The sequence below is a fragment of the Nocardioides sp. Soil777 genome (genome assembly GCF_001428425.1).
Taxonomy (GTDB): Bacteria; Actinomycetota; Actinomycetes; order Propionibacteriales; family Nocardioidaceae; genus Nocardioides; species Nocardioides terrigena.
Genome location: NZ_LMSN01000001.1, coordinates 168673 through 622614 on the forward strand (window position 1 = coordinate 168673; position 453942 = coordinate 622614).

The 453942-nt window shown below is 72.4% G+C and carries 443 protein-coding genes, 8 tRNA genes, 1 other RNA gene, 2 pseudogenes and 2 riboswitches (2 of these 456 cut by a window edge); of the genes and pseudogenes, 152 read left to right on the forward strand and 302 right to left on the reverse strand.

The genetic code is table 11. The features are described from left to right. The 3 genes in view from ASG88_RS00830 to ASG88_RS00840 are tightly spaced (at most 19 nt apart) and all read left to right on the forward strand, a layout consistent with a single transcriptional unit that may run on beyond the window. A protein-coding gene (locus ASG88_RS00830) for a ubiquinol-cytochrome c reductase iron-sulfur subunit (protein ID WP_056885513.1) crosses the window boundary here: on the forward strand, positions 1-165 show its 3' portion. 909 nt of this gene lie to the left of the window's left edge; only the last 165 of its 1074 coding nucleotides appear in the window; its start codon lies beyond the left edge, outside the window; it ends in the stop codon at positions 163-165. Further along, on the forward strand, positions 162-1916 hold the full coding sequence (locus tag ASG88_RS00835; protein WP_056885514.1) for a cytochrome b: 1755 nt from the start codon (positions 162-164) through the stop codon (positions 1914-1916). The genes ASG88_RS00830 and ASG88_RS00835 overlap by 4 nt, the downstream gene beginning before the upstream one ends. A 19-nt stretch (positions 1917-1935) precedes the next feature. After that, complete coding sequence (locus ASG88_RS00840) at positions 1936-2811, forward strand: ceramidase domain-containing protein (protein ID WP_235534666.1); 876 nt, start codon at positions 1936-1938, stop codon at positions 2809-2811. Here ASG88_RS00840 and ASG88_RS00845 read toward each other — a convergent pair. The 4 genes from ASG88_RS00845 to coxB form a co-directional block, all read right to left on the reverse strand. After that, positions 2784-4010, reverse strand: a complete 1227-nt coding sequence (locus tag ASG88_RS00845) for a L,D-transpeptidase (RefSeq protein WP_082599764.1) — start codon at positions 4008-4010, stop codon at positions 2784-2786. The genes ASG88_RS00840 and ASG88_RS00845 overlap by 28 nt on opposite strands. A gap of 72 nt (positions 4011-4082) precedes the next feature. Further along, positions 4083-4481, reverse strand: coding sequence for a cytochrome c oxidase subunit 4 (locus ASG88_RS00850; RefSeq protein WP_056885515.1), 399 nt, complete (start codon positions 4479-4481; stop codon positions 4083-4085). Continuing rightward, positions 4478-6247 carry a cytochrome c oxidase subunit I gene (ctaD, locus tag ASG88_RS00855; RefSeq protein WP_056885516.1) on the reverse strand — a complete coding sequence of 590 codons (1770 nt, stop codon included), beginning with the start codon at positions 6245-6247 and terminating at the stop codon, positions 4478-4480. The genes ASG88_RS00850 and ctaD overlap by 4 nt, the downstream gene beginning before the upstream one ends. Then, positions 6244-7095 carry a cytochrome c oxidase subunit II gene (gene coxB, locus ASG88_RS00860; protein ID WP_235534667.1) on the reverse strand — a complete coding sequence of 284 codons (852 nt, stop codon included), beginning with the start codon at positions 7093-7095 and terminating at the stop codon, positions 6244-6246. Before coxB ends, ctaD begins: the two co-directional genes overlap by 4 nt. A gap of 169 nt (positions 7096-7264) precedes the next feature. Between coxB and ASG88_RS00865 the strand changes: the two genes are divergently transcribed. Together ASG88_RS00865 and ASG88_RS00870 are read left to right on the forward strand one after the other, a co-directional pair. After that, positions 7265-8416, forward strand: a complete 1152-nt coding sequence (locus ASG88_RS00865; RefSeq protein WP_235534668.1) for a cysteine desulfurase family protein — start codon at positions 7265-7267, stop codon at positions 8414-8416. Next, positions 8413-8649: a sulfurtransferase TusA family protein gene (locus ASG88_RS00870; RefSeq protein ID WP_056885518.1), complete on the forward strand. Its 237-nt coding sequence runs from the start codon at positions 8413-8415 to the stop codon at positions 8647-8649. The genes ASG88_RS00865 and ASG88_RS00870 overlap by 4 nt, the downstream gene beginning before the upstream one ends. A gap of 1 nt (position 8650) precedes the next feature. On the opposite strand, the gene ASG88_RS00875 is transcribed toward ASG88_RS00870, so the two are convergent. Then, a complete protein-coding gene (locus ASG88_RS00875) occupies positions 8651-9637 on the reverse strand; it encodes a carbohydrate kinase family protein (RefSeq protein WP_056885519.1) in 987 nt (328 codons plus the stop codon). 62 nt (positions 9638-9699) lie between these two features. Between ASG88_RS00875 and ASG88_RS00880 the strand changes: the two genes are divergently transcribed. After that, entirely contained in the window at positions 9700-9936 is a 237-nt protein-coding gene (locus ASG88_RS00880; RefSeq protein WP_056885520.1) for a hypothetical protein, read from the forward strand. Positions 9937-9994: 58 nt separating this feature from the next. Here ASG88_RS00880 and erpA read toward each other — a convergent pair whose 3' ends face one another. From erpA to ASG88_RS00895, 3 genes are all read right to left on the reverse strand, one after another. Further along, positions 9995-10357 carry an iron-sulfur cluster insertion protein ErpA gene (erpA, locus tag ASG88_RS00885; RefSeq protein ID WP_056885521.1) on the reverse strand — a complete coding sequence of 121 codons (363 nt, stop codon included), beginning with the start codon at positions 10355-10357 and terminating at the stop codon, positions 9995-9997. 90 nt (positions 10358-10447) lie between these two features. Further along, complete coding sequence (locus tag ASG88_RS00890) at positions 10448-11677, reverse strand: sensor histidine kinase (protein WP_157559497.1); 1230 nt, start codon at positions 11675-11677, stop codon at positions 10448-10450. Then, positions 11670-12347: a response regulator transcription factor gene (locus ASG88_RS00895; protein WP_056885523.1), complete on the reverse strand. Its 678-nt coding sequence runs from the start codon at positions 12345-12347 to the stop codon at positions 11670-11672. The genes ASG88_RS00890 and ASG88_RS00895 overlap by 8 nt, the downstream gene beginning before the upstream one ends. Before the next feature lie 123 nt (positions 12348-12470). Here ASG88_RS00895 and ASG88_RS00900 point away from each other — a divergent pair, with 123 nt between their 5' ends. Beyond that, entirely contained in the window at positions 12471-12803 is a 333-nt protein-coding gene (locus ASG88_RS00900) for a PepSY domain-containing protein (RefSeq protein ID WP_056886000.1), read from the forward strand. A gap of 12 nt (positions 12804-12815) precedes the next feature. On the opposite strand, the gene ASG88_RS00905 is transcribed toward ASG88_RS00900, so the two are convergent. The 12 genes from ASG88_RS00905 to ASG88_RS00960 all read right to left on the reverse strand — a co-directional run bounded on the left by ASG88_RS00905 (position 12816) and on the right by ASG88_RS00960 (position 28710). Continuing rightward, positions 12816-13898 (reverse strand): glycerate kinase, encoded by a 1083-nt coding sequence (locus ASG88_RS00905; protein WP_056885524.1) that lies wholly within the window; start codon positions 13896-13898, stop codon positions 12816-12818. A 63-nt stretch (positions 13899-13961) separates the two neighbouring features. Continuing rightward, positions 13962-15056: a ring-opening amidohydrolase gene (locus tag ASG88_RS00910; protein ID WP_056885525.1), complete on the reverse strand. Its 1095-nt coding sequence runs from the start codon at positions 15054-15056 to the stop codon at positions 13962-13964. 26 nt (positions 15057-15082) lie between these two features. Next, positions 15083-16030, reverse strand: coding sequence for a carbamate kinase (locus ASG88_RS00915; protein ID WP_056885526.1), 948 nt, complete (start codon positions 16028-16030; stop codon positions 15083-15085). Further along, positions 16027-17937: a hydantoinase B/oxoprolinase family protein gene (locus ASG88_RS00920; RefSeq protein ID WP_056885527.1), complete on the reverse strand. Its 1911-nt coding sequence runs from the start codon at positions 17935-17937 to the stop codon at positions 16027-16029. Before ASG88_RS00920 ends, ASG88_RS00915 begins: the two co-directional genes overlap by 4 nt. Then, on the reverse strand, positions 17937-20036 hold the full coding sequence (locus ASG88_RS00925) for a hydantoinase/oxoprolinase family protein (protein ID WP_056886001.1): 2100 nt from the start codon (positions 20034-20036) through the stop codon (positions 17937-17939). The genes ASG88_RS00920 and ASG88_RS00925 overlap by 1 nt, the downstream gene beginning before the upstream one ends. A gap of 104 nt (positions 20037-20140) precedes the next feature. After that, positions 20141-21535, reverse strand: coding sequence for an amidase (locus ASG88_RS00930; RefSeq protein WP_056885528.1), 1395 nt, complete (start codon positions 21533-21535; stop codon positions 20141-20143). After that, entirely contained in the window at positions 21532-22164 is a 633-nt protein-coding gene (locus ASG88_RS00935; protein ID WP_056885529.1) for an SRPBCC family protein, read from the reverse strand. Before ASG88_RS00935 ends, ASG88_RS00930 begins: the two co-directional genes overlap by 4 nt. Next, positions 22161-24542 carry an aerobic carbon-monoxide dehydrogenase large subunit gene (gene cutA, locus ASG88_RS00940; RefSeq protein ID WP_056885530.1) on the reverse strand — a complete coding sequence of 794 codons (2382 nt, stop codon included), beginning with the start codon at positions 24540-24542 and terminating at the stop codon, positions 22161-22163. The genes ASG88_RS00935 and cutA overlap by 4 nt, the downstream gene beginning before the upstream one ends. Beyond that, positions 24539-25084, reverse strand: a complete 546-nt coding sequence (locus tag ASG88_RS00945) for a (2Fe-2S)-binding protein (protein WP_235534669.1) — start codon at positions 25082-25084, stop codon at positions 24539-24541. Before ASG88_RS00945 ends, cutA begins: the two co-directional genes overlap by 4 nt. After that, complete coding sequence (locus ASG88_RS00950; protein ID WP_056885532.1) at positions 25081-25935, reverse strand: FAD binding domain-containing protein; 855 nt, start codon at positions 25933-25935, stop codon at positions 25081-25083. Before ASG88_RS00950 ends, ASG88_RS00945 begins: the two co-directional genes overlap by 4 nt. A gap of 7 nt (positions 25936-25942) precedes the next feature. Then, positions 25943-27313: a uracil-xanthine permease family protein gene (locus ASG88_RS00955; protein WP_200956305.1), complete on the reverse strand. Its 1371-nt coding sequence runs from the start codon at positions 27311-27313 to the stop codon at positions 25943-25945. Positions 27314-27456: 143 nt separating this feature from the next. After that, positions 27457-28710, reverse strand: a complete 1254-nt coding sequence (locus tag ASG88_RS00960) for a PucR family transcriptional regulator (RefSeq protein ID WP_157559498.1) — start codon at positions 28708-28710, stop codon at positions 27457-27459. A gap of 79 nt (positions 28711-28789) precedes the next feature. On the opposite strand from ASG88_RS00960, the gene ASG88_RS00965 reads away from it, so the two are divergent. Genes ASG88_RS00965 through ASG88_RS00985 form a run of 5 tightly spaced genes read left to right on the forward strand, consistent with a single transcriptional unit; the run spans position 28790 to position 33726 of the window. Next, a complete protein-coding gene (locus ASG88_RS00965) occupies positions 28790-29524 on the forward strand; it encodes a DUF2877 domain-containing protein (protein WP_056885534.1) in 735 nt (244 codons plus the stop codon). Then, complete coding sequence (locus ASG88_RS00970; RefSeq protein WP_056885535.1) at positions 29521-30999, forward strand: FdrA family protein; 1479 nt, start codon at positions 29521-29523, stop codon at positions 30997-30999. Before ASG88_RS00965 ends, ASG88_RS00970 begins: the two co-directional genes overlap by 4 nt. Further along, positions 30996-32384 carry a DUF1116 domain-containing protein gene (locus ASG88_RS00975; protein ID WP_056885536.1) on the forward strand — a complete coding sequence of 463 codons (1389 nt, stop codon included), beginning with the start codon at positions 30996-30998 and terminating at the stop codon, positions 32382-32384. Before ASG88_RS00970 ends, ASG88_RS00975 begins: the two co-directional genes overlap by 4 nt. A gap of 35 nt (positions 32385-32419) precedes the next feature. Next, positions 32420-32839 (forward strand): SRPBCC domain-containing protein, encoded by a 420-nt coding sequence (locus ASG88_RS00980; protein WP_056885537.1) that lies wholly within the window; start codon positions 32420-32422, stop codon positions 32837-32839. After that, a complete protein-coding gene (locus ASG88_RS00985; RefSeq protein WP_200956306.1) occupies positions 32836-33726 on the forward strand; it encodes a GNAT family N-acetyltransferase in 891 nt (296 codons plus the stop codon). The genes ASG88_RS00980 and ASG88_RS00985 overlap by 4 nt, the downstream gene beginning before the upstream one ends. Here ASG88_RS00985 and ASG88_RS00990 read toward each other — a convergent pair. Beyond that, positions 33723-34952 (reverse strand): glucose-1-phosphate adenylyltransferase family protein, encoded by a 1230-nt coding sequence (locus tag ASG88_RS00990; RefSeq protein WP_157559499.1) that lies wholly within the window; start codon positions 34950-34952, stop codon positions 33723-33725. The two genes, ASG88_RS00985 and ASG88_RS00990, sit on opposite strands and share 4 nt — an antisense overlap. 105 nt (positions 34953-35057) lie before the next feature. On the opposite strand from ASG88_RS00990, the gene nadA reads away from it, so the two are divergent. Further along, positions 35058-36242 carry a quinolinate synthase NadA gene (gene nadA, locus ASG88_RS00995; RefSeq protein WP_056885539.1) on the forward strand — a complete coding sequence of 395 codons (1185 nt, stop codon included), beginning with the start codon at positions 35058-35060 and terminating at the stop codon, positions 36240-36242. A gap of 35 nt (positions 36243-36277) precedes the next feature. On the opposite strand, the gene ASG88_RS01000 is transcribed toward nadA, so the two are convergent. From ASG88_RS01000 to ASG88_RS01020, 5 genes are read right to left on the reverse strand one after another with little or no spacing between them, the layout of a single operon-like run. Next, positions 36278-36505 carry a histidine kinase dimerization/phospho-acceptor domain-containing protein gene (locus ASG88_RS01000; protein ID WP_056885540.1) on the reverse strand — a complete coding sequence of 76 codons (228 nt, stop codon included), beginning with the start codon at positions 36503-36505 and terminating at the stop codon, positions 36278-36280. Next, the gene (gene pspAB / locus ASG88_RS01005) at positions 36502-37071 is read right to left on the reverse strand and encodes a PspA-associated protein PspAB (protein ID WP_056885541.1); all 570 of its coding nucleotides are present in this window, start codon (positions 37069-37071) and stop codon (positions 36502-36504) included. The genes ASG88_RS01000 and pspAB overlap by 4 nt, the downstream gene beginning before the upstream one ends. Then, positions 37071-37982 carry a zinc metalloprotease HtpX gene (htpX, locus tag ASG88_RS01010; RefSeq protein WP_056885542.1) on the reverse strand — a complete coding sequence of 304 codons (912 nt, stop codon included), beginning with the start codon at positions 37980-37982 and terminating at the stop codon, positions 37071-37073. Before htpX ends, pspAB begins: the two co-directional genes overlap by 1 nt. Positions 37983-38002: 20 nt before the next feature. Then, positions 38003-38281, reverse strand: coding sequence for a PspA-associated protein PspAA (pspAA, locus tag ASG88_RS01015; protein ID WP_056885543.1), 279 nt, complete (start codon positions 38279-38281; stop codon positions 38003-38005). Next, positions 38278-39069: a PspA/IM30 family protein gene (locus ASG88_RS01020; protein ID WP_056885544.1), complete on the reverse strand. Its 792-nt coding sequence runs from the start codon at positions 39067-39069 to the stop codon at positions 38278-38280. The genes pspAA and ASG88_RS01020 overlap by 4 nt, the downstream gene beginning before the upstream one ends. 144 nt (positions 39070-39213) lie before the next feature. Between ASG88_RS01020 and ASG88_RS01025 the strand changes: the two genes are divergently transcribed. From ASG88_RS01025 to ASG88_RS01035, 3 genes are all read left to right on the forward strand, one after another. Beyond that, on the forward strand, positions 39214-39807 hold the full coding sequence (locus ASG88_RS01025) for a DUF3043 domain-containing protein (protein WP_056885545.1): 594 nt from the start codon (positions 39214-39216) through the stop codon (positions 39805-39807). A gap of 67 nt (positions 39808-39874) precedes the next feature. Beyond that, complete coding sequence (locus ASG88_RS01030) at positions 39875-40639, forward strand: hypothetical protein (protein WP_162259798.1); 765 nt, start codon at positions 39875-39877, stop codon at positions 40637-40639. Between the two features lie 46 nt (positions 40640-40685). Next, positions 40686-41342, forward strand: a complete 657-nt coding sequence (locus tag ASG88_RS01035; RefSeq protein WP_056885547.1) for an alpha/beta fold hydrolase — start codon at positions 40686-40688, stop codon at positions 41340-41342. Here the strand turns inward: ASG88_RS01035 and paaE are convergent. The 5 genes from paaE to paaA are packed head-to-tail and all read right to left on the reverse strand — an operon-like array spanning position 41330 to position 44955. After that, positions 41330-42385 (reverse strand): 1,2-phenylacetyl-CoA epoxidase subunit PaaE, encoded by a 1056-nt coding sequence (paaE, locus tag ASG88_RS01040; RefSeq protein WP_056885548.1) that lies wholly within the window; start codon positions 42383-42385, stop codon positions 41330-41332. The genes ASG88_RS01035 and paaE overlap by 13 nt on opposite strands. Beyond that, on the reverse strand, positions 42385-42897 hold the full coding sequence (gene paaD, locus ASG88_RS01045; protein ID WP_056885549.1) for a 1,2-phenylacetyl-CoA epoxidase subunit PaaD: 513 nt from the start codon (positions 42895-42897) through the stop codon (positions 42385-42387). Before paaD ends, paaE begins: the two co-directional genes overlap by 1 nt. Next, the gene (paaC, locus tag ASG88_RS01050) at positions 42897-43676 is read right to left on the reverse strand and encodes a 1,2-phenylacetyl-CoA epoxidase subunit PaaC (RefSeq protein WP_235534670.1); all 780 of its coding nucleotides are present in this window, start codon (positions 43674-43676) and stop codon (positions 42897-42899) included. Before paaC ends, paaD begins: the two co-directional genes overlap by 1 nt. Then, positions 43673-43960 (reverse strand): 1,2-phenylacetyl-CoA epoxidase subunit PaaB, encoded by a 288-nt coding sequence (gene paaB, locus ASG88_RS01055; RefSeq protein WP_056885550.1) that lies wholly within the window; start codon positions 43958-43960, stop codon positions 43673-43675. The genes paaC and paaB overlap by 4 nt, the downstream gene beginning before the upstream one ends. Then, complete coding sequence (gene paaA / locus ASG88_RS01060; protein WP_056885551.1) at positions 43957-44955, reverse strand: 1,2-phenylacetyl-CoA epoxidase subunit PaaA; 999 nt, start codon at positions 44953-44955, stop codon at positions 43957-43959. The genes paaB and paaA overlap by 4 nt, the downstream gene beginning before the upstream one ends. Positions 44956-45123: 168 nt before the next feature. On the opposite strand from paaA, the gene ASG88_RS01065 reads away from it, so the two are divergent. The 4 genes from ASG88_RS01065 (at position 45124) to ASG88_RS01080 (ending at position 47009) form a co-directional block, all read left to right on the forward strand. Further along, positions 45124-45672: a GNAT family N-acetyltransferase gene (locus ASG88_RS01065; protein WP_056885552.1), complete on the forward strand. Its 549-nt coding sequence runs from the start codon at positions 45124-45126 to the stop codon at positions 45670-45672. Positions 45673-45782: 110 nt separating this feature from the next. After that, on the forward strand, positions 45783-45995 hold the full coding sequence (locus ASG88_RS01070) for a hypothetical protein (RefSeq protein WP_056885553.1): 213 nt from the start codon (positions 45783-45785) through the stop codon (positions 45993-45995). A gap of 22 nt (positions 45996-46017) precedes the next feature. Further along, positions 46018-46710 carry an AzlC family ABC transporter permease gene (locus ASG88_RS01075; protein WP_056885554.1) on the forward strand — a complete coding sequence of 231 codons (693 nt, stop codon included), beginning with the start codon at positions 46018-46020 and terminating at the stop codon, positions 46708-46710. Further along, a complete protein-coding gene (locus ASG88_RS01080; RefSeq protein WP_056885555.1) occupies positions 46710-47009 on the forward strand; it encodes an AzlD domain-containing protein in 300 nt (99 codons plus the stop codon). Before ASG88_RS01075 ends, ASG88_RS01080 begins: the two co-directional genes overlap by 1 nt. Positions 47010-47027: 18 nt before the next feature. Here ASG88_RS01080 and ASG88_RS01085 read toward each other — a convergent pair whose 3' ends face one another. Beyond that, complete coding sequence (locus ASG88_RS01085; protein WP_056885556.1) at positions 47028-47795, reverse strand: IclR family transcriptional regulator; 768 nt, start codon at positions 47793-47795, stop codon at positions 47028-47030. A 160-nt stretch (positions 47796-47955) separates the two neighbouring features. On the opposite strand from ASG88_RS01085, the gene ASG88_RS01090 reads away from it, so the two are divergent. From ASG88_RS01090 to ASG88_RS01115, 6 genes are read left to right on the forward strand one after another with little or no spacing between them, the layout of a single operon-like run. Further along, positions 47956-50133, forward strand: coding sequence for a malate synthase G (locus tag ASG88_RS01090; RefSeq protein ID WP_056885557.1), 2178 nt, complete (start codon positions 47956-47958; stop codon positions 50131-50133). Continuing rightward, positions 50130-50561, forward strand: coding sequence for a GlcG/HbpS family heme-binding protein (locus ASG88_RS01095; RefSeq protein ID WP_056885558.1), 432 nt, complete (start codon positions 50130-50132; stop codon positions 50559-50561). Before ASG88_RS01090 ends, ASG88_RS01095 begins: the two co-directional genes overlap by 4 nt. Positions 50562-50573: 12 nt before the next feature. After that, positions 50574-52091: an FAD-linked oxidase C-terminal domain-containing protein gene (locus ASG88_RS01100; protein WP_082599767.1), complete on the forward strand. Its 1518-nt coding sequence runs from the start codon at positions 50574-50576 to the stop codon at positions 52089-52091. Next, entirely contained in the window at positions 52091-53347 is a 1257-nt protein-coding gene (locus ASG88_RS01105) for an FAD-binding oxidoreductase (RefSeq protein WP_056885559.1), read from the forward strand. Before ASG88_RS01100 ends, ASG88_RS01105 begins: the two co-directional genes overlap by 1 nt. Further along, positions 53347-54747 carry a glycolate oxidase subunit GlcF gene (gene glcF, locus ASG88_RS01110; RefSeq protein ID WP_082599768.1) on the forward strand — a complete coding sequence of 467 codons (1401 nt, stop codon included), beginning with the start codon at positions 53347-53349 and terminating at the stop codon, positions 54745-54747. The genes ASG88_RS01105 and glcF overlap by 1 nt, the downstream gene beginning before the upstream one ends. 30 nt (positions 54748-54777) lie before the next feature. Beyond that, complete coding sequence (locus tag ASG88_RS01115; protein ID WP_056885560.1) at positions 54778-56532, forward strand: L-lactate permease; 1755 nt, start codon at positions 54778-54780, stop codon at positions 56530-56532. 89 nt (positions 56533-56621) lie between these two features. Here ASG88_RS01115 and dapB read toward each other — a convergent pair whose 3' ends face one another. Further along, positions 56622-57377: a 4-hydroxy-tetrahydrodipicolinate reductase gene (gene dapB, locus ASG88_RS01120; protein ID WP_056885561.1), complete on the reverse strand. Its 756-nt coding sequence runs from the start codon at positions 57375-57377 to the stop codon at positions 56622-56624. 78 nt (positions 57378-57455) lie between these two features. On the opposite strand from dapB, the gene ASG88_RS01125 reads away from it, so the two are divergent. Continuing rightward, complete coding sequence (locus ASG88_RS01125; protein ID WP_056885562.1) at positions 57456-57971, forward strand: class I SAM-dependent methyltransferase; 516 nt, start codon at positions 57456-57458, stop codon at positions 57969-57971. Between the two features lie 209 nt (positions 57972-58180). Here ASG88_RS01125 and ASG88_RS22850 read toward each other — a convergent pair whose 3' ends face one another. The 4 genes from ASG88_RS22850 to rpsO form a co-directional block, all read right to left on the reverse strand. After that, on the reverse strand, positions 58181-59164 hold the full coding sequence (locus tag ASG88_RS22850) for a hypothetical protein (RefSeq protein ID WP_056885563.1): 984 nt from the start codon (positions 59162-59164) through the stop codon (positions 58181-58183). Positions 59165-59424: 260 nt separating this feature from the next. After that, a complete protein-coding gene (locus ASG88_RS01135; protein WP_235534671.1) occupies positions 59425-60729 on the reverse strand; it encodes a M16 family metallopeptidase in 1305 nt (434 codons plus the stop codon). A gap of 79 nt (positions 60730-60808) precedes the next feature. Further along, positions 60809-63040: a polyribonucleotide nucleotidyltransferase gene (locus ASG88_RS01140; protein ID WP_082599771.1), complete on the reverse strand. Its 2232-nt coding sequence runs from the start codon at positions 63038-63040 to the stop codon at positions 60809-60811. A 287-nt stretch (positions 63041-63327) separates the two neighbouring features. Next, a complete protein-coding gene (rpsO, locus tag ASG88_RS01145) occupies positions 63328-63603 on the reverse strand; it encodes a 30S ribosomal protein S15 (protein WP_056885564.1) in 276 nt (91 codons plus the stop codon). Between the two features lie 166 nt (positions 63604-63769). Between rpsO and ASG88_RS01150 the strand changes: the two genes are divergently transcribed. After that, entirely contained in the window at positions 63770-64894 is a 1125-nt protein-coding gene (locus ASG88_RS01150; RefSeq protein WP_157559501.1) for a class I SAM-dependent methyltransferase, read from the forward strand. 57 nt (positions 64895-64951) lie between these two features. Here the strand turns inward: ASG88_RS01150 and ASG88_RS01155 are convergent, their stop codons facing one another. Further along, complete coding sequence (locus ASG88_RS01155) at positions 64952-65215, reverse strand: DUF6458 family protein (protein WP_056885565.1); 264 nt, start codon at positions 65213-65215, stop codon at positions 64952-64954. Between the two features lie 170 nt (positions 65216-65385). Between ASG88_RS01155 and ASG88_RS01160 the strand changes: the two genes are divergently transcribed. After that, positions 65386-67530 carry a molybdopterin-dependent oxidoreductase gene (locus ASG88_RS01160; protein WP_235534672.1) on the forward strand — a complete coding sequence of 715 codons (2145 nt, stop codon included), beginning with the start codon at positions 65386-65388 and terminating at the stop codon, positions 67528-67530. A gap of 152 nt (positions 67531-67682) precedes the next feature. Here the strand turns inward: ASG88_RS01160 and ASG88_RS01165 are convergent, their stop codons facing one another. Further along, entirely contained in the window at positions 67683-69671 is a 1989-nt protein-coding gene (locus tag ASG88_RS01165; RefSeq protein WP_056885567.1) for a PTS mannitol transporter subunit IICBA, read from the reverse strand. A gap of 208 nt (positions 69672-69879) precedes the next feature. Between ASG88_RS01165 and ASG88_RS01170 the strand changes: the two genes are divergently transcribed. Further along, complete coding sequence (locus ASG88_RS01170) at positions 69880-70926, forward strand: zinc-dependent dehydrogenase (RefSeq protein ID WP_056885568.1); 1047 nt, start codon at positions 69880-69882, stop codon at positions 70924-70926. A 189-nt stretch (positions 70927-71115) separates the two neighbouring features. Here the strand turns inward: ASG88_RS01170 and ptsP are convergent, their stop codons facing one another. Next, positions 71116-72795: a phosphoenolpyruvate--protein phosphotransferase gene (gene ptsP, locus ASG88_RS01175; protein ID WP_056885569.1), complete on the reverse strand. Its 1680-nt coding sequence runs from the start codon at positions 72793-72795 to the stop codon at positions 71116-71118. Between the two features lie 67 nt (positions 72796-72862). On the opposite strand from ptsP, the gene ASG88_RS01180 reads away from it, so the two are divergent. Genes ASG88_RS01180 through ASG88_RS01195 form a run of 4 tightly spaced genes read left to right on the forward strand, consistent with a single transcriptional unit; the run spans position 72863 to position 77005 of the window. Next, positions 72863-73699, forward strand: coding sequence for a DeoR/GlpR family DNA-binding transcription regulator (locus ASG88_RS01180; RefSeq protein WP_235534673.1), 837 nt, complete (start codon positions 72863-72865; stop codon positions 73697-73699). Next, positions 73696-74649: a 1-phosphofructokinase family hexose kinase gene (locus ASG88_RS01185; protein ID WP_056885571.1), complete on the forward strand. Its 954-nt coding sequence runs from the start codon at positions 73696-73698 to the stop codon at positions 74647-74649. Before ASG88_RS01180 ends, ASG88_RS01185 begins: the two co-directional genes overlap by 4 nt. After that, entirely contained in the window at positions 74646-76718 is a 2073-nt protein-coding gene (locus ASG88_RS01190; RefSeq protein WP_056885572.1) for a fructose-specific PTS transporter subunit EIIC, read from the forward strand. The genes ASG88_RS01185 and ASG88_RS01190 overlap by 4 nt, the downstream gene beginning before the upstream one ends. A 44-nt stretch (positions 76719-76762) precedes the next feature. After that, entirely contained in the window at positions 76763-77005 is a 243-nt protein-coding gene (locus ASG88_RS01195) for an HPr family phosphocarrier protein (RefSeq protein WP_056885573.1), read from the forward strand. 74 nt (positions 77006-77079) lie between these two features. Here ASG88_RS01195 and ASG88_RS01200 read toward each other — a convergent pair whose 3' ends face one another. The 8 genes from ASG88_RS01200 to rimP form a co-directional block, all read right to left on the reverse strand. Then, complete coding sequence (locus ASG88_RS01200) at positions 77080-78093, reverse strand: hypothetical protein (RefSeq protein WP_056885574.1); 1014 nt, start codon at positions 78091-78093, stop codon at positions 77080-77082. After that, positions 78090-79034: a bifunctional riboflavin kinase/FAD synthetase gene (locus tag ASG88_RS01205; protein WP_056885575.1), complete on the reverse strand. Its 945-nt coding sequence runs from the start codon at positions 79032-79034 to the stop codon at positions 78090-78092. Before ASG88_RS01205 ends, ASG88_RS01200 begins: the two co-directional genes overlap by 4 nt. A gap of 22 nt (positions 79035-79056) precedes the next feature. Next, positions 79057-79926 carry a tRNA pseudouridine(55) synthase TruB gene (truB, locus tag ASG88_RS01210; protein ID WP_082599773.1) on the reverse strand — a complete coding sequence of 290 codons (870 nt, stop codon included), beginning with the start codon at positions 79924-79926 and terminating at the stop codon, positions 79057-79059. After that, entirely contained in the window at positions 79923-80408 is a 486-nt protein-coding gene (gene rbfA / locus ASG88_RS01215) for a 30S ribosome-binding factor RbfA (protein WP_056885576.1), read from the reverse strand. Before rbfA ends, truB begins: the two co-directional genes overlap by 4 nt. A gap of 77 nt (positions 80409-80485) precedes the next feature. Next, positions 80486-83326, reverse strand: coding sequence for a translation initiation factor IF-2 (gene infB / locus ASG88_RS01220; RefSeq protein ID WP_056885577.1), 2841 nt, complete (start codon positions 83324-83326; stop codon positions 80486-80488). A gap of 168 nt (positions 83327-83494) precedes the next feature. Further along, the gene (locus tag ASG88_RS01225; RefSeq protein WP_056886011.1) at positions 83495-83791 is read right to left on the reverse strand and encodes a YlxR family protein; all 297 of its coding nucleotides are present in this window, start codon (positions 83789-83791) and stop codon (positions 83495-83497) included. Positions 83792-83869: 78 nt separating this feature from the next. Then, on the reverse strand, positions 83870-84850 hold the full coding sequence (gene nusA, locus ASG88_RS01230) for a transcription termination factor NusA (RefSeq protein ID WP_056885578.1): 981 nt from the start codon (positions 84848-84850) through the stop codon (positions 83870-83872). Beyond that, on the reverse strand, positions 84850-85341 hold the full coding sequence (gene rimP, locus ASG88_RS01235) for a ribosome maturation factor RimP (protein WP_056885579.1): 492 nt from the start codon (positions 85339-85341) through the stop codon (positions 84850-84852). The genes nusA and rimP overlap by 1 nt, the downstream gene beginning before the upstream one ends. A gap of 90 nt (positions 85342-85431) precedes the next feature. On the opposite strand from rimP, the gene ASG88_RS01240 reads away from it, so the two are divergent. Then, on the forward strand, positions 85432-85956 hold the full coding sequence (locus tag ASG88_RS01240) for a hypothetical protein (RefSeq protein WP_056885580.1): 525 nt from the start codon (positions 85432-85434) through the stop codon (positions 85954-85956). Further along, positions 85953-86381, forward strand: a complete 429-nt coding sequence (locus tag ASG88_RS01245) for a ferritin-like domain-containing protein (protein ID WP_056885581.1) — start codon at positions 85953-85955, stop codon at positions 86379-86381. Before ASG88_RS01240 ends, ASG88_RS01245 begins: the two co-directional genes overlap by 4 nt. Positions 86382-86630: 249 nt before the next feature. Here ASG88_RS01245 and ASG88_RS01250 read toward each other — a convergent pair whose 3' ends face one another. Both ASG88_RS01250 and ASG88_RS01255 read right to left on the reverse strand, forming a co-directional pair. Continuing rightward, the gene (locus ASG88_RS01250) at positions 86631-87347 is read right to left on the reverse strand and encodes an HAD family hydrolase (RefSeq protein WP_056885582.1); all 717 of its coding nucleotides are present in this window, start codon (positions 87345-87347) and stop codon (positions 86631-86633) included. Between the two features lie 8 nt (positions 87348-87355). Beyond that, entirely contained in the window at positions 87356-89125 is a 1770-nt protein-coding gene (locus tag ASG88_RS01255; protein WP_056885583.1) for a proline--tRNA ligase, read from the reverse strand. 124 nt (positions 89126-89249) lie between these two features. On the opposite strand from ASG88_RS01255, the gene ASG88_RS01260 reads away from it, so the two are divergent. Then, positions 89250-90227 (forward strand): hypothetical protein, encoded by a 978-nt coding sequence (locus ASG88_RS01260; RefSeq protein WP_056885584.1) that lies wholly within the window; start codon positions 89250-89252, stop codon positions 90225-90227. Positions 90228-90257: 30 nt separating this feature from the next. On the opposite strand, the gene ASG88_RS01265 is transcribed toward ASG88_RS01260, so the two are convergent. Both ASG88_RS01265 and ASG88_RS01270 read right to left on the reverse strand, forming a co-directional pair. After that, on the reverse strand, positions 90258-90629 hold the full coding sequence (locus ASG88_RS01265) for a hypothetical protein (protein WP_056885585.1): 372 nt from the start codon (positions 90627-90629) through the stop codon (positions 90258-90260). 44 nt (positions 90630-90673) lie between these two features. Continuing rightward, a complete protein-coding gene (locus ASG88_RS01270) occupies positions 90674-91546 on the reverse strand; it encodes a DUF4081 domain-containing GNAT family N-acetyltransferase (RefSeq protein ID WP_235534674.1) in 873 nt (290 codons plus the stop codon). A gap of 58 nt (positions 91547-91604) precedes the next feature. On the opposite strand from ASG88_RS01270, the gene ASG88_RS01275 reads away from it, so the two are divergent. Both ASG88_RS01275 and ASG88_RS01280 read left to right on the forward strand, forming a co-directional pair. Further along, the gene (locus ASG88_RS01275) at positions 91605-94124 is read left to right on the forward strand and encodes a circularly permuted type 2 ATP-grasp protein (protein WP_056885586.1); all 2520 of its coding nucleotides are present in this window, start codon (positions 91605-91607) and stop codon (positions 94122-94124) included. Next, positions 94124-95053, forward strand: coding sequence for a transglutaminase family protein (locus ASG88_RS01280; protein WP_082599831.1), 930 nt, complete (start codon positions 94124-94126; stop codon positions 95051-95053). Before ASG88_RS01275 ends, ASG88_RS01280 begins: the two co-directional genes overlap by 1 nt. Positions 95054-95214: 161 nt before the next feature. Here the strand turns inward: ASG88_RS01280 and ASG88_RS01285 are convergent, their stop codons facing one another. The 6 genes from ASG88_RS01285 to ASG88_RS01310 form a co-directional block, all read right to left on the reverse strand. Beyond that, entirely contained in the window at positions 95215-96012 is a 798-nt protein-coding gene (locus ASG88_RS01285) for a transglutaminase-like domain-containing protein (RefSeq protein WP_056885588.1), read from the reverse strand. After that, positions 96012-97163, reverse strand: a complete 1152-nt coding sequence (gene ispG, locus ASG88_RS01290; RefSeq protein ID WP_056885589.1) for a flavodoxin-dependent (E)-4-hydroxy-3-methylbut-2-enyl-diphosphate synthase — start codon at positions 97161-97163, stop codon at positions 96012-96014. Before ispG ends, ASG88_RS01285 begins: the two co-directional genes overlap by 1 nt. A 30-nt stretch (positions 97164-97193) precedes the next feature. Next, the gene (locus ASG88_RS01295; protein WP_056885590.1) at positions 97194-98543 is read right to left on the reverse strand and encodes a M50 family metallopeptidase; all 1350 of its coding nucleotides are present in this window, start codon (positions 98541-98543) and stop codon (positions 97194-97196) included. Further along, the gene (gene dxr, locus ASG88_RS01300; RefSeq protein WP_056885591.1) at positions 98540-99649 is read right to left on the reverse strand and encodes a 1-deoxy-D-xylulose-5-phosphate reductoisomerase; all 1110 of its coding nucleotides are present in this window, start codon (positions 99647-99649) and stop codon (positions 98540-98542) included. The genes ASG88_RS01295 and dxr overlap by 4 nt, the downstream gene beginning before the upstream one ends. Then, the gene (locus tag ASG88_RS01305) at positions 99646-100281 is read right to left on the reverse strand and encodes an AMP-binding protein (RefSeq protein WP_056885592.1); all 636 of its coding nucleotides are present in this window, start codon (positions 100279-100281) and stop codon (positions 99646-99648) included. The genes dxr and ASG88_RS01305 overlap by 4 nt, the downstream gene beginning before the upstream one ends. A 61-nt stretch (positions 100282-100342) precedes the next feature. Continuing rightward, complete coding sequence (locus tag ASG88_RS01310) at positions 100343-101767, reverse strand: M1 family metallopeptidase (protein ID WP_056885593.1); 1425 nt, start codon at positions 101765-101767, stop codon at positions 100343-100345. Between the two features lie 180 nt (positions 101768-101947). Here ASG88_RS01310 and ASG88_RS01315 point away from each other — a divergent pair, with 180 nt between their 5' ends. Both ASG88_RS01315 and ASG88_RS01320 read left to right on the forward strand, forming a co-directional pair. Continuing rightward, entirely contained in the window at positions 101948-102829 is an 882-nt protein-coding gene (locus ASG88_RS01315) for a serine protein kinase RIO (protein ID WP_056885594.1), read from the forward strand. 30 nt (positions 102830-102859) lie between these two features. Continuing rightward, entirely contained in the window at positions 102860-103948 is a 1089-nt protein-coding gene (locus ASG88_RS01320) for an LOG family protein (protein WP_056885595.1), read from the forward strand. Between the two features lie 7 nt (positions 103949-103955). Here ASG88_RS01320 and ASG88_RS01325 read toward each other — a convergent pair whose 3' ends face one another. The 10 genes and pseudogenes from ASG88_RS01325 to rpsB form a co-directional block, all read right to left on the reverse strand. After that, positions 103956-105188 carry a glycosyltransferase family 4 protein gene (locus ASG88_RS01325; protein WP_082599775.1) on the reverse strand — a complete coding sequence of 411 codons (1233 nt, stop codon included), beginning with the start codon at positions 105186-105188 and terminating at the stop codon, positions 103956-103958. Positions 105189-105381: 193 nt separating this feature from the next. Then, positions 105382-106518, reverse strand: a complete 1137-nt coding sequence (gene rlmN, locus ASG88_RS01330; RefSeq protein ID WP_056885596.1) for a 23S rRNA (adenine(2503)-C(2))-methyltransferase RlmN — start codon at positions 106516-106518, stop codon at positions 105382-105384. 55 nt (positions 106519-106573) lie between these two features. Continuing rightward, positions 106574-106936: a hypothetical protein gene (locus ASG88_RS01335; protein WP_056885597.1), complete on the reverse strand. Its 363-nt coding sequence runs from the start codon at positions 106934-106936 to the stop codon at positions 106574-106576. 4 nt (positions 106937-106940) lie between these two features. Further along, positions 106941-107462 (reverse strand): histidine phosphatase family protein, encoded by a 522-nt coding sequence (locus ASG88_RS01340; RefSeq protein WP_056885598.1) that lies wholly within the window; start codon positions 107460-107462, stop codon positions 106941-106943. A gap of 13 nt (positions 107463-107475) precedes the next feature. After that, a complete protein-coding gene (locus ASG88_RS01345) occupies positions 107476-108270 on the reverse strand; it encodes an SDR family oxidoreductase (protein WP_056885599.1) in 795 nt (264 codons plus the stop codon). Then, entirely contained in the window at positions 108270-109151 is an 882-nt protein-coding gene (locus ASG88_RS01350; RefSeq protein WP_056885600.1) for a phosphatidate cytidylyltransferase, read from the reverse strand. The genes ASG88_RS01345 and ASG88_RS01350 overlap by 1 nt, the downstream gene beginning before the upstream one ends. Next, a complete protein-coding gene (gene frr, locus ASG88_RS01355) occupies positions 109151-109705 on the reverse strand; it encodes a ribosome recycling factor (RefSeq protein ID WP_199907678.1) in 555 nt (184 codons plus the stop codon). The genes ASG88_RS01350 and frr overlap by 1 nt, the downstream gene beginning before the upstream one ends. 80 nt (positions 109706-109785) lie before the next feature. Beyond that, positions 109786-110502, reverse strand: coding sequence for a UMP kinase (gene pyrH, locus ASG88_RS01360; RefSeq protein WP_056885602.1), 717 nt, complete (start codon positions 110500-110502; stop codon positions 109786-109788). A 174-nt stretch (positions 110503-110676) separates the two neighbouring features. Beyond that, positions 110677-111489: a translation elongation factor Ts gene (gene tsf, locus ASG88_RS01365; protein ID WP_056885603.1), complete on the reverse strand. Its 813-nt coding sequence runs from the start codon at positions 111487-111489 to the stop codon at positions 110677-110679. Between the two features lie 323 nt (positions 111490-111812). Continuing rightward, positions 111813-112691 (reverse strand): annotated as a pseudogene (gene rpsB / locus ASG88_RS01370) (30S ribosomal protein S2); the annotation flags it as partial. A 418-nt stretch (positions 112692-113109) separates the two neighbouring features. Between rpsB and ASG88_RS01375 the strand changes: the two are divergent. Further along, on the forward strand, positions 113110-113820 hold the full coding sequence (locus ASG88_RS01375; protein ID WP_082599777.1) for a M23 family metallopeptidase: 711 nt from the start codon (positions 113110-113112) through the stop codon (positions 113818-113820). 28 nt (positions 113821-113848) lie between these two features. On the opposite strand, the gene ASG88_RS01380 is transcribed toward ASG88_RS01375, so the two are convergent. The 14 genes and pseudogenes from ASG88_RS01380 to ASG88_RS01440 form a co-directional block, all read right to left on the reverse strand. Next, entirely contained in the window at positions 113849-114796 is a 948-nt protein-coding gene (locus tag ASG88_RS01380) for a tyrosine recombinase XerC (RefSeq protein ID WP_056885604.1), read from the reverse strand. Beyond that, positions 114789-115964 carry a DNA-processing protein DprA gene (gene dprA / locus ASG88_RS01385; protein WP_056885605.1) on the reverse strand — a complete coding sequence of 392 codons (1176 nt, stop codon included), beginning with the start codon at positions 115962-115964 and terminating at the stop codon, positions 114789-114791. The genes ASG88_RS01380 and dprA overlap by 8 nt, the downstream gene beginning before the upstream one ends. Beyond that, positions 115961-117553, reverse strand: coding sequence for a YifB family Mg chelatase-like AAA ATPase (locus tag ASG88_RS01390; protein ID WP_056885606.1), 1593 nt, complete (start codon positions 117551-117553; stop codon positions 115961-115963). The genes dprA and ASG88_RS01390 overlap by 4 nt, the downstream gene beginning before the upstream one ends. Further along, positions 117553-117939 carry a YraN family protein gene (locus ASG88_RS01395; protein ID WP_056885607.1) on the reverse strand — a complete coding sequence of 129 codons (387 nt, stop codon included), beginning with the start codon at positions 117937-117939 and terminating at the stop codon, positions 117553-117555. Before ASG88_RS01395 ends, ASG88_RS01390 begins: the two co-directional genes overlap by 1 nt. Positions 117940-118078: 139 nt before the next feature. Beyond that, positions 118079-118387 carry a DUF2469 domain-containing protein gene (locus ASG88_RS01400; RefSeq protein WP_056885608.1) on the reverse strand — a complete coding sequence of 103 codons (309 nt, stop codon included), beginning with the start codon at positions 118385-118387 and terminating at the stop codon, positions 118079-118081. Then, a complete protein-coding gene (locus ASG88_RS01405; RefSeq protein ID WP_056886014.1) occupies positions 118384-119121 on the reverse strand; it encodes a ribonuclease HII in 738 nt (245 codons plus the stop codon). The genes ASG88_RS01400 and ASG88_RS01405 overlap by 4 nt, the downstream gene beginning before the upstream one ends. A 29-nt stretch (positions 119122-119150) precedes the next feature. Next, on the reverse strand, positions 119151-119969 hold the full coding sequence (gene lepB, locus ASG88_RS01410) for a signal peptidase I (RefSeq protein ID WP_056885609.1): 819 nt from the start codon (positions 119967-119969) through the stop codon (positions 119151-119153). Positions 119970-120028: 59 nt separating this feature from the next. Further along, positions 120029-120379, reverse strand: a complete 351-nt coding sequence (gene rplS / locus ASG88_RS01415; protein ID WP_056885610.1) for a 50S ribosomal protein L19 — start codon at positions 120377-120379, stop codon at positions 120029-120031. Between the two features lie 226 nt (positions 120380-120605). Continuing rightward, a complete protein-coding gene (locus ASG88_RS23700) occupies positions 120606-121088 on the reverse strand; it encodes a GNAT family N-acetyltransferase (protein ID WP_235534709.1) in 483 nt (160 codons plus the stop codon). Further along, a pseudogene (gene trmD / locus ASG88_RS23705) lies at positions 121065-121757 on the reverse strand (tRNA (guanosine(37)-N1)-methyltransferase TrmD); the annotation flags it as partial. The gene ASG88_RS23700 and the pseudogene trmD, both read right to left, overlap by 24 nt. Further along, positions 121754-122314: a ribosome maturation factor RimM gene (gene rimM, locus ASG88_RS01425; protein WP_200956308.1), complete on the reverse strand. Its 561-nt coding sequence runs from the start codon at positions 122312-122314 to the stop codon at positions 121754-121756. The pseudogene trmD and the gene rimM, both read right to left, overlap by 4 nt. A gap of 112 nt (positions 122315-122426) precedes the next feature. Continuing rightward, on the reverse strand, positions 122427-122669 hold the full coding sequence (locus tag ASG88_RS01430; protein WP_056885612.1) for an RNA-binding protein: 243 nt from the start codon (positions 122667-122669) through the stop codon (positions 122427-122429). A 5-nt stretch (positions 122670-122674) separates the two neighbouring features. Continuing rightward, on the reverse strand, positions 122675-123208 hold the full coding sequence (rpsP, locus tag ASG88_RS01435; protein ID WP_056885613.1) for a 30S ribosomal protein S16: 534 nt from the start codon (positions 123206-123208) through the stop codon (positions 122675-122677). 185 nt (positions 123209-123393) lie between these two features. Then, a complete protein-coding gene (locus tag ASG88_RS01440; RefSeq protein WP_056885614.1) occupies positions 123394-124050 on the reverse strand; it encodes a GNAT family N-acetyltransferase in 657 nt (218 codons plus the stop codon). A 133-nt stretch (positions 124051-124183) separates the two neighbouring features. On the opposite strand from ASG88_RS01440, the gene ASG88_RS01445 reads away from it, so the two are divergent. Next, positions 124184-124789, forward strand: a complete 606-nt coding sequence (locus ASG88_RS01445) for a hypothetical protein (RefSeq protein ID WP_056885615.1) — start codon at positions 124184-124186, stop codon at positions 124787-124789. Here ASG88_RS01445 and ASG88_RS01450 read toward each other — a convergent pair. Then, positions 124782-125864 (reverse strand): amidohydrolase family protein, encoded by a 1083-nt coding sequence (locus ASG88_RS01450; protein ID WP_056885616.1) that lies wholly within the window; start codon positions 125862-125864, stop codon positions 124782-124784. The two genes, ASG88_RS01445 and ASG88_RS01450, sit on opposite strands and share 8 nt — an antisense overlap. A gap of 121 nt (positions 125865-125985) precedes the next feature. Here ASG88_RS01450 and ASG88_RS01455 point away from each other — a divergent pair, with 121 nt between their 5' ends. Next, positions 125986-127134 (forward strand): ScyD/ScyE family protein, encoded by a 1149-nt coding sequence (locus ASG88_RS01455; RefSeq protein WP_056885617.1) that lies wholly within the window; start codon positions 125986-125988, stop codon positions 127132-127134. A gap of 172 nt (positions 127135-127306) precedes the next feature. Here the strand turns inward: ASG88_RS01455 and ASG88_RS01460 are convergent, their stop codons facing one another. From ASG88_RS01460 to ffh, 3 genes are all read right to left on the reverse strand, one after another. Next, positions 127307-128323: a phosphatase PAP2 family protein gene (locus ASG88_RS01460; protein ID WP_082599778.1), complete on the reverse strand. Its 1017-nt coding sequence runs from the start codon at positions 128321-128323 to the stop codon at positions 127307-127309. Positions 128324-128481: 158 nt separating this feature from the next. Beyond that, entirely contained in the window at positions 128482-128850 is a 369-nt protein-coding gene (locus ASG88_RS01465) for a hypothetical protein (protein ID WP_056885619.1), read from the reverse strand. 11 nt (positions 128851-128861) lie between these two features. After that, a complete protein-coding gene (gene ffh / locus ASG88_RS01470) occupies positions 128862-130421 on the reverse strand; it encodes a signal recognition particle protein (RefSeq protein ID WP_056885620.1) in 1560 nt (519 codons plus the stop codon). Positions 130422-130559: 138 nt separating this feature from the next. On the opposite strand from ffh, the gene ASG88_RS01475 reads away from it, so the two are divergent. The 3 genes from ASG88_RS01475 (at position 130560) to ASG88_RS01485 (ending at position 134688) form a co-directional block, all read left to right on the forward strand. Next, positions 130560-132386 carry a helix-turn-helix domain-containing protein gene (locus ASG88_RS01475; protein WP_235534675.1) on the forward strand — a complete coding sequence of 609 codons (1827 nt, stop codon included), beginning with the start codon at positions 130560-130562 and terminating at the stop codon, positions 132384-132386. A 97-nt stretch (positions 132387-132483) separates the two neighbouring features. Further along, entirely contained in the window at positions 132484-133275 is a 792-nt protein-coding gene (locus ASG88_RS01480) for a 3-hydroxybutyrate dehydrogenase (protein ID WP_056885622.1), read from the forward strand. Between the two features lie 42 nt (positions 133276-133317). Further along, positions 133318-134688, forward strand: a complete 1371-nt coding sequence (locus tag ASG88_RS01485; RefSeq protein WP_056885623.1) for an MFS transporter — start codon at positions 133318-133320, stop codon at positions 134686-134688. Positions 134689-134772: 84 nt separating this feature from the next. On the opposite strand, the gene ASG88_RS01490 is transcribed toward ASG88_RS01485, so the two are convergent. The 3 genes from ASG88_RS01490 to ASG88_RS01500 form a co-directional block, all read right to left on the reverse strand. Continuing rightward, the gene (locus ASG88_RS01490; RefSeq protein WP_056885624.1) at positions 134773-137025 is read right to left on the reverse strand and encodes a [protein-PII] uridylyltransferase; all 2253 of its coding nucleotides are present in this window, start codon (positions 137023-137025) and stop codon (positions 134773-134775) included. Between the two features lie 85 nt (positions 137026-137110). Beyond that, positions 137111-137449 (reverse strand): P-II family nitrogen regulator, encoded by a 339-nt coding sequence (locus ASG88_RS01495; RefSeq protein ID WP_056885625.1) that lies wholly within the window; start codon positions 137447-137449, stop codon positions 137111-137113. Continuing rightward, positions 137446-138768 (reverse strand): ammonium transporter, encoded by a 1323-nt coding sequence (locus ASG88_RS01500; RefSeq protein WP_056885626.1) that lies wholly within the window; start codon positions 138766-138768, stop codon positions 137446-137448. Before ASG88_RS01500 ends, ASG88_RS01495 begins: the two co-directional genes overlap by 4 nt. A gap of 214 nt (positions 138769-138982) precedes the next feature. Between ASG88_RS01500 and ASG88_RS01505 the strand changes: the two genes are divergently transcribed. Genes ASG88_RS01505 through ASG88_RS01520 form a run of 4 tightly spaced genes read left to right on the forward strand, consistent with a single transcriptional unit; the run spans position 138983 to position 145851 of the window. Next, positions 138983-139984, forward strand: coding sequence for a glycosyltransferase family 2 protein (locus ASG88_RS01505; protein ID WP_082599779.1), 1002 nt, complete (start codon positions 138983-138985; stop codon positions 139982-139984). Further along, positions 139981-140811, forward strand: a complete 831-nt coding sequence (locus ASG88_RS01510) for a hypothetical protein (RefSeq protein WP_056885628.1) — start codon at positions 139981-139983, stop codon at positions 140809-140811. The genes ASG88_RS01505 and ASG88_RS01510 overlap by 4 nt, the downstream gene beginning before the upstream one ends. Next, positions 140808-142925: a glycosyltransferase family protein gene (locus tag ASG88_RS01515; RefSeq protein ID WP_056885629.1), complete on the forward strand. Its 2118-nt coding sequence runs from the start codon at positions 140808-140810 to the stop codon at positions 142923-142925. Before ASG88_RS01510 ends, ASG88_RS01515 begins: the two co-directional genes overlap by 4 nt. Before the next feature lie 22 nt (positions 142926-142947). After that, a complete protein-coding gene (locus ASG88_RS01520; protein WP_056885630.1) occupies positions 142948-145851 on the forward strand; it encodes a glycosyltransferase in 2904 nt (967 codons plus the stop codon). A 24-nt stretch (positions 145852-145875) separates the two neighbouring features. Here ASG88_RS01520 and ftsY read toward each other — a convergent pair whose 3' ends face one another. The 4 genes from ftsY to smc all read right to left on the reverse strand — a co-directional run bounded on the left by ftsY (position 145876) and on the right by smc (position 151456). Continuing rightward, positions 145876-147033 carry a signal recognition particle-docking protein FtsY gene (gene ftsY / locus ASG88_RS01525; RefSeq protein WP_056885631.1) on the reverse strand — a complete coding sequence of 386 codons (1158 nt, stop codon included), beginning with the start codon at positions 147031-147033 and terminating at the stop codon, positions 145876-145878. A gap of 31 nt (positions 147034-147064) precedes the next feature. Further along, complete coding sequence (locus ASG88_RS01530) at positions 147065-147253, reverse strand: hypothetical protein (protein ID WP_235534676.1); 189 nt, start codon at positions 147251-147253, stop codon at positions 147065-147067. Between the two features lie 105 nt (positions 147254-147358). Beyond that, positions 147359-147811 carry an acyl-CoA thioesterase gene (locus ASG88_RS01535; RefSeq protein ID WP_056886016.1) on the reverse strand — a complete coding sequence of 151 codons (453 nt, stop codon included), beginning with the start codon at positions 147809-147811 and terminating at the stop codon, positions 147359-147361. A gap of 93 nt (positions 147812-147904) precedes the next feature. Then, on the reverse strand, positions 147905-151456 hold the full coding sequence (gene smc, locus ASG88_RS01540) for a chromosome segregation protein SMC (RefSeq protein ID WP_056885633.1): 3552 nt from the start codon (positions 151454-151456) through the stop codon (positions 147905-147907). 159 nt (positions 151457-151615) lie between these two features. On the opposite strand from smc, the gene ASG88_RS01545 reads away from it, so the two are divergent. After that, complete coding sequence (locus tag ASG88_RS01545) at positions 151616-152443, forward strand: class I SAM-dependent methyltransferase (protein ID WP_056885634.1); 828 nt, start codon at positions 151616-151618, stop codon at positions 152441-152443. 31 nt (positions 152444-152474) lie between these two features. Here ASG88_RS01545 and ASG88_RS01550 read toward each other — a convergent pair whose 3' ends face one another. The 12 genes from ASG88_RS01550 to ASG88_RS01605 all read right to left on the reverse strand — a co-directional run bounded on the left by ASG88_RS01550 (position 152475) and on the right by ASG88_RS01605 (position 164754). Further along, positions 152475-154097, reverse strand: coding sequence for a hypothetical protein (locus tag ASG88_RS01550; protein WP_157559505.1), 1623 nt, complete (start codon positions 154095-154097; stop codon positions 152475-152477). A 149-nt stretch (positions 154098-154246) separates the two neighbouring features. Continuing rightward, positions 154247-155653, reverse strand: a complete 1407-nt coding sequence (locus ASG88_RS01555) for an FAD-binding oxidoreductase (RefSeq protein ID WP_056885636.1) — start codon at positions 155651-155653, stop codon at positions 154247-154249. Between the two features lie 33 nt (positions 155654-155686). Next, positions 155687-156943 (reverse strand): MFS transporter, encoded by a 1257-nt coding sequence (locus tag ASG88_RS01560; protein ID WP_056885637.1) that lies wholly within the window; start codon positions 156941-156943, stop codon positions 155687-155689. Between the two features lie 52 nt (positions 156944-156995). Further along, positions 156996-157199 (reverse strand): hypothetical protein, encoded by a 204-nt coding sequence (locus ASG88_RS01565; RefSeq protein WP_056885638.1) that lies wholly within the window; start codon positions 157197-157199, stop codon positions 156996-156998. 70 nt (positions 157200-157269) lie between these two features. Beyond that, entirely contained in the window at positions 157270-158175 is a 906-nt protein-coding gene (mutM, locus tag ASG88_RS01570) for a bifunctional DNA-formamidopyrimidine glycosylase/DNA-(apurinic or apyrimidinic site) lyase (protein ID WP_056885639.1), read from the reverse strand. Positions 158176-158184: 9 nt separating this feature from the next. Further along, the gene (rnc, locus tag ASG88_RS01575) at positions 158185-158997 is read right to left on the reverse strand and encodes a ribonuclease III (protein ID WP_082599780.1); all 813 of its coding nucleotides are present in this window, start codon (positions 158995-158997) and stop codon (positions 158185-158187) included. Further along, a complete protein-coding gene (gene rpmF / locus ASG88_RS01580) occupies positions 158918-159103 on the reverse strand; it encodes a 50S ribosomal protein L32 (protein ID WP_056885640.1) in 186 nt (61 codons plus the stop codon). Before rpmF ends, rnc begins: the two co-directional genes overlap by 80 nt. A gap of 43 nt (positions 159104-159146) precedes the next feature. Next, positions 159147-159722, reverse strand: coding sequence for a YceD family protein (locus ASG88_RS01585; RefSeq protein WP_056885641.1), 576 nt, complete (start codon positions 159720-159722; stop codon positions 159147-159149). 94 nt (positions 159723-159816) lie between these two features. Further along, the gene (gene coaD, locus ASG88_RS01590; protein WP_056886018.1) at positions 159817-160305 is read right to left on the reverse strand and encodes a pantetheine-phosphate adenylyltransferase; all 489 of its coding nucleotides are present in this window, start codon (positions 160303-160305) and stop codon (positions 159817-159819) included. A 7-nt stretch (positions 160306-160312) separates the two neighbouring features. Beyond that, positions 160313-160912 carry a 16S rRNA (guanine(966)-N(2))-methyltransferase RsmD gene (rsmD, locus tag ASG88_RS01595; RefSeq protein ID WP_056885642.1) on the reverse strand — a complete coding sequence of 200 codons (600 nt, stop codon included), beginning with the start codon at positions 160910-160912 and terminating at the stop codon, positions 160313-160315. Further along, complete coding sequence (locus ASG88_RS01600) at positions 160909-163116, reverse strand: ATP-dependent DNA helicase RecG (protein WP_056885643.1); 2208 nt, start codon at positions 163114-163116, stop codon at positions 160909-160911. The genes rsmD and ASG88_RS01600 overlap by 4 nt, the downstream gene beginning before the upstream one ends. 3 nt (positions 163117-163119) lie before the next feature. Continuing rightward, the gene (locus tag ASG88_RS01605; protein WP_056885644.1) at positions 163120-164754 is read right to left on the reverse strand and encodes a DAK2 domain-containing protein; all 1635 of its coding nucleotides are present in this window, start codon (positions 164752-164754) and stop codon (positions 163120-163122) included. A 173-nt stretch (positions 164755-164927) separates the two neighbouring features. On the opposite strand from ASG88_RS01605, the gene rpmB reads away from it, so the two are divergent. Next, positions 164928-165113 carry a 50S ribosomal protein L28 gene (gene rpmB / locus ASG88_RS01610; RefSeq protein WP_056885645.1) on the forward strand — a complete coding sequence of 62 codons (186 nt, stop codon included), beginning with the start codon at positions 164928-164930 and terminating at the stop codon, positions 165111-165113. Between the two features lie 79 nt (positions 165114-165192). Here the strand turns inward: rpmB and ASG88_RS01615 are convergent, their stop codons facing one another. Next, a complete protein-coding gene (locus ASG88_RS01615; protein WP_056886019.1) occupies positions 165193-166155 on the reverse strand; it encodes a thiamine-phosphate kinase in 963 nt (320 codons plus the stop codon). A 66-nt stretch (positions 166156-166221) separates the two neighbouring features. Between ASG88_RS01615 and ASG88_RS01620 the strand changes: the two genes are divergently transcribed. Further along, positions 166222-166458 (forward strand): Lrp/AsnC ligand binding domain-containing protein, encoded by a 237-nt coding sequence (locus tag ASG88_RS01620; RefSeq protein ID WP_056885646.1) that lies wholly within the window; start codon positions 166222-166224, stop codon positions 166456-166458. Positions 166459-166505: 47 nt separating this feature from the next. Next, on the forward strand, positions 166506-166955 hold the full coding sequence (locus ASG88_RS01625; protein WP_056885647.1) for a DUF3515 family protein: 450 nt from the start codon (positions 166506-166508) through the stop codon (positions 166953-166955). A gap of 21 nt (positions 166956-166976) precedes the next feature. Here the strand turns inward: ASG88_RS01625 and ASG88_RS01630 are convergent, their stop codons facing one another. Beyond that, positions 166977-168092: a D-alanine--D-alanine ligase family protein gene (locus ASG88_RS01630; RefSeq protein ID WP_056885648.1), complete on the reverse strand. Its 1116-nt coding sequence runs from the start codon at positions 168090-168092 to the stop codon at positions 166977-166979. 32 nt (positions 168093-168124) lie between these two features. Between ASG88_RS01630 and ASG88_RS01635 the strand changes: the two genes are divergently transcribed. Beyond that, complete coding sequence (locus ASG88_RS01635; RefSeq protein ID WP_056885649.1) at positions 168125-169222, forward strand: trans-sulfuration enzyme family protein; 1098 nt, start codon at positions 168125-168127, stop codon at positions 169220-169222. On the opposite strand, the gene ASG88_RS01640 is transcribed toward ASG88_RS01635, so the two are convergent. Next, a complete protein-coding gene (locus tag ASG88_RS01640; RefSeq protein WP_056885650.1) occupies positions 169223-170224 on the reverse strand; it encodes an NAD(P)H-dependent glycerol-3-phosphate dehydrogenase in 1002 nt (333 codons plus the stop codon). Then, complete coding sequence (locus tag ASG88_RS01645) at positions 170221-170898, reverse strand: lysophospholipid acyltransferase family protein (protein ID WP_082599835.1); 678 nt, start codon at positions 170896-170898, stop codon at positions 170221-170223. The genes ASG88_RS01640 and ASG88_RS01645 overlap by 4 nt, the downstream gene beginning before the upstream one ends. 140 nt (positions 170899-171038) lie before the next feature. Here ASG88_RS01645 and cofC point away from each other — a divergent pair, with 140 nt between their 5' ends. Then, positions 171039-171710: a 2-phospho-L-lactate guanylyltransferase gene (cofC, locus tag ASG88_RS01650; protein WP_082599782.1), complete on the forward strand. Its 672-nt coding sequence runs from the start codon at positions 171039-171041 to the stop codon at positions 171708-171710. 22 nt (positions 171711-171732) lie between these two features. Here the strand turns inward: cofC and ASG88_RS01655 are convergent, their stop codons facing one another. The 3 genes from ASG88_RS01655 to leuC form a co-directional block, all read right to left on the reverse strand. Beyond that, on the reverse strand, positions 171733-172488 hold the full coding sequence (locus ASG88_RS01655; protein WP_056885652.1) for an HU family DNA-binding protein: 756 nt from the start codon (positions 172486-172488) through the stop codon (positions 171733-171735). Between the two features lie 154 nt (positions 172489-172642). Beyond that, positions 172643-173248, reverse strand: coding sequence for a 3-isopropylmalate dehydratase small subunit (gene leuD, locus ASG88_RS01660; protein ID WP_056885653.1), 606 nt, complete (start codon positions 173246-173248; stop codon positions 172643-172645). Between the two features lie 3 nt (positions 173249-173251). Continuing rightward, positions 173252-174724 carry a 3-isopropylmalate dehydratase large subunit gene (leuC, locus tag ASG88_RS01665; protein WP_056885654.1) on the reverse strand — a complete coding sequence of 491 codons (1473 nt, stop codon included), beginning with the start codon at positions 174722-174724 and terminating at the stop codon, positions 173252-173254. Positions 174725-174846: 122 nt separating this feature from the next. Between leuC and ASG88_RS01670 the strand changes: the two genes are divergently transcribed. Further along, positions 174847-175569 (forward strand): IclR family transcriptional regulator, encoded by a 723-nt coding sequence (locus ASG88_RS01670; RefSeq protein ID WP_056885655.1) that lies wholly within the window; start codon positions 174847-174849, stop codon positions 175567-175569. A gap of 183 nt (positions 175570-175752) precedes the next feature. Here ASG88_RS01670 and ASG88_RS01675 read toward each other — a convergent pair whose 3' ends face one another. The 8 genes from ASG88_RS01675 to ASG88_RS01710 form a co-directional block, all read right to left on the reverse strand. Further along, complete coding sequence (locus tag ASG88_RS01675; RefSeq protein ID WP_056885656.1) at positions 175753-176235, reverse strand: methylated-DNA--[protein]-cysteine S-methyltransferase; 483 nt, start codon at positions 176233-176235, stop codon at positions 175753-175755. Position 176236: 1 nt separating this feature from the next. Then, entirely contained in the window at positions 176237-177742 is a 1506-nt protein-coding gene (locus tag ASG88_RS01680; protein WP_321163818.1) for a DNA-3-methyladenine glycosylase 2 family protein, read from the reverse strand. 126 nt (positions 177743-177868) lie between these two features. Next, positions 177869-177941, reverse strand: a tRNA-Glu gene (locus ASG88_RS01685). 84 nt (positions 177942-178025) lie between these two features. Continuing rightward, positions 178026-178097: transfer RNA gene (locus ASG88_RS01690), tRNA-Gln, on the reverse strand. Positions 178098-178151: 54 nt separating this feature from the next. After that, on the reverse strand, positions 178152-179102 hold the full coding sequence (locus tag ASG88_RS01695) for a CPBP family intramembrane glutamic endopeptidase (protein WP_056885657.1): 951 nt from the start codon (positions 179100-179102) through the stop codon (positions 178152-178154). A 9-nt stretch (positions 179103-179111) separates the two neighbouring features. Continuing rightward, the gene (gene gltX / locus ASG88_RS01700; protein WP_056885658.1) at positions 179112-180563 is read right to left on the reverse strand and encodes a glutamate--tRNA ligase; all 1452 of its coding nucleotides are present in this window, start codon (positions 180561-180563) and stop codon (positions 179112-179114) included. After that, positions 180560-181369, reverse strand: coding sequence for a fumarylacetoacetate hydrolase family protein (locus ASG88_RS01705; RefSeq protein ID WP_056885659.1), 810 nt, complete (start codon positions 181367-181369; stop codon positions 180560-180562). The genes gltX and ASG88_RS01705 overlap by 4 nt, the downstream gene beginning before the upstream one ends. A gap of 9 nt (positions 181370-181378) precedes the next feature. After that, on the reverse strand, positions 181379-182749 hold the full coding sequence (locus ASG88_RS01710; protein ID WP_056885660.1) for a pyridoxal phosphate-dependent decarboxylase family protein: 1371 nt from the start codon (positions 182747-182749) through the stop codon (positions 181379-181381). A 56-nt stretch (positions 182750-182805) separates the two neighbouring features. On the opposite strand from ASG88_RS01710, the gene ASG88_RS01715 reads away from it, so the two are divergent. Further along, positions 182806-183675: a 3-methyladenine DNA glycosylase gene (locus ASG88_RS01715; RefSeq protein ID WP_235534678.1), complete on the forward strand. Its 870-nt coding sequence runs from the start codon at positions 182806-182808 to the stop codon at positions 183673-183675. Here ASG88_RS01715 and ASG88_RS01720 read toward each other — a convergent pair. Then, positions 183665-185173 carry a CYTH and CHAD domain-containing protein gene (locus ASG88_RS01720; RefSeq protein ID WP_056885661.1) on the reverse strand — a complete coding sequence of 503 codons (1509 nt, stop codon included), beginning with the start codon at positions 185171-185173 and terminating at the stop codon, positions 183665-183667. The two genes, ASG88_RS01715 and ASG88_RS01720, sit on opposite strands and share 11 nt — an antisense overlap. An 11-nt stretch (positions 185174-185184) precedes the next feature. Next, positions 185185-185826 (reverse strand): sulfotransferase family 2 domain-containing protein, encoded by a 642-nt coding sequence (locus ASG88_RS23270; RefSeq protein WP_056885662.1) that lies wholly within the window; start codon positions 185824-185826, stop codon positions 185185-185187. A gap of 83 nt (positions 185827-185909) precedes the next feature. On the opposite strand from ASG88_RS23270, the gene ASG88_RS01730 reads away from it, so the two are divergent. Further along, on the forward strand, positions 185910-186518 hold the full coding sequence (locus ASG88_RS01730) for a pentapeptide repeat-containing protein (protein ID WP_056885663.1): 609 nt from the start codon (positions 185910-185912) through the stop codon (positions 186516-186518). On the opposite strand, the gene ASG88_RS01735 is transcribed toward ASG88_RS01730, so the two are convergent. Further along, positions 186508-187086: a TetR/AcrR family transcriptional regulator C-terminal domain-containing protein gene (locus ASG88_RS01735; protein ID WP_056885664.1), complete on the reverse strand. Its 579-nt coding sequence runs from the start codon at positions 187084-187086 to the stop codon at positions 186508-186510. The two genes, ASG88_RS01730 and ASG88_RS01735, sit on opposite strands and share 11 nt — an antisense overlap. A gap of 109 nt (positions 187087-187195) precedes the next feature. Between ASG88_RS01735 and ASG88_RS01740 the strand changes: the two genes are divergently transcribed. From ASG88_RS01740 to ASG88_RS01750, 3 genes are read left to right on the forward strand one after another with little or no spacing between them, the layout of a single operon-like run. After that, positions 187196-187807 (forward strand): biotin transporter BioY, encoded by a 612-nt coding sequence (locus ASG88_RS01740; protein WP_056885665.1) that lies wholly within the window; start codon positions 187196-187198, stop codon positions 187805-187807. Then, on the forward strand, positions 187804-188493 hold the full coding sequence (locus ASG88_RS01745) for an energy-coupling factor ABC transporter ATP-binding protein (protein ID WP_056885666.1): 690 nt from the start codon (positions 187804-187806) through the stop codon (positions 188491-188493). The genes ASG88_RS01740 and ASG88_RS01745 overlap by 4 nt, the downstream gene beginning before the upstream one ends. After that, the gene (locus tag ASG88_RS01750; protein WP_235534679.1) at positions 188490-189104 is read left to right on the forward strand and encodes an energy-coupling factor transporter transmembrane component T family protein; all 615 of its coding nucleotides are present in this window, start codon (positions 188490-188492) and stop codon (positions 189102-189104) included. The genes ASG88_RS01745 and ASG88_RS01750 overlap by 4 nt, the downstream gene beginning before the upstream one ends. A 54-nt stretch (positions 189105-189158) precedes the next feature. On the opposite strand, the gene ASG88_RS01755 is transcribed toward ASG88_RS01750, so the two are convergent. Genes ASG88_RS01755 through ASG88_RS01765 form a run of 3 tightly spaced genes read right to left on the reverse strand, consistent with a single transcriptional unit; the run spans position 189159 to position 191552 of the window. Then, the gene (locus ASG88_RS01755; protein WP_056885667.1) at positions 189159-189545 is read right to left on the reverse strand and encodes a VOC family protein; all 387 of its coding nucleotides are present in this window, start codon (positions 189543-189545) and stop codon (positions 189159-189161) included. Between the two features lie 43 nt (positions 189546-189588). Further along, positions 189589-190980: an amidase gene (locus ASG88_RS01760; RefSeq protein ID WP_056885668.1), complete on the reverse strand. Its 1392-nt coding sequence runs from the start codon at positions 190978-190980 to the stop codon at positions 189589-189591. Between the two features lie 26 nt (positions 190981-191006). Further along, positions 191007-191552, reverse strand: coding sequence for an NAD(P)H-dependent oxidoreductase (locus ASG88_RS01765; protein ID WP_056885669.1), 546 nt, complete (start codon positions 191550-191552; stop codon positions 191007-191009). Positions 191553-191643: 91 nt separating this feature from the next. Between ASG88_RS01765 and ASG88_RS01770 the strand changes: the two genes are divergently transcribed. Next, positions 191644-192234 carry a TetR/AcrR family transcriptional regulator gene (locus ASG88_RS01770; protein WP_235534680.1) on the forward strand — a complete coding sequence of 197 codons (591 nt, stop codon included), beginning with the start codon at positions 191644-191646 and terminating at the stop codon, positions 192232-192234. Between the two features lie 18 nt (positions 192235-192252). Here the strand turns inward: ASG88_RS01770 and ASG88_RS01775 are convergent, their stop codons facing one another. From ASG88_RS01775 to ASG88_RS22855, 7 genes are all read right to left on the reverse strand, one after another. Continuing rightward, a complete protein-coding gene (locus tag ASG88_RS01775; RefSeq protein WP_056885670.1) occupies positions 192253-192615 on the reverse strand; it encodes a hypothetical protein in 363 nt (120 codons plus the stop codon). 9 nt (positions 192616-192624) lie between these two features. Further along, a complete protein-coding gene (gene cimA, locus ASG88_RS01780) occupies positions 192625-194205 on the reverse strand; it encodes a citramalate synthase (RefSeq protein ID WP_056885671.1) in 1581 nt (526 codons plus the stop codon). A 191-nt stretch (positions 194206-194396) separates the two neighbouring features. Further along, positions 194397-196115 (reverse strand): serine/threonine-protein kinase, encoded by a 1719-nt coding sequence (locus ASG88_RS01785; protein ID WP_056885672.1) that lies wholly within the window; start codon positions 196113-196115, stop codon positions 194397-194399. 62 nt (positions 196116-196177) lie between these two features. Then, positions 196178-196972: an AMP-binding protein gene (locus tag ASG88_RS01790; RefSeq protein WP_056885673.1), complete on the reverse strand. Its 795-nt coding sequence runs from the start codon at positions 196970-196972 to the stop codon at positions 196178-196180. Between the two features lie 45 nt (positions 196973-197017). Then, entirely contained in the window at positions 197018-198097 is a 1080-nt protein-coding gene (locus tag ASG88_RS01795; RefSeq protein ID WP_056885674.1) for a branched-chain amino acid aminotransferase, read from the reverse strand. A 22-nt stretch (positions 198098-198119) separates the two neighbouring features. Continuing rightward, on the reverse strand, positions 198120-199190 hold the full coding sequence (locus tag ASG88_RS01800) for a 3-isopropylmalate dehydrogenase (protein WP_056885675.1): 1071 nt from the start codon (positions 199188-199190) through the stop codon (positions 198120-198122). A 10-nt stretch (positions 199191-199200) separates the two neighbouring features. Then, on the reverse strand, positions 199201-199338 hold the full coding sequence (locus ASG88_RS22855; RefSeq protein ID WP_157559506.1) for a hypothetical protein: 138 nt from the start codon (positions 199336-199338) through the stop codon (positions 199201-199203). A gap of 370 nt (positions 199339-199708) precedes the next feature. Between ASG88_RS22855 and ASG88_RS01805 the strand changes: the two genes are divergently transcribed. Continuing rightward, on the forward strand, positions 199709-200275 hold the full coding sequence (locus tag ASG88_RS01805) for an O-methyltransferase (protein ID WP_056885676.1): 567 nt from the start codon (positions 199709-199711) through the stop codon (positions 200273-200275). On the opposite strand, the gene ASG88_RS01810 is transcribed toward ASG88_RS01805, so the two are convergent. After that, positions 200249-200926, reverse strand: coding sequence for a YczE/YyaS/YitT family protein (locus tag ASG88_RS01810; RefSeq protein ID WP_056885677.1), 678 nt, complete (start codon positions 200924-200926; stop codon positions 200249-200251). The two genes, ASG88_RS01805 and ASG88_RS01810, sit on opposite strands and share 27 nt — an antisense overlap. 62 nt (positions 200927-200988) lie before the next feature. Between ASG88_RS01810 and ASG88_RS01815 the strand changes: the two genes are divergently transcribed. Continuing rightward, a complete protein-coding gene (locus ASG88_RS01815) occupies positions 200989-202431 on the forward strand; it encodes a PLP-dependent aminotransferase family protein (protein ID WP_056885678.1) in 1443 nt (480 codons plus the stop codon). Between the two features lie 80 nt (positions 202432-202511). Here the strand turns inward: ASG88_RS01815 and serA are convergent, their stop codons facing one another. Both serA and ASG88_RS01825 read right to left on the reverse strand, forming a co-directional pair. Next, complete coding sequence (serA, locus tag ASG88_RS01820; RefSeq protein WP_056885679.1) at positions 202512-204101, reverse strand: phosphoglycerate dehydrogenase; 1590 nt, start codon at positions 204099-204101, stop codon at positions 202512-202514. A 130-nt stretch (positions 204102-204231) separates the two neighbouring features. Further along, positions 204232-204780, reverse strand: coding sequence for a CGNR zinc finger domain-containing protein (locus tag ASG88_RS01825; protein WP_235534681.1), 549 nt, complete (start codon positions 204778-204780; stop codon positions 204232-204234). A gap of 53 nt (positions 204781-204833) precedes the next feature. Between ASG88_RS01825 and ASG88_RS01830 the strand changes: the two genes are divergently transcribed. Next, entirely contained in the window at positions 204834-206078 is a 1245-nt protein-coding gene (locus tag ASG88_RS01830) for an MFS transporter (RefSeq protein ID WP_235534682.1), read from the forward strand. Here the strand turns inward: ASG88_RS01830 and ASG88_RS01835 are convergent. Further along, positions 205995-206654, reverse strand: a complete 660-nt coding sequence (locus ASG88_RS01835) for an SDR family oxidoreductase (RefSeq protein WP_056886024.1) — start codon at positions 206652-206654, stop codon at positions 205995-205997. The two genes, ASG88_RS01830 and ASG88_RS01835, sit on opposite strands and share 84 nt — an antisense overlap. Before the next feature lie 22 nt (positions 206655-206676). Further along, positions 206677-208170 carry a purine-cytosine permease family protein gene (locus tag ASG88_RS01840; protein ID WP_056885681.1) on the reverse strand — a complete coding sequence of 498 codons (1494 nt, stop codon included), beginning with the start codon at positions 208168-208170 and terminating at the stop codon, positions 206677-206679. A 71-nt stretch (positions 208171-208241) separates the two neighbouring features. Between ASG88_RS01840 and ASG88_RS01845 the strand changes: the two genes are divergently transcribed. After that, complete coding sequence (locus ASG88_RS01845; RefSeq protein WP_056885682.1) at positions 208242-208817, forward strand: YdeI/OmpD-associated family protein; 576 nt, start codon at positions 208242-208244, stop codon at positions 208815-208817. A gap of 18 nt (positions 208818-208835) precedes the next feature. Here ASG88_RS01845 and ASG88_RS01850 read toward each other — a convergent pair whose 3' ends face one another. The 7 genes from ASG88_RS01850 to ASG88_RS01880 all read right to left on the reverse strand — a co-directional run bounded on the left by ASG88_RS01850 (position 208836) and on the right by ASG88_RS01880 (position 215048). Continuing rightward, the gene (locus ASG88_RS01850) at positions 208836-209564 is read right to left on the reverse strand and encodes a DsbA family oxidoreductase (RefSeq protein WP_056885683.1); all 729 of its coding nucleotides are present in this window, start codon (positions 209562-209564) and stop codon (positions 208836-208838) included. A gap of 116 nt (positions 209565-209680) precedes the next feature. After that, entirely contained in the window at positions 209681-210709 is a 1029-nt protein-coding gene (ilvC, locus tag ASG88_RS01855) for a ketol-acid reductoisomerase (protein ID WP_056885684.1), read from the reverse strand. Between the two features lie 50 nt (positions 210710-210759). After that, positions 210760-211311, reverse strand: a complete 552-nt coding sequence (gene ilvN / locus ASG88_RS01860) for an acetolactate synthase small subunit (protein ID WP_056885685.1) — start codon at positions 211309-211311, stop codon at positions 210760-210762. Between the two features lie 79 nt (positions 211312-211390). After that, positions 211391-213181, reverse strand: a complete 1791-nt coding sequence (locus tag ASG88_RS01865) for an acetolactate synthase large subunit (protein WP_056885686.1) — start codon at positions 213179-213181, stop codon at positions 211391-211393. Between the two features lie 278 nt (positions 213182-213459). Next, positions 213460-214116 (reverse strand): 4a-hydroxytetrahydrobiopterin dehydratase, encoded by a 657-nt coding sequence (locus ASG88_RS01870; RefSeq protein ID WP_235534683.1) that lies wholly within the window; start codon positions 214114-214116, stop codon positions 213460-213462. Beyond that, the gene (locus tag ASG88_RS01875) at positions 214113-214526 is read right to left on the reverse strand and encodes a VOC family protein (RefSeq protein WP_056885687.1); all 414 of its coding nucleotides are present in this window, start codon (positions 214524-214526) and stop codon (positions 214113-214115) included. The genes ASG88_RS01870 and ASG88_RS01875 overlap by 4 nt, the downstream gene beginning before the upstream one ends. Positions 214527-214571: 45 nt before the next feature. After that, on the reverse strand, positions 214572-215048 hold the full coding sequence (locus ASG88_RS01880) for a CAP domain-containing protein (protein ID WP_056885688.1): 477 nt from the start codon (positions 215046-215048) through the stop codon (positions 214572-214574). A 48-nt stretch (positions 215049-215096) separates the two neighbouring features. Here ASG88_RS01880 and ASG88_RS01885 point away from each other — a divergent pair, with 48 nt between their 5' ends. Further along, positions 215097-215549, forward strand: a complete 453-nt coding sequence (locus ASG88_RS01885; RefSeq protein WP_056885689.1) for a DUF6973 domain-containing protein — start codon at positions 215097-215099, stop codon at positions 215547-215549. Here ASG88_RS01885 and ASG88_RS01890 read toward each other — a convergent pair. Continuing rightward, complete coding sequence (locus tag ASG88_RS01890) at positions 215536-216831, reverse strand: kynureninase (RefSeq protein ID WP_056885690.1); 1296 nt, start codon at positions 216829-216831, stop codon at positions 215536-215538. The two genes, ASG88_RS01885 and ASG88_RS01890, sit on opposite strands and share 14 nt — an antisense overlap. A 165-nt stretch (positions 216832-216996) precedes the next feature. Between ASG88_RS01890 and ASG88_RS01895 the strand changes: the two genes are divergently transcribed. Next, the gene (locus tag ASG88_RS01895; RefSeq protein ID WP_056885691.1) at positions 216997-217602 is read left to right on the forward strand and encodes a hypothetical protein; all 606 of its coding nucleotides are present in this window, start codon (positions 216997-216999) and stop codon (positions 217600-217602) included. A gap of 139 nt (positions 217603-217741) precedes the next feature. Here the strand turns inward: ASG88_RS01895 and ilvD are convergent, their stop codons facing one another. From ilvD to ASG88_RS01920, 5 genes are all read right to left on the reverse strand, one after another. After that, a complete protein-coding gene (gene ilvD / locus ASG88_RS01900) occupies positions 217742-219442 on the reverse strand; it encodes a dihydroxy-acid dehydratase (RefSeq protein WP_056885692.1) in 1701 nt (566 codons plus the stop codon). A gap of 43 nt (positions 219443-219485) precedes the next feature. Further along, complete coding sequence (locus ASG88_RS01905) at positions 219486-220076, reverse strand: helix-turn-helix domain-containing protein (protein ID WP_056885693.1); 591 nt, start codon at positions 220074-220076, stop codon at positions 219486-219488. A gap of 442 nt (positions 220077-220518) precedes the next feature. Beyond that, positions 220519-221451, reverse strand: coding sequence for an NADP-dependent oxidoreductase (locus ASG88_RS01910; protein ID WP_056885694.1), 933 nt, complete (start codon positions 221449-221451; stop codon positions 220519-220521). 105 nt (positions 221452-221556) lie between these two features. After that, positions 221557-222015 (reverse strand): SRPBCC family protein, encoded by a 459-nt coding sequence (locus ASG88_RS01915; protein ID WP_056885695.1) that lies wholly within the window; start codon positions 222013-222015, stop codon positions 221557-221559. Next, a complete protein-coding gene (locus ASG88_RS01920; RefSeq protein WP_056885696.1) occupies positions 222015-223124 on the reverse strand; it encodes a WD40/YVTN/BNR-like repeat-containing protein in 1110 nt (369 codons plus the stop codon). The genes ASG88_RS01915 and ASG88_RS01920 overlap by 1 nt, the downstream gene beginning before the upstream one ends. A gap of 51 nt (positions 223125-223175) precedes the next feature. Here ASG88_RS01920 and ASG88_RS01925 point away from each other — a divergent pair, with 51 nt between their 5' ends. Both ASG88_RS01925 and ASG88_RS01930 read left to right on the forward strand, forming a co-directional pair. Continuing rightward, positions 223176-223796, forward strand: a complete 621-nt coding sequence (locus tag ASG88_RS01925) for a PadR family transcriptional regulator (protein ID WP_056885697.1) — start codon at positions 223176-223178, stop codon at positions 223794-223796. Continuing rightward, on the forward strand, positions 223793-224638 hold the full coding sequence (locus ASG88_RS01930) for an EamA family transporter (protein ID WP_235534684.1): 846 nt from the start codon (positions 223793-223795) through the stop codon (positions 224636-224638). Before ASG88_RS01925 ends, ASG88_RS01930 begins: the two co-directional genes overlap by 4 nt. Before the next feature lie 6 nt (positions 224639-224644). Here ASG88_RS01930 and ASG88_RS01935 read toward each other — a convergent pair whose 3' ends face one another. After that, positions 224645-226318: an alkaline phosphatase D family protein gene (locus tag ASG88_RS01935; RefSeq protein ID WP_056885698.1), complete on the reverse strand. Its 1674-nt coding sequence runs from the start codon at positions 226316-226318 to the stop codon at positions 224645-224647. A gap of 114 nt (positions 226319-226432) precedes the next feature. On the opposite strand from ASG88_RS01935, the gene ASG88_RS01940 reads away from it, so the two are divergent. Continuing rightward, on the forward strand, positions 226433-227359 hold the full coding sequence (locus ASG88_RS01940; protein WP_056885699.1) for an alpha/beta fold hydrolase: 927 nt from the start codon (positions 226433-226435) through the stop codon (positions 227357-227359). Further along, positions 227359-228495, forward strand: coding sequence for a PQQ-dependent sugar dehydrogenase (locus ASG88_RS01945; protein ID WP_056885700.1), 1137 nt, complete (start codon positions 227359-227361; stop codon positions 228493-228495). Before ASG88_RS01940 ends, ASG88_RS01945 begins: the two co-directional genes overlap by 1 nt. On the opposite strand, the gene ASG88_RS01950 is transcribed toward ASG88_RS01945, so the two are convergent. From ASG88_RS01950 to gatC, 8 genes are all read right to left on the reverse strand, one after another. Beyond that, on the reverse strand, positions 228479-229345 hold the full coding sequence (locus ASG88_RS01950) for an ECF transporter S component (protein ID WP_082599785.1): 867 nt from the start codon (positions 229343-229345) through the stop codon (positions 228479-228481). The genes ASG88_RS01945 and ASG88_RS01950 overlap by 17 nt on opposite strands. Then, complete coding sequence (locus ASG88_RS01955) at positions 229342-230937, reverse strand: ABC transporter ATP-binding protein (protein ID WP_056885701.1); 1596 nt, start codon at positions 230935-230937, stop codon at positions 229342-229344. The genes ASG88_RS01950 and ASG88_RS01955 overlap by 4 nt, the downstream gene beginning before the upstream one ends. Then, positions 230934-232031 (reverse strand): energy-coupling factor transporter transmembrane component T, encoded by a 1098-nt coding sequence (locus tag ASG88_RS01960; RefSeq protein ID WP_056885702.1) that lies wholly within the window; start codon positions 232029-232031, stop codon positions 230934-230936. The genes ASG88_RS01955 and ASG88_RS01960 overlap by 4 nt, the downstream gene beginning before the upstream one ends. Beyond that, positions 232028-232987: a hypothetical protein gene (locus ASG88_RS01965; RefSeq protein WP_056885703.1), complete on the reverse strand. Its 960-nt coding sequence runs from the start codon at positions 232985-232987 to the stop codon at positions 232028-232030. The genes ASG88_RS01960 and ASG88_RS01965 overlap by 4 nt, the downstream gene beginning before the upstream one ends. A gap of 11 nt (positions 232988-232998) precedes the next feature. Then, entirely contained in the window at positions 232999-234354 is a 1356-nt protein-coding gene (locus ASG88_RS01970) for a prenyltransferase/squalene oxidase repeat-containing protein (RefSeq protein ID WP_056885704.1), read from the reverse strand. A gap of 71 nt (positions 234355-234425) precedes the next feature. Beyond that, positions 234426-234544: riboswitch (cobalamin riboswitch) on the reverse strand. 41 nt (positions 234545-234585) lie between these two features. Beyond that, on the reverse strand, positions 234586-236079 hold the full coding sequence (gene gatB, locus ASG88_RS01975; protein WP_056885705.1) for an Asp-tRNA(Asn)/Glu-tRNA(Gln) amidotransferase subunit GatB: 1494 nt from the start codon (positions 236077-236079) through the stop codon (positions 234586-234588). Next, positions 236076-237584: an Asp-tRNA(Asn)/Glu-tRNA(Gln) amidotransferase subunit GatA gene (gene gatA, locus ASG88_RS01980; RefSeq protein ID WP_414858624.1), complete on the reverse strand. Its 1509-nt coding sequence runs from the start codon at positions 237582-237584 to the stop codon at positions 236076-236078. Before gatA ends, gatB begins: the two co-directional genes overlap by 4 nt. Before the next feature lie 29 nt (positions 237585-237613). Then, positions 237614-237913: an Asp-tRNA(Asn)/Glu-tRNA(Gln) amidotransferase subunit GatC gene (gene gatC / locus ASG88_RS01985; protein ID WP_056885707.1), complete on the reverse strand. Its 300-nt coding sequence runs from the start codon at positions 237911-237913 to the stop codon at positions 237614-237616. A gap of 170 nt (positions 237914-238083) precedes the next feature. Between gatC and ASG88_RS01990 the strand changes: the two genes are divergently transcribed. From ASG88_RS01990 to ASG88_RS02000, 3 genes are read left to right on the forward strand one after another with little or no spacing between them, the layout of a single operon-like run. Beyond that, positions 238084-239664, forward strand: coding sequence for a N,N-dimethylformamidase beta subunit family domain-containing protein (locus ASG88_RS01990; RefSeq protein WP_157559507.1), 1581 nt, complete (start codon positions 238084-238086; stop codon positions 239662-239664). Between the two features lie 35 nt (positions 239665-239699). Further along, positions 239700-240290: a hypothetical protein gene (locus ASG88_RS01995; RefSeq protein WP_056885709.1), complete on the forward strand. Its 591-nt coding sequence runs from the start codon at positions 239700-239702 to the stop codon at positions 240288-240290. Next, a complete protein-coding gene (locus ASG88_RS02000; RefSeq protein WP_056885710.1) occupies positions 240287-241180 on the forward strand; it encodes an LCP family protein in 894 nt (297 codons plus the stop codon). Before ASG88_RS01995 ends, ASG88_RS02000 begins: the two co-directional genes overlap by 4 nt. Here ASG88_RS02000 and ASG88_RS02005 read toward each other — a convergent pair. Both ASG88_RS02005 and ASG88_RS02010 read right to left on the reverse strand, forming a co-directional pair. Continuing rightward, on the reverse strand, positions 241177-241836 hold the full coding sequence (locus tag ASG88_RS02005) for a response regulator (protein ID WP_235534685.1): 660 nt from the start codon (positions 241834-241836) through the stop codon (positions 241177-241179). The two genes, ASG88_RS02000 and ASG88_RS02005, sit on opposite strands and share 4 nt — an antisense overlap. Continuing rightward, entirely contained in the window at positions 241826-244090 is a 2265-nt protein-coding gene (locus ASG88_RS02010) for a histidine kinase (protein WP_056885712.1), read from the reverse strand. The genes ASG88_RS02005 and ASG88_RS02010 overlap by 11 nt, the downstream gene beginning before the upstream one ends. Before the next feature lie 134 nt (positions 244091-244224). Between ASG88_RS02010 and ASG88_RS02015 the strand changes: the two genes are divergently transcribed. Both ASG88_RS02015 and ASG88_RS02020 read left to right on the forward strand, forming a co-directional pair. Further along, a complete protein-coding gene (locus tag ASG88_RS02015; RefSeq protein ID WP_056885713.1) occupies positions 244225-244755 on the forward strand; it encodes a SigE family RNA polymerase sigma factor in 531 nt (176 codons plus the stop codon). Then, positions 244748-245905: a hypothetical protein gene (locus ASG88_RS02020; protein WP_056885714.1), complete on the forward strand. Its 1158-nt coding sequence runs from the start codon at positions 244748-244750 to the stop codon at positions 245903-245905. Before ASG88_RS02015 ends, ASG88_RS02020 begins: the two co-directional genes overlap by 8 nt. A 71-nt stretch (positions 245906-245976) precedes the next feature. On the opposite strand, the gene ASG88_RS02025 is transcribed toward ASG88_RS02020, so the two are convergent. Further along, complete coding sequence (locus ASG88_RS02025; protein ID WP_056885715.1) at positions 245977-247227, reverse strand: calcium-binding protein; 1251 nt, start codon at positions 247225-247227, stop codon at positions 245977-245979. A gap of 71 nt (positions 247228-247298) precedes the next feature. Beyond that, complete coding sequence (gene ligA, locus ASG88_RS02030) at positions 247299-249452, reverse strand: NAD-dependent DNA ligase LigA (protein ID WP_056885716.1); 2154 nt, start codon at positions 249450-249452, stop codon at positions 247299-247301. A 125-nt stretch (positions 249453-249577) separates the two neighbouring features. Here ligA and ASG88_RS02035 point away from each other — a divergent pair, with 125 nt between their 5' ends. The 3 genes from ASG88_RS02035 (at position 249578) to ASG88_RS02045 (ending at position 252544) form a co-directional block, all read left to right on the forward strand. Beyond that, complete coding sequence (locus ASG88_RS02035) at positions 249578-250168, forward strand: TetR/AcrR family transcriptional regulator (RefSeq protein ID WP_056885717.1); 591 nt, start codon at positions 249578-249580, stop codon at positions 250166-250168. Between the two features lie 26 nt (positions 250169-250194). Further along, positions 250195-251820 (forward strand): MFS transporter, encoded by a 1626-nt coding sequence (locus ASG88_RS02040; protein WP_056885718.1) that lies wholly within the window; start codon positions 250195-250197, stop codon positions 251818-251820. A gap of 103 nt (positions 251821-251923) precedes the next feature. Beyond that, a complete protein-coding gene (locus tag ASG88_RS02045; RefSeq protein WP_056885719.1) occupies positions 251924-252544 on the forward strand; it encodes an alpha/beta hydrolase in 621 nt (206 codons plus the stop codon). Positions 252545-252642: 98 nt separating this feature from the next. Here ASG88_RS02045 and ASG88_RS02050 read toward each other — a convergent pair whose 3' ends face one another. Genes ASG88_RS02050 through ASG88_RS02060 form a run of 3 tightly spaced genes read right to left on the reverse strand, consistent with a single transcriptional unit; the run spans position 252643 to position 255963 of the window. Then, the gene (locus tag ASG88_RS02050; protein ID WP_235534686.1) at positions 252643-253632 is read right to left on the reverse strand and encodes a methionine synthase; all 990 of its coding nucleotides are present in this window, start codon (positions 253630-253632) and stop codon (positions 252643-252645) included. Beyond that, the gene (mnmA, locus tag ASG88_RS02055) at positions 253629-254747 is read right to left on the reverse strand and encodes a tRNA 2-thiouridine(34) synthase MnmA (protein WP_056885720.1); all 1119 of its coding nucleotides are present in this window, start codon (positions 254745-254747) and stop codon (positions 253629-253631) included. Before mnmA ends, ASG88_RS02050 begins: the two co-directional genes overlap by 4 nt. A 7-nt stretch (positions 254748-254754) precedes the next feature. Next, positions 254755-255963 (reverse strand): cysteine desulfurase family protein, encoded by a 1209-nt coding sequence (locus ASG88_RS02060; protein ID WP_056885721.1) that lies wholly within the window; start codon positions 255961-255963, stop codon positions 254755-254757. Positions 255964-256049: 86 nt separating this feature from the next. On the opposite strand from ASG88_RS02060, the gene ASG88_RS02065 reads away from it, so the two are divergent. Then, positions 256050-257306 carry a hypothetical protein gene (locus ASG88_RS02065; RefSeq protein WP_056885722.1) on the forward strand — a complete coding sequence of 419 codons (1257 nt, stop codon included), beginning with the start codon at positions 256050-256052 and terminating at the stop codon, positions 257304-257306. A gap of 7 nt (positions 257307-257313) precedes the next feature. Here ASG88_RS02065 and ASG88_RS02070 read toward each other — a convergent pair whose 3' ends face one another. The 8 genes from ASG88_RS02070 to ASG88_RS02105 all read right to left on the reverse strand — a co-directional run bounded on the left by ASG88_RS02070 (position 257314) and on the right by ASG88_RS02105 (position 267736). Continuing rightward, a complete protein-coding gene (locus ASG88_RS02070; RefSeq protein WP_056885723.1) occupies positions 257314-257964 on the reverse strand; it encodes a hypothetical protein in 651 nt (216 codons plus the stop codon). Between the two features lie 10 nt (positions 257965-257974). After that, positions 257975-259111 carry a glutamate 5-kinase gene (proB, locus tag ASG88_RS02075; RefSeq protein ID WP_235534687.1) on the reverse strand — a complete coding sequence of 379 codons (1137 nt, stop codon included), beginning with the start codon at positions 259109-259111 and terminating at the stop codon, positions 257975-257977. After that, positions 259098-260657 (reverse strand): GTPase ObgE, encoded by a 1560-nt coding sequence (gene obgE, locus ASG88_RS02080; protein ID WP_056885724.1) that lies wholly within the window; start codon positions 260655-260657, stop codon positions 259098-259100. Before obgE ends, proB begins: the two co-directional genes overlap by 14 nt. 87 nt (positions 260658-260744) lie before the next feature. Next, positions 260745-260999, reverse strand: coding sequence for a 50S ribosomal protein L27 (rpmA, locus tag ASG88_RS02085; RefSeq protein ID WP_056885725.1), 255 nt, complete (start codon positions 260997-260999; stop codon positions 260745-260747). Positions 261000-261133: 134 nt separating this feature from the next. Next, positions 261134-261451, reverse strand: coding sequence for a 50S ribosomal protein L21 (gene rplU / locus ASG88_RS02090; RefSeq protein ID WP_056885726.1), 318 nt, complete (start codon positions 261449-261451; stop codon positions 261134-261136). Between the two features lie 153 nt (positions 261452-261604). Next, positions 261605-265210 (reverse strand): Rne/Rng family ribonuclease, encoded by a 3606-nt coding sequence (locus ASG88_RS02095; RefSeq protein ID WP_056885727.1) that lies wholly within the window; start codon positions 265208-265210, stop codon positions 261605-261607. Positions 265211-265777: 567 nt separating this feature from the next. Beyond that, positions 265778-266494, reverse strand: a complete 717-nt coding sequence (locus ASG88_RS02100; RefSeq protein ID WP_056886030.1) for a TIGR03936 family radical SAM-associated protein — start codon at positions 266492-266494, stop codon at positions 265778-265780. A gap of 57 nt (positions 266495-266551) precedes the next feature. Then, on the reverse strand, positions 266552-267736 hold the full coding sequence (locus ASG88_RS02105; RefSeq protein ID WP_235534688.1) for a winged helix DNA-binding domain-containing protein: 1185 nt from the start codon (positions 267734-267736) through the stop codon (positions 266552-266554). A 163-nt stretch (positions 267737-267899) separates the two neighbouring features. Here ASG88_RS02105 and ASG88_RS02110 point away from each other — a divergent pair, with 163 nt between their 5' ends. The 3 genes from ASG88_RS02110 to ASG88_RS02120 are packed head-to-tail and all read left to right on the forward strand — an operon-like array spanning position 267900 to position 269880. Continuing rightward, positions 267900-268577 carry a glycosyltransferase family 2 protein gene (locus ASG88_RS02110; protein ID WP_235534689.1) on the forward strand — a complete coding sequence of 226 codons (678 nt, stop codon included), beginning with the start codon at positions 267900-267902 and terminating at the stop codon, positions 268575-268577. Continuing rightward, positions 268577-268993 (forward strand): DUF2304 domain-containing protein, encoded by a 417-nt coding sequence (locus ASG88_RS02115; protein ID WP_056885729.1) that lies wholly within the window; start codon positions 268577-268579, stop codon positions 268991-268993. The genes ASG88_RS02110 and ASG88_RS02115 overlap by 1 nt, the downstream gene beginning before the upstream one ends. Continuing rightward, the gene (locus tag ASG88_RS02120; RefSeq protein ID WP_056885730.1) at positions 268990-269880 is read left to right on the forward strand and encodes a glycosyltransferase family 2 protein; all 891 of its coding nucleotides are present in this window, start codon (positions 268990-268992) and stop codon (positions 269878-269880) included. Before ASG88_RS02115 ends, ASG88_RS02120 begins: the two co-directional genes overlap by 4 nt. 23 nt (positions 269881-269903) lie before the next feature. Here ASG88_RS02120 and ASG88_RS02125 read toward each other — a convergent pair whose 3' ends face one another. Together ASG88_RS02125 and ASG88_RS02130 are read right to left on the reverse strand one after the other, a co-directional pair. Beyond that, positions 269904-270998, reverse strand: a complete 1095-nt coding sequence (locus ASG88_RS02125; RefSeq protein ID WP_056885731.1) for a glycosyltransferase family 4 protein — start codon at positions 270996-270998, stop codon at positions 269904-269906. A gap of 13 nt (positions 270999-271011) precedes the next feature. After that, positions 271012-272259, reverse strand: coding sequence for a hypothetical protein (locus tag ASG88_RS02130; RefSeq protein WP_056885732.1), 1248 nt, complete (start codon positions 272257-272259; stop codon positions 271012-271014). Positions 272260-272323: 64 nt separating this feature from the next. Here ASG88_RS02130 and ASG88_RS02135 point away from each other — a divergent pair, with 64 nt between their 5' ends. Continuing rightward, on the forward strand, positions 272324-273418 hold the full coding sequence (locus ASG88_RS02135) for an acyltransferase family protein (RefSeq protein ID WP_162259799.1): 1095 nt from the start codon (positions 272324-272326) through the stop codon (positions 273416-273418). A gap of 17 nt (positions 273419-273435) precedes the next feature. Here the strand turns inward: ASG88_RS02135 and ASG88_RS02140 are convergent, their stop codons facing one another. Further along, positions 273436-274248 carry a class I SAM-dependent methyltransferase gene (locus ASG88_RS02140; protein WP_056885734.1) on the reverse strand — a complete coding sequence of 271 codons (813 nt, stop codon included), beginning with the start codon at positions 274246-274248 and terminating at the stop codon, positions 273436-273438. Positions 274249-274377: 129 nt separating this feature from the next. Here ASG88_RS02140 and ASG88_RS02145 point away from each other — a divergent pair, with 129 nt between their 5' ends. Continuing rightward, complete coding sequence (locus ASG88_RS02145) at positions 274378-276228, forward strand: hypothetical protein (RefSeq protein ID WP_056885735.1); 1851 nt, start codon at positions 274378-274380, stop codon at positions 276226-276228. Positions 276229-276259: 31 nt separating this feature from the next. On the opposite strand, the gene ASG88_RS02150 is transcribed toward ASG88_RS02145, so the two are convergent. Both ASG88_RS02150 and ASG88_RS22860 read right to left on the reverse strand, forming a co-directional pair. Continuing rightward, a complete protein-coding gene (locus ASG88_RS02150) occupies positions 276260-278059 on the reverse strand; it encodes a methyltransferase domain-containing protein (RefSeq protein WP_056885736.1) in 1800 nt (599 codons plus the stop codon). Beyond that, positions 278056-278976 carry a glycosyltransferase gene (locus tag ASG88_RS22860; protein WP_157559510.1) on the reverse strand — a complete coding sequence of 307 codons (921 nt, stop codon included), beginning with the start codon at positions 278974-278976 and terminating at the stop codon, positions 278056-278058. Before ASG88_RS22860 ends, ASG88_RS02150 begins: the two co-directional genes overlap by 4 nt. A gap of 190 nt (positions 278977-279166) precedes the next feature. Here ASG88_RS22860 and ASG88_RS02160 point away from each other — a divergent pair, with 190 nt between their 5' ends. Further along, positions 279167-280324, forward strand: coding sequence for an alpha/beta hydrolase family protein (locus tag ASG88_RS02160; RefSeq protein ID WP_235534690.1), 1158 nt, complete (start codon positions 279167-279169; stop codon positions 280322-280324). A 99-nt stretch (positions 280325-280423) separates the two neighbouring features. On the opposite strand, the gene ASG88_RS02165 is transcribed toward ASG88_RS02160, so the two are convergent. Genes ASG88_RS02165 through ASG88_RS02175 form a run of 3 tightly spaced genes read right to left on the reverse strand, consistent with a single transcriptional unit; the run spans position 280424 to position 283963 of the window. Continuing rightward, positions 280424-281128, reverse strand: a complete 705-nt coding sequence (locus ASG88_RS02165) for a hypothetical protein (RefSeq protein WP_056885738.1) — start codon at positions 281126-281128, stop codon at positions 280424-280426. After that, positions 281125-281964: a hypothetical protein gene (locus ASG88_RS02170; protein WP_056885739.1), complete on the reverse strand. Its 840-nt coding sequence runs from the start codon at positions 281962-281964 to the stop codon at positions 281125-281127. Before ASG88_RS02170 ends, ASG88_RS02165 begins: the two co-directional genes overlap by 4 nt. Before the next feature lie 28 nt (positions 281965-281992). Then, a complete protein-coding gene (locus ASG88_RS02175; RefSeq protein WP_200956311.1) occupies positions 281993-283963 on the reverse strand; it encodes a TIGR03960 family B12-binding radical SAM protein in 1971 nt (656 codons plus the stop codon). Positions 283964-284084: 121 nt separating this feature from the next. Between ASG88_RS02175 and ASG88_RS02180 the strand changes: the two genes are divergently transcribed. Further along, entirely contained in the window at positions 284085-285083 is a 999-nt protein-coding gene (locus tag ASG88_RS02180; protein ID WP_162259800.1) for an endonuclease/exonuclease/phosphatase family protein, read from the forward strand. A gap of 3 nt (positions 285084-285086) precedes the next feature. Here the strand turns inward: ASG88_RS02180 and rodA are convergent, their stop codons facing one another. The 8 genes from rodA to ASG88_RS02220 all read right to left on the reverse strand — a co-directional run bounded on the left by rodA (position 285087) and on the right by ASG88_RS02220 (position 293155). After that, complete coding sequence (gene rodA, locus ASG88_RS02185; protein ID WP_056885741.1) at positions 285087-286289, reverse strand: rod shape-determining protein RodA; 1203 nt, start codon at positions 286287-286289, stop codon at positions 285087-285089. 5 nt (positions 286290-286294) lie between these two features. Continuing rightward, a complete protein-coding gene (gene mrdA / locus ASG88_RS02190) occupies positions 286295-288430 on the reverse strand; it encodes a penicillin-binding protein 2 (RefSeq protein WP_056885742.1) in 2136 nt (711 codons plus the stop codon). After that, a complete protein-coding gene (gene mreD, locus ASG88_RS02195; RefSeq protein ID WP_056885743.1) occupies positions 288430-288939 on the reverse strand; it encodes a rod shape-determining protein MreD in 510 nt (169 codons plus the stop codon). The genes mrdA and mreD overlap by 1 nt, the downstream gene beginning before the upstream one ends. 13 nt (positions 288940-288952) lie before the next feature. Then, entirely contained in the window at positions 288953-289876 is a 924-nt protein-coding gene (mreC, locus tag ASG88_RS02200; protein ID WP_056885744.1) for a rod shape-determining protein MreC, read from the reverse strand. Continuing rightward, on the reverse strand, positions 289876-290904 hold the full coding sequence (locus ASG88_RS02205) for a rod shape-determining protein (protein WP_056885745.1): 1029 nt from the start codon (positions 290902-290904) through the stop codon (positions 289876-289878). The genes mreC and ASG88_RS02205 overlap by 1 nt, the downstream gene beginning before the upstream one ends. 152 nt (positions 290905-291056) lie before the next feature. Then, positions 291057-292043 carry a hypothetical protein gene (locus ASG88_RS02210; protein ID WP_056885746.1) on the reverse strand — a complete coding sequence of 329 codons (987 nt, stop codon included), beginning with the start codon at positions 292041-292043 and terminating at the stop codon, positions 291057-291059. Positions 292044-292047: 4 nt separating this feature from the next. Next, positions 292048-292467 carry a nucleoside-diphosphate kinase gene (gene ndk / locus ASG88_RS02215; RefSeq protein ID WP_056885747.1) on the reverse strand — a complete coding sequence of 140 codons (420 nt, stop codon included), beginning with the start codon at positions 292465-292467 and terminating at the stop codon, positions 292048-292050. A gap of 10 nt (positions 292468-292477) precedes the next feature. Next, on the reverse strand, positions 292478-293155 hold the full coding sequence (locus tag ASG88_RS02220; RefSeq protein ID WP_056885748.1) for a pyridoxamine 5'-phosphate oxidase family protein: 678 nt from the start codon (positions 293153-293155) through the stop codon (positions 292478-292480). A 72-nt stretch (positions 293156-293227) separates the two neighbouring features. Here ASG88_RS02220 and ASG88_RS02225 point away from each other — a divergent pair, with 72 nt between their 5' ends. Then, positions 293228-294556 carry a PLP-dependent aminotransferase family protein gene (locus ASG88_RS02225; RefSeq protein WP_056885749.1) on the forward strand — a complete coding sequence of 443 codons (1329 nt, stop codon included), beginning with the start codon at positions 293228-293230 and terminating at the stop codon, positions 294554-294556. Positions 294557-294574: 18 nt separating this feature from the next. Here ASG88_RS02225 and ASG88_RS02230 read toward each other — a convergent pair whose 3' ends face one another. The 3 genes from ASG88_RS02230 to ASG88_RS02240 are packed head-to-tail and all read right to left on the reverse strand — an operon-like array spanning position 294575 to position 297280. Next, positions 294575-294985: a DUF4233 domain-containing protein gene (locus ASG88_RS02230; RefSeq protein ID WP_235534691.1), complete on the reverse strand. Its 411-nt coding sequence runs from the start codon at positions 294983-294985 to the stop codon at positions 294575-294577. Further along, entirely contained in the window at positions 294982-296364 is a 1383-nt protein-coding gene (gene folC / locus ASG88_RS02235) for a bifunctional tetrahydrofolate synthase/dihydrofolate synthase (protein WP_056885750.1), read from the reverse strand. Before folC ends, ASG88_RS02230 begins: the two co-directional genes overlap by 4 nt. Before the next feature lie 37 nt (positions 296365-296401). Beyond that, complete coding sequence (locus tag ASG88_RS02240) at positions 296402-297280, reverse strand: GNAT family N-acetyltransferase (protein WP_200956312.1); 879 nt, start codon at positions 297278-297280, stop codon at positions 296402-296404. 79 nt (positions 297281-297359) lie between these two features. Here ASG88_RS02240 and valS point away from each other — a divergent pair, with 79 nt between their 5' ends. Continuing rightward, positions 297360-299978 (forward strand): valine--tRNA ligase, encoded by a 2619-nt coding sequence (valS, locus tag ASG88_RS02245; protein WP_056885751.1) that lies wholly within the window; start codon positions 297360-297362, stop codon positions 299976-299978. 27 nt (positions 299979-300005) lie between these two features. On the opposite strand, the gene ASG88_RS02250 is transcribed toward valS, so the two are convergent. The 14 genes from ASG88_RS02250 to ASG88_RS02315 form a co-directional block, all read right to left on the reverse strand. Beyond that, on the reverse strand, positions 300006-300800 hold the full coding sequence (locus ASG88_RS02250) for a hypothetical protein (protein WP_056885752.1): 795 nt from the start codon (positions 300798-300800) through the stop codon (positions 300006-300008). Between the two features lie 140 nt (positions 300801-300940). Beyond that, positions 300941-301993 carry a hypothetical protein gene (locus ASG88_RS02255; RefSeq protein ID WP_056885753.1) on the reverse strand — a complete coding sequence of 351 codons (1053 nt, stop codon included), beginning with the start codon at positions 301991-301993 and terminating at the stop codon, positions 300941-300943. 121 nt (positions 301994-302114) lie between these two features. Continuing rightward, the gene (gene clpX, locus ASG88_RS02260) at positions 302115-303398 is read right to left on the reverse strand and encodes an ATP-dependent Clp protease ATP-binding subunit ClpX (protein ID WP_056885754.1); all 1284 of its coding nucleotides are present in this window, start codon (positions 303396-303398) and stop codon (positions 302115-302117) included. Positions 303399-303515: 117 nt separating this feature from the next. Beyond that, entirely contained in the window at positions 303516-304127 is a 612-nt protein-coding gene (locus tag ASG88_RS02265; RefSeq protein ID WP_056885755.1) for an ATP-dependent Clp protease proteolytic subunit, read from the reverse strand. Between the two features lie 5 nt (positions 304128-304132). Then, positions 304133-304720 carry an ATP-dependent Clp protease proteolytic subunit gene (locus ASG88_RS02270; protein ID WP_321163821.1) on the reverse strand — a complete coding sequence of 196 codons (588 nt, stop codon included), beginning with the start codon at positions 304718-304720 and terminating at the stop codon, positions 304133-304135. A 148-nt stretch (positions 304721-304868) separates the two neighbouring features. Beyond that, entirely contained in the window at positions 304869-306056 is a 1188-nt protein-coding gene (locus tag ASG88_RS02275; protein ID WP_056885757.1) for an alpha/beta hydrolase, read from the reverse strand. A gap of 121 nt (positions 306057-306177) precedes the next feature. Continuing rightward, positions 306178-307593: a trigger factor gene (tig, locus tag ASG88_RS02280; RefSeq protein WP_056885758.1), complete on the reverse strand. Its 1416-nt coding sequence runs from the start codon at positions 307591-307593 to the stop codon at positions 306178-306180. Between the two features lie 195 nt (positions 307594-307788). After that, positions 307789-307861, reverse strand: a tRNA-Pro gene (locus ASG88_RS02285). Between the two features lie 35 nt (positions 307862-307896). Further along, a tRNA-Gly gene (locus tag ASG88_RS02290) sits at positions 307897-307970 on the reverse strand. 111 nt (positions 307971-308081) lie between these two features. Further along, entirely contained in the window at positions 308082-309164 is a 1083-nt protein-coding gene (locus ASG88_RS02295; RefSeq protein WP_056885759.1) for a PP2C family protein-serine/threonine phosphatase, read from the reverse strand. Continuing rightward, entirely contained in the window at positions 309161-310057 is an 897-nt protein-coding gene (locus tag ASG88_RS02300; protein ID WP_056885760.1) for an Fpg/Nei family DNA glycosylase, read from the reverse strand. Before ASG88_RS02300 ends, ASG88_RS02295 begins: the two co-directional genes overlap by 4 nt. Then, positions 310050-310559, reverse strand: coding sequence for a ribose-5-phosphate isomerase (locus ASG88_RS02305; protein ID WP_056885761.1), 510 nt, complete (start codon positions 310557-310559; stop codon positions 310050-310052). Before ASG88_RS02305 ends, ASG88_RS02300 begins: the two co-directional genes overlap by 8 nt. Before the next feature lie 67 nt (positions 310560-310626). Beyond that, positions 310627-311514, reverse strand: a complete 888-nt coding sequence (locus tag ASG88_RS02310; RefSeq protein WP_056885762.1) for an alpha/beta hydrolase — start codon at positions 311512-311514, stop codon at positions 310627-310629. A gap of 30 nt (positions 311515-311544) precedes the next feature. Then, a complete protein-coding gene (locus ASG88_RS02315) occupies positions 311545-312210 on the reverse strand; it encodes an NADPH-dependent F420 reductase (protein WP_056885763.1) in 666 nt (221 codons plus the stop codon). Between the two features lie 102 nt (positions 312211-312312). Here ASG88_RS02315 and ASG88_RS02320 point away from each other — a divergent pair, with 102 nt between their 5' ends. After that, entirely contained in the window at positions 312313-312891 is a 579-nt protein-coding gene (locus ASG88_RS02320) for a TetR/AcrR family transcriptional regulator (RefSeq protein WP_056885764.1), read from the forward strand. A 4-nt stretch (positions 312892-312895) separates the two neighbouring features. Here ASG88_RS02320 and ASG88_RS02325 read toward each other — a convergent pair whose 3' ends face one another. Further along, positions 312896-313372, reverse strand: a complete 477-nt coding sequence (locus ASG88_RS02325; protein ID WP_056885765.1) for a GNAT family N-acetyltransferase — start codon at positions 313370-313372, stop codon at positions 312896-312898. After that, a complete protein-coding gene (gene metG, locus ASG88_RS02330) occupies positions 313362-315164 on the reverse strand; it encodes a methionine--tRNA ligase (RefSeq protein WP_056885766.1) in 1803 nt (600 codons plus the stop codon). The genes ASG88_RS02325 and metG overlap by 11 nt, the downstream gene beginning before the upstream one ends. A 59-nt stretch (positions 315165-315223) precedes the next feature. Between metG and ASG88_RS02335 the strand changes: the two genes are divergently transcribed. Beyond that, positions 315224-315904 carry a GOLPH3/VPS74 family protein gene (locus ASG88_RS02335; RefSeq protein ID WP_056886036.1) on the forward strand — a complete coding sequence of 227 codons (681 nt, stop codon included), beginning with the start codon at positions 315224-315226 and terminating at the stop codon, positions 315902-315904. Here the strand turns inward: ASG88_RS02335 and ASG88_RS02340 are convergent, their stop codons facing one another. Then, a complete protein-coding gene (locus tag ASG88_RS02340) occupies positions 315905-316504 on the reverse strand; it encodes a DsbA family protein (RefSeq protein WP_056885767.1) in 600 nt (199 codons plus the stop codon). 65 nt (positions 316505-316569) lie between these two features. Here ASG88_RS02340 and pepN point away from each other — a divergent pair, with 65 nt between their 5' ends. Next, on the forward strand, positions 316570-319113 hold the full coding sequence (gene pepN / locus ASG88_RS02345; RefSeq protein WP_056886037.1) for an aminopeptidase N: 2544 nt from the start codon (positions 316570-316572) through the stop codon (positions 319111-319113). A gap of 59 nt (positions 319114-319172) precedes the next feature. Here pepN and ASG88_RS02350 read toward each other — a convergent pair whose 3' ends face one another. Next, positions 319173-319580 carry a DUF5130 family protein gene (locus tag ASG88_RS02350; RefSeq protein WP_056885768.1) on the reverse strand — a complete coding sequence of 136 codons (408 nt, stop codon included), beginning with the start codon at positions 319578-319580 and terminating at the stop codon, positions 319173-319175. Further along, a complete protein-coding gene (locus ASG88_RS23275) occupies positions 319558-319929 on the reverse strand; it encodes a hypothetical protein (RefSeq protein WP_056885769.1) in 372 nt (123 codons plus the stop codon). Before ASG88_RS23275 ends, ASG88_RS02350 begins: the two co-directional genes overlap by 23 nt. Positions 319930-320040: 111 nt before the next feature. Between ASG88_RS23275 and ASG88_RS02360 the strand changes: the two genes are divergently transcribed. Beyond that, positions 320041-321096, forward strand: a complete 1056-nt coding sequence (locus ASG88_RS02360; protein WP_082599793.1) for a mechanosensitive ion channel family protein — start codon at positions 320041-320043, stop codon at positions 321094-321096. A gap of 78 nt (positions 321097-321174) precedes the next feature. On the opposite strand, the gene ASG88_RS02365 is transcribed toward ASG88_RS02360, so the two are convergent. Beyond that, positions 321175-321597 (reverse strand): OsmC family peroxiredoxin, encoded by a 423-nt coding sequence (locus ASG88_RS02365; RefSeq protein WP_056885770.1) that lies wholly within the window; start codon positions 321595-321597, stop codon positions 321175-321177. Positions 321598-321693: 96 nt separating this feature from the next. Between ASG88_RS02365 and ASG88_RS02370 the strand changes: the two genes are divergently transcribed. Beyond that, positions 321694-322086: a globin gene (locus ASG88_RS02370; RefSeq protein WP_056885771.1), complete on the forward strand. Its 393-nt coding sequence runs from the start codon at positions 321694-321696 to the stop codon at positions 322084-322086. A gap of 11 nt (positions 322087-322097) precedes the next feature. Here the strand turns inward: ASG88_RS02370 and ASG88_RS22375 are convergent, their stop codons facing one another. Then, positions 322098-322958, reverse strand: a complete 861-nt coding sequence (locus ASG88_RS22375; protein ID WP_200956313.1) for an acyl-CoA thioesterase — start codon at positions 322956-322958, stop codon at positions 322098-322100. 67 nt (positions 322959-323025) lie between these two features. Further along, positions 323026-323208 (reverse strand): hypothetical protein, encoded by a 183-nt coding sequence (locus tag ASG88_RS02380; RefSeq protein ID WP_056885772.1) that lies wholly within the window; start codon positions 323206-323208, stop codon positions 323026-323028. 108 nt (positions 323209-323316) lie between these two features. Between ASG88_RS02380 and ASG88_RS02385 the strand changes: the two genes are divergently transcribed. From ASG88_RS02385 to ASG88_RS02395, 3 genes are all read left to right on the forward strand, one after another. After that, positions 323317-323907: a TetR/AcrR family transcriptional regulator gene (locus ASG88_RS02385; protein WP_056885773.1), complete on the forward strand. Its 591-nt coding sequence runs from the start codon at positions 323317-323319 to the stop codon at positions 323905-323907. A 92-nt stretch (positions 323908-323999) separates the two neighbouring features. Continuing rightward, on the forward strand, positions 324000-325217 hold the full coding sequence (locus tag ASG88_RS02390; protein ID WP_056885774.1) for an acetyl-CoA C-acetyltransferase: 1218 nt from the start codon (positions 324000-324002) through the stop codon (positions 325215-325217). A gap of 161 nt (positions 325218-325378) precedes the next feature. Further along, entirely contained in the window at positions 325379-325885 is a 507-nt protein-coding gene (locus ASG88_RS02395) for a MarR family winged helix-turn-helix transcriptional regulator (RefSeq protein WP_056885775.1), read from the forward strand. A gap of 87 nt (positions 325886-325972) precedes the next feature. Here ASG88_RS02395 and ettA read toward each other — a convergent pair whose 3' ends face one another. From ettA to ASG88_RS02420, 5 genes are all read right to left on the reverse strand, one after another. Further along, a complete protein-coding gene (gene ettA, locus ASG88_RS02400) occupies positions 325973-327655 on the reverse strand; it encodes an energy-dependent translational throttle protein EttA (RefSeq protein ID WP_056885776.1) in 1683 nt (560 codons plus the stop codon). 102 nt (positions 327656-327757) lie between these two features. Further along, a complete protein-coding gene (locus tag ASG88_RS02405) occupies positions 327758-328252 on the reverse strand; it encodes a single-stranded DNA-binding protein (protein ID WP_056885777.1) in 495 nt (164 codons plus the stop codon). A 147-nt stretch (positions 328253-328399) separates the two neighbouring features. Next, complete coding sequence (locus ASG88_RS02410) at positions 328400-330055, reverse strand: GTPase (protein ID WP_056885778.1); 1656 nt, start codon at positions 330053-330055, stop codon at positions 328400-328402. A 40-nt stretch (positions 330056-330095) separates the two neighbouring features. Next, positions 330096-331889 (reverse strand): dynamin family protein, encoded by a 1794-nt coding sequence (locus ASG88_RS02415; RefSeq protein ID WP_235534692.1) that lies wholly within the window; start codon positions 331887-331889, stop codon positions 330096-330098. Further along, the gene (locus ASG88_RS02420; protein WP_056885779.1) at positions 331886-333004 is read right to left on the reverse strand and encodes a PrsW family intramembrane metalloprotease; all 1119 of its coding nucleotides are present in this window, start codon (positions 333002-333004) and stop codon (positions 331886-331888) included. The genes ASG88_RS02415 and ASG88_RS02420 overlap by 4 nt, the downstream gene beginning before the upstream one ends. A 50-nt stretch (positions 333005-333054) precedes the next feature. Here ASG88_RS02420 and ASG88_RS02425 point away from each other — a divergent pair, with 50 nt between their 5' ends. Both ASG88_RS02425 and rlmC read left to right on the forward strand, forming a co-directional pair. Further along, complete coding sequence (locus ASG88_RS02425; RefSeq protein WP_056885780.1) at positions 333055-334452, forward strand: aminopeptidase P family protein; 1398 nt, start codon at positions 333055-333057, stop codon at positions 334450-334452. A gap of 14 nt (positions 334453-334466) precedes the next feature. After that, entirely contained in the window at positions 334467-335570 is a 1104-nt protein-coding gene (gene rlmC / locus ASG88_RS02430) for a 23S rRNA (uracil(747)-C(5))-methyltransferase RlmC (protein ID WP_056886039.1), read from the forward strand. Positions 335571-335574: 4 nt separating this feature from the next. Here rlmC and ASG88_RS02435 read toward each other — a convergent pair whose 3' ends face one another. Continuing rightward, positions 335575-336195, reverse strand: coding sequence for a hypothetical protein (locus ASG88_RS02435; protein WP_056885781.1), 621 nt, complete (start codon positions 336193-336195; stop codon positions 335575-335577). Positions 336196-336306: 111 nt separating this feature from the next. Between ASG88_RS02435 and ASG88_RS24165 the strand changes: the two genes are divergently transcribed. Beyond that, positions 336307-336393: a putative leader peptide gene (locus ASG88_RS24165; protein WP_407669413.1), complete on the forward strand. Its 87-nt coding sequence runs from the start codon at positions 336307-336309 to the stop codon at positions 336391-336393. Between the two features lie 63 nt (positions 336394-336456). Continuing rightward, positions 336457-337839 (forward strand): dicarboxylate/amino acid:cation symporter, encoded by a 1383-nt coding sequence (locus ASG88_RS02440; RefSeq protein ID WP_056885782.1) that lies wholly within the window; start codon positions 336457-336459, stop codon positions 337837-337839. A 64-nt stretch (positions 337840-337903) separates the two neighbouring features. Here the strand turns inward: ASG88_RS02440 and ASG88_RS02445 are convergent, their stop codons facing one another. From ASG88_RS02445 to ASG88_RS02460, 4 genes are all read right to left on the reverse strand, one after another. Next, on the reverse strand, positions 337904-338809 hold the full coding sequence (locus ASG88_RS02445) for a hypothetical protein (RefSeq protein ID WP_056885783.1): 906 nt from the start codon (positions 338807-338809) through the stop codon (positions 337904-337906). Between the two features lie 48 nt (positions 338810-338857). Next, positions 338858-339160, reverse strand: coding sequence for a hypothetical protein (locus ASG88_RS02450; protein WP_056885784.1), 303 nt, complete (start codon positions 339158-339160; stop codon positions 338858-338860). Between the two features lie 46 nt (positions 339161-339206). After that, a complete protein-coding gene (locus ASG88_RS02455) occupies positions 339207-339773 on the reverse strand; it encodes a manganese efflux pump MntP family protein (protein WP_056885785.1) in 567 nt (188 codons plus the stop codon). A gap of 255 nt (positions 339774-340028) precedes the next feature. Beyond that, positions 340029-341405 carry an HNH endonuclease signature motif containing protein gene (locus ASG88_RS02460; protein ID WP_056885786.1) on the reverse strand — a complete coding sequence of 459 codons (1377 nt, stop codon included), beginning with the start codon at positions 341403-341405 and terminating at the stop codon, positions 340029-340031. Positions 341406-341874: 469 nt separating this feature from the next. On the opposite strand from ASG88_RS02460, the gene ASG88_RS02465 reads away from it, so the two are divergent. The 3 genes from ASG88_RS02465 (at position 341875) to ASG88_RS02475 (ending at position 344530) form a co-directional block, all read left to right on the forward strand. Beyond that, a tRNA-Arg gene (locus tag ASG88_RS02465) sits at positions 341875-341951 on the forward strand. Positions 341952-342152: 201 nt separating this feature from the next. Next, positions 342153-343865 carry a choice-of-anchor I family protein gene (locus ASG88_RS02470; RefSeq protein WP_235534694.1) on the forward strand — a complete coding sequence of 571 codons (1713 nt, stop codon included), beginning with the start codon at positions 342153-342155 and terminating at the stop codon, positions 343863-343865. A 59-nt stretch (positions 343866-343924) separates the two neighbouring features. Then, entirely contained in the window at positions 343925-344530 is a 606-nt protein-coding gene (locus tag ASG88_RS02475) for a 4'-phosphopantetheinyl transferase family protein (RefSeq protein WP_056885787.1), read from the forward strand. Here ASG88_RS02475 and ASG88_RS02480 read toward each other — a convergent pair. Together ASG88_RS02480 and ASG88_RS02485 are read right to left on the reverse strand one after the other, a co-directional pair. Beyond that, complete coding sequence (locus ASG88_RS02480; protein WP_056885788.1) at positions 344490-345797, reverse strand: M1 family metallopeptidase; 1308 nt, start codon at positions 345795-345797, stop codon at positions 344490-344492. The genes ASG88_RS02475 and ASG88_RS02480 overlap by 41 nt on opposite strands. Positions 345798-345807: 10 nt before the next feature. After that, positions 345808-349710: a Pls/PosA family non-ribosomal peptide synthetase gene (locus ASG88_RS02485; RefSeq protein WP_056885789.1), complete on the reverse strand. Its 3903-nt coding sequence runs from the start codon at positions 349708-349710 to the stop codon at positions 345808-345810. 195 nt (positions 349711-349905) lie between these two features. Here ASG88_RS02485 and ASG88_RS02490 point away from each other — a divergent pair, with 195 nt between their 5' ends. Further along, positions 349906-350784, forward strand: a complete 879-nt coding sequence (locus tag ASG88_RS02490; protein ID WP_056885790.1) for a CHAD domain-containing protein — start codon at positions 349906-349908, stop codon at positions 350782-350784. Here the strand turns inward: ASG88_RS02490 and mptB are convergent. Next, positions 350761-352239 (reverse strand): polyprenol phosphomannose-dependent alpha 1,6 mannosyltransferase MptB, encoded by a 1479-nt coding sequence (gene mptB, locus ASG88_RS02495; protein WP_056885791.1) that lies wholly within the window; start codon positions 352237-352239, stop codon positions 350761-350763. The two genes, ASG88_RS02490 and mptB, sit on opposite strands and share 24 nt — an antisense overlap. Positions 352240-352355: 116 nt before the next feature. Continuing rightward, entirely contained in the window at positions 352356-353234 is an 879-nt protein-coding gene (locus tag ASG88_RS02500) for a glycerophosphodiester phosphodiesterase (RefSeq protein ID WP_056885792.1), read from the reverse strand. Between the two features lie 204 nt (positions 353235-353438). Between ASG88_RS02500 and ASG88_RS24000 the strand changes: the two genes are divergently transcribed. Next, the gene (locus tag ASG88_RS24000) at positions 353439-353564 is read left to right on the forward strand and encodes a hypothetical protein (protein WP_268790229.1); all 126 of its coding nucleotides are present in this window, start codon (positions 353439-353441) and stop codon (positions 353562-353564) included. A gap of 52 nt (positions 353565-353616) precedes the next feature. Next, complete coding sequence (locus ASG88_RS02505) at positions 353617-354699, forward strand: glycosyltransferase (protein WP_235534695.1); 1083 nt, start codon at positions 353617-353619, stop codon at positions 354697-354699. A gap of 54 nt (positions 354700-354753) precedes the next feature. Here ASG88_RS02505 and ASG88_RS02510 read toward each other — a convergent pair whose 3' ends face one another. Beyond that, on the reverse strand, positions 354754-355152 hold the full coding sequence (locus ASG88_RS02510) for a hypothetical protein (protein ID WP_056885794.1): 399 nt from the start codon (positions 355150-355152) through the stop codon (positions 354754-354756). Here ASG88_RS02510 and ASG88_RS22865 point away from each other — a divergent pair. Beyond that, entirely contained in the window at positions 355151-355330 is a 180-nt protein-coding gene (locus tag ASG88_RS22865; RefSeq protein ID WP_157559512.1) for a hypothetical protein, read from the forward strand. The two genes, ASG88_RS02510 and ASG88_RS22865, sit on opposite strands and share 2 nt — an antisense overlap. Positions 355331-355385: 55 nt before the next feature. Here the strand turns inward: ASG88_RS22865 and ASG88_RS02515 are convergent, their stop codons facing one another. Next, positions 355386-356705, reverse strand: coding sequence for an alkaline phosphatase family protein (locus tag ASG88_RS02515; protein WP_082599797.1), 1320 nt, complete (start codon positions 356703-356705; stop codon positions 355386-355388). 12 nt (positions 356706-356717) lie between these two features. Further along, positions 356718-358340 (reverse strand): alkaline phosphatase D family protein, encoded by a 1623-nt coding sequence (locus tag ASG88_RS02520; protein ID WP_235534696.1) that lies wholly within the window; start codon positions 358338-358340, stop codon positions 356718-356720. Between the two features lie 248 nt (positions 358341-358588). Here ASG88_RS02520 and ASG88_RS02525 point away from each other — a divergent pair, with 248 nt between their 5' ends. Both ASG88_RS02525 and ASG88_RS02530 read left to right on the forward strand, forming a co-directional pair. Beyond that, positions 358589-359521: an ATP-binding protein gene (locus tag ASG88_RS02525; protein WP_235534710.1), complete on the forward strand. Its 933-nt coding sequence runs from the start codon at positions 358589-358591 to the stop codon at positions 359519-359521. A 71-nt stretch (positions 359522-359592) separates the two neighbouring features. Beyond that, positions 359593-359931 carry a hypothetical protein gene (locus tag ASG88_RS02530; protein ID WP_056885797.1) on the forward strand — a complete coding sequence of 113 codons (339 nt, stop codon included), beginning with the start codon at positions 359593-359595 and terminating at the stop codon, positions 359929-359931. Between the two features lie 9 nt (positions 359932-359940). On the opposite strand, the gene ASG88_RS02535 is transcribed toward ASG88_RS02530, so the two are convergent. From ASG88_RS02535 to ASG88_RS02570, 8 genes are all read right to left on the reverse strand, one after another. Further along, positions 359941-360414 carry a heme-degrading domain-containing protein gene (locus ASG88_RS02535; protein ID WP_056885798.1) on the reverse strand — a complete coding sequence of 158 codons (474 nt, stop codon included), beginning with the start codon at positions 360412-360414 and terminating at the stop codon, positions 359941-359943. Further along, positions 360411-360794 carry a hypothetical protein gene (locus tag ASG88_RS02540; protein WP_157559514.1) on the reverse strand — a complete coding sequence of 128 codons (384 nt, stop codon included), beginning with the start codon at positions 360792-360794 and terminating at the stop codon, positions 360411-360413. The genes ASG88_RS02535 and ASG88_RS02540 overlap by 4 nt, the downstream gene beginning before the upstream one ends. Positions 360795-360910: 116 nt before the next feature. Continuing rightward, positions 360911-361258: an STAS domain-containing protein gene (locus ASG88_RS02545; protein WP_200956314.1), complete on the reverse strand. Its 348-nt coding sequence runs from the start codon at positions 361256-361258 to the stop codon at positions 360911-360913. Between the two features lie 144 nt (positions 361259-361402). Next, positions 361403-361945, reverse strand: coding sequence for a hypothetical protein (locus ASG88_RS22380; protein WP_082599798.1), 543 nt, complete (start codon positions 361943-361945; stop codon positions 361403-361405). Between the two features lie 73 nt (positions 361946-362018). Then, on the reverse strand, positions 362019-363104 hold the full coding sequence (locus tag ASG88_RS02555; protein WP_056885801.1) for an ABC transporter ATP-binding protein: 1086 nt from the start codon (positions 363102-363104) through the stop codon (positions 362019-362021). 25 nt (positions 363105-363129) lie between these two features. Further along, positions 363130-363981 (reverse strand): carbohydrate ABC transporter permease, encoded by an 852-nt coding sequence (locus ASG88_RS02560; protein ID WP_056886043.1) that lies wholly within the window; start codon positions 363979-363981, stop codon positions 363130-363132. A 59-nt stretch (positions 363982-364040) separates the two neighbouring features. Further along, positions 364041-364979 (reverse strand): carbohydrate ABC transporter permease, encoded by a 939-nt coding sequence (locus tag ASG88_RS02565; RefSeq protein ID WP_056885802.1) that lies wholly within the window; start codon positions 364977-364979, stop codon positions 364041-364043. A gap of 4 nt (positions 364980-364983) precedes the next feature. Next, a complete protein-coding gene (locus ASG88_RS02570) occupies positions 364984-366288 on the reverse strand; it encodes an ABC transporter substrate-binding protein (RefSeq protein WP_200956315.1) in 1305 nt (434 codons plus the stop codon). 210 nt (positions 366289-366498) lie between these two features. Here ASG88_RS02570 and ASG88_RS02575 point away from each other — a divergent pair, with 210 nt between their 5' ends. Genes ASG88_RS02575 through ASG88_RS02585 form a run of 3 tightly spaced genes read left to right on the forward strand, consistent with a single transcriptional unit; the run spans position 366499 to position 371489 of the window. Then, on the forward strand, positions 366499-368502 hold the full coding sequence (locus ASG88_RS02575; protein WP_056885804.1) for a beta-galactosidase: 2004 nt from the start codon (positions 366499-366501) through the stop codon (positions 368500-368502). Further along, positions 368502-369320, forward strand: coding sequence for a DeoR/GlpR family DNA-binding transcription regulator (locus tag ASG88_RS02580; protein WP_056885805.1), 819 nt, complete (start codon positions 368502-368504; stop codon positions 369318-369320). The genes ASG88_RS02575 and ASG88_RS02580 overlap by 1 nt, the downstream gene beginning before the upstream one ends. 21 nt (positions 369321-369341) lie before the next feature. Continuing rightward, complete coding sequence (locus tag ASG88_RS02585; protein WP_056886044.1) at positions 369342-371489, forward strand: alpha-galactosidase; 2148 nt, start codon at positions 369342-369344, stop codon at positions 371487-371489. 16 nt (positions 371490-371505) lie between these two features. On the opposite strand, the gene ASG88_RS02590 is transcribed toward ASG88_RS02585, so the two are convergent. Further along, on the reverse strand, positions 371506-372204 hold the full coding sequence (locus ASG88_RS02590) for a class F sortase (protein WP_056885806.1): 699 nt from the start codon (positions 372202-372204) through the stop codon (positions 371506-371508). A gap of 26 nt (positions 372205-372230) precedes the next feature. Further along, the gene (locus ASG88_RS02595) at positions 372231-373055 is read right to left on the reverse strand and encodes a DUF4397 domain-containing protein (RefSeq protein ID WP_056885807.1); all 825 of its coding nucleotides are present in this window, start codon (positions 373053-373055) and stop codon (positions 372231-372233) included. A 367-nt stretch (positions 373056-373422) separates the two neighbouring features. Here ASG88_RS02595 and ASG88_RS02600 point away from each other — a divergent pair, with 367 nt between their 5' ends. After that, entirely contained in the window at positions 373423-374355 is a 933-nt protein-coding gene (locus ASG88_RS02600) for an aldo/keto reductase (RefSeq protein WP_235534697.1), read from the forward strand. On the opposite strand, the gene ASG88_RS02605 is transcribed toward ASG88_RS02600, so the two are convergent. The 3 genes from ASG88_RS02605 to ASG88_RS02615 form a co-directional block, all read right to left on the reverse strand. After that, positions 374343-375347 (reverse strand): adenosine deaminase, encoded by a 1005-nt coding sequence (locus ASG88_RS02605; protein ID WP_056886046.1) that lies wholly within the window; start codon positions 375345-375347, stop codon positions 374343-374345. The two genes, ASG88_RS02600 and ASG88_RS02605, sit on opposite strands and share 13 nt — an antisense overlap. Before the next feature lie 95 nt (positions 375348-375442). Continuing rightward, positions 375443-376180, reverse strand: coding sequence for a DsbA family protein (locus tag ASG88_RS02610; protein ID WP_056885808.1), 738 nt, complete (start codon positions 376178-376180; stop codon positions 375443-375445). Further along, positions 376155-376676, reverse strand: coding sequence for a MauE/DoxX family redox-associated membrane protein (locus ASG88_RS02615; protein ID WP_235534698.1), 522 nt, complete (start codon positions 376674-376676; stop codon positions 376155-376157). The genes ASG88_RS02610 and ASG88_RS02615 overlap by 26 nt, the downstream gene beginning before the upstream one ends. A gap of 78 nt (positions 376677-376754) precedes the next feature. Here ASG88_RS02615 and orn point away from each other — a divergent pair, with 78 nt between their 5' ends. Together orn and ASG88_RS02625 are read left to right on the forward strand one after the other, a co-directional pair. Next, entirely contained in the window at positions 376755-377396 is a 642-nt protein-coding gene (gene orn, locus ASG88_RS02620) for an oligoribonuclease (RefSeq protein WP_056885809.1), read from the forward strand. Between the two features lie 53 nt (positions 377397-377449). Further along, positions 377450-377525 (forward strand) — tRNA-His (locus ASG88_RS02625). A gap of 118 nt (positions 377526-377643) precedes the next feature. Here the strand turns inward: ASG88_RS02625 and arcD are convergent. Continuing rightward, positions 377644-379116 (reverse strand): arginine-ornithine antiporter, encoded by a 1473-nt coding sequence (gene arcD / locus ASG88_RS02630; RefSeq protein WP_082599799.1) that lies wholly within the window; start codon positions 379114-379116, stop codon positions 377644-377646. A gap of 217 nt (positions 379117-379333) precedes the next feature. Here arcD and ASG88_RS02635 point away from each other — a divergent pair, with 217 nt between their 5' ends. Genes ASG88_RS02635 through arcC form a run of 3 tightly spaced genes read left to right on the forward strand, consistent with a single transcriptional unit; the run spans position 379334 to position 382512 of the window. Continuing rightward, entirely contained in the window at positions 379334-380557 is a 1224-nt protein-coding gene (locus tag ASG88_RS02635) for an arginine deiminase (RefSeq protein WP_056885810.1), read from the forward strand. 4 nt (positions 380558-380561) lie between these two features. Further along, the gene (gene argF, locus ASG88_RS02640; RefSeq protein ID WP_056885811.1) at positions 380562-381563 is read left to right on the forward strand and encodes an ornithine carbamoyltransferase; all 1002 of its coding nucleotides are present in this window, start codon (positions 380562-380564) and stop codon (positions 381561-381563) included. 1 nt (position 381564) lies between these two features. Then, the gene (gene arcC, locus ASG88_RS02645; protein ID WP_056885812.1) at positions 381565-382512 is read left to right on the forward strand and encodes a carbamate kinase; all 948 of its coding nucleotides are present in this window, start codon (positions 381565-381567) and stop codon (positions 382510-382512) included. 51 nt (positions 382513-382563) lie between these two features. Here arcC and ASG88_RS02650 read toward each other — a convergent pair whose 3' ends face one another. Continuing rightward, positions 382564-384585, reverse strand: coding sequence for an ATP-binding protein (locus ASG88_RS02650; protein WP_157559516.1), 2022 nt, complete (start codon positions 384583-384585; stop codon positions 382564-382566). Between the two features lie 61 nt (positions 384586-384646). Between ASG88_RS02650 and ASG88_RS02655 the strand changes: the two genes are divergently transcribed. From ASG88_RS02655 to ASG88_RS02665, 3 genes are all read left to right on the forward strand, one after another. Beyond that, positions 384647-386224 (forward strand): phytoene desaturase family protein, encoded by a 1578-nt coding sequence (locus ASG88_RS02655; RefSeq protein ID WP_056885814.1) that lies wholly within the window; start codon positions 384647-384649, stop codon positions 386222-386224. An 82-nt stretch (positions 386225-386306) separates the two neighbouring features. After that, a tRNA-Lys gene (locus ASG88_RS02660) sits at positions 386307-386379 on the forward strand. A 200-nt stretch (positions 386380-386579) separates the two neighbouring features. Continuing rightward, on the forward strand, positions 386580-386774 hold the full coding sequence (locus ASG88_RS02665; protein WP_056885815.1) for a hypothetical protein: 195 nt from the start codon (positions 386580-386582) through the stop codon (positions 386772-386774). A gap of 7 nt (positions 386775-386781) precedes the next feature. Here ASG88_RS02665 and ASG88_RS02670 read toward each other — a convergent pair whose 3' ends face one another. The 7 genes from ASG88_RS02670 to ASG88_RS02700 are packed head-to-tail and all read right to left on the reverse strand — an operon-like array spanning position 386782 to position 390344. Next, on the reverse strand, positions 386782-387288 hold the full coding sequence (locus ASG88_RS02670; protein ID WP_235534699.1) for a pyridoxamine 5'-phosphate oxidase family protein: 507 nt from the start codon (positions 387286-387288) through the stop codon (positions 386782-386784). Positions 387289-387301: 13 nt separating this feature from the next. Then, positions 387302-387625: a GroES family chaperonin gene (locus tag ASG88_RS02675; protein ID WP_056885816.1), complete on the reverse strand. Its 324-nt coding sequence runs from the start codon at positions 387623-387625 to the stop codon at positions 387302-387304. 11 nt (positions 387626-387636) lie between these two features. Further along, on the reverse strand, positions 387637-387885 hold the full coding sequence (locus tag ASG88_RS02680) for a DUF3618 domain-containing protein (RefSeq protein WP_056885817.1): 249 nt from the start codon (positions 387883-387885) through the stop codon (positions 387637-387639). Next, positions 387882-388637 carry an energy-coupling factor ABC transporter ATP-binding protein gene (locus ASG88_RS02685; protein WP_056885818.1) on the reverse strand — a complete coding sequence of 252 codons (756 nt, stop codon included), beginning with the start codon at positions 388635-388637 and terminating at the stop codon, positions 387882-387884. Before ASG88_RS02685 ends, ASG88_RS02680 begins: the two co-directional genes overlap by 4 nt. Continuing rightward, entirely contained in the window at positions 388634-389314 is a 681-nt protein-coding gene (cbiQ, locus tag ASG88_RS02690; protein WP_056885819.1) for a cobalt ECF transporter T component CbiQ, read from the reverse strand. Before cbiQ ends, ASG88_RS02685 begins: the two co-directional genes overlap by 4 nt. Beyond that, positions 389314-389661 (reverse strand): PDGLE domain-containing protein, encoded by a 348-nt coding sequence (locus ASG88_RS23420; protein WP_056885820.1) that lies wholly within the window; start codon positions 389659-389661, stop codon positions 389314-389316. Before ASG88_RS23420 ends, cbiQ begins: the two co-directional genes overlap by 1 nt. Next, positions 389658-390344, reverse strand: a complete 687-nt coding sequence (locus tag ASG88_RS02700; protein ID WP_056885821.1) for an energy-coupling factor ABC transporter permease — start codon at positions 390342-390344, stop codon at positions 389658-389660. The genes ASG88_RS23420 and ASG88_RS02700 overlap by 4 nt, the downstream gene beginning before the upstream one ends. A 128-nt stretch (positions 390345-390472) precedes the next feature. Between ASG88_RS02700 and bcp the strand changes: the two genes are divergently transcribed. Continuing rightward, the gene (gene bcp, locus ASG88_RS02705; protein ID WP_056885822.1) at positions 390473-390943 is read left to right on the forward strand and encodes a thioredoxin-dependent thiol peroxidase; all 471 of its coding nucleotides are present in this window, start codon (positions 390473-390475) and stop codon (positions 390941-390943) included. Positions 390944-390959: 16 nt separating this feature from the next. Continuing rightward, positions 390960-391033, forward strand: a tRNA-Leu gene (locus tag ASG88_RS02710). A 7-nt stretch (positions 391034-391040) separates the two neighbouring features. On the opposite strand, the gene ASG88_RS22385 is transcribed toward ASG88_RS02710, so the two are convergent. Continuing rightward, the gene (locus tag ASG88_RS22385) at positions 391041-391508 is read right to left on the reverse strand and encodes an HNH endonuclease signature motif containing protein (protein WP_082599800.1); all 468 of its coding nucleotides are present in this window, start codon (positions 391506-391508) and stop codon (positions 391041-391043) included. A 134-nt stretch (positions 391509-391642) separates the two neighbouring features. Between ASG88_RS22385 and ASG88_RS02715 the strand changes: the two genes are divergently transcribed. Further along, positions 391643-392521 (forward strand): bile acid:sodium symporter family protein, encoded by an 879-nt coding sequence (locus ASG88_RS02715; RefSeq protein WP_056885823.1) that lies wholly within the window; start codon positions 391643-391645, stop codon positions 392519-392521. Positions 392522-392527: 6 nt separating this feature from the next. Here ASG88_RS02715 and rdgB read toward each other — a convergent pair whose 3' ends face one another. The 4 genes from rdgB to ASG88_RS02735 form a co-directional block, all read right to left on the reverse strand. Further along, a complete protein-coding gene (gene rdgB, locus ASG88_RS02720; protein ID WP_056885824.1) occupies positions 392528-393154 on the reverse strand; it encodes an RdgB/HAM1 family non-canonical purine NTP pyrophosphatase in 627 nt (208 codons plus the stop codon). Then, a complete protein-coding gene (gene rph, locus ASG88_RS02725) occupies positions 393151-393888 on the reverse strand; it encodes a ribonuclease PH (protein WP_056885825.1) in 738 nt (245 codons plus the stop codon). Before rph ends, rdgB begins: the two co-directional genes overlap by 4 nt. A gap of 131 nt (positions 393889-394019) precedes the next feature. Beyond that, positions 394020-394829: an ABC transporter permease subunit gene (locus ASG88_RS02730; RefSeq protein WP_056885826.1), complete on the reverse strand. Its 810-nt coding sequence runs from the start codon at positions 394827-394829 to the stop codon at positions 394020-394022. Then, positions 394826-395737: an ABC transporter ATP-binding protein gene (locus ASG88_RS02735; protein WP_056886049.1), complete on the reverse strand. Its 912-nt coding sequence runs from the start codon at positions 395735-395737 to the stop codon at positions 394826-394828. The genes ASG88_RS02730 and ASG88_RS02735 overlap by 4 nt, the downstream gene beginning before the upstream one ends. Positions 395738-395841: 104 nt before the next feature. On the opposite strand from ASG88_RS02735, the gene ASG88_RS02740 reads away from it, so the two are divergent. Beyond that, positions 395842-397005 (forward strand): sensor histidine kinase, encoded by a 1164-nt coding sequence (locus tag ASG88_RS02740; protein WP_056885827.1) that lies wholly within the window; start codon positions 395842-395844, stop codon positions 397003-397005. Next, complete coding sequence (locus tag ASG88_RS02745; protein WP_056886050.1) at positions 397002-397673, forward strand: response regulator; 672 nt, start codon at positions 397002-397004, stop codon at positions 397671-397673. The genes ASG88_RS02740 and ASG88_RS02745 overlap by 4 nt, the downstream gene beginning before the upstream one ends. Positions 397674-397677: 4 nt before the next feature. Here ASG88_RS02745 and ASG88_RS02750 read toward each other — a convergent pair whose 3' ends face one another. The 3 genes from ASG88_RS02750 to ASG88_RS02760 all read right to left on the reverse strand — a co-directional run bounded on the left by ASG88_RS02750 (position 397678) and on the right by ASG88_RS02760 (position 399704). After that, positions 397678-398448 (reverse strand): MBL fold metallo-hydrolase, encoded by a 771-nt coding sequence (locus ASG88_RS02750; protein ID WP_056885828.1) that lies wholly within the window; start codon positions 398446-398448, stop codon positions 397678-397680. A gap of 10 nt (positions 398449-398458) precedes the next feature. Next, positions 398459-399271 carry a glutamate racemase gene (gene murI, locus ASG88_RS02755; RefSeq protein ID WP_056885829.1) on the reverse strand — a complete coding sequence of 271 codons (813 nt, stop codon included), beginning with the start codon at positions 399269-399271 and terminating at the stop codon, positions 398459-398461. A gap of 67 nt (positions 399272-399338) precedes the next feature. Next, a complete protein-coding gene (locus ASG88_RS02760; RefSeq protein WP_056885830.1) occupies positions 399339-399704 on the reverse strand; it encodes a winged helix-turn-helix transcriptional regulator in 366 nt (121 codons plus the stop codon). Between the two features lie 106 nt (positions 399705-399810). Here ASG88_RS02760 and ASG88_RS02765 point away from each other — a divergent pair, with 106 nt between their 5' ends. Both ASG88_RS02765 and ASG88_RS02770 read left to right on the forward strand, forming a co-directional pair. Beyond that, a complete protein-coding gene (locus ASG88_RS02765) occupies positions 399811-400671 on the forward strand; it encodes an NAD(P)H-binding protein (RefSeq protein ID WP_056885831.1) in 861 nt (286 codons plus the stop codon). A gap of 43 nt (positions 400672-400714) precedes the next feature. Next, entirely contained in the window at positions 400715-401755 is a 1041-nt protein-coding gene (locus ASG88_RS02770) for an alkaline phosphatase family protein (protein ID WP_056885832.1), read from the forward strand. 35 nt (positions 401756-401790) lie between these two features. Here ASG88_RS02770 and ASG88_RS02775 read toward each other — a convergent pair whose 3' ends face one another. Genes ASG88_RS02775 through ASG88_RS02790 form a run of 4 tightly spaced genes read right to left on the reverse strand, consistent with a single transcriptional unit; the run spans position 401791 to position 404383 of the window. Continuing rightward, positions 401791-402663 (reverse strand): DUF3152 domain-containing protein, encoded by an 873-nt coding sequence (locus ASG88_RS02775; RefSeq protein ID WP_162259801.1) that lies wholly within the window; start codon positions 402661-402663, stop codon positions 401791-401793. A gap of 7 nt (positions 402664-402670) precedes the next feature. Further along, positions 402671-403621, reverse strand: coding sequence for a PLP-dependent cysteine synthase family protein (locus ASG88_RS02780; protein ID WP_056885834.1), 951 nt, complete (start codon positions 403619-403621; stop codon positions 402671-402673). Positions 403622-403625: 4 nt separating this feature from the next. Continuing rightward, a complete protein-coding gene (locus tag ASG88_RS02785; protein WP_056885835.1) occupies positions 403626-403928 on the reverse strand; it encodes a MoaD/ThiS family protein in 303 nt (100 codons plus the stop codon). Beyond that, the gene (locus ASG88_RS02790) at positions 403928-404383 is read right to left on the reverse strand and encodes a Mov34/MPN/PAD-1 family protein (protein ID WP_056885836.1); all 456 of its coding nucleotides are present in this window, start codon (positions 404381-404383) and stop codon (positions 403928-403930) included. Before ASG88_RS02790 ends, ASG88_RS02785 begins: the two co-directional genes overlap by 1 nt. A 91-nt stretch (positions 404384-404474) precedes the next feature. On the opposite strand from ASG88_RS02790, the gene ASG88_RS02795 reads away from it, so the two are divergent. Beyond that, on the forward strand, positions 404475-405725 hold the full coding sequence (locus tag ASG88_RS02795) for an MFS transporter (protein WP_056885837.1): 1251 nt from the start codon (positions 404475-404477) through the stop codon (positions 405723-405725). Here the strand turns inward: ASG88_RS02795 and ASG88_RS02800 are convergent. Genes ASG88_RS02800 through clpS form a run of 3 tightly spaced genes read right to left on the reverse strand, consistent with a single transcriptional unit; the run spans position 405722 to position 407092 of the window. Beyond that, positions 405722-406192, reverse strand: a complete 471-nt coding sequence (locus tag ASG88_RS02800; RefSeq protein ID WP_056885838.1) for an NUDIX hydrolase — start codon at positions 406190-406192, stop codon at positions 405722-405724. The two genes, ASG88_RS02795 and ASG88_RS02800, sit on opposite strands and share 4 nt — an antisense overlap. Beyond that, complete coding sequence (locus ASG88_RS02805; protein ID WP_235534700.1) at positions 406189-406782, reverse strand: DUF2017 domain-containing protein; 594 nt, start codon at positions 406780-406782, stop codon at positions 406189-406191. The genes ASG88_RS02800 and ASG88_RS02805 overlap by 4 nt, the downstream gene beginning before the upstream one ends. Before the next feature lie 13 nt (positions 406783-406795). Beyond that, positions 406796-407092, reverse strand: a complete 297-nt coding sequence (gene clpS / locus ASG88_RS02810) for an ATP-dependent Clp protease adapter ClpS (protein ID WP_056885839.1) — start codon at positions 407090-407092, stop codon at positions 406796-406798. Positions 407093-407146: 54 nt separating this feature from the next. Here clpS and ASG88_RS02815 point away from each other — a divergent pair, with 54 nt between their 5' ends. The 3 genes from ASG88_RS02815 to ASG88_RS02825 all read left to right on the forward strand — a co-directional run bounded on the left by ASG88_RS02815 (position 407147) and on the right by ASG88_RS02825 (position 411244). Beyond that, positions 407147-408454 carry a nicotinate phosphoribosyltransferase gene (locus ASG88_RS02815; RefSeq protein ID WP_056885840.1) on the forward strand — a complete coding sequence of 436 codons (1308 nt, stop codon included), beginning with the start codon at positions 407147-407149 and terminating at the stop codon, positions 408452-408454. 275 nt (positions 408455-408729) lie between these two features. Continuing rightward, entirely contained in the window at positions 408730-409542 is an 813-nt protein-coding gene (locus ASG88_RS02820; RefSeq protein WP_056885841.1) for a class I SAM-dependent methyltransferase, read from the forward strand. A gap of 154 nt (positions 409543-409696) precedes the next feature. Beyond that, complete coding sequence (locus ASG88_RS02825; RefSeq protein WP_082599802.1) at positions 409697-411244, forward strand: CotH kinase family protein; 1548 nt, start codon at positions 409697-409699, stop codon at positions 411242-411244. 28 nt (positions 411245-411272) lie between these two features. Here the strand turns inward: ASG88_RS02825 and ASG88_RS02830 are convergent, their stop codons facing one another. Continuing rightward, entirely contained in the window at positions 411273-411815 is a 543-nt protein-coding gene (locus ASG88_RS02830) for a DUF1697 domain-containing protein (protein ID WP_056885843.1), read from the reverse strand. Between the two features lie 70 nt (positions 411816-411885). On the opposite strand from ASG88_RS02830, the gene ASG88_RS02835 reads away from it, so the two are divergent. From ASG88_RS02835 to ASG88_RS02845, 3 genes are read left to right on the forward strand one after another with little or no spacing between them, the layout of a single operon-like run. Further along, a complete protein-coding gene (locus tag ASG88_RS02835) occupies positions 411886-412674 on the forward strand; it encodes a transporter substrate-binding domain-containing protein (protein ID WP_056885844.1) in 789 nt (262 codons plus the stop codon). A gap of 38 nt (positions 412675-412712) precedes the next feature. Next, positions 412713-413504, forward strand: coding sequence for an amino acid ABC transporter permease (locus ASG88_RS02840; protein WP_056885845.1), 792 nt, complete (start codon positions 412713-412715; stop codon positions 413502-413504). Beyond that, a complete protein-coding gene (locus tag ASG88_RS02845) occupies positions 413504-414271 on the forward strand; it encodes an amino acid ABC transporter ATP-binding protein (RefSeq protein WP_056885846.1) in 768 nt (255 codons plus the stop codon). Before ASG88_RS02840 ends, ASG88_RS02845 begins: the two co-directional genes overlap by 1 nt. A 6-nt stretch (positions 414272-414277) precedes the next feature. Here the strand turns inward: ASG88_RS02845 and ASG88_RS02850 are convergent, their stop codons facing one another. Then, on the reverse strand, positions 414278-415189 hold the full coding sequence (locus ASG88_RS02850; protein ID WP_056885847.1) for a LysR family transcriptional regulator ArgP: 912 nt from the start codon (positions 415187-415189) through the stop codon (positions 414278-414280). A 72-nt stretch (positions 415190-415261) separates the two neighbouring features. Here ASG88_RS02850 and ASG88_RS02855 point away from each other — a divergent pair, with 72 nt between their 5' ends. Then, positions 415262-415861 carry a LysE/ArgO family amino acid transporter gene (locus ASG88_RS02855; RefSeq protein ID WP_056885848.1) on the forward strand — a complete coding sequence of 200 codons (600 nt, stop codon included), beginning with the start codon at positions 415262-415264 and terminating at the stop codon, positions 415859-415861. A gap of 37 nt (positions 415862-415898) precedes the next feature. Here ASG88_RS02855 and ASG88_RS23710 read toward each other — a convergent pair whose 3' ends face one another. Beyond that, positions 415899-416687, reverse strand: a complete 789-nt coding sequence (locus ASG88_RS23710) for a hypothetical protein (RefSeq protein ID WP_056885849.1) — start codon at positions 416685-416687, stop codon at positions 415899-415901. A gap of 180 nt (positions 416688-416867) precedes the next feature. Between ASG88_RS23710 and ASG88_RS02865 the strand changes: the two genes are divergently transcribed. Then, entirely contained in the window at positions 416868-417758 is an 891-nt protein-coding gene (locus tag ASG88_RS02865) for an oxygenase MpaB family protein (protein ID WP_056885850.1), read from the forward strand. Positions 417759-417776: 18 nt separating this feature from the next. On the opposite strand, the gene ASG88_RS02870 is transcribed toward ASG88_RS02865, so the two are convergent. Together ASG88_RS02870 and hppD are read right to left on the reverse strand one after the other, a co-directional pair. Beyond that, positions 417777-418277 (reverse strand): GNAT family N-acetyltransferase, encoded by a 501-nt coding sequence (locus tag ASG88_RS02870; RefSeq protein WP_157559519.1) that lies wholly within the window; start codon positions 418275-418277, stop codon positions 417777-417779. 4 nt (positions 418278-418281) lie between these two features. Next, positions 418282-419508 (reverse strand): 4-hydroxyphenylpyruvate dioxygenase, encoded by a 1227-nt coding sequence (gene hppD, locus ASG88_RS02875; RefSeq protein ID WP_056886052.1) that lies wholly within the window; start codon positions 419506-419508, stop codon positions 418282-418284. An 81-nt stretch (positions 419509-419589) separates the two neighbouring features. Here hppD and ASG88_RS02880 point away from each other — a divergent pair, with 81 nt between their 5' ends. Further along, the gene (locus ASG88_RS02880; RefSeq protein WP_082599803.1) at positions 419590-420051 is read left to right on the forward strand and encodes an Lrp/AsnC family transcriptional regulator; all 462 of its coding nucleotides are present in this window, start codon (positions 419590-419592) and stop codon (positions 420049-420051) included. Between the two features lie 82 nt (positions 420052-420133). Here ASG88_RS02880 and ASG88_RS02885 read toward each other — a convergent pair whose 3' ends face one another. Then, positions 420134-420670, reverse strand: coding sequence for a PaaI family thioesterase (locus ASG88_RS02885; RefSeq protein ID WP_056885853.1), 537 nt, complete (start codon positions 420668-420670; stop codon positions 420134-420136). Between the two features lie 55 nt (positions 420671-420725). Here ASG88_RS02885 and ASG88_RS02890 point away from each other — a divergent pair, with 55 nt between their 5' ends. After that, positions 420726-421208, forward strand: coding sequence for a winged helix-turn-helix transcriptional regulator (locus ASG88_RS02890; protein ID WP_056885854.1), 483 nt, complete (start codon positions 420726-420728; stop codon positions 421206-421208). Here ASG88_RS02890 and ASG88_RS02895 read toward each other — a convergent pair. Next, on the reverse strand, positions 421198-421848 hold the full coding sequence (locus ASG88_RS02895) for an IclR family transcriptional regulator (RefSeq protein WP_056885855.1): 651 nt from the start codon (positions 421846-421848) through the stop codon (positions 421198-421200). The two genes, ASG88_RS02890 and ASG88_RS02895, sit on opposite strands and share 11 nt — an antisense overlap. Positions 421849-421960: 112 nt before the next feature. On the opposite strand from ASG88_RS02895, the gene ASG88_RS02900 reads away from it, so the two are divergent. Beyond that, on the forward strand, positions 421961-423478 hold the full coding sequence (locus ASG88_RS02900) for a calcium-binding protein (protein WP_056885856.1): 1518 nt from the start codon (positions 421961-421963) through the stop codon (positions 423476-423478). Positions 423479-423563: 85 nt separating this feature from the next. Here ASG88_RS02900 and ASG88_RS02905 read toward each other — a convergent pair whose 3' ends face one another. The 3 genes from ASG88_RS02905 to ASG88_RS02915 form a co-directional block, all read right to left on the reverse strand. Further along, positions 423564-425237, reverse strand: coding sequence for a DEAD/DEAH box helicase (locus tag ASG88_RS02905; protein WP_235534712.1), 1674 nt, complete (start codon positions 425235-425237; stop codon positions 423564-423566). Between the two features lie 107 nt (positions 425238-425344). Continuing rightward, positions 425345-425629 (reverse strand): DUF3039 domain-containing protein, encoded by a 285-nt coding sequence (locus tag ASG88_RS02910; protein WP_056885858.1) that lies wholly within the window; start codon positions 425627-425629, stop codon positions 425345-425347. Between the two features lie 59 nt (positions 425630-425688). Then, positions 425689-426252, reverse strand: a complete 564-nt coding sequence (locus ASG88_RS02915; RefSeq protein WP_056885859.1) for a YqgE/AlgH family protein — start codon at positions 426250-426252, stop codon at positions 425689-425691. 70 nt (positions 426253-426322) lie between these two features. Here ASG88_RS02915 and ASG88_RS02920 point away from each other — a divergent pair, with 70 nt between their 5' ends. Continuing rightward, positions 426323-427030 (forward strand): TetR/AcrR family transcriptional regulator, encoded by a 708-nt coding sequence (locus tag ASG88_RS02920; RefSeq protein WP_056885860.1) that lies wholly within the window; start codon positions 426323-426325, stop codon positions 427028-427030. A 202-nt stretch (positions 427031-427232) separates the two neighbouring features. Here the strand turns inward: ASG88_RS02920 and ASG88_RS02925 are convergent, their stop codons facing one another. The 15 genes from ASG88_RS02925 to ftsE all read right to left on the reverse strand — a co-directional run bounded on the left by ASG88_RS02925 (position 427233) and on the right by ftsE (position 442264). Next, the gene (locus tag ASG88_RS02925; RefSeq protein ID WP_056885861.1) at positions 427233-428255 is read right to left on the reverse strand and encodes a DUF3048 domain-containing protein; all 1023 of its coding nucleotides are present in this window, start codon (positions 428253-428255) and stop codon (positions 427233-427235) included. A gap of 146 nt (positions 428256-428401) precedes the next feature. Then, the gene (locus tag ASG88_RS02930; protein ID WP_056885862.1) at positions 428402-428971 is read right to left on the reverse strand and encodes a C40 family peptidase; all 570 of its coding nucleotides are present in this window, start codon (positions 428969-428971) and stop codon (positions 428402-428404) included. A gap of 2 nt (positions 428972-428973) precedes the next feature. Continuing rightward, positions 428974-429167: riboswitch (cyclic di-AMP (ydaO/yuaA leader) on the reverse strand. A gap of 202 nt (positions 429168-429369) precedes the next feature. Next, positions 429370-430137, reverse strand: a complete 768-nt coding sequence (locus ASG88_RS02935; protein WP_056885863.1) for an SDR family NAD(P)-dependent oxidoreductase — start codon at positions 430135-430137, stop codon at positions 429370-429372. Between the two features lie 94 nt (positions 430138-430231). After that, complete coding sequence (locus ASG88_RS02940) at positions 430232-431194, reverse strand: helix-turn-helix domain-containing protein (protein ID WP_056885864.1); 963 nt, start codon at positions 431192-431194, stop codon at positions 430232-430234. 330 nt (positions 431195-431524) lie between these two features. Next, entirely contained in the window at positions 431525-431938 is a 414-nt protein-coding gene (locus tag ASG88_RS02945; RefSeq protein WP_056885865.1) for an HIT family protein, read from the reverse strand. Between the two features lie 24 nt (positions 431939-431962). Continuing rightward, positions 431963-434311, reverse strand: a complete 2349-nt coding sequence (locus ASG88_RS23430; RefSeq protein ID WP_056885866.1) for a hypothetical protein — start codon at positions 434309-434311, stop codon at positions 431963-431965. A 98-nt stretch (positions 434312-434409) separates the two neighbouring features. Next, entirely contained in the window at positions 434410-434694 is a 285-nt protein-coding gene (locus ASG88_RS02955; RefSeq protein ID WP_235534701.1) for a GyrI-like domain-containing protein, read from the reverse strand. A 302-nt stretch (positions 434695-434996) separates the two neighbouring features. Continuing rightward, the gene (locus ASG88_RS02960) at positions 434997-435695 is read right to left on the reverse strand and encodes a type 1 glutamine amidotransferase domain-containing protein (protein WP_056885867.1); all 699 of its coding nucleotides are present in this window, start codon (positions 435693-435695) and stop codon (positions 434997-434999) included. A gap of 173 nt (positions 435696-435868) precedes the next feature. Continuing rightward, positions 435869-436239: a transfer-messenger RNA gene (gene ssrA, locus ASG88_RS22395) on the reverse strand. A gap of 80 nt (positions 436240-436319) precedes the next feature. Further along, entirely contained in the window at positions 436320-437708 is a 1389-nt protein-coding gene (locus tag ASG88_RS02965) for a M15 family metallopeptidase (RefSeq protein WP_056885868.1), read from the reverse strand. A gap of 45 nt (positions 437709-437753) precedes the next feature. After that, positions 437754-438650 carry an amidohydrolase family protein gene (locus tag ASG88_RS02970; protein WP_056885869.1) on the reverse strand — a complete coding sequence of 299 codons (897 nt, stop codon included), beginning with the start codon at positions 438648-438650 and terminating at the stop codon, positions 437754-437756. Beyond that, positions 438650-439141: an SsrA-binding protein SmpB gene (smpB, locus tag ASG88_RS02975; RefSeq protein ID WP_056885870.1), complete on the reverse strand. Its 492-nt coding sequence runs from the start codon at positions 439139-439141 to the stop codon at positions 438650-438652. Before smpB ends, ASG88_RS02970 begins: the two co-directional genes overlap by 1 nt. Before the next feature lie 155 nt (positions 439142-439296). Further along, positions 439297-440547: a M23 family metallopeptidase gene (locus ASG88_RS02980; RefSeq protein WP_056885871.1), complete on the reverse strand. Its 1251-nt coding sequence runs from the start codon at positions 440545-440547 to the stop codon at positions 439297-439299. A gap of 89 nt (positions 440548-440636) precedes the next feature. Beyond that, entirely contained in the window at positions 440637-441548 is a 912-nt protein-coding gene (gene ftsX, locus ASG88_RS02985) for a permease-like cell division protein FtsX (protein ID WP_056885872.1), read from the reverse strand. A 26-nt stretch (positions 441549-441574) separates the two neighbouring features. Next, the gene (ftsE, locus tag ASG88_RS02990) at positions 441575-442264 is read right to left on the reverse strand and encodes a cell division ATP-binding protein FtsE (RefSeq protein WP_056885873.1); all 690 of its coding nucleotides are present in this window, start codon (positions 442262-442264) and stop codon (positions 441575-441577) included. 109 nt (positions 442265-442373) lie between these two features. Between ftsE and ASG88_RS02995 the strand changes: the two genes are divergently transcribed. The 6 genes from ASG88_RS02995 to ASG88_RS03020 all read left to right on the forward strand — a co-directional run bounded on the left by ASG88_RS02995 (position 442374) and on the right by ASG88_RS03020 (position 448236). Continuing rightward, positions 442374-443030, forward strand: coding sequence for a hypothetical protein (locus tag ASG88_RS02995; RefSeq protein WP_157559520.1), 657 nt, complete (start codon positions 442374-442376; stop codon positions 443028-443030). Between the two features lie 119 nt (positions 443031-443149). Continuing rightward, positions 443150-444220 carry an ABC transporter substrate-binding protein gene (locus ASG88_RS03000; RefSeq protein ID WP_056885875.1) on the forward strand — a complete coding sequence of 357 codons (1071 nt, stop codon included), beginning with the start codon at positions 443150-443152 and terminating at the stop codon, positions 444218-444220. Beyond that, a complete protein-coding gene (locus ASG88_RS03005; RefSeq protein WP_056885876.1) occupies positions 444217-445050 on the forward strand; it encodes an ABC transporter permease in 834 nt (277 codons plus the stop codon). Before ASG88_RS03000 ends, ASG88_RS03005 begins: the two co-directional genes overlap by 4 nt. Further along, a complete protein-coding gene (locus ASG88_RS03010) occupies positions 445026-445844 on the forward strand; it encodes an ABC transporter ATP-binding protein (protein WP_056885877.1) in 819 nt (272 codons plus the stop codon). Before ASG88_RS03005 ends, ASG88_RS03010 begins: the two co-directional genes overlap by 25 nt. Continuing rightward, complete coding sequence (locus ASG88_RS03015) at positions 445841-447208, forward strand: LLM class flavin-dependent oxidoreductase (protein ID WP_056885878.1); 1368 nt, start codon at positions 445841-445843, stop codon at positions 447206-447208. The genes ASG88_RS03010 and ASG88_RS03015 overlap by 4 nt, the downstream gene beginning before the upstream one ends. Then, a complete protein-coding gene (locus ASG88_RS03020; RefSeq protein WP_056885879.1) occupies positions 447205-448236 on the forward strand; it encodes an aldo/keto reductase in 1032 nt (343 codons plus the stop codon). The genes ASG88_RS03015 and ASG88_RS03020 overlap by 4 nt, the downstream gene beginning before the upstream one ends. A gap of 179 nt (positions 448237-448415) precedes the next feature. Here ASG88_RS03020 and prfB read toward each other — a convergent pair whose 3' ends face one another. The 3 genes from prfB to ASG88_RS03035 form a co-directional block, all read right to left on the reverse strand. Further along, positions 448416-449531, reverse strand: coding sequence for a peptide chain release factor 2 (gene prfB, locus ASG88_RS03025; RefSeq protein WP_056885880.1), 1116 nt, complete (start codon positions 449529-449531; stop codon positions 448416-448418). 100 nt (positions 449532-449631) lie between these two features. Further along, on the reverse strand, positions 449632-450423 hold the full coding sequence (locus tag ASG88_RS03030) for a hypothetical protein (protein WP_056885881.1): 792 nt from the start codon (positions 450421-450423) through the stop codon (positions 449632-449634). A gap of 77 nt (positions 450424-450500) precedes the next feature. After that, on the reverse strand, positions 450501-451307 hold the full coding sequence (locus tag ASG88_RS03035) for a hypothetical protein (protein WP_056885882.1): 807 nt from the start codon (positions 451305-451307) through the stop codon (positions 450501-450503). Positions 451308-451478: 171 nt separating this feature from the next. Here ASG88_RS03035 and ASG88_RS03040 point away from each other — a divergent pair, with 171 nt between their 5' ends. Continuing rightward, entirely contained in the window at positions 451479-452111 is a 633-nt protein-coding gene (locus tag ASG88_RS03040) for a 2'-5' RNA ligase family protein (protein ID WP_056885883.1), read from the forward strand. A gap of 337 nt (positions 452112-452448) precedes the next feature. Here ASG88_RS03040 and ASG88_RS03045 read toward each other — a convergent pair whose 3' ends face one another. The 4 genes in view from ASG88_RS03045 to ASG88_RS03060 are tightly spaced (at most 37 nt apart) and all read right to left on the reverse strand, a layout consistent with a single transcriptional unit that may run on beyond the window. Next, entirely contained in the window at positions 452449-452889 is a 441-nt protein-coding gene (locus tag ASG88_RS03045; protein ID WP_056885884.1) for a pilus assembly protein TadG-related protein, read from the reverse strand. A gap of 37 nt (positions 452890-452926) precedes the next feature. Then, positions 452927-453391 (reverse strand): hypothetical protein, encoded by a 465-nt coding sequence (locus ASG88_RS03050; protein WP_056885885.1) that lies wholly within the window; start codon positions 453389-453391, stop codon positions 452927-452929. Further along, complete coding sequence (locus ASG88_RS03055) at positions 453388-453780, reverse strand: TadE/TadG family type IV pilus assembly protein (protein WP_235534703.1); 393 nt, start codon at positions 453778-453780, stop codon at positions 453388-453390. The genes ASG88_RS03050 and ASG88_RS03055 overlap by 4 nt, the downstream gene beginning before the upstream one ends. Positions 453781-453785: 5 nt before the next feature. Then, positions 453786-453942: the 3' portion of a hypothetical protein gene (locus ASG88_RS03060; RefSeq protein ID WP_056885886.1), read on the reverse strand. Its footprint extends 38 nt past the window's final position; the window shows 157 of its 195 coding nt (coding positions 39-195); its start codon lies off the right edge, out of view; it ends in the stop codon at positions 453786-453788.

The following is a 453942-nucleotide window of genomic DNA, read 5'->3' on the forward strand; positions in this document are numbered from 1 at the left end:
CAGTCCACGTTCGACCTGGCCGACTCGGCCAAGGTCGTCTTCGGACCCGCTCACCGTCCCCTCCCCCAGCTGCCCCTGGCAGTCGACGACGAGGGCTACCTGATCGCACAGAGCGACTTCACTGAGCCCATCGGGGCCAGCTACTGGGAGCGTGAGAAGCAATGAGTCTCGACACGAGCAAGGTCGCGAGCACCAACGGCTCGACCGCGGCGACCGCGTCCAAGCCGTCGAAGATCGGCGGCGTGGCCACGTGGGCCGACGACCGCCTCGGCCTGGCCACGGCGATGCGCAAGAACCTGCGCAAGGTCTTCCCGGACCACTGGTCCTTCATGCTGGGCGAGATCGCCCTGTGGAGCTTCGTGGTCCTGCTGCTCTCGGGCGTCTTCCTGACGCTGTGGTTCAACCCCAGCATGGGTGAGATCCACTACGAGGGCTCCTACGACCAGCTCCGCGGCATCGCGATGTCGGAAGCGATGGCCTCGACGCTCAACATCTCGTTCGACGTGCGCGGCGGCCTCCTGATGCGCCAGATGCACCACTGGGCGGCGATGCTCTTCATCGCCTCGATGATGGTGCACCTGCTCCGCGTGGCCTTCACGGGCGCCTTCCGCAAGCCGCGTGAGCTCAACTGGGTGATCGGCTGCCTGCTGCTGCTCCTCGGCACCCTCGAGGGCTTCACCGGCTACTCGCTCCCCGACGACCTGCTCTCCGGCACCGGCGTCCGCGCCGCGGACGGCTTCCTCAAGGCCACCCCGGTCCTGGGCAGCTACATGTCGTTCTTCCTCTTCGGCGGCGAGTTCCCGGGCGACGCGATCATCCCGCGGCTCTACATCATCCACGTGCTGCTCATCCCGGGCCTGCTGCTCGGCCTCATCGCCGCGCACATGCTGCTGCTCGTCTACCACAAGCACACGCAGTGGCCCGGACCCGGACGCACCAACGACAACGTCGTGGGCTTCCCGATGCTGCCCGTGTACGCCGCGAAGGCCGGTGGCTTCTTCTTCATCGTCTTCGGCGTCACCGCCCTCATGGGTGGCCTGATGACGATCAACCCGGTGTGGAAGTTCGGCCCCTACGACCCGACCAAGGTCACCGCCGGATCGCAGCCCGACTGGTACATGGGCTGGCCCGACGGGCTGCTGCGCATCATGCCCGGCTGGGAGTCGGTGATCTTCGGCTACACGATCTCGTGGAACGTCATGATCCCGATCCTCATCGTGCCGCCGCTGATGCTCGTCATCCTGATGCTGCTGCCCTTCCTCGAGGGCTGGATCACCGGTGACAAGCGCGACCACCACCTGCTCCAGCGCCCGCGCAACGCACCGACCCGCACCGCGGTGATGGTGTCCCTGATGACCTTCTACGGTCTGGCCTGGGCCGCCGGCGGCAACGACATCATCGCCATCAGGCTCGACCTGAGCATCAACCAGATCACCTACTTCATGCGGGTGGCGGTCTTCCTCGGTCCCCTGATCGCCTTCATCGTCACGCGCCGCTGGTGCATCTCGCTGCAGCGTCACGACAACGAGAAGCTGCTGCACGGCTACGAGACCGGCATCATCATGCGGTCCCCCGACGGCGGCTACGCCGAGCGTCACCTGCCGATCAGCGACACGGCGGCCTACACCCTCACGGCGCGTGAGCGCGACGAGATCTACACCGTCGAGGGCGACACCGACAGCAACGGCGTCGTGGCCCCGGGCTCCCGGGTCCAGGCGCTGCGGGCCAAGCTGTCGGACGGGATGTTCCGCCACAACGTGCAGAAGCCCACCGCGGCCGAGATCGAGGAGGCGCACCACCACGCCGCCCACGAGCACGAGCTCGAGGCCGGTCTCGACCACCCGGCGGACGGCCACCAGTTCGACGGCCACAGCGACCACACGGTCGAGGACGCTCCGCTCCGCGGCGGCCACTGACCACCGCACACGGCACGAGGTGAGTGCCCCGGACCCGCCCAGGGTCCGGGGCGCTTCCCGTCTCCAGGAGTCCACGATCACCCGTCCCGACCGCCGCAGCCTGCGTCCCGTGCTCGTCGCCTCGACCACGGCGCTGGTGTCCCTCGCCCTCCTCGTCGTGGCCGTCCGTCTCGGGTGGCTGGGCGCCGACGTCGGCCGGGGTGCGGAGTTCTGCGAGGTCGAGCCCGTCGGCCCGGTCCGTCAGCCGGCCAACACGCTCAGCAACCTCGGCTTCGTGCTCGCCGGCCTGGCCATCGGCTGGCACGCCGGGCTCCCCCACGGTCGCCTGGCCCGGCGCGGTCTCGCCACGTCGTACGCCGTCGTCGTGGTCCTGCTGGGACCGGGCAGCATGGCCATGCACGCCACCCAGAGCGAGCTGGGCGGCCGGCTCGACCAGCTCTCGATGTACGTCCTGGCCGGCTTCGCCGCGGCGTACGCCGGGATCCGGCTCTCCGGGCACGGTGTCGGCACCTTCGTGGCCGCCCTCGTCGCGCTCGTGGCGCTCGGCGACCTCATCGGCCGGGCCGGGACCCTCCCGGTGGTCAACAACGCCGGCAACGCCGCGTTCACGGTCGTGCTGGTGGTGGCCGTGGTCCTCGAGGTCCGGCTCCGCCGCCGCGCCGACAGCCCGGCGGGAGTGGCGTGGATCGTCGCGGCCCTGACCACCATGGCGGTCGCCTTCGCCGTCTGGACCCTGTCTCGGTCCGGTGCTCCCTTGTGCGACCCGCACTCGTGGGTCCAGGGCCACGCCGTGTGGCACCTGCTGTGCGCCGTCGCGGCGTGCTGCCTCTACCGCTACTGGACGACGGAGCCCGAGCCGGCCGGAGCTCAGGAGAGGGCGGAGCCGGCCTTGTAGTCGGCGTAGGAGGCGTTCCAGTCGCCGTAGCCGTTGGTGAGCGTCATCCAGCGGTCGGTGCCGGTGTACTCCACGACGTCGCCGCGGCGGCTCATGGCGTAGAGCCAGCCGGCGTCGGCGGTGGAGAGGCCGGTGCAGCCGTGCGAGACGTTGGCGCTGCCCTGGGAGCCGACGGACCACGGGGCGGCGTGGATGAACTCGCCGGAGTAGGTGAGCCGCATCGCCCACTGCACGTCGTCGATGTCGTAGGCCTCCGGGTCGTCGGCGCTGATGCCGACGGTCTCGGAGTTCATCCGGCGCTCGTCGAACATCTCCATGATGACCTTGGTCCCCGAGCGGGTGGTGAAGCCCGGCTTGCCGGTGGTGATCGGGAGCGTCCGCAGCAGCGTGCCGTTGCTGAAGACCTGCATCTGGTGGGTCTGTGCGTTGACCTTGTAGACGTGTGCGTCGCCGACCTGAAAGTCGACGGTGCGGCTCTTTTGGCCGTAGATGCCGTTGCCGGCCGGGACCGAGTTGACGTCGATGTCGACCGACACGTCGGTGCCGGCCTGCCAGTACGTCCGCGGGCGGTAGTGGGCCTCGTTGTCGCTCATCCAGTGCCAGGTGCCCGGCTGGGCCGGGGTGCTGGTCACCGTCATGTGGCGCTCGAAGGCGGCCTTGTCCGACACGGGCACGTCGAAGGTGACGACCACGGGCATGCCGACGCCGACGGTCTCGCCGGCGAGCGGCGCCACGGACGGGTAGGTCTGCTGGTCCAGGGTCAGCTCCTGGGTGCGGAATCGCACCGGGCGGGTCACCTCCTGGCCGTCGCTGCGCACGGCGCTGCTGCGCGCGACGTAGTCGGTGCCGGGCTCCAGGCGTCCCGTGGACAGCCAGGTGCCCCCGTCGACCTCGCCCGCGAGCCGGGTGCCGTCGCCGGCCGTGACCACGACCTTGGTCAGCTCGCCACCCTCGGCGGTCAGCTCGACCGGCTGCCCGATCGGCATGGCATTCGGGTTGCGTACGCCGAGCGCGAACCGCACCGGGTCGGCCTTCTCCGCCGCCTGCGTGGCGTCGCCTCCGCGGGGTGCCGAGGAGGCGTCCGGGTCGCTGGAGGTGGACGACTGGCACGCCGCCAGCGCGGCGCAGAGCAGCACTCCGGAGAGGGCTGCGCCGACGCGGCGTACGGACGGCGTGCTGGTGCGGTCGTGAGCGTGCATGCGCGAGCGATCCCCCAGAAGGCGTGGAGCCAGGTCGCTTCTAGGGTAACCGCGTGCCCTGACGGGGCAGAATCAGTGCGCGTGCTCGCCGCGGTAGTACTCGTAGATCCAGCCGGAGAGCGTGATCGCGCCGATCGCGCCACCGATGATCAGGAGCCACCAGGCGCCCATGGCCGTGCCGAACACCATGGTGCCCAGCGCCATGGCGCACCACAGCGGCCACCACGAGTACGGCGGGAAGAAGCCGAGCTCGCCCGCTCCGTCGGCGATCTCGCCGTCCTTGCGGTCCTCGGGACGCGGGTCCATCTTGGCCGCGTGGAAGCCGAGGTAGAGCGAGATCATCAGCGTCAGCAGGGCCGTCATCGTCAGGGCGGACGTGCCCGTCCAGTCACCGGTGATGAACCAGTAGGCCGGCGTCACCAGCACGAAGAAGATCGTGGTGATGATGAAGATCCAGGACTCAGCCTTCATCGGGCGTCCCCTCCGGTGGTGTCGTTGCCGTCGACGCGTCCGCGCAGCATCTCCTCGCGTCCGTCCACGTCGGGTGCGTCGGCCGGCTCACCACGACGCTCGGCGTCGTTCTCGGCGAGCTCGAGCATCGCGATCTCCGGGTGGTGGAGGTCGAAGGCCGGCGACTCGGAGCGGATGCGAGGCAGGGTGTGGAAGTTGTGGCGCGGCGGCGGGCTGCTGGTGGCCCACTCGAGCGAACGGCCCCAGCCCCACGGGTCGTCGACGCCGACCATCGGGGACTTCATCGAGGCGTAGACGTTGTAGAGGAACGGCAGCGTCGAGGCCCCGAGCAGGAAGGCACCGATGGTGGACACCTGGTTGAGGGTGGTGAAGCCGTCCTCGGGGAGGTAGTCGGCGTAGCGGCGCGGCATGCCCTCGACACCCAGCCAGTGCTGGACGAGGAAGGTGGTGTGGAAGCCGACGAACAACAGCCAGAAGTGCAGCTTGCCGAGGCGCTCGTCGAGCATCCGGCCGGTCATCTTGGGCCACCAGAAGTAGAAGCCCGCGAACATCGCGAACACCACCGTGCCGAAGACCACGTAGTGGAAGTGCGCCACCACGAAGTAGGAGTCGGACACGTGGAAGTCGAGCGGCGGGCTGGCCAGGATGACGCCCGTCAGGCCACCGAAGAGGAAGGTCGTGAGGAAGCCGATCGACCACAGCATGGGGGTGTCGAAGGACAGGGATCCCCCCCACATCGTGCCGATCCAGTTGAAGAACTTCACTCCGGTGGGCACCGCGATGAGGAACGTCATGCCGGAGAAGAACGGTAGGTCGACGGCACCGGTGACGAACATGTGGTGCGCCCACACGGCGACCGAGAGGATCGCGATGCCGAGCGTGGCGCCGACGAGGCCGACGTAGCCGAAGAGGGGCTTGCGGCTGAAGACCGGGAGGATCTCGGACACGATGCCGAAGAACGGCAGCGCGATGATGTAGACCTCCGGGTGGCCGAAGAACCAGAACAGGTGCTGCCACAGGATCGGGCCACCGTGTGCCGGGTCGAACACGTGCGCACCCAGCAGGCGGTCCGCCTCGAGCGAGAGCAGCGCGCCGGCGAGGATCGGGAAGGCGATCAGCACGAGCAGCGAGGTGACCAGCGCGTTCCAGACGAAGATCGGCATCCGGAACATGGTCATGCCGGGGGCGCGCATGCAGATGATCGTGGTGATGAAGTTGACGGCACCGAGGATGGTGCCGAGGCCGGCCATCCACAGGCCCATGATCCACAGGTCGCCACCGACGCCCGGCGAGCGGACGCCGTCGGAGAGCGGCGTGTAGGCGAACCAGCCGAAGCTCGCGGCACCCGACGGGGTCAGGAAGCCGGAGGCGGCGATGAGCCCGCCGAAGAGGAACAGCCAGTAGCTGAACATGTTGAGGCGCGGGAACGCCACGTCGGGCGCGCCGATCTGGAGCGGCATGATGACGTTGGCGAAGCCGAAGAACAGCGGCGTCGCGAAGAGCAGCAGCATGATCGTGCCGTGCATCGTGAAGAGCTGGTTGTAGAGCTCGTCGTTGACGACCTGCTGGCCCGGGAACGCGAGCTCCGAGCGGATCAGCATGGCCATCAGGCCGCCGACCATGAACCACCCGAACGACGTGATGAGGTACATCTTGCCGATCAGCTTGTGATCGGTCGTGGTCATGATGCGGACCAGCTGCTGGCCCAGCGTCTTGCCGGTGTCCGGCGTGGTGCTGGTGGTGCCCGGGGTCGCGGTGGCGGTCACTCCGTGCTCCCTTCGGTGTCTTCGTCGTCCAGGCCGGCCTGGGTGATGGCGTCGGAGCCACCGAGGAGCGGCTCGTCGGCGATCCAGCCCTGGTCGGCGAGGTCGAGGAGGTAGGCGTCGTAGTCGGCCTGGCTGACGACCTTGACGTTGAAGAGCATCCGCGAGTGGTAGGTGCCGCAGAGCTCGAAGCACTTGCCGGCGTAGTCACCCTCGACGGTCGGCGTGACCTGGAACTTGTTGACCCGGCCCGGGATGACGTCCATCTTCATGAGGAAGGACGGCACGCCGAAGTTGTGGATCACGTCGGGTGAGTTCAGGTTGAACTGGACGGTCTGGTCGACCGGCAGCCACAGGGTCGGGATCTGCGAGGCGGTGCCCGACGTGTAGGGCGTCCGGCCGCCGTCGCCCTGCTCGGTGTAGTTGAACGTCCAGGACCACTGCTGGCCGACGACGTCGACGACTAGGTCGGGCTCGGGCTCGAGGGCGATGGCCTCGTCCTGCACCTTGACGGTCCAGTAGAAGAAGACGATCACCATCATGATCGGAGCGATCGTGTAGAAGATCTCCAGCGGCAGGTTGTAGCGCGTCTGCACCGGGATCTCGTCGTCGCTGCGGCGGCGGAAGCGGAAGACGACCCAGAAGATGAGGCCCCAGACGATGACGCCGGTCACCATGGCGGCCAGCCACGCGTAGCGCCACAGGTCGTAGGTCGCCGGACCCGTCTCGGTCATCGGCTCCGGCATCGCCAGCCGGGCGATCTGGTCGCTGTCAGCCGCGTCGCCGCAGGCGCTCAGGAGCAGCAGCAGGGCGCCCACGAGCACACCGGCCGCGACCCGACGTACGGGCACGGCTGCACGCTTGGGAAGTTGCAGACCCACGAACGAGCCTCTCTTTCGGTCAGTCTCGACTGTGCGAACACTATCTCCAATCAGGTCGTGTGGGTGGGGCGGGTGGGGTGTCGGCGCGCACATCCGCCGCAGGACGGGGACCGTCGGGGCGATGGTCTAGGTTCGGCGCGTGAGCAACCCGTCCGGTGCCGGCCCGAGCGGGCCGGACGACGGCCGGTCCATCGACCTGGACGCGGCCTCGTCCACGTCCCTGCACCCGGCCGCGCGGGAAGTCCTGCTGGCGGCACTCGACCGGGGGTACGCCGACCCGCGACGCCTCCACGGCCGGGCCCGCGACGCCCGGCTGCTGCTCGACAACGCCCGGGAGGCGACGGCCGACGCGCTCGGCGTACGGGCGGACGAGGTGACCTTCACCGGCAGCGGCACCGACGCCGTCCACCGGGGCCTGCTCGGCCTCGTGAAGGGGTCGCGGCGCGGGGACGTCGTCGTCCACTCCGCGGTGGAGCACTCCGCGGTCCTGCACGCGGTGGCGTGGGGCGCCCGGGGCGTGTCCGTCGGGTGTGACCGCCTCGGCCGGGTCCGCGGGGACGAGCTCCTGGGCGCCATCGCGCCGGAGGTCGGCGTCGTGGCCCTCCAGACCGCCAACCACGAGGTCGGCACCGCCCAGCCCGTCGGCGAGCTCGAGCTCCCCCACGACGTCCCCCTCTTCACCGACGCCTGCGCCTCGATGGGCCGCCTGCCCCTGCCCGGCGGATGGGCGGCGGCCGCAGGCTCCGCCCACAAGTGGGGCGGCCCGGCCGGGGTGGGCGTGCTCCTGGTCCGCAAGGGCACGCGCTGGCGCAGCCCCTTCCCCGGCGACGACCGGGTGGACGAGCGGTCCTCCGGCTTCGAGAACGTCCCCGCCGCACTGGCCGCCGCCGCGGCTCTCCAGGCGGTGGTGGCCGAGCGCGACGAGGTCAACGCCCGCCACCACGCGCTCGTGGACGGCGTACGCCGCCGGGTCGCCGCCGAGGTGCCGGACGTGGAGGTGGTCGGGGACCCCGTCGCCCGACTCCCCCACCTGGTGACCTTCTCCTGCCTGTACGTCGACGGCGAGGCCCTCGTCCACGAGCTCGACCGTCGCGGCTTCGGCATCGCCAGCGGCTCGGCGTGCACGTCGTCGACACTGGCACCGAGCCACGTGCTCGAGGCGATGGGCGTGCTCACCCACGGCAACGTCCGCCTCTCGTTGCAGCGGGACGCCACCCGCGCGCAGGTCGACGCCTTCTGCGACGTGCTGCCCGGCGTGGTCCGCGACATCCGTGCGAGGGTCGGCCTGTGAGCGTCCCGGACCTCGAGCTCGACTGCCGCGACCTGCGCTGCCCGATGCCGATCATCGAGCTGGCCCGCCACCTCGACGACGTCGCACCGGGGCAGGTGCTCGCCGTCGTGGCCCACGACCCCGCCGCGCGCGTCGACGTCCCGGCGTGGTGCCGGATGCGGGAGCAGGAGTACGTCGGCGAGGACGTCGCCGACGACGGCGCGCCGCGCTACCTCGTGCGGCGGGTGGTCTGAGTCACGGGTGCAGCGTGCGCAGGTGCGGCTCGACGTCGCTGACGGCGTCCGCGCCGTACGTCGCCTCCAGCCGCCGCAGGAAGGCGGCCCGCGAGAGCGTGTACTCCTGGGTGCCGACCTGCTCGACGACGTGGACGGCCAGCAGGCAGCCCAGCTGCGCGGCGCGCTCGAGGCCGAGGCCCCAGCCGAGGGCGGCGAGGAAGCCGGCCCGGAAGGCGTCGCCGACGCCGGTCGGCTCGACCTTCTCGATCTCGGGGACCGCGCCGACCGTGATGGACTCCTCGCCCTTGCGGTCGATGCGGACGCCCGCGGCGCCGAGGGTGACGACCCAGGTGCCGACGCGGTCGAGGACCTCCTCGGCCGACCAGCCGGTCTTCTGGATGATCAGGCTGGCTTCGTACTCGTTGGAGAAGAGGATCTCGGCGCCGTCGATGAGCGGGCGGATGAGGTCGCCGTCACCGAACGCGAGCTGCTGGGACGGGTCGGCGACGAAGCGGTAGCCGCGCTGGCGGCACTCGTCGGTGTGGCGCAGCATGCCCTGCGGGTCGTCCGGGCCGATGAGCACGAAGTCGGGGGTCCCGACGCGGTCGACGATCGGCTTGAGCTCGATCTCGCGGGCCTCGCTCATGGCGCCGGCGTAGAACGACGCGATCTGGGCGTGCGCCGAGTCGTTGGTGCACACGAAGCGGGCCGTGTGCCGGGTCTGCGAGATGTGGACGGCGGTGCAGTCGACGTTGTGCCGCTCCAGCCAGGCGCGGTACTCCGCGAAGTCCTCGCCGACCGCGCCGATGAGCACGGGCCGGAGGCCGAGGTTGCCCAGTCCGAAGCAGATGTTGGCGGCGCACCCGCCGCGGCGCACCTCCAGCTCCTCGACCAGGAAGGAGACCGACAGCTTGTCGAGCTGGTCGACGACCAGGCTGTCGGAGAACTTCCCCGGGAAGGACATCAGATGGTCGGTCGCGATGGATCCGGCAATCAGCAGAGGCACGCGCGAACACTACCCCCGGGTACGGCTGGGGATACCCTTCGGTAGCCCCTAGCGTCGGCCGCATGACGTCTCCCGACAGCGCCGCACGCCTGACCCACGCCGACCTCGCGAGCACGAGCGAGATGGCCGCCGACTGCCGCGCGACCAGCCGCAACCTGCGCCTCGAGCACGCCGCGCGGGCCGCGGTCTCCGCCGCGCCGAGCATCCGCTACGAGGACTACCCGCGCGAGGTCGCCAAGCGCGACATCCGGGTCAGCGAGGCGGCCGCCCGCCTTGCCGAGGCGCTCTACGGGCGCTGACCGGCACGTACGACGAAGGGCCCCCGCCATCGGCGGGGGCCCTTCGTCGTGCTCGAGGTCAGTGGAAGGAGTCTCCACAGGCGCAGGAGCCGGTCGCGTTGGGGTTGTCGATCGTGAAGCCCTGCTTCTCGATCGAGTCGACGAAGTCGATCATGGCGCCGTTGAGGTAGGGGACGCTCATCCGGTCGACGACGACGGTCACGCCGTCAAAGTCGGTGGTGACGTCGCCGTCGAGGGTGCGCTCGTCGAAGAAGAGCTGGTAGCGCAGGCCCGAGCAGCCACCGGGCTGCACGGAGATGCGCAGGGCCAGGTCATCGCGGCCCTCCTGCTCGAGGAGGCTCTTGACCTTGCCTGCGGCGACATCGCTCAGGTTGATCTGGTCGGTGCGGCGGTCAGTGGCGGTCTCGACCTGCTCGGTCATGCGGTGCTCCTCAGAAGTCGAATCAAAGCGGGTTACCAGCACCAATGGTCGCACACGTCGGGTTATTCCCCCTGACCGGTGAGCACGGGGTCAGGCGCTGGGGAGCTCGACCACGAACACGGCTCCCGGACCTCCGGCCTCGAGGGTGGCGGTGCCCGCGTGCTGCTCGGCCACCGACCGCACGATCGCGAGGCCGAGACCCGTGCTGCCGTCGTCGTGCGCGCGGGCCTCGTCGCCGCGGAAGAACCGGTCGAAGACCCGGTCCCGCTGGTCGGGCGGCACGCCCGGGCCGTCGTCGGCCACCACGAGCCGGACCGTCCCCGCGTCGGCGTCCGCGCCCAGGCTCACCGTGACCCGGGTGGTCGCGTGCCGGTCGGCGTTGGCCAGCAGGTTGCGGACCAGACGACCCAGATCACCAGAGGAACCGTGGACCGGCGCGGCGCTCACCCCCGACGTGTCGATCTCCACGCGGGCACTCGACCGCAACCGACGGGCCTCCTCGAGCACCACGTCGTCGAGGTCGACCAGGCGGTGCAGCGCGGGCCCCTCGTCCTGACGGGCCAGGTAGAGGAGGTCCCGCACCAGCTGCTCCATCCGCGTGCCGTCCGCGAGGAGCAATCGTGCGGTGTCCGGCCAGTCGGTGGATCCTCCACCCTCGAGACCGACCTCGAGCGTGGTGCGGTACGCCGCCAGTGGGCTCTGCAGCTCGTGGGCCGCGTCGGCCACGAACGCCCGCTGCCGTGCGTGCGCCTCCTCGACCGGGCGCAGGGTCCGGCCGATCAGCATCCACAGCAGGCCGGTCGCGGCGAGGAGGACCAGGGGCAGGCCCAGGGCGAGGGCGCCCACCAGGCTCGCCACCGTCTCGCCGGTCGCCTCCGTGCTGTGCCCGACGTAGACGACGGCCGGACCGGCCGGACCGCGGGCGGTGACCGCCCAGACCCGGAAGTCCTCCGTCTCGTCGTCGTCGCGCACGTCCTCGAGGTCGTACGCCTCGGGTCCGCCGCCCTCCGGGGCGAGGCCGGTGATCGGGCCTGAGTCCCCGAGGTTGGCCGACGCGGCCAGCACGCGGTCGCCGGATCCCACGACCTGGGCGACGGAGTCGTCCCCGACGTCGGTCAGCACCGGGGTGAGGGACCCCGCCTCCAGCGCGGCCGCGACGTCCAGCGCCCGGGTCCGGGACAGGTCGTCGGCGGCGGCGCCGACCGAGCGCTGGAAGACCAGCACGATGAGCACGGAGGCCAGCACGAGGATGACGGCGAGCACCAGGGCGGCGACCCCGGTCAACCGCCGCCGCAGTCGTCCGGACCCGCGCTCAGCCACCCTGGGCGTCCAACCGGTACCCGGCGAGGCGCACCGTCTGGAGCGACGTCCGGCCGAAGGGGATGTCGATCCGCTGCCGCAGCTGACGCACGTAGACCTCGACGATGTTGGGGTCCCCCTCGAACGCGAAGTCCCACACGTGCTCGAGGATCTCGGACTTGGGCAGCACCTCCCCCGGGCGCCGCATGAAGAACTCGAGCAGCGAGAACTGCCGCGGGGTGAGCGGCACCTCGGTGCCGCCGCGCCAGACCTGGTGGGCCGCGGGGTCGAGCCGCAGGTCCCCCGCGACCAGCTCGGTCGGGCGCGAGCCACCACCGCGGCGCAGGAGCGCACGCAACCGCGCGACCAGGACGGCGTACGAGAAAGGCTTGCTGAGGAAGTCGTCGGCTCCCCCGTCGAGGGCCCGCGCCTCGTCGTCGGGGGCGTCCTGCGCGGTCAGCATCAGCACAGGCGTCCAGTTGCCGGCGTCACGGAGGGTGGCGCAGAGCTCCAGTCCGCTCAGGCCCGGGAGCATCACGTCGAGCACGAGCGCGTCGTACGGGTTCTCCCCGGCCAGCCAGCGGCCGTCCTCACCCGTCGACGCCACGTCCACGGCGAACCCCTCGCCCTCCAGCCCCCGCTTGAGTGCGCGCGCGACCCGCGTGTCGTCCTCGACCACCAGGATGCGCATGCCAACACCGTGGCACGGCCGGGCTGAACGTGCGCTGAAGGCGGGCTGACGAAGGGTTCAGCGTGGCTTCAACATCGGCGGGGCACGATGGTCGGAGCACGCCACCACACCGAGGAGACCGACATGAACCGCAAGAAGATCGCCCTCGCCGGGGCCACGGCAGCCGCCCTCGTCCTCGCCGGCGGAGGTGTCGCGATCGCGGGCGGGGTCGGCGACGACGACGCCTCCGAGAGGCCGATCCCCGGACCGGAGCTCCAGCAGGCCGAGGACGCGGCGCTGGCCGAGACCGGCGGCGGCGAGGTGACCGGGACCGAGGTGGAGGACGAGGAGAGCTGGTACGAGGTGGAGGTCACCCTGGACGACGGGACGCAGGTGGACGTCCAGCTCGACGAGGACTTCACCGTCGTCGGCACCGAGTCCGAGCGCGGTGACGAGGAGTCCGGCACCGACGACTGACGTCGGTCCCCGTCAGCGCGACCAGGTGCGGGCGACCCGCTCGGCGAGGTCGCTCAGCGCTCCGGAGGGGTCCGCGAACGCGCGCTCCTCCCCCACCAGGTCGACCAGGGAGTAGGCCGACTCGATCCCCAGCGCCCGCATCTCGCGGGACCCGACCAGCACCTGGCCGGCCAGCGCAACGCACGGCCGCAGGGCCTCCGCGGCGATCTCGGCGACGCCGTACGGGACCTTGCCGGAGCGGCTGGAGAAGTCGAACGCGCCCTCGCCGGTGATCACCAGGTCGGCCCGGCGGGCCCGCTCGAGGAGCCGGACGTGCTCGGCGACCAGCGCGATGCCGGGCTCGCGGCGGGCACCGAGGACCAGGAGGGCGTAGCCGATGCCGCCGGCGGCGCCGGCGCCCTTCTCCAGCGACGTACGCCGGTCGGTGACGGCCGCGAACGCCTCCAGCCACCCGTCGATCCGGGCGACCTCCTCCTCGGGGATGCCCTTCTGGGGGCCGAACGACTTGGTGGTGCCGAAGAGACCGGTGAGGGGGTTGTCGACGTCGGTGGCGGCCACCAGGGTGACGCCGGCGAGCCGCTCGCGGGCCGGGGCGAGGTCGACGGTCGTGACGGTGTCGAGGGCGATGGCCCCGCTGTCGAGGATGCCGTCGGAGAGGGCACCCAGCGCCGCCAGCACGCCGGCACCGCCGTCGTTGGTGCCGGAGCCGCCCAGCCCGACCACGACCGTCGACGCCCCGCTCTCGACCGCGGCGATCAGCAGCTCACCGACGCCGTTGCTGCTGGCGAACTCCACTCCCCCGTCGATGAGGTGCAGCCCGACCGCCTGCGCGGTCTCGACGTAGGCGACGTCCTCGACGAACAGGACCGTCGCGGGCACCTGCTCGCCGTGGGGCGCCTCGACGGTGACGGCGAGCAGCTCGCCGCCGAGGGCCGCGTGCAGGACGTCCACGAAGCCGGGACCGCCGTCGGCCATCGGCGCCAGGTCGAGGACGTCGTCGGGCGCGTGCCTGGCCCACCCGGTCGCGATCGCCTCGGCGGCCTCGACCGCGGTCAGGGTGCCGGAGAACTTGTCCGGCGCGATGAGCACGCGCATGCGGCCATCCTGTCGCATGCCACCGCTGCCCGCGCACGGCGGCGTCGCGCCGAGTCGCCGGGACTACCCCAGGTCGACGATCGCCGCGACCGGGCCGCCGCCGTCGGGGCCCTGGTGGGCCGCGGACACCGACACGAAGACCGCCGGGTCGCCCGTGACCGCAGCCGTCACGCCGCCCACGCACGACTTGATCTGTCGGTGCCAGTGCACGTCCGAGTCGTCGAGCATGGCGTTGCGCCGGCCGCGGACCTGGCCGTCCTGGGAGACCTCGCACTTGAGGAAGACGTTGACCAGCCGACCGTCGAGATCGGTGTGGTGCGGTCGCTCGGGCAGCTCGAGACCGGCGGAGCGGATCGCGTCCCAGATGCCGTCGGCGTCGAGGGCGTCCTTCATCACCGAGTGGCCGACGCGGTAGCGCCCGCCGACGCCGGTGGCGTTGCCGACGACCACCACCTGGGCCTGGTCGAGCTCGACGCCCGACGAGCACGACGCGACCGCCGAGAACAGCGACCGGTCGTGCATGACGTCCTCGTCGGTCGGCATCTCGATCTCGCCGAGCGCCACCGCGATGCCCAGAGCCGTACAACCGTTGGAGAGGTCCATCGACTCGTGGGTGTGCTCGGTCCAGACCGTCTTGCCGCGCGACTTGGCGTCGCGGATCGTGTGCACGGTCAGCAGCGGGGTCTTGGTCTGGACGTAGTGGACGTCGGCGACGTCGGTGATGCCGGCCTTCTCCATGGCGACCCGCACCGCGTCGGCCACCTTGGTGACCATCGCGACCCGGCCGATGTCCTCGGGCATCAGCACCTCGCTCATCGCGAACCCGACTGTCAGCCTCGACTCCTCGGTGGGCTCGGCGTCGGTGGTCGCGAAGATCGTGGCGTGCGGGCTGATGACCCCGTCGGTGCCGCCGGACCACACGATCGGCACCTGCGCGACCTGCTCCGCGGCCGCCCCCTTCGCGACCAGGACTTCGCGGAAGGCCCGGTCGGCGATGATGCGCGTGTAGTCGTTGACCCCACCGTTGCCCTCGGTCTTGCCGATGATGGCGATCACGCGGTCGGCCGCCATCACGCCGTCGTCGATCAGCTGGGCGAGCTCGCTGGCGTCGGCGACGGAGTGGATCGGGACCTTGCGGACTTCGATGGCACTGGGCATGGATCGGTTCCTTTCGGGTGGGAGCTTCAGTTCGGTACGACGACGGTCCCGGCGCCGCCGGTCGGGTCGCCGGTCACCGCCTCGACGATGTGGGCCAGGCTGGTGATGGCGGCGCGCCCACCGCCCTGCTCGACGAAGCGGCAGGCGGCGTCGACCTTGGGGCCCATCGACCCGCTCGCGAAGTGGCCCTCGGCGGCCAGCGCGCGCATCTCCCCCACCGTGACGCGGCCGACGGGTGTCGCCTCGGGGGTGCCGAAGCGCAGCACGGCGTGGGACACGTCCGTCGCGATGACGAGCACGTCGACGGTGATCGACCGCGCCAGCAGGGCGGCCCCGAGGTCCTTGTCGATGACGGCCTCGACGCCGGTGAGCGTGCCGTCGTCGCGGCGTACGACGGGGATGCCGCCGCCCCCGTTGGCGATCACGACGAAGCCGGCCACGACGAGGGCGTGCACCGCCGGGGCGTCGACGACCTCCAGCGGCTCGGGCGAGGCCACCACGCGGCGCCAGCCCTTGGCACCCCGGTCCTGCCACGTCTCCCCGTGGTCGACCAGGAGCCGCGCCTCCTCGGCGGGCAGGTAGCGACCGATGGGCTTGGTCGGCGTCCGGAAGCCCGCGTCGTCCGCGTCCACGAGGGTCCGGGTGACCACGGCGGCGCTGCGCCGCGCGACCCCGCGGCGCGCCAGCGCCGCGTCGAGCGCGTCCATGAGCACGAAGCCGAGGGTCGCCTGCGTCTGCGCGCCGCACCAGTCCAGGGGCACCGGGGGCACCACGGCCGCGGCGAGCTCGTTCTTGACCAGCAGGTTGCCCACCTGCGGGCCGTTGCCGTGGGTCACCACGACGTCGACCCCGGCGGCGACGAGGTCGGCCACCGCCTCCATCGCCGTCTCGGCCGCGGCGATCTGGTCCTCCGGGCGCGCCCGGCCGTCGGGGCTGGTCATGGCGTTGCCGCCGAGCGCGAGCAGCGCCCTCACAGGTGGTCCACCTCCGCGGAGGCGGCGCCGCCCGAGAGCCGCTCGTAGCCCGGACCACGGTCGAAGAAGGCCTCGTCCCCCCGGGTGCGGCCGGCCCGCTCGGCGGCCGTCGCCCCGGCGTCGTGGCCCAGCGAGTCGTCGTCGAGGGTCCCGGTGAGCACCACCCCGTAGTCGGCCAGCGCCGCCTCCGGCGACACCTTGCGCCAGACGACGTCGCGGACCACCAGGGCCGGGTCGCGGACCAGCGGGTCGCCCCAGCCGCCACCACCCGTCGTACGGATCCGGATGACCTCGCCGGCGCGCACCGGCTCGTCGTCGGCGAGGGCGTCGACCTGGCGCTCGTGCGGCCCACCGGGGTCGATGGTGACCTCGAACGGCCTGCCCGCCCGGCCGCCCCGGACGCCCCAGCACGCCAGGATCGAGCGGTCGGCGATCGACATGAAGTGACCGTCCTTGAGCATCCGGATGTGCTTCTCGTAGCCGAGGCCGCCGCGGTGCTCGCCGGCGCCGCCGGAGTCCATGGCCAGCCCGAGCGACTCCACGAGGAAGGGGAAGCGCGCCTCGGTGAACTCGGTCGGCAGGTTGCGGGAGTCGGGGACGACGTGGATGGTGTCCTCGCCGTCGGCGTAGTAGCGGCCCCCGGAGCCGCCGCCCAGCACCTCGCGCATGAGGTAGGGGCGCCCGTCGCGGTCCTCGCCGTAGACCCCGGTGTAGCGGATCGTCTCCTGGTCGGCCGGCATCCTGCCGTCGACCGCCTTGGCGACCACGCCTGCGAGCACGCCGAGCAACCGGAGGATGACGAAGGTGCGGGCGTTGGTCGGCGCCGGGAAGACCGGCGTCAGCAGCGTCCCGGGCTCGGGGAAGCGCATCTCGATGAGCGGCACGACGCCCTCGTTGACGTCGAGCTCGGCCATCCGCTCGGGAGATTCGGCCAGGTTGCGCAGGATCGGCGCCAGCCACTTCTTGAGGAACACGCCGTCGCTGTAGTCGCCGCAGTGGTTGATCGGGCCCTTCGCCTGCGGGCCGGTGCCGTCGAAGTCCAGGACCAGCCGCTCGCCGTCGGGATCGTCGGCCGCGGTGCGGGTGAGCGTGATGCGCTGCGTGTGCAGCCGCGGCTCGTCGACCCCGTCGTGCTCGGCGTAGTCCTCCCAGGTCCACGAGCCCACGGGGACCTGGCTGAGGATCTCGCGACGGTACGTCGTGGTGGTGCGGTCGAGGATCGCGTCGAAGCACGACTCGACGGCGTCGACGCCGTACCGCTCGAAGAGCTCCCCGAGCCGGCGCGCGCCCATCAGGCACGCCGAGCACTCGGCGTCGAGGTCGGCCGCGAGCGACTCGGGCATCCGGGAGTTGCGGGTCATGATCGCCAGCGCCGCGCGATTGGGCACGCCGGCGTCCCACAGCCGGATGGGCGGCACCATCAGCCCCTCCTCGAAGACGCTGGTGGCGTGGCTGGGCATCGAGCCCGGCACGGCGCCGCCGATGTCGTCGTGGTGGCCGAAGGCCTGGACGAACGCGACGACGCGGCCGCCCGAGAAGACCGGGACGGTGACGCACAGGTCGGGGAGGTGGCCGATGCCGCCCTCGGAGCGGTAGACGTCGTTGTGGAAGAACACGTCCCCCTCGCGCATCTCCTCGATCGGGAAGTCGCGGGCCACCGGGTGCACGAGCGCGGAGTAGGACCGGCCGGTGAGCTTGCGGAGCAGCCGGTCGTGGATGCCGGCGCGGAAGTCGTGCGCGTCGCGGATCATCGGGCTGCGGCTCGTCCGGCCGATGGCGGTCTCGACCTCCAGCTCCACGCTGGCCAGCGACCCCTGGACGATCTCCACCAGGACCGGGTCGGCGCTCGCGCCGGCGTCGTCGGTGAGCATCCCGTAGGGGAACCGGGTGGGCACGCGGCGGCTCATCACGCCTCCTTGGTGACGATGATGTTGAGGTGGTCGTCGACCCGGGCGGTGAAGCCGGGGTGGACGGGGACCGTCGAGCCGAACTCCTCGATGATCACCGGCCCCCGGACGACGTGTCCCGGACGCAGGTCGGGTCGCCACAGCACGGGCGTGGTGACGTAGCCGTCCGCCGCCTCGAAGCAGACCGGTCTCGACGCCGCTTCCCCGGCAGTCGCGTCGAGCGGGGTCGGGGCCTCCTCCGCCGTGCGGATCTCCGGGCGGGTGATCGGCCCGATCCCCGAGACCCTGAGGTTGACCCACTCGACCTGCTGCGAGCCGTCGCCGGAGAAGTCGTAGCCGTAGAGGGCACGGTGCTCGGCGTGGAACCGCCGGGCGACCTCGGCGAGCGCGTCCGCGTCGAGCGGGCCGTCGGGCACTCCGACGCGCACCTCGAACGCCTGCCCGAAGTAGCGGACGTCGGCCGTCCGGACGAACCGGTGCACCTCGGGGGCGAAGCCCTCCTTGACCAGTGCCGTGCGCGCCCGCGTCGTGAGGGCGTCGTACGCCGCCTGCACGGTCGTGACGTCGAGCGCCTGGTGGAGGGTGACGTGGGTCTGCACGTAGTCGTTCTTGACGTCGACGGTGAGCAGCCCGAACGCCGACACGTTGCCGGGGTTGGGCGGCACCAGGACGGTGGGGATCCCGAGGACGTCCATGAGCCGGCACAGCAGCAGCGACCCGGAGCCGCCGAACGTGGTCAGGGTGAAGTCGCGGACGTCGAGTCCTCGCTTGACCGTGACCTGGCGCAGCGCGTTGGCCTGGTTCCAGGCGGAGATCTCGAGCACCCCGGTGGCGCAGGCCTCGGGCGACATGCCGAGCTCGGTGGCCAGCGCCTCGACCCCCGCCCGGGCCGCGGCGGCGTCGAGCGGGATCTCGCCCCCCAGCAGGTGCGGTGGGATGCGGCCCAGCATGACGTGCGCGTCGGTGATGGTGACCTCGCGACCGCCCCGGGCGTAGCAGATCGGGCCGGGGTCGGCCCCGGCCGACCGGGGGCCGACCTTGAGCGTGCCCTCGGGCGAGAGCCAGGCGATGGAGCCGCCGCCGGCGCCGACGGTGACGACGTCGATCATGGGGATCTTGGACGGGAAGGCGCCGACGGAGCCCTCGGTGGTGAGCGTGGGCTCGCCGTCGATGACGACCGAGACGTCGGTCGAGGTGCCGCCGCCGTCGCTGGTCAGGACCCGGTCGAAGCCCGCCACCTGGGCGATCAGCGCGGCACCGAGCGCTCCGGCGGCGGGGCCGGACAGCACGGTGGTGATGGGCTGGTGCACCACCTCGTCGGCGGAGAGCACGCCGCCGTTGGACTTCATCACGTAGAACGGCACCTTGCGGCCGCCGTACTGCTCGAGGCGCCGGCTGATGTTGGCGACGTAGCGGCTCAGGCGGGGTTTCACGGCCGCGTCGACGAGGGTCGTCATCGCCCGCTCGTACTCGCGGTACTCGCGCAGCACCTCGCTGGACAGCGAGACGACCGCCTCGGGGTGCTCCTCGCGCAGGATCGCGCGCATCCGCTCCTCGTGGTCGGGGTTGGCGTAGGAGTGCAGGAAGCAGACCCCGAGGGTGTCGATGCCGCGCGCCCGGAACCAGCGCGCCACCCGGCGGGCGTCCTCCTCGTCGAAGGGGCGCACCTCCGCGCCGGTGAAGTCGAGGCGCCCGCCGACACCCTTCACGAGGTCGCGCGGGACGATGCGGGGCGGCTTGACCCAGAAGTAGGAGTTGCCGTAGCCGTCGGGCACGGACTGCCGCGCGATCTCGAGCATCGCGTCGTAGCCCTCGCTGGTGATGAACCCCAGCGCCTCGACCTTGCCCTCGAGCAGCTGGTTGGTGGCGACCGTGGTGCCGTGGCTGACCGCCGTGACCGCGTCGCCGCTGCCCCGCGGCAGGTCGAGGAGGTCCAGGACCTTGTCGATCCCGGCCATGAACCCGTCGGCCGGGTCGGCGGGCGTCGAGGGGGTCTTGGTCGTGACCATCTCCCCGCTGTCCTCGTCGAGGGCGACCACGTCGGTGAAGGTGCCGCCGGTGTCGATGCCGATCCGGATGCGCCGGGGTGCTGGGGGCATGCGGACCATTCAAACGACCGCGTACGCCGCCGGGCGAGGTCACATGTTGCCGACGGATCGGCTCCGGGCTGTCAGGTCATGCCAGCGCAATGCCGGGCACGGGCTCAGGTGGCGCGGCGTGCCGCCTCGAACGCCGAGGCGATCTCCAGCAGCCGGCGGTCGGCGCCGTGCGGTGCCACCACCTGGATCCCCACCGGCAACCCCTCGGGCGTGTGCCCGGCCGGCAGCGAGATGGCCGGGCAGCCGGTGACGCTGATGAAGTACGCCGAGCGCATCCAGTCGAGGTAGGTCTCCATCGGCCGGCCGTTGATCTCGGTGGGGAACTCCTGGTCCGCGGGGAACGGCGGCACCTGCGAGACAGGCAGCACCAGCACGTCGTACTGCTGGAAGAAGAGGCGCATCGTCTCGGCGAGCGCCGTGCGCTGCGTGTAGGCGCGGGCGACGTCGGCGCCGGTCAGGCCCGCCCCGAGGCGGATGTTGTCGGCGAGGGACTGCTTGAAGCCGTCCGGGTGGTCGGCGAGCAGGGGCCCGAGCTTGGCCTGCAGGTGCCACGCGCGCAGCGTGCGGAAGGTGTCGTCGGCCAGGGACAGGTCGGGGTGGGCACCCGAGACCTGCGCCCCCTGGTGGGCGATGGTCCGACCGGCCTCCTCCACGACGGCGGCGACGCGGTCGTCGACCTCGAAGGCGCCGCCGAGGTCGACGCTCAGGGCGACCTGGAGACCCAGCAGGTGTCCGGTCACGGGCGGGGCGAAGGCCGAGCCCCGGTCCCCGAGGGCGAGCGGGGCGCGCGGGTCCGGACCCGCGAGCACCGAGAGCAGCAGGGCGAGATCGCCGACGTCGCGCGCCATCGGCCCGGCGACCGACGTCGTCTCCCACTGGTTGTAGTGCGGCCACTCCGGCACCCTGCCGAGCGAGGGCCGCAGGCCCACGACCCCGCAGAACGACGCCGGGTTGCGCAGCGAGCCGCCCATGTCGGACCCCTCGGCCAGGGGCACCATCCCCGAGGCCAGGGCGCACGCCGCTCCCCCGCTGGACCCGCCCGCGGAGAACCGCGGGTCGACCGGGTTGAGCGTCGTCCCGAAGACCCGGTTGAAGGTGTGGGAGCCGGCGGCGAACTCAGGCACGTTGGTCCTGCCGATCACCACGACGCCCGCGCGGCGCACGCGCTCGACCACCAGCTCGTCCCGCTCGGGGACGTGGTCGGCACGCAGCGGGGAGCCGTAGGTCGTGCGCCAACCGGCCACGGCGTGGGTGTCCTTGAAGGCGAACGGGAGGCCGTGCAGCGGACCCACGTCGGCACCCGCGGCCAGGGCCTCGTCGGCCGCGGCCGCCCCGGCACGGGCGCGCTCCTCGTCGAGGGAGACGATCGCGGTGAGCTCGCCGTTGCGCTCGGCGATGCGCGTCAGGTGCAGGTCGAGGAGCTCGCGTGCGGAGATCTCGCGGTCCGCGACCGCGGCCGCCATGGCGCGCGCCGTCGACGCGACCGTGAGGTCGGTCATCGGCGGCGACCGAGGAGGGCGCCGGCCAGGACGCCGGCGAGGACGAGCCCGGCCCCCACCGCCACACCACGGAGGAAGTCGTCCTGCGACGAGGCGGGAGCAGCGGGCGCCGTGAAGACGGCGCCGACGACCGGCTCGGCCCCTCCCGCGGCCGGCGCCGGCGACACGGGCGCGGCGACGGACGGGGCGGCTCCGCCGAGGACCGCGTCGACGTTGCCGAAGAACTCCACCGCCATCCGGCGCGACACCGACGTCAGCATCCGCTGCCCCACTCCCCCGACCATGCCGCCGACGACCGCGTCGGCGTCGTAGGTGACCGTGGTGGTGCCGTTGCCCGCGTCGGCGAAGGACACCGCGATGTCGGCGCCGATCGTGCCCGGCGCCCCGGCACCCTGGAGCACCATCCGCAGGGACCGGTGCTCCTGGAGGTCGTGGAGCCGGCAGGTGCCGGCGTAGGTGCCCTTGATCGCGGCGACGCCCGCCGTGACGGTCAGGTCGTAGGAGTGCTCGCCGGTGGCCTGGAGGCGGGAGCAGCCCGGGATGGTCCTCACCAGCACGGCTGGGTCGAGCAGGGCGTCCCAGACCCGCTCGACGGGGGCGTCCAGGACGTTCTCACCGGCGAACTTCATGGGGTCTCCTTCGACTGGCGCAGGGCGTGCAGCTCGGACGGCGAGATCGGCATCGCCGTGATGGGGAAGCCCTCGGCGTCCTCGATCGCGGCGGCGATCGCGGCCGAGCCCGGGATGACCCCCGCCTCGCCGGCACCCTTGATGCCGAGGCGGTTGAGGGGCGACGGCGTCTCGAGGTGGTCGATCTCGATCGTGTCGGGGACCTCGGTGACGTAGGGCATCAGGAAGTCCATGAACGACGCGTTGAGCAGCTGCCCGGAGTCGTCGTACTCCATCCGCTCGTAGAGGGCTCCGCCGACGCCCTGCGCCACCCCGCCGTGGATCTGCCCCTCGACGATCATCGGGTTGATGATGCGGCCGCAGTCGTGGACCACGGCGTAGCGCAGGATCCTGATCTCGGCGGTGTCGGGGTCCGTCTCGACGATCACGGCGTGCATGCCGGAGGCGAAGGTCGCCCGTTGCGGCGAGTAGAAGTCGCGTGCCTCAAGCCCGGGCTCGTCGTCCTCGGCGACCGGCGGCCTGCCCGGGTCGCCCACGGCGAACTGGGTCGCCGCCTTGGACGCCTCGTCGAAGGCGTAGCGCAGCGGGTTGGACAGCACCGCCACCGTGCCCAGCGCGAGGGACGCGTCCGTGCCGCGCACCTGCACGAGGCCGTCGACGATCTCGAGGTCGGCGGCGTCCGCCTCGAGCGCCTCGGCCGCGATCCGCAGCGCCTTCTCCCGGACCGCCTGCGCGGCGAGCTGGACCGCGGAGCCGCTCATCACCGCGGCCCGCGAGGCGAAGGTGCCCACGGCGTACGGCATCTTGCGGGTGTCGCCGGAGACGACCTCGACGTCCTCGAGCGGGACACCGAGCTCGTCGGCGACGATCTGCGCGAAGACGGTCGCGTGGCCCTGCCCCTGGGTGGTGAGTCCGATGGCGACCTTGACCTTGCCGGAGGTCTCCACGTGCACGTGGGCGCCCTCGTAGGGGCCGACGCCGGTGCCCTCGACGTAGCAGGCGAGGCCGATGCCGATGCGGCGACCCTGGGCCGCCGCCTCGGCCTGCAGCGCCGGGAAGCCGTCCCAGTCGATCAGCGCCTTGAGCTTGTCCAGCGACGCCGGGTAGTCGCCCGAGTCGTACTCGAGCTCGCGACCGTCCTGGAAGACCAGCCCGTGGTCGTAGGGGAACTCGTCGGGCTGGATGAAGTTGGCGGCCCGCACCGCGGCCCGGTCGAGGCCGAGGTCGGCGGCGATCGCGTCCATGGTCCGCTCCATGACGAAGCAGCCCTGCGGCCGGCCCGCGCCGCGGTAGGGGGTCACCATCACGGTGTTGGTGAACAACGACTCGAACCGCACGCGGTAGGCGCCCGGCTTGTAGGGGCCGAGCAGCTGGGTCGCGGTGATGATCGGCACGATCAGGCCGTACGGCGAGTAGGCGCCGTGGTCGTGCCAGAACGTCACGTCGAGGCCCAGCACCCGACCGTCGCCGTCGAAGCCGACCTCGACGTGGTGCACCTGGCCGCGCTCGTGGGCGGAGGAGATGAAGTGCTCGCGCCGGTCCTCGGTGAACTTCACCGGCCGGCCCAGCGCCCGCGCCGCCATCGGCACGAGCAGCTCCTCGGGCCACGGGTGGTTGATCTTGACGCCGAACCCGCCACCCACGTCGGGGGTGATGACGTCGACCTGCGCGAGGTCCAGGCCCAGTCGGGCGGCGACGCACCCGCGCACCCCGGTCGAGGTCTGGGTGGAGCTCCACACCGTCAGCCGGCTGGTGTCGGGGTCCCAGCGGGCGACGACGCCGCGGCCCTCCATCGGCTGGCACGAGCTGCGCTCGATCGTCAGGTCGAGGGAGAGCCGGCGTGGCGCGGTGGCGATGGCCGCCGGGGCGTCGCCGTGGTGCTGCTCCATCCGGGCCCCGACGTTGCCCGGCACGTCGTCGTGCACGAGGTGCGTCGCGGCCCGGGCGGCCTCGATGCCGACCACCGCCGGCAGGAAGTCGTAGGTCACCCGGATCCGGTCGACGGCGTCCTCCGCGACGTAGCGGTCGTCGGCGACGACGAAGGCGATCGCCTCGCCGACGTGGTTGACCTCGTCCTTCGCGAGCGCGAACTGGGTGCGGCCGTGGGTCAGCGCCGGGTGCGGGATGAGCAGCGGCAACGGGTCGGCCATCACGCCGTCGAGGTCGTCGTGGGTCCACACCGCGTGCACGCCCTCGAGGTCGAGGACCGCCGAGACGTCGATGTCGAGGATCCGCGCGTGCGCGTGCGGCGACCGGAGCACGGCCGCGTGCAGCGTGCCCGGCCCGACGAGCACGTCGTCGACGTACCGTCCGCGACCGCGCAGGAAGCGCTGGTCCTCGACCCGGGGGACCCTCTCCCCGAAGAGCTTGGTGGTCACGACCCACCGCCCTGGATCTCGGCGGCGCGCAGGACCGCGGCGACGATGTTCTGGTAGCCGGTGCAGCGGCACAGGTTGCCCGCGACCATCTCGCGGGCCTCGTCGCGGGTGGGCGTGGGGTTGTCCCGCAGCCCGGCCGTGATCGTGGTGAGGAAGCCGGGGGTGCAGAAGCCGCACTGGAGGCCGTGGCAGTCGGCGAAGGCCTGCTGGACCGGGCCCAGCGAGTCGTCGGCCCCGGTGAGGCCCTCCACGGTGGTGATCTCCACGTCCTCCGAGGCCACCGCGAGCATCAGGCAGGAGCGCACGGGCGCCCCGTCGACCAGCACCGTGCAGGCACCACACACGCCGTGCTCGCAGCCCACGTGGGTGCCGGTGAGGCCGCAGTCGTGTCGCAGCGCGTCGGAGAGCAGGCGGCGGGGCTCGACCGAGATCGCGTGCGCGGCGCCGTTGACGCGCAGGGTGACGTCGCGGCGCTGCGTGCCCGCGGTGTCGGACGTCGGCGTGTCGGTCGTCGGGCGTTCTGTCATCGGGCGTTCTGTCATCGGGTCAGGCTCCTGGACGACGCGTCGGCGATGGCCGCGGACACGACGCGTCGGGTCAGCACCGCGACGAGGTGGGCGCGGTAGTCGGCGGTGGCGTGGATGTCGGCCGCGGGCTCGAGGGACGCCAGCGCGGCCTCGCCCGGGTCACCGCCGCCGGTGACGACGTCGGTGAGGTCGACGACGACCGGGGTGTCGCTCACCGACACGAAGCCTGCCCGCACGTCCACGACCTGCTCGCCCTCGCGGCGTACGACGACCGCGAGGCCCGCCATGGCGTAGTCACCGTGGCGACGGGCGATCTCCTCGAACGCGACTCCCCCACCGGCCGGGAGCGCCGGGAAGAACGCCGACGTGGCGACCTCGTCGTGGCCCAGCGACGTCTCCAGCGGTCCGACGAAGAGGTCGGCCGCCTCGACCGTGCGACGCCCGGCGGGACCCTCCGCCGCCACGGACCCCCCGAGGAGGCGCAGCACCACCGGCATCTCGGCCGCCGGGTCCGCGTGCACGATCGAGCCGACCGTCGTCCCGCGGTTGCGGATCGTGGGGTGCGCGACGTGCTGCAGGGCCAGGCGGAGCAGCGGCTGGCAGTCGGCGGCCTCGTCGGAGGCGAGCACGGCGGCGTGCCGCGCGAGCGCCCCGATCGTGACGCCGGCGGCATCGACACGGATCGAGTCCAGGTCGGGGATGCCGCCGAGGTCGACGAGGGCGGTCGGCGCCGCCAGCCGCATCGAGAGCAGCGGGACGAGCGACTGCCCACCGGCCAGCACCTTCGCGTCCGGGTCGGCCGCGAGGAGCCTCACGGCCTCCGCGGTCGATCCCGGCCGGTGGTAGGCGAACGGCGCCGGCTTCACGGGACGTCTACTCCTTCGTGGACGGGGCCTGGCTGACGCGCCCAGTGTCGTCGCCGGAGCGCAGGTTGGCCATGTGGTAGAAGACGATGACCAGGATGGTGCCGAGCGCGATGCCACCCAGCTCGAAGTCGTCGGTGATCTGCAGCGTGACGTTGCCGATGCCCGCGATCAGTCCCGCCGCGAGGCCGACCAGGTTGAGCGGGTCGCCGAAGTCGACGCGGTTCTCGACCCAGATCTTGGCGCCGACGAGGCCGATCATCCCGTAGAGGACGACGGTGATCCCGCCGAGCACCCCGCCCGGGGTCGCGTTGATGACGGCACCGAACTTCGGGCACAGGCCGAGCAGGATGGCCACCACCGCGGCGACGTAGTAGGCGGCGGTCGAGTAGACGCGCGTGGCCCCCATGACCCCGATGTTCTCGGCGTAGGTCGTCGTCGGCGAGCCGCCGAAGGCGCTGGCGAACGCGGTCGCGAGGCCGTCGGCGCCGATCGCGCGGCCCATGTAGGGGTCGAGGTCCTCCCCCGTCATCTCGGCGACCGCCTTGACGTGGCCGGTGTTCTCGGCGATCAATGCGATCACACCGGGCAGGACGAGCAGGACGAAGGTCAGCGAGAAGCTCGGACCGTGGACGACCGACACCCCGTCGGCGAGGTCGCCGCTGGGCAGGCCGATCCAGTCCGCCGCCCGGACCCCGGCGAACGAGACCCGGTCGTGCTCCGTGGCCTCGGTGGCCCCGCCCAGCACCGAGGTGATGGGGCCGAGGACCACGTCGGCGAGCCACGAGATCACGAAGCCGAAGATCAGGGCCAAGAAGACGGCGATGCGGGACCAGAAGCCCGGCAGCATCACAGCCGCGGCGACCATGAAGGCCGCCGTGAGGAGGGCCACCCACTGGTCCTGCGGCCAGTAGATCCCGGCCACGACGGGAGCGAGGTTGAAGCCGATCAGCATGACCACCGCGCCGGTCACCGCCGGCGGCAGGATGCGGTGGATCCACCGGGCACCCGCGACGTGGACGAGCACGCCCACCAGGGCGAGCACGAGACCGCCCACCAGGATCGCGCCGGTGACGTCGGAGGAGTCGCCGCCCTGGCCGCGGATCGCGGCGACGCTGGCGACGAACGACGCGCTGGTGCCGAGATAGCTGGGGACCTTGTTGGCGCAGATCAGCAGGAACATGATCGTGCAGATGCCCGAGAACATGATCGCGAGGTTGGGGTCCAGCCCCATCACCAGCGGGAAGACGAAGGTCGCCCCGAACATCGCGACCACGTGCTGGGCGCCGAGCCCCACGGTCTTGCCCCACGGCAGCCTCTGGTGCGGTGCGACCGCCTCTCCCGGCGCCGGGTCCACCACGTCCCACTTGAACATCGACATCGGGGTTCCCTCCCTGGCACGTGACCGGCGGCCCGGGAGGACCGCGCGTGTGGCTCCACAAGGTAGTGGCGCCCATCAGACACCCTCACGGGCGAGAACTGCCGAAGGAACGCCGACCGCGGTGGCAGAGGTTGGCGCGATTCCTAGGGCACGAGGTCGAGGACCCGCAGCGCGACGGCGGCGTCGAGACGCAGGTGCGGATCGCTGGAGAGGGGGCCGAGCAGTCGCTCCAGCTTGCCCACGCGGTATCTCATGGTGTTGTAGTGGAAGAACTGCAGCCGCGCCGCCTCGGCGACGTTGAAGTTGGTGTCGAGCAGCACCTGCAGCGTCTCGCGCAGGTCGGTCGCCTCGGTCGTCGTCCCGGCCAGGGGGCCCAGCACGTCGCTCGCGAACGCCTGCAGCTCGGCGTGGTCCGGCACCAGCGCGATCAGCCGGTGCACACCGAGTTCGTCGAAGTACGTCGTCGAGCCGGGGCCCCGCAGCCGGCGACCGATCTCCACCGACCGACGTGCCTGCGCGTAGGCGCCCGGCAGGTCCGCCCACGACGTCGACGTGCGGCTGACGCCGACCGTGAACGAGCGCCTCCCGCCGCCCTTGTCGCCGGCGACGGCCTCGACCACGCGGCGTACGACCTGCCGGCCGAGCGGGTCGCTGTCGTCGACCGACAGCAGGCACACCACCTCCGAGGAGAAGTCGGCCAGCGGGCTGCCGGCCGCGACCTCGCGGACCACCTGCCGCCAGGCCTGGGCGAAGCGCTGCTGCCACTGGCGGTGCTGCTGGTTGGAGACCGGCTCCTCGTCGGGTGCGGTCGGCTCCATCTCGGCGCAGACCACCACCGCGGGGCGGGTCAGGTCCCACCCGTAGGCGGCGAGGTGCTCCTCGACGTACGCCTCGTGGGCAGGCCGCCCGAGGAGCAGGTCGCGCAGGAAGTCGGCCTGGTACTTGTTCTCGACCCCCGTCACCGCGTGCTCGCGGGTGATCAGCAGGGCGGCGATGGCCGCCGCGAGCTCGAGGTCGGCGACCTCGGGCTCGGTGAACGGTGCCGAGGTCCGGCAGGCCACCAGGCGGGCCAGGTCCGTGCCCTCGGCGACGACCCGGACCAGCCGGACCTCCCCCGCCCCCAGCGGCGCCGGCGACGAGGCCGCACGCTCGACGCGGAACCGGCCGCTCGGGTCGGTCCAGTCGCCGTCGGCCAGCGCCGCCTCGACGGACCCGCCGGTGGCTCCGGCCCGGACCCGGCCGTCGGTCGAAGTGACCAGGATCCCGGCGCCGGTGACCCGGCCGACCTCGGCGGCCACGCTGTCGAGGTCACCGCCGTCGACCACGACACGGGTGAGGGCCTCGTGGAGGGAGCGGGCCGGATGGCGGCCTGGGCCCGGCGGGTCAGTGACTATCAAGACTTGCACCTGTTCGTGGGGATCGTTGGCAACACCTCACATCGGCAAACCGTAGTGCCCCCGCCTAGCGTGGACCAGCATGACGGTCGAGCTCCCCGTGAGCGCCTCGCCGCGGCTCCGGGACCGGCTCGCCGCCCTGCCCGACTCGACACCGACCGTCCTGCACCGCGGGGACCACGCGATCTACCTCGACGTGGAGGGGGCCGGCTGCATCGGCGTCCTCGGCGTCCGCGCGGCCCTCGTCCCGTGCGGGCTGCGGCTCGCCGGCCCCACGGTGGCGCCCCTGCGGGGCGACCAGGTGACCCTCCGCGACGGGGTGCTGCTGGTCGACGGGACGGCCCTGCCCGTACGCCGCGCGGTCGACGTCGCGGTCCCGCGCCTCACCGCGACCGCCCGGGTCGCTCCCACCACCCCGGTCCGGCTGGACGAGCTCGAGACCGTGCTCCTGCACCCGCCCCTGCAGCCGGCGCTGCTCGTCGGGCGCGGTAGCGGCCTCACGCCCCTCGGCGACGACGTGATCTGCGGCTGGGTCGCGATGCACCGTGCTGCCGGCGTCGACACACCCGACCACGACGCGCAGGTCCGGGCCCTCCTGCCGCGCACGACACCGCTCTCCGCGGCGCTGCTGGAGTGCGCGCTCCGGGGCGAGGTGCTCCCCCAGTTCGCGGCGTACGTCTCCGCCCTCGGCACCCCCGGCGAGGAGGCCGCGACCGCCGCCCTCGCCAGCGTCGGCCACACCTCGGGCCTCGGGCTGCTGGCCGGCGCCGTCGCCGCGCGGGAGCACCTCGCCACCACCGGAAGGACGGCCGCATGACCACGACGACGAGCCGCGACCACGTCGAGGTGCGCAAGGGTGCCTACGCCGACTCGGTGGCCCTTCTGCAGCTGAGCCGCACGATCCAGGGCATCCCCGGCATCGTGACCGCCCAGGTGGCGATGGCGACCCCGCTCAACCTCGAGGTGCTCGCCCAGATGGGCTTCGCCGTCCCGGCCGACGCCACGCCCCAGGAGATGGTCGTCGCCCTCCGGCTGGCGGACGACGCCCCCGACGCGGTGGTCGCGACGGCCGAGGACGCCATCACGACGGCGCTGACCACCCGAGCCCCCTCGACCGCCGCCGGCGTCGCACCGCCCCGGACGACCGCGAGTGCCCTCCGCGGCACCGTCGACGGCGTGGTGCTGGTCTCCGTCCCCGGCGCCAGCGCGCTCGTGGAGGCGATGGACGCCGTCGACGCCGGACGCGACGTGATGGTCTTCAGCGACAACGTGCCCGTCGAGCAGGAGGTCGCGCTCAAGCAGGCGGCCGCCGAGATCGGCGTGCTCGTGATGGGGCCCGACTGCGGCACCGCGGTCGTCGGGGGTGTCGGCCTCGGCTTCGCCAACGCGACGTCCCCCGGGCCGGTGGGCGTCGTGGCCGCGTCCGGCACGGGTTGCCAGCAGCTGCTCTGCCTGCTCGACCGCGCCGGTGTCGGGGTGAGCCACGCCCTGGGCGTCGGTGGTCGCGACCTCTCGGCGCCGGTGGGTGGGCTCTCCACCCGGGCCGCCCTGGCCCGGCTCGACGCGGACCCGTCCGTCGAGCTGATCGTGCTCGTCTCCAAGCCGCCCGCGGCCGGGGTCGCGGCCGAGATCGAGGCGTACGCCGCGGGGCTCGACACCCCGGTGGAGCTCGCGTTCCTGGGGCCCGGGCGACCCGACCTGACCACGGCGGCCGAGTCGGTGCTGCGCCGCCTGGGTGCGGACGTGCCCGCGTGGCCCGTGCACCTCCCGGTGCATCCCCGCTCCTCCGACGGGGGTCACCTCCGTGGACTCTTCGTCGGCGGCACCCTGTGCGACGAGGCCATGCTGGTGGCCGGCGCCACGCTCGGCCCGATCCGGAGCAACATCCCGCTCTCCCGCGACCTCGTGCTCGGCCCCGACCTGACCGCCGACGCGCACACGATGGTCGACTTCGGGGACGACGCCCTCACGGCCGGCCGGGCCCACCCGATGATCGACCCGACGCTGCGGCTCGAGGAGCTCGCCAGGACCGCGGCCGACCCGTCGACGGGGGTGCTCCTCCTCGACGTGGTCCTCGGCCACGGGGCCGAGCCGGACCCGGCGGCCCGGCTCGCGCCGGCGCTGGCGCAGGTCGCCCAGCCCGTGGTGGTCGCCGTCGTCGGCACCGCCCACGACACCCAGGACCTCGACCGGCAGGTGCGAGCCCTCGTGGACGCCGGCGCCGAGGTGCACCTCTCCAACGCCGCGGCCACCCGGCGCGCGGTCGCCCTGACGATCGGGGACCCCGCATGACGACCACTCCCTCCCACGTGGTCGGCGTGGGCGCCGACCTGCTCGCCGACGCGGTCGAGGGACAGGCCGTCCCGGTCACCCGCGTCGACTGGCGCCCGCCGATGACGGGCACCGAGGCGGACCTCGTCACCGTTGCCACCGACCCACGGCGCCGGGAGGCCAACGACCGCGCGCTCGCCGCGATGCTCGCCGTGTCGGCCACCCTCGTCGACGTCGGTCCGGCGTCCGAGGTGCTCGGGCTCGAGCGCGGCCAGTTCCTGCACGCCGGACCACCGATCGGGTGGGACCGCACCTCCGGCCCGCTCCGCGGTGCGCTGATGGCCGGGGCGGCGCTCGAGGGCCTGGTGGACGATCCCGAGGACGCCGTCGCGCTCTTCGAGCACGACGACGGGGTCAGCCTCGAGCCCTGCCACCACCGGGCGACGGTGGGGCCGATGGCCGGCGTGGTCACCCCGTCGATGTGGATGTTCGTGCTCGAGGACCCGGCCACGGGCCGACGCACTCACTGCTCGCTCAACGAGGGCCTCGGCAAGGTGCTGCGGTACGGCGCCTACGGCCCGGACGTCCTCGAGCGGCTGCGCTGGATGTCCGCGGTGCTCGGTCCGCTGCTGCGGAGCGCCGTCCGTGCCGGCGACCCCGTCGACGTGACGGGGATCCTCACCCAGATGCTCCAGATGGGCGACGAGGCCCACAACCGCAACCGCGCCGGCACCCTGATGCTGCTGCGCGACCTCGCGCCCGCGATGGCGACCAGCGGTGCCGACCCCGCCGACATCGCCGCGTCGTTGCGCTTCATCGGCGGCAACGACCACTTCTTCCTCAACCTGGCGATGCCCGCCTGCAAGCTCGCCCTCGACGCCGCCCGCGACATCGACGGCTCGACGATGGTCGTCGCCATGGCCCGCAACGGCACCGACTTCGGCATCCAGGTCTCCGGCACCGGTGACGAGTGGTTCACGGGACCCGCCCAGGTGGCCGACGGACTCTTCCTCGGCGACTACGGCCCCGACGACGCCAACCCCGACATCGGCGACTCCGCGATCACGGAGACGGCGGGCATCGGCGGCTTCGCGATGGCGACCGCGCCGGCCATCGTGCGCCTCGTCGGCGGGACCGTCCCCGACGCCCTCGCGACGACGCGGCGCATGCACGAGATCACCCTGGGCGAGAACCCCCGCTGGACCGTGCCCGTGCTGGACTTCCAGGGAGTCCCGAGCGGCATCGACGTGACCCGCGTCTGCCGGACCGGCATCCTGCCCCAGATCAACACCGGGATGGCCGGCCGTCGGGCCGGCGTCGGCCAGGTCGGGGCCGGACTGGTCACGCCTCCGGCGGAGATCTTCCCGGCGGCGCTGGCGGCCCTCGCGGCGCGCGTGCCGCGCTGACGTCGTACGCCCCACCGATGGGCGAGGATGGGCGCATGCCCCTCGACCCGATCGTCACCGAGACCGTCGTCCCGGTGACGCCCACCCAGGCCTTCGTCGGCTTCACCGCCCAGATGGGCGAGTGGTGGGACCCGATGCTGAGCCCGGACCCCGCGACGTACTCCAGCATCGAGATCGACCCGCAGGGCGACGTCGCGACCGTGCACGACGACGGCGAGCGCTACGTCTGGGGCCGGGTGACGACGTGGGAGCCGCTCGGCCACTACGGCCAGGAGTTCTGGCTGGGCCACGAGCAGGCGCAGCCCACCCAGCTCGACGTCACCTTCACCGAGGAGGGCGCCGGCACCCGGGTCCGCCTCGAGCACGGCGGGTGGGTGGACGGCGCGGACGAGGTCCGCGAGCGCTACGTCCACTGGGACGCCATGCTCACCCGCTTCGCCGCCCACGTGTCGTGACCACCGGGCTCGTCGTCCGTCCGGCGCGCGAGGCCGACCTGGCGGCGATGGCCGAGCTGACCGGTCTCGCCTACACCGAGGTCGACCGGCGCACCTTCCAACGCGACTGGCCGGACCCGCAGCCGCGTACGCCGGAGCGCGACGCCGCGTGGGAGCGGCGGACGGCCCACGCGCTGCGCACCGACCCGGAGGGCTGCTGGGTGGCCGAGCTCGACGGGCGCGTCGTCGGGTGCGCCATCTCCCGGGTCCGCGAGCTGATGTGGATCCTGTCGTCCTTCGCCGTCGCGCCGGACGTGCAGGGGCGTGGCGTGGGCACCCAGCTGCTGGCGGCCGCCCTGCACCACGGCCGCGGGTGCCTGCGCGGGATGTTCGCCGCGAGCGCCGACCCGGCCGCCGTCCGTCGCTACCGGCTGGCGGGCTTCACGCTGCACCCGCAGATGTTCCTCACCGGCACCGTCGACCGCGACGCCCTGCCGGTCGTCGAGCGGGTGCGGGAGGGCAGCGCCGGTGACATCGACCTGATGAACTCGGTCGACCGCCAGACCCGCGGTGCGGCCCACCTGTCCGACCACGAGGCCCTCCTCGAGCAGTTCCGCCTGCTCGTCTGCGAGACGTCGTCGAGCCAGGGCTACGCGTACGTCGGCGCCGGCGGCTCGCCGGTCCTGGCTGCCGCGACCACGCGGCGTACGGCCTCGGACCTGGTGTGGGAGGCCTTCGCGTCGTCGTCACCCGGGTCGACGGTCTCGCTGCACCACGTCACGGCCGCCAACCAGTGGGCGATCGACGTCGGGCTCGCGGCACGCCTGTCGGTGCACACCAGCGGCTACCTGTGCCTGCGCGGGATGAAGCCGCCGGCGCCGTACGTGCACCACGGCTCGCTGCTCTAACGCATGTCGGTGCCCGGCTCGAGCCGGGCTCCGGCCGGGACCTCCCCGGCGACGCGGCAGTCGCGGCCGGCGAGCACGAGGTGCTCGTCGCGGACCAGCCGGGCCGTGGTGTCGGCACCGACCCGCGCCCCGCGGAGGACCTCGCAGCGCTCGTCCAGGACCGCCGTGCGGACCTCGGCGCCCGCGCGCACCACGCAGTCCTCCATGAGGACGCTGTCGCGCACGACGGCGCCCTTCTCGACGACCACACCGGGGCCGAGCACGCTGCCGACGACCTCGCCCGACACGTCGCAGCCGGGCGAGAGCAGCGAGTCGGAGACCACGCCGGTGCCGCGCACCCGCGCGGCGGGACGGTCCGGCCAGTGCGAGATGACCGGCCGGCCGGGGTGCTCGAAGACGTCGACCTTGCCGGCGAGCAGGTCACGGTGCGACTGCAGGTAGAGCCCGGGCTGGCCCACGTCGCGCCAGTAGCCGGTCATCGGCACGGCGACCGCCTTGCCGGTCTCGACGAGGCGCGGCAGCACGTGCTCGCCGAAGTCGCCGAGGCCGCTGTCGTCGCCCTCCTGGTCACCCGACAGCTCGGCCCGCAGCTCGCGCAGGGTCCTCAGGAGCACCGCGGTGTCGTAGATGAACACCTCCGTCGCGACCGTGCCGGTCGACGGGCGGGACGGCTTGTGCTCGATCGCGGTGATGGTGCCGTCCGCCTTCGCCACGACCACGACGTTGTCCGAGGCGTCCTTCTTGGTCACCTCGGTGGTCAGCACGGTGGCCACCCGGCCGGCGGCGACGTGCTCGTCGATGACGGGCCCGAGGTCCATGTTGAAGACGTGGTCGGCGCTGCAGACCACCAGGGTCGACGCGCCGAAGGCCTCGAGGTCGGCGGACATCCGCAGCAGCAGGTCACCGTTGCCGTGCGCGAAGCCGCTCTCGGTCGCCGGACCGGTGCCGGTCTGCGGGACCATCCGGCGGAACCCGCCCCGGTTGCGGTCCAGGCTCCACGGGCGGCCCCCGGAGAGGTAGTCGTCGATGGAGGTCACCTGGTACTCGAGGGAGACCCACACGTCGACCAGGTCGGCGTGCACGAGCGCCGACAGGGCGAAGTCGACCAGCCGGTGCACGCCGCCGTACGGCAGTGCGGGCTTGGCGCGCTCGCGGGTGAGGACGTCCATGCGCCCGCCCTGTCCCCCGGCCTGCACCAGGGCCAGGACCTCGCCTCGTCGTGCCATCGTGCTCTCCTCTGCCCCGGGCCGCGGGCGGTCGCCGCGGGTGTCCTCGAGCACACCTTCGCACGCACGTCGAGACGGCTGTCACAGCGGACCTAGGATGGGGACATGAGCCTCGTCGACCTCCCGCTCCTCCCCCTCGGCAAGGGCCGTGACCTCGGCGCCGAGCGGGGCGTGGAGTGTCCTGGTGACCTGCCGGCCGCGTCCGACCCCGACCTGGTCGAGCGGGCGCGAGCGGCGAAGGCCGCGCTGGGCGAGCGCGTCTTCGTCCTGGGCCACCACTACCAGCGCGACGAGGTCATCGAGTTCGCCGACGTCACCGGCGACTCCTTCAAGCTCGCCCGCGACGCCGCCGCGCGTCCCGACGCGGAGTTCATCGTCTTCTGCGGCGTGCACTTCATGGCAGAGTCGGCCGACATCCTCACCGGCCCGGACCAGAAGGTCGTGCTGCCGGACCTCGCGGCGGGCTGCTCGATGGCCGACATGGCCCGGCTCGCCCAGGTCGAGGACGCCTGGGACGCGATGGCCGACGCCGGCATCCAGGACCAGGTCGTCCCCGTGACGTACATGAACTCCAGCGCCGACATCAAGGCGTTCTGCGGCCGCAACGGCGGCGTGGTCTGCACGTCGTCGAACGCCGACGTGGCGCTCGAGTGGGCGCTGGCGCAGAAGGCGCACCTCGACGACGGCGCCAAGATCCTCTTCCTCCCCGACCAGCACCTCGGACGCAACACCGCCGTGCTGCAGATGGGCATGTCCCTGGAGGACTGCGTCGTGTGGGACCCGCTGCGGCCGGGCGGCGGCCTCACCGCCGAGGAGCTGCAGAACGCGCGGATGATCCTGTGGAAGGGCCACTGCTCGGTGCACGGCCGCTTCTCCGAGGACGTCGTCGACGAGCTGCGGGTCAAGCACCCGGGGATCAACATCCTGGTCCACCCGGAGTGCAAGCACGAGGTGGTCCTCAAGGCCGATCTGGTGGGCTCGACCGAGTTCATCATCAAGACGATCGAGGCCGCGGAGCCCGGCACCACGTGGGCCATCGGCACCGAGCTCAACCTGGTCAAGCGGCTGGCGGACGCCCACCCCGACAAGACGATCGTCTTCCTGGACCGCAACGTCTGCTACTGCTCGACGATGAACCGCATCGACCTGCCGCACCTCGTGTGGGCGATGGAGTCGCTCGTCGCCGGTCACCTTGTCAACCAGATCACCGTCGACCCCGACACCGAGCGCGACGCCCTGGTGGCGCTCCAGCGGATGCTCGACCTGCCGGGCAAGTCGCACCGCGACTGACCCGACACTCCCGCGGACGGGTCAGGACCGGCGGCTCAGTCCGCGGGCGGCCAGTCCGCCGCGCGGGCGGGCAGCGCGTCCAGCGCCTCGCTGAGCCGCTCGGCGCTGCGTAGCGCCCGGCTGACCAGGTCCTCCACCTCGTCGCCGCCGCTCGCGATCTCGTCCTGCGCCAGCTCGAGCGCGAGGGTCACCGCCGCCACGGGGTTCTGCAGGTCGTGGCGGGCCTTCCGGGCGAAGGCGACCAGCTCGTCGTGGGGGGTCACAGTCCGGGAGCATTCCACAACGCGAGCCAGCGCTGCATGTCCCGCTCCATCGGGAGCTCGGCCGCCAGATGGTCGCGTACGGCGATCTCCGTCAGGTTGTCGCGCTGGTGCGGGCCGGTGGGGGCGAAGGCGTAGAAGGTGCCCTGCTTGTAGAGGTAGACGAGGCCGAACGTGCGGTCGTGGCCGGCGAAGGTCACCATCGAGCACAGCAGTCCGGACGCGAAGCCCTGCTCCTCGAGCAGGGTGTTGACGGTGTGCAGGTCGGTGCAGAGACCGGCCGTGTCGGTCGCGTCGCCCCGCACGACCAGCCAGGTGAAGCCGAACTCGTCCGCGCTGATGGTGACGTCGGGGGCCTCGGGGTCGTCGTCGAGGAGGCTCTTGATCTCCTCCTGCGTCCGGTCGAAGGCCGCGCCGGGGGCGGACCGGTAGCAGACCGACCCCACGCCGGTCGGCGAGTAGCCGGCGGCCGTCTCCAGGGTGATGGCGGCGCTGGGGACGAGGAACAGCGCGTCGAGGTTGTTGGCCGCCTGGCGGCGGCGGCCGGTGACGGCGTCGAGCCAGCGCATCAGGCGGTGGGCCGGCCGAGCTCGGCCTGGATGCGGGCGAGCTGCTCGAGGCGCTGCTCGAGCGAGGGGTGGGTGGCCGTGAGGGTCTGCATCGTCATGCCGCGCACCGCGGGGACGATGAAGAGCGAGTTGACCGCGCTCCCCGAGCGCAGGTCCTTCTGCGGGATGGCGTTGACACCCCCGGAGATCTTGGTCAGCGCCGAGGCGAGCGCCTGCGGCTTCATGGTGAGGTAGGCGCCCGACCGGTCGGCGCACAGCTCGCGGTAGCGCGAGAGCAGGCGCAGCAGGACGAAGCTGACGGCATAGACGACCAAGCTGATGGCGATCGCGATGAGCACCCCGGCGCCGCCCCCGTTGTTGCCGCGGCCGCGGCTCAGGCCGCCGAACTGGGCACCGCGCGTCAGCATGCCGGCGGCGATGCCGGCGGACGAGGCGATCGTCATCACGAGGACGTCGCGGTGGGCGACGTGGCTGAGCTCGTGGGCCAGCACGGCCTCGAGCTCCTCGGCGTCCAGGGTGCGGAGGATGCCGGTCGTCACGCACACCACCGCGCGGTCGGGCGAGCGACCGGTCGCGAAGGCATTGGGCAGGTCCATGTCGGAGATGCCGACCCGCGGCTTGGGCATGTCGGCCAGGGCGCAGAGCCGGTCGATCATGCCGTGCAGCTCGGGCGCCTCCTCCGGGGTCACCTCACGGGCCCGCATCGCCCGCATGGCCATCTTGTCGGAGGACCACCACTGGTAGAAGGCCACGCCGATCCCGCCCACCCCGATGAGGAGGGCGAGACCGGGACTGTTGACGGCGTACATCATCCCCACGACGAGGGCCACGAAGAGCGCGCCGAGCAGGAACATGACCAGGGTCATCCGGGCGGTGAGACCGGAGTCCTTGATGAAGCGGTTGGTCGCCATGAGGGGTCGGTGGACGCCCGTCAGCCGGGGATGAGGCCGTCGTCGGCGAGGAGCTCGCGCACCTCGTCGATGGTGGCGTCGCCGGGCGGCAGGATCAGGTCGGACTCGTCGAGCGAGTCGTCGGGGTGGTGCGTGCCGTGGTCCCGCACGCCGGCGAGCAGGGCCTCGAGGGCGCTGCGGAACGTCGCCTCGTCGCCGGACTCGACGGCCGCCTCGACCGACTCGTCCAGAGTGTTGAGCGCCGCCACCGAGTCGTCGGAGACGTCGTACTGGCCCTCACCGAGGATGCGGACGATCACGTCGTGCCGCCCTCGTTGACGGGGCGCTGCACGGGCTGCTCGTCGGCGGGCTCGAGGATGTCCCCGTCGCCGGACTCGATCGCCTGGGGCTGCGAGCTGCCCTTGAGCCGGGCCAGCTCGGCCTCGACGTCGGACTGGCTGCTCAAGGCATCGAGCTCGCGAGCGATGTCGTCGCCGGAGTTGGTCGCGGTGACGTCGTCGAGGGCGCCGGAGGCGATCAGCTCGTCGATGGCCCCGGCCCGGGCCTGCATCGAGGCGGTCTTGTCCTCGGCCCGCTGGATGGCCATGCCGACGTCGCCCATCTCCTCGCCGATGCCGGAGACGGCCTCGCCGATGCGGGTCTGGGCCTCCGCGGCGGTGTAGTTGGCCTTGATCGTCTCCTTGCGGGTGCGGAAGGCCTCGACCTTGGCCTGCAGCCGCTGCTGGGCCAGGACGAGCTTCTCCTCCTCGCCCTGGAGGTTGGCGTGCTGGGTCCGGAGGTCGGTGATCTGCGAGGTCAGGCCCGACTTGCGGGTGAGGGCCTCGCGGGCGAGGTCCTCACGGTCGGCGGCGATCGCCTTCTCGGCCTGGCCCTGGAGCTTGGCCGACTGCTGCTCGAGCTGGTTGATCTGGAGCTCGACGCGCTTGCGGCTGGTCGCGACGTCCGCGACGCCGCGGCGTACCTTGCTCAGCAGCTCGAGCTGGCGCTGGTAGCTGTAGTCCAGCGTCTGGCGCGGGTCCTCGGCCTTGTCGAGCGCCTGGTTGGCCTTGGACCTGAAGATCAGGCTCATCCGCTTCATGAGACTCATGGGGGTGGGGCCCCTCTCGTGTGTTGACACCCTCGTGTGTGATGTCTTCACCCTAGGACCAAACCCAAGTCGCAGGTAGCAGTTGGGTGGGCCAGACGCCGGTAGGCTGGGTCCCACCAGCACACACACTCCAAAGGGCCCCCGTTGTTCCGTCGCAGCAAGTCAGAGACCACCACCCCCGTCGAGACCGACGCCACCGACGCCCGGGCGGGCGGCAAGGGACGGCCCACGCCGTCGCGCAAGGAGGCCGAGGCCGCGGCCAAGGCCCGCGCCAAGACGCCGCGCACCCGCAAGGAGCAGATGGCCGCCCAGCGCGCCGCGCGCGGCGACTCGAGCTCCAAGGTCCGCCAGGCCATGAAGACCGGCGAGGAGCGCTACCTGCCGCCGCGGGACAAGGGCCCCGTGCGCCGCTTCATCCGCGACTTCGTGGACTCCCGCTTCTCGTTCATCGAGCTGATGGTGCCGCTGCTGGTCGTGACGATGGTCCTGGGCTACTCCGGCAACGACTACCTGGCCAACGTGGGCAACACGATCCTGCTGGGCACCCTGCTGCTGGTCCTGGTCGACATGACCATGCTCCGCTTCCGCCTGCGCCGCGAGCTGACCCGCCGCTTCCCGGACGAGCCCGTCAAGGGCACGACCTACTACGCCGTCATGCGGGCCCTGCAGATGAAGTTCATGCGGCTGCCCAAGGCGCAGGTCAAGATCGGCCAGCAGCTCCCTGAGCACTATCGCTGACCCGACGCCGCTGCTCGGGCTGGCGGCCGGCGTCGCCTCCGCCGTCCTCTTCGGTGTGGCGGCCGTGGTGCAGGCGAGCGCCGTCCGTGGCCTGACGGCACCCACCGGCACCCTGGGCGGGTTCGTGGCGGCCGGGGTGCGCAGCCCGCTGCTGATGCTCGTGGTGGCGATGTACCTCGGGGGCTTCGTCCTGCACGCCGTCGCGATCTGGTTCCTCCCGCTCTACCTCGCGCAGGCCAGCATCTCGCTGTCCCTGCCGGTGACGGTGCTGGTGTCGCGCCGCCTCTCGGAGTGGCTCACCCCCGCGCACTGGCTGGGTGTCGGCGCCATCGTCGTCGGGCTCGCCCTCGTCGCCGCGGGAGCGGGCGCGGCCGGGTCCGCGAGGTCCGACGCCGCCTTCGCCGCCACGGCGGTGGGCGGCGTGGTGATGCTGGTGGGACTGGCCCGGTCCGGCCTGGTGTCGCGCGCGGTCACCCTGGGGCTGCTGTCGGGGGTCGGCTACGCCGGCTCCGCCCTGGCGGTCCGGGGCGTGGTCCTCCCCCTCGATCCGGCGGTGGTGGTCACCGCCTTCACCGTGCCGGCCTTCGGGCTCGTCGCCTTCTGGCTCTACTCGCTGGGCCTGGAGCGGGGACAGGTCCGGGTCTCGACCGCTCCCCTGGTGACGGCGCAGACCGGCGTCCCCGCCCTGGTCGGGGTCGTCCTCCTGGGCGACCAGGTGCGTCCCGGCTGGGGCGCCGCGGTCGTCGTGGGCCTCGTGCTGTCCGTCGCCGGCACGATCCTCCTCTCCGGCGAGCAGCAGACCGCCGGGGAGCGGCCGGTCCCGAGCGCGTGACCCGCTGCGGACAGGACCTGTCCGCCAGTGGCGGCAGGCTGGGCGCATGGCTTCCGACCCCTTCCTGATCCTGTCCGGCGCGGGACTGCCCGCCACCGCGTGGGACGACGTCCGCTCCCGGCTCGACGCCGAGTCGCGCGTCGTCCCCTCGCCCGGCCCGCCCGGCACCCTCGCGTCGTACGCCGACGCGGCGCTCGCCACGGCCGGGGACTGGTCGCGGTTCCACCTCGTGGCGCACTCGCTCGGCGGTGCGGTGGCGTCCGCGGTGGTGGCGGCCGCGCCCGAGCGGGTGGGGCGGGTGACCGCGGTCGCCGCCATCGTCCCGCCAGCGGGGACATCGTTCACCGGCGCGCTCCCGATGCCGGGACGGCTGGTGATGGGGGCCGTCGTGCGCGTGCTCGGCACCCGGCCGCCGGACTCGGCGCTGCGGGCGACGTGCCGCGGGCTGTCGGAGGAGGACACCGCGCTCGTCGTCGGCGGCTTCGCGCCGGAGGGGCGCCGGGTCTACCTCGACCGCACTCCCCCGCGCACCTGGCCGGAAGCGTCGTACGTCGTCACGACCGTCGACGACCAGTTCGCCACCGCCCAGCAGGAGCGGTACGCCGCGGAGCTGGGCGCCACGACCGTGTCCCTGGCCACGGGCCACCTGCCGATGCTCGAACGTCCCGCCGAGCTGGCCGCGCTGCTCGCTCAGGCGTCGTAGTCGACGACCAGCCGCGCGCTGGTGGGGTGCGACTGACAGGTGAGCACGTAGCCCCGCTCGATCTCCTCGGGCTCGAGGGCGTAGTTGACGTCCATCGCGACGCTGCCCTCGACGACGAGCGCCCGGCAGGTGCCGCACACCCCGCCCTTGCAGGCGAACGGCACGTCGGAGCGGACGGCCTGGGCGGCCTCGAGGACCGACGGCCCGTCGGGGCGGAGCGGGAAGTCGGAGGCGCGGCCGTCGAGGCGGACCGTCACGGCCGCCGCTCCGTCGGGGGTGTCGGCCAGCTCGGCGACGGGCGCCCGCTCGACGGGCTCGGCGTGGAAGAGCTCGGTGTGCACGGCGGAGCGCTCGACGCCGGCGTCGAGCAGCACCCCGCCGAGCTCGTCGACCATCTGCTGCGGGCCGCACAGGAACCACGCGTCGACGTCCCCGACCGGCACCAGCGCATCGAGGATGGCGGTGAGCCGCGGGCCGTCGAGACGCCCCGAGAGCAGGTCCACCTCCGTGGCCTCCCGCGAGAGCACGTGCAGGAGCTGGAGCCGGGGACCGTGGGTGTCCTTGAGGTCGGCCACCTCGTCGAGGAACATCACCGACCGGTGGGTGCGGTTGGCGTAGACGAGGGTGACGAACGAGCCCGGCTCGCCCTCGAGCAGGGCAGACACGATGGAGAGGACCGGCGTGATGCCCGACCCGGCGGCCACGGCGACGTAGGTGCGCTCCGCGGCGGGGTCGGGGACGTGCGTGAAGCGGCCCGCGGGGGTCATCACGTCGAGCTCGTCCCCGGGTGCGAGCTTGGCGACGACGACGTCGCTGAACGCCCCTCCCGGGAGCTTCTTGACGCCGATGCGCAGCGTGCCGGCGCTGGGCGGCACGCAGATCGAGTAGCTGCGGCGCTCGCCGTCGTCGCCCCGGATCGTGAGGTGCTGGCCCGGGGTGAAGGCGTAGGCCTCGCGCAGGTCGTCGGGGACGTCGAAGGTGATCGCGACGGCGTCGTCGGTGAGCGGGTCGACTCGCGCGACCCGCAGGGAGTGGAAGTCCATCAGAGGGCCTTGAAGTGGTCGAAGGGCTCGCGGCAGTGGCGGCACACCCACAGCGACTTGCACGCGGTGGAGCCGAAGCGGCTGGACTCGCGGGTGTCCGGGGAGCCGCACTGCGGGCAGCGGACGGACAGCGTCAGGCCCACCGGCCCCTGCCGGCGCTCGGCCTCCGTGGGGGGCGGCGCGACGCCGTACTCCTCCAGTCGGGCCCGGCCCTGCGCGGTGATCTGGTCGGTCGACCAGGCCGGCGAGAGGACGAACTCGACCGTGACCTGGAGGTAGCCCTCCTCGCTGAGCCGGTCGATGAGGTCGGTGCGGATGGTCTCCATGGCGGGGCAGCCGGAGTACGTCGGCGTGACCTGCACGTGGACGCGCCCCTGGTCGTCCTCGGTGACGTCGCGCAGGATCCCGAGGTCCTCGATCGTGACGACCGGGAGCTCGGGGTCGAGCACCCGGCTCGCGACCCGCCAGGCGCGGGTGTCTCGGCCGGCGCCGACGTCGTGGGTGCCGGTCATCACCAGGTCGCTCCCGGGTGCGAGCGGGTGAGGTGCTGCATCTCGGCGAGCAGCCGGCCGAGGTGCTCGGTGTGCAGGCCGGCCCGACCACCGGGCACGCGGGGTGCGACCTCGGGGACCTCCAGCGTCGCCTCGCGCACGACGTCGCCGAGACGTCGCAGCACGGGCTCGCGCAGGCTCTCCGGAGCAACCGCGACGCCCTCGGTCACCAGGGACGGGTCGAGGTGGGACTCGTCGAAGAGCTCCGTGATCCACGGCCACTCGGCGTCGAGTGCCGCCTGCATGCGGGCGTGCGACTCGTCGGTCCCGTCGCCGAGGCGCAGCACCCACTGGCGGGCGTGGTCGTGGTGGTAGGCGACCTCCTTGGACGCCTTGGCCGCGACGGCGGCCAGGACCGGGTCGCTGCTGCGCTGGAGCGCGGCGTACAGCTCGGACTGCCAGGTGGACAGCACGAGCAGCCGGGCCATCGCGACGCCGAAGTCTTCCTGCGGGCGCTCGACGAGCTTGACGTTGCGGAAGTCGCGCTCGTCGCGCCAGTAGGCGAGGTCGTCCTCGTCACGACCCTCACCCTCGAGCCGGCCGGCGTGGGACAGCAGCGAGCGGGCCTGGCCGAGCAGGTCGAGGCCGATGTTGGCCAGCGCCAGGTCCTCCTCGAGCTGGGGGGCTCGGCTGATCCACCAGCCCATCCGCTGGGCGGAGACGAGGGCGTCGTCGGCGAGGCCGAGGACGTAGTCGACGTGGGTGGAGGTCGTCCGTGGGGTGATCCGTGGGGCGGTCACAGGTGCTCGACCCCCTCCGGCACGTCGTAGAACGTCGGGTGGCGGTAGATCTTGTCGGCGGCCGGGTCGAAGAACGCGTCGCGCTCCTCGGGGCTGGAGGCGGTGATCGCGGAGGCCGGCACGACCCACAGGGACACGCCTTCCTGCCGGCGGGTGTAGACGTCGCGCGCGTTGCGCAGCGCCATCTCGGCGTCGGGTGCGTGCAGCGACCCGACGTGGACGTGGTTGAGGCCCCGGCGCGAGCGCACGAAGACCTCCCACAGGGGTTCCCGGGGGGTGCTCATGCCACTGCCTCCTGCTCGCGCTTGGCGGCGTACGCCGCGGCGGCATCGCGCACCCAGGCGCCGTCCTCGTGGGCGCCGACCCGGTGGGCCATCCGCTCCTGGTTGCACGGGCCGTTGCCCTTGATGACGTCGAAGAGCTCGGTGAAGTCGATCGGGCCGTGGTCGTAGTGGCCGCGCTCGTCGTTCCAGCGCAGCTCGGGGTCGGGCAGCGTGAGGCCGAGGGCCTCGGCCTGCGGCACGGTCATGTCGATGAAGCGCTGGCGCAGCTCGTCGTTGGAGAACCGCTTGATCCCCCAGGCCATCGACTGGGCGGTGTGCCCGGTCGCGGCGTCGGGCCCCGTGTCCGACGGGCCGAACATCATCAGGCTCGGCCACCAGTAGCGGTCGACGGCGTCCTGCGCCATCGCGCGCTGGGCCGGGGTGCCGTGCGACAGGGTGTGCAGGATCTCGAACCCCTGGCGCTGGTGGAACGACTCCTCCTTGCACACCCTCACCATGGCCCGGGCGTAGGGGCCGAAGGAGCAGCGGCACAGGGGGACCTGGTTGACGATCGCGGCGCCGTCGACGAGCCAGCCGATGGCGCCCATGTCGGCCCACGTGAGCGTGGGGTAGTTGAAGATGGAGGAGTACTTCTGCCGGCCGTCGTGGAGCTGGTCGAGCAGGTCGGCGCGATCGACGCCCAGCGTCTCCGCGGCGGCGTACAGGTAGAGGCCGTGGCCGGCCTCGTCCTGCACCTTGGCCATCAGGATGCCCTTGCGGCGCAGGCTGGGCGCGCGGGCGATCCAGTTGCCCTCGGGCTGCATGCCGATGATCTCGGAGTGCGCGTGCTGGGCGATCTGCCGCACGAGCGACCTGCGGTAGGCCTCCGGCATCTCGTCGCGGGGCTCGATGCGGCCGCCGTCGGCCAGCACGGCCAGGAAGGACGCGGGCTCGGCGCCTCCTGCCTCGGGGGCGGGACGGGGGCCGTCGGGGGCGGTGAAGTCGTTGCCGTACACCCCCCGAATCTACCACCCCTGTGACACGTCTGCGCGTTCGTGACACATCCGTGTCACACCGATAGTCCGTGACGATCCAGGTGGAAGTAGTCGCGGTAGCGCTGCTCCCCCTCGGACCCCCACACCCCTCGACCGGGGGTCCGTCCGTCACGGACTACCGTGCGCAGGGTGAGCCACTCCCCCTCTGCCGACGTCTCCGTCCGCATCGCCTGGGCCGACGACGCCGACGCGATCGCCGCGGTGCAGGTGCGCGCGTGGCAGGAGATGTACGCCGACGTGGTCCCGGCCGACGCACTCCCCACCGACCCCGCGGCGCTGGCACCGGCCTGGCGGCAGTCGCTCGGACGGCCGGCCGACGCCCGCCACCGTGTCCTCGTCGCCCTCGAGCGCAACCGGGTCGTCGGCTTCGCGCTCACCGGCCCCGCCGAGGACCCCGACTGCGACCCGGTCGCCGACGGCGCGCTGGCCGAGATGACCCTCGACCCCGCCGAGCGGGGCAAGGGCCACGGGTCGCGGCTGCTCCAGGCGGCGGTCGACACCCTCGTCGCCGACCGCTTCACCCGCGCGGTGACCTGGCTCCTCGCCAGCGACGACGACCAGCGCCGCTTCCTCACCGAGGCGGGCTGGGACGCCGACGGCGCCCACCGCGAGCTCGACCTCGACGGGTCGGGCGAGACCACCGTCAAGCAGGTCCGGCTGCACACGGCCATCGGCTGAACCACCCCTCCGAGTGACTTGATTTCCGGCGACGTCGGAGCATCATGGATCTCAGGCGGCCGCTCCGCTGCCGCAGGCCCTGGGGGTGCCCGTTGTTCGGTCCGTTGCCCGTGCTGCACAGAGTCGTCCTCGTGGTCGGCGCCCTCTCGGTCTGGATCGGCCTCGGAGTCTGGTCGGGCCTCATGCCCCACGTCCCCATGTCGGTCGGACCGGGGATCGTGCTGGGCGCGGTCGCCGGCGTGGCGTCGGCGTACGTCCTGCTCCACGACTTCCACCGCCCGCGGCCGGTGTCCACGCAGCGCGGTCGTCGCCGGGCCCACTGACCCACCTCCCTACGCTGGCGGCATGCCCGATGCGCCCCTGCCTGCCGAGCAGCGGCGCACGATCGTCGGTGAGAGCCTGGCCGTCGGCATCGCCACCGGTGCCTACGGCATCAGCTTCGGCGCCGTCGGCGTCGCTGCGGGGCTGAGCGTCCTCCAGACCTGCGCCCTGTCGCTCCTCGTCTTCACCGGCGCGTCCCAGTTCGCCCTGGTCGGCGTCGTCGCCGCGGGCGGTGCCCCGATCAGCGGGGCGATGGCCGCGATCCTGCTGGGCACCCGCAACACGCTGTACGGCCTTCGAATGGCCCCGCTGCTGGCCTTCCACGGGTGGCGGCGGGCGGCCGCGGCGCACGTCCTCCTCGACGAGTCCACGGCGATGGCGGTCAACCGGGACACCAGGACCGCCGCCCGGCTGGGCTTCCTGACCACCGGGATCGCGGTCTTCGTCCTGTGGAACCTCGCCACCCTCGGCGGCGCACTGGCCGGTACGACGATCGGGGACCCGCGCACCTACGGCCTCGACGCCGCCGTGGGCGCGGCCTTCCTGGCCCTCCTCTGGCCCCGGTTGTCCGACCGGCGGAGCCGGGTCGTCGCCGTGGTCGCTGCGGGCGTGGCGCTCGGACTGGTCCCGCTGACGGCCGCAGGCGTGCCCGTGCTCGCCGCCGGCGGCGTCGCCCTGCTGGCCGGGGTCCTGTCCCGCACGAAGGCCGCCGCCTGATGTGGGTCGCGATCCTGGTGGCGGCGGCCGGCTGCTACGCCCTCAAGTGGGCCGGGCTGTCCCTGCCGGCGCGGGTGCTCGCCCGCCCGGTCGTCGCGCGGGTGGCCGACCTGATGCCGGTGGCGCTGCTCGCGGCCCTGGTGGCGGTGCAGGTGTGGTCGGCCGGGACGTCGCTGACGGTGGACGCCCGGACCGCGGGACTCGCCTTCGCCGTCGCGGCGCTGCTGCTGCGGGCGCCGTTCCTCGTCGTGGTGGTCGGTGCCGCGGCGACCGCGGCCCTGCTGCGCCTCGTGGCCTGAGGCCCGGGGGGCGCCGGGTCACCCGATGGCGGCGGCCAGGTCCTGGGCGGCCGCCCGCAGGACCGGGACGGCCTCGGCCAGCAGGTCGTCGGTCATCCGCGGCGCCGGCCCGGAGATGGAGAGCCCCATCCGCACGGCGCTGCCGGGCAGCCGCACCGCGAGGCAGCGGACGCCGACCTCCTGCTCGCCCTCGTCGAGCGCATAGCCGCGCTCGCGGACCTCGTCGAGCTGGGCGAGGAACACGTCGATGTCGGTGATCGTGGTCGCGGTGTGCCGTGGCAACCCGGTGCGGGCGAGCAGCGCCCGGACGTCGGCCTCGGGGGCCGCGGAGAGGACGGCCTTGCCGACCGCCGTGCAGTGCGGGTGCACGCGCCGTCCGACCTCGGTGAACATCCGCATCGCGTGCCGCCCGGGCACCTGGGCGACGTAGGCCACCCGGTCGCCGTCGAGCATGGCCAGGTTGGCGGTCTCGCCGAGGGCCTCGACGACCCGCCCGAGCACGCGCTCGGTCCCGACCCCCACCATCGCACCGGCGGACGCGCCGAGCGGGACGAGCCGGAAGCCCAGGGCGTAGCGGCGATCGGGAGCCTGGCGCATGTAGCCGCGATCGACGAGCGTGCGCAGCAACCGGTGCGCAGTCGGCAACGGGATCCCGGTCAACGCAGAGATCTCGCCGATGGTGAGGGTCCCACCCCGGGCGGCCACGACCTCGAGCAGGTCCAGCGCGCGGTGCACGGACTGCACGCCGCCAGGGGTGTGCCCGGACGGCTCCGACGGTGGTGCCATGGATCCCTCCTCATGTCGTGCTGACGAGTGTCGCTCGACCGGCGTGACGCTTGACACAGCAGTGGCCTAGTCCATAGTTTCCATTATTGACTACCAATGTTTCCACAATGCGGAAATCCGGGCAAGGGTTGTCCTCGGGTTCCCCGAGCAAGGGAGTGGCATGACCGACCGCGTTCAGACGGGCGGCCTCGACGTGGCCGCCAGCCTCCACCGATTCGTGGAGGACGAGGCGCTACCGGGCTCGGGTCTCGACCCGCAGGCCTTCTGGGACGGAGCCGCCGCGATCGTGCACGACCTCGCGCCGCGCAACCGCGAGCTCCTCGCACGCCGCGACGAGCTGCAGGCACGCATCGACGAGTGGCACCGCGAGCACCCCGGCACGCCGGACCCGGACGCCTACACCGCCTTCCTCCGCGAGATCGGCTACCTGCTGGACGAGCCGGCGGACGTGGTCGTCACGACCACCGGTGTCGACGACGAGGTGGCCACCATCGCCGGACCGCAGCTGGTGGTCCCCCTGCTCAACGCCCGCTTCGCGACCAACGCCGTCAACGCCCGCTGGGGCTCGCTGTACGACGCCCTCTACGGCACCGACGTCATCGCGACCGACGGCGAGCTGGCGCCCGGCGACTCGTACAACAAGGCGCGCGGTGACGAGGTCATCGCCCGGGGCCGGGCCTTCCTCGACGAGCACTTCCCGCTCGCCTCCGGCTCGCACGCGGACGCCACGTCGTACGCCGTGGACGACCAGGGCCTCGCCGTGACCGTCAAGGACGACGCCGTGCGGCTGGCCGACCCCGCGCAGCTCGTCGGCTTCCGCGGTGACGCGGCCTCCCCCGACGCCGTCCTGCTGGTGCACCACCACCTGCACGTCGAGATCCAGGTCGACCCCGACGACGCGATCGGGTCGACCGACGCGGCCGGGGTCAAGGACCTCCTGCTCGAGTCGGCCGTCTCCACGATCATGGACCTCGAGGACTCGGTCGCGGCCGTCGACGCCGACGACAAGGTGCTCGGCTACCGCAACTGGCTGCGCCTCAACGAGGGCTCCCTCGCCGAGGAGGTGACCAAGGGCGGCACGACCTTCACCCGGTCGATGAACCCCGACCGCACCTACTCCACCACGTCCGGCGCCGACGTCACGCTGCGCGGCCGCGCGCTGCTCTTCATCCGCCAGGTGGGGCACCTGATGACCACCGACGCGGTCCTCGACCGCGACGGCAACGAGGTGCCCGAGGGCATCCTCGACGCGATCATGACCGCGCTCGGCAGCCTCCGCGACGTGCGCGGCGACTCGACGCTGGCCAACTCCCGCACCGGCTCGATGTACGTCGTGAAGCCCAAGATGCACGGCCCCGAGGAGGTGGCCTTCGCGGTCGAGCTCTTCGGCCGCGTCGAGCAGCTGCTCGGGCTGCCCCCGCTGACCATCAAGGTCGGCATCATGGACGAGGAGCGGCGTACGTCGCTCAACCTCAAGGCGTGCATCCACGAGGCCCGCGAGCGGGTCGTCTTCATCAACACCGGCTTCCTCGACCGCACCGGCGACGAGATCCACACCTCGATGCTGGCCGGCCCCGTCGTGCGCAAGAACGACATGAAGGGCGAGACCTGGATCAAGGCCTACGAGGACCTCAACGTCGACATCGGTCTCGAGTGCGGCCTGCTGGGCCGGGCCCAGATCGGCAAGGGCATGTGGGCGGCCCCCGACAGCCTCGCCGACATGTACGACGCCAAGATCGGTCACCCGCAGGCCGGCGCCAGCTGCGCCTGGGTGCCCTCCCCCACCGCCGCGACCGTGCACGCGCTGCACTACCACCAGGTCGACGTGCGCACCCGCCAGGAGGAGCTGCGCGACGGGGGCCGTCGGCGCGATCGTGCCGAGCTGCTCCGGGTGCCGCTCGGCGACCCGTCCTCGTGGTCCGACGCGGACCGCGCGGCCGAGATCGAGAACAACCTGCAGAGCCTGCTGGGCTACGTCGTCCGCTGGGTCGACGCCGGGGTCGGGTGCTCCAAGGTCCCCGACATCACCGGCGAGGCGCTCATGGAGGACCGGGCCACCTGCCGGATCTCCGCGCAGCACGTCGCCAACTGGTTGCACCACGGCGTGGTGACCCGCGAGCAGGTCGACGAGACGCTGCGGCGGATGGCCGCGGTGGTCGACGAGCAGAACGCCGGCGACGCGTCGTACGCCCCCATGGCCCCGGACTTCGACGGCGACGCCTTCGCCGCCGCCCGGGCCCTCGTGCTCGAGGGGCTGGAGCAGCCCAGCGGCTACACGGAGCCGATCCTGCACGCCCGCCGCGCCCACCGGAAGACCGCCGAGAGGACCTCGTCATGACCAGCCTCGACCTGGAGACCGCCCGCACCGTCATCGCCGGGGCGCGGGCCCACGCGAGCTCGGCGGGACTCAAGCCGCTGACGATCGTCGTCCTCGACGCGGGCGGTCACGTGGTCGCCGTGGAGCGGGAGGACGGCTCGTCGATGAAGCGCTTCGAGATCGGCTTCGGCAAGGCGTACGGCGCGTTGTCGCTGGGGATGGGGTCCCGCTCGATCATGGGCCGCGCCGAGCAGCAGCCCTACTTCATCGCCGCGGTCACCTCCGCCGTCGGCGGGACCCTCGTGCCCGTGCCGGGTGGCGTGCTCATCCGTGACGAGGGCGGCGACCTCGTCGGCGCCGTGGGCGTCACCGGTGACACCTCCGACAACGACGAGGCGGCCGCGGTGGCCGGCATCACTGGCGCCGGCCTGACGCCGCAGGTCGACTGAGGGGTGCCGGGCATGGGTGACGCGACACAGGACACGAGCACCACGAGCGGGGGCAGCGGCATCGACAGCTCCGGACGGATCGCGGCCGTCGCCGAGGTCGCACGCAGGCTGCTCCCCGAGGCGGGCGTCATCACCGACCGCGCCCGGCTGCGGACCTACGAGTGCGACGGGCTGGCGCACTACCGCGTCACCCCCGCCCTCGTCGTCATCCCCCAGGACGCGGAGCAGCTGGCCGCGCTCGTGCGGGCGTGCGCCGAGCACGCGGTGCCCTTCGTGGCCCGCGGCTCGGGCACCGGGCTCTCCGGCGGGGCCCTGCCCCACGCCGAGGGGGTCCTCGTCGTGACCTCGCAGATGCGGACCATCCGCGAGGTCCGCCGCGAGGACCAGCGCGCGGTCGTGGAGCCCGGGGTGATCAACCTCGACGTCACCAAGGCCGCGACCCCCGTCGGCTACTACTACGCGCCCGACCCGTCGAGCCAGCAGATCTGCTCGATCGGCGGCAACGTCGCGGAGAACTCCGGCGGCGCCCACTGCCTCAAGTACGGCTTCACCACCAACCACGTCCTCGGCGCCGACTTCGTGACCCCCGACGGCGACACCGTGACGCTCGGTGGCGCGGCACCCGACTCCCCCGGCTACGACCTGCTCGGTGCGGTGGTCGGCTCCGAGGGCACGCTCGGCATCGTCACGTCCGCCACCGTCCGGCTGGTGCGGCTGCCCGAGGAGGTGCGCACGATCCTGGTCGGCTTCTCCTCGACCGACCAGGCCGGCGCGGCCACCTCCGCGATCATCGCCGCGGGGATCGTGCCCGCCGCGATCGAGATGATGGACGCCCTCGCGATCGAGGCCGCCGAGGCGGCCGTGCACTGCAACTACCCCGACGGCGCGGGAGCGGTGCTGGTCATCGAGCTCGACGGCGCGGCGATCGAGGTCGAGCAGGAGTACGCCGAGGTCCAGCGGTTGTGCGACGACCACGGCGCCTTCGAGCAGCGGCTCGCGACCGACCCCGCCGAGCGCGCGCTCATCTGGAAGGGCCGCAAGTCCGCCTTCGCCGCCGTCGGCCGGATCAGCCCCGACTACATCGTCCAGGACGGCGTCATCCCCCGCACCGCGCTGCCGGAGGTGCTCACGGCCATCGCCGAGCTCTCCGGCTCGTCGGGCGTCCGGGTGGCCAACGTGTTCCACGCGGGCGACGGCAACCTGCACCCCCTGGTGCTGTTCGACGACGAGATCGAGGGTGCCGGCGAGGCCGCCGAGCGCGTCAGCGGCGCGATCCTGGACCTGTGCATCGAGCACGGCGGCTCGATCACCGGTGAGCACGGCGTCGGCATGGACAAGTCGAAGTACATGCCCCGCATGTACACCGACGAGGACCTGGACACCATGCAGCTGGTGCGCTGCGCCTTCGATCCCCAGAACATCTCCAACCCCGGCAAGGTGTTCCCCACCCCCCGGCTCTGCGGGGAGGTGCCCGGGCGACACAAGGGCGCCCACCCCCTGCAGGAGGCCGGCCTCGCGGAGGTCTTCTGATGACGACGGACACGCTCGACACCGCCGCACGCGAGGCGCTCTCCTCCGCCTGTGCGCAGGTGGACGACCCCCAGGAGCACGACGCCGTCGACGGCGTGCGTCCCGGACTGGTCGTCCGACCCTCCGACACCGACCAGGTGGCCGAGGTGATGCGGGCCAGCGCGGCCCACGGCCTCACGGTCGTGCCCCGCGGGCGCGGCACCAAGCTCTCGTGGGGCACGGCCCCCTCCAGCGCCGACGTGCTGCTCGACCTCTCGGCGCTCGACCGGGTGCTCGACCACGCCGCCGGTGACCTCATCGTCGCGACCCAGGCGGGCGCACTGCTCGCCGACGTGCAGCGCACGGTCGGCGAGGGCGGCCAGCGGCTGGCGCTCGACGAGACCGTGCCCGGCTCCACCGTCGGTGGCGTGCTCGGCGCCAACACCAGCGGCCCCCGTCGTACAGCCACCGGCACGGCCCGCGACCTGCTCATCGGCATCACCATGGTCCGCGCAGACGGGGTCGTGGCCAAGGCCGGCGGGCGGGTGGTCAAGAACGTCGCGGGCTACGACATCGGCAAGCTCCTGATCGGCTCCGGGGGCACCCTCGCGGTCATCACCGACGCCACCTTCCGGCTGCACCCGCTCCCCGCCGACCACCGCTGGCTGTCCGTGCCCGTCGACTCCCCCACGCGGGCCCTCGAGGTCGCGCAGTCGGTCGTGCACTCCCAGGTCGTCCCGGCCGCCGTCGAGGTCGACTGGGCGGCCGGATCCGGTTCCGTCAGCGTCCTCGTGGAGGGCCGCGCCGACGGCGTCGCGGGCCGCGCCGAGGCGGTGCGTGGCCTGCTCGGGTCCGACGCGACCGAGTCCACCGACGAGCCGGCGGACGGGGCGGCGTACCCCTGGGACGTGGCGGCCACCGGTGACCGCCGCAGCATCGCGCTCAAGCTCACCTGCGTGCTCTCGGGGCTAGACGCCGTGCTGGCGGCGGCCGACGACACCGGCGTCACCGTGCGCGGCTCCGCCGGGTCCGGCGTCCTCTACGCCGCCCTCGGGCCCGACACCCCCCTCGACGACGTGCGGACGGCGCTCGACCGGCTGCGGCGCGTGTGCGGCGACCACGGCGGCACCGCCGTCGTGGTGGATGCGCCCGCCGCGGTGAAGGCGGCCGTCGACGTGTGGGGACCGATCCCGGCCATCGACCTGATGCGCCGCGTCAAGGACCAGTTCGACCCTGACCACCGGCTCTCGCCGGGCCGCTTCGTGGGAGGCATCTGATGAGCACGACCGAGCACGACACCGACGGCACGCTGGGCGAGATGGGCGGCGTCGTCGATCCCGTCGATCTCGGCATGCCGGCCCCCGGTGGCGCCTTCGACGACCACAACCCGCCCGACGCCGCCCTCATCGGGGACTGCGTGCACTGCGGGTTCTGCCTGCCGACCTGCCCGACGTACGTCCTGTGGGGCGAGGAGATGGACTCCCCCCGCGGCCGGATCTACCTGATGAAGGAGGGCCTCGAGGGCGAGCCGATGACCGACTCGATGGTCGGGCACTTCGACGCCTGCCTGGGGTGCATGGCCTGCGTGACGGCGTGCCCCTCGGGCGTCCAGTACGACACCCTCATCGAGCAGACCCGGGCCCAGGTGGAGCGCCACCACGAGCGCCCGGCGCAGGAGAAGGCGCTGCGCGGCCTCGTCTTCGCCCTCTTCCCGCACCCGCGCCGGCTACGGCTGCTGAGGGGTCCCCTGCGGGCCATGCAGGCGACCGGCCTCGACCGCGCGCTGCGGCGTACCGGCCTGCTCGACCGCATCTCCCCGCACCTGGCGGCGATGGAGAGCCTCGCCCCCCGCCTCGGCCGCCCCGAGCCGTTGCCCGAGCACATCGCGGCGACCGGTACCCGGCGGATGACCGTCGGGCTGCTCACGGGGTGCGTGCAGGGCGCGTTCTTCCCCGGCGTCAACTCCGCCACCGCGCGGGTGCTGCGCGCCGAGGGGTGCGACGTCGTGGTCCCCCGGTCGCAGGGCTGCTGCGGCGCACTGTCGGTGCACAACGGCCGTGAGGAGGAGGCCCGGGGCTACGCCCGGGCCCTCGTCGACTCCTTCGAGTCCAGCGGCGTCGAGCGGGTCGTCGTCAACGCGGCGGGCTGCGGCTCCTCGATGAAGGAGTACGCCGCGCTGCTGGCCGACGACCCGGCGTACGCCGCGCGTGCGCAGGAGTTCGCCGACAAGGTCCGCGACATCTCCGAGATCCTCGACGAGCTCGGCCCGGTCGCCCCGCGCCACCCGCTCGAGATGACCATCGCCTACCACGACGCCTGCCACCTCGCCCACGCCCAGGGCGTGCGCGCCGAGCCACGCCGGCTGCTCGAGGCCATCCCCGGCCTGGAGCTGCGGGAGATCCCCGAGGGCGACCTGTGCTGCGGGTCGGCCGGCATCTACAACATCACCAACCCGGAGCCCGCGCGCGAGCTCGGCGACCGCAAGGCCCACAACATCGTGTCGACCGGGGCCGAGGTGCTCGTCACCGCCAACCCCGGGTGCCTCATGCAGGTGACCTCCGCCATCCAACGCCTGACCGCCGCCGACGGCGGCCGGCCGATGGGCATGGCCCACACGATCGAGGTCCTCGACGCGTCCATCCGGGGGGCTCCGACCAGCACGTTCACGACCGCCTGACCCACCCATCCACCTCTCTCGGGAGACACCGTGTTCCAGCAGAACCTCTCACCGGTCGGCGACTCGCTGGCCCTGTCCGCCCTGTGCGCCACCATCCCCCTCATCACCCTGTTCGTCCTCCTCGGAGGCCTGCGCCTGCGCGCCTGGGTCGCCGGCCTCATCTCGCTCGGCGTGTCCCTGGTGGTCGCCATCGTCCTGTTCGCCATGCCCGTCGGGCAGGCGCTGCTCGCGGCCACCGAGGGAGCGGCGTTCGGCTTCTTCCCGATCCTGTGGATCGTCATCAACGCCATCTGGGTCTACAACCTGACCGTGGCGTCCGGGCACTTCGACGTGCTGCGGCGGTCCTTCGAGAAGGTCAGCCCCGACCAGCGGATCCAGGCGATGATCATCGCCTTCTGCTTCGGTGCCCTGCTCGAGGCGCTGGCCGGCTTCGGCACCCCGGTGGCCATCACCGTGGTGATGCTCATGGCGCTCGGCTTCCGGCCGATCAAGGCCGCGGCGGTCGCGCTCATCGCCAACACCGCCCCGGTCGCCTTCGGCGCCCTGGCCACCCCCATCGTCACCCTGGCCGCCGTCTCCTCCGGCGCCAGCGACGACCCCCGGCTCAACGTCGAGACCCTCGGCGCCATGGTCGGTCGCCAGACCCCGATCCTCGCCGTCATCGTCCCGCTCGTCCTGGTCTTCGTCGTCGACGGCCGTCGCGGCGTCCGCCAGACGTGGCTGCCCGCCCTGGTGTGTGGTGCGGCCTTCGGTTTCGCCCAGTTCGTGGCCGCCAACTACATCTCGGTGCCGCTGGCCGACATCGTCGCCGCACTCGTCGCGGCCGCGGCCGTCGTGCTGCTGCTGCGGGTCTGGACGCCGTCCGAGGTGCTCACCGCCGACCGCGTCCTCGCCGAGGAGGAGGAGCTGGAGCACGCCGCGGCCTCGCCCGCCTCGGGTCGTCGCCAGCCGCACGGCGTGTCCACGTCCGTGACGTCGTCGACTGGTCGCGCGGCGACGTCCGGTTCCGGGTCCGGCGACGGCGCCCCCGTGCACGACTCCCGCGGCGAGGTCGTCAAGGCCTACGCGCCGTACGGCGTCATCATCGCGATCTTCTCGATCGTCAACATCCCGGCGATCAAGGAGTACTTCGCCGAGGAGCCGTTCACCTTCGCGTTCGCGTGGCCGGGCCTCGAGGTCCTCAACACGGCCGGCGAGCCGGTCGCGACGACGACGTTCGGCTTCAACTGGCTCCCCGCTGCCGGCACGCTGATGATCCTCGCCGGCCTCATCACCATGCTGATCCTCAAGGTGAGCCCGGGCGAGGCCCTTCGCACCTACGGCCGCACGTACGTCGAGCTCAAGTCCGCCATCATCACCGTGATGGCGGTGCTGGCGCTGGCCTACGTGATGAACCTGTCCGGCCAGACTGCCTCGCTCGGCGCCTGGCTCGCCGGCACGGGCGCGGCCTTCGCGCTGCTCTCCCCGATCCTGGGCTGGCTCGGCGTCGCGGTGACCGGCTCGGACACCTCCGCCAACGCGCTCTTCGGGGCGCTCCAGGTGCAGACCGCGGCCCAGGCCGGGCTCGACCCGGTGCTGATGGCCGCGGCCAACACCTCCGGCGGCGTGCTCGGCAAGATGGTCAGCCCGCAGAACCTCGCCATCGCCGCCGCTGCCGTCGGCATGGCCGGCCGGGAGGGCGACATCTTCCGCAAGGTCATCGGCTGGAGCCTCGGCCTGCTGGTGCTCATGTGCATCCTGGTCGGCCTGCAGTCCACGGCCGTCCTGAGCTGGATGGTCCCCTGACCGACCCGCACGGCAGGAGGGCCCGCACCCCGTCCGGGGTGCGGGCCCTCCTGCATGTCCTGCCGCGGTCGCGTCCGCGCGTCGCGCGCTCAGTCGAGGTCGAGCACGTGCTCGAGCCCGACGGTGAGCCCGGGGCGGTCGCCGATGGCGCGGAGCCCGGTGAGGACCCCCGGCGTGAACGACGCCCGGTGCAGGGAGTCGTGGCGGATGGTCAGGGTCTCCCCCAGCCCGCCGAGCACGACCTCCTGGTGGGCGACCAGCCCCCGGATGCGCAGCGAGTGCACGGGGACGCCGTCGACGTCGGCGCCGCGCGCCCCTTCCAGGCCGGTCGAGGTCGCGTCGGGCATCGGCCCGCTGCCCGCCTCGCGGCGGGCGGCGGCGATGAGCTCCGCCGTACGCCGCGCGGTGCCGGACGGCGCGTCGGCCTTGTCGGGGTGGTGCAGCTCGACCACCTCGACGGACTCGAAGAACGGGGCCGCCTGCGCGGCGAACCGCATCATCAGGATCGCGCCGATGGAGAAGTTGGGGGCGATCAGGACCCCGGAGCGCGGGGTGTCGCCGAGCCACTCACGCAGCTGGTCCAGGCGGGCGTCGTCGAAGCCCGTGGTGCCGACGACCGCGTGGATGCCGTGCTCGATGCAGAAGGCGAGGTTGTCCATCACCACGTCGGGGTGCGTGAAGTCGACGACCGCCTGCGCACCGGACCCGACCAGGGAGCCGATGTCATCACCGGCGTCGACCTGCGCCACCAGCTCCATGTCCGCGGCCTCCTCGACCGCAGTGCAGACCTCCGCGCCGACCTTGCCGCGCGCTCCCAGGACACCGACCAACAGCTGCTCACTCACGGGTCCAACCTAGCGTCGAAGGCGTCCGGTGAGTGGCGGTGGCTGACTCGTGAACCGGCTAGTGGCAGGCTGTGACCCATGCCGATCCAGACGATCCCGCCCCGCATCCGTTGGGCCGTCGAGCTGATGGACGTCCAACCCAACGACCAGGTGCTCGAGATCGGGTGTGGTCCGGGCGCCGGGGCCGAGCTGATCTGCAGCAAGCTCGAGTCGGGCAAGCTCTTCGCCATCGACCGCTCCGAGTCCGGAGTGGACCGCACCAAGCGCCGCAACCAGAAGTACGTCGACGCCGGCCGGCTGGTCGTGCGGCAGATCGACCTCGCCACCCTGCGGGTCCCGGTCAAGCGGCTCACCAAGGTCTTCGCCTTCAACGTCAACCTCTTCTGGGTGCGCAACTGCGACGACGAGGTGGCCCTGCTCCACGAGCGCGTCGTGCCCGGTGGCGCCGTCTACCTGTTCTACGAGGCCAACCGCTCCGAGCTGGTCCCCAACATCGTCAAGAAGACCTCCGACGCGCTCGCCCGCGCCGGCTTCCGCGTCTCGGTGGTGGAGCAGAAGGCCCCGGCCGTGGTCGGGATCATCGGCAGGCGCTGAGCCCGCATCTCGTCCCGGCTGTCCTCGGCTCCGCTGAGGTGCGAGGCCGCGCGCGTGTCGAGACCCGGCGAGCCGGCCCCACCGCCGCAACTGGCGGCGTACGACGGATCTCTCTCACCGCCCGAGCGCGACTGGCGGCGTACGACGGATCTCTCTCACCGCCCGAGCGCGACTGGCGGCGTACGACGGATGTGTCCTCAATAGTGGTGTCACTTCCCGCCAGTCACTGACGTGGTCCCGACGCGCCGCAGGAAGGCCGCCCGGCCGGACGGGGTGTACAGCGACTCCCGCAGCATGACGATCCACGGGCGGATCCGCCCCGGGTCGTGCGCCCGCCCCAGCGCGAGGTCGACGTCGCGGAGCACGCCGATCGGTCGCCGGACGACGTCGGAGGCGGTGTAGCCCCGGCGCACGCGTCCCAGCGAACTGAGCCGTCGCTCCCTCCTCAGGTCGTCGCGATGCTCGTCGGGCTCACGGTGGTGACCGCCGTCGTACTCGTGGTCGGACGTGGTGCCGACTAGATGGAGGTCCACCCGGGCGACGAGGTCCCCACCCTCGTCCCGGACTTCGAACTGAGGTGCGACCTCGGCGCCCACGACGACGTGCAGCAGCCGCAGGAGCGTCTCCCAGGTGGACTCCGCCCGTCCGTCCGCCCAGCCCAGCGCGGCGAGCAGGGCCGTCCGCCCGCGTCTCCTCGGCCGGCACACCCGTCGGAGCTCCTCGAGGGTCACGTCCTCGGCTTGGAGCGCGCTGTCCACCACCACGACCAGGTCGACCAGCGACAGCCACCGGGCGCAGGCTAGGATCGTCTCGGCCGCGGTCGCGCACCTGAGACCCCCGATGACCTGGTGCGGAACCGGTTCGGGGTGTCGACTCGTGCGGATGCCGTCGCGCATGGGCCGTGGGTCATCGAGCTGCATGGCGACGAAGACGGGCATGGCCTCCGGCACGGGAGGCAGTCCCCAGCCGCGGACGCGCGCCGCCGTCAGGCCGGTGAAGCAACCGTGCTGGGTCAGGAGCAGCTGCCACCCGGCGAGGTCAGCGAGCCACGAAGCTCCCGAGTCTCCCCCGTCGAGCCTGCGCCGATGGATGCCTCGCGTGACCGATTGGTAGGCCACTCGACGCGGGCAGCCACGGATCGCGACTGCGGTGGTGACGACGGGCGCATCGGAGACTGGATCGGGGTCGGCCATCGCCTGAGCGTCGTCGACGCCTCGCTGTGCTCGCGGCTCACCAGTGCAACCCTGTGGACACGGCCCGGGCGCGTGACGTCGGTGGACGCCTCGTGGCTCGAGTTCGAGGCAACTGGCGAACGACGACATGGTCGGCCCACACCACCACCGTCGGGCGCCRCCAGTTGCGCCGACWCTCCTCGGCCAGCCGCGGACACTGGCGGGCGCCGACATCGAGCAGTGCGSCGTACCTGTCGGCCGCCGCCAGTCACGGCAGAGGGTCAGCGCGGGCCGACGACCGCGAGCACCTCGGGCTGGGAGAAGAGCTCGGCGGCGACGGCGCGCACCTCATCGAGCGTGACGGCGTCGATCCGGGCGATGACCTGGTCGATCGACAGCAGCTCGTCGCGCATGAGCTCGACCTTGCCGATCCGCGACATCCGCGAGCCGGAGTCCTCGAGGCCGAGCACCAGTCCCCCGCGCAGCTGACCCTTGCCGCGCTCCAGCTCCTCGGCGGTGATGCCGTCGGCCGCCACCTTGGCGAGCTCGCCGCGCACGGTGGCCAGCACGTCCTCGACCTTGCCGGGCAGGCAGCCCACCGAGACACCGACCAGGCCGGCGTCGGCGTGGTGGCTGGCGAACGAGTAGACCGAGTAGGCCAGCCCGCGGTGCTCGCGGACCTCCTGGAAGAGACGCGACGACGTGCCTCCACCGAGGGCGGTGTTGAGGACCCCGAGGGCGTAGCGGCGCTCGTCGGTGCGGGTGATGCCCTTGGCGCCGAGCACGATGTTGACCTGCTCGAAGGGGCGGGTCGTGCGGGCCTCGCCCGAGGCGACAGCACGTGCCTTGTCGGTGATCCGGGCGGCGGCCGGGGCGCCCTCACCGTCGAGGAAGCCCTGGCGTCCGAACGCCTTGCGCACCTGGCGTACGACGGTCGCGTGGTCGACGCTGCCGGCCGCGGCGACGACCATGGTCCCGGGCCGGTAGTGACGGCGGTAGAAGCGATGGATCTGGTCGCGGCTCATCGCGGTGATGGAGTCGTGGGTGCCGGCGATCGGCCGTCCGAGGGGGGTGTCACCCCAGGCCTGGTGGGCGAACAGGTTGTGCACCACGTCGTCCGGGTCGTCGTCGTGCATGGCGATCTCGTCGAGGATCACGTCCCGCTCGGCCTCGACGTCGGCCGCGGTCAGCAACGAGTTGGTGACCATGTCGCCGAGGACGTCGATCGCCATCGGCAGGTCGTCGTCGAGGACCCGCGCGTGGAAGCAGGTGTACTCCTTGGCGGTGAAGGCGTTGAACTCGCCGCCGACCGCGTCGAGGGCCACCGAGATGTCGAGGGCGCTGCGCTCCCGGGTGCCCTTGAAGAGCAGGTGCTCGAGGAAGTGCGAGCAGCCGTGCAGGGCCGGGGTCTCGTCCCGCGAGCCCACGCCGACCCACACCCCGATGCTCGCCGAGCGGGCGCCGGCCATCTGCTCGGTGACGATGCGGAGCCCACTGGGCAGGACCGTGCGGCGGACGCGCGAGGTCACCTGGCCGTCGGAGTCCTTGACCGTCTGGAGGGTGCGGGTGGTGCCGGAGTTCTGCACGGGAGCGATGCCTTTCGGGGGAGAAATGCCACGACCGGCCGGCAGGTGGTCTGCCGGCCGGTCGCGGATGGAGCTCAGGTCACTCGGAGTCGGTGGCCTCGGCCTCGTCGTCCGACGCGGAGGAGGAGTCCTCCACGACCGGCACGAGCGAGAGCTTGCCGCGGTCGTCGATCTCGCCGATCTCGACCTGGACCTTCTGACCCACCGCGAGGACGTCCTCGACGGCCTCGACGCGCTTGCCGCCGGCGAGGGCACGCAGCTTGCTGATGTGCAGCAGGCCGTCCTTGCCGGGCATCAGCGAGACGAACGCACCGAAGTTGGTCGTCTTGACGACCGTGCCGAGGTAGCGCTCGCCGACCTCGGGCATCGTCGGGTTGGCGATCGCGTTGACGGCGTTCTTGGCCGCCTCTGCCGCCTCGCCGTTGGTCGCACCGATGTAGACCGTGCCGTCGTCCTCGATCGACAGGGTCGCGCCCGTGTCGTCCTGGATCTGGTTGATGATCTTGCCCTTCGGGCCGATGACCTCGCCGATCTTGTCGACGGGCACCCGGATCGTGATGATCCGCGGGGCGTGCAGCGACATCTCCTCGGGGGCGTCGATGGCCTCGGCCATGACGTCGAGGATCGCCAGACGGGCGTCGCGGGCCTGGGTCAGCGCCGCAGCGAGGACCTCGGCCGGGATGCCGTCGAGCTTGGTGTCGAGCTGGAGCGCGGTCACGAACTCGCGGGTACCGGCGACCTTGAAGTCCATGTCGCCGAACGCGTCCTCGGCGCCGAGGATGTCGGTCAGCGCGACGTACTCCGTCTTGCCGTCGACCTCGCCGGAGATGAGGCCCATCGCGATGCCCGCGACGGACGCCTTCAGCGGCACGCCGGCCTGGAGGAGCGACAGCGTGGAGGCGCAGACCGAGCCCATCGAGGTGGAGCCGTTGGAGCCCATGGCCTCGGAGAGCTGGCGGATCGCGTAGGGGAACTCCTCGCGGCTCGGGAGCACCGGCAGCAGGGCACGGCGCGCGAGCGCACCGTGGCCGACCTCGCGACGCTTGGGCGAGCCCACGCGGCCGGTCTCGCCCGTCGAGAACGGCGGGAAGACGTACTTGTGCATGTAGCGGCGGTGCTTCTCCGGGGAGAGCGTGTCGAGCTGCTGCTCGAGCTTGAGCATGTTGAGCGTGGTGACGCCCAGGATCTGGGTCTCGCCACGCTCGAACAGCGCCGAGCCGTGCACGCGCGGGATCACGCCGACCTCGGCGTGCAGCGGACGGATGTCGGCGAGGCCGCGACCGTCCATGCGGACCTTGTCGCGCAGGACACGCTCGCGGACGAGCGACTTGGTCAGCGAGCGGAACGCCGCGCCGACCTCCTTCTCGCGACCCTCGAACTGGCCGGCGAGCTTCTCGAGCAGCGCGCTCTTGATCTCGTCGGTGCGCGACTCGCGCTCCTGCTTGTCGGCGATGCGCATCGCGGCGTCGGCGTCGTCCTTGGCCGCGGCCTCGACGGCGTCGTAGACGTCGTCCTCGTAGTCGAGGAAGACCGGGAAGTCCTGGACGGGCTTGGCGGCCTCGCGGGCCAGCTCGGCCTGGGCCTCGACGAGCTGCTTGATGAAGGGCTTTGCGGCGTCGAGGCCACCGGCCACGACCTCCTCGGTCGGCGCCTGGGCGCCGCCCTGCACGAGCGCGATGGTCTCCTCGGTGGCCTCGGCCTCGACCATCATGATCGCGACGTCACCGGTGTCGGTGACCCGACCGGCGACGACCATGTCGAACACGGCGGTCTCGAGCTGCGAGTGCGTCGGGAATGCGACCCACTGGCCCTCGATGAGCGCCACGCGGACGCCACCGACGGGGCCGGAGAACGGCAGGCCGGAGAGCTGGGTCGACAGCGACGCGGCGTTGATGGCCAGCACGTCGTAGGGGACGTTGGGGTCGAGCGCCATGACGGTGATGACGACCTGGACCTCGTTGCGCAGGCCCTTCTTGAAGGTCGGGCGCAGCGGGCGGTCGATGAGCCGGCAGGTGAGGATCGCGTCCTCGCCCGGGCGACCCTCGGAGCGGAAGAAGGAGCCGGGGATCTGGCCCACGGCGTACATCCGCTCCTCGACGTCGATCGTCAGCGGGAAGAAGTCGAAGTGGTCCTTCGGCGTCTTGCCGGCGGTCGTCGCCGAGAGCAGCATGGTCTCGTCGTCGAGGTAGGCAGTGACCGAGCCGGCCGCCTGGCGGGCCAGCAGGCCGGTCTCGAACTTGACGGTGCGCTGTCCGAACTTGCCGTTGTCCAGCACGGTCTCGACAGCAGAAATGATGGGTCCCTCGTTCAAAGGGTTTCCCTTTCTCTTCGCGGAGCTAGCCGCGGAACGCCCGAACAGCTCGTCGATCGAGCATGTTGCCGGTCTTCGATCGAGGCCCACGGGCCGCGGTTGACGCGGCGATCCGGAGGCCACTACCGAGGACCGAGCCGACGTTCCGGGCCACTCCTGGTGGTGTGAATGTGAAGTTGTGCGTGATGCGTGAGCGGGTGGCCTCAAGGGCCGGGGTCGAGCCTAACGGAGTAGGCCGCAAACCAGCAGGAGCGGCTCCCCGTGATCAGGGAACCGCTCCAGGCGTGTCAGCGACGCAGGCCGAGGCGCTCGACGATGGAGCGGTAGCGCTCGATCTCGGTCTTCTGCAAGTAGTTGAGCAGACGACGGCGCTGGCCGACGAGCAGCAGGAGACCACGACGGCTGTGGTGGTCGTGCTTGTGCTGCTTGAGGTGCTCGGTGAGGTGGCTGATGCGGTAGCTCAGGAGAGCGACCTGGACCTCGGGCGAACCGGTGTCGCCCTCAGCCGTGGCGTACTCAGCGATGATCTTCTTCTTGGTCTCCGCGTCGGTACCAATCGACATGAAGGCTCCTTCTCAGCTCGTTGCGCGGCGCGCCGGGGCCTGTTCACCCGGGCACTGTGGATCCGCGGCCGTTTCACGGCAACCTGTGAAAACTATCAGCGCAGCGCCGTAGTTCCCAAAACCGTGTCGCGGGGGCCGGTAGGGTCCCACGCAGGACAGGGGGGTCATGGAGCGACGGATCGAGCGATGGAGCGCACGCATCCTCCCCGGTCGCCGGGCCGCGCGCGAGCGTGACCATGCTCGAGCCCAGCTGGCACGGACGCGGGAACGGCTCGACGCAGTGCGCGGTCGCCTGGATCGCACGCGCGCCAAGCTGGAGATCGCCCGTGCGTCCGGACGAGAGGCCCACGCCACCGCCGACATGCTGAGAGCCGAGCTTCGTTCGGCGTACGCGCGGCTCGCCGAGGTCGACAGCGACCTGCGACGCACCCACGAGACGCTCGACCACTACATGGCCCTGCAGCATGCACACGAGGATCGGGTCGCGAAGGGCATGGCCGCGTCGTTCGACTATCCGTACCGCCCGGAGCCGCGCGTCTTCGGGCGTCCGGGCAAGACGTTCTTCGACGACCTCGTCTCCGCTCGTGACACGGAGTACGCCGACCTGCTGGGCAGGATCGGCCGACACCTCGACCCCCTGCACGCCGTCCCCCACGCCGAGACGGACCCCCTGCTGCCCTACTGGTCCAACCCGTGGCTGCCGCCCCTCGACGGGGTTGTCCTCTACGGCCTGATCGCCGAGCACCGTCCTGCCATCTACATGGAGGTCGGGTCGGGGTTCTCCACCAAGTTCGCCCGGCTCGCGATCCGCGACCATGCCCTCGACACGCGGATCATCTCCATCGACCCGCAACCGCGCGCGGAGGTCGACGCGCTCTGCGACGACGTGGTCCGCGCCCCGTTCGAGGAGGTCGACCTCGACCTCCTCGACCAGCTCGGCGCCGGCGACATGCTGTTCGTGGACAACAGCCACCGCAGCTTCACCAGCAGCGACGTGACGGTCTTCTTCACCGAGGCCCTGCCCTACCTGGCGGCCGGGGTCGTCTACGGGCTGCACGACATCTTCGTCCCGGACGACTACCCGGAGGCGTGGAACGACCGCTTCTACGCCGAGCAGTACCTCCTCATGAGCTATCTGCTGGGTGGCGCCGCCGGCGACCTCATCGAGCTGCCGGTTCACCACGTCGCCACCACGCCCGACCTCGCAGCCGCCCTGGCGCCGGCCTGGCCGGCCGCCTCGGTCGATCGGAGCACCCTCGTGGGTGGCGGGTTCTGGATGCGTCGGGCCTGATCCCGGTACGACCAAGGCCCCTCCCCCGGTCGGGGAGGGGCCTTCGGCACGCGAGCCTCAGACGGCCGGCGGGGCCGGCGGGTCCGTCTCGGTACGACGCTCGGTGGTCGCCGAGCGACCCTCGTGGTCGGTGGTCGTGGCGACCGTCGTGTGGCGACGGCGCGTGTTGGTCTGGATGGCGGTGATCGCGATGACCAGGACGCCGGCCAGGCAGAGGATGTAGCCGACCATCGTGAGGTCGACGGCGCTGATCATGTCCTGCACGGCGAAGGCCAGGATGAGGCCGAGCGCCAGCAGGAAGACGCCGAGTCCGTAACCCATGGTGTTGTCTCCAGGTGGTGGTGGGGAATGAGTGCTCGTGGAACCTAACGCCCCACGACGCCGACCATGACGCGCGACGCGGCCGCCCCACCCACAGGGGTGACAGGCGGCGGTCGGCAGGACCAGCACGACCAGCGCCACGGGTCGTGTCGTCGTGCGAGGATCCGCAGGTGCCTCCCCCGATGAACGCCCCGTCCAGCGCCCCGGTGAAGAAGCTCGGTGTCTGCAACCTCTGCGAGGCGATCTGCGGCCTCGAGATCACGCTCGAGGCGGGGGCCGTCACCGGCGTCCGGGGCAACCCGGACGATCCGCTCTCCCGCGGCCACGTCTGTCCCAAGGGGGTGGCGATCGCCGACGTGTACGCCGACCCGGAGCGGTTGCGCCGCCCCGTGCGGCGCGACCGCAGCACCGGCGAGTGGACCGAGATCGGTTGGGACGAGGCCTTCGACCTGGTGGCCGACGGCCTCGCCTCGACGATCAACGCCCACGGCCGGGACGCCGTGGGGATCTACCTCGGCAACCCCAACGTCCACAGCCTCGGCTCGATGACCCACGGGATCGGCCTGGTCAAGGCCCTGCGGACCCGCAACACCTACAGCGCCACGTCGGTGGACCAGCTCCCCCACCAGCTGCTCGCGCACCTGATGTTCGGCCACCAGCTGCTCCTGCCCATCCCCGACATCGACCGGACCGACCACTTCCTCGTCGTGGGCGCCAACCCGATGGCCTCCAACGGGTCGCTGATGACCGTGCCGGACTTCCCGCAAAGGGCGCGCGACCTCAAGCGCCGCGGCGGCCGGCTGGTCGTGCTGGATCCGCGGCGTACCGAGACGGCGAGGATCGCCACCGAGCACCACTTCGTACGCCCCGGCAGCGACGCCTGGGTCCTGCTCGCCATGCTCCAGGTGCTCTTCGCCGACGGCATCGCGACCGCGCCCGCCCACGCCCACGGGCTGGAGGCGGTCGAGGCGGCCGTCGCCGACTTCACCCCCGAGCGGGCGGCCGCGATGAGCGGCGTGCCCGCCGAGGAGGTCCGGAGGCTCGCTCGCGAGCTCGCTGCCGCCGAGAGCGCGGTCGTCTACGGGCGCGTCGGAGTCTCGACCCACGAGTTCGGGTCGGTGTGCCAGTGGGCCGTCAACGTCCTCAACATCGTCACCGGCAACCTGGACCGCGAGGGCGGGGCCATGTTCACCAGCCCGGCCATCGACGTCGTGGGCCGCGGCATCATCGGACGGGGCCACCACGGCGCCTGGCGATCGCGGGTGCGCGGACTGCCCGAGACCGCGAGCGAGCTGCCGGTGTCGGCCCTGCGCGAGGAGATCGAGACGCCCGGCGAGGGCCAGGTGCGCGCGATGCTGACGCTCTCGGGCAACCCGGTGCTGTCCACGCCCGACGGCGCTCGTCTCGACGAGGCGTTGGCCGGCCTCGACTTCATGGCGGCCGTCGACATCTACCTCAACGAGACCACCCGGCACGCCGACGTCATCCTGCCGCCGACCACCGCGCTGGAGCGCGACCACTACGACCTGGTCTTCCAGACGCTCGCCGTGCGCAACACCGCCCGCTTCACGCCGGCCGTGCTCCCGCCGGGTCCGGGGACGCGGCACGACTGGCAGATCTACCGGGAGCTGGCCCTCCGCACAGTGGCGCGCCTGGACCGCCAGCCCTCGCGCCGCAAGCGGCTGGCGCTGCGCGCCCGGATGACCGCCAGCCCGACGCGGCTCGTCCAGCTGCTGCTGCTGAGCGGGCGCACCGGGGTCACCCTGCGCAAGCTCCGCGCCAGCCCGGCGGGCATCGACCTGGGACCCCTGCGCGCCGGGTTGCTGCCCGAGCGACTCCAGACGCGCGACCACCGCATCGACCTGGCCCCGGCGCTCGTGCTCGACGACCTGGCGCGGCTGGCGGCCGTCCCGGCCCCCGTCGAGGGCGAGCTGCTGCTCATCGGCCGCCGCCACCAGAAGGACTGCAACGCGTGGATGCACAACGTCGAGCGGCTCACCCGGGGACGACCGCGACACCACCTGCTCATGCACCCCGACGACCTCGCGGCCCGCGCCCTGGCGGACGGGGCCACGGTCCGGGTCACCTCACGCGTCGGGACCGTCGACGTGGAGGTGTCCGCGACCGAGGACGTGATGCGCGGCGTCGTCAGCCTCCCCCACGGCTACGGGCACGCCCGCAACCCCGGGATGAGTGCCGCAGCACGGGTTCCCGGCGTCTCGATCAACGACCTCACCGACCCCGAGCGCCTCGACGTGTCCGGCAACGCCGCGCTGAGCGGCGTACCTGTGACCGTCTCCTCCGTCCCGGGGTAGGTCGGGGTAGTCCGTGACGAACGGACCCCCGGATCGTCCGGACCGGGGTCCGTCCGTCACGGACTACCCCGGGCGCGATCCCCCGGACGCACACGACAGGACGCCCGGACGGACCTGCAGCGGTCCGTCCGGGCGTCCTGGTCATCGGTGGGTCAGACGCGCACGCCCTCGAGGACCTCGCGCACCTCGGCAGCCGTGCCGGCCTGACGCAGGCGCTCGACCTGCGCCGGGTCGGTGAAGACGCCGGCGATCTTCTGCAGGAGTGCCAGGTGGTCGTCGCCCGCGCCGGCGATGCCGATCACGAACTCGGCCGGCTTGCCGTTCCAGTCGACGCCGTCGGGATAGCGGATGAACGAGATCGCCGATCGGTTGATCGCCGACTTGGCCTCGTTGGTGCCGTGCGGGATGGCGAGCAGGTTGCCCATGTGGGTCGAGACCGAGGTCTCCCGCTCGTGCATCGCCTCGACGTACGACGCCTCGACGGCGCCGCTGGCGACGAGCAGCTCGCCCGCCTCCGTGATGGCGTCGTCACGCGAGGTGGCGTTGCCCCGCAGGACGATCGAGCTGTCGTCGAGCACCCCGCTCGGAGTCTCCGCGGCCGCCTCCTCGACGGGGGCACCGCCGGGGGTGTTGGTGCGGTCGAGCAGCTCGACGATCTCGTCGTAACGCGGCGAGGCCATGAAGTTGTCCACCGCGACGTGCATGGCCGACGGGGTCTTCTGACGGGCACGGTCGGTGAGGTCCTGGTGGCTCACCACCAGGTCGTAGGTGTCGTCGAGGTTGGAGATCGCCTTGTTGACGACGGTGACGTCGCCGTGGCCGGCGGCCTGGATCTTCTTGCGGAGCACCGACGCGCCCATGGCGGAGGAGCCCATGCCGGCGTCGCAGGCGAACACGATCGACTTGATCGCACCGGCGGCGGCACCGGTGCCACCCGACAGCATCCCGGCGACCGACGACTTCTTGCCCTTGTTGGCCTCCATCTGCGCGGTCGCGGCCGCGAGGTCGCCCTCGTCGTCGGACCGATCGGTCTTGAGCAGCAGCGAGGCCACGAGGAACGTCACCGCCGCGGACCCGAACACCGCGAGCGTCACTCCGACGAAGGATCCCGAGGCCGTCTGCGCGTAGACCGCGAAGATCGAACCGGGCGCCGCAGGGGCGCGCAGGCCCACGTCGAAGGCGACGTTGATGGCCACACCGGTCATGCCGCCGGCGATCATGGCCAGGATCAGCTTGGGCTTCATCAGGACGTACGGGAAGTAGATCTCGTGGATGCCGCCGAAGAACTGGATGATCGCCGCACCGGGAGCCGTGGCCTTAGCCACGCCCTTGCCGAAGATGGAGATCGCGATGAGCAGGCCCAGGCCCGGGCCGGGGTTGGCCTCGAGCAGGAACAGCACGGACTTGCCCGTCTCGGCCGCCTCGGTCAGGCCGAGCGGGGTCAGCACGCCGTGGTTGATGGCGTTGTTGAGGAAGAAGACCTTGGCCGGCTCGATGACCACCGAGGTGAGCGGCAGCAGGTTGTTGTCGACCAGCGTCTCCACCCCGTTGCCCAGGATCTCCATGACCTTGTTGACGATCGGCGCGATCGCCCAGAAGCCCACGAGCGCCATCACGAACGCGACGATGCCGGCCGAGAACATGTTGACGAGCATCTCGAAGCCGGCCCGCACCTTGCCCTCCCAGACGGCGTCGAGCTTCTTCATGACCCAGGCCGCGAGCGGTCCCATGATCATGGCGCCGATGAACATGTGCACCTGCCCCAGCGCCGAGAAGTCCTCCGCGGCGTTGCCGGCGGCGAGCCACTTGGCCAGCTCGGCCGTGTTGAACTCGGCGATGAGGAAGTCGGACCCGGCGATGGCACCCATCACGGCGAAGGCGCCCACGACGGCGCCGCGGTCGCCGTACACCATGCGACCACCGGTCGCGGCGATCAGGATCGGCAGCAGGTAGTGGATCGCGGGACCGACCATGGTGGCCAGGTCTGCGTTGGGCCACCAGCCGACATCGATGAACAGGGCCGTGAGCAGGCCCCAGGCGATCAGGGCCGGGATGTTCGGCATGATCATGTTGGACAGGAACGTTCCGAACTTCTGCACGTGGACCCGCGCGCCGGGGCGCGGTGTCGTCTGTGTGGACATGGATTCCTCCGGATGTGGTGACGGGTGCTGGAGCGCGGGGTGACCCCGATCACAGGCAGGGCACCAGTACACCTCAATACGGGCACGTTGCCAAGCATTCGGGCCAAAGTGGGGGTCATTTGGTGTGGATTTCGCCCCGTTATGCCCGCTACGGTGAGTGACACACCACACCAGCGACCGACAATGCACCCGTGGAGGGATTCCGACCATGAAGGCACTGCGCTTCTACGCCCCCGAGGACGTCCGGCTCGAGGACGTGCCCGAGCCCGAGTGCGGGCCCGACGAGATCAAGATCAAGGTCAAGAACTGCTCGACCTGCGGCACCGACGTGAAGATCAAGAAGAACGGCCACGTCAACATCACGGGGACCACGACGATGGGCCACGAGGTGGCCGGCGAGATCGTGGAGGTCGGCGCCGACGCGCTCGGCGGCTTCTCCGTGGGTGACCGCGTGCAGTGCATCGCGGCCGTCCCCTGCGGCGACTGCCACGAGTGCAAGAAGGGCTGGATGGAGGTCTGCCAGAACCAGACGTCGGTCGGCTACCAGTACGACGGCGGCTTCGCGGAGTACATGATCGTCCCGGCCCAGGTGCTCAAGGTCGACGGCCTCAACCGCATCCCCGACAACGTGGGCTACGACGAGGCCTCGGCCGCCGAGCCCTTCGCCTGCGCCATCAACGCGCAGGAGCAGCTGGGCATCGAGGAGGGTGACTTCACCGTCGTCTTCGGCGCCGGCCCGATCGGCTGCATGCACATCCGCATCGCCCGCGGCGTGCACAAGGTCGGCACCGTCGTGCTCGTCGACGTCAACGCCGAGCGGCTCCAGATGTCGGCCGACGCCGTCCAGCCCGACCACGTCATCGACGCGTCGAAGGTCGACGTCGTCGAGGAGGTCATGAAGCTCACCGGCGGCCGCGGCGCCGACGTGATCATCACCGCGACCCCCGCCAACGTCACCCAGGAGCAGGCCATCGCGATGGCTGCCCGCCAGGGACGGATCTCGTTCTTCGGCGGCCTCCCCAAGACCGACCCGACGATCACCTGTGACTCCAACGTCGTGCACTACCGCCAGCTGCACATCCACGGCGCCAACGGCTCCTCGCCGGACCACAACAAGCGGGCACTGCAGTACATCTCCACCGGTCAGGTGCCGGTCAAGGACCTGATCACCAAGCACATCCCCCTCGACGACGTGCTGTCGGCCTTCGACATCGTCGCCAAGGGCGAGGCCATCAAGGTCACTGTCGAGCCCTGACAGCGAGGAACGAGCTGACAGGGCTCGCGACGGGAGGTTGAGGAGGGTCGGCTCGCACGCCGCGACAGCGGCGGACGAGCGACCCGTCTCGAAACCCACCGTCGAGCCCTGACAGCAGCACCACGGACGGCCCGCCACCTCGACACGAGGGGCGGGCCGTCCGTCGTACCGACCCCGTGGGGCCTGCGGTCAGTGCACGAGCGCGCGTACGGCGTCGCGCCCGGCCATCGGGTCGCTCGCGCCGAGCGCGGCCTCGGCGGCGGCCTCGCAGGTGTCCATGGACACGCGGGAGAGCTGGGCGCCCACCGGACGCACGGCCCGGGCCGCCATCGACAGCGAGGTGACCCCCATGCCCACCAGCGCGCAGGCCAGCAGCGGGTCGGCGGCCGCCTCGCCGCAGACCCCGACCGACTTGCCGGCCTGCTTGCCCGCCTCCGCGGTGATCGCGATGAGCTGCAGCACGGCCGGCTGCCACGGGTCGGTGAGGTGGGCGAGGTCCGTGGCCATCCGGTCGGCGGCCATGGCGTACTGCGTGAGGTCGTTGGTGCCGATGGAGAGGAAGTCCACGACCTCGAGCATCCGGTGCGCCAAGAGGGCGGCACTGGGGATCTCGACCATGATGCCGGGCTTGAGCCCGCGGGCGCGGACCTTGTCCGCGAAGTCGGAGGCCTCCGCCACCGTCGCGACCATCGGCGCCATCACCCAGGTCTCGGTGCCGGTCCGCTCGGCGGCGATCTGGATGCCGTCGAGCTGGCGGTCCATCAGGCCGGGGTTGCCGAAGGACAGCCGGAGGCCGCGGACGCCGAGGGCGGGGTTCTCCTCGCCCGGCAGGGTCGCGAAGGCGATCGGCTTGTCGGAGCCGGCGTCGAGGGTGCGGATCACGACGTGCTGGCCCTCGCCGAACGCGCCCAGCACCTGCGCGTAGATGTCGGCCTGCTCCTCGGCCGACGGCTCGTCGGTGGCGTTGAGGAAGCACAGCTCGGTGCGGAAGAGCCCGACCCCCTCGACCGGCTCGGCGCTGGCCTGCACCGCGCTCGGGCCGTCGGCCACGTTGGCGAGCAGCTTGACCGCGATCCCGTCGGACGTCGCGGCCGGACCCGACCAGTCGGCCAGCGCGGCGCGCGCCGCCTTGCTGGCGGCCACCCGCTCCTGGGCCTCGGCGGGGTCTCCCCCGACCTCGACCTCCCCGGACTCGCCGTCGACGACCAGGAACGCGCCGTGGTCGAGGTCGGTGATGCCGGCGGTGCCGACCACGCAGGGGATGCCCAGCTGCCGGGCGATGATGGCGGTGTGGCTGGTGGCGCCACCGCGCTCGGTGACCAGGGCGACGATGAGCTCGGGGTCCAGCCCGGAGGTGTCGCTCGGGGCGAGGTCCTCGGCGACCAGCACGGACGGCTCGGAGGGCGTGGGCACGCCCGGCTCGGGCTCGCCGACGAGGTGGGCGACGACCCGCCGCTCGATGTCCTCGAGGTCGGTGACCCGCTCGGCCATCAGGCCGCCCATGTTGGTGAAGATGGTGACGAACTGCTCGACGGCCGCGTCGACGGCGGAGACCAGGCCCTGGCCGGCGGCGACGTTCTTGGCCACCGCGCTGCGCAGGCCCTTGTCGCGGGCCAGACCGGCACTCGCGGTCAGCACCTCAGCGGCCGGGCCGGTGGCCTTGTCGGCCTTGCGGGCGAAGCTGTCGGCGACCGCGCCGACCGCGTCGTCGTACGCCGACATGGCGGCCTCGGCATCGGCGAAGTCGCCGTCGCCGAAGCGGGCGATCGCCTCGGGCGAGACCTCGCCACGCACGAGCAGGGCAGGTCCGGCGGCGACTCCCGGCACGACAGGCGTCCCGCGGAGCACGGTGTGAGCAACTGTGGTCATGGACACACCGTAGTTCAGTGCGTGCTTGACAATCAACAGATACGGGGATAAAACAACACAGACACAGATGAGTGACGGCGACCACGTCGCCCGCCCTCCTCACCAGGCCCGACCCACGATGACCGAAGGAGTCCCGGTGTACGCCGAGGAACGCCAGCAGGCCATGGCCCAGGCCATCACCCAGCAGGGTCGCGTCTCCGTCGCCGAGCTCGCCGAGGAGTTCTCGGTGACCACCGAGACCGTGCGCCGGGACCTGTCGGCCCTGGAGCGCATCGGCCTCATCCGCCGGGTGCACGGGGGCGCCGTGCCCGCCAGCTCGCTGGCCGTCATCGAGTCGGGGCTCACCGAGCGCGACCTGGCCAACACCACCGCCAAGGACCTGATCGCCGCCGCGGCCGTCGCCCTGCTGCCGCCCCCCGGCTCGATCGTGGTCATCGACGCCGGCTCCACCACCGCCCGGCTCGCTGCCCTCCTCCCCCGCGACCACCGGCTGACCGTCGTCACCCACGCCGTGCCGGTCGCCGCGCGACTCGCCGGGCTCCCGCAGATCGACCTCTTCCTCCTGCCGGGCAAGGTCCGGCCGACCACCCAGGCCGCCGTCGGTGCCGACACGGTCGCCGCGCTGGGCGACCTGCGGGCCGACGTCTCCTTCGTGGCGACCAACGGACTGAGCATCGGCCACGGGCTCACCACGCCCGACCGCGAGGAGGCGGCCACCAAGCGCGCCATCGTGGCCGCCGGACGGCGTACCGTCGTGCTTGCCGACTCCACCAAGATCGGCGTCGAGTCCTCGCTGCGGTTCGCCGCCATCAGCGACATCGACGTCCTGGTCACCGACTCAGCCATCAAGCCCGACGACCAGAAGGCCCTCGACGCGGCCGGCGTGGAAGTGGTGATCGCATGATCCTGACCCTGACCCCCAACCCCAGCATCGACCGCACGGTGTCCCTGGCCGGCGAGCTGATGCGCGGCCAGGTGCAGCGCGTCGACTCGGTGACGTCGCAGGGCGGTGGCAAGGGCGTCAACATCTCCCGGGCCTCGGTCAGCGCCGGGCAGCCGACGCTGGCGGTGCTCCCCGCCGCCAAGGACGACCCGTTCGTCATCGAGCTGCTGGCCGCGGGCATCGACTGCCGACCCGTCCGGCCCGCCGGCGACGTCCGGGTCAACATCACCATCACCGAGCCGGACGGCACCACCACCAAGCTCAACTCCCCCGGCGCCACCGTCGAGCAGGTGCACCTCGACGCGATGTCCGACGCGCTGATGGCGCGGGCCGGGACGGCCGACTGGGCCGTGCTCGCGGGGTCGCTGCCGCCCGGTGCACCGCCGGAGTTCTACGCCGACGTCGTACGCCGCCTGCGCGGCACCGTGGCGAAGGTCGCCGTGGACACCAGCGAGGCGCCGTTGCGCGCCCTCGTCGACGCGCTTCCCGCGTCGGCGCCCCACCTGATGAAGCCCAACGGCGAGGAGCTCGCCTCCTTCACCGGCGGCGACGCCGAGGAGCTGGAGGGCGACCCACGGCTCSCCGCGGCCGCCGCGCGGACGCTCGTCGACCGCGGCGTCGAGGCCGTCCTGGCGACCCTCGGCGGCAACGGCGCCGTGCTCGTCACCCGGGAGGGCGCCTGGCACGCCACTCCCCCACCGACCACCGTCGTGAGCACGGTAGGAGCAGGCGACTCGAGCCTGTTCGGCTATGTCCTGGGCGACATCCGCGGGCTCACGCCGCCGAAGCGCCTCGCCCTCGCCGTGGCCTACGGCAGCGCTGCCGCTGCCCTGCCCGGCACCACGATCCCCGAGCCGTCGCACCTCCGCACCGAGCTCGTCACTGTCACCGCCTTGGGAGGCACCGCATGACCGATCTGATCACCAGGGAACTGGTGCGCCTCGACACGACGTGGGGCGACGACAAGCTCGACGTGATCCGGGGGCTGGCCGCCGTCGTCGGCGACGCCGGACGCGCCGCCGACACCGAGCAGCTCATCGCCGACGCCTTCGCCCGTGAGAAGACCTCCTCGACCGGCCTACCGGGTGGCATCGCCATCCCCCACTGCCGGACCACCGGTGTCGAGGAGCCCACGCTGGCCTTCGCCCGCCTACGCCCACGGGTGGACTTCGGCGCCAAGGACGGCCCCGCCGACCTGGCGTTCCTGATCGCTGCCCCGGCCGGGGGCGACGCCACCCACCTCCAGCTGCTCACCAAGCTGGCCCGCTCGCTCGTGAAGCCGTCCTTCACCAACGCGCTGCGCGAGGCCGAGGACGCCGACGAGGTCGTCGCGCTCATCCAGGCGGCTCTCGACGTGCCCGACCCGGCCCGGTCGACGCCGGCCGCCGCCTCCGTGGCCGCGGCGACCCCCGCGGCCGCGACGGCGGTGACGCTGGCGACCGGCGGACCCAAGTCGATCGTGGCCGTCACCGCGTGCCCGACCGGCATCGCGCACACCTACATGGCCGCCGAGGCCCTTGAGGCCGCCGCCGGGCGGGCCGGGGTCCCGATCCAGGTCGAGACCCAGGGGTCGGCCGGCAGCACGCCGCTCTCCCCCGAGACGATCGCCAACGCCTCCGCGGTGATCTTCGCCGTCGACGTCGGGGTGCGCGACCGCAGCCGCTTCGCCGGCAAGCCGATGGTCAGCTCGGGCGTCAAGCGGCCGATCGACGACGCCGACACGATGATCGCCGAGGCGCTCCGCTACGCCGACGACCCGTCGGCGCCGCGCGTCGAGGGCACCGCGGCCCAGGCCGGCGAGGGCGCGACCGGGAAGCAGTCGTTCGGCGCCACCGCGCGCCGGGTGCTGATGACCGGTGTCTCGTACATGATCCCGTTCGTCGCCGCGGGCGGTCTGCTCATCGCCCTGTCGTTCCTGCTCGGCGGCTACGAGATCGCCCTCCAGACCGAGGACGGGGCCGGTGTGTCCGGCCTGATCGTCGCCGACTCGTCCCTCCTCAACCTCCCCGACACCAGCTCCTACGACCTCGCCGGTGACGCGACGCTGCCCAACGGGCCACTGCTGACCTACCTCGGCGCCCTTCTGCTCACCCTGGGTGGCGCCGCCTTCGGCTTCCTGGTGCCCGCCCTGGCCGGCTACATCGCCTACGCGATCGCCGACCGCCCGGGCATCGCGCCCGGCTTCGTCATGGGAGCGATCGCCGGCACGCTCAACTCCGGCTTCCTCGGTGGCATCATCGGCGGCGTGCTCGCCGGCATGGTGGCCCACTGGATCGCCGGCTGGAAGGTCCCCACCTGGATGCGCGGCCTGATGCCCGTGCTGGTGATCCCGCTGCTCGCCACCCTCATCGTGGGCTTCGTGATGGTGGTCGTGCTCGGCAAGCCGTTGGCGAGCCTGATGGCCAACCTGTCGGACGGCCTCAACAGCCTGCAGGGCGGCTCCGCGATCATCCTCGGCATCATCCTCGGCCTGATGATGGCCTTCGACATGGGCGGCCCGCTCAACAAGACCGCCTACGCGTTCGCCGTCACCGGCCTCGGTGCCGCCGCCACCGCGACGGACGCTCCGGAGCTCCGGGTCATGGCTGCGGTCATGCTCGCCGGCATGGTCCCCCCGCTGGCGCTGGCCCTGGCCACCGTCCTCCGCCCCGGGCTCTTCACCGTCCCCGAGCGCGAGAACGGCAAGGCCGCGTGGGCGATGGGCGCCTCGTTCATCACCGAGGGGGCCATCCCGTTCGCCGCGGCCGACCCGCTGCGCGTGATCCCCTCGATCATGGCGGGCAGCGCCGTCACCGGTGCACTGGCGATGAGCTTCGACGTCTCGCTGCGCGCCCCGCACGGCGGCATCTTCGTGCTCTTCGCCGTGGACGGGGTGTGGGGCTTCCTCATCGCCCTCGTCGCTGGCACGCTCGTCGCCGCCGCGCTGGTGATCACCCTCAAGAGCATCGGTGATCGCGACACCGACCTCGCTACTGTCTGACCCAGTCGCACCGACCACTCCCCACCGAACCTGTAGGAGCACCCATGCCCAGCAAGTCCGTCGTCGTCGGCTCGGCCGTCGGCCTGCACGCCCGTCCCGCCGCGATCATCGCGGAGGCCGCCGAGGGCCTGGACGCCTCGGTCACCATCAACGGGGTCGACGCCAGCTCGTCGCTGATGATCATGACCCTCGGTGCCGGCAACGGCGACACGGTCGAGGTGGAGAGCGACGACCAGTCGGCGCTCGACGCGATCGCCGCGCTCGTCGAGCAGGACCTCGACGCCTGAGCACAGGCGCATGACCCGAGCAACGGGCCGGTGTCCCCCACGGGGGCACCGGCCCGTTGTCGTACGACGCGGGGTCAGGGAGTCCGGTGACCCTCGCGCTCGCGCAGCGCGAGGTAGACCGCACGCACCCCGACCGCCTTCTCGAGGTGCACCATCACCGCGGCGAAGAACTGGCCGCGGTAGGTCTCGTCGGTGATCGCCGAGACGGTGAAGTAGAGGCCGGAGAAGGACGCGAGGAAGAGCGACACCTTGACCAGCTCGGCCGAGACGTTGGGCAGGAAGGTCACGTGCGTCGTGTACTCCAGGCCCGTCCAGGAGAGCTGGACGTCCTCGTTGACGATGAGGGACCCGAAGACCAGCAGGAAGCCGAAGACCGCCGCGACCAGGATGAGCACCTGCACGGCCTGGATGACCAGCAGCACGACGATGAGGTTCCACCGGTCGTAGCCACTGATGTCCGCGTGCGCCGCCGGATCGGCGTCGGGGTCGTCGACCATCTCGCGGCACACCCCCTCGAGCGGCGTCCCCCGGCAGGCTCGCAGGAGGAAGGCGTCGTCGACCGCGTCGTCGGCCTGGTCGACCTCCTCCGGCAGCCGGACCAGCAGGAAGACCGTGCCCAGTCCCAGGAGGAGCAGCGCGGTGAGCCACAGGGTGCCGAAGCCGAGGCTGGAGGCCATCTGCCACGCCTCGGCGTTGATGAAGAGGAAGGCGATGAAGACCAGCAGCAGCGGGAGCGCCCGTGACGCGGTGGACACCACCGAGCCGAGGCTGGACAGCGTCCGTTTGAGGGCCCACCCCACGATGGGTCGCGCGTGCAGGGCGGTGAGCGCGTAGACCACGACCGCCACCCCGACGACGGTCAGCAGCACGGCCGGAGCCGCCGCCGCCTGGCTCGACAACCAGCCAAGCAGACCGGCCAGGACCGCGGCCACGAGGACCACCACCCCCAGCGCGGGGAGGAGGCGGCGACGGGTCAGCGCCTCGCGCGCGGCCGCGCGCTCGGAGGGCACGAAGTAGGAGAGCCCGTGCGCGAGGAACCACGCCTCGGTGTCGAGCACCGGGTCGCCCGTCGGGCGGCGCTGGGTCACGCCGACTGTCCCAGGATCTCCCGCGCGCGGCGTACGTCGTCGTGCATGGTCTCGATGAGCGCCTCGACGCCCTCGAACTTCACCATCCCGCGCAGCCGGTCGACGAACTCCACCTCCACCTCCACGCCGTACAGCTCGAGGTCGTCGCGGTCGAGCACGTAGGACTCGACGCGGCGCTTGCGCTCGCCGTCGAAGGTCGGGTTGGTGCCGACGCTGATCGCGGCGGGGAAGCGCTCACCGGTGTCGCGGCGGGTGAGCCAGCCGGCGTACACCCCGTCTGCCGGGGCGGCACCGTCGACCGGGGTGGGGACGTTGGCGGTCGGGTAGCCCAGCTCACGGCCGCGCTGGTCGCCCCGGACGACGACGCCGCGCACGGAGAAGGACCGGCCGAGGGCCTCGGCGGCCCCGGCGACGTCACCGGTGGCGAGGCACTGGCGGACGTACGTCGAGCTCCACACCTGGGGGCCTCCGTCGAGGGCGATCCCCTCCACGGCGAAGCCACGCTCCGCGCCGACCTCGCGCAGCAGCGCCACGTCGCCGGCGGCCCGGTTGCCGAAGCGGAAGTTGGCGCCGACGACGACCGCTCGGGCGTGCAGCGTGCCGACCAGGACCCGGTCGATGAACTCCACGGGGGTCCAACCGGCGATGTCGCGGTCGAAGGGGACGACCAGCACCGCGCGGATACCGGCCTCCTCCACCAGGCGCGCCCGGGTCTCCACCGAGGTGAGGATGGGAGGTGCGTGCTCGGGGCGCAGCACCGCCATCGGGTGGGGGTCGAACGTCACCACGACGACGGTGTCGACCCCGAGGTCGGCGGCCGTCGCGCGGGCCTGCGCCAGCACGTGGCGGTGGCCGAGGTGCACGCCGTCGAAGTTGCCGATCGTGACGACCGTGCGGCCGAGGTCGGCCGGCACGTCGTCGAAGGCACGCCAGATCTGCACGGGCCGAAGCCTACGACGCCGCTCAGCCGACGAAGACGGCGACGGGCCGGGCTCCGTCCGCGGTGGGCTCGTAGAGCGCCAGGAAGGTGCCATCGGGTGCGAACAGCGCGTGCTCGCCGGCGCCGGGCAGCACCAGGTCGAGGGGCCGGCCCACGCGCACCGCGGCGGCCGTCGGCTCGTCCAGGTCCACGGCCGGGAAGGTCGCCCGGGCGGCGTCCGCGATGGGCAGCACCGACGGGGCGCCGGCGAGGTCCTCGAGGCTGCGGGCCCGGGACAGGTCGAAGGACCCGACGGCCGTACGCCGCAGCGCGACCAGGTGTCCTCCCACCCCGAGCGCAGCGCCGAGGTCGCGGGCGATGGCCCGGATGTAGGTGCCGCTGGAGCAGCGCACCGAGATGTCGACGTCGCTCCCCCGCACGCCGGTCACCTCGAGCGCATGGATCGTGACCCTGCGGGCGGGCAGGTCGACGTCCTCGCCGTCCCGCACGCGCTGGTAGGCGCGCTTGCCGTCCACCTTGATCGCGGACACGGCGGTGGGCTTCTGGTCGATCTCGCCGACGAAGACGGCGAGCGCCTCGCGGATGCCCGCCTCGGTGAGGTGGTCGGTCGACGCGGTGGCCACCACCTCACCCTCGGCGTCGTCGGTGGTCGTGGAGGCGCCGAGGCGGATCGTCGCGTCGTACGCCTTCTCCGTGAGCATCAGGTGCCCGAGCAGCCGGGTGGCGCGGTTGACGCCCAGGACGAGCACGCCGGTCGCCATCGGGTCCAGCGTGCCGGCGTGGCCGACCTTGCGGGTGCCCAGGGCGCGACGCACCCGGGCGACGACGTCGTGGGACGTCATCCCGCCGGGCTTGTCGACGACGACGAGCCCGTCCGCGACGGGTGAGGTCACGCGTCCCTGCCGTCGGCGGCCCCGTCGTCGGACCAGACGTCCTCGGCGTCGTCGTCGAGGTCGCCCTCCTCGCGCGGCTTCTTGTACGGGTCCTCCTCGCCGGCGTACGCCGAGCCGCGGCGGGCCGCGACCTCCTCGTCGAGGGCCTTGGCCCGGGCCAGGACCTCGTCGAGAGCGCGGGCGCTCTCGGGGAGCGCGTCGGGGATGAATGTGAGCGTCGGCACGATGCGCATGCCGAGCTGCTTGGCGACCTCGGAGCGGATCACGCCCTTGGCCGACTCGAGGGCGGCGGCCGAGCTCTCGCGCTCCTCCTCGGCGCCGAGCACCGTGTAGAAGATGGAGGCCTGCTGGCTGTCACCGGTGACGCGGACGTCGGTGATGGTCACGAAGCCGAGGCGCGGGTCCTTGATACGACGCTCGAGCATCTCGGCGACGATGACCTTGATGCGGTCGGCGATCTTGCGGACGCGGGGGTTGCTCATGGTTCCACTCTCTCAAACAGCGACCGGGCACGTCCGCCCTCGGTGGAGGACGGACGTGCCCGGTCAGCCGGGTTCGGTCAGCTGCGCGGGATCTCGCGCATCTCGAAGGACTCGACGATGTCGCCGATCTGGATGTTCTGGTAGTTCTTCAGCACCAGACCACACTCGAAGCCCTCGCGGACCTCGGACGCGTCGTCCTTCTCGCGGCGCAGCGAGGACAGGTCGAGGTTGTCCGCCACCACGGCGCTGTCCCGGAGGATGCGCACCTTGGCGTTGCGGCGGATGACACCCGAGGTGACCATGCAGCCCGCGATGTTGCCGGCCTTGGACGAGCGGAAGATCTCGCGGATCTCCGCCTGGCCGAGGGCCGACTCCTCGTACTCGGGCTTGAGCATGCCCTTGAGCGCCGCCTCGATCTCCTCGATGGCCTGGTATATCACCGAGTAGTAGCGGATCTCGACGCCCTCGCGGTCGGCCATCTCGGTCGCCTTGCCCTGCGGGCGGACGTTGAAGCCGATGATGATCGCGTCGGAGGCGGCCGCCAGGTCGACGTTGGTCTCGGTGATGGCACCGACACCGCGGTCGATGACCCGGATGCCGACCTCGTCGCCGACGTCGATCTTGGCCAGCGCGTCCTCGAGCGCCTCGACCGAGCCGGACACGTCGCCCTTGAGGATGAGGTTGAGCTCCTGGCTCTCGCCCTTCTCCATGGAGGCCATGAAGTCCTCGAGGCTGCGGCGCACGCGACGCTTGGCCTGCATGGCCGCCCGCTCGCGCGCCTCACGCTTCTCGGCGATCTGGCGGGCCATGCGGTCGTCCTCGACCACGATGAAGTTCTGGCCCGCACCCGGGACCGCGCTGAGGCCGAGCACCATCGCGGGACGCGACGGGTCTGCCTCGACGATCTCGTTGCCGTGCTCGTCGAGCATGGCCCGCACACGACCGTGCGCCGGACCGGCCACGATCGAGTCGCCGACCCGCAGCGTGCCGCGCTGGACCAGCACGGTGGCGACGGGACCGCGGCCACGGTCGAGGTGCGCCTCGACCACGAGGCCCTGGGCGTCCTGCCCGGGGTTGGCACGCAGGTCGAGCGACGCGTCGGCGGTGAGCACGACGGCCTCGAGCAGCTTGTCGAGGTTGAGCCCCGCCTTGGCCGAGACGTCGACGAACATCGCGTCGCCGCCGTACTCCTCGGGGATCAGGCCGTACTCGGTGAGCTGGCCACGGACCTTGGTCGGGTCGGAGTCGGGCTTGTCGATCTTGTTGACCGCGACCACGACCGGTACGCCGGCCGCCTTGGCGTGGTTGAGCGCCTCCACCGTCTGCGGCATGACGCCGTCGTCGGCCGCGACCACGAGGATCGCGATGTCGGTCGCCTGGGCGCCACGGGCACGCATGGCGGTGAACGCCTCGTGACCGGGGGTGTCGATGAGGGTGATGCGACGGTCGTTGCCGTCAACCTCGGTGTGGACCTGGTAGGCACCGATGTGCTGGGTGATGCCACCGGCCTCCTTGTCGACGACGTTGGCGTTGCGCAGCGCGTCGAGGAGCTTGGTCTTTCCGTGGTCGACGTGACCCATGACGGTCACGACGGGCGGACGGATGACCAGGTCGGCCTCGTCGCCCTCGTCGGCACCGAACTCGAGGTCGAACGTCTCGAGCAGCTCGCGGTCCTCGTCCTCGGGGGAGACGACCTGCACGACGTAGTTGAGCTCGTCACCGAGCAGCTCGAACGTCTCGTCGCCCACCGACTGCGTGGCGGTCACCATCTCGCCGAGCGAGAACAGCATCTGCACCAGCGCTGCCGCGTCGACGTTGATGCGCTCCGCGAAGTCGGTCAAGGACGCGCCGCGGGGCAGCCGGACGGTCTCGCCGTTGCCCTTGCGGACGCGCACGCCACCCAGGGTCGGGGCGTCCATGGCCTCGAACTCCTGGCGACGGGCGCGCTTGCTCTTGCGACCTCGACGCGAGGGGCCACCGGGGCGACCGAAGGCACCCTGGGTCTGGCCACGCTGGCCGGGACGACCGCCACCGGGACGACCGCCACCGCTGGGGCCGAAGCCGCCGGGGGCGCCGCCGGGGCCACCACGACCGGGAGCACCGGCACCGGCGCCACCGCGACCGGGCGCACCGCCACGGGCGGGAGCACCGGGACGACCCGGTGCGCCACCGCGACCGCCGGGACCACCGGGGCCGGGACGACCGCCGGGGCCTGAGCCGAAGGCGGCCGGGGACTTGGGCATCATCGCCGGGTTGGGGCGGGGCATGCCCGGACGGCCGGGAGCGCCACCGTCACGCGCGGCGGGGGGCCGCGGCGGACGCTGCTGCTCGGCCGGGGCCGCGTCGCCACCGGGTGCGGGCGCCGGACGGCGGCCCATGCCCTGGCTGGAGGCGAACGGGTTGTTGCCCGGACGCGGGGCGCCGGGACGTGCCGAGGGCCGGGGGGCCGGCGTCGCGGGCTTGGGTGCAGCCGGCGCGGACTCCGCCGCGGCCGGAGCCTCGACGGCGGGCGCCGGGGCCTCGGCGGCGGGCGCCTCGGGCTCGGCTGCGGGGGCCGGCTTGGGGCCGGGCTTGGGGCCCGGTCGCGGACCGGGGCTGGACACCGGCGCGGCCGGGGTCTCGGCAGGGGCGGCAGCGGCGGCGGGCGCCTCGGGCGCAGCGGCCGGGGCAGACGCCTCGGCAGCCTTCGGGGCCGGCGCCTTGGGGGCCGGCTTGGCCTCCGGCTCGGCAGCCGGGGCGGAGGCGGCGGCGGACTTCAGCTCGTCGCCGTACTGCTTCTTGAACCGCATCTCGACGGGGGGCTCGACAGTCGACGAAGCCGACTTGACGAACTCACCCATCTCCTTGAGCTTCTCGAGAACGAACTTGCTCTCGACGCCGAACTCCTTGGCGAGTTCGTGGACTCGGGTCTTGGCCACAATTCTCCTTCTGGCCCGAGACCCGTCGTCGCAGGAGTGCGGCGGGGTGGTTCGGACCGTTAGCGGGTGTGCAAACTCATCGGGAAGTACTCATCGAGTGCTCATGAGCTGCTGCTCCAGTCTCTGATCGGTACTGATCTGGTCGGTGCTGCTTCGGTCTGTCGTGCGTCAGTGCTGTGCGAGGTGCTGCTGGGCCGCGAGGTGCTCTGCCACGGGCGTGCTGGAGAGTGCCTCCCCTGCCCTGAGGGCCCGGGAGAACGCCCGCCGGCGTACCGCGAGGTCGTAGCAACCGGTCGTGGGGTGCAGGTGCGCCCCTCGGCCCGGAGCCGCGCCGCGTGGATCGGGGCGGACGACCGACTGGCCGCTCGCGTCCGAGCCGATGACGACACGCAACAACTCGCTCCTGGTGGCCCGCTCCCGACAGCCGATGCACGTGCGGATGGGCACGTGCGAGCTCTCGGTCATGGTCACCACCCGGAACTCTATCGCTTACGCCACAGAATCCCGAATGGCCCCACGGGGCCGCCCACCCGTACGGGCCGGTCAGGCCTCGGGGGTCGGCGCCTCGTCCGAGCGGATGTCGATGCGCCAGCCGGTCAGGCGCGCAGCGAGGCGGGCGTTCTGGCCCTCCTTGCCGATGGCGAGGGACAGCTGGTAGTCGGGGACGACCACGCGGCACGAGCGGGCCGCCGCGTCGACGATCTCCACCGAGCTGACGCGCGCGGGCGACAGGGCCTGCGCGACGAACTCGGCGGGGTCCTCCGAGAAGTCGACGATGTCGACCTTCTCCCCGTGCAGCTCGGCCGTGACGTTGCGGGCCCGCTGGCCCATCGGGCCGATGCAGGCGCCCTTGGCGTTGACGCCGGGGACGTCGGAGTAGACGGCGATCTTGGTGCGGTGGCCGGCCTCGCGGGCGATGGCGGCGATCTTGACCGTGCCGTCCGCGATCTCGGGGACCTCGAGCGCGAAGAGCTTCTTGACGAGGTTGGGGTGGCTGCGCGACAGCGTGATCTGCGGCCCGCGCATGCCCTTGCGCACGGAGACGACGAGGGTCTTGATGCGCTCGCCGTGCTTGTACTCCTCGCCCGGCACCCGCTCCCCCGTCGGCAGCAGCGCCTCGAGCTTGCCCAGGTCGACCATCACGTCGTCGGGGTTGCGGCCCTGCTGGATGATGCCCGAGATGATGTCGCCCTCCTTGCCGGAGAACTCACCGAAGCGGATGTCGTCCTCGGCGTCGCGCAGTCGCTGGAGCATGATCTGCTTGGCCGTCGTGGCGGCGATCCGTCCGAAGCCGGCGGGCGTGTCGTCGTACTCCTCGGAGGCGTTGCCCTCCTCGTCGACCTCGCGGACGAGCACGTTGACGTGGCCCGTCTTGCGGTCGAGCGTGACGCGCGCGGTCTCCTGCGCGCCGGGGGTCTTGTGGTACGCGGTGAGCAGTGCCTGCTCGATCGCCTCGACGAGCACGTCGAAGGAGATCTCCTTCTCGCGTTCCAGCATCCTCAGGATGCTCAGGTCGATGTCCATCAGGCGTCCTCGCTCTTGTCGCTCTTGCGGTTGAACTCGATCTGCACGAGTGCCTTGGCGACGTCGGCGTAGGGCACCTCGCGGGGAGTGCCGTCGACGTCGAGCGTCGCCGCGGTCTCGTCGCAGGTGGTGATGCGGCCGCTCAGCGTCTCACCCTCGACGAGGGTGACCTTCACCAGGCGGTCGGCGTTGCGGCGCCAGTGGCGCGGCAGGGTCAGCGGCCGGTCGACGCCGCGCGAGGTCACCTCGAGGGTGTACGGCATCTCGCCCATCACGTCGGACTCGTCGAGCACCTCGGAGATCGCACGCGTCGCGTCGGCGACGTCGTCGAGGGTCACCCCGCCGTCCTTGTCGACGGCGACCCGCAGCACGCGTCGCTTGCCGGCCGGTGTCACCTCCACCGCCTCCACGTCGAGGCCCCGGTCTGCCAGGGGTCCGGTGAGGGTCTCCTCGATCCGGTCCCGGGTGGCGTCCTGCTTGGCGCTGCTCACGAGTGTGCGACCTCCTTGTGCTGTTGTCCTTCGGGGCCACGATAGCGGCTGTTCCCGGACGTCCCACCAGCGGCGGATAGGGTTCCGGGCGTGCCAGCGACCGCCCGCCCCGTCTCCCGCCGTACGGCGGTCGGCATCACGCTGGTGGGCACGCTGGCGGGCTCCGGGTTGCTGGCCGGGTGCACCCTCGACCCGCCCGCCCCGGACCCGGCCGACGGCGCCCCGGTCGAGCCGGAGCCGGATGCCGACGTCGTCCTGCTCGGCACGGTCCTCGACGCGCTCGACGCGACCGCCGCACTGGTCGCGGCGACGACGGAGCAGCACCCGGGACTCGCCACCGGTCTGGACCCGCTGCTCGCGCTGCACGCCGCACACCGCGCCGTCCTCGACGGGGCCGCCGAGGTCGAGCAGGACCCCGCCGGGACCCCGACCGTGCCGGGTCGGCCACGGGTGGCCCTCGACGGCGTACGACGCGCCGAGACGCGCCTCGTGGCGACCCTGCGGGAGACGACCGGGGTCGCCCAGAGCGGTGACTTCGCCCGCGCGCTGGCCAGCATGGCCGCGTCCCTGACCCAGCACCTCACCGTGCTGGGCAGCGAGGGTGCCGCCGCATGACCGCCCTCGACGCACTGCAGGCCACCCTGTCGGCCGAGCACGCTGCCCTCCACCTCTACGGCCTCTACGGCGGGCGCACCTCGCAGTCCGCCGACCCGGCGCTCTTCGAGGCCCTGCAGGACGGCTACCGCGTGCACCGCGCGCGACGCGACCAGCTGCGCCTGATGGTCTCCGACCTGGGCGCCGAGCCGGTGGCCGCGGGTGCGGCGTACGACGAGCCCGCCGGTCTGCGCGGTCCGGCGCGCGTGGCCCGCGAGGCGCTGGGCACCGAGCAGGCCTGCGCGGAGACGTACGCCGCCCTGGTCGCTCAGACGTCCGGCCGGGACCGCCGCTGGGGTGCCACTGCGCTCACCGAGGCGGCGGTGCTGCAGCTGCGGCTCGGCGGTCGACCCGAGGACTTCCCCGGGGCACCCGAGCTCGGCTGACCCGCAGCGACGCGGATCCGGGGAAACGCCTGCGGAAACGGGAATGGTCCGCGCCCTCACCGAGTGGGGAAGTCCCGAGATCTCCCCCAGCCGGTGAGGACGCGGACCAGGGGGTTGGTCAGCATCACCCGTGTGACTCGCCATGTGGGGTGGCGGCACATGCAGAACTATGCAGCACGGTGGATGCCGCGCCTACCTTCTTAGGGTTGCATCTTCCTGCGATGCGTAAACCTGCAAAAGTACGTCCGCTCAGCCCAGCCGTCGTACGGCGTCGGGCACCTGCGACAGGGCGTGCACCACGGCGTGCGGCTCGCCCTCGGTGTGCCCGACCTGCGCGGCCGGGATGGTGCTGAGCGGCACGTGGATCGCACCGAGCCCGGCCTGACGGGCGCCCCAGATGTCGTCGAAGAGCCGGTCACCGACGTAGACGCACGCCGCGGGGTCGTCCACCCCGACCGCCTCCATCGCCGCGGCGAAGGCCTGCGCGGAGGGCTTCGTCCACGGGATCTCGCTGGTGTAGACGTCACCGTCGACGAGGTCGTAGACCCCGTCGCGCTCGAAGAAGCCCACGTGCCACTCGCGCGGCCAGATCGTGTTGGAGAGCACGCCGACGCGCAGTCCCATCGCGCGCAGCTCCTCGAACATCGGGCGGCACTCGGGGTCGGTGGCGGTGTGCGGCTCCCAGAACGCGTAGTAGGCGTCCAGCAGCTCGGGGTCGTGCTCGAGCCCCGCCTCGGTGAAGAGGTCGGCGATGGTGGCGCTCTGCTGGTGGTCGCGGCTCCTCCCCCACACGACGTCGCCCGCCGCGTGGAGCCGGGTCGTGATCTCGGCGGCGGAGTGGTGCTCGGCATCGACGACCGCCTGGGCGAGCGCGTGCGACTCGGCGTGGAAGTCCACGTCGTGCCAGCGCGTCAGGGTGCCGCCCCAGTCGAAGATGACCGCCTGGAGGGGTTTCGAGGAGCCCATCGCGCCGGTCAGCCGCGCACGACCGCGGCGATGTGCGCCGCGGCCTCCGCCACCGGCACGTCCTGGCGGTCGTCGCTCGCCCGGTCGCGCACCTCCACGACGCCGTCGGCCAGGCCCCGACCGACGGTGACGATGGTGGGCACCCCGATGAGCTCGGCGTCCTTGAACTTCACCCCGGGGCTCACCTTGCCGGCGCGGTCGTCGTACAGGACGGTGATGCCCTGGGAGGACAGCGCGGAGGCGAGCTCCTCGGCGGCCGTGAAGATCGCCGGGTCCTTGCCGGCGGCCACCACGTGGACGTCGGCGGGCGAGACGTCGCGCGGCCAGCAGAGCCCGCTGTCGTCGAGGGTGCCCTCGGCGATCGCCGCCACGGCCCGGGAGGGGCCGATCCCGTAGGAGCCCATGGTGACCGTGACCAGCTTGCCGTTCTCGTCCAGCACCTTGAGGTCGAGCGCCTCGGCGTACTTGCGGCCGAGCTGGAAGATGTGGCCCATCTCGACCCCGCGCGCCGACTCCAGCGTGCCCTCGGTGCAGTTGGGGCAGGTGTCGCCGTCGCGCACGTCGGCGGCCTCGATGGTGCCGTCGGGGGTGAAGTCCCGGCCGACGACGAGGTCGAGGACGTGCGAGCCGGGCGTGTTGGCGCCGGTGACCCAGCGGGTGCCCTCGACGACGCGGGGGTCGACGAGGTAGCGGATGCCGGACGCGGACTCCTCACCCAGCGCCTCCGGACCGATGTAGCCCTTGACCAGCGCGGGGTGCCGGGCGAGCTCGGCCTCGTCCATCGCCTCGACCTCGATGGGCTCGAGCTGGCCCTCGAGGCGCTTCTGGTCGACCTCGCGGTCGCCGGGCACGCCGATGGCGAGCGGCTCGCGCGTGCCGTCGGGGTGCTTGAGGACGACGAGCACGTTCTTGAGGGTGTCGCCGGCCGCCCAGGGACGGTCGTCGCGGGGGTACGCCGCGTTGAGGTGGTCCACGAGCGTGTCGATGGTCGGGGTGTCGGGGGTCTCCTCCGCGTGCGCGGCGGGCGCGTCGTCGTACGACACGGCGTCCGGGGGCCGGACGGCGACGGCCTCGACGTTGGCGGCGTAGTCGCAGTGCGTGCAGCGGACGTAGGTGTCCTCGCCGACCGCGGCCTTGGCCAGGAACTCCTCGCTGGCCGAGCCGCCCATCGCACCCGAGGTCGCCTTGACGATGACGTACTCGAAGCCGAGGCGGTCGAAGATCCGGACGTAGGCCTCGCGGTGCTTCTGGTACGACGCCTCGAGGCCGGCGTCGTCGACGTCGAACGAGTAGGAGTCCTTCATGACGAACTCACGACCGCGCAGGAGGCCGGCGCGGGGACGCGCCTCGTCGCGGTACTTGGTCTGGATCTGGTAGATCGAGAGCGGCAGGTCCTTGTAGGAGCCGTAGAGGTCCTTGACGACGAGGGTGAACATCTCCTCGTGCGTGGGCCCGAGCAGGTAGTCGGCGCCCTTGCGGTCCTGGAGACGGAAGATGCTGTCGCCGTAGTCGGTCCAGCGGCCGCTCGCCTCGTAGGGCTCCTTGGGCAGCAGCGCGGGGAACAACAGCTCCTGGGCGCCGATGGCGTCCATCTCGTCGCGGATGATGTTCTCGATGCGGCGCAGCACCCGCAGGCCCAGCGGCAACCACGTGTAGATGCCGGGGGCGGCGCGGCGGATGTAGCCCGCGCGGACCAGGAGCCGGTGGCTCGGGACCTCCGCGTCGTTGGGGTCGTCTCGGAGAGTGCGGACGAACAGGCTCGACATGCGGAGGATCATGGGGCGAAGGCTACTGGCGGCCCGCCGGGCACCGCGAACCAGATTGCTGCAACCGGAGACCGTCGTGCCACGTCTCCCTGTCGAGACACCCACCCAAGGCACCACCCAGGCACCGGGAGAGACCATGACGCGCAGGCTCCGAGCCCTCACCCTCACCCTCGCCGTCGGTACGGCGGGCGCCCTGCTGGCCGCCACGCCTGCCGGCGCCGCCCCCACCGACCTGGACCCCGCGGACCTGCCCCGGGGCGCGGACATCGCGATCCCGCACATGGACGGGACGACCTTCGTCGACGGGGACCGCCGGGTGGCGATCGACGCCGAGCGGGCCACCCTGCTCGGCCGCTCCGGTCGGGCCTTCATCATCGGCACGTCGGGCGAGGACGGCCTCCGGCCCTACCGCGTCGTCCGGCTCCGCCCCGACGACACGGTCAAGCCGCTGCTGCGGTCCAGCCCGTGGAGCATCACCGTCTCCGAGGACGGCAGGAGGCTGGTGCGGCTGCGCAACGGCAGCCGCCGGAGCTCTCCGGTGAGCATTCACTCGGCCCGCAGCGGCACGCTCCTCCGGGAGCGGGGCTTCCGGGACTACCCGAGCGTGCTGGGCATGCAGGGCCGGCGGGTGCTCCTGACGACCTGGGAGCGCGGCGTCTTCTGGTGGGACGTCCGGAGCGGGCGGACCACCACGGTGACCAGCCGGCCGGCGGGCCACGCCGACCTGGAGCAGGACCTCCTCGCGACCTACACCGACGACCCCTACCTCGACGGCTGCACGGTGCTGAGCCGGCTCTCGCGCCCGGCCCGGACGCTGTGGAGGTCGTGCTCCGAGCGGGTCGAGAGCGTCAACACCGACGGCACCGGCATCGCCACCGTGCACATCCTCAGCGACGGCATCGGCCCGAGCCGGGTCACGCTCCGCACCGTGCGTGGGACCAAGGTCGCCCGCTACGACGCCGAGCGGTGGTTCGGGTCGATCCGCTGGGAGGACGCCGACACGGTGCTGCTCGACACCAACGGAACGGAGTTCGCCACCGTCCGCTGCGTGCTCACCGCCTGCGAGAACGCCAGCGACCCCGAGCCGCCGATCGTGCTGCGTACGACGCGCTGAGACGGGAGCGGTCCCGCTGCGGTCCGCAGGTCAGCCGCGGGCCGCGCGGAGCGCCGTACGGATCATCGGCAGCTGGAGCGGGAGCCGGGCGAAGGCGGCGGTCTTGAGCCCCGTCTTCCGGCTGTCCTTGACGTCGTTGGCCATCTTGATGTTGGCCGGGTAGACGGCGAGGAGCAGCGCGGCGCTCGCCCAGCCGGCGACCCGGCGGGTGCGCGGGTGCAGCAGGCCACCCGCGCACAGCAGCTCGGCCACCCCGCTGGCCAGCACGACCTCGCGGTGGGCGGGCACGAGCGACGGCACGATCGGCTCGTAGACCTCGGGCTTGGCCAGGTGCAGTGCCCCGGAGATCACGAAGATGCCGGACAGGGCCTTGATGTCGCGCGTCAGCGGCGAGGTCGTCATGGCGGTGACCCTAGACGGACACCGGTGCCGAGCGGCGTCGGGACTCAGAACATCAGCGTCGAGAACCGCGCCGACTCCGTGAACCCCACCCGGGCGTAGGCGGCCCGGGCCGGGGAGTTCCACTCGTTGACGTAGAGCGAGACGGCCGGCGCGATCCGCTGGCGGACCATCTGCACGACGGCGGCCATGCCCCCGACCGCCAGGCCCTCCCCACGGCGCTCGGGGTCGACGTACACGCCCTGGACCTGTGCGGCGTACGGCGTCGCGCACGCGACCTCGGCCTTGAACACCACCCGGCCGTGCTCGTCGAAGCGGGCGAAGGACCAGCCGCGGGAGATGAGCTGCTGGACGCGGGTGCGGTAGTAGTCCTTGCCGCCACCGGCCTCGGGCGAGACGCCGACCTCCTCGGTGTACATCGCCACGCAGGCCGGGTAGAGCGCCGGAAGGTCGTCGCGGGTGGTGAGCCGGACGTGCGGGTCGGGCCGCACGGCGGGGTCGTCGTCGATCTGGAGGTGGGGCTGGCGCCAGCGGGCCTCGCGCGGGGTGCCCCACCGGTCTCCCACGACGTCCCAGAAGGCGGCGACCGGCTCGTGCGGCCCGACGATGGTGGCGGTGGAACGCACCCGGGTCAGCGCCCGGTCGGCGAACGCGGCCATGTCGTCGCCCGTGCACTCGACCGGCACGAGGTTGGCCCCCATGTGGCAGCCGGCGACCAGGGTGGACCCCTCGAAGCGACCCCACACCTCGCCGCCGAGCCAGCGCGGCTCGAGGTTGGTGATCCGGGCGCGGTAGTCCGCGAAGACGTTGACGACCGGGTTGCGCGCCGTCAGCGCCAGGAACTGGTCGCGGTCGTCCGGCCCGAGCAGCCGCACCTGCGCGCTCCCGGCCCGGTTGCCCGTCTCCTGCTCGGTCACCACGGCCGCGAGCCTGCCACAGATGGGGTGCCGCGCGCTGCGCTCTCGCTAGGGTGCACGGGTGACCGCCGCCGCCTCCTCCCCGACGGAGGGGCCGCTCGAGGCCTACCGCGCACTGGTCCAGGGGCTCGACGGTGTCGACGAGTGGTACGACGACCACCGGGTGCGGCCCGGGCAGGACCTCGTCACCTCGGCGGTCGGCTCGATCGGCCTCCCCGGGCTGCTCGAGGCCCGCGCCGAGTCGCGGCGCCTCGTCGAGGACGACGGCATCCGCTACGGCGGCCTGACCGACGAGGTCGACCGGGGCCGCAGCTGGGTGATCGACCCGCTCCCCGTCGTCATCGGCACCGAGGAGTGGGCCGCGCTCGAGCGGGGGCTGCACCAGCGTGCCGAGCTGCTCCAGCTGGTCCTCGACGACCTGTACGGGGCCCGACTGCTGCTGCGCGACCGAGTCATCCCGGCCCCGGTCGTGCTCGGCCACCCCGACTTCGTGCGGGCGGCCGACGGGATCGCCGGCCAGCGGCTGGTCGTCGGGGCCACCGACCTCGCCCGCGACGCCGGCGGGCGCTGGACGGTGATGGCCGACAAGACCGCCGCGCCGTCGGGTGCCGGCTACGCGATGGCCAACCGGCGGGTCACCAGCCGGGTGCTCGCCGACGTCCACCGGGACGCCTCGCTGGCCAGGTTGCGCGGCTGGTTCCACACGATGGCGGCCGCGCTGGGCAGCGCGGCCCGGGTCGACGTGGACATGCCGCGGGTGGTGCTCCTCTCCCCCGGCGCGGGCTCGGAGACGGCGTACGACCAGGGCTTCCTGGCCACCCTGCTGGGCTTCCCGCTCGTGGAGGCCGACGACCTCAGCGTCCGGGGTGGCCGGTTATGGATCCGGAGCAGCACGCGGCGCGAGGAGGTCGACGTGGTGCTGCGCCGCGTCGACGCCGACTACTGCGACCCGCTCGAGCTGCGGTCCGACTCCCAGCTGGGCATCGCCGGGCTGGTCGAGGCGACGCGTCGCGGGGCAGTCCGGATGGCCAACCCGCTCGGTGCCGGCGTGCTCGAGAACGCCGGACTCGTGGCCTTCCTGCCCGAGGTGGCCCACCGGGTCCTCGGGGAGGACCTGCTCCTCCCCTCAGCCACGACGTGGTGGTGCGGTGACTCGCCGGCCCGCTCGCACGTGCTGGCCAACCTGGACCGGCTCGTGGTGAAGCCGGTCGCCCGCGGCCCGGTGCTGTCGGCCCGCTTCGGCTGGGAGCTCGACGCCGCGGGTCGCGACGACCTGCGCCGGGAGGTGGAGGCGCGTCCGTGGGCCTGGGTCGGCCAGGAGCCGGTCCCGATGTCGACGGCCCCCGTCGTGACCCCCGGCGGGCTGGCCCCCGGCCGGCTGGTGCTGCGTACGTTCGGCGTCACCGACTCCGAGCAGCACCACGTCATGCCCGGAGGCCTGGCCCGGGTCAACACCGACGCGTCGTCATCGCTCGTCTCCAGCATGAGCGGGGCCATCGCCAAGGACGTCTGGGTGCTGTCCGACGACACCGCCGGCGTCGGCGGCGGGTGGCGCGGGGCGACCCCCGAGGCGCAGCCCACGCTGGTCCGCCTCCAGCGTCGGGTGGCGGTCGCCCCCCGTGTCGCCGACAACCTCTACTGGGTGGGCCGGTACGCCGAGCGCGCCGAGGGCACCGCCCGGCTGCTGCGGGTCGCCGACGACCTCGCCGCGGACCACGCGCAGCGCCCCGGGACGCCCGGCGCCGCCACCATGGAGGTGATGGTGCAGGCCGCGGCGGCCGTCACGGGCGTGCAGCCCGTCGAGGGCCAGGGACCGGCGGACCACCTGCGCGCGATGGTGGGCGACGCGGGACGGACCGGCACGGTGGCGCACGCCTGCCACCGCCTCGTCCTGGCCGCCGAGAGCGTGCGGGACCAGCTGTCCCAGGACATCTGGCACATCCTCAGCAGGCTCGACCGCACCCTCGGGCGGGCCCCGTCCCCCCGAGCCCCGCTGCGCCCCCAGCTCGACAACGTGCTCGAGTCGCTGCTGGCCGTCGCCGGCGTCGTCCACGAGAGCATGGTCCGCGACCAGACGTGGGGCTTCCTGGACGGGGGCATCCGCGTCGAGCGGGCCCAGCACACCCTGGCGCTGCTGCGGGCGACGCTCACCTCCGAACGTCCGCCGGTCATCGACGGGCAGGTCACCGAGGCGGTGCTGGAGGCCAGCGAGAGCATCATCACCCACCGCCGGCGCACGACGTCGGGCGAGGGACCCGCGTGGCCGTTGCACTCGGCCACCTCGCTGCTCCTGCTCGACGGCGGCAACCCGCGATCGGTCGCCTTCCAGGTGGCCCGCCTCGGCGAGGCCCTGCGCCTGGCCGGCGACGCCGCCCTCGTGGACCGCTGCGACGCGCTGGCCGCCCTGCTCGACACCCTCGACCTCGACGAGCTGTGCGCGGGCGACCGGGCCGCGCTCGGGGATGCGCTGGACACCGTCGGGCGCGCGCTGCGCGACCTGTCCGGCGAGCTGGGTGCGCGCTACTTCGGCCGCAAGCCTCCCTCGCGGGTGCTGCTCGGCCAGTGGGGCGGGGGGCGCTGATGAGCCGCCAGGGGCCCGACGACTTCACCCCCCGCCGCTACGAGGTGCGGCACCGGACGACGTACACCTACGAGGGTGCCGACGTCACCGCCTGCTACGAGCGCGGCTTCCTGGGCCCGCGCCCGACGCCGACCCAGCGGGTGCTCAGCAACGAGGTCCACGTCTCCCCGGAGCCCGACCTGGTCAGCGAGCACACCGACCACTTCGGCAACCGGTCGTCGTACGTCGAGGTGCGGACCCCGCACCGGGTGCTGGAGGTGACCAAGACAAGCGTGCTGGACGTCGAGTGGCCCGAGGTCGACCTCGACGCGCTGGACGCGTGGACCGTGGACGCGGCCGTTGCCGCACTGGCCGAGGACGCCGACCCGGTGGTGCACGCGTCGTACCTCCTGCCGTCGCCGCTCGTCGCGGTCGACGACGCGGTGCGCGACTACGCACTGCGCGTCCTCGACCCCGCGGCCCCGCTCGGGCAGGCGGTCGTCGGGCTGACCCACGCGATCTTCGAGGACTTCACCTACGCCTCCGGGGTCACCAACGTGCGGACCACCCTCCCGGAGCTGCTCGAGCTGCGGCAGGGCGTCTGCCAGGACTTCACCCACCTGGCGCTGGGGTGCCTGCGGGCGGTCGGGCTGCCGGCACGCTATGTCAGCGGCTACCTCGAGACCGCTCCCCCGCCGGGGCAGCCCCGGCTCGAGGGCTCGGACGCCTCCCACGCGTGGGCGTCGGTGATGGTGCCGGGCGGCACCTGGGTCGACCTGGACCCGACCAACGACCACCTCGCCGACTCGCGCTACGTCGTGACCGCGTGGGGCCGCGACTTCCGCGACGTGTCCCCGCTCAAGGGCGTGGTCTTCACCGAGGCCAGCGGCTCGTCCCTGGACGTCGGGGTCGACGTGGTGCGGCTGCCGTCGCCGGACACCCTCGGCTGAGCTCGCCGACCCTCCGCCGCCCCTGGCGGGGTAGTACCGGACGTTCGTGCGGCGACACGCCGAGGCGAGCCACGCAAAGGTCCGGTACTACCCCGGCAGTGGTCGGGCGCCCCCCGTGGGGGACCCCGGCAGTGGTCGGGCTCCGCCGGGGGAATCCACAGTCAGCGCAGGCGGGTGAGCGCCAGCCCGTCGTCGGTCGGCAACCCGGGGTCCGCGGTGGCGGTGACGGTCATCGGGCCCATCGAGGCGCGACCGGCGTTGACGGTGAGGAACGCCGTGTCGGCGGCGTCGCGGCCGGTGGCGATGCGCACCAGCGAGGAGCGGGGCGCGAGGCCGGTGCCGTCAACGACGTACCAGCGCCCGTCGAGCGCGACCTCGGTGACCGCGTGGAAGTCCATCGGCACCAGGCCGGGGGCGTAGACGCTGACGAGCCGGGCGGGCACGCCGAGCGCCCGCAGGAACGTGATCACCAGCTGCGAGGTGTCCCGGCACACGCCGAGGCGGCTGAGGTAGGTCTCGAGCGCACCGTCGACCGGCCCGCTGGCCCCCGGGGCGTAGGTGATGTGGGTGAGCGCCCACGACACGACGGCCTGCAACAACTCCTCGCCGGCGAGGTCGCCGAAGTGCGCGTGGGCCACGGCCGAGAGCCGGTCGGAGTCGCAGTAGCGGCTCGGCCGGGTGAAGACGATCGCCTCGAGGTCGGTGACGGGACCGGTCGGCTCCCCCTGCGGCACGACGGCGTCGTACGCGAGCGTGAGCCGCCCGACGGGGGCGGACGGGATGCGGTGCAGGCGGGTGGTGCCGTCGACGATCTCGGTGGTCCCGACGGGCTCGCCGTCGACCGTCACCGCGAGCGTCTCCTCGGTCGGGTCGAGGTCGGCGGCGACCGCGACGGAGAACACCAGGTCGGCCGGCTCCGTGACGGTGAGGTCGAGCCGGCTGCTGACGGTACGCCGCATCAGCTGACGCTGACGCTGGCCTCGGCGCCCTCCACGGGCTCCATGCCCTCGGCGATCCGCATGGCCTCCTCGATGAGGGTCTCCACGATCTGCGACTCGGGGACGGTCTTGATGACCTCGCCCTTGACGAAGATCTGGCCCTTGCCGTTGCCGGAGGCGACACCGAGGTCGGCCTCGCGGGCCTCGCCGGGTCCGTTGACGACGCAGCCCATGACCGCCACGCGCAGCGGCACCTCCATGCCCTCGAGCCCGGCGGTGACCTCCTCGGCCAGCTTGTAGACGTCGACCTGGGCCCGGCCGCAGCTGGGGCAGGAGACGATCTCGAGGCGACGCGGCTTGAGGTTGAGCGACTCCAGGATCTGGAGGCCGACCTTGACCTCCTCGACCGGCGGGGCGCTCAGCGAGACCCGGATGGTGTCGCCGATGCCCTGGCTGAGCAGGTGCCCGAACGCCACACTGGACTTGATGGTGCCCTGGAAGGCGGGGCCGGCCTCGGTCACGCCGAGGTGGAGCGGCCAGTCGCCGGCCTCGGCGAGCAACTCGTAGGCACGCACCATGACGACGGGGTCGTTGTGCTTGACCGAGATCTTGAAGTCGCGGAAGCCGTGCTCCTCGAAGAGCGACGCCTCCCACACGGCCGACTCGACGAGCGCCTCGGGCGTCGCCTTGCCGTACTTGTCCATGATCCGCTTGTCGAGGGAACCGGCGTTGACGCCGATCCGGATCGAGGTGCCGCGGTCCTGGGCGGCCTTCGCGATCTCCTTGACCTGGTCGTCGAACTTGCGGATGTTGCCCGGGTTGACGCGTACGGCGGCACAGCCGGCGTCGATGGCCGCGAAGACGTACTTGGGCTGGAAGTGGATGTCGGCGATCACCGGGATCTGCGAGTGCTGGGCGATCTCGGCGAGCGCGTCGGCGTCGTCCTGGCTGGGGCAGGCCACCCGCACGATGTCGCAGCCGGTCGCCGTGAGCTCGGCGATCTGCTGGAGCGTGCTGTTGACGTCGGAGGTGAGCGTCGTGGTCATCGACTGCACCGAGATCGGGCTGTCGCTGCCGACGCCGACCGAGCCGACCTTGATCTGGCGGGTGGGGCGCCTCGGGCTCAGGACCGGAGGAGGAAGAGCGGGCATGCCGAGGCCGACGGAGGTCATGGGCCCAGCCTACGTGGGGAGCGGTGCCGCTCAGACAAGGTGGAGGGGCACCACGAGGTCGCCGACGATGAGCACGACGCCCATGACCAGCATGGCCGCGCCCACGACGTACGCGACCGGCAGCAACCGGGCCACGTCGACGTAGCCGGGGTCGGGCCGACCGCGCAGCCGCGCGAACCCGCGCCGCAGCGCCTCCCACATCGCGCCGGCGATGTGGCCGCCGTCGAGCGGGAGAAGCGGCAGGAAGTTGAACATGCCGATGAAGAAGTTGAAGCCGGCGATGAGCATCACCAGGGAGACGATCTTGTCCTGCATCGGGAAGGTCTCGTGCGAGGCGACCTCCCCGGCGAGGCGGCCGCCACCGACCACGCTGACGGGGCCGTTGGGGTCGCGGGGCTCGAGGCCGACGATCGCCTGCGCGACGTCCCACACCTTGGCCGGCAGCTGGGCGAGGGCCTGGAAGGTGTCGACGGCCATGCCGCCCATCTGCTGGATCGTGTAGACCGGGCCGCCGGTCTCGTAGATCGGCGTCGCCACCGGCATCACGCCGAGGAAGCCGACCGGGGTGAGCTCCTCGGGCGAGGCGGCATCGATCGGGCGGGGCTCCACCTGCGTGGTGGCCTGGAGCTCGAGCTGCTCGCCGTCGCGCTCGACCACGATGGTGGCCGTGCCGTCGCCGTTGTCGCGGATCGCCTGCTGGACCTGCTCCCACCCGGTGACCGGGGTGCCGTTGAAGCTGATGAACTCGTCGCCGGGCTCGAGCCCGGCCGCGGCGGCAGGGCTGGGGTTGTCACGCAGCTCCTCCGCGGTGCAGGCACGACCGTCCTGGTCCGCCGGGACGATGCACGGGACCACCTCGGCGACGACCGGCTCGACCTTCGCGTCGACGACCTGGCCGACAGTGGCGAAGACGCCCCAGAAGAGGAAGAAGGCGATCGCGATGTTGACCATCGGGCCGCCGGCCATCACGACGACCTTCTGCCACGACTTGAACTTGTAGAACAGCCGGTCGGAGTCCTCGGGCTTGACGTGCTCCCACTCCGCCGCGCGGGCGTCGGAGATGAGCTGGGTGAACATGCCGGTGTTGGACTGCCGGACGCGGGTCTCGCCGTTCTCGTCGACCACGGTCTCCTCGCCCTTGCCGGGCGGGAGCATGCCGACGATCTTGACGTAGCCGCCGAGCGGGATCGCCTTGACGCCGTACTCGGTCTCGCCGATCCGGCGGCTGAAGACCGTCGGGCCGAAGCCCACGAACCACTGGGTGACCTTGCCGCCGAACTTCTTGGCGGGGATCAGGTGGCCGAACTCGTGGAGGCCGATCGACGCGAGGATCGCCACCACGAAGATCAGCACGCCGAGGGTGTAGAAGAGCGCGGTCACAGTTCTCCGTTGCGGTTCGAGATGGTGCGGGCAGCCTCCTCGCGGGCCCAGGCATCGGCCGCGAGGACGTCGTCGACGACGAGGTGCTCCTTCGAGGGTACGTCGTGGTGGGCAACCACGCGGGCAACTGTGTCGACGATGTCGGTGAACCCGATCCGGCCGGCATGGAACGCCTCGACGCACACCTCGTTGGCCGCGTTGTAGACGGCCGGCGCGGTGGACCCACGGTCCCCCGCCTCGCGGGCAAGGCGGACCGCGGGGAAGACGTCGTCGTCCAGGGGCTCGAAGCGCCAGTCGGCGGCCTTGGTCCAGTCGATCGGCGTCTCGGCGTCGGGCACCCGGTCGGGCCAGCCCATTCCCATGGCGATCGGGACCAGCATGGTGGGCAGGCCGAGCTGGGCGACCACGGCGCCGTCGACGAACTCCACCATCGAGTGGATCAGCTGCTGCGGGTGCACCACCACGTCGATCCGCTCGAAGGGCACGTCGAAGAGCAGGTGCGCCTCGATCACCTCGAGCCCCTTGTTGACCAGGGTCGCTGAGTTGGTGGTGATCACCTTGCCCATCGCGAAGTTGGGGTGGGCCAGCGCCTGCTCGGGCGTCACGGCGGCGAGCTGCTCGCGCGACCGGCCGCGGAAGGGGCCGCCGCTGGCGGTCAGGACCAGGCGGCGTACCTCCTCGGCGGAGCCGGCCCGCAGGCTCTGGGCGATCGCACTGTGCTCGGAGTCGACCGGCACGATCTGGCCCGGACGGGCCCGGTCGCGCACCAGCGGGCCGCCGACGATCAGCGACTCCTTGTTGGCCAGCGCCAGCGTGGTGCCGGCGTCGAGCGCGGCGAGTGTGGGGCGCAGCCCGACGGCGCCGGTGATGCCGTTGAGGACGACGTCGCAGGGCATCGCGGCGGCCTCGGTGGAGGCCTGCTCGCCGAGCCCGGAGTACGCCGGGGCGAACTCGGCGACCTGCTGCTCGAAGAGGTCGGGCTGGGACCCGCCGGCGGTGAGGCCAACCACGCGGAAGCGGTCGGGGTGGGCCCTGACCAGGTCCAGGGCCTGGGTGCCGACCGAGCCGGTGGACCCGAGGACGACGACGTCGCGGCGGCCGGTCATCGCGCTCCCCCGGTGGCGTCGTACGACCAGAGCGAGAGGCCGCCGACGACCAGCACGGACGTGCCTGCCGGAGCGGGTGCCTCCTCGGCACCGAGCGCGGCGAGGACGGTCAGCTCCGCGTCGCCCACCCGGGCGAGCACGGCGTCGCCGGGCACGTCGGCGCAGCCCGCCGGGTCCGTGCGCCCGGCACGCATCACCATCGCCCAGGACAGCTCCGTGCTGTCGTCCACGGTCACGACCGGGACGTCACCGGTGTCCAGCGACGGATCGGTCCCGGCGACGAGGACCCGGGCGGTGCCGACGTGCGGGGCGAGGTCGTCGGTGTGCTCGACGACCGCACCCAGCCGGGCGACGGCCATGGTGACCACGGCCGCCTCGAAGGTCGGCACCGGGCCCAGGGCGACCGTGTCGCCCACCCCGGTGCCGAAGGCGCGCAGCACCCCGGCGAACGCTCCGACGTGCGTGAGCAGCTCGGCGTACGTCCAGGAGCGCGCGTCGAGCGTCAGCGCCACGTCCTCGGCGCGCCCGCGGATCACGTGCCGGTCGAGGGCGTTGTAGCAGGCGTTGAGGGTGCCGTCGGACGGTGAGTCGACCGGCTTGCGGAACCAGTCGATCGTGGTGCTGGTGGTCATGCGGGGTCCCCGCGGCGTTGTTCGGGGGAGCAGAGCGGAGGAGAAGAACGTCGTGGGGTGCTCATGCGAGCCCGTTGTCGGCCGTCCGGGCCGGCTTGCCCGGGGTGCGCAGCCAGGCGGTGAAGAAGGGCGTGAGGTCCTGCCCGCTGACCGAGGCGGCCAGCGCCTCGAAGTCCTGCGTGGTCGCGTTGCCGCCGGCCTCCTGCTGCAACCACGTGCGCAGGAGCAGCCAGAAGGCGTCCTCCCCGATGCGCTGGCGCAGCGCCTGCAGGGTCATCGCACCCCGCTCGTAGACCGCGTTGTCGAAGATTCGGTCCTTGCCCGGGTCACCGATGGTGAGGTCCCAGAACGGGTCGTCGGCCGCGATGTTGTCGTAGGAGCCGCGCAGGATGTCGGCCGCGGACCGGCTGCCCTTGCGCTCGACCCAGCGCCACTCCATGAACGTCGCGGCGCCCTCGTTGAGCCAGATGTCGCTCCAGCGGGCGATCGCCACGTCGTCGCCGAACCACTGGTGGGCCAGCTCGTGCACGATCAGGCTCTCGGCCGGCCCGCCGAGCGTGGGGTAGGTCGGCCGGGTCTGGTTCTCCAGCGCGAAGCCGACCGGGAGGCCGGTGCTGATGCCGCCGGTGACCTCGAAGGGATACGGCCCGAGGTCCTTCTCGAGCCCCTTCACCACGGACGCGCTGGTCCGCAGGGCACGCATCGAGCCGGCGCGGGTCCGGTCGTCCTGGAGGCGGGAGACGGCGTTGACCCACGGGAGCCCGCCGGTCGTGCCGCGCTCGATCTCGAAGTCGCCGGCGGCGAAGAACGCGAGGTACGTCGCCATCGGGTCCTCGGCGCGCCAGCGCCACGTAATGGTGCGCTTCGTCCTCGTCTTGCTGACCAGCGTGCCGTTGGCGACCACCTCGCGGCCGCGGTCGACGGTGGTGGAGATGTCGAAGGTCGCCTTGTCGATGGGGTGGTCGTTGCCCGGGAACCACCACGGCGCCATGTGCGGCTGGTTCATCGCGACGACCTCGCGGTCGTTGGCCAGCCAGTTGCGCTCCCCGGCATAGCGCTTGTCGTCGGGGTTGCCGGCGTAGTGGACGACGACCCGGTGCGTGGACCCCACCGCCAGCGGCGAGGCGGGGGTGATCCGCAGCTCGTGCTTGTCGGGTCGGGAGTGCCGGGCCCGCCGGCCGTCGACGGTCACCTTCGTCGTCGGCAGCAGGAAGTCGAGGTTGAAGCTGCCGAGCTCGCTGGTCGCGGTCAGCTCGAGGACGGTCCGGCCCTCGAGGCGCTGGGAGGCGAGGTCATAACGGTTCTTGATGCGGTACGACGCGACGTCGATGCCCCCGTTGCCGTCCAGCGGCCAGTAGGCGTCGCCGATGCCGGAGCTGCCGGCCGGTGCGGACTCCTCGCCGGAGGCGGCCTGGGTGAGGAGGACGGGCGCGACCACGACGGCGGCGAGCAGCGCGGCCGACGTACGACGAAGGGAGCGGTTCACCCGTGCAAGGTACCGCCCGACCCGGAAAACCCGTTGCGCCCCGTGCCCGCGTCCGTCACCGTTGACCCCGAGGCGTCGCCCGACGCCGCCTGCTGCGCAGGGAGCCCGAGAGGAGCCGTGACATGACGATGACTGTCCTCGGCCTGTCCCCAGACCGACCCTCTCTCCCACGGAGCACAGATGACGCACGACTTTCCCGAGGGGTTCCTCACCCCTAGCACCACCGACCGCCTCGTCGACGTCGACGAGCGGTTCGTCTTCGACTACAACAGCTACGCCGACGACCTCGGTCCCGGCCAGAGCTGGTCCCCCTGGGACGACCTCGAGGCCCTGATGAAGGGTCCGGAGCCACGCCCCGACTGGGTCGTCACCTCCAGCGGTGCGATCGACACCGAGCTCGGCATCCTCAAGACGGGCAAGGAGGCCGACGTCTTCCTCGTCGAGCGCGCCGACCCGCACCGCCCCGACGAGGCGGTGGTGATGGCCGCCAAGCGCTACCGCGACACCGACCACCGCACCTTCCACCGCGCCGCGGCCTACACCGAGGGGCGCTCCATGAAGCGGTCCCGCGACAACCGCGCCCTCAAGCGCAAGTCGTCGTGGGGCCGGATCGTGGCGGCCGGCGAGTGGGCCGTCTCCGAGTGGGGGGCGCTGCGCCGCCTCTGGGAGCTCGGGGTGGCGGTCCCCTACCCGGTCCAGATCGACGAGACCGAGATCATGATGGAGTGGATCACCCACGACGGTGAGACGGCTCCGCGTCTCGCCCAGGTCCGTCCCGACAGGGACCTGCTCGGGTCCTACTACGAGCAGCTGCGCGACGCACTGGGCACGATGGCCCAGGCCGGGATCGTGCACGGCGACCTCTCGCCGTACAACACGCTCGCCGCCGGTGACCGCCTCGTCATCATCGACCTCCCCCAGATCGTCGACCTGGTGGGCAACCCGCAGGGCATGGACTTCCTGCTCCGCGACTGCGCCAACATGTGCCAGTGGTTCCGGGCGCGCGGGTTCGAGGTGGACGAGCAGGAGCTCTTCGGGGACCTGATGGCGCACGCGTTCTGAGCCGAGGGTGCCTCTGGTTGGCTGTGGCCCGTGAGGCACACCCACGGACGCATCGTCGACATCACCACCCTCCGCGACCTCGACGCCCGCCTCGCCGCGGGCGCGAGGTCGCTGGCGGGCTGGCGGGTCGTGGGGCTGGACCTCACCGAGCGTGGCAGCGTGCTGCTGTCGCGCTCGGTGGCGTCCACGCTCTTCCTCGGCTGCACGTTCGCCGAGGGGGACGAGGACGAGGTACGCCGCCGGGGAGCGGTGGTCCTGCCCGACCTGCCCGGCAGCCCGGTCGACACCTACCGGACCGAGCTCTACTCCCCGCGCGACCTCTACGACACCCCCCGGTACGCCGCCTCGCTCGACGCCCGGGCCTACGCCTGGTCCCAGCACCGTCCCGACCAGGACGCGGCGCTCGCCCAGGCCCTGCACGACCACGCGATCGACCAGGCCCTCACCGCATGGATCGCCGGTCGGCGGACGCTCGGCGTCATGGGCGGCCACGCACTCGCCCGCGGGTCCGGCGGCTACGCCGACGCCGCCCGGCTCGGGCACGCGGTCGGTGGCTCGGTCACCGTCGCCACCGGCGGCGGGCCCGGCGCCATGGAGGCCGCCAACCTGGGGGCCCTGCTCTCCGCTGCTCCGGAGCCGGCCCTGGACGAGGCGCTGGCCGCGCTGGCCGTGGTGCCGTCCTTCACGCCCGACATCGGCGCGTGGGCGGACGCCGCCTTCGCCGTGGTGTCCTCCGTCGCGGACCCCGTCGAGTCCCTCGGGATCCCGACCTGGCACTACGGGCACGAGCCGCCCAACGCGTTCGCGACCGCGATCGCCAAGTACTTCCGCAACGCGACCCGGGAGGCGGTGCTGCTCGAGGTGTGCACCGCCGGGATCGTCTTCCTCCCCGGCGCCGGCGGGACCGTGCAGGAGGTCTTCCAGGACGCCTGCGAGAACTACTACGCCGACGAGACCTCGATCGCGCCGATGGTGCTCGTGGGGCGGGAGCACTGGACGGAGACGCTGCCGGCCTGGCCGCTGCTCGAGTCCCTCGCCCGGGGTCGGGCGATGGAGGACCACGTGCACCTCGTCGACACGGTCGCCGAGGCGGCCGCGCTGGTCGCGTCGTACGAGTGACGCGTCCTCAGCCGGCGCGCCGGGCCGCCGTGCGGATGCCGATCACGTCTCGGTAGTGCTCGAGCAGCCGCTCGTTGACCGCCTCCCAGGAGCGGTCCTGCACGCTCCGCGCGGCGGCACGGGAGACGCGGGCGCGCAGGTCGTCGTCCTCGACGAGCCTGCGCACGTACGACGCCAGCTCGCTGCCGTCGCCCGGCCGGTAGAGGAAGCCCGCGGAGCCGTCGTCCACGACGTCGATCGGACCGCCGGCGCGCGGCGCCACGACCGGGACTCCCGATGCGAGGGCCTCCTGGGCTGCCTGGCAGTAGGTCTCGTGGCGCCCGGTGTGCACGAAGACGTCGAGCGTGGCGTGGGCGCGGCCCAGCTCGTCGCCGTGGAGCACGCCGAGGAAGGCCGCGTCGGGCAGCAACGCCCGCAGCCGCTGCTCGTCCGGACCGCCGCCGACGACGACCACCCGCACGCCGGGGAGGCGGTCGACGTGGGCCAGCAGCTCGAGCTCCTTCTCCGGAGCGAGGCGGCCGACGTACCCCACGAGCAGCTGCCCGTCCGGGGCCAGCTCGCTGTGGAGCGCCTCGTCGCGGAAGGACGGCGAGAACATCTCGAGGTCGACGCCGCGCGGCCAGCGGGCGAGGCCGGGCAGCTGCATCTCCTCGAGCTGGGCCAGCGAGGCGGTCGACGGGGCGAGCGTGCGGTCGACCGCGAGGTGGATGCGGCGGGTGAGGGCGGTCATCGCCGCCATTCCTCCGGCGATGGCGTAGCGCTCGGCGAAGCCGACCAGGTCGGTCTGGTAGATCGCCACCGTCGGGATGCCGAGCTCACGCGCGGCGCGGGCGGCCTGGTAGCCCAGCGTGGCGGGTGAGGCGATGTGGACGACGTCGGGCTGGAAGCGGAGCATCACCGCGCGCAGTCGACGCCGCGTCTCCAGGCCGATGCGGAAGTCCCGGTAGAACGGCAGGCTCGCGCCCCGGGCGATCGTGACGGGGAAGCCGGCGTAGGTCTCCGGCCCGGTGGGTGCCACGAGCTCGGCGACGTGGCCCTGCGCGGCGAGGTGCTCGAGCACGCGGCGTACGGAGTTGGTGACCCCGTTGACCTGCGGCAGGAACGACTCGCTCACGACCAGCACCCGGAGGCGGTCGGAGTCGGCCCGCAGCCGCTGGATCGGGGTGACGTTGGAGCGACCGAACGTCGCGTTGGAGGTGGCGGAGGCACGGGGACGTCGGCGCAGCTGCACGGTGGCCATGCCCCGGACGATGCGCCGGGTCGCGCAACGGATCGGGGGGCCGACGCGGACGCCACATGAACACTGGCCGACCGGACTCCCGGCCCGTCCACCCGCCGGTCACGCAGGGTTCAGCGCGCGCTCAGGCTTCGGCGCCGGCGCCGGCGCCGACTGCCACCTCGCGCCTCGCCCGCTCCGCTGGCGCTCCGCGCGCTCAGGCTTCGGCGGCGAGCTGCCCGCAGGCTCCGTCGATCTCGCGGCCGCGGGTGTCGCGGACCGTCGTCGGGATCCCCTTGGCCTCGAGCCGCCGGACGAACTCGCGCTCGTCCTTGGGGTCGCTCGCCGTCCACTTCGAGCCCGGCGTCGGGTTGAGCGGGATCAGGTTGACGTGCACCCAGCCCCAGTCGCCGTAGGAGTTGAGGACGTCGCCGAGCAGGTCGGCACGCTCGGCCTGGTCGTTGATGCCGCGCATCATGGCGTACTCGATGGAGACCCGACGCTTGGTGACGCGGGCGTAGTCCCAGGCCGCCTGCACGGTCTCGGCGACCGAGAAGCGGGTGTTGATCGGCACCAGCTCGTTGCGCAGCTCGTCGTCGGGGGCGTGCAGGCTCAGCGCGAGGGTGACCGGGATGCCCTCCTCGGTGAGCTGCTTGATGCGGGGCACCAGGCCGACGGTGGAGACGGTGACGCCACGGGCGCTCATGCCCAGCCCGGCCGGCGAGGGGTCGGTGAGGCGGCGCACGGCGCCGATGACGGCCTTGTAGTTGGCCAGCGGCTCCCCCATCCCCATGAAGACGACGTTGGAGACGCGACCCGGACCGCCCGGCACCTCGCCGCGGGCCATCGACCGGGCACCGGCGACGACCTGCTCGACGATCTCGGCGGTGGACATGTTGCGCTGGAGGCCGCCCTGGCCGGTGGCGCAGAACGGGCAGGCCATCCCGCAGCCGGCCTGGCTGGAGACGCAGACCGTGGCCCGGTCGGGGTAGCGCATCAGCACCGACTCGACGAGCGCACCGTCGAAGAGCTTCCACAGCGTCTTGCGGGTGGTGCCCTTGTCGGCCTCCTGGGTGCGCAGCGGCGTCATCAGGTGCGGCAGCAGCGCAGACACGAGCTCGTCACGCTGGCCGGCCGGGAGGTCGGTCATCTCGGCGGGGTCGTCGACGAGGCGGCCGAAGTAGTGCGTCGACAGCTGCTTGGCCCGGAAGCCGGGGAGGCCCATCTCGGTGAGCAGGTCCTTGCGGCCCGCCTCGTCGAGGTCGGCGAGGTGGCGCGGCGGCTTCTTGCGGCCCTTGGGCTCGTTGAAGACGAGGGGCAGGGTCTTGATGGGTTCGGTCTCGGGAGCAGACATCAGACCTCGATCCTCCCACCGCTCCCCCGCTCGGGGCGAACCGGCGGGACGAGAGTCAGTTCACGTCGTACTGGACCATGAAGTAGAGGACCAGGGAGGCCACCCCGAGCACCACCAGCGCGGTGACGACCATCCCGATCACCATGAAGACCCCGAAGCGTCGGGTCTTGCGCTTGGCGAGCAGCACGATGGGGAGCACGAGGGCGATCAGGACCAGCGGGAACAGGTCCTGGGCACGCTCGTAGGGGAAGAACAGCCGCAGCACAGCGGCGAAGCCTCCCGGCAGCGCGGTCACGAAGAGCATGCCGGCGAAGAAGCCCGTGATCCCCGCGAAGGTGGGGTGGCTCTGGTGCCACCAGCTGGGCTCGGCGGTCGGCTCGACCCGTTGCTGCGTCTCGGTCGTCTCCGGCGTGCTCATGGCCTCATCGTAGGGCGGCGGGGACCTCGATCACGTCGGGCATGCCGAGTGACGCCCACCTCACCAGGTCCGGCTCGCGGCCGGTCAGCGCGGCGACGAGCAGGGTCCACGCGGTGCCGTGGCCCACCATCACGACGTCGTCGTCACCGTGCACGTCGAGGATCCGGCGTACGGCGGGGAGGAGCCGCTCGCGGGTGGCGTCCAGGGGCTCCCAGCCGGGTGCGGCGGGCTCCGCCGGCTCGGCGAAGGCGGCCCGTACGCGGTCGGGGAAGTCGTCGAGCAGGCCGGCCGCGCGCTCGTGCTCGCGGAGCTCGTCGACGATGCCGACGTCGCCGTCGGTGAGCAGCTGGGCGGTCTGCTGGGCCTTGGGCTCGGGCGAGCAGAACCATGCCGCCCGGGCCGGCAGGCGGCCGGACCCGCGCAGCTCCCAGACGGCGTCGAAGCCCGCCGGGTCGAGATCCCACTCGCTGGCCGGCCGCTCCGGGTCGATGAGGGAGCGGCCGTGCCGGACGAGGAACAGGGTCATGGACGCAACCGTGTCACAGGCCCACGGCGAGGAACTCGCGGGCGCCGCGCAGCCGGGTCCGGAGCAGGTCGGCGGCCAGCGACGAGTCGAGGCGTACGTCGATCGGTCCCGGCACGCCCATGGCCGCACGGTTGCCGGATCGCAGGACCCCGGCATCGAGCCCGTCCCGGCGCGCGACGAGCCGACCCAGCTCCAGCCGGCTCAGGGCGTCGGCGCCGCCCACGTGGAGGACACCGGTGAGGTCGTCGCCCGCCACCTCGACCAGGGCGGCGGCCAGGTCGGCGACGTGCACGGGGCAACGCATCTCGTCGGCGAAGAGGGCCCCGTCCGCTCCGCCGGCCATCGCGTGCACGAGCTGCTCGTGCGGGGACCGACCGTCGCCCAGGATGAGCGAGGTGCGCGCCACCACCGCGCCCGGGCAGACGGCACGCACGACGGTCTCCGCGGCGGCCTTGGCAGCGCCGTACGCCGTGATCGGGTCGGGCGGCGCGGACTCGGCGTACACGCCGTCGGCGCCGGAGAAGACGACGTCGCTCGAGACGAGCACCATCCGTGCGCCGTTCCGCGCCGCGGCGACAGCGAGGTGCGCACTGCCGGTGGCCGTGACCTGCCAGTCGGCCTGGACGTAGGCCGTGTGCACGACCGCGTCCGGGCGCACGCTCGCGAGGACCGCGTCGACCGCGGCGGCGTCGCGCAGGTCCGCGTCCGCCGACCCGACGGGCACGACGTCGTGCCCAGCTGCCCGGGCGGCACCGACGACGTGGCTGCCGAGGTAGCCGTGGCGGCCGCCGGTGACCAGCAGCCGCATCAGGTGAAGACGAGGTAGTGCAGGAGCAGCCAGATCGGCGCGATGGTGGCCAGCAGCGAGTCGAGCCGGTCCATCAGGCCGCCGTGGCCGGGGATGACCTGGCTCATGTCCTTGATGCCGAGGTCGCGCTTGATCACCGACTCGCACAGGTCACCCAGGGTCGCCATCCCCACGGCGATCAGGCCGAGGACCACGCCCACCCACCAATCGCCCTCGAGGAGGTAGACCACCAGTCCGACGCCGGCCGCCACGCAGAAGACCAGCGAGCCGACGAAGCCCTCCCACGACTTCTTGGGCGAGATGACCGGGGCCATCGGGTGCTTGCCGAACAGCACGCCGGCGATGTAGCCCCCGATGTCGGAGGCGATGGTGACCACGATGAAGGTGATGATCCCCTTGACGCCCTCGTCGAAGCGCTCGAAGCCGGTGGCCCCGCCCTCGGCCAGCATCAGCGCCACGAAGGATCCCAGGAACGGCACGTAGACCAGGGTGAAGATCGACGCCGTGGCGTTCTTGACGTAGCCGTCGATACCGCGCCGCAGGAGCCACAGCATGATCACCAGGCCGGTGACCGCGGTCGCCGTCACCAGCGCCGGCGCGCCCCAGAAGTAGGCGACGACGACCATGACCACGCCGCCCACCATCAGCGGCTGCTCGGGCAGGTCGATGTCCTTGGCGAGCATCCCCTTGCGGAGCTCCCACACGGCCACCACGACCGCCGCCGCGACGATCACCATGAAGGCGGTCTTCCACACCGCGAGGGACGCGGCGATGGCTCCGAGGAGCACCACGGCGGAGCCGATCGCGGCCGGGAGGTTGCGACCGGCGCGGCCGTGGTCCTTCTGGGGTGCCGTCGGGGCGGGCATGGTCGGGGACGCCATCAGACCTCGAGAAGCTCGGCTTCCTTGTTCTTGAGCATCTCGTCGATCGCGTCGGTGTGCTTCTTGGTGGTGACGTCGAGCTTCTTCTCGCCGCCGGTGACGTCGTCCTTGCCGACCTCGCCGTCCTTCTCGAGCCGCTCCATGCCCTGCTTGGCCGTGCGGCGCAGGTTGCGGACCGCGACCCGACCGTCCTCGGCCTTGGCGCGCGCGAGCTTGATGTACTCCTTGCGGCGCTCCTCGGTCAGCTCGGGGAAGCCGCAGCGCAGCACCTTGCCGTCGTTGGCCGGGTTGACGCCCAGGTCGGAGTCGCGGATGGCCCGCTCCAGGTTGCCCATCACACCGATGTCGTAGGGGGAGATCAGGATCGTCCGGGCGTCCTGGGAGGTGAAGGACGCGAGCTGCTGGATGGGCGTCGGCGTGCCGTAGTAGTCGACCACGATCTTGTTGAACATGCTCGGGTGGGCGCGGCCGGCACGGATCGCGGCGAACTCCTCGCGGGTCGCCTCGACCGACTTGGCCATCTTCTGGTCGGCCTCGTTGAGGACGTCGTTGATCACGTGCTTGCTCCTACCGGGTTGTCTCGTGCGTCGGCGTGCTGCTGGGACTGGGATCGTGTGGGGGGTCTCGTGCCCGCTCAGCCGTCGCGGCTCACGAGCGTGCCAATCTTCTCACCCTGGACGGACCGGGCGATCGTGCCGGGGGTCGAGAGGTTGAAGAACACCATCGACATGTTGTTGTCGCGGGCGAGGCTGATGGCTGTCGCGTCGGCGACCTTGAGGTTGCGGGCGAGGTACTCGTCGTAGCTGAGGTCGTCGAACTTGACGGCGTCCGGGTTGGTCTTGGGGTCCGAGTCGTAGACCCCGTCGACACCCTGCTTGCCCATCAGGATGACCTCGCAGCGGGTCTCGAGCGCACGCTGCGCGGCGACCGTGTCGGTGGAGAAGAACGGCATGCCGGCACCAGCGCCGAAGATGACGACCCGGCCCTTCTCCATGTGCCGGATGGCGCGCCGCGGGATGTAGGGCTCCGCGACCTGACCCATCGCGATGGCGGTCTGCACGCGCGTCTCCACGCCCTGCTGCTCGATCAGGTCCTGCAGCGCCAGGCAGTTCATCACCGTGCCGAGCATGCCCATGTAGTCGGCACGCGCCCGCTCCATCCCGCGCTGCTGCAGCTCGGCACCCCGGAAGAAGTTGCCACCACCGACCACGATCGCGACCTGGACACCGTCGCGGGCCACGTCGGCGATCTCCTTGGCGATGGCGCTGATCACGTCGAGGTCGAGCCCGACCTGGCCTCCGCCGAACACCTCTCCCGACAGCTTGAGCAGGACTCGGTTGTAGGCGGTCACAGGTGTTCCCTTCGACGACTGGTGGGTCGGGGCAAACCTACCGGTGGGTCACCCCTCCCGGCGAACGCGGTGGTCCCCTGCGGGTGTACGACGACGGGGCCGGCACGACTCTCGTCGTACCGGCCCCGTCGGGGTGCCGCGGCGATGTCGCCGTGGCGGTGCTGTGTCAGCGGGTCAGGCGCCGACCTCGAAGCGCACGAAGCGCTTCACGGTGGTGCCGGCCGCGTCGAGGACGGCCTTGACCGACTTCTTGTTCTCGGTCACCGACGGCTGGTCGAGGAGTGCGACCTCCTTGTAGAAGCCGTTGAGGCGACCCTCGGTGATCTTGGCGATGGCAGCCTCGGGCTTGCCCTCCTCGCGGGAGGTGGCCTCGGCGATCTCGCGCTCCTTGGCGACGACGTCCGCGGGGACCTCGTCCCGGGAGAGGTACGTCGGGCGCATCGCGGCGATCTGCTTGGCGGCACCGTCGGCGCCGGCCTCGTTGCCGTCGTACTCCACCAGCACGCCGATGGCGGGCGGCAGGTCGGCGGACCGCTTGTGCATGTAGGCGACGGTCTCGCCCTCGAAGTAGGCGACGCGACCGAGCTCGATCTTCTCGCCGATCGTCATGGCCAGGCCGTCGACGACCTCGCCGACGGTCTTGTCACCGAGGGTGACGGCCTTGAGGGCCTCGACGTCGCCGGCCTTGGCCTCGGCGGCCGCGTCGGCGATCTGCTGGGCGGCGGACACGAAGTCGTCACCCTTGGCCACGAAGTCGGTCTCGCACTTGAGCTCGACCAGGGCGCCGCCGGAGCGGGCGACCAGGCCGGCCGAGGCCTCGCGCTCGGCACCGCGCTCGGCCATCTTCTTGCCCAGCTTGATGCGGATGAGCTCGGAGGCCTTGTCGAAGTCGCCGTCGGCCTCCGTGAGGGCCTTCTTGCAGTCCATCATGCCGGCGCCGGTGAGCTCGCGGAGCTTCTTGACGTCAGCGGCGGAGATGTTCGCCATGTTCCTTCTTCCTCGAAGTAGAAAGGTGGGTGGGAGCCGGGAGGAGGTCAGTCCTTGGTCTCGGCGTTGACGAAGCCCGCGGCCTCGGCGGCGTCGGCGGTGCGGAACCACACGTCGGCGTTGGTGCGGTCGAACCAGGGGCTGGTCGGGGCGTGGAACTTCTTGGAGTTCTCGTTGCCCTTGATCTCGAAGCCCTCGGGGGCCGAGCCGTCCTCGAGCGCGGCGGCGGAGTCGTCGCCGTAGGGGGCGTCGGCCTTCTCGTCGGCCTTCTCGTCGGCCTTGGCCTCGGTCTCGACCTTCTCGTCGGCCTTGACCTCGGTCGCAGCCGCGGCGGCGGCGTCGGCGGCGGGGGCCTCGGACGCGGCACCGGTGGCCTCGGCGGCCGGGGTGTCGTCGGTCTTGGCGTCGCCACCGGTGGCCTCGACGGCCGCCTTCTCGGCGTCACCGGCGAGAAGCTCGCGCTCCCACTCGGCCAGCGGCTCGGCGGCCGTGGCGTCGGCGGTCTTGGCGCCCGAGCGGGACATCAGGCCCTCGGCCACGGCGTCGGCGACCACGCGGGTCAGCAGGCCGACGGCGCGGATGGCGTCGTCGTTGCCCGGGATCGGGAAGTCGACGAGGTCGGGGTCGCAGTTGGAGTCCAGGATGCCGATGATCGGGATGTGCAGCTTGCGGGCCTCCTCGACGGCGAGGTGCTCCTTGTTGGTGTCGACGATCCACACCGCGGAGGGGACCTTCGACATGTCGCGGATGCCGCCGAGGGTCCTGTCGAGCTTGTCACGCTCGCGCTTCATCTGAAGCAGTTCCTTCTTGGTGCGGTTGGAGCCCGCCACGTCGTCGAAGTCGATCTCGTCGAGCTCCTTGAGGCGGTTGATCCGCTGGTGCACCGTCTGGAAGTTGGTGAGCATGCCACCGAGCCAGCGCTGGTTGACGTAGGGCATCCCGACGCGCGTCGCCTGCTCGGCGATGGCCTCCTGGGCCTGCTTCTTGGTGCCCACGAACATCACGACACCGCCCTTGGCGACGGTCTCCTTGACGAAGGCGTAGGACCGGTCGATGTAGGCCAGCGACTGCTGCAGGTCGATGATGTAGATGCCGTTGCGCTCGGTCATGATGAAGCGCTTCATCTTGGGGTTCCAACGACGGGTCTGGTGACCGAAGTGGACGCCGCTCTCGAGCAGCTGGCGCATGGTGACGACTGCCATGTGTATCTCCTGTGTGATGGAGGCGCTCGCGTTGTGCCCGGCCTTCTGGCAGGCCGGACCGGGAGCGTTCTCCGGTTGGTTTCAGTTGCTGCACCCGACGGGTGTCGGTTGCCCTGACGCTCGCGCGCGATCCCATCCGCCCTCGTGGTGCAGGTGCGGAACTCAGGGACTCGCGCCCACGGGTGGTCGGCCTCCACGGAGAGAGCCCGTCGCGGTCTGTGAGCGTGCGAAGTCAGCCCATGGTCGATCTGGTGGTGCCGGGCTGCTCTGCGAATCGTAGGCCACCGCCCCGGCGGCGGGCCAATCGAAGGGCGGACGCGGTCCCGGGGTGGTCCACAGGGTGTCGGCGGCCGGTGCTCCTCCACAGTACGACGCCTCTCCGTCCGCACCCGGCGTGCCGGCCGCGGACGCTGTCCGGATGACCTCCCTCGTCCCACGTCCGGACGCGCGCCGCTTGGTGCTGACCGTGCTCTCGGCGCTGGCCGTGCTCGTGGTGATGGCCTGGCCGGCCTCCTCGACCGGTGCCGAGGACCCCGACCCGGTGGGGGTCTGGCCGCTCGATCCGCAACCCGACGTGGTGGCGACGTTCGACCCGCCGGACGACCCGTGGGGAACCGGGCACCGCGGCGTCGACCTGGCCGGACGGATCGGCCAACCGGTGCGGTCGGCGCTCGCCGGGGAGGTGGCCTTCGCCGGAAGCATCGCGGGCAAGCCGGTGGTGACCGTGTCGCACGGCGACACCCGGACGACGTACGAACCCGTCGTCGCCTCGGTCACCGTCGGCACCCGGGTGGCGGCCGGGGACGTCATCGGGGTCCTCGACCTGGCGGCCAGCCACTGCCTCCCCCGAGCCTGCCTGCACTGGGGGTGGCGGCGCGGAGAGACCTACCTCGACCCGCTCGACCTCGTCGGGGGCGGCCCGGTGCGGCTGCTGCCGCTGTGGCGCCACGAGCCGGCCGCCGGTGGGGCCTGGCGTCCTCCCCTGCACCCGTACGCCGCGTGGTCGCCGCTCATGGGAAACGCATCCGACCCCGCCGTCCCTGTCTCCGTCCCGATCGCCCGGGGGCCCGCCGGCCGCGGTCGGGACGGCCCTCCGCCGGGCGGTCGCCCGCTCGAGCCCCTCCCCTGAGTCGCCGGCCCCACGTCCCGCGTCGGGGTCAGGCGCGCGGGTGCGCCTGCCGGTACGCCGCGCGCAGCCGGTCGGTGGTCACGTGCGTGTAGAGCTGGGTGGTGGCCAGCGAGGCGTGGCCCAAGAGCTCCTGGACGGAGCGGAGGTCGGCGCCGCCCTCGAGCAGGTGGGTCGCGGCGGTGTGGCGGAGCCCGTGGGGTCCGATGTCGGGGGCCCCGGGCACGTCGGCGATGCGGCGGTGCACGAGGTCACGGACCGCGCGCTGGTCGATCCGTCGCCCCCGGGCGCCGAGGAAGACCGCCGCGCCGGCGCCCTCTGCCCGCAGCGCCGGTCGGCCCAGCTCGAGCCAGAACTTCAGGGCCCGTGCGGCCGGCCGGCCGTAGGGGACCGAGCGCTCCTTGCGACCCTTGCCGAACACCCTCACCACCTGGCGGTCGTCGTCGAGGTCGTCGATGTCGAGCCCGACCAGCTCCCCCACCCGGATCCCGGTGGCGTAGAGGAGCTCGAGCATGGCGACGTCGCGCAGCCCGACCGGGCTGCCGTCGTCGGCGATCGCGGCGGCGGAGCGGATCAGGTCGGCCGCCTCGTCCGCGCGCAGCACCGGCGGGAGGCTCTTGTGCTGCTTGGGCGAGCCGAGCGAGGCACCCGCGTCGGTCGGGGCCCGTCCGGTGCGCTGGAGCCACGCGGTGAAGACGCGCGCCGCCGTCGCCCGACGGGCCAGGGTCGTGCGCGACAGGCCCAGGGACTGCTGCTTGGCCAGCCAGGAGCGCAGGGACCGAAGGTCGAGCTCGGCGACGTCCGCGAAGCCGAGCCGGTGGGCGTGGTCGAGCAGGGAGGAGATGTCCCCGAGGTAGGCGCGCACCGTGTGGGCGGTGAGGTCCCGCTCGGACACGAGGTGGCGCTCGTACTCCCCCAGCAACCGCACCAACCCCTCGGGGAGCCCGTCGGGCTCGGAGACCTCCGGCTGCTCACTCACCTGCCGATCGTAGGTCGAGAGGGGCGGCCTGCTCGACAGGCTCGTCGCGGGCCAGCCGCCACCCGCCCTCGGCGCGCCGGACCCAGCCGGCGGACGCCAGCCGCTCGAGCGCTCCCTGCACGTGCTGGAGGGCCACCCCGGCCGCAACGGCGATGCTGTCGGCCCCGGCCGGCCGGCCCACCGGGACGGCGTCGAGCACCCGCTGGTCGCGCCGGTCGAGACGGTCCCGCGGACGGGTGGGGGCCCGTGGCACCTCGACGAGGTGGTCCCCCGCCGCTCCCACCAGCTCGAGCACCTCGGCCCCGGAGGTGACCAGGTGCATCGAGCCCTTGCGGATCTGCTCGTGCACTCCTTGCGAGGTGATGCTGGTGACCGGTCCCGGGACCCCCATCACCACGCGGTTGAGGACCTCGGCCCAGCGCGACGAGCTCAACGCCCCGCTGCGGACGGCGGCCTCGACGACGACCGTGCCGACCGACAAGGCGGCGATGAGCCGGTTGCGGCCGAGGAAGCGCGACCGCAGGGGTGCACTGCCCGGCGGCACCTCCGACACGATGAGCCCGGTCGCGCCGATGTGGTCGATGAGCGGGCGGTGGGCCGTCGGGTAGGCCCGCTCGGGGCCGCAGGCCAGCACCGCCACGGTGGTCCCCCCGGCCGCGAGTGCGCCCCGGTGGGCGGCCTGGTCGATCCCGGTCGCGGCTCCGGAGATCACCACCATCCCGGCCCGCGCGGCGCCCGCGGAGACGTCTGCGGCGACCCGCTCGCCGTACGTCGTGGCGGAGCGCGACCCGACCACGGCGACCATCGGCGGCAGGCCGTCGAGCCGGCACGGCCCGCGCAGCCAGAGCCCGACCGGGACGCCGCCGAGGCCCGAGTGGTGGGCCCCGGGACGGGCCAGGTCGTCGAGGCGGGCCGGCCACTCGGTGTCGCCCGGGACGACGAACCGGATGCCCAGCCGTTCGGCCTGCTCCAGCTCGCGCACCGGGTCGACCGATCCCAGGCGTGCGGCGAGGTCACGCTGTGCCTCGTCCAGGCTGGCCTGGGCCAGCAGGCTGTCGAGCACGGCCCCGGCCCCGAGGTCGCGGACCAGACCGCACAGCCGCGGGTCGCCGGGCTCGCCGATGCGGCTGAGCACCACTCGGGACAGCCGGTCCGGGAGGCGGCTCATCCGGCCATCCTCAGGTCGTCGCTGGAGAGCGGCTCGGCCGTGCGGAGCCGGAGTGCGAGGCCCACCTCGGAGGGGCCGGGACGTGTCACGCCCCGCAGGTCCGCCACGGTCCAGGCGAGGCGCTGCACGCGGGTCACCCCGCGGCGGGTGAGGGACCCGTCGCGCAGGCGGTCGTCGAGCAGGCGCTGCCCGTCCAGCTCGAGCGGCCACTCACGTGCCAGCACCGGTCCCGGGACGACGCCGTTGAGCAGCCAGGACCGTCCGGCGTAGCGCTCGGCCTGGGCCGCCCTGGCCCGCTCGACCCGGGACCGGACCGTGGCCGAGTCGACCCGCGGCGCGAACCTGTCGTGGGCCGCCTCGGCGCTGACCGGCTCCACGTCGCGCCAGATGTCGATGCGATCGACGATCGGTCCCACCAGCTTGCGGCGGTAGGCGTGACGGGCCGGCTCGAGGCAGGTGCAGGCCGTGGTGACCGATGCGCTGAAGTTGCCGCACGGGCACGGGTTGGCCGCCAGCACCACCATCGAGCGGGCCGGGAAGGTCGCCGACTCCTCCCCCCGGGCCAGGGTGATCTCCCCGCTCTCGAGGGGCTGGCGCAGGGCGTCGACCACGTCGGCGCGGAACAGTGGGAACTCGTCGAGGAAGAGGACCCCGTGGTGGGCGCGACTGATGCCACCGGGCCGCACCCGACCGGTGCCGCCGCCCACCACGCTCGCCTTGCTCGCGTCGTGGTGGGGAGCGAAGTAGGGCGGCCGGTGCACCAGTCCGTCGCCGTCACGCAGGAGCCCGGCCAGCGAGTGCAGCGCGGTCACCTCCAGGGCCTGCTCGGTGGTGAGGTCGGGCAGGATCGTCGGCAACCGCTCGGCGAGGCTGGTCTTGCCGGCCCCGCGGGGGCCGTTGAGCATGAGGTGGTGCCCGCCCGCGGCGGCGACCTCGAGGGCGTACTTGGCGTCCTCCATGCCGTCGAGGTCGTCGAGGTCGAGCGGCTCCACGGCCCCTCGCCCGGGAGGCAGCAGCGAGGTGCGGACCGGCCCGGCGACCGGGGCCGCGTCGGGCACCTCCTCGCCGTTGAGCTCGGCCACGACCTGGGCGAGGGACCGCATGCCGAGCACCTCCATCCCGGGGACCATCGCGGCCTCCGCGGCCTGGGACTCCGGCACGAAGACCCGACGGATCCCGCGGGCGGCCGCGGCGATGACCATGGGGAGCACCCCGGCCACGGGACGCAGGCTGCCGGAGAGCGACAGCTCACCGATGAAGACGGTGGCGTGCAGGGACGCGGGCGGCACGGCACCGCACGCCGCCCGGACCCCGACGGCGATGGCCAGGTCGAAGTGGGTGCCGCTCTTGGGGAGGTCGGCCGGGGCCAGCAGGATGGTCACCCGGAACGTCGCAGGCCAGGTGTCGTCGGGCGTCGGCGCCGAGTTGTTGATCGCCATCCGGACCCGGTCACGTGCCTCGTGCAGCGAGGCGTCGGGCCGGCCCACCACGAAGGTGCCGACCACCCCCTTGGAGACGGCCACCTGCACGTCGATCAGGTGCCCCTCGGCGCCGACCAGCGCGATCGAGCAGGCGGTCGCGACCCGCATCAGCCCAGACCCGGGACGTGGTCGATCTCGACCGGTCCCCGGCGCGGGGAGATCACGCAGACCATGTCGAGACGGATGTCCATGGGCCGGACCTCGTGGACGCGCAGCCACCGGGCCGCGAGGGCGCGCATGCGGGCCAGCTTGCGCTCGGTCACCGCCTCGTGGGGCGTGCCGAACGCCGTGCTGGAGCGGGTCTTGACCTCGCAGATCACCAGGGTGGCGCCGTCCCTCAGCACCAGGTCGATCTCGCCGAGGTCGCAGCGCCAGTTGCGGTCGAGCACGGTCATCCCCTGCCGGGACAGGTGCCGGGCGGCGAGCTCCTCGCCGTACGCTCCGAGCCGCTGCTTGGCGGTCGGCCGCGGGGCGGGTGGGGGAAATGTGGTCATGCGGGCCTCCTTCGTGGAGACCAGCACAGCGGCGCGCGCGGCCAACCGGAAGGATCGGCCGCGGCCCTGTGGAGGAAGCCTGCCCACGCGGGGGCTGGGGACGACAGGTGGCCCGTGATCGGGCCAGCCGGGAGCCGGGTCAGCCCTTGGGCGGGTCGATCTCCTGCGGAGCGAGCTCCTCGACGTTGACGTCCTTGAACGTCAGCACCTTGACGTTCTTTGCGAACCGGGCCGGGCGGTACATGTCCCACACCCACGCATCGGCCATCGACACCTCGAAGAACACGTCGCCGTTCTCCGTGCGCGCCTTCACGTCGACCTGGTTGCAGAGGTAGAAGCGGCGGTCGGTCTCCACGACGTACTTGAAGATCGAGACGACGTCGCGGTACTCCCGGTAGAGGGTGAGCTCCATCTCGGTCTCGTACTTCTCGAGGTCCTCCGCGCTCATCCGTCCTCCTCCGTGTCTGCCCTGCTCCCGGCCTGCAGGTCGACACTAGTGGCAGGCTCCAGCGCCGGCTCGAGGCCCGCCGCGCGGCGTACGTTGACGAACCGCATCCGGTGGACGGGAGCCGGCCCGTGCGCGGTCAGGGCCGCCGTGTGGACGTCGGTGATGTAGCCCTTGTGGGTCTTGAAGTCGTACGCCGGGTAGTCGGCGTCCATCGCCACCATGAGGCGGTCCCGGGTCACCTTCGCGAGCACCGAGGCGGCGGAGATGCATGCCGCCACCCGGTCGCCCTTCCAGACCGCCAGCCCCGGCACCTCGAGCCCGTCGACCGGGAAGCCGTCGGTGAGGACGTAGGCCGGTCGGGTCTCGAGCAGCGCCACGGCCCGGCGCAGGGCCTCGACGTTGGCGACGTGCATGCCCAGCCGGTCGCACTCCTCGTTGTCGATCACGACCACCGACCAGGCGACGGCACGTCGCACGACCTGGGCGTAGACCCGCTCGCGGGCGGCCTCGGTCAGCAGCTTGGAGTCGGCCAGCCCGGGCACGATCCCGGCCTTGCCGGGCGGCAGGATGCAGGCGCCCGCGACGAGGGGGCCGGCGCAGGCTCCCCGCCCCGCCTCGTCGACGCCGGCGATCGGGTCGATGCCGGCGCGGCGCAGGGCGCGCTCGTAGCCGTAGAGCCCGGCGTCACGGCGTACGGCCGCTCCGCTGGGCAGGTGTGGGACGGGCTCGACCATCGCGCTCGCCTGCCCGCTCGCCTGCCCGCTCACGCGGCGTCGGGCACGTCCTCGAACGTGCCCGGGCGGGTGACCCACTCGAAGCGGTCACGCGGCCAGAGCAGCACGAAGACCTTGCCGACGACGAGGTCGACGGGGACGAACTCGGGGCCGGGGACGCAGTCGGTCTCCTTCTCGAGGTTGCACATGCGCAGGCTCGAGTCGGCCGAGTGGGCGCGGTTGTCGCCCATCACGAAGACGTGCCCGTCGGGCACCGGCTCGGACGTCCAGTCCTTCGAGCACTGGTTGACCATCGGGCCGGCGCACTCGACGGCCTTGTCCTGCTGGACGTAGTCGCCCTCGTCGAGCGGCTGGCCGTTGACCATCAGTCGGCCCTGCTCGTCGCAGCAGCTGATGACGTCGCCCTCGACGCCGATCACCCGCTTCACCAGGTGTCCGCCGGTCGGGTACAGGCCGACCTTGGCCATGACCTTCGGGATCGCGCCGGTGGGCCCGGCCGCCTCGGACGCCGGGAGCCAGCCACCGGGGTCCTTGAAGACGACGACGTCGCCGCGCTGGGGGGTGCCGCCGCCCCAGTAGGAGACCTTCTGCACGAGGATCCGGTCGTTGCGGACGAGGCCGGGCTCCATCGACTCCGAGGGGATGTAGAACGCCTGGAGGAAGAGCGCCTTGATGACGATCGCGAGCACCAGCGCGACGCCGAGGAGCAGGATCGTCTCCTGCCACAACGGGAGCTGGCGCCGGGCCGGCTTGCCCGCCCCGGACCCCGACGCGGTCCGGGCAGACGACGACCGCGGCCCCTCCTCGTCCATGTCGGTCGGGGTGGAGCCGCGGTCGGGTGAAGTCACTCGCAGAGACTAACCAGAGGTTGGCTGATCTCCGCGTTCGCGTCGCGGAGCGGAATCGCTCAGAACTCGCGGCGCTCCTTGATCTTCGCCTTCTTGCCGCGCAGGTTGCGCAGGTAGTAGAGCTTGGCGCGGCGCACGTCACCTCGGGTGACGACCTCGATCGTCTCGAAGATCGGGGAGTGGATCGGGAAGGTGCGCTCGACGCCGACACCGAACGAGATCTTGCGCACGGTGAAGGTGCGGCCGACGCCCGAGCCGTGGATGCGGATGACGACGCCCTGGAAGACCTGGACGCGCGAGCGGCTGCCCTCGACGACCTTCACGTGGACCTTGATCGTGTCGCCGGCGCGGAAGGCCGGGACGTCGCTGCGCAGCTTGTCGCTGACGAGCTCATTGAGAACGTTGGTCATGCTTGCTCCTCACGAGTGCCACAGGCCAACCGCGGAATCGGATGGTTGATCGGGTGGCCCCGCCGTGCTGGCCGGCGGCGTCGCGCACCCCCTGTGGCAGGTGTTCGTCGCGGATCCCCCGGGTGCGTGCATCGGGGCGATCGTTTGGCCGGCGTGACCAAGGGTCGAGTTTGCCAGATCGCCGCGTGCGCCGCGAAATCGGGCGTCCACGCGGCTGGGTCCGGGCTCAGCCGCGGCGCTTGGTGAGCACGACCGCGCCCGGTGGCGCCTCGAGGTCGGGCCGCAACCGGTAGCCCGCCTTCTTGTACATCCGCAGGTTGCCGGCGCTCCGGGCGCCGGTGAAGAGGAGGTACGACGACGCGTCCGGCGGCGCCGCCGCCTCGGCGTGCTCGAGGAGGAACCGGCCGATCCCCTGGCCCTGGAGGTCGGGGGCCACCATCAGCCGGCCGATGTCCCACCCGGCACGGCTGGTGAGGCGGGCCCGCACCGAGCCGACCAGCCGGCCGGCGCGGCGTACGACCCAGGTGTGGTGGGCCTCGAGGCCGGCGCGCACGTCGTCCAGGGACTCGGTGAGCGCGGGGATGACGACGCCCGGGTTGGCCTCGAGCTCCTGGAGCCAGCAGGCCCGCTGCAGCGTGTAGAGCTCCCCCGCGTCCGCCGGCACGGCCGGACGGACGTCCTCGTCGCCGGGAACGGACGAGGGCGACACGAGGTCGGGGCGACGCTCGGCCGTGCGACGGACGGCCTGCTCGCGGCGCCACGTGGCGATCCGGCCGTGGTCGCCCGAGACCAGCACGTCGGGGACGTCGAGGCCGCGCCAGCTGGCGGGCTTGGTGTAGACGGGGTACTCGAGCAGACCGTCCTCGTGCGACTCCTCGACGAGCGACTCGGCGTTGCCCATGAAGCCCGGGAGCAGTCGCACGACGGCCTCGGTGATCGCCAGCGCGGCCACCTCTCCCCCATTGAGGACGTAGTCGCCCAGGGAGACCTCACGGACCTCGCCGAGGGTCGCCGCGTGGTCGATGACGCGCTGGTCGATCCCCTCGTAGCGCCCGCACGCGAAGACCAGGTGGTCGCGCGTCGAGAGCTCGCGGGCCAGCGCCTGGCTGAACGGCTCGCCGCTGGGGGTGGTGAAGACGATGGTCGGCCGGTCCGTGGCGACGTCGTCGAGGGCCGCGCCCCACGGCTCGGGCTTCATCACCATGCCGGCGCCGCCGCCGTACGGCGTGTCGTCGACCGTGTGGTGCCGGTCGGTCGTCCAGGACCGGAGGTCGTGGACGTGGAGGTCGAGCAGCCCCTTGTCCCGGGCCTTGCCGGGCAGGCTCAGCGAGAGCGGCGCCAAGTAGTCGGGGAAGATCGACAGGACGTCGATCCTCACTGCGTGGCCTCGTCCTCGTCCGGGTAGGGCGCCACCAGCCCGGGACGGTCGGCGATGACGACCCGGCGGGCGGCCAGGTCGACCTCGGGGACCAGCGCGACCACGAACGGGACCAGGGTGTTGCGCCCGTCGGGGGTGCGGATGGCGAGCAGGTCCTGCGCGGACCCGTGCTGCAGGCCGGTGACCTCGCCGAGGTGGGTGCCGTCGAGGTCCTGGGCCGCGAGCCCGATGAGCTGGTGGTCGTAGTACTCGTCAGGGTCCTCGGGGGCCTCGTCAGGGGCGATGGTGGTGTGCAGGACGATGCCGCGGGCGGCCTCGGCGGCGCTGCGGTCGCCGATCTCCGCGAAGGTGGCGAGCAGGACGTTGGTGTGCCACTTGGACCGCACCACGGTGAGCGTCCGCAGCGGGCTGTGGGACCCCTGCGGCGGCTGCGCCCGCAGCGTCGTACCGGGCGCGAAACGACGCTCCGGCTCGTCGGTGCGCACGTCGATCGTCACGTCGCCGCGGATGCCGTGCGGCTTGCCGATGCGACCCACGACGACCTCGATGTCTTCCACGGCGTCAGGGTATCGGGGGCTGTCGGGATCCCCGCCCCTCCCCAGGACATGCAGGAAGGCGCCCCTCCCCGAGCGGGGAGGGGCGCCTTCCGGTGGTGCAGGTGAGTGCTGCTCAGCGTCGGCGGTCGACGTCCACGAAGTCCACGCGCGCGCCGGCCCGACCCGCGAGGGCCGAGACGACGGTGCGGAACGCCGTGGCGGTGCGGCCGTTGCGGCCGATCACCTTGCCGAGGTCGTCGGGGTGCACCCGGACCTCGAGGATCGACCCGCGACGCAGCTGCTTGTCGCGCACCGAGACGTCGTCGGGGTTGTCGACGACGCCGCGGACCAGGTGCTCGAGCGCCTCGGCGAGCATGCTGCTCAGGCCTCGCTCTTGCCGGCGTCCTCGGCCGTGACGGTCTCGGCCGTCTCAGCCTCCTCCGCGGCACCCGCAGGCGTCTCGGAGGCGGGGACCTCGGCGGGAGCGGCCGCGGCCGGGGTCTCCTCGACCTTGGGCTCCTCGGCCTTCTCGGCCTTCTTCTTGGAGGTCGTCGCGGCGCCCTTGGGCTCCTTGGCGGCCTCCTTGAGGGCCTCGTTGAAGATCTCGAGCTTGTCGCGCTTGGGCTCCTTGACCTTCAGGGTGCCCTCGGCGCCGGGCTCGCCCCGGAACTTCTGCAGGTCACCGGTCACCTTGAGGATGGCGGCGACGGCCTCGCTGGGCTGCGCGCCCACGCCGAGCCAGTACTGCGCCCGCTCGGAGACGACCTCGATGTACGAGGGGTCCTCCTTCGGGTGGTACTTGCCGATCTCCTCGATGACGCGACCATCGCGCTTCTTGCGCGAGTCGACGACGACGATGCGGTACTGCGGCACCCGGATCTTGCCCAGGCGCTTCAAACGGATCTTGACGGCCACGTCTGTGGTGTCTCCTTGCGAGTGGAAGGTGGTGAGGGGCCCGCAGACCAGGTGGGGACCGGGTCGGACTTCCTCGGGGGGCGCACCGACGACCGGGATAGAGGGTCCGTCCGCTGGCGCGACTCAGCGAGACATTGTGCCAGAGCAGGTGTACGGCGCCCAATCCGGCGCGAGAGGCCCGGCGCTCACCCCGCGACGTCGAGCCCGATGGAGCGCCGGAAGGCCTCGACGCCCTCCACCTCGAGGCGCTGCGGTCCGCGGCGGAAGGCCTCCGGGGTCAGCAGCAGCTGGGTCATGTCGGCCTGCTCGTCGCGCCGGCGGTAGCGGACGGTGCCGTTCGCGACGTACCCGACCTTGGCACTCACGGTCAGCGACGCCGGGTTGTCGGTGAAGGCCCCCGAGGTGATCTCGGTGAAGCCGAGGTGGTCGAAGAGGAACGCGCACATCACCTGGCGCATCGCCGTGCCGAGCCCGCGGCCCTGGTGCGCCCGCCCGAGCCACGAGCCGGTCTCCCCGGTGCGGGTGACGAGGAAGTCCGAGGTGTTGACGCCCTGGACACCGACGACCTCGCCGCGGTGCAGCACGGCGAGGTTGAGCGCCCAGGAGGCCGGCGAGAAGTCTGCACGGCAGCGCCAGTGGTACTGCGCGAAGCTGCTCAGGAAGTCCTCGGGGGCGGTGTCGGTCCAGGGGAACGAGAACGGCATCCGGGCCGGGTCGTGGACACCGCGGGCGGCGAGGTCCCCCAGCTCGACGACGAGGTCGTCGGTGACGCCCCGCAGCTCGAGGTCTCCCGCGACCACCCGCAGGCCGAGGGCGGGCAGGGCGTCGGCGACGGTCGTCATGGCGTCATCCTCACGAGTCGCCCCGAGCGGGCACAAATCGATTTCGACGATCCCCGCCACGGACGCGCTGCGCAGCGCCACAATGGCGGGGCCGCCCCCGCGGCACTCCCCCCACCACGCACCAGGAGTTCCCATGACCCGCACGTCCCGAGCCCGCCGCCACGCCGCTGCACTCGTCGGCACCGTCGCCCTCGTCGCCGGCCCCCTCGCCACCGCGGCCACGGCCGCCGAGGCGCCCCGCCCCGACAAGCCCGCCAAGGCCGGCACCCACGCCCACGGCGGCGGCACGACGCACCTGCTGCGCACCGTCGCGGGCAAGGACCGGCGCCTCGCCCGGCTCGGCACGAGCACGGCGGTCACCCGCCTCGACGACGCCTACGAGGTCGAGGTCGTCGCCGGGATCGAGGAGAGCCGCGCGGCGCTGGCCGCCATCAGGGCCGCCCTCGAGGCCGCGGACTCGACGCTCGACGTCCGCGCCGCAGCCAAGGACCTGCGCTCCTTCCGCGTCGAGAACCACCGGCTCGTGGTGACGGTCGTCGCCAAGGCGGACCGTCTTCTCGACGCTGCCACGCTCGCCGCCGACACGGTCGGCTCGACGGCGGCCACCACCGCGATCGAGGCGGCGCTCGCCGTCACCGCCACGTCCCCGAAGAGCGACATCCGGGCGGCCCGCGCCGCCCTGCGCGCGGCCGAGGATGCGGAGACCGAGGAGACCGAGGAGACCGCCCCCGTCAGCTGAGTCCCGCCACGACGCGCCCGCGCAGGACGACGTACGACGGCTCCCGCAGCACGGTCAGGTCGGCGAGCGGGTCGCGGGGATAGACCACGAAGTCGGCCGGCGCGCCCTCGGACAGGTGGGGGTTCCACCCCAGCCACTCCCGTGCCCGCCAGGACGCGGCACCGAGGGCGTAGTCGGCCGGCAGGCCGAGCCCGGCCATCGCGACCACCTCGCCGGCGATGTTGCCGTGCCGGCTCACTCCCCCGCCGTCGGACCCGGCGTAGAGCGCCACCCCCAGCTCGTACGCCGCCATGATGGTGTCGCGCTGCCGGGCGTGGAGGTCGGTCATGTGGTCGGCGTAGCGGGGGAACTTGTCGCGACCCGCGTCGGCGTACTGGGGGAACTTGTCGATCTGCATCACGGTCGGCACCAGCGCGATGCCCCGCTCGGCCATGGCCTGCGCGAGCTCGGTCGACAGCCCGGTGCCGTGCTCGATGCAGTCGATCCCCGCCTCGACCAGCCCGGGCAGCACACGCTCGCCGAAGCAGTGGGCGGTCACCTTGGCTCCGTGCTCGTGCGCGACGGCGATCGCGGCCGCGAAGTCCTCGGCCGGGAAGCTCGGGGCGAGGTCGCCCTCGTCGCGGGAGATCCAGTCCCCGACGAGCTTGACCCAGCCGTCCCCGGCCCGCGCCTCGCGGGCGACCGTCTCCACCAGCGACTCGGGCTCGACCTCGTGGGCGTAGTTGCGGATGTAGCGCCGCGAGCGCGCGATGTGGCGCCCGGCGCGGATCAACCGCGGCAGGTCGTCGCGGTCGTGGACCCACGACGTGTCGGCCGCCGACCCGCAGTCGCGGATCAACAGCGCCCCGGCGTCGCGGTCCTCGACCGCCTGCGCCTCGGTCGCGGCCTCGTCGACGGCGCCGTGGTCGTCGAGCCCGATGTGGCAGTGCGCGTCGACGAGGCCCGGCACGATCCAGCCCCGTGCCTCGGTCGTGGCGCCGGGCTGGGGCTCGTAGGTGATGGTGTCGCCCACGACGTACACGTCGCGCACCTCCCCGTCGGGGAGGACCGGTCCCGAGAAGCGCAGTGCAGTCATGGGGGCGACCGTAGCGGTTGGGACCGGACCCGGGTGTCCCCGAAGTTCCCATTTGGGCGATGACAGGCCACAGGTCGAGGACCACAGTCGGAGAGGTCCTTACTTCCCGGAGGTGTCATCCATGCTCAGAACCCGCGCTCCGCTCGCCGCGGCACTGGCCGCCGTCGCGTCGACCGCCATGGCCACCACGATGCTCGCCGTACCCGTCCAGGCCGACGACTCGGGCGGACCGGCCGGCGCCCCGCCCTGGAAGACGGTGGCGACGGGCCTCGACAACCCCCGTCTCCTCTCCTTCTCCGGCCGCGCGCTCTACGTCGCCGAGGCCGGGGTCGGTGGCGCCGGCCCCTGTGTCGAGGGCCCCGAGGGCGAGTCCTGCTTCGGCCTCTCCGGCGCGATCACGCGCATCACCCACCACGGCTCGCACCGCGTCGTGACCGGGCTGCCGTCCCTGGCCTCTCCCGAGGGCGGCGGGGCGATCGGCCCCTCGGACGTCGTCGTCCCCGCGCACCGACGGGGCTCGAAGCACCACTTCGCGGCCACCATCGGGCTCGGCAACGCCCCCGAGGTGCGCGACACGTTCGGCGCCGCGGGTCGTGCGCTGGGCACCGTGGTCGCGGGCAGCCTGAAGGGAGGACCCGTCCACATCGTCGGCGACCTCGCGGCCCACGAGCAGAAGCGCGACCCCGACGGCAACGGTCCCGACTCGAACCCGACCGGGCTGATGCGCGACGGCGGGTCCGTGGTGGTCACGGACTCCGGTGGCAACTCCCTGCTGCGCGTGCGCCACCACCGGAGCACCAGGACGCTCGCGGTGTTCCCGAACACCGACGTGCCCGACCCGTTCGCGCCGGGGACCACGGTCCCGATGCAGGCCGTGCCCACCTCGGTGGTCCGGGGTCCCGACGGCGCCTACTACGTCAGCCAGCTGACCGGCTTCCCGTTCCCGACCGGGGGGTCGAGCATCTGGCGGTTCGTCCGCGGCGAGGAGCCGACCGTCTACGCGACCGGGCTGACCAACGTCACCGACCTGGCGTGGCACAAGGGTTCGCTCTACGCGGTGCAGCTCTCGTCGGCCGGCCTCCTCAACGAGCCGCCCGGGGCGCTGCCGACCGGCTCGCTCGTGAAGGTGGCGGCGGGCGCGGCACCCACCCCCGTCGCCGAGGGACTGCCCGCGCCGTACGGCGTGGCCCTGCGTGGCGGCAAGGCCTTCGTGACGACGTGCGCGGTCTGCCCCGACGGCGGGTCGGTGGTGAGCATCGACCTGGACTGAGGACCGCTCCTGGGTGTGTCCCTCTGCTCGCGTGAAAGCCGGTCGTCACCGTGCAGGTCACTGGCGAACGCCAGTGACCTGCACGACGAGCCGTGGACCTCCTGGAGCCGGCGTCCCATCGTCCGGGAAGGCGCCGCACGGTCTGGCTGCGGGCCCGAGCAGTCGGGCGGGTTCAGGGCGTCGAAGACCCGGTCGTGCCGTCACCGACCCTCGTGGGGCGCACCGCAACGGCCTCCTCGTGCCCGGTCGGGGGCACCGCCCGTCGGCTGCGCTCCCACGCCGAGGCGCCCGCCAGCACCAGCCAGGCGAGCAGCACCCCGGCGAGGATGTCGACCACGTAGTGCTCGGCGTAGTAGACGAGCGCCGTCGACATCGACACGGGATAGACGACGAGCAGCCACCGCCACACCGACCGCAACCGGTGGACGCCGTAGGCGGCGATCATGACCGACATGCCGGCGTGAAGGGACGGCATCGCCGCCACCGGGTTGCCCACACCCTGCAGGACGAGATCGACCCGCTCCAGCCCGATCTCGGACCATCCCCGTCCGGTGATCCGGGCTGCAGGCCCGAGGTCGCCCATCTGCGACGCCATCCACGGTGGCGCCACCGGATAGGCGATGTAGACCGCCAGAGCGGCGAAGTTGATGCTCAGGAGGCGACGCATCCAGCCCTGCCACTCCGACCTGCTCCGTACCCACAGGACGGCCGCGATCGTCAGGCCGGCGACGAAGTGCGTCGCGTAGACCGTGGTGAAGTACAGATCGAACAGACGCGGCGGGCTGTCCTGGACGCACGGGTCGCCGCACCACGCCGCCTGCAATCGCTCCGTGGGCGTGACGCCGGCGCCCAGCCACCTGTCGAGCGCGATCGGCTCGTGGACGTGCACGCCCAGCCCGAGCTCGTCGGTCAGGCCCCGGCTGAAGAAGTACACCACCAGGCCGGCGACCGGCAGCCACCAGTCGCGCAGGAACCCCACGTGGGAGCGCCACGGCGCTCGGATGTTCCAGGCCACGGTGCCCAGCCACAGCCACGCGAAGACCTGGAGGGTGTCGTTGGGGACGCCGACGACGCCGATCCAGGCCCCCAGGAGAGCGCCGTACGCCGTCAGGGCGCCGACACGCGCCGACCGTGGAGTGGCGGCCACCGGCCCCGGCGCGCGCGGGACGGGATCCCACGAGCCTGCCATGACACCATTCAGCCCGCCGCTCGCGCCACGGGTTGGCGCGAACACCGAAATACCTCAGCGACGGTAACGTCAGGTGCCGCCGCTGGGTCCAGGTTCGCGCGTCGAGCAGTGCGGCTCGAAGCCGATCAGGTGTCTCCCACCAGCTACGCCACACCCAGTCAGACCTGGTCGAGCAGCCACGAGGGGCTCATCGCCCGTGCGCCGAGCCCCTCGCACCGGCCGCGCAGCACGTGGTCGGCGCTGATCAGCACGACCTGGTCACCCCGCTCCCGACGGGCGGCGACCTCCGCGATGATGGCGGAGTCGCCGTCCTTCGGGGCGTGCACGGTGACGACGTGCTGGTCGCGCCCGGGGCGCACACCGGCCTTGGCGCCGCCCTCCAGCACCAGCACGATGACGTCGTACGCCGTGTCGCCGACGAGCAGCCGCTCGTGCAGCCTCCGGGCCGCCCCGGCGCGGTCCTTCCACCAGCCGTCGGGCACCGACCCGACGACGTTGGCGGCGTCGACCACCAGCACGGACCTCACCGGACGGACCCTCACTTGAGGAACTTGGAGAAGTCCTTCGGCAGGTCGAGGGCCGCGGCGGCCTTCTCGTAGTCGACCTCGTCGTTGTTGCCGAAGGGGGTGGCGGGGCGCTCGGCGGCTGCGGCCTTCGCGGCCGCGGCCTCCTGTGCCGCCTTGGCCGGGTTGCCGGAGGTGCGCTTGCCCTTGCCCTTCTTGGGCTGGGCCTTGGTCTTGCCACGCTTGCCCGCGCCGGGCATCGCGGGCATGCCCGGCATCCCGGGCATGCCGCCCCCGCGGGCCATCTGCTCCATCATCTTGCGCGCCTCGAAGAAGCGGTCGACGAGCTGGTTGACGTCGGAGACCTGGCGACCGGAGCCGCGGGCGATGCGCGCCCGGCGCGACCCGTCGATGATCTTGGGGTTGTCGCGCTCGGCCGGCGTCATCGACTGGATGATCGCCTGGATGCGGTCGATCTCCCGCTCGTCGAAGTTGTCGAGCTGGTCGCGGAACTGCCCCATCCCGGGCAGCATCCCCATGATCTTGGACATCGAGCCGAGCTTGCGGATCTGCTGCATCTGCTGGAGGAAGTCCTCCAGCGTGAAGCCGCCCTTGGTGCCGAGCTTCTCGGCCGCCTTGAGGGCCTCGTCCTGGTCGAAGGCCTTCTCGGCCTGCTCGATCAGGGTGAGCATGTCGCCCATGTCGAGGATGCGCGAGGCCATCCGGTCGGGGTGGAAGAGGTCGAAGTCGGTCATCTTCTCGCCGTTGGAGGCGAACATGACCGGCTTGCCGGTGATCGAGGCGATCGACAGGGCGGCACCACCGCGCGCGTCACCGTCGAGCTTGGTGAGCACCACACCGTCGTAGCCGACGCCGTCGAGGAACATCTGGGCCGTGGTGACGGCGTCCTGGCCGATCATGGCGTCGACGACGAAGAGCACCTCGTCGGGCTGCACGGCGTCGCGGATGTCCGCGGCCTGGCGCATCAGCTCGGCGTCGACACCGAGACGCCCGGCGGTGTCGATGATGACGACGTCGTGGACCTTGCGCTTGGCCTCCTCGACCGAGGCGCGGGCCACGGCGACCGGGTCACCGACGCCGTTGCCGGCCTCGGGTGCGAAGACGGGCACGCCGACGCGCTCACCGTTGACCTGGAGCTGCTGGACGGCGTTGGGGCGCTGCAGGTCGGCGGCGACCAGCATCGGCGTCTTGCCCTGGTCCTTGAGCCACAGCGCCAGCTTGGCGGCCAGCGTCGTCTTGCCCGCGCCCTGGAGGCCGGCGAGCATGATGACGGTCGGGCCGGTCTTGGCGTAGCGCAACCGGCGGGTCTCGCCGCCGAGGATCGCGACGAGCTCGTCGTTGACGATCTTGACGACCTGCTGGGCCGGGTTGAGGGCCCCGCTGACCTCCTCGCCGCGGGCGCGGTCCTTGACCGCCGCGACGAACTCCTTCACCACGGGCAGCGCCACGTCGGCCTCGAGGAGCGCGATGCGGATCTCGCGGGCGGTGGCGTCGATGTCGGCCTCGGACAGCTTGCCCTTGCCGCGGAGGTTCTTGAAGGTGTCGGCGAGCCGGTCGGAGAGAGTGGCGAACACGGTGGGAGATCCCCTGGGATTCGGAAGCGGTGACGATGGGTGTCGAACGAGGGCCCAGCCTAACGGTCACCCCCCGCGCTCGGGTCGTCGGCGAGGACGCCCCGGCGCGGCCCCGCCGTGCTGGGCCATGATGTCGCCGTGTCCCGCTCCTTCCTCGACCTCCTGTACGACGAGGCGGCCCGCTCGCACTTCGACGAGCTGCTCGCCTCGGCGACCGCGGCGGCGACCGACGAGGAGGAGCGCGCCCGGCTGCGGGCGGACTACGACGTCGCCCTGCGGCTGCGCGAGCTGATCTCGCGCCAGCGCTCCCGCGAGGCCGAGCTGTCCGCGCTCTACGAGACCGCCAGCGACCTCACCGCGATCCGCGACGTCGACGCCATCCTGGCCGCGATCGTGCGCCGGGCCCGCCAGCTCCTCAACGCCGACATGACCTACCTCTCGCTCAACGACGAGCTCGACGGGGCGTCGTACATGAAGGTCACCGACGGCGCCCTCACCCCGGAGTTCAGGCAGCTGCGGCTCCCGCTCGGCACCGGGCTGCTCGGCCTGGTGGCGCAGACCGGAGCGCCGTACTTCACCGAGGACTACCAGACTGACGCCCGCTTCGTGCACCGCACCTACATCGACGAGGCGGTCGACGGCGAGCGCATCCGGGCCATCCTCGGCGTCCCGCTCGTGCTCGACGGGCGGGTCATCGGCGCCCTGCTCGCGGTGCACCGCACGGTGCGCAAGTTCCCCCCGGCCGAGGTCTCGCTGCTCACGTCCTTCGCCGCCCACGCCTCGGTGGCCCTGGAGAACGCCCGCCTCTTCGCCGAGCTCGACACCGCCAACCGCAACCTCACCGAGCACACGTCGGCGGTCGAGTCGGCGGCGACGGCGCACGACCGGCTCACCGACCTGCTGCTGCACGGCGGCGGCACCGACGAGATCGCCCTGGCGCTCGGGGACCTGCTCCGCGGCCGGGTGGCGGTGCTCGACCCCTCGGGCGAGCGGGTGGCCGGCGACGCCGACCTGGACACCTGGCGCGAGGCGGTCGCCGAGTCCGTGGCGTCCGGGCACTGCGTCCCCACCCCTCGCGGCTACGTCGCGGCCGCCCTGGCAGGCAGCGAGCACGTCTCGACGGTGGTCATCGAGGGCCCGCCGCTGTCCAGCGCGGAGCAGCGCACCCTGGAGCGCGGCGCGCTGGTGACCGCGCTGGTGGTGCTGCTCGCGCGCACGGTCGCCGAGGCGGAGGAGCGCATCGGCGGCGAGCTGCTGCGCGACCTCCTCTCCCCCACGCCGTACGACGCGGTGCTGGTGCGCGAGCGTGCCCGCCGGCACGGCGCCCAGCTCGACGGTCCGCTGGTCGTCGCCGTGGCCGGCCCCGCCGAGGGCGACCGCCCGGCGACCGCACGGGCGGCGGCCCGGCTCGCCGACACCCTGCACGGCGTGGCCGGTGAGCACGAGGGCGCCGTGGTCCTCGTCGTGCCGGAGGGGGACGCCCGGGGCATCGGCGAGCAGCTGGCCGCCGCGGTGACGCGCACCGGGGCGGCGGCCACCGTCGGGGTGGCGGGTCCGGCGCCCGCCTGCGACGTCGCCGCGACCTACGCCGAGGCCCGTGGGTGCCTGGAGACGCTGCTGACCCTGGGCCGGGCCGGGGAGGTGACCGACCCCGCCGGGCTGGGGGTGGCACGGCTGCTCCTCGGGGCCAACGGTCCCGGCCAGCTCGCCGAGTTCGTCGACCGGGAGCTGGGTCCGGTCGCGGCCTACGACGCCCAGCGCGGCACCAGCCTCGTGGCGACCCTCGACGCGTGGTTCGCCAGCGGCGGGAGCCTCAAGGACACCGCCGCAGCCCTCCACGTGCACCCCAACACGGTGACCCAGCGCCTCGAGCGGGTCACCGGCCTGCTCGGCGAGACCTGGCGGGCACCCGAGCGCGCACTGGACCTCCAGCTGGCCCTCCGGGTGGCGCGGCTCCAGGCGTGACAACCGTGTGACATGGCTTGTGGCCACACCTGCATGTCGCTCTTGTGTGGACGTGGACCATGTGCCGATGGTCACAGGCGGGCCTAACGTCAGGGCCATGTCCCCGAACTCCCCCGCGCCCGGCGCTGTCCTCAGCCCCGGGCCCACCCCCCTGGAGGGACGCCGCGCACTGGTGACCGGCGGTGCGAGCGGCATCGGCGCCGCCGTCGCCGGCCACCTCGCCGCCCTCGGAGCGCACGTCACCGTCCTGGACCTCGACGAGACCGCCGCCAAGGAGGTCGCCTCCGCCCTCGGTGGAGACGCGCTCGGCGTCGACCTCACCGACCCCGACGCGATCGACGCCGCCTCCCTCGACGCCGACATCCTCGTCAACAACGCCGGCATCCAGCACGTCGCGCCCGTCGAGGACTTCGACCCCGAGCGGTTCCGGCTCATCCAGCGCCTCATGCTCGAGGCACCGTTCCTGCTGGCCCGCAAGCTGCTGCCCGGCATGTACGACCGCGGCTGGGGTCGCATCGTCCACGTCTCCAGCGTCCACGGGCACCGCGCCTCGCCGTACAAGGCGGCGTACGTCAGCGCCAAGCACGGCCTCGAAGGGCTCTCCAAGGTCATTGCGCTCGAGGCGGCCGGCAAGGGCGTCACGAGCAACACGGTGTGCCCGGGCTACGTCCGGACGCCGCTGGTCGAGGGCCAGGTCACCGACCAGGCCCGGGCCCACGGCATCGACGAGTCGGAGGTCCTCGACACCGTCCTGCTCGCCCGCACCCCCGTACGCCGCCTCGTCGAGCCCGACGAGGTCGCGCGCGCCGTCGCCGGCTTCTGCCTCCCCGGGAGCGACTCGATGACCGGGTCCTCCCTCCTCATCGACGGCGGCTGGACCGCCGCCTGACCACGCACCCCGCGTGATCCGCCTGAAAGGAACACCCAGCACATGACATCCCCCGTCACCCACCCCACCCAAGCGGAGCAGGGGCCCGGCGAGACCAACATCGTCAAGGTCGTCTTCGCGTCCCTGATCGGCACCGCTGTCGAGTGGTACGACTTCTTCCTCTACGGGTCGGCCGCGGCCCTCGTCTTCGGCACCCTGTTCTTCCCGGAGAGCGAGCCGGCCGCCGCCACCATGCTGGCGTTCGGCACCTACGCGCTCGGCTTCGTGGCGCGCCCCCTCGGCGGCATCGTCTTCGGCCACTTCGGTGACCGGGTCGGCCGCAAGAAGATGCTGGTGACCTCGCTGCTCCTCATGGGCGTCGCGACCTTCGCGATCGGTCTCCTCCCGACGTACGCGACCATCGGCCTCGGCGCCCCGATCCTGCTGCTGGTGTGCCGCCTGGTCCAGGGCTTCGCCGTCGGCGGCGAGTGGGGCGGCGCGGTGCTGATGGCCGCCGAGCACGGCGAGGACTCGCGTCGCGGGTTCTGGTCGTCGTGGCCGCAGGCCGGCGTGGCGCTGGGCAACCTGTTCGCCACCGGCGTGCTGTGGCTCCTCGCGGCCTTCCAGTCCGACGACGCGTTCCTCGCGTGGGGCTGGCGCATCCCCTTCCTGCTGAGCGCCGTGCTCGTCATCATCGGCCTGTGGGTCCGCCTCTCGATCGAGGAGTCGCCGGTCTTCAAGGAGGCCCACTCCGAGCTGTCGACCTCCGAGAAGCAGCACGTCCCGCTCTTCGAGGTCGTCAAGAAGTACCCCCGCGAGGTCCTCGTCGCCATGGGCATGCGGATGGCCGAGAACATCTCCTACTACCTGTTCACCGTCATCTCGATCACCTTCCTGACGACGTACGTCGGCACCACCGGCGACAAGGGCATCATCCTCAAGGCGCTGCTCATCGGTGCCGTCGTGCACTTCGTGACCATCCCGCTCATCGGGGCGCTCAGCGACAAGGTCGGCCGCCGGCCGCTCTACGTCGCCGGAGCCGTCGGCGTCGCGGCGTGGTCGTGGATCTTCTTCGACCTCATCGCCAGCAAGTCCGAGACCAAGATCCTGCTCGCCGTGGTCGTCGGCCTGGTCCTGCACGCCCTGATGTACGCCCCGCAGGCGGCGTTCTTCTCCGAGCTGTTCGGCACCTCGGTGCGCTACACCGGCGCCTCGGTGGGCTACCAGCTGGCCTCGATCTTCGCCGGCGCACTGGCCCCGATCATCGCCATCAAGCTGCTCGGCCCGGCCACCAACGGCGCGATGAACGTCGACAGCGTCGCGATCTACATGACGATCGCCTCGGTCATCACGCTGGTCGCGGTGTTCTTCGCCAAGGAGACCGCGCGCTCCTCGCTGCGTCACGACCGGGTGCTCGACAACGCCCACAAGTAACCAGCGTCGTCCCCGGACGCCCTGCTCGGCCCTCGGCCGGGCAGGGCGTCCGTGCGTCCGGGGGGAGGCGTCGGCGGCGCGGGGTCAGGCCGGGTCGGCCACCGTGCCGAGCAGGGCGTCGCGCACGGCGTGCGCGGCCTCGGCGGCCCGCTCGTCGGACAACCGGCCGGCCCCCTGCTCCTGCAGGTAGAACACGTCGACGGCCTGCGGCCCCACCGTGGACACGTGCGCCGAGCGCACCGAGATGTCGCGCGAGGCCAGGGCCGCGCACACGAGGTGCACCACACCGGGGCGGTCGTCCATCCGCACCTCGAGCACCGTGGCCCGGCGCGACTCGCCGTACCGCACGGCGACGACGGGCTCGAGGCGGCTCGGCGCCGGTCGCGACAGGCGGCTCGTTGCGTCGAGCCGCCCCTCGCTGATCGCCACCAGCCGCTCGCGGAGCACCGCGGGGTCGAGGTCGGGCTCGGCCACCTCCCACACCGAGACGCCCACGGGGCCGGTGTCCTGCCTGTCGACGGCGTCCTGCGCCCACGCCCGGGCCGAGCGCACGGAGACCCGCTGCAGGGCGAGCACCGCGGCCGCGTCGGCCAGCAGCCCGATCCGGTCTGGCGCCACGACGGTCACCCGGGCGCCACCGTCGTCCGGCTCGACGCCCACCCAGGCGCCGCCGCGGCGTACGACGTCGGGCACGGGCACCGCCTGGTCGACCTCGTCCGGCGGCTCCCCTCCCCCCGCCCGGGCCAGCGCGTGCGTGGCGAGCCGGGTGATGAGGCTGGCCCGCCACGACGACCACGCCTTGGGCGAGGCCGCGCGGCCGTCCGCCTCGGTGAGCGCCAGGAGCAGCGTCAGCGCCTCGGCGGTGGGCACCTTGTCGAGCAGCGCGTCGATGGTGGCGGGGTCGTCGGGGTCGCGGGACGTGGCGGTCTCGGAGAGCAGCAGGTGCCACCGGACGAGCAGCGCGACGAGGTCCACGGCGTCGTCGTCGAAGCCCATCCGCCGGGCGATCTCCCGGGCGACCGGCTCGCCGGCCACCGAGTGCTCGGTGAGCCCGCCCTTGCCGATGTCGTGCAGGAGCGCGGCGACCAGCAGCACGTCGGGGCGCGCGACCGTGCGGATGAGGCGGGACGCCTCGAGGCACGTCTCGATGACGTGCCGGTCGACGGTGAAGCGGTGGATGGCCGACGCGTGCGGCAGCAACCGGATCCGCTCCCACTCGGGCAGGAAGCCGGTGAGCGCTCCGGTCTCCTCGAGGGTCTCCCACACCGGCAGCAGCCCGTCACCCGAGGCGAGCAGGCTGACCAGCGCGTCGCGGGCCTCCGCCGGCCACGGCGTCGGGAGGGGCGCACACTCCCGCACCAGGCGGGCCGCGGTCGCCGGGGCCAGGACGACGTCGCGCTCGGCCGCCTCGGCCGCCGCGCGCAGCAGCAGGACCGGGTCGTGCTCGGGCCGGGCCCGGGCGTCGAGCACCACCTCGCCGCGGGACAGCGCGACGCCCGGTGCGATGGGCTCCAGGGCCGGACGACGCGCGTCGCGGAGCGAGCCCGGCGGGGCCAGCACCGACGCCACCCGGCGCCAGGTGAGGCGGGAGAGGTGGGTGACGCGGCGGCCGATCTCGCGCACGTGCCGCTGGGCCGCGGCGGCGTCGTCGAGGCCCAGGTGGGTCGCCAGGACCTCCCAGAGCTCGGGGGCGACCCGGTCGGTGGGTCGCCGCGTCTCGGCGTGGAGGAGGTCGCGGAAGTCGAGCAGCGACTGGCGGGAGCGCTCCAGCTCCGGGCTCGACACGTCGACCAGCCAGGTCGCCTCGAGCGCCTTGAGGACCGTCGCGTCGCGCAGGCCGCCCTCGGCCTCCTTGATGTCGGGCACCGAGACGTGGGCGAGCTCCCCGACGACCTCGTGGCGCTTGTGCACCAGGTCGCGCAGCGCGGGGAGCCGGTCGCGCGCCTCGCGCCGCCACGAGGCGAGCATGGTGGTGCGCAGCCGCAGGGTGAGGTTGGGGTCGCCCGCCAGGTGCCGGACGTCCAGCAGACCCAGAGCCACCTTGAGGTCGTCCTCCGCCGCCGCGACCATCTGCGGCAGCGAGCGCACCGAGTGGTCCAGGCGGGAGCCGGAGTCCCACAGCGGGTACCAGACCTTCTCGGCCAGGGCCCCCGGGTCGGTGCCCGCGTCGTGCACGAGGACGACGTCCAGGTCGGAGTGCGGCGCGAGCTCGCTGCGGCCGTAGCCGCCGACCGCGACCAGCGCCACACCGACGTCCGGGCCGTCGCAGGCGTCGTACGCCGCACGGCACAGCTCGTCGGCGGCCTCGGTCCGGGCGGCTCTCTCGGGGGCAGTCATCGTGGGTCGGATCCTCCTCGGGGGTCGTCCGGGTACGCCACTGGCCCGCCGGGACGAGTCCCGACGGGCCAGTGGACGGGTCAGCTCAGAGGGCAGCTTCGTCGGTGTCCCCGGTGCGGACCCGGACGACGGTCTCGACCGGGCTGACCCAGACCTTCCCGTCGCCGATCCGGCCGGTCTGCGCCGTCTTGACGATGATGCCGACCACGTCCTCGGCGTCCGCGCTGTCGACGACGATCTCGATCCGGATCTTGGGCACGAGGGCGATGTCGTACTCGGCACCGCGGTAGACCTCGGTGTGGCCCTTCTGGCGGCCGTAGCCGCTGACCTCCGAGACGGTCATGCCGGTGACACCGAAGGTCTCCAGCGCCTCGCGGACGTCCTCCCACTTGTGGGGCTTGATGACTGCGGTCACGAGCTTCATGCGTTGGCTCCTTCGGTGCTCGAGGTGCTGGTGGTGCTCGCGGCCAGGATGCCGGTGCCGCCACCGCTGGTGCCGCTGTGCAGGTCGTAGGCGGACTCGCCGTGGGCGGCGAGGTCGATGCCGTTGACCTCGTCCTCCTCGTCGAGACGGAGCCCGATCGTGTACTTGATGGCCAGCGCGATGATCGCGGTCAGCACACCGGAGTAGGCGACGGCCACCAGGACACCGAGGGTCTGGTCACCCAGCGACCCCGCACCCCCACCGTAGAACAGGCCGTCGATGCCGCCGGCTCCGTCGGAGGTGGAGAAGAACCCGATGAGCACAGTGCCGATGATGCCGCCGACCAGGTGCACGCCGACCACGTCGAGCGAGTCGTCGTACCCGAGCTTGTACTTCAGGCTGACGGCCCAGGCGCAGACGCCGCCCGCGATGAGGCCGATGGCCACGGCGCCCTCGATGTCGACGGCACCGGCCGCCGGGGTGATGGCGACGAGGCCCGCCACGATGCCGGACGCGGCACCCAGCGAGGTGGCCTTGCCGTGCAGCAGCCGCTCGATGAGCAGCCAGCCGAGGATGGCGGCGAAGGTCGCCAGCGTGGTGTTGGCGAAGGTGCGACCGGTCTCGGAGTAGAACTGCGCGAGGAACGCGTCGGGGTCCTCGTCGAAGGTGGTGCCGAAGACGATGGAGCCGACGTTGAAGCCGTACCAGCCGAGCCACAGCATGCCCGCGCCGAGCATGGTCAGCGTCAGGTTGTGCGGACGCATCTGGTCCTTGGGCCAGCCGATGCGCTTGCCGAGCAGCAGCACGAGCACCAGGGCGGCGACACCGGCGTTGATGTGGACCGCCGTGCCGCCGGCGTAGTCCTGCGCGCCGATGCGGCCGCAGATGAGCGAGTCGTCGGTGCAGCTGAACACCATGTGCGCCATCGGGAAGTAGACGATGATCGCCCACAGGGGCAGGAAAACGACCCAGGCCGAGAACTTCAGCCGGTCGGCGACCGCACCGCTGATCAGCGCGGCGGTGATGATCGCGAAGGTCATCTGGAACATCACGTAGATGTAGTTGTCGGTGGTGACGCCGTCGAGCCAGAGCAGCTCGAACGGGTTGGCGAAGAAGGTCCCCTCACCGCCGAAGCCCATCGACCAGCCGACTGCGACGTACAGGATGCCGACGATCGCCGCCGCGATGAACGACATCATCATCATGTTGAGCACGGATTTGGATCGCGACATGCCGCCGTAGAACAGGGCCAGCGCGGGCACCGTCATCATCAGGACGAAGGCAGTCGCCACCAGCATGAAGGCGTAGTAGCCGTCCACAGAACCTCCAGGGAACGTTCGAGGGGGTGGTCCGCGTCGGCCTGACGACGGTGTCACGCAGCGGACCACCTGTTGGCCAGAACCCTGCTCGGGGGAGGTTTCCTCGTACGCCGCCTCGTGTTGCGGCGAGGCAACAGATCCGCCCGTCGTGTTACGTCCGTGTGAACGCGGGTGAGCGCGAGAGGGCGGGTCGCCGCCGTCTACACTGCGCCGCATGACCGGGAGCCCACGGGACGCTCCGGCTGCGCCCGCGCACCAGCCCGGCCGCACCGGAGTCGTGCTCGTCAACCACGACAGCGCGGACGACACCGTCGCCTGCGTCGAGTCGCTGGAGGCCTCGCGCGACCTCGACCTCGACATCGTCGTGGTCGACAACTCCGACTCCCCCGAGTCCGCCGACGAGCTGCGCACCCTCCTGGGTCGTCGCGCCGAGGTGATCAGCAGCGGCGGCAACCTCGGCTACGCGGGTGGCAGCAACGTCGGCATCGCCCGCTGCCTGGATCGCGGCAACGAGTACGTCTGGCTGCTGAACCCGGACACCCGGGTCGAGCCCGAGACCCTCCCCCGGCTGCTGCAGGTCTTCGACGACGTGCCCGACTGCGGCGTGGTCGGCCCCCGGATCGTGCACCCCGGCGAGCCCGCCACCATCTGGTTCGACGGCGGCGTGGTCGACGTGGACAAGCACGGCGAGACCCGGCACGTGCACCAGGGCCGGGCCGTCGACGACGCGCCCGCCCCGCGCCGGATCGAGGTCGACTACGTCACCGGGGCCTCGCTGCTGGCCCGCCGGACCACGCTCGAGACGGTGGGTCCGCTGCCGGAGGACTACTTCCTCTACTTCGAGGAGACCGACTGGTGCCGACGTGCCCACCGGGCCGGGTGGCGGGTGATGGTCGACCAGCGGGCCCGGATGGTGCACCACAAGCGGTCGAGCGGGGCCCTGCCCTCGCCCTACCATCTGTACTACATGACACGGAACCGCTACCTCTTCGTCGAGCGCGCCCTCGGTGGGGATCCCGAGGCGGCGCTGGCGCACCTGCGCGGCAAGTGGGTGCGCAACTGGCGCCGCACGGTGCGCAAGGCGGCGCCGGAGTGGCTCGGCGAGTTCGACGCCCTGGTGGAACGGGCGGCCCAGGACGCCCGCGCCGGTCGGGACGGACGCAACGACGAGGTCTCGCACGTGCCGTGGCCCGACGACCAGGGAGACGCTCGATGAGGGCCAGGGACGACACGACGGCGGTCATCGACAGCACGCTGGCCGGCGGGCCGCGCGTGCTGCACATCGGCGTGGAGCCCTCCACCGTGCCACGCCGCCTCGCCCAGGAGCACGACCGCGAGGTCGAGTGCCTGCGGTGGCCGCTCGACGCCGGCGCCGACGAGCAGTGGGGGCCCGAGGTCGACCTGGCCGAGCGCGCCGACGGGTGGGTCCAGCCGTTCCTGGTGGCACCCGTGGACGTCGTCGTGGTCGAGGGCGTCCTCGACGAGGGACCCTCCCCCGACGCCTTCCTGCGCACGCTGGGCTCCGGCGCCCTGGTCCCGGGAGGGTTGGTGGTCGTCTCGGGGGCGCGTGACCTGACGACGCCGCTGCAGTCCGCGGGCTTCACCCTCGAGAGCGAGGCGGCGACCGAGGACGGTCGCCACGTCACCGTGGCCCGCTTCCCCTCCTTCACCACCGCCCGCCCCCTGTCCCCCGAGGCCGACGAGGCGAGCGCGGCCGAGAACCGTCGCCTCGCCCACGAGCTCGAGCGCACCCGCGAGCTGCTGGGTCGCGAGCGCGCCACCATCGCCCGGGAGATGCAGCTGGGCAAGGACGAGCTGCTCGCCATGGACCGCCAGGTCGCCGAGCTCCAGGACCGTCTCCAGCGGCTGCGCCACAAGAACGTCCTGCTCCGGGCGCGGGTCGCCCAGGTGGCGCGCGAGCGCGACCTCGCCGAGGCCCGCGCCGCGGAGCTCGCGGACGAGCTCTTCCTGACCCACGACTCCCGCGCCGTCCGCACGGTGGCGTCGATGGTCGAGCGGGCGCGCCGCAGGCGGTCCCCGTGACGACGGTCGACGCCGACGAGCTGAGCGCCCTCGACCGCCGGCGCGCCGGCTACCGCCAACTGGTGGACGGCGAGCTCGCGTCCGGGGACGGTGACCGCTACACGTTCCTGGTGCGCTCGGTGGACCTGCGCAACCCCGGTGCCGACCTGGTCGCCGCCGCCGGCCTGGGACTCGCGCTCGTCGAGCGCGGGCACGGCGTACGCCTCGTCCCGCAGCACCGCTGGCACCTCGGTGGCTCGACCGACGTCTGGGTGGCGGCCACCCCCGAGGTGGACCCGTCGCTGGCGCCGGCCGACGCCTGGAAGGTCGCGTGGGCCCACGACAGCATCGACGAGTGGGCCACCCTGGACCACCTCGTGGCCTTCGACCGCGTCCTGTGCGGGTCCGAGATCGGCCGGGTGACGCTGCTGCGCCGGACGCCGCGGGCGACCGAGGTGCTGCGCACCGGGGTCGACGCGGAGCTGTTCGTCCCCGCCGCCGGTCCGCGCAAGGAGGTCGTCAGCATCGGCGTGCACGTCGACCGCGGACGCAGCATCCAGCCGCTGATCACCGACCTGGCGCTCGAGGTGCCGCTCGCGGTCCACGCCGAGCCGGCGCGCAACATGCGTGGCGGGCTCCTGGGCCGGCTCGAGGCGCCGGTCGCCTGGCTGCGTGCTCCCGAGGTGCTCGGCACCGCCCTGCTCAGCGTCAGCGAGATGCCGGAGTCGGCGGTGGGACACGGCACGCTGTCCGCACTGGTCTACGAGGGACTCGCCTCCGGCGCCCTGCCCGTGCTCAACTCCCGGCTCGGTGCGGTCGAGGTCGGCCTGGAGCTCCCGACGTACACCACGTCCGAGGAGCTCGGCGAGGTCATCACCGCGTTGACGGCGGACCCGGAGGGCACCGCCGCACGGGCCGCCGCGCTCCGCGAGGGCGTGCTCGACGCCCACACGTGGGACCACCGGGCCGCGCAGCTCGACGGCCTCGTGCGGGCGCGGCTGCGCTCCGAGCAGGTGCCGCCGCCGGCCAGGGCGCTGCACTACTTCCCCGACTACAACCGGGCCAACCCCTACCAGGGCATGCTCTTCGCCGGCCTCGACTCCGTCGACGCCTACCCCGTGGCGGTCACCGACGTGATCAGCCACCTCGAGAACCGCGCGGTCTCGGCGGTGCCCGGCACCATCAACATCCACTGGACCACGCCGATCCTCCAGTACGCCGCAGGCCCCTACCGCGCGGCGATCGAGCTCGACCGCTTCAGCGCGGCGCTCCACAAGTTCCGCGCCGCCGGTGGTCGCCTGGTCTGGACGCTGCACAACGTGCTGCCCCACGAGGCCAAGCACGTGTGGGCGGAGACCCAGCTCGCCCAGCTGCTCGCCGACCGGGCCGACACGATCCACGCGCTGGCCGAGATCACCGCCCGCCAGGCCTCCGAGGTGCTGCGCCTCGACCCCCGCAAGGTGGTCGTCATCGAGCACTCGAGCTACCTCGGCCGCTACCCGCAGTGGATCAGCCGCGAGGCCGCCCGCGCACAGCTCGGGTTCGGCCCCGACGACAAGGTGCTGGTCGCGCTCGGCGGCATCCGGCCCTACAAGGGGCTCGGACGGCTGCTCGACGTCTTCCACGAGCTCGCCGACGACGACCCCACGCTCCAGCTGCTGGTCGCCGGCAAGCCGGCGCAGACGCAGGAGACGGCCGGGCTCAAGCGACGCTGCGAGCAGTCTCCGCGAGTGATCTCGGAGTTCTCCCACGTGCCCGACGACCAGCTCCAGGTCTGGTTCGGCGCCGCCGACCTGGCCGTGCTGCCCTACTCCCGCATCCTCAACTCCGGGGTCTTCTGGCTGGCCCAGACCTTCGGGCTGCCGATCGTCGGCCCGCGCACCGGAGCCCTGCTCGACCTGGCCGACGAGCCGCACGTGCGCCTCTTCAACCCGCGCGACGACCGCTCGCTCAAGGAGACCCTGCGGGCCGCCGTCCACGACCTCGTCGAGGACGCGGACAACGCGGCGACGGCCCGCGCGGCCTCGCTCGCCACCGCCCGGTCCCGCCCGCCACAGCAGATGGCCGACGACTTCGCGACCTTCATCGAGCCGCTGCTCGGCAGCGAGCGGGCTCCCCGACGGGCGACGGGGTGACCGGGCCGTGATCGAACCCCCCATGAGCTCCGCGGCCCGGCACTCGGCACGCGACCTGGTCGCCTCCGGCCTGCTGGACCTCGACTGGATCGCCGCCCAGCTCGGCACCGAGCCCGGCTCCGCCGAGGACGCCGCCCGGGCGGTGATCAACACCCCCGACATCTCCCCGCACCCGCTCTTCGAGGCCACCTGGCTCCCCGGCAAGGGCGTCTGGCAGGCCGGCGAGCTGCCGCCGTCGCTCTGGTACGTCACCGAGGGGCCACGGCGCAACCGGCTGGCCCCGCACCCGCTCATCAACACCGAGCGGATCCACGAGGAGAACGCCGCCGCCCGCGACCACGAGTTCGGGCCGCTCGCCTGGTGGGCCGCGCACGCCACCCGCGACACCCCGCTCCCGGTGCGCCGCGGCTACCCGCACATCTCGTGGGGCGAGTTCCGTGACAACGCGCTGCGGGCCGCTCGCGAGTGGCAGGTGCTGTCCTACCTCGACGCCAACCCCGGCGCCCACCAGCACTCCCCCGAGACCACCGGCCCGGTGGTCACCGTCCTGATGAGCGCCCAGGACGTCGGGCCCCTGCTCGGGCCGACGATCGCCGCCCTGCAGGCCCAGACCCTCGACCAGTGGGAGCTGCTGGTCCTCGACCGCGGGTCGATCGACGCGACCGGGTCCATCGCCTCCGACATGGCCGCCCGGGACTCCCGCGTGCGAGTCATCATGGGCTCCCGCACGCAGCTGGGCCGGACCTTCAACCGCGGCCTCCAGCGGGCACGGGGCGAGTTCGTCGCCTTCCTCGAGCCGGGGCACCTGTGGCACCCCGAGTACCTCGCCCGCGGCGTGGGGGTGCTCCGGGCCGGCGACAGCTCGGCCGTGCACGCCTTCCCCGGGCGCGAGACCCGTCTTTCCGGCGAGCTGGTGACCACGTCCCAGTTCGACCTCGGGACGACGCTGCTGCGGCGCTCGGTGATCACCGGGCTCGGTGGCTTCGACGAGGGCGAGTCCGAGGAGGCGGTCGCCGACCTCGTACGCCGCCTGCGCTCTGGTGACCTGGAGTGGGCCAACCCCCTGGTGCTGCTGCGCGGGGTCACCGAGCAGGCCCCTGAGACGGTCAACTGGGAGGCCGCGCAGGCGACCGCCCGGGTCGTGGGCCAGACGAGCGTCGTGCTGCCCATGGGCGCCGGCAGCCGCGGCACCATCGACTGGCTGCTCGCCGGAGGTGCCGACGTCGACGTCGTCGTGGTGACCGCGCGCGACCGTCGCGGCCCCCACCTGCTCACCTCAGCGCTCGCCGGCCTGCTGCCGGGGGTCACGAGCGTCTCGGTCCCGGCCGGTACGTCCATCTCCTCCGCCATGAACATCGGCATCGCCCACAGCTCCGGCGACACGGTGGTGCTCGTCCGGCCCGAGGCCCAGCCCGCGCCCGGGATCATCGGTCCGCTGGCCGCCGCCGTGCACCACGAGGGCGTCGCCCTCGTCCAGCCGCTGGTCCTCGACCGCCGCGGGCTCGTCCTGTCGGCCGGGGCCGGCTTCCCCCGGGCCGACGACCGTCTCGGCCTGCTCTTCTCGGGTCACCCCACGTCCGATGCACGGCGTCTCGGGCGTACCGAGATCCCGGCGCCTGCGTCCCCCGTCGTCGCCCTCGAGGCGGGCCGGCTGACGGCCCTGCGCGGCCTGGACCCGCTCTTCGAGGACGTGCTCGCCGAGACCGATCTCGGGCTCCGCGCGCTCGCCACGGGCGCCGGCCACAGCCTGCTGGTGCCGGACGTGACCGTGACCTCGCGCACGGCGTACGCCGATCCGGCCGACCTCAAGGTCGCCATGTCGGCGCTGCGCTCGCGCCGCCACCAGATCCCCGAGGACCGCACCACCCGCCTCTGGCGCGCGGCCGGATTCGAGGTCACCGGGGTCAGGACCCAGCGGGTGTCGGCCGACCCGGACGACCCGGAGTCCGACTCGGTGCTCCTCCACCAGCACGTCGTGCGCCCGGTGCTCGGCATCGACGAGAGCCCGCCGCGACTGCGCTGGACCATCGACACGGCGGCCCCGGCCGGTCCCCGGGGCGAGCGCTGGGGTGACACGCACTTCGCCCGCTCCCTCGCCGCCGCGCTCGAGCGCTGTGGCCAGGACGTCTCGGTCGACTCCCGCGACGCCCGGCACCGCACCTCGCGCGAGCACGACGACGTCGTGCTGGTGCTGCGCGGTCTCGATCTGGTGGCACCCCACCCCGACGCCCTCAACATGGAGTGGATCATCAGCCACCCCGACCTGGTGACGGCCGAGGAGATCAAGGGCTTCGACCTCGTCTACGCGGCCAGCGTCAGCTGGCCCACCCAGGTCCGTCGCGACTGGGGCCTCCGGGTGAGTCCGCTGCTGCAGTGCACGGACCCGCGCTACTTCCACCCCGACCGGGGCGTTCCGGACACCGGTCCGGCAGTGCTGTTCGTGGGCAACTCCCGCGGGGTCTTCCGGCACGCCGTCCGCACCGCGCTGGCCGCCGAGGCCGACCTCACCGTGCACGGCGTCGACTGGGACGAGTACCTCGACCCGCAGATGGTGGCCTCCAGCGGTGTCCCCAACGACGAGGTCGGCGTGCTCTACGCCTCGGCCGGCGTGGTGCTCAACGACCACCACGCCGACATGCGGCGCGACTCGTTCCTGTCCAACCGGCTCTTCGACGCGGCCGCCTGCGGCGCCCGGATCGCGACCGACGAGGTGTCCGGGCTCGACGAGACCTTCGGGGCCCTGGTGCAGCCGTTCGCGGACGAGCACGACCTCGCCCGGCTGGTGCGACCGCCGTACACCGCGTTCCCGGACCACGAGACCCGCCGCGAGCTGGCCAGGCGCATCGTCGCCGAGCACACCTTCGACCAGCGCGCCGCGACGCTCGTCGAGGACGCCGTCACGGCGCTGCGCGCGCGCCAGCGCTGACCCCGGGCAGGCCCGGGCCTGCTGTCAGCCCAGGAGGGCGTCGACGAAGGCGGCGGCGTCGAAGGGGGCGAGGTCGTCGGCACCCTCGCCGAGCCCGACGAGCTTGACCGGGACGCCGAGCTCGCGCTGGACGGCGACGACGATGCCGCCCTTGGCCGAGCCGTCGAGCTTGGTGAGCACGATGCCCGTGACGTCGACGATCTCGCTGAAGACGCGGGCCTGGACCATGCCGTTCTGTCCGGTGGTGGCATCGAGGACGAGCAGCACCTCGGTGACCGGGGCCTGCTTCTCGATGACGCGCTTGACCTTGCCGAGCTCGTCCATGAGGCCGGCCTTGTTCTGGAGGCGACCGGCGGTGTCGACCAGCACGGTGTCGATGCCCTGCTCGACGCCCTGCTTGACGGCCTCGAAGGCCACGCTGGCGGGGTCGGACCCCTCGGGGCCACGGACGACCTCGACGCCCACCCGCTCGCCCCACGTGGCGAGCTGGTCGACGGCGGCCGCGCGGAACGTGTCGGCGGCACCCAGTGTCACGGTGCGGTCCTCAGCGACCAGGATGCGGGCGATCTTGCCAACCGTCGTGGTCTTGCCGGCGCCGTTGACGCCGACGACCAGGACGACGCCGGGCTTGCCGTCCTCGCCGCTGACCTGCAGGCGACGGTCCATGTCGGGGTCGACGAGGGCGATGAGCTCCTCGCGGAGCACCTCACGGGCGTCGCTGGCGGTGTTGCCCTCGACGCGCAGGCGGGTGCGCAGACGGTCGACGAGCTGTTGGGTCGGGGCCACCCCGATGTCGGCGGTGAGCAGGGTGTCCTCGATGGACTCCCAGGTGTCCTCGTCGAGCCGGTCCCGGCTGAGCAGGGCCAGGAGGCCGCGCCCCAGGGTCCCCTGCGAGCGCGAGAGGCGCTGTCGCAGCCGGACGAGCCGGCTGGCGGTGCTCTCCGGCTGGTCGAGGACCGGCGCCTCGGGAGCTGCCTCCGGCGGCGCGGCGGTCTCGACGTCCGCCCCGGCCGGCGGGGCCTCGGTCGGCGGCGCGGTGGGCGCCTCGGTCGGCGGCGCGATGACGTCGGTGCCTCCGGCCGGAGGCACGCCCTTGCGTCGGCGACCCGACGTGACGAGCCCGACGAGCGTGAGCACGCCGACGACGGCGATGCCGATGATCAGATACAGCCAGTCACCCATGGGGCAATCCAACCAGACGGTGCGGATGCGCTCAGGCGCGGATGTCCTCGAACTCGCCGATGGTGGGCAGGGCGTCGACGCCCTTGCGCATCGCGTCACCCAGCTGCGGCACGACCGGCACGTCCTCGCCGCGGTGCGGGTAGGCGACGTACACGACGACGGCAGCGGCTGCGACGAGCACGAAGACCATCACCAGGGTGATCACGAGCATGGATTTCATCTCCCGAGTACGGCGGACCTGACCTCCAGCGTGGCACAGCCGGCAGGAGATCCCCATTCCGGATGGATCCTCCACGTGTCGCACCGTGACCACCGTCACCGGAGGTCAGGCACGCAGCAGGGGTTCCACCGCGGCGCGGATGGCGTCCGGCATGGGTACGACGGGCCGGTTGCCGGCGCCGTGCTCGTTGTCGACGTACACGTGCACGAAGCGCCCCTCGGCGGCCGCCTCGTCGGAGTCCCCCTGGAAGAGGCCGATCCGGTAGACGATGGAGGACGTCCCCACCTTGTCGACGACGAGCCCCATCTCGATGGGCTCCGGGAAGCCGATCTCGCGGAAGTAGCGGCACGACGTCTCGGCCACCACGCCGATCTGCGGCAGGTGGCGCACGTTGGTGCCGGTCGCCTCGAAGAGGTGCGCGTTGACGGCGGTGTCGAAGAGCTCGTAGTACGTCGCGTTGTTGAGGTGGCCGTAGGCGTCGTCGTCGCGCCAGCGGGTGGTCACGGTGCGCCAGGCGACGTAGTCGGCTCGGGTCGGCAGGGGGGCTCGCTCGCTCACGGCGGCCACCCTAGGTCGTGACTGCCCGGCGGTCGGCACCGAGTGTGCGCAGGTGCACCGCTCGGCTGCCCGTGGAGGTGCCCTCACGCACGCTCAGGCGCTGGCGGCGCGCTCCAGGCGCTGGGAGATGACCGCCGACACCCCGTCGCCGCGCATGGTCACGCCGTACAGCGCGTCCCCGACCTCCATGGTGCGCTTCTGGTGGGTGATGACGAGCAGCTGGGAGTTCTCCCGGAGCTCCTCGTAGATCTGGAGCAGCCGACCGAGGTTGGTGTCGTCCAGCGCCGCCTCCACCTCGTCGAGGATGTAGAACGGCGAGGGCCGCGCCTTGAAGAGCGCGACCAGGAAGGCCACGGCCACGAGCGACCGCTCACCTCCGGAGAGCAACGAGAGCCGCTTGACCTTCTTGCCCGGCGGTCGCGCCTCGACCTCGACGCCGGTCGAGAGCATGTCGGAGGGGTCGGTGAGCACCAGTCGCCCCTCACCACCCGGGAACAGCCGCTCGAAGGTCGCGTCGAAGGCCTTGGACACGTCGGCGTACGCCTCGGTGAAGACCTGCTCGACCCGCTGGTCGACCTCGCGCACGATGTCGAGGAGGTCCTTGCGGGTCCGGCGCAGGTCCTCCAGCTGCTCGGTGAGGAACTTGTGCCGCTCCTCCATCGCGGTGAACTCCTCGAGCGCGAGCGGGTTGACCCGGCCGAGCATCGCCAGCTGCCGCTCGGCGGACTTGAGGCGCTTCTGCTGCTCCTCGCGCACGAACGGCACCGGCTCGGGCGCCTCCTCGCCCTCGGCGACCTCACCGCTGAAGGGCACGAGGTTGTCCGGCCCGTAGTCGGACACCAGGCCGTCGACGTCCATGCCCAGCTCGTCGAGCGCGCGCTCCTCGAGCTGCTCGATCCGCATCCGCTGCTGGGTGCGGGCCATCTCGTCGCGGTGGACCGAGTTGACCAGCTCGTCGTGCTCGCGCCCCAGGTCGCGCAGCGTGGCGCGGGCGGCGAGCAGCTGCTGCTCGCGCTCCTGCCGGGACTGCTCGACCTCGGCGCGCTTGTCGGCGGCAAGCATCACCGAGCGCTCGAGCGCGTGCAGCACGACACCCACGGCGGTCCCGACGGCCTCGGCCGCCCGTCCTTCGCGGATGAGGCGCTGGCGGCGCTCGGCGGCGCGGGCGCGGGAGTCGCGCTCGGCCTGAGCGGCGCGCAGCAGCGAGTCGGCGCGACCGTGCAGGGCACGGGCCCGCTCCTCGGCAGTGCGCAGGGCGAGTCGGGCGTCCATCTCGCCCTGGCGTGCGGTGCGGGCGGCCTCGACGAGGCGCTCGCGCTCGCTGGCGTCCGGCTCCTCGTCCGGGGCGTCCTCGGCCGTGGCCAGTCGGGTCTCCAGCTCGCCGAGCCCGGCCAGGTCCTTGTCGCGGGCCTCGATGGCGGAGGCGATGGCGCGCTCGAGACGGTCGGCCTCGCCGCGGGCGGACCGGGCCGTCGAGCCGTACTGGCCGAGCTCCTCCGCCACCGCGGCCAGCGTCGCGTCCGACTCGTGCAGCTTGGCCAGGGCGACGTCCGCCCGCTTGAGCGCGTCGTGGCGCTCGGCCTCGAGCCCGGAGATGACGAACCCGAGCCGCTCGGTGCGGGCCGTGGCCTCCCCCAGCGCCAGCGTCGCCTCGTCGACGGCCGCCTGGATCTCGAGCAGGCTCGGCTGGCTCGACGAGCCGCCCGCCGCGTAGTGGGCCCCCATCAGGTCGCCGTCGAGCGTGACGGCGGTGACGTCCGGCAGGTCCGTGACGAGGGCGCGTGCGGCGTCGAGGTCGTCGACCACGACGACCTTGTGCAGCAGCCGCGCGAGCGCGCCGGAGAGCTCGTCCGGGGCCTCGACCACGTCGAGGGCGTACGTCGCGCCGGCCGGGAGCCCGGGCCAGTCGCGGGTCTGCGCGGGGGCACCCCCCAGGAGCAGTCCGGCGCGGCCCAGGTCGTCGGCCTTGAGGTGGGTGATGGCGTCGACGGCGGCGTCGGCGCCGGTGACCACCACCGCGTCGGCGGCCGAGCCGAGCGCCGCGGCCACGGCGGCCTCGTGGCCCGCACGCACCGACAGCACCGCGGCCACCGAGCCGAGGAGCCCGGAGACCCGGTCGGTCGCCGCCAGCAGCGCGCCCGCACCGTCCTTGCGGTTGAGGCCGATCTCGAGTGCGTCGCGCCGGGCGACGAGCCCGGCCCGGTCGCGATCGGCCTGCTGGGCCTCGTCGCGGGCCGTGGCGAGCCGCTCGTCGATGTCGTCGAGGGCCGCCACCGCGGCCTCGTGCTCGGCGTCGAGTCCCTCCTCACCGGCGTCGAGCCCGGCGACCTTGGTCTCGAGCGCGGTGAAGTCACGCTGGGCGCGGTCGGCGCGCGCGACCGCCTCCTCCCGTGCCGCCTGCAGGCGGCCGATCTCCTCGTCGGCCGCCGCCGACCGCGACCGGAGGGCGTTGACCTGGCCGTGCAGGCGGGCGAGGCCCTCACGACGGTCGGCCGCGGCACGCTGGAGTCCGGCGATGCGGCGGTCCTCCTCGGCTGCCGCGTCCTCGGCCGTACGACGCGTGGTCACCGCGGCCTCGAGCGCCGCACGCTGCTCCTCCACCTCCGCCCCGATCTCGGCCTCCTGCTCGCGGACCCGTGTGGCCTGTGCCTCGAGCTGGTCGGGGTCGCGCCCGGAGTCGACCGAGTCGTCGGCCGCACCGGCCGCGTTGCGCATCCGCTCGCCGGCCAGGGACTGGGTGCCGCGCAGCCGCTCCTTGAGCCCGGACAGGGCGAACCACGTCTCCTGGGCTGCGGAGAGGGCGGGCAGGTCCTCGCGCAGGGCGGCCTCGAGCTGTGCCTCGCGCTCGCGGCCGCGTGCCAGCTCGGCCTCGACCTGCTCGCGTCGCTCGACCAGCACCGTCTCGTCGGCCATCTCCTGCTCGAGCGCAGTGCGGGCCGTGACGAGGTCGTCGGCGATCAGGCGGGCGCGGGCGTCGCGCACGTCGGCCTGCACGGTGGCGGCCTTGCGCGCGACCTCGGCTTGGCGTCCGAGCGGCTTGAGCTGGCGGCGGATCTCGCTGAGCAGGTCGTTGAGGCGGGTCAGGTTGCCGTCGGTGGAGTCGAGCTTGCGGAGCGCCTTCTCCTTGCGCTTGCGGTGCTTGAGGACCCCGGCGGCCTCCTCGATGAATCCGCGCCGGTCCTCCGGGGTCGCATGCAGGATGGTGTCGAGCTGGCCCTGCCCGACGATGACGTGCATCTCGCGCCCGATGCCGGAGTCGCTCAACAGCTCCTGGACGTCGAGCAGGCGGCACGAGCTGCCGTTGATGGCGTACTCCGAGCCGCCGTTGCGGAACATCGTGCGGCTGATCGTGACCTCGGAGTAGTCGATCGGCAGCGCCCCGTCGGAGTTGTCGATGGTCAGCTGCACCTCGGCCCGGCCGAGCGGGGGCCGACCGGAGGTGCCCGCGAAGATGACGTCCTCCATCTTCCCGCCGCGCAGCGACTTGGCACCCTGCTCGCCCATGACCCACGCCAGCGCGTCCACGACGTTGGACTTGCCCGAGCCGTTGGGCCCGACGATGCAGGTGATGCCGGGCTCGAGCTGCAGCGTCGTGGAGGACGCAAAGGACTTGAAGCCCTTGAGCGTCAGGCTCTTGAGGTACAACGTGCTCCCCTGGCTGTCGGCGTCGGCGCGGTCGGGTGGTGGTGCGATCGCGGCATCCTCTCAGACACCGGGGGAAGCGACGGTCCCTCACAGTACGCGTCGTACGACGCCGCCACGGGGACCTCGACCCCCGGCGCCCCCACCTGTCACAGTGAGTGGATGACCGAGCCCATCGCGGGAGACCGCAAGGCCGGCATCGTCGGCGTCTTCGACCGTGCCGCCTCGACGTACGACCAGGTGGGCGTGACGTTCTTCGGGACCGTCGCGCGCTCCCTCGTCGACCGCACCGCGCCGCGCCACGGGGAGCGCGTCCTCGACCTCGGTTGTGGACGCGGGTCGAGCGCCCTGCTGGCCGCCCGCGCCGTGGGCCCCAGCGGGCGGGTGCTCGCCACCGACCTGGCGCCCCAGATGGTCGGCGGCCTCCGCACCCGCGCCTCCGACCTGCCGTGGCTGAAGGTCGAGCTCGGGGACGCGGAGCACCCGCCGCCCGGACCGTGGCACGTCATCCAGGCGAGCCTGGTGCTGTTCTTCCTGCCGGACCTCGACGCGGCGCTGGACCGCTACCGCGCCGCCCTCGCCCCGCGGGGACGGCTCGGCTTCACGTGGTTCGGCGCGGCCGACGAGTCCTGGGCCCCGGTGTACGACGCCATCGTGGGTGCCCTGCCCGAGGAGGACCGGCCACCGCGCGACGTCACGTCGTCCGGACCCTTCGAGTCCGTCGCCGCGCTCGAGGGCCACCTGGCAGAGCACGGGTTCGGTGACGTCGTCACGACCGACGTCCGCCTCGAGGTCGACTTCGTCGACGCCGAGCAGTGGTGGGCGTGGACGTGGTCGCAGGGCCAGCGTGCGCTGCTCGAGGCCCACGAACGCCACGGCACCCTCGACGCCCTCCACGAGGTCGTGGACCCGATGCTGCACGAGAGGGCCGCGGCCGATGGCGGGCTGACCTGGTGGACCGACGTGCGGTGCACGGTGGCCCGCTCCTGAGGGACGGACCACCGGGCCGGACGGAGAGAGCTCAGAGGGCGAGCCTGACATGGCGGCGCTTGCCGACCGTGATGTCGATCCGGTGCGTTCCGACCTTGCCCCGGCCGACGAGCCTCAAGCCGCCGCCGCGAACCCTGGCCTTGTCGACGACCTTCCCCCCGTCGAGGAGACGGACCACGCTGCCGGCCTTGGCCGTGGTCAGGCACTTCACGGTCCACCGCCCTTTCCCTGCCACCTTGCAGGCTGAGATCGTGGCCGTCGGCACCGCGGCCGCGCTGCCGGCGAACCCGGACGTGGGCTCCAGCACCACCCGCAGCAGGTCGAGCCGGACCTTCGGCTTCCACTTCAGGGTGAACTTGCCGGAGCCGTCCACCGTGTCCTGGCCGACGGTCGACCACGCGGCACCCTCGTCGGCCCGGGCCTGCAGCAACACCCGGGAGCCCGCCAGCGCGAGGGTGGGCGTGAATCCGGGAACAGGGCGACCGACCCGTCCTGTGACCGTGGACGGGAGCGCGTCACGCGAGGGCTTGGGCCGGGTCACCTTGACCACCGTGGCGGCCAGTGCCCCGGGGCCGGCGGTCACGGTTCCCGGCGCGGGTCCCGCCGTGGCCGACCCCACGGTGAAGGTCCGCTGGGCCGTCTGGGTGACCCCGGAGGTGAGCACGGCCCGGGCGGTGGCGGTGTAGGTGCCGGCGCCGAGGGTGAAGCGGGCCCTCCAGCCGCCGACGGCATCCACGGTTGCGGCCACGGCCACGCTGCCGATGGAGACGGTCACGCCGTTGAGCGAATCGGGCTGCGACCCGGTCAGGCCGGCGGCCAACGCCGCGGGCTGGGGCGCGAGCCGGCAGCTCTCGCCGGTGGCCGCGGCCATCTTGTGGAGGCTGCTGGTGGTGGCGCACGTGGCCTCGCTACCGATGCCGAAGGTGCGCATCTTGACGCCGGATGCCGTGAGCTCGGCGAGGCGGGCATCGTCGATCGCGGCCTGGCCGTCTGAGAGGAACATGATCCACTTCGGCCCGGCGGGTGCAGCACGCAGCGCGGCCAGGGAGACGGAGACTGCGCTGTTGAAGGCGGTCCCGGCCCCGCTGCCACCGAGAGTGCGGGGGTCGTAGAGGTTGATCCCGTCGCGGACGACGCTGCTGGCCACGGTGTCGATACGCGGCCGCGCGTCCCCTCCGGTGAAGCCCGGCGGCAGGAAGGTGGCGGAGCCGACCGGGTCGAGGTCGGCTGCGGCGGCCTGGTTGGCGAACCCGACCAGGCCCACCTGCAGTCCCGACGTCGTGGCGAGGCTCCGGTTGAGGGACTGGACCCCGGCGATCTCGCAGTCGAGGATGTCCCCGCGGCTCCCGTCCCCGTTGATGTCGTCCTCCGGCCCGACGATCCCGTTGCCCGAGCAGTCGACGTCCGTGATCAACGATGTCGAGCGGGTGGTGTCGACCACGTACAGGACGGTCGTCACCTCGCCCGGGTCCACTCCCACCGTGCCGGTGAGGTCGACGGCGCCGGCACGCGGGGACGGCGGTGCGTCGATGGTCACGGACGCGGCCGCGGGACTCGCGAGGAGCAGCACCGCCAGCGGGGCAGCCATCACCCCCATCGCCGTGACCGCTGCAGTGGTGCGACGACGACGCGTTGACTTCCCGTGCTGCTCCATGCGCAGACTCTGCGCCCCGAGGGCACGGTCGCCCGGCAGGTGCGCAGCGACCTCATCAACAATGGGTAGTTCCCGGCGCGCCGCGGATTCCCGTGCTTCTCCTGGCCCGTGCGGACTAGTTCTTTACCTTTCGCACCGTCGCGAGGGGCTCAGGCCTCGAGGATCGCGCCCGGGTTGAGGATGCCGGCCGGGTCGAGCGCGTCCTTGACCCGCCTGGTCAGCGCCATCACGTCGTCGCCGAGCTGGGCGGGCAGCGCCGACCTCTTGGTGCGGCCCACGCCGTGCTCGCCGGTGATGGTGCCGCCGAGGCCGATGGCGGCGTGCATGATCTCGTCGAAGGCGGCCAGCGCCCGGAGCCGGGCCTCCTCGTCGCCCCGTGGCACCACGATGAGCGGGTGGGTGTTGCCGTCCCCCGCGTGCGCGACGACCGGGATGAGCAGGTCGTGGCGGGCGGCGACCGCCGCCACGGCGTCGACCAGCTCGGGCAGCCGCGGCACCGGCACCCCGACGTCCTCCAGCATCAGCTCGCCGAGCGGCTCGACGGCGGGCACCACCAGCCGTCGCGCCTGCACGAACAGCTCGCCCTCGTCGGCGTCCTCGGTCACGAAGACGTCGGTGGATCCCGCCGCCTCACAGGCGGCGCGCATCGCCTCGACCTCGACGCCGCACGCCGTGCCGGGCGCGTCGCTCTGGGCGACGAGCAGGGCGCCGGCGTCCGTGTCGAGGCCCATCGGCCGGAACGCCTCGACGGCCCGGATCGAGGGCTGGTCCATCAGCTCGAGCATCGAGGGCCGCAGGCGACGACGGATCGCGACGACCGCCTCCGCGGCGGCGCTCATGGTGGGGAAGGCGGCCACCATGGTCGCGCCCACCGCCTGCTCCGGCTCGAGCCTGAGGATCGCCCGGGTCACGACCCCCAGGGTGCCCTCGCTGCCGACGAAGAGCTGGAGCAACGACAACCCCGCCACGTCCTTGATCCGCGGTCCGCCGAGGGTCACCAGCGTGCCGTCCGCGAGCACCACGTCGAGCCCGAGCACGTAGTCGGAGGTCACGCCGTACTTCACGCAGCACAGGCCGCCGGCGTTGGTGGCGATGTTGCCGCCGATGGAGCAGATCTCGTACGACGAGGGGTCCGGCGGGTACCACAACCCGTGCCGGGCGGCGGCCGCCTTCACGTCCTTGTTGAGCGCACCCGGCCCGACGACCACGACCTGGCAGGCGGTGTCCACCTGGACGTCCGTCATCCGCTCGAGGCTCAGCACGATGCCTCCGTCGACGGCGCTGGCACCACCCGACAGGCCCGTGCCCGTCCCCCGCGGCACCACCGGGACCCCGTGCTCGGCGGCCCAGCGCACGGCCGTCTGCACCTGGGCGGCGTCCTCGGCCCGGACGACGGCGAGCGGAGTGCCCACGTGCGGGTCCTGGGACCGGTCCCAGCGGTACTTCTCGGTGCGGGCGGCGTCGGTCACGACGACGTCATCGGGGAGGGCGGCGACCAGCGCCGGGAGCGCGTCGGCGGGCCGTGTGGTGGGTGTCGTGGTGGGAGCGGAGGACATGGCCTCATGCAACCACGACCGCCACCGGCGGGCTCAGCCCGCCGCGAGCGTCGCCTCCTCGTCGGCGTGCGCGATGTGGGCCAGCTGGCGCCACACGAGGACCAGGGTCAGCCCCGACCCCACGAAGGCGAACCACCACGGCGCGGTGACGCCCCACTGGTGGGCGATGAGTCCACCCAGCAGCGAGCCGACCAGCATGCCGCCCATCACGCACAGCATGTAGACGGAGCCGACGCGCCCCTGGAACTCCGTGGGCACCGCCCGCTGCCGCACCGTCTGCGACAGCGTCCCCCAGATGAACGCATAGGCGCCGAAGAAGAACATCAGCGGGTACGCCGCCCACGGCGACGTCGTCAGGGCCATGGCGAGGTGGAAGGCCACCTCGCACGCCAGCACCGTCCGCATCAAGGTGGCGAGCGGCACCCGCTTCTCGACCCGCCCGTACGCCGCAGTCCCCAGCAGCCCGCCGAGCGCCGACGCGGTGATGAGCAGCCCGAAGCCCGCCTCGTCCATGCCCACCCGCTCCAGCGACCACAGGACCAGCACCGACCACGGCGCGGCCCAGGTGACGTTGAAGGCCACGATCACCAGCGCGAGGGTCCGCACCGGCTTGTTGCCGCCCAGCCAGCGCACGCCCTCGGCGATGTCCTGGCGGACGTGGGTCTCGACGTGGTCGCGCACGGGGCCGCGCGGCGTACCGATGCGGGACACGAGCACGACGCCGAGCGCGACGCACACGGCCTGGATGATGAACGGGAGCGCCATACCGGCTGCGAAGATCACTGCGCCGACGGCCGGCCCGATGAGCTGGTTGGTCGTGAGGAAGCCGAACTGGATCCGGGCGTTGGCGATCCCCAGGTCGGACTTGTCGACGAGCATCGGCAGCAGCGTGCCGGTCGTCGTGTCGGCGAAGACCTCGGCCACCCCGACGAGGAACATCGCGCCCATGACCAGCCAGATGTTGACCTGCCCGGAGAGGATCACGGCGCAGAGCCCGACCAGCACGACGGCGCGGGCACCGTCCATCGCCATCACCAGGACCCGCCGGTCGAGGCGGTCGGCCATCGCTCCCCCGACGAGCCCGAAGAGCAGCCAGGGCAGCTGGAGGGCCACCGCGGTGGCGGCGACGAGCACCGGGTTGCGGGTCTGCGACGCGACGAGCAGCGGTCCGGCGGCCATCATCAGGCCGTCGCCGAGGTTGGTGGTCCACGAGGACGCCACCAGCCAGCGGAACGGGGTGCCGAGGCGCGGCGGGAAGACCGTCTCGACGACGCGACTGGCTGGGCTCACAAGAGCAGGAGCCTAGCGCCGCACCGGGAGGCGGCCCTACGGGTTTGCCGCGTCAGGCCGGGAGCATCTCCGGGTCGAGGACGTCCGCCGTCCGCGCGCCCTGGAGGCGTGCTTCGAGCTGGTCGTTCTCGGCCTGCAGCCGGAGGACCAGCGTCTCCAGCTCGGTGACACGTTGCCGGAGCCGACGGTTGTCGGTGGCGAGACGGGCAGAGGTGCGCGGGTCGCCGGCCAGGTGGCCGATCAACGCCTTGGCCATGGAACAGCCCTTTCGGTGGGGGCGCCCGGAAGCGGGCCGTCTACAAGAGTCCCACCGTGGCGGCGGGTGGTCAACGGGCACCGGCGCGTCGCGTCGTGCCACCCGGGGAGCGGCGGGGCGGGCGCTGGCAGGTCGGGCAGAAGTAGGACGAACGGTTCATGAAGGCCACCCTCCGGATCGGGGTGCCGCAGCGCTCGCACGCCTCACCCTCACGGCCGTAGGCGTGCAGGGACCGGTCGAAGTAGCCGGACTCGCCGTTGACGTTGACGTAGAGCGCGTCGAAGGACGTGCCCCCCTGCGCCAGCGCGTCGGTCATCACGTCGCGCGCGTGCCCGACGATCTCGCGCACCTGGGCGGCGGTGAGGCGGTCGCCGGGACGCTCGCCGTGCACCGACGCGCGCCAGAGGGCCTCGTCGGCGTAGATGTTGCCGACCCCGGACACCAGCGACTGGTCGAGCAGCTGGCGCTTGATCGCGCTGGCGCGGCGGCGGACGCGACGCACGAAGTCGGCCTCGTCGAAGTCCGGGTCGAGCGGGTCCCGGCCGATGTGGGTGATCTCGGTCGGCAGCTCCGCTCCCCCGTCGGAGACGAGCAGGCCGCCGAACATCCGCTGGTCGACGAAGCGCATCTCCAGCGGGCCCTCGGCGGTGGCGAGGGTGAACCGCACGCGCAGGTGGCGCTCGTCCGGCGCACCCGGGTGGTGCAGCAGCATCTGGCCGCTCATGCCGAGGTGCCCGAGGAGTGCGTCCCCGGGGAGCTCGGGCGCGTCGGCGTCGAGGGCCAGCCAGAAGTACTTGCCGCGGCGCCGGACCGCCTCGATGCGGCGTCCGACCAGGGCGGCGACGAAGCCGTCGGATCCCCGCGGGTCGCGCCGCAGCGGGCGGGGGTGGAGCACCTCGACCGCAGCGATGCGGGCGCCGGTCACGTGGCGCTGGAGGCCGGCGCGGACGACCTCGACCTCGGGCAGCTCAGGCACGGGACGGCGTCAGGGCTGTGCGACGAGCTCGGGGTGGGCGTCGGTCAGCTCGCCGTACGCCGTCTTGGCGGCGCCCTGCTCGGCTTCCTTCTTGGAGCGGCCGGTCCCGCGTCCGTAGAGCTCCTCGCCGACCCGGACCCGGGCGACGAAGGTCTTCATGTGGTCGGGCCCGTCGTCCTCGATGACGTACTCCGGGACGCCGAGGCCCAGGGTGGCCGACAGCTCCTGGAGGGAGGTCTTCCAGTCGAGGCCGGCGCCCATCAGGGCGGCCTCCTCCATGAGCGGGTCGAACAGCCGGTGCACCACGCCGGCGGAGGCCTCGATGCCACCGGACAGGTGGATGGCCCCGATGACCGCCTCGACGGTGTCGGACAGGATCGACGCCTTGTCGCGACCGCCGGTGGTCTCCTCGCCGCGGCCCAGCTTGATGTGCCGGCCGAGGTCGAGGTCGCGGGCCACACCCGCCAGGGCGCGCGCGTTGACGACCGCGGCGCGCAGCTTGGCCAGCCGTCCCTCGGAGAGGTCGGGGTGGGTCGTGTAGAGCGTCTCGGTCACGACGACCCCCAGCACCGAGTCGCCCAGGAACTCCAGGCGCTCGTTGGTGGGGATGCCGCCGTTCTCGTACGCGTAGGACCGGTGCGTCAGGGCGCGGTCGAGCAACCCGGGATCCAGGATCGGATCACCGAGCGCTCGGCGCAGGTCCTCGGTGGTCAGTGAACCGTCAGGTCTCTGAGTGGTGGTCTCAGAGGACCTGGCGACGGTCGGCGCGAGCGCCGTACTGACCGCACGTGCCGCACGCGCGGTGCGGGAGGTGCTTGGCACCGCAGGCGGGGTTGGCGCAGGTGGCCAGGTTGGGGGCCACGGCCTTCCACTGCGACCGGCGGTGGCGCGTGTTGCTGCGCGACATCTTCCGCTTCGGGACAGCCACTGTTATCTCCTGTTTGCTACTGGCCGGACGGTCGTCCGGTTGGTCAGTCTGTGGTGGTGCTCTGGTCCTGCGTCAGGGCGGTGAGCCCGGCCCAGCGCGGGTCGATCGGTGCATCGTGCGTGTGCTCGGGGTCGTCCGCCAGTCGCGCGCCACACTCGGCGCACAGTCCCGGACAGTCGTCCTCGCACAACGGGGTGAACGGTAGTGCGAGCACCACCGCGTCCCGCAGCAGGGGCTCGAGGTCGAGCATGTCGTCCTCGAGCCTGCTGGTCTCGTCGTCGAGGTCGTGGTCGTCGTGCTCCACGGCCTTGTCGTGCTGGTCGGCGTAGACGTACAGCTCCTGGAACCTCACGTCGATCTCGTCGTCGATCGGCTCCAGGCACCGTGCGCACTCGCCCTCGAGCCCGGCAGTTGCCGTGCCCGTGACCAGCACTCCCTCCATGACCGCCTCGAGGCGCAGGTCAAGCTCGACCGGCGACCCCTCAGGGACACTGAGGACTTCGATACCAAGCTCTGCCGGAGCCGGGACCGTGATGACGACGTCCCGCTGGGACCCCGGGCGGCGGCCGAGCTCGCGTGTATCGAGCACGAGCGGCGCTCTCGGGTCCAGGCTGGTCATGAAGTCACTTCCGGTGTCCGGACACAAACAGAACCTCGGAATCGTAGCCGCCGCGTGTCGGGTGGGGCAAAACGACCCGTCCGACCCGCGACGGTCAGCCGTCCCGCCGCTCGGCCAGCCTGGCCGTGAGTCGCGTCAGGACGAAGTCGGGGACCAGGCCGGACACGTCGCCCCCGAAGGTCGCGACCTCCTTGACCAGCGAGGACGCGAGGAAGGACCACTCGGGGCTGGTGGGCACGAAGACCGTCTCGATGGGCGCCAGCGAGGAGTTCATCTGGGCCATCTGGAGCTCGTAGTCGAAGTCGCTGACCGCCCGGAGCCCCTTGACGATCGCATGGACGTCGTGGGCGAGGCAGAAGTCGGTGAGGAGCCCGGTGAAGCCGTCGACGCGGACGTTGTCCCAGCCCGCGCAGGCCTCGGTGAGCATGGCGATGCGCTCGTCGGCGGAGAAGAGCCGGTTCTTGGAGGCGTTGACGCCGACGGCGACGATGACCTCGTCGAAGAGGCTTGCGGCCCGCTCGACGATGTCGAGGTGGCCGTGGGTGACGGGGTCGAACGACCCGGGGCACACGGCGCGGTGCAGCGGCACGTCAGTCCTCCTCCGGATCGGTCTCCGCCCCGGGGTCCCGCGAGGCGCGGTGACCGTACCAAAGCATCGTCTCGCCGTACTTCTTCGACCGCTCCCCCACCAGCCCGTCGGGCCAGGCGAGCGCGGGGCCGCGCGAGCCCCGCTCGACGACCACCAGCGCCCCGGGGACCAGCCAGTGGCCGACGACCAGCGACTGCAGCACCGAGGTCACCTCGTCGTCGTGCATCGGGTAGGGCGGATCCATGAAGACCACGTCGTACGGCGCCGCCGGCGGCTTGCGCAGCACGGCACCGACCGACAGGGCCAGGACGTCCGCGCGACCGAAGCCGACGGTCACGGCGTTGCGGCCGATGAGGGCGGCCGTACGACGGTCCTGCTCGACCAGCGTCACCACACCGGCTCCGCGGGACCAGGCCTCGAGGCCGACGGCACCCGAGCCGGCGTACAGGTCGAGGAAGCGGAGGCCGTCGAGCGACCCGCACCACGCCTCCACCGCGGAGAACAGCGCCTCCCGCACCCGGTCGCTCGTGGGCCGGGTGAGCGAGCCCCGTGGCGTCGCCAGGCGACGCCCTCCCGCACTGCCCCCGATGATCCGCGTCACGACTTCTCCAGGAACCCGGAGACGCTGGAGCGCTCGATCTCCTGCACCGCCGCGGCGAGGTCGGGGGTGAAGGCGAGGTCCGGGTCGGCGGCCAGCAGCGACTCGGCGGCGTCGCGGGCCCGGTCGATGGTGGCCGCGTCGCGGAGCACCCGCAGGCTGACGAGGCTGGAGCGGAAGCCCGACTGGTTGGCGCCCAACACGTCACCCTCGCGCCGTTGCTCGAGGTCGATGCGGCTCAGCTCGAAGCCGTCGGTGGTCGAGGCGACGGCGTCGAGCCGGTCGCGGGCCGGCGAGCCCAGCTCGGCCCCGGAGACCAGCAGGCACAGACCGGGGAGCCCGCCACGGCCGACGCGACCGCGCAGCTGGTGGAGCTGGGAGACGCCGAACCGGTCGGCGTCCATCAGCACCATGGTGGTGGCGTTGTGCACGTCGACGCCGACCTCGATGACGGTGGTGGAGACCAGGACGTCGATCTCGCCCGCAGCGAAGGCCCGCATGGTGCGGTCCTTGTCGTCGGCCGGCAGCCGGCCGTGGAGCACCGCGACCCGGAGGCCGGCGAGCGGACCGGCGGTGAGCTCGGCGTGCAGGTCCTCGACGGCGGCGAGCCTGCGGCGGGCGGTGACGACCTCGCCGTCCTCGTCGACGTCGAGCTGGTCCTGCTCGCCCTCCTCCTGGGTGTCGCCGCTGATGCGGGGGCACACGACGTACGCCTGGTGGCCGGCGGCGACCTCCTCGCGCACCCGTTGCCACACCCGGGAGATCCAGGCGGGCTGCTCGGCCAGCGGCACGACGTTGGTCTGGATGGGGGCGCGACCCGCGGGGAGCTCGGAGAGGACGGAGGTCTCCAGGTCGCCGAAGACGGTCATCGCGACGGTCCGCGGGATCGGCGTCGCCGTCATGACCAGGACGTGCGGCGGGGTGCCCGCCTTGTCGGTGAGGGCCGCCCGCTGCTCGACGCCGAAGCGGTGCTGCTCGTCCACCACGACGAGTCCGAGGTCGGCGAGCTCGACCGACTGCTCGAGCAAGGCGTGGGTGCCGATCACGATCCCCGCCTCCCCCGATGACATCTGCTGGAGCGCCCTGTCCCGGGCAGTCTTGCCCATCGAGCCGGTCAGCAACACCACCGACGTGCCATCGGCCGCTCCGCCCAGCATGCCGCCCTGGGCGAGGTCGCCGAGCATGGCGCTGATGGAGCGGTGGTGCTGCTGCGCGAGCACCTCGGTCGGCGCGAGGAGGACCGCCTGGCCGCCGGAGTCGACGACGCGCAGCATCGCCCGGAGCGCGACCAGGGTCTTGCCGGAGCCCACCTCGCCCTGCAGGAGGCGGTGCATCGGGTGGTCGCGGGCCAGCTCCTCCTCGACCAGGTCGCCGATCTCGCGCTGGCCGGCGGTGAGCTCGAAGGGCAACCGCGCGTCGAATGCCTCGAGCAGGCTCCCGCCGCCCGCCCGGGACCGGGCACCCAGGGCGCGCTGCGCCGCGCGACGCCGGGCCAGGACGAGCTGGAGGACGAGGGCCTCCTCGAAGCGGAAGCGTCGCTGCGCGGCACCGACCTGGGCGTAGTCGTCGGGCCGGTGGGCCAGGCGCAGCGCCGTCATGACGTCGAGCACGTCGTGCTCGCGGCGCAGCTCGGGGGTGAGCACGTCGGTGACCCCGGTCACCAGGTCGAGCGCGGACTCCATCACCCGGATGAGGTCCCACACGTAGAGCTTGTGCGTGAGCGGGTAGACCGGCAGCAGCCGTGGCAGCGAGGCGGACTCGCCGTCCTCGCCGAACATCAGGTGGTGGGGCCCGTCCAGCTGCCAGGTGCCGTTGAAGAGCTTGGCCTTGCCGGTGAAGAGGCCCCGGCTGCCGGAGCGCATCTCCGCGACGTACTTCTCGGCCTGGCCGGGATAGGGGCTGAAGAACGACAGTGTGAAGTCGGGTCCGTTGGTGCGGATCCGGACCTCGGTGCGGTACTGCTGCTTGCCCCGCGCGTAGAACTGCGTCATCCGCGACGAGGACACCTCGCCGACGACCGACATGAGCTGGCCGACGACCGGCTCGGCGACCTCGGAGAGCTCGGTGGAGACGACGTAGCGCCGCGGCAGGTGGAAGAGGAGCTCGCCGACCGTGCGGATGCCGAGGCCCTCCTCGACCAGCTTGCGCTTGGCGTGGCTCCGGCCGAAGACCGCCGCCACGGGCGAGTCCGGGGTGATCGCGACCATCGGCTACTCCACGCTGACCAGGACCGGGTAGCGCTCCTGGCCCCCGTCGTAGACGGTGACGTCGATGTGGGGGTGCATCCGCTCGACGTACGCCGCGGCCCGTGCCGCGACGTCGGCGCCGCCCTCGCCGGCCACGAAGGTCACCAGCTCCCCACCGCCGCCGAGCAGCCGCTCGACCACGTCGGCGGCCACCGTGTCGAGGTCGTCCCCGACCACCGCGAAGTCACCGGCGATGACGCCGAGGACGTCGCCGACCTCGCAGGGGCCGGCCATGGTCATCGCCTGGCGGGCGGCGACGGTGATCGCGCCGTGGCGGGCGTGGCGGGCCGTCGCGGTCATCTCGCGGACGTCCTGGTCGAACGTGCGTCCGGGCTCGTGCACGGCCATCGCGGCGAGGCCCTGGACCTGGGCCTGGCTGGGGATCACCTCGACCCGGAGACCGCCCTCCTGCTCGGCGGTGCGGGCCGCGATCTCGGCGACGCGCACCGAGTCGGCGTCGTTGGGCAGCAGGACGACCTCGGTGGCCCCGCAGGAGTGGATGGCCTCGAGCAGCTGCCCGGTCGAGGGACGTCGGCCCGGTCCGCCGGCGACCACGACCGCTCCCGCCTCCTCGAAGAGGGCCGCGAGGCCCGGGCCCGCCGCGACGGCGACGACGGCGCGCTGCCGGGTGACCGGCGCCCGGCGGGCCTCGGCCACCTGCTCGGCGAAGTGCGTCACCCGCACCCGGTGCGGGCGTCCGGCGTCGATGCCCGCCTCGATCGCCGCCCCCACGTCGTCGACGTGGACGTGGACGTTCCACAGGCCCGACCCGCCGACCACGACGAGGCTGTCGCCGAGGGTGTCGAGCACGGTGCGCAGGACCGCGACGGCCTCGTCGTCGGCGTCGAGGAGGTACATCACCTCGTAGGCCGGACCGTCCTCGGTGAGGTGGTCGCCGGGGATGGGGTGCGGCACCGGGATCCGGTGGCCGGTGAGGGCCACGGGCTCGGGACGTCGTCCGGTGGAGACGGTCTCGGCGGCGTCGAGGACCACGCACAGCCCGCGACCGCCCGCGTCGACCACGCCGGCGTCGGCGAGCTGCTGGAGTTGCTCGGGTGTGTGCAGCAGCGCCTCGCGGGCGGCGGCCGCGGCCGCGACGAAGACGTCGCGGGCCCGGGCACCGTCCCCGTCGGCGCACCGCATCGCGGCGTCGGAGGCGGCGCGGGCGACGGTGAGGATGGTGCCCTCGACCGGGCGTCCGACGGCGGCGTAGCTGGCGTCGGTCGCCTTCTGCATCGCCTCGGCCGCGATGCGGGCGTTGCGCTCGGCGGTGGGCACCTGCCCCAGGCGGGCGGCGTACGCACCGAGCATCTGGCTCAGGATGACGCCGGAGTTGCCCCGCGCCCCCAGCAGCGCGCCGCGGGACAGGATCGCCAGCGCGTCGCCGAGGGGGAGGTCGGGTCGCGTGCCGACGGCCTCGCGCAGCGCGTCGCGGGCGGCGGCGACGGTGAGGAACATGTTGGTGCCGGTGTCACCGTCGGGCACCGGGTAGACGTTGAGGGCGTCGATCTCCTCGCGGGCCGCGCCGAGGGCGTCGGAGGCGATGTCGACGAAGCGCAGGATCGAGGAGGTCGAGATGCCGTGGGGTACGGTCTCCATCCCTGCGTGCCTCCCCTGTCTCCAACAGTCCGGTGCGAGTGCCACAGGGTAGTGCCCGTCACCGACTGCTTCGATTTCATGCCATCCGTGGTCGTCGGATAGTCTGGCGCGGTTGCCCGCTGACATCTCCGCGGGCCCCATCTGGAGAATCCTCGAACTGATCGGAGTGCACGGTGGCTGCCGTCTGCGACATCTGCGCCAAGAAGCCGGGCTTCGGCAACAACCGTCCCTGGTCGCGCAAGATCACCAAGCGTCGTTTCAACCCCAACATCCAGCGCGTGCGGGCGACCGTCAACGGCACGCCCAAGCGCATGAACGTGTGCACCGGCTGCCTCAAGGCCGGCAAGGTCTCGCGCTGACCTGCTGAGTTTCCTCTTCGCCGAAGGCCCCGTCCCTGCTGGGACGGGGCCTTCGTCGTCGTGGCGGGACGACGGCGTGTCAGAAGTGGGTCCAGCCGGTGGGGCCGTCGTACGCCGCCCGGTCGACCGTGACGCCCTCCCCCTCGGTGACCTCGCCGACGACCAGCCACCCCTCGGGCACCGACGCGCGGTCGGAGAAGGTCGCCAGCAGGGCGTGGTCGTCGCCGCCGCCGAGGATGAAGCCCAGCGGGTCGGCGCCGAGCGCCGCGCCCACGGCGGTGAGCGGCTCGGCGATCTCGAACGCGCCGCTGTGCACGTCGATCGCGACCCCGCTGTCGCGTGCCAGGTGGCCGGCCTCGGCGAGCAGTCCGTCGGAGATGTCGATCATCGAGGTGGCGCCGGCCTCCGCGGCGACCTGCCCCGCGTCGTACGGCGGCTCGGGACGGCGGTAGGCCTCGACCAGCACGCGCGGGGAGCGGAAGCCGCGACCGAGCACGGCCAGTCCTCCCGCGGCCCAGCCCTGGCGGCCGTGGAGCGCCAGCACGTCGCCCGGCTCGGCGCCGCTGCGCACGACGGGCGCCTGGGTGCACGCTCCGAGGACGGTGACCGCGATGACGACCTCGTCGGACCGGGTGACGTCGCCCCCCACGACGCTGGCGCCCACCAGGGCTGCCTCGGCCGCGAAGCCGCGGGCGAAGTCGAGCGCCCACTGCACCGGCAGGTCGGCGGGCATGGCCATCCCGATGGTGAGCGAGTGGGCACGACCCCCCATCGCGTTGACGTCGGAGAGGTTCTGGGCGGCCGCGCGGTGGCCCACGTCCTCGGCGCTGGCCCAGTCACGGCGGAAGTGCCGACCCTCCACCATCAGGTCGGTGGAGACGACCACGTGGCCGTTGCGGATGCGCAGCACGGCGGCGTCGTCACCGGGCCCGATGAGCACGTGCTCGCCCTGGGCGAAGATGCCCTCGAGCTGCGCGATCAGGCCGAACTCACCGGCATCGGCGATGGTCGCGTCGGGTGGGTTCGAGGCTGGGGAAGACATGCCTCCCATCACACCAGACGACGCGGTAGGTTGACCGACGACACATCCGAGCAGCAAGGAGTCCAGATGGTCGTCCAGGCCTACATCCTGATCCAGACCGACGTCGGCAAGGCCGCCGAGGTCGCCGCGGCGATCGCCCAGGTCAAGGGCGTCACCCTTGCCGAGGACGTCACGGGCCCCTACGACGTGATCGTCCGCGCCGAGGCACGCAACGTCGACGAGCTCGGCAAGCTGGTCGTCTCCAAGGTGCAGAGCCTCGACGGCATCACGCGCACGCTCACGTGCCCCGTCGTCCACATCTGACACCGCCGCACCCGCGCCCCGCGTCCACCCGGACGCGGGGCGCTGCTGTGCTGGCACTGCTCCTGCCCGCGGTCCTGACGGGCTGCTCCGCCCTGCCGGGGGGCTCCGACGACCTGCCGGACCTCACCGAGGAGGAGGCGGCGTCCTGCGCCCGCCTCGTCGACGCCCTGCCCGACCCGCTCGCCGGCGAGGACCTCACCGGGAGGGACGACCGCACGGCGTCCTGGGGCGCCATCGAGCTCACCTGCGGGGTCGAGGAGCCGGAGGCGTACGACGAGTTCGCGGCCTGCATCCAGGTCCGCCGGGTGGGCTGGTTCGTCCCCGACAGCGAGCTCGAGGACCTCACCGGCGACGCCACGGCGACGGCCCTCACCACCACGCCGTACGTCGCCCTCCACGTGCCCGGCGAGCTCCGCGGGGCCGGCGTGGACCTGATGCTCGCCCAGCTAGCGCGGCCCATGAAGGCCGAGCTGGAGGCCGGCGAGCCCTGTCGGTGACAGCCTGCCGCTGAGCGCTGCTCAGCGCAGACCGGTGTCGCGCTCGAGCGCGAGGGTGAGCAACCGGTCGACCAGGGTCGCGTAGTCCACGCCGGACTCGGCCCACATCTGGGGGAACATCGAGGTCGGCGTGAAGCCGGGCATCGTGTTGAGCTCGTTGATCACCAGCGAGTGGTCGGGCATGACGAAGAAGTCGACCCGCGCCAGGCCCTCGCACGACAGCGCGTCGAAGGCACGCACCGCCAGCCGTCGCAGCTCCTGCTCGACCTCGGGCGGCAGGTCGGCGGGCAGGTCGATCTCGGTCTGCTGGTCGGCGAGGTACTTGGCCTCGAAGTCGTAGAACTCGTGGTCGCCGCCCGTGCGGACCTCTGCCGGCCGGCTGGTCTCGGGCTCGCCGTCGCGGGTGCCGAGCACGCCGCACTCCACCTCACGGCCACCGACCATCGCCTGCTCGACGAGCACCTTGGGGTCGTGCTCGAAGGCGAGCTCGAGGCAGTCCCCGATCTCGGCGGCGTCGTGGATCTTGCTGATGCCGATGCTGGACCCGCCACGGGCGGGCTTGGCGAACGCCGGGAAGCCCAGCGCCTCGATCCTCGCCAGCACGCCGGCCGGGTCGGTCTCCCACTCCCGCCGGGTGACGGTGGTGCCCGGCGTGACCGGCAGCCCGGCGGCGGCCAGGACGACCTTCATGAAGGCCTTGTCCATGCCGACCGCCGAGGCCAGCACGCCGGAGCCGACGTAGCGCACGCCGGCCATCTCGAGCATCCCCTGCAGGGTCCCGTCCTCGCCCCACGGCCCGTGCAGCAGCGGGAAGACCACGTCGACCTCGCCGATCACCTCCGGCACCTGCGCGGCGCGGGTGATGACGAGGTCGGTCTCGCCCTCGGCGCCCAGCATCGCGACCATCGCGCGGGTGCCGTCGACCTCGGGGAGGTCCTTGCCGTTGATCGCGAGACGGGCCGGGTCGTCGGCCTCGAGCACCCAGCGGCCGTCGGCGGCGATGCCGACCGGCACCACGTCGTACCGCTCCCGGTCGATGGCCGCCAGCACGCTGCCGGCGGTGACGCAGGAGATGCCGTGCTCACTGGACCGGCCGCCGAAGACGACGGCGACGCGGGGCTTGCGGGGCTCGTTCATTGTCCTGACCCTATCGGCCTACGCTGGCCCGCATGGCAGTCGACCCGCCCACCCCGTCCAACCCCGCGCGCACCCTGAGCCCGGCCACCATCGCCGTGACGGCGGGCCGTCCCGAGCACGTCCCGGACGCGCCGCTCAACACCCCGATCACCATGGCGAGCACCTACGTCGCCGGTGGAGACCTCGAGTACGGCCGCTACGGCAACCCCACGTGGACGGCCCTGGAGGACGCGATCGGGGCCCTCGAGGGTGGTCGGTGCCTGACCTTCTCCTCCGGGCTGGCGGCCGTGTCGACGGTCCTCGACCTGGTCGGCCACGGCGCCAAGGTGGTGGCCCCGCGAGGCGCCTACAACGGCACGATCATGCAGCTGGCCGACCTCGAGTCCCGCGGGCGCATCCGCGCCGAGCTGGTCGACATCACCGACACCCAGGCCGTCGTCGCCGCGTGCGACGACGCCGCCCTGGTGTGGCTGGAGTCGCCCACCAACCCGGGACTCGAGCTGGCGGACATCCCGACCATCCGGGCCGCCGCGCACGACGCGGGCGCCTACGTCGTCGTCGACAACACCTTCGCCACTCCCCTGCTGCAGACCCCGCTCGAGGACGACGTCGACATCGTCGTGCACTCCGCGACCAAGTTCCTCGCCGGGCACAGCGACGCGCTCCTCGGCGCCGTCTGCACCCGCGACGACGAGCTCTTCGCGGTGCTCAAGGGCCGTCGCGACCTGCTCGGCGCGGTCCCCGGCACCCTCGAGGCGTGGCTGGTGCTGCGCGGCCTGCGCACCCTGCACCTGCGCGTCGAGCGCGCCCAGGCCAACGCGCAGGAGCTCGTACGCCGCCTCGGCGAGCACCCGGCCGTCGGCGACGTGCGCTACCCCGGCTTCGGCGCGATCGTCTCGATCGTGCTGGCCCAGGGAGCGATGGCCGCCGACCTGCTCACCCGCAAGACGTCGCTGTGGGTGCACGCCACCTCGCTCGGCGGCGTCGAGTCGACCTTCGAGCGGCGGCGCCGCTGGAAGACCGAGTCCTCGACCGTGCCCGAGGGGCTGGTGCGGCTCTCCGTCGGCGTCGAGGACGTCGAGGACCTCTGGGACGACTTGCGCGTCGCGCTCGACGGCTGCGTCGGCTGACTAGTCGGTCTCGGCCTTGGTGTCGCGGGCGATGAAGGCGTTCATCATCTCCAGCGCCGTGATCCGGCCGTCGACGACCGCGTCGACGTGCTCGGCGATCGGGGCGTCGACGCCGGTCTCGCGGGCCAGGGCCAGCAGCGACTTGCAGGACTTGGCGCCCTCCGCGACCTGGCGGGTGGAGGCGTAGATCTCCTCGGTCGTCATGCCCTTGCCGAGGTTCTCGCCGAAGGTGCGGTTGCGCGAGAGCGGGGACGAGCAGGTGGCCACGAGGTCACCGAGCCCGGCGAGGCCCATCAGGGTCAGCGGGTTGGCGCCCTGGGCCATCGCGAGACGGGCCGTCTCGGCGAGGCCGCGGGTGATGACGGAGGCGGTCGTGTTGTCGCCGAAGCCCAGCCCGACCGCCATCCCGACGGCGAGGCCGACGACGTTCTTGTAGGCGCCGCCGATCTCGCAGCCCAGCACGTCCGTCGACGTGTAGGGGCGGAACGCGGCGGTGTGGAACAGGCCCTGCAGCCGTCGGGCGACGTCCTCGTCGGCGCACGCCACCACCGACGCGGCCGGCTCGCGGCGGGCGATCTCCTTGGCCAGGTTGGGCCCGCTGACGACGGCGATCCGCTCGGGCCCGGCGCCGGTCACCTCGGCGATCACCTCGCTCATCCGCTTGAGGGAGCCCAGCTCCACGCCCTTCATCAGCGAGACCATCACGGCCTTGTCCGGGATGAGCGGCGCCCACTCCGTGAGGTTGGCCCGCAGCGTCTGCGAGGGCACGGTGAGCACGACGACGTCGGCGTCGGCTGCCGCCTCGGCGGCGTCGGTCGTGGCGCGCACGCTCGCGGGCAGCTCGATGCCGGGGAGGTACTCGGTGTTCTCGCGCTTGGTGTTGATGGCGTCGGCGACCTCGTCGCGACGGGCCCACAGCACGACGTCGTTGCCGGCGTCACCGAGCACGACGGAGAACGCGGTCCCCCACGAGCCCGCACTGAAGACTGCGACCTTGGTCATCGACGATCCTTCTTGTTGGGGTTGCCGATCGGCTTCACGCCGTGGATGCGGGGGTCGAAGCGCTCGGCCGGGGGCTGCTCCCCGCGGAGCTCGGCGACGATGTCGGTGATGGCCGTCATGATCCGCTCGGTCGTCTCGGTGACGACCTCGGGCGTCTGCTTCTTGGCGCGCAGGTCGTCGATCGGCACGGGGTCCCCCGCCTTCATCAGCACGTGCTTGCGCGGGAAGAGGTGCGGCTTCTTCGCGTAGGGCGCCAGCACGTCCTGGGCGCCCCAGTGGCCGAGCGGGATCACCGGCACCCCGGTGGCCAGCGCGATCCGGGCAGCCCCGGACTTGCCGGTCATCGGCCACAGGTCGGGGTCGCGCGTCAGCGTGCCCTCGGGGTAGACGACGACGCACTCGCCCTCGTGGACGGCGCGCACCGCGGCGTCGTACGCACCGATGGCGTTGCGACTCAGCCGCTCCACCGGGATCTGGCCGGCGGAGCCCAGCACGGTGCCGACGAAGCGGGTGCGGAAGAGGCTCGACTTGGCGAGGTAGCGCGGGATCCGTCCGTGGTCGTAGACGAAGTGCGCGGTGAGCAGCGGGTCGAGGTGCGAGATGTGGTTGGCCACCACGATGCACCCGCCGTCGGCCGGGATCCTGGTGCCGTCGATCCACGTGTGGGACGTCATGACGTCGAGCGTCGGCCTGACCACGGTCGCGACGAAGTTGACCGCCCACCCGCGACGGGCCTGCACTTTCCTGACCGCCACTTCTCCGCCTCTCTGATCGTCGACCCGCAGGCTACTCGCCCCGTGACAGGATCACTGCGATGTCTGCCGCGTCCTTCGTCGTGATCCTCCCGGTCAAGCCGCCCGCGCTCGGCAAGTCGCGCCTGCGCGGCCTGCCCGACGCCCAGCGACGCGACCTCGCGGCCGCCTTCGCCCGCGACACCGCCGCTGCCGCGCGTCGTACGCCGGGGGTCGTCGCGGTCCTCGCCGTCACCGACGACTTCCGCTTCGCGCGGGAGCTCGCCGCGGACGGCTGCGAGGTGATCCCCGACGGGGTCAGCCAGGACCTCAACGCCACCCTGCGCGAGGCGGCCGCCGAGGCGGCTCGGCGCTGGCCGGGCGCGGTCCCCGTGACCCTGTGCGCCGACCTGCCCGCCCTCGTGCCCGACGACCTCGCCGCCGCGCTGCGCGAGGTGGCCGGGCCGACGTTCGTCCGCGACGCCGCCGGCACCGGCACGACCGTGTACGCCGCACCGCCCGACCGCTTCGCACCACGCTTCGGTCCCGGGTCGGCCGCCCGCCACGTCGAGGCGGGCGCGCACGAGGTGGCCGCCCCGGTCACCACCCTGCGTCTCGACGTCGACGACCTCGGCGACCTCGGCGGCGCCCTGGTGCTGGGCGTGGGCCCCCACACCGAGCAGGCGATGTCGGGCGGGGACGAGGCGGGGCACACGAACGACGGGCACACGAACGGCGGGCCACCCGAGGGGTGACCCGCCGTCGTACGAGCAGTGCCTAGGCCTTATTGGCGGGCGCCTTCTTCGCGGTCGTCTTCTTGGCCGTCGTCGACGTCGTCGACTTCGTGGCCGGCGCCTTCTTCGCCGTCGCCTTGGTCGCGGTCGACTTCGCAGCAGTCGACTTGGCGGCCGTCGACTTGGCGGCCGTCGACTTCGTGGCCGTCTTCTTGGCGGGCGCCTTCTTGGCCGGAGCCTTCTTGGCCGCGGTGGTCTTCGCCGCCGTGGTCTTGGCCGCCGTCGACTTGGTGGCCGTGGCCGTCTTCTTGGCGGGCGCCTTCTTCGCCGGAGCCTTCTTGGCCGCGGTGGTCTTCGCCGCCGGAGCCTTCTTGGCCGCGGTCTTCGCGCCCGGGGTCGCGCGCTTGGCGGCGGAGGCCGCGGTGCCGACGGCGGCCGATGCCGTGCCCACGGCCACCGACGCGACCGCGCGGACGGTCGGCGGCTTGGGCATGTTCGCCGCGGTCAGCTTGGGCAGCTTCTTGGCGCCGGACACGATGTTCTTGAGGTCCTGGCCGGGTGAGAACTTCGGCACCGACTTCTTCTTCGACTTCATCCGCTCCCCGGTCTGCGGGTTGCGGACCCAGCGGGCGTTGCGGACGGTCTTCTCGAACGAGCCGAACCCGGTGATGGCGACCTTCTCGCCCTTGGCGACCTCCCGCGTGATGGTGTCGAGCACGGAGTCGAGCGCGTGCGCAGCCTGCTTGCGGTTCCCCTCGTAACGCGCGGCGAGCGCGTCGATGAGCTGAGACTTGTTCACTGTCTTCCCTTCCAATGAACTCAAGGCGCCGAGCCTGTGCTCGACCCATTCCTTGGCACGCTAGGGACCCGTGGCGTGCGTCACAATCACCGCGGGCCGGTTTCCCCCGGTTTTTTGGGGGTTTCCGGCCCGTGGCGTGGAAGAAGCGGGGTCGTCAGCCGTGCTGCGTGGCCGGCTTCCAGCTCGGCCGGGTCGCCTCGTACGTCGTGATGTCGGCCTCGTTGCCGAGCGTGATGCCGATGTCGTCGAGGCCCTCGAGCAGTCGCCAGCGGGTGTAGTCGTCGATGTCGAAGGAGTCCTCGATCGCCTCGGGACCCTCGCCGGCGCGCACCGTGCGGGACTCGAGGTCCACGGTCACGGTGGCTCCGGGGTGCTGCTCGAGGTGGTCCCACAGGCGCTGCACGACCTTCTCGTCGACCTGCGCCGCCAGCAGGCCGGACTTGCCGGAGTTGCCGCGGAAGATGTCGGCGAAGCGGGCTGAGATGACGGCCTTGAAGCCGTAGTTCTGCAGCGCCCACACGGCGTGCTCGCGTGACGAGCCGGTGCCGAAGTCGGGACCGGCGACGAGCACCGTGCCCGCGGCGTACTCCGGCTTGTTGAGGACGAAGGACTCGTCACCGCGCCAGGCCGCGAAGAGCCCGTCCTCGAAGCCGGTGCGCGTGACCCGCTTGAGGTAGACGGCCGGGATGATCTGGTCGGTGTCGACGTTGCTGCGCCGCAGCGGGACGCCGACGCCGGTGTGGGTGGTGAAGGGCTCCATGGCTCAGGCCTCCTGGCTGGCGACGTGGCCGGCGGGGACGAGGTCCGCCGGGGACGAGAGGGTGCCGCGCACGGCGGTGGCCGCCGCGACCGGGATCGACACGAGGTGGGTGCGACCACCCTTGCCCTGCCGGCCCTCGAAGTTGCGGTTGGACGTGGACGCGCTGCGCTCCTGGGGGGCGAGCTGGTCGGGGTTCATGCCGAGGCACATCGAGCAACCCGCACCACGCCACTCGGCGCCGGCCTCGAGGAAGACCTGGTCGAGGCCCTCCTCCTGCGCCTGCAGGCGGACCCGCACCGAGCCCGGGACGACCAGCAGGCGGGTCCCCTCGGCGACGGTGTGGCCCTTGATGATCTCGGCGGCGAGCCGGAGGTCCTCGATGCGGCCGTTGGTGCAGGAGCCGACGAACACGGTGTCGACCCTGATGTCGCGCATCGGGGTGCCGGCCTCGAGGCCCATGTACTCGAGGGCCTTCTCGGTGGCGATCTTGTCGTTGGGCTCGTCGAAGTCGTCGGGGCTGGGGACGCTCGCACCGAGCGGCACGCCCTGGCCGGGGTTGGTGCCCCACGTGACGAAGGGCGTCATCTCGCTCGCGTCGAGGACGATCTCCTTGTCGAAGTCCGCGTCGTCGTCGGTGCGCAGGCTGCGCCAGTGCTCGACGGCCGCGTCCCAGTCGGCGCCGGTGGGCGCCTCGGGCTTGCCCTCGATGTAGTCGAAGGTCGTCTGGTCGGGGGCGATCATGCCGGCCTTGGCACCCCACTCGATCGACATGTTGCACACGGTCATCCGGCCCTCCATGGAGAGCTCCTCGATGGCCTGCCCGCGGTACTCCACGATGTAGCCCTGCCCGCCACCCGTGCCGGTGTGCGCGATCAGCGTCAGCACCATGTCCTTGGCGGTGACGCCCTCGGGCAGCGAGCCGTTGATCGTCACGGCCATCGTCTTCGGCCGGGCCTGCATCAGCGTCTGGGTGGCGAGCACGTGCTCGACCTCGGAGGTGCCGATGCCGAAGGCGATCGCGCCGAAGGCGCCGTGCGTGGAGGTGTGCGAGTCGCCACACACGATCGTCATGCCGGGCTGGGTCAGGCCGAGCTGCGGGCCGACCACGTGGACGATGCCCTGCTCCACGTCGCCGAGCGGGTGCAGGCGTACGCCGAACTCCGCGGCGTTCTTGCGCAACGTGTCGACCTGGGTCTTGCTCACCGGGTCGGCGATCGGCTTGTCCCAGTCGATCGTCGGGACGTTGTGGTCCTCGGTCGCGAGCGTCAGGTCGGGACGCCGGACCCGACGGCCGGCGAGGCGCAGCCCGTCGAACGCCTGGGGCGACGTCACCTCGTGGATGAGGTGGAGGTCGATGAAGAGGAGGTCGGGCGTCGACATGGCGCGAGCCTGTCGCTCCGCGCCAGGCTGCCGCGCGCCCGCGCCGACAGCGATCACGTGCTCGTCCCACACCTTCTCGGCCAGGGTCTTGCCCATGACGATCTCTCCTTCGTGGTGATCGCGTCCCGCGGATGTCGCGCCGACGCGTGGATGGTCCTCGCTGGTGGTCTCCGACACTACCGCTTGCATCCCATGATCTGAGACGGCAGTATTGCCATATGGACAACTCTAGCGGAGTCGGCGTGCTCGACAAGGCGGCCCTCGTGCTCTCGGCCCTGGAGTCGGGCCCCGCCACCCTCGCCGGTCTCGTCGCCGGCACCGGCCTCGCCCGGCCCACCGCCCACCGCCTCGCGGTCGCCCTGGAGCACCACCGTCTCGTGGCCCGCGACATGCAGGGCCGCTTCGTCCTCGGCCCCCGCCTCGCCGAGCTGTCCGCGGCCGCCGGCGAGGACCGGCTGCTCGCCGCAGCAGGGCCCGTGCTCGCCCGCCTGCGCGACATCACCGGCGAGTCCGCCCAGCTCTGGCGTCGTCAGGGCGAGCACCGCGTGTGCGTCGCCGCTGCCGAGCGGCCCTCCGGCCTGCGAGACACGATCCCCGTGGGGTCCCAGCTCACCATGCGCGCGGGCTCAGCGGCGCAGGTGCTGCTCGCGTGGGAGGACCCCGAGCGCATGCACCGTGGCCTGCAGAACGCCGCCTTCTCCGCCACCGCCCTGTCGGGGATCCGTCGCCGCGGCTGGGCCCAGTCGATCGGCGAGCGCGAGCAGGGCGTGGCCTCGGTCTCCGCCCCGGTCCGCTCCCCCGGTGGCAAGATCATCGCCGCCGTCTCCGTCTCCGGTCCGCTCGAGCGGCTCTCGCGCCAGCCCGGCCGCATGCACGCCCCGGCCGTGCTCGCCGCGGCCGAGCGGCTCTCGGAGTCGCTGCGCCGGGCCGCCGCCGAGTAGGTCCGGGTCACGCCCGCGCGATCGGGGAACATCCTCCCGTCCTGAGCAGGACGATGTTCGCCAGTCGCCGACCCGCGCGTAGATCTCGACGCGCCCATCGCGACCTCGCCCCTCGGCCGCGGGGCTTGCTCGATCTGGCCACGCCCACGCGACGAGCTCGTTCCTCGCTCGTCGCTGCGTGCCTCAGAACAACGCGTCCTGCTCGAGCGAGAGCAGCGTCTGCTTGCGCTCCAGCCCTCCGGCGTACCCCGTGAGCGTGCCGTTGGCGCCGATGACCCGGTGGCACGGGATCACGATGGGGATCGGGTTGCGCCCGTTGGCCAGCCCGACCGCACGCGAGGCGGCGTTGGTCATCCCCAGCCGGCCCGCGATCTCGCCGTACGACGCGGTGTCGCCGTAGCCGATGGTGAGCAGCTGGTCCCAGACGCGGCGCTGGAAGTCACTGCCCAGCGGGTCCAGCGGGAGGTCGAACTCCTTCAGGTCGCGCTCGAAGTACGCCGTCAGCTGGCGCACTGCCTCGGCCAGGAGCGGGTGGTCGTCACCGCGGGCCCCGAGGGGGCGGCCGTCGGGCGGCTGGCGGAACGGGGTGAACTCGATCGCGCTGATCGCGCCGTCGCGCTCGATGATGCGCAGGTCGCCGATCGGCGAGGACATCACGGTCCACATGTCAGGTCTCCTTGGGTGCCGGCGTGGCCGGGGTGTCGGGCATGAGGGTGTTCCACAGGTGCATGAGGGCGTAGGAGCGCCACGGTCGCCACTGCTCGGGGTCCGCGGGGCCGGCCGACTCGGGGACCAGGTCGCGCAGCACGTTGCGGACGGCCAGGTCGGTCGGCAGGAAGACGTCGGGGTGGCCCAGCGCGCGCATCGCGACGTAGTCGGCGGTCCACGGCCCGATGCCGGGCAGCTCGAGCAGGGCCCGGCGTACGTCGTCGCGGTCCGGCCCACGGTCCAGCGCGACGTCGCCGGAGGCGAGGGCCGCCGCCAGGCCGACCAGGGCGCGGCCGCGCGCGCGCGGCATGGGGAGGGTCTCGGGATCGATCCGGGCGAGGGTCGCGGCGTCGGGGAAGAGATGGGTCAGTCCCGGGATGTCCGACTCGACGCGACGCCCGTGCTCGGCAACGACCCGACCGGTGACCGTGCGGGCCCCCGTGACGCTGACCTGCTGCCCGATCACCGTGCGCACCGCCGTCTCGTCGCCGTCGACCTGGCCGGGGACGCGCAGGCCCGGGGTCGCGCGGACCAGCCTGCCCAGCACCGGGTCGTCGGCGAGGTGGTCGTCGACCGCCACCGGGTCGCAGTCGGCGTCGAGCAGGCGGCGTACGCGCTCGACCGCAGCCGAGGTGTCGCGCAGGTCGCGCAGCGAGAACTCCGCGGTGACGAAGGCGGTCTCCCCCGCCACGACCGAGTCGGCGAGCTCGAGCCGGACGGTGCCGGGGCCGTGCGGGAGGTCGAGGGTGCGGGCGTACCAGCCCGGCCCGGCGACCTCCACGCCCGGGACGAGGTGGTAGGCGAGGAAGTCGAGGAGGCGGCGACCGGCGAACGGGGTGCGGACCGCCAGCCGCATCACGACGGCGCCGCGGGTGGTCGCACGCGTACGACGCCCGCGCAGCGCCGTGGGCGTCAGGGCGTAGACCTCACGGACCGTCTCGTTGAACTGGCGGATGCTGGAGAACCCCGCCGCGAAGGCGACGTCCGAGAGTGGCATCGACGTCGTCTCGATGAGCACCCGTGCCGTCTGCGCCCGCCGGGCCCGGGCCAGGGCGAGGGGCGGGGCCCCGAGCTCCTGGGTCAGCAGGCGACCGAGGTGGCGCGGTGTGTAGCCGATCCGCCGGGCCAGCCCGTCGACACCCTCCCGGTCGACGAGGCCGTCGCTGATGAGACGCATCGCCCGCCCGGCCACGTCGGCCGCGACGTCCCAGTCGGGACTGCCCGGGGTGGCGTCCGGCAGGCAGCGCTTGCACGCGCGGTAGCCGGCCGCCTGGGCGGCGGCGGCGGTCGGGTGGAAGGTCACGTTGGCGTGGGCGGGGGTGCGGGCCGGGCAGCTCGGGCGGCAGTAGATGCCCGTCGTGCGCACCGCCGTGTAGAACACCCCGTCGAAGCGACGGTCCTTGCTCTTCACCGCGCGGTAGCAGGACTCCGGGTCGAGGAGGGCCATGCGCGTCGCGGTGTTCACGAGACGAGTCTGGCGGAGGACCGATCGGGTTACCAGCGGGAATCGGACACCGCGGCAGGCGTGCCGGGAAGCGGCCCCGGCAACGACGAAGGCCGGCCCCGGAGGGACCGGCCTTCATCTGTGTTGTACCCCCGACCGGATTCGAACCGGCGCTAACGCCGTGAGAGGGCGCCGTGCTAGGCCGCTACACAACGGGGGCAAACTTTTGCTTCTCACGAAGCGATCGGAACTATAACCACCGCTCCGACCCCTACCAAAATCCCGGCCTCAGACCGGGATTCCGCTGGGATACTAGGACTCGAACCTAGAATAACTGGACCAGAACCAGTCGTGTTGCCAATTACACCATATCCCACTGACTTACTGGTTTTCGGCCCCTCCGACGCGTCGTCCGGACCGAGAAGAAACCTTACACGGGACCGCGCGAGGCTTCCAAAACGGGCCCCCGCACGGTCGCCGACAACCCCATCCGGCGGGCGGTCCACGTGGCCAGGACGAGGTAGACGAGCGACTGGGTGAGCGTGCCCGGCAGGCTCCACCACGACCCGCCGGTCGGGCTCAGGGTGCTGGCCATGTCGGTGAACGCGAGCGCCAGGCCGAAGGCCAGGAAGTTGTTGAGCACGTGCATGGCGATGCCCGCCTCGAGGCCGCCGGTGAGAATGACGAGCGTGCCCGCGACCAGGCCGAAGGCCAGCCGGTCGACGAAGATCGGCCAGCTCTGGCCCAGCCCGTGCGCGAGCGCGAAGAGCAGCGCGGAGAACCCGACCGCGAACGCCCTGCTGCCGAAGAGACCGCCGAAGGCCTGCTGCAGGTAGCCCCGGAACGCGAACTCCTCGCCGGCCGCCTGGAGCGGCGTCAGCAGGAGGACGACGAGCAGGAAGTCGCGGGTGGTGCGGGTGAACTCGTTGGGCTCCGTGGCCATCTCGGTGCCGCCCTGCTGGGGCACGAACATGCTCACGACCACGGTCGCGACCAGCGCCACCACGGAGATCCCCAGGCAGGCCAGCAGGAAGCGCCAGCGGATGCGGGCGGCGACCGAGGACAGCCACCCGGGGCGCAGGCCGTGCAGCCACCGGGTCAGCAGCCAGGTGATCGGGATGGCGGTGGCCAGCACGAGGTTGACGTAGGCCAGGCCCAGCGGGGTGGGATCACCCAGGTCGAGGACGCGGTTGACGCCCTCCGCCACCGGCTGGTCGGTCGCCAGCAGCCACACGACGTACGGCAGCTGCCACAGGAGCGGCGCGAGGGCGAAGACACCGAGGGTGAGCAGCACGACGCCCAGGATCGGGCGCCACGCACCCTGACGGCCGAGCCGGTGGACGAGGTGGTAGCCCAGCTCTTCCGGGCGCTGGTCGGGCACGGACGTCCGTCAGGCAGCCATGGCGTCGCGCAAGCGGGCCAGCGAGCGCTCACGGCCCAGCAGCTCGAGCGACTCGAAGAGCGGCGGGCTGACCTTCCGTCCCGTCACCGCGATCCGCACGGGGCCGAAGGCGTGCCGCGGCTTGAGGCCGCGCTCCTCCACCAGGGCCCGGCGGAGCGCCTCGTCGATCTCGGCGGTGCTCCAGTGCTCGATGGCCGAGAGGGCGTCGTACGACGCGGCGACGACCTCGCGGCCGGCATCGTCGAGCTCGTCGGTGCGGGTGAAGTCGGCGTCGTCGACGAAGAGGAAGCCGAGCATGTCGACGACCTCGGTGAGCTTGTTGATGCGCTCCCCCACCAGCGGCATGGCCTGGTCGAGCAGCTGCCGGTCGGGCAGGTCGGCCGGGTCGAGGACGCCGGCCTTCTCGAGGAAGGGCAGGCAGCGCTCGGTGATCTCGTCGAGCGGCAGCAGGCGCAGCTGCGAGGTGTTGATGGCCTCGGCCTTCTTGAGGTCGAAGCGCGCCGGGTTGGGGTTGACGTCCTTGATGTCGAACGCCTGCACCATCTCCTCGAGGGTGAAGACGTCACGGTCCGGGGCGATCGACCAGCCGAGCAGCGCGAGGTAGTTGAGCAGCCCCTCGGGGAGGAAGCCCTGCTCGCGGTAGAGCTCCATGTGCGCCTCGGGGTCGCGCTTGGAGAGCTTCTTGTTGCCCTGGCCCATGACGTAGGGCAGGTGACCGTACTGCGGCGTCTCCTCGGCGAGGCCGATGGCCTTGAACGCCTCGAAGAGCGCGACCTGGCGCGGGGTGCTGGAGAGCAGGTCCTCGCCGCGCAGGACGTGGGTGATCCGCATCGTGGCGTCGTCGACCGGTGCGGTCAGCGTGTAGAGCGGGTCGCCGTTGGCACGCGCGAGGGCGAAGTCGGGGACGAACTCGGTCCGGAAGGTGATGTCGCCGCGCACCAGGTCGGTGAAGGTGATCTCGCCGTCGGGCATCCGGAATCGGACGACCGGCGCGCGGCCCTCGGCCCGGAAGGCCTCGACCTGTGCGTCGGTCAGCTCGCGGCAGAAGCCGTCGTACCCCATGACCTTGGAGTCCGAGGCCTTGCGGCGCTCGGTGACCTCGTCGGTGGTGCAGAAGCAGTCGTAGGTGTACGACGACGCGCGCAGGCGGTCGAGCACGTCGGCGTAGACGTCGCTGCGCTCGGACTGGCGGTAGGGACCGAAGTCGCCCCCCTTGAGCGGGCCCTCGTCCCAGTCGAGGCCGAGCCACTGCATCAGGTCGATGAGCGAGTCGTAGGACTCGGTGGTGTTGCGCTCCTTGTCGGTGTCCTCGATGCGGAACACGAACGTGCCGCCATGGTGGCGGGCGAACGCCCAGTTGTAGAGGGCCGTGCGGGCGAGACCGACGTGCGGGCTGCCCGTCGGGGACGGGGCCATGCGGACGCGGACGGGGGTGCTCATCGCTGTGCCACCTTGTTGGTCAGGGTGCCGATGCCGGCGATCGAGACCTCGACCTCGTCACCGACCTCCATGGGACCGACGCCCTCGGGGGTGCCGGTGAGGATCACGTCGCCGGGGAGCAACGTCATGACGCTGGACACGTGCGCGATCAGCGTCGGAATGTCGAAGATCAGGTCGGCGGTGGTGCCGTCCTGGCGGACGTCGCCGTTGACGTGGGTCTGGATCCGGACGCCGTCGATGAAGGTCTGCGGGTCCAGGTCGGTCTCGATCCACGGGCCGAGCGGGCAGAACGAGTCGAAGCCCTTGGCGCGGGTGAACTGCACGTCGGACTTCTGCAGGTCGCGTGCGGTCACGTCGTTGGCGATCGTGTAGCCGTGGATGACGTCGGTCGCCTGCTCCGGCGGCACGTCGCGGCAGATGCGGCCGATCACCACGGCCAGCTCGCCCTCGTAGTGCAGGTCCTGCGTCTGGCGGGGGTAGAAGATCGGGTCGTTCGGCCCGACGACGCTGGTGTTGGGCTTGAGGAACATGAGCGGCTCGGTGGGCAGGTCGTTGCCCATCTCGGCCGCGTGCGCGGCGTAGTTGCGGCCGATGCCGACGACCTTGCTGCGGGGCAGCACGGGCGCGAGGAGGCGGACGTCCTCGAGCCGGTACTGCTGGTCGAGCAGCTTGACGCCGACGTACAGGGGGTCCCCGGCGAGTGCCACGACGACCGTGTCGTCGGACGGCTGGCCGAACTCGTCGACCTCGCCCGTCACGACGCCGTACATGGGCTCGTCTCCGGTGGTGAATCTGGCGATACGCACGGCCCGACCCTATCCGGCGGCCACCGCCCGGAGCGCGGCGAGGCTGCGCTCCACGTCGTCCGCGCCGGTCGACCAGTTGCTCACCGACACCCGGAGCACGGCCCGGTCGTGCCACCGCGATCCCGTCATCCAGGCCGTGCCGTCGGCCAGCATGCCCGCGACCACCGCGCGGGTCCGATCGTCGTCGCCGAACGCGGCACACACCTGGGTGAAGACGACGTCGTTGAGCACCTCGCCCCCCTCCATCGCGGCGATGCCCCGGGCGAGGTCCGCCGCGCGATCGCACAGCCCGTCGACGAGGTCGGCGACGCCGTCACGACCGAGCGCGCGCAGCACCGCCCACACGGTGAAGGCGCGTCCGCGCCGGCTGATCTCCGGCACCTTGTCGAACGGTTCGCCGGCCTCGTCGTGGGTCAGGTAGTCGCCGTGCATCCCCATCGCGGCGCGGAGGGCCGGACGGGAGCGGACGATGGCCAGCCCGCAGTCGTAGGGGACGTTGAGGGTCTTGTGCGCGTCGGTGGCCCAGGAGTCGGCGGCCGCGACTCCGTCGACGAGGTGGCGGTGCGCGCGCGAGGCGCCGGCGAAGAGCCCGAAGGCGCCGTCCACGTGCACCCACGCACCGTGCTCGTGGGCCACGGCGATGGCCTCTGCGAACGGGTCGAAGGCGCCCGAGTGCACGTTGCCGGCCTGCAGGACGACGACCAGGGGTCGGCCGTCGTGGTCCTCCAGCGCGGACCGCAGGGCCGCGGGGTCGAGACGCCCCTGGTCGTCCACAGCGACCGGCTCGGGGAGCCCCAGGCCCAGGTAGCGCAGCGCCAGGTCGACGGTGTCGTGCCGCTCCGCGCCCACGACGACCCGCACCCCGGGAGAGCCGACCAGTCCGCGGCCGGCCACGTCCCAGCCGGCGCGGCGCAGCACCTCGTCGCGCCCGGCCGCCAGGCAGGTGAAGTTGGCCATCGTGCCGCCCGTGACGAAGCCGACGGCGCTCTCCCCCGGCAGTCCCAGCAGGTCCAGCAGCCAGGCCTCGGTGATCTCCTCCACGGCGGTGTGGGCCGGGGTCAGGGAGCGGAGGCCCGCGTTCTGGTCCCACGCGCTGACGAGCCAGTCGGCGGCCAGCGCGGCGGGGTGGGTGCCGCCGATGACGAAGCCGAAGAACCGTCCCGACGGCATCGCGGTCAGTCCGGGCTCGCAGGCCCGCGCCAGGAGGTCGACGACGTCCGCCGGCGCCGTCGGGCCCTGCGGGAGGTCGGCGCCCAGGCTCGCGGCCACCTGCTCCGGGGTGGCGGACGGAGGGACGCGGCGCTCGTCGAGCGAGGCCAGCCACTCCAGCGCAAGGGCGTGTGCGCGGTCCAGCGCCGGGTGCTCGGGCGTGCCGGTCATGGCTGCTCCTCACGTGGGTTCCCCAGTGTGGCACCGCCCGACCTACGCTGTCCTGCGTGCAGGTCGTGGTGCAGGAGCAGGTGCTGGCGCGGGAGGAGTGGTTCCCCCGCGCCGAGGCCCACGCCGCGCGGATCGACGCCCACGTGGGTCCGCACCTGTCGCGTCGGGCCGGTGGGGTGAAGCACCCGGTCCACGACTTCCTGTTCACCTACTACTCCCAGCGCCCGGCCCAGCTGCGGCGCTGGCACCCCGGGTACGGCGTGCGGCTCGCCGACGCGCCCGAGTACGACGGGCTGCGGGGCTACGACTCCGGCGCCGTCACCGAGGCGTACGTCGCGTCGCAGGCGACGTTGCTCCGCGGGCTGGCCAACCTGCTGCGGGCGACCGAGTCGCGCCCGGCCCACACGGGGTGCTTCGGGCTGCACGAGTGGGCGATGGTCTACGGCCAGTCGGCCGACGAGGTGCGGCACCACGACTGGCCGCTGCGGCTCGGGGCGACGGGCACCGACGCCGTCGTCGAGTCGCACCGCATCCAGTGCTCCCACTTCGACGCGTTCCGATTCTTCACGGGCCCGGCGCGACCGCTCAACACGATGCAGCCCGGGCGCGACGACCGGGCGTCGTACGAGCAGCCGGGGTGCCTGCACGCCGGGATGGACCTCTACAAGCACGCCTTCCGGCTCACGCCGATGATCAGCTCGGACCTGGTCGCCGAGTGCTTCGAGCTGGCCCGCGACATCCGCGAGCTCGACATGCGGGCCGCGCCGTACGACCTCGCGGACCTCGGCTTCGACCCGGTGCGCATCGAGACGGCCGAGGGCAAGGCGGCGTACGTCCGCGAGCAGCGGGCCTTCGCCGAGCGGGGTGCTCCCCTGCGGCGACGGCTCGTCGAGGAGTGCGAGCGGCTCGGCCGCGTCACTTCCTGAGCCAGCCGGGCCTGCTCGCCGCGTCGGCGATGACGGCGGCGCTCCCGGCCCGGAGCTCGGCGGCCCGCTCGGCCTCGAGCTGCTGCAGGCGGCCCAGTCCCAGGCCCACCGGTCCCGTCGCGTCGCGGTGGTGCGCCAGGTCGTCCAGGGCAGCCCGGGAGACGACGGTGTCCTGGTGCTCCCCGAGCACCTCCTGCACCGCCTCGGCCCGCGCAGCCAGCTCGTCGGCCCCGACGCCCAGGACGGGCGCCGCGGCCTCGGCGGCGTACCGCAGACGCTTGGCCGCCTTGCGGACGTCGTGCAGGGCGCGGTCCTGCGACGGCTCGTCGGGGGCCTGCTCGACCCTGCGGGCGCGGCGGCGGAAGCGCTTCACCTCGACGCGCAGCATCGAGGTGAGCGCCCGGCGCGCGGGGCGCTCGGCGCGGGACGTGAACGGCGCTTCGGTGAGGAACTCCTCGAGGCCGTCCAGCAGCCGGAAGTAGCGGACGTCGTCGAGCACGCGGGCGGCGTCGGCGAGCGCGACCCGGTGATCGTCCGTGAGCACCGCGTCGACATGACGACGGGTCGCCACCGTCGTGGGGTCGTCGTCCCTGAGCAGCGCGTCGAGGCGACCCCGCAGCACCGTGAGGTCGCGGGCGTCACCCAGCGAGGAGCCCAGCCAGCGCAGCTCCTCACGCAGGGCGTCGGCCGTCCCGGCGGCGTCCTTCGTCACCAGTGGGCGGAAGGTCGCGAGGGCGGACCGGAGCCGCCGGGCCGCCACCCGGATCTGGTGGACGGGCTCGTCGACGCGGCCGGACCGGAGCTCCCGGTCCTGCTCCAGCAACCGGTCCAGCTGCGCGGCCAGGTAGCCGAGGCAGACCTCCCCGACCGTGGTCGCACCGGTCGCCGAGTGCCGCCTCCAGCCGTCGACCGGCAATCGGTCGGCCAGGATGCGCGCCACCTTGGAGGCCCGGGTGGCAGGGCTCGCCCCGGCGGACCGCAGCACCGGGTCGAGGGCCCCGAAGACGGCTCGCCCGCCCTCGACGAGCTCGAGCTCCCACTCGCGCCACGCGTCGGTGGTGAGACCCTCACCGGCGACCACGGGCAGGGCCTCGGCCCGGACCCGGTCGTCGCACAGCTCGGCCACGACCACGCCGTCCTCGACGATCCGGCGCACCGACCTGCGGGTGCTCAGGCGGGCCACGGGCACCGCCTCGACGTCGCGCAGGTGCCCCCGCACCCGCTCGAGCAGCGGGGGCGGGACCACGTCACTCCCGATCGGCGCGTGCACCTCCACCCGGGCGTCGTCCTTGCCGGGCAGCTTGAGGTGCCAGCCCTCGTCGACCCCGCCCGTGCGCCGCCGCAGCGTGATCCCCGCGGCCTGCAGTCGGAGGTCAGGGGTGTCGTAGTAGGTGGCGACGAGGTCGTGCTCGACCGGCTCGACCGCTCCCGGCAGGTCGGGGACGACGGCGTCCGGGTCCACGTCGTACTTGCGCTCGACCTCCCGCTGCTCGTCCACCGGAGCCTGGCTCAGAACTCGTAGCCGAAGGCGTCGATGGCGTCCGCGAAGACCAGCGCGACGCGCTCGCGGGAGGCGTCGGAGTAGAGCTCGCGGTAGTGACCGGCGGGGCGGGCGTTGCCCTTGGCGCGGGGCAGGTCGGGGCCGCCCGGGAGGCCCAGGTGCTCCCAGACCTCGGCGAGCTCGGTGTCGAGGTGCTCGTAGCGCAGCACCCGGTCGGCCACCAGACGACCGCGGATGCGGTACATCCGCCGGTTGTTGGCCAGCTGCTCGATCCACTCCTCCGCGACGTAGGTGTCGAAGTCGGGGAGCTCCTCGCGGTCCTTGTACTTCCAGTAGTAGAGCGAGACGACCGCGTCCCAGGGGTTCCGCTCGATCGCGAACTTGTAGTAGTCGCGCCACGCGTCCGGGCCGAGGGCGTCACGGGCCAGCCGGGCGCTCATGTGGTTGAACGCCTTGCGCGGCAGCGGCGGCGACTGGAAGTTCTGCGGGCCGCGTCCCCCGGCGGCCGTGCGCAGCTCCTCGTCCTCGGGGCTGATGAGCGTGATCACGTCGTCCGGGCCGCAGACCTTGGACAACGCGATCTCGACGCTCGTGCCCGCCGTCTTGCGAGTCTTGAGGAAGATGAAGCGGTGGGCATGGGACGCGATCACGCCCCGACCCTACCGGCGGGCCCGGCGCGGGTTGTTGGCTAGCGTGGCGCTCGTGAGCAGCCCTCCGGATCCCGCAGCCGTCGATGTCTGAGCCGAGGGTGGAGGCGGGACAGGAGTTCCGCGACGAGGACTGGTACGCCGAGGACCTGGGCGCCGCCCGCTTCACCGACTGCACGTTCACCGACGTCGACCTCAGCGAGTGCACCACCTCGGGCGCCGTCTTCGAGAGGTGCACCTTCCACGGGTGCCGGCTCAGCTCGTCGACCCACACCTCCACCGCGTTCGTCGCGTGCGACCTGCGCCGCACGAAGCTGTTCGACGTCACGCTGGACGGCTGCAAGCTGGTCGGCACCGTCTTCTCCGAGTGCGTCATGCGCCCCATGACGGTGCGCGGCGGGCAGTGGCAGGGCGTGACCATCCGCGGCACCAACCTGGCCCGGCTGGACCTCTCCGGGGTGGACCTCCGCGAGGCGGACCTGTCGATGAGCGACCTCACCGGCGCCTCGCTGAAGGACGCGAGGCTGGACCGCGCCACCCTCAGGGAGGCCACGCTGACCCAGGCCGACCTGCGAGGGGCGTCCCTCGACGGGGTCGACCTCGGCGCGGCCCGGCTGCGCCGGACGCGGCTGGACCTGTCCGGCGCGGTGCTGCTCGCGGAGCTGCACGGCGCCGAGGTCGACGTCAGCCCCTGACGCGCCGTCCCGTCGGGGCGTGGGCGGCGAGGCCGTCGAGCACCAGCCCGAGCCCGACGTCGAAGTCGGACGCCCGGTCGCCGGCCGGAGGCCCGTCGATGGCGCCCGCGCTCTCGGCCTGGAGCGCGGTCTGCTCCTCGAAGGTGTGGCCGAAGACGAAGTGCAGCAGAGTCCGCGCGCCCACGCCCACCAGCGGATCGGTGAATCCGGCCGCGGCGAGGATCTCCTCGAGCTCGTCGGCCGGCGCCTGCGCGCCCAGCCCGAAGGCGTAGACGGTGGGCACCAGATCGGCGCCGTCGCGGTAGGCGAGCATCGCGTCGCGCAGCTCGTAGCAGGCCTCGACGAGCTGGTCGTCCCATGCGCCGCCGGCCCGAGGGCGCCGGCCACGGGCCAGCACCTCGTCGGCGACCGCGGCGAGCAGGGCCTGCTTGCTGGGGAAGTGGTGGTAGATGGCGCTGGCCTGCAGGCCGAGCTCGGAGCCGAGCCGGCGCATGGTCAGCGAGGCGAGCCCGTAGTCGTCGAGCACCTGCACGGCCCGCTCGACGATGTCCTCCCGGTGGTGGCGCACGGCTGACCCCCTTCGTGCGGCGGTGAGACCGCATTGACGTCGTTCGTGCCGCCACCCTAACCTGAACGCCGTTCAACTGACCACCGTTCAGGTACGCGAAGGATCCCCCATGCACCCACGTCGCACCGGCACCGACATCGCCCTGATCGCGGCCTTCGCCGCCCTCATCGCCGTCTGCGCCCTCCTCCCGGCACTCAAGGTGGGCGGCCCGGTGCCGATCACCCTCCAGACCTTCGCGGTGCTGCTCTCCGGCGCCGTTCTGGGCATGCGGCGCGGCTTCCTGGCCGTCCTGCTGTACGTCGTCGCCGGCGCCGCCGGACTCCCGATCTTCTCGGGCGGCGCGGCCGGCCTCGCCGTGCTGACCGGTCCCACGGCCGGCTACCTGCTGGGCTTCCCGCTGGCGGCGGGGATGTGCGGCTTCATCGTCGAGCGGCTCCCCCGCCGGTCTTTGGCCAGCGTGCCCGCGATCTTCGCGGCCGGGCTGTTCAGCTCGGCGGTCTTCATCCACACCCTCGGCATGGCGGGCCTGGTCCTGCGGGCCGACATGACGTGGGCGCAGGCCTTCGACGTGGACAAGATCTTCTGGATCGGCGACGTCCTCAAGAACGTCGCGATGGCCTTCGTGGCCACCGCCGTGCACCGCGCCTTCCCCGACCTGCTGGGTCGTCGCGATGACGAGGACTCGACGCAGCAGCAGCCGGAGGGCACCCTCACCACGTGAGTGCGATCTCCCTCGAGCAGGTCACCGTCCGGGTCCCCACCCACGACGGTGACCTGCTCGTCCTCCACGAGACGTCGCTGTCCCTGACCGAGCAGCGGATCGCGCTCGTCGGCCCCAACGGCTCCGGCAAGTCGACGCTCGCCCGTCTGCTCAACGGGCTGGTGACGCCGTCGACCGGGCGGGTGCTGGTCGACGACCTCGACGTCAGGCGGTCCGGTCGTGAGGTGCGGCGACGGGTCGGCTTCATGTTCACCGACCCCGCCGCCCAGCTCGTGATGCCGACGGCGCGCGAGGACGTGGCCCTCTCGCTGCGGCGTACGCACCCCGACAAGGCGGACCGCCTGGCCGCCGCCGACAAGGTCCTCGCCGACTTCGGCCTCGACGGCTTCGGCGACCGCAGCGTCCACGGGCTCTCGGGTGGCGAGCGCCAGCTCCTGGCCCTGGCCGGCGTGCTGGCGACGGAGCCGTCCGTGCTGGTGGCCGACGAGCCGACGACACTGCTCGACCTGGGCAACAGCCGCCGCATCGGCGACCTGCTGCTGTCGCTGCCCCAGCAGCTCGTGCTCGTCACGCACGACCTCGACCTGGCGGCGCGGTGCGACCGTGCGCTGCTGGTGCGCCACGGCCGGGTCGAGCAGGACGGCGCGGCCGACGACGTGGTCTCGCACTACCGGGCCACGGCGTGAGCGCCGAGCTGCTCGGGATCTATCGCCCGGGCGACACGTTCCTTCACCGGCGCCGCGCCGGGACCAAGCTGCTGGGCCTGATGGTCGCGAGCATCGTGGTCGTGGTCGTCCACGGCCCGGTCTCGGCCGTCGTCTTCGTGGCCGTGGCGATCGGGTTGCTGGCGTGGTCCGGTGCGCGGCTAGACGTGACGCTGCGGGCGATGCGGGGCCTGCTGGTCATGGCCGTCCTACTCGGCGCCTGGACGGTCTGGCAGAGCGGGTGGCCCCGGTCGGTCGAGGTCGTGGGCGACCTGGTGGCGCTGCTCCTCCTCGCGACCACCCTCACCGTCACCACCCCGGTCGACGAGGTCATGGATGCCGTGGTCCACGGGCTGCGCCCGCTGCGGCCACTGGGGGTCGACCCGGAGCAGGTGGGGCTCGCGTTCTCGCTCATGCTGCGCGCGATCCCCTCGACCCTCACCCTCGCCGGGGAGGCGCGGGACGCGGCCCTGGCCCGCGGGCTCGAGCGCTCGCCCCGGGCCCGCCTGGTCCCCCTGGTCATCAGGGTGGTGGCCCGTGCCCGCGAGACCGGCGACGCGCTGCACGCGCGCGGAATCGGCGACCAGCACTGAGGGTGCGGGGAAGCACTTCGGGGACCCGCGCCCGGTGCCGCTGGGCACGCTCGCTCAGGACAACGGCTGGGTGAGGAACCACCGGTGCCCGGACGGGTCGCGGAAGACCGCCACCCTCCCCGCCGGTGGCGAGTCCTCGGGGCCCCGGTCGAGCGTCGTACCGGCCGCGCGCACCCGCTCGCACACTGCGTCGACGTCGCCGACCGTGAGGTGCAGCGTGACCGCCGCGCCCCTGGCAGCATCGGGGGCGGCCACCCCGGAGGACGCGAACTCCTCGGACATCATCCAGCCCGCGCCGTCGACGGCCAGCTCCACGTGCCCAATGCGACCGTCGTCCATGACGATCGGCGGGTAGGTCACCTCGGCGCCCAGCACGTCGGCGTACCAGGCGATGGCGGCACGCGCGTCGCGGACGCAGAGGTACGGCGTCAGCTCGCTCACGGGACCAGCGGACCACGCCCTCGTCCGCCTGTCCACCGATCGGTCACCAGCCCGGCGGTCGGAGGTGCGCCCACGGGCGAGCCTCCTCGAGCTGGGCCGCGGCGGCGAGCAGCACGTGCTCCTCGGCCGGCCGGGCCGCCAGCATGACCCCGACGGGCAGTCCGTCGGCGGTCCGGTGGAGCGGCAGGGAGACGGCCGGCATGCCGGTGACGTTCCAGGAGCTGGTCCACGGCGTGAACCGCTTCTGGGCCTCGAAGTCCGCGGCCGGGTCCGCGTCGTCACGCAGTGCGCCGACGAGCGGCGGCGGAGTCGCGAGGGTCGGCGTGAGCACCAGGTCGTACGGCGCCAGCGCGACGAGGGCGTCGGCGGCGTACTGGCGCATCCGGGCGATCGCGATGCCGAACTCCGGACCGCTCACCGCGCGGCCCCGGTCGGCCAGCCAGCGGGTCAGCGGCCGGAGCAGGTGCTCGGTGCCGGCGGGAGGCTCGGCGAGGGCGGTGAGCACGGCCCAGCAGGTCTCGAAGGTGCCGACCGCCTCACGGGGCAGCGGGACCGGGACGTCCTCGACCTCGTGGCCCAGCCCGGAGAGCAGGGCGGATGTCGCCTCCCACGCCTCGACGCTGCTCGGGTCGACGTCGCTGTCGGTGATGACTGGTGTGATGAAGCGAGCGACCCGGAGACGCCCCGGGTCGCGGTCGCAGGCGTCGAGGAAGCGGACCGGAGGAGGTGGGGCCCAGGAGGGATCACCGGGTCGTCGGCCTGCCAGCACGTCGAGCAGCGCGGCGGCGTCGCGCACGGAGCGGGCGAGGGGTCCCGCCGTGGCCAGGCCAGTCGGGTCGCCGTACGTGGGGGCGGCACTGATCCGGCCGCGGGTGGGCTTGAGCCCGACGAGCCCGCAGCACGAGGCCGGGATGCGGATGGAGCCACCACCGTCCGACCCGGGGGCCACCGGCACCAGACCCGCCGCCACGGCTGCCGCCGCGCCACCGCTCGACCCACCGGCCGTCCGGGTGGGGTCCCACGGGGTCACGGCGGGGGGCGCGACGTCGGGCTCGGTGTAGCAGGGCGAGCCGAACTCCGGGGTGTTCGTCTTGCCGAGGCTGGGCATGCCCGCGGCCTCGATCGTGAGCACGACGTTGTCGGACGTGTCCGGCACGTGCTCGGCGTAGGTCGCCGAGCCGAAGGTCGTGCGCACGCCCGCGGTCGGGTGCAGGTCCTTGATGGCCGTCGGCACACCCCACAGCGGCCCGGCGTCCGCGGGTCGGCGTCCCAGGCGCCCGGCGTGCTCGCGCGCCCTCTCGGGGGTGCGCGTGACGAACGCGCCGACGTGGTCGGCGCGTGCGAGGTAGTGCTCGACGAGCTCGAGCGGGGTGACCTCCCCCTGGCGGACGAGGTCACCCTGCTCGAGGGCGGTCAGGTCGTGGAGTGCGGCCACGCAGGCGACCGTACTCCCCCGTCAGGTCAGGCCGCGGCGTCGTCGCGGTAGGCCACCAGGTCGGCGACGGCGGCGCGGAACTTGGCCAGCACCTCGTCGTCGTTGAGGACGTCCACCTCGACGCCGGGCTGCGAGAGCACGACGGTGTCGATGACCTTGGCGCCGGCGATCGTCGCGGAGTGGCGGGCGTGCTCGTGCGACCACTTGCCGCCGTACGGCGTCGGCGTGGTGCCGACGGCGGCGAACGGCTTGCCGACGATGGCACCCGCACCGTAGGGGCGCGAGAGCCAGTCGATGGCGTTGTTGAGCACGGCCGGCATGGTGCCGTTGTACTCCGGGGTGATGACGAGGACGCGGTCGGCGGCGGCGACCTGCTGGCGCAGGTTGACGGCGGCGGCGGGCGGGGTCTCGCCGTCGATCTCCTCGTTGTAGAACGGGATGGCGCCGAGGCCCTCCGCGATCTCGAGGGAGACGCCCTCCGGGGCGGACGCCTGCAGCACCTCGGCGAGGCGACGGTTGACGGAGTCGGCGCGGAGGCTGCCGACGAGGACGAGGACGCGGGTGTCAGTCATGCAGGTCTAAACGGACCACAGTCCGCTTCCATTCCCCACCTGGGCAAGTATTTCCCGGGACCCCTGTGGCGCTCCCCACTAGCCTGAGCCCGTGCCGATCAGCCTCCCGATGGCGGACGGCCCGCCTCCCGAGCGGGCCGACGCCGCACGCAACCGCGAGATCATCCTCGCCGCGGCGCTGCGGCTGGTGGAGACCCGGGGGGTCGACTGCGTCACGATGGACACGGTCGCCTCCGAGGCCGGGGTCGGCAAGGGCACGCTGTTCCGGCGCTTCGAGAGCCGGGAAGGGCTCATGGCCGCGGTGCTCAACACCTCGGAGACCCAGTGGCAGGCCTCGGTGATCAGCGGCCCGCCTCCCCTCGGACCCGGGGCCCCACCGATGGAGCGGCTGCTGGCCTTCGGGCACTCACGACTGCATGCCAACCTCATGTCCGCCTCGCTCATCGAGGCGGCCGGCCGGGCGGGCCAGCGGTCGGTCGCGGCGATGTCCTTCGCCAACATGCACGTGCGCTACCTCCTCCGGGAGCTCGGCGTCGACGGCGACCTGCCCCTGCTCGCCACCGCGATCCTCGCTCCCCTCGAGCTGGTCGTGCTGGAGCAGCAGGTCGAGCGGGAGCGCATCCCCGTCGAGCGGCTGGAGGCGGCCTGGGACGACCTCGTCCGCCGGGTCGTCGGGCACTGACCCGACCCCGGTGCCGGGTCAGCCGACCGCGGAGGCGGCGACCACCGCGCCGAGGACCCACAGCCCGGCACCCGCGGCGAGCGCGACCAGGGGGACCCACCACGCCGGCAACCTCCGGACCACCCGGACGACCACCACGACCAGCGCCACGATGAACACCACCACCGGCGACCCCGCCGAGACCAGCACGCCGAGGGCGATCTGGTCGCCGTTGCAGGCGGTGTCGCCGGTGCAGCCGTCCGAGACCATCCCGAGGAACAGGCCCAGGAACGACGCGATCGGCACGAGCACCGCCAGCCCGACCATCAGGAGCGCCGTCACGGCGCGCTCGACCGTCGAGGTCTGGCGCGGGAGGCCGTCGTACGACGCGGGCGCGGTCATCGCAGGAACTCAGCGCTGGTGCCGGCGGAGCCCGAAGGTGAGCCCGTCGACGAGGGCGCCCCAGGACGCCTCGATGACGTTGTGGCCGACCCCGACGGTGACCCACGAGGACTCGCCGTCGGTCGTCTCGATGAGCACCCGGGTGATGGCGTCGGTGCCGTGGCCCTGGTCGAGGATGCGGACCTTGTAGTCGATCAGCTCGAACTTCGCGACCTCGGGGAACGCCTGCCCGATGGCGGTGCGCAGCGCGGCGTCGAGCGCGTTGACCGGCCCGTTGCCCTCCCCCGTGACGACGTAGCGCACGCCCTCGGCGCGGAGCTTGACCGTCGCCTCGGAGACCGCCTCGGCGGCCGGGGAGGTCTCGGTGATGACGCGCCAGGACTCGATGTCGAAGTACGACGGGCGCCGGCCCTCCACCTCCTCCACGAGCAGGAGCTCGAAGGACGCGTCGGCGGCCTCGAAGGTGTAGCCCCGCTGCTCGAGCTCCTTGACCCGGGCGGTCACGCGGGTGACCAGCTCGCGGTCGCCGGAGAGGTCGAAGCCCAGCTCGCGCCCCTTGAGCTCGATGGAGGCGCGGCCGGCCATGTCGGAGACGAGCAGCCTCATGTCGTTGCCGACGCCGACCGGGTCCATGTGCTGGTAGAGGTTGGGGTCGACCTTGATCGCCGACGCGTGCAGGCCGGCCTTGTGGGCGAAGGCCGACGTGCCGACGTAGGGCTGGCGCGACGCCGGCGGGAAGTTCGTGACCTCGGCGACCGCGTGCGCGATCCGGGTGGCCTCGCTGAGCAGCCCGGCCGGCAGCACCTGCCGGTCCAGCTTGAGCTCGAGGTTGGCCACGACCGAGACGAGGTCGGCGTTGCCGGTGCGCTCGCCGTACCCGTTGATCGTGCCCTGCACGTGGGTGGCGCCCGCGTCGACCGCGGCCAGGGTGTTGGCCACCGCGCAGCCGGTGTCGTTGTGGCAGTGGATGCCGACGCGCGCACCGGTGGTCTCGATGACGTCGCGCACCACGTCGCTCACCCAGTCGGGGAGCATGCCGCCGTTGGTGTCGCACAGGGCGACCACCTCGGCCCCCGCCTCGGCCGCGGTGCGCAGCACCTCGAGCGCGTAGGCACGGTTGGAGCGGTAGCCGTCGAAGAAGTGCTCGGCGTCGAGGAACACCGTCTGCCCGGAGTCGCGGAGGTGGGTGATGGTGTCGCGCACCATCGCGAGGTTCTCCTCCAGCGTGGTGCGCAGCGCGAGCTCGACGTGGCGCTCGTGCGACTTGGCGACCAGCGTGACGACCGAGGCGCCGCTGTCCCGCAGCGCGGCGACCAGCGGGTCGTCGGCGGCGGCGACGCCGGCCCGACGGGTGGCGCCGAAGGCCGCGAGCCGCGCGTGCCGCAGGTCGAGCTCCTGGGCCGCACGGCGGAAGAACTCGGTGTCCTTGGGGTTGGCACCCGGCCAGCCTCCCTCGATGTAGCCCACGCCCAGCCCGTCGAGCTGGCGCGCGATCGTCAGCTTGTCGGCGACGGAGAGGTTGAGGCCCTCCTGCTGCGCGCCGTCGCGCAGCGTCGTGTCGTAGACGTGGAAGGAGCCCTGCAGGTCCATCGATCTCTTCTCTCGGGCTGGAGCGTCGGTGTGGGGGTACAAAAAAACCTCCCGGGTGCAGGAGGTCGGCGCGGCGGGGGTCCCGTCGCGCTAGGCAATGATGATCGTGGTGCTGCTCACGGCTCCACTGTGCCACGCGGCCACGGGCGTGGACAGGGATCTCGTCATCCGGTCACCCGCCGGACACGGGGTCACAGCCAGCTGGGTAGGCGTACGTCGGCGAGGGGCCGGTCGGCGGCCGGCGACCACTGGGTGCCGTTGCTCGACGCCGCGGAGGCGAGGCCGGCGGCCGCGGCCACCAGCACCAGCGTGGCGAGGAACCACGGGACGCCGCGGGAGGCCACGGGGTGGCTGAGGCGCTGGACCGGTCGGCGCAGGCGCGAGCTGCCCGGTCCCCACCACATGGCGAGGGCCAGGACGACACCGATGACGCCGAGGCTGGGCGTCAGCGAGAGACCGGCGGCGAAGCACAGGAGCGCCGCCGCCATCGCGAGCCCGATGCTCCACGTCACGAGCAGCAGCACCCCGGGGACGGCGGCCAGCGCGGGCCACGGGGTGGCGAGCAGCAGCTGCGGGGCGTCGTACCACTTGGTGCCGCGGAGCTGACGGCGGGCGCCGGCGGCACTGCCCGCGAGCGAACCGCTGCGCAGCAGCCAGGTGACGACGACGGCGAGGAGCGCCGTGACGTACGGCGCGACCGCGACGCCCGCGCCGACCACGGCTGCTCCTGCGAGGACGAGGGTGCCTCGACGGAAGCGCTCGAGGCCGCCGGCGCGCGGCGGCGGCGCCCACGGTGGTGCCTCGGTGCCGGGCTCGCGGATGGTCTCGGTGGCCCCGTCCTCGGGCAGCACTCGGGTCTCCCGCAGACGGGGCTCGGTCCAGGGAGCGCTCTCCTGCGCCGGAGGGTCCGGGTGGTGCACGGGCGGGGTCGGAGGCGTGGGTGCGCCCGAGGCCGGGCGGTCCGCGCCGGTCCGCCAGCGGTCCGCGGGGAGGGGCTCGGAGCCCCGGCCGACGACCTCGGTGGTGTCGTGCGTCGACGCCAGCGAGGCGACGGCCATCGGCATGGTGAACGGTTCCGGCTCGCGCACCGCCCGTGACGGCAGCAGCCGGTCGAGCCACTGGCGCAGCTCGGGCAGCGACGGGCGCCGGGTCGGGTCGGGGTCGAGGGCCTCCTCGACCGCCGGTCGCAGCACCGGGTCGAGGTCGGACAGGTCGTGCTCGCCCCGGCGGACGCGGTCCATGACGGCCACGGAGGGGCCGCGGCCGAAGGGCGGGCGGCCGGTGCCGGCGAAGGCGACGGTCGCGGCCCACGAGTGCACGTCGGACGCAGCGGTGGCGTCGTCGCCGTACAGGATCTCGGGTGCGAGGTAGCCGGGCGTGCCCAGCAGCCAGCCCGTGTGGGTGAGCTTGGGGTCGTCGGCGACGCGGGCGAGGCCGAAGTCGATGAGGATCGGCGTGCGCCCCTCCATCAGCACGTTGGAGGGCTTGATGTCGCGGTGCAGCACCCCGACCTCGTGCACGGCGGCCAGCGCCTCGGCCAGGCAGCTCGCCGCCCAGACGAGGTCGGCGCCGGCGAGCGGGCCCTCCTCGTGGACGTGGTCGTGCAACGAGAGCCCGGGGACGTAGCGGGTGGCCACGAAGGGGATGTCGCCCCACGGGTCGGCGTCGACGATCTCGGCGACCCGACGGCTCTTGATACGGCTGAGGCTGTTGACCTCGCGCGCGAGGCGGTGGCGGGCCTCGTCGTCGCCGACGATGTGCGGGCGCAGCACCTTGAGCGCCACCCGCTCTCCCCCGGGGCGACGCGCGAGGTGGACGACACCCATCCCGCCCTCGCCGAGTCGCGTCAACAGCTCGTAGCCGCCCACCCGCAGACCGGGGGGCGCCTGCTCGGGGCGGGACGTGGTCACGCAGGGAGATTACCCGCGCGAGCCCCGTCGGCCGAGGATCCGGCGTCCCGGGGTGCCGGGCGTCACTCCCCCGGCTCGCCCCTCGGGTCCACGCACACCCCGAAGCCGTGGACCAGCTGGGCGGCGAGCAGCGCGTGGCCCTCGTGCTCGTGGAGCGGGGTGGAGAGGTGCCGCAGACCCTCGCCGCCGCCTTCCGCGGCGCGTCCCTCGCTGACCCACGCCGCATGCGTACGCCGCTCGCCGGCGGTCGTCGGGTCCGCGCCGGGCGGGTGGAGCACCGTGGCCACGGCATCGGGACGCAGCGCGTCGACGCGCCGCGTGATCGTGCCCGGATCCCGGACGAGGGCCTCCTCGCCCTGCGCGAGCAGCGCCTCGAACGTCATCACCCTGTGGTCGGGGAAGGTGCCGTCGAGCAGCACGACCTTGCGGAAGGTCCGGATGTCGCCCCTCACCCGGCGCAGCGTCTCCGCCTGGTCGGCATCCTCGGCCACCACCACGACGGCGCCGTTCCCGTCGATGTGCCGGGCGACGTCCCGGGGCGTGCCGCCCGGGTGGACCGCGACCGTCGTGGCGCCGGCGCACAGCACGGCGAGATGGGCCAGGACCCAGTCGACGCGGGTCCGGGAGAGGATCACGACCCGGTCCCCCGGCCCCACCCCCAGCCCGGTGAGACCGGCCGCGAGCGGCTCGACGAGGGCGCGGGCGTGCTCCCACGACACGTCCTCCCAGGCCTCACGCCCGGTGCCGCCCACCGGGTGGCGGAAGGCGAGGTCGCCGGACGAGGAGACCGCCCGCTCGCGGAACAGGCGTGCGAGCGTGGTTGACCCGGCGGTGGTCCCCGTCGCCACCTCGTCCACGTGCAGCTCCCTCGTGCCCCCCGGCACGGCCCTCGGACCGGATCGTCAGCAGACCTGGTGCATCCATCCGAACGTGTCGTCGGCCCGGCCCAGCTGGATGTCGACCAGCGCGGTCCGGATACGCATCGTCAGGTCGGTCGACGCCGGGGCGGGTGCCTCGCCGCCGTCCCACTTGAGCGACCCGACGGGCGTCACCACGGCGGCGGTGCCGCAGGCGAAGATCTCCACGATGTCGCCACTGGCCACGCCGTCGCGCCACTCGTCGATGGAGAACCGGCGTTCCTCGACCTGGTGGCCGAGCTTGCCGGCCAGCTCGATGATCGAGGCCCGGGTGATCCCCTCGAGGATGGTGCCGGTCTCCGGCGTGACGATGCGCCCGTCGGCGTGCACGAAGTAGAGGTTCATCCCGCCGAGCTCCTCGACGTAGCGGCCCTCCTGGGCGTCGAGGAACACGACCTGGTCGCAGCCGTGGGCGGTCGCCTGCTGCTGGGCGACCAGCGAGCTGGCGTAGTTGCCGCCGGTCTTGGCGGCCCCCATGCCCCCGCGCCCGGCCCGGGTGTAGTCCTCGGTCAGCCAGAGCGTGACCGGCTTGACGCCGCCCTTGAAGTAGGCGCCCGCGGGCGAGGCGATGACCATGAAGGTGACGTGCTGCGCGGGACGGACGCCGAGGAAGACCTCCGAGGCGAACATGAACGGCCGCAGGTAGAGGCTCTTCTCCCCGCCGTCGGCGTTGTCGGGCACCCACCGCTGGTCGACGGTCACCAGTGCGTCGACGGCCGCGACGAAGTCGTCGGGGTCGAGCTCGGGGAACGCCAGCCGCCGGCTGGAGCGCACCATCCGCTTGGCGTTCTCCTCGGGGCGGAAGGTCCACACCGTGCCGTCGGGATGGCGGTAGGCCTTCATGCCCTCGAAGGTCTCCTGCGCGTAGTGCAGCACCGCGGTCGCGGGGTCCAGCGTCAGGGGGCCGTAGGGCGTGATGCGGGCGTCGTACCAGCCCTTCTCGGGAGTCCACTCGACCGTGAACATGTGGTCGGTGAAGTGCATCCCGAAGCCGGGGTTGGCGAGGATCTCGACGAGCCGCCCGTCGTCGACGGGCCGGTCGGTGGGGGTCGTGCTGATGTCCATGGCGTCAGGCTATCCGGATCGGTCAGAGGCGGGCGGCGACGGCGTCGCCGACCTCGCTGGTACGACGGGTGGTGCCGGGCGTGCGCTCGGCCAGGTCGGCGAGCACGGCGGCCTCGACGGCCGCTGCGGCCTCGGGGTGACCGAGGTGGTCGAGCAGCAGCGAGGTCGAGAGGATCGCGGCGGTGGGGTCGGCCTTCTGCTGCCCCGCGATGTCGGGCGCGGAGCCGTGCACGGGCTCGAACATCGACGGCGCCGTCCGGTCGGGGTTGACGTTTCCGGAGGCGGCCAGGCCGATGCCACCGGTGATGGCGGCGGCCAGGTCGGTGATGATGTCACCGAAGAGGTTGTCGGTGACGATCACGTCGAAGCGGCTCGGGTTGACCGTCATGTGGATCATCGCGGCGTCGACGTGCATGTAGTCGGTGGTCACGTCGGGGAACTCGGTGGCGACCTGGTCGAAGATCCGCCACCACACCGAGCCGGCGTGCACGAGCACGTTGGTCTTGTGGACCAGCGTGAGGTGCTGCCGCGGGCGCCGCTGGGCGCGGGCGAAGGCATCGCGGACGACGCGCTCCACGCCGTACGCCGTGTTGACGCTGACCTCGGTGGCGACCTCGGCCGGGGTGCCGACCCGCAGCACGCCGCCGTTGCCCGTGTAGGGGCCCTCGGTGCCCTCGCGGACCACCACGAAGTCGACCTCGCCCGGGTCTGCCAGCGGGCTGGGTGTGCCCGGGAAGAGCCGCGACGGCCGCAGGTTGACGTAGTGGTCGAGCTCGAAGCGGAGCCGGAGCAGCAGGCCGCGCTCGAGGATGCCGGGCGGCAGGTTCGGGTCGTTGGGCCTGCCACCGACGGCACCGAGCAGGATCGCGTCGTGCTCGCGGATCTCCGCGAGGACGGTGTCCGGCAGCACCTCGCCCGTGGCGAGGTAGTTCTCCGCGCCCAGGGAGTAGTGGGTCTGCTCGAACTTCACCGGCACGTCGACGGCCTCGAGGACCTTGAGGGCTTCGGGCACGACCTCCTGACCGATGCCGTCGCCGGGGATGACGGCGAGGGTGACGGTGCCGGACGGGGTGCTGGTGGTGTCGGTGCTCATGCCCGCGAATCTAGTTGTCGTCGGGCAGGCGCCCGCCGTTGTCTCGCAGGTCAAGCGAGGCCTGGACGGCGGCCGTGGTGGCCTCCAGGCTGCGCGGGTTGTCCGGGTTGTGGCTGGCGGGGCCCCAGTCGGGGTACATGTCGTACATGGCGGTCTCCGTGTCGGTCTCGTGAAGTCGTCAGGGTCGGGTGGTGCGGCCCGACGCCCCGGGCGGGGGCGACGACGACTCGTGGATCACACGAGGGCGATGACCAGCGGACTGCGGATCGCGCGAGATGAGCTGGGAGCGAGTCCGCCGCGGGGCGTCAGGGCCTGGAACTTCTGTTCCGAGGCCACTGCAACGCCGAACACCGCGGCGAGGTGGCCTCGGTCAGGCCTCGCCGCGGCAGTCGATGAGTACGAGCTGGCTCCGCATGGTGAGACCGACCGTACGCCGCACCCCGCGGGAGCGCACCCGGAAATCCCGAATCGTTCACGATGCGAGACGAGTGTCTCGCCGTGACAGACTCGGCGGCCTCATGAGTGCCCCACCCGAGCTTCCCGAGATCGTGTCCCGTGCCTTCGACGTGTCCCGCAAGGCGGGCTACGTCTCCTTCTGCCGCAACGAGACCGGCCGGCTGCTGGCGACCCTGGCCGCCACCCGGGGCGGCACGCTTGCCGAGTTCGGCACCGGCTGCGGCGTGGGCACCGCCTGGCTGCGCAGCGGCGTGCGCAACGGCGCCCACATCCTCACCGCCGAGCGGGACCCGCGACTGGCGACCGCCGCGGCCGAGATCTTCCGCGAGGACGACCACGTCGAGGTGCTCGAGGCCGACTGGTCGCTGCTGCACGAGCGCGGCCCCTACTCGCTCATCTTCCTCGACAGCGGCGAGCCCGAGGCGGTGCGCGTGGACGCCGTGGTCGACCTCCTCGAGCCGGGCGGCATCGTCGTCCTCGACGACTTCACCCCCTGCGAGATGTGGCCGCCCATCACCTACGGGCGGGTCGACACCCTGCGTGAGGAGTGGCTCACCGACGAGCGGTTCACCGCGGTCGAGGTGATGATCGCGCCCGACGCGTCAGCCCTGATCGCCACGCGGCGCTGACACGTCGACCGTGCACCACGGCAGCATGTGCTGGGCCAGCGGGCCGATGGCGAGCGCGTAGAGCACGGTCCCGACACCGAGCGCTCCCCCGAGCAGCAGGCCGATGACCACCACGGTCACCTCGAGGCCGGTGCGCACCAGGCGCAGCGACCACCCGGTGCGTCGGGCGAGGCCGGTCATCAGGCCGTCGCGCGGGCCTCGACCGAACTGGGAGCCGATGTAGAGCGCGGTGGCCAGTCCGTTGAGGACCACCCCGCCGAGCATCAGCGCCACCCGCAGCGCCAGGGAGTCGGGCTCCGCGAGGACGGCCAGGGTCGCGTCGGCGGCGACCCCGACGATCAGCGCATTGGCGACGGTGCCGATGCCGGGCGTCTCGCGCAGCGGGATCCACAGCAGCAGGACGAGGAAGCTGAACAGCACGACGGCCTGCCCGATCGTCATCGGCACGTGCCGGATGAAGCCGGAGTGCAGCACGTCCCACGGGGCCAGGCCGAGCGCCCCGCGGACCATCATGGCCAGCGACGCGCCGTACAGCGCGAGGCCGAGGAACAGCTGCGGGAGGCGACGGCCGAGGCGCCCGGCGCGGAGCTGGGCGACGGGACCGAGGTCGACGAGGGCGGGCCGGAGCCGGGGCGTGGTGGTGCTGCTCATGAGGACCAGTGTGCCGATAATTGGCCTTCTCCTCGATAGCCAATCGTGGGACAGTGGCCTGCATGAGCCGGACCATCACCGCCGCCCGCGTGGCCACCCTCGTCGGGACCCTCGGGTCGGACGAGCGCCCGCTGTACGTCGAGCTCGCCGAGCAGCTGCGGCTGCTCATCGGCGAGGGCCGGATCCCCGCGGCCATCCGGCTGCCCAGCGAGCGCGAGCTCACCGCGGCGCTGGGCGTCAGCCGGACGACCATCACCCGGGCGTACGCCGAGCTGCGCGAGCGTGACTATGCCGAGTCGCGGCGCGGCTCCGGCACCGTCACCCGGCTGCCGCTGCGCGCCGAGTCGGTCACCGACCGGGTCTTCGCCCCGTGGTCGCAGGACCCCGACGTCATCGACCTCAACTGCGCCGCACCGAGCGCTCCGGCCGGCGTCGCGGCGGCGTACGACGCGGCGGTGGGTGAGCTGCCGGCGTACCTCTCCAGCCATGGCTACTACCCCGCCGGGCTCCCCCGCCTCCAGGCCGCCGTCGCGGCTACGTACGACGAGCGGGGCCTGCCCACCACGCCGGAGCAGATCATCATCACGGCGGGCGCGCTCGGCGCCGCGGCGATCGTCGCGCAGGCGCTCACCGCCCCCGGCGACCGGGTGGTCGTCGAGGACCCCGTCTACCCCAACGCCACGCAGGCGCTGAGCCACCGCAGCGCCCGGCTCGTGCCCGCCCCGGTCGACCCCGGCGGGTGGGACATCCCGGCCACGGCCGCGATCATCCGCCAGGCCGCGCCCCGGCTCGCCTACCTGGTGCCGGACTTCCAGAACCCGACCGGCAGCCTCATGAGCGACGCCCAGCGGGAGGAGTACGCCGCCGCGCTGCGGCGCGCCCGGGTGGTCCCGGTGGTCGACGAGGCCCACCAGGCCCTGGCCCTCGACGGGCAGGAGATGCCGGCGCCGTTCGCGGCGTACCTGCCCGGGACGGTGACGATCGGCAGCGCCAGCAAGCAGTTCTGGGGCGGCCTGCGGCTGGGGTGGCTGCGGGTGCCGGAGACGATGGTGCCGCAGCTGCTCCACGCCCGGATGAGCCTGGACCTGGGCGCCCCGCTGGTCGAGCAGCTCGCGCTGCTGCACCTCCTCGAGCACCGGCACGCGGTGTGGGCGGCCAACCGCGAGCGGCTGCGGACCCAGCGCGCGGCCCTGCTCGACGGCCTGTCCGACCGCCTGCCGGAGTGGGACTTCGTACGGCCCGGGGGCGGGCTCGCGGTGTGGTGCCGGCTGCCGCAGCCCCGGGCCTCGGCCCTGGTCTCCGAGGCCGAGCGACGGGGCGTCGTCGTCGCCGCGGGCCGGGTCTTCGCCGTGGAGGGCGGGCTCGAGCACCACGTGCGGATCCCCTGGACCCGGTCGACCGACGAGCTGGAGACCGCAGTGCAGCGGCTCCGGGGTGCGTGGGACGTGGTGGCCCACGGCCGCGGGGGCGACGGCGGGGCGGCGGACCGCCTCACCGTCGCCTGAGCCTGGGTAGTCCGTGACGAAGGGACCCCGGACCGAGGTCCGGAGGGGTCCGATCGTCACGGACTACCCCAGCAACGGGGTCAGACGAGGTCGACGGCGCGCACCGAGACCGCGTCGATCGCGGCGTCGATCTCGGCCAGGGTCTCGGCCGGGATGGCCGAGTCGACGGACAGCGCGACCAGCGCCTCGCCGCCCTTGTCGGTGCGCGAGACCTGCATCCCGGCGATGTTGACCGAGGCGTCGCCGAGGATCCGGCCGACGGTGCCGATCATCCCGGGACGGTCGGCGTAGGTGAAGAAAGCCAGGTGGTCGGTCGGCTCGATGTCGATGTCGAAGCCGTTGACCTCGACGATCCGCTCCTTCTGGTTGATGCCGATGAGCGTGCCGCTCGCCGACACCTGAGACCCGTCGGCGAGGGTGCCGCGGATCGTGATGAGGTTGCGGTGGTCGGGGCTCTCGGACTCGGTGACGAGGCGGACGGCGGTGCCACGCTCGGCCGCGAGGAGGGGCGCGTTCACGTAGGACACCTGGTCCTCGACGATGTCGGAGAAGACGCCCTTGAGGGCGGCCAGCTCGAGCACCTTGACGTCGTACTCGGTGATCTCGCCGCGGACCTCGACGTCGAGCTGCTGGGCGACCTCGCCGGCGAGCGCGGTGAAGACGCGGCCGAGCTTCTCGGTGAGCGGGATGCCGGGACGCACGTCCTCGGCGATGACGCCGCCCTGCACGTTGACGGCGTCGGGCACGAGCTCGCCGGACAGCGCGAGGCGCACGGACTTGGCGACGGCGATGCCGGCCTTCTCCTGGGCCTCGTCGGTGGACGCGCCGAGGTGCGGGGTGGCCACGACGTTCTCGAGCTCGAAGAGCGGCGAGTCGGTGCACGGCTCGGAGGCGAAGACGTCGAGTCCGGCGGCCGCGATCTGGCCGGTCTTCAGCGCGTCGTACAGCGCGGCCTCGTCGACGATGCCACCGCGGGCGGCGTTGACGAGCACGAGCGAGCCCTTGGCCTTGGCGAGCTGCTCGGCGCCGATGAGACCGACGGTCTCGGGCGTCTTGGGCAGGTGGACGCTCATGAAGTCGGCCTCGGCGAGCAGGGTGTCGAGGTCGACCAGGCGCACGCCCATCTGGGCGGCGCGGCCGGCCTGGACGTAGGGGTCGTAGGCGATGACCTTCATGCCGAAGGCCGAGAGGCGCTGGGCGACGAGGACACCGATGCGACCCAGGCCGACGATGCCGACGGTCTTCTCGTAGAGCTCGATGCCGGTGTACTTGGAGCGCTTCCACTCGCCGTTCTTGAGCGCCGCGTGTGCGGGCGAGACGTGGCGGGCGGCGGCCAGCATCAGCGCGACGGCGAGCTCGGCGGCGGAGACGATGTTGGACGTCGGCGCGTTGACGACCATGACGCCGGCCTGGGTGGAGGCCTTGACGTCGACGTTGTCGAGGCCGACGCCGGCGCGGGCGACGACCTTGAGGTTGCGCGCGGCGGCGAGCGCCTCGGCATCGACCTTGGTCGCGGAGCGCACCAGGATCGCGTCGACGTCGGCGATCGCGGGGATGAGCTCGGCGCGGTCGGCACCGTTGCAGTGGCGGATCTCGAAGTCCGGGCCGAGCGCCTCGACGGTGGCGGGGCTCAGCTCTTCGGCGATGAGTACGACGGGGCGTGAAGTCACAGCTGTGTTCCTCGTGGGTCGGTGCGGGAGGGCCTGCACGACGCTGTGCGTCTCCGACCCTAACCCACCGTCGGTGACGCCCGGACATCGTCTCGGAGGCGATCGCACGTCCCGTCCGCGACCGTCGCGGTCAGGGCCGTGAGCGGTCCCGGTGGGCCGCGGCCTTGACCCGGTTCTGGCACCGCGTGGAGCAGAAGCGGCGGCCCCCGTTGCGCGACGTGTCGGTGAAGACGCGGTCGCAGGGCGCGGCCTCGCACACGCCCAGGCGACCGCCCCGGTCGCTGCCGAGGGCCAGGGCGAGGCCCGCGGCGAGGCCGGCCGCCCACCCCCGGGCGACGGTCTGGTCGGGGCCGTGGAAGTGGAGGTCCCACCCGGTCTCGGTGTGGGTGAGCCGGGGCCGGGCGTCCGTCCGCTCGAGCAGGTCGTTGACCCGCGCGGCGGCGGCGTCGAGGTCCCCGGAGCCGGCGGCGACGTACACCGCGCGCACGTCGGCCGCGACATCGGCCAGCAGCACCGCCGTGGCCGGCGACACGGTCGGCCGGTAGTCGTCGCGGGTGAGCGCGTGACGGACCGCCTCCTGCAGCTCCCGGCCCGTCGGTGCCCCGACCGGGTCGGTGCCGTCGTGGCCCGGGGTGGTCGCGTTGACCAACGCCACCCCGGCATCGAGAAGAACCGTCACATGACTGTCGAACAACATTTGACCAGTCACTCCTGTCGTCGTACGGTCACTGCATGATGACTGACGATAACCCAGACACCAGTCACGGCGCTCCACTCCCCCGTGCGGTCCGCGCCCTGGTCGCGGCCCGGGTGGTCAACCGGCTCGGCGCCTTCGCCCTGCCCTTCACCGCGGTGATCCTGGTGGAGGACTTCGGCACGTCGGTGACGACGGCCGGCCTGGTCGTGGCGTCGTTCGGCCTGGCCTCGATCCCCTCCCGGCTGGCCGGTGGGGTGCTCGCCGACCGGTGGGGACGGCGGCCGACGATGCTGCTCGGGCTCGTGGGCTGCGCGGTCGCACAGCTGGGCTTCGCCGCCTCGCCGACGCTGCTCGCTGCCGCGCTGTCGGTCACGCTGCTCGGCCTGGTGTTCGAGCTCTACGAACCGCCCAGCCAGGCCATCGTCGCGGACCTCTGCCCCCCGGAGCAGCGCCCCCGGGCCTACTCCCTGCTCGGCACCGCGCTCGCCGTGGCCGGCGTCGTCGCCGGGTTGCTCGCCGCGGGCCTGGCCGCCTTCGACCTCCGCTGGCTGCTGGTGGCCGATGCGGTCTCGTGCCTCGCCGCGGCCGCCGTCGTCGCCGTGGTCGTGCCGCCGGGGCGCCCGTCGTCCGGTCGCGGCACCGCGGTCGGGAGCCCGTGGCGCGACCGCCGGCTGCTGCTCATGTGGCTGGCCGGCACCGCCTTCGCCACGCTCTACATGCAGGCGATGGTGGGCCTCCCGCTGACCCTGCTCGAGCGCGGCCTGCCCGCCGGACGGATGGGGTGGCTGCTCGCCGTGTCTGCCCTCGTCATGGTGCTGGCGCAGCGGGCCACCCGCGGCTGGTCACCGACGCCGTTCCGCGCGATGGCCGTCGGCTACGCCCTGCTCGCTGTCGGGATGGGCCTGGCCGGGGTCGCCGACGCCACGGCCGGCTTCGTGGTGGCCGTGGCGATCTGGAGCGTGGGCGACCTGCTCCTGCTCGGACACCCCTTCGCGGTGGTCGCCGGGCTCGCGCCGCAAGGGGGCAGCGCGCGCTACCTCGCGGCGTACGGCACCTGCTGGGGCGTCGCCGCGGTCATCGCCCCCCTGGTCGGGACGCGACTGCTCGCCATCGACCCGGCGTGGCTGTGGGGTTGCTCGGCCGCGATGGCGCTGGCGCTGGCGGTCCTGCAGCCGCTGCTCGGTCGTGCGGTGGCGTCAGCCGCCGAGTCGGGCGACCTCGTCGGCGACCGGGGTGTCTCCGGAGACGAGGTTCCACTGGGCGCCGATGCCCGCACCTGAGTCGACGACCTCGGCGAGCACGGCCGCGACGTCGGCGCGGGGCACCTCGGCCCGGGCCACCCGCTCCCCCAGCTCGACGCGCCCGGTGGGCTCGTCGTCGGTCAGCCGACCCGGCCGCACGATCGTCCAGTCCAGGCCGCTGTCGCGCAGCGCCGCGTCCGCGTCGCGCTTGGCCTCGACGTACGCCGCCCAGACCGGCTCGGTGTCGTCGGGGACCGGCTCGTCGACGTTGATCGCCGACACCTGGACGAAGCGGGTGATCCCCGCGGCCCTGGCCCCGGCGATCGACTTGAGGGAGCCCTCGAGGTCGACGGTGCGCTTGCGCTCGATGTTGCCGTCGGGGCCACCACCTGCCGCGAACACCACCGCGTGCGCCCCCTCGAAGGCGGCCGCGAAGCCGGCCTCGTCGTCCTGCTCGATGTCGAGCAGGCGGACCTCCGCCCCGGCGGCCTCCAGGTCGGCCCGGTAGGACTCCGAGCGCACCAGGGCGATCGGGGTGTGGCCCCGCTCCACGAGCAGGGGGTGCAGCAACCGGGCGATCTGCCCGTTGCCTCCGACGACGGCGATACGACTCATGGCCTCCACCGTGCCAGAGGGGTCAAGCGCGCGCGACCCGACCCTCCTGGCGCGCGACGGTCCCGCGGCGGGCGACGTAGGTGACCGCGAAGCCGAGGACCAGGGCGAGCAGCACGCCCAGGTTGGCGTAGGGCCAGTTGCCCTCCCAGAAGCCCTCGGACTCCACCCAGGTGCCGAGGCCGAGCGGCTCCAGCAGGTAGCCCTGCCAGTTGTTCCACGAGGCGGAGGTGGCGAAGTTGTTGACGACGAGTCCCCAGCCCAGCACGGACGCCACGACCATGGTGCCGAGGGAGACCCAGTCGAAGGAGCCGTAGCGACCCGAGGCGTCGAACAGCGCCTCGTCGTCGTAGTCGGTCTTGCGCAGGGCGATGTCGGCGATCATGATCCCCGCCCACGCGGCGAGCGGGACGCCGAGCGTGATCAGGAAGCTCTGGAACGGCTCGATGAAGCTGGTCGCGACGAAGACGACGTAGATCGTGCCCAGGGTCAGGATGATGCCGTCGACCAGGGCGGCGGCGGGGCGCGGGATCCTGACCCCGAGGCTGAGCAGGGTCAGGCCGCTGGAGTAGATGCCCAGCACCGCGCCGCTGACGAGGGCGAGGATCGCGGCCAGCAGGAAGGGCACGAGGAACCACGTCGGCAGCAGCGTGCCGAGGGTGCCGATCGGGTCGGACACGATGCCGGCGGACAGCTCCTCCGACGAGCCGGCGAGCAGGAGCCCGAAGACCACCAGCAGCACCGGGGCGATCGCACCGCCGAGGGTGTTCCAGCCGACGATGGCGGCCCCCCTGGCGTCACGGTGCTGGTAGCGCGACCAGTCGGCTGCGATGTTGATCCAGCCCAGGCCGAAGCCGGTCATCACCATGACCAGTGCGCCCACCATCTGCTGGGAGCTGCCGCCGGGCAGGTCGCTCACGGCCGTCCAGTCGATCTCGTCGAGCGTGAGGGCGACGTAGATGATCGTCGCGATGCCGGTGATCCAGGTCAGGACCGACTGCATCCGCATGATGATGTGGTAGCCCGCGACGCTGGCGGAGACGATCATCAGGGCCACCACCACGGTGGCCACGACCTTGGTCGTCGTGCCTCCGGACCAGCCGAGCTGGTCGAAGATCGTGGCCGTGGCCAGGACCGCGAGGATCGCGAGGAACGTCTCCCAGCCGATCGAGACCAGCCACGAGACGACGCCGGGCACCTTCTGCCCGTTGACCCCGAACGCCGCCCGGCTGAGGACCATGGTCGGCGCCGAGCCGCGCTTGCCGGCGATCGCGATGACCCCGCAGAGCGCGAACGAGACCACGATCCCGACGACGCTGACGACGGCCGCCTGCCAGAAGGAGATGCCGAAGCCCAGCACGAACGAGCCGTAGCTGATGCCGAAGACGCTGACGTTGGCCGCGAACCACGGCCAGAAGAGGTCGGACGGACGGGCCGTGCGGGCCGCCTCGTCGATGATCTCGATGCCCGTCGTCTCGACTCCGAGGGCGCGGGTCTGCTCCAGCGTGCGGTCGCTCATGGGTTCATCGTGCCGTACGCCGCGCACGTCGCGCGCTCGACGGCACGCCCGCCCGGTGCGAGGGTGGGCCCATGGGCGTGCAGGACGACGCGGAGCACGTCGAGCCGGGGACCGTCGAGGAGTGGGCGGCCTGGCTCGCCGAGCACCACGACGGGGGTGTCGGCGTGTGGCTGGTCTCCCGGAGGCGGGCCGTCGACCGGGCCGTCAGCTACGAGGACAGCGTCATCGAGGCGCTGCGGTGGGGGTGGGTCGACTCGACCCAGAAGCCGGTCGACGACGACCACACGAAGCAGTGGTTCGCGCCGCGTCGTACCACGAGCATCTGGACGCGCCCCAACAAGGCACGGATCGCCCGCCTCGCGGCCGAGGGACGACTGGAGGCTCCGGGCCGGGCGGCCGTCGAGGCCGCGCAGGCCAACGGCAACTGGAACCTGATGGACGCCGTCGACGACCGGGTCGTGCCCGACGACTTGGCCGCGGCCTTCGACGCGTACCCCGGGTCGCGCGAGCACTGGGACGGCTTCTCGCCCTCGGCGCAGAAGCAGATGCTGGGCTGGGTCGTCATGGCCAAGCGGTCGGCGACGCGCGCCCAGCGCATCACCGCGATCGCCGAGGCGGCGGCCCGCGGGGAGAAGGCCGTCGGCTGATTCCGACCGGCCCACGCGCTACTGCTGGGGGACGGCACACCCGTCGGGGCCGCAGGCCTCGCCCGACTCCCCCACCGTGCCGGCGACCATCTGCACGGCCGGTGTGCGCTCGGACCACGCCCGCTCGAGCACCTGGGTAAAGGTGTCGGCCGGCTGGGCACCGCTGACGCCGTACTTCTCGTCGATGACGAAGAACGGCACACCGGTGGCGCCGAAGCGCTGTGCCTGCTCGATGTCGGCCCAGACCTCGTCAGCCAGCTCGTCGCTGCCGAGCACCCGGTCGACCGCGGTCGCGTCCACACCCGCGCCCACGGCGACCTCACGGAGCACGGCGTGGTCGGCGACGTTGCGGGCCTCGACGAAGTACGCCGAGAGCAGCGCCTCCTTGAGGGTGCCCTGGAGGGCGGATCCGCCCTCGTGGTGGGCCAGGTGCAGCAGGCGGTGCGCGTCCAGGGTGCCGACGCGCAGGGAGTCGTGGTGCCGCCAGACCATGCCCTCCTCGGCGGCGACGGCCTCGACCCGGTCGATCATGTCCTTGCCGGCGTCCGGCCCGCCGCCGTACTTGCTGCCCAGGGCCTCCGCGACCGTCTCGACGGGAACGTCGGGAGCGCCGGGGTCGAGCTGGAAGGAGTGCCAGACGACCTCCACGTCGTCGGCGTGCTCGAAGCTCGCGAGCGCCGTCTCGAGGCGGCGCTTGCCGATGAAGCACCAGGGGCAGACCACGTCGGACCAGATGTCGATGCGCATGACGGCTGCAACCGGGGCCGGCACCGCGGTGTTCCCGGCCGGGTCGGTGAGGTGGGTCTCGGACGCATGAGGGGCCGCCCGCCGGACGAGTGTCCGGGGGCGGCCCCTCGAGGTGGTCAGCGGGTCGCGGTGCCCTCGACGTAGTCGGAGTCGTGCGACTTCACCCAGGCCATGAGCTTGCGCAGCTCGCGGCCGGTGGACTCGATCGGGTGGCTCTCGCCCTTGGCCCGCAGCTCCTTGAACTCGGGGCCGCCGGCGTCCTGGTCGTCGATGAAGCGCTGCGCGAACGCACCGTTCCTGATGTCCTCGAGCACGGCCTGCATGTTCTCCTTCACCTGCGGGGTGATGACCCGCGGACCGGAGACGTAGTCGCCGTACTCGGCCGTGTCGGAGACCGACCAGCGCTGCTTGGCGATGCCGCCCTCGTACATGAGGTCGACGATGAGCTTGAGCTCGTGCAGGCACTCGAAGTAGGCGACCTCGGGCTGGTAGCCGGCCTCGATGAGGGTCTCGAAGCCGTACATCACCAGCTGCGACGCACCACCGCAGAGGACGGCCTGCTCACCGAACAGGTCGGTCTCGGTCTCCTCGGCGAAGGTGGTCTTGATGCCGCCGGCACGCAGGCCGCCGATGCCCTTGGCGTAGGACAGGGCGAGCTCCCAGGCCTTGCCGGAGGCGTCCTCCTCGACGGCGACGAGCACGGGCACGCCGCGACCGTCGACGTACTCACGGCGCACGAGGTGGCCGGGGCCCTTGGGCGCGACCATGAAGACGTCGACGCCCTCGGGCGGGGTGATGTAGCCGAAGCGGATGTTGAAGCCGTGGCCGAAGACGAGGGTGTCGCCCGGGGTCAGGTGCGGCTCGATCGACTCGGCGTAGACGTGGCGCTGCACCTGGTCGGGGGTGAGGATGACGATGACGTCGGCCTCCTCCACCGCCTCGGCGACGTCGAGGACCCGCAGGCCCTCGGCCTCGGCCTTGGCGCGGCTCTTGGAGCCGGGGGCGAGGCCGATGCGGACGTCGACGCCCGAGTCGCGGAGGCTCAGCGCGTGCGCGTGGCCCTGGCTGCCGTAACCGATGACGGCGACGTTCTTGCCCTGGATCAGGGACAGGTCGGCGTCGTCGTCGTAGAACATCTCAGCCACTGGTGGCTCTCCTTCTGGGTTGGGGTGGTGCGCAGGTGGTGTGTCGGTGGTCAGGGTGTGGCGGCCGGTGCGGCCGCGGGTGCGGGGACCGGCACGGGCCGGAGGCTGCGCTCGCTGATCGAGCGGGAGCCTCGGCCGATGGCGACCATGCCCGACTGCACCAGCTCGCGGATGCCGAAGGGCTCGAGCACCCGCAGGAAGTCGGCCAGCTTGTCGGAGTTGCCGGTCACCTGGATGGTGACCGCGTCCGGCGCCACGTCGACGACCTTGGCACGGAACAGCTGCACGGCGTCGAGCACGGCGCCGCGGGTGGTGGCGTCGGCCCGCACCTTGACCAGCATCAGCTCGCGGTCGATCGAGCCGGCGTGGTCGAGCTCGACGATCTTGATGACCTCGACCAGCTTGTTGAGCTGCTTGGTGACCTGCTCGAGCGGTGACTCGTCCACGTTGACGACGATGGTCATCCGGGACACCTCGGGGTGCTCGGTGGGGCCCACCGCGAGGCTGTCGATGTTGAAGCCGCGACGGCTGAAGAGGCCGGCAATGCGGGCCAGGACGCCGGGCTTGTTCTCGACCAGGACCGAGAGGGTGTGCTTGCTCATCGACGTCCTCGCTTCGCTGCGGGCGCCGACGAGGCTCTCGGGGCGCTGTGCTGGATGGTGGTCTCGCTGCGCTCGCCCACTAGAGGTTGTCCTCGTCGAACTCGGGCGCGAGGTCGCGCGCGTACTTGATCTCGTCGTTGCTGGTGCCGGCCGCGACCATCGGCCAGACCATCGCGTCGCGGTGGACGCGGAAGTCCACCACCACGGGCTGGTCGTCGATGGCCATGGCCTTCTCGATGGTGGCGTCGACCTGCTCCGGGGAGTCACAGGCAAGCCCCACGCAGCCGTAGGCCTCGGCGAGCTTGACGAAGTCGGGGATCCGCTTGGAGTGCAGGTCGGTGTTGGAGTAGCGCTCGTTGTAGAAGAGCGTCTGCCACTGCCGGACCATGCCCAGCGACTCGTTGTTGATGATCGCGACCTTGATGGGGATGTCGTTGATCGCGCAGGTGGCGAGCTCCTGGTTGGTCATCTGGAAGCAGCCGTCGCCGTCGACGGCCCAGACGGTCGACCCGGGCATGCCGACCTTGGCGCCCATCGCGGCCGGGACGGCGTAGCCCATGGTGCCGAGGCCGCCGGAGTTGAGCCAGGTGTTGGGCTTCTCGTAGCCGATGAACTGCGCCGCCCACATCTGGTGCTGGCCCACGCCCGAGGTGAAGATCGTGTCCGGGCCGGCGATCGCGCCGAGCCGCTCGATGACGTACTGCGGGGCGAGCCCGGTGGCCGGGGTGTCGTAACCGAGCGGGTAGCGCTTCTTGACGCCCGCCAGGAACTCGACCCACGCCTCGTAGTCACCGGTGTGGCCGGCGTCGGCCTGCGTGGTGAGCAGCGCGAGGAGGTCGACGATCACCTCGTGGCAGTCACCGACGATCGGGACGTCGGCGTGCCGGTTCTTGCCGATCTCGGCCGGGTCGATGTCGGCGTGGATCACCTTGGCCCCGGGCGCGAAGGAGTCGAGGTTGCCGGTGACGCGGTCGTCGAAGCGGGCACCGAGGCTGATGATCAGGTCGCTCTTCTGCAGACCCGCGACCGCGGCGACGGTGCCGTGCATGCCGGGCATGCCGAGGTGCTGCGGGTGGCTGTCGGGGAAGGCCCCGCGCGCCATGAGCGTGGTCACCACCGGCATCCCGGTCGCCTCGGCGAGCTTGAGCAGCGCCTGGGAGGCGCGGGCGCGGATGACGCCGCCGCCGACGTAGAGCACCGGGCGACGCGCCTCGAGGATGAGCCGGGCCGCCTCGCGGATCTGCTTGCTGTGCGGACGGGTCACCGGGCGGTAGCCGGGCAGCTGGAGCTCGGTCGGCCACGCGAACGTAGTGGCGGCCTGCAGCGCCGACTTGGCGACGTCGACGAGCACCGGGCCGGGGCGACCGGTGGAGGCGATGTGGAAGGCCTCGGCCACGGTGCGCGGGATGTCGCGCGGGTCGGTGACGAGGAAGTTGTGCTTGGTGATGGGCATCGTGATGCCCCGGATGTCGGCCTCCTGGAAGGCGTCCGTGCCGATCATGCTGGCCCCGACCTGTCCGGTGATGGCCACCAGCGGCACCGAGTCCATGTGCGCGTCCGCGAGCGGAGTCACGAGGTTGGTGGCACCCGGGCCGGACGTGGCCATGCACACGCCCACCCGGCCGGTCGCCGCGGCGTACCCCTGGGCGGCGTGCCCGGCGCCCTGCTCGTGGCGGACCAGGATGTGGCGGATCCGGGTGGAGTCCATGAGCGGGTCGTACGCCGGCAGGATCGCCCCGCCCGGGATGCCGAAGATGTCGGTGGCACCCGCGCTCTCGAGGGACCTGATCAGGCTCTGCGCACCCGTCATGCCCTCGCCCGACGACGACGTCCCGGTCGTCGGGACTCCCGTGATGCCCGTCTCACTCATGGTGCTTCCTTCTCGTCATCACAATCCTCCGGCCAACAAAAAACCCCTCGGCCCGGTGGGCAACGAGGGGTGACGCATGGGCGAGCAGCCTGCTGGCTGTCAGCTCACGCGTCGCGTGCGTACAAGAATCCGTGCGGATGTCTGGGAGCGCATGCACCTACCGTCGCCGTCGGGTCGTTCCGGCGTCAACCGAGTCTGCCACCTGTCCCACTATCTGGTACGCCGGTCTCGCCATGTGGTTTGCAGACCCGTTGCAGACCCGACCTCCGAGGCGGCGCTCAACGCCCTTGGGCGGTGCAGACGCAGGACCGGTTGCCCTGCGCGTCCTCGAGCACCCAGAACGAGTGCTCGGGGTACTCCGCGACCAGCCGGCCGCCACCCGCGACCACCGCGTCGATGCGCGCCTGCACCTGGTCGCCCGGAACCCAGACGTCGAGGTGCCACCGCTGCCGCGGCTCCTCGCTCCCCGAGTCCTGGAACCAGACGGCGGGGAGCCGCCCGTGCGGGTCGCTGATCCCGCCCTCCTCCACGCTGCCGCCGAAGGCGAGGAGGTCGCGCCAGAACGGGAGCACGGCCGCCTCGTCGGGCGAGTCGAGGCCGAGCTCGAGCTGCTGGAGCCCGGACGGGTCCGAGGCGACGCCCTGCTCGACCGCGATCTCGCTGATCCGGCGGGCCAGCGCGAGGTCGCGGTCGGTCACCCGGCCGACGTCGTGGCTGATCAGGGCGACGTCGACGCGGGGGTAGGTGAGCGTGACGTCGGGGTGGTGGTCGGCCTCGTCGGCGGCCGCACCGATCGCGTCGACCAGGCGCACGCCCGCGGCGAAGCTGCCGGTGCTGAAGCGCGCATGGATGCCCGAGACCAGCATCCGCCAGTCGTCCAGGCCGACGGCGGCCACGTCGTCGTAGGTCACGCGATCACTCGTGGCGTCGCTCACGGGAGCACCTCCTGGCCGATGGGTCCGGGGTTGAAGCAGATCTCCCAGCGAAAGCCGTCGGGGTCGGCGAAGTAGCCGGAGTAGCCGCCCCACTCGCGCTCCTGGGCCTCGCTGACGTGCTGGGCGCCGGCCGCGCGGGCCTGCTCGAGGACGCGGTCGACACCGTCGGTGGTGGCGAGGTTGTGGGAGAGCGTGAGCGGGGCCAGCCCTCCCCCGGGCGCCTGCCCGACCTCGGCGGTGAACGCGTCGACGTCCCACAGCGAGAGCACCAACCGGTCGCCCGCCTTGAACATCAGCACCTCGCCGGGCTCGTCGACCGCCGGCTCCCACCCGAGACCGTCGACGTAGAACGATCGGGAGGCGCCGAGGTCGCGCACGGCGAGCGTGACGAAGGAGATCCTCTGGTCCATGGGGCCACCATGCCAGTGGCCGCCGACAGTGGCTACCGACAGCGGCTACCGACGGCCGAAGACCTGCGCGGCGTACCAGGTGCCCGAGTCGCTGCGCCGCGCGGCGACGGCGACCAGCCGGTAGCGACGCTGGAGGATGTTGGCGCGGTGGCCCGGCGATCCCATCCAGCCCGTCACCACGGCCCGGCCCGTGGGGTAGCCGGCCGCGACGTTCTCGCCGACCGTGCTGAGGTCGCAGCCGCCCATGACGGCCTGCAGGTCCTGGTGCCAGATCGACCCCTCGCGCGCCATCGCGGCCGCCTGGCGGGCGGCGGCGCGGCGCAGGCAGGGCGTGGTGCCCAACGGGCGCAGGTCGCGACGCACGCGGGCCGCGTTGGTGGCACGCACGGCGTCGGCGGCGTACGACGTCGCGGCGACGCGAGCGGCCGGGGCCGCGGGCGATGCGTGCAGGGGCAGCGGAGCCAGCAGGACGAGGACGAGGCCGAGGACGGCCGTGCCGAGGAACGGGGGGATCCGGGACATCGGACCATCGTAGGAGCGCCGGACGGCCCTGTCTGGCACGGTGGGAACATGAGTTCGCCCTTCGACCAGCTCAAGAAGGCCGCCCAGGCGGTCGTCGGCGCCCCGCACGTCTTCAACGCCGCCCGGTCCGCCGGCGCGAGCAGCTCGGCAGCCGCTGACGTGATGGCCGCCTCGGCCGCAGCGATCCAGGTCGCCTCCTCGCACAGCGACGGCACCCCCGGGATGCAGAACGCCATCCGGCACTTCGTCTGGCAGGCCTACATCGCCGGTCGCCACGGGGTGGCCGTCGCCGAGGCGGTGGCCGCCGCCCACGAGGAGGGACGCGACACCCCGCACGACACCAGGGTGGACCTGCACAACAACGCCGTCGGGCGCGAGTACGGCGCGGCCCACAGCGCCGACGTCGGCCAGGGATCGCTGCCCGACGCCCTCGGCCGGCTGGCCGTGGTCGCGAAGCAGAAGTGGGCTGCGGACGAGCTGATCTGGGTCAAGGACCGCTGACGAGGCTGTCGGCCCCGGCGGTCGAGCGCGGCGGCGCGCTGAGGACGTCGCGGATCGCCGCCATGCCGGCGTGCACCTCGGCGTACGACGTCGACAGCGGCGAGAGGCCGATCCGCAGGCCGCCGGGGTCGCGGTAGTCGGGGATCACGTCGCGCTCCCAGAGGGTGGCCGTCACCTCGCGCATCCGCTCGTGCTGCAGGGTCACGTGCCCGCCGCGCAGCGCCGGGTCGCGCGGCGAGGCCACGGTGACGCCGTGCTCGGCGAGCCAGGCGTCGGCCAGGTCGACGGCGTACGACGTGAGGGCCTGCGACTTGGTGCGGACGGCGTCGACCCCGGCGCGCTCGATCAGGGCGAGCATGTCCTGCATGGCGAGCATCCCGACGATCGCCGGGGTGCCCGAGATGAAACGACGGATGCCGCCGGACGGCTGGTAGCCGGGGCCCATGAGGAACGGGTCCGCGTGGCCCATCCAGCCCTGGATGGGCTGCTGCAGCGCCGGGGCGCCGGAGCCACCGTCGAGGTGCCGCTGGGCGACGTAGGCGAAGGCGGGCGAGCCGGGCCCGCCGTTGAGGTACTTGTAGGTGCAGCCCACCGCGAGGTCGACGCCCCAGCGGTCGAGCTCGACCGGCACGGACCCGGCCGAGTGGCACAGGTCCCACACGACCAGGGCACCCGCGTCCCGGACGACGGGGGTGATCGCCTCCACGTCGGCCAGGTGGCCGGAGCGGTAGGCGACCTGGCTGAGCACCACGACCGCGGTCCGCTCCCCCACGGCCGCGCGGACCTGCTCGACGGTGACGCCGGCCTCGCGGTCGACGTCGATCCACCGCACGGTCAGGCCACGCTCGGCCACGATGCCCTCGACGATGTAGCGGTCGGTGGGGAAGTTGTCGGAGTCGATGACGATCTCGTCGCGGTCCGGCCGGGCGTCGACCGCAGCCCGGACCAGCTTGTAGAGCAGCACGGTCGTCGAGTCACCGACGGTGGTCTGCCCGGGGGCGGCACCGAGGCAGACCCGGGCGATCTCGTCGCCGAGCGTGAGTGGCAGGTCGTACCAGCGCTCGTCCCAGCCGCGGATCAACCGCCCGCCCCACTCCTCCTCCACGAAGGCACGCAACCGGTCGCCGGTGACCGCGAGCGGACGCCCGAGCGAGTTGCCGTCGAAGTACACGAGCGGCGTCGTCGCACCCACGAACTCGGCCCGGAGGGCGGCCAGGGGGTCGGCGGCGTCGAGTGCCTCAGCGTGCTCCGCGGTGGTGTCGACGGTGGCGTGGTCGGTCATGGCGGCAGCCTGACAGATCTACCGGCCGATCAGGTCCAGATGCCGGCCGCGGTGTGCCCTCAGGCTTCACCCCAGGGGGTCTGACCGCGTTGACGACGCCGGGGGGCGGACATACGTTCGAAAACGGTCCTGCACTCGCGTGACCAATTCTTGGGAGGGAACACCATGATCAGCACCATCCGTACGGTGAGCGTCTCGTTCATCGCCGCAGTCGCCCTGGCCGTCGGCCTCACCACCGTGGGCATCGCGCCCGCCACCGCCGCGCCCGGCGACTGGACGACCGTCGCCAAGACGGCCGAGGGCAAGATGAAGAGCAAGATCGTCGGCGAGACGTCCACCGGCCGCAAGGTCACCGGGTCGTTCAAGCCGAAGCGCTTCGTGGAGAAGGACGGCGCGATCTTCGCCAAGGGCGTCATCCGCGGCACGTTCGAGACCAAGTCCGGCGCCACCAAGAAGTTCAAGGTCAAGCGCCTGGTCCCCGTGAAGAAGATCGAGGGCACCCGGGTCACCGCCCGCTCCCTGAACCGTGCCGACTGTGACGTCCTCAACCTCGTGCTCGGCCCGCTCGACCTCAACGTGCTCGGCCTCACGGTCAGCCTGAACCGCGTCCTGCTGGACGTCGTGGCGGTCTCCGGGGCCGGCAACCTGCTGGGCAACCTGCTCTGCGCCGTGGCCGGTCTGCTCGACGGCGGCGGCCTGCTCAGCAACCTGCTGGGCCAGATCACCGACCTGCTGAACCAGATCCTCGGGCGCCTCGGGCTGCCCGCCTGATCCTGCGGTCCAAACCGGGCCGGACCCGGGCTTTGCCTGAGTCCGGCACTGGCCTACAGTAAAGAACGAGGCGCCACGCGTCTTGTGCCACAGCCCCTGGTCAACCCCCCGGCGACCTGGGGCTGTGGTCTATTTCGAGTCAGCTCGTGACGGCGCCGTGCGCCGCGGACTGCACGACCTTGGCGTACTTGCCGAGGACCCCGCGCGTGTACTTCGGCGGGTGCGGCGCCCAGCCGATCTTGCGGTCCTCCCAGGGCTCGCTGCCGTCGGCCGGCTCGACGTCCAGGGTCTGGCCCGCGACGTCGAGCGTGATCCGGTCGCCGTCGCGGATGAACGCGATCGGGCCCGCGTCCACGGCCTCGGGCGCGATGTGGCCGACGCAGAGCCCGGTGGTGCCGCCGGAGAAGCGGCCGTCGGTGATGAGCAGGACGTCCTTGCCGAGGCCGGCACCCTTGATCGCTCCCGTGATGGCGAGCATCTCGCGCATGCCCGGGCCACCCTTGGGGCCCTCGTAGCGGATGACCACGACGTCGCGCGGCTTGATCTCGCCGGCGGTCAGGGCGTCGAGCGCCTTGCGCTCGCCGTCGAACACGCGCGCGGTGCCGGTGAAAGTCGAGTCGTCGAAGCCGGCGCTCTTGACGACCGCGCCCTCGGGGGCCAGCGAGCCCTTCAGGATGGTCAGACCGCCGGTGGCGTGGATGGGGCGGTCGAGGTGGCGCAGCACCTCGCCGTCGACGTGCTGCGGGTTGAGGGCCTCGAGGTTCTCGGCCATGGTGCGGCCGGTCACGGTGAGGGTGTCGCCGTGCATGAGGCCGGCATCGAGCAGCGCCTTCATCACGACGGGGATGCCGCCGATCTTGTCGACGTCGTTCATCACGAAGCGCCCGAAGGGCTTGAGGTCACCGATGTGCGGGACCTTGGCGCCGATGCGGTTGAAGTCGTCGAGGGTCAGGTCGACCTCGGCCTCGCGGGCGATGGCGAGGAGGTGCAGGACGGCGTTCGTCGAGCCACCGAGGGCCATCACGATGGCGATGGCGTTCTCGAAGGCCGGCTTGGTCATGATCTGGCGAGCGGTGATGCCCTGACGGAGCATCTCCACGACGGCCTCGCCGGAGCGGTGGGCGAAGCCGTCGCGGCGACGGTCGACCGCGGGCGGGGCCGCGCTGCCGGGCAGGCTCATGCCGAGGGCCTCGGCGACACTGGCCATGGTGTTGGCGGTGTACATGCCACCGCAGGCCCCCTCCCCCGGGCAGATCGCCTTCTCGATGCGGGTGACCTCGGCCTCGGTGATCTTGCCGGCGAGGCACGCGCCGACCGCTTCGAAGGCGTCGATGATGGTGACGTCGTTGCCGTCCACCGAGCCGGGCATCGTCGATCCGGCGTACAGGAAGACGCTGGCCAGGTCGAGGCGGGCGGCGGCCATCAGCATGCCGGGCAGCGACTTGTCACAGCCCGCGAGCAGGACCGACCCGTCGAGGCGCTCGGCCATCATCACGGTCTCGACGGAGTCCGCGATGACCTCACGGCTCACCAGGCTGAAGTGCATGCCCTCGTGGCCCATGGAGATGCCGTCGGAGACGGAGATCGTCCCGAACTCGAGCGGGTATCCGCCGGCCGCGTGCACGCCGTTCTTCACGGCCTTGGCGAGCCGGTCGAGGCTGAGGTTGCAGGGAGTGATCTCGTTCCAGCTCGACGCGACGCCGATCTGCGGCTTGACCCAGTCGTCGTCGCCCATGCCCACGGCGCGGAGCATGCCGCGGGCCGCGGCCTTCTCCAGTCCGTCGGTGACGTCGCGGGAACGTGGCTTGATGTCGGGCTGCTGTCCCGTCGGCTGGGTCATGGCGTCAGGCTAGTCCGGCGCCGGCCAGGGCTGCGGGCCCGTCTCAGGAGGCGCGGCGGCGCTCGGCGTCCAGCGTGCGGAGGCGCGCCACGATCCGGGCCAGCGTGAGGTGGTCGTCGGGCGCCCCGTAGAAGTGCCGTACGGCGTCCCGCTGCCAGCCCAGGTCGTAGTAGACCTGCGGATCCCCGAGCGCTGCCGAGCGGCGCTCGTCGGCACCGGCCCGCGCGGTCAGCCAGCTGCCCGGGGGTATCCACCAGCCGGCCGTCCGGAGGTCGGCGTGAGCCGGGTAGCGCCGACCCGCCCGATCCCTGATGGCTTCCTCGCTCATCGGGTCGACCACCTCGCCCTCCGCATCGACCGCCACGAGCCTGAGGCCGACCAGGGCCAGCACGGCTTCGAGCTCGCCCACACCGGGAGGAGTGCGGCCCGTCTCCCAGCGCGCGACCCGGGACGCCTCGACGCCGAGGATCTCCGCGAGGCCGCGTTGCGACACGTCGAGACGGCGGCGGACGCGCCGGACGAGCCCGCCCGCCGTCTCGGACCCACGTCTCCGACGTCCCGCCAGGTCCGTCGTCGGCGGGGTCTCGTCCTCACCCCGCGAGCTCTCGTCCTCGCCCACTCGCTCGTCGTCCATGTCTGTCCCCCGTCGTCCTGTCCGTGCGGATCAGGAAAACCGAGGGCACCGACAACGCCTCCCTGAGTGCTGCGACCTGCGGTGCCCACGACCTCAGGTCGCACCACCCGCGACCCCTCGCGCGCGCATGGGACCTGCGGTATCCAGGACCGCAGGTCGCACCACCTACGACCCTTCGCGCGCGCATGGGACCTGCGGTGCCCACGACCGCAGGTCGCACCACCACGACCCCTCGCGCGCGCATGGGACCTGCGGTACCCAGGACCGCAGGTCGGACCACCCCCGGCCCTACGCGCGCGCATGGGACCTGCGGTACCCAGGACCGCAGGTCGCAGCGCGCGGACGAGGCTCGCAGGAACGCCAAATTTCGCCTGAGTGGCACCCCGGGAAGACCGAAGGCCGGTGGCACCGATGGGCTCGACGAGCTCTGTGCCCGCTCCGGTCAGATCCGGACGACGATCTTGCCGCCGGGGTGGCCGTCCTCGGAGAGGCGGTGGGCGTCGGCGATGTCGTCGAGCTCGAAGGTCCGGGCGATCGTCACCGTGAGCTTGCCGTCGTCGAAGAGGCGGCCGAGCTCATCGAGGTGGGACCGGTCCGGACGCACGAAGACGTAGTGCCCGCCCTGCTCCAGCACGGTGTCGGCCTCGATGATCGAGGCGATGCGGCTGCTGTCCCGGACCTGGGCGGGGGCGTCGGCGAGGGCCTCGCCGCCGATGAGGTCAAGGACGGCGTCCACCGGACCGCCGTGGTCGGCGAGCTGCTCGCTGACGGGGCCGGCGCCGTGGTCGAGGACGGTGGTGGCACCGAGCGACCGGACGAGGTCGTGGTTGCCCGGCGAGGCCGTGCCAATGACCTCCGCGCCCAGCGCGACCGCGATCTGTACGGCGAGCTGCCCGACGCCACCGGAGGCGGCGTGGACGAGCACGCGGTCGCCCGCGGTGACCTGGAGCGCCTCGGTGAGGGCCTGCCAGGCGGTGAGGCCGGCCAGCGGGACCGCGGCGGCCTCCTCGAGGGAGAGGGACGCGGGCTTGCGGGCGACGGTGCGCTCGGGGGCCGGCACGAGCTCGGCCGCGGTGCCGAACTTCACGTCGTCACGCCGGACGTAGCCCCAGACCTCGTCGCCGACCTCGAGCCCGGTGGTCACGGCGGGCCCGACGGCCTCGACCACACCGGCGACGTCCCAGCCCGGGACGATCGGCAGGTGGTGGGGGTAGGCGCCCTGGAGGTAGCCCTCCCGGACCTTCCAGTCGACCGGGTTGACGCTGGTGGCCTTCGCCCGGACGAGGATCGTGTCGGGGCCGACGGGCGGGTCCGGGAACTCGCCGACGCTGAGGACCTCGGGTCCGCCGTACTGGTCGTAGCTCGCTGCACGCACTGTTGCTCGTCTCCTCGAGGTCGGGGGTGCGACGGGATCCCCCGCGCACACCCGTCCCCAACACGCCTTGCCATGGCCGTGTTCCTCGACCCGGGGTGATCCCCGTCAACGCGCCTCGGCGGCCGCCTTCAGGGACGCCAGCCCCCGGTCGAAGTCCTTGCCGACGGCCTTGTCGAAGTAAAGCTTGCCGGCGAGCGACATGACGGGGTTGCGCCGGCCGCTCATCGTCCACACGACGCGGGTCCGGCCACCGCCGACCTGCTCGAGCTCGAAGGTCGTGAGGTTGCGCGCCTTGAAGGGCTTGAGGAACTGCAGGTCGACCGCCACCCGCGACGGGGTGGACTCGACGATCTCCATGTCGCCCTCCCCGGCCTTCTTGTTGCCCGACCAGTGGTAGCGCGAGCCGACGCCCGAGGCGGGCCCGGAGTACCTCCGCTCGAGCGCGGGGTCCAGGCCCTCCCACGGTGACCACTCCTGCCACTGGCGGAAGTCGTCGACGAGGCCGTGGACCCGGTCCGAGGGGGCGTCGACCGTGGTCGAGCGCGACATCGAGAAGTCAGCCATCAGTCGAGGGAGGCGGCGCGGACGAACATCACGTCAGGAAGGTCCTTGTGGATCTCCTGCCAGGTCTCACCGGTGTCCGGCGAGCACCACACCGCGCCGTTGCGGCCGCCGAAGTAGAGGCCCGCCGCCTCGTGGTCGTCGGCGCACATGGCGTCCCGCATGACCGCGGCGTAGAAGCTGTCCGGCAGGGCGCCCTCGCCGAGGGGCTCCCAGCTGGCGCCGCCGTCCGTCGTACGGCAGACGCGCGCCTTGCCGTCGACGGGCCAGCGGCCGCCGGCGTCGGCGATCGGGAAGGTGTACGCCGTGTTGGCCTCGCGCGGGTGGGTCACCATGGCGAAGCCGAACTCCGAGGGCAGCCCGGGAGCGATGTCCTGCCACGACGCTCCCCCGTCGTCGGAGCGGTAGACGCCGCCGTGGTTCTGGAGGAAGAGGCGGTCCGGCTCGGTCGCGTCGCGGGCGACCTTGTGCACGCACTGGCCGAACTCCGGGTAGTTGCGCTCCCCGGGGAAGAACTCCGCCTTGACCCCGGTGTTGGAGGCCGTCCACGTGTCGCCGCCGTCGGACGTGCGGTAGACGCCGCCGGTCGAGATCGCCGCGAGCACCGAGTCGCCGTCGGTCGGGTGCGGCAGGATCGTGTGGAACGCCTGGCCGCCGAAGCCCTCGTTCCACTCCTGTCGGTGCGGGTGGTCCCAGAGCCCTCGGACCAGGTCGAAGGTCTCGCCGCGGTCGGTCGAGCGGAAGATCGCCCCCGGCTCGGTGCCGGCCCACACGACGCCGTCCTCGACGCCCGGCGCCAGCTGCCACACGCGGGCCAGGGTGGCCGGGCTGCCGTCGGGCAACGTCGCGTCCTCCGGGAAGCGGATCGCGCCGTTGGGCGTCTCCTGCCACGAGGCGCCGAGGTCGTCCGAGCGCCAGACCTGCGGCCCGAGCCAGCTCGACGACGCGCCCGCGAAGAGGCGCGGGGTGTCGCCGCGCCGGTCGATGAGGACGGAGTAGACCTCCTCCATGGGGAAGTGCGGCCCCGACCACTCCCAGGCGGTCCGCGCCTCGTCGGAGGTCCCGATGAACAGACCCTTGCGGGTCCCGACCATCAACAGCGTGCGCGCCATGCCACCACTCCCGTCTCGTATTCCTAATAGGAACAGTAGTCTGATCACACCATGGGTCAAGACCTTCCTGTCACCTCGTACGCGCTCCTCGGGCTGCTCACGTTCGGGGACGAGCTGACCGGCTACGAGCTCAAGCAGCGGGCGGACGCCACCCTGCGCTTCTACTGGGTCTCCCCCGCGATGAGCCAGGTCTACAGCGAGCTGGCCCGGCTCACCGAGCACGGCCTGGTCCTCACCCGCACCCGCAGGTCGGGCAACAACGGGTCGGGCAACAAGGGGAGGTCGGACGGAGCCGAGACCTCGGGCAGCACGACGTACCGGCTCAGCGCCAAGGGCCGCCGCGCCCTCGAGACGTGGATGCGCGGGACCGAGCCGGGCTTCTCGGTGCTCAAGCACCCGGTGGCGCTGCGGCTGCTGCTGGGCCACGTGGTGGACCCGATGACGACCATCGCGATGCTCGAGGCGCACGTCGAGGCCCTCGACACCGAGCGGGAGGCACTGGTGCGGGTCCGTGAGGGGCTGCGCGGGTCGGACGCGCCGGGACAGCCGTTCCGGCACCCGAGTCTCGTGGCGGACTGGGGCCTCGACTACTTCGACAACGAGCGCCGTATCGTCACCACCCTCATCGAGCGCTTGCACGAGGAGGAGCTGCGGGAGGAGGGGGACGGGTGACACGAGCCATCTGGCTGGTGGTCGTGGGCATCATCTCCGTCCAGGTCGGCGCGGCGTTCGCCAAGGACCTCTTCGGCACCATCTCGCCCACCGCGATCGTCTGGCTGAGGCTGGTGACCAGTGCCCTCGTCCTCACGGCCATCGCGCGCCCGCGCCTCAAGGCGCGCAGCCGCGAGGACTGGATGGTCGTGGTCGGCTTCGGGGTGAGCCTGGGGCTCATGAACTGGGCGATCTACCAGTCCTTCGCGCGCATCCCGCTGGGCATCGCGGTCACCATCGAGTTCATCGGACCGCTGACCCTGGCCGTCCTCGGGTCGCGCCGGGTCCGGGACCTGGTCTGGGTGGGGCTCGCCGGCCTCGGTGTCCTGCTCCTCGGCTTCGAGCCGGCCGACCTGACGGTGGCGGGGGTCCTCTACGCGTTGCTCGCGGGCGCCGCGTGGGCGGCGTACATCCTGCTCAGCGCCCGCACCGGGGCGCGCTGGCCGGGACTCGACGGCCTGGCCGTCGCCAGCGTCCTGGCCACCCTGCTGCTCACCGTCCCGGCCGTCGTCTCGGGCGGTGACACGCTCCTCGACGGTCGCGTCCTGCTGATCGGCGCGATGATCGGCCTGCTCTCCTCGGTCATCCCCTACAGCTGCGAGATGACCGCGCTGCGGACCCTGCCGCCGTCGGTGTTCTCGATCCTGATGAGCCTCGAGCCGGCCGCTGCCGCGCTGGCGGCGATCGTGATCCTCCACGAGGTGATCACGCCCCTGCAGGGCGTCGCGATCGCGTGCGTCATCGCGGCCAGCGTGGGCGCCACCCGGGGCCAGCCCGTGCTCACGGAGCCGGCCCCGGACTGACGCTGCTCAGTGCCCCGTCTCGGCCTCGATCGTGTCGGCGATGATCGCGGCGTCGCTGCGCGGAGCCCGCAACGACCGGTCGGCCCGGGCGGTGGGCAGCGGGTTGTCCGCGACCTGGCGCATCCCGCGGACGCCGTCGTCGACCACGAACGACGCCCGCGTGAAGGCCTGCTCCCCCGGCACCGACACCCGCGGCAGGCACCGGTAGTCCGCGGTGAACGACGTGGGCGTGATGGTGGTGCTGACGTAGCCGCGCAGGTTGGTCCAGAAGGTCAGGTTGGGGTTCTGGGCGGCCCACGGGTGGGTGCCGTCCGCCTTGTCGTAGCCGTCGCCACCGCTGGTGATCGACGAGCAGACGAACTCCGACCCGAGCACGGGAGACGAGCCGTCGGTCCAGTCGGTGAGCACGTCGGATCCCCAGTGCGCGTGCACGTCGCCGGTCAGCACGACCGGGTTGCGCACCCCGGCGTCGACCCACGACCGCACCACCCGGTCCCGGGAGGCCGGGTAGCCGTCCCAGGAGTCCATCGACACCGTGTTGTCCGGGGTCGCCGTGCTGTCCCGGCGACCGAAGAACACCTGCTGGCCGAGCACGTCCCAGGTCTGCGTGGACGCGGCGAAGCGCTCGGCCAGCCACGCCTCCTGGGTCGTACCGGGCAGTGACCGCTCCGGTGCCGCGGCGGGCGGGCAGTCGTCGTACCCGTCACCGCAGGCCTGGTCGTCGCGGTACTGCCGGGTGTCGAGCATGTGGAAGCTCGCGAGCTGGCCCCACTGCACCGAGCGGTAGAGCTGCAGGTCGGGTCCGGCGGGCACGGAGGTACGCCGCAGCGGCATGTTCTCGTAGTAGGCACGGAAGGCGGCGGCGCGGCGGTCCATGAAGCCGGGCTGCGAGGCGGCGTTCTCCGCGATCTCGTCGGCCCAGTTGTTGTCCACCTCGTGGTCGTCGAAGACCACCAGCCACGGGGCCGCGGCGTGGGCGGCCTGGAGGTCCGGGTCGGTCTTGTACTGCGCGAGCCGCTGCCGGTAGCCCGCAAGGGAGACCGTCTCCGGGCCGCGGTGGTCGCGGACGTTGCCGCCCGGGATCGTGTAGCTGTCGGCCTTGTACTCGTACTGGTAGTCGCCCAGGTGCAGCACGAGGTCCGGTCGCTCCTCCGCGAGCCGGCCGTAGGCGGTGAACCAGCCGTGCTCGAACTGCGAGCACGAGGCGAAGGCCATCGACAGCGACGCAGGCATCGACAGCGGGTCGGGGGCGGTCACGGAGCGCCCGGACGGCGACAGGTGGCGTCCCGCGCGGAACCGGTAGAAGTACTCGCGCCCCGGCAGCAGCCCGCCCACCTCGACGTGCACCGCGTGGCCGAGCTCGGGACCGGTCCGGACCGAGCCGGCGCGGACGACGTCGGTGAAGCGGGCGTCGGTCGCGACCTGCCAGCCGACCTGCTGGTGCCGCGACGGCATGCCACCCGCACCGTCGTCCGCCAGCGGGTCGGGCGCGAGCCGGGTCCAGATCACGAAGCCGTCGGGCAGCGGGTCGCCGCTCGCGACACCGAGCGTGAACGGGTCGGTGCGGGTCGGGGGCGCAGCGGCGCTGGGCCGCTGGTCGAGGAGGGCGGGAGTGGCGGCCAGAGCCGCACCGCCCGTCACGAGGCCGGTCTTGAGCAGGATTCGCCGAGAAGTCTCCATGCCCGAAGAGTGCGCAGCCGGAGTCGACGTGACGACGACACCGGCGTGAAGGGCGGGTGACCAGCCCGGGGCAGTCGTCCCCGACGTCATGGTCGGGCAGGCACAATCGGGCCCATGGCCACCCAGCCCACCCCCGGCACCACCCCGGTGACGGCACCCCTCGAGATCGGCTACGTCGACGTCCGCTCCGACGACGGCACCCGGCTCCGCGCCTGGACCAACGATCCCGACGGCACGATCGAGGGCCCGACGGTCCTGCTGTGCAACGGCCTCGGGACGGGGCCGTGGGCGTGGCCGGCACTCTTCGAGCCCGACTGCGGCGTGCGGGTCGTCTCGTGGCACCACCGGGGCGTCGGGGGGTCCGCGCGCCCGACCGACCGTGCCCGGGTCGGCGTCACCGAGTTCGTGGAGGACGGGCTCTCGGTGATGGACCACTTCGGTGTCGAGCGGACCGTCCTCGTGGGGTGGTCGATGGGCGTCAACACCGCCTTCGAGCTGGCCGTCCACCACCCGGAGAGGGTCAGCGGGATCCTCGCGGTCGCCGGCGTGCCGGGTGGCACCTTCGCCACGATGCTCGGCCCCCTGCGCGTGCCACGCCTGGTCGCCCATCTCGCCGCGGTCAACGCCTCGCGGGTGCTCAAGCACACCGGCCGGCTGCTGTCGCCGGTGGTCAACCGGGTGCCGGTCACGCCGCTCACCATGGGGGCGCTGACCCACTCCGGCTTCATGCTGCCCGTGCCGGACCCCGCGCTCGCTGCCCGAGCGGTCCGGGAGTTCCTGGCCACGCCCGTCGACTGGTACTTCCACCTGGCCCTCGGGACCAGCCAGCACGCCCGGGTCTCGCTGAGCAACGTGCACGTCCCCGCGACCTTCGTCGCCGCGTCGTACGACGTCCTGGCCGGGGCCCACGACATGCGCACCGCCGCGGCCCGGATGGCCGACGCGGACTACGTCGAGCTGCGGGCGAGCCACTTCGTGCAGATGGAGCGGCCCGATGCGGTGCACCGGCTGCTCCTCGAGCTGCTGGAGCGGGTCTCCTGATGCGGGTGCGGCTCGCGCTGGCCGGCCTGCTCGGTGCCGCCGCCCTGGCCGGGTGCGCCGACGGCGACACCGAGCCCGCGATCCCCAGCGCCACCCAGCCCACCGACTCGACGCCCGACGCCCCGGCGAGCACGCCGTCCGACCCGACGTCGAGCCCCGCCGGTGACGGCACCCCCCGGGTGGCCGGGACCGTCGCGTCCGGGCTGGCGGTGCCGTGGGGGGTGGCCTTCCTCGAGGACGGGACCGCCCTGGTGACCGAGCGGGACAGTCGCCGCGTGCTCTCCGTGGACCCCGAAGGCGACGTGGCCGAGGTCGGCGAGGTGACCGAGGCCGTCCCGGAGGGCGAGGGCGGCCTGCTCGGCGTGGCCGTGGACCCGGCGGGCGACGGACGCGACGTCTACCTCTACGCCACCACCGCCGAGGACAACAGGGTGCTGCGGTCCGAGCTCGTCGACGGCCGGCTGGGCGAGGCCGAGGTGGTCCTCGACGGCATCCCGAAGGGCTTCATCCACGACGGCGGCCGGCTCGTCTTCGGCCCCGACGGCCACCTCTACGTCTCCACCGGCGAGACCGGCGAGACCGAGCTCGCCCAGGACCCCGACTCGCTGGCCGGCAAGATCCTGCGGATCACCACCGACGGCGAGCCCGCACCCGGCAACCCGGACCCCGGCTCCCCCGTCTGGTCGCTGGGCCACCGCAACGTGCAGGGGCTCGCCTTCGACGACGAGGGCCGGCTGTGGGCCTCGGAGTTCGGCGACTCGACGTACGACGAGATCAACCTCATCGAGCCCGGCGCCAACTACGGCTGGCCGGTCGTGGAGGGCCCCGGTGGCGGCGACGACTACGTCGACCCGCTGGTCACCTGGCCGACGTCGGCCGCCTCACCGTCGGGGATGGCCTACGCCGACGGGCACCTCTGGGTGGGCGCGCTGCGCGGCGAGCGACTCTGGCGGGTGCCGGTGCGCGGTGACCGGCTCGGGGAGCCGACGGCGTTCCTCGAGGGTGACTACGGCCGGGTCCGCACCGTGGCCACGACGCCCGACGGGGACCTGTGGGTCACCACGTCCAACCGCGACGGACGGGGCACGCCCGCCGACGAGGACGACCGGATCCTGCGGGTCATCCCGTCCGCGTGACCACCGAGCGCCGCGACGCGCGGCGGAGCGTGGTGAGGATGGCCGGGCCGAGCACGACCAGCGCGATCGACGTGGTGATCGCGCGGCCGGTGTCCCAGCTGGCCGTCGAGGTGAGCAGGGTGTAGACGGCGAACCGCTCGAGGTTCTCCGCCAGCGGCGCCCCCGCGACGTACGACAGCGTCCCTTCGTGCCCGGGCACCACGATGCCGAGGGTGAAGGGCCAGCTGGAGAGGTTCATCAGGATGCCGAAGGCGTACGCCGCGACGATGCCGTAGACGACCAGCACGGCGATCTCGGCTCGTCCGGTCAGCCGTCGCGGCAGCAGGCCCGCCCCCATGCCGATCCACGCGGAGAGCAGCATCTGGAACGGCAGCCACGGACCCACGCCCGCCGTCATCAGCGCGCTCGCGAACAACGACGTGCAGCCCAGCACGAAGCCGAACCCGGGTCCGAAGACCCGCCCGGCCAGGATCAGCAGGAAGAAGACGAGCTCGATGCCCGCGGTGCCGGCGCCGAGCCCCCGCAGCACGGCGTTGACCGCGCTGAGGACGCCGAGGATGGCCAGCACCCGGGCATCCATGCCGCCCTCGCTGAACTCCACCAGCACGACGACGATCACCAGCGGGAGCAGCGCCAGGAACAGGAACGGCGGGTCGACCCGGCCGCTCTCCGGCGCCCGCAGCAGCAGCGGCCAGCACAGCATCATCAGCCCGGCCGCCGAGGCCGCCGTCAGGACCAGCGCCGAGCGCAGCCGGACCGGCACCGCCGGCGGACGCGACCGCGCCGTCGGTCGCTCGGGGCTCTGCACCGCGGAGGCGCTCCCGCGACGCCTCGACGTGTCGAGGCTCATCGCGCCGCCTCCATCGCCGCCACGACCTCGTCGACGCGCAGCCAGGGCGGGCCGAGGATCTTGGTGACCTGCGGGGCGTACGACGGGGAGGCGGCGACGACCTGCCGGGTGCGGCCCGTGGACACGACCTCCCCCTCGGCGAGCACGACGACGTCGTCGGCCACGGAGGCGACGAACTCCACGTCGTGGGTCGCGATGAGCACCGCGTGGCCGTCGTCGGCGAGGTCCCGCACGATCGCGGCCAGCTGGCGCTTGGCGGCGTAGTCGAGCCCCCGGGTCGGCTCGTCGAGCAGCAGCACCCGCGGGCTGGTCGTGAGCACGATCGCCAGGACCAGGGCGAGGCGCTGGCCCTCGGAGAGGTCGCGCGGGTGGTGGTCGGGGTCGATGCCCGGGGCGAGCCGCTCCAGCAGGGCGCGGCACGTGCCGGGGCCACCTCCGACAGCCGCGTCGGCGGCCGCGCACTCCTCGTCCACCGTCTCGAGGTAGAGCAGGTCCGCGGCCGTCTGCGGGACCAGCCCGACGAGGGCCCGGCGCCGGGCGGCGTCGAGTCGCGCGGGGTCGGAGCCGTCGACCGCGACGGAGCCGGAGCGGCGGTCGCGCGAGCCCTGGAGGGTCCAGATCAGTGTCGACTTGCCGGATCCGTTGCGCCCCATCAGGGCGGTGACGTGGCCCGAGCGCAGCGCGACGTCGACGTCGCGGACGGCCACGTGCTGGCCGTGGGTGACGGTGAGGCCGTGGGCGTCGAGCAGGATCTCCCCGCCGGTCGCGGGCAGCTCCGGGGGCGCGGCGAGGTCGTGCAGTCCGCGGGCACGCCGACGGGCCTCGCGCACGCTGAGCGGGAGCGGCGACCAGCCCGCCGCGCGCCCCAGCTCGATGATGGGCGGCACGACCGGGGACGTGGCCAGGACGGTGGCCGGCTCGTCGACCCGCAGGCCCCCGTCGCCGGTGAGCAGGGCGATCCGGTCGGCGAACGGCACCACCCGCTCGAGCCGGTGCTCGGCGAGGAGCACGGTGAGCCCGAGGTCGTGCACGAGGCGGGTCAGGGTCGCGAGCACGTCCTCGGCGGCCGTCGGGTCCAGGGCCGAGGTCGGCTCGTCCAGCACGAGCAGGCGCGGGTGGGTGGTGAGGACGGCGCCGATGGCGACCCGCTGCTGCTCGCCGCCCGACAGGCTCCGCAGGTCGCGCGACCGGAGGCCGGCGATCCCGAGCAGGTCCATGGTCTCCTCCACCCGGCGACGCATGGTGTCCGGCGCGGTGCCGAGCTGCTCCATCCCGTAGGCGAGCTCCTCCTCGACGGTGTCGGTGACGAAGCCGGCGACGGGGTCCTGGCCGACGTACCCGATCACGTGCGCGCGCTCGCGTGGCGGCAGGTCGATGATGCTCGCGCCGTCCAGCAGCACGTCACCGGTGAGCGTGCCCCCGCTGAAGCGGGGCACCAGCCCGGTGAGCACGCCGAGCAGGGTGGACTTGCCGACGCCGGTGCGCCCGGAGACGAGCACCAGCTCGCCCTCGTCGAGGGTCAGGTCGATCCCGTCCAGGACGGGCGTCGGGGCGTCGTCGTACGCGAAGTGGATGTCCCGCAGCTCGATCATGCGCCCACCGCCAGCGCCGGGGCGAGCGCGTGCCGGGGACGAGGAGCGACCACCGCGGGGAGCAGGCCGATGAGGACGGCGGCGAGTGCCTCCACGCTGAGGTAGGGCATCGACTCGACACCCGGGTGCGCCACCAGCACGTCGTGCCCCGCGATCCACCATACGACGGCGCCGACCGCCATGCCGGACAGGGCGACGAGGCTCTCCTCGAGCCGCCACGGGTCGGGACGGTAGCGGGACCGCTGGACCCGGCGCCCCGAGCTCACCATCCCGACGACGGCCACCACGACGCCGACGAGCAGCATCGGCGTGGCCAGCCAGCGCGGGGCCGTCGAGTCGAGGACCGCGTAGGTGCCCACCCCGATGCCGCACAGCGCGCCCAGGAGCAGCGCGCCGGTGAGCCGGCGCTCGGCCGGGGTGGCGGTGCCGGCCCGGCCGTAGCCGCGGGTGTCCATGCCCGCGGCCAGCGCGAGCGATCGCTCGAGGGCGTCCTCCAGGACGGGGACCAGGAAGCGACGCAGCCGGCCCACGCGCCCGTCGGCTCCCCCGCGCAGCGCCTGGGCGGCGCGCACCCGGCGCGCGCTGTCGGCCAGCTGCGGGAAGACCGTGACGGCCACGACGAGGGCCGTGCCGATCTCGTAGAGCGCCGGCGGCACCGACGTCAGCAGTCGCTTGGGGTTGGCCAGCGAGTTGGCCGCCCCGATGCAGATGACGATGGTGGCCAGGCGCAGCCCGTCGTAGAGACCTGCGAGCAGGCTCTCGACGGTGAGCGGTCCGAGCAGGCGGACGCCGGCGACCCACTCGGGCAGCGGCACGGTCGGCAGGCCGAGCAGCACGTGGCCACCGTCCACCCCGCCGAACACGATCCGGAAGACCACCCGGATGAGCACGATCGCGACACCGAGCCAGACGTAGAGCCGGAACGAGCGCGCCCACGGGTGGTCCGAGCGCCGTGCCTGCACGACGACGGCGGCCACGGCCACGAGGAGCAGGAGGAGGAACGGGTTGGTGGTGAGGGTCGCGGCGGCGGCGAGGCCGATGGCCCACACCCACCAGGCGACCGGGTGCAGGTCCCGGGCGAGCCGGGTCCTCACGGCTGGTCGCCGCGGCGACGTCGCGCGGCCACGGTCATCGCGCCGAGGGCGGCCACGAGCACGGCCAGCACGGCCAGGGTGACCCAGGTGGGGACGCGCGCCGAGTCGGCCACCGGCTCCGCGGTGCTCCCGGCGGAGGTGGCGTCGACAGTCCCGGTGCTCGGGGACTGGCTGGCCGAGCCACCGGCCGGGCTGCTGGTGTCCTCCGACGGGGTCGGCGTGCCCTTCGGCTCCTTGCGCGGGCTGCGGCTCGGGGAGCCGGACGGGCCCGGGGTGGCGGAGCCGCTCGCCGACCCGGTCGGCGAGGCGGGGGCGGACGAGCTGCTCGACGGGGTGCCCGAGGGCGATGCGGGAGCGGACGAGGTCGGTGGGGAGGTCGGTGTGGACGTCGGCGCCTTGGTGGGGGTCTTCGTCGGGGCCTTGGTCGGGCTCGACGTGGGGGTCTTGGTGGGCGCCTTGGTGGGGCTCGGCGCGGGAGCCGCGTGCACCGGGGCGGCGATGCCGGGCGTACGACGGGTGCCGCCCTGCTGCCACGCGAGGGCGACCGCCCCGCCCTCGGGCACCTGGAGACCGGTGACCCCGATGGAGGAGTAGCTCCACGTGCCGCTCTCGCCGTCGGTCCACCACAGGCCCCAGTAGGCGTCGGCGGGCGGGGTGTTGACGCAGGGGTCGCTGGCGGGCGCACCGTTGACGCGGCACACGAAGCCCGGCTGGCGCTGGACGTAGCTGATCGCGACGCCGATGTCGGCGTACCGGGCGGACGCGGCCTGCCCGGAGCCGCTGTCGCACGTCGCCGTGAGGGCACCCCCCAGCGCACCGGGGTCGACGACCACGGTGACGCCGGAGCCCGACGTGCAGGACGCGGCCGAGGCCGGCGTCGTCGGGCCGAGCACGACCGCCGCCGCGGCCACCAGGGTGGCCGCGGCGACGAGGCGTGCGAGGGGTGCTCTCGTCACGGGTGGAACCTTCAGTTGCGCACCGAGATGCGGGTCTTGGCGGCGTCGTCGGCCGTCTTGACCTTCACGATGCGCGTCTTGTTGCCGGTGGGCATGGTGAGCTTGCGGGTGACCGGCTTGGCGGAGGCCTTGCCGACGATCCGCTTGGGGTCGCCCTTGATCGAGACGCAGGCGCGCTCGCCCGGGGCGAGGCCCCAGACCTTGACGCGGACCTTGTCGCCGGACTCGGCGGACGTGCGCTGCAGGGTCACGCTCAGCTCGGCGTTCGCGGCCGGCGCCCACTGGAGGACGGCCATCGCCTGGGCGGTGGCGCGACGCCACTGGCCGCGCACGTCGCCGTCGGTGAGACCGCTGTTGCGGGCGGCCTTGACGGCCTTGGCCTCGTAGGCGATCGCGCCGGTGTCCTTGGTGAGGGCACTGCGGCAGCGGTTCTTGTCGACGGGCTGCTGCTTGCGCACCCACGTCGCGGCCTTGGCTGCGGACGTCCGGTCCTTGACCAGGCCGAGGGCCCAGCCGGCGAGGCCGGTGCTGTTGGTGTTGCCGGCGAAGGAGCCGTTCTTCTTCTGCTGGGTCACCAGCCAGTCGGTCGCGTTGTCGACGGCCGCGTTGACGCCGGGGCCCTTGGCGTCACCCTCGAGCAGGTTGACGACGGCGAGCGCGGTGGCGTCGACGCTGGGCTCGGAGCCGGTCTGGCCCTCGGCGCAGCCCTGCGCCGTGGCGGCCTTGTCCTTGGTGAAGTCCTGGCGGAAGAAGCCGGACGTGCACTGCTGGGCGAGCAGGAAGGCGACGGCATCGGCGGCCCGCTGCGACTTCGCCTCGGTGAGCGCGCGGACGGCGTACGACTGGCCGAGGGTGTTGGCGTAGTCGCCGTAGGTCGACTTGTCCTCGATGCGACCCACGATCGGGGCGATCGCGCTCACGCGCGCCTCGAGGCGGGTGACCAGGTTGACCCCGCCGTACGACGTGGGGTTGGCGCCGGCGACCCGGGCGAAGGTCGCGGCCTTGGCGACCGAGCCGGCGTAGGTGCTGCCCGCGTCGCCGAAGGCGTCGCCGGAGATGTAGTCGCTGATGACCGGCTGGAAGGCCCGGTTGATGGTGGCCACGCCGGACTTGTCGCCGGCCTGGTCGAGGGCGAAGCCGGCGTCGAGGGTGAGGCCGTAGTCGGTGAAGCCACCGGCGTCGACGAGCCCGTCGGTGAGCTCCCCCTTGAGCCAGGAGCCGGCCACGGTGATCGCACCGTCGTCGGTCTTGCCCGTGGTGGGCGGGGCGGCCGTGGCCGACGGGGCGACGACGGTGAGCGCAAGGGTGGACGCGGCCACCAGCCCGGCGGCACGCCGCCAGGTGTGGGAGCGCAGTGCGTGAGACATGCTTTCCTTCCCGCTGTTGTGGCGGGAGGCGGCCCTGCGAGGGGACGACACCCGCTGTTTCCTCGCAGCGTGGTTGTCAGGTTGCCTGCAGCGGGCGGTCCGGCTCGCGCCCCGAGTGATCGGGACGCCTACGGTTGCGGGTCAGCGCCGGAGTTGGACCGGCTTCCCCGCTGCAGTCGGATGATGGTTTCCGAGGCGCACACTACAGCCAGCGGGCGCCCCCGGAATCCCCTAGGTGAGCTTCTCGAGAATGAGCTCGCGCACACGCCCGGCGTCGGCCTGTCCGCGCATCTCCTTCATCACCGAGCCGATGAGCGCGCCGGCGGCCGCGACCTTGCCGTCGCGGATCTTGTCGGCGACGTCCGGGTTGTCGGCGATCGCCTTGTCGACGGCCGCTCCCAGCGCTCCGTCGTCGGAGACGATGGCCAGCCCGCGGGCCTCGACGATCTGCTCGGGGGTGCCTTCGCCGGCGTACAGGCCCTCGAAGACCTGGCGCGCCAGCTTGTCGTTGATGCTGCCCGCGTCGATGAGCTGCTGGACCGCGGCGACGTCGATCGGGGTGACCCCGAGCGCGGCGATGTCGGTCCCGGTGTCGTTGGCGCGGCGGGCGAGCTCGGAGAGCCACCACTTGCGAGCCGCCTGGGGGGTGGCCCCGGCGGCGATCGTCTCCTCGACCAGCCCGAAGGCGCCGGCCCCGAGGGTGTCGCGCATCTCCAGGTCGGAGAAGCCCCACTCGGCCTGGAGCCGGGCCCGCTTCTGCGTCGGGTTCTCCGGGAGGGTGCCGCGCAGCTCGTCGACCCACTCCCGGCTCGGCGCCACGGGCACCAGGTCGGGCTCGGGGAAGTAGCGGTAGTCGTCCGCGTCGGACTTGACGCGCCCGCTGGTGGTCACACCGGTGTCCTCGTGCCAGTGCCGCGTCTCCTGGAGGATCGACCCGCCACCGCTGAGGATGGCGGCGTGTCGCTGCATCTCGAAGCGCACGGCCCGCTCCACGGAGCGGAACGAGTTGACGTTCTTGGTCTCGGTGCGGGTGCCGAGGGCGCCGGTGCCCTTGGGCGCCAGCGACAGGTTGACGTCGGCGCGCAGGTTGCCCTGGTCCATCCGCGCCTCGGAGACGCCGAGGGCGAGGATCAGCTCGCGCAGCTGCGCGACGTACGCCTTGGCGACCTCGGGAGCCCGCTCCCCCGCGCCCATGATGGGGCGGGTGACGATCTCGATGAGCGGGATGCCGGCCCGGTTGTAGTCGACCAGCGAGTAGTCGGCGCCGTGAATCCGACCGGTGCTGCCGCCGACGTGCAGCGACTTGCCGGTGTCCTCCTCCATGTGCGCGCGCTCGATCTCCACCCGGAAGGTCTCCCCGTCGACCTCGACGTCCATCCAGCCGTCGAAGGCGATCGGCTCGTCGTACTGCGAGGTCTGGAAGTTCTTCGGCATGTCCGGGTAGAAGTAGTTCTTCCGCGCGAAGCGGCACCACTCGGCGATGTCGCAGTTGAGCGCGAGGCCGATCCGGATCGCGGACTCCACGGCCTTGCCGTTGACGACCGGCATGGCGCCGGGCAGGCCCAGGCAGGTCGGGCAGGTGCCGGAGTTGGGGTCGCCGCCGAAGACGGCCGGGCAGCCGCAGAACATCTTGGACGCGGTGTTGAGCTCGACGTGGACCTCGAGGCCCAGCGCCGGGTCGAAGGCCGCCAGCACGTCGTCGTACGGCATCAGGGTGTCGGTCATGCGGGCGTCCCTTCGGTGACGTCGGCGCTGTGCAGCTCGGGCGCCCGGTCCAGCAGGCTGCCGCCCCAGCGGGCGGCCAGGAGGGACTCCAGCGCCGCCCCGACGCGGTAGACCCGCTCGTCGGCGAGCGCGGGGGCGAGGATCTGGAAGCCCGCGGGCAGGCCGTCCTCGTCGGCGAGGCCGCTGGGCACCGAGATGCCGGGGACGCCGGAGAGGTTGGCGGGGATGGTCGCGAGGTCGTTGAGGTACATCGCGATCGGGTCGTCGAGCTTCTCCCCCAGCTTGAAGGCCGTGGTGGGCGCCGTCGGCGACACGAGGACGTCGACCTGCTCGAACGCGGCCTCGAAGTCCCGGCTGATCAGCGTGCGGACCTTCTGGGCCTGGCCGTAGTAGGCGTCGTAGTAACCGCTGGAGAGGGCGTAGGTGCCCAGGATGATGCGGCGCTTGACCTCGTCGCCGAACCCGGCGTCGCGGGAGGCGCGCATGACCTCCTCGGCGCTCGGGTTGTCGACGCCCTCGGGCAGCACCCGGAGGCCGTAGCGCATCGCGTCGAACTTGGCGAGGTTGCTGGACGCCTCCGCCGGCAGGATCAGGTAGTAGGCCGCCATCGCGTGGACGAAGGACGGGCAGGAGACCTCCACGACCTCGGCGCCCGCCTCGACGAGCAGCTCGACGGACTCGGTGAAGCGGGTCATCACGCCCGGCTGCCAGCCGTCGCCGGCCAGCTCGGTGATGACGCCGACCTTCACGCCGGTCATGTCGCCGGTGGCGCCCTGGCGGGCGGCCTCGGTGAACGACGCCCACTCCTGGTCGATCGAGGTGGAGTCGCGCGGGTCGTGGCCGCCGATGACGTCGTGCAGCATCGCGGCGTCGAGCACCGTGCGGGTGACCGGGCCGGCCTGGTCGAGGCTGTTGGCCAGCGCGACGAGGCCGTAGCGGGAGACCCCGCCGTAGGTCGGCTTGACGCCGACCGTGCCGGTGACGGCACCGGGCTGGCGGATCGAGCCGCCGGTGTCGGTGCCGATGGCGAGCGGGGCCTCGAAGGCCGCGACCGCCGCCGCCGAGCCACCACCGGAGCCGCCGGGGATCCGGTCGAGGTCCCACGGGTTGTGCGTCGGACCGTAGGCCGAGTGCTCGGTGGAGGAGCCCATCGCGAACTCGTCCATGTTGGTCTTGCCCAGGATCGGGAGGCCGGCGGCCTTGAGGCGCGCGACGACCGTGGCGTCGTACGGCGGGATCCAGCCCTCGAGGATCCTCGAGCCGCAGGTGGTGGGCAGTCCGGTGGTGGTCAGCACGTCCTTGACGGCGATCGGCACGCCGTCGAGCGGGCTGAGCAGCTCGCCCCGGGCGCGGCGGGCGTCGGACTCGGCGGCCTGGGCCAGGGCGCCCTCGGCGTCGACGTGCAGGAAGGCGTGCACGTCGGTGTCGACGGCGGCGATCCGGTCGAGGTGCAGCCGGGTGAGCTCCACGCTGGTGGTCTCGCCCGCGGCCAGGGCCTCGGCCATCTCCGCGGCGGTCTGCCTGATGTGGGTGCTCACTGCTCGTCCCCCAGGATCCGCGGCACGCTGAAGCGCTGCTGCTCGCTGGCGGGGGCGCCGGACAGCGCCTCCTCGGCGGTCAGGCCGGGCACCACCACGTCCTCGCGGAAGACGTTGGTGAGCGGCAGGGCGTGCGACGTCGGGGGGACGTCGTCGCCGGCCACGCCGTTGATGGACGCGACGGACTCGAGGATCACGCTCAGCTGGGGGGCGAGGTGGTCGAGCTCGGCGTCGTCGAGGTCGATGCGGGCGAGGGTGGCCAGGTGGGCCACCTCCTCGCGGGAGATCTCGGGCATGGCGGCAATCCTAGGTCCCTGCGCGACGGTGCCGGTCCGCCGGTCGGGACCGACGTCCGCATCGTCCCGGTCGGATCGGGATCCCAGCCCCGTGCGACGGGAACGACCCCGCGCCGATCGTCGGTCACGAGGGCGCCGGACGGTCCGCCGCCCCGGGCGAGGTGGTCGACATGGACGCACGGGCGGCGTGGTGGGTGGGCACGGCACTGGCGCTGCTGGTCGGAGCCGTCACGGGCTGCGGGTCGGCGACCCCCACGGGGGCAGGGGTCGCCGGCCCGCTCACCCCGCCGCCCGCGTCCGCGGCGCCGCACCGTGCCGGGGACCCGGGCGGGGAGGCCGTGGGCCGGGCCCGCGACCGGCGTCGCCGAGGGTCGGAGGCGTGGCGGATCACCCGGCCGTCCACCGACCACCAGGTCGAGGCCTACACGACGCACGCGAGCGGGCTGCCCGGCACCCGGGTCGGTCTCAAGGTCTCGACCACCGAGGGCGGCTACGAGGCTGCCGCCTACCGGATCGGGGCCTACCGGGGCGGCACCGGGGCCTTTGTGTGGGAGTCGGGGTTCCGGCGCGGTCGGGTCCAGCCCGCGGCCCGGCTCGAGCCGGCGGACACCCGCACCGTCGTGGCTCCGTGGACGCGGGACCTGACCGTGGACACGTCCTCGTGGCTCCCGGGGTTCTACGTCTTCACGCTCCGCACGCCGACCGGCTGGGAGACCCAGGTGCCGTACGTCGTGACCTCGCCGTCCGCGGCCGGGACCGTCGCCCTCGTCTCCCCCGTCACGACCTGGCAGGCCTACAACGCCTGGGGCGGGTACAGCCTCTACGAGGGGCCGTCCGGGGACCGGGAGAGCTGGGCCGTGAGCTTCGACCGGCCCTACAACGGCGCGACGGGCGCCAACGACTACCGCACGGCCGCGATCCCGGTCATCGTCCGCGCCGAGCGCACCGGCGAGCCGCTGTCCTACTTCACCAACGTCGACCTGCACACCCGGCCCGGCTCGCTGGACGGTGCACGGGGCTACGTCTCCGTGGGCCACGACGAGTACTGGACCCCGACCATGCGTGCCGAGGTCCTGCGAGCCCGCGACGCCGGCACCAACCTGGCCTTCCTCGGCGCCAACACGATGTACTGGCGGGTGCGCCTGGAGGACCGCCCGACCGGGTCGGCCCGGGTGGTGGTCGGCTACCGCAACTCGGCCCACCTCGACCCGTGGCGCGACGTCCGCCCGGCCGAGGCGACGAGCCGCTTCCGCGACGCCCCGGCGCCCCAGCCCGAGCACGACCTCCTCGGCGTGCAGTACGAGTGCTACCCGGTGGACGTCGACCTCGTCGTGGCCTCGCCGCGCTGGTGGGGGTTCCGCGGGACGGGCGTCAGCCGCGGCGACCGGGTGCCGGGGCTGATCGGGCCGGAGGCCGACCGGGTCTACCCCGACGACCGCCTCCCGCGGCCGCTCGAGGTGCTCGGTCACACGCCGTACGAGTGCCGTGGCGTCGCGACCAGCGCCCAGACGGTCTACTACACGGCCCCCTCGGGGGCCGGGGTGTTCACCGCCGGGACCCTGCGGTGGGGCTGCGCCCTGGTCGACCGGTGCGAGCGGCCGCTCGGCGACCGGACGGCCGGGTTCGTCGGCGTCGTGACCGACAACCTGGTCCACGGCTTCGCGCAGGGCCCGGTCGGCCCCACGCATCCGGCGCGGGACAACGTCGGCGACTTCCACCTGCCGACCACGAACGCGGTGTCGGCGAGTTGAGACCGCGGCCACCGTCATCGGCCATCATGGGTGGCATGGGCCACCCACGACGTCGCGCCGCGTGCGTCGTCTCGACGGTCCTGGCCGCGTCCCTGCTCGCCGGGTGCAGCCCGTCGACGACCCCGGACCCGCCGTCGCCCCCGCAGCCGCAGACGGCGCTGGCCGTGGAGACGGTCTCGGGTGCCGGCGACCTCACGCAGGAGACCCGGACCGAGCTGGAGACCGAGGTCGGCGGCGTGCTGTCCGACTACGTGGTGGAGGCCTTCCTCGGGGACTTCCCCCGGGAGGACTTCGTGCAGGCGTTCGGCTCCTTCACCAGCGGGGCGGCGCGCCGCGCGGCGGGTGACATCGAGCAGCTCACCGCCGCCCGCGTGCAGGACGCGACCGCCGTCACGGCCACCGGGCTCGAAGCGCGGCTCTCCTTCCTCGTCGCGGCCCGCGACGTCGTCGGTGCGACCGCGGCCCTGGACCTCGCGTTCGACGCGACGATGCCGGACGGCACCACCCGACCGCTGTCGCTGCAGGGGCGGTTCCTCCTCGAGCGGACCGACGGGGACTGGGTCGTCTACGGCTACGACGTCGCGCTCGACGACGGCTCCGCGGTCGCCGCGGAGGTGACCCCGTGAGGCCGGGACGTCGGGTCGGCTGGGCCCTCGTCGTCGCCGTCGCGGCGCTCGTCCCCGGCCCGTCCGTGCAGCCCGCGACCATCAGCCTGACCACCGTCGAGACCGCCCGGACGGTCGACTTCGGCAACGGGGTCTTCTGGGTGCTCGCCCTCGGGTCGGACGCGCGTCCCGGCACGGAGGTGACCGAGGGCAACACGGACGCCATCCAGCTGATCGGCGTCGACCCCCAGGCGGGTCGGGCCGTCGCCCTCGGGATCCCGCGGGACTCCTGGGTGCAGCTGCCCGACGGGTTCGACCGCATCAACGCCGCGCTCGAGCAGGGCGGTCCGGAGCTGGCGGCCGCGGCCGTCAGCGACCTGGTGGGCATCACCCCGGACGTCGTGCTGGTCACCGGCTTCGAGGGGTTCACGTCCATGATCGGCGCGATCGACGGGGTGGTCGTCGACTCGCCGACGGCGTACCGCCTCGAGGACGTGGACCTCGACGTCCAGCGCGGTCCCAACGAGTTCGACCCCGAGCAGGCGCTCGACTTCGCCCGGAGCCGGGACGTGGCGGGCGGGGACTTTGCCCGCAGCGCCCACCACCAGCAGCTCCTGCTGGGGGTGCTCGAGGAGCTGCGGGACCGCGCCGACGAGCCCGGGCTGATGGAGTCCGCCGCGCTGGCCGCCATCGGCGGGATGGAGACGGACCTCTCCCCCGGTGAGCTCTACCGCCTGTCCCAGGCGGTCACGCTCGTCGACCCGCGACGTGTGACGGCCTGCGTGATCGGCGGGACCCCGTTCACCACGGCCGGGGGCGCCCTCGTGATCGACCCCGACCGGGAGCAGGCAGCGGCCCTCGGCCGGGACGCGGCGGACGACGTGCGGCTGCAGGGCGGCTGCCGGGACTAGAGACCGAGCCCGGCGTCGCGCGCCCGCACGATGGCCTGGGCGCGGTGGGCGACCTGGAGCTTGGCGAAGATGTTGCTGGCGTGGTTGCGCACCGTCTTGACCGACAGGCTCAGCTGGCGGGCGATCTCCATGTTCTCCTTGCCCTCGGCGATCAGGCCGAGGACGACCCGTTCCCGGTCCGTGAGCTCGGGGAAGACATCGGCCGCGGGCCGCGACCTGGCCGAGCGGAAGTAGCCCATGACCCGGTCGGCGATCCCCGGACCGAAGATGACCTCGCCGGCACCGACCGCCTCGATGGACCGGACGACCTCGCTGCGTCGCGCACCCTTCAGCAGGTAGCCCCGTGCGCCGGCGCGCACCGCCGCGAAGACGGAGTCCTCGTCCTCCATCATCGTGAGCACCAGCACGCTGATGTGCGGCGACGACGAGACGATGCGCTCGGTGGCCTCGACCCCGTTGAGCAGGGGCATCTGGAGGTCCATGAGCACGACGTCCGGCTGCAGGTCCAGGGCCATCGCCACCGCCGCGCGCCCGTCCCCCGCGTGGCCGACCACCTCTATGGAGGGCGCGGCGGACAGCAGCGCCTCGACCCCGCGACGGAACTCCTCGTGGTCGTCCACGACCAGCACCCGCACCGGCTCCATCTCAGTCCTCACCCTCGGACGCCGCGATCGGCAGCACCGCCTCGACCGTCGTGCCGGAGCCGGCACCTGACGTCACGGTGCACGTGCCGCCCACCTCCTCGGCCCTCTCCCTCATGGAGAACAGACCTACACCCGGGGCATGGCCGGGGGCCACCCCCGTCCCGTCGTCCCGGACCCGGACGTGCAGCGCGGTCGCGTCCCGGGTCAGCGAGACCACGCAGGTGCGGGCGCCGCTGTGCCGCGTCGCGTTGGTGACGGCCTCCACCACGATCCGGTACGCCGCGACCTCGACGGCGGCGGGCAGCGGCTCGAGGTCTTCCGGCGCCTCGACGGACCACACCATGACGGGCCGTACGCCGCCCGCGTGCCCGCCCTGGTTGTGGTCCCCGGCCCGTTGGCGCAGGGCCGACACCAGGCCGAACTGGTCGAGGGCCGGCGGGCGCAGTCCGTCGACCAGGCGTCGTACCTCCGTGATCTCGTCGCGCGCCAGGTCCGCGAGCCGGGCGACCAGCGCGGTGGCCCGTGCGGGGTCGTCGACGATGAGGTCCTCGGCCGTCTCGAGCTGCATCGCGAGGGACGCCAGGGAGGGGCCGAGGCCGTCGTGGAGGTCGCGACGGATCCGCCGCCGCTCCTCCTCCCGCGCGGTGATGAGGTGCTGGCGGGAGCGCTGGAGCTCGCGGTTGATGGTGACGGCCTGGACCAGCGCACCCACCTGGGTGCCGACGTCCTCGAGGAGGCGTCGGTCCCCGGGACCGAACGGGTCGCGCCCCGGGTCCACCTCCAGGCGCAGCCGACCGAGGACGGCACCGCCCACGGCGAGGTCGACGGTGACCGGCGTTCCCCGGGGACGGCCGACCTCGGTCGTGACCGCCGGCGCGCCGTCCGTGCCGAACACCTCGATCGCCGCGTGGGACAGGTGCAGGCGCCGGGTCAGCAGGTCCAACGTCTCGCCCAACGCCTCCCCCGGGGGCGCCAGCGGGTCGAGGCGGCGCAGGTCGGAGACCACGCGTCGCGGGAAGTCGCGGTCCCCGTAGACCAGCCGACGTGCCCAGCGCTGCAGCGCGACCGCCACGGGGAGGAGGACCAGGGCCGCCAGCCCACCCACGAGCATCGACCCCACGGAGATGTCGGCGGCCAGGTCGAGGGCCCCGGCGATGGCGACGAAGGCCACGCCCGCCAGGGCCACGACCAGGGCCTGCACGAGCGCCCGACGCACTGCCGGCTCGATCTCGTCGACGCGGTAGCGGGTCACCGCGATGCCGAGGCTGCCCACCAGGAGGGGCACGAGCAGCAGGCCGAGCACCGCGCCGGACACGGCCGGATCGCGGGAGACGACGCGCGGCAGCACCTCGAGGAGGCCCCACCCGACAGCCGCGGCCCCGATGCCGAGCGCGACCAGCCGGGTGGCGAGCAGCTCCTCCCGGTCATCGGTCCGGCGGTGGGCCACGATCGCCCCGGCCAGGGCGGCGACCAGGCAGGCGACCAGCGCCGGCCCGAGCACCGTGGCCCGCACGAGGGTGCGGGCAAGCGCGTCGTCGGCCCCGGGCAGGGACAGGACGAGCCACACGACGTACGCCGCGACCGGCACGGCCGCGGCCACCAGGACGGCCCACCGCCGGCGCAGGGGCCGACCCGGCGTCAGGGTGAGGACCGCGAGGAGCAGGCAGCCGAGTCCGGCCGCCCCGAGGGCCTCACCGGCCGCGTGCGGCCACACGCCTCGCCCGCCCGCCAGGTCGACGGGCCCCAGCCCCCAGGGGGACGCCGTGAGGGCGCAGGGCACGAGGGCGGTCCCGGCCAGGAAGGCTCGCGCGGCGAGGTCCTCCGGACGCCGCCACAGGACCAGCGACCCCACCACCAGCAGCACGAGGGCGAGGGCGACGGCAGCCGGGTTTCCGCGCACGGCCGCCACCACGGGGTAGCGCACCAGGGTGACCCCGACGACGAGCTCCACGTCGAGGGCCTGGCCGGGACGCTGGACGCGGTACTCCACCACGTCGCCCACGTCGCGATCCGGGACCTCGCCGCCCTGCCACTCCGAGAGCGTGCGCCCGTCGACGGCGACGACGAGGTCCCCCTCACGCAGCGGGGAGTCGCCGTAGACCCGCACCACCTCGACCGGCTCCACCCAGCCGTCACGATCCGGGTCGAGCGTCGTGGAGGTCAGGGACGCGCCGTCGACCGGCCCGGCCAGCAGCGCCGCCGCGAACCAGACGCACGGCAGCGCCCAGGCGACGGCGACCAGCAGCAGCCTGCGAGCGCGCGACATCGTGCGCTCATGGTGCCCCCGACGGCGCGCTCCGGGGAAGCCGACCGGTCGGGCATGATCGCCATCCCCGGTGCGTCCAACCTCTGCGGCTCACGCGGCATCTCTTGGGGTGACGATCCCTGCGAGGAGGACTGATGGCTCGACCACCCAGTGGCCTGGGGCACGACGGCGACTTCACCGAGTTCGTGCACGCCAGCTGGCCGGGGCTCTACCGGACGGCGTACCTGCTCGTCGGTGACCGCGAGCTGGCCGAGGACCTGGCCCAGACCGCCCTGGCCAAGACGTACGCCGCATGGACGCGAATCGACGACCGGTCCGCGGCCCCGGCCTACGCGCGGCGCACCCTCGTCAACACCGCGGCATCCTGGTTCCGCAAGAAGGGCTGGCGCAACGAGCTCCCGAGCGACGAGCTCCCCGAGCTGGGGCACGCCACGGACCCCAGCACGCGACCCGCCGTGCTGGAGGCTTTGCGCCGGCTACCGCCGCGACAACGATCGGTCGTCGTCCTCCGCTACTACGAGGACCTCTCGGTCGCCGAGACCGCCGACGCGCTCGGCTGCTCGACCGGGACGGTCAAGAGCCAGACCTTCGAGGCCTTCGCCAAGCTGCGCGTGCTGCTGGGCGATGCCGTCATTCCCGAGACGCTGGGAGCCCACCGTGACTGACCGACTTTCCGCCCTGCTGCGCGACGAGGCCGCCGCCCTCGACATCCCGCCGGTCGACCACGCCGCCATCCTCGGCCGTGGTCAGCAGGCCCGGACTCGTCGACGCGCCACCGTGTTCCTCGCTGCCGCCGCGGTCGTCGCCGTCGTCGGCACGGGCGCCGCGCTGGGCCTCAACGGCTCCGACGACGGCCGAGCTGGCAAGGCCACCGACTCCGTCGCGAGCAGTGGCCCGTCGCACGGCGTCGTGGCCTACGGCGCCGGCTCGACAGTCGTCGTCGACGGCGCGACCGCCACCGTTCCCGACACCCTGCACTCGCTCCACTACACGTCGGTCGGCGTGCTGACCCGCAGCAATCCGAACGACGGTGCTTCCTCCGGCTCGGGGCCGGAGAGCCTGACGCTGGTCGCCACCGACGGCAGCACGACCGACCTCGGCAGGATCCCGGAGGGAGTCGGCCCCGCCACGGACCCCGACGAACCGGTCTATGCGCTGGCCGAGAAGTCGGGCGACGGCTTCCGGGTCGTCGTCCGCGATGCGCTCTCGGGCGACGAGGTGGGCTCGGTCCCGTTGCCGGACCTCCCCATGAGCTACTGGGCGGTCCCGCCGCTCGCCCTCGACGGCGACGTCGTCTACGCGGGGTTCCAGGACGAGGCCTACGCCGTCGACTGGCGCACGGGCGAGATGCAGCAGGCGGCCGGACTGGGCGGCGGGATACCCGAGGTCCGAGGCGGATTCGCGCTGTCCTACGGCGAGGAGCTCGACGAGGAACGCGGCGCACTCGACCTGGTCGTGTCGGTCGTGGACGCAGCCACCGGCGACGTCGCCCTCGTCGTCCCGCTGGAGGAGGATGACTACGGCTTCGGCAGCCTCTCCCCCGACGGGACGCACCTGCGCTTCACCCTGGAGTCGGGGATGACCCAGGACGGTGAGCTCGTCGAGCCCGACGGCGTCGACGTCTACGACATCGCCACGCAGGAGCGCGTGACCTTCGCCGGCGACGGTTGGGGTTGGACGTCCCGCGGCTCCCTGTTCCGGGTGGAGGGGACGTCACTCGAGATCTGCGACCCACTCACCGGCACGTGCACCACCGAGACCGGCCCGGAGATCGGGAGCGACGTGCGGCTCGGCGGGAAGGCGTACGAGAGCTGACCTCGACGCGGCAGCGGCGGTGGCGGTCCCGTGGGTCGCCACCCCCGCTGTGCGCACTGCGGGTGGACCACTCAGCAGCTCTGGCGCCGCTCGATCAGCTTGCAGCGGTCCTTGCCGCTCTTGCCGAAGCCGATGTCGAAGCCGGCGCCGCCGATCAGGGTGTCCCGCAGGTTGGAGCCGGTGATGACGTCGGCCCCGCCGCGGGCCTTGATGATCGCCCCGAAGTCGGGATGGGCGTCGATGACCTCGCCCTTCATCGTGCCCTTGTAGATCGTCCTGGCGTTGGCGGGGAGCGACACCTCGGTGAAGCTCTGGAACTTGCCGCTCACCGCGACGGGCTGGAGCCTGGTGACCTTGGTGAGGCCCTTGCGCTGGTCGATGCGCACCGTCGGGAAGGCGGCCGGGTTGGCGTAGGCCACCATCCGCAGCTTGTCCTGACCGCTGTTGCCCACGACCTGGAAGCCGGACTCCCCGGGCACCGGGACGGTCACGGTGTCGCCACCCGAGCCGCCCTTGATCGCCAGCCGGTTGAGCGAGGTCGACGAGATGGCGTCGACGCCGGGGCCACCCAGCAGGGTGTCGTAGCCGGCGACGCTGACGATCTGGTCGCCGCCGGAGCCGCCGTCCACGAAGTCGGCCCCGGCGCTGTCGTCACCGTCGGGGAGGATCCGGTCGTCGTCGTCCTGGCCGTAGATCTGGTCGTCGCCGCCGCGCCCGATGAGCACGTCCTCCTGGTAGGTCCCCCGGATGACGTCGTTGAACGCGGTCCCCACGAAGCGCAGCCCGGAGCCGGCCGCCACGGCGATGGTGTCGGCGCCGTGCGCCCCGACCGTCGCCGGGGTGGTGCGCAGGTCGACGACCGCGGCGGCCGGCGCGTCGGCGTACGTCACGGTGTCGGGCATGGCGACGATGCCGGGGGAGACGGGCCGGGCGTCGTAGCCGGGGTCGACGGTGTCGTTGCCGGCGCCCGGGTCGATGACGTCGCCCTCCTTGTGCACCAGGCCGAACCGGTCGGTCCAGTAACGGTCCGTGCCGCCGAGGATCGCGTCGTCGTCGGCGCCACCGAAGATCCGGTCGGTCCCCTCGCCACCGCAGATGACGTCGTTGCCACCCAGGCCGCGGACGGTGTCGTTGCCGTCGCCGGCCACGATGACGTCGCGACGGTCGGTGCCCTCGATCGTGTTGGCCCGGGCGTTGCCGACGATGGTGGCCCGGAGCCCCCCGCACGAAGCGGCTGCGGCGTCTGCGGCGGTCGTCGTGGTCATGGCGAGGCCCGGCACGAGCAGGCCGAGCGTGAGTGCAGCGGACGGGACGAAACGCATGTGGGACCCCCAGAGAGTGTTGTCCCTCACCTCATGTCCGTCCCGCCGGGCCGCCAAACGTCGTCCCGGCCTCAGACCTCGTCGGGCGCCTCCGCGGCGACCGGCTCCGGCCCGTGCGCGAGCAGGCGCTCGAAGCCGGCCTCGTCGAGGATCGTGAGGCCGAGCTGCTCGGCCTTGTCGGCCTTGGAGCCGGCGTTGTCGCCGACCACGACGTAGTCGGTCTTCTTGGAGACCGACCCCGATGCCTTGCCGCCGCGCACGATGATCGCCTCCTTGACGGAGTCGCGCGTGTAGGACTCGAGCGAGCCGGTGACCACGATGGTGAGCCCCTCCAGGGTGCGCGGCACGGACTCGTCGCGCTCGTCGGCCATCGTCACGCCGGCGGCCTCCCAGGCGTCGACGATCGCGTTGTGCCAGCCCGCGTTGTCGCCGACCTCGTCGGTCTCGGCGTCCCCCGCGCTGCTGCCGTGGAACCACTCCCGGACGGACGCAGCGATCGTCGGCCCCACGCCGTCGGTGTTGGCGAGGGTCTCCTCGTCGGCCTCCCGGACCGCGGCCATCGAGCCGAAGCGGGTGGCGAGGGCACGAGCCGCGGTGGGCCCGACGTGCCGGATCGACAGCGCGACCAGCACCCGCCACAGCGGGACCCCGGCCTTGCGCTCGTGCAGGTTGGCGAGCAGCCGGGCGCCGTTGGCGCTGAGCTGCGGCCCCTCCTCGTCCTTCTTGGGCGCCCGGGTGAAGAGCGGGGCGGTCAGCAGTGCCGCCTCGTCGAGGTCGAAGAGGTCGCCCTCGTTGGTGATCGCCCCGGCGTCGAGCAGCGCCGCCGCCGCCTCGTAGCCGAGGCCCTCGATGTCGAAGGCACCGCGCCCGGCGACGTGGAACACCCGCTCGCGCACCTGGGCGGGGCACTTCTCGTGGTTGGGGCAGCGGAGGTCCTTGTCGCCCTCCTTCTGCTGGGCCAGCGTGGTGCCGCAGGCCGGGCACTCGGTCGGCATCACCCACTCGGCGGCGTCGTCGGGCCGCAGCGCGAGCACCGGGCCGACGATCTCGGGGATCACGTCACCGGCCTTGCGCAGCACGACGGTGTCGCCGGGGCGGACGTCCTTGCGCCTGACCTCGTGGGCGTTGTGGAGGGTGGCGTTCTCGACCGTCGATCCCGCGACCCGGGTGGGCTCCATGACGCCGTACGGCGTGACACGGCCGGTGCGGCCGACGTTGACCTCGATGGACAGCAGCTTGGCGTTGACCTCCTCGGGCGGGTACTTGTAGGCGATCGCCCAGCGCGGTGCCCGGCTCGTGGACCCGAGCCGACGCTGCAGCTGCACGTCGTCGACCTTGACGACCACGCCGTCGATCTCGTAGCCCACGATGGTGTGGCGGTGCTCGCCGACGTGCTCGACGTAGGCGCGCACCTCCTCGATCGTCGGGACGACCCGGACCTGGTCGGAGGTCGGCAGCCCCCAGGTGCGCATCGCGGCGTACGACGCGGACTGCGCGACGGGCTCGAAGCCCTCGCGCGCGCCGAGGCCGTGGCAGACCATGCCGAGCGCCCGGGTGGCCGTGACCCGGGGGTCCTTCTGCCGCAGCGACCCGGCCGCGGCGTTGCGCGGGTTGGCGAAGAGCGGCTTGCCGGCGTCGGCCATCGAGGCGTTGAGCCTCTCGAAGGCCTCGGCCGGCAGGAAGACCTCGCCGCGGACCTCGACCAGCGCGGGCACGGGCAGGTCGTCGGCGCCGGTGAGGCGGTGCGGGACGGAGTCGATGGTCTTGACGTTGGGGGTGACGTCCTCGCCGGTGCGCCCGTCGCCGCGGGTGAGCGCGCGCACCAGCCGCCCGTGCTCGTAGAGGAGGTTGATGGCCAGGCCGTCGACCTTGAGCTCGCAGAGCAGGTCGGGCGACTCCACGCCGTCGCGGGCGAGCCGGGAGTACCACGCGTCGAGCTCGTCGAAGGAGAAGGCGTTGTCGAGGCTCTCCATGCGCTGGAGGTGGTCGACGGCGGTGAACTCCGTCGAGACGGCCCCACCCACGGTCTGGGTCGGCGAGTCGGGGGTGCGGAGCTCCGGGTGCGCCTCCTCGAGGGCCTCGAGCTCGCGCAACCGGAGGTCGAAGTCGGCGTCCGACAGGGTCGGGTCGTCGAGGACGTAGTAGCGCCAGCGAGCGTCCTCGACCTGCTCGCTGAGCTCCTGGTGACGCTCCCGGGCGTCGGCGGGGGCGGGCTCCACGGTCATGGGCACAGTCTGCCCTCCCCCACCGACGACGCGGCGCACGACCGGGCAGGACCGCACAGGGCGTCGTACGACGACTGGTCCAGACCAGAGGGAATGCCGGATGGAACGAAGGTGTTCCATCCCGCATGACCCCAGCAGAGACCACCGCCCGACCCCGGGTGGAGGGTGACCGTGAGCAGGAGATCCTCGACACCGCCCTCGAGGTCCTCGCCGAGGTCGGTTACGACCGTCTCACCATGGATGCCGTGGCGACCCGCGCCAAGGCGTCGAAGGCCACGCTCTACCGGCGCTGGACCAACAAGCTGACCCTGGTCATCGACGCCCTCGTCGCGCAGAAGGCGGCCCCCGAGCCGCCGGACACCGGCTCCCTGCGCGGCGACCTCGCGGCGGCGTACTGCGGCTTCGGCGGGCTCACCGACCGCCACACCGTCAGCCGCTTCACCAGCGTCCTCACCGCCATCAGCCGGGACCCCGAGTTCGCCGCGGCCTACCGCACGCAGGTGCTCGGGCCGAAGGTCGCGCAGTCCATCGCGATCTTCGAGCGGGCCCGGGACCGCGGCGAGCTGCGCGACGACGTCGACATCTCCCTGATCGCCCCCGCCCTGCCGGGCATCGTCCTCCACCGCTTCCTCATGCTCGGCGAGCCGCCGAGCCCCGACCTCATCGATCGCGTCATCGACCAGATCATCCTGCCCGCGGCCGTCGCCGCGAGCTGACTCCACTCCACACCCGAAGGAACACCATGTCCGACCAGACCCAGGCCACGGAGCCCGTGGAGGTCACCCCCGAGCAGCACAAGCGGCTCCGGTGGGCACTCATCCTCATCTCGCTGGCCCAGCTGATGGTGGTGCTCGACTCCACCATCGCCAACATCGCCCTCCCCTACATCGGCGAGGACCTCGACATCGACCAGGCCAACCTCCAGTGGATCGTCACGGGCTACGCCCTGACCTTCGGCGGGTTCCTGCTGCTCGGCGGACGGCTGGCCGACCTCTACGGACGCCGCCGGATCTTCATCATCGGCGTGCTCGTCTTCGCCCTCGCCTCGCTCCTCGGAGGGATCGCCCAGAACGAGTTCATGCTCCTCGCGGCCCGGGCCTTCCAGGGCACCGGCGCGGCGCTGGCCTCCCCCGCCGCCCTGGCGCTGATCACGACGACCTTCCCGGCCGGCAAGGAGCGCAACCGCGCCTTCGCCGTGTACGCCGCGATGGCCGGCGTCGGTGCGGCCGTCGGCCTGCTCCTCGGGGGTTGGCTGACCGGCCTCGACGACCCGCTGGGCATCGCGGGCTGGCGCTACACCTTCCTCATCGTCGTCCCGATCGGCGTCTTCGCCGCCGTGCTCGCTCCCCGCTACTTCGACGAGTCCGAGCGCCACACCGGCTGGCTCGACATCCCCGGCGCCATCACCGGCACCGGCGGCCTGCTCGCCGTCGTCTACGGCCTCTCGCTCGCGGGTCAGGAGGCGCACGGCTTCGACGACAGCACGACCATCATCAGCCTGGCGATCGGCATCGCGCTGCTCGGCGTCTTCCTGCTGGTCGAGTCGCGCGTCGAGCACCCGCTCATGCCGTTCCGGATCTTCAAGTCCAAGAACCGCGCCGCCGCGTTCGCGGTGATGATGATCGTCCCGGCCGCGATGTTCGCGATGTTCTTCTTCCTGTCGCTGTTCATCCAGCAGGTCGTGGGCTACTCCCCGCTCAAGACCGGCGTCGCGTTCCTGCCCTTCTCGATCGCCATGATCATCTCGGCGACGGCGGCGTCCAAGCTCATCAGCCACGTCGACCCGCGCTGGCTGTCCGGCATCGGCACGCTGCTCTCGGCGGCCGCGCTCTACGGCTTCAGCCGGATCACGGTGCCCGAGGACCCGGCCTCGATCCTGGGCTCGCTGCCCGCCTCGGTGGGCGGTCAGGGCGTCCCGATCGGGGACGGGGTCAACTACTGGACGCAGATCCTGCCGTTCATCGTGCTGATGGCCTTCGGCATGGGGCTCAACTTCGTGCCGCTGACCCTGGTCGCCGTGCACCACCTGCGGGCCCAGGACACCGGGATCGGCTCGGGTGTGCTCAACACCATGCAGCAGGTCGGTGGCGCGCTCGGTCTTGCCACCCTCAGCACGGTGTCGCTGCACTTCGCCCAGACCCGCGCGGACGAGATCGCACCGTCGATCGCGGCGGCCGCGCCGGGGATGGACGAGGCCGCGCTCGGTCAGCTGGCCAGCCTCGGCGCCTTCACCGAGGGCGCGACGATGGCCTTCGCCACCGGCGCGATCATGATGCTGGCCGCCTCGGCGATCGTGTGGATCTTCCTCGACGTCAAGCACGAGGAGCTGGCCACCGAGGACGCCCCCGAGGGCGTCCACGTCGGCTGATCGCTGCTCCACCCGCCGTAACGGCTCCGACCCGCCCGCCTCCCGGGGGCGGGTCGGAGTCGTCCCACCCATCCACCGCCACCTGCCGCTCCGAAGGAGCACCGTGACCGAGCCGCTGCTGACGAGGTACGACGCCCCCGGGCGCCCCGACGCGCTGATCCTGATGCTGCACGGCGGCACACCGCGCTCCACCCAGCCGGTCGACGGCCGCAGCGCCTCCTGGCGCCGGGCGGCGTGGATGCAGCGCTCCATCGCCGCGCGGGCCCACGAGGCCGGTGCGGGTGTGTGGCTGGTGCGCTACGGCGAGCGCGGCTGGAACGGCGGCGCCGACCGGCCCGCCGACGCGCGCTGGGCGCTCGACCGGGTGCGGGCCGAGCACGGGGACGTGCCCGTGGTGCTGCTCGGCCACTCCATGGGCGCCCGGGTGGCCGTCCACGTCGCCGACGACCCGTCGGTGGTGGGCGTCGTCGGGCTCGCGCCCTGGTGGTCGGCGCAGGATCCGGTGCGCACCCTCGCCGGCCGGTCCCTGGTCGCCGCCCACGGCCGCCGGGACCGGATCACGTCGTACGCCGAGACCGCGAGGTACGTCTCCCGCGCGAGCGGGGTCGCCGCCGACGCCACGTTGCACGACATGGGAGCGCTGGGCCACTACATGCTCACCGGCGTGGCCCGCTGGAACGACGTGGCGATCGACTCCGCACTGCGCCTGCTCGACCCGGCCTAGGGCTCCTCCTCGGCTGGGTAGTCGGGGACGGTCTCGTCGGTCGAACCGCACGTCCACCTACCGGTTCGTCCCCAACTACGGCGCGGCCGGGGGACGGGTCAGAGGTGGCCGGCGACGACGCCGGAGAGGTGCAGCGCCTGCCGCGACCAGTCGTACGACGCACCGGCGAGGCCGCAGGACGGCGTCACGACCAGACGGGGCAGGGCCTCCTCGTGGTCGAGGCCCAGCATGTCGAGCCAGCGCAGCACCCGCTCGGTGAGGGCCGTGTCGGTGGGGACGCTCCCCGGCTCGGTCGACGGCACGATGCCGATCGCGACGGTCCGGCCGGCCTCGATGAACTCGGCGAAGTGGTCGAGGTCCTCGGGGCGCAGCACGTCGAGGTCGGCGGACAGCCCCAGCGCTCCGGCGCCGTGCACGAGCGACCACGGCACTCCGGGGGCGCACGAGTGCACCCACGGCTCGGCCCCCGCCTCGGTGATCGCCGTCAGCACCCACTCCAGCGCCTGGGATGCCTCGGGGAGGTCGACGCGACGCAGCCGGCCGAAGCCGGACACCGTCGGCACCTGGCCGCCGAGGACCGCGGGCAGGGCCGGCTCGTCGACCTGCACGACCAGCCGCTCGCAGCCGGGCAGCCGGCGACGCAGGTCCGCGACGTGGTCGCGCACGCCCTCGGCGAGCGCCTGCGCGAGGTCGCGACGGGCGCCGTGGTCGGAGAGGATCTTGTCGCCGCGCGGCTTCTCCACCGTCGCGGCCAGCGTCCACGGACCGCACACCTGCGCCTTGAACGGACCGGCGTGCCCCTGGGCCTGCTCCTCGACCTGGTCGAGGTCCTGGGCCAGCAGCGACCGCGCCCGGCGGTGGTCGACGCCCGGGGCGTCGGTGAGCCGCCACCCGGCGGGCTGGAGGTCGGCGCCGAGACCGGCGACCACGGCGAGCCCGCGGCCGGTCATCGATGCTCCCGCGCCACGTCCGGGCATCTCGGGGACGTGTGGGAGGGAGAGCTCGCCGAGCACGACCCGCACCGCCTCGGCGTACTCCCGGTCGTCGGTGCCGGGCATCGACCCGACACCGCTGGCGAGGGCGCTCACGCGAGCGCCTCCGAGCGGGCCGTGGCGCTGATGGTCGCCGAGCCGACGACCCGGCTGCCGTCGTAGACCACGGCGGCCTGGCCGGGGGCGATGCCCTCGGCGGGGTCGAGGAGCTCGATGGCGACCCGCTCGCCACCGTCCTCGACGGTCACGACGGCGCGGTGCTCGGCGCCGTGGGCGCGCAGCTGGACGGTCACGCCGGGTCCCGCGAGCAGGGAGGGGACGGTGCCGCACCAGCGCGGCCGGATGCCGGTGATCCGGTCGACCTGCAGGCCCTCGCGGGGACCGACGGTGACCGTGCCGGAGACCGGCTCGATGTCGAGCACGAAGCGCGGCCTGCCGTCGGGTGCCGGGCGGCCGATCCGCAGGCCGCGGCGCTGGCCGATGGTGTAGGCGACGGTGCCCTCGTGCTGCCCGAGCACCTCCCCCGAGGCGGCGTCGACGATGTCGCCGCCGGTGTTGGGGTTGCGGTCGCCGAGCTTGTCGCGCAGCCAGCCGGCGTTGTCGCCGTCGGCCACGAAGCAGATGTCGTGCGAGTCAGGCTTGTCCGCCACCAGCAGCCCGCGCCGGGCGGCCTCCTCGCGCACCAGCGGCTTGCCGGTGTCGCCGAGCGGGAAGAGCGAGTGCGCCAGCTGCTGCTGGTCGAGGACGCCGAGGACGTAGGACTGGTCCTTGCCGTGGTCGACCGCGCGGTGCAGCTCGATGAGCCCGTCGTCCCCGGTGCGCAGCTGGGCGTAGTGACCGGTGGCGACGGCGTCGAAGCCCAGCGCCAGCGCGCGGTCGAGCACGGCGGCGAACTTGATCTTCTCGTTGCAGCGCAGGCACGGGTTGGGCGTGCGGCCGGCGGCGTACTCGTCCATGAAGTCCTCGACCACGTCCTCGTGGAAGCGGTCGGAGAGGTCCCAGACGTAGAACGGGATGCCGATGACGTCCGCCGCGCGGCGGGCGTCGTTGCTGTCCTCGATCGTGCAGCAGCCACGGGCGCCCGTGCGGTACGACGCGGGGTTGCGCGAGAGCGCGAGGTGGATGCCGGTCACGTCGTGGCCGGCCTCGACGGCACGGGCGGCGGCGACGGCCGAGTCGACCCCGCCGGACATGGCGGCGATGATCCTCATCGCGGCCTCACCGGGGCCGGGCCGCGCGGGCGCGCTCCACGACCGGACCGATCGCCTCGACGAGGGCGTCGACGTCGGCGGCGGTGGAGGTGTGGCCGAGCGAGAAGCGCAGCGAGTGGCGGGCCTGGTCGGCGTCGCAGCCCATGGCCAGCAGCACGTGGGACGGCTGCGGGACTCCGGCGCTGCACGCCGAGCCGGTGGAGCACTCGATGCCGCGGGCGTCGAGCAGCATGAGCAGCGAGTCGCCCTCGCACCCCGGGAAGCCGATGTGGGCGTTGCCCGGCAGCCGGCCACCGGCCTCGCCGTCGAGGGCGGCATCGAGCACGGCGCCGTGCAGGTGGGCGTCGGGCACGACCTCGACCACCCGGCGGACCAGGTCGTCGCGCAGCGCGGCCACGCGCTCGGCGTGCTCGGGCTGGGCCTTGACCGACGCCTCGATGGCCGCGGCGAGGCCGGCGATGGCCGGCGGGTCAAGGGTGCCGCTGCGGATGTCGCGCTCCTGCCCGCCCCCGTGCACGAGCGCGGAGACGCGCAGGTCACGGCGTACGACGAGGGCGCCGACGCCGTAGGGGCCGCCCACCTTGTGGCCGGTGAAGCTGAGGGCGTCCACGCCGGACGCCTCGAAGTCGACCGGGACCTGTCCGACGGCCTGGACCGCGTCGGTGTGGACCGGGATGCCGTGCTCAGCGGCGAGCGCCACCACCTCGTCGAGGGGCTGGAGGGTGCCGACCTCGTTGTTGGCCCACATCACCGACACGAGGGCCACCGAGGCGGGGTCGCGCTCGATGCTGGCGCGCAGCGCACCGACGTCGAGCCGGCCGCGCTCGTCCACCGGCAGCAGCTCGACCTCGGCGCCGTCGTCGGAGGCCAGCCAGTCCAGCGGGTCGAGGACGGCGTGGTGCTCGACCGCGGTGGACAGGATCCGGACGCGTCGTGCGTCCTCGCCGCGACGGGCCCAGAAGATGCCCTTGAGGGCCAGGTTGTCGGCCTCGGTGCCGCCGGAGGTGAAGACCACGTCGCCGGGACGACAGCCGAGCGAGCGGGCGATCGTCTCCCGCGCCTCCTCCACGACCCGGCGCGCCGAGCGGCCGGAGGCGTGCAGCGAGTTGGCGTTGCCGACCGCGCCCAGCTGGGCGGTCATCGCGTCCAGCGCGACGGGCAGGATCGGCGTCGTCGCGGCGTGGTCGAGGTAGACGGTGGGCCCGGGCGTGGTCATGACCTGCCAAGCCTACGCGCGGGGTGCCTGAGGTCCATCTCGGCGTTCACGCCCGGGCCGTCCGGGGGCCACCTAGGCTCCCGCCCATGTGGCTGATGTCCCGGGTCATCATCGTGTGCCTGCTCCTCCTCGGCACCGGAGCCTGCTCGGCGGGCGCGCGTCCCAGCGGTCCGGCACCCGCCGAGCCGCTCAGTGCGGGCGAGCTGCGGCTGGCGGCCTCGGCCCTCGTCGAGCGACGCGAGGACGCCCTGCGCGAGGGGGACCGGGAAGCGTTCATGTCCACCGTGGACGAGGACGAGCTGCAGTTCACGGCCACGCAGGCCCGCCTGTTCGACAATCTCGCCGCCATGCCGGTCGACGGCCTGCGGCTCGACCTCGTGCAGGACGGTGCCGCGCACGACGAGGCCGATGGCGGCGAGCTCCACCTGCCCGTCGACTTCACCATCCGGCTCGACGGCTTCGAGACGCGCAGCGTGACGCGGAGGCTCCTCTACACGATCCGGCAGGCCGACGGCGAGGTCGTGCTCGTCGACGACCGCGACGCCGCGGCTGATCGGCGGACGGGCTGGCTCCCGGACCCGTGGGACGTCGCCCACCTCGTGGTCCGCGAGAGCGGGCCGATCCTCGGCTTCTTCGACGAGGAGACCGCGCCCTACGCCACCGCCGTGATGAGCGACCTCAGGGCGTCACAGGAGACCGTCCTCGCGGCCGTCCCGGGCTGGTCCGGGCGCGTCGTGGCCTACGACATCTCCGACCTCACCGCCCTGGAGGGGCGGACCCCGATGGATGTCCAGGAGACGGGCGGGGTCGCGTACGCCGTCCCGGTCCGCCCGGGCTCGAGCAGGATCGCGGCATACCGGTTCATCGTCAATCCCGCCGTGGCCCACAACGGCCTGCAGCGGGAGTTCCTGCTGCGTCACGAGCTGGCCCACGTGGCACTGGCGAGCAGGGACGACCAGAGCCCCCGGTGGCTGACTGAGGGCGCGGCCGAGTACGTGTCGCGCAGCCACTACTCCGCCGCGCAGCAACGGCGCATGGCGGCGTACGTCCTGTCCTTCCTCGACACCTCCGCACCCGCCCTGGCCGACAGCGCGGAGTTCTACGTCGACGCCGAGGCGAACTACGCGCTGGCCGCCGCCGCCTGTACCTACCTCGTGGCGACTCGCGGGCCGCAGGTGCTGTGGAGGCTGATGGACGCCTTCACCGCGGAGCGGTCCAGCCGCCCCCGGCGGGCCGGGACCCTGTCGGCGGCGCAGATCGATGCCGTTCTCGTCCGGGAGATCGGCCTGGACGAGCGGGAGCTGGTCGGGGCCGCACTCACGTGGGCGATCACGGGCGGCTGAGCAGGGCTCACTCCGCCATCGGGCCCGCGAGCCACGGGTGGTCGGCGCGCTCGCGGCGTACGGCGTCGCGCAGCCAGGCCTGCGCAGGGGCGTCGAGCAGCGGCCACGCGACCTCGAGGTCGACGGTGTCCTTCGGCCGGTTCAACCGCGCCTTGTGGTGCAGCACGACCTCGGGCCGCATGTAGCGGACGCCGTCGTCGGCCACCCAGGTGACGTCCGCGAGCGGTACGACGTGCGCCTCGTCGCGCCGGCTCACCCAGAGACCGTCGCGGTCCTCCGACAGGATGCAGTCGAGGAACCACGGCGCGCTCGCGTGGTCACGCGGCCACACCTGGCCCGCCTCGCCGTGCGGCTCGGGCCAGTCGTCGTTGACCGGGCGGATCGCCCCGCCGCCGGCGCTCCAGACGTGGTGCCGGTCGCCCACGTGGGTGCGCAGCAGGGGCAGGTCGCGGGCCCAGATCACCAGGTCGATGTCCTCGTGACGTCGCCCGACGCCGGTGAAGGCCTCGATGGCCCAGCCGCCGACGACCCACCACTCCCCCGGGTAGCCGGCCATGAAGGCCGCCGTGCCGGCCGGGTCGAGGGCGTCCCACTCGCCGTACAGGCGTCGGAAGGCCTCCTCCTCGGCGACCTCCGCGGGGGTCGGCTGCCAGGTCACCGGGTCCTCCTCAGAGCAGCACGAGGTCGTCGCGGTGCACGACCTCGCGCTCGTACGCCGCGCCCAGCGCGTCCTTGAGCTCCCGGCTGGAGCGGCCCAGCAGCTCGGGGAGCTCGTCGGCGTCGAAGTTGACCAGGCCCCGGGCGACCGCGACACCGGTCGGGCCGAGCAGGTCCACCGGGTCGCCGGCGACGAACGACCCGTCCACCGCGACGACCCCGGCGGCCAGCAGGGAGGCACCCCGTTCGGTCACCGCACGGACCGCGCCGGCGTCCAGGGTGACCGTGCCCTTGGCGTCGGTGGCGTGGGCGAGCCAGAGCATCCGGGTGGGCCGTCGGCCGCCGGTGGCGTGGAACAGGGTGCCCACGGCGGCGCCGCCCAGCGCGGCCGACGCCTGGTCGGCGGCGGTCAGCACGACCGGAATGCCGGCCCCGGTGGCGATCCGCGCGGCCTCCACCTTGGTGACCATGCCGCCCGTGCCGACGCCGGCGGCGCCCGGCGCGCCGATGGTGACCGCGTCGAGGTCGGCGGCGGAGCGTACGTCGGGCAGCAGCCGCGCCCCCGGACGGCTCGGCGGGCCGTCGTACAGGCCGTCGACGTCGGAGAGCAGCACGAGCAGGTCGGCGTGCACGAGGTGCGCGACCAGGGCCGCGAGGCGGTCGTTGTCACCGAAGCGGATCTCCGAGGTCGCGACGGTGTCGTTCTCGTTGACGATCGGCAGGACGCCGAGCTCGAGGAGCTTGGCGAAGGTCTGGTAGGCGTTGCGGTAGTGCGCGCGCCGGGTGACGTCCTCGGCGGTCAGGAGCACCTGGCCGGTGACCAGCCCGTGCCGGGCGAACTCCTCCTGGTAGCGGTGGGCCAGCAGCCCCTGCCCCACGCTGGCGGCGGCCTGCTGGGCCGCGAGCGACCGGGGGCGGCGAGTGAGGCCGAGCGGTGCCAGGCCGGCCGCGATGGCGCCGGAGGAGACCAGCACCACCTCGGCGCCGCGCCCGCGGGCGGCGGCGAGCACCTCGACGAGCTGGCGGACCCGGGCCGGGTCGATGCCGCCGGCCGCGGTCGTCAGCGAGGACGAGCCGACCTTGACCACGACCCGGCGCGCCCCGGCGACCAGGGTCGCCCGGTCGACGGTCGGGTCAGTCCTCGTCACTGCCGTCCCAGTCGGGGTCGTCCGCCGAGCCGATCTCGTAGGACATCGGGCCGATGCCCGAGCTGGTGACCGTCTGCGGGGCGGTCTTGGTGCGGTCGATGCGCCGGGCCACGTCGGCGCGGGTCTCGGTCTCGGAGCGCTCGGGCATCTGCTCCTGGATGTCGCGGCGACGGGTGGCGGAGGGGCGCTCCTCGCGGAGGCGCTCGTCCTCACCACGGCGACCCAGCATCTCGGCGCCGGCCTCGACGCTGGGCTTGAAGTCGAAGACGACGGCGTTGTTCTCGTGGCCGATGATGACCGCGTCGCCCTCCTGGGCACCGAGCTTGACGAGCTTGTCCTCGATGCCGAGGCGGTTGAGCCGGTCGGCCAGGAACCCGACGGCCTCTTCGTTGCTGAAGTCGGTCTGGCGCACCCAGCGCTCCGGCTTGACGCCGCGCACGCGCCAGCCCTCGGGCGACTCGGCGATGGAGAAGTCTCCGCCGCCGTCGACCGACGGCGGGCGGATGACGATGCGGGTCGCCTCGACCACGGGGAGCTCGGCCCGCGAGCGGGCGACGATCTCGGCCATCGCGAAGGTGAGGGCCTGCATGCCGGCGCCGGAGGCGGCACTGACGGGGAAGACGCGCAACCCGCGCTCGGCGAGGTCGTCCCGGACCATCTCCGCGATCTCGTGGCCGTCGGGGACGTCGACCTTGTTGAGGGCGACGAGCCGCGGACGGTCCTCGAGGCCGCCGTAGCGGGACAGCTCGTTCTCGATCACGTCGAGGTCGTCGAGCGGGTTGCGGCCCGGCTCGATGGTCGCGGTGTCGATGACGTGCACCAGGGCCGCGCAGCGCTCGATGTGGCGCAGGAAGTCGTGGCCGAGACCGCGACCGTCGGCGGCACCCTCGATGAGGCCAGGCACGTCGGCGACGGTGAACGTCGTGTCGCCGGCGCGGACGACGCCGAGGTTGGGCACCAGCGTGGTGAACGGGTAGTCGGCGATCTTGGGCCGGGCCCGCGACATCGCGGCGATCAGGCTGGACTTGCCCGCGCTGGGGAAGCCGACGAGGCCGACGTCGGCGACGACCTTGAGCTCGAGGCGTACGTCGATCTCGTCGCCGGGCTCGCCGAGGAGCGCGAAACCGGGTGCCTTGCGCTTGCTGCTCGCCAGCGCGGCGTTGCCGAGGCCGCCGCGGCCGCCGGCCGCGATGACCATCTCGGTGCCGGCGCCGACCATGTCGCCGAGGATCGTGCCGTCGAGGGTCTTGACCAGCGTGCCGTCGGGCACCGGCAGCACCATGTCGGAGCCGTGCGCCCCGTTGCGGTGCGCACCGGCGCCGTGGCCGCCGTGCTCGGCCTGGCGCTTGTTGCCGTGGTGGTAGTCGATCAACGTCGTGACGTCGGGGTCGACGCGCAGGATCACCGACCCGCCGGGGCCGCCGTTGCCGCCGTCGGGGCCGCCGAGGGGCTTGAACTTCTCACGGTGGACCGACGCGACGCCGTTGCCGCCCCGACCCGCACTGATGTGCAACGTGACCTGGTCGATGAAGGTCGGGACAGCCATGGTTTCGCTTCCGGTAGTGGAGAAATGCGTGAAGGGCGTCCCCGGTCCAGGAACGCCCTCCGCGGTGGAGTCAGTGTCGCTGCAGCGTCACTCGCCGGGGACGATGTTGACGACCTTGCGGCCACGCTTGGTGCCGAACTCGACGGCACCCGCCTGCAGCGCGAACAGGGTGTCGTCGCCGCCACGGCCCACACCCGAACCCGGGTGGAAGTGCGTGCCCCGCTGGCGGACGATGATCTCGCCGGCGTTGACGGTCTGGCCGCCGAAGCGCTTCACACCGAGGCGCTGGCTGTTGGAGTCGCGACCGTTCTTGGTGGACGCGGCGCCCTTCTTGTGAGCCATGAGTTCAGTCCTTCTACGTGGGTGTCGTGCGTGATACGGGACGAGCCCGGGAAATCTGGGCGGCAGTGTGGCGGCGAAGCCGACACTCTCGCCCCATCGAACGGGTGGCGGCGAAGCCGACACGCTCGCCCAAATTATGCCGACAGGCTGATGTCGGTGACCTTGACCTGGGTGTACTTCTGGCGGTGACCCTGGCGCTTCTTGTAGCCGGTCTTGTTCTTGTACTTCTGGATGACGATCTTGGGACCCTTGGTGGCGCCGAGGATCTCGACGGTCACGGCAGCCTTGTCCAGGCCGGTCGCGGTCACGGTCTCGCCGTCGACCACCATCACGACGGGGAGAGTCAGGGTGCTGCCGACCGTGTTGGCCTTCAGGTCCATCTTGTCGATCTCGATGACGTCGCCAACAGCAACCTTCTGCTGCTTGCTGCCACTGCGCACAACTGCGTACACGGCGGACTCACTCTCCTCGGGTCTTCATGGATGCCGCGCGGAATCGCCGCGGGCAAAAGTCAGGTGGCACGCCGAAGCGCACAAGGGGCAACTTTACGGGCCGGACGGTGGCAGGGTCAAAACGAGGCCCCGACACCGTCCGAGTCCGGTGGATCAGCGCTTGCGAGCGCCCTTCTTCTTGATCGGGACGTGCTCGACGTGCGGCTCGGAGCCCGCGTCGGTCGCCGACGGGTCCGGTACGGCGCCCGGCTCACCGCCCAGCTCCACGTCGGAGGTGCCCGGCTCGACCCGTCCCGACTCGGGCAGGGTGCCGGCGACGCCGGACGGCGGACCGGCCGGCCGGCTCGCCGAGCGGCGACGCGTCCGTGTCACGACCCGGGGGCGCTCCTGCTCGGGAGCGGGCTCGACCGCCGCGGGCTGCTCGTCGGACGACGGGCCCTCGACCACGGCCGTGCCGGGCTCGACGGACGCCCGGGCCGGCGCGTCGTCGACAGCAGCGGCAGCGACCGGGGCGACCCCGGACGTGTCAGCGGCGTCGGTCGCGTCATCGATGTCCGAGGCCCCTGTGTCGTTCGAGACGTCGGTGGTCGCCGGGGTGTCCTTGCCCTCGGAGGCCTGGGCGCCGTCGATGACCTCGGTGGCCTCTGTGGCCTCGGGAGCCGCCGACCCGGCGCCACCGCGGGAGCGGCCACCCGACCTGCCGCCGCGGCGGGAGCCGCGTCGGCCGCCGCCCTCGGTGGTCGAGGGGGTGTCGTCGGTGCTGTCGGGGGTGGTGCTGGGGGTCGTCTCGGTGTCGGTGGGGACACCACCGGTGGGTGACGAGCTGTCCCCCGAGCCGTCGGAGTCCGCACCGGACTCGGCGACCCGGGCTGCCTCGTCGGCCTTCTCCGCGCGTGCCATCGCGGCGACGTCCTTGGGGGACGGGGCCGACGACTGCGGTGCGCCGCCGCCGTTGCCCGACCCGCCGCCGTTGCCCGTGGCGCCGTCGCGTCCGCGGCCGCGGCCACGGCGAGCGGAGCGCTGGGGCTCGTCGTCCCCGCCGCCGGACTCGACGGGCTCGTTCTGGACCACGACACCGCGACCGTGGCAGGCCTCGCAGTCGTGGCTGAAGGACTCGAGCAGGCCGGTGCCGATCCGCTTGCGGGTCATCTGCACCAGGCCGAGCGAGGTGACCTCGGCGACCTGGTGGCGTGTGCGGTCACGGCCGAGGCACTCGACGAGGCGGCGTACGACCAGGTCGCGGTTGGACTCCAGGACCATGTCGATGAAGTCGACCACGATGATGCCGCCGATGTCGCGCAGCCGGAGCTGGCGGACGATCTCCTCGGCGGCCTCGAGGTTGTTCTTGGTGACCGTCTCCTCCAGGTTGCCCCCGGAGCCGGTGAACTTGCCGGTGTTGACGTCGACGACGGTCATCGCCTCGGTACGGTCGATGACCAGCGAGCCGCCGGAGGGCAGCCAGACCTTGCGGTCCAGGCCCTTGGCGATCTGCTCGTCGATGCGGTGCACCGCGAAGATGTCCGCCTTCTTGGCCGAGGCGCCCTCGGGAGCCTCGAACTTCTCGACGCGGTCGACGAGGTCGGGGGCGACGTGCTCGACGTACCCCTGGACCGTCTCCCAGGCGTCGTCGCCCTGGATGACCAGCTTGTTGAAGTCCTCGGTGAAGAGGTCCCGGACGACCTTGAGGGTCAGGTCCGGCTCGCCGTAGAGCAGGGCCGGGGCGTTGCCGCGGGCCTTGCCCTCGATGTCCTCCCAACGGGCCTTGAGGCGCTCGACGTCGCGGGTGAGCTCGTCCTCGCTCGCCCCCTCGGCGGCGGTGCGGACGATGACGCCGGCGGAGTCCGGGACGATCTCCTTGAGGAGGGTCTTGAGGCGGTTGCGCTCGGTGTCGGGGAGCTTGCGCGAGATGCCGCTGGTCGTGCCGTCCGGCACGTAGACCAGGAACCGGCCGGCCAGGCTGACCTGGCTGGTGAGGCGGGCGCCCTTGTGGCCGATCGGGTCCTTGGTGACCTGCACCAGGATCGGCTGGCCGCTGGAGAGCACCGACTCGATCTTGCGGGGCTGGCCCTCCTTGTGGCCGAGCGCGGCCCAGTTGACCTCACCGGCGTAGAGCACGGCGTTGCGGCCCTTGCCGATGTCGATGAAGGCGGCCTCCATGGACGGGAGGACGTTCTGCACGCGGCCGAGGTAGACGTTGCCGATGAGCGAGGTCTGCGACTCGCGGGCGACGTAGTGCTCGACGAGCACCTTGTCCTCGAGGACCGCGATCTGGGTGAGCTCCTGGCGCTGGCGGATCACCATCACCCGGTCGACCGCCTCGCGACGGGCGAGGAACTCGGCCTCGCTGACAATGGGGGCGCGGCGGCGACCGGCCTCGCGGCCCTCGCGACGCCGCTGCTTCTTGGCCTCGAGGCGGGTCGAGCCGGCCAGCGACGTGATCTGGTCCTCGGCCGCGCGGCGGCTGCGGACCTTGGTGACGGTGTTGGGCTCGTCGTCGTCCGAGGGGCCCTCCTCACCGGCGCGGCGGCGACGGCGACGGCGACGCGAGGTGCCCTCGCCCTGCTCGCCGGAGTCGTCCGAGGCGTCCTCGGAGGAAGCGGTGGAGTCGTCCTGGGACTCGTCGTCGTCCCCGCCGTCGGCGTCGCTGTCCGAGCCGGTGCCGTCGCTGCTCTTGCGGCGGCGGCGGCCACCGCGGCGACGACGTCGACGGGCCGGGCCGGTGCCGCCTTCGCCGGACTCGTCGGACTCGTCGGCCTCGTCGGACGGCTCGTCGTCGCCCTGGACGTCGTCGCCCCGGGCGTCAGCGGCGTCGGTGCCGGTCTCGGCGGTGGTCTCGTCCTCGTCCTCGTCGAGCTCGGCGTCGGGGTCGACGGCCTCGGGCTCGGGAGCGGCGACCTTGCGGGCCGGGGACTTGCGCGTACGACGGGTGACCGTCGGCGTGGCCTCGGGGGCCTGGAACAGCGGGACCACTCCCCCGGCGCTGCCGGCGGAGTCGGCAACCGCGTCGGCCTCGGCAGCGGTGCCGACTGCAGACGCGTCGACCATGTCGGTCGAGGCGGCGACGGCCTTCTTGGCGCCCGAGCGGGACCCGGACTTCTTGGCCGTCTTGCGGGCGGGCCGGTCGGTCGCCGCGTCGCCGGTGGACTCGGCGGTGCCGGCGTCGGAGTCAGCCGGGGCGGCGGTCGCGACCTCGCCCTCGGCCGGGGCGGACTTCTTGGCCGCGGTCTTGCGCGTCGAGGACTTGCGGGCGGCGGCCTTCTTGGCCGGGGCGGGCTCGTCCGTCGTGGCGGGCGCCTCCGCGCCGGCGTCCGTCGAGGCGTCGGCACTGTCTGCGGCGGCCACCGCCGGGGCGGCCGACTTCCGCGTGCGGGTGGTCTTGCGGACCGTGGCCTTCTTGGCCGGGGCCGGCTCGTCCGACGAGGACGCGGCAGCAGCCGGTGCCTCGGACGCGGTCTCCGTCGACGCCTCGGCCGGGGCCTCGGCGGCGGCCGCGGCCGTCTTGCGCGGCGCCCGGGTGCGGGTGGTCTTCTTGACCACCGGCGCGGCCGGCGCCTCGGGCGTGTCGCCGCTCGGGGCCTCGGTGGCAGCGGCGCTGTCCGCGGCGGGCGCGGCCGCCTTGCGGGTGCGCGGGGTCGTGGTCTTGCGCGCCGCGGTCTTGCGCGTGGTCCGGGTGACCGTCGGCGGTGCGGGGGTGTCGCCGGAGTCGGCGGGACCCTCGCTGCTGGTGTCGTTCGTGTCGTTCGGGTTGTCGTCGAGCATGTCGCTCTCCTCGCCGGCACCCGGACTCGAGGTCCGGAGCCGTGTCGGCGCCGCGAGGCCACAGGGGACGTCGGGGCGCAAAGCCTTCGTGTGGCGGCGACACCCTCCGCTTGTGCGTCACCGGGTGCGCGCCGTCCCCTGCCGCGGTCGCCGGGCCCAGGACGGGGACTGGTGGTCCCACCCTGCGTGGATCGCTGTCACCGACCCACAGGCCGCGTCGCGGTCTGGAGACGACTCCCATCCGATGTGCCGACCTTGATCGGTACGGCGAGAACGTCGTCGGTCCGGCATCGCGGTGGCGGACCACCTCGAGTCGAACGTGGCGAGTATCGCACATCGCCGCCCGATCGCGGTCACCACGAGCGAGGCGCTGGACAGCGTCGGGAGCGTCCGTCACGCACGTGCGCAGGACTCCAGCCATGGCCGGACGCCTTCCCTGTGCGCCTGCGCAGGGAACAGCCCGGGCGCCGCACCAGAGCTGCGCACCCGCGCAGGGACGAGCCACGGGACGACCTCGAGAGCTGCGCACCCGCGCGAGGAAAGAAGCCCGAGGCGCCCGGCGCGGGCTCAGGCCTCGAAGGGGTCGCCGACCGTGCCGTCGTCGGACAGCGGGCCCTGGGCCAGACGGGTCATCAGGGGTGCCGGGCCGGGCTCCACGTCGGAGACGGACACCAGCGCGGTGAGCACGTCGTCGGGCCGCACCGACGGGACACCGTGGCGCAGCACCAGGTCGAGGGCCGACCTGTCGTCGTACCCGGACGTCGTCACCGAGAGTGCGACCACCGCGCCGCGCGCGTCGAACTCGCGCAGGCCCTTCTTGGTCATCCGCTCGACCAGGATCTCGTCGGCGGCCAGGAAGGCGGCGGCCGCGGCCTCGACGACCTCGGGCGCACCGTCGATGTCGATGCGCCAACGGCTGGCCTCGAGCCGGTCCGCGAGCGATCCGCCCGGCGACTCCACCACCGCGATCACGTCCAGCCCCTCGGGGAGGGCCTCGTCGAGCAGGGCGTGCACCTCGGCGGGCACGAGGACGTCGGCCAGCGCGATCTCGAGGTACTCCGCCTCGCTCGCCGACCCGGTCGGGGCGGCGCCGGCGTACGAGATCCGGGGGTGCGGGTTGAAGCCCGAGGAGTAGGCCATCGGGATGCGGGCGCGGAAGACGGCCCGCTCGAAGGCGCGGCTGAAGTCGCGGTGGCTGGTGAAGCGCAGGCGGCCCCGCTTGGCGTAGCGCACCCGGAGGCGCTGGACGGGGGGCGGCTGCTGCGGGGGGTCCTGGCGTGGCATGGCGGGCACAGGCTATCCGCGGGCGGCCCCGCCGCGGCAAACGCGGTCGAGGGCCCGTCAGGGAAGGCGTGCCTCGCGCATCTGGCGGGAGGCGTAGACGCTGTTGACCGACTCCCCCGCCAGCCACCCGGTGAGCCGCTCGGCCTCCGTGTCGAGCGCGGCCCGCGCCTCCGCGCCCGGGTCCTCGCGCAGCACGACGTGCACCTCTCCCTCGGCGTCCTGGACGTAGCAGCCCACCACCCGGCCGTCGACCCATGCGGTGGTGCCGCCGTTGCCGTTGGTGTCGAAGAGGTAGGGGACGTGGGCCGGGTCGAGGTACCAGTCCCGCTGCTTCCAGCCCATCAGCGTGGGGTCGAGCACCGGGAGCAGCGCCGCCCACGGCTCCACCGCCGGCTCGGGCTCGAGGTCGTCGGGCAGCAGCCAGCCGGTCTCGCCGGACTCCAGCGAGACCGTGACCGCACCGAGGTCCGCGAGCGCGCGTCGTACGGCGCCCTTGGTCGCCCCCAGCCACCAGACGACGTCGGTCTCGGTGCCGGGCCCGAAGGTCCGCAACCAGCGACCGACCAGCTCGGCGTACCCCTCGTCGTGCGAGGCAGGGACCGGCCGCTCCCCCAGCCACTGCTCCATCGGGACCCACACCGGACGCGAGATGCGCCAGTGGCCGCCGTTGCGCCCCCTCACCAGGTCGGCGGTGAGGCCGAGGTGGGTGAGCAGGCGGGTGTGGTTCCACGTCGAGCCCGCCGAGACCGCGACCGGCGTGGACAGCTCGGGGAAGAGCACCCTGAGGTCACCGGCCGCGATCCCGTCGGGGTGGTCGTCGAGGTGGGCGAGCACCCGGGCGCGGGCGGCGACCAGCCAGGCCCCCCCGTCCGGGGCGATGCCCGCCTTCTCCACGTCCTTGGCGATACGGCGGCCCTCGATGCCGGCAACCCGCTCCGACGCGCTCCCCCACGCGGCGGGCAGCAGGTCGCGGGGGAAGACGAAGAGCGTGCGACGCATGGCCAGCTGCTTGACGAGGGTGCGGTCGTCGTACAGCGCCCGGTCCACGTCGGCCCGGGTGACGCCGTTGACCCGCGCGTGGATGGAGAGGTAGGGCGTCGGCGGCTCCGTCGAGTGCAGGACCGTCATCGCGCGGGTGGCCGCCACCGGGTCGGCCACCCGGTGCAGTGGGGCGATCCCGTGCCGGCGGGCCATCCGGGCGCGACGCTCGACGTCAGTCACCAGGCGGACCGGGGAGGTCACCGGGTCTTCTTGATCGCCGCGGGGCACTGTCGAGGCACCGCGGAATCCTAGACGAGGTGCCACCACCCCCGGGCACGACGAGCCACACACCCCGGCCTGTGGGACGCCCCAGACCCCTGCGCCGGATAGGTGGTCCCGGCGCGCAACCGGTATGTTGGAGCAAGTGAGAGACGTCGCGTTTGTGGTGCCCGTGTACAACGAGGCGGAGGTCATCGGCTCGGTGGTGGCGGGCATCCGCGAGATGTGCCCGCACGTCGTGTGCGTCAACGACGGCAGCTCCGACGGGTCGGCGGACGAGATCCTCAAGGCCGGTGCCTACCTGGTCAACCACCCCATCAACATGGGCCAGGGTGCCGCGATCCAGACCGGTATCGAGTTCGCCCGCCTCCTGCCCGGCGTCACCCGCTTCGTCACCTTCGACGCCGACGGCCAGCACCGCGTCGCGGACGCGCTGCGCATGCTGGAGGTGCTCGACACCACGGACGTGGACATCGTGCTCGGGTCCCGCTTCCTCGGCACCGCGGTCGGCGCCAGCCCCTTCAAGCGGTTGCTCCTCAAGGCCGCCGTGAAGTTCAGCAACCTCACCTCCGGCGTGCGACTCACCGATGCCCACAACGGACTGCGCGTGTTCAACCGGCACGTGGCCGACACCCTGCGCATCACCGCCCCCGACATGACGCACGCCAGCGAGATCATCGAGCTGATCGCGCGCAACCGCTACCGCTTCGTCGAGGTGCCGGTGACCATCGACTACTCCGACTACTCGGTCGCCAAGGGCCAGCCCGCCGTCAACGCCATCAACATCGCGTTCGACACCCTGCTCCGGAAGGTCAGCCGCTGATGATCATCGTCCAAGTCATCCTGCTGGCGGCCGTCGCCTTCCTGTTCCTGGTGGCCCTGCGCAGCCGCAGCGCGCACAGCGCCGACGCCTGGAAGAAGATGGCCTTCGTGGCGCTGATGGTCGTCGTGGTCATCGCGGTCCTGGCCCCCGGACTCGTCAGCACCGCGGCCAACCTCGTGGGCGTCGGTCGCGGCACCGACCTGGTGCTCTACCTGGTCTCGGTGACCTTCGGCTTCTACGTCGTCAACCAGTACCTCCGCGGGCAGGAGTCGCGCGACCAGCTGCACCAGCTCGCTCGGCGCATCGCCGTGCTGGAGGCGCTGGAGCGCTACGGCATGGAGCGGTCCGTCGTACGCGACCGGACCGTGACGGCTGAGTCCCCGGCGGGCGACACCGAGCCAGGACCCCCTGCGTGATCGACGTCTTCATCCCGTTCTGGGGGGAGCCCGCGCTGCTCGTGGAGGCCGTGGAGAGCGTGCTGGCCCAGTCCGATCCCGACTGGCGGCTGACCGTGGTCGACGACTGCTACCCGGACGAGAGCGTGCCGCGCTACTTCGCGGGGCTCGGTGACGAGCGGGTCACCTACCTGCGCAACGAGACCAACCTGGGCATCACCGACAACTACCGCCGCTGCCTGGAGCTGGCCACCGCCGAGTGGATGGTCTTCCTGGGATGCGACGACGTGATGCTGCGTGACTACGTCCGAACGGTGCGGGCTGCGATCGCGACCGCCGAGGACCGCGTCGACGTCGTCCAGCCTGGCGTGGTCGTCATCGACGAGGAGGGGAATCGCGTGCGTCCTCTCGTGGACCGCGTCAAGCGCCGCATGTTCGCCCCCCGCATCGACGGACCCACCACCCTCGCCGGCGAGCCGCTGGCGGTCTCGCTGCTGCGCGGCAACTGGTCCTACTGGCCCTCGCTGGCCTTCCGCACCGCTGCGTTGCGCAGGCACTCCTTCCTCGACGGCTTCCCGCTCGTGCAGGACCTGGCGCTGCTCGTCGACATGACGCTGGCGGGCTCGGCGATGCTGGTGCTGCCGGACGAGGTGTTCGCCTACCGCCGGCACCTGGCGAGCGCGTCCACGGCGACCGTCTCGGACGGGCGCCGCTTCGTCGGCGAGCAGCAGTACTTCAGGATCGCGGCCTCGCGCTGCGAGGACCACGGCTACCGCCGTGCCGCGCGCGCTGCACGCCTCCACCCGGCCTCGCGCCTGTACGCCGCCACCCAGGTGCCGGCCGCGGTGCGGACGCGGTCGTGGCCGGGCGTGCGCACACTGACCCGGCACGCACTGGGCCGGCCGTGACGTCCGTCGGCTGAGGCGCCGGGTCAGCGCCCGAGGACCTGCTCGAAGACGTCGAGGGTCTCCCGGGCGACGCGCTCCCAGCTGAACTTCCGCGCCTGCACCAGGCCCTCCGCCGACAGGCGCTCTGCGACGTCGGGACGGGTGGCCACGGTGCGCATCGCCTCCGCGATCGACCCGAGGTCGTGCGGGTCGAACCAGATCGCGGCGTCGCCGCCGACCTCGCGCAGCACGGGGAGGTCGCTGGCGATGACGGGCAGGCCCATCGTCATCGCCTCCAGCACGGGCAGCCCGAAGCCCTCCGCGAGAGTCGGGAACGCCATGGCCCGGGCCCGGCGGCGCAGGTCCGCCAGCTCGGCGTCCTCGATCCACCCCTTGAGCTCGACCCACTGCTCCATGCCCGTCTCGCGGACCACCGGCGCCAGCGGGTCCTCGCCCTTGCCGCCCCCGGTGATGACCAGACGCGGCCGGACCGACTCGTCGACCAGGGCGAGGGCGCGGATGAGCGCGTCCCAGTTCTTGTACGGGCGGCGCTGGCCGCTGGCCAGGATGAGGTTCTCCCCCGCGTCCCTGGCCAGCGTCGCCGGGTGCGAGGCGGCCAGCGGGACCACGGTCAGTCGCTCCCGCGGGTAGCCGAGGAACTTGTGGATCTCGTCCGCGGACACCGCACTGTCGGTGATGACATGGGCCGCGTTGGCCGACGCCCGCCGCTCCATCCACATCACCGGACGCGTGTAGAAGGGCGTCACCATGTACTCGGGGTGGCTCCAGTAGAGCATGTCGTGGATCGTGAGCACCGTGGGCATCGAGGTGCGCACCGGGCCCAGCGTGGCCGGGCAGTGCACCAGGTCGGCCTGGCGCCGGCGGGCGACCACGCTCGAGGCGACGAGCTCCCCGAAGGCCCAGACGAACCGGTTCTCACCGCTGATCCGTGACCGCACGACCTCGCCGGGGAACCACGACAGGTCCAGGCGCCCACCCTCCCGGCTCGCGAGGGCCACGAACTCGAACCCGGTCTCCATCCGGCCGAGCTGGCGGTACAGCTCGCGGGTGTAGGTCTCCATCCCGCCCTTGGTGCCCGTGTAGGACAACATGTCGACGAGCACGAGGGGGCGAGGCATCCGGGACCTTCCGTCAGGGGCGAGCGGTGGGCGACTCTAACCGATCCCGGCGGGCACCGAAGAGGACATGGACGGCCATGCCGACGAGCGGCCCGACTACCAGCGCGACGACCACCCGGGCCTCGAGGTCCTGCTGCTGCAGGAGCACGAGGACCAGGGCGGTCGTGCCGGTGGCGGCCAGCCAGCCGCCGAGGTAGGCGCCGTGGTGGTCCAGCGCCATGCTCGTCGCCCCGGTGAGGGTCAACAGGCACACGAGCCCGGCAGCCACCACCAGTGCGGCGAAGGTCCAGGCAGGCACGTCGTACGCCGGGTTGATGACGTGGAGGGCGAACGGCCCGAGCAGGTAGGCCAGCACGGCACCGACCACGGTGGCGGCGAGGAGGACCTCGCCGGCGCCCTTGAGCGCACCGACGCCCTGCGCGACGACCTTGGTGACCACGACGTTCTGGTAGGCCCCCAGTGGCACCAGCAACGGGGCTCGGGACAGGGAGACGGCGAGGATGAGGGGCGCGGCGCCCGCGAACACGTCGTCCGGCGTCGTGATCCTCAGCAGCACGGGGAAACCCACCAGCAGCACCGCGGAGGCGCCCGAGGCCGTGCAGGCGGTGAGCATCCTCCGCAGGAGCCCGGCCCGGTCGACGTCGGCGCGCGTGCGCCACGCTCTGCGGTAGCGGGCTGAGGTGAGCGACAGCACCAGCCAGGCTCCGCACGCGGCGGCCACCGCCCAGGCCAGGCCCACGACGCGGCCGCCGAGGAGCACCACGGCAGCACCCAGCACCAGGCGGGTGGTCGACTCGACACCGACCAGCGTGGCGTACGACGTCCACTCGCCGCGACCGGCCGTCGCCCCGCCCATCGCGGAGTGGACCGTGAACAGCGCCACCCCGAGCAGCATCGCCAGGAGCAGCGCGAGCCACCGGTCACCGAACAGGTGCGGGGCCCAGAGCGGGCCGGAGAGGCCGATCACGGCGACGGCGCTGGCACCGAGCGCCAGGGCGGTGGGCAGCACCCGCGCCCCGGACGCGGACGCGCCGCCGCCGGCGAAGACCGCGCGGGTCGTCTCGGTGGTGATCCCGATGAGGACGCCGAACACCCCGAACAGGGCACCCCAGAAGACGAGGAAGTCGGCGTTGTCCGCAGCGCTGAGCTCTCGCGCCGCCAGCACGAGGACGACGTACCCGACGACACCGCTGACGAGGGCGGCCGCGACGACCGGTGGACCCGGGGAGCCGCGGCGGACAGGAGTCACGTCGGCAGCCACGAGGCACGATCCTAGGGCCCCGCCGACAGCGGTCGGGAGGCGCCGCGTTGCTACCGTGCTCCGTGTGACCTCACCGCCCCATGCCGCCCGGACGACGCCCCTCGGGGTGACCCTGCGCGGCGTGCGGCTCGGCGACCAGCTCAGCAGCCGGGACAACAACTTCGACCTGCTGCGCCTCCTCGCCGCCTGGGCGGTGCTGGTGTCGCACTCCTACGCGCTGGTCGGCCGTGACCAGCCGCTGCACCAGTTCGACACGACGCTGGGCAACCTCGGCGTGCTCGTCTTCTTCGCGGTGAGCGGCCTGCTCATCCGGCGCAGCTGGGAGTACGACCCCTCGCCCCGCGACTTCTGGGCCAAGCGGGCGCTGCGCCTGATGCCGGCCCTGGTCGTCACCGCGCTGCTCACGGCCTTCGTGCTCGGGCCGCTGGTGACCGCCCGGTCGCTGGGCGGCTACTTCTCGTCGCCGGAGACCTGGCTCTACCCGGTCAAGCTGATCCTGATGGTGCCGTTCGGCGCGCAGCTGCCCGGCGTCTTCGACGACACGGTCTACGCCGGCGCCGTCAACGGCTCGCTGTGGAGCCTGCCGGTGGAGGTCTTCGCCTACCTGATGGTCTTCGTCCTCGGCACGGCCGGGTTGCTGGCCAGCCGGTGGGTGGTCACGCTCGTCGCGGCGACCAGCCTCGTGTGGGCCGCCTGGTGGGTGACGACGATGTCCGACGCGGTCGGCTCGGCGTACGTCCTGGCCGCCTTCGCGGTCGGCGCGGCAGCGTACACGCACCGCGACCGGATCGTGCTGAGCACGCCGATCGCCCTCGGCACGCTCCTGCTGTGCGCCGTCACCGCGCTGGGTCCCGACCCGCTGCGGGTCGTCGTGTGGACGGTCGCCGCGGTCTACCTGTCCTACTGGTTCGCCTACGCGCTGCCCCGCTTCGCGCGAGGCATGACCCGGTACGGCGACGCGTCGTACGGCGTCTACATCTGGGCCTTCCCGATCCAGCAGACCATCGTCCACCTCGTCGGCAACGACACGGACCCGTGGCTCGTGACCGGCCTGGCCACGCCGGTCGTGTGGCTCATGGCGATCGCGTCGTGGCGCTACGTCGAGCGTCCGGCGCTGCGCCACAAGCCCCGCCGTCGCACGACCCCGACTGCCGCGTAGGTCCCCGGTCCTGCCGGTCAGCGCCCGGAGGTCCCCGTCAGCCGACTCCGTACGGCGTCGTGGTCGCTCATCAGCCGCGAGTGGCGGCGGTCGGCCAGGGACGAGAGGTGGCCCAACCCGTAGCTCACCCCGGGGCGGCGCACCAACGCGCGCGTCACCGGCGACAACCGGCCTCGGTAGAACAGGTGCACCAGGGAGCTGGTGACGACCCCGTCGAAGCCGAGCCGGCGGGCGAGCTGCTCGAGCGAGTCGCCGGTGTAGAACGTGATGTGCTGCCCGGACTCGAGGGCGTAGTAGTCCCAGTCGGTCGGCGCCGGCGCGGGTGACGGGAGGACCTGCGTGGTGGCCAGCAGCCGGTCGGTGCTCGCGGCGAGCGGTGCCAGGGCGGCGAGCGGGTCGGTCAGGTGTTCCAGCACCTCGAAGGCGGTGATCATGTCCCAGCGCTCCGCGCCCGGGTCGGCCACCTCGTGTCCCTCCGCGAACACGTTGACCGCCATCGGGTCGTTGTGCGCGAAGTCGTAGCCACGATCACGCATCAGCCGGGTGAGGGTGCCGTAGCCGCCTGCCCAGTCGAGGAAGCGGCCGCCCCGCATGCGTTCGGCGCGCAGCACGCTGGCGGTGACGCTGGCCAGGATCTGGCAACGGTCCAGCAGCCCCACGTCGAGCTTGGCGATCGCGTCGCCGTAGGCCTCGTCCAGCCAGGTCGGGTCGAGCGCCATCACCATGCCGCACGAGGGGCAGCGGGAGTAGCGAACGTCCACGTGACCCAGGACGGTCCCGTCGGCGAAGGGGTCGGTGGCGGTCTCACAGGCGCGGCACTGGTCGGTCAAGAAGGCTCCTCGATGGGCCCGGCGGTGGACGGTCAGCATAGGCCCGGCGCCGCCGGGGCGACCCGCAGTCCGGCCGCGGGTCCTCGCTTCCTATAGTTGGGGCCGCTCGGCCACGTGAGGAGGGGGATCGTGCAGCACGCCCGCGCCCGCCGCCACGGGCGACGGCTGCTCCTGTGGCAGCTGGTCGTCGCCGTCGGCCTGGTGCTGACGCTGCTGAGCGACACCGCGCTCCCCCTGGCCTTCGCGGCGCTGTCGGTCGCGGTGGCCTCCCACGCCCGCGAGCTCGGGTGGCGGCTCTCCTTCGCGGTGGTGCTCCTCTACGGCCTGGTCGCGCAGGTCTGCTTCGCCTGGCTCGCCCCCCACGTGGGTGGGTCCCTGGCGACGGACAACACGGTCGCCTGGGCGCTCTTCGGAGTGCTGCATGCCCTGTGGGGCGCCTCCCGGCCGCTGCCCCAGCCGGGCACCCGGCAGTGGGCGACCCTCGCCGGGGCCGTCGTCACGCCGCTCGCGCTGGCCGCCTACTTCGGCTGGACCGCCGCCTCCGGCGAGTCACCCTGGCTGGGCTGGGCGATGGCCGGCGACGCGGCCAACAACATGATCCTCAACCGCGAGTTCGTCGAGCAGGGCGGACTGCTCCGCGCCCAGGGCAACACCGCGCCGCTGGCGACCGTGGTGCACGCCTCCTGGGCGGCCCCCTCCCTGGGCGACGCGACGCAGGCCGACACCGTGCGCCAGCTGGTGCTGCACGGCGGCCTCCTCGGGCTCGGCTTCCTCATGCTCCTCGGCGTGGCGGGGTCGCTGCTCGCCCTGCGCCACGGACCCCGACACCCGGGTCGGCGGGTCACCGTCGGTGCCGCGGCCGGGCTGCTCCCCTGGATGTGGTGCGTGGCCGGCTTCGCGCTGGCCTACGGCTACCAGAACTCTCCGCCCGCCATGCTCATCCTGCTGCTCGGATGGATCTGCTGGGTCGCCCACCGCGAGCACCCCGTCGCCTCGGTGACCGGGCTCGTGCTGGCCACGTGGGCCAGCGCCATGGCTTGGGGCCCGGTCGTGCTGGTCCCGGCCCTGTGGCTGGTGGCCGCGGTCGTCGCGGAGCGCAGGGCGCTGCGCCGAGCCGGGTGGCTCCTTGTCGTCCCCGCCTCCGCCCTGGTCGGCGCGGCGAGCTACGCCCTCCTCGTCACGCTGCCCGACCTGCGCTCCTCGGGCGGCGTCCCCGGCGTCGACGGCGGTCACCCCAACTTCGACCACCGCTGGGTCATGGGCACCGTCGTCGGCCTGTCGCTGCTCGTGCTCCTCCTCCACCGCTGGATCCGCCCCGAGGTGCGCTGTGGCTACTGGGTCGCCCTGCCGGCCGCAGGGCTGGCGGCGTACCAGCTGATCGGCACCCGCACCGCTGCCGACCTGCCGATGTGGGGGTACTACCCCATCAAGTTCACGTGGATCGTGATGTCGGTGCTGGTCCTCATCCTGTTCAGCGAGCTGCACCAGCCGTTCAGCCGGGTCACCCGACGCCTGTGGCGCGGGGGTGGCGTGCTCCTGGCGCTGGCGGTCCCGTTCGCGCTGATGTTCCAGGTGACCCCGCCGCTGCGCCCGGTCACGCTCGCCAACGCGTTCACGCCGGTGCGGTTGCACGACGACATCGGGTACGACGCGACGTACGACACGATGTTCGACCTGATGGCCGAGGAGCCGCGGACGATCGTCTCGCTCTACCACGGGCCCGAGGCTGTCGCCCTCGACAGCCTGATGAACTTCTGGCTGCTGCAGTCGGGCGCCACGAGCATCGCCGACCCGATCCGGTTCCCGGCGTACACGATGGACTCCACCGACCCGGTGGCCGTGTGCTCGGCCATCACGACCTGGGGAGGAGACATGCGGGTGGTGACCCGGTCGCCCCGCCTGGAGCGCATCCTGGCCAGGACGTGCCCGACGGCGCCCGACTACGACGTCGAGCTGGTCACGGGTCGCGCCCGCAGCTGAGCCCTCAGCCCGGTCGGAACACCGGTCCGACTCAGGTCCGGCCCCGGCGCGCCCGCGCGAGGAGAGCGCGAGCACGGGTCCGAGGACGGAGCCGGCTTCGCAGCGAGACGTGCTCTGGCGTCTGCGGGGCCGCGTCGGGCCGAGCCACCCGGCGTTGCAGCTGGGCGATGCGCTTGGCCTGGCTGGCCTTGCGCGCCTCGAGCCGCTGGATCTTGCCGGCCTGCAGCTCGACCCGCTTGCGCAGGGTGCGCAGCTCCGAGAGCTCACGACGCAGGGTCCGGGTCTCGCCCGCGGGGAGCAGGAAGGGACGCGAGTCGATGCGTCGCTCGATCTCGCGCTGGTTCTGTGCCCACTCGCCCGGCGGGTGGGCCGTCCGCGAGGACTCCCTCTTGTCCCACCAGCGGTAGATCGCGGTGCCCCGGTCGATGTCCGTCACCCCGGCGAGCTCGGCCGCCTGCAGGAGGAACTCCCAGTCCTCGGTGGTGGTCATCGAGTCGTCGTAGTGGAGTCCGAAGTCGGTGACCAGGGACCGTGGGAACACCCAGCCGATCGGTGGGGACTGGTTGGTGACCAGGTGCTCGGTCAGGGAGAAGGTCGCGTTGTAGAGCGCCTTGGGCGCGGAGGTGGAGCGGACTGCCGGGAGCCCGAGCACGGTGTCGATGGCGACGTCCTGGCGCAGGGCCACGCAACGCAGCAGCCGGCCGCCGTGCTCACGCTCGGCGTCCGCGAACTCCTTGACCCAGTCGCCCATGACCACGTCGTCGTCGTCGAAGATCGCGACGTAGCGGCCCGTGGCGAGCTCGATGCCCCGGTTGATCGGCGCCGAGCGCTGGCCACGGTCGAGCCGCTCGAAGCGGATCCGATCGCGGAGGTAGGGCGGCTGCTCGGCGATGATCGCCTCGACGGACTTCTGCTCCGCGACCTCCGTCCGGTGACCCACGATCAGGACCTCGAAGTCCTGCACCGACTGGGCGGCCAGGCACAACAGCGCCTCGCGCAGCTCCTGGGGACGGCGCCCCTGGGTGCGCATGATGACGCTGAGGAAGACGTCGCCGGACCGCTCCTGCGGCTCGACGTACGCCGGTCCCTGCACGGGTGGGGCGGCGCTGAGGGCCCACACGAACTGGTTGACGTAGCCGTGCGGCTCCGCCCTCGACCGGACGGACCGCAGGTAGCCGGAGAATGCGCTGGTCTCCGCCAGGCCGACGTGGTCGGTGGGGAAGTGCTGGTCGCTGCGCACCACCAGCACGTCGTGGGTGTCGAGGACGTTGAGGCCGGCCCGACGCAGGGTGCGGCGGAGGGAGGCGTGGCTGTAGAGCTGGTAGTGGGTGATGTCGAGGAGCCCCGCCTCGGTGTAGTCCCACCGTCCGAGCAGGGTCTTGATGCCCACGTCGAGGTGGGTCGCGTTGGGGACGCTGGTGACCGCGACGGCCCGGTGCTCCGCCACCAGGTCGCCCAACGCCGCGAGCACGTGGGAGCCATCGACCAGGTGCTCGAGGCCGTCCAGGAAGGTCACCGAGGCCAGTCGCCGACCGTCGAGCACCTTGCGGAGGTGGTCGCCGACCTCCGGGTCCGTCAGGTCGAGCGCGTGCGCCTCGAGCCCGCGCTCGCGCAGGTCGTCGAGCTCGCCGTCGTCGATGTCGACGCCGACGTAGTGCAGGCCGAACAGGTCGACGATCGGCTCCGCGATGTGCCCGAAGCCGCAGGCGAGGTCGAGGTGCACGGCGTCCTCCCCCGCCGGGGGCAGGTGGCGCTGCAGGAGGTCGAGGGTGTGCCCGAACTTGTTGTCGGGCTGGACCTCGTTGTCGTACTTGTGGAAGTCGTTGCTCACAGCGAGTACCTGTGCTTCGCGTAGCCGTACTTGACGAACGTGCCTATCCGGTGCTGCGGGTCCCTCGGCTCGACCAGGAGTCCCCGCGAGCGACGTCGCCGGAACTCCGCGGCCGCCGCGCGCTGCGCACCGACGTCCGACGCGTCGTACATCTTCAGGATGCGCTTGAGCAGCCTCGGTCGCGACCACTTGTGCGCCATCAGGAGCGACGCCTCCGCGCTGTAGCGCACCTCGGCGTTGGTGGGCTGCCAGCGGGCATCGGTGGAGAGGTACTTGTCGTGGAAGACCACGGCGGCGGGCTGGTAGACGACCGTGCGGTCGGCCTCGCGCACGCGCCAGGAGTAGTCGACGTCGTCGCAGTACATGAAGAACGTCTGGGCGTCGAAGCCCTCGAGCTGCCGGAAGAGGTCACTCGGCGTCATCGCGAACGCCGTCGTCGCCCACGACGTCTGGCCCGTCGCGGAGGAGAAGTCCTTGGGGTGCTCGATCGGCAGCTGCTTGGCCTCGACGAAGCCGACGGCCGGATCGTCGAAGACCTCGAGCATGCGCCAGACGGCGCGTGGCTCCACCACCACGTCGGGGTTGGAGAAGATGACGTAGTCGGCGTCGTCACGCAGCGCAGCCATCGCGTTGTGACCCTGCGCGGTGCCCACGTTGCGCGCGAACCAGTGGTACCTGATCTCGTGGATGTGCGGGCAGCGGGCGCGGAGGGCGTCCACGTCCTCGTCGCGGAGCACCCTCGACGACGAGCCGTCGCCCAGGGTGACCACGAAGCCACGGCACACCCCCTCCTCGAGACCGATGCGCGAGGAGTTGTCCAAGGCGTCGAGCATGCGCTCGATGGACTCGATGGGTGTGTGGTAGAGCAGCGACTGGACGCTGATCACAACTCCGGTCGGCCGCGACTCTTCCGACACGTGCACCTCCTGGTCGATGGACTGACCCGGCAACGGAGAGAACACGTCGCCACCCCCTGCCAGCCGCGCCACACTATAACGACGCGAGGACGGCGACGGAGGGAGCCTGCTGCCCCCCGGACCCTCTTCCCCCGACCCTGCGCTCCGCCTCCCCCGTACCGTGGAGGTCCCGACCCGAGGAGCTCTCGCCGTGACCAAGGTCGTACGCCGCCCCGCCGACCGGCTCGCCGGCCCGCTCGCCGTCGCCCTCGCCGTGGTGCTCGTCCTGGCCGGGTGCTCGGGCGCGTCGGACTCCGCCGGGTCGCCGGAGTCGCCCGCCGCCACCTCCTCCGACCCGTCGGAGGAGGAGTCCTCGTCGCCGTCCCCGGCCGAGCCGTCGTCCTCACCCGCCGAGAAGCCGAGCGAGGAGCCCACGGAGGAGCCCACGGAGGAGCCCACCAAGCCCCCGCACCCGGTCTCGATGGCCGCCCTGTCCGCCGGCGAGCACGACGGGGACCGGCTCCGGCTGGGTGCCGTGCGGGAGCGGACAGCCGCCTACACGTCGTACGACGTGACGTATCGCGCGACGACCACCGACGATCGCGGGACGCGGCGCTTCACGATCAGCGGCGTCCTCAACGTGCCGACGGGGCGCGGGCCGTTCCCCGCCGTGGTCCTGGCCCACGGCTACATCGACCCCGCGTACTACGTCCGCGGCCAGGGGATGACCCGCGAGCGCGGGGTCCTCGCGAGTCGAGGGTACGTCGCGCTGCACGTCGACTACCGCGGGCACGCCGAGTCGACCGACGACCCGCGCTCGGACCGCGACCTGCGCCTGGGCTACTCCGCCGACGTGATCGCGGCCGTCAGGGCCCTGCGCGCCGCCCGTGACGTGCCCGTGGACGACGACCGGGTGGCGCTGATGGGCCGCTCGATGGGCGGCGGCGTGGTGATGAAGGCCCTCATCGCGGAGCCCGGGCTGGTGCAGGCGGGGTCGCTGTGGGCGTCGGTCTCCTCCCTGGAGGGGGAGAACTTCAACCAGTTCATCCGGCCCGACGGCGACGCGCGCGAGGAGGCCATCGTGCAGGCCCACGGGCTGCCCGAGCAGCGGCCGGACTTCTGGCGGGCCGCCTCGGCGCGGCCCTACCTCGACGAGATCACCGAGCCGGTGCTCCTCGTGCACGGCCGCTTCGACGACACCTGTCCCCCGGCCTGGGCCCGCGCTACGCAGTCGGCCATGCAGCGGGCCGGGGTCGACAGCACCCTCGCGTGGTACGACGACGGGCACGCCTTCGGCCCTGCCTTCTTCGCCGGCATGGACCGCACCATCCGGTACTTCGACCAGCAGCTGGACGTCCGCCGCGGGTGACCGTGGCCCCTCCACCCGCCCGTAGTTGGGGACGATCCGGTTGGCCGAACCGGCCGATCGCCTACGAGGTCGTCCCCGACTACGCGCTGGAGCGGGTCGTCATCGGGGCCGCGGCACGAGGCCGGTCCGCCCCTCCCAGGCACCGTGCTCCGAGACCGGCCGGAAGCGGTAGGTCGCGAACTCGTGGTGGAAGCCACGGCGCTCCTGCTCGGCCATGGCGGCGGAGTGCCGCTGCGGCCCCGGGCCCTCGGAGCGGCCGTGCACCATCTCCTCCATCTCGCGCACGGTGCGCCAGATCGAGAAGGTCGCGATCGTGCGGGGCGGCCGGAAGGCCGCGAGCGCGAGGGTGGCCGCCGGGTGGTCGCGGACGAGCCTCTCGGCCGGCTTGCCCCAGTGCAGGAAGCGGGGCACCTGGGCGAGGCGCATCCGGGCGAGGGTCACGGCGGCGACGGGCTCCTCCTGCTCCCACGACCCGGCGCGCACCGGCAGGCCGGGCAGCGCCGCCAGCGTCGACCAGCGCCGCAGGAACTCCAGACGCACGTGCCACCCCAGCGCGAGCGACCGGCCGAGCGGGTCCTGCTCCAGGAAGCGATCGACGGCGGCCTCGTCACGCCACTGCGCGAAGACGGCCAGGCGACGCAGCTGCAGGCGGTCGGTCGAGAGCGTGGGCGCTCCGAGCCGCATGAGCGACAGCGACTCGGCGTGGTCGAGCCCGGAGGAGCGGCCGGGCACGGGCGGGCGCACCAGCGCCCGGGCACCCACGGATGCCGGGACCTCGGCGAGGTGGAAGGTGTGGATCGTCACGGCGCGCGTCCGAGCTTGTAGTGGAGCCGCACGGCCGAGGCGTTCCAGAGGCGCAGCTCGTGGTCGGTGCGCAGGACGCCGTCCGGGTCGACGTACACGTGGAAACGCTCGTGGAGCGGCACACGGGCGGCGTGGTCGCGGGCGTCCCGTACGACGACGTACGCGCCGTCCTGGCCGAACGCGCCGCTCGGCGACTCGAGGAGGAGCCCGCCGTCGTCGACCACCGACGGGCGCAGGAACACCTGGACGTTGCCCGACTCGAGCGGGAACGCGACGTGGACGCTCGGCCGGTCGGCCCCCGGAAGGGTCCGCGTCGAGTAGGCCCCGCTGAACGCGGTGCGACCGCTCCCGCGCAACGTGCGCGTCCAGGCGGCCGCGACCTGGACGCCCCGGTGGTCATGGATCGGCGTCACCTGGCTGCTCATCCCGTGGGCCACGTCGAGCGGGCGCATCGGCAGGGCGAGCTGCTCGACCCGCCGGCCCCACAACCGGGAGACCAGCTCCCCCGCGGGCCAGAAGAGCGGTGACCACCCGGTCCACACCTCCATCTGCCACGCCGCGGTGTTCTCGTAGAAGTCGCGGATCTCCGGCCGCAGGCGTCGCGCGTCGAAGCCGGGGCCGTCGAGGGCGGCCATGGACGGCAGCAGACCGGCCGTCGGGTCGTCCTCGACGAGGGTCCCACCGTGCCGGGCCGCCTCGGCCTCCAGCCACGCCGCCGTCACCTTGGACGAGCGGCTGACGGGCGCGTCCAGCCACCGCTCCCGCCCGTCGAGGTCGACCGCCCGGCCCGTGAACCGCCAGAACTTCCGGGACCCGAGGTCCAGCACGTGATGCACGGGGCGGAGTCTGGCACGCAGCCGAGGCCTACACGACGGAAAGCGGCAGCAGCGTCTGGCCCGTGGGGCCGATCTGGATCTCGGTCCCCATCTCCGGGCACACCCCGCAGTCGTAGCAGGGCGTCCAGCGGCAGTCCTCGACCTCGATGTCGGCGCCCTCGGCCGCGGCCAGCGCGTCCTCCCAGTCGGCCCACATCCAGTCCTTGTCGAGGCCCGAGTCGAGGTGGTCCCAGGGCAGGACCTCGTCGTACTCGCGCTCACGGACGGTGTACCAGTCGACGTCGACGCCGGTGCCGGCGAGCCCGCGCTCGGTGGCGGCCATCCAGCGGTCGTAGGAGAAGTGCTCGCTCCAGCCGTCGAAGCGACCGCCGTCGCGCCAGACCTCCTCGATGACGCGGCCGACCCGGCGGTCACCGCGGGACAGCAGTCCCTCGACGATGCCCGGCTTGCCGTCGTGGTAGCGGAAGCCGATGGCCCGGCCGAAGCGCTTGTCCTCGCGGACGGTGTCGCGCAGCTTCTTGAGGCGGCTGTCGGTGGTCTCGTGGTCGAGCTGGGCCGCCCACTGGAAGGGCGTGTGCGGCTTGGGGACGAAACCGCCGATCGACACCGTGCAACGGATGTCGTTGTGACCGGTGACCTCGCGGCCCTTGGCGATGACCTTCTTGGCGAGCTCGGCGACCTGGAGGACGTCCTCGTCGGTCTCGGTCGGCAGGCCGACCATGAAGTAGAGCTTGACCTGCCGCCAGCCGTGGGAGTAGGCCGCGGCGACGGTGTTGATCAGGTCCTCCTCGGTGACCATCTTGTTGATCACCTTGCGCATCCGCTCCGAGCCGCCCTCGGGGGCGAAGGTGAGGCCCGAGCGCCGCCCGTTGCGGGAGAACTCGTTGGCCAGCGAGATGTTGAAGGCGTCGACGCGGGTCGACGGCAGCGAGAGCGAGACGTTGGAGCCCTCGTAGCGGTCGGCCAGGCCCTTGGCGACCTCGCCGATCTCGGTGTGGTCTGCACTGGAGAGCGACAGCAGGCCGACCTCCTCGAAGCCGGACTTGCGGATGCCGTTCTCGACCATGTCACCGATGGTCTTGATCGAGCGCTCGCGCACCGGTCGGGTGATCATGCCCGCCTGGCAGAAGCGGCAGCCCCGCGTGCAGCCGCGGAAGATCTCGACGCTGAAGCGCTCGTGCACCGTCTCGGCCAGCGGCACCAGCGGCTTGCGCGGGTAGGGCCAGGCGTCGAGGTCCATCAGCGTGTGCTTGCTGACCCGGAACGGGATGCCGGGCTTGTTGGGGACGACGGCCTCGATGGTGCCGTCGGCGGTGTAGACGACGTCGTAGAACTTCGGGACGTAGACACCGCCGCTCACCGCGAGGCGGCGCAGCAGCTCGTCGCGGCCACCGGGGCGACCCTCGGCCTTCCACTCGCGGACGACCTCGGAGATCGCGAGCACGACCTCCTCGCCGTCACCGAGGACGGCGGCGTCGATGAAGTCGGCGATCGGCTCGGGGTTGAAGGCCGCGTGCCCGCCGGCGAGCACGATCGGCTCGTCGTCGCCGCGGTCGGCCGCGTGCAGGGCGATGCCCGCGAGGTCGAGGGCGTTGAGCATGTTGGTGTAGCCGAGCTCGGTGGAGAACGACAGCCCGAGGACGTCGAAGGCGCGCACGGGACGGTGGCTGTCGACGGTGAACTGCGGGATGTCGTGCTCCCGCATGACGGCCTCCATGTCGGGCCACACGGCGTACGTGCGCTCGGCGACGATCCAGTCGCGCTCGTTGAGCACCTCGTAGAGGATCTGGACGCCCTGGTTGGGCAGGCCGACCTCGTAGGCGTCGGGGTACATCAGGGCCCAGCGGACGGTCTCCCCGTCGGGCGCGCAGTCCCACTCCTTCACCGTGGAGTTGAGCTCGCCGCCGACGTACTGGATCGGCTTCTGCACCGAGGGGAGGCGGGACTCCAGCAGCGGGAAGACCGACGCCGGAGCGGGCACGGAGGTGGAGACGGACACGCGAGAAGCACCTCGGAGAGTCGGGGGACGGACCAGCCCTCAAGGGTACGCCGCACACGGCGGTGCGCGAAAAGCCACCGGCCGGTCGAAAGTGCTGGCCCCACCGGGCACACTTCACTGCGTGACACGACGGGAGCAGCTGGTGCGCGCGGTGCTGCTCGTGCTCGTGCTCGGGGTGATCGCCACGCTCGTCGTGGTCGACCGCCGACGCGGCGACGACCTGCCAGCGGGCGTCGACGCCGCCGCGACTCCCACGCCGTCGGTCACCATCGAGACCCCGCTCCCGTCGGCGGACGGGACGGCGAAGCCCGGCAGGCCGGGCAAGCCCCGTGCGGGCGCCACCGAGGAGGTCCCCACTCCCCCGCCCGGCATCGAGGCGATCGCCTGCCGCAAGCTCCAGGAGTCCGTCGACGTCCGGGTCGTCTCCTTCAACACCCACCGGTCCTTCGGCGGCATCGCGACGGTCGCGCAGGAGATCCGTGCGCTCGACCCCGACATCGTGCTGCTGCAGGAGATCGACCGCTTCCACGGCCGCACGGGCGGCGTCGACCAGGTCGCCTACTTCGCCGAGGCGCTGGGCATGGAGGGCGCCTTCAGCCCCAACGTCGTGCAGGGCAACGGTCAGTACGGCACGGCCATCCTCTCCCGCTTCGAGATCATCGACTCCGGACGCTTCCCGCTGCCCAACTCCGCCGGCGGCGAGCCGCGCGGCCTCCAGTGGGCCGGCCTCGAGGTCGGCGGCCAGGAGGTGCGTGTCTACAACACCCACCTCCAGAACAAGCTGGTCGGGCTCCGCGAGGCCCAGGCCCGCCACGTGGCCGGCATCCTCGCCGGCGAGGAGCAGCCGACCATCCTCGGCGGCGACATGAACGCGACCGCCAACACCCCGACCCTCGGCCCGCTGCTGGCGCAGCTCGTCGACGCGTGGCCCGTCGCCGGCTCGGGCCCCGAGGGCACCGGTCCCAACGGCTCGCGCATCGACTTCGTGATGGCCAGCCCGACCCTGGAGCCGCGCAGCGCCCAGACGCTGCGCTCGTCCGTCTCCGACCACGCGCGGGTCGTCGTCGACTACGTGGTGCCGGCCTCGACCGACTGCCCGACGCGCAAGCGCCGGGCCTGAGGCCTACCGGCCGGCCAGCACCCGGGGGCTCGCGAGGAACCGGGTGGGCAACGGGGCCGAGGCGCGCAGGTGGACGTTCTGGAGCAGCCCGAGCGCGAGCATGCCCGCGAACATCGACGAGCCGCCGTACGACACGAACGGCAGGGGCACACCGGTGACCGGCATGATCCCCAGGCACATGCCGACGTTCTGGAAGGCCTGGAAGCCGAACCAGCACGCGATGCCCGCCGCCGCGACCCGGCCGAAGACGTCGTCGGTGTCCATCGCGATGGCCAGCGCCCGCCAGATGACGATGCCCAGCAGGGCGATGACCAGACCCGCCCCGACAAGCCCGAGCTCCTCGCCGGCGACGGTGAAGATGAAGTCGGTGTGCTGCTCGGGGACGAAGCCCGAGCGGGTCTGCGAGCCCTCGAAGAGGCCCTGGCCGAAGAGGCCGCCGTTGCCGACCGCGATCCGCGCCTGCTCGGTGTTGTAGCCGGCGCCGCGCGGGTCGAGCCCGGGGTTGGTGAAGGCCATGAAGCGGTCGACCTGGTAGTCCTTCAGGACCCCGGCCGCCACCGCCACGCCCGCGCCCACGACGCCGGCGACGGTGAGCCCGACCAGCCAGCGACGGGCCGCCCCGGCCACCGCCAGCACGCCGAAGACCGTCGCGGTGAGCACCAGCATCGTGCCCAGGTCGGGCTGGAGCAGGATGAGCGCGGCGGGGACGCCGGCGATGAGCAGCATCCCCAGCACCTCGGGCGTCTTGACGCCGCGGCGCCACCGACCCTCGCTGCGCTCGGCGACCAGCAGCGCCATGCCGATGATCACGGCCAGCTTGGCGAACTCGGCCGGCTGGATCGACATCCCGCCGACCTGGAGCCACGAGCGGGAACCGTTGATGGTGCTGCCGGCGACGAGCACGCCGATCAGCCCCACGATGGAGCCGACGTAGACCAGCGGCGCCAGGATCCGCACCCAGCGGTGGTCGGTGGCCATCACCATCACCATCAGCACCACGCCGATGGCCACGTTGACCAGCTGCTTGCGCAGGTACGCCGTGGCGTCGCCCCCGGTGAGATCGGCGCGCGTCGACGTGGCCGACCAGACCAGCAGCGTGCCGATGACGACCAGGCCCATGGCGGCGCCCATCAGCAGCCAGTCGAGCCCGGGGGCCCGCAGCGCCTGCCTGCCGGATGCCGGTCGTCCGGGCGGGGCGCTCGTCATGGTCCTCACGACAGCCCTCCCGCGCCCTTGACGGCCGGCGGCATGATCGAGCCGTCCTCCATGAAGTTGGGCAGCGTCTTCGGGGAGACCGTGCCGGGGATGGCGGCCTCGCGGGGGCGGACCTGCTCGCCCTCGACGCCGTAGAGCGTCTCCCAGATCTTGCGGATGCCGTCGCCGGTGGAGCCGGAGCCGGTGCCGCCCTGGCTGATCATCATCACCACGACGTAGTCCTCGGTGTAGGAGGCCACCCAGCCGGTCGACTGCTTGCCGTAGACCTCCGCCGAGCCGGTCTTGGCCCGGATCGTGACGTCGTCGAGCGGGAAGCCGACCAGCTTCCAGGCCATGGTGCCGACCCGGCTCACGTTCTGCAGGGCCTGGTCGATGTAGTCGAGGTAGCGCCGCGGCACGTCGACGGTGCCGGACTTGCGCGGGGCGATCCGGCGCAGCACCTCGCCCGACGGGCTCACCACGGCCTTGGCCACCGTGGGCTGCCACAGCGTGCCGCCGTTGGAGAGGGCGGCGTAGGCCCGGGCGAGCTGGAGCGGTGTCACGATCGTGTCGCCCTGCCCGATGGCGAAGTTGACCGCGTCACCAGCCCGGTAGGCGTAGCCCTCGATGCAGAACTCCGCTGCGAACTTGTAGACGAAGTCACTCGTCTTGGCGTCCTGGGGCTTGTCGGCGATCCCGCAGTAGAAGTCCTTCATCGACTCGTAGTAGTCGCGCTTCCACTGCCGGTCGGCGATCCGTCCGGGCGCCTCGCCGGGGATGTCGATCCCGGTGCGGGAGCCGAAGCCGAAGGTCTTGGCCTCCTCGACGAGCGGGTCCTTGGCGTCGACGTCGTCGACGTCGGAGCCGAAGCGCTGCCAGTAGTCGTAGCCGATCCGGTAGAAGAAGGTGTTGCAGGAGACCTCGAGCGCCTTGGCGAAGCCGATGTTGCCGTAGGCGCCGGACTCGTAGTTCTTGAAGACCCGGTTGCCCACCTGGAACCCGCTCGAGCACGGGAGCGTGGTGTCGGTGCCGTAGCCGTTCTGGAGGGCACCGGCGGTCATGAAGGGCTTCCAGGTGGAGCCGGGGGCGAACTGGCCCTGGGTCGCCCGCGAGAGCAGCGGCGTGCCGGCCTTCTCGGAGTAGAGGCGCTCGAGCTCGCTGGTGCTGATGCCCCCGACCCACACGCCGGGGTCGTACGTCGGCTGGCTGGCCATCGCGACGACCCGACCGGTCTTCGCCTCGAGCACCACCGCGGCGCCGGAGTCGGCCACGTAGTTGCGACCGGTCACCGTGTCGAGGGTCCCTCGCTGCACCTTGATCCGCTCGGCGAGCTGCTTCTCCACGACGCTCTGCACCTTGGCGTCGATGGAGGTGACCAGGGTGTCCCCGGGCGTGCTCTCCACGAGCGAGTCGTCGCCGAGGACGCGCCCCATCGAGTCGACCGCGACCCGGCGGTAGCCGGGCAGGCCGCGCAGCCACTCGTCGTACTGCTTCTCGACACCGGCCCGGCCGACCGAGGAGCCGCCGTTGAGCGACCGGTCGTCGGCCTCGGCCGCGGCGTCGTACTCGTCCTCGGTGATCGGGCTGAGGTAGCCGAGCACGTGGGCGAGGTTGATGCCGTAGGGCTCGGGGTAGGCGCGCACGCTCTGCTGCTCGGCGACCACGCCCGGGTAGTCCTCCGGCTGCTCGAGCACGCGCAGCGCGACGTCCTTGGTGACGTCGGTGGCCACCGGGACGGGCTGGTACGGCGAGCCGTTCCAGCAGGTGCCCCGGACACTGCCCTCGTGGCCGCAGGTGACCAGCCGCTGCTCGATCGCCTCGGGGGTCTCCCCCACGACCACCGACACCCGGCGCACCAGCTCGGTGCGCTGCCGGTCGGTCATCTTGTCCATCAGGTTGCGATCGAGCGAGATGACCCACGAGGTGCGGTTGGCGACCAGCGGACGGCCCTGGTTGTCGACGATGAGACCGCGCTGCGGCTGCACGACGATGTCGCGCACGGACTGGTCGGCGGCCATCGCCTGGTAGTCGTCGCCGCCGACGACCTGGAGGTAGTAGAGACGCACGAAGAGCGTCGCGAACAGCGAGAAGACGAGGGCCTGGACCACCACCAGGCGCAGGCGGCTGCGCTGCGAGCCGTTGACCGCACCCATCAGGCCGTCATCCGCTGCGGGTCGAGCCGGCCGAAGAGCTTCATCAGCGGCGGCAGCACGAACGGCGTGAGCAGGACGTCCCACACGACGGCGACCACGATGACCTGGAGCAGCTCCGCGACCGACCAGGCGTCGCCGAGCAGCAGCCCGGTGAGCGCGAAGATCGAGGTGCCGATGAACGACGCCGCGGCCACCGTGGCGACGACGGCCACCGCGGTCGGGCGGACGTCCTGGCGCACGCGGGCGGCCAGGAAGGCGACGACGGTCAGCGCCAGTGCCCAGCGGCCGGCGACGTGGTCGGCGGGCGGCGCGAGGTCGAGCGCGACCCCGGCGGCGAAGCCCAGCAGCAGGGCCGACGGCGCCGGGATGGTCAGCGCGGCCGCGACCACCACGAGCAGGCACAGGTTGGGGACGATCCCCTGCCAGGCCAGGTGCGGGAACAGCGAGACCTGGAGGACCAGCGCCACCACGACGGCGGCGAGCGCAACGAGGACTCGGGCGCGGCTCATGCGTGCACCGCCTTCATCGCAGTGCCCCGTCGGCCTCGACGACGGCGCGGTCACTGGTGGTGCCGGTGGGCACCATCACCCCCACGACGTCGAGCGCGGAGAAGTTGACGAACGGCTTGATCACCGCGCGCTGCGAGGTCTCCAGCAGGCTGCTGTAGACCTCGGTGACCTCGCCGATCGGGACACCGGGCTGGTAGGGACCGCCGGTGCTGCCCCAGGTCACGACCGTGTCGTGCTCGGCGGGCACGACGGCGTCGTCGACGAGGCGCAGGTCGAGCCCACCGTTGTCGGCGAGCGTGCCGCGGCCGTGGACGAAGCCGATCTCCATGCTGGAGCCGACCCGGCCGCCGACGATCGACTCGGTGTCCGTGACGAGCAGGACCGTCGCGGTGGAGCGGGTCACACGCAGCACCCGGCCGACGAGGCCGTCGTTGTTGACGACCGTCATGTCGGGGCCGATCCCCGCCGCGGAGCCGGCGTCGATGGTGACGGTGTTGCTGAAGGACTGCGACGGGCCGAAGGCCACCACGCGGGCCGGGACCAGGGCCTGGCCGAGGTCCTGGGCGGCCTGGGTCAGGCCGTCGTACGACTCGAGGCGGTTGCGGTCGAAGCCGGCCGTCTCCACCTCGTTGCGCAGGGCGGAGTTCTCGGCCTCGAGGTCGCGGATCTCGTCGCTGAGCGCGCCCTGGCTGCGCAGCCACGACGGCACCGAGGTGAAGGGGCGCACGACCGCGGCGGTGACCGACTCGACGGGGCCGAAGGCCTCGCCGACCGCTCGCCGGGCCGGCTCCATCGCCGAGTCGGAGCCGCCCTGGTAGTCCAGCGTGATCAGGGTGGCGCTGGCCAGCAGCAGGGCGATGAACAGCGACCGGGGCGCCTTGTTGCGGGCGTCGAGCCGGTCGAGGCCGCGCCAGCGGCGCTCACGGGTGTCGGGCATCAGTAGCGCCTCGGGTCGGAGACGAGCACCTGCTGGAGGGCCTCGAACTCCTCGACGCACTTGCCCGCGCCGTAGGCCACCGACGACAGCGGGTCCTCGGCGACGTGGACGGGCATGCCGGTCTCGTGCCGCAGCCGCTCGTCGAGGCCGCGCAGCAGGGCGCCGCCGCCGGTGAGCACGATGCCGCGGTCCATGATGTCGCCGGCCAGCTCGGGCGGGGTCTGGTCGAGGGTGCTGCGGACGGCGTCGATGATGTTGTGCAGCGGCTCCTCGAGGGCCTGGCGGACCTCGGCGCTGGAGACCACGACGGTGCGGGGCAGCCCCGAGACCATGTCGCGGCCCCGGATCTCGGCCTCCGGCTCGGTCGGCAGCGGGAAGGCCGACCCGAGGGTCATCTTCATCTCCTCGGCGGTGCGCTCCCCGAGCATGAGGGAGTACTCCTTCTTCATCCACGCGATGATCGCCTGGTCGAGGTCGTCACCGGCCGTGCGGACGCTCATGCTGGTGACGATGCCGCCGAGGCTGATCACGGCCACCTCGGTCGTGCCGCCGCCGACGTCGACGACCATGTTGCCGGTGGCCTCGTGGACGGGCAGCCCGGCGCCGATCGCCGCGGCCATCGGCTCCTCGACGATGTAGACCTTGCGGGCACCGGCCTGGTAGCCGGCCTCCTTGACCGCGCGCTGCTCGACCGCGGTGATGCCGCTGGGCACGCAGATGACCATCCGGGGCTTGGCGAAGTAGCGGCGGCGGTGCACCTGCTGGATGAAGTAGCGCAGCATCTGCTCGGTCGCCTCGAAGTCGGCGATGACGCCGTCCTTGAGCGGCCGGATGGCGGTGATGTTGTCGGGCGTGCGCCCGATCATCCGCTTGGCCTCGTGGCCGACCGCGAGCACCTCACCGGTGCTCGCGTTCATCGCGACCACGGACGGCTCGTCGAGGACGACGCCCTTGCCGCGGACGTAGACCAGCGTGTTGGCGGTGCCGAGGTCCACGGCCATGTCGCGGCCGATGAGACTGTGTGCCATGCGCTGCCTCTTGTGCCTGCGTGTCGAAACACTGCGTGTCGGGGAAGGGGCCGGCACCCGGGTCTCCGGCCCACGCTCAGGGTAGGTAGCGCACTCCTCCCTTCTGGGGAGGACACGCGGGCGCGCCGGCCCGGTCCATGAAGCGTTCTGGGCTACGGCTCGCAGCTCGCCGGACCGCCGCCCTCGACGGCCGCCCGGTCGAGCAGCAGGAGCCGCGGCACGAGGGCTCCCGAGGGGTCGCGGTACGGCGTGGCGCTGGCCTCGCTGACCGTCCAGATGCTGCGCCGCTCGACGACCAGGTCCTCCGCCCCGGGCACGAAGTCCCGCGGGCGGCCACCGGGGCGCACGACCCCGCAGGCGATGCCCGACGAGACGGTCCACGCCACCCCGGCGCGGGTGAAGGCCAGGCCCTGGAGCCGCGGCGGGACCCGGGTGGAGCGCTGCATCGCCACCTCTCCGGCTCCTGCGCCCGCCTCCACGAGGGTGGTGACGCCGGGACGGAGCAGGGACGACTCGTCGTACCAGCGGGCGCGGCCGGGACCGTCCGGCCGGTAGCCGGCGACGACGAGCGTGCCTCCGGTCGCAGCCAGGGTCGATCCGCGCACCCCGTCTCCGAGCCGCCACACCCGCAGGACGGGGTCGTCGCCGAGGCGGGCCGGGTCGAGGAGCCAGAGCCGCGAGGTCTCGACGACCCAGAGACCGGCGTCGGTGAGCGCCGCACCGCCGCCGTGCCGGCAGTACGCCGTGTCGCTACGGCTGCCCGGCGGGTCGAGGCGGGCGGCGAAGGCGCGGGTCCGGCCGGACGGGAGGGCGACGGCCGCCACCTGGCAGGGCTTGCTGCCGACCGCGCCGGCGCGGTGCCCCACGACGTACGCCGTCGAGGTGGTGACCTCGAGCCCCTGCGGGACGAAGTCGTCGGGCAGGTCGAGCCACCAGGCGTCGCAGACGGCGTCGGCGGCGCGGAAGTCGCGCAGGCTGCCGTGGGGCTCGCCCGGCTCGGGGCCGCGGACCTCGTCGTAGGCGATGCCGCACTGGAACGGCCCGTCCTCGGAGAGCTCGCGGTCACCGACCGGCCCGGACGTGCACGCGCCGAGGCCCAGCACCGATCCGGCCAGCAGCCCGACCAGCGCGCGCCTCACGGGATCAGAGTCCCGGGAACCAGATGCCGATCTCGCGCGCGGCGGACTCGGGCGAGTCGGAGCCGTGGACGATGTTCTGCTGGACCTTCTCGCCCCAGTCGCGACCGAGGTCGCCACGGATCGTGCCCGGGGCGGAGACGGTCGGGTCGGTGGCGCCGGCCAGGGACCGGAAACCCTCGATGCAGCGCTCGCCCTCGAGGACCATCGCCGTCACCGGGCCGGAGAGCATGAACTCCACAAGCGGCTCGTAGAACGGCTTGCCCTCGTGCTCGGCGTAGTGCTCGGCGAGCAGCTCGGGGGTGGCGGGCCGCAGCTCGAGGGCGACGATGCGGTAGCCCTTCGCCTCGATGCGTCGGATCACCTCACCGGTGAGGCCTCGGCGGACACCGTCCGGCTTGACGAGGACGAGAGAACGCTCAGTCATGGGCGGGAGCCTATCCGGCCCCGAGGGCGACGGCTCGCGCGGTCACGTCGGCCGGCACCGCGCCCCGGGCGTCGGCGTCGGGGACGGGGTCACCGGCGACCCGGTGGATCGGCACGTGGCCGCCCCAGGTGCCGGCCTCCACGTCCTCGGGCTCGTCCCCCGGACCGCCCGCTCGCTCCTTCATCGACGCCTCGTGGAGGGGTACGGCGAGCACGGCGGTGGCCGCGAGCTCCTTGCGGGTGCTGGGGCGCAGCGTCGCCGCCCGGCCGGGGAGCATGTGGTCGACGATGAGGTCGAGGGCGTGCTGCCGCTCGCCGAGGTCCTCGACCAGCCGGGCCTGCCCGATCACGACCGCGGAGCGGTAGTTCATCGAGTGGTGGAAGGCCGACCGCCCGGCGACCAGTCCGTCGACCTCGGTCACGGTCACGCAGACGGTCGTCCCCGGAACCGCCCGCAGCCAGCCGGCGGCGACCGAGCCGTGGAGGTAGAGCGTGCCGTCCTCGTCCGGGCCGTCGGGGTCCACGGCGAAGGCCGACGGCAGCACGAGCGGGTGATCGCCCAGCTGGAGGCCGACGTGCACGACGAGCGCGTCGTCGAGGAGGGCCATCAGGCGCTCCCGCTCGGCGACCGAGCGGTTGCGTCCGCGGTTGGTGCGGGTGCGGGCGGTGGGCTCCAGGGGCGTGCTCATGCGACCATGCTGGTCGACAGGTGGCCTGTGCGCACGGGCCACTTCACCCGCTCTTGGACAGGCCACTCGACGATGCTGCCCGTGACCCTCGACCGGTCCGACCCTCGACCGCTCGGCCTGCAGCTCGCCGACCAGGTACGCCGCCTGGTGCTGGCCGGCACGCTCGCGCCGGGTGACCGGCTCCCCAGCACCCGACGGCTGGCCGTCGACCTCGGCGTGGCCCGCGCGGTGGCAGAGCAGGCCTGGGACCAGCTGCGGGCCGAGGGCTGGATCGAGGGTCGTCAGGGTGCCGGCACGTGGGTGACGGGTGGCGCCGGGCCGGCGCCGACGCCGACGTCCCGCCGCCCGGCCCCGCCGCCCGAGGCTCCCCTCGTCCATCTCGACGCCGGCACGCCCTGGGTCGACGCGCGCCACGGCGCCGCGTGGCGGCGGGCCTGGCGTGAGGTCTCGTCCGCCACCCCGCCGCGCGGCTACGACGACCCCCGCGGTCTCCCGGTCCTGCGCGAGCTGCTCGCCGAGAGGCTGGGCCGCACCCGGGGCCTCGTCGTCGATCCCGAGGACGTGGTGGTCACTGCCGGGACGACTGCGGGCCTGCGCCACGTCCTGGCGGTGCTCCCCCGCGAGCCGGTGGCCGTGGAGGACCCCGGCTACCGCGCCGCGGTGCTCACGGTGGAGGAGTCGGGCCGCCGGGTGGTCGACCTGCCGGCGCTGGGGCCGGTCACCGACCTCGCCGGCGCCTGCGCGGCGTACGTGACCCCCGCCCACCAGCACCCCCTCGGTCGGGTGATGCCCGCCGAGGACCGCCTCACGCTGCTGGCCACCGCGCGCCGCGACGGCGCCGTGGTGCTGGAGGACGACTACGACTCGGAGTTCCGCTACGACGTGGCGCCGGTGCCAGCGCTGGCGTCGCTCGAGCCCGACCTGGTGGCCTACCTCGGCACCGCCTCCAAGTCGGTCGCGCCGTCGCTGCGCCTGGGCTGGCTGGTGGCCCCGCCGCACCTGCGGCCCACCCTCGACCGACACCGACGGATCACCCACGACGCCCCGGCGTGGCCGGTGCAACGTGCCTTCTGGGCACTGCTGCGCGACGGCTACGTCGATGCCGTCGTCCGCTCTGCACGACGGACGTACGCCGAGCGCGCGCCGCGCGTCGTCGCCGCGCTGTCGCCGTACGCCGAGCTCGCCGGGCCGGTCGCGGGGATGTACTCCACGTGGCTGCTCCCCCAGGACCGCGCGGTCCGCGCCCGGCAGGCGGCGGAGGACGCCGGGTTCCGGGTAAACCTGCTCGCCGACTACGGGCGCACGTCCGGCCTCACCGGGCTGGTCGTCGGCTTCGGGGGCCCGACGGACGCGCAGCTCGACGCGGCACTGGCCGTCCTGGCCCGCTCGCTGGCGGAGTGACGATCCCGCCGGGGACCGTCAGTCCGGGTTCTCGGCGCGGTACGCCGCCCAGGCCTCGGCCCGCTCCCGCTCGATCTTGCGCCCGAGGAAGTCGGCCATGCCCCAGAGCAGGGCGAAGATACCGCCGAGGACGAACATCATCGGGACGAGGAAGCCTATCGCGATCGCGCCGACCTGGAGCACCCAGCCGACGGCGTAGGCCCAGGGAGCCCGGAGCATGCCGGCGAGCAGCAGGCAGGCGACCGCCAGGCCGACTCCGATGAGCACGGCCCGCCCGACCGGCACGTCGGCGATGGTGATGAGCACCGGCGTCGTCAGGGCGACGGTGATGGCCTCGAGGCAGAGCACGGCCGCGCACATGCCGCGCCGCGGCGAGCGCTCGGTATTGTGCGGCGCCGGGCCCTGCGGAGCGGCGGTGGTGTCGCTCACGACTGCCCCCGACGCAGCAGCATGGCGCGCGCCTCACCCACCGTGACGACCGAGCCCGTGACCAGCACCGCCCCGGAGCCCAACGGGTCGCCGAAGGCCTCGCCGGCCTCGGCCAGCGTGGCGGCCCGGTCGATGGCGTCGGCCAGGTCGCGGACCACGGTCACCCGGTCCTCGCCGTAGATCTCGATGGCGGCGGCGGCGAGCGCGTCGGCGCTCATCGAGCGCTGGGTGGAGTTCTGTGTGCAGATGAGGTGCTCGAGGTGGGGCTCGAAGGCCTCCAGGACCCCGTTGGCGTCCTTGTCCCCCATCACGCCCATCACGCCGATGAGCGGTGAGAAGGTGAAGGAGTCCTCGATGGCCGCCGCCGTCGCCGCCGCCCCGTGGGGGTTGTGGGCGGCGTCGAGCACGATGGTGGGGCTGCGCCGGATGATCTCCAGCCGACCGGGCGAGGTCACCTCCGCGAAGGCCGCGCGCACGAGGTCGGCGTCGAGCGGCTCCTCACCGGCGAAGGCCTCGACCGCCGCCAGGGCGACGGCGGCGTTCTGCGCCTGGTGCGCGCCGTACAGCGGCAGGAACACGTCGTCGTACTGCCCGCGCAGGCCCTGCAGGGCGAGCATCTGCCCGCCGACGGCGGGGACCCTCGACACCACCCCGAACTCCATGCCCTCACGGGCGACGGTGGCGCCCACCTCGGCCGCGCGCTCGATCAGCAGGGTGGCCACGTCGGTCTCCTGCTGGGCGAGGACGGCGATCGAGCCGGGCTTGATGATCCCGGCCTTCTCGTGCGCGATCGCGGTCGGCGAGTCGCCGAGGTACTGCGCGTGGTCCACCGAGATGGGCAGCACGACCGCGACGTCGGCCTCCACGACGTTGGTGGCGTCCCAGGCCCCGCCCATGCCGACCTCGACGACGGCGACGTCGACCGGGGCGTCGGCGAAGGCGGCGTACGCCATCCCCACGACGGTCTCGAAGAAGCTCAGCGGGTAGGCCTGGTCCGCGTCGACGAGGTGGGTGTAGGGCGCGACGTCGTTGAAGGCGCGCACGAAGGCCTCGTCGCTGAGGGGCTCCCCGTCGATGCTGATCCGCTCGCTCATCTTCTCCAGGTGGGGGCTGGTGAAGCGGCCGGTGCGCAGGTCGAGCGCACGCACCAGCGTCTCGATCATCCGGCTGGTCGACGTCTTGCCGTTGGTGCCGGTCAGGTGGATGGTCCGGAAGGAGCGCTGCGGGTCGCCGAGGAGCTCGGTGAACGCCTCGATGCGGTCCAGGCTGGGCTCGAGCTTGGTCTCGGGCCAGCGGGACAGCAGGGCGTCCTCGACCTCGGCGTACGTCTCGGCCGGGCGGGCGTCAGGCGATTGCTCGGACTTCTTGTGCTCACTCATCTCGCCACGAGTCTAGGGGTGGGGTCGGCCCGCGGCCTCAGCGCAGGACCACGTTGACCATGTCCACCACCGGTCGGTAGCCGAGGGCCGCGTAGATCTTGTTGGACGTGGGGTTGGCCTGGTCGGTGAAGAGGCAGGCCCGCACGCCCTGCGCCAGCACGATCCGCGACACCCCCGCCACCCCTGCGCTGGCGTAGCCCCGGCCCCGTCGCTCGCGCGGCGTGTAGACCGGGCCCACCCGGGCGACACCGAAGGCCGGCGCGTTGGCGCCGGTGAGGTGCACGACCTCTCCCCCGTCCTCCCAGAGCCAGATCCTCCCGGTGTCGATGCGACGCAGCAGGTCGTCGTCGCCGAAGGTCTCGATCGGCGCACGGCCGGGCGCCCGTCCGGCCTGCTCGTCGGCGTCGACGTGGAAGGCGGTGAACCACGCGCGGCACACGTCCAGGTCGTCGCGGGTGGCCGCGCGCAGCGTGCCCGGCACCGGGGGTGGGTCGACCAGCTCCCCCAGCTCGTGGAGGCGGGTGTGCTCCCACACCTCGGGCGTGCGCCCGGACAGGCGACCGAGCTCGTCGGCGAAGACCTGGGTGGCCGGCAGTGCGCCGTTGACCGCCGCCAGGTCCTCGCCCCGGTCGTGCACGGCACGGGCCAGCAGCCGGGCCGCCTCGTCCGGCATCGGGAGGAGGTACGCCGGCCGGTCGCCGTGCGGTGCCGTCCGCATGCCCACCCCAGTGACGACACCGCCGTCGCGGGCCACGACGTACCAGTGGCGCGGGTCCTGGGCCACTCCGTCCGCGATCTCGGCGACGGCGCGCGAGGCCACGGTGGCGACGACCGTGGCCAGCACGGGGTGCGCGGCGAGGTGGTCCCCGGCCGCGTCGAGGAAGGTCGCGGGGTCGGCGAAGAACTCCAGGTCCATGGGGGCGACGCTAACCAGTCGCGAGCCCGGCCCGGAACTGGTTTTCGCAGGCCGGAGGCCCTTCCGTAGCATGCGCACCATGACTGAGAACCTCGAGAACCAGGCCCCGGAACCGACGACCGCCGAGCGGCGTGCCGTCGTCGTACCGGACCGGGCCGTCCTCGAGGGGATCGAGGCGAAGTGGGCCGAGCGGTGGAAGGCCGACGAGACCTACCGCTTCGACCGCACCCGCACCCGCGCGGACGTCTTCTCCATCGACACCCCGCCGCCGACCGTCAGCGGCAGCCTGCACGTGGGCCACGTCTTCTCCTACACGCACACCGACCTCATCGCGCGCTACCAGCGCATGCAGGGCAAGAGCGTCTTCTACCCGATGGGCTGGGACGACAACGGCCTGCCGACCGAGCGCCGCGTGCAGAACTACTTCGGCGTCCGGTGCGACCCGTCACTGCCCTACGACGCCGACTTCACGCCCCCGGAGAAGCCGGACCCCAAGAAGCAGGTCCCGATCAGCCGACCCAACTTCGTCGAGCTGTGCGAGCAGCTCGTCGAGGAGGACGAGAAGGTCTTCGAGTCGCTGTGGCGCACCCTGGGCCTGTCGGTCGACTGGTCGGAGAACTACACGACCATCGGCGCCAAGTCCCAGACCGTCAGCCAGACCGCGTTCCTGCGCAACTACGCCCGCGGCGAGGCCTACCTCCAGGAGGCGCCGACCCTCTGGGACGTCACCTTCCAGACGGCGGTGGCGCAGGCCGAGCTCGAGGCGCGTGACTACCCGGGCGCCTACCACCGGGTGGCCTTCCACCGCCCCGGCGGTGAGCCGGTCCACATCGAGACCACGCGTCCCGAGCTCATCCCCAGTGTCGTCGCGCTCATCGCGCACCCCGACGACGAGCGGTACGCCGAGCTGTTCGGGACCACGGTCGCCTCGCCGGTCTTCGGCGTGGAGGTCCCGGTGCTGGCCCACCCCGCCGCCGAGCCCGACAAGGGCGCCGGCATCGCGATGTGCTGCACCTTCGGTGACCTCACCGACGTCATGTGGTGGCGCGAGCTCGACCTGCCGGTCCGCACCCTCATCGGCCGGGACGGACGGATGCTGCGCGACACTCCCGAGTGGCTCTCCGGCGACCGCGCGGCCGCGGCGTACGAGGAGCTCAAGGGCAAGACGACCTTCAGCGCCCGCGAGGCCGTGGTGGCCGCGCTGCGCGAGTCGGGCGACCTCGACGGCGAGCCGAAGGCGACCCAGCGGATGGCCAACTTCTACGAGAAGGGCGACAAGCCCCTCGAGATCGTCGCCACCCGCCAGTGGTACATCCGCAACGGTGGCCGTGACGCCGACACCCGCTCGGAGATGCTCGCGCGCGCCGACGAGGTCCGGTGGATCCCCGCCCACATGAAGCACCGCTACGACAACTGGGTCGGCGGCCTCAACGGCGACTGGCTCATCAGTCGCCAGCGCTTCTTCGGCATCCCGTTCCCGGTCTGGTACCCCCTCGACGACGCCGGTGACCCCGACTACGACCACCCGCTCATGCCGTCCGAGGCCGAGCTGCCGGTCGACCCGTCGACGCAGGCCCCGCGGGGCTACGACGAGGCCCAGCGGGGGAAGCCCGGCGGCTTCGTCGGCGACCCGGACGTCATGGACACCTGGGCGACCTCGTCGCTCACCCCGCAGATCGCCGGCGGCTGGCTCACCGACGAGGACCTCTTCGAGCGGGTCTACCCCTACGACCTGGCCACCCAGGCCCACGACATCATCCGCACCTGGCTGTTCAGCCGCGTCGTGCGCGCCCACTTCGAGCAGCACTCGGCGCCCTGGCGCACGGCGATGATCTCCGGCTTCATCGTCGACCCCGACCGCAAGAAGATGTCGAAGTCCAAGGGCAACGTCGTGGTCCCGACCGAGATCCTCGAGAAGTACGGCGCGGACGCCGTGCGCTGGCGCGCGGCTCTCGGCCGCCCCGGCCTGGACTCGCCGTTCGACCAGTCGCAGATGAAGGTCGGCCGTCGCCTCGCCATGAAGGTCCTCAACGCCTCCAAGTTCGTGCTGGGCAACGTCGGCGCCACCTCGCTGGACCACTTCGCGGTCAGCGAGCCGATCGACTGCGCGCTGCTCGGTCGCCTGGAGGTCGTGGTCCGCAAGGCCACCGAGGCCTTCGAGGCCTTCGACTACACCACCGCGCTCGAGGTCACCGAGAAGTTCTTCTGGGAGTTCTGCGACGACTACCTCGAGCTGGTCAAGGAGCGCGCGTACGACGAGGACGGCGGTGCGGCCACCGCCTCGGCCAAGGCCGCCCTGGCCGTCGCCCTGCACGTGCAGCTGCGCCTGCTGGCGCCCTTCCTGCCCTACGCGACCGAGGAGGTCTGGTCGTGGTGGCAGGAGGGCTCGATCCACCACACGTCGTGGCCGGTCGGCACCGACCTGGGCGCGGCCGCTGCCGCCGACCCCACGATGGTCGACGCCGTGGCCGCAGCCCTCATCGGGATCCGCGGCGCCAAGTCGCAGGCCAAGGTCTCGATGAAGGCCGAGCTCAACCGTGTCGAGATCACCGGCCCGCCGGCGCTGGTGGCCGCTGCCGAGGGTGCCGCCGCCGACCTGCGCCGCACCGGGAAGATCACCGGCGACCTGGTCTTCACGCCCGACGAGTCGGCGCAGCAGATCTCCGTGGCCGCTGACGTGGCCGCCCCGACCGAGTAACGCGGACGGCCTCTGCGGCCGGCCCGGTCAGTCCTTCTCGGAGGACCCCGGGTCGGTCGCCGGCACGGCCGGCAGGGCCGGCGTGGTCGTCGTCGCGGAGGTGGGCGACTCCTCGTGCTTGGCCCCCTTGGCCGCGGCCTTCGCCGCGTCCTTGGCGGCCTTCTCGGCCGCCCGGGCCTGCGCCCGGGCGATCTTCTCTGCGGTCTTCGTGGCCTGGCGAGCGGCGGTCTCGGCGTCGATGGCGGCCTTCTCGGCGGCCTTGGCCGCGTCCTTGGCTGCCTTGTCGGCCGCCCGGTCGGCGGCCTTCTCGGCCTTGGTCGCGGCCCGGTCGGCGGCGTCCTGCGCCTTGTCCGTGGCCTTCTCGGCTGCCGTGTCGGCCGCCTCCGTCGCAGTGGTGCTCGCGGTGGTGGTCGCGGTGGTGCTGACCGGCTCCACGACGGTGGAGCCCTCGGTGTCGACCACGGGCTCGACCACGGTGGTGGCCGGGGTCGACGTGACGGTGGTCGTCGGGGCCGCGACCAGCTCGCGGTCCGCGCCACCGGCGGCTGCGGGCGCCCGGACGGCTCGCGCCGTCGAGGTCGCCACCTCAGCGGAGGCGGCGGTGACTGCCACGGGCTCGCGGCCGGTGGCGGCGGACGCCGACGGGGACTCGACGCGTCGCTCCGGAGCGACGGGCGCGGGGGCCTGGGCGGACACCCGCTCGGGCGTGCGGGCGAGAAGCCCCACCAGCGCGTCCGTGCGGATCGCATGACCCAGCATGACGGCGCACAGGACCGACACCATCACGAACGCGAACAGCGGACGCTTGTGCTCTGCACTCACCCGAGGAACCCCCTTGGACCTTCGAGTCCCATTCTCGCCCGGCTCCCGGGTGAATCCGACCATCCGTGGTCCAAATGGCCCGAAAGGACTAGTCCGCCCCTCACCCGAAAGGAGGATGCGAACGATCGGGCCGGGTCAGCTCACCCGATCGGGAGCGGTACAGGGTCGGCGACCTGGGCGCCGTCGGTGGGCGCCGACGCCTCCGGCGCAGCCGGCGGCAGGGCGCCGTCCGTGGCGGACCGGGCGCCGTCGTCGCCCGACACCGGCTCCCCGACCGGCGGAGTGGTCGGGTCGGTGGCGGGATCGGTCGACGACTCGGTGGTCGGCCCGGGTGCGGGCTCGGGTGCAGGCTCGGGTGCGGGCGTTGACGTGGCCGGGGGCGGGGGCGGGGGCGGCGCGACGAACTGCCGGTCCGCCGGGTCCTCCGGGGCGGGTGTCTCCTCCGCCGGAGGCGTGGCATCGGTGCTCCGTGCCACCTCCTCGGCGTGCTCGACCGCCGCGGCCGCCTCCTGCTGGGCGAGAGCCGCCTCGGCGAGGGCCTTGTCAGCGAGCTTCCGCGCCCGGACGGCGTCGACCAGGGCGGCTGCAGCGACCAGCTCCCCGGCCGGGTCGGTAGCCACGGCCGCGGTCTGGACGGCGACCAGCTGTGCCTGGTCCGCGCGCTCCTGGGCGACCTGCGCCTCGCCGGTCTCCTTGACCGCGCGAGCCACGGCGCGCTCCGCCAGGAAGGCGGCCTCCTCCACCGTGTCGCTCTCGGGATCGCTCGAGGCGGTCCCGTCGGCCTCGGGCATGGTGGGGGCAGTCCCCGGGGCTACCTCGCCGGTCGGTCGACCGGTGGCGTCCTCGGGGGCGTCGGTGGGGGCGTCGGTGGGCGGCGTCGAGGGGGTGGCCGAGCCCGGCCCGTCGCCCGGTGTCGTCTCCGTGACGACGCCCTCGGGGGTCGGCTCGTCGGACTCGACCTCCCCGACGGGCGGGGTCCAGATGGTCGGGTCGTCACTCTCGGGCGGCGCGGTCACGCCTTCCGCATCGATGATGCTGGGGGCGGTGCGTCCGCCCACGGCGCTGCCCGGGCCCTGGGGCGACGCGACGGTGCCACCGCCCGTGTCACCACGGACGGCCTGACCGAGAAGCACGCCACACAGGATCGCCACGACGACGAACGCGAACAGCGGCCCCTTGTGCTCAGCATGCACGGGAGACCCCTTCAGATCGAACGTCTCCAGTGTGCGCGCTCCGCGGCGACAATCCACGTGCCTTGGGTCGATCTGGCCCGAAAGGACTAGACCTGCCTCACCCGATCGGGGGAGGTGAGGCTCAGGCGGACTTCTTCTTCTTGGCCTCGGTCTCGCGCGGCACCAGGGTCGGCGGCACGTCGTCGAGCACCGTGTCCCGGTCGACGATGACGCGGGCGACGTCCTCGCGGGACGGCACGTCGTACATCACGTGGAGGAGGACCTCCTCGATGATGGCGCGCAGACCACGGGCGCCCGTGCCGCGCTCCAGGGCCTTGTCGGCGATGGAGGCGATGGCGTCCTCGGTGAACTCGAGCTCGACGCCATCGAGCTCGAAGAGCTTCTGGTACTGCTTGACGAGGGCGTTGCGCGGCTCGGTGAGGATCTGGACCAGGGCCTCGTTGTCGAGCTTGCTGACGCTCGCGATCAGCGGCAGCCGGCCGATGAACTCGGGGATCAGGCCGAACTTGGTGAGGTCCTCCGGACGGACCAGCGCCATCAGGTCCTCGGCGTCGCGCTCGGCCTGCCCACGCACGTCGGCGGTGAAGCCGAGGGACTTCTTGCCGACCCGCTGCTCCACGATCTGCTCGAGGCCGGCGAAGGCGCCGCCGACGATGAACAGGATGTTGGTGGTGTCGATCTGGATGAACTCCTGGTGGGGGTGCTTGCGCCCGCCCTGCGGAGGCACCGAGGCCGTGGTGCCCTCCAGCATCTTGAGCAGCGCCTGCTGCACGCCCTCGCCGGAGACGTCACGCGTGATCGAGGGGTTCTCCGCCTTGCGGGCCACCTTGTCGATCTCGTCGATGTAGATGATGCCGGTCTCGGCCTTCTTCACGTCGTAGTCGGCGGCCTGGATGAGCTTGAGGAGGATGTTCTCGACGTCCTCACCCACGTAGCCGGCCTCCGTCAACGCGGTCGCGTCGGCGATCGCGAAGGGGACGTTGAGCATCCGGGCCAGCGTCTGCGCGAGGTAGGTCTTGCCGCAGCCGGTGGGCCCGATGACCAGGATGTTGGACTTGGAGACCTCGACGGCCTCGTCCTTGGTGTGCTTGCCACCGACGGGCTGGAGCCCGGCCTGCACCCGCTTGTAGTGGTTGTAGACCGCCACGGCCAGGGACTTCTTGGCGTGCTCCTGGCCGATCACGTAGGAGTTGAGGAACTCGAAGATCTCGCGCGGCTTGGGCAGCTCGTCGAGACTGACCTCGCTGCCCTCGGCGAGCTCCTCCTCGATGATCTCGTTGCAGAGCTCGATGCACTCATCGCAGATGTAGACGTTGGGTCCAGCGATGAGCTTCTTGACCTGCTTCTGGCTCTTGCCGCAGAAGTTGCACTTCAGCAGGTCGCCGCCGTCACCGATACGAGCCACGGGTTGTGTCCTCCGGTCCTGCCGGGTCGGGTCCCGGCGATTTCAAACTCCTCGACGGTACCCCGTGCCGGCCCCGCTCGGGGGCCGGACACGAAGCAACGTCCATGACTGCTGTGCTCAGCTGGTGAGAGCGGGGGTGCCCTTGCGGGACTCGATCACCTGGTCGATGAGGCCGTACTCCACGGCACCCTCGGCGGTGAGGATCTTGTCACGCTCGATGTCGGAGCTCACCTGCTCGAGGCTCTTGCCGGTGTGCTCGGAGATCATCTTCTCGAGGAGCTCGCGCATCCGGAGGATCTCGTTGGCCTGGATCTCGATGTCGGAGGTCTGGCCGAACGTGCCCTCGGTGTAGGGCTGGTGGATCAGGATGCGGCTGTTGGGCAGGGCGAGGCGCTTGCCCTTGGTGCCGGCGGCCAGCAGGATCGCGGCGGCCGAGGCGGCCTGGCCGAGGCAGACCGTCTGCACGTCGGGCTTGATGAACTTCATCGTGTCGTAGATGGCCGTCAGCGCGGTGAAGGAGCCGCCGGGGCTGTTGATGTAGATGCTGATGTCCTGGTCGGGGTTCATCGTCTCCAGGCACATCAGCTGGGCGATGACCGCGTTGGCCACGTCGTCGCTGATCGGCGTGCCGAGGTAGATGATGCGCTCCTCGAACAGCTTGGCGTAGGGGTCGATGCGCCGGAACCCGTAGGACGTGCGCTCTTCCCACTGGGGGATGTAGTAGTTCATGGGGGTCAGTCCTTCTGCCGCGCGGGGCGGCCCTCGTCTGCGGCCTCGCGGGCGTTGGTCACGACCTTGTCGACCAGGCCGTACTCCACCGCCTGGTCGGCGGTGAACCAGCGGTCGCGGTCGGCGTCGGCGATGACCTGCTCGACGGGTTGGCCGGTGTGCTCGGAGATGAGGTCGAGCAGCACCTTCTTGATGTGCAGCGACTGCTGGGCCTGGATCTTGATGTCCGAGGCCGAGCCGCCCATGCCGGAGGACGGCTGGTGCATCATGATGCGCGCGTGCGGCAGGGCGTAGCGCTTGCCCTTGGTGCCGGCGCACAGGAGGAACTGCCCCATCGAGGCGGCCAGGCCCATGCCGACCGTGGCCACGTCGTTGGGGATGTAGTTCATCGTGTCGTAGATCGCCATGCCGGCGTCCACGGAGCCACCGGGGCTGTTGATGTGCAGGAAGATGTCGGCGTCGGGGTCCTCGGCCGAGAGCAGCAGCAGCTGGGCGCAGATCGCGTTGGCGTTCTGGTCGCGCACCTCGGAACCGAGGAAGACGATCCGCTCGCGGAGGAGCCGCTGGTAGATGTGGTCGTCGAGTCCGTACATCGACCCGGCGCCGTTCATCTCGGGCGAGAGAGCTGGGCTGGAGTTCTGGTTCACGTCAGCGACACTAGCCCGAAGCACGGACACTTCCACGCGATAACCACCCCTGTTCGCCCACAGCGGATTCGGTCGCGTCGACGGGAAGGTCCGCTCAGGCGAGCCAGTCGCGCAGTGCCTCGTGCACACGGGGATGGTTGAGCAGGTCGAAGTGGCCGGCGCCGCCGACGTGCAGCACGTCCGCCCCCGGGAACAGCTCGACCGAGCCTCCCCTCCCGAACGCCGACGGCACGCGGACGAGGCAGTCCCCGAGCACGGCGCCCACGGGGTGGCGCGGCGAGCGCGTGAGGGTGGCCGCGACGAGGCGGTAGCGCGCGTGCGGGAGCGGCGGCACGTCCTGCGTGAGCCCGTGCACCAGGTCGTGGACACCGACCGAGCGCCAGTCGAGGATCCGGCCGAACGCCGCGGACTCGGGCACCAGCCCCAGCGCCCGGCTGCCGGCGCCGACCCCGCTGGCGACCGGCGACCCGAGGTGGGGGGTGCCGAGGGTGACCACGTCGGTGACCCGGTCGACCCAGCGGTCGTCGCACTCGTCCACCACGTCGGCGGCGGCCCGCAGGACCAGTCCACCCATCGAGTGGCCCACCAGCGCGATCCTCTCCACGGGCACCGGCCAGGCGCGGGTCAGCTGCTGGAGCACCGCGGTGAGGGCCGCGCCGTTGGCGCGCAGGGTCAGCCCGGTGTTGGCGCGCAGCAGCACCGGCGTCCAGCCGCGGGCGGCCAGCGCCTCGGCGTACGTCGTCCCGTGGACCTCGCGTCCCCTCTCCCAGTTGGACTCGTCCTCGCAGAGACCGTGCAGGAGGACGACGAGCCGCCCGGTGGCGTCGGGGTACGCCGCGCGCACGCCGTCATCGGTCAGCTCGACGTCGCTTCCGTCGACTCGCACCGCCATCGGGATCGCCCACCGGGGGCGCTCCTCGGCCAGCCGGTCCCCGATCAGGCCGTTGACGGCCGCCCGGAGGAAGCGTCCGCGACGATGGTCGTCGAGCCGGCCCCCGGGCCGCGCGTCGAGCCCCGCCGAGGCCGCCGCGTCCAGGCCCCTGCCGACGGCGCGCAGGCCGGCGCCGAGCCCGGCGTACACGCCCGATGCCACGGCGCGGTGGGCCCGTCCGGGCACGGCCGCGGACGCCCCGAGGGGCCGGTCGAGCAGCCCGTGGACGCGGTCGACGACGGCCAGGTGGGTGTCCCGGACGGTCTTGACCGCCAAGTCGTCGACCACCTCGGCGACCAGTGACAGCGCGTCGAGCAGGCCGGGTCCGGTGGCGGTGCTGGGTGCGGTCACGCGACCACCCTAGGCGATTCAGTGGACGCCTGTGCACTCACAAGCTTGCGCAGGGAGCACGACGGGGCGCCCGGATCTCTCCGGACGCCCCGTCGGGGTGGTGCTGCGTTGTTGTGGCCGATCAGGCCGGGGCCGACTCCTCGGAGTCCTCGGAGTCCTCGGAGGCCTCGGGGGCGTCCGTGGCCTCGTCGACCGCAGGTGCCGGCTCACCGATCGTGCCGTCGGGCTGCAGGTTCTTGAGCTCGACCACGTTGCCCGACGCGTCCTTGACGGTCGCCGTCTCGACGATCGCGGCCAGCGCCTTGCCGCGCAGGATCTCCTGCACGAGCTCGGGGATGTGGTTGTGCTCGAACATGTGGTTGGCGAACTCCTGCGGGTCCTGCCCGGACTGCTGGGCCCGGCGCACGAGGTGCGAGGAGAGGTCCTGCTGGTCGACCCCGAGCTCCTCCTTCTTCGCAATCGCGTCCAGGATGAACTGGGCGGCGATGGCGTCACGCACGCGGCGGTCGAGGTCGGCCTCGAACTCCTCGGCGGTCTGGCCCTCGTCCTCGAGGTACTTCTCCATCGTGAGGCCGGAGTAGACGAGCTGCTGCTCGACGTTCTCGCGGCGCGCGTTGAGCTCGTCGGTGACCATGGTCTCGGGGAGCGGGATCGAGACCTTCTCGAGCAGGGCCTCGAGGACGGCGTCGCGCGCGGCGGCAGCCTGCTCGAGGCGCTTGCCGCGGCCGAGGCGCTCGCGCACGTCGGCGGTCAGCTCGTCGGCGGTGTCGAACTCGGAGGCCATCTGGGCGAACTCGTCGTCGACCTCGGGGAGCTGCTGCTCCTGCACGCCGGTGACCTTGACGGTGACGTCGACGTCCTCGCCGACCAGGTCACCGCCCACCAGCTGGGAGGAGAAGGTCTTCTCCTCGTCGGCCTTCATGCCGAGCAGGGCCTCGTCGAGGCCGTCGAGCATGCCGCCGCGGCCGACCTTGTAGGACATGCCGGAGACCTCGCCGCCCTCGACCGCCTCGCCCTCCTTGGCGGCGGTCAGGTCGATGGTCACGAAGTCGCCGTCGGCGGCCTCGCGCTCCACCTCGGTGAGGGTGCCGAAGCGCTCGCGCAGCGCCTGGACCTGCTCATCGACGTCGGCGTCGCTGACCTCGACGTCCTCGACCTCGGCCTCGATGCCCTCGTAGGAGGGGAGCTCGAACTGCGGCTTGACGTCGACCTCGGCGGTGAACTCCAGGCCGTCGTTGTCCTCGAACTTGGTGACCTCGATCTCGGGCTGCGCCAGCGGCTCGAGCTCGTTCTCCTGGAGCGCCTCCATGTACTTCGCGGGGACGACCTCGTTGATGGCCTCGTCGAGGACGACGCCACGGCCGACCTGGCGGTCGATGACCGCCGGCGGCACCTTGCCGCGGCGGAAGCCGGGCACGTTGATCTGCTGAGCGATCTTCTTGTAGGCCGCGTCGAGGCTCGGCTTGAGCTCCTCAAAGGGCACCTCGACAGTCAGCTTGGCCCGGGTCGGGGTCAAGTTCTCGACGGCGCTCTTCACAGGTTGTCTCCTCAATGTCTTCGTTGTCCCGAGCGGTGCGCGGGAACCGGTGTGGTCGTCGGGGCGACGGGCGCCGTGCGCCTGTCGTGCTCCCGGCATCAGGGAAGCCTACTGGCCACGCGACACGCCGCCGAAATCCGCCGAGGGCCCCGTGACACGGACGTGACGGGAGTGGCCGGTGTGCCGGTGGAACCGTCGGGGCGACAGGACTCGAACCTGCGGTCTCCTGCTCCCAAAGCAGGCGCGCTAGCCACTACGCTACGCCCCGCCAAGTGGGCCTGCTCCGGGCGGAGAAAGCCTGCTTGGAGCGGATGACGGGAATCGAACCCGCGTGATCAGTTTGGAAGACTGAGGCTCTACCATTGAGCTACATCCGCGTGCCCCCGACGGAGGTGGCGAGACCGCCGCCGAGTGCGGTGTCATGGTGCCACACGCGATGACTCCCGCCACAACCGAGCCACCGATCCACGGCTCGCCGGAGGCGCCGCTCAGCGGCGGTGGACCAGCAGGAGCGCCCGGTCGTCGTTGCGCGAGCCGAGGGCCTCGATGAGGCGCGTCGCACCGCCCTCGAAGTCGCCGCGCAGCAGCCGCTCGGCCTGGCCGAGCATCTTGTCGACGCCGAGCATGATGTCGCGGTCGGACGTCTCCACCATGCCGTCGGTGTAGAGGAGGAGGACGTCGCCGTGCTTGAGGACGCCCTCGACCCCGTCGTACGTCGTCCCCTCGATGAGGCCGAGGAGCGGACCCTCGGCCTCGAGCACCGACCACCGTCCGGACCCGGCGTTGCGCAGGGCGGCGGGCGGGTGGCCCGCCGAGCGGACGGAGTAGTGCCCGGTGTCGAGGTCGAGCGACAGGTGGACGGCCGAGGCGAAGCCCTCGTCCCACTCCTGGTCGAGGAGGAAGTCGTTGGCGGCCACGAGGAAGTCCTCCGGCGGGAGCGCCCGCAGCAGGCCACCGAGGGCACCGGAGAGGAGCAGGGCACGGGTGCCGGCCCCCTCCCCCTTGCCGGAGACGTCGACCACGACGACGTCGAGGCGGTCGTCGTGTCGGGCCGCGACCACGAAGTCGCCGGCGAAGGCCGTGCCGCCGGCCGAGCGCAGCTCGCTGCCGACGTGCCAGCCCTCCGGCAGCGCCGGGATGCGGCCCTGCTTGAGGATGCGGTCCCGCAGGTCGACCAGCATCGACTCCCCCCGCAGCCCGGCCACGCCCAGCCGGGAGCGGCGGAAGCTGGACAGCAGGATGATGAAGCCGATCGTGAAGACGACCAGCACCGTCACGGCGATGCGCCTGTTGATGATCGGCTGGTAGGGCACGAGAACGGCCAGCAGGAGCAGCACGAACACCACGAACCACGGCAGCTGGCGCGGGCCGAGCACGAGGCTGCCCACCACCATCGGCAGGATCAGGACGGTGATCGGCGCCCACAGGGGCAGCTCCAGGATCGCCAGCCCCATCGCCAGGGTCAGGACCACCAGCACCACCAGCGTCCGCGTCTCCGAGGGCAGCACGCGATGCAGCCAGTCCTCGAAGCGGCGGCCGATGCTCGGCGCGCCGGAACGGGATGTGCTCATGTCCTGGATCCTCGCGCGGGGGGTGGAGAGGACTGTACGGCCCGGGAGCGGAACCGGGGCTGACATCGCGCACACCAGAACACATTGCGTCCGGCCAGCACCTCGGTGCGCACGGTGGCGCCGCACACCAGGCAGGGCTGGGAGGTGCGCCGGTAGACGTAGACCTCGCCGCCGTGGTCGTCGACGCGGGGCTCGCGGCCCATGGCCTCCGGCGTGTGCTCGGGACGCACGGTGTCGATCCGGTTCGCGACCACGCCCTCCCCCATCAGGACGACGAGGTCGTCCCAGATCGCCCGCCACTGGCCGACCCGCAGGGTCGCGCCGGGCCGCAGCGGGTGGAGCCCGTGCCGGAACAGCACCTCGGCCCGGTAGACGTTGCCCACCCCCGCCAGCACGGCCTGGTCCATGAGCAGGTCGCCGATCGGGCGCTGGCTGGCCTTGATGCGGCGCCAGGCACGCTGGGGGTCGGCGTCGACGCGCAGCGGGTCGGGTCCGAGCCGGGCGAGGATCTCGTCGCGCCTGGCCAGCCCGATGAGCTCGCACTGCGTGGCGCCGCGGAGGTCGGCGTACGCCGCCGTGCCCGACCCGCTCACGCCGTCGCCGGGGGCGACGATGCGGAGCCGGACCTGGCCGACCGGCGGCGGCACCTCGTCGACGCCGGTGTGCACGTCGAAGGTGCCGATCAGCCCGAGGTGCACGTGGACGAGGTGGTCGTGCTCGAGCTCGACGAAGAGGTGCTTGCCCGCGGAGTCGGCGCCCACGAGCACGCTGCCGTCGACGACGGCGGCATCGGCGGCGAAGCGTCCCTGGGGACTGCCGACGCGCACGCGCCGGCCCGCGAAGGCGGTGTCGAGGTCGGAGGCGAGCCGCCGGAGGGTGTGCCCCTCAGGCACCCGCGGAGCCCTGGAGAGCCGAGGCGGGCAGGGGCGGCAGCTCGCCGTTGGTGTCGTAGGTCGTGAGCTGGCCGATCCGGCGGACGTGGCGCTCGTCCTCGGTGAACGGCGTCGAGAGGAAGACCTCCACGAAGCGCACCATGTCCTCCACGGAGTGCATGCGACCGCCGACCGAGACGACGTTGGCGTCGTTGTGCTCGCGGGCCAGGACCGCGGTCTCCTCCGACCACACCAGGGCGCACCGGATGCCCTCGACCTTGTTGGCGGCCATCTGCTCACCGTTGCCCGAGCCGCCGATCACCACGCCGAAGCTGTCGAGCCCCTCGGCCCGGTCGCCCGCGACACCTTCGGCCGCCCGCAGGCAGAAGCACGGGTAGTCGTCGAGGGCGTCGTAGACGAAGGGGCCGTGGTCGACGGGCTCGTAGCCGTGGTCGACGAGCCAGGTCATCAGGTGGTCCTTGAGCTCGAGGCCGGCGTGGTCGGAGCCGAGGTGTACGCGCATGCCCAGATCATCTCAAGCCCCCTCGCCGCAAGCGGCTGCGGGGCTTCGCACGCCGGTTCCGCCTCGACTACGTCGAGTCGAAACCGGCGCGCTCGAGGTGCTGGTCGAGGAACCCTGAGACCTGCCTCACGAGCGGTTCGGACGCGGTGAAGGTGTCGTGCCGGTAGAAGCCGTGGGTCTGCCCGAGGCACCGGATGCCGACGGTCTCGACGCCCTCCTCGGCGAGCCTGCGGGCCAGCTCCTCGCCCTCGTCACGGAGCGGGTCGTGCTCGGCGGTGGCGACCAGGGTCGGCGGCAGCGTCGCGAGGCGGTCGGAGCGCAGCGGGGCGACGTCGGGGTCGTCCCAGGCCGCCTCGTCGGCGTACTGCTCCCAGTACCACCGCGCCTCGGCGGGGTCGAAGCCGCTGGCCGCGCCCTCGTCGTACGACGGGTGGCCGGCGCGCGGCTCGAGGAACGGGTAGACGAGGGCCGCGGCCGCGAACAGGCCGGGGTGCCGCAGCGCGGCCACCAGCGCGAGGTTGGCGCCGGCGGAGTCGCCGTGGACGGCCCAGCGACCCGGCAGGTCCTGCCGGCCCAGCCACCCCAGGACCGTGTCGACGTCGTCGGGCGCGGCGGGGAACCGGTGCTCGGGGGGTCGCCGGTAGTCCACGCTCAGCACCCGGCGGCCGCACCGGTTGGCGAGCCGGCGGCTGAAGCCGTCGTGGACGTCCACGTCGTTGAAGACGAATCCGCCGCCGTGCAGGTGCACCACCACACCGTCCCCCGCCCCGGTCGGGACGTAGAGGCGGCACGGCACGCCGTCGGCGTCCACCTCCTCGACCTCGCCGACCTCCTCGCGGGGCAGCCGGAGGCTGGCCCGGCGTACCTCCTCGCGGTGGGCGGCCAGGTCGAAGCCGGGAGCTCGGAAGTCGGGACCGGTGTCGGCCGCCACGGCCGCGCGCACCTCGGGATACATGCCGGCCAGTCTGCCGTGGCCTCCGAGCGGTCAGCGCACGATCTTGAAGTTGAACGTCGCGGTGCCGAGCGAGCCCATGAGTCGCAGCCACACCGGCAGGAGCATCTCGGTGCCGCGCGCGGTGGTGATGTCACCGAGGTCGATCACGTCCGTGTGCCCGAACTCCGTGAGCATCTCGGTCGCCACCGCCTTGGCCTCGGCGTCGTCGCCGGACACGAAGACCGTGCTGGCCTCGGGCAGGCCGTCGGGGCGCACCATCAGGTCGGCGGTGAGGGTGTTGAGCGTCTTCACGACGCGCGCGCCGGGGAACGCCCGCTGGATCTGCTCCCCCAGCGAGTCGGTGTCCTTGACGAAGAGGGTGGGTGGGAACCCGGCCGAGAAGTCCAGCGGGTTGCTGATGTCCACCAGGACCTTGCCGTCCAGGTTGTCGGCACCGGCGGCGGCCAGCAGGTCGAGCGCGGCGAGACCGCTGCCCGCGTGGACGACGACCTCGGCCCCGGCGGCAGCCTCGGCGAAGGTCGCCAGCGCGACGTCCCCGTGCTTCGCGGCCCAGGCGGCGTACGGCGCGTCGCCGTCGGTGCGGGCGAGGGTCGCGGCGGGGTCCCGGGTGCCGACGACGACGTCGTGGCCGAGCTCGGCGAGGCGACCGGCGATGGCGCGACCGACCATGCCGGTGCCGAGGACTGCGTACTTCATGGGTTCCTCCAGGGGAGAGCGGGCGGCCAGGCAGACAGATCTGTCTGCCTGGTCGAGACGCTAGCAGACAGATCTGTCTACTCACAAGGTAGGGTGGCCACCATGTCCTCCCCCACCGTCGCTCCTACCGCGCGCGAGCGGATCCTCACGACCGCGTTCGCGCTGTTCTACGCGCACGGCATCCGCGGCGTGGGGATCGACCGGATCATCGCGGAGTCCGGCGTCGCCAAGGCGACCTTCTACAAGCACTTCCCCGCCAAGGACGACCTCGTGCTCGCCTACCTCGACCGGGTCGACGAGGCCTGGTCCGGGCAGCTCCACGAGGCGGCCGCGGCGGCAGGCCCCGACCCGGCAGCGCAGCTGGTGGGCGCCTTCGACGCGCTGGGCAACGCGTGCCGCCGCGACGGCTACCGCGGGTGCGCGTTCATCAACGCGGCCGCCGAGAACCCAGCCGGCAGCCGCATCCACGACCGCACCCTCGCCCACAAGGAGGCCGTGCGCTCCTGGCTGACCGGGCTGGCCGACGAGGCGGGCGCACCGGATCCCTCCGGCCTGGCCCGCACCCTCACCCTGCTGCTGGACGGCGGACTGGCCAGCGGCGCCCTCGACGCCCAGCCCGACGCACCGGTCGCGGCCCGTGCCGCGGCGGCCGCGCTCGTCACCGGGGCGACCGCCCGCTGACCGGTCACGAAGGCGAGCGCAGGTCCTTCTCGAACCACCAGCCGGCGTCGGGGTTGCCGTTGTAGTCCTCGACCTCGCGGTAGCCCGACGAGCGGTAGAGCGCGACGGCCGGTGCCATGTCGCGGCCCGTGTCCAGCCGGGCCACGGACGCACCGAGGGCCATCGCCTCGGCCTCGAGGCGGGCGACCAGGAGACGGGCCAGACCGGCGCCGCGCGCCGACGGGTCGACGTACATCCGCTTGACCTCGGCGACGTCGGGCGAGAGCAGGCGCACGCCACCGCAGGCGACGGCCTCGTCGCCGCGCCAGCCGACCAGCCAGGCGCCGTACGGCGGGCGGAGCTGGTCGGGCGTCACCCCACCGGCCCAGCCGTGGTTGAGGACCACGCCGAGCGAGACGAGCTCGGCCTCGTAGGCCGCGAGCAGCCGCACCGACTCCACCGAGTCGGCGGAGTCGGTGCGCAGCTCGACGTCAGCCGGCAACGCGGGCCAGCTCCTCCTCGACCACCGACGGGTCCAGCTTGGTGAAGACGGGGGTCGGCTTGTCGACCTTCGCGCCGACCGTGACGGGCCGCGACGCCCACGCCGGGGTCGCGGCGTAGTCGCCGGTGATGACGGGGTACGACGTGAGGCCGGCACCGTTGTCCGGCTCGAGCTCGTCGACCTGCTCGATCCGCGGCATCGGCATGAACTCGCCCTCGCCGCCGAGGACCAGGTGCACCTTGTTGGCCGCGTGCGGGAGGAACGGGGACAGCAGCGTGTTGCAGTCGGAGACGCACTGGGCGGCGACGTGCAGGACGGTCGCGAGGCGCTCGCGCTGCGACTCGTCCTTCATCTTGTAGGGCTCGGTGACGGTGACGTACTTGTTCACCTCGCCGACGACCCGCATGGCCTCTGCGACGGCGGCGCGGAGGCGGTGCCGACCTAGGAGGTCGCCGACCGTCTCGAAGCCGCCCCGGACCGCGGCGAGCACGGCCTCGTCGACCGGCTCGAGCGCCCCTGCCGCCGGGATCTCGCCGAAGCTCTTGGCGATCATCGTGGCCGTGCGGTTGACGAGGTTGCCCCAGCCCGCGACCAGCTCGGAGTTGTTGCGGGTCACGAACTCGGCCCACGTGAAGGCGGCGTCCGAGGTCTCGGGGCCGGCCGCACAGATGAAGTAGCGCAGCGGGTCGGGCCCGTAGCGGGCCAGGAAATCGCCGACGTAGAGCACGTGACCGCGCGAGGTGGAGAACTGCTGGTCGCCCATCGTGAGGTACTCCGAGGAGACGACCTCGGTGGGCAGGTTGAGGACGCCGTACTCCCCCGGCTCGCCGCCACGCGAGCCCTGGCCGTTGTAGGCGAGGAGCTCGGCGGGCCAGATCTGGGAGTGGAAGACGATGTTGTCCTTGCCCATGAAGTAGTAGGACAGCGCCTCCGGGTCGTTCCACCAGGCGCGCCACGCCTCGGGGTCGCCGGAGCGTCGCGCCCACTCGATGGAGGCGGAGAGGTAGCCGATGACCGCGTCGAACCACACGTAGAGCCGCTTGGTCGGCTGGTCCTCCCATCCCGGGACCGGGATGCCCCAGTCGATGTCGCGCGTCATCGCGCGCGGCCGGATCTCCTTGAGGATGTTCTGGCTGAACTTGATGACGTTGGGGCGCCAGTGCCCCTCGGCCTCGCGGGCGTCCAGCCACACCTTCAGCGCGTCGGCGAGCGCCGGCAGGTCGAGGAGGAAGTGCTGGGTGTCGACGAAGTCCGGCGTCTCCCCGTTGATCTTGGAGCGCGGGTTGACCAGGTCGGTCGCGTCGAGCTGGTTGCCGCAGTTGTCGCACTGGTCGCCGCGCGCGTCGCCGTAGCCGCAGATCGGGCAGGTGCCCTCGATGTAGCGGTCGGGCAGGGTGCGACCCGTCGACGGGCTGATGGCGGCCTGCGTCGTCTGCTCGACCATGTAGCCGTTGGCCAGCACGGTGCGGAACATCTCCTGCACGACGCCGTAGTGGTTGCCGGTCGTGGTGCGGGTGAAGAGGTCGTACGACAGGCCGAGGTCGGCGAGGTCGTTGACGATGACCGCGTTGTTCTTGTCGGCGAGGTCCTTGGCGCTGACGCCCTCCTTGTCGGCCGTGACCAGGATCGGGGTGCCGTGCTCGTCGGTGCCGCTGACCATCAGGACCTCGTGGCCCGCCATCCGCATGTATCGGGAGAAGACGTCGGAGGGCACGCCGAAGCCGGCGACGTGGCCGATGTGGCGCGGGCCGTTGGCGTACGGCCAGGCGACTGCGGAGAGGACATGGGTCATGGGGGGAATCCTAGTGAGGGGTCGCCACCACGTTTCACCGCGTGGCTAGCGTGGTCGGCATGCAGACGCTGATCGCCGAGGACCTCCTGCTCCTCCTGCTCGACGATGCCAAGGGGACCCTTGCCGCCTCGGACAAGGTCCAGCCGTTGCTGGGTGGCGCACTCCTCCTCGAGCTGGCCCTCGCCGGGCGCGTCGGGGTGGTCGAGAGGACGAGTCGCTGGACCTCGGCCAAGGTCGCCGTGACGGGCACCCCGCCGGGCGAGCCGCTGCTCGACGAGGCGATGGCCCGGGTGGCCGAGAAGCCCCGCTCCGCCCAGGACCTCGTCGACCGGCTGGGCAAGGGCACCCGGGACGTGCTGCTCGACCGTCTCGCGGCGCGCGGGCTCGTCGAGCGCCGCGACGACAAGGTGCTGGGGCTCTTCCCGCACACCACGTGGCCCGCGCGCGACGCCCGCCACGAGGAGTCGGTGCGGGCGTTGCTCCAGGGCGCGCTGGTGCAGGGCCTCACGCCCGACGCCCGGACCTCGGCACTGATCGCGCTCCTCGCGGCGATCGACCACGCCCACAAGGTCGTCGACCGGGGCGACCTGCCGGCCCGGACGGTGAAGGCGCGCGCCCAGGAGGTCGCCGACGGGGCGTGGGCCGCGAAGGCCGTGCGGGACGCCGTGGTGGCGGCGCAGGCCGCGATCGCGGCGGCGGTCACGGCGAGCGTCGCCGCGACCACCGCCGGCAGCAGCTGATCAGCTGAAGTCGAGGTCCCCGGTGCGGGTGCGCTTCAGCTCGTAGAAGTACGGGAACTTCGCGACCGCCACGGTGCCGTCCCACAGGTCCAGTGCGTCCTGGCCGCGCGGGATCTGGCTCAGCACGGGACCGAAGAACGCGGCGCCCTCGATGTGGATCGTCGGCGTGCCGACCTCGTCGCCGACGGCGTCCATGCCCTCGTGGTGCGACTCGGCCACGGCACCGTCCAGCGAGGTGTCGTCCATGGCGTCGACCAGGTCGGCGTCCATGCCGGCCTCGGCCAGCGCAGCAACGACCATGTCGCGGTCCAGGTCGGCCTTCTGGAGGTGGATCCGGTTGCCCATCGCGGTGTAGAGGTCGAGCAGGCGCTCGTTGCCGTGGCGCTCCTCGGCGGCGATGCAGACCCGCACGGGGCCCCACGCCGGCTCGAGCATCCGGCGGTAGTCGTCGGGGATGTCCTTGTCCTTGTTGAGGTAGGCGAGGGACATCACGTGCCACGTGACGTCGATGTCGCGCTGCTGCTCCACCTCGAGGATCCACCGCGAGGTGATCCATGCGAACGGGCAGAGCGGGTCGAACCAGAAGTCAGCCTTGGTCATGTCGTGCCTCAACCACAGGACGGGTCACTCGATTCCCGTTGGCGTCGAGTGGTTGGATGACCGGCATGCCTGGAACCAACCTCACCCGGGACGAGGCCGCCACCCGCGCCGCCCTCCTGGACGTCGCGTCGTACGCCGTGGAACTCGACCTCACGACCGGTGACGCGACCTTCGCCTCCACGACCACCCTCGAGTTCACCTGCCGGGAGCCCGGCAGTGCGACCTTCGCCGACCTCGTCGACGCGACGGTCCACGAGATCACCCTCAACGGGCGGTCCCTTGATCCCGCGACGGCGTACTCCGACAGCCGGATCCAGCTCGACGACCTCCAGGCGACCAACACGCTCGTCGTGCGCGCCGACTGCACCTACAGCAACACCGGCGAGGGCCTGCACCGCTTCGTCGACCCCGCCGACGACCGGGTCTACCTCTACAGCCAGTTCGAGGTGCCGGACGCCCGCCGTGTGTTCACCACGTTCGAGCAGCCCGACCTCAAGTCCGTCTTCACCTTCACCGTGACCGCCCCCGAGTCCTGGAAGGTCGTCTCCAACGCGCCGACTCCCGACCCCGTCACGCAGGGCGACGGCACGGCGGTCTGGAGCTTCCCCGCGACCGAGCGGATGTCGACGTACATCACCGCGATCGTCGCCGGCGAGTACCACGAGGTCCTCGACATGTACGAGGGCAAGTTCGGCAAGATCCCGCTCGGCCACTACTGCCGGCAGTCGCTGGTCGAGTACATGGACACCGACGTGCTCGTCGAGCTCACCAAGCAGAGCTTCGAGTTCTTCGAGGAGAAGTTCGACTTCCCCTACCCGTTCCACAAGTACGACCAGCTCTACGTGCCGGAGTACAACATGGGCGCGATGGAGAACGCCGGCTGCGTGACCCTGCGCGACGAGTACCTCCCCCGCTCGCGGCAGTCCCGCTCGTTCTTCGAGTTCCGCGCGTCGGTCATCACCCACGAGATGGCGCACATGTGGTTCGGCGACCTGGTGACCATGAAGTGGTGGGACGACCTCTGGCTCAACGAGTCGTTCGCCGAGTGGGCCTGCTACTGGTGCGAGGCCGAGGCAACGGAGTACACCGACGCGTGGACCGGCTTCGCCAACGCCCGCAAGCAGACCGGCTACCGCGCCGACCAGCTGCCCTCGACGCACCCGATCGCGGCCGACAACGTCGACCTGCACGCCGTCGAGGTCAACTTCGACATGATCACCTACGCCAAGGGCGCGTCGGTGCTCAAGCAGCTCGTCGCCTGGGTCGGCCTGGACGCCTTCGTCGCCGGCATCCGCCAGTACTTCAAGGACCACGCGTTCGGCAACACCGAGTTCTCGGACCTGCTGGCCGCGCTGGAGAAGTCGTCGGGGCGTGAGCTCACCTCGTGGGCGCAGGAGTGGCTCCAGACGGCGGGCGTCAACACCCTCGCCCCGTCCTTCGAGCTCGACGCCGACGGCAAGTACGCGTCGTTCTCCGTCACCCAGACCGCGCACGCGGACTGGCCGACCCTGCGCCGCCACCGCCTCGGCATCGGCCTGTACGACGACGTCAACGGTGCCCTGGTGCGCCGCGAGTACCTCGAGGTCGACGTCGAGGGCGCGAGCACCGACGTGCCCGCGCTGGTCGGGACGGCCCAGCCGGCCCTGCTGCTCCTCAACGACCAGGACCACGCCTACGCCAAGATCCGCCTCGACGAGCGCTCGCTGGCCACCGTCATCGACGGCCTCTCCCGCGTCGAGGACTCGCTGGCGCGGGCCCTCGTGTGGGGTGCCGCCTGGGACATGACCCGAGACGCCGAGATGGCGACCTCCGACTGGGTCCGCCTGGTGCTGGCCAACATCGGCTCCGAGACCGACGCCTGGGGCGTCACCAAGATCCCCTCGTCCACCGCGCTGGCGGTCAACCGCTACTCCGCGCCCGCCAACCGTGCCGCCCTCAAGGCTGAGTGGGAGCAGGGCCTGCGCGGCCTGCTGCTCGACGCCGAGGCCGGCAGCGACCACCAGCTGACGTTCGCCCGCTCCTACGCCGCTGCCGCCCGCAGCGACGCGGCGTACGACGACCTGCAGGGGCTGCTCGACGGCACCTTCACCGTCGAGGGCCTGGCGGTCGACCAGGACTTCCGCTGGGAGCTGATCACCGCGTTGGCCCGCGGCGGACGCCTCGACGACGCCGGCATCGACGCCGAGCTCGAGCGCGACAACACCATCTCCGGCAAGGAGAAGGCCGCCGCTGCGCGGGTCGCGCAGCCCACGACCGAGGCCAAGGCCGCCGGCTGGTCGGCGATCGTCGACCCGGCCACCCCCAACGAGACGTCGCGGGAGATGGTCTTCTCCATCTTCCGGTCCGACCAGGACGAGGTCGTGGAGCCCTACGTCGAGAAGTTCCTCGACTCCGCGCACACGATCATCGACACGCTGGGCTTCCACAAGGCGTCGGTCGTGCTGGAGTACGGCTTCCCGCTGGCCGTGGGCTCGCCCGCGGTGGTGGCCCGCCTCGACGAGTGGCTCGCCGCGTCGACCGACGCCCCCACGGGCGCGCGGCGCTACGTCGGCGAGGCCCGGGCGGACATCACCCGCGCCCTGGCCGCGCAGGAGCGCGACGCCCGCTGACCCGGACGCACGAAGGCCCCGCTCCCCTCGTGGGGGCGGGGCCTTCGTCGTACGACGCGTCAGCTGCCGGCGTGCAGGGTGTGCTGCGGGCGGGCGTGCTCGGCCAGCATGGCGATGCCACGCGTGAGGCCGCCCACGAAGTCGCCGGCGACGAAGTCCGACCGGAGCTGGAGGACGGCCAGCTCGACCTCGCGGTCGGTGAGGTGGCGGCGCACCTCGGTGCCGGTGACCACCTCGATGGCCCGCACGGTCGGGTCGACCAGCAGCAGCAGGCTGCGGGCGGGCGCGACCAGGCTGGCGTGCAGGCGCTGGGCGTAGGCACGCGTGTCGCCCTCGGCGGTGCCGATGAAGACAGAGAACTCGAAGCGGCACAGGGCCTCGGCCGCCCGGATGGACCGGTCGATCTCGGCGCTCTCCCGTGAGCTCAGCTCACGGGTGCGGTTGTCACCAGGTGCCACGAGCTCCACCGGTCTCCTCGGCCTGGACGCCGGACTCGAGCTCCTTGGCACCCTGGCGGGGACCGCCGAACCACTGGTCGTCGGCCGCGCCGGGGGCCAGCTTCTCGCCACGGATCAGCGCCGGGAGGTAGGTGAGCACCGCGATGCCCGCGAAGAGCAGCAGCGGGACGCCACCGAGCAGGAGGAGGGCGTAGAGCATGTCGACGTCGTCGGGGTTGCTCCAACCCTCGGGCACGTCCGCGGAGGCCGGAACCGCGAGACCGGTGAGGGCCACGACGACGGCTGCCGCCGCAGCGCTGGTCAGGCGGCGCGAACGCCGACGGACGGAGATGCTGGACGAGGGCTCGGACGTGATCACGGGGACACGATATCGGCTCCCGCGCGCGCGGCCGCCGCGGTCCTCCCGTCGGATCCGTCACACGCCGTCGCGAGGACTTGGGTTGGCCGCTCAGATCGCCATACTGGCCCGATGCTCTCGCTCAACGATCCCTGCTCCGACGACGCGACCATCTGCAACTTCGTCTACAGCGAGACCGACAGCACGGCGGCCGCCAACGTGGCCGACTGGCTGGTGGGCAAGCCCATGGCGCTGATCGGTCTCGCCCTGCTGGGACTGGTCATCCGGTGGGTCCTCCACCGGGTCATCGACCGGGTGGTCAAGCGGGCCGAGACCGGCATGATGCCCAACCGCTTCAGCCGCGCGATGACCGGCGGCAAGGTCGGCACCGCCCTCAACATCCACGAGTCGGCCGGCGCGACCCGCCGCGTCCAGCGGGCCCAGACGATGGGCACGCTGCTCAAGAGCATCGTCACCGGCATCATCCTGGCCGTCATCGGGACGATGATGCTCAGCGAGATCGGCGTCAACGTGGCCCCGATCATCGCCAGCGCCGGCATCCTCGGGCTCGCCATCGGCTTCGGCGCCCAGAGCCTCGTCTCGGACTTCCTGTCCGGCATCTTCATGATCTTCGAGGACCAGTACGGCGTCGGCGACGAGGTCGACCTCGGGGAGGCCGTCGGGACCGTCGAGGCGGTCAGCCTGCGCGTCACCCGGCTGCGCGACGTCAACGGCACGGTCTGGTACGTCCGCAACGGCGAGATCCTGCGCGTCGGCAACATGAGCCAGAACTGGGCCCGCACGGTCCTGGACATCAGCGTCGCGTACGGCGAGGACGTCGCCCAGGTGCAGCGGGTGCTCGCCGACGTGGCCCACGACCTGTGGGTGGACGAGGACTTCAAGGGCCGGGTCATCGAGGAGCCGTCCGTGTGGGGCGTGCAGGACATCACCCCCGACGCCGTCGTGGTCCGGGTCGCCCTCAAGACCGCCCCCCTCGAGCAGTGGGCCGTGGCGCGCGAGATGCGCCAGCGGATCAAGGCACGCTTCGACCTCGAGGGGATCGAGATGCCGTTCGCGCAGCGCGTCGTGTGGATGCGCTCGGCCGACAGCGAGCCCGCGCAGCCCGAGGTCGACATCGACTCCGCTCCCCCGGCCAAGGGCCCTGCCCAGGCCGAGGGTCCTGCCTGAGCCCGCCTGGACTTCCCGACGACACGACGGCCCGCCCGGGTGATCCGGGCGGGCCGTCGTCCGTGCGAGGGGCGCCCGTCAGGCGAGCGCCGCGTCCAGCGTGATCGGGACCGAGAGCGCCTGCGAGACCGGGCAGCCGGCCTTGGCCTCCTCGGCGAGGCGGACGAAGGTGTCGTTGTCGACGCCCTCGACCACGCCGCGCACCGTGATCTTGATGCCCGTGATGCCGGTGCCGGGGGTGAAGTCCACGGCCGCCTGGGTGTCCAGCGAGGTCGCGGGGGTGTCGTTCTTGGCCAGGCCGTTGGAGAAGGCCATCGAGAAGCACGACGAGTGGGCCGCAGCGATGAGCTCCTCGGGGCTGGTCTTGCCGTTCGCCTCCTCGGCGCGGGAGGGCCAGGACACGTCGTACGTGCCGATCCCGGAGGACTCGAGGGTGACCTTGCCGGCGCCCTCGAAGAGGGTGCCCTCCCAGTGCGTGGTCGCGGTGCGGGTCGTGGACATGCTGTGCTCCTGTTGCGTCGGGGACGTGGGTCGCATCGAGTCTTCCACGCTCACCCTCCCCTCCCGATGCGGCCGTCTCACCCCTTGCTCGGCACAATGGCGACCGTGACGACCGAGAGCACCTTCTACGACGAGATCGGCGGCGAGGCGACGATCCGCTCGATCGTGCACACCTTCTACGAGGGCGTGGCGACCGACGAGGTGCTGCGACCGCTCTACCCCGAGGAGGACCTCGGGCCGGCGGAGGACCGCTTCGCGATGTTCCTGGTCCAGTACTGGGGCGGACCGACCACCTACTCCGACCGGCGCGGGCACCCGCGGCTGCGGATGCGCCACGCGCCCTTCGCGGTCACCCCCCTCGCGGCGGAGCGCTGGCTGGTGCACTTCCGCGCCGGGCTCGACGCGGCCGACCTGACGGCCGAGCAGGACCAGAAGTTCTGGGACTACGTCACCCACGCCGCGCAGTTCATGGTCAACACGCTGGAGTGAGACCTAGAGGCTCAGTCCTCGAGGGCGGCCACCATCGCGGCGCGCTGCTCCGGTGCGAGGTCCACCGAGCGACCGGCGACCGGGTCGAAGCAGACGAGCACGACCCGCGCACGGGAGAGCACCCGCTCGTCGTCGCGGATCTCCGACTCGATGGTGAAGGACCGCGTCCCGACGTGGGTGATGCGCGACCACACGTCGTACGGCTCGGGACGGAAGAGGATCGGCACCTTGTAGTCGACGTCGGTCTGGGCCACCACCACGCGGGTGTCGCCGGCGCCCGGCAGGTGCTCGACGAGGTCGCGCATCAGCGGGATGCGCGCCTCCTGGAGGTACTCGAAGTACTTCACGTTGTTGACGTGGCCGTAGACGTCGACGTCGGAGAAGCGCACGTGGAGCGGGAAGTGCCCCGGGTCCCACGCCGCGACCGGCGCGATCCGGGGACTGCCGGACCAGCCCTCCTCGACGAACGGCGCGAGGACGTCCTTCTCCTCGGTCGTCAGGCGCCGCGGGCGCTCGGTCGCGAAGACGTACGGCGTCAGCACGGTGCAGGCCCGGACGTACGTCGTCCGCACGCCGGCCTCGTCCTCGTCGAAGATCTCGTAGGCCATGGTGAAGCTGGCCGCACGGACCTCGGTGACCCAGCACTCGATGCTGACGGGGCGGAACCGGAAGGTCAGCGGGGCGAGGTAGGACACCTCGTGCCGCACCACCACGACGCCCTCGGCGAGCTCGTCGGCCCGCCGGTCGGGCGCATGGGTGCGCAGCATGTCGACCCGGGCCTCCTGGAGGTAGTCGACGTAGACGACGTTGTTGACGTGCCCGAGCAGGTCGAGGTCGGCCCAGCGGAGGGGGCACTCATAGCGGTGGCGCACCACTCGATGGTCGCAGAGTCGGCCACCGGTCCCGTCAGGGCGCCCACCCGTGGACCAGCCGGCCGGGTCAGTGCGCGAAGTGGAGCTGGCCGTAGTAGGTGGTGATCGATTCGTGGCGGGCCAGGCGCTCGCGGTGGTTGACCACGAGGAAGCCTGTGGCGACGGCCACGGCGGCGACGAGGGCGACGGCCGCCAGGGCGAAGAACGCGGTGACGAAGGGGGCGATGTCGGGGAGCAGCTGGAAGGTCATCGGGGAGCCTTTCTACATTTGTAGACTATCTACGTTTGTAGAGGCTACGCCGAGCCTCCCGCGTCGACAAGCGCGGCGGTAGTGTCGTCGCTCACCCGAGGAGGCCCGTTGCCCGCACCGCAGTCCCCCCGCCGGCGCGAGATCCTCGACGCCGCGGTCGTCGTGCTCGCCGGGCACGGGCTCAAGGGGCTCACCCACCGCGGCATCGACCGGGAGGCCGGGCTCCCCGAGGGGAGCTCGTCGGCCTACTTCCGCAGCCGGGCGGCCCTCCAGCAGGCGGTCGCCGAGCACCTGTCCGACCAGCTCGTGCAGGACGTCGCAGCCCTGTCCGACACGCTGGCCGCCGGCGACCACAGCGTCGGCCGGGCGGTGCGCGAGACCGGGTCACTCTTCCGGCGCTGGCTCGCACACCCCGAGGTGGTGCTGGCCCGCCTCGAGCTCACGCTCGCCGCGACCCGCGACCCGGAGCTCGCGGCCACGATGGCGGGGTGGCGCGCCGAGCTCGTCGAGCTCGTACGCCGCACGCTCGAGGCCGGCGGTCATGCCGACGACGCCACCCGGGCAGCGACGGTCGTGGCCGCCCTGGACGGGGTGCTCCTGGCAGCTCTCCAGCGCCCCGCACGCCAGCGCGCGGCGTTCCTCCGCTCCAGCCTCGAGCTGCTCCTCGGGTCGCTGGCCGAGCCCCCCGACCCGGCATGACCCAGCCCACACGAGAACGTGTTCCACCTGTGCGCGCGCCCGTCTAGGGTGAGCCAGCAACACCCTGACCGCCCACCAGAACCGGAGTTCCCATGCCCGAGGCAGTGATCGTTTCCGCAGCGCGCTCCCCCATCGGCCGCGCCAACAAGGGGTCCCTCAAGGACTTCCGGCCCGACGACCTCAGCGCGCTGATCGTCAAGGCCGCGCTGGACAAGATCCCCGGCCTCGACCCGAACACCGTCGACGACCTCTACCTCGGGTGCGGCCTGCCCGGCGGCGAGAGCGGCAACAACATGGGCCGGATCGTCAACGTGCTCAACGGCATGGACAACGTGCCCGGCGCCACCATCACCCGCTACTGCGCTTCGTCCGTGCAGACCACCCGGATGGCGTTCCACGCGATCAAGGCCGGCGAGGGCGACATCTTCGTCTCCGCCGGCGTCGAGACGGTGTCCCGCTTCGCCAAGGGCACCTCCGACCACATCCCGCACACGGTCAACCCGCGCTTCGACGACGCGCAGACCCGGACCGCGAAGACCGCCGAGGGCGGGGTGGACTGGCACGACCCGCGCGAGGACGGCCAGCTCCCCGACGCCTACATCGCCATGGGCCAGACCGCCGAGAACGTCGCCCGCCTGCGCGGCCTGTCGCGCCAGGAGCTCGACGAGTTCGGCGTGCGTTCGCAGAACCTCGCCGAGAAGGCCATCAACGACGGCTTCTGGGCCCGCGAGATCACCCCGGTCACCACCCCGGACGGCACCGTCGTGTCCACCGACGACGGCCCGCGCGCCGGGGTCACCTACGACGCGATCAAGGACCTCAAGCCCGTCTTCCGCCCCGACGGCGTCGTCACGGCCGGCAACTGCTGCGCCCTCAACGACGGCGCCGCCGCCGTGGTCATCATGTCGGACACCAAGGCCAAGGAGCTCGGCCTGACCCCGCTGGCGCGCATCGTCTCCACCGGCGTCTCGGGCCTCTCCCCCGAGATCATGGGCCTCGGCCCGGTCGAGGCGACCAAGCGGGCCCTGGCCCACGCCGACATGAGCATCGGCGACATCGACCTCGTCGAGATCAACGAGGCCTTCGCCGCCCAGGTCGTGCCGTCGTACCAGGACCTCGGCATCGACATCGACCGCCTCAACGTCAACGGCGGCGCGATCGCGGTCGGCCACCCCTTCGGCATGACCGGCGCCCGCCTGCAGAACACGATGCTCAACTCGCTTGACTGGCACGACAAGACCACCGGTCTCATCACCATGTGCGTCGGTGGCGGCCAGGGCATGGCGCTCATCCTGGAGCGCCTCGGCTGACGTCCGCACGCCGATCCACCGGCCCGGGCCGGGACCCCACCGCGCGGGTCCCGGCCCGGTCGCGTGGTGGCGTGTTCGACTGCAGGTGAGGACCGTGATGGTTAGGGTCGTCCCGAGCGGGGACGATCGAGTCGCCGTGACGTCGTACAAGGAGTGACCGCATGCCCCCCGCAGCCCCCGAGCCCCAGTGGCTCGACGAGGACCAGCAGCGCTCCTGGCGCGCCCTCGTGGTCGGCTCGACCCTGCTCATGGACCGCCTCGACGACGACCTGCGTCGGGAGTTCAACATCTCGCTCACCGAGTACGAGATCCTCGTCCGGCTCTCCGAGCGTCCCGGACGCGCCCTGCGGATGGCGCAGCTCGCCGACGCGCTCGCCCACTCGCGCAGCCGGGTGACCCACACGATCGACCGGATGGAGCGGGCCGGGTACGTCGTCCGCGGCACCACGCCCGAGGACGGTCGCGGCATCGTGGCGACGATGACCGACAAGGGCTACGCCCTGCTCCAGGAGGCCGCACCCCGCCACGTCGAGGGCGTGCGCGCCTACCTCGTGGACCGGGTCCAGGGGGACGACTTCAGCGCGATCGGCCGGGCGATGGACGCGGTCACCGACCACCTCATCAGCGACCACCCGGAGATGGACCTGCGCGACGGCGCCACCGGCTGAGGCGACGACCTCCCGGCCGCTCGACGCCGACGGCCCGGCACGCAATGCGTGCCGGGCCGTCGTGCTGTCGCAGTGTGTGTCGAAGGATCAGTCGCGGGTCAGGCGACGGTGCGTCACGCGGTGCGGGCGGGCGGCCTCGACACCGAGGCGTTCGATCTTGTTCTCCTCGTACGCCGCGAAGTTGCCCTCGAACCAGAACCAGCGGGCCGGGTCCTCGTCGTCGCCCTCCCACGCGAGGATGTGGGTCGCGACGCGGTCGAGGAACCACCGGTCGTGGGAGGTGACCACGGCACAGCCGGGGAACTCCAGGAGCGCGTCCTCGAGGGAGGACAGGGTCTCGACGTCCAGGTCGTTGGTGGGCTCGTCGAGGAGCAGCATGTTGCCGCCCATCTTGAGCGTGAGCGCGAGGTTGAGGCGGTTGCGCTCGCCACCCGACAGCACGCCGGCCTTCTTCTGCTGGTCGGGGCCCTTGAAGCCGAACGACGCGACGTAGGCGCGGGAGTTCATCTCGAAGTTGGCGACCTTGATGAAGTCGAGCCCGTCGGACACGACCTCCCAGACGTTCTTGTTGGGGTCGATGCCGCCGCGGCTCTGGTCGACGTAGGAGATCTTGACCGTCTGGCCGACCTTGAGCTCGCCGTCGTCGGGCTTCTCCTCGCCGGTGATCATCCGGAAGAGCGTGGTCTTGCCGACACCGTTGGGGCCGATGACGCCGACGATGCCGGCCTTGGGCAGCGTGAAGGACACGTCGTGCATGAGCGTGCGGCCCTCGAAGCCCTTGCCGAGGTCGTGCGCCTCGAGCACCACGTCGCCGAGGCGCGGACCGGCCGGGATGTTGATCTCGGAGGTGTCGATCTTGCGCATCCGGTCGGCCTCGGCCGCCATCTCCTCGTAGCGCGCGAGACGCGACTTGCTCTTGGTCTGGCGGGCCTTGGCGTTGGAGCGGACCCACTCGAGCTCGCGCTCGAGCACCTTGGCGCGCTTGGCGTCCTTCTGGCCCTCGATCTTGAGGCGGCTCTGCTTGGTCTCGAGGTAGGTCGTGTAGTTGCCCTCGTAGGGGTGCGCCTGGCCACGGTCGAGCTCGAGGATCCAGGAGGCGACGTTGTCGAGGAAGTACCGGTCGTGGGTCACGGCCAGCACGGCGCCGGGGTAGGACGCGAGGTGCCCCTCGAGCCACTGGACCGACTCGGCGTCGAGGTGGTTGGTGGGCTCGTCGAGGAGCAGCAGGCTCGGCTGCTGGAGCAGCAGCTTGCACAGCGCCACGCGGCGGCGCTCACCACCGGAGAGGTTGTCGACCAGGACGTCCGGCGGCGGGCAGCGCAGCGCGTCCATCGCCTGGTCGAGCCGGCTGTCGAGGTCCCACGCGCTGGCGTGGTCCAGGTCGGTCTGCAGGTCACCCATCTCGGCGAGCAGGGTGTCGAAGTCGGCGTCGGGGTCGGCCATCAGCTCGGAGATCTCGTTGTAGCGGTCGAGCTTGCCCTTGATCTCGCCGACCGCCTCCTCGACGTTCTCCAGGACGGTCTTGCCCTCGCTGAGGGGCGGCTCCTGCTGGAGCATGCCGACCGTCGCGTCGGGGTCGAGGATCGCGTCGCCGTTGTTGGCGTGGTCGAGCCCCGCCATGATCTTGAGCAGGGAGGACTTGCCGGTGCCATTGGGTCCGACGACGCCGATCTTGGCGCCGTGGAGGAACGAGAGGGTGACGTTGTCGAGAACGACCTTGTCACCGTGGGCCTTGCGCACGTTGCGCAGTGTGAAGACGTACTCAGCCATGCGCCTGAGCCTACGGGTCGCGGCACCCCGCTGGACAACCGGCGGCCGCCCGACCGACCGCCCGCACGGGCCGGGACCGCTCCCCGCGGTCCCACCCGCTGCTCAAGCGGCCTCGGCGTCGGCCCCGTCCTGCTCGACCCGGGCCTTCGCCTCGTCCAGGATCTCGCCGGTCTCGACGTCCACGCCGGCCACCGGCACGGCGGCCGGGTCCCACGGGTCACCGCCCGACGGCTGGTCCTCGCGACGGCCCGGCTTCGTGTAGAGCGAGGTGCCCCGCGCCAGGTCGTGGCCCGCCGAGGTCGCGGTGACGACCAGCTGGGTGCTCGACGTGCCGTCCTCGCGGACCCACACGTCGGCCTCGAGCCGGCCGGTGATGATCACCGGGTCGCCCACCCGCAGCGACTCCTTGACGTGCCCCGCCAACCGCCGCCAGGCCTTGACCTTGAACCACGTCGTCGTGCCGTCGACCCACTCGTCGCCCTTGCGACGCCGCGACGTGCTGGCCACGCGGAAGGTGGCCAGCGCCTGGCCGCCCGCGTCGTGGACCTCCACCTCACTGCCGACCCAGCCGTTCAGGGTCACGATGGTCTCGTTCATCTCATGCCTCCTCGGTGGGGCGGCACGTCCGCCCTCGTGGACCAAGGCTGCGGACCCGCACCGACACCGCGTCGTACGACGCCCGGCCCCTGTGGAGGGGACGACGCACGGGCGGGCCTGTGGAGACCCACGGGCCCGCCAGAGGAGTTACTTGAGAGCGGCCGCGAGGCCCTCGGTGACCACGACGTAGGAGGCCAGCTCGGCGCGGATGGGCTCCACGACGATCTCCTCGGAGACCTCCGAGATCGCGTCACGCAGCCGCTTGTCGGCCGTGCGCGCGCGCTTCCTCGCGGTGAGCGAGACGAGCAGTCGGCACACCAGGGCCAGGAGCACCCCGAGCCCGATGCCGCCGAGGAACATGATCGTGGGGATGGGGATCCCGCCCCACTCGGGCGTGGACGCCCCGTCGAAGCCGAGGTAGGCCGCGCCGAACAGTGCGCCCAGCCAGACGAAGCCGGCGATCGCGGTGAGGATCAGGGCCCACTGCAGGACGCGCACGAGCCCCGCCCACGCGGGGATCTTGTCTGCGCCGAGGTCGGTGGACGCCACGGCCCGGTCGAGCCGGTCGCCGAGGTCGGGCAGGCGGGACACCGACGCCTTGCGGATCGCGCCGGTCCACGCGGGCGCCATGCCGTCGGACACCTGGTCGGCCAGGGCACGGACCTCGGTGTCCACACGGGCCCGCTGGACGCCGGTCGCCTGGGGCACGGACGTGCGGGCGGAGCCGGTGAGCTCCTTGCCGACGGCTCCCAGGTCGAGATGGAGCCGCTTGAGCGGGTCGGGCTTGAGCTTGGAGAACCACGCCACGACCGGCCACCCGGTCGCGCGGTTGGCCCGCATGCGCGTGGACTTGTCGACGGCGCGGACCACGGTCGGCACGCCGGCCGCGTCGGCGAAGGCGTCGTCGAGGGCCGCGACGCGCTCCGTCGACAGGGTGCGGGTGCGCGCCGTGCCGGACGCCGCCTGCACGCGCTCGGCGGCGCTGCGGAGGTCGGCGGACAGCCGGGCCCGGGTGGCCTTCTTCTCCGCGACGCGCGCGGCGATGGCGGACTTGAGCTCGGGGATGCCGATGCCGTGGCGGGCGCTCACGCCGACCACCGGGACGCCTGCGAGGCCGTCGGCCTCCAGCAGGCGGCGTACGTCCGCGAGCATGCCCTCGCGACGGTCCTCGGGCACCGTGTCGATGTGGTTGAGCACGACCATCATCACGTCGCGGTGCTGGTTGAGCGGCGCCAGGTAGCGGTCGTGGATGGCGGCGTCGGCGTACTTCTGCGGGTCGAGGACCCACACGAGCATGTCGGCGAGCTTGACCAGCCGGTCGACCTCGAGGTGGTGCGACACCTCGGTCGAGTCGTGGTCGGGCAGGTCGAGGAGCACGACGCCCTGCATCTGCTCGTCCTCGCGGCCGCTGGAGAGCATCGAGTCGCGGGTCACCTGGTGGCGGGCGGGGATGCCGAGCCACTCGAGGAGCTCCTCGGCGCCCTCGCGACCCCAGACGCAGGCGGTGGCCCACGAGGTGGTCGGGCGGCGCACGCCGACGGCGGAGAGCTCGAGCTCGGTCAGCGCGTTGAACGTCGACGACTTGCCGGAGCCGGTCGCACCGGCCAGCGCGACGACGGTGTGCTCCGCCGACAGCTTGAGGCGACTGGACGCCCGGTCGACGACAGCCTGTGCGTCGTCGAGGATCGTGTCGTCGACACGACCTCGCGCGGCGTCCACGGCCTGCTCGAGGCCTTGCACGCGTGCACCGATGTCAGAACTCCGGGAGACCAGCTTCTTGGCCCCCTCGAGCAAGGACGACATGTTCTCCCTCGACGGCTGCAGGATGGATCGGGGTCCCACCCTATGCGTCCGGAGCCGCGTCGGCCGCCTCCGCACCCTCCGGGGTGGCCTCGGGTGCCCCGGCCTTGCTCGCGGCGAAGCGCAGGTCGTCGACACGGCGTGACGAGGATCGCAGCTTCTCGGGGACCTCGGGCGAGATCTCGAGCGCGTCGAGCACGTCGACGTAGCGACGGCGCTCGCCGTCGAGGAGGTCGGTCACCTTGACCTCGAGGTCGCGTCGGGCCCGCTCCGCGAGCGACCGCACGGCCTGGTCCCCGAAGACCGCCTCGAGGAGCTTCTGACCCAGCACGGCGGAGCCACCGGCGATGCCGGCCTCGGCGCCGGTCACCCCCGCGGTGTGCGCGAAGACGACGACCATCAGGGCGACCGAGAGGCCGTTGACGCCGAAGGCGAGGAAGCGGGCGGTGGAGCGCTTGTCGGCGCCCTCGGTGCGGACCATCTCCAGCACGTCGGACTGCCAGTCGCGCACGGCGCGCTCGGCACGGCGGCGGAAGTCTCGCGACGCACGGCCAAGGTCCTCCCCGCCCTGCTGGAGGAGCAGCTGGCCGGCGGCCGTGGACTGCCACGACGCCTCGGTGCGCTCGGCGGCGGCCTCGGCGTGCTCGAGGATCAGCGTCTCCAGGCCGGACTCGACGGCCACGGTGACCCGCTCGGCCTGCTGGGGCTTGCCCTTGACCGCGTTGACGACCCGGTCGCGCAGCCAGCCGACCCGGGTCTCCAGCGACTTGAGCAGCTCGCCGGTGCCGACGAACTCCTGCCAGCGGGCGAGCACCTCCCCGCGCAGCAGCGTGCCGTCGGCGGACGCCTTGGAGACCGCGGCCACCGCCTGGTCGTAGGACCGGTTGACGTCCTCGCGCAGGCGGCGTACGGCGTCGACCTGCTCGGTCGCGGCGTCCGCGACCGAGTGCGTACGCCGCGCCAGCGTGCGGATGGCGCCCTCGAGGGTCTGCCGGACCACGGCGGAGCGCGCGTCGGCGTCGGCGGCCAGCGACTCGAGCCACGAGCGGATGTCGGCGACCGACTCGGGGGGCAGCAGGCCCTCCTCGGTGACGCCTCCCTCGACGACGGTGAAGAGCGGTGAGTCCTTGAGCCCGCGGGCGGCGAGCATCCGCGCCAGGTGGGTGGAGACCGTCTCGACGGCCTCCGGCGGAGTCCGGTCGAGCACGATCGCGACGGCGGCGGACCGCTCGGCGGCCTTGCGCAGGAACTCCCACGGCACCTGGTCGGCGTACCGGGCGGCGGAGGTGACGAAGAGCCACAGGTCGGCGGCCGCGAGCAGCTGGGCGGCGAGGGTGCGGTTGCGCTCCTCGACGGAGTCGATGTCGGGGGCGTCGAGGATGGCGAGGCCGGCCGGCACGGACTCCGACGGCACGAGCTGGAGCGCGTCGGGGTCGTTGGTGCTGCGGGTGACCCGCTCGAGCTCGGGGAGCAGGCGGTCCTGGCCGAACCACTGCGCGTCGTCGGGGTTGTGCACCAGCACCGGCGAGCGGGTCGTCGGTCGGAGCACGCCCGGCTGGGTGACCCGCGTGCCGACCAGCGAGTTGACGAGGGTCGACTTGCCGGCGCCGGTCGAGCCGCCGACGACGGTGAGCAGCGGGGCGTCGATGGTCATCAGGCGCGGGATGACGTAGTCCTCGAGCTGGTCCACCATCTCCCCGCGGGCCTGCCGCTGGGCCTCGGCGGTCGGCAGCTCCAGCGGCAGCCGGACCTCCTGCAGCGCGCCGCGCAGCCGCACGAGAGCGGTCAGCATCCTGGTGCTGTCGGCGCTCTCCTGTCGTGACTGGAGCTCGGTCATCTGGTGGGTACCACCTGTCCGGGGAAGGCAATGTAGGGGCGTACGGCGTTGAGCTGCTCCACGTGCTCGTGCCCGCGCTCGGCGAAATCGCGTGGTGCTGTCCCGCGAAGATAACGGTGGTGCAGGTAGGCGAGCTCAATCGCGGCCGCCTGGTAGTCCCGCATGGCGCGCTCACCGTGCACGCCTCCACCCCTGCGGGCGAAGGCGCGGGCGTGCCGGCGGGCCCGGAGGTCGACGAGCCACGGGATGTCGGTGGCCGGGATCAGCCCGCGCCGGGCGGCGTCCTCGAGGGCAGCCTCCATCATTCCCCGCTCCGAGCGGCGGCGGTACAGCGCGAAGGCCACAAAGCCGAGGAAGGCCGGGAGCATCAGCGTGCCGTAGACGACGAGGAAGTTCTCCGTGCCGTAGAGCGTGGCGGAGTTCCACAGGCTGTGCGCCAGGACCGCGCCGACGTAGCCGAGCACGGGCAGCAGGACCCGCGGCAGCGGGCGCCTCGACGTCACCGCCAGGCCGACCCCGATGCCGATGAACGCGGTGAAGAGCGGGTGCGCGAAGGGGCTGACCACGCCGCGCAGGATGAAGGTGCCGGTGAGGGCCTCCGTGCCGCCGGGGCCGAGCCCGTCCGTCCCGTCGTACGCCGCGGCGAGGTAGAGGAGGTTCTCGGTGAAGGCGAAGCCGATGCCCACCATGCCGGCGTAGACGATGCCGTCGAGGACGCCGTCGAGCTCGTGGCGGCGCCACCACAGGAGGAGCACCAGGAAGGCTCCCTTGGTCAGCTCCTCGGTCACCGGTGCCACGATGGCCAGGCTGTCGGTGTCGCTGGCGCCGCCCGCGACGCCGATCCCCTGGAAGACGAGGGCGGCGGCGGTCGCGACGAAGGCACCCCACAGCAGTCCGGCCACCAGCAGGGACCGTGGCTCGGGCTCGTAGCGGTCCAGCCACATGAAGCAGCCGACCAGCGGACCCACCGGCAGGGCGGCGAGAAGAGCGGCCAGGGCCAGCGTGCCGGGGGCGCCGGAGAGAGCGACGACGAGGGCCATCACCAGGGCTCCCAGCATGACCAACACCGTCACGACGACGGTGAAGGCAACGCTGTCACGACGTCGTCTCGGCATGCCCGGAAGCCTAACGGAGCACCCCTGTCGCCCCGGCGTACAGTGACCGCGTGAACGAGGAGCACCCCACCGAGCCCGACGTCGCCACCTCCGAGACCGGTGAGCCGCTGGCCACCGAGTCGCACGACCCGGCCGTGCCCGCGGCGTACGCCGCCTTCATGCGCACCGGGTGGGGCGAGCGCGAGCTCGACGTCCCCCGGCACCCGATCACCGAGCACGCCGCCAGGCGTCGCGCGGCACTGGCCGCGGCCTTCCCGGGCGAGCGTCTCGTGCTTCCGGCGGGCACCTTCAAGGTGCGCGCCAACGACACCGACTACCGCTTCCGCCCGGACACGGCGCACACCTACTTCTCCGGCAACCAGACCTCCGACGCCGTGCTGGTGATCGACGACGGCGAGGCGGTCCTCCACGCCCGGCCGCGCTCGGAGCGCGACACCGACGAGTTCTTCCGCGACCGCCAGTACGGCGAGCTGTGGGCCGGGCGCCGTCCGTCGGCCCGCGAGATCTCCGACTCCCTCGGCATCGAGGTCCGCCACGTCCAGGACCTGCCGTCCTTCGACGACGACCGCAAGACCCGCGACATCACCAGCGACGAGGACCTCGCCCGGGTGGCCGACGAGCTCCGCCTGGTCAAGGACGAGTGGGAGGTCGCCGAGCTCCAGGAGGCCTGCGACATCACCACGCTCGGCTTCGAGGACTCGGTGCGCGAGTGGGACCGCGTCCTCGAGCACGGCGAGCGCTGGATCGAGGGCACCTTCTTCCGCCGGGCCCGCGCGATGGGCAACGACATCGGCTACGACTCCATCGTCGGCGGCGGTGCGCACGCGACGACGCTGCACTGGATCGACAACACCGGCCCGATCACGCCCGGTGAGCTCGTGCTGCTCGACATGGGCGTCGAGGGGCGCAACCTCTACACCGCCGACGTGACCCGCACGCTGCCGGTCGACGGCCGCTTCACCCCCGTGCAGCGCGACCTCTACGACCTCGTCCACGCCGCGCAACAGGCCGGCATCGACGCCGTCCGGCCGGGCGTGCCGTTCCTCGCCGCCCACAACGCCGCGATGGAGATCCTCGCCCACGGCCTCGCCGACCTGGGGCTGCTGCCGGTGTCTGCGCAGGAGGCGCTGGACCCCGAGTCCAAGGTCTACGCACGGTGGACGCTGCACGGCACGTCGCACATGCTCGGCATGGACGTGCACGACTGCGGCCGCTCCTCGGTGGACATCTACCCCAAGGGCGACCTGGCCGAGGGCATGGTGCTCACCGTCGAGCCGGGCCTGTACTTCCAGGAGGACGACCTGCTCGTCCCCGAGGAGCTGCGCGGCATCGGTATCCGCATCGAGGACGACATCCTCGTCACCGCCGACGGCTCGCACAACCTCTCCGCCGCCCTCCCCCGCACCTCGGCGGAGGTCGAGGAGTGGATGGGCCGGCTGCGCGGCTGACGACCGGCACCCGCGTGGACTGCCACCACTACGACGCGCACCGCTGCCGCTCGTGCACCCTGCTGGAGGTGCCTCGCGCGCAGCAGCTCTCCGACAAGGAGGCGCACGCGCGATCGCTGGTGCCGTCGCCGGTCTGGCTGCCGACGGTGGCCGGTCCCGACGCGGGCTTCCGCAACAAGGCCAAGATGGCGGTCGGCGGCACCGCCGCCGCCCCCACGCTGGGGATCCTGGACCGCAGCCGCACCGGGGTCGACCTGCGTGACTGCGCCCTGCACTCCCCCGGCCTGACGGCCGCGCTCGAGGTGGTCGCCGGCTTCGTCACCCGCGCCGACCTCACCCCGTACGACGTCACAACGCGCCGCGGCGAGCTCAAGCACGTGCTGCTCACCGAGTCGCCCGACGGCGAACTGATGCTGCGCCTGGTGGTGCGCTCGACCGCCGACGAGACCCGGATCCGCAAGCACCTGCCGTGGCTGCTGAAGGCCCTGCCCCCGCTGCGCGTGGTGTCGCTCAACGTGCAGCCCTCGCACGCGGCCGTGCTCGAGGGCGAGCGGGAGATCGTGCTGACCCCGCAGGCGTCGCTGCCCATGCGGCTGGAGGGGCTCGAGCTGGCCCTGCGGCCCCAGGGCTTCTTCCAGACCAACACCCACGTCGCCGCGGCGCTCTACGCCCAGGCCCGCGAGTGGGTCGCCGGGCTGGCTGACGTCCGCACGGCGTGGGACCTGTACTGCGGCGTGGGCGGCTTCGCGCTGGCCGTCGCCGGGCCGGGCCGCACCGTCACCGGCGTGGAGGTGTCGGCCGAGGCGGTGGCCGCCGCGCAGGCGACCGCGCCCGACGGGGTGACCTTCGTCGCCGGGGACGCCACGGCGTGGGCGCTGGCCCAGCCGGGGGCGCCCGACCTCGTCGTGGTCAACCCACCCCGACGCGGGATCGGCGAGGACCTCGCGCGCTGGCTCGAGGCCGGCGAGGCGTCGTACGTCGTCTACTCGTCGTGCAACGCCGAGTCGCTGGCCCGCGACCTGGCGCTGATGCCCTCGCTGCGCCCGGTCGAGGCGCGGGTGCTCGACATGTTTCCCCAGACCACGCACTACGAGGTGCTGGTGCTCCTCACCCGGTGAGCGGTCAGCCGCGGCGGACCTTGGGGCCCTTGGTCAGGTTGTCGTCGCCGATCGTCCCGGCGCGGTGGGCGTCGTCGGCGAACACCACGTCCTGCTCCGCCCCGTCGGCCGCGGTCACGGTCTCGAGGGACGCTATGCCGGCGCCAACCTGGACCCACCGAGGAGCGCCGAGGCAGGACGTCGGGATCGTGATGACCGCGCGGGCGGCGGCCCGGTCGCCGACGGCGCGCAGTCGCGGGCAGTCGACGGCGCGACCCCGGCGCGTGATCTCGACCTCCGGCCGGCGGCCCAGGTCGTCCGCCTCCACCTCGAAGGTGCCCGCGGGGGTGCGCACCTGCAGCACCGCGAAGTAGATCCTCGACCGGCCGAGCTCGCGGAGGTCGATGCGCACCCGGAGGCGCGATCCGGTGTGGTCGACGACGGTGCGGACGACGTCCGCGGTCAGGTTCTCGGGGGCAGGCAGGAGGTTGTCCAGGTCGTCGTCGCCCCGCTCCGTCGGCCCGACGCTCACGACGTCCCCCGCGGGATCCGTCGTCGCGACCTTCTCCGCGTGCGCAGCCGCGGGCGCGAGGAGGACGACGGGGACGAGGAGGGCGACGAGGCGCAGGCCGAGACGAGAAGACATGTCGCGCACCCTAGGGAGGCTGCGACGCCCTTGTGACGGGAACCACGGAATCCGCCCGGTCCGGCACCGGTTGTGGCTGACGTGCGAGCCTCCACGACCTTCCCCGCCACGGTGGGTGACCTGCTGACGCAACGTCGTGCCGTCGACCTCGTGCGCACCGGGAGCGCGCTGTGTCGCCCCTCCCGCGCCGTCGACTGACCCTCCTGCGTCCCTCGGCACCCGCGATCGTCGGGTGCTGTTCCGAAAGGTTATCTTTTCAGTATGAATACTTTAGTTACGGAGACTGAGCAACCCACCCGTCGCCTCCGCCTCCCGTCCTTCGGCGTCCAGGTCCTGATCGGACTCGCGCTGGGTGTCGTCCTCGGCCTCGTCGCCCGCTCCATGGGTCCCGACTCGGTCGACGCCGCCGGCGTGGCCGACCCGAACTGGCTGACCGAGACCCTCACCACCGTCGGCAGCGTCTTCGTCACCCTGCTGCGCACGATCGTCCCGCCGCTGGTCTTCCTCGCGATCGTCGCGTCGATCGCCAACCTGCGTGACGTCACCGGCGCCGCCCGCCTGGCATGGAAGACCCTGGCGTGGTTCGCCATCACGGCCCTGATCGCCGTGGCGATCGGCATCACGCTCGGCCTGGTGCTCCAGCCGGGTGACCACGCCAGCGTCTCCGCGGACGCCGCGTCGGCCCCCTCGACCACGGGGTCCTGGCTCGACTTCCTGACCGGCCTGGTCCCGGCCAACGTCCTCGGACTCGAGGGCAGTGCGGGCGACGACGGCTCCGTGGGCCTGTCCTTCAACGTGCTCCAGATCCTGGTCGTCGCCATCGCCGTGGGCATCGCCACCCTCAAGGTCGGCTCGGACGCCGACCCGTTCCTGGGCGTCGTACGCTCCGCCCTCAGCGTGGTCCAGAAGATCCTGTGGTGGGTCATCCTGCTCGCCCCGGTCGCGACCGTCGGCCTGCTCGGCAACGCGGTGGCCACCTACGGCTGGGACGCTCTCGGCTCCCTGGGCACCTTCACCGTCGCGGTTTACGCCGGACTGGCGCTCGTGCTCCTCGGCGTCTACCCGGTGCTGCTGCGGCTCAACGGGCTCTCGGTCAAGCAGTTCTTCACCGGTGCGTGGCCGGCGATCTCGCTGGCGTTCGTGTCGCGCTCGTCGATCGGCACCATGCCGGTCACCCAGTCCGTGACCGAGCGCAACCTGGGCGTCCCCCGGGCCTACTCCTCCTTCGCCGTGCCGCTCGGCGCGACCACCAAGATGGACGGGTGCGCGTCGATCTATCCCGCGATCGCGGCGATCTTCGTGGCACAGTTCTTCGGCCTGGACCTGTCGGTCACCGACTACGTCCTGATCGCCTTCGTCTCGGTGATCGGCTCGGCCGCCACCGCGGGCGTCACCGGCGCCACCGTCATGCTCACCCTCACCCTCTCCACCCTGGGCCTCCCCCTGGAGGGTGTCGGCCTGCTGCTGGCCATCGACCCGATCCTGGACATGGGCCGCACCGCCACCAACGTGGCCGGCCAGGCACTGGTGCCGACCATCGTCGCCAAGCGCGAGGGGATCCTCGACCTCGACACCTACAACGCCCGCCGCACCGGCACGGCGTGGCGCGAGGACGCTCCCGCGGAGCAGTTGGCCACCGTCTGACCCCGGCACGTCTCCCACGGCCCGTCGCGCATTGCGTGGCGGGCCGTGTGCTGCGTCGGTCCGGTCAGGCGGTACGCCGCACGCTGCGGGCCGCCCACCACAGTGCGGGCGGCACCAGGGACGCGAGCAGGAGCGACCACACCAGCTCGCTCCCGGCCAGCTCGCCCGCCGCGGCGACCACTCTGGCGAGCGCCCCGGCGACCCCGTCGCCACGTCCGAGCAGCCACTCCCCGGGCGCGAGGACCAGGGCGGTGACGACGAGGGAAGCCGAGGTGACGAGCGCCGCGGTGAGTCCGCGGTGGACGGCGATCGCTGTGGCGACGAGCAGGGCGATCAGGCCCAGGACTCCGACCACCGCCGCGGCGACCAGCCCGTAGCGACGCACCTCGCCGAGCCCGCCCGCGAAGTCGAGAGCGTCGGTCTCCGCGCTCGTCTCGCTGACCGAGGCGGCGGCTAACCGCGGCAGATCGTCGGCGTAGGTGGACAGCACCCGCCGCGCCTCCGGGTCGTCGGTGGCGTCGGCCTGCCGGTCGAGCTCCACCGCGATGGCGTCGACGTAGGGCTGGGGGTCGAGGCGGCCGTCGTCGAGCGGGACCGCGGCCAGGGCCGCCAGGACGTCCGGCGCTCCGAGCGCGTCGTCGGTCGCCGCGACCAGCACCTTGCGGGTGGCGGGGGCGAAGGCGCTGCCGCGCTCCTCCTCGACGTCGCCGACCAGGGAGTCGGCGGCGTCCTGGCGCAGCTCGGGCACGGACAGCAGCGCGGCGAGCGCCCGGCCGGGGTGCTCGGGCGACACCACCACCAGCGCGAAGACGGTGACGATGCCCGCCAGCGAGAGCAGCCCGGCCGCCACGACGCCGATCCCGGTGGCGAGGACGGTCCGGACCCAGAACGCGGCACTGCGGTCCGGCGGCTCCCCCGGCATCGTCGCGACCGGCAACGCACCGGTCCCCCCGGCGTACGACGTCGTCATGGGCGTCATTGTGGCGGCCGGACCGCCGCGGGTCCGGCGAACGCGCCATCAGCGGGTCGGCGTCGGTGGGCCGGCCGGCGCCAGCATCCCGGGGTCGACCCACATCTCCACGAGCGCCCAGCCCGCGGGATCCGGGGCGGCGACGGCGATCCGCCCCGACCAGCCACCGCCGACGCGGCGCCACTCGAGCAGCAGGGCGGCCTGCCTGCCGTGGGGTCCGTCGTACCAGCAGTGCCGGGTGACCGGCGGGGCGTCCGCGTCCGGCTGCTGCGGGGCGACTCCCCCGGGTCGCCGGCGCTCCCGGGTGGTCGCGACGCGGGACGCCAGCGACTCCCCGCGTCCCGCACTCATCCCTCCGGCCATGGTCACGGACCGTACGGCGCGGCACCGACGGCGGTCAGAGGATCCCGAGGTGGGTGAGCAGGATCCGAAGACCGATGAGGATGAGGATGAGACCACCCGCGATCTCGGCCGGCCTGCGGAACCGGACACCCGCCCGGTGGCCGATCACGACGCCGGCGAGCGACACCGCGAAGGTGATCACCCCGATGGCCACCACCGCGCCGAGGATGCTCACCTCGAGGAACGCGAGGCTGATCCCGACCGCGAGGGCGTCGATGCTGGTGGCGACACCCAGGAGCAGCAGCTCGGAGAGCGGCAGGCCCAGGTCGCTGGCCCCGCCCTCCTCGTCGGTCTGGAAGGCCTCCCAGAGCATCTTGCCGCCGATCGCCGCGAGCAGGCCGAAGGCGACCCAGTGGTCGATCTCGGTGATGTAGTCGCGCAGGCTGGTGCCGAGCAGCCAGCCGAGAAGTGGCATCAGCGCCTGGAAGACGCCGAAGGTCACGGCGATGGCCAGGGCGTCGCCGACGCGGAGGCGCCGCATCTGCAGCCCCTTGCCGAGGGCGACGGCGAAGGCGTCGGCGGAGACGCCGAGGGAGACGAGGAAGAGGGTCAGGAGAGACATCGGGTCCTTCGGGTGGTCGTGCTGCCGAAGACCCGGTCGTGGCATGGGGAGGCTTCGGCACTGAGTGCCGAAGGTCTCGCTCACCCGGGCTGACTGACCGGGCGGTACGCCGGGCGGCTCTCGCCGCCGGTGTGTCGACGTACCTCCGCACCTCCGTGGGAGGCGGGTGTCGGGAACTACTCCCCTTCGTGGGCTCCATCGTGCCAGAGGGCGGGCGGGTGACCCGCACCAGCCCGCGGACGTGGGACGACCGGATCACTCGCGTCGGCGACATCGCCCGGCCGGCGTGACGTCGGTGGTGCCGACGCGGTCGCGGAGGAACTGCTGACCGTGCGGGTCCGACCACAGCCAGAGCCCGACGTCGAGGACCGAGTAGCTCCACCCCGCATGGGTCTTGAGCTGGTGGTGATGTCGGCACAGCGGGGCGATGTTGCAGTCGCACGACGGTCCACCACCGGCCGGGTCGTCGTGGTCGTAGGGGACGACGTGGTCGTGGTCGCACGTCGTCGCGGGCCTGGTGCAGTGCGGGAAGACACAGTCCTGCGCCACCAGGTCGGATCGCACGATCGTGGCGTCCTTGGGACGGTAGGCGTCGGTGGCGTCGTGCCCGGACAGGTCGAGCACCGGCAGGACCTGGAGGTGGGTGTCGGTGCGGCCGCACCACTCGCGCACGGCCTGCTCGAGCACGGCGCGACCGGTGGTCGTGTTGTGCGCGACCGGGTCGCTGCTCAGACCCTCCCTGCTGATGGTGAGCACCAGCTGCGCGCGCTTGGAGGGCGGCGGGGCGTGCTCGCCGGACAGCAGGGCCAGCGCGGCGGCGGGATCGGCCAGCACGCCGACGGCGCGCGAGCGGCGTACGTCGAGGGTGTCGGGCACGAGCCCGGCCGCCGTGTCCTGGGCCGCGAGGGCGACGGCCACGCGGGACAGCGCACGGTCGAAGTCGTGGAAGTCCTTCCAGTCCCCGCGCAGCGACATGTCGGCGATCCCGATGTGGTTGATCGAGTCGACGTGGAGGGTGGCGAAGCGCCGGTCGAGGGCCTCGAGCTGGTCGGCCTCGCGCTGCTCCGGGTAGAGCCGGAGCATGGCCTCGTCGACAGCGCGCTCGAGCGCGACGCGGCCGATCTTGTGGGCGACGTGGGCGAGATGGACGTCGAGGTGGTCGGAGACGTCGCGCGGCCGACCGATCACGGCCTGCGCGAGCATGCGCGCCTTGTGCGGCTCGACCTCCCCCGCCTCCACCCGGCTCCAGACCAGCGGGAGGCGGTGCCGGGCGAGCAGGGCGTCGCGGATCATCAGGGAGCCGGCCTGGCTGGTGCGCCCGATCGCAGCGGCAAAGGGGGCCGCCGCGTCCCAACGGACCACCGGGATGAAGGGGTCGTGGAAGCCGTCAGGATCACCGACGCATCCCTCGGCGCACCCACCGGCGAAGTCGCCGACCTCCATGTCGCGCCGGTCGGCGGCGCGACAGCCGTGGAGGCAGTCGCCCGACGGGGGCGGAACGTCGGGGTCGAGGTGGGCGTCCGCCCACTCGGCGGCGAGGAGGAACACCGCCGTCTGCGCCGCCCGCGCCTGCGCGTCGGCCTCCCGCACGCGCGAGATCACCGCGACGTCGACGGCGGAGGCGGTGGGCATGCCCCATTCTCGCTCGAACACCTGTTCGAAGTCAAGAGGCGTTCCACACCCCGCAACGGCCCTCAGGCCCACAGCAGCGGGAGCTGACGGTGCACCGACGGGTCGGCGGACCATGGCGTGATCGCCGACTGTCGCGGCCCCTGGGCGGAGTCACGTCGTACGCCGGAGCGGCACCTGCCAAAGCCATCGGCGCCTGTCGGGAGCAGGCGGGCTTCGGACTCGTGACCGTGGCCCCTCACGGCATCACGGTCGAGGAAGCCAAGGACCTGCTCTCATTCGACGCGCGCGGCGCGTCTGACCCGCATCCGGCCGGTGACGGACGAGAAGTGGATGATCTTTCGGGACGACACGGTCCGTCCCTGAGCGTCCCGGGGTGACGTCGACGCCCCTGATCCCGCTACGGCACAATGGGCGCGGACTGGAAGCCCGACCGGCGCCTGCGTGCGGCCGGACGCGTTCCCACTCCCCGGCCCCCGTAGCTCAGCTGGATAGAGCAGCGGCCTTCTAATCCGCCGGTCGCAGGTTCGAATCCTGCCGGGGGCGCCACTCGTTTGCGCAGGTCAGAACAGGTTGAGCTGCTCCGACGGCACCTCCTCCGGAGGCCGAGATGAGCCGTCGTGGCACATGTGTGGCAAGGGCGGGAACCACGGTGCTCGCTTACGTGTGTCATCAGGTCGACCCGCGGGTGCACCTGGACGTTCACCTCGGCGTCGTCGCCCGGTGGCTCGTCACTTCTACGTTCGCCCCGTGTCCACTCCAGGGTTCAAGTCCCGCCGCCCCGTCCTGTCCCTCGGCGTCACCGCCCTCGCCCTGGGAATGACGGCCATGACCGGGCCCTCCCAGGCCGCGGTGGTGCCTGAGCCGGTGTCGGTCAGCGCCGCGGGTGCGGCGCTCAGCGTCACCCCGATCGGGTCCTACGAGACCGGCGTCTTCGACGAGTCCGCCGCCGAGATCGTCGAGCACTACGCCCCGGCGCAGCGTCTCCTCGTCGTCAACGCGGCCCAGGCCCTCGTCGAGGTGCTCGACGTCTCCGACGCGTCGACCCCGACCAAGCTCTTCGACGTGCAGACCACCGACATCACCGCGAGCGACGGCTCGACGGTGCCTGCGGGCGCTGTGGCCAACTCCGTCGCGGTGCGCGCGGACGGCCTCGGTGTCATCGCGGTGGAGGCTCCTGACGCGACGGATCCCGGCTGGCTGGTCTTCTTCGACTCGGCCGGCGGTCCCGAGGCCCTCGGTGCCGTCCGGGTGGGCGCGCTCCCCGACATGGTCGAGCTGACACCCGACGGCGCGCGGGCGGTCGTCGCCAACGAGGGCGAGCCCGCCGAGGACTACAGCGTCGACCCCGAGGGCTCGATCTCGGTCGTCGCCCTGCCCGACACGGTCCGTGCGCCCGCCCAGTCGGCGGTGCGGACGGCAACCTTCCACGCCTACGAGGCGGCCGGTGCCCGGACGCTGCCCGCCGGGGCCCGCGTCTTCGGTGGTCGCGCCGACGCCGGCACCGGCACGCCGCTCCGTCCCGTGTCGGAGAACCTGGAGCCGGAGTACGTCGCGATCGACCAGCAGTCGAAGACGGCATGGGTGACGCTGCAGGAGGCGAACGCCGTGGCCGTCGTCGACCTCCGGTCCGCCAGCGTGGACCGCATCTGGAGCACGGGATCGATCGACCGGTCGGTCGTCCCCTTCGACGCCTCGGACCGGGACGGAGCCGTGAACATCCGCACCTGGCCGGTCACATCGTTCCGGATGCCGGACACCATCGCGTCCTACCAGGTCCGTGGCCGCACCTACCTCGTCACCGCCAACGAGGGCGACAGCCGCGACTGGTCCGGTTACTCCGAGGTGTCACGCGTCAAGGACCTGGGCAAGTCCGGCACACAGCCGTTGTGCGCGTCCGTCGACCCGGCCCTGAAGGCGGATGCCCAGCTGGGCCGCCTCAACGTCACGACCGCGAACGGCCTGCGCGCCGACGGCGCCTGCTACGAGCGACTGCACACCTTCGGGGGCCGCGGTTTCTCCGTGTGGACCGGTGAGGGTGACCTCGTCTTCGACTCCGGTGCCGAGCTCGAGCGGATCACCGCCGAGGCCCTTCCCACCTTCTTCAACTCCAACCACACCGAGTCCGGCTTCGACGGGCGCAGCGACGACAAGGGCCCGGAGCCCGAAGGGGTCACCCTTGGCAAGGTCGGCGGACGCACGTACGCCTTCCTCGGTCTCGAGCGGGTCGGCGGGGTGATGGTGTACGACGTGACCGACCCGGCCCGGGCGTCGTTCGTCACGTACGTCAACAACCGCGACTTCGCCTTCTCCGGCGCCACCCCGGCCGCCGGTGACCTGGGCCCTGAGGGGCTCACCTTCATCGCGGCCGAGGACTCCCCCACCGGCCGTCCGTTGGTGGGGGTCGGGAACGAGGTCTCTGGCGCCACGACCCTGCTCGACGTACGCCGCGCGCTGCGCTGACCGGGTCCTGCCGCGGGAGAGCGCTGCCGTCCGGGGCGGCGTGCGGGACACTCGGTGGCGTGACCTGGCTGTCGATGGCGTGGACGCGCGACGACGCGGCGTACGTCGCCGAGCGGATGCTGGCCGAACTGTGGCGGCGGCGCCACGGACCGGGCGCGCACTACCCCGGGACGGTGCGCGTCTGCCCACGCTGCGCGAGCACGATGCACGGACGCCCCACGATCGCCGGCCCCGACGCAGCAGCACGCCCGGCCGTAAGCATCGCCCGGACCTCCGGGGTCACGGTGGTGGCCATGACCGGGTGCCGCTCCGTCGGCGTGGACGTGGAGACGACGGCGCTCCTCGCCGCGGCGGAGGTGGCGGACGTCCTGCTGCACCCCACGGAGAAGGTCGCGGCCGTGCGCGAGCCGTCGGCCTGGGTCCGCAAGGAGGCCCTGCTCAAGGCGTCCGGCTGGGGCCTCGCCGTCGACCCGTCGACCATCCGCCTGGACGACTCGAGCGGATCACCGGTGGTCGTGGAGTGGCCGACGTCGGTGCCGCGGCCGGACTGGGTGATGGACGTGACTCTCGCCGCCGACCTGACCGCGGCGGTGGCAGGTGGCGGCCAGGTGCGCCCTCACGACGTCACGGTGCAGGAGGCAGGTCCGGGAGGGTCGCTCGGTTGAGCCAGACGTCGAAGAGCTCGGCGAGATCCTGTCCGGTCGACAGCTCCGCGAACTCGACGAAGGCCCCGGTGTTGACGGTGCCGTACGCGTGCTTGTCGGTCCAGCCGCGCAGCAAGGCGAAGAAGGCGTCGTCGCCGACGGTGAGACGCAGGGCGTGCAGGGTCAGCGCGCCGCGCTTGTAGACGCGGTCGTCGAACATGAGCTCCGGGCCGGGGTCGGCGAGCACGAGGTCCTGGTCGAGACCGGTGAGCTTCTCGTGGTGCTCCTCAGCACGCTCCTGGGCCGACGGCCCTCCGGACTCCTCGGACCAGATCCACTCGGCGTAGCAGGCGAACCCCTCGTGCAACCAGATGTCCTGCCAGCTGCCGAGGGTCAGGCTGTTGCCGAACCACTGGTGGGAGAGCTCGTGCGCGACCAGCCGGACGGAGTCCCAGTCGGAGGTCAGGAAGTTGGCCCCGAAGGCGGAGAGCCCCTGCGCCTCGAGCGGGATCTCGAGGTCGTCGTCGGTCACTACGACGGTGTAGGCCGGGAACGGGTAGGGGCCGAAGAGGCGGGAGAAGGTGTCGATCATCGCGCGCTGCTCACCGAAGGCGTCGTCGTACGACGACAGGAGACGCTGCGGCAGGACCGCGTGCATGGGCACGTCCCCGTCATCGTCGGTGCGGAGCTCGTACCGTCCGATGTGCACGGTCGCGAGGTAGGTCGCCATCGGCTGCAGCTGCTCGTAGACCCACGTGACCGTGCTCGAGCGGCGGCGGTTGCTGAGCAGGCTGCCGTTGGCGACGACGCGGTAGCCCGCCGCGACCCTGATGCTCATCCGGTAGGTGGCCTTGTTGGACGGCCGGTCGTTGCAGGGGAACCACGAGGGGGCGCCGTGCGGCTGGCCCGCGACGATCACCCCGTCGGTGAGCTCCTCCCAGCCGGCAGCCCCGAGGTGCCGTGTCTTCTCCGGGGTCGGGTGGCCGTGGTAGCGCACGGTCACGGTCACGGACTCACCGGCCGCGACCGTCTCCCCGAGACGGACCGTGAGCGTCCCGGTGCGGTCGCGGTACTTCACTGCGGCGCCGTCCACGCTCACCTTGGTGACGTCGAGGCCGTGGAGGTCGAGGGCCAGCTCGTCGGTGTCCTCGCGGATCGTGCAGTCCAGCCGCGCGGTGCCGTCGAGGCGGTTGCCCTCCAGGGAGTAGGCCAGCTCGAGGTCGTAGTGGGTGACGTCGTAGGTCAGGTCACCGTGCCCCGGCACGTAAGGGTCTGCGCCGGTCCTCATGCGTGCGCCCTCATGCGTCCGGGTGGGACGCGTCGTCGAGCCACGGACCGATGGGGTTGCCCACCCAGCGGGTCTTGTCAGGCACCAGCTCACCCCTCATCACCAAGGACACCGGGCCCACCGTAGCGTCCCGGCCGATGGTCGCCGCGGGCAGCACGACGCTGTTGGGACCGAGCGTCGAGCCCCGCCGCAGCACCACCTTGTCCATGCTCATGACGCGGTCGTGGAAGAGGTGGGTCTGCACCACGCAGCCCGCGTTGACAGTGGCCCCGTCGCGCAGCTCGACGAGGTCCGGCTCGGGGAGCCAGTAGGTCTCGCACCACACGCCGCGTCCGACGGTGGCGCCCAGGGCACGGAGCCACGCGTTGAGGGCCGGGGTGCCGGTGGCGGGCCGGGCGAACCACGGGGCGGCCACCAGCTCGACGAACGCGTCGGCCAGCTCGTTGCGCCAGACGAACGAGCTCCACAACGGCCGGTCCTCGGCCCGGTGCCGACCCACGAGGAGCCACTTGGCCGCCGTCGCCGTCGTGGCCGCGACGAGCCCGGCCACCATCAGCAGCACCCCCGAGGTCGCAGCAGCCACCACCACGTGCGTCCGATCGAGGAGCACCTCGAGGGCCACGACGAGGCCGAGGCCGATCGCCGCGGCCACGACCACAGGGACCAGCCGGCAGGCCTCCACGGCGGCGCGGGCGACCCGCAGCCGGGTCGGGGGGTCGTAGGTGCGGCTGTCGTCCACGTCGTCGCTCGCCCGGCGCAACCGGGTCGGCGGGCTGCCGAGCCACGAGGGGCCGGCTTCGGCCTGCGTACGACGGGGTGCCGCCGACAGGACGGCCACCAGTGCCCGCTTGGGGACCTTGCGGCCGGCGGCCGCCATCCCGGAGTTGCCGACGAACGCCCGCTTGCCGATCTTGACCTTCTCCACGCGCAGCCACCCACCGCCGAGCTCGTAGCTCCCGATCAGCGTGTCGTCGGCGAGGAAAGCCTGGTCGTTGATGGTGGTGAGCCCGGGGATCAGCAGGACCGTTGACGCCTCGACGTTGGTGCCCACCCGGGCACCGAGGCGCCGGAGCCACCACGGGGTGAGGGTGCTGGCGTACAGCGGGTAGAGCCAGGTGCGCGCCTCGTCGAGGACGCGGAGGGTCGCCCACGCCTGCAGCGCGGGCCTGCTGTGGACCGGGTGGTGTCCCGGTCGCAGCCCGAGGCCGGCCAGGCGCACCCCGACCAGGACGAGAGCGGCGAGCACCACCAGGCTGACGGCGGCGGCGACCGGGAGCAGGAGCAGGGCACCCGTGGCTGCGTCACGGAGTCCGGTGGCTCCGTCCAGCGAGGGGAGCAGGACGAGCAGCCCGCAGGCCAGGGCGACGAGGGGCAGCGACGAGATGCCGAGGGCGGCGGCGCCGTACGCCACGGCCCACGACAGGCGGCGCGGCGGACGCTCCGGGGACCACGGCCCCCGCGCCTCGGTCACCCGCTCGGCGGGCGAGCCCGACCAGAACTCGCGATCCGGGACGACGCCGTGGACGGCCGACCCCGGGGCCACCTCCGCGTCGCGGCCGACCCGGGCGTCGGGTCCCAGGGTGCTGCGCGTCCCGATGCGGGCACCGGCACGGACGGTGACGGCTCCGACGTGCAGCACGTCGCCGTCCAGCCAGTGCCCGGTGAGGTCGACCTCCGGCTCGACCGAGCACCCGTCCCCCAGCGTCAGGAAACCGGTCACGGGGGGCACCGAGTGCAGGTCGACGCCCCGGCCGACCTCGGCTCCCAGGGCCTTCGCGTAGAGCTGGATGAACGGGGCCCCGGCGAGGTTGACCGCACCGCACTCGTCGGCCAGCCGCTCGGCCAGCCACACCCGGAGGTGGATCCTGCCGCCGCGCGGGTAGGTGCCCGGGCGCACTCCGCGCAGCAGGAGTCGGGCCCCCAGGACGGTGGTGCCCATGCGACCCAGCGGCGTGATGAGCAGCAACCAACCGACCACGACGGCGGGCCACGGCACCGGCTCGACGTAGGTGGTCCCGAGGAGCCAGACGGCGAGGTTGTTGCCGATCGCGACCCAGGTCAGCCAGCGCAGCCCCGTGATCGTGCGCAGCGGCAGGCTGAAGGCGAGCTGCCCCCTCTGGGTCTTGGTGGGGGTGGGCCGCACGTGCCGGTCGGTGCGGGACGCGGGCGCGGCCATGGCGTCCAGCGCCCCGGCGAGGCCGGACAGGGTCGGGTGCTCGTAGACGTCGGCGACCGTGGTCTCGGGGTGGCGGCTGCGCAACCTCGACACGATCTGGGCGGCGGTGAGGCTGCCCCCGCCGAGGTCGAAGAAGTCGTCGTCACCCGAGCGCGGGGTGGCCCCGATGACCTCGCCCCACAGCTCCGCGACCCACGCGGCGGTCCCCGTGAGGTCGTCGTGCGCCCGGCTGTCGTCGGCCCCCTCGGGGAGCGGCCACGGGAGGGCGTCCCGGTCCACCTTTCCCGAGGTCTTGGTCGGCAGCGACCCGACGGTCGCCAGCCGGGGGACGAGCGCCGCGGGCTGCGACTCCCGCAACAGGGCGAGGGCGGTCGGGGCGTCGAAGGTCTCGTCCACCTGGACGTATCCCACCAGCAGGGTGTTGCCGGCCTGCGTCCTCCGCACGGCGGCCGCCGCACCCCGCACGCCGGGCAGCCGGAGCAGCACGCTGTCCACCTCGCCGAGCTCGATGCGCCGGCCACCGAGCTTGACCTGGTCGTCGGCGCGGCCCACGAAGACGTTACCGTCGCCGTCGTCGCACACCAGGTCCCCACTGCGGTAGGCGCGGGCCCAGCCCAGCGACGTCATCGGGGCGTACTTCTCGGCGTCCTTGTCCGCATCCAGGTAGCGGGCCAGGCCGACTCCTCCGATGATCAGCTCGCCCACCGCCCCGGGGGGCACCGGCCGACCCTCCGCGTCCACGACGGCGAGGTCCCACCCGTCGAGCGGCAGCCCGATCCGCACCGGCCCGTCCGGGCCCAGCCGGGCGCCGCACGAGACGACCGTCGCCTCCGTGGGTCCGTAGGTGTTCCAGACCTCGCGACCGTCGTGGGCCAGCCGGGCTCCGATCTCGGGCGGGCAGGCCTCTCCACCGAGGATGAGGAGTCGGACCGCGGCCAGGGACTCGGTGGGCCACAGGGTGACCAGCGTCGGGACGGTGGACACGACGGTGATGTCGTTGGCGAGCAGCCAGGGGCCGACGTCCACGCCGCTGCGCACCAGCGAGCGCGGGGCTGGGACCAGGCAGGCTCCGTGCGCCCAGGCCAGCCACATCTCCTCGCAGGACGCGTCGAACGCGACCGAGAGGCCCGCCATCACGCGGTCCTGGGGTCCCAGCGGGTCGCCGCGGAGGAACATCCGTGACTCCGCGTCGACGAAGGCGGCGGCAGATCGGTGCGACACGGCCACGCCCTTCGGCGTACCGGTGGATCCCGACGTGAAGATCACCCACGCGTCGTCGTCGGGACCCGCGGGCCCGTCGGTGCGGGGCCCCCCGGGCGGCCTTCGCAGGGCGACGGCGAGATCGTTGCCGACCACCGCGGCGACCGCGGCCTCCCCGAAGACCAGGCGGGCGCGCTCGTCGGGGTCCTCGGCGTCGACCGGGACGTACGCCGATCCGGCGAGGAGCACGCCCATGATGGCGACGTACAGGTCCGGGGTTCCGGACTTGATCCGGACGCCGACCCGGTCGCCACGTCCCACCCCCATGCTGTTGAGGTCGTCGGCCAGGGCGAGGGCCGCGTCCGCGAACTCCTCGTAGGTCAGCTGCTCGGCGCCGTTGTCGAGCGCGCGAGACTCGGGGTGGGCGTCGAGCGTCGCCTCGAAGACGTCGACGAGAGTGCGTGGCGGTGGGGCGAGCCCGCCGCGACGCAGGCGGGTGTCGGTCACCGGTGGGCGGGACGAGGCGGGTGACGACACGCGACGAGTCTCGTCGAGTCAGGTGAACAACGGGTACGCCGTCCAGACCTGCGCTGCGCTCGTGGTCACCCGCGGATCTGTTCACCTGCGGTCGCTAGCGTGCGCGCTGCGACCGGACGAGGCCGGGTCTCGCGCCGCACAGAGAGCTCGGTGAGGTCCGTCCACATGGCCAGTCAGGACACGAGAGGTCGACCCGTGACCGCGGCGGAAGCCCTCACGCCGGGGTTGCGTCGGCAGGTGGCCGACCTCCGGTCGGCGGAGAACGAGGTCCGCGCCCAGACACCCGAGGCCGTCCACCACTTCCGGGTGGCCACCCGGAGGTTGCGGAGCGGGTTGGCGGCCTTCGAGCCGCTGCTCGACGCACGCACCTGCCGCACGCTGGTCGACGACCTCCGGATCACGGCCGGGGAGGTCGCCCCCGCCCAGGACGCCGGGGTCGTCCGGAGGCTGGTCGAGGCCGAGGTCGCCGGCGAGGGAGACCCGGTCGCGGCCCGCGTTCACGTCCGGTTGGTCGAGTACCTCGAGCACCGCGAGGAGCAGGGCTGGCAGCAGGCCGTCGAGCACCTCGACGACCCGGCGTACGACGACCTCACCCGCAGCCTGGAGCGTCTCGTCGACCTCCCGCCGTGGGCGCCGACGGCGCACCTCCCCGCGGACGACGTCCTCGTCCCGCTCCTGCGTTCGGAGTGGTCACGCTTCCGACGTAGGGCCCGTGCGGCCCTGGAGGACCTGGAGGTCCCCACCGCGAGCGACCGTCTCCACGAGGCACGCAAGGCGAGCAAGCGCGCGCGTCACGTCGCCGAGTCGCTGACCGATCTGCTGGGTCGTCCTGCCAAGCGACTCGCCAGGACGGCCGCAGAGGTGCAGAAGGCCCTGGGCGGCGACCAGGACCAGCGGTTGGTCCAGGTGTTCCTCCGTGAGGCCCAGCGTGACCTCACGCTCACGGGACTGGAGGCCCTGGCGCTGGCCGACATCCGGGAGACCGGTGCCGCCGTCGCCGCGACCCGACATGCGGAGCTCGAGGTCGTCCTCCGGGGTGCGGACAAGAAGTCACTGAGGGCCTGGATGCGCTGACCGCGCCGTCCGCGCGGGATTCGGCCTCGGACTCGACGCGACCGGCAACCAGGCGGCGCCGGCGATCGCCTCGATCCGCTGCCGCGCGGTCCGGGTGACCAGCAGCACCAGCACCAACCCCGTGGTGAGCAGGGAACCGACGACGATGGCCAGGTATGCCCCGTGCAGGGACGAGTCCAGCGGCGCGACGAGCCCGGAGACGACCACGGCAGCCAGCAGACCCACGGTCCCCAGCTGCGGCAGGCGGATCGTGGCGAGGAACGGCAGCGCCCAGAGGAAGTACCACAGGTGCACGACCGGACTGAGCAGGATCAAGGCACTCATCACCACCGCGACGGCGGACACGGCGTGCATGCGCAGCCCCGTGAGCGGCCACCTCAGCGCGACCCGGACCGCGACCGCGAGCGCGAGGACCTGGGCAGCGCTCCGCACCACCGCCAGGAACACGTCCGGCTGGGAGCCGATACCCAGCCACCCGGCGACCACGTCCAGGAGACCTCCCACCACGGTGGGGAGCGAGAGCGGCACCTTGACCGTGCCCGGCACACCCAGTGCATGCACCCAGCCGATGCCGAGCCCGGCGGCCATGCCGGGGAGGACGAGCACCGCGCACGCGACCGCACCGACCTTGGACAACAGTTGAAAGCGGACGGCGAGTCCAGCACCCGCTGGGAGCACGACCAGGGCCACGCCGATGCACACCAGGCCGCCGGGCAGCTTGACCGCGGCCGCCAGACCGCCGAGGACCGCCCCCCAGACCCAGCCTCGTTCGGCGGCCAGCACCAGCGCCGACGTCATCAGCCCGACCATGAGCACGTCGTTGTGCAGACCACCGACACCATGGGCCAGCGTCAGCGGCGAACAGAGCACGACAGCCGACGCCAGGGCCGGATTCGTGCCCGACCAGGCGGCAAGCCGAGGCACCGACCAGGCCAGCAACGCCAACCCCACGAGCGCGAAGATCCTGTGTGCCACCACCAGCGTCCACGGGTCGCTGGTGAGGCCCGCCGCCGCTTGGCCGAACAGGAGCGGCACGGGCCCGTACGGGGCGGGCGTGTCCAGCCAGCGGGGGTCGACCCCCTGCACGATCGGACCTGTGAGCACTCCTGGGCCGTGCTCGTACGGCGAGATGCCGACATGCGCCAGCATGCCCTGCGCGGCGTACGACCAGCCATCCCGGGAGAACAGCGGGGGCGCGAGGACGAGCGGGAACGACCACACGACGGCCGTGCGTCGCACCAGCGCCACCGCGTCGGCACACTCCGGTCCCTCGGCTCGGGCGGCGTGCCGGCACAGCCGCAGCCACGACGCGGCGTACAGGGCCAGGCCCACCAGCACGACCGTGAGTCCGACCATGCGGCCGGCCTCGGTCGCGCGCAGCGACCGGATCAGCGAGATCTGCAGGACCGGCGTCGACTCCGGCAGCGTCGAGATGATGATCCCGCCGACCAGCACGAGGATCCCACCGGCGCCCCCCCCCGAACGATCACGCGCCGAGGCTAGGTCTGGTCACCGACGCACTCGCGACGACCGCATGAACGCGACCGGAACGGTCCTCCCGACTTCGCGGTTCAGGCGCGGACCCGGGGGCTCACCGGTCCTGGCGGCTGCCGGCGTCCCAGGCGGCGGCGCTCGCCATGGCGGCCGAGCGCCCCGGAGAGCCGGGCCGGCTCGTTGGTGATGATGCCGTCGAAACCGAGGTCGAGGGCGCGTCGCATCGCCCAGGCCCGGTTGACCGTCCACGCGAGGCAGCTCATGCCGTGCCGGTGCACCTCGTCGACGTACGAGCGGTCCACCGACCAGTGGTGCGGGTTCACCTGGTCGGCCCACGTTCCGAGGGCCGCGAGGTTGGCCCGCGCCGGAGACCCGAGCAGTCCGACCTCCACCTCGGGAGCCCGCGTCTTGAGGGCCTTCATGGCCGCGAAGTCGAAGGACTCGATGACGAGCCGCCGGTCGGCGACCGCTGCCTCCCAGTAGCCGGGGACGCCACGCAGGGTGCTCAGGACGTCGGTGACGATGCCGGGGTAGAGCGACGGAGCCTTCAGCTCGAGCAGCAGTCCGGTGCCGCTGGAGCGTGCCGCGTCGATCGCTTCCTCCAGGGTGGGGATCCGCCCGCCGGCGAACTCCGGTCCCTTCCAGGCGCCGGCGTCGGGACCCTGCAGCTCGTCGTGGTCGAAGTCGGCCACGATCCACGGCGCGCGACGCGGGTAGCGCAGCCTGACGTCGGTCGTCCGGGTCAACGTGGTGTCGTGGATGACGACCAGGGCTCCGTCCCGGGACCGCTGGACGTCGAGCTCGATGCTGTCGACACCCAGTCTCACGGCACCGCGCACCGACGCCAGCGTGTTCTCCGGGTGATCTGCGCTCGCGCCTCGGTGCGCGATCCTGAGGACGCGTCGCGCGTCGCCCCGGTCGACCTGCGTGTGGGGGCTCTGCACCGGCTGACGCATGACTTCATCCCCTCTGCGACGCGATCACGGCCTCTGCAGACTGATGGGTGGCGATGACGTGCACGTGACGACTGGACGGCTGGGCCCCTGCCAGTCGTGGAAGACCGCGCGTGAGCCACCAGGTGGATCCCTCGACCCCGGACGAGCTGGCGCACCATGCCCCGAAGCGCGTCCTTCACCCAACACGCGGCCGAGGGTCGCCGGGTGTTCACGACACCCGGCGAGCCTGCGGCCATGTGCTCCGCGATCGTCACCGAGCTGTCCCTCCCACCCGTGCAGGGCCTGACCAGCACGGCCGTGGTCGACGGCCGCCACGACCCGGCGGCCTGACCTCGTGCGCATCGCTCAGCTCGCCAACTTCATCGGACCGGCATCCGGGGGCATGAAGACCGCAGTACACGCCCTCGGCGTCGGGTACGTCGCCGCCGGAGCCGAGCGGCTCCTCGTGGTGCCCGGGCCCCGGGACGCCCGCACCGTCACCGAAGCCGGAGACGTCGTGCAGGTGCGCTCCCCACGCGTCGGCGGCGGCTACCGTCTCATCCTCGAACCCTGGCGGGTGATCGAGACCCTGGAGGCCTTCGGACCCACCTCGGTGGAGATGTCGGACAAGTCCACCTTGCTGCCGGTGACCTCGTGGGCGCGACGCCGAGGAGTCCCGTCACTGCTCTTCTCCCACGAACGGCTCGACGCGATGCTGGAGCTCCGCACCGGTTGGACGGTCGGCGTGGCACCCCCCGTCGAGCTGCTGAACCGTGCGCTCGTCCGTCGCTTCGACGGCATCGTGGTCACCTCGGAGTTCGCCCGTCGAGAGTTCCGGGAGATCGCGGCCGCAGCCGGGACCCCGGTCCACCAAGTCGCGCTAGGCGTCGACCTGGAGACCTTCCGACCCCTCACGGAGGCTCCGCCACACGACGGTGTCCTCAAGCTGGTGCACTTCGGCAGGCTGTCCCGGGAGAAGAGCCCGGACCTGGCGGTCGCCACGGCCCTCGCCCTCCACCGGCGCGGAGTCCCCGTGCGGCTCGACGTGTACGGCGACGGCCCCCTCCGCAGGCAGCTGGAGCGGATGGCCGCCTCGGGCCCCGTGGTCCTTCACGGTCACGTCGCGGACCGCGCCACCCTGGGCCGAGCGATCGCCCGGGCGGATGTCGCCCTGTCGCCGTGCCCGGGCGAGACCTTCGGGCTCGCGGTCCTGGAGGCGTTGGCGTCCGGGGTCCCCGTGGTCACCGCGGACGTGGGTGGAGCACGGGAGCTCGTCGACCACGCGTCGGGTGGCTGGGCGGCGCCCGAGCCCGAAGCCCTCGCCGACGCGGTGCTCGAGGTCGCCGGCCGACCCATCTCGGCGCGCCGTGCGGGGGCGCGGTTGCGGGCCGAGGAGTTCAGGTGGGATCGCACCGTCGCGGCCATGCTCGCGCTGCACGGTGAGATCTCCGGAGAGTCGACGGCGCTGGCTCGCAGCACGGCCTGATCGGGCACCCTGCCCGACGGACTGGCGGATGCGACCCCCTCCCGGTGAAGGTCGTCAGTGGGGCTGATCTGCCACGACGTCGACCAGGACGCCCTCCGCCACCGGGTCGTACCGCTCGCCGGGCAGGGCGATCCACGACGCGGCGGCGCCGAGCAGGCACAGCACTCCGATCAGGAGGCAGGCGGCGGACAGGCCGTCCATGAAGGCGCCGTCCATGGCGGCGGCGACCTCCGGCGACCGGGCCGCGAGCGCGTCGGTGAAGCCGACCGAGTCGCCGGCCCTCTCCAGCAGGCCAGCCGGCAGCCGGCCGTCGAGGGCCTCGACCAGGCGGGCGGCGTACAGCGAGGAGAAGAGCGAGCCGACGACCGCCACCCCGAGGGTGCCGCCCAGCTCGCGCGCTGCGTCCTTGACCGCGGACCCCACCCCGGCACGGGCCGTCGGGAGCACCTGCATGATCGACTCGGTGGCGCGCTGCCCTCGACGACCTGGTCGCCGCAACGTCGAGGGCCCACTGCGGGGCATGCCGCAGGAGGACCGCGACGGCGCCCTCGCGTCGCTCCTGCTCAGCATCGAGCGCGGAATCGGCGCGGGCGGCGACTGGCCCGACCTGACCGACAGCCCGAGCCAGTAGTCCGAACAGGTGGCAGGCTGAGCCCCCTTCCGGGCAGCCATCCCCGGGCTTGCCGTCAGCGCCTCGGCAGCCGGGAGCTCCCGTCGTACCCACCCTCGGGCGCCCCGACGCCGAAGAAGGCGGCGAGCGTCGGTGCCACGTCGAGGGTACGCGCCTCCGCGGAGGCCGTGGCCCCGCGCGGTACGCCGGGGTGCCCGCCGCCGATGAACCACGGGATCGGCCGCGTCGCCGGGTGGCCGTGGTTGCCCGGGATCGGGTTGGAGAAGACGTCGGGGTCGGTGAACCGCCAGCCGGCCCTTGCGTGGGCCACCACGTCACCGCTGAGTGGACCGGTCCGCAGGGTCGGGTCGACGAGCGGGTCGAGGGCCTCGAGCACGCCCGGGGTGGCGGAGGCCAGCGAGATCATCCGGGCCACGGCGGCGTCCCGTGACGCGGGGTCGCCGGTCCAGTAGAGGAGGTCGGCGCCCCCGTTGTCGGCGATGACCACGCGGCCTGCCAGCAGCGGGTCGGCGTCGAGGACGGGTTGCAGGTGGATGATCGAGTCGGGCCGCGACCAGTCCATCGAGTGGTCGGCGAGCACGATGACGATCGAGTCCTGCCAGCGGCCCGACCCGACGAGCTCGTCGACGAAGCGGCCGACCTGGAGGTCCGTGGCCGCGAGCGCGGCCTGGCGGGCGAGCCGCAGCGACAGCGGACCGGAGAGGTCGGAGTGGCCGACCCGGTCGATGTCACCGAGGTTGACGAAGACCAGGTTCGGGTCGTGCTCGTCGAGCATGACCAGCGCCGCGTCCATGGTGGCCTGGTCTGGCGCGTGCCCCGAGACGGGGACGACCGGCGCCGGCTCCCAGCGGTGGGTCGCCCGGTCACCGAAGACGCCGTACAGGTACTCCTTGCTCAGCACCGTCCCGGTCGTGAGGCCCGCGTCGTTGAGCCGCTCGATGACGGTGTCGACCCGGATGTCGGTCGGCCGGTCCATGTCCCGGACGACGCCCTCGGCGCGGTCGTAGACAGAGTTGGCAGGTACGCCGCTGCGGTCCGGCCGGACTCCGGTCATCATCATCACGTGGTTGGGGATGGTCTCCATGATCGGCATCGACGAGGCGAACGGGTGGTTCAGCCCACCGTCGCGCAGGGCGGCCGCCCGGGGCATCAGGGGTGCGGTGACCTCGTCGGGTCGGCACCCGTCGAGGACGAGGACGTAGGCCCGCTTCGGTGACCGCGCGGCCGCGGCCGGGGAGGCACCGCCGGCCGTGGAGATCGCCACGGCGGCACCGCCGGCGCCGACGACCTTCAGCAACGACCGGCGCCCGGTCCGGAGCTCGTCGAGACCGTCGGCGAAGGCGCGTCGTCGGGTGGGGTGGGTCTGCTCGCACATGGGTGGTCCTCCTCAGGCGCCGGTGACGGGACGATCGACGGGCACGACCTTCTGGGTGCCGGACCGGGACGCCCAGGACGTGGCCCAGGCGGCGGGGGCGTTGCGATCCGCGCGGTCGCCGATGACGTAGTAGTCCATCTGCACGCGCGCCGGCGTCACGTCGAGCACGGAGTAGCCGTGGTCGTCGAAGTTGAGGTAGCGCACGTGCCGGTTGCTCGTCTGGATCGCCGCCTCGACCGTGAGGCTCGCGGTGCGCGGCGGCGTACCGGTGATGTCGTCGAGGTTGTTGGAGGTCACCGACGTGCACACGAGCTCGACGCCGGCGGAGTCGCCGAGGGGGTACGTCGCGGCGTCGTACGGCAGGTCGCAGGCCCAGGCCGAGTGGATGTCGCCGGTCAGGAAGACGACGTCGCGCAGCCCGCGGTCGCGGATGTGGGCGAAGAGCTCGCGCCGGTCGTCGGTGTAGCCGTCCCACTGGTCCACGTTGTACGCCGCCCCGTCGCGCGGCAGGATCCCGGTGACGTCGTCCACCGGCCCGATGAGGTCCTGCGGAACCTGGGCGAAGGTCACCGGCGCGATCATCACCGGGTTGCCGACCAGCTTCCACTGGACGGGAGCGGTGAGCGAGTCCTTGAGCCAGTCGAGCTGCTCGCGTCCCGCGATCGTCCGCTCGGGGTCGTCGACCGCGGGGTCCGCGAGCGGGGTCGTCACCTGCTGGTCGCGGTAGGTCCGCAGGTCGAGCATGCTGATCTCGGCGAGCCGGCCGAACGCGAGGCGGCGGAAGAGCCGGGTGCCGTCGTCGAGGGCGGCCGTGCCGTCCATGCGCACCGGCATCCACTCGTCGTACGCCCGGTGGGAGCGGGCCCTGCGGGCGAGGTAGTCGCCCTCCTCGGGCTGGTGGTTCTCGGCGCCCTCACGCCAGGCGTCGTTGGTGACCTCGTGGTCGTCCCACGTGACGATGAAGGGGTGGCGCGCGTGCAGCGCCTGGAGGTCGGGGTCCTGCTTGTACTGCGCGTGGCGCCGGCGGTAGTCGGCCAGCTGCACCATCTCGTGCGGCGGGTCGTGGGGGCGTACGTCGACGTCGGCGCGCCCGTAGCCGTACTCGCCCGGGGCGTACTCGTAGAGGTAGTCGCCGAGGTGGAGGATCGCGTGCAGGTCGTCGCGGGCCGCGAGGTGCCGGTAGGCGCTGAACCAGCCCGCCTGGAGGTTGGCGCAGCTCACCACACCGAGGCGCAGGTGGTCGGGCGTCGCCGACGCATCGGGCGCGGTACGGGTACGGCCGACCGGGCTCGCGACCCCTCCCGTGACGAAGCGGTAGTGGTACGACGTCTCCGGGTCGAGGCCGGTGGCGTCCACCTTGACGGTGTGGTCGCGCGCGGCGCTCGTGGTGACGTTGCCCGAGCGGACGAGCTTGCGGAAGCCTGCGTCCCGAGCGACCTCCCAGCGAACCTTGACCTCCGGGCCGAGCCCGGAGCCGGGCGTGGACTCCGGGGTGGGACTCACCCGGGTCCACAGCACGACCGCACGAGGCAGCGGGTCGCCTGAGGCGACACCGTGCTGGAAGAGGCGCGCCGACACGGCGGCGGCCGGGCCGAGGCTCCCGGTGGTGGCAGCCGCCAGTCCGGCGGCCCCCACGCTGGAGGCGAGGAGGGTACGTCGATGAAGAATGCTCACGACTCAGTGAACGACGCAACCCGCCGCAGATCACGGGGCGATCGGTGTGACAACCGTCTGTTCATCCGCCGTTGGGCTGTCGTCCGTCGGGCGAAAGGACCACCACCGCCCAGCGGTTCCCGGTGTCGACCCCGGCGATTCCCGTGCTGCCGGCCAGCTGCCATCGGCAGCGTCGCTCCCCCGTGCCGCACAATGCCACCGTGACGTCCATGCCCCGAGGGCCCCACCCGGAGCTGCGAGTCCAGCTCGCCGCGGACACCTCCAGCGTCCCGGGAGCGCGCAGGTTCGTCATCGACGGGTTGCGGCAGTGGGGCCGCGAGCATCTCGTCGACGACGCCGCCCTGTGCGTCACCGAGATGGCGGCGAACTCCGCCCTGCACAGCGGCAGCCCCTACCTACGCGTGCGGTTGCGTGACGTCGAGACAGGCGTGCGGCTCACTGTGGAGGACGCCGGAGGCATGGTCCCGCTCGCGGCGGTGGCCCCGCCACCTGTCGCGAGCCAAGGCACCACCGGTCGCGGCTTGGTGATCGTGTCGGTCCTGGCGGAGTCCTGGGGGATCGAGGAGCGCGTCGATGGACGAGGAGTGTGGGCCGAACTTGTCGGCGACGGCGTCGAGCACGACGTACGACCGCCGGTGGTGGAGTACCGCGAACGCGCGGCACCGGAGCCGGTCGTCCTGCCCGCCGACTGGGCGAGGGTGAGGTTGCTCCGTTGTCCGGTGCAGCTCGGGCTCCAGATCGACCAGCGGCTCGACGACCTGGTTCGGGAGCTCCAGCTCATCGACTCCAACGAAGGTTCGACCCCACCGCGGGAGCTGGGTCTGCTCATCGAACGACTGGTGACCCGCCCTGCCTTTGCGCGCCACCTGGGTCGTCGGACCGCCCTGGACGCCGCTGCGGTGGGGATGGAGTACGTCGACATCGAGATGACACTTCCCCGTGAGATGGCTGCGACGCTCCGTGAGCTGCTGGCCGCCGACAACCTGGCTGATGAGATCAGCGAGACCCACCAGCTGCTCACGCTGCGGTCCACTCCGGAGATGGTGTCGCTGCGCACCTGGTTCGCCGACTCCATCGTCAGCCAGGCGGAGGAAGAGGCCGAGCCGGTGCCATACGAGGAGTGGCTGCACGAGCGTGGCTGAGGCCGCTGTCGCCGGCGTGACGCGTGGTCGGTCGACCCACACAAGTCCCGGCGGAGTCGTAAAGTCTGTGCATGCCCGAAGCGCCCGACCACCCCATCGCGTACACCGCACTCCAGCCGGGCACGTCGGTGCAGACGAGCGACGGACACCACTTCGCCACCGTCCAGGCCGTCCTGGTCGACGAGAAGGTCTCGGTGTTCGACGGCATCGTCGTCCAGACAGACGAAGGTGCACGGTTCGTGGACGCGGATCACGTCGCCTCGATCTACACCACCTACGTCCGCTCCACCCTGTCCAGGGAGCAGGCGACGAACCTCCCGCCGCCCGATGGATCGACGCTGATCGACATCAAGCCGCCCAGGTCGATGGCCGCCCGGTTGGGCCGCAGGTTCGGTCGCAGGAAGCGCTAGCGCTGCGCGTCAGTGCCTTGCGGCGAGGAAGCCCTCGAGCGTCTCGACGACGAGCTGGTGGTCCTCGAGCTCGGGAAGGCCTGAGACCGCGACGGTGCCGACGCAGCCGGTGCCCCGCACCAGGAGGGGAAAGGCGCCGCCGTGTGCTGCGTAGTCCGACAGGGGCAGCCGGGCGTCGACGTCGAAGGACCCGCCGTCGACCCGGAACTGCTCGCCCACCCGGAGCGAGGAGCGGCCGTAGCGGTCGACCACGGCGCTCTTGCGTGCGAGCCATCCGTCGTTGTCTGCTGACGCTCCTGGAAGGGCAACGTGGAACAGGCGCTGGCCGTTGCGACGGATCGAGATGGCCACCGGGAGCGCGGCCGCGAGTGCGGCCTCCCGCAGCGCGACCCCCAGGGCCCAGGCGGTGTCCTCGTCGAAGTGGTCGAAGACGAGGCGCGACTCCTGCGCCGCCAGCTCGTCGAGCAGCTCGCGACCGGTCACCCTTCGGCTCCAGCCTCGTCAGCGTCGACCGCGTCCCGGCGTTCACCGAGATCGGCCAGCAGCGAGTCGACCACCACGAGCCCGCCCCCGAGCACGAGCGCGGCGATGGGGACGGGCAGGCTCGTACGACGCAGGGCGGTCGTGGCCACCAGCATCGCGGTCGACCACGAGGCCACCGACGTCGCGAACGGCACCGTGGCGCGCTTCCACGGCTCCTCGGAGTCGGGCACGACCGTGGCGAGCTGGAGTCCGGGCCTGTCCAGGAACCAGCCGCAGGCGAAACCCGCGATCAGGATGGGCGAGCGCCTGGCCTCGTCCGTCGCGAGGCACGCGAGAGCCACCCCTGTCCCCCGGACCACCGCACCCGGTCTCACCTTCATCGCCCACACCTCCGGTCAGATCGTCACCCGCCGCCCCACCCGGGACAACGGCCTGCGCCCACACGACCACGAGGGGCTCCCGGGACACAGTGCCGAAGGTCCCGGTAGCCACCGCATCACGGAGCCTGGTCGTCCTGAGTCCGCGGGACCGCGGCATCGGGCCGGGGATCCCCCGCGGTCGCATGCGGAGACAGGGCGTGCGCGAGACCGGTGAACTGCAGGGCCCGACCCACCATGCCGTGCGCGCCCACGACGTGCAGCGCGCTGCCGGCGTCGCGACAGCTCCGAGCGCCGGCGACCAGGGCACCCAGTCCGGCGGCGTCGATGCGTGCCGTGCGGTGCAGGTCGACGACGACCACGCGGGCGCGGGTCGCAGCCTCGGCGATGTCGGCGACGAGGTTGGCCGCGTGGAGCTGCGTCACCTCGGACCTGCACCGGATCGTCACCACCTCGGAGTCAGCCACGCGGGGACCCTCCAGAGGGATGCCGGTCGCGGTCACCCCGGGCGGGGGTGTCGCGGCCCGTACGACGTCGCCCGCGCCGCCGAGTCGGCTGTGGAGGTGGCTCACGGGTCCCATGATGCGCGACGCAGGGTCAAAGTCTCGCGCTCATCCGGGCGGAGCGGGGTCGCCGTCGGGCTGGACGACGTACCAGTTGCCGCCGTTGAGGAAGACGTCGTGGCACTTCACCTCTCGCCTGCCCTCGTGCGCGTAGAAGTAGAGCGGGTGGTCGTTGTAGGTGACCTGGAGCGTGCCGTCCGACCTCTCCGTCGTGCCGAGCAGCGAACCCGCGACGCCCGGTCCGGCCGCAGGTTCGCCCCGGGTGAGCACCGGCGGCCAGGCCTCGGCGCAGGCGTCGTAGCAGCGGGGCGTCGACGTCGTCTCGACGTCGAAGAGGTAGATCGCCTGACCGGTCGAGTCGAACAGCATCTGCCCGAAGTCGCTGCTCGACGCGATGATGCGGGTGCCCCGGTCGGTGACGCCGGACGTCGGGGAACCGGCCGGATCTCCGGTCGGGGACGGCGCCGCCTCGGTCGTACCGGCTGTGGCGCCGGGCGTCGACCTAGGGTCGTCCGCGTCCCGAGCGGATTCGTCGCCGCACGCGGTCAGGACGGCGAGCAGCAGCAGGACGGTGCAGCACCGGGACAGCATGCTGCAGAGTCTGCCAACGGCTCCCACATCACGCTCCTCTCGCCGCCACAGCCGCGGCGACGAACCGCGTCGATCAGTCGCTGAGCCGCTCGCCCGTCGTGGTGTCGAAGACGTGGACGTGGCGCGGGTCCGTGGTCACGTGGATGACGTCACCCTTCGACACGGAGTCGCGCTCGGTCACCCGCACGATCACCGAGCTGGGCGCTCCCTCGACGTCGCTCGTGCCGTAGACGAACGCATCGGCACCCAGCTCCTCGACCACGGTCACCTTGACGGGGAGACCGCCCGCCTCGGCCGACACCTGGCGCCAGGACTCCGGTCGCACGCCCACCGTGATCGAGCCGGACATGCGCGAGGCTGCGGCGGGGTCGACGGGCACGAGGTAGTCGCCGATGCGGGCCTGCCCGGACTCGTCGGCGCGAGCACTCAGCAGGTTCATCTGGGGCGAGCCGATGAAGCCGGCCACGAAGAGGTTGACCGGGCGGTCGTAGAGCCCCAGGGGCGTGTCAACCTGCTGGAGGACGCCGAGGTTCATCACCGCCACCCGGTCGCCCATGGTCATCGCCTCGACCTGGTCGTGGGTGACGTAGACCGTGGTGACCCCCAGGTCGGCCTGGAGCTTGGCGATGTCGGTGCGCGTCTGGACCCGCATCTTGGCGTCCAGGTTGGACAGCGGCTCGTCCATGCAGAAGACCTGCGGGTTGCGCACGATGGCGCGCCCCATGGCGACCCGCTGGCGCTGGCCGCCCGAGAGCGCCTTGGGCTTGCGGTCGAGGAACTCCTCGAGGCCGAGCATCCGGGCCGCCTCGGCCACCCGTGTGTCCCGCTCCGCCGACGGCATCTTGGCCATCTTGAGCGAGAACGCCATGTTGTCGCGCACGGACATGTGCGGGTAGAGCGCGTAGTTCTGGAACACCATCGCGATGTCGCGGTCCTTGGGCGCCGCGTTGGTCACGTCGCGGTCGCCGATGAAGATGCTGCCCCGGTTGCACTCCTCGAGGCCCGCGAGCATCCGCAGGGTCGTCGACTTGCCGCAGCCCGACGGACCGACGAGCACCATGAACTCGCCGTCCTCGATCTCGAGGTCGAGCCCGGGCACGGCGGGCGAGTCGGCCCCCGGGTACCACCGCTGCGCCTTCTCGAAGGTCACTGTTGCCATGTGCAGTCCTTTCGCGTACGAACGCTCAACCCTTGGTCGAGCCGAGTGTCAGGCCGGAGACGAACTGCTTCTGCAGCGCGAAGAACACCACCAGCACCGGCAGGGCCACGATGACCGAGCCTGCCGCCACCAGGTTGGTGTCGGTGAAGAACTGGCCCCGGAGGTTGTTGAGCGCCGAGGTGATCGGGAGCTTGTCGCCCCGCTGGATGAGCACCGTCGCCCAGAAGAACTCGTTGTAGACCCAGGTGAACTGCAGGGTCGCCAACGCCGCGAGGGCCGGGCGCACGAGTGGCATGGTCAGCTGCCAGTACTGCCGCCACACGCCCGCCCCGTCCAGCTCGGCCGACTCGTAGATCTCGTGCGGCAGCGTCTTCATGTAGTTGCTCAGCACGAACACGCAGAACCCCATCTGGAAGGCCGTGTTGACCAGGATCAGCGCCCAGAAGCTGTTGAGCAACGAGCCCGAGTCGCTCATGAACGTCGGCAGGGAGACCTCACGGAACATCCGGAACACGGGGATCAGCAGCGCCTGCGGCGGCAGCAGGTTGGCCGCGAGGAAGACGCCCAGCATCGCGAGGTTGAACCGGAAGCTGAACCGCGCGAGCACGAACGCGACCATCGAGGACAACCACAGCGTGATCAGGACAGCCGGGATGGTGACGATGAGGGAGTTGCGCAGGTGCAGGCCGAAGTTTCCCTGGGACCAGGCCTGCTCGTAGTTGGCGGTGGTCCAGCCGCCGAAGGACAGGTATCCGTTGGCCTGGGTGTACTCGTACTCGCGGAACGAGTTGAGCACCGCCCAGAACAGCGGGAAGAGCCAGAGGAGGGCCAGCACCGCGGTGATCACCGTGGCGATGACGCCGCGGTTGCGGCTCATGACCCCGCCCTCCTGCCTGGGTGGCGCCGACTCGTGAAGGGCGACCGGGGCCTCGACGCTCATCGCTGACGCTCCTCACGGAAGACGTTCCGCAGATAGATGGTGATGAAGATCGAGGAGATCAGCATCATGATGACGGCCAGCGCCGACCCGAACCCGTAGCGGGTGGCCTCGCCGATGACGTTCTGCGCGACGAGTGCTCCGATGAGCTCCAGCCCGTTGCGGCCCTTGTTGATGACCCACACGATGTCGAAGGCGCGCAGCGACTCGATGACCACGATGACGACCACGATCATGTTGATCGGTCGCATCACCGGGAAGATCACGTGGAAGAAGGTGCGCACCTCGCTCGCCCCGTCGACGGCCGCGGCCTCCCGCAGGGTGCTGTCCACGCCCTTCAGGCCCGCCAGGTAGAGCAGCATGACGTAGCCGGTGTGGCGCCAGGCATTGGCCACCAGGACGGCCCACAGGTTGACGTCCGGGTCGCCGTACCAGTCGACCTCGGTGCCGAACACCTCGTTGATCAGGCCCTGGTCGCGGGAGTAGAAGAGCTGCCAGATGAAGCCGATGAGGGCCACGGACAGCACGACGGGCATGTAGAACGCCGTCTGGTAGAACCGGCTGCCCCGCATCTCCCGGTCCAGCACCACCGCCAGCAGGATGCCCAGCAGCGTCGGGAACACGAAGAGGAAGGCCAACCAGATCAGGTTGTGCCGGATGGCCGGCCAGAACGGCGGGTAGATGGTGGCGATGTCCTGGTAGTTCTGGAAGCCCACCCACTCGATCGTGTCGAGGTCGCCGAAGCCGTTCCAGGTGCCGAAGGACAGCGCGACAGAGCCCAGGGCCGGCACCCAGACCAGGGCGATCACCAGGACGATCGGCAGCACGAGCATCGCGCCGACGACGAGCCGGTCGCGGCCGCCGAGCCTCTTCTCCCGACGCTGGGTCGGGGGCACCGCAGACTCGTCGGTCTGCGGCGCCTCGTCAGTGGTCGCCATCGTCTCAGCCGAAGATCGAGGCGGCCTGCTCCTGGATGCTGGCCGTGACCCCGTCGATGTCGTCCGGGTTCTTCAGGAACTCCTGGATGGACGGGATCATCACCGTGTTGGCGAAGTCGGCGTTGGTGTCGCGGTCCATGAACTGCGCGATGTTGGCGGCCGCTCCCACGACCTCGGCCGACTTCTTCTGCAGGTCGCTGTACGTCGAGGTGCTGGCGCCCTCGTTGGCCGCGATGAAGGGCGCGTCCGCGCCGTTGTTGGCCGCGTCGGCCGCGGCCGCGCTCCCGAGCCACTTGGCCATGGCCTTGCCGCCCTCCTGGTTCTGGCCGCCAGCGGCGACGCAGAAGCCGTCGATGGGCGCATCGAGGGCGTCGGAGCCGATGCTCGAGTCGAGCTCGGGGAAGGTGAAGAAGTCGAGGTCCTCGCCGTTCTCACCGAGGGCGTCCACGACGAAGGTGCCGAGCAGGTACATCCCGCACTCGCCGTTGCCCATCGCGGTGGCCGCCTCCTGCCACGTGCGGCCCAGCGGGTCCTCCTGGTGGTAGGGCAGCAGCGTGCGCCACGTCTCGAAGACCTGCTTGACCTCGTCGCCGTCCCACGCCTCCTCGCCGGCCATCAGGCTCATGTGGAAGTCGAAGCCGTTGAGGCGCATGTTGAGGATGTCGAAGGTGCCCATCGCCGGCCACCCGTCCTTGTCGCCGAAGGCGAACGGGGTGACGCCCTTGCCCTGCATGTCGTCCATGAGGGCCATAAAGTCGTCGTTGGTCTCCGGCGGCGCCCAGCCGTTCTTGTCGAAGACCGACTTCCGGTAGAAGACCGCCCACGGGTAGTACTGCACCGGCACGAAGTACTGCTTGCCGTCCGGCGCGGTGGAAGCCTGCTTGAAGGAGTCGTTGAGCCCGTCGATGGGCCAGATGTCGCTCACGTCCGTGATGAGGCCCGCCTCGGCGAACTGCGCCATCCGGAAGCCGGCGAACCACGTGAACACGTCGTCCGGGCTGCCCTGGAGGTAGGTGTTGATGCTCTCCTGGAACGTGTTGTGGTCGACCGCGTTGAGCGAGATCTCGGTGCCGGTCTCCTCGGTGTAGGCGGCAGCCATGGCGGCGAGCCGGTCGTGGGCGGGTCCGGCGCTCTCCGCCTCGTTGATGCCGAACTTGACGGTGGCTCCGTCACCCGAGCCACCGCCGGAGTCGTCCCCGCCGCACGCGGCGAGCAGGCCACCGCTGCCGAGGGCCAGGCCGCTGAGGGCCATGCCGCGGAGGACGGAGCGGCGGCTGGCCGCCATGGTCGTCAGGGCGGAGCGGGGCACGGAGGTGCCACCGGGAAAACCGGTCGGGCGGGGACGGGACACAACAGCCTCCTGGGGAACAGAATCAAACAGAGGTCGACAGCATGTGACGGTGACCACACCCTCGTCAAGGGTTTCAGGTCTCACTTTGGTCGCGATACCGACATTTTCAAACGGGAAGTTGCATCTCATCCGTTGACTTTCCGATGCGACGCTCGTCACAGTGGGCGCATGTCGACCTCGTTGCCTCCCCTCGCCCTCGGTGGCGACTACAACCCCGAGCAGTGGTCCCGTGAGGCGCAGGCCGAGGACCGGGCGCTGATGCGCGAGGCCGGGGTGGACCTGGTGACGCTCGGCGTCTTCTCGTGGGCGCTGCTCCAGCCCGCACCGGACCGCTGGGACTTCGGGTGGCTCGACGAGCAGATGGACGAGCTGCACGCCGCCGGGATCCGCGTCGACCTGGCCACGGCGACCGCCTCTCCCCCGCCCTGGCTCGCCCGCCTGCACCCGGAGATGCTGCCGGTGACCCAGGACGGACGCACCCTGTGGCCGGGTGGCCGGCAGGCCTTCTGCCCGAGCTCCCCCGTCTACCGCGAGCACGCCCTGGCGCTGTGTCGCGCGATGGCCGAGCGGTACGCCGGGCACCCCGCCCTTGCGCTGTGGCACGTGTCCAACGAGATCGGGTGCCACAACGCGCGCTGCTACTGCGACGTCAGCGCCGCGGCGTTCCGGGACTGGCTGCGAGCGCGCTACCACGACGTCGAGGGGCTCAACGAGGCCTGGGGCACGGCCTTCTGGTCCCAGCACTACGGCGACTTCGAGGAGGTCCTCCCGCCACGCGTTGCCCCGGCGTTCCCCAACCCGACCCAGCAGCTCGACTTCCTGCGGTTCTCCTCCGACCAGCTGCTCGACAACTTCGTCGTCGAGCGCGACGTGCTGCACGAGGTGTCGCCCGGCGTGCCGGTGACGACCAACTTCATGGTGATGCGCCAGACCTCCGAGATGGACTACCTGCGCTGGGGCCGCGAGGTGGACGTCGTCTCCAACGACCACTACCTGATGGCCGCCGACCCCCACGCCCACCGCGAGCTCGCCTTCAGCGCCGACCTCACCCGCGGCACCGCCGGCGGCGCCCCCTGGCTGCTGATGGAGCACTCGACGAGCGCGGTCAACTGGCAGCCGCGCAACCGCGCCAAGGCACCGGGCGAGACGATCCGCTCCAGCCTCGCCCACGTGGCCCACGGCGCCGACGCCGTCCTCTTCTTCCAGTGGCGGGCCTCCCGTGCCGGCGCGGAGAAGTTCCACTCGGCGCTGCTCCCCCACGCCGGCACCGACTCCCGGCTGTGGCGCGAGGTCACGGAGCTCTCCCGGGTCCTCGACGCCGTCGAGGAGGTGACCGGGAGCCGTGCCGACAACCAGGCGGCGATCCTCTACGACTGGGAGGCGTGGTGGGGGTGCGAGCTCGACTCCCACCCCAGCATCGACGTGGCCTATCGCGACCGGGCCGAGGACTTCCACCGCTCCCTGTCGGCCGCCGGGATCGGCGTGGACGTCGTGCACCCGGGCGACGACCTCTCGTCGTACCGCCTGGTCGTGGTGCCCACCCTCTACCTCGTCACGGACGAGACGGCGTCGGCCGTGGCAGCAGCCGCGGAGGCCGGGGCGACCGTGGTGGTCACCTACTTCAGCGGCATCGTCGACGAGCACGACCACGTGCGGCTCGGTGGCTATCCCGGCGCCTTCCGCGAGCTGCTCGGCGTACGCACCACGGAGTTCCTCCCCCTGCTCGAGGGGGAGACGGTGCAGGTGGACGGTCTCGGCGCGACGGGCGTGTCCGCCGACGTGTGGACCGAGGAGCTGGAGCTGACCGGCGCGGAGGCCGTGGCCCACCACGCCGACGGCCCGGCGCGCGGCCGCCCGGCGATCACGCGTCGCGCTGTGGGCGACGGGGTGGCGTGGTACGTCGCCACGAGGCTCGACACCGACGGCACCGACCTGCTCGTCGGGCGCCTGGTCGACGAGCTCGGGCTCGACCGGCTGCCGGGGGCGGCCCAGGACGTGGAGGTCACGCGTCGGGTCGGAGCGGACGCGTCGTGGCTGTTCGTGATCAACCACGGGAGCGAGGACGCTCCCGTGCCCGTCACCGGGACCGAGCTGGTGTCCGGGCGGACCGTGGCCGGCGACCTGGTCGTGCCGGCCGGCGGCGTCGCCGTCGTACGCGAGGCGGGGCGCTGATGCTGGCCGCCCAACGCCGCAGCCGCATCCTCGCGGAGCTCAACCGGGACGGCACCGTGCGGGTCACCGACCTGGTGGACCTGCTGGGCGTCTCGGACATGACCGTCCGCCGCGACCTCGTCGCGCTGCACCGCGAGGGACTGCTCGAGAAGGTGCACGGAGGCGCCCTGGCGGTGGCCGAGCCGTCCTCCTCCGAGCCGGGCTTCGCCGCCAAGTCGGTCCAGCGCCGCCTCGAGAAGGAGGCCATCGCCGCCCGGGCCGCCCAGCTCGTGCACGAGGGCATGGCCATCGCCGTGTCGGCGGGGACGACCACCCACGCCCTCACCGAGCACCTGGCGCGCATCCCGCACCTCACCGTGGTCACCAACTCCGTGTGGGTGGCCGACGTGCTGCACCGCGCGGGCGACAGCACCACGTCGGTCCTGCTCACCGGGGGGCTGCGCACACCGTCCGATGCCCTCGTCGGACCCGTCGCCGTCTCCTCGCTGCGCAGCCTGCACGTCGACGCCTTCTTCATGGGGGTGCACGGCATGGACGTGCGCGCCGGCTTCAGCACCCCCAACCTGCTGGAGTCCGAGACCAACCGCGCGATGATCGAGCGCTCCCGACGGCTGATCGTGTGCGCCGACTCCAGCAAGTGGGGCGTCGTCGGGCTCAGCAGCATCGCCGCGCTGTCCGACGCCTCGGTCCTGGTGACCGACTCCCGCCTCTCCGCGCAGGCAGGTGGCATCCTGGCCGACCACGTCGGCGAGCTCATCCTGGTCGACGTCGACGACGACATGGACGACCTGGCCTCCGAGTCGTCCCGGGACGCCTGAGCGATGCGCGACGACAGCCCGATGACGACCGTCCACCTGCGCCGGGCCGGGGTGAGCCTGCTCGTCGCCCCCGACGACGAGGGTGTCCCCGTGGTGGTCCACTGGGGCGCCGACCTCGGCGACCTCGACGACACGGCCCTACGCGACCTGGTCGCCGCCCGCCGGCCGGGCATCCCGCACTCCGCCTTCAACACCGCGCGGCGTACGGGCCTGGTCCCCGACCCCACCCGTGGCTTCTCCGGCACCCCGGTCCTCGAGGGCCACCGGGTGGGAGGCTCGGCTCCGGCGGCGACTCCCCGTCCGACCGACTGGTCCGCGCGGGTCGAGGACCCCCCGCACGCGGATGCGACCGCGAGGTTCACCGGGACCGACGACGAGGCGGGCTGGGCGGTCGACGTCGACCTGGAGCTCAGCGGGGCCGGGCTGGTCCGGATGAGGACCTCGGTGACCAACACCCTCGACGGCACCCTCCACCTCGCCGCCGCTCGCACCGCACTCCCCGTCGGCCCCGCGGCGACCGAGCTGCTCGACCTCACCGGACGGTGGTGCAAGGAGCGCAGCCCGCAGCGGCACCCGTGGGTCCAGGGCACCCACCGTCGCGACGCCCGCCACGGCCGCACCGGGCACGACGCGACCCTGCTCATGGTCGCCGGCACACCCGGCTTCGACTTCTCCCGCGGCGAGGTGTGGTCGGTGCACACCGCCTGGAGCGGCAACCACACGACGTACGCCGAGCGCACGCCGGAGGGCGACTGCCTGCTCGGCGGCGGTGAGCTGCTGGCGCCCGGCGAGGTCTCCCTCGCGCCGGGCGAGACCTACCGCGGCCCGTGGATGCTGGGCTCCTGGTCCGATGCGGGGCTCGACCCGATGAGCCACCGCCTGCACGCGCACCTGAGGGCGCGCGCGCCGCACCCGCCCCACGAGGCCCCGGTCGTCGCCAACACGTGGGAGGCCGTCTACTTCGACCACTCCCTGGACCGCCTCACCGCGCTCGCCGACGTCGCCGCCTCGGTCGGGATCGACCGCTTCGTCCTCGACGACGGCTGGTTCCGCGGACGCCGCCGCGACACGGCCGGGCTCGGCGACTGGACCGTCGACACCGACGTGTGGCCCGAGGGCCTGCACCCGCTCGTCGACCACGTGCGCGGGCTCGGCATGCAGTTCGGCCTGTGGGTGGAGCCCGAGATGGTCAACGTCGACTCCGACACCGCCCGGGCCCATCCCGAGCGCGTCCTGCGCGGCCGCCACGACCTGCCGCTGGAGTGGAGGACGCAGCAGGTGCTGGACCTCCAGGACGAGGCGGCGTACGTGCAGGTGCGTGACAGCCTCGTGGCCCTCGTCGACGAGTACGCCATCGACTACCTCAAGTGGGACCACAACCGCGACCTCACCGACGCCACCCACGGCGGCGTGCCGGCGGTGCACGGGCAGACCCTCGCCGCCTACGGGCTGCTCGACGAGCTGCGGGCAGCGCACCCCGCGCTCGAGATCGAGTCGTGCGCCTCCGGCGGGGGCCGGGTGGACGCGGAGGTCCTGACCCGCACCGACCGGATCTGGCCGAGCGACACCATCGACCCGCTCGAGCGCCAGCACCTCCAGCGCTGGACGTCGCTGCTCGTGCCGCCCGAGCTCATCGGCTCGCACGTCGGCGGACCCGTCGCGCACACCACCGGACGCACTCACCGGCTCGGCTACCGGGCCGCGACCGCACTGCTCTACTCGTTCGGCACCGAGTGGGACCTCACCGGCCTCGACGCGGCGACGCGCGAGGAGCTGCGGCGCTGGATCACCCTGCACAAGCGGGTCCGACCGCTGGTCTCCGGCGGGACACTGGTCCACCCCGACCACCCCGACCCGGCGGTGCTGGTCACCGGGCTCGTCGCCGCTGACCGCTCGGAGGCGTGGTACGTCGTGAGCACCGTGGCCGCGACCGCCACCCAGCACCCGGCGCCGCTGCGCCTGACGGGGCTCGACCTCGACCGGTCCTACCGGCTCACCGACGAGACGGCGACCACCGACCAGCACCCCGCGGACCTGTCGACCTGGTGGGCTGCCGGCACCGGGCGCGTGGTGGGCGGGCGCACCCTGGCCGGCGCGGGCGTCAGCCTGCCCGCGATGTCCCCCGAGACCGCGCTGGTGCTGCACGCCCGCGACGAGTCACGGGCCTGAGCCGTGCCGACCGGCCTCAGGTCGGGACGGCGGTGACCACGAGGTTCTGCTGGTAGCCCCCGGCCTCGGGCAGGTAGGGGCCGGTGCAGGTGACGAGCCGCAGCCGCTCCGGACCGGTGCGGGCGAAGACGGCGGGGGGCAGCGCCTGCTGGTCGAACCTCTCGATGCTGTCCACCCGGTAGGTCCGGACCTCCCCCGGTCGCGTGACCACCTGCACCACGGTCCCGACCTCGATCGATTGCAGGGCGACGAGCGGCCCCACCCCGAACCGGCGGGAGTCCACGTGCCCCGCCAGCACCACCGACCCGCCGTCCCCCGGGGAGGGGCCGAAGCGGTACCAGCCCAGCACGCGCGGGTCGTCGGGCAGGCGCATCTGCCGGTCCCCGCCCACGCCCACCGGCCGCACGTCGGCGTCCAGGCCGATCGCGGGGACGCGCACCCGGAGCGGAGCAGACGTACGACGCGGCGCGAGGCCGGCGAGGGAGGCGTCGGCGCGCTGGACGGCGGACCGCACCGGACGACCCGAAGGCTCGACGCGCCCTCCGTCCTCCCCGCTCGACGGCCCTGCGGACGGTGCCGAGAGCGCCGCCTCGCCCCGGACCTCCCGGACCTCGACGAGATCGCCACCCCGGGTGACGACGACGAGGCTGAGCAGGAGCCCGGCGGTCGCGGCGCCCGCCACGGCCCACCAGGTGGTCCGGCCCAGCCTCGTCATGGTGTGTCGCTCCCGATCGGCGTGGCTCAGCGTCGCGTGCGCGCCGGGGCGAGCCGGCCACCTGCGACGGCGAGGGCCAGCAGCGACGCGGCGCCGAGCCCGAAGGCCCACAGCGGGGCACCGCCACCGGCAGCAGCAGCGCCGCTCTCACCGCCGGGGACCCCCGACGGGGCCGAGTGCAGCCCGTCGATGGTCTGCACGGCGAGGTCGAGGTTGCCGTCCGCCGCCGATCCCCAGGCGTAGACGATCGTGGAGGTGCCCTCCGCGAGCTCGACGTCGGCGGGGCCGAGCACGGCCTCGCTCTCCCCGGCCAGCGTGACGTCGGCTGAGTAGCTGCCTGCGGGGACGTCACCGGTCGCCTCGTCGGGGTTGGCCAGGCCGGGGAACAGCACCTCGCCGTCCGCCCGGACGTCCACCGCCGGCGCGGCGGCGGTGTGGCGCACGACCAGTCGGGCCTGCCCGGCCTCGGTCGCCGAGACGTCGTTGACGAAGGGCGTGAGGACGGGGTTGCCGTCTGCGTCGAGGTGGGCCACCACGGTGGCGTTGGCGCCGGCCGGCACCTCCACGCCCTGCGCCTCGATGGCCGGGTCGGCGTTGTCGGGGTTGTCGCCGTCGGCGAAGACCTGGAGGTCGTAGGTGCCCGCAGGCAGGGTGAGCGGGTCGGTGAGGGTCCCGGGTGCGAAGTCGGGGATGAGCTCCTCGCCGTTCGCGTAGACGTCCACCGTCAGGCCCGGTACGGCATGCAGCACCGAGACCGTCGCCTCGGCCTGCGCGGCCGAGGCCGGCGCGGTCATGGCGGCCGGGAGGGTGACCAGCGCGGCGGCCGAGATCAGGGCAACAGTTCTCTTCATCGGACTGTCCTTTCGTGGGGGTGATGTGCACCACGTTCGGAACAGCTCCGGCGCCCGGATTTGGAAACTTGCACAAAAACTTCGACAGATTGTCGAGGTTGCCCTGCGGCCGTCCCCTGGCACGCCCGCGGCGCGCCTCCGCCGCCCGGCGTACGGATCGCACTAGAAACGTGCCCAGGCCCCGCCACGTATGAGGTAGCGGGGCCGCACGCTTGCCGTGACAGCAACGAAGGCCCACCAGGTATGAGCTGGTGGGCCTTCGTGTCTTCCGGACCGGAGTCCTTCCGACACCTCAGTTCTACGCCTGCCGGGCTGCCCGGCGCAAGGGACCTTCGGCCCCACCGGGGCGGGGCGCTAGCGTCGTGGCGTGATCAACGACCTCGTCCTCGGCACCATGTACTTCGGCACCCGCACCGACCGGGCCACGTCCTTCGCGCTGCTCGACCGCTTCGTCGAGGCCGGGGGCACCACCCTCGACACCGCCAACTGCTACGCCTTCTGGGTCAGCGGGACCGGTCACGGAGGGCAGAGCGAGACGCTCATCGGCGAGTGGCTGCGGGCCAACCCGGGCCTCCGCGAGCGGCTCACCCTGGCGACCAAGGTGGGCGTCGAGCCGCTGGACGGCGGCGGCGTGGAGGGCCTGGGCCCCGAGACCGTACGCCGGGAGGCCGGCCGCAGCCTGGAGCGCCTGGGGGTCGACCGCATCGACCTCTACTGGGCGCACGGTGAGGACCGTCGTACGCCCATCGAGGAGACCACCGAGGCCCTCGGCGAGCTCGTCGGCACGGGCACCGTGGGTCGCGTCGGCATCTCCAACCACCCCACCTGGCTGGTCGAGCGCTCCCGCAACCACGCCCGGGCTCGCGGCCTCGAGCCCGCGAGCGCCCTGCAGCTGACCACGTCGTACGTCGAGCCGCGGCCCGGCACCGCGGTCGAGGGCAAGGACCACCGGTTCGGCTGGGTCACCGACGAGACGATCGACTACCTCGAGCGCAACGACGGCATCGAGCTGTGGGCCTACAGCCCGCTGGTGCAGGGCAGCTTCGACCGCGACGACCGCCCGTTCCCGGCGGCCTACGACCACCCGGGGACCACGGCCCGGCTCGCGGCGCTCACCGAGGTGGCGGCCGAGCTCGGGGTGGCCCGCAGCCAGGTCGTGCTGGCGTGGCTCCTGCACCGCTCGCCGCAGGTCCGCCCCATCGTCGGGGTCAGCTCCCTCGAGCAGCTCGAGCCGGCCCTCGCCGCGGCGGAGCTGGACCTCGACGCCGCCACCGTGGCCCGCCTGGATCAGCCCGCGTAGGCGTCGATCTCGCCGAGGATCCGCGCCTGCACGTCGGCCGGGGCGAAGGACGCCCGCACGGCCGAGCGCGCGAGGTCGGCGACGCCCTCCTCGTCCAGGCCCAGCAGGTCGGCCGCGACGGCGTACTCGCCGTTGAGCGTAGTGCCGAACATCGGCGGGTCGTCGGAGTTGATCGTGACCGGCACACCGGCCTCGACGAACGTCCGCAGCGGGTGCTCGTCCATCGTCGCGACGGCACGGGTGGCGATGTTGGAGGTCGGGCAGACCTCGAGCACGATCCCCTCGGCGGCGAGGTGCTCCAGCAGCGCCGGGTCGGCCGCCGACGACGTGCCGTGGCCGATCCGCTCCGCGCCCAGGAGGCGGACGGCGTCCCACACGGTCTCGGGGCCGGTGGTCTCCCCCGCGTGCGGGACCGAGCGCAGGCCCGCGGCCCGGGCGGCGGCGAAGTGCGGCTGGAACTGCGGTCGGGGCACCCCGATCTCCGGGCCGCCGAGGCCGAAGCCGACCAGGGCGTCCGGGGCGTGGTCGAGCGCGTAGGACAACGTGGCCTCCGCGGCCGGGATCCCGCTCTCGCCGGGGATGTCGTAGATCCAGCGCAGCACCAGCCCGAAGTCGCGCTCCGCCGCGACCCGGGCGTCCTCGATGGCCTCGGTGTAGGCCTCGATCGGGATGCCCCGCAGGACCGAGGTGTACGGCGTGCAGGTCAGCTCGGCGTACCGGAGCCGCTGCTCGACCGACATGTCGCGGGCGACCTCGTAGGTCAGCATGCGCACGTCCTCGGGAGTGCGGATGAGGTCGACCACGGACAGGTAGACGTCGATGAAGTGCGCGAAGTCGCGGAAGGCGAAGAACTCCCGCAGCTCGTCGGGATCGGTCGGCACCCCGGCGGCCGGGTGGCGCTCAGCCAGCTCGGCGACGATCCGCGGCGAGGCGGACCCGACGTGGTGGACGTGCAGCTCGGCCTTGGGCAGGCCGGCGATGAAGTCGGTCAGGGTCACGCCCGGGAGTCTCGCAGCGCCCCGCGGCGGGATCCGAATCGCCGCAGGGGTTTCGAGGCTCGCTCCGCTCGCACCTCAACCAGCGAGCGTCACTGCAGGCCGGCCTCCAGGTTGGCCGCGACCTCGCCGATGGTCGAGCCGGGGACCGGCTCACCGTCGAGCAGGACGGTCGGGGTGCCGTTGACGCCCGCCTCGGAGGCCGCGCCGGTGGCGTTGTCGACCCATCCCTCGAAGGTCCCCTCCTCGATGCCCGTACGCACGGCCTCCTCGGACGCGCCGGCCTCGACGGCCTTGTCGATGAACCAGTCGCTGCCCGGGAAGTCGTCGGCGTCCTCGGCGGGCTGGTCGGCGTACACCAGGTCGTGGAAGGTCTTGGCGACCTCCGGCCCCTCGGCGTCGAGGACGACGGCGAAGGCGTTGGCGGCGTCCATCGAGAAGTCGCCGAAGCGGCTCAGGAAGTTGACCGGGCGGAACTCGACGCGGGCCCGGCCGTCCTCGACGGCGGAGGTCAGGGCGTCACCGGCCTCGGCCTCGAGCACGCCGCACACGGGGCACAGGAAGTCCTCGTAGATCACGACCTCGTGGGTCGCACCCGCGTCGCCGACGGCCACGCCGTACGCGGCCGTCGCGCCGGCGGGGGCCGCGGCGTCGTTGCCGGTGGAGTCGCGCTGGCTCTGGATGAAGAAGCCACCGCCGATGATGATCACGATCCCGGCGACCACCGCCCCGATCGTCAGGATGCGGCGCAGCCGCTCCTGGCGCTCGCGCTCCGCCTTCAGGGCAGCCGCCCGGGCGGCGCGCTCAGCGGCCTTGTTGCGCTTCGACATCGATGTCCCTCTCCAGTGTGTCCGTGTCTGTCAGGTCCCCCGAGCGGGTCGGGGAGATGAGCGAGTCCAGCGACCACCGGGTCCGCGGCCGTACGACGAGCCACAGCGACGCCAGCAGCAGGCCGACGTCGCGGGCGATCTCGCCGGGGTACTTGGCCGAGGCGCCGTCGAGCTGGCCGCCACCGCCGAAGCAGCCGCAGTCGATCTCCAGCCCGCGGGCCCACGCCGACGCGATCCCGATGATGAAGGCCACGAAGAGCGCCGCCGACACCACAGCCATCGCCCGGGTCAGCAGGCCCAGCACGAGGCAGAGGCCGACGACGACCTCGAGGATCGGCAACGCGTGGCCGACGGTCGGCACGATCGACTCCGGCAGCAGGTCGTAGGCCCGCACGGCGCGCACGCTGCCCGCGGGATCCGGGACCTTGAGCATCCCGGCGACGATCCACACGCCTCCCGTCACCAGCCGTGCGGCGAGCCCGATCCAGTCCTTCACGCCCCCGACCCTAGGCGGCGTGCCTGAACCGTGCCTGAGAGCGAGCGCAGCGGCTGGGTCTGGGTAGTGTGACTGCCTGTGAACGAGCGACTGGTGTGGATCGACTGTGAGATGACCGGCCTCGACCTGGGGGCCGATGCCCTGATCGAGGTCGCGGCCCTGGTCACGGACTTCGACCTCAACGTGCTGGGTGAGGGCATCGACGTCATCATCAAGCCGCCCGCCGAGGCCATGGACCAGATGGTGGAGTTCGTCCGCTCCATGCACATCACCTCGGGCCTCATCGACGAGCTCGACTCCGGGCTCACGATGGCCGACGCCGAGGAGCAGGTGCTGGCCTACATCAAGGAGCACTGCCCGGACGGCAGCAGGCCGCCCCTGGGTGGCAACACCGTCGCCACCGACCGCTCCTTCCTCGCCCGCGACATGCCGACCCTCGAGGGCTTCCTGCACTACCGCAACGTCGACGTCTCCTCGATCAAGGAGCTCGCCCGGCGCTGGTACCCGCGCACCTACTTCGCCGCCCCCGCCAAGCGTGGCAACCACCGGGCGCTCGCCGACATCCAGGAGAGCATCGAGGAGCTGCGCTACTACCGGGAGGCGGTCTTCGTCCCGCAGCCCGGCCTGGACAGCAACGGTGCCCGCGAGATCGCGGCGCGCCACGCGGGCTCGATCACCGGGCTCACGGGGGACTCCCCCGATTCCGGCCCCGGCGCCTGATTGCCCTACACTTCTCATCGATCTCGCCGGTCGGATTCACGGCGGGGATCATGGTGGGTATAGCTCAGCTGGTAGAGCGCCGCCTTGTGGTGGCGGATGTCGCGGGTTCAAGTCCCGTTACTCACCCCAGTGGTGTCGAGCCCCTGGCCTGCGGGCCGGGGGCTCGACGCATGTGGGCCCCAGTCGTCCTCGGATCAGCCACGACGCGCCGGCTCGTGGCCGGCCCGTCGCTCGAGCGGGCAGCCGGTCAGACGGACACGAACCCCTGGACGAGGCCGATCACCGCCACCACGGACACCGCGGCGACGACCCCCACGAGGATCTTCTCCGTCCCGGTGAAGAGCGCCTTGCCGCCCTCCTTGCGGGCCCACACGAACAGCGCGGTGCCGACCATGTAGAACAGCCCGGCGACCAGCACGTACTCCCAGCCGCCCGCGTAGACGAGCCACACGGCGTACGCCAGGCTGAGCGCGCCGACCAGGAGGCCGCGACGTCGTCCCGGCCCGTCGGCGTACGTCTCACCGCTCACCGCCAGCTTGAGCTGGTAGGCCGCCGACCAGAGGTAGGGCAGCAGGATGAGGGACGTGGCCAGGTAGACGAGGTCGGTGTAGGTGTTCTCGTTCACCAGCGTCCAGAGCAGCATCGCCTGCACGCAGAGGTTGGTCAGCCAGAGGGCGGGCGCGGGGGCTCCGTGCCGGTTCTCCTTCGCCAGCACGGCCGGGAGCACGTGGTCGCGGGCCGGGAGGCGCAGGATCTCGACCGCCAGCAGCACCCAGGCCAGGAGCGCGCCGAGCAGGGAGATGGCCAGGCCGGCCGAGATGAACCCGGCACCCCAGGCGCCGACCTCGTTCTCGAGCAGGCCCGCCATGGACGGGTCGGCGAGTCCGGCGATGTCGGCCTGCGCCATCAGGCCGTAGGACAGGAGGTTGACCGCGAGCAGCAGGGCCAGCACGCCGACGAAGCCGATGATGGTGGCCCGGCCGACGTCCGGGCGACTGCGGGCCCGCTGCGAGTAGACCGCGGCGCCCTCGATGCCGATGAACACCCACACGGTCACCAGCATCATGTTCTTGACCTGGTCCACGGTCCCGCCGAGACCGGCGTCGGTGCCCCAGACGTCCGCCGTGAAGAGGTCGGCGCTGAAGCCCACGGCGGCGATGGCGATGAAGGTGACGATGGGGACCACCTTGGCGATCGTCACGACCACGTTGACGAAGGCGGCGTTGCGGACGCCGCTGAGGGTCAGCGCGTGGACCACCCACAGCAGGACCGAGGCGCCGACGATCGCGGTGACCGTGGTCCCGCCCTCGAGCCCGGAGAACCAGTAGCCCAGGGTCGACATCAGCAGGACGAGGTAGGCCACGTTGCCGATCCACGCGCTGATCCAGTAGCCCCAGGCCGAGGTGAACCCGACGTACTCGCCGAACCCCGCGCGGGCGTAGCCGTAGACACCGCCGTCGACGTCGGGCTTGCGCTGGGCCAGCGACTGGAACACGAACGCGAGCATGAGCATGCCCACCCCGGTGATGAGCCAGCCGATCATCAGCGGGCCCGCGGCAGCGCTGCCGGCCATCTGCGAGGGAAGGGCGAAGATGCCGCTCCCGATCATCGAGCCCACGACCAGTGCCGTCAGGGCCGGTAGCGCGAGTCCCACGCGAGGACCTGCGTGGGCGTCGTCAGGACCCGGGACCGGTCGGGCGTGGTCCACCACCTGCTTCATGTCGAGCCTCCTTGCGTCATGAGGAAGCGATGTCCTCACCTCGACTCTTCCGCTGTCGCGGCCCCGTGTGCAGGGTCGCTGGTCCGGTCCCCGCAAGTCGTAGGGCCCGGGTCCCCGAGCGACCGGCGGCCATGTGCCCGCCCGGGAAGGACCTTCGGCACTCTCGCCGCGCACCCCCTGGCCGCGACGCTGGAGGTCCGAGACGAAGGGACCGGTCATGACGCTGCACGTGGACTCCGAGGTCGGGCACCTGAGGCAGGCGATCCTGCACCGCCCCGACCTGGAGCTGAAGCGGCTGACACCGAGCAACCACGACGAGTACCTCTTCGACGACGTGCTGTGGGTCAAGCAGGCCAAGCAGGAGCACGACGCGTTCGCCGAGACGCTGCGCGACCTCGGGGTGCGGGTGCACCTCCTCGACCAGCTGCTCGTCGAGACGCTCGCGGTCCCGGAGGCCAGGAAGTTCATCCTCGAGACGTCCCTGGACGAGCTCGTCTACGGCCCGATGGCCCTCGACAGCCTGCACCGCGCGTTCGGAGCGATGGACGACACGGAGCTCACCACCTTCCTCGTCGGAGGCATGACCAAGCGCGAGCTGCTCGAGCGGGTGCCCGAGCCCTCCTCGGTGGTCGTCCAGGCCCTCGGCCTCGACGACCTTCTCCTGACACCGCTGCCGAACCACCTCTTCACCCGGGACACCTCCGCCTGGATCTACGACGGTGTCTCGATCAACTCGATGCGCAAACGGGCCAGGATGCGCGAGACGATCCACTACGAGGCGATCTACCGCTGGCACCCGCACTTCGCCGACTCGTCGTTCCGGGTGTGGGCCGAGGGCTCGGTCAACGGCGCGGCCACCACCGAGGGCGGAGACATCCTCGTCCTGGGACGCGGGGCCGTCCTCGTGGGAATGAGCGAGCGCACCACCCCGCAGGGGGTCGAGAGGCTGGCACGCCGCCTCTTCGCGGCCGGCAGCGCCAGCAGGATCGTGGCGGTCTCGATGCCGCGCACGCGGGCCTTCATGCACCTCGACACCGTCATGACGATGGTCGACGAGGAGACCTTCACCAAGTACGTGGGGCTCGGGATGCTCCCGTCGTACACGATCGAGCCCGGCGACGGCGAGCAGGGCCTGAGGATCACCGAGCACCCGCCCGAGGACATGCACCGCGCCATCGCGGAGGCCCTCGGCATCGACTCCATCCAGATCCTCACGGCCACGCAGGACGTCAACGCGGCGGAGCGTGAGCAGTGGGACGACGGCTGCAACGTGCTGGCCGTGCGACCCGGTGTCGTCGTCGCCTACGAGCGCAACGTCACCACCAACACCTACCTGCGCAAGAAGGGGATCGAGGTGGTCACGATCCGCGGCAACGAGCTCGGCCGTGGCCGCGGCGGTCCCCGGTGCATGACCTGTCCGGTCGAACGAGAAGGGATCTGAGCCCATGGCCTTCAACCTGAGGAACCGCAGCTTCGTCAAGGAGCTGGACTTCACCCCGAAGGAGTGGAGGTTCCTGCTGGACCTCGCGGCCGAGCTCAAGGTGGCCAAGTACGCCGGCTCGGAGCAGCCGCGCCTCAGTCGCAAGAACATCGCCCTGATCTTCGAGAAGACCTCGACGCGGACGCGGTGCGCCTTCGAGGTGGCGGCCTTCGACCAGGGCGCCCGGGTGACCTATCTCGACCCGAGCGGTTCGCAGATCGGCCACAAGGAGTCCATGGAGGACACGGCGCGCGTGCTCGGCCGCATGTACGACGGCATCGAGTACCGCGGCTCGGCCCAGGACAACGTCGAGACCCTGGCGACGTACGCCGGGGTGCCGGTGTGGAACGGGCTGACCGACGAATGGCACCCGACCCAGTCTCTGTGCGACATGCTGACCATGCGCGAGCACTGCGGCAAGCACGACGAGGACATCTCCTTCGCCTTCCTCGGTGACGCGCGCAACAACGTGGGCAACTCGCTGCTGGTCGCCGGGGCGATGATGGGGATGGACGTGCGGATCGTCGCACCCCGGTCCCAGTGGAACCACCCGGACGTCATCGCCGCGACACACCGGATCGCCGAGGAGACCGGCGCCCGGATCCTCCACACGGAGGACGTGACGGATGGGGTCGCCGCGGTCGACTACCTCTACACCGACGTGTGGGTGTCCATGGGCGAGCCGAAGGAGGTGTGGGCCGAGCGCATCAACCTGCTCAAGCCCTACCAGGTCTCGATGGACGTGGTGAAGGCGACCGGCAACCCGAAGGTCGGGTTCATGCACTGCCTCCCGGGCTTCCACGACCGCCACACCAAGGTCGGGGAGGACCTCTTCCAGCAGACCGGGATGGACGCGCTCGAGGTGACCGACGAGGTCTTCGAGTCGCGGCACTCCATCGTGTTCGACCAGGCCGAGAACCGGATGCACACCATCAAGGCCGTGCTCGTCGCGACCCTGGGGGGCTGACGTGCGTGTCGTCGTCGCGCTCGGCGGCAACGCCCTGCTCGAGCGCGGCCAGAAGCCCGACGCCGAGGTGCAGGAGGAGAACGTACGCCGCGCCGTCGAAGCGCTGGCCCCGCTCGCGCACGAGCACGAGCTGGTGATCACCCACGGCAACGGCCCCCAGGTCGGGGTGCTGGCCCTGCAGAGCGCCTCGGACCCGCACCTCACCACGCCGTACCCCTTCGACGTCCTCGGGGCGCAGACGCAGGGGATGATCGGCTACTGGCTGCTGCAGTCGATGCAGAACCACCTGCCCGACCGCCAGGTGGCCGCCATCATCAACCAGACGTTGGTGGAGGCGGCGGATCCCGCCTTCGCGGACCCGACCAAGTTCGTCGGTGAGGTCTACGGTCGCGAGGACGCCGAGCGACTTGCCGCCGACCGCGGCTGGGTCGTCAAGGCCGACGGCACCGGCTGGCGTCGCGTGGTCGGGTCGCCCCGGCCGCAGCGCGTGGTCGAGACCCGCCTGATCCGGCTCCTGCTGGACAGCGGCGCCGTCGTCGTCTGCGCCGGGGGCGGGGGCGTGCCGGTCGTCCGCGACGAGAACGGCCAGCTGCGGGGGGTGGAGGCGGTCGTCGACAAGGACCTCACCAGCTCGGTCCTCGCCGACGCACTGGACGCGGATGCGCTCCTCGTGCTCACCGACGTGCCGGCCGTGATGACCGACTTCGGGTCGCCCGAGCAGGCGCCGATCACTCGCGCGACGCCCTCCGCGCTCCGCGCCCAGGGCTTCCCGGCCGGCTCCATGGGCCCGAAGGTCGAGGCGGTCTGCCGCTTCGTGGAGCTGACCGGCGGCATGGCCGCGATCGGGTCCCTCCAGGACGCCACCGCCATCCTGAGGGGCGAGGCCGGGACCGTGGTCACCGCGTCCGGCTCCTACACGTCCTCCGCGAGGGCCCCTCGGCGGACGTGAGTCGAGCCCGTCTGCAGGGGCTGCTGTCGAGAGTGGCGGCCGTCTCTTCGCTCAGGCAGGCAGCCGGACGGTGAACTCGGTGCCCTTGCCCGGCTCGGACTCGACCGTGATGGTGCCCCCGTGCCGCTCGACGATGGCCTTGGCGATCGAGAGGCCCAGGCCGCTGCCCTGGATGGCGCGTCCGCGTGCCGACGACGACCGGAAGAAGCGGGTGAAGAGCCGCACCTGCTCGTCCTCGGGGATGCCCATGCCGGTGTCGCTGACCAGCAGCCGCGCCTCCCGGTTGCCCGGTTCGAGCCGGGTGATGACGGTGCCGCCGTCGGGGCTGAACTTCACGGCGTTGCTCATCAGGTTGACCAGCACCCGCTCCAGCTGGTCGACGTCGCCGATGTAGGGCACCGGCCCCGGCGGGACGTCGTACGAGAAGTCGACGCCGGCGCGCTCGGCGGTCGGCGCCACGACGTCGTGGGCGGCGAGCACGACCTCGCGCAGGTCGAGGTCGACGTGGTGGTTCTCCAGGCCCCGGTCCTGCACCCGCGAGAGGACCAGCAGGTCGTCGATGAGCAGCAGCAGGCGCCGGCTGTTGGCGTCGATGCGCCCGATCGCGGCGCCCTGCTCGTCCGTCAGCTCGCCGAAGCCCCCGTCCTCGAGGAGCTCGAGGTAGCCCATGATGCTGGTGATCGGTGTGCGCAGCTCGTGGCTGACGCTGGAGACGAAGGTGTCCTTGAGCTGGTCGACCTCCCGCAGCCGCTCGACCGAGGCGCGCTCCCGGGCCAGCGCGAGCTCCAGCGCCCGCTGGGTGGCCACCCGCTCGGTGATGTCCTCGGCGGTCGAGACGTAGCCGGTGAGACGACCCTGGGCGTCGGCGACCTGGGAGAGGTTCATGAAGTGGATGCGGGCCTGCCCGTCCTTGCGGACGAACTCGACCTCGAGCCCGCCGCGTGCGGGGTCTGCGAGGGCCTGGGCGACGCTCGGGTAGTCCGGGGGGACGCCGAGGACCGAGGCCAGCCGCTGGATCTCCTCGGGGCGGTGGAAGACCGACGGCAGCCGGCCCAGGACCTCGTCGGGCGCGTAGCCGAGCATGGTCTGGGCCCCGGGGTTCCAGAGCGTGATCCGGCCGAGCTCGTCGGTGCCGACGATGGCGACCCCCGCGGCGTTGTCGACCACGCGGCGCACGGTGTCGGCCTCGCTGGCCGCCCGGCGGGCCAGGTCCCGCTGGATGCCCACGGCCAGGGCGAAGGGCAGCGCGCTCAGGACGCACGTGATGACGAACAGGTGGGTGATGCTCAGCACCCACTCGGGATGGTCGGCACCGATGAGCGCGACCGCGGCACCCTCGCCACGCACGGCCGCCGCCTCCGCACCGGTCGCGACGAGCAGCACCCCGAACAGGGTGTCCCGGAAGGGCAGGCGCATCGCGGCCCATCCCAGCGCCGGGATGACCGCCATGGCGACGAGCCCGGCGAGCTTGTCGTGGCTGGTGAAGCCGACCGCCATGATCGCGAGCACCGCGCCCCAGGTGAGCAGCCGGCTCCAGCCGTCCACCACCCCCGGGTGGGGGGCCGTGACCATGAAGAACGGCAGGATCACGAGGTACGACGACAGGTGGGCCAGGAAGGTGCCCACGGCCATCAGCAGCAGGTCGTGGCCGAGCATGACCGGCCCGGCCACGGAGAGCACGGCGGTGGAGACCCCGGCACCGAGCAGGGTCGAGGCGAGGAAGGCCCGGTAGTCGTCGATGCTGCGCAGCTCGGGGCGGCGGCCGGGAGACGTCCTCCGCGTCAGCAGCAGCCCGGTCGCGGTCGCGCCGAGCGCCAGTGCCAGGCCCCACACCACGGCCACGCCGGGGTCGGCACCCGCCGCGGAGTACGCCAGCGTGGAGGCCACGGCCACCGCGGGCACACAGACCCACCGTGCCGCACGGGAGGCGAGCACCAGGGCGCCCGCGGCCAGACCGACGGGGACGCTCTCGCCCACGTGGTAGCCCGGCCACACCGTGCCGACCGCGAAGTGGACCACGACGGCGTACAGCGCCAGCACCAGCGCGCTGCGCCACCAACCACCCCAGTCCACCCGGCGAGGGTAACGGGCCGGGTTGCCGATCGCGGGCTCCGTCGGGGCTAGGTTTGGCCGCGTGACTCCAGCGAAGACCTCATACGACGTCGTGATCGTCGGCGGCGGCCACAACGGGCTCGTGGCGGCCGCCTACCTCGGACGGGCCGGGCTGTCGGTGCTGCTCCTCGAGCGGCTCGACCACACCGGCGGTGCCGCGGTGTCCGTCAGCCCGTTCGCCGGTCTCCCGGCCCGGCTCTCGCGCTACTCCTACCTCGTCAGCCTGATGCCCGAGTCCCTGATGGCCGACCTGGACCTCGACGTCACCCTCGCGTCCCGGACGACGGCGTCGTACACGCCGTGGATCCGCGACGGCCGCCACGGCGGGCTCCTCGTCGAGCGGCCCGAGGGCGACGCGACCCGCGCATCCTTCGCCGAGCTGACCGGCGGGGACACCGAGTACGACGCGTGGCGCGAGTTCTACGCCGACGTCACCGACCTGGCGCACGCCGTCGCCCCGACGCTGACCCGTCCGCTCCCCCACGAGCGCGAGCTGCGCGACGCCGTCGACCCGGGCATCTGGCGCGACGTGGTGACCCACCCGCTGGGCCGGGCCATCGAGGCCCGCTTCGCCGACGACACCGTCCGCGGCGTGGTCGGCACCGACGCGCTCATCGGCACCTTCGCCTCGCTGCACGACCCCTCTCTCATCCAGAACCGGTGCTTCCTCTACCACCTGATCGGCAACGGGACCGGTGAGTGGCGGGTGCCGGTCGGCGGCATGGGCGCGGTCACCGACGCCCTGGCCCGCAGCGCCACCTCCGCCGGTGCCGAGATCGTCACCGGCGCCGGCGTCAGCTCGATCCGGACGAGCCCGGACGGAGCCGAGGTCAGCTGGCACGACGGCATGACCACCCGCAGCGTCACCGCCCGGCGGGTGCTCTCGGGCGTCGCCCCGTGGGTGCTCAAGATCCTGCTCGGCGAGGACGAGGACCCCGGCTCCAAGCCCGCCGGCGCCCAGCTCAAGATCAACTTCCTCCTCGACCGGCTGCCGCAGCTCCGGTCGGGTGCCGACCCGGCCGTCGCCTTCGCCGGCACCCTGCACCTCGGCGAGGACCACAGCCAGCTGGAGCGGGCGTACGCCGAGGCGGCCGCAGGCTCGGTGCCCACGACGATGCCGGGCGAGGTCTACTGCCACTCGCTGACCGATCCCTCGATCCTCGGCGACCTGGCCGGCACCGGCGCTCAGACGCTCACCTACTTCGGGCTGCACACCCCGGCCGCCCTCTTCGAGACCGACCCCGAGGGCGCCAAGCGGCTCGCCGTCGAGCGCGCCATCGCCTCCCTCGACGAGCACCTCGTCGAGCCGATCGAGTCGTGCCTCATGCGCGACGGCAACGGGGACCCGTGCATCGAGGCCAAGGTCCCGCAGGACGTCGAGCGCGACCTGGCCATGCCCGGCGGCCACATCTTCCACGGCGACCTCGACTGGCCGTGGGCCCCCAACCGCTCACGGATGGACACCGCGGCGCAGCAGTGGGGGGTCCAGACCGACGACGACGTGGTGCTCCTCTGCGGCTCCGGAGCCCGGCGCGGCGGCGCCGTCTCAGGGCTCGGCGGGCACAACGCGGCCCAGGCCGTGCTCGCCGATCTCGGGTGAGGCATCTCGATTTCATCCGATCCACGACGGCGTGTAGAGTTTCTCCTCGTTGCAGAACACCTCGCAGAACCGTTCGCGACATGCGCCATTAGCTCAATTGGCAGAGCAGCTGACTCTTAATCAGCGGGTTCGGGGTTCGAGTCCCTGATGGCGTACAGAACAGAACGAAGGGCCGGTCCACACGGACCGGCCCTTCGTCGTGTCCGGGCGCGTGAGGTCCAGTCCACCGCCGACTCCCCTCGCCACAATTGGGGACGCCCATACGCACGTCCGGGAGCACGCACCCCACCCGTCCTACGTTCATCGTGCATCGGGGGGTGCCCACGCCTCCGACACGACGACCTGAGGAGCCACGATGGGTATCACCGTGCACCTGCCCACCAACGACGCCACGGCCCACCCCAGCATCACGCACGTGCGGGGCAAGTCCTTGTTCATCCGCGAGGGCTTCCTCTACGTGCAGGAGGACATGTACGCCGACGAGGCGGCCCACACCGTGGCGGCGTACGCCCCCGGCACGTGGGTGCGTGCCTGCCGCGACGAGAGCTGAGGGTCGATCAGGCCGACGGGCCGGTGACCGAGGCGGCCGTCGAGCCGCCGAGGTCCATGGCGGGGAGGCCGAGCTTGCGGTGGTCCCACGAGCGGGTCCGCGCGATGTCGAGGCGGACGACCACCCGGTTGTGCATCATCACGTCGAGGAAGGGCCGCAGGTCCTCGGTGTAGGGCCCCTGGTATCGCTCGAAGACCTGGAGGCACACCCGCTCGAGCAGCTCGGCGTCGTCGACGACGACACCCTCGCCCTCGAGCGCGACGCCGCGCAGCTGGTCGTAGGTGTGACCTGCCTCGACCAGGAAGCTCATCCGGGGATCCCGGCGCAGGTTGACGACCTTCTGCGACCGGGGCTTGGTCTCGAACCAGACGTGGCCGTCGAACCAGGCGTACCACATGCCCACGAGGTGGATGCGGCCCTGCGGGCCGAGGGTGCCCACCGTGGCGTTGCGCTGCTCGGTCAGGAAGGCGTCGACCTCGCCGTCGGTCATGACGATCGCGTCGCGCTGCTTCACCGGTCGTCCCCGCTCAGAGGTAGAGGCCGGTCGGGCCGGCGTCGAGGCGCTCGGCGGCGACCGCGTGCACGTCGCGCTCGCGCATGACGACGTACACCTCGCCGTGGACCTCGACCTCCGCCTTGTCCTCGGGGTCGAAGAGCACCCGGTCCCCCACCTCGACGGCCCGCGCGCTGGGACCGGTGGCGATGACGCGCGACCACGCCAGTCGGCGGGCGCCCATCGCGGCCGTCGCAGGGATCACGATGCCGCCCGACGAGCGGCGCTCCCCCGCATCCCGGTCGACGTCGACCAGGATCCGGTCGTGGAGCATCTTGATCGGCGCGCGATCGCTCATGGTGGTCGGAGTCAGCGTGCGATCCGGCGGATGACCGCGAGCAGCACGAGCGCTCCCACGACGCCGCCGGCGACCTTGAGGATGTTGTCGGTGCGCGGCTCACCCGTCTCGAGGTCGACGAAGTGGGACTTCACGGAGGTCACCTCGCGCCCGACGATGGTCTTGGGGTGGGCACGGTAGGCGAGCTGGTCGATCGTCTGCGCGAGACGCTGACGCGTCTCCTCGATCTCGCGCTCGAGCGAGCTCAGTTCGTTGGTCACGCGGGAAGGCTACCAACCGTCCGCGGGTCGAAGCCCCACGGCAGCTCGAGGCGGTGTGCCCGCATCAGGGCGTCGTCGGTGAGCACGTCCAGGGTGGCCCCGTCGGCCACCACGACGCCGTCGCTCAGCACGACAGACCGGGGGCACAGCTCGAGGGCGTAGGGCAGGTCGTGGGTCACCATCAGCACCGTCACGTCGAGGCTGCGCAGGATGTCGGCGAGCTCGCGGCGCGAGGCCGGATCGAGGTTGGACGACGGCTCGTCGAGGACGAGGATCTCGGGTTCCATGGCCAGGACGGTCGCCACCGCCACCCGGCGCCGCTGGCCGAAGGAGAGGTGGTGGGGAGGCCGGTCGACGTAGTCGGCCATGCCGACCCGGTCCAGGGCGTCCATCACCCGGGCGTCGAGCGCAGCCCCCTTGAGACCGAGGTTGGCGGGACCGAAGGCGACGTCCTGGCGCACCGACCCGAGGAAGAGCTGGTCGTCGGGGTCCTGGAAGACGATGCCCACCCGGCGACGGATCTCGGCGAGGTGCTGCTTGTCGACGGGCAGGCCGCTGACCGTGACACTGCCGGCGCCCGCGCTCAGGATCCCGTTGAGGTGGAGCACCAGCGTGGTCTTGCCCGCACCGTTGGGGCCGAGCAGGGCGACCCGCTCCCCCTCGTGGACGTGCAGGTCGACCCCGAAGAGCGCCTGGTGGCCGTCGGGGTAGGCGTAGGCCAGCCCGTGCACGTCGAGCACGGGGGTCGTCATGACCGGCCCTGCGAGGGCAGGCGGCCGTCGTACCCGCGGGAGAGCATCGCCAGGTGCACCCGCTCGCCACGCTCGTAGGAGCGGATGAACAGCGCGCCCATGGCACGGGCCAGCGTCGGCCAGTGCCGGGGCGAGCGTGGGTCGCAGCCGCGGGAGCGCATGGCCACCATCATCCGGCCGAGCTCGGCGGTCACCACGTCGAGGTAGCGGATCATGAAGCCCATGATCTGGACGATCAGGTCGGGCATCCGCAGTCGCTGCAGGCCGCGCAGGAGGTCCTGCGGCTCGGTGGTCGAGGCCAGGGTGAGCGAGGCCAGCACCCCGATCGTCCCCTTCACCAGGAGGGCGACGCCGGCGTGCAGGCCGGGCTCGGAGACCGTGAGGCCGAGGACCTCCGTGCGTGGGCCGTGGGCGATGAAGGGCATGAGCAGGGCGAAGACCGCGAAGGGGACCTCGATCACCATCCGGGGCGCGAGGTAGCGCACGGGCACCCGGGACAGGGCGACGACACCGAGCAGCAGGAGCGCCTCGGCCGCGAAGGCGGCGTACCAGTCGCGGGGGGTTGCGACGACGACGAGCATGAAGGCCAGCAGCGCCAGGAGCTTGAGGTGCGCCGGCGCACGGTGGACGGGGCTGTGACCGTGGAAGTGGAGGCGGTGCCCGTGCCCGGCGCCCATCAGCCGCGGCTGTCGGCGTGGCTCGGGGCGTCCTCGGCCGCCGCGTCGTCCGCGGCGTCGCCGCGTCGTCGCAGGCCCCAGAAGAGTCCGGTGGAGAGGAGGAGCATCACGACGACGCCGACCACACCGGCGATGCCGCCGCTGAGCCGGGCGTCCTCGACACCCCGGGTGGAGTAGTCGGCCAACGGGCTGTCGGCGGTCGCGGAGTCCTCGGCGGAGTCGATGAAGCCGGTCTGCTCGGCGACGTGCTCGAGCCCGTCGGGGTGCGCGCTGGCGTAGTAGCTCGCCACACCGGCCAGCAGCAGGCAGACCAGCAGGCCGAGGGCGAGGAAGGTGCGTTGCTTCACCGGGCGGCGCTCCTGATCTCGAGCTCGCGAGTCTCCAGCGCGGGCCGGGCGCCCCGGACCAGGTCGGGTCGGGTGGCGACGACACTCGCCACCACCAACCCCGTGACGACGGCCTCGCCGACCCCGATCACGACGTGCCAGGTGACCATCGCGCCGAGGACCGTGCCGGGGTCGACCGGCGCGATGCCGCCGATCGCGAAGAGAAGCGAGAAGACGGCCGCGGCCGCGGGGACGCTGGCCAGGGCGCCGACGACGGCGGCCGGCACGACCGAGCTGGTACGCCGCGGCAGCAGGCGGCGTACGAGGACGAAGACGCCCCACCCGACCCAGACGCCCACCAGCGCCATCAACGTGATGTTGGTCCCGAGCGCGGTGATGCCGCCGTCCGCCATCAGCAGGGCCTGCACGATCAGCACGACGCTCATGCAGAGCACGGCCGACCAAGGCCCGACCAGCACCGCCGCCAGGGCACCACCGAGCAGGTGGCCGCTCGTCCCCGCGCCCACGGGGAAGTTGATCATCTGGGCGGCGAACACGAAGGTGGCGACGAGGCCGGCCATCGGGGCCGTGCGGTCGTCGAGCTCGCGACGGGCGCCACGCAGTGCCAGGGCGACGCCGGCGACCGCGACCACACCCGTCGCCACGGACGTCGGGGCGTCGAGGAATCCGTCGGGGACGTGCACGCGGGCCTCCTCGGGCGATCGGTAGGTTACGGGTGGGCGGGCTCCCCCGAGCACCGCCCACCACGCACTCTCACCTTATTGCATGTCGTTTGCAACAACCACCTGCCCCCAAGGACCGGAGCCCCGAGATGACCGAACGCCTCTCCCCCGGCGACGTCGCCCCCGACCTCACGCTCACCTCCGACACCGGGGACCGGGTGAGCCTCGCGGACCTGCGCGGTCGCAGGGTCATCGTCTACTTCTACCCGGCCGCGATGACGCCCGGTTGCACCAAGCAGGCGTGCGACTTCACCGAGTCCCTCGACTCGCTGCGCGGCGCCGGCTACGAGGTGCTCGGCGTGTCCAAGGACAAGCCGGCCAAGCTCGCGAAGTTCCGCGAGCGCGATGCGCTCACCCTCACGCTCCTGTCCGACGAGGACCTCGCTGTCCACAAGGCGTACGGCGCGTTTGGCGAGAAGAAGCTCTACGGCAAGGTCGTCGAGGGCGTCATCCGCTCGACCTTCGTGATCGACGAGGACGGCAAGGTCGAGGTCGCGCAGTACAACGTGAAGGCCACCGGGCACGTCGCCAAGCTGCGCCGGGACCTCGGGCTAGATTGACCCCCGAGCTGGAAATGCGCCCGTAGCCCAACGGCAGGAGGCATGCGGTTTAGGTCCGTACCAGTGTGAGTTCGAATCTCACCGGGCGCACGCAACGTCACTCGCGCTTTTTGTTTCGCCCCGCATGGGTGGGCGTCTGAGCATGGCAGTTGGGGCACAGGAACCTGAGATTCTCGCGACGGCAGTCGTTGTTCACACCGTTGATGTGGTCGACGTGCAAGGTCAGCGGCTTGCCCAGCCACGTGCCGTCATTGCCACACAGCTCACATGCATAGGTACGGCCAATGGCGATGAGGGCCCGTCGCAATCGGTGTCCCTGGATCCTCGGGGCGCCGACAGGATGCTCCCGCAAGTAGTACTCCGGTGGACGGCGAGGCGGCAGAACCTGACCCCGCAGCCAGGCTTGACCGGTGAAATGGGTCGTGTCGATGTCGAAGTGCTTGATCCGCCTACTGATGTGGGCGTGCCATCCCCCGGTGTGTTGGAGTCCTAGGTAGCGAAGGACGCCGGCGACCGACGTGCTTGCCGCGACAGCTTGTTGCAGGACCTCTCGTGTGTATTTCATCGCTCCCCCTTTGGTTCCGCGGACGCTAGCCATGGGGTCCGACAACGCGACGGAACATGGACGACGAAGTCGCCACCCATGGGCCGTCGGCGCAAAGCAACCCGGCCGGGGCGGCGGATCGCTAGGGTCCGGCCATGGATTCCGCCCTGTCGACCATCGGCCTGCCCGTCGCGCTCGGCTTCATCATGTTCGGGCTGGGGCTCGGGCTCACGCCCGCCGACTTTGCGCGGGTGGGCAAGCACCCCAAGGCGGTGCTCGTCGCGCTGGGGTGCCAGCTCGTCCTGCTCCCCGCGATCTGCTTCGGGCTGGTCGTGCTCTTCGACCTCCCCCCGCTGCTCGGCATCGGGATGATGCTGCTGGCGGCGAGCCCCGGCGGCACCACGGCCAACCTCTACAGCCACCTCTTCCGCGGGGACGTCGCGCTCAACATCACGCTCACCGCGATCAACTCCGTGATCTCGGTCGTCACCCTGCCGATCATCACCAGCCTGGCGATCCGCTACTACGACCGCGGTGACGAGGTGCAGCTCCCGTTGATCGAGGTGGTCAAGGTCTTCGCGCTCGTCCTCGTCCCGGTCCTCATCGGCATGGCGGTCCGGCGCCGGTCCCCGGGCTTCGCGTCCCGCATGGACAAGCCGGTGCGGATCGCGTCGGCAGTCATCCTGGCGGTGCTGGTGCTCGCGATCCTGCTGGGCGAGCTGGAGAACGTCGCCGACTACTTCGCCGCCGTCGGCGCCGTGGCCGGGCTCTTCTGCGCCGCCAGCCTGGTGGTGGGGTACGTCGTGCCGAAGGCGCTCGGCATCACCGAGGCGCAGGCGATCGCGTCCTCCATGGAGATCGGGGTCCACAACGCCACGCTGGCGATCTTCGTCGCCGTCGAGGTCCTCGACAGTGTCGAGATCTCGGTCCCGGCGGCCGTCTACTCGCTCTTCATGTTCGTCTTCGCGGCCCTCTGGGGCGTCTTCGTCAGCCGTCGCGTGGCCGCGGCGGAGGCGACCCGGGCCTCCGCCTGAGACGTTTCAAGACAGGAAGCCCACGACCCGCGGAGCCAGCTCCCGCAGGGCCCGGCCGCGGTGCGAGATGCGGTCCTTCTCGGCCGGATCGAGCTCGGCCGAGGTGAGACCGACGCCGTCGGGACCGGCCGTCGCGTGCTCCTCGGCGACGAAGACCACGTCGTACCCGAAACCGCCGCTCCCCCGCAGCTCGCGGACGATGCGACCGTCCATCCGACCCTGCACGACCAGCTCGCGCCCGTCCGGGTGCACCAGGGCGATCGCGCAGGCGAAGTGGGCGCCGCGACGGGGGTCCGGGACGTCGGAGAGCTGGGCGAGCAGCAGGTCGTTGTTGCGCTCGTCGCTCTTGGGCGGCCCCGACCAGCGGGCCGACAGCACGCCCGGCATACCGTTGAGCGCGTCGACGCACAGGCCGCTGTCGTCGGCGATCGTCGGCAGCCCGGTCACCTGCGCGCCGGCGCGCGCCTTGAGCAGCGCGTTGCCGTCGAACGTCGGCTCGTCCTCGACCGGCTCGTCGTACGCCGGGACGTCGTCGAGTCCGACCACCTCGATGTCCGGGAGGTGCTCGGCGAGGATCCGCTGCATCTCGCCGATCTTCTTGGCGTTGCGCGAGGCCAGGAAGATCCGGCTCATCGGGCGAGGGCCTCCCGCTGGAGCGTGGTCAGGTCGGCGCACCCCTTCTCGGCCAGCGCGAGCAGCGCGTCGAGCTCGGCGCGGTCGAAGGCGGCGCCCTCGGCGGTGCCCTGGACCTCGACGAACTTGCCCTCGCCGGTCATCACGACGTTCATGTCGGTCTCGGCACGGACGTCCTCCTCGTAGGGGAGGTCGAGGCGCGGCACGCCGTCGATGATCCCGACGCTCACCGCGGCCACCGAGCCGGACAGGGGCTCCCCCGCGAGGGCACCCTGCGAGCGGAGGTGGGCGACAGCGTCGGCCAGGGCGACGTACGCGCCCGTGATCGCGGCGGTGCGGGTGCCGCCGTCGGCCTGGAGCACGTCGCAGTCGAGGACGATGGTGTTCTCGCCGAGCGCCTCGTAGTCGATGACGGCGCGCAGCGAGCGGCCGATCAGGCGGGAGATCTCGTGGGTGCGACCGCCGATGCGGCCCTTGACCGACTCACGGTCCGAGCGCGTGTTGGTGGCGGCGGGGAGCATGGCGTACTCCGCCGTGACCCAGCCCAGGCCCGAGCCCTTGCGCCAGCGCGGCACACCCTCGGAGGCGGAGGCGGCGCACAGCACCTTGGTGCCGCCGAACTCCACGAGCACCGAGCCGGCCGCGTGGTCGAGCCAGTGGCGGGTGATCGTGATCGGGCGGAGCTGGTCGTCGGTGCGACCGTCGGCACGGGTGGCGGGAGCAGCATCAGTCATGTCCCCGACCCTAGCCACGCCCGGGGACCGTCGAGGTGCCGGGCAGGGATGTAGCCGGGCCCGGTCGTCCCCGTGCATGACCGGACCCGGCTGTGGCGACCCCCTCCCCCGAGGGGGGCCAGTCGGTGGGGCTACTTGAACTCGATGCGCAGCAGCCGGGCGATGCCCAGGACCAGCGGGATGACGAGCCAGATGGCGCCGGAGACGGCGATCTGGGCCCACTCCTCCCCGGTCGGGGTGTAGTCGCCCGTGAAGAGCGGCGTCTGGGCGGTGTTGAACTCGATCCACGGGGCAACGTCGGCGAAGCCGGAGCTCAGCGAGCCGAGGATCCCGACGGCGATCGGCAGGATCAGGCTGTAGACGAAGTAACCGACAATGGCGGCAGGCGTGTTCATCAGGAGCGTCGCGATGGCGAAGCCGATCAGCACGCCGATCACGTTGGCGAGCACGAAGCCGTTGAAGAGCAGGTTGCCGTCGACCGACCAGTCGGGCTCGGCGCCGGTCGCGAGACCGAGAACGGTGCCGAGGACCGCGATGAGGGCGGCCAGGACCATGACGGCGAAGGAGAGGGCGAAGCCGGCGAGGAACTTGGCGACGACCACCCGGGACCGGCGTGGCTCGAGCGTGAACGTCACCAGGCCGTTGCGCTGGCTGGCCTCGCTGGTCACCAGCATGATGATGAGGATCGGCATGAAGTAGCCGAGCACGCCGCCGGCGACACTGAGGAAGTCGCCGTAGCCGAGCGCGTCGTCGGGCGCCGCGAAGGCGTAGATGACCTGGACCACGAGGACGAGCCCCAGGATCGAGATGGTGAACCAGCGGCCGGCGCGGGTGTCGAGGGCCTTGCGGAGCTCGACCTTGGCCAGCCGGCCCATCGGCACGGGGGTGGAGGAGCCCAGGTCGATCGTGCCGGGCTCGGCGGACGCGATGGTGGCGCTCATGACGGGGACCCTTCGAGGACGTCGCGCTGGGTGTCGGAGGTGAGGGAGAGGAACAGGTCCTCCAGGCCGCCCTCGGCGGCGCGCAGGTCGGTCAGCACGACCGCGTGCTCGGCGGCCGCCCGGCCGATCTCGACCGGCGGCGCCTCGACCCGCAGCCCCTGTCCGGCACCGGCGACGGCGTGGCCACGCTCGGCGAGGACCTTGGCCAGCAGCTCGTTGTCGAGGGACGTCACATGGGTGGACTGGTGGTCGGCGCCCGCGAGCAGCGACTCCTTGGTGCCCTGGGCGACGATGCGACCGCGCCCGATGAGCACCATCTCGTCGGCGATCATCTCGACCTCGTTGAGCAGGTGGCTGGAGAGCAGGACGGTGCCGCCGCGGTCGGCGTACCCCTTGAGGAGGCCACGCATCCAGCGGATGCCGGCCGGGTCGAGGCCGTTGGCGGGCTCGTCGAGGATCAGCACCGACGGGTCACCGAGGAGCGCGTGGGCGATGCCAAGGCGCTGCTTCATGCCGAGCGAGTAGTTGCGCAGCCGGCGCTTGGCCTCACGCTCGTCGAGGGACACCAGCGCCAGCATCTCGTCGACGCGCGACGCCGGGAGGCCCATCGTCTCGGCACCGATCGACAGGATCTCGCGACCCGTGCGGCCGGCGTGCTGCGCCGAGGCGTCGAGGAGCACGCCCACGTGGCGGCCGGGGTTGGGGATGTCGCGGTAGTGGTGGCCACCGATGGTGACCTCGCCCGAGGTGGCGGTGGTCAGCCCCACCATCACCCGCATCGTGGTCGTCTTGCCCGCTCCGTTGGGCCCCAGGAAGCCGGTCACCCGGCCGGGGCGCGCCTCGAACGAGACGTCGTCGACGGCCGTGAAGGCGCCGTAGGTCTTCGTCAGACCGTGCACTCGGATCATGCACCCCACCCTGCCGCCGACCGAGCCACCGGACATCGGTCCCAGGGCTCGATCCGGCCCCTACCAAAGTAGGGGACGTCCGCGCACGCCCTAGCCTGTGCGGCATGGACCACCCGACGCCGGCGGAGACGCAGCCTCCGCTGACCTGGCGCAGCCACGCCTGGCGGCTGGCCGTGTGCGCCCTGATCTCCGCCCTGGTCTGGGGCCAGGCGATCCAGGGCGAGCTGGAGTCGCACCGGGTGCTCTTCTGGGTCGAGGTGCTCTTCGGGATCGCGGCCTACGTCCTGGTCGTCATGCGGCGCCGGGCCCCGGTCGCCATCGCGATGGTGACGGCCCTGCTGAGCACGTTCTCGGGCATCGCCGCCGGCCCGGCGACCCTGGCGGCGGTGTCCGTCGCGACGCAGCGGGTGCCGTGGTCGGTGGCCCTGGTCGGGGTGACCAACGTGGTCGCGGCGACGACGTACACCTTCTACGCCCCCATCGAGCTGCGCGAGCCGTACTGGATCGCGGTCGTGGTCAACGTCGTCGTCAACGCCGCGATGATGGGCTGGGGCCTCTACCTCGGGTCCCGCCGAGAGCTCCTCTGGACGCTGCGGCAACGCGCGTCGAAGGCCGAGGCCGAGCAGGAGCTGCGGGTCTCGCAGGCCCGCGGCACCGAGCGCGAGCGGATCGCCCGCGAGATGCACGACGTGCTCGCCCACCGGATCACCCAGGTGTCCATGCACTCCGGGGCGCTGGCCTTCCGCGACGACCTCGCCGCCGACGAGCTGCGCGCCGGGCTGACCCAGATCCAGGGCAAGGCCAACGAGGCCCTCCACGAGCTGCGCGGCGTGCTCGGCGTGCTGCGGGACGCCAGCGGAGAGCCGGTCGACCAGCCGCAGCCGCGCTTCGCCGACATCGAGGGGATGATCGCCGAGACGCGCCGGAGCGGGGTCCGGGTGACGTACGACGACCGCGTCGACCAGGGCGGGCAGCCGGTGCCGGACGCCGCCGGTCGCACCCTCTACCGGATCGTGCAGGAGGGGCTCACCAACGCCAGCAAGCACGCCCCCGGCGCCCACGTCACGGTCGAGGTCTCCGGCGACCCCGAGCGCGGCCTCGACGTGGTGGTCAGCAACCCGCTCGGCTTCCACGCCTCGGACGCCCCCGGTGCCGGGCTCGGCCTCATCGGCCTCGCCGAGCGCGCCGAGCTGCGCGGCGGCCGCCTCGAGCACGGGCGCCGCGGCACGCTGTTCGTGCTGCACGGGTCGATACCGTGGACCACGTGAGCGGGCCGACCGGCGCACCGATCTCGGTGCTGATCGTCGACGACGACGCCCTGGTGCGCTCGGCGCTGACGCTCATGCTCGGCGGCCAGCGCGACATACACGTCGTCGGCGAGGCCGGTGACGGCGCCGAGGGCCTGCGCAAGGCCGCGTCGCTGCGTCCCGACGTCGTGCTGATGGACATCCGGATGCCGGTGATGAACGGTCTCGAGGCCACGCGTGCCCTGCACCGGGACAGCGACCCGCCCGCGGTGATCGTGCTGACCACCTTCGACGCCGACGAGCACGTGGTCGGGGCCGTCGCCGCCGGTGCCGACGGGTTCCTCCTCAAGGACACGCCACCGACCGAGATCGTCAGCGCGATCCGCCTCGTCGCCGGCGGCGAGGCCATGCTGTCGCCGTCGGCCACCCGGTCCCTGCTGCGCCAGGTGCGGGCCGGGGCGCCCGACGACCGGGCGACCGAAGCGGGGTCCCGGATCGACCTGCTCACCCTCCGCGAGCGGGAGGTCGCCGTCTGCGTCGGCCGAGGACTGTCCAACGCCGAGATCGCGGCCGAGCTCTACCTCTCCGTCCCCACGGTCAAGGCACACGTGTCGCGCCTCTTCGACAAGCTCGACGTCACCAACCGCGTCCAGATCGCGATGGTCGTCCACGACGCGGGACTCGTGTGACGACTCAGAGCTGGTAGACGGCTCCGGCCACGGCCAGCTCGAGCGGGCCGTCCCAGGTCGTCCGGGCCTCGGAGAGCGCGTCCTCGGGGTCGTGCCACGGCGGCACGTGGGTGAGGACCAGACGCCCCACGCCGGCGCGGCCGGCGGCGGTGCCGCACTCGGAGCCCGTCATGTGCAGGTCGGGCGGGTTGTCCTCGCCGTCACGGAAGGACGCCTCGCACAGGAACACGTCGGCCCCCGCGGCGAGGCGCTCGAGCGACTCGCAGGGCCCGGTGTCCCCGCTGTAGGCGACGGACCGACCGTCGGCGCTCACCCGGAGCGCGAACGCGTCGACGGGGTGGACCACCTCCGCCGACTCGACGCGGAACGGACCGACCTCGACGACCGGCTCGTGCGGACGGAAGTCGAACTCCTCGGTCATCCCCGGGTCGAGGGGCAGGTCGTAGGCGCGCGCCATCCGGCCGGGGGTGTCCGGCGGCCCCCACACCGGGATCCGCGGCTGCGCCCCGGTCGGGTGGTACTTGCGCATCACGTAGTAGCCGCAGAGGTCGAGGCAGTGGTCGGCGTGCAGGTGGCTGAGGAACACGGCGTCGATGGTCAGCGGGTCGACGTACTGGTGGAGCTGGCCGAGCGCACCGTTGCCGAGGTCGACGAGGATGCGCCAGGTCCGGGTCCCGCCCGCGCCGTCGGGGCCCTCGGCCTCGAAGAGGTAGCTGCTGGCGCAGGAGTCGGGCCCCGGGTAGGAGCCCGAGCAGCCGACGACGGTGAGCCTCATCGGTGACACCTCATCGAAGGCCACCGGCGAACTGGGAGGCGCCGAGCAGCTCGGCCCCGAGGAAGCGGCGACCGATCGTCTCGAACTCGTCGGGCCGGCCCGTGGTGGCGAAGGAGTAGGTCGGCTCGCCCGACTCGCGCATCCGGTCGGTGCGCACGAGCATCTTGTAGACGTCCTTGGCCGACTCCTCGGCGGAGCTCACCAGGGTCACCCCGTCACCCATCACGAGGGAGATGATGCCGGTCAGCAGCGGGTAGTGGGTGCACCCGAGCACCAGGGTGTCGACCCCGGCCTCGACCAGGGGGTCGAGGTACTCGTGCGCGACGGCCGTCAGCTCCTCACCGCCGGTCACGCCCTGCTCGACGAAGTCGACGAAGCGCGGGCAGGCCCGGACGTGCAGGTCGACGTGCGGGGCGGCGGCGAAGGCGTCCTCGTAGGCCATCGACTCCGCGGTGGCCCGGGTGCAGATGACCCCGATGCGGCCGGTGCGGGTCGCCGCGACCGCCCGCCGGGTCGCCGGCAGGATGACCTCGATGACCGGGACGTCGTACCGCTCACGCGCGTCGCGCAGCATCGCTGCGCTCGCGGAGTTGCAGGCGATGACCAGCGCCTTGACGCCCTGCTCGTAGAGGTGGTCGAGGCACTCGAGGGCGTACTCGCGGACCTCGCCGATCGGCTTCGCGCCGTACGGCTGGCGGGCGGTGTCGCCGACGTAGAGGATCGACTCGTGGGGCAGCTGGTCGATGACCGACCGGGCGACGGTCAGGCCACCGAACCCGGAGTCGAAGATCCCGATCGGGTCCTCGCGGTGGTAGGTCGGCACAAGCAGCAAGGCTAGGGCGTGCGGACCGCGGATGGCACGCGCCCGGCCGCGTCGGTCCCGTCACACGTCACGTGTCGAGGATCTCGCCCGCGTGCGCCGCGATCCACTGCATCAGCGGCACGAGGTGGGCTGCGAGCTCCGTGCCGGCCGGCGTCAGCGAGTACTCCACGTGCGGCGGGACGACGGGGCGGGCGTCGCGGTGGACCAGCCCGTCGGCCTCGAGGGTGCGCAGCGTCTGGGCCAGCATCTTCTCGCTCACCCCCTCGGCACGCCGGCGCAGCTCGCTCCACCGCAGCGGTGGACCCTCGGACAGCGCCAGCAGGACCAGGACGCCCCACTTGCTCATCACGTGGTCCAGCAGGGTGCGGCTGGGGCACCCGCTCGGGAAGACGCCGTCGGGGAAGTGGTCACGCAGGCCCTTGCTTACTTCCATGCCAGTACCTTACTTCAAAGTGGGTACTAACTCTCGGGAAGTATGCAGACGACCGGCCGGTTGGAGCGGACGACACCCCTCCTGATCGTCCGCGAAAGGACCCACCATGACCACCTACCTCGTCACCGGCACCAGCGGCCACCTCGGCCGCCTCGTCGTCCGCTCCCTCCTCGACCTCGGTGTCTCCCCCGCCGACGTCGTCGCCACCGCGCGGGACACCGCGCCGATCGCCGACCTGGCCGCGCTCGGAGTCGTCGTACGCCGGGCCGACTACACCGATCCCGCCTCCCTCGATGCCGCGTTCGCGGGCGTGGACCGCGCCCTGCTCGTCTCCTCCAGCGCCGTGGGCGAGCGGGTCGCGCAGCACGCTGCCGTCATCGAGGCCGCCGCCGCGGCCGGTGTCGAGCTGCTCGGCTACACGAGCATCACCCGGGCGACGACCTCCGGCCTGCTCCTCGCCGGGGAGCACGCCGCCACCGAGAAGCTGCTCGCCGACGCCGGTCTGCCCACCGTGCTGCTGCGCAACTCGTGGTACCTCGAGAACTACACCGAGCAGCTGCCCACGGCCCTCGAGCACGGGGCCGTCCTCGGAGCGGCCGGCGCCGGGCGCGTCAGCGCAGCCACGCGAGCCGACTACGCCGCGGCGGCCGCCGCCGCGCTGGTCGCCGACGACCAGGCCGGCCGGGTCCACGAGCTCGGCGGCGACGTCGCCTTCACGCTGGCCGAGTACGCCGCGTGGGTGAGCGAGGCGTCCGGCACCCCTGTCGTCCACCACGACCTGCCCGCCGCGGACCACACCGCCGCGCTGGTCTCCGCCGGGGTCCCGGAGGGGTTCGCCGCGGTCCTCACCGACTCCGACCTCGGGATCGCCCGGGGCGACCTGCACACCGACACCGGCGACCTGGCCCGCCTCCTGGGCCGCCCGACCACCACGCCGATGGAGGCGATCCGCGCCGCGCTCGCGTGAGCAGAATCGGGACCTCCGGGCACGGGCGCCTATCCTGACGCCCATGCCCGGACGCACCGCCGCACGCCGCTCGATCGCCCTCCTCGCCTCCGCCGCGCTCCTCGGCGCAGGAGCCGGGGCGGCCGCGACCAGCGCGCCGGCCCCTGCGCCCGCGCCCGACACGAGCCGCCGCGCCGTGACGGACACGGTCGTGGCCATCTCCATCGACGCGCTCAACCCGAAGGCCCTCACCAAGCTCGGGCGGGCCGGCACCCCGCACCTGCACGCCCTGCTCGACCAGGGCGCGAGCACGCTCAACGCCCGCACCGAGCACGAGCTGACCCTCACCCTGCCCAACCACACCGGCATGGTCACCGGGCGACGCATCCAGGCGACCACCGGCGGCCACGGGGTGACGTGGAACGACGACCGCCGCCGACCGGGCACCGTCCAGGCCGCGGCCGGCGAGTCGGTCGAGTCCGTCTTCACCGTCGTCGACGACGCCGACCTCTCCGCGGGCTTCTTCGCGAGCAAGACCAAGTTCTCCCTGTGGGACCGCTCGTGGCCGCTGGCCACCGACGCGCAGACGATCATCGAGAACAACCAGAAGCTGGTCCGGGCCTTCAAGCGCGACCTCGGCGGCGCCACCCGCGCCTTCCGCCTCCTGCACCTGTCCGAGCCCGACGTCGTCGGCCACGCGAAGGGCTTCATGGGCCAGGCCTACCTCCGCGCCGTGCGCCGGGCCGACCGCCGGGTGGGGAGCGTCATCGACGTGCTGCGCACGGACCCCCGCTACGCCGGCCACACGACGGTGATCCTCACGGCCGACCACGGTGGGCGCGGCAAGGGCCACTACGACGCGACCTCGATCCACGACTACCGCGTCCCCTTCGTGGTGTGGGGCAGCGGCGTGGACCCGGGCACGGACCTCTACGACCTCAACCCCGACTACGCCGACCCCGGCCGCGACCGGGTGTCGTACGACGGCGTCCAACCGGTCCGCAACGGCATGGTCGCCAACCTGGCCCTCGACCTCCTCGGACTCCCCGCGGTGCCGGGCAGCGAGCACGACGCCGACCAGGACCTCGGCGTCAGCGCCGACTGACCGCTGGCTCAGCGCTCACGCGCAGTCGGGCTCGCTCAGCGCTCGCCGGGCAACGGCCAGGGGTTGAAGCGGCAGCCCGAGAGCCCCTTGGACTGCTGCATCATCACCGGCGCCGGGCGGCCCGGCCCCGGGCAGCCGACGTGGCCGCGTCCGAGCCAGTGGCCGGTCTCGTGGTTGACCACCATGTGGCGGTAGTCGCGCAACGCCTGCCCGGCGGCGTTCCACGCGGGTGAGGCGTGCTTCCACCGCTCCTGGTTGATGACCACGAAGCGACCGACCCGGCACGACCACATGGTCGAGCAGGTGGCGGAGAAGGACGGGAGGGTGGCCGCGGCGGCCAGCACCAGGGTGAGGTCGCCGCCCCGCGGCACCCGTCTGAACTCGACGCCACCGGCCCGCCAGCCCCGCGCGTCGTCGAACGTCTCCTGCGCCTGGCGGCGGAAGACGGCGACGCTCGTGGTGATCGCACCGCGGGTCGCGACGCTGTAGGTGACGCGGCGCCGTACCGGAGCGGCGTACGCCACCCGGCGGGTCTGCGCCGAGAGGGCGGCCGTCCACCCGTGGCCGTCGGCGCGGACCCGCACCTCGACGCGCAGGCGGGCGCCGACGTCGGAGGCGCCCAGGCGGTAGCGGCGCTCGCGGGCGCCGCGGACCGGCTCGCCGTCGCGCAGCCAGCGGTACGTCGTCTCGGCACGCCGCGGCGTCCAGCTGCCGGGGTGCGCCCGCAGCACCTCGCCCTGGCGCGGGCGTCCGTCGACGGACGGGGGCTCGGTGTTGGTGAGCGGGGGCTGGACGAGGACCAGCTCGGCCGAGGCGGGCGCGACAGAGGTCGCGAACGGCAGCAGGGTCAGGACGAGCGCAGCGAGCGCCGGGACCAGCGGCACACGACGGAGGACTCGCGGGAGCACGGAGCCATCATGCCCACAACTGCCCGTCGAGGCGATCCTCCGCCTCGTCGACGGTGCCCTCGTAGGCACCGGTCGAGAGGTACTTCCACCCGCCGTCACAGACGACGAAGGCGATGTCGGCACGCTCGCCGGCCTTGACCGCCTTGGCGGCCTGGCCGAGCGCGGCGTGCAGGATCGCCCCGGTCGAGATGCCGGCGAAGATCCCCTCGAGCTCGAGGAGCTCGCGCACGCGCCGGACCGCGTCACGCGGGCCGACGGAGAAGCGCGAGTCGATCAGCGACGCGTCGTACAGCTCGGGCACGAAGCCCTCGTCGAGGTTGCGCAGGCCGTAGACGAGCTCGCCGTAGCGCGGCTCGGCGGCGACGATCCTGACGTCCGGCTTGGCGGAGCGGAAGAACCGGGACACGCCCATCAGGGTGCCGGTGGTGCCGAGCCCGGCGACGAAGTGGGTGATCTCGGGCAGGTCGGCGAGCAGCTCGGGACCGGTGCCCTCCTCGTGCGCGAGGGCGTTGGCCTCGTTGCCGTACTGGTAGAGCATCACCCAGTCCGGGTGCTCACCGGCGATCTTCTTCGCGACGCGGACCGCCTCGTTGGAGCCGCCGGCGGCGGGCGAGGAGACGATCTCCGCCCCCCACATGCGCAGCAGCTGACGGCGCTCCTCGGAGGTGTTCTCGGGCATCACGCAGACGATCCGGTAGCCCTTGAGCTTGGCCGCCATGGCCAGCGAGATGCCGGTGTTGCCCGAGGTCGGCTCGAGGATCGTGGCGCCGGGACGCAGGGTCCCGTCCTTCTCGGCCTGCTCGATCATCTTGAGCGCAGGCCGGTCCTTGATGGAGCCGGTCGGGTTGCGGTCCTCCATCTTGGCCCAGATGCGGACGTCGGGGCTGGGCGACAGCCGCGGCAGCCCGATCAGCGGGGTGCCGCCGACCGACTCCAGCAGGCTGTCGTAGCGGGTCATGCGGCTATCGACCCACCGGCTGCGCGGACGAGCCGGCTCCGCCGGCGACGGCGGGGAGGACGACGACCTGGTCGCCGTCGGAGAGCTCGGCGTCGAGGCCGCCCATGAAGCGGACGTCCTCGTCGTTGATGTAGACGTTGACGAAGCGACGCAGGTCGCCCGACTCGATCAGGCGGTCCTTGATCCCGGGGTGGTTGCCCTCGAGGTCGTCGATGAGTGCCTGCAGGGTCTCGCCGCTGCCGTCGACGGCCTTGGCGCCGTCGGTGTAGGTGCGGAGGATGGTGGGGATGCGGACCTCGATGGCCATCAGGGGGTGCTCTCTTCCGATTCGCGGGGCTGCAGCTGGGCGACCACGGTGACCTCTTCCTCGGTCACCTCGCCGTCGATGATGCGATACGACCTGAACTCCACAGGGCCGTCGTTATTCCCGTGCTCGCGCGTGCTGACGAGCACGTAGTGCGCGTTCGGCTCCATGGCGAGGCCGATGTCGGTGCGGCTCGGGTAGGCCTCGGTGGCCGTGTGCGAGTGGTAGACGACCACCGGCTCCTCGTCACGCGCGTCCATGTCCTTGTAGAGCTGGAGCAGGTCGGTGGAGTCGAACTCGTAGAACGTCGGGCTGCCGGCCGCGTTGACCATCTCCACGAGCCGCTCGGGGCGGTCGCTGCCCTCGGGTCCGGCGACGATGCCACAGGCCTCGTCGGGGTGGTCACGCCTGGCGTGGGCGACGATCGCGTCGTACGTCGTCCGGTCGATGGTCAGCACGCCGTCCAGCGTAGGCAACCGGCCAACTTGACCGCACGCCGTCTCACCACATATATCTTGACGTCAAGATAGATCGAGCCGTGGGAGACCGATGACGACCAGCTCCGTGGAGCCGTTGACCCGGCGCGGGGTGCCGCTGGACCCCACGTTGCGCACGATGGCACTGGGCCAGTTCGCCAACCGGTTCGCGGGCGGTGCGCTGATGACCACCAGCGCGCTCTACTTCACGCGCCACCAGGGCTTCAGCGCCACTGAGGTCGGCCTCGCGCTCTCGGTCTCGGCGCTGTTCGGACTGCTCGTCAACGTCCCGGCCGGCCAGCTCGCGGACACCCGCGGCCCGACCCGGGTGCTCAGCTGGCTCATGCTCGGCGCGGCGCTCACCGCCTGGCCGCCGGCCTTCGCGCCCACTCCCCTCGCCCTCACCCTGCTGCTGTCGGTGCAGGCCGTCTTCCTCAGCGCCTCCGGCGCGGTCTACCAGGGCGTCATCGCCCAGCTGGCCACCGGCGGTCGGGGCGTGCGCTTCAAGGCCTACCTGCGCGCCGTCACCAACACCGCCATCGGCCTGGGCTCGATGGTCGGCGGCCTCGCGCTCCTCGTCGACGAGGACTGGGCCTACATCTCGGTCTTCTTCGGGCAGGCGGTGCTCACCGGCTTCGCCGCCTGGAACACCACCCGTCTCCCCCCGCTCCCGTCGCACCCCCGGCAGGAGGGCGAGGCGCGCCTCGGCGTGCTGCGCGACCGCCCGTACGCCGTGCTGATGGTGCTGCACATGCTCTTCGTCACGCACTTCTTCATCATCGAGATCGGGCTGGTGCTCTTCATCGCGGAGCACACCACCGCGCCCACCGTGCTCGTGTCGGCAACGCTCGTGCTCAACACGGTGCTGGTGGCACTGCTCCAGGTGCGGATGACCCGGCACATCGACACGGTGACCGACGGGTCGCGTGCCTTCGTCGTGGCCGGCTGGCTGGTGGCGGGCGGCTTCGTGCTGATCGGCTTCGCCCAGGACCTCGACGTGTGGGCGGCGTGCGCGCTGCTGCTCGTGGGGACCGTGGTGCACGTCTTCGGCGAGATCGTCGGCTCCGGCGGTCAGTGGAGCCAGCAGATGGGTCTCGCCCCGCACGAGCGGCAGGGGCAGTACCAGGGCTTCGCCTCGCTGAGCTTCGGGGCGGCACGGGTCATCGGGCCTCCCGTCGCGGCGTACCTCTGCGTCGGCCTCGGGCGCACCGGCTGGATCATCCTGGCCGTCGCCATGGTGCTCATCGCCTACGCCATGACGCCCGTGGCGCGCTGGGCGCTGGCGACGCGTGCCGACTACGGCGTCACGACGCACTCGGGCTAGGAGGTGAAGCGCGCCTCACGCTCACCGGACAGCGCGGCGGCCACCCGCTGCGACATGGAGTCGGACATGGGCGGCAGACCGTCCACGGGCCACCAGCGCACGTCGGTGGACTCGTCGTCGGCGACGTACGCCTCGCCGCTGATCCACGTGCAGGCGAAGGTCAGGTCGAGGTACGACGCACGGTCGCCGTTGTCGTAGACGACCTCCGACATCACCGAGGTCGAGGCCAGCCGGTCGACCCGGATGACGACGCCGGCCTCCTCGAGGGCCTCGCGCGCCGCCGAGACGGCGGGCTCCTCTCCCGGGTCGACGATGCCGGTGACGGGGGTCCACGCGCCGTTGTCGGCCCGCTCGACCATGAGGATCTCGTCGTCGCGCCGGATGACCGCCGTGACGCCCGGCAGCCACAGCGGGTGGGTGCCGATCATCTCGCGGATCTCGAGGACGAAGTCGGGGACGGGACTCATGCGGTCAACGCCTCGACGATCGTCTCCTGGAGCCAGCCGATCCACTCGTAGATGTCGTGGGCCTGGGCGCGCGGGTCGTCGTCGGGCAACGCGTGCCACATCGCCTCGTCGCCGTCCTCGACGCCCAGGCGGGTGGCCAGGGCGAGGCGGATGTCGGTGAAGGAGCGCATCCAGGTCTCCGCCGTGGGCTCGTCGAGCTCGACGTCGATCATCAGCCCGTCCTCGGTGAGCTCGGGCGGCAGCCCGGCCTCCTCGAGGCCCTCGATGATGGTGATCGCGGCGGCCGCCTTGCCGTTGCGCAGGCCGCCCTCGGTGAAGCGCCGGAACTCTCCCGCGGCCTCCTCGTCGTCGACGTACGCCGTGGGGAACAGCCGGTGGAGCACCGGGTCCTCGGGCGCGGTCGTCGGACCCGAGAAGTCCATCATCGCCTCGAACGGGTCCCGGCTCTCGTCGGGGACGGCGGCCTCGTTGCGCAGCAGCTCGACGATCTGGGAGGCCAGCGAGCGGAGCAGGTCGGCCTCGAAGCCGGTGAACGTGGCGATGACCCGCCGGCTCCTGCGGTGCCGGGCGAAGCCCGTCACTGCGTCCACCCCTCGCTGCCGCTCACGAGGCCTTCTCCATGGTCGCCCACAGGCCGTACTCGTGCATCGCCTGCACGTCGCGCTCCATCTCCTCGCGGGTGCCGGTGGAGACCGCCGAACGACCGTCCTCGTGGACCTCCATCATCAGCCGCTCGGCCTTGGCCTTGTCGTAGCCGAAGTACTTCTGGAAGACGAAGGCGACGTACGACATGAGGTTGACCGGGTCGTTCCAGACGATGGTCACCCACGGCTTGGCAAGGAACGTGATCTCGTCCGGCGAGAGCGTCGGATCGACCTCGACGGGGCTGGCAGCAGACACGGGTCCATCGTGGCACAGGCCTGAAGGCCCGCTCCCGCGTGGGAGGGTGGACGGGTGACCCGATCGCCGGCCGACGCGCGCGGGCCCTCGACGGCCCTGCTCACCGACCACTACGAGCTCACCATGGTGCAGGCCGCGCTCCGTGCCGGCACCGCCGACCGACGCTCGGTCTTCGAGCTCTTCCCGCGTCGCCTGCCCGAGGGACGGCGCTACGGCGTGGTCGCCGGCGTCGGGCGGGCCCTCGACGCGATCGAGGCCTTCCGGTTCACCGACGAGGACCTCGCGGTCCTCGAGGACGTCGTCGACGAGGCCACGCGGGAGTGGCTGGCCTCCTACCGCTTCTCCGGCGACGTCTGGGGGTACGCCGAGGGCGAGGCCTACTTCCCCCACTCGCCGCTGCTCGTGGTCGAGGGTGGCTTCGCCGAGGCCGTGCTGCTGGAGACCGTGCTCCTGTCGATCTACAACCACGACTCCGCGATCGCCTCCGCCGCCTCCCGGATGACCTGGGCGGCCGGCGACCGGCCCTGCATCGAGATGGGCTCGCGGCGCACCCACGAGGAGGCCGCCGTGGCGGCTGCGCGGGCGGCGTACGTCGCGGGCTTCGCCACCACCTCCAACCTCGCCGCGCGGCACCGGTACGGCGTGCCCACCGCCGGGACGGCGGCGCACTCCTTCGTCCTGCTCCACGACACCGAGGCCGACGCGTTCCGGGCGCAGGTCGACGCACTGGGGGTGGGGACGACCCTGCTGGTGGACACCTACGACGTCGCCGAGGCGGTCCGGGCGGGGGTCGGGATCGCCGGCCCCGACCTCGGTGCCGTGCGCCTCGACTCCGGCGACCTCGGGGTGCTGGCCCACGAGGTGCGCGCGCAGCTCGACTCCCTGGGCGCCACCGGCACCCGCATCCTGGTGACCAGCGACCTCGACGAGCACTCCATCGCCTCGCTCGCCTCCGCTCCGGTGGACGGCTACGGCGTCGGCACCCAGCTCGTGACCGGCTCGGGCCACCCGACCTGCGGCTTCGTCTACAAGCTCGTCTCCCGGGCGGGCGACGACGGCGTGATGGTGCCGGTCGCCAAGCGGTCCACGGACAAGGTCTCGATCGGCGGCCGCAAGCACGCCCTGCGCCGGCGCGACTCTTCGGGGATCGCGCGGGCCGAGGTGGTCGGCATCGGGGACGTCCCCGTCGACGACGGCGACGACCGTCCGCTGCTCGTCCCCTTGGTGTCGGCCGGCGAGGTGGTCGGCCGGACGACCCTCGAGGAGGCGCGCGCCCACCACCTCATGGCGCGCGCCGAGCTCCCCCGCGCCGCCGGCAAGCTCTCACGCGGCGAGCCGGTCATCGAGACGCTGCACGTCTGAGCCGTCGGGCGGTCAGACCCTGCGCGAAGAGCCCCGACAAGGACCATGGCCACCGGTCGGCGGGGCTGCGATCATGCAGGGATGGGCTCGTCGGTGCCAGCACCACGCCCGGCAGCACGCGCCGGACGGCCGCTCGCGCACGAGACGGACGCAGGGCCGCGCACCTCGCGGACCCGAACGCGCAGACCATGGCGGCCACCGGCCGTCCGGCTCCATGACGGGCAGGGTCGCGAGAACGGCCGGCGCCGTCGCCGACCCCATGAGAGGGACCCCGCATGACCACGACCCCACAGATGACCGAGCTGCGCGACAAGCAGCAGAAGGTGTGGAGCAGCGGTGACTACAACCGCATCGCCGCCCTCACCGTCCCGGTGTCCGAGCACCTCGTCGAGCACGTCGGCGTCGCACCCGGCGCCCGCGTCCTCGACGTCGCGACCGGCACCGGGCACGTCGCCCTCGCGGCGGCCCGCCGGGGGGCGACCGCCTCCGGCATCGACTACGTGCCCGCCCTGCTCGACATCGCGCGACGGCGCGCGGAGGCGGAGGACCTCGCGCTCGACCTGTCCGAGGCCGACGCCGAGGCGCTCCCGCATCCGGACGAGTCGTTCGACCTGGTGCTGTCGGCCATCGGCGTGATGTTCAGCGCCGACCACTCCCGGGCCGCCGCCGAGCTGGTGCGGGTCTGCCGTCCGGGAGGTCGGCTCGGCGTGGCCAGCTGGACGCCGGAGGGCTTCATCGGCGGGATGCTGGGCACCGTGGGGCGGCACGCCCCGCCCCCGCCCGGCGCGCAGCCCCCGACCCGGTGGGGCACCGAGTCCGTGGTGGCCGAGCTGCTCGGCGACGGTGTGGAGGACGTGGGGTCCGTGACGGCCACCGTCCGCCAGCGGTTCGCGGACGCCGACGCCTTCGCCGACCTCTTCCTCACCTACTACGGCCCGACGTTCGCGGCGGCCGGTCGCCTCGACGAGGACGGTCGGGCCGCGCTGCGCGCCGACCTGGTGGGCCTCGCCGCGTCGTACGACCAGGGGAACGGCGACGGCGCCGTGCTCGACTGGGAGTACCGCATCGTCACGGCCACACGCCGCTGACGGCGTCGACCCGGGGACCGGGGTGCTCCCTCCCCGGGTCGGCGCGCTGATCGTGGGTCGCGACGGGCGGCTCCGGTCTATGGTGATCCTCCAGCGGTCCAGGCCATCGGACCGCACGCACACCCGGACCGGCCGGGACTCGGGGGGATGACGCATGTCGAAGGCACTCAGGACCATCACGGGAGCAGGGCTGGCCTGCGTGCTCGCCGTCGGTCTCGCCCCCGCGCGCGCCCGCGCCGGCGAGTCTGCCGGGGCGGAGGGCACGTGGGTGCCCGGCGTCCCGGCCCAGCTCGTCGTCGCCACCGACGGCGGCGCCCCCGTCCTCAACCGGGACGACTACGTCACCGGCACCCTCACCCTCGACGGGGTCACCCACCCCCTCGAGATCAAGGGCCGCGGCAACTCCACCTGGAACTTCCCCAAGAAGCCCTACAAGGTCAAGCTCGGCGAGGACGCCGCGCTGGTGGGGACGACGCCCCAGGAGGACTGGGTCCTGCTGGCCAACGCCGCCGACCGCAGCGCGCTGCGCACCCACACCGCCTTCGCCGTCGCCGACCGGACCCGGCTCGGGTGGACGCCGCAGAGCCGGTTCGTCGAGCTTGTCCTCAACGGCACCTCGCAGGGGATGTACCAGCTGACCGAGCAGGTCGAGGTCAAGCCGGGCAGGGTCGACATCGCCGACGACGCCTACCTGCTGGAGATCAACGAGCGCTTCGTCCGCGACGGCGACCGGGGCTTCCGCACCGTGCGGCGGCGTACGCCCATCGTCTTCAAGGACCCCGACGATCCCGAGCGCGGGGACGTCGTCCGGGTCCGCCGTCACGTCCAGGCGTTCGAGAAGGCGCTCTACGGCAAGCGCTTCACCGACCCGGAGCGCGGCTACCGCCCGTACGTCGACCTCGGCAGCTTCATCGACTGGTACCTCGTCGAGGAGCTCTTCCGCAACCAGGACTCCAACTTCTTCTCAAGCGTCTACGTCAGCTGGACCCCGGGCGGCAAGCTCGAGATGGGTCCGGTCTGGGACTTCGACCTCAGCGGGGGCACGGCCTTCCGCCGGGCGGTCCCGCCCCGCGGCTGGCACACCCGCACCAAGAAGCACTGGATCAGCCGGATGCTGAAGGACCCCGACTTCGCAACCCGCGTCAAGTCGCGCTGGACCACCCTGCGGCCGCGGGTCGAGCGGCTGGTCTCCCAGCTCCCCGCCGCTGCGACGCCGCTGCGGGCCACCGCCGAGGCCGACTGGGCCCAGTGGCACGCCGGCACCGAGCTGGTGCTCGGCAGCAAGCACGCCGAGTCCTTCGACGGCGAGGTCGAGTTCCTCCGCGACTGGCTGACCCAGCGGATCGCGTGGATGAGCCAGCCGGAGGTCGGCTTCGTCCGCGCCTTCAGCAGTGTCAACGAGCGGGCCCGGGTGATGCGCCCCCGCGTCCGGCTGCTCGGCGAGCACGCGGCACCGATCACCGTCGGCTACCAGGTCGTGGGCGGCACCGCCACGGCTGGCGTCGACTACTCCCTCGCCCCGGGCTCCCTCGTCTACGAGCCGGGGCGCACGCTGCAGTCGCTGCCGATCACCCTGATCGACGACCGCGAGCGCGAGGACCGCGAGACGATCAAGATCCGGCTCACCACCTCCGACGACGCCATCGTCGGGACGCCGGACGTGCTCACCGTCAAGATCACGGCCAACGACGGGCGCCGCTGACCTGTCGCGCGCTGGTCCGTGACGCCGGTCAGCCCCAGCGCGTCGCGAGCTCGCGCACGACACGCGCGTTGCGGTTGGTGGACACCCCGAGGCGTTTCTCGACGTAGTCGTTGGACAGCCGCGCCCCGTGGTAGCTGTCGCGCTCGTCCATGAGCAGGTGGGCACCCCTGCCGCGGACGACCAAGCGCTCCCCGTCGATCTCCACGGACTCGATCTCGCGCACCTGCTCCGGCGTCGGCGCGCGCTTGAGCAACGAGACGTACTGCATGCCCAGCCGGTCGTGGGCCGCCGCCAGCTCGTCGGCGTCGGACGCGATGGCGACCAGCTCGGCGGGCGTCAGCACGACCGTCGGCACCTCGAAGCCGCGGTCGGCCGCGAAGGCCGCCTCGAGGACGGACGTCACCTTCGTCGTCGAGCGCAGGCCGGTGGTCAGGCGCACGTTGCCGGTGTTGATGTAGGTCTCCACGTCCCGGGCACCGGTGGACTCCACGACAGCCCGGATGGCGTCCTGGGGGAACTTCCTCGTGGCTCCGAGGTTGATCGCGCGGAGGAAGGCGACATAGGTCGGCATGCGGGCATCATGCCGTGGCCGGTGTGACGTGGGCGACGTCCCGGGACCCGACGGGTCTAGTGTGGCGACCATGAACACTCGAGCACTCGCCTCCGGAATCAGCGTCGTCGCCCTCACCCTCGCGGTCGCGGGGTGCGCCAAGGAGGACACCTCCACGACCACCGAGTCGGGCATCGAGCTGGTCAAGGAGGGCACCCTGACCGTCTGCACGCACCTGCCCTACGAGCCGTTCGAGTTCACCGAGGACGGAGAGGTCGTCGGCTTCGACCCCGCAGTGCTCCAGCTCGCTGCCGACGCCGAGGGTCTGGACTTCGAGGTCCTCGACGTCGCGTGGGAGACCATCACCACCGGTGAGGCCCTCAACACCGGGCAGTGCGACGTCGGCGCCGGCGCCATGACGATCAACGAGGAGCGCCAGGCCGTCATGGACTTCACCGACCCCTACTTCGAGGCCACCCAGGCCCTGATGACCAAGACCGGGGCGGGCATCACGTCTCTGGAGGACCTCGCCGGCAAGAAGGTCGCGGTGCAGGACGGCACGACCGGCTCCGACTACGTGCGCGAGAACGCCCCCGAGGACACCGAGATCATCACCTTCGAGGACTCCTCCCTCATGCAGCAGGCGGTCCTGACCGGCAAGGCCGACGCGGGCGTCAACGACAACGGCCTGCTCAACTACTTCGTCAGCGAGAACCCCGAGGTCGAGGTGGTCACGGAGTTCCAGACCGGTGAGGAGTACGGCTTCTCGGTCAAGAAGGACGGCAACGCAGAGCTGCTCACCGCGATCAACGACGCGATCGCGAGCGACGACTACGACGCGGTCTACGAGGAGTGGTTCGGCACCGCACCCACGTCGTGACGCCCTCCCCGACCCCACGACGAAGGTGATGTGAGCCCATGGCGAGTCCCCGCCAGCGTGCCGCCCGGTGGCGCTACGTCCAGTACGCCGTGCTGGTGGTCGTGCTGGTCACGATCGCCCTCGTCGCCGACTGGGCGCAGCTCCAGCGGGCCTTCTGGAACTGGGAGCTCGTCAAGGAGCAGTTCCCCGAGGTCCTGACGATCGCGCTCAAGAACACGATCATCTACACCGCGTGCGGCTTCACCTTCGGCCTGATCCTCGGGCTGGTGCTGGCTCTGATGCGGCTCTCCAGCGTCGGCCCCTACCGGTGGATCGCGACCGGCGTCATCGAGCTCTTCCGTGGTTTGCCCGCCCTGGTCGTGTTCATCGCGCTCAGCGTGGGCTTCACCCTGGCCTTCCCGAACCTGGTGATCCCGTTCGGCAACCTCGGCATCGTCACCCTGGCCCTGGGCCTGGTCGGCGGGGCCTACATGGCCGAGACCATCCGGGCCGGCATCCAGGCCGTGCCGAAGGGCCAGATGGAGGCCGCCCGATCCCTCGGGATGTCCCACGGCCGCGCGATGATCAGCGTGGTCGTGCCCCAGGCGTTCCGGATCATCCTGCCGCCGCTGACCAACGAGCTGATCCTGCTCACCAAGGACTCCTCGCTGGTCTACATCCTCGGCCTGTCGCTGGCGGACTACGAGCTCACCAAGTTCGGCCGGGAAAGCATGAACTCCTCGTCCAACCTGACCCCGATCGTGGTGATCGCGCTCTGCTACCTGCTGATCACCGTCCCGCTGTCGATCGTCGTACGCCGCATGGAGAGCCGCGCGGAGAGGGCCCGCTGATGACCACCACACCCACGACTCCCGACAGCCGGCGCGCCGACGCGGCCATCGACGTGCAGGACCTGCACAAGTACTTCGGCGACAACGAGGTCCTCAAGGGCATCGACTTCCACGTCGCGCACGGTCAGGTCGTGTGCGTGATCGGGCCCTCCGGGTCGGGCAAGTCCACGTTGCTGCGCTGTGTCAACATGCTCGAGACCCCCACCAGCGGCAAGATCTTCGTCGAGGGCGAGGAGATCACCGATCCCGACGCCGACGTCGACAAGCTGCGGGCGCGCATCGGCATCGTCTTCCAGAGCTTCAACCTCTTCCCGCACATGACCGTGCTGCGCAACCTCACCATCGCCCAGCAGAAGGTCGCCGGCCGCAAGAAGGGCGAGGCCGTCGAGATCGCGCGCGCCAACCTCGCCAAGGTCGGCCTCGCGGAGAAGGAGACGGCCTACCCGGCCCACCTCTCCGGTGGCCAGCAGCAGCGGGTGGCCATCGCGCGGGCCCTGTCCATGCAGCCCGACCTGATGCTCTTCGACGAGCCGACGTCCGCCCTCGACCCCGAGCTGGTCGGGGACGTGCTGGCGGTCATGAAGGACCTCGCCTCCGAGGGCATGACCATGATGGTCGTGACGCACGAGATGGGCTTCGCCCGCGAGGTCGGCGACAACCTGGTCTTCATGGACGGTGGGGTCATCGTGGAGGAGGGCGACCCGCGCGCCGTGCTCGGCGACCCGCAGCACGAGCGCACCCAGGCGTTCCTCTCCAAGGTCCTCTGACACGGATCAGCTCAGCCAGCCCCGCGCGGCGCCGGTGATCGCGGCCGTCAGGTCGGCCATCAGGGGTGACTCCAGGCGCCAGTGCTGCCAGTAGAGCGGCACGTCGGTGTGGCGCCCCGGCACGATCTCGACCAGCCGACCGCGATCGAGGTCGGTCCGCACCTGGACCTCGGGGATCATCCCCCAGCCCATGCCGCGGCGTACGGCGTTGTCGAACTCCCCCACCGACGGGATCCACGTCACCGGCGGCGTCAGGTGCCGGCGCGTGACCTTGCGCAGGAAGTCGTGCTGCTGGGTATCGTTGCGGTCGAACGCGATGAGCGGCACCCGGCCCAGGGCCGTCGCGGTGGCCCCGTCGGGGAGGTGGTCGGCGACCCACGCCGGGGTGGCGACCGCGCGGTAGCGCATCGAGCCCAGCCGCACGACCCGGCACCCGGGCACCGGTCGCGGGTCGGACGTCACCGCCGCCATCACGTCGCCGCGGCGCAGCCGCTCGGTGGTCCGCGACTGGTCCTCGCGGACGATCTCGAAGGTGACCCGGTGCGCACCCTGCACGTCGACCAGGGCGTCGATCAGCCACGTGTAGAGCGCATCGGCGTTGACGGCGATGGGCACCGCGGCGAACGGGTCGTCCTCACCGGGGTCCTCGCCCTCGAGCAGCTCGGCCACCGCCTCGCGCTCCAGCAGCTCGGTCTGGGCAGCCAGCCGCACCAGGACGTGTCCCGCCTCGGTGGCCTCGAGCGGCTTCACCCGGTGCACCAGCACCCGGCCGACGTGGGTCTCCAGCGCCTTGATCCGCTGGCTCACCGCCGAGGGGGTCACGTGCAGCTCGCGGGCGGTGGCCTCGAAGGTCCCGAGCCGGACGGCGGTGGCCAATGTGCGCAGCGACACGGGGTCGATCTGGGTGACGTCTTTCATACTAAGAGAGTCTAATGATTCCCCAGAATGGTTCGCTGGATTGAAGGCGCTTCGGGACCTAGCGTTCTACACATGTTGAGCATCTTCCTCACCGGTGTCCTGACCGGTCTCGCCCTGATCGTCGCCGTCGGCGCCCAGAACGCGTTCGTCCTCCGCCAGGGGATCCGCGGCGAGCACGTGCTGGCCGTGATCGTGGTGTGCATGGTGTCCGACATCGTCGCCCTCACCGCCGGTGTCGCCGGCCTCGGCGTCGTGATGGAGCGCTGGCCGGCCGTGCTGCCCATCGCCCAGATCGGCGGCGGGCTCTACCTGCTGGCCTTCGGGGTCCAGTCGGCGCTGCGAGCGTGGCGACCCGTCGCCCTCGACGCGGACGGCGGCTCGAGCATGACCGTGCGTCGCGCCGTGCTGCTCACCCTGGCCCTGACCTGGCTCAACCCGCACTTCTACCTCGACGCGATCCTCATGCTCGGCACCGTCGCCAACAGCTTCGGCGACCAGCGCTGGTGGTTCTGTGCGGGCGCGATCGCCGCCAGCCTCGTCTGGTTCCCCGCGCTCGGCTTCGGCGCGCGCTCCCTGCGCGGCATCTTCGCCCGGCCGTCGGCCTGGCGGGTGCTCGACTCGGGCATCGCCGTCCTGATGGGCGCCCTGGGCATCGGCCTGCTGGTGCACTGACGTCCCGGGCTGGCCTTGTGCTGCGCCGGCGCCGGGCTCAGGCCCCGGCGAAGGACATCCCGCGCTCGGCCATCGCCTCCTGCAGGCGGCCGATCGCCATCGGTCCGACGCCGTGGAGGGCGGCGAGCTCGGCCTCGGTCAGCGCCGCCACCTGCTCCAGCGTGGTGATCCCGACGGCGCGCAGTGCCCGCGTCGCCGGGGCCCCGATCCTCGGCAGGGCCGTCCCGGTCGGCAGCGGGGCCCGATCGCGCGGGGTCGCGAGCCCGGCGTCGACCACGGCCCGGCCGCGCGGCGACAGCAGGTAGCCGATGTCGAGCGACTCGGTCAGCCCGAGCTCCTTGAGCTTGCGCACGTCCTTCTTGAAGTCGGCGGTCTCGCGGCCCACCCGGGCCGCGAGGTCCGGCGCCCGGACGGTCGGGTGGAGGTCGATCAGGTCCAGTGTCTCGCGGGTCCACGCGCCGTACGACGACGCCTTGTCCAGCCGGTCGAGCCGGCCGTTGATCCGCTCGATCTCGGCAGCGTCGGGGACCGACTCGCGCAACGCCTCACGGGGGTCGGGCCCGGCCCAGACCAGGCCGATGCGCCACACCGGGTCCTCCGGGCGGGCGGCGAGCGCCTCCCGCAGCGCCGTGAGCGACGGGGAGCCTGCCCGCCGGGCGTCCTCGGTCGTGAGGCGTCCCGCCCGCTCGACGGACGTCACCTCGAGCAGCCCCACCGCCGTGCGCATCCTGGTGCCGACCACCACCCGCGGCCTCGCCCACCGGCGGAACGCGAGGTCGACGGTGCCTGCCTTGATGGCCGCCAGCTCGGCGGGACGGATCATCATGGGACGAGCCTGTCAGTCCACGCGCAGGATGTCTCCCGGCTGTCGGGCTGGCCCGGGTAGTTGGGGACGTTCTGAGCGGCCCTTCGGGCGATCGGCCTACCAGTTCGTCCCCAACTACCCCGCGGGAGGACCGGCGACACGTCAACGACGTCGCTTCGGGGCCCCTCGTAGTGTCGGGACATGACTCCCCTGCGGGCGCGCCTCGGTCGCGAGATCTTCCGACGTGTCGCCGGACCCGACGGCCCGAAGGCGCGCGAGCGCATCCACGGCACCCCGGGGCCGCGCTGGTTCGACGCCGACTCGGAGATCGTGCGGGTGCACGCGGACGCCTCGATGTTCATCGGCGGGATCCGGGCGGTGCTCCTGCAGACGATGCACCCGGCCGCGATGAAGGCGGTGGCCGACCACTCGGGCTACCAGGGCGACATGTGGGGGCGCCTGGCCCGCACCAGCCAGTTCCTCGCGGTGACCACCTTCGGCACGATCGACCACGCCGAGCAGGCGATCCGCGCCGTGCGGTCGATCCACGAGCGGGTGACCGGCACGATGCCCGACGGCACGCCGTACGCCGCCTCCGACCCGCACCTGCTGGCCTGGGTGCACGCGGCGGAGGTCGACAGCTTCCTGCTGGCGCACCAGACGTACGGCGCCCGCCCCCTCGACGAGGCCGGGTGCGACGCCTACGTCGCCCAGGCCGCGCTGGTCGCCGGCAAGCTCGGCGTGGTCGACCCGCCGACGACCGTGGCCGAGCTGCGCGCGGTGCTCGACGCCTTCCGCCCCGAGCTGCGCGCCACCGAGGAGGCCCGCGGGGCGGTGCGCTTCCTCGTCCTGCATCCCGAGCTCCCGGTAGCGGCGCGACCGGCGTACGCCGTGCTGATGGCCGCGGGCGTCGCCCTGATGCCCCGCTGGACCCGGCGCCCCCTGCGCCTGCCGTGGCTGCCGGTCTCCGAGCGGACCGTCGTCAAGGCGCTCGGCACCCTGGCCACCGGCACGATCCGCTGGGCGATGTCGTCGGGGGTCGACGAGGCGCACGAGCTGCGGGCCACCGCGACGGCGCCCGCGCCTGCCTGACGGGGCAGGGTCCCGGCCTCAGCGCTCCGGTCGGACGAGCACCTCGAAGCCGGATCCGTCAGTCGCGGCGTCGAAGCGGCCGACGCGCTGGAAGCCGAGGCCCTCGACCGTGCGCAGGGCGCGCGTGTTGAAGGTCGCCACGGTCACGCGGAACGCTCGAGGGGCAAATCGGGCTCGGCCGTACGCGAGGCCGGCCGAGATGGCGCGGTGCCCCAGGCCCTGCCCCACCAGCTCGGGGCGCAGCCCTCCGCCGGTGTCGAGCGCACGGTCGTCGTACTCCCATCCCGGCACCTGTCCGTCCGCACCGAACGAGCGGAAGCCGATCAGCCGCTCACCCGACAAGAGTGCGTGGAACCCCGACGCGGGATCGAGCAGCCACTCGGGGTCCGCGTCCGTCATGTCGTAGCAGTCGTAGGGCGCCGGGTAGCGCCAGGTGCAGATGTCGAGTGCGTCCTCCCGCCGGAGGGGCGCGACCGTCATCCCGGCGGCGGACGCGACCAAAGGTTCGAGGGAACCCATCGGCTCAGAGGTTGCCGCGCGCGTCCTGCTCGCGCTCGATGGCCTCGAAGAGGGCCTTGAAGTTGCCCTTGCCAAATCCGAGCGACCCGTGCCGCTCGATCAGCTCGAAGAAGACCGTCGGGCGGTCGCCGAGCGGCTTGGTGAAGATCTGCAGCAGGTAGCCGTCCTCGTCGCGGTCGACGAGGATCTTGCGCTTCTGCAGCTCCTCGATGGGCACCCGGACGTTGCCGATGCGCGCGCGCAGCTCGGGGTCCTCGTAGTAGGAGTCCGGGGTGTCGAGGAACTCCACGCCGTTGGCGCGCAGCGCGTCGACGGAGCCGAGGATGTCGTTGGTGGCGACGGCGAGGTGCTGGGCGCCGGCGCCGCGGTAGAACTCGAGGTACTCGTCGATCTGCGACTTCTTCTTGGCGATGGCCGGCTCGTTGAGCGGGAACTTCACGCGGTGGTTGCCGTTGGCGACGACCTTCGACATCAGCGCGGAGTAGTCGGTGGCGATGTCGTCACCGATGAACTCGGCCATGTTCGTGAAGCCCATGACCTTGTTGTAGAACTCGACCCACTGGTCCATCTTGCCGAGCTCGACGTTGCCGACGATGTGGTCGAGGGCCTGGAAGAGCCGCTTGGGCTGGCCCTCCTTCTTCTCGAAGGTGCTCGCCCTGGCGACGTAGCCGGGGAGGTAGGGACCCGAGTAGCGCGAGCGGTCGACCAGCGTGTGCCGGGTGTCGCCGTACGTCGCGATGGCCGCGATCCGGATCGTGCCGTGCTCGTCGGAGATCTCCTCGACCTCGCGCACGATCGTCGCGCCGGCCGAGCGGGCCTGGGCGATGCACTTGTCCACGTCGGGCACCTCGAGCGCGATGTCGACGACGCCGTCGCCGTGCCGGCGGTGGTGCTCGACCAGCGGGCTGTCGGGGTCGACCGCGCCGTTGATGACGAAGCGGATCGAGCCGGAGCGCAGCACGAAGGACTTGTGGTCGCGGTTGCCGTTCTCCGGGCCCGAGTAGGCCTCGAGCTGCATCCCCCACGCCGACTGGTAGTAGTGGGCGGTCTGGGTGGCGTTGCCGACGACGAAGACGATCGAGTCCCAGCCGGTCACGGGGAAGACGTCGCTGTCCTCGTCGTACTCCACGAGGCCGACGAGCTGCCGGAGCTGCTCGAGGGTGAGGTCGGCCTTGAGCTCGTCGGTGGTGAGCGCTGCGCCGGTCGAGGGCTGGTCGGTCGTCGAAGTCATGCGCACAGCGTGTCGGGGAGCGACAGAGTGTGCAACAGTACGACGAAACGTTGCGCAGATTGCACAGTAGAAGGAGTCCGCGTGGACGACCTGGACCGCAGATTGATCGAGCTCTTCGCCACCGAGCCGCGCATCGGGGTCCTCGAGGCGTCCCGGCGACTCGGCGTGGCCCGCGGCACCGCCCAGGCCCGCCTCGACAAGCTGGCCGCCAGCGGGGTGGTGACCGGCTGGGGACCCGACCTCTCACCCGAGGCGCTGGGCTTCCCGGTGATGGCGTTCCTGACCCTCGAGATCCGCCAGGGCGCGGGCCACGACGCCGTCGCGACGCACCTCGCGGGCATCGCCGAGGTGCTGGAGGCCTACACCATCACCGGCGCCGGCGACATGTGGGCGCGGGTCGTCGCGCGGTCCAACGCCGACCTCCAGCGGGTCATCGACCGGGTGCTCGCCGAGCCCGGGATCGAGCGCTGCACGACGGTCATCGCGCTGGCGACCCAGATCCCGCACCGGGTGCTGCCGCTGGCGCGATCAGCAGTCAGCTGATTTCGAGACGGGTCGCTCGCGCGCTGGCGCGCGCGAGCCGAGCCCTCCTCAATCTCCCGCCGCTCACCAGGGCTTCGCGAGCTCAGCCCTGGGCGGCGTGAAAGATCATGCAGCTCGAGATTGCGTGGGCGACCACCTTGCCGGCCTCGTCGCGCAGCTCGGCCTGGGCGAGCGCCGTACGCCGTCCGCGCTGCAGCACCGTGCCCTCGCAGGTCAGCAGGCCGGAGTCCGCCGTGACCGGGCGCAGGAACTTCACCGTCAGGTCGAGAGACGTGTACATCTCCCCCACCGCCAGCGTCGAGTGCACCGCGCAGCCCGCCGCGGTGTCGAGGAGCGTCGAGATGACGCCGCCGTGGACGCCACCCAACGGGTTGTAGTGGAAGGTCCGCGCCGGCATCTCGACCAACACGCGCCCTTCCTCGGGGTGAAAGCCGGTCATGCCGAGGGTGTCCATGATCGGCGGCCGGGGCAGCTCTCCGGAGACCATCATCTGCAGCTGCTCGAGGCCGGTGGCGGCCAGCAGCCGGTCGAAGTCGCCCTGGCCGGGACGGGCCCACTCGACGACGCGGGTGTCGGTGGCGAAGTCGCCGTGGCCGGGGCGGTCCTGGGTCTGGGTCATGGATCCAGCGTCGCACCTCCTTGCTGAGTCTGTCAATCAGACCTAGGGTGCAGCCATGACCGCCGCTCCGCCCGCCCTCGCCTGGTCCACTGACAACTGCACCGTCGGCCGCGCCATGGAGGTGCTCGGCGAGCGGTGGACCTTCGTCGTGCTGCGGGAGGTCTTCAACGGCGTACGCCGCTTCGACGACATGCGCCGCCACTCCGGCATGCCGCGCCAGGTGCTCACCGACCGGCTCGCCCTGCTGGTCGACCAGGGCATCCTGCGCCGGGTGCCCTACCGCGAGCCCGGCCAGCGCGAGCGCCACGAGTACCGCCCCACCGACAAGGGCTTCGACCTCTACCCCGTCCTCGTCGCCGTCCGGCAGTGGGGCGACCGCTACCTCGCCGACCCCGAGGGCTCACCGGTCGAGTTCGCGCACGTGGACTGCGGCGCTGAGGTCGACGCCGTGCTCCGCTGCCGCGAGGGCCACGAGCTGACCGGCCGGCGCGACGTCGTCACTCGGCCGGGGCCGGGGATCCGACCCTTCAGCGGCTGACCTCGCCGGCGAGCGCGAGCCGCACCGACTCGGCGGCCGCCAGCACCCGGGGAGCCACGACGCCCTCGTCGATGCCGCCGCCGAGGGTGACGACCCCGACCGACGCCTCGAGCCCGGCGACGCCGCGGACCGGCGCCGAGAGCCCCTGCGCGCCCGACTGGAGCTCGCCGGTGGTGACGACGTACTGCCCGGTGCTCTCCCGGGCGAGCAGGATCGCCTTGCCGGCGGCCCCCTGGGTCAGGGCGTGCCGCGCGCCGACCCGGTAGGAGACGTGGAAGTCGGTCCACGACGGCTCGACCACCGCCAGCGCCAGGGCCTCGTCACCGTCCGCCACCGTGAGGTGGGCGGTGCAGCCGATCGCGTCGGCGAGGCTGCGGAGGACCGGCACGGCGAGGTCGCGCAGGAGCGGCTGCACGGCCGAGGCCAGGTGGAGCATCCCGAGGCCGACGAAGAGCCGACCGCGCGCGTCGCGGCGTACGAGCCCGTGCTGCTCCAGGGTGCTGATCAGCCGGTAGACGACCGTGCGGTTGACCCCCAGCTCGAGGGAGAGCTCGGTGACGGTCAGACCGTTCGGTGTGGCCGCCAGCACCTCCAGCACCCGCAGCCCCCGATCGAGGGTCTGTGAAGTTTCGGCGGTCATGTGGCCAATCTAGTGACAACTTCGCGACGACCACCCACGTCCTAGCCTGCAGGTGCACGACGCACTGCCCCGAGACGGGGTGACAACCCACCACACGATCAAGGGAGAACACATGCATCGCCATGTACGACGCACGTTCGCCGCGACCGGCACGACCGCTCTTCTCGCTGCAGCACTGCTCACCGCACCCGGTGCGTACGCCGCCGCGGCGGTGGAGACCTGCCAGGGCAAGGCCGTGACCATCGACGGCTCCGGCCAGGCCACCGTCACCGGGACTGCCGGCGACGACGTCATCGCCGCGACCCTCGGTTCGACCGTGACGGCCCTGGCCGGCAACGACACCATCTGCGTGCTGCCGGGCACGGCCAGCACCGCCACGTCGGTCGACGCCGGCGAGGGCAACGACTCTGTCGACACCGCCACGATCCCCGCGGGGGCGACCGTGACGACGGCACTCGGTGCCGGCGACGACAGCTACACCGGGGGCGCCGCCTCCGACCAGGTCTCCACCGGTGCCGGTGCCGACACGGTCACCACCGGTGCCGGTGACGACGGCGTCGGCAGCGGGACCGCCGGTCAGCCCAACGCCGACAAGATCGACCTAGGCGCGGGCGATGACGTCCTCGACTGGCACGGCATCCAGGCCGCCGGCGGCAGCGTCGCCTTCGGCGAGGGCGCCGACACCCTGGCCGACGGCGACGGCGGAGTCGTCTCGATCGGCGCCCCCGCACGGAAGCTCGAGCGGGGCGGCGCCCCCGTCCTGACCTGGAGCGGCGCCGTCTCGACGTACGTCGTCGACTCGACCGCCTCCTCGGTCACCTTCACGGGCACCGACGCGGCAGAGACCTTCGTGCTGCGCGACCCGGCCACCGGCGCCACGCCGACCACGGTCAAGGTCGACATGGCCGGCGGCGACGACACCATGACGGTGCGCTCCCGCGTGCTCGACGGCTCGACGTGGTCCGGCGGCGACGGCACGGACCTGTTCCAGGTCGCGTTCGACTACGCCGAGGTCCTGCTCGACCTCAGGAGCGGCCAGTTCGAGACCGGCGAGCCCGACGTGACGGTGGACCAGCGCGTCACCGACGTCGAGAACGTCGACGCCGTCAGCGCGCGGGTGACCGTCAAGGGCACCGACGCCGGCAACGTCCTCAACCTGCAGGGCTGCGCGATCTGGGCCGTGGGCCGGGCCGGGGCCGACACCATCGGCTACGGCGTCGACCTCGCCGACGCTCCCGCTCTGACCTGCACCGGCGCCTCCATGGTGGCCCGGGGCGGCAAGGACGCCGACACCATCTCCGGCACGTCCGGCAAGGACCGGCTGTTCGGCAACAAGGGCGAGGACCTCGTCAAGGCCATGGGCGGCGACGACGTCGTCTTCGGCGGAGACGACGACGACCGCGCCCGGGGCGGGGCCGGCAACGACAAGGTCCGCGGCGGCGAGGGCAACGACGAGCTCGGTGGCAACACCGGCAACGACCGCGTCCAGGGCGACAAGGGCAACGACCGCCTGCTGGGCCACCTCGGCAACGACGTGCTCGTCGGCGGGCTCGGCTTCGACCGTGCCAACGGCGGCAAGGGCACCGACCGGGCCTTCTCGGTCGAGCGTCGCTGGAACGTCGAGCGCTGACCCACCCGCTCGGATCCACACCGGCCGTCGTCCGCACCCGCGGGCGGCGGCCGGTCCGCGTCCCGGCCAACGACGCGGAGGTGGCTCAGGAGGACTTGCGCACCGCCCAGTCGCGGATGCGGTCGATCCGCTCGTGGAGCTGGTCGGCGCTGGCCACCGCGGCGGCCGGTCCCCCGCACTCCTTGCGGAGGGTGGCGTGCGTGATCCCGTGCGCCTGACCGGTCCGGTGGTGCCAGGCGGCGACCAGCCCGTTGAGCTCACGTCGCAGGATCGCCAGCTGCTCGTGGGTCGAGACCTCGGCGACCGAGTCCGCCTCGGGACGCGCGGCCTTCTGCTTGATGGCGCGCTCCGACTGCCGCGAGTGCAGCAGCTCGCGCACCTGGTCGGGCTCGAGCAGGCCCGGGATGCCGAGGAAGTCCATCTCCTCCTCCGACCCGACATGCACCTCGCCGGAGTGGCCGAACTCGCCGCCGTCGTAGAGGACCCGGTCGAAGGACGCCGTCGAGCCGAGGGCCTCCCACGACATCTCGAGCTCGCCGGAGGCGGCCTCGCTCGCGTTGGCGGCCGCCAGCAGGTCGTTCTCGGCGGCGAAGATGTCGTCCTCGTCGGTGATCCTGCGACCGAGGACGTGGTCGCGCTCGACCTCCAGCTCGGAGGCGTAGCCGAGCAGGTGCGGCACGGACGGGAGGAACACCGACGCCGTCTCGCCGCGCGACCGGGCGCGCACGAAGCGCCCCACCGCCTGCGCGAAGAACAGCGGGGTCGAGGTCATCGTCGCCCAGACGCCGACCGCGAGCCGGGGCACGTCGACGCCCTCGGACACCATGCGCACCGCGACCATCCACCGCTTGTCGGAGTCGCTGAACGCGCTGATCTTCTTCGACGAGGCCTTCTCGTCGGAGAGCACCACGGTCGGTGACTCGCCGGTGATCTTCTTCAGCAGCCCGGCGTACGCGCGGGCCTTCTCCTGGTCGGAGGCGATGACGAGGCCGCCCGCGTCGGGGACGTGGCGGCGTACCTCGGCCAGGCGCTTGTCGGCCGCCGCCAGCACCGATGGTATCCACGACCCGGCCGGGTCGAGGGCGGTCCGCAGGGCCTGGGCGTGCATGTCCTTGGTGAGCGGCTCGCCGAGGCGGGCGGCGATCTCGTCACCGGCGCGGGTGCGCCAGGTCATCTCGCCGGAGTAGGCCATGAACAGCACCGGCCGGACGACGTGGTCGGCCAGCGCGTGGGCGTAGCCGTAGGTGAAGTCGGCGACCGAGCGCGGGATCCCGTCGTCGCCGGGCGCGTAGGTCACGAACGGGATCGGGTTGACGTCGGAGCGGAACGGCGTGCCGGTGAGCGCGAGCCGGCGGGTGGCCGGCTCGAAGGCCTCACGCACGCCCTCGCCCCACGACATGGCGTCGCCGGCGTGGTGGATCTCGTCGAGGATCACCAGCGTCTTGAAGCGCTCGGTGCGGATCCGCATCGCCAGCGGGTTGACCGAGACCCCGGCATAGGTCACCGCGATGCCGACGTAGTCCTGCGAGGTCTTGCCCTTGCCGGCGGCGTACGTCGGGTCGATGGGGATGCCCGCCTTGGCGGCGGCCTCGGCCCACTGCGTCTTGAGGTGCTCGGTGGGCGCCACGATGGTGATCCGGTCGACGACCCGGCGCCCCAGCAGGTCGGCCGCGACCGTCAGCGCGAAGGTCGTCTTGCCGGCGCCCGGCGTCGCGACGGTGAGGAAGTCACGCGGGTTGTCGGCGAGGTACCGCTCCATCGCTGCCTGCTGCCAGGCACGCAGCAGGGGCGCGGTGCCCCAGGCCGCGCGCTCCGGCCAGGCCGGTGCGAGGACCGGAGCAGGGGGTACGGCGTCGTGCCGCCCCGTCACGCGTCGGGGCCCTGGTCGCCGCCGCCTGAGCCGTCGCCACCGGGCTTGATGGAGTCCCAGATCTCCTTGCACTCCGGGCACACCGGGTACTTCTCGGGGGCTCGGGAGGGGACCCAGACCTTGCCGCACAGCGCGATGACGGGGGTGCCCATGACCATCGCCTCGGTCAGCTTGTCCTTGGGGACGTAGTGGCTGAACCGCTCGTGGTCACCATCGTCGGTCGGCTGGGTGCGACGGTCCTCGATCGTCTCGGTGCCGGGTGAGAATCCGATGGTGCTCATGCCGGCCAGTCTAGGGCGTGCAGGGCCGATCCCGGGACACGCCGTCGACCGGTCCGGGGTCAGTTCAGGTCGGGATCGACCGGCCGGGTGGAGTGCCAGGCCAGCCGGCCGGGCTGGCGCCGCATCACGTCGCGCCACAGCTCGGTGGGGTCGTCGCGGAACAGGTCGCCGGTCGCGCCGGCTGCGACGTACCAGTCCCCGCGCTCGATCTCGCCCTGGAGCTGGTCGGGATCCCACCCGGCGTACCCGGCGAAGATCCGCATGCCCACCAGGCTGCCCTCGAAGAGCGCGACCGGCGTGTCGAGGTCGACGATGCCGAGCCGGCCCCGGACCGAGCGGAAGCCGACCGGCTCGTCGTCCTCGTCGCGCAGGAGGGCCACCGCGATGGCGCCCTCGACGCTCACCGGGCCACCCCGGAACAGCACCTCCGGCGACGTGAGCGTGGGTCCCCAGGACGAGATCTCGGTGATCTCGGCCACCGGGACCTGCGAGGGGCGGTTGAGCACCACCCCGAGGACGCCCCCGTCGTCGGCGTTGAGCAGCAGCACCACGGAGTCGACGAAGTTGGGGTCGGTCAGCCCGGGCGTCGCCAGCAGGAGCATCCCGGGCGCGACGTCGGTCATGGATCCATCATGGCCGATGAGTCCCTCGAGGCTCGACCCGCACGGCACGGCTGCTGCCTACACTGCCCGGATGGCTCCCCAGACGACCGGCACGCCGGCCCCGCAGGTCCCGGACGTCCCGAGCCGCCGGCAGCAGTACTCCGCGTCCACCAAGGCCGCCCTCGTCGACGTCGCCGAGGGGCTCTTCGCCGAGCACGGGTACGCCGCCACGTCGCTCGACCAGGTCGTGGCCGGCGCACAGGTCACCAAGGGCGCGCTCTACCACCACTTCTCGGGCAAGCAGGCGCTCTTCACCGCCGTCTTCGTGCGGGTCGAGGGGACCGCGGGCCGGGCGGTCCGGTCGGCCCTCGACCGGGAGTCCGACCCGTGGGTCAAGGCCCACGCGGGGCTGCGCGCGTTCCTCGACGTCGTCCAGCGTCCCGACTACCGCCGGATCGTCATCCAGGACGGCCCCTCGGTGCTCGACCACGAGCGCTTCCGCGAGCAGGAGCAGCGCTCGACCTTCGCGACGGTCGACGAGATCGTGCGCGGCGTGCTGACCGACGACGGCCGCGCGCTCGACGAGGAGATGCTGCTGACCTTCACCCGGATCTTCTTCGGGGCGCTCTCCTCCGCCGGCGAGTCGGTGGCCACCAGTGACGACCCGGCCGCGGCGGCCGCCCGGGTCGAGAGCGCGATCGCCTACATCCTCGCCGCGCTGCAGTCACGGGTGGCGGCCGGTGTTGCGCCCCCCGGCCCCGTCCCCGGGCCCGGGCCCGACGCCGCCGCCGCCGACTGAGGACTCGCCGCCGCCAGCTGAGGCACCCGACTGCCGCTCCACCGGTGTGCGTGGAAGCACGTCGGGGGCGGTGACACAGGTGCATCCACGCACACTCGTCGCGAAGGTCGCCCACGCCGCCAGGGAGCCCGACGAGACAGCGGCCCGTGCGGTCCACCGGGTGGACTGCACGGGCCGCCGTGTGGGCTCACGAGATCCGCGTCTACTTGCTCCAGGTGACGTCGCCCGTGCCGGCCGGGACCAGCTCGACCCACGTGCGACCGGCGGGGACGGTGATCTCCCCGCCCTTCGGGCCGGTGAGCTCGATCGCCCCCGTCAGCCCGTCCTTGGTCCAGGTGCCGCGCACGACCTTGCCGCCGTGGAAGAGCACCGCCTGCCCCTTGCCCTCGAACTTCGTCTCGGGGACGGGGTAGCCGGCCGGGTCGCGGTAGCCCGCGTCACCGATCTGCACCCGCAGCGCCAGCACGGTGGTGGCCGGGAAGGCGTCGCCCTCGCCGGCGTACGAATTGGTGTTGACGTAGGTCCCGTCCTGGTACTGCCAGGTCGTGGTGTGGTTGCCGAAGGCCGCCGAGAGGGTGCGGGCGGGCTTGCCGCCGAGGGAGTCTCCCTCCTCGCCGAACGCGAGGTAGGGCTCGGGAGCGTCGCCGCCCTTGATCGTGCCGGCGATGGTCTTGAGGTCGGCGAAGAGGTTGTACGGCGCGGAGCGGGCGTTGTCGCGGTAGACGCCCTTGGCGCCCTCGGTGACGAACGGGATGCCGGCCTGGTTGATACGACCGAGCGTCACGGCGGCGGCACCGCTGGTGACCACGTGCGCGCCGGTGGGGACGATGCCGATGTCGCTCGCACGCATCGACCGGACGGGGCCGACCACCTGGGGCAGCCGGGAGTAGTAGAACGCCGCGAGGCGGGTCACCCCGCCCTCCACGAGCTCCTCCACGACCATGTCGGCCTGGCCGAGGCCGACCTGCGGGGAGCTCGACGAGGTGTTGTCCACCTTGGTGACGATCACCGGGTTCTCGGGTGCGTCACCCTTCATCGGCAGCCCGGTGAGCGGCCACAGGGCCGGCTCCTCCGGCTCGGCGGCGGCGGTGGTCTCGCTGGTCTCCTCGGCCGGCGCCGGGGCGCTGGCGGGCTCCTCGTCGCCCCCGCACCCGGCGAGCAGCAGCGAGGCTGCGGCGAGGGACGCGACGGTGACGCTCAGGCGGCGGGGCAGACGGGGAAGCACGGGGGACTCCGATCGGTGGGTGGTGCTGGTCGTTCGCCGCCAAGTGTGACGCGCCCTCCCCACCAGGGAGGGGAAGGCGCGCCACGCACGAGGGCGGAGGGGGTGTGACGTACGGCGCGGGGCGCGCGCCGTACGCCTGCGCTGGGTCAGCGCACGGCGCCGCCGAACCAGGCGTCGGTCCACGGGGCCGCGACGGTGACGCTGCGGCCGGAGCCGGGCGAGTGGACCATCAGGGCGCGGCCGTTGTCCCAGCGCAGGAAGATCGCGACGTGGTAGACGCCGCCGGACCCGGAGAAGAACATCAGGTCGCCGGGCTGCATGTCGTCCTTCGCGATACGGCGGGTCGCGCCGGCCTGGGCGCTCGACGTGCGCGGCAGGTTGATGCCGGCCTGGCCGAAGCTGTACTGCACGAGGCCGGAGCAGTCGAAGGCGTTCGGGCCGCTGGCGCCGTACACGTACGCGTCACCGCGCTGGCCGAGCGCGACCGACAGGGCGGTCTGGACGCGGCTGGACTCGCGCTTCTGGGACCGCTCGAGGCGCTTGGCCTCCTTCTGGCGGAACTTCTTGTACTGGCCCTGGTCCATGGCGACCGCGTCGCGGTCGGCGGCCTGGGCAGGGGTCGCGGCGAGCGAGACACCGAGGGAACCGGTGGCGGCGAGGCCGAGACTGATGAGGCTGAGCGCGCCGGAGCGCGTCATGCGACGGATCGCAGGCATGGCAATGTCCTTTCCCACGCCTGTGAGGTGAGCTGTCGGGTTGGAGCTGGAAGGTGCTCCGCCACCTGTCGGTGGCTTCACCCCGAGCCGCCCGGATCGCTCCGGTCGGCAGTGGAACCTGTGGGTCCCCCACTCCTGCCCGATTCGTTTCTCGGGGGTCCAGCCCCGGGCGGGCAGGACTCGGCGTTGCCCGGGGTGGCTATTGGGTTGTGGCGCCGTGCCTACACGGGATGAAGCACGGTGACCGTCGGCCACCGTAGGTTCACCTCCTCGTCATGTCCAAACGCGCAGGACGCCCCCGGGGTGCTCCCGGGGGCGTCTCAGGCGGATCCAGGACGCTCGGAGGTGACGGGCGTCACCCCCGCCGCGCCGGGGCGCGACGGCGGTCCTGCGGGGGTTCAGCCAAGCTTGGCGCCGCCGTCGACGTACAACGTCTGACCGGTGATGTACGACGCCTCGTCACTGCAGAGGAACGCCGCGGCGGCGGCGATGTCCTCGGGGAAACCGACCCGCTTGACGGGGTTGGACTCGGCGGCCGCGGCCCGGAAGTCCTCGACGCTCATCTTGACGCGGGCGGCGGTGGCGTCGGTCATCTCGGTGGCGATGAAGCCGGGCGCGATGGCGTTGGCGTTGATGCCGAACGGGCCCAGCTCGATGCCGAGGGTGCGCGTGAAGCCCTGGACGCCCATCTTGGCCGCGGAGTAGTTGGCCTGGCCGCGGTTGCCCAGCGCGGAGACGCTGGAGAGGTTGAGGATCTTGCCGTAGCGCTGCTCCACGAAGTGCTTCTGGGCGGCCTTGGTCATGTTGAACGCACCCTTGAGGTGGACGTCCATCACGAGGTCCCAGTCGTCCACGGTCATCTTGAACAGCAGGTTGTCGCGGGTGATGCCGGCGTTGTTGACCAGCACGTGGATGCCGCCCAGCTCGTCGACGACGCGCTGCACGGCGGCCTCGGCGGCGGCACCGTCGACGACGTCGCACCCGATGCCCACGGCCTTGGCGCCGTCGACCAGCTCGAGCCGGCCCGCGGCCTCCTGCGCGCTCGACTCGTCGAGGTCGAGGATCGCGACGCTCGCGCCCTCGGCGGCGAAGCGCTGGGCCGTCCCGAACCCGATGCCTCGTGCGGCTCCCGTGATGACTGCGACGCGTCCGTCATAGCGGCCCATGCGTGACTCCTTGCTCGATGCGGTGGTGGGGGCCCGTCCCGCACGGTGTCGACGACCCGGCGGCGGCCGGGGCCGACCCTAGTACCCCCGGGCGTCACTCGCTCCGCGGCCCGAGCGAGCCTCCCGTCCAGCCGCGCTGGGCCACCACGTAGCCGAGCTGCAACCGGGTGTCGACGCCGGCGAGGTCGAGCAGGCCCCGCACCCGGCGTTGCAGGGTGCGCGGAGAGATCCCCAGGTCGCGGGCAATCGCGTCGTCCGTCAGGCCGGCCAGGAGCATGGTGATCAGCGGGCCGTCGTCGCTCTCGGGCTCCTCCGGACCGAGGTCCACCTCCTGCCCGCGCTCCCACACCGCCTCGAAGAGCGCCACGAGCGCGTCGAGGAGCCCACCGGCTCCCAGCAGCACGGCGCTGTCACTGCCGAGCGGAACCAGTGCCACCTCCCGGTCGACGACGATGAGCTTGGTGGGCACGTGCCCCGCGACGCGCACCTGCTCCCCCGCCGCACGCGCGCGGTGGATCCCCTCGACCAACCGAGGCTCCTCCTCCAGCATCGACCGCTCGAGCACGACGCGGTACTCCACCCCTCGCCGGACGGCGTCGTCCTCCGCGCCGTCGTCCGTGCTCCCCGACGCCATCACGGGCGACTTCACCAGGGTCAGCACCTCGGACCTGGCCGCGACCTGGATCTGGTGCATCCGGTCGGCGATCTCGTCGGGTCCGTGGGCGACGTCGAGGACCACGTCGGTGGCGACGTCCGGCCGCGCCGCGCGGAACGCGTCGTCCAGCTCGTCGAGGACGACCCGGGTGGCCCCGAGGTCCTCCCTGCGCTGCGCGAGCAGGGCCCCGAGGGCCACGGCCGGACGCACGGCGGTCCACCGAATACCGGGACGGCGTACGACGACCATCCGCCGGGCGAGCTGCTCCAGCAGGTCGGCAGCCTCGGTGACGCCCATGCCGACCTCACGGGCCAGCTCCTCGACGGAGGCGGACTTGACCCGGGCCAACGCGGCGTAGGCGCGGGACTCCTGGTCGGACAGGCCAAGGCTGTGGAGCGACAACGGGACTCCGTTCGGGGGTGGTGGCACGGTGCTGCGCGGACATGGTGCTGCGCACGGGCCCCGCACCGGCGTCGGCGACCTGGCGTCCCCGTGTCGTTTCTCGTCATGGCGAGTTCACGACACCGGATGGTCTTGGCGGTGCGCCCGGGACCGGGAACCATGTCCCGAGGCACAGCCGGTTCGGGTACCCCCCGCCCCGTGACCGGCTGTGCCGAATCACGGATGCCCCGAAGCGGGACGCTCGCACCTCCTCCTCACGCTAGGCGTCGAGACGGCCACGCAGCAGGGTCGGACGTCCTCGGACGAGGGGCCGAAGGTCCTCGGCCCGGCTCAGCCGTCCAGCGCCTCGCGCAACCGGGCGGCGTACGCGGCGGCCTCGCCGTCGGCGTACTTCGTGCGTGGCCAGAAGAACCCGCGCAGGCCGTCGCCCTTCGTGCGGGGCACGACGTGCAGGTGCAGGTGCGGGACCGACTGGCTCACGGTGTTGTTCATCGCCACGAACGAGCCCTGCGCCCCGAGCGCGTCCTTGACCGCGACCGCGAGGTCCTGCGCGGCGGCGAGGAAGCCGTCGCGGAGACCGGCCGGCAGGTCGGGCAGGGTCTCGACGTGCTCGCGGGGCACCAGCAGGACGTGGCCCTTGAACAGCGGGCGGGTGTCGAGGAAGCCGACGAAGTCCGCGCGGTCGAGCACCACGTCGGCGCCGGTGCGACCCGAGACGATCCCGCAGAACACGCACTCGGCCATGGCCCGGAGGCTAGCCGACCGCGCTCACCAGTCGTGGACCTCGATCTCCAGGTCGAGCGTCCCGGTGGCGGTGGGTCCGGCGTACACGAAGAGGAGCTGCTCCCCCCGCGCCTGGGTGTAGTCGAAGGGGAACGGGTCGCCCGTCGGCCCGAAGGCACTGTAGAGCTGGAACTCGGGGGCCCCGTGGGCGAGCGAGAAGCCGGTGCCGACGGGGAAGGTCGAGGCCGTGGACCGCAGGCTCACCCGGTCGGAGAAGTCGTCGCCGACGGTGTGGGCCACGACCATGAGGCGGCCTGGGGTGGGCGCGGCCACCGTGGCCCGGGTGGTGGTGGCGACCCCGTCCGTCGACACGAGCTCGTCGTCGACGATCACCACGTCCTGGATGCGTACGACGCCCTCCCGGCCGCACGGGGACAGTCCGAGCACGATGTCACCGTCCGCCGAGGTCCGCAGCACGCTCGGCTGGTCCTCGACGTCGGCCATCCACGCGACGAGCTCGTCGCCGGAGACCAGGTCGGCCCCGCGGGCGCAGAGACCGAGCTCGTCGAGCACCTCGACCGAGGCCGTCCGGCCGGCCGTCGCGGCCAGGCGGCCACGCAGCAGGCGCGACGGGGCCGGGCCGAGGTCGTAGGGCGTCGATCCGTCGGCGACCAGGTCGAGCTCCAGGGGCGTGGAGGCGTAGAGGTCGACCTCGGCCGACCCGTCGTACGACACGAGCTCGGCGTAGGTGCCCGCCTGCGTCGGACGGAGGTCGGGCGTGGTGCTGTGGACCGGGACGGCGCTGCCGTCGGGGGCGAAGACCTCCCGCTGCAGGAGGTCCGGACCCGTGTCCGAGAGGCGTACGTCGAGACCGGCCGGCACGGAGGTGCGCACCAGCGCCACCTCGCCGGCACGGTCGAGCGTGACGTGGCCGGCCTCGCCATCGAGGGAGGCCACCACCTGGGCGCCGGTGAGGACGGTCTGCTGGGCGCGGGCCACGAGGGTCCCCGGCTCCGGCTGCACGCGCAGCACGTAGGTGCCGTCGAGGTCGGGCAGCAGCCAGCTCCGGCCCTGCCGGACGAGGCGCCCCAGACGCGGGACGGGATCCCCCGCGGGGTCGATCAGGGTCAGCCGTCCCGGCGGCGGCTGGCAGCACGAGTCGGGAACCGCGTGCTCCGAGACCAGGGTCCCGCCGTCGGCCTCGAAGAACAGCTCGACCAGCTGGCCCGGCAGGGTCGTGGCCAGGTCGACGCCCGCGCCGTCCAGGCTCCCCTGCCTCAGCACCGGCTCGGACAGCGTGACGCTCACGGTGGTCTCGCCGTCGGAGCCCTCGCGAGCCAGGCGCAGCACGTGGTCCCCCGTCCCGGTCGCCGTCACGGTGACCGGGGACGGAGCGTCGGAGCCCGGCACGGGCGCGCCCGACGGGCCGGTGAGCGCGGCGGACGCACCGCCGCCGGTCACCAGGAGGGTGACCGTCTGCCCGGCGTCGAGGCCCACCAGGAGGTCGCGGGACGCGACGCCGTCGGGGAGGACGACCGGCGTCGTGGTGCCGACCGAGAGCCGGTGGGTGGCCGGGTCAGGATCCGGGTCAGGATCGGGATCGGGATCCGGGTCCGGCGTGGGATCCGGGTCCGGCGTGGGATCCGGGTCCGGCGCGGGCGTGGGCGTGGGCGTGGGCGTTGGAGCGGGCGTGGGGGTCGGGTCCGGCGTGGGGGTTGGAGCGGGCGTGGGCGTGGGCGTCGAGGGCGTAATCGCGGGACCGTCGACCGTCACCGTCGTCGACCCGGCCGGCAGCCGCGCGCCGTCGGCCGGTGCGACGTACCGCACGAGGTCCCCGTCCACGCTCGTGAAGCTGTCGGCCCACCGGCCGTTCGGGCCGGTCGTCGTGGTGCCGGTGACGCCCCACGTCCCGTCCGTGCGCAGCACCTCCCGCCGAAGGCCGACACCCGCCAGCCCGGAGGACGAGCCGGAGACCGAGGTGGTCACCGCGCCAGCGGGAGCCGTTGCGTGGGTGGTGGAGGTGAGGGTGAGCGTGGGCTGCCACCGCACCCGCACCGACGCCACGGCTGACCGCCCGGCCCGCCCCCTCTGTCCGGGCACGTGCAGCCGGTAGCGCTGGTCGCCGTCCGGCGGCACCACCCGGAAGCGCACCACACCGCGGTCGGTGCTCCGCTTCGCGACGACCCTGCGCCACGCGGACGGCGTACGCCGTTGCAGGACGACGCGCGTGCGGGGATCGACGCGCCTGCCGCGCAGGACCACCGGCGTCCCGGACGCGACGTCCGGCCGCGAGACCGAGAGGCGCGGGCGGTCCGCCGTGTCCACTGCCTCCGCGGGGGCCGCGACCAGGCCCAGTCCGCTCACCACGAGCAACAACGCCGCCAGACGACGCATGGCCCTCCCCCTTCGCGCCGGCCCGAGGCCGCGGCGCTGGCGAATTCCACCATGCGGACGGCCCGCCGACAAGGGGCACGGCGCCTCGCGCGCGCGAATCAGTCGGTGGCCACCCGGAAGACCGGCCACCCGATCTCGGTGCGCCATGCGGACGAGTCTGCGGTGTCCCGGGGTCCGACCAGGTAGGTCTCCCGGATCGGCCCGGCCACCGCGAGCGCGTTGGCCACCACCCAGGCGCCGACCTCTCCGTAGGTCACGTCGATGTCGTCGTGCTCGCCGACGTGGGTGGCGACAGCCAGCTCGACGGCCGGGAGGGTCACCGGATGCACCCGGCCGGTGCGCGGGGGCTGCTCGGTGGGCCGGTAGACCACCACGTGCCCCATCCCGTCCTGGAACCTCGCGACCCTGCAGGACCTTGCCGTCCAGGCGGGGTCCCAGCGGTTCATGGGAGAGGGCGCCGGGTCGCGGACCGTGGAGGTCTACGCCTCCCACGCCGTGACGGTCTCGCAGCCCGGCGCCGTCGCGCGCGTGATCGCCGAGGCGGCTTCCGAGACCGCCGGTTGATCGGGGCTGCCGGCGACGTCACCACGGACCCTGCAGGCACAGCACGAGAGCTGCTCCGACGGGCGTCGGAGCGGCTCTCGTGCAGAGGACGCCGGCACTTGGCCGGCCTCGGCTCACTGCGTCAGGACGCGAGCAGTCCGACGACCTTCTGGGCGGCCTCGGTGCTGGACGCCGGGTTCTGGCCGGTCACCAGCTTGTCGTCGACGACCACGAAGGGCGCCCACGCGTCCCCGGACGTGAAGGTCGCACCCGCCTCGCGCAGCCGGGCCTCGAGCAGCCACGGCGCCTTGTCGGCGAGCCCGGCCTGCTCCTCCTCCTCGTTGGTGAAGGCGGTCAGGTGGCGGCCGGCAAACAACCAGGAGCCGTCGGCGCGCGTGGCCGGCAGCAGGCCGGCCGGTCCGTGGCAGACCGAGGAGACGACCTTGCCGCTGTCGAGCATGGTCACGAGGATGCGGCCGAGGTCCTCGCTGACCGCGAGGTCCTCCATCGGGCCGTGGCCGCCGGGCACGAAGACGGCGTCGTAGGAGTCGAGGTCGACATCGGCAAGCACCAGCGTCGAGGCGAGGCGGTCCGCGATGGCGTCGAGGGCCTTGCGCTGCTTCGCCGACTCCTCTTCGCCGATGGCGTCCGGGGCGAGGCTGCCCTCGTCCACCACGGGCGTCCTGCCCTCCGGGCTCGCGAGGTCGACGTCGATCCCGGCGTCGGAGAACACCTGCAGCGGGGACAGCAGCTCCTCGGCCCAGAAGCCGGTCGGGTGCTTGGTCCCGTCGGTCAGGGTCCAGTGGTCGGAGCCGGTCAGGACGATCAAGATCTTCGGCACGGCAGTACTCCTCGCATCGGGGGTGTGGACGCCGTCAGGCGCCGACCACGACGCTACCCACGAGGTGGTCGGCCGGTCACACACACATCAGCCGCCCCGACCGGAGTCGGAGCGGCTGATGTTCAAGAGGGCTGGATCCCGGTGGTGTGACCCACCGGGACCGGCAGTGATGCTGGTGGAGCTGGCGGGAATCGAACCCGCGTCCTCGAGCGTCGAACCAGGTCTTCTCCGGGTGCAGTCAGTGTTGTCGCTTTTCTCGGCCCCGGCGCTCGCACAGACACGTCGCCGACAGGCCCAGTCAGGATGAAGTCCCGGCCACCCCTCCTGACAGAGAGTGGCCAGCAAGTCCTCTAGATGAGGCCTGGGTCCGGGACGAGGACGGGCGCCCGGTCAGACCCTTCGATCACTGCTCAGGCAGCGAGAGCGAAGTCGTTGCGATTGGTGTTGGCAACTATGGTTTTGCAGCGATCGTTAACGAGATGACGCTGCCTTCTCGACCCGCTTCCCCTGGGACTAACGTCCCAAGTCGAAACCGATCAGCCCCTCTTGAGTTGTACTGCGGTCAGTCTACGGGTCAACACCGACGGACGCCGCATGCATTCCCTCCGCCGACCCGATCGGCCCTCAGTGGCAGACGCGCGCGCAGCGGGCGACGACGCGACCACCCGTCGTACGGGCGTCGAAGTGGTGGGCGTCCGAGACGCCGTAGGTCCACGAGAAGCCGTGCCGGCGCAGGATCGACACGACCGGGTGGGCGGAGCTGCGCCAGGCGACCCGGGGGTGGGTGCGCGACGGCCACCAGCCGTTGGGCAGCCAGCTCCCGCCGACGCGGTAGGGGTTCTCCCACGGGTTGAGGTCGAGAGCGCGGCCGTAGGAGTGTGGCGACCGCACACCCGGGCGTCCCACCACGTCACGGCAGTTGAACGCCGAGGTGTTGTCGGAGGCCATCGAGGCCAGGTCGTCGGCGCCCCGCAGCCGTGACGACCAGCCGAAGCGGTCCACGCGGTACATCGACCGGATCGGGATCCGCCGGTCGTGGAGCTCGGTGAGCGCACCCACGAACTGGCCCACGGCACCGGCGGCCACCACCAGCTCGCCGCGGCGCCGGTAGCCGGTGAAGTCGACGTAGTTGACGCGCAGCAGCCGCAGCCCCTCACGACCGACGGGGCAGCCCGCGTGCCAGCTGCGGCCGACCATCCCCCGCCACACGGCGTCGGGGATGCCGGTGACGACGGGCGCCGCGCCCGCCCCCCGGGCCCGCTCCTGCGGCGGGAGGTGCCGGCGGGGTCGCGGGGCGGCGCGGGACAGCCGCACCGGCGCCACGGGAGGGACGTTGTCGATGCGCTTGCGCGCGCTCCGGCTCGCCTCGACCCAGTCGAGGGCGCGGGCGCTCACCCGCAGCATGGCGTCGGTGCGCGGACGCAACCGGACGGTGGCCGTGCCGGTCGCGTCGGTGACCGGTCGGTCGAGGGTGCGCCAGCCACCGCGCCGACGCTGCTGGAGGCGGACCTCCCCCGCCACCGGGGTGCCGTCGTCGGCCCGCCAGCGCACCACGAGCGCGACCTCCCGCTCGTCGACCACCCGCGACGGCCCGGTCAGCGTCAGCCGCGCGGCGCGGCGTACGAGCTCGAGCTGGACGTCGGCGGTGACCGTCGGCGGCGCCGTCGCGTCACCGGCGTACGACGCGCGCACCACGTTGTCGTCACGCACCGGCCCCATCCGCAGCACGGTCCCGGCCCGTCCGGCGGCGTCCGTGACGAGGGACGCCAGCCTCTGCCAGGCGCCCGCGACCCGGCGCTCGACGAGCACGCTCACCCCGGCCACCTGGACCCCGCCAGGGTCGGTGAGCAGCACCCTGATCGGGGCGTCCTCCCCCGACCGGGCGGTGCCGGCCTCGACGACCAGGCCGACCGACGCCCGGGCGAGCGGGGCGGGGACCGCGGAGGCCGGCACGACCGGGCCCAGCAGCAGGGCCGCGAGCAGCGCGACGACGAGGGCGGGGATGACGCGCACGGGGGCCTCCCCGGGGGTCGGAGGGGGCCATCGTGCCAGTCCCGGTCAGCCGATCGGCGCAGGTCCGACCAGGGCGTGGCCGTTGTGCCAGCAGACGGCGCGCAGCCAGTCGTCGCCGAGGTCCAGCCACTCGAGCGCCTCGAGCTGGCGGGCGTAGGGGTAGGGGATGTTCGGGAAGTCCGAGCCGAGCAGCACCTTGCCCGCCAGTCCCAGGTCGCGCAGCCGCGGCAGCAGCTCGTCCGGGTAGACCCCACCCATCTCGGAGAAGAAGTCGGTGAAGGCCATCGTGGTGTCGAGCACCACCCGCTCGTGCTGCTCGGCCAGGGCGAGGAACTCGGCGTACTCCGGGGCGCCGGCGTGCGCGATCACGAGCCGCAGCCGCGGGTGCCGCGCCAGGAGGGCCGCGACGGGGGCCGGCCCGGTGTGGGTGGTCGCGACGGGACCGCTGCCGGCGTGCAGCACCACGGGCGTGCCCGCCTCGGCGACCAGGCCCCAGGCCTCGTCGAGCAGCGGGTCGGTGACGTCGAAGCCGCCGACCTGGACGTGCACCTTGAACACCTCGACCGAGGCGAGCCGCTCGGCGACGTACGTCGACGCACTCTCCTCGGGGTAGAACGTGCCACAGACGGCCGCCTCGGGCACCCGGGCGGCGAAGCCGTCGGCCCAGTCGTTGAGCCAGTCGGCCATGCCCGGCCGGTGCGCGTAGGGAAGCGCGGTGAAGCGCACGACGCCGAGCGACCGCAGCACCTCGACGAGCGCCTCGTCGGTGTCGCGGTAGTGCAGCGGCCAGGGCCGCCCGATGAGCGGACCGGCGGCGTCGAACTGCGCGCGCACCTTGGTCATCACCGGGGGCGGGAGGAAGTGGGTGTGGACGTCGACCAGTCCGGGCAGCCCCAGTGCGGACGTCCAGCTCCGGACGTCCTCGTCGGTGGCGGGGCCCATCAGTCCTTGAAGCCCTTGAGCCGGCGCTGGACGGCCTGCTCCTTCTCGCGGTTGGCCTGGCGCTCGGCCAGCGAGTGCCGCTTGTCGTACTCCTTCTTGCCCTTGGCCAGCGCGATCTCGACCTTGGCCCGTCCGTCCTTGAAGTAGAGGGACAGCGGCACGATGGTGAAGCCCTTGTCGCCGACCTTGCGCTCGAGCTTGGTGATCTCGGCGCGGTTGAGCAGCAGCTTGCGCTTGCGTCGCGCGGCGTGGTTGGTCCAGGTGCCCTGGGCGTACTCCGGGATGTGCACGCCGTGCAGCCACACCTCGCCGTTGTCGAGGTCCACGAACCCGTCGACCAGGCTCGCGCGCCCGGCTCGCAGCGACTTCACCTCGGTCCCCTGCAGGACCATGCCGGCCTCGAAGGTGTCCTCGATGTGGTAGTCGTGGCGCGCCTTCTTGTTCTGCGCGATCAACCGGTTGCGCTGGTCCTTCGCGGTGTCCTTGGCCATGGCGCCATTCTCTCAGTCGGTCGCAACCTGATTGCATCCCCGCCCCGCACGAGATCTCGAGACGACTCACGCACCCCTTCGCTGCGCTCAGGTGTACGTCGAGTCCCTCGATCTGATGCCCTCATCGGCCCCTCGCTGCGCTCGGGACCGGGGCATCAGAACCAGTTGGCGGGGTCCACGGCCTGGCCGTTGGCCATCACCGTGAAGTGGAGGTGGCAGGCGGTGGACCAGCCGGTGTCGCCGACGTACCCGATGACCTGGCCGCGCTCGACCTGGGCGCCGGCGCCGACGGTGTAGCTGGCGGCGTGGTTGTAGATCGTCGCGACACCGGCCCCGTTGAGGACCCCGTGGTTGACGATCAGCCGCCGGCCGTAGACGTCGCTCCAGTACGACGAGACGACGCGCCCGGACTCGGCCGCATGGATGGGCTGCCCGCAGCCGCCGCCGAAGTCGGTGCCGTCGTGCAGGCCCCAGTAGCCGTAGATCGGGTGCGTGCGGTAGCCGAAGGGCGAGGTGACACCGCCGGCCACGGGCATCATCAGGTTGCCGCCCCCGGAGGGGACGCTGCGGCCCTGGGCGGCGGCCTTGGCGCGAGCCCGCGCCAGCGCGGCCGCGGCGAGGCGGCGCAGCCGCTCCTCGATCCGGGCGGCCTCGAGCTCGAGCTCACGGAGCTGGCGGGCGTCGGCGGCCCGGGCCTTCGAGGCCTCCGTCCGGGCCGAGGACCGCTCACCCACGAGGGAGACGACCGACGCCTTGGCGGTCTCGGCCTCGCTCTCGAGCTGCTGCTTGACGACGAGGTTGTCGGCCGCCTCCTGCCGCTTGACCGCGACCTCGTCGCGCGCCTCCTCGACCTGGCGCTCGTGCACCTCGAGGAGCACCTTGGCGGCGTGCAGCTCGTCGAAGGCGCGCGCCTCGCGACCCACGATCACGTCGCGCACCTCCTCCTGGCGGGTGAGGTCGTCGGTGGACGCCGACTCGAGCAGGGAGGAGAAGGCGAGCAGCTGCGGGTCGCCCTCCATGTAGATGTCGGAGACGGTGCTCGCGACCTGGTCGGCCTGGTCGTCCATGTTCTGCTGACCGGCGACGAGGTCGGCCTCGGCGGCGGCCAGCTCGGCCTCCGCCTGGGTCAGCGCGGCCTGCATCTGGGCGTCACGCTCCTGCGCGACCGCCAGCCTGCCGCGGGCGGTGGCCAGCTCGTTGCGCGCCGTGGCCAGCTGGGACCGGGCGGCCTCGAGCCGCTCGCTGGCCGCCACGAGCCGCTTGCTCGAGTGGTCGAGCTCGTCGTGCGCGTGGTCGATGCTCTTCTCGACCTTGCGCTGCTTGTCCTTGAGGTCGTCGTCGGCGGACGCGTAGGGGACGGAGACGGTGCCCACCAGCAGGGCAGCAGCGACGGACGCTGCGGCCATGCGCCGGCGAGCGGTACGGGGGAAGGAGCGCACCGTGGAAGCCTTTGGTCGTTCGGGGAAGAGAACGGACCGAAGGTAACCCGCGCGGATCAGACTTTGAGGTATTTGCGCGTCAGCACGAGTGTCGGGATCACGGTGAGCAGCGGGCCGAGCACCCCGACGGCGACCAGCGCGACGACGTACTCCTCCATCCCGATCCACGGCATGAACTTGAGCTGGTCGGTGCCGCGCTGCTCGATGCCGAAGTACATGAACGCACCCAGCGCCCCCGCGGCGAGCGCCACGCCGATGAACGCGGTCACCAGGGCCTCGAGGAGGAAGGGCAGCGCGATGTAGAGCGTGGAGGCGCCGACCAGCCGCATGATGCCGATCTCCTTGCGGCGCGCGAACGCCGCCAGCCGGATGGTGTTGCCGACCAGGAGCAGGGCGGCGAAGACCAGGAACCCGGCCGTCCCGAGGGCCACCCACTGGAGCATGTTGATCGACCCGATGATGGGCGCGATCACCTGGCGCATGTCCCGGACCTGGGAGACCCCGTCGAGGCCCTCCACGGCACTGGTGATGCCCTGGTACTCCTCCGGGTCCTTGAGCTCGATCCACAAAGACTCGGACAGGTCCTCGGCGGTGGCGGCCGGGTTGGGCCCCTCGAAGCGCTCGGGGCCGAGCAGCTCCTTGACCTTCTCGAACGCCTCCTCCTTGCTCTCGAAGTGGTAGTCCGCGACCTCCGGGTTGTCCTGGACGACCGTCTCGATCTCGGTGCGCTGCGCGTCGGTGACCTCACCGGCGCACGCCGGGTTGCTGTCGTCGGCGCGGCACAGGAAGACGGTGATCTGGAGCTGGCTCCCCCAGTGCTCGGCGGCCTTGGTCGCCTGCTGGTTGAAGAGGACGCCGAGCCCGACGAGGGTGAGCGAGACGAACAGCGTCAGGACCACCGCGAGGTGCATCGAGAGGTTGCGCCGCAGACCCTGGCCGAGCTCGGAGAAGACGTAGCGAAGCTGCATTGCTCCCTTTCGGGGGTTTCTGGGGATCAGTTCTGGAAGCCGTAGACGCCCTGGGCCTGGTCGCGCACGACGCGACCGTCCTCGAGCTCGATGACCCGCTTGCGCATCTGGTCGACGATGCCGGCGTCGTGGGTGGCCATCACCACGGTCGTGCCGGTGCGGTTGATGCGGTCGAGGAGCTTCATGATCCCCACCGAGGTGGTGGGGTCCAGGTTGCCGGTGGGCTCGTCGGCGATGAGGATCATCGGCCGGTTGACGAAGGCGCGGGCGATGGCGACGCGCTGCTGCTCGCCGCCCGACAGCTCGTCGGGCATCCGGTCGCCCTTGCCGTCGAGGCCGACCATCTCGAGGGTCTCGGGCACGAGGCTCGCGATGTCGCTGCGGGACTTGCCGATCACCTGGAGCGCGAAGGCGACGTTCTCGCTGACCGTCTTGTTGCCGAGCAGGCGGAAGTCCTGGAAGACGGTGCCGATGTCGCGGCGCAGCCGGGGCACCTTCCAGCTCGCCAGCCGGTTGATCTCCTTGCCCGCGACGTAGACCCGACCCGAGGTGGGGCGGTACTCACGCAGCACGAGCCGGAGGAAGGTCGACTTGCCCGACCCGGAGGAGCCCACGAGGAAGACGAACTCGCCCTTCTCGACGTCGACCGAGACCTGGTCGAGCGCCGCGTGGGGGTGGCCGGGGTAGGTCTTGGTGACCTGGTCGAAGCGAATCACGGATGCGAGGTTACGCGCCGCGGCCCAACCGCTCGATTCGGCGCGCCCCCGCACGCGGGCACCCGGACGGACGTCACATCGGGCCCGGGTGCGCCCCTAGGCTGGCGGCGTGAGCCCCGGACGCCGTACGACGCCCCGCCCGCGCCGCGGCCGGGTGAGCGTCGTCCTGCTCGGCGTCGTCGCGGTCGTGGTCACCGCGCTGGCCATCGTGCTGGGGCGGGCCGTGCTGGTCGACGCCCCCGACCGGGAGGCCGGGACCCCGGTCACCCCCGCCCCGGACGCGACCGCGACTCCGCTGGCCGACTACGACACCGACGACCTGGCCGTGGTGCGCGCCCCCTTCTGCGGGCGCATCTCCGCGGAGTCCGCCGCCCTGGCGATCGGCGTCGACACCGCCGAGGACCCGGTCGCCTGGCGGCCCGGCGTACCGGTCCCCGGGACCGGGTCCATCGCCAACGAGTGGGGGTGCTCGGTGACGGCCGGCGACGTCACCGCCTCCGCCTGGGTCTTCGCCACCCCCGTCAGCCCGGACCGGGCGCGCGAGTGGGCCCGCGACGCGGCCGGCGGGGACTGCCAGCGCAAGGACGTCCCGACCATCGGCTCCCCCGGCGCCGTCGTGACCTGCCCCGATGGACCCGGCAAGCACACGACCTTCCACGGACTGGTCGGCGACACCTGGCTCGCCTGCCGGATGACCGGCACCGGGGACGCGGAGCGGGTCGGCCGCTGGTGCGTCGTGGCGCTCGAGGCGATGCGCACGGGCTGACGCGGGCTCCCGTCGACCTGCGGGGGTTGCGTGCGTCTCACCCTCCGCGCGTCGGCGTGCACTCGTCGTCGCAATGTGTATTATTTTACTGGACTTAGTCGTATTCACGAGGAGACACCATGCACCCCCTGACCCGATCGAGGCGTTCGCGCCTCGCCCCCGGCCTGCTGACCGCGGCCGGGCTCGTCCTCGCCCTGGGCGGCCTGGCCGCCTGCGGTGCCGAGGCCGAGGGCCCGCGCCTGGAGCTGTCGGCCGCCGTGCCCGACGAGGTGCCGGACGGCACCGTGCTCCGCGTCGGGGACCCGGCCACGCAGACCGCCCTCGAGGCCAGCGGCCTCGACGAGGAGCTGGACGTCGAGGTCGAGTGGGCCAACATCACCGGCGGCCCCAAGACGCTCGAGGCCTTCCGCGCGGACGCGATCGACGTCGGCTCCGTGGCCGACATCCCGCCGCTCTTCGCGCAGTGGACCGGCACCGACATCAAGATCATCGCCGCCCGCGAGACCGTCGACCCGCTGGAGCACCCGACGTACGAGCTCGGTGTCGCGCCCGGAGTGAAGGTCTCCGGCCTCGAGGACCTGGAGGGCAAGTCGATCGCCTACAGCCCCGGCCAGGCCCAGGGCGCCCTCGTCCTGCGGGTGCTGGAGAAGGCCGGGCTGACCCAGGACGACGTCGAGCTGGTCGAGATGACCAGCGTCGACGACGCCTACGTCCTGGCCCTCGGCAGCAAGCAGGTCGACGTCGCCCCGCTCGGCCAGTCCCTGGTCAAGAGCTTCCTCGCCAAGTACGAGCAGGACGGCGCGACGACCATCAAGCCCGAGGTGCGTGACGACGCCTGGACGCTCTACACCCCGACGGCCGTGCTCCAGGACGCCGACAAGGCGGCCGCCCTGCAGGACTACGTCGAGGTCTGGGCCCGGGCCCAGCAGTGGATCTCCGACAACCCCGACGAGTTCGCCCAGGCCTACTACGTCGAGCACGAGGGCCTCTCGATCGAGGACGCGACCTACATCACCGACGTGCTCGGCGAGTTCGAGGTGCCGACCAGCTGGGACGACACCATCGCCCGCCACCAGGAGACCGCCGACCTGCTCGCGAAGGAGCAGGGCCACGAGGAGCTCGACGTCGCGGACCTCTACGACCGCCGCTACGAGAAGGCCATCGCCGCCGCGCTCGGGGGCGGGCAGTGACCGCCGTCGCCGAGCGCCCCGCGACCACCGCGGCGTACGACGAGCGGGCGCTGCGGCCCCGCCTGCGTCCCGGGCGCCGCATCCGCTTCGGCTTCTGGATCGGTCCGCTCGTGCTGCTCGCGGGCTGGTGCCTCGGCTCCGCGACCGGGCTGCTCGACGAGCGCACCCTCACCGCCCCGTGGACCGTGGTGTCCACGGCCGGCGACCTCATCGCGACGGGCCGCCTGCAGGAGAGCATCGCCACCTCGGCCGTGCGTGCCGTGCTCGGCCTCGCCCTCGGCGTACTGATCGGCACGGTGCTCGCCGTCGCGGCCGGCCTGTCCCGGGTCGGTGAGTCGCTCATCGACGGCCCGGTGCAGGTCAAGCGCTCGATCCCGAGCCTGGCGCTGATCCCGCTGCTCATCCTCTGGCTCGGCATCGGTGAGCCGATGAAGGTCATCACCATCGCCCTCGGCGTGCTGGTGCCCGTCTACATCCACACCCACAACGGCCTGCGCGGCATCGACGAGCGGTACGGCGAGCTGGCCGAGACCGTGGGCATCTCTCGGTGGGAGTTCGTCCGCTCGGTGGTGCTGCCGGGGGCGATGCCCGGCTTCCTGCTCGGCCTGCGCTTCGCGGTCACCTCCGCGCTGCTGGCCCTCGTGGTGGTCGAGCAGGTCAACGCGACGAGCGGGATCGGCCACATGATCACGCTCGCCTCCAACTACGGGCAGACGGACGTCATCGTCGTCGGCCTCGTGGTCTACGCGGTGCTCGGCCTCGTCGCCGACTCCGCGGTCCGTCTCGTCGAAAGGAAGGCGCTCTCATGGCGACGCACGCTGGAAGGCTGAACCGCACCACCGATCCCGGGGCCGTGTCCGACAGCGGATCCCCCGCAGTCCGGGTCCGCGACCTGCGCCGCAGCTTCAACGAGGCCGGCGGGGTGCTCAACGGGCTCGACCTCGACATCCCGGCCGGCGAGTTCGTGGCGCTGCTCGGCCGCTCGGGGAGCGGCAAGTCCACGCTGCTCCGCGCGCTGGCCGGGCTCGACCGCGACGTCGCCGGGAGCGGGACCATCTCGGTCCCCGAGGACGTGTCGGTGGTGTTCCAGGACTCCCGGCTGCTGCCGTGGCGCCGGGTGCTCGACAACGTCGTGATCGGTCTCGGCGGCCGCAAGGCCGCGGCGCGCGGCACGCAGGCGCTCGCCGAGGTCGGCCTCGCCGGCCGCGAGCGGGCGTGGCCGCACGAGCTGTCCGGCGGCGAGGCCCAGCGGGCCGCGCTGGCCCGCTCGCTGGTGCGCGAGCCCCAGCTGCTGCTGGCCGACGAGCCCTTCGGGGCGCTCGACGCCCTGACCCGGATCAAGATGCACGTCCTGCTCCGCAAGCTGTGCGCGGCCCACCGGCCCGCGGTGCTGCTGGTCACCCACGACGTCGACGAGGCGATCGTGCTCGCCGACCGGGTGATCGTGCTCGACGACGGCGTGGTGTCCTCGGACCTGCGCATCGAGCTGCCCGGCGACCGCTCCCAGGCCGACCCGGCCTTCGCCGCCCTGCGCAGCCGGCTGCTGGCCGAGCTCGGCGTGGAGGACGACCACCGGGTCCGGGTGGAGGGCGAGCAGCGGTTCACCGACAGGAGGGCCTCGTGACCCGGCCTCCCGGACCCCGCACGCTGAGGCTCAACGCGTTCCTGATGAGCACCGGCCACCACGAGGCGTCCTGGCGGCTGCCGGAGAGCGACGCGCGCAGCAACACCGACGTCCGGCACTTCGTGGAGCTCGCCCGCACCGCCGAGCGGGGCCTCATGGACTCGGTGTTCTTCGCCGACTCCCCCGCCCTCTTCGGCGAGGTGGGCAGGCGACCCGCGGGGGCGCTCGAGCCGACGGTGCTGCTGACGGCGATGGCGATGGCGACGACCCGCATCGGGCTCATCGCGACCGCGTCCACGTCGTACAACGACCCCTTCAACCTGGCCCGTCGCTTCGCGACGCTCGACCACGTCAGCGGCGGGCGCGCCGGCTGGAACATCGTCACCACCGCCACGCTCGAGGCGGCCCGCAACTTCGGCCTCGACGAGCTCCCGGCGCACGCGGACCGCTACCGCCGGGCCGACGAGTTCGTCGACGTCGCGGTCAAGCTGTGGGACAGCTGGGAGGACGACGCCGTGCTCGCCGACAAGGAGTCGGGGGTGTGGGGCGACTCCGAGCTGGTGCACCCGATCCAGCACACGGGCACCCACTTCCGCGTCGCCGGCCCGCTCAACCTGCCGCGCTCGCCCCAGGGCCGGCCGGTGCTGGTGCAGGCCGGCTCGTCGGAGGACGGGCGCGACTTCGCCGCCCGGCACGCCGAGGCGATCTTCACCGCCCAGCAGACGCTGGCGGACGCCCAGGCGTTCTACGCCGACATCAAGGCCCGGGCCACCACCTTCGGGCGCGACCCGGAGCAGCTGCTCGTGCTGCCGGGGATCGTCCCGGCCATCGGCTCGACCGAGGCCGAGGCGCGGGCGCTGGAGGAGGAGCTCGACCGGCTGATCCAGCCGGACTACGCCCGTCGCCAGCTCGCCCGCACCCTCAAGGTCGCTCCGGAGCGGCTGGCCCTCGACGAGCAGCTGCCCGACGACCTGCCCGCGGAGGACGACATCGAGGGCGCCAAGTCGCGCTACACCCTCATCGTCACCCTCGCCCGGCGGGAGCGGCTGACCGTCCGCGAGCTCATCGGCCGCCTCGGCGGGGGCCGCGGGCACCGCACCTTCAGCGGCACGCCCGAGCAGGTGGCCGACGCCATCGAGGAGTGGTTCACCAGTGGCGCCGCCGACGGGTTCAACGTGATGCCGCCGGCGCTACCGTCGGGACTGGAGGCGTTCGTCGACCACGTCGTGCCCATCCTCCAGGCCCGCGGCCTGTTCCGCACGGCGTACGACGGCACGACGCTGCGCGAGCACTACGGCCTGGACCGGCCGACCAGCCAGTACTCCCCCACCACCCGCTCCGACATCCACCAGGAGATCGCATGACCTACCGCACCCTCGGCCGCACCGGCGTCCGGGTCAGCCCGCTCACCCTCGGCGCGATGATGTTCGGCGCGTGGGGCAACCCCGACCACGACGAGTCGGTCCGGATCATCCACCGCGCCCTGGACGCCGGCATCAACGTCATCGACACCGCCGACGTCTATGCCCGCGGCGAGTCGGAGGAGATCGTCGGCAAGGCTCTCAAGGGCCGCCGCGACGAGGTCGTGCTGGCCACCAAGTTCCACGGCTCGATGTCCGACGAGGACCCCAACCAGCAGGGCAATTCGCGCCGCTGGATCGTGCGGGCCGTCGAGGACTCGCTGCGTCGGCTCCAGACCGATCACATCGACCTCTACCAGGTGCACCGCCCGCGCCCGGAGGTCGACATCGACGAGACCCTCGGCGCGCTGTCCGACCTGGTGCACGCCGGCAAGATCCGCTACATCGGCACGTCGACCTTCCTGCCCTCGCAGGTCGTCGAGGCCCAGTGGGTGGCCCGCGACCGGCACCGCGAGCGCCCGGTCACCGAGCAGCCGCCCTACAGCATCCTGGCCCGCGAGGTGGAGCGCGACCTGCTGCCCACCGCGGAGAAGCACGGCCTCGGCATCCTGCCGTGGTCACCGCTGGCCGGTGGCTGGCTCTCGGGCCGCTACCGCCGGGACTCCGACCCGTCGGTCGTCTCCTCGCGGGCCGCGCGGCAGCCGGCGCGCCACGACCCGACCTCGCCGGAGAACCGCGCCAAGCTGGAGGCCGTCCACGACCTCCAGGACCTGGCCGACCAGGCCGGGGTGTCGCTGATCCACCTGGCGCTCGGCTTCGTGCTCAAGCACCCCGCCGTGTCGTCGGCGATCATCGGTCCGCGCACGCTCGAGCAGCTGGAGTCCCAGCTCGGGGCGGACAAGATCGACCTTCCGGGCGACGTGCTCGACCGGATCGACGAGATCGTGCCGCCGGGCACGACCATCAACGAGGCTGACCGGGGTTACGCACCTCCGGCCCTCACCGAGGCCGCGCTGCGCCGCCGTCGCTGACGGACGGCGGCACGCGCCGGGTGGGAGCACGCTGAGGGTGCTCCTGCCCCGCCTCGGTGGCTGGCGGCGTACGACACCACGGGCGACCGCCAGCACGGCAACCGGCGGCGTACGACGAGGATCGCGGGGATCCGGATGTCGTACGCCGCCGGTTGTGCGCGTGTCGGGAGACCGGTCGGTCAGGCCTCGACCTTCTCGGCGCCCCGTCGCCAGCGGATGCCGGCCTCGAGGAACGCGTCGATGTCGCCGTCGAAGACCGCCTGCGGGTTGCCGGACTCGTAGGAGGTCCGGAGGTCCTTGACGATCTGGTAGGGGTTGAGCACGTAGTTGCGCATCTGGTCGCCCCACGAGGCCTGGACGTCGCCGCGCAGGCCGTCGAGGTGGGCCTTCTCCTCGGCCTTCTTCAGCGCCAGCAGCTTGGCCTTGAGGACCACCATGGCCGAGGCCTTGTTCTGCAGCTGCGACTTCTCGTTCTGACAGCTCACGACGGTCCCGGTCGGGATGTGCGTGAGGCGCACGGCGGAGTCGGTGGTGTTGACGGACTGGCCGCCGGGGCCGCCCGAGCGGTAGACGTCGACGCGGATCTCCTCGTCGGGGATCTCGATCTCGTCGGTCTGCTCGAGCACGGGCACGACCTCGACGGCGGCGAACGACGTCTGGCGGCGGCCCTGGTTGTCGAAGGGGCTGATCCGCACGAGGCGGTGGGTGCCGGCCTCGACGGAGAGCGTGCCGTAGGCGTACGGCGCGTGGATGGCGAAGGTGGCGGACTTGAGGCCGGCCTCCTCGGCGTACGACGTCTCGTAGACCTCGACGGGGTACTTGTGCTGCTCGGCCCAGCGCATGTACATGCGCATCAGGGTCTCGGCGAAGTCCGCCGCGTCGACGCCGCCGGCACCGGAGCGGATGCTGACCAGCGCCTCGCGGGCGTCGTACTCACCGTTGAGCAGGGTGCGGATCTCGAGGGACTCGACGGACTTCTTGATGCGGAGCAGCTCGCGCTCGGAGTCCTCGAGGGAGGAGGCGTCCCCCTCCTCCTGCGCCATCTCGACCATCAGCGCGAGGTCCTCGATGCGCGAGTCGAGGCCGGTGAACTTGTCGAGCTCGCCCTGGAGGGTCGAGAGGCGCCCGGTGATGCGCGTGGCGCTGTCCACGTCGTCCCACAGGTCGGGCGCGGCCACCTGCTCGCCGAGGTCGGCGATCTCGCGGCGCATCGTGTCCAGGTCGAGGACCTGACCGATGGTCTTCATGGTCGCCTGGAGCTGCTTGATCTCTGCTTCGAAGTCGGTACTCGCCACAAGGACCCACACTACGGCTCGGGTGTGAGGAGTGTCGAAAGGCAGCACGCCGGAAGCACCGCCGACCCCCGTGGGCGGCGCTCCCGGCGTGGTCCGGGGGCTACCTCGTGCAGCGGACCTCCGGGACGAGCACGGCCGGGTAGCTGGCCGGGTCGGCGTTGGAGAAGAGGTCGTAGCGCAGCGTGAGCGCGCCGGTGAGGTCGGTGGTCGAGGGGACCACCTGGCCCTTCACCAGCGTCTGGTCGACCGTGGTCACCCCGTCGAGGGCGAGCGTGATGCGGGACGAGGAGCCCACGGCGGCGCTGTCGTGCATGGAGTACGTCGTGCGCAGGTCGGTGCACAGGCCCTTCAGCGGGTACTCGACGTACGACGCCGCGCCGCGGGTGAAGGGCTGGAAGGAGAAGGCGTAGGGCACGCCGCCGACGAGCGCGGTGCTGGACACGGCGATGTTCTCGAAGGCCCCCTTCGGACGCTGGGCGAGCTTCTGCCACTCGTAGACGCGGACCGCGACGACCGGGCTGGTCCCCCTCCTCACCCCGTTGGAGCGGAGCTTGACGACGCGGTACTGGTGGGTCCCGTAGGCGCTGGGCTCGTCGGTGAACAGGTAGGTGCCGTTGCGCTTGATCGTCGCCCTGCCGGTGACGGTCCACTTCCTGAGGCCGGCGCCGCGCTGCTCGAGGAAGACCCTCTTGCCGGCGGCACGCGGCGTCACCTTGCCGCGGACCTTGACCACGCCCTCACCGAGGTCCATCTCCTGGATGTTGACCTTGGCGGTGACGGTGTACGCCGCTGGCTTGCGGGCGTCGTCAGGGGCGGCGGTGGCGGTGGCCGCCACAGCCATCGGGCCGACGACCACGGCCGCGGCCGTGATCAGGGTGGTGAGACGCTTCATGAGGTCCTCCCGGTTGCTGTGGCGGCCCGCACCGGGCCTCTTCGGATCCTAGGACCGTCGACGCCGGTGCGACATGGCTACTTCGTGCAGCGGATCTCCGGGGTCGCGACGACCGGACGGGACACCGGGGACGCGCTGGAGGTGAGCTCGTAGCGCAGGCGGAACGCGTCCGTCAGGTCGGTCGTCGACTCGACGACCTGCCCGACGACGAGGCCCTGGTCGACCTTCGTCACGCCGTCGACGAGCAGCTTGACCGCCCCGGTGGACCCGCTCTCGGAGCGGTCGTCGAGGGCGTAGGTCGTGCGGAGGTCGGTGCACAGGCGGCCGAGGGTGAACTCGACGTACGCCGGGGCGCCAGGTGTGTTCACCACGAGGCTCGGCCAGTACTCCGTTGTGCCGATGGTGGCCGTGGTGAGGGTGTGGACGTTCTGCGTGGCGCCGGTCGTCCGCCTCCCGAGCAGCTCCCACCGGTAGACGTCGACGGAGAGGACCTTGCTGGTCCCCTTGCGGATGCCCTGGCCCGCGGGCTTGAGCACGCGGTACTCGCGGGTGCCGGACACGCTCGGCTCGTCCTTGAGCAGGAAGGTGCCGTTGCGCTTGACCTTCGCCTTGGTGCTGACGGCCCACTTCGTCTTGCCGTCGAGACGCTGCTGGAGGACGACCTTGGCCCCGGCGGCGCGCGGCGTGACCTTGCCGCGGACCTTGACGACGTCCTCGCCGACGGTCACGACGTCCTTGTTCACCTTCGCCGTGACCGTGTACGCCGCCGCGCGGCGCTCGGTGGTGTCCGCGGCCTGCGCGGTGGTCGTGGTCAGGGCGAGCGGACCGGCGACCATGACCGCCGCGGCGGCCAGCGAGACGAGGGTGGTGGTGGTGCGGTGCATGAGGTTCTCCCGTGTCAGTGGGGCCCGTGCGGGCCCGTTGCGGGGAGGAGATGCGGCGAGCGTGGAAAAGGTTGCGGATGGCGAGCGGTGAATGCGCGGAGCGCCGGTGTGGTTGTCATGCTGTGTCCGTCGTCCCCGTGGGGGCGGCGATCTCTCGGAGGAAAGGCACCCGTGTACCTGAGCGCAGTCCTGCTCCCCCCGCTGGCCCAGCGGGAGGAGGTCGCGGCCCTGCTGGCGGACGTCGGCGGGCGGATGGGCGCGCCGGCGGTCGAGTCGCGCAAGCGCTGGGGGCGGTCGCGTCCGTCGTCCCCGACCGCTGGCGAGGCGCCGGCGCTCACCCCTCTGTCGGTGGGGCTGATGGCGGTGCACGTGACGAAGTTCGGCTACGTGGAGCCGGAGGCGGGGAGCCGGTTGCGGACCACCCTGGAGCGCGACGCCCTTGGGTGGACGGCACCGACGGTGCACGTCACCGGCGAGCTGAGCACCCACGGGTCCGACGAACGGCTCCACCTCGCGCTCGGCGGCGAGGTCGACGGCCTGCGCGCCGTCTTCCGCGAGATCACCGACTCTGCCAAGCGGGCCGGCTTCATGCTCGACCGCCGCTCCTTCAGGCCGCTGCTGCCCGTCGCGGACCTGGACGACGGGGTCTCGGACGAGGCGCTCGCCACCCTGGTGGCCGGGCTCGAGGACTTCGCCGGCACTCCGTGGCCGGTCGACGTCGTCACGCTGGCCAGGCTCGGGTTCGGGTCCAGCGACGAGCTGACCGAGGTGGCCACGATCCCGATCGGCGCATCCGCCGGCTGAGCCTGCCTGGTCGATGGTGCCCGCCGCGCGGCCGCCACTGACACGTGCGGGGGCGTCGTCACGCCGACGCGGGCTCGAACGAGATCAGACCACCCGTCGGCGACCTTCCCAGGTCGGTGCCGGCGGGTGGTCTGGTCGAAACCTGGCTTCCCCCGGACGCTCAGGCCCCCCTGTGACCACTGACGGTAGATCCACAACGGGCTATGCGGCAGACCCAGATGACCTATGGACACGTAGTCACTTCGGGCAGCATGATCCGCGATCCCCAGGGCCTGCCGACCTCGATGTTTCCGGCAAAGACGGGCGCGCCTCTCGCCCGGGTGACAGGCGGCCAGGTTCACCCCGCCGGCTCGATGGTGACAGCCGCGCGGCCGGTGGCCGAGACGGTGGGCCGGCTCGGGGTGCCGGGAACGGTGAGCGGCAGGTCGAGCGGCGCGCTCAGGACCACCGTCACGGCACGGGCGGCGGGATCGACCCGGGCGACGACCGCGATGTCGCCGTACGTCTCGTAGGCACCGACCCGGCGCAGGTAGTCCTGCACCGCGACCCGGACCGCCCGCTCCTCCTGCAGGAGCCGCTCGGCCGGCAACCCCTCGGCGTACACGCCGGCGGAGCCGATGTCGGCGCCGTAGAGCGCCGCACCGTCGGCGAGGGTGTCGAGCGACTGGCGTTGCATGAAGGCCGAGGAGGCGTTGACGACGACAGCGATGGCCAGCACGAGGACCGCGGCGAGGCCCACGATCAGCGGGATGGCGGAGCCGCGATCGTCGCGCCTCATTCGTCCCCCTGGTTTCGACCCGGCGGTCGCGCCTCGCTCAACCACCATCAGCCGGTCCGCTGCCGCGTCCCGCCTCGACGTACTGGCCGATCGGCACCGTGTGGCTCGCCTCGAGGGCGAAGCTGCGACGCTCGGCAGCCAGCACCTCGGGCAGCAGCGGCATCTCGACGCGGGACCGGATCTCCACCGTGATGACGGCCGTGCCGGTGTGGCAGTTGGCGAGCCCACCGCACGAGACCCGGACGTCGGCCACCATGCCATCGCTGCCCTGGTCGGCCAGAGTCTGCGTCGCCACGGCCTCGGCCCGTGCCCGCCCCGTCGCGTCGTCGGGGGCCAGCGCGAAGGCGCGAGCGGCGGCCCGCGCCGCCCCGTTGACCGCGAAGGCACCCCGCTGCACCTCGAAGACCGAGATCACGATCCAGGTCAGCGGGATGAAGAGCACGAGCCCGACCCAGCAGAACTCGACGAGGGCGCTCCCCCGCTCGTCGCGCGCCCGCCTCACGGCGCCTCCTCACGGATCGCGTTGCCGCTGACCGAGAACTCGATCGCGATGCCGCCGAGACCCAGGGTGGGCACCCGGGCGTCGATGGTGAGCTCGTACGCCGCGGCACCACCGATGGAGACCGGCTCCACGCGGATCGCCCGCGCGTAGTCCGGCGAGACGGCGCCGACGATCTGCTCGCGCGCCTCGTCCACCCCGTCCTGAGGCGTCGCGCCCGCCACTGCGGCCGACCGGGCGCCCTCGGCGGCGGCCGAGGAGAGGGTGTTGCGCACGTGCAGCACCAGGGCGAGCTGGAGCAGCCCGATGAACAACGGCAGCAGCACGACGAGGGCCATCACGAAGTCCACGACGGCCGAGCCGCGCTCCCCCCGGTGCCGGACGGCGGGCACCGGGCCTACTTGACCTGGTTGAAGGCCGCGCTGAGCAGGCCCTTGAGGGGTTCCTCGGCGAAGGTGAAGATCGCGATGGCCAGGCCGACGGTCATCACCGTGACCATGACCCAGCCCGGCACGTCGCCGCGCTCGTCACGACGCGGTGCCGTGACCGAGAGC

Bases quoted from the DNA above. Each gene is read 5' to 3' on its own strand.
- ASG88_RS01530 (WP_235534676.1), bottom strand. From the start codon at position 147,253: ATGAAATCCATGCTCGTGATCACCCTGGTGATGGTCTTCGTGCTCGTC.
- ASG88_RS01105 (WP_056885559.1), top strand. From the start codon at position 52,091: ATGACGACGGACACGCTCGACACCGCCGCACGCGAGGCGCTCTCCTCC.
- ASG88_RS01990 (WP_157559507.1), top strand. From the start codon at position 238,084: ATGGACGCACGGGCGGCGTGGTGGGTGGGCACGGCACTGGCGCTGCTG.
- ASG88_RS02435 (WP_056885781.1), bottom strand. From the start codon at position 336,195: ATGTCTTCTCGTCTCGGCCTGCGCCTCGTCGCCCTCCTCGTCCCCGTC.
- ptsP (WP_056885569.1), bottom strand. From the start codon at position 72,795: ATGACCACAGTTGCTCACACCGTGCTCCGCGGGACGCCTGTCGTGCCG.
- ASG88_RS02845 (WP_056885846.1), top strand. From the start codon at position 413,504: ATGACCACCACACCCACGACTCCCGACAGCCGGCGCGCCGACGCGGCC.
- ASG88_RS02025 (WP_056885715.1), bottom strand. From the start codon at position 247,227: ATGCGTTTCGTCCCGTCCGCTGCACTCACGCTCGGCCTGCTCGTGCCG.
- ASG88_RS01550 (WP_157559505.1), bottom strand. From the start codon at position 154,097: ATGGAGCAGCACGGGAAGTCAACGCGTCGTCGTCGCACCACTGCAGCG.
- ASG88_RS01840 (WP_056885681.1), bottom strand. From the start codon at position 208,170: ATGAGCGACCGCACGCTGGAGCAGACCCGCGCCCTCGGAGTCGAGACG.
- ASG88_RS01620 (WP_056885646.1), top strand. From the start codon at position 166,222: ATGGTCGTCCAGGCCTACATCCTGATCCAGACCGACGTCGGCAAGGCC.
- ASG88_RS02945 (WP_056885865.1), bottom strand. From the start codon at position 431,938: ATGGCCGAGTGCGTGTTCTGCGGGATCGTCTCGGGTCGCACCGGCGCC.
- mreD (WP_056885743.1), bottom strand. From the start codon at position 288,939: ATGAGCCGCGCCCGAGTCCTCGTTGCGCTCGCCGCCGTCGTGGTGGCG.
- ASG88_RS01490 (WP_056885624.1), bottom strand. From the start codon at position 137,025: ATGACTGCCCCCGAGAGAGCCGCCCGGACCGAGGCCGCCGACGAGCTG.
- ASG88_RS02380 (WP_056885772.1), bottom strand. From the start codon at position 323,208: ATGACCTTCCAGCTGCTCCCCGACATCGCCCCCTTCGTCACCGCGTTC.
- ASG88_RS02785 (WP_056885835.1), bottom strand. From the start codon at position 403,928: ATGGCCATCGAGGTCCGCATCCCCACCATCCTCCGCACCTACACCGAC.
- ASG88_RS03010 (WP_056885877.1), top strand. From the start codon at position 445,026: ATGGCGACGCACGCTGGAAGGCTGAACCGCACCACCGATCCCGGGGCC.
- ASG88_RS02825 (WP_082599802.1), top strand. From the start codon at position 409,697: ATGTCGAAGGCACTCAGGACCATCACGGGAGCAGGGCTGGCCTGCGTG.
- gatC (WP_056885707.1), bottom strand. From the start codon at position 237,913: ATGCCCGAGATCTCCCGCGAGGAGGTGGCCCACCTGGCCACCCTCGCC.
- ASG88_RS02820 (WP_056885841.1), top strand. From the start codon at position 408,730: ATGACCACGACCCCACAGATGACCGAGCTGCGCGACAAGCAGCAGAAG.
- ASG88_RS02770 (WP_056885832.1), top strand. From the start codon at position 400,715: ATGCCCGGACGCACCGCCGCACGCCGCTCGATCGCCCTCCTCGCCTCC.
- ASG88_RS01155 (WP_056885565.1), bottom strand. From the start codon at position 65,215: ATGGGTTACGGACTCGGCGTCTTCCTGCTGGCGCTCGGCCTCATCCTG.
- erpA (WP_056885521.1), bottom strand. From the start codon at position 10,357: ATGACCGAGCAGGTCGAGACCGCCACTGACCGCCGCACCGACCAGATC.
- ASG88_RS01920 (WP_056885696.1), bottom strand. From the start codon at position 223,124: ATGGCGCGCACGCTGTTGATGGTCGGGACCCGCAAGGGTCTGTTCATC.
- ASG88_RS02830 (WP_056885843.1), bottom strand. From the start codon at position 411,815: ATGCCGACCTATGTCGCCTTCCTCCGCGCGATCAACCTCGGAGCCACG.
- obgE (WP_056885724.1), bottom strand. From the start codon at position 260,657: ATGGCTGTCCCGACCTTCATCGACCAGGTCACGTTGCACATCAGTGCG.
- rodA (WP_056885741.1), bottom strand. From the start codon at position 286,289: ATGACGAGCGCCCCGCCCGGACGACCGGCATCCGGCAGGCAGGCGCTG.
- pspAB (WP_056885541.1), bottom strand. From the start codon at position 37,071: ATGCGCTGGCTCGACGCCGTCACCGGCCGCCGCCGCCAGGCGGCCAAC.
- ASG88_RS01445 (WP_056885615.1), top strand. From the start codon at position 124,184: ATGACCCGCACGTCCCGAGCCCGCCGCCACGCCGCTGCACTCGTCGGC.
- ASG88_RS02665 (WP_056885815.1), top strand. From the start codon at position 386,580: ATGGGTATCACCGTGCACCTGCCCACCAACGACGCCACGGCCCACCCC.
- ASG88_RS02115 (WP_056885729.1), top strand. From the start codon at position 268,577: ATGATCATCGTCCAAGTCATCCTGCTGGCGGCCGTCGCCTTCCTGTTC.
- ASG88_RS01740 (WP_056885665.1), top strand. From the start codon at position 187,196: ATGCACCCACGTCGCACCGGCACCGACATCGCCCTGATCGCGGCCTTC.
- ASG88_RS02505 (WP_235534695.1), top strand. From the start codon at position 353,617: ATGAAGACCGCAGTACACGCCCTCGGCGTCGGGTACGTCGCCGCCGGA.
- gatB (WP_056885705.1), bottom strand. From the start codon at position 236,079: ATGACCGACACCCTGATGCCGTACGACGACGTGCTGGCGGCCTTCGAC.
- mnmA (WP_056885720.1), bottom strand. From the start codon at position 254,747: ATGAGGATCATCGCCGCCATGTCCGGCGGGGTCGACTCGGCCGTCGCC.
- ASG88_RS01020 (WP_056885544.1), bottom strand. From the start codon at position 39,069: ATGAGTCTCATGAAGCGGATGAGCCTGATCTTCAGGTCCAAGGCCAAC.
- ASG88_RS02410 (WP_056885778.1), bottom strand. From the start codon at position 330,055: ATGTCGTCCTTGCTCGAGGGGGCCAAGAAGCTGGTCTCCCGGAGTTCT.
- cofC (WP_082599782.1), top strand. From the start codon at position 171,039: ATGTCTGCCGCGTCCTTCGTCGTGATCCTCCCGGTCAAGCCGCCCGCG.
- pepN (WP_056886037.1), top strand. From the start codon at position 316,570: ATGCCTGGAACCAACCTCACCCGGGACGAGGCCGCCACCCGCGCCGCC.
- ASG88_RS02800 (WP_056885838.1), bottom strand. From the start codon at position 406,192: ATGAGTCCCGTCCCCGACTTCGTCCTCGAGATCCGCGAGATGATCGGC.
- ASG88_RS01850 (WP_056885683.1), bottom strand. From the start codon at position 209,564: ATGCGCATCGACATCTGGTCCGACGTGGTCTGCCCCTGGTGCTTCATC.
- ASG88_RS02480 (WP_056885788.1), bottom strand. From the start codon at position 345,797: ATGAGGACCGGCGCAGACCCTTACGTGCCGGGGCACGGTGACCTGACC.
- gatA (WP_414858624.1), bottom strand. From the start codon at position 237,584: ATGGCCGAGGCCCTGGCCGCGGGCGAGACCACCAGCGTGGAGCTCACC.
- ASG88_RS02510 (WP_056885794.1), bottom strand. From the start codon at position 355,152: ATGCAGGTGCTCCCGACGGCCCGTGCCGGGGTGGGGTCCGCGGTCAAG.
- ASG88_RS02365 (WP_056885770.1), bottom strand. From the start codon at position 321,597: ATGTCCACGACCCGCACCGCGACCACGCACTGGGAGGGCACCCTCTTC.
- ASG88_RS02840 (WP_056885845.1), top strand. From the start codon at position 412,713: ATGGCGAGTCCCCGCCAGCGTGCCGCCCGGTGGCGCTACGTCCAGTAC.
- ASG88_RS02835 (WP_056885844.1), top strand. From the start codon at position 411,886: ATGAACACTCGAGCACTCGCCTCCGGAATCAGCGTCGTCGCCCTCACC.
- ASG88_RS02890 (WP_056885854.1), top strand. From the start codon at position 420,726: ATGACCGCCGCTCCGCCCGCCCTCGCCTGGTCCACTGACAACTGCACC.
- ASG88_RS01430 (WP_056885612.1), bottom strand. From the start codon at position 122,669: ATGCTCGCCGAGGCGCTCGAGCACCTGGTCCGCGGCGTCGTCGACAAC.
- metG (WP_056885766.1), bottom strand. From the start codon at position 315,164: ATGACCCATGTCCTCTCCGCAGTCGCCTGGCCGTACGCCAACGGCCCG.
- ASG88_RS02740 (WP_056885827.1), top strand. From the start codon at position 395,842: ATGGACCACCCGACGCCGGCGGAGACGCAGCCTCCGCTGACCTGGCGC.
- ASG88_RS01405 (WP_056886014.1), bottom strand. From the start codon at position 119,121: ATGGTCGAGCCCGTCCCACACCTGCCCAGCGGAGCGGCCGTACGCCGT.
- ASG88_RS03045 (WP_056885884.1), bottom strand. From the start codon at position 452,889: ATGAGGCGCGACGATCGCGGCTCCGCCATCCCGCTGATCGTGGGCCTC.
- ASG88_RS02750 (WP_056885828.1), bottom strand. From the start codon at position 398,448: ATGAGGCTCACCGTCGTCGGCTGCTCGGGCTCCTACCCGGGGCCCGAC.
- ASG88_RS02530 (WP_056885797.1), top strand. From the start codon at position 359,593: ATGCCCGAAGCGCCCGACCACCCCATCGCGTACACCGCACTCCAGCCG.
- ASG88_RS02315 (WP_056885763.1), bottom strand. From the start codon at position 312,210: ATGAAGTACGCAGTCCTCGGCACCGGCATGGTCGGTCGCGCCATCGCC.
- ASG88_RS00850 (WP_056885515.1), bottom strand. From the start codon at position 4,481: ATGAAGGCTGAGTCCTGGATCTTCATCATCACCACGATCTTCTTCGTG.
- ASG88_RS01250 (WP_056885582.1), bottom strand. From the start codon at position 87,347: ATGGGCTCCTCGAAACCCCTCCAGGCGGTCATCTTCGACTGGGGCGGC.
- ASG88_RS02850 (WP_056885847.1), bottom strand. From the start codon at position 415,189: ATGAAAGACGTCACCCAGATCGACCCCGTGTCGCTGCGCACATTGGCC.
- ASG88_RS01395 (WP_056885607.1), bottom strand. From the start codon at position 117,939: ATGACCACATTTCCCCCACCCGCCCCGCGGCCGACCGCCAAGCAGCGG.
- ilvD (WP_056885692.1), bottom strand. From the start codon at position 219,442: ATGACCCAGCCGACGGGACAGCAGCCCGACATCAAGCCACGTTCCCGC.
- ASG88_RS01265 (WP_056885585.1), bottom strand. From the start codon at position 90,629: ATGACGACCTCGCCGCTGACGCGCGACATCAAGGCCCTGTCCGGCATC.
- ASG88_RS01125 (WP_056885562.1), top strand. From the start codon at position 57,456: ATGCCGATCCAGACGATCCCGCCCCGCATCCGTTGGGCCGTCGAGCTG.
- ASG88_RS01565 (WP_056885638.1), bottom strand. From the start codon at position 157,199: ATGGCCAAGGCGTTGATCGGCCACCTGGCCGGCGACCCGCGCACCTCT.
- ASG88_RS03020 (WP_056885879.1), top strand. From the start codon at position 447,205: ATGACCTACCGCACCCTCGGCCGCACCGGCGTCCGGGTCAGCCCGCTC.
- ASG88_RS03035 (WP_056885882.1), bottom strand. From the start codon at position 451,307: ATGCACCGCACCACCACCACCCTCGTCTCGCTGGCCGCCGCGGCGGTC.
- ASG88_RS02735 (WP_056886049.1), bottom strand. From the start codon at position 395,737: ATGATCCGAGTGCACGGTCTGACGAAGACCTACGGCGCCTTCACGGCC.
- ASG88_RS02455 (WP_056885785.1), bottom strand. From the start codon at position 339,773: ATGTCTCTCCTGACCCTCTTCCTCGTCTCCCTCGGCGTCTCCGCCGAC.
- ASG88_RS01480 (WP_056885622.1), top strand. From the start codon at position 132,484: ATGTCCCCGAACTCCCCCGCGCCCGGCGCTGTCCTCAGCCCCGGGCCC.
- ASG88_RS01630 (WP_056885648.1), bottom strand. From the start codon at position 168,092: ATGAACGAGCCCCGCAAGCCCCGCGTCGCCGTCGTCTTCGGCGGCCGG.
- ASG88_RS02295 (WP_056885759.1), bottom strand. From the start codon at position 309,164: ATGAGCACATCCCGTTCCGGCGCGCCGAGCATCGGCCGCCGCTTCGAG.
- ASG88_RS00990 (WP_157559499.1), bottom strand. From the start codon at position 34,952: ATGGCACGACGAGGCGAGGTCCTGGCCCTGGTGCAGGCCGGGGGACAG.
- ASG88_RS01245 (WP_056885581.1), top strand. From the start codon at position 85,953: ATGACCGCCCTCGACGCACTGCAGGCCACCCTGTCGGCCGAGCACGCT.
- ASG88_RS02370 (WP_056885771.1), top strand. From the start codon at position 321,694: ATGGCGACCGTGACGACCGAGAGCACCTTCTACGACGAGATCGGCGGC.
- ASG88_RS01195 (WP_056885573.1), top strand. From the start codon at position 76,763: ATGCCCAGCAAGTCCGTCGTCGTCGGCTCGGCCGTCGGCCTGCACGCC.
- ASG88_RS02065 (WP_056885722.1), top strand. From the start codon at position 256,050: ATGTGGCTGATGTCCCGGGTCATCATCGTGTGCCTGCTCCTCCTCGGC.
- valS (WP_056885751.1), top strand. From the start codon at position 297,360: ATGACTGAGAACCTCGAGAACCAGGCCCCGGAACCGACGACCGCCGAG.
- ASG88_RS23430 (WP_056885866.1), bottom strand. From the start codon at position 434,311: ATGCGTCGTCTGGCGGCGTTGTTGCTCGTGGTGAGCGGACTGGGCCTG.
- ASG88_RS01925 (WP_056885697.1), top strand. From the start codon at position 223,176: ATGGGTCAAGACCTTCCTGTCACCTCGTACGCGCTCCTCGGGCTGCTC.
- ASG88_RS02610 (WP_056885808.1), bottom strand. From the start codon at position 376,180: ATGTCGAAGCGCAACAAGGCCGCTGAGCGCGCCGCCCGGGCGGCTGCC.
- ASG88_RS03000 (WP_056885875.1), top strand. From the start codon at position 443,150: ATGCACCCCCTGACCCGATCGAGGCGTTCGCGCCTCGCCCCCGGCCTG.
- ASG88_RS00945 (WP_235534669.1), bottom strand. From the start codon at position 25,084: ATGACAGAACGCCCGATGACAGAACGCCCGACGACCGACACGCCGACG.
- ASG88_RS02360 (WP_082599793.1), top strand. From the start codon at position 320,041: ATGCTCTCGCTCAACGATCCCTGCTCCGACGACGCGACCATCTGCAAC.
- ASG88_RS02955 (WP_235534701.1), bottom strand. From the start codon at position 434,694: ATGGGGCACGTGGTGGTCTACCGGCCCACCGAGCAGCCCCCGCGCACC.
- ASG88_RS02590 (WP_056885806.1), bottom strand. From the start codon at position 372,204: ATGACGAGGCTGGGCCGGACCACCTGGTGGGCCGTGGCGGGCGCCGCG.
- leuC (WP_056885654.1), bottom strand. From the start codon at position 174,724: ATGGGCAAGACCCTGGCCGAGAAGGTGTGGGACGAGCACGTGATCGCT.
- cbiQ (WP_056885819.1), bottom strand. From the start codon at position 389,314: ATGGGCGCCGGGCACGGGCACCGCCTCCACTTCCACGGTCACAGCCCC.
- ASG88_RS01285 (WP_056885588.1), bottom strand. From the start codon at position 96,012: ATGCGGCGTACCGTCAGCAGCCGGCTCGACCTCACCGTCACGGAGCCG.
- ASG88_RS01995 (WP_056885709.1), top strand. From the start codon at position 239,700: ATGGGCCACCCACGACGTCGCGCCGCGTGCGTCGTCTCGACGGTCCTG.
- ASG88_RS01390 (WP_056885606.1), bottom strand. From the start codon at position 117,553: ATGCGGGTCGCGACCGCCTGCTCGATCGCGCTGGTCGGCGCCGAGGGG.
- dxr (WP_056885591.1), bottom strand. From the start codon at position 99,649: ATGACCGGCCGCCGCGACGTCGTCGTCCTCGGGTCCACCGGCTCGGTC.
- ASG88_RS01440 (WP_056885614.1), bottom strand. From the start codon at position 124,050: ATGACGACCGTCGCCGACGCCCTGCCCGCCCTCGGCCTGCGGGTGGTC.
- ASG88_RS01710 (WP_056885660.1), bottom strand. From the start codon at position 182,749: ATGACCGGCACGCCCGAGCACCCGGCGCTGGACCGCGCACACGCCCTT.
- rbfA (WP_056885576.1), bottom strand. From the start codon at position 80,408: ATGAGCAACCCCCGCGTCCGCAAGATCGCCGACCGCATCAAGGTCATC.
- ASG88_RS00900 (WP_056886000.1), top strand. From the start codon at position 12,471: ATGAACCGCAAGAAGATCGCCCTCGCCGGGGCCACGGCAGCCGCCCTC.
- ASG88_RS01805 (WP_056885676.1), top strand. From the start codon at position 199,709: ATGAGTGCCCCACCCGAGCTTCCCGAGATCGTGTCCCGTGCCTTCGAC.
- ASG88_RS01795 (WP_056885674.1), bottom strand. From the start codon at position 198,097: ATGGACATCAGCACGACCCCCACCGACCGGCCCGTCGACGACGGGCGG.
- ispG (WP_056885589.1), bottom strand. From the start codon at position 97,163: ATGACCTCCGTCGGCCTCGGCATGCCCGCTCTTCCTCCTCCGGTCCTG.
- ASG88_RS01635 (WP_056885649.1), top strand. From the start codon at position 168,125: ATGGCAGTCGACCCGCCCACCCCGTCCAACCCCGCGCGCACCCTGAGC.
- ASG88_RS01955 (WP_056885701.1), bottom strand. From the start codon at position 230,937: ATGATCGAGCTGCGGGACATCCACTTCGCGTACGACGACGCCCCGACG.
- ASG88_RS01455 (WP_056885617.1), top strand. From the start codon at position 125,986: ATGCTCAGAACCCGCGCTCCGCTCGCCGCGGCACTGGCCGCCGTCGCG.
- ASG88_RS01945 (WP_056885700.1), top strand. From the start codon at position 227,359: ATGCGGGTGCGGCTCGCGCTGGCCGGCCTGCTCGGTGCCGCCGCCCTG.
- ASG88_RS01730 (WP_056885663.1), top strand. From the start codon at position 185,910: ATGTCTGAGCCGAGGGTGGAGGCGGGACAGGAGTTCCGCGACGAGGAC.
- ASG88_RS02715 (WP_056885823.1), top strand. From the start codon at position 391,643: ATGGATTCCGCCCTGTCGACCATCGGCCTGCCCGTCGCGCTCGGCTTC.
- ASG88_RS02010 (WP_056885712.1), bottom strand. From the start codon at position 244,090: ATGTCGCGCGCTCGCAGGCTGCTGCTGGTCGCCGTCGCCTGGGCGCTG.
- ASG88_RS02390 (WP_056885774.1), top strand. From the start codon at position 324,000: ATGCCCGAGGCAGTGATCGTTTCCGCAGCGCGCTCCCCCATCGGCCGC.
- ASG88_RS02900 (WP_056885856.1), top strand. From the start codon at position 421,961: ATGCATCGCCATGTACGACGCACGTTCGCCGCGACCGGCACGACCGCT.
- dprA (WP_056885605.1), bottom strand. From the start codon at position 115,964: ATGAGCCGCCTCCCGGACCGGCTGTCCCGAGTGGTGCTCAGCCGCATC.
- ASG88_RS01970 (WP_056885704.1), bottom strand. From the start codon at position 234,354: ATGTCTCACGCACTGCGCTCCCACACCTGGCGGCGTGCCGCCGGGCTG.
- ASG88_RS02555 (WP_056885801.1), bottom strand. From the start codon at position 363,104: ATGGCAACAGTGACCTTCGAGAAGGCGCAGCGGTGGTACCCGGGGGCC.
- ASG88_RS01885 (WP_056885689.1), top strand. From the start codon at position 215,097: ATGAGTTCGCCCTTCGACCAGCTCAAGAAGGCCGCCCAGGCGGTCGTC.
- ASG88_RS02420 (WP_056885779.1), bottom strand. From the start codon at position 333,004: ATGCCGAGACGACGTCGTGACAGCGTTGCCTTCACCGTCGTCGTGACG.
- ilvN (WP_056885685.1), bottom strand. From the start codon at position 211,311: ATGAGCAAGCACACCCTCTCGGTCCTGGTCGAGAACAAGCCCGGCGTC.
- ligA (WP_056885716.1), bottom strand. From the start codon at position 249,452: ATGACCGTGGAGCCCGCCCCCGCCGACGCCCGGGAGCGTCACCAGGAG.
- ASG88_RS02310 (WP_056885762.1), bottom strand. From the start codon at position 311,514: ATGTATCCCGAGGTGCGCGCGGCCGTGGCGGCCGACACCGGTCCCGAC.
- ASG88_RS01600 (WP_056885643.1), bottom strand. From the start codon at position 163,116: ATGGTCGCGATCACCCCGGACTCGCCCGTGGCGGCGGTCTTCGGCCGG.
- ASG88_RS02855 (WP_056885848.1), top strand. From the start codon at position 415,262: ATGTTGAGCATCTTCCTCACCGGTGTCCTGACCGGTCTCGCCCTGATC.
- ASG88_RS02635 (WP_056885810.1), top strand. From the start codon at position 379,334: ATGACGCTGCACGTGGACTCCGAGGTCGGGCACCTGAGGCAGGCGATC.
- hppD (WP_056886052.1), bottom strand. From the start codon at position 419,508: ATGACTTCGACGACCGACCAGCCCTCGACCGGCGCAGCGCTCACCACC.
- ASG88_RS01875 (WP_056885687.1), bottom strand. From the start codon at position 214,526: ATGGACCAGAGGATCTCCTTCGTCACGCTCGCCGTGCGCGACCTCGGC.
- mrdA (WP_056885742.1), bottom strand. From the start codon at position 288,430: ATGGGTGCGGTCAACGGCTCGCAGCGCAGCCGCCTGCGCCTGGTGGTG.
- ASG88_RS02930 (WP_056885862.1), bottom strand. From the start codon at position 428,971: ATGCCTGCGATCCGTCGCATGACGCGCTCCGGCGCGCTCAGCCTCATC.
- ASG88_RS02905 (WP_235534712.1), bottom strand. From the start codon at position 425,237: ATGGAGCGGTACCTCGCCGACAACCCGCGTGACTTCCTCACCGTCGCG.
- ASG88_RS02760 (WP_056885830.1), bottom strand. From the start codon at position 399,704: ATGGAAGTAAGCAAGGGCCTGCGTGACCACTTCCCCGACGGCGTCTTC.
- ASG88_RS00980 (WP_056885537.1), top strand. From the start codon at position 32,420: ATGCCCCTCGACCCGATCGTCACCGAGACCGTCGTCCCGGTGACGCCC.
- ASG88_RS01835 (WP_056886024.1), bottom strand. From the start codon at position 206,654: ATGAGTCGTATCGCCGTCGTCGGAGGCAACGGGCAGATCGCCCGGTTG.
- ASG88_RS01190 (WP_056885572.1), top strand. From the start codon at position 74,646: ATGACCGATCTGATCACCAGGGAACTGGTGCGCCTCGACACGACGTGG.
- ASG88_RS01170 (WP_056885568.1), top strand. From the start codon at position 69,880: ATGAAGGCACTGCGCTTCTACGCCCCCGAGGACGTCCGGCTCGAGGAC.
- ASG88_RS22855 (WP_157559506.1), bottom strand. From the start codon at position 199,338: ATGTACGACATGTACCCCGACTGGGGCCCCGCCAGCCACAACCCGGAC.
- ASG88_RS01325 (WP_082599775.1), bottom strand. From the start codon at position 105,188: ATGGCCACCGTGCAGCTGCGCCGACGTCCCCGTGCCTCCGCCACCTCC.
- ASG88_RS01165 (WP_056885567.1), bottom strand. From the start codon at position 69,671: ATGTCCACACAGACGACACCGCGCCCCGGCGCGCGGGTCCACGTGCAG.
- ASG88_RS02870 (WP_157559519.1), bottom strand. From the start codon at position 418,277: ATGGGTTCCCTCGAACCTTTGGTCGCGTCCGCCGCCGGGATGACGGTC.
- ASG88_RS02540 (WP_157559514.1), bottom strand. From the start codon at position 360,794: ATGAAGGTGAGACCGGGTGCGGTGGTCCGGGGGACAGGGGTGGCTCTC.
- ASG88_RS02445 (WP_056885783.1), bottom strand. From the start codon at position 338,809: ATGACGACGTCGTACGCCGGGGGGACCGGTGCGTTGCCGGTCGCGACG.
- ASG88_RS02765 (WP_056885831.1), top strand. From the start codon at position 399,811: ATGACCACCTACCTCGTCACCGGCACCAGCGGCCACCTCGGCCGCCTC.
- ASG88_RS00920 (WP_056885527.1), bottom strand. From the start codon at position 17,937: ATGAGCCGCCGCGTGCCCACCCGGTTCCCCTACGGGATGCTCACCGAC.
- ASG88_RS01670 (WP_056885655.1), top strand. From the start codon at position 174,847: ATGGACAACTCTAGCGGAGTCGGCGTGCTCGACAAGGCGGCCCTCGTG.
- ASG88_RS02865 (WP_056885850.1), top strand. From the start codon at position 416,868: ATGACTCCCCTGCGGGCGCGCCTCGGTCGCGAGATCTTCCGACGTGTC.
- ASG88_RS02515 (WP_082599797.1), bottom strand. From the start codon at position 356,705: ATGTGCGAGCAGACCCACCCCACCCGACGACGCGCCTTCGCCGACGGT.
- gltX (WP_056885658.1), bottom strand. From the start codon at position 180,563: ATGAGCACCCCCGTCCGCGTCCGCATGGCCCCGTCCCCGACGGGCAGC.
- ASG88_RS01940 (WP_056885699.1), top strand. From the start codon at position 226,433: ATGGCCACCCAGCCCACCCCCGGCACCACCCCGGTGACGGCACCCCTC.
- tsf (WP_056885603.1), bottom strand. From the start codon at position 111,489: ATGGCGAACATCTCCGCCGCTGACGTCAAGAAGCTCCGCGAGCTCACC.
- ftsX (WP_056885872.1), bottom strand. From the start codon at position 441,548: ATGCAGCTTCGCTACGTCTTCTCCGAGCTCGGCCAGGGTCTGCGGCGC.
- ASG88_RS02935 (WP_056885863.1), bottom strand. From the start codon at position 430,137: ATGGGCCGCTATGACGGACGCGTCGCAGTCATCACGGGAGCCGCACGA.
- rpsO (WP_056885564.1), bottom strand. From the start codon at position 63,603: ATGTCGATTGGTACCGACGCGGAGACCAAGAAGAAGATCATCGCTGAG.
- ASG88_RS02335 (WP_056886036.1), top strand. From the start codon at position 315,224: ATGCAGACGCTGATCGCCGAGGACCTCCTGCTCCTCCTGCTCGACGAT.
- glcF (WP_082599768.1), top strand. From the start codon at position 53,347: ATGAGCACGACCGAGCACGACACCGACGGCACGCTGGGCGAGATGGGC.
- ASG88_RS22385 (WP_082599800.1), bottom strand. From the start codon at position 391,508: ATGAAATACACACGAGAGGTCCTGCAACAAGCTGTCGCGGCAAGCACG.
- paaE (WP_056885548.1), bottom strand. From the start codon at position 42,385: ATGGACTTCCACTCCCTGCGGGTCGCGCGAGTCGACCCGCTCACCGAC.
- ASG88_RS01915 (WP_056885695.1), bottom strand. From the start codon at position 222,015: ATGGCTGACTTCTCGATGTCGCGCTCGACCACGGTCGACGCCCCCTCG.
- ndk (WP_056885747.1), bottom strand. From the start codon at position 292,467: ATGACTGAGCGTTCTCTCGTCCTCGTCAAGCCGGACGGTGTCCGCCGA.
- argF (WP_056885811.1), top strand. From the start codon at position 380,562: ATGGCCTTCAACCTGAGGAACCGCAGCTTCGTCAAGGAGCTGGACTTC.
- paaD (WP_056885549.1), bottom strand. From the start codon at position 42,897: ATGACCGGCACCCACGACGTCGGCGCCGGCCGAGACACCCGCGCCTGG.
- ASG88_RS01100 (WP_082599767.1), top strand. From the start codon at position 50,574: ATGGGTGACGCGACACAGGACACGAGCACCACGAGCGGGGGCAGCGGC.
- ASG88_RS01460 (WP_082599778.1), bottom strand. From the start codon at position 128,323: ATGGCAGGCTCGTGGGATCCCGTCCCGCGCGCGCCGGGGCCGGTGGCC.
- ASG88_RS01645 (WP_082599835.1), bottom strand. From the start codon at position 170,898: ATGACGTCCCACACGTGGATCGACGGCACCAGGATCCCGGCCGACGGC.
- ASG88_RS01150 (WP_157559501.1), top strand. From the start codon at position 63,770: ATGGAGCGACGGATCGAGCGATGGAGCGCACGCATCCTCCCCGGTCGC.
- ASG88_RS02320 (WP_056885764.1), top strand. From the start codon at position 312,313: ATGTCCTCCCCCACCGTCGCTCCTACCGCGCGCGAGCGGATCCTCACG.
- ASG88_RS02595 (WP_056885807.1), bottom strand. From the start codon at position 373,055: ATGAAGAGAACTGTTGCCCTGATCTCGGCCGCCGCGCTGGTCACCCTC.
- ASG88_RS01255 (WP_056885583.1), bottom strand. From the start codon at position 89,125: ATGATCCTCCGCATGTCGAGCCTGTTCGTCCGCACTCTCCGAGACGAC.
- ASG88_RS02095 (WP_056885727.1), bottom strand. From the start codon at position 265,210: ATGCTCGACGACAACCCGAACGACACGAACGACACCAGCAGCGAGGGT.
- ASG88_RS00895 (WP_056885523.1), bottom strand. From the start codon at position 12,347: ATGCGCATCCTGGTGGTCGAGGACGACACGCGGGTCGCGCGCGCACTC.
- ASG88_RS22850 (WP_056885563.1), bottom strand. From the start codon at position 59,164: ATGGCCGACCCCGATCCAGTCTCCGATGCGCCCGTCGTCACCACCGCA.
- ASG88_RS02125 (WP_056885731.1), bottom strand. From the start codon at position 270,998: ATGCCTCGCCCCCTCGTGCTCGTCGACATGTTGTCCTACACGGGCACC.
- ASG88_RS02500 (WP_056885792.1), bottom strand. From the start codon at position 353,234: ATGCGTCAGCCGGTGCAGAGCCCCCACACGCAGGTCGACCGGGGCGAC.
- ASG88_RS01400 (WP_056885608.1), bottom strand. From the start codon at position 118,387: ATGAGCGCGGAGGACCTCGAGAAGTACGAGACCGAGATGGAGCTCACC.
- ASG88_RS01880 (WP_056885688.1), bottom strand. From the start codon at position 215,048: ATGTCCCGGATCCCCCCGTTCCTCGGCACGGCCGTCCTCGGCCTCGTC.
- ASG88_RS00930 (WP_056885528.1), bottom strand. From the start codon at position 21,535: ATGACCGACCTCACGGTCGCGTCGACGGCGCGCGCCATGGCGGCCGCG.
- ASG88_RS01090 (WP_056885557.1), top strand. From the start codon at position 47,956: ATGACCGACCGCGTTCAGACGGGCGGCCTCGACGTGGCCGCCAGCCTC.
- ASG88_RS02920 (WP_056885860.1), top strand. From the start codon at position 426,323: ATGGCTCCCCAGACGACCGGCACGCCGGCCCCGCAGGTCCCGGACGTC.
- ASG88_RS22380 (WP_082599798.1), bottom strand. From the start codon at position 361,945: ATGCTGTCCCGGTGCTGCACCGTCCTGCTGCTGCTCGCCGTCCTGACC.
- nadA (WP_056885539.1), top strand. From the start codon at position 35,058: ATGAGCCTCGTCGACCTCCCGCTCCTCCCCCTCGGCAAGGGCCGTGAC.
- ASG88_RS01830 (WP_235534682.1), top strand. From the start codon at position 204,834: ATGATGACTGACGATAACCCAGACACCAGTCACGGCGCTCCACTCCCC.
- ASG88_RS02910 (WP_056885858.1), bottom strand. From the start codon at position 425,629: ATGAGCACCATCGGATTCTCACCCGGCACCGAGACGATCGAGGACCGT.
- ASG88_RS02780 (WP_056885834.1), bottom strand. From the start codon at position 403,621: ATGACCCGCTACGACAGCCTGCTGGAGTCGGTCGGCGGCACCCCGCTG.
- ASG88_RS02885 (WP_056885853.1), bottom strand. From the start codon at position 420,670: ATGACCCAGACCCAGGACCGCCCCGGCCACGGCGACTTCGCCACCGAC.
- ASG88_RS01640 (WP_056885650.1), bottom strand. From the start codon at position 170,224: ATGACCAAGGTCGCAGTCTTCAGTGCGGGCTCGTGGGGGACCGCGTTC.
- ASG88_RS00965 (WP_056885534.1), top strand. From the start codon at position 28,790: ATGACGGTCGAGCTCCCCGTGAGCGCCTCGCCGCGGCTCCGGGACCGG.
- ASG88_RS01085 (WP_056885556.1), bottom strand. From the start codon at position 47,795: ATGGCACCACCGTCGGAGCCGTCCGGGCACACCCCTGGCGGCGTGCAG.
- ASG88_RS01280 (WP_082599831.1), top strand. From the start codon at position 94,124: ATGAGCCGCCAGGGGCCCGACGACTTCACCCCCCGCCGCTACGAGGTG.
- ASG88_RS02015 (WP_056885713.1), top strand. From the start codon at position 244,225: ATGGCTCGACCACCCAGTGGCCTGGGGCACGACGGCGACTTCACCGAG.
- ASG88_RS02240 (WP_200956312.1), bottom strand. From the start codon at position 297,280: ATGGACCTGGAGTTCTTCGCCGACCCCGCGACCTTCCTCGACGCGGCC.
- ASG88_RS22865 (WP_157559512.1), top strand. From the start codon at position 355,151: ATGATCGACTCGGTGGCGCGCTGCCCTCGACGACCTGGTCGCCGCAAC.
- ASG88_RS01260 (WP_056885584.1), top strand. From the start codon at position 89,250: ATGACGCGCAGGCTCCGAGCCCTCACCCTCACCCTCGCCGTCGGTACG.
- ASG88_RS02895 (WP_056885855.1), bottom strand. From the start codon at position 421,848: ATGACCGCCGAAACTTCACAGACCCTCGATCGGGGGCTGCGGGTGCTG.
- cimA (WP_056885671.1), bottom strand. From the start codon at position 194,205: ATGGACCTGCAGGGCTCCTTCCACGTCTACGACACGACGCTGCGCGAC.
- smpB (WP_056885870.1), bottom strand. From the start codon at position 439,141: ATGGCCAAGGACACCGCGAAGGACCAGCGCAACCGGTTGATCGCGCAG.
- ASG88_RS01485 (WP_056885623.1), top strand. From the start codon at position 133,318: ATGACATCCCCCGTCACCCACCCCACCCAAGCGGAGCAGGGGCCCGGC.
- ASG88_RS01815 (WP_056885678.1), top strand. From the start codon at position 200,989: ATGAGCCGGACCATCACCGCCGCCCGCGTGGCCACCCTCGTCGGGACC.
- ASG88_RS01315 (WP_056885594.1), top strand. From the start codon at position 101,948: ATGACGCACGACTTTCCCGAGGGGTTCCTCACCCCTAGCACCACCGAC.
- ASG88_RS02265 (WP_056885755.1), bottom strand. From the start codon at position 304,127: ATGAACTACTACATCCCCCAGTGGGAAGAGCGCACGTCCTACGGGTTC.
- ASG88_RS02220 (WP_056885748.1), bottom strand. From the start codon at position 293,155: ATGAGCACGCCCCTGGAGCCCACCGCCCGCACCCGCACCAACCGCGGA.
- folC (WP_056885750.1), bottom strand. From the start codon at position 296,364: ATGAGTGAGCACAAGAAGTCCGAGCAATCGCCTGACGCCCGCCCGGCC.
- ASG88_RS01080 (WP_056885555.1), top strand. From the start codon at position 46,710: ATGTGGGTCGCGATCCTGGTGGCGGCGGCCGGCTGCTACGCCCTCAAG.
- ASG88_RS02440 (WP_056885782.1), top strand. From the start codon at position 336,457: ATGAATACTTTAGTTACGGAGACTGAGCAACCCACCCGTCGCCTCCGC.
- ASG88_RS01935 (WP_056885698.1), bottom strand. From the start codon at position 226,318: ATGGAGACTTCTCGGCGAATCCTGCTCAAGACCGGCCTCGTGACGGGC.
- ASG88_RS01585 (WP_056885641.1), bottom strand. From the start codon at position 159,722: ATGACCAGCCTGGACCCGAGAGCGCCGCTCGTGCTCGATACACGCGAG.
- ASG88_RS02205 (WP_056885745.1), bottom strand. From the start codon at position 290,904: ATGGCACACAGTCTCATCGGCCGCGACATGGCCGTGGACCTCGGCACC.
- ASG88_RS02415 (WP_235534692.1), bottom strand. From the start codon at position 331,889: ATGACCGAGCTCCAGTCACGACAGGAGAGCGCCGACAGCACCAGGATG.
- ASG88_RS02040 (WP_056885718.1), top strand. From the start codon at position 250,195: ATGTCCGACCAGACCCAGGCCACGGAGCCCGTGGAGGTCACCCCCGAG.
- ASG88_RS01350 (WP_056885600.1), bottom strand. From the start codon at position 109,151: ATGGCGTCCCCGACCATGCCCGCCCCGACGGCACCCCAGAAGGACCAC.
- ASG88_RS01075 (WP_056885554.1), top strand. From the start codon at position 46,018: ATGCCCGATGCGCCCCTGCCTGCCGAGCAGCGGCGCACGATCGTCGGT.
- ASG88_RS02585 (WP_056886044.1), top strand. From the start codon at position 369,342: ATGACGACCGTCCACCTGCGCCGGGCCGGGGTGAGCCTGCTCGTCGCC.
- ASG88_RS02580 (WP_056885805.1), top strand. From the start codon at position 368,502: ATGCTGGCCGCCCAACGCCGCAGCCGCATCCTCGCGGAGCTCAACCGG.
- ASG88_RS01775 (WP_056885670.1), bottom strand. From the start codon at position 192,615: ATGACCGCGCCCGCGTCGTACGACGGCCTCCCGCGCCAGACCTCGACG.
- ASG88_RS00970 (WP_056885535.1), top strand. From the start codon at position 29,521: ATGACCACGACGACGAGCCGCGACCACGTCGAGGTGCGCAAGGGTGCC.
- ASG88_RS02915 (WP_056885859.1), bottom strand. From the start codon at position 426,252: ATGACCGACGTCGCGCCCGGGATGCTCCTGCTGGCGACGCCCGGGCTG.
- ASG88_RS02525 (WP_235534710.1), top strand. From the start codon at position 358,589: ATGCCCCGAGGGCCCCACCCGGAGCTGCGAGTCCAGCTCGCCGCGGAC.
- ettA (WP_056885776.1), bottom strand. From the start codon at position 327,655: ATGGCTGAGTACGTCTTCACACTGCGCAACGTGCGCAAGGCCCACGGT.
- ASG88_RS02970 (WP_056885869.1), bottom strand. From the start codon at position 438,650: ATGGGCCCCGCCACCGACGAGGACGTCCGGAGCTGGACGTCCGCACTG.
- ASG88_RS01845 (WP_056885682.1), top strand. From the start codon at position 208,242: ATGGGCGTGCAGGACGACGCGGAGCACGTCGAGCCGGGGACCGTCGAG.
- ASG88_RS01375 (WP_082599777.1), top strand. From the start codon at position 113,110: ATGACCTCCCTCGTCCCACGTCCGGACGCGCGCCGCTTGGTGCTGACC.
- ASG88_RS02035 (WP_056885717.1), top strand. From the start codon at position 249,578: ATGACCCCAGCAGAGACCACCGCCCGACCCCGGGTGGAGGGTGACCGT.
- rlmN (WP_056885596.1), bottom strand. From the start codon at position 106,518: ATGTCTGCTCCCGAGACCGAACCCATCAAGACCCTGCCCCTCGTCTTC.
- ASG88_RS01800 (WP_056885675.1), bottom strand. From the start codon at position 199,190: ATGAGCACCGACACCACCAGCACCCCGTCCGGCACCGTCACCCTCGCC.
- ASG88_RS01035 (WP_056885547.1), top strand. From the start codon at position 40,686: ATGGCTTCCGACCCCTTCCTGATCCTGTCCGGCGCGGGACTGCCCGCC.
- ASG88_RS01335 (WP_056885597.1), bottom strand. From the start codon at position 106,936: ATGAGCACGCCGGAGACGACCGAGACGCAGCAACGGGTCGAGCCGACC.
- ASG88_RS02060 (WP_056885721.1), bottom strand. From the start codon at position 255,963: ATGACCACGCCCGGGCCCACCGTCTACCTCGACCACGCCGCGACGACG.
- ASG88_RS00935 (WP_056885529.1), bottom strand. From the start codon at position 22,164: ATGAAGTTCGCCGGTGAGAACGTCCTGGACGCCCCCGTCGAGCGGGTC.
- rdgB (WP_056885824.1), bottom strand. From the start codon at position 393,154: ATGAGCCGGATCTTCCTGGCCTCGCGCAACGCCAAGAAGATCGGCGAG.
- ASG88_RS02675 (WP_056885816.1), bottom strand. From the start codon at position 387,625: ATGAGCGATCGCGCGCCGATCAAGATGCTCCACGACCGGATCCTGGTC.
- ASG88_RS00905 (WP_056885524.1), bottom strand. From the start codon at position 13,898: ATGCGCGTGCTCATCGCGCCGGACAAGTTCTCCGGCACCCTGACCGCG.
- ASG88_RS01495 (WP_056885625.1), bottom strand. From the start codon at position 137,449: ATGAAGCTCGTGACCGCAGTCATCAAGCCCCACAAGTGGGAGGACGTC.
- ASG88_RS02395 (WP_056885775.1), top strand. From the start codon at position 325,379: ATGCCCCCCGCAGCCCCCGAGCCCCAGTGGCTCGACGAGGACCAGCAG.
- ASG88_RS01450 (WP_056885616.1), bottom strand. From the start codon at position 125,864: ATGACTGCACTGCGCTTCTCGGGACCGGTCCTCCCCGACGGGGAGGTG.
- ASG88_RS01225 (WP_056886011.1), bottom strand. From the start codon at position 83,791: ATGACCGAGAGCTCGCACGTGCCCATCCGCACGTGCATCGGCTGTCGG.
- ASG88_RS01340 (WP_056885598.1), bottom strand. From the start codon at position 107,462: ATGACCCTGTTCCTCGTCCGGCACGGCCGCTCCCTCATCGACCCGGAG.
- ASG88_RS02225 (WP_056885749.1), top strand. From the start codon at position 293,228: ATGCTGCCCGTGACCCTCGACCGGTCCGACCCTCGACCGCTCGGCCTG.
- ASG88_RS01810 (WP_056885677.1), bottom strand. From the start codon at position 200,926: ATGAGCAGCACCACCACGCCCCGGCTCCGGCCCGCCCTCGTCGACCTC.
- ASG88_RS01510 (WP_056885628.1), top strand. From the start codon at position 139,981: ATGAGGGCCAGGGACGACACGACGGCGGTCATCGACAGCACGCTGGCC.
- ftsY (WP_056885631.1), bottom strand. From the start codon at position 147,033: ATGGGTGACTGGCTGTATCTGATCATCGGCATCGCCGTCGTCGGCGTG.
- ASG88_RS02980 (WP_056885871.1), bottom strand. From the start codon at position 440,547: ATGGCCGCAGCGTCCGTCGCTGCTGCCCTGCTGGTGGGCACCGTCTCC.
- ASG88_RS02270 (WP_321163821.1), bottom strand. From the start codon at position 304,720: ATGTACGGACTCGACGACCACATCTACCAGCGGCTCCTCCGCGAGCGG.
- ASG88_RS02685 (WP_056885818.1), bottom strand. From the start codon at position 388,637: ATGACGACCCCCGTGCTCGACGTGCACGGGCTGGCCTACGCCTACCCC.
- ASG88_RS23710 (WP_056885849.1), bottom strand. From the start codon at position 416,687: ATGATGATCCGTCCCGCCGAGCTGGCGGCCATCAAGGCAGGCACCGTC.
- ASG88_RS01895 (WP_056885691.1), top strand. From the start codon at position 216,997: ATGATCAGCACCATCCGTACGGTGAGCGTCTCGTTCATCGCCGCAGTC.
- htpX (WP_056885542.1), bottom strand. From the start codon at position 37,982: ATGGCGACCAACCGCTTCATCAAGGACTCCGGTCTCACCGCCCGGATG.
- ASG88_RS00975 (WP_056885536.1), top strand. From the start codon at position 30,996: ATGACGACCACTCCCTCCCACGTGGTCGGCGTGGGCGCCGACCTGCTC.
- ASG88_RS01675 (WP_056885656.1), bottom strand. From the start codon at position 176,235: ATGTGGACCGTGATGTCCTCGCCGATCGGCGACCTGCGCATCATCGAG.
- ASG88_RS02565 (WP_056885802.1), bottom strand. From the start codon at position 364,979: ATGGCGACCACTGACGAGGCGCCGCAGACCGACGAGTCTGCGGTGCCC.
- ASG88_RS02460 (WP_056885786.1), bottom strand. From the start codon at position 341,405: ATGCCCACCGCCTCCGCCGTCGACGTCGCGGTGATCTCGCGCGTGCGG.
- mreC (WP_056885744.1), bottom strand. From the start codon at position 289,876: ATGCCCGACACCCGTGAGCGCCGCTGGCGCGGCCTCGACCGGCTCGAC.
- ASG88_RS01180 (WP_235534673.1), top strand. From the start codon at position 72,863: ATGAGTGACGGCGACCACGTCGCCCGCCCTCCTCACCAGGCCCGACCC.
- rpmA (WP_056885725.1), bottom strand. From the start codon at position 260,999: ATGGCTCACAAGAAGGGCGCCGCGTCCACCAAGAACGGTCGCGACTCC.
- ASG88_RS01520 (WP_056885630.1), top strand. From the start codon at position 142,948: ATGAGCTCCGCGGCCCGGCACTCGGCACGCGACCTGGTCGCCTCCGGC.
- ASG88_RS02405 (WP_056885777.1), bottom strand. From the start codon at position 328,252: ATGAACGAGACCATCGTGACCCTGAACGGCTGGGTCGGCAGTGAGGTG.
- bcp (WP_056885822.1), top strand. From the start codon at position 390,473: ATGACCGAACGCCTCTCCCCCGGCGACGTCGCCCCCGACCTCACGCTC.
- ASG88_RS01890 (WP_056885690.1), bottom strand. From the start codon at position 216,831: ATGACCGACCACGCCACCGTCGACACCACCGCGGAGCACGCTGAGGCA.
- ASG88_RS01615 (WP_056886019.1), bottom strand. From the start codon at position 166,155: ATGTCTTCCCCAGCCTCGAACCCACCCGACGCGACCATCGCCGATGCC.
- ASG88_RS01555 (WP_056885636.1), bottom strand. From the start codon at position 155,653: ATGTCCTCCGCTCCCACCACGACACCCACCACACGGCCCGCCGACGCG.
- ASG88_RS00835 (WP_056885514.1), top strand. From the start codon at position 162: ATGAGTCTCGACACGAGCAAGGTCGCGAGCACCAACGGCTCGACCGCG.
- ASG88_RS02560 (WP_056886043.1), bottom strand. From the start codon at position 363,981: ATGAGCCGCAACCGCGGCGTCATCGCCACGGTGATCACCGCGGTGCTG.
- ASG88_RS00910 (WP_056885525.1), bottom strand. From the start codon at position 15,056: ATGCCCAGTGCCATCGAAGTCCGCAAGGTCCCGATCCACTCCGTCGCC.
- ASG88_RS03030 (WP_056885881.1), bottom strand. From the start codon at position 450,423: ATGAAGCGTCTCACCACCCTGATCACGGCCGCGGCCGTGGTCGTCGGC.
- leuD (WP_056885653.1), bottom strand. From the start codon at position 173,248: ATGGAGCCCTTCACCACCCACACCGGCGTCGGCGTCCCGCTGCGGCGC.
- ASG88_RS02575 (WP_056885804.1), top strand. From the start codon at position 366,499: ATGTCGACCTCGTTGCCTCCCCTCGCCCTCGGTGGCGACTACAACCCC.
- ASG88_RS01765 (WP_056885669.1), bottom strand. From the start codon at position 191,552: ATGACTGACACCCGCGTCCTCGTCCTCGTCGGCAGCCTCCGCGCCGAC.
- ASG88_RS01505 (WP_082599779.1), top strand. From the start codon at position 138,983: ATGACCGGGAGCCCACGGGACGCTCCGGCTGCGCCCGCGCACCAGCCC.
- ASG88_RS02340 (WP_056885767.1), bottom strand. From the start codon at position 316,504: ATGACCAAGGCTGACTTCTGGTTCGACCCGCTCTGCCCGTTCGCATGG.
- ASG88_RS01605 (WP_056885644.1), bottom strand. From the start codon at position 164,754: ATGGAGACCGTACCCCACGGCATCTCGACCTCCTCGATCCTGCGCTTC.
- ASG88_RS01905 (WP_056885693.1), bottom strand. From the start codon at position 220,076: ATGGACGACGAGCGAGTGGGCGAGGACGAGAGCTCGCGGGGTGAGGAC.
- ASG88_RS01305 (WP_056885592.1), bottom strand. From the start codon at position 100,281: ATGACCACCAGCACCACGATCGACTGGTTCCGCAAGCCGGTCGACTCA.
- arcD (WP_082599799.1), bottom strand. From the start codon at position 379,116: ATGAAGCAGGTGGTGGACCACGCCCGACCGGTCCCGGGTCCTGACGAC.
- ASG88_RS01345 (WP_056885599.1), bottom strand. From the start codon at position 108,270: ATGCGGCTGCTGGTCACCGGCGGCCGCCACGGCTACCTCGGCAGCCAC.
- rplS (WP_056885610.1), bottom strand. From the start codon at position 120,379: ATGACCAACGTTCTCAATGAGCTCGTCAGCGACAAGCTGCGCAGCGAC.
- ASG88_RS01865 (WP_056885686.1), bottom strand. From the start codon at position 213,181: ATGAGTGAGACGGGCATCACGGGAGTCCCGACGACCGGGACGTCGTCG.
- nusA (WP_056885578.1), bottom strand. From the start codon at position 84,850: ATGGACATCGACCTGAGCATCCTGAGGATGCTGGAACGCGAGAAGGAG.
- ASG88_RS00925 (WP_056886001.1), bottom strand. From the start codon at position 20,036: ATGCCCCCAGCACCCCGGCGCATCCGGATCGGCATCGACACCGGCGGC.
- ASG88_RS00845 (WP_082599764.1), bottom strand. From the start codon at position 4,010: ATGCACGCTCACGACCGCACCAGCACGCCGTCCGTACGCCGCGTCGGC.
- ASG88_RS01545 (WP_056885634.1), top strand. From the start codon at position 151,616: ATGACCGAGCCCATCGCGGGAGACCGCAAGGCCGGCATCGTCGGCGTC.
- rph (WP_056885825.1), bottom strand. From the start codon at position 393,888: ATGACTGATGCTGCTCCCGCCACCCGTGCCGACGGTCGCACCGACGAC.
- ASG88_RS02730 (WP_056885826.1), bottom strand. From the start codon at position 394,829: ATGAGCGCCACCATCGCGTCCGCCGAGCCCGGCACGATCGACCTGGGC.
- ASG88_RS02100 (WP_056886030.1), bottom strand. From the start codon at position 266,494: ATGCCACGCCAGGACCCCCCGCAGCAGCCGCCCCCCGTCCAGCGCCTC.
- ASG88_RS02795 (WP_056885837.1), top strand. From the start codon at position 404,475: ATGACGACCAGCTCCGTGGAGCCGTTGACCCGGCGCGGGGTGCCGCTG.
- ASG88_RS00955 (WP_200956305.1), bottom strand. From the start codon at position 27,313: ATGTCGATGTTCAAGTGGGACGTGGTGGACCCGGCGCCGGGAGAGGCG.
- ASG88_RS01950 (WP_082599785.1), bottom strand. From the start codon at position 229,345: ATGAGCCTCGACACGTCGAGGCGTCGCGGGAGCGCCTCCGCGGTGCAG.
- paaB (WP_056885550.1), bottom strand. From the start codon at position 43,960: ATGAGCACCCCCCGGGAACCCCTGTGGGAGGTCTTCGTGCGCTCGCGC.
- ASG88_RS00880 (WP_056885520.1), top strand. From the start codon at position 9,700: ATGACGTCTCCCGACAGCGCCGCACGCCTGACCCACGCCGACCTCGCG.
- ASG88_RS02450 (WP_056885784.1), bottom strand. From the start codon at position 339,160: ATGAGTGCGGGACGCGGGGAGTCGCTGGCGTCCCGCGTCGCGACCACC.
- ASG88_RS01095 (WP_056885558.1), top strand. From the start codon at position 50,130: ATGACCAGCCTCGACCTGGAGACCGCCCGCACCGTCATCGCCGGGGCG.
- ASG88_RS02305 (WP_056885761.1), bottom strand. From the start codon at position 310,559: ATGCGCGTACACCTCGGCTCCGACCACGCCGGCCTCGAGCTCAAGGAC.